This window comes from Flavivirga sp. 57AJ16, from assembly GCF_028736925.1.
Lineage (GTDB): Bacteria > Bacteroidota > Bacteroidia > Flavobacteriales > Flavobacteriaceae > Flavivirga.
Map to the genome: position 1 here is coordinate 1 of NZ_JAQZAT010000002.1, position 403821 is coordinate 403821.

Annotated in this window: 326 protein-coding genes, 3 tRNA genes, 3 pseudogenes and 1 riboswitch; of the genes and pseudogenes, 181 read left to right on the forward strand and 151 right to left on the reverse strand. The window is 33.9% G+C overall.

The features are described 5' to 3' along the window. Positions 1-391 precede the first annotated feature (391 nt). The 4 genes from PQO00_RS02300 (at position 392) to PQO00_RS02315 (ending at position 3202) form a co-directional block, all read left to right on the forward strand. Positions 392-1324 (forward strand): peptidylprolyl isomerase, encoded by a 933-nt coding sequence (locus PQO00_RS02300; RefSeq protein ID WP_274183212.1) that lies wholly within the window; start codon positions 392-394, stop codon positions 1322-1324. A 223-nt stretch (positions 1325-1547) separates the two neighbouring features. Beyond that, on the forward strand, positions 1548-1970 hold the full coding sequence (locus PQO00_RS02305; RefSeq protein ID WP_274183213.1) for a hypothetical protein: 423 nt from the start codon (positions 1548-1550) through the stop codon (positions 1968-1970). A gap of 18 nt (positions 1971-1988) precedes the next feature. Then, positions 1989-2534 carry a YfiT family bacillithiol transferase gene (locus PQO00_RS02310; RefSeq protein WP_274183214.1) on the forward strand — a complete coding sequence of 182 codons (546 nt, stop codon included), beginning with the start codon at positions 1989-1991 and terminating at the stop codon, positions 2532-2534. Positions 2535-2719: 185 nt separating this feature from the next. Then, positions 2720-3202 (forward strand): GNAT family N-acetyltransferase, encoded by a 483-nt coding sequence (locus PQO00_RS02315; RefSeq protein WP_274183215.1) that lies wholly within the window; start codon positions 2720-2722, stop codon positions 3200-3202. 214 nt (positions 3203-3416) lie between these two features. On the opposite strand, the gene PQO00_RS02320 is transcribed toward PQO00_RS02315, so the two are convergent. Beyond that, positions 3417-3977 carry a thioredoxin family protein gene (locus tag PQO00_RS02320; RefSeq protein ID WP_274183216.1) on the reverse strand — a complete coding sequence of 187 codons (561 nt, stop codon included), beginning with the start codon at positions 3975-3977 and terminating at the stop codon, positions 3417-3419. Positions 3978-4083: 106 nt separating this feature from the next. On the opposite strand from PQO00_RS02320, the gene PQO00_RS02325 reads away from it, so the two are divergent. Beyond that, positions 4084-4419: a tRNA-binding protein gene (locus PQO00_RS02325; protein WP_274183217.1), complete on the forward strand. Its 336-nt coding sequence runs from the start codon at positions 4084-4086 to the stop codon at positions 4417-4419. A gap of 203 nt (positions 4420-4622) precedes the next feature. On the opposite strand, the gene PQO00_RS02330 is transcribed toward PQO00_RS02325, so the two are convergent. Both PQO00_RS02330 and PQO00_RS02335 read right to left on the reverse strand, forming a co-directional pair. Then, the gene (locus tag PQO00_RS02330; protein WP_274183218.1) at positions 4623-5018 is read right to left on the reverse strand and encodes a PUR family DNA/RNA-binding protein; all 396 of its coding nucleotides are present in this window, start codon (positions 5016-5018) and stop codon (positions 4623-4625) included. Between the two features lie 168 nt (positions 5019-5186). Continuing rightward, complete coding sequence (locus PQO00_RS02335) at positions 5187-6950, reverse strand: ABC transporter ATP-binding protein (RefSeq protein ID WP_274183219.1); 1764 nt, start codon at positions 6948-6950, stop codon at positions 5187-5189. Between the two features lie 208 nt (positions 6951-7158). Here PQO00_RS02335 and nusB point away from each other — a divergent pair, with 208 nt between their 5' ends. The 3 genes from nusB to yajC all read left to right on the forward strand — a co-directional run bounded on the left by nusB (position 7159) and on the right by yajC (position 8969). Further along, positions 7159-8103, forward strand: a complete 945-nt coding sequence (nusB, locus tag PQO00_RS02340) for a transcription antitermination factor NusB (RefSeq protein WP_274183220.1) — start codon at positions 7159-7161, stop codon at positions 8101-8103. A gap of 69 nt (positions 8104-8172) precedes the next feature. Continuing rightward, the gene (locus PQO00_RS02345) at positions 8173-8667 is read left to right on the forward strand and encodes a DUF1573 domain-containing protein (protein WP_274183221.1); all 495 of its coding nucleotides are present in this window, start codon (positions 8173-8175) and stop codon (positions 8665-8667) included. An 8-nt stretch (positions 8668-8675) separates the two neighbouring features. Next, a complete protein-coding gene (yajC, locus tag PQO00_RS02350) occupies positions 8676-8969 on the forward strand; it encodes a preprotein translocase subunit YajC (RefSeq protein ID WP_274183222.1) in 294 nt (97 codons plus the stop codon). A gap of 87 nt (positions 8970-9056) precedes the next feature. Here the strand turns inward: yajC and PQO00_RS02355 are convergent, their stop codons facing one another. Continuing rightward, a complete protein-coding gene (locus PQO00_RS02355; RefSeq protein WP_274183223.1) occupies positions 9057-9995 on the reverse strand; it encodes a LysR substrate-binding domain-containing protein in 939 nt (312 codons plus the stop codon). Positions 9996-10266: 271 nt separating this feature from the next. Here PQO00_RS02355 and PQO00_RS02360 point away from each other — a divergent pair, with 271 nt between their 5' ends. Next, entirely contained in the window at positions 10267-10746 is a 480-nt protein-coding gene (locus PQO00_RS02360) for a Dps family protein (RefSeq protein ID WP_274183224.1), read from the forward strand. Between the two features lie 211 nt (positions 10747-10957). Here the strand turns inward: PQO00_RS02360 and PQO00_RS02365 are convergent, their stop codons facing one another. The 5 genes from PQO00_RS02365 to PQO00_RS02385 all read right to left on the reverse strand — a co-directional run bounded on the left by PQO00_RS02365 (position 10958) and on the right by PQO00_RS02385 (position 16467). Next, a complete protein-coding gene (locus PQO00_RS02365) occupies positions 10958-12289 on the reverse strand; it encodes a DUF58 domain-containing protein (RefSeq protein WP_274183225.1) in 1332 nt (443 codons plus the stop codon). Positions 12290-12467: 178 nt separating this feature from the next. After that, positions 12468-13535: a MoxR family ATPase gene (locus PQO00_RS02370; RefSeq protein ID WP_274183226.1), complete on the reverse strand. Its 1068-nt coding sequence runs from the start codon at positions 13533-13535 to the stop codon at positions 12468-12470. Between the two features lie 2 nt (positions 13536-13537). After that, on the reverse strand, positions 13538-14746 hold the full coding sequence (locus tag PQO00_RS02375; protein WP_274183227.1) for a DUF4350 domain-containing protein: 1209 nt from the start codon (positions 14744-14746) through the stop codon (positions 13538-13540). Further along, positions 14746-15480, reverse strand: coding sequence for a hypothetical protein (locus PQO00_RS02380; protein ID WP_274183228.1), 735 nt, complete (start codon positions 15478-15480; stop codon positions 14746-14748). The genes PQO00_RS02375 and PQO00_RS02380 overlap by 1 nt, the downstream gene beginning before the upstream one ends. Further along, positions 15481-16467, reverse strand: a complete 987-nt coding sequence (locus PQO00_RS02385) for a stage II sporulation protein M (protein WP_274183229.1) — start codon at positions 16465-16467, stop codon at positions 15481-15483. Between the two features lie 24 nt (positions 16468-16491). Between PQO00_RS02385 and PQO00_RS02390 the strand changes: the two genes are divergently transcribed. After that, on the forward strand, positions 16492-17211 hold the full coding sequence (locus tag PQO00_RS02390; RefSeq protein WP_274183230.1) for an RDD family protein: 720 nt from the start codon (positions 16492-16494) through the stop codon (positions 17209-17211). A gap of 411 nt (positions 17212-17622) precedes the next feature. Next, positions 17623-18234: a trimeric intracellular cation channel family protein gene (locus PQO00_RS02395; protein ID WP_274183231.1), complete on the forward strand. Its 612-nt coding sequence runs from the start codon at positions 17623-17625 to the stop codon at positions 18232-18234. Positions 18235-18729: 495 nt separating this feature from the next. On the opposite strand, the gene purL is transcribed toward PQO00_RS02395, so the two are convergent. The 5 genes from purL to PQO00_RS02420 all read right to left on the reverse strand — a co-directional run bounded on the left by purL (position 18730) and on the right by PQO00_RS02420 (position 25886). Further along, complete coding sequence (gene purL, locus PQO00_RS02400; RefSeq protein WP_274183232.1) at positions 18730-22395, reverse strand: phosphoribosylformylglycinamidine synthase; 3666 nt, start codon at positions 22393-22395, stop codon at positions 18730-18732. 186 nt (positions 22396-22581) lie between these two features. Continuing rightward, positions 22582-22752, reverse strand: coding sequence for a hypothetical protein (locus PQO00_RS02405; protein ID WP_274183233.1), 171 nt, complete (start codon positions 22750-22752; stop codon positions 22582-22584). Between the two features lie 24 nt (positions 22753-22776). Further along, entirely contained in the window at positions 22777-23319 is a 543-nt protein-coding gene (locus tag PQO00_RS02410; protein WP_274183234.1) for a hypothetical protein, read from the reverse strand. Between the two features lie 148 nt (positions 23320-23467). Then, the gene (locus PQO00_RS02415) at positions 23468-24328 is read right to left on the reverse strand and encodes a fructosamine kinase family protein (RefSeq protein ID WP_274183235.1); all 861 of its coding nucleotides are present in this window, start codon (positions 24326-24328) and stop codon (positions 23468-23470) included. Positions 24329-24671: 343 nt separating this feature from the next. After that, positions 24672-25886 carry an RsmB/NOP family class I SAM-dependent RNA methyltransferase gene (locus PQO00_RS02420; protein ID WP_274183236.1) on the reverse strand — a complete coding sequence of 405 codons (1215 nt, stop codon included), beginning with the start codon at positions 25884-25886 and terminating at the stop codon, positions 24672-24674. A 235-nt stretch (positions 25887-26121) separates the two neighbouring features. On the opposite strand from PQO00_RS02420, the gene PQO00_RS02425 reads away from it, so the two are divergent. From PQO00_RS02425 to PQO00_RS02455, 7 genes are all read left to right on the forward strand, one after another. Continuing rightward, positions 26122-26700, forward strand: coding sequence for an RNA polymerase sigma factor (locus tag PQO00_RS02425; RefSeq protein ID WP_274183237.1), 579 nt, complete (start codon positions 26122-26124; stop codon positions 26698-26700). A gap of 42 nt (positions 26701-26742) precedes the next feature. Further along, positions 26743-27054 (forward strand): hypothetical protein, encoded by a 312-nt coding sequence (locus PQO00_RS02430; RefSeq protein ID WP_274183238.1) that lies wholly within the window; start codon positions 26743-26745, stop codon positions 27052-27054. Positions 27055-27064: 10 nt separating this feature from the next. Beyond that, entirely contained in the window at positions 27065-27577 is a 513-nt protein-coding gene (locus PQO00_RS02435) for a Spy/CpxP family protein refolding chaperone (RefSeq protein ID WP_274183239.1), read from the forward strand. Positions 27578-28076: 499 nt separating this feature from the next. Further along, entirely contained in the window at positions 28077-28856 is a 780-nt protein-coding gene (locus tag PQO00_RS02440) for a YHYH protein (protein WP_274183240.1), read from the forward strand. Next, positions 28857-29426, forward strand: coding sequence for a toxin-antitoxin system YwqK family antitoxin (locus PQO00_RS02445; RefSeq protein ID WP_274183241.1), 570 nt, complete (start codon positions 28857-28859; stop codon positions 29424-29426). Beyond that, positions 29423-30052: an SCO family protein gene (locus PQO00_RS02450; RefSeq protein ID WP_274183242.1), complete on the forward strand. Its 630-nt coding sequence runs from the start codon at positions 29423-29425 to the stop codon at positions 30050-30052. Before PQO00_RS02445 ends, PQO00_RS02450 begins: the two co-directional genes overlap by 4 nt. 335 nt (positions 30053-30387) lie before the next feature. Further along, positions 30388-31458, forward strand: coding sequence for an oxidoreductase (locus PQO00_RS02455; RefSeq protein ID WP_274183243.1), 1071 nt, complete (start codon positions 30388-30390; stop codon positions 31456-31458). 39 nt (positions 31459-31497) lie between these two features. Here the strand turns inward: PQO00_RS02455 and PQO00_RS02460 are convergent, their stop codons facing one another. The 7 genes from PQO00_RS02460 to PQO00_RS02490 all read right to left on the reverse strand — a co-directional run bounded on the left by PQO00_RS02460 (position 31498) and on the right by PQO00_RS02490 (position 39002). Next, entirely contained in the window at positions 31498-31947 is a 450-nt protein-coding gene (locus PQO00_RS02460; protein ID WP_274183244.1) for a Spy/CpxP family protein refolding chaperone, read from the reverse strand. 260 nt (positions 31948-32207) lie between these two features. Beyond that, positions 32208-32705 (reverse strand): hypothetical protein, encoded by a 498-nt coding sequence (locus PQO00_RS02465; RefSeq protein WP_274183245.1) that lies wholly within the window; start codon positions 32703-32705, stop codon positions 32208-32210. 36 nt (positions 32706-32741) lie between these two features. Continuing rightward, positions 32742-33284, reverse strand: a complete 543-nt coding sequence (locus PQO00_RS02470; protein ID WP_274183246.1) for an RNA polymerase sigma factor — start codon at positions 33282-33284, stop codon at positions 32742-32744. A 486-nt stretch (positions 33285-33770) separates the two neighbouring features. Next, positions 33771-35606 carry an ABC transporter ATP-binding protein gene (locus PQO00_RS02475; RefSeq protein ID WP_274183247.1) on the reverse strand — a complete coding sequence of 612 codons (1836 nt, stop codon included), beginning with the start codon at positions 35604-35606 and terminating at the stop codon, positions 33771-33773. After that, on the reverse strand, positions 35606-37336 hold the full coding sequence (locus PQO00_RS02480) for a phospho-sugar mutase (protein WP_274183248.1): 1731 nt from the start codon (positions 37334-37336) through the stop codon (positions 35606-35608). The genes PQO00_RS02475 and PQO00_RS02480 overlap by 1 nt, the downstream gene beginning before the upstream one ends. 143 nt (positions 37337-37479) lie before the next feature. Continuing rightward, a complete protein-coding gene (locus PQO00_RS02485; protein WP_274183249.1) occupies positions 37480-38430 on the reverse strand; it encodes a glycosyltransferase family 2 protein in 951 nt (316 codons plus the stop codon). 56 nt (positions 38431-38486) lie between these two features. After that, positions 38487-39002, reverse strand: coding sequence for a DUF4199 domain-containing protein (locus PQO00_RS02490; protein WP_274183250.1), 516 nt, complete (start codon positions 39000-39002; stop codon positions 38487-38489). A gap of 159 nt (positions 39003-39161) precedes the next feature. Here PQO00_RS02490 and PQO00_RS02495 point away from each other — a divergent pair, with 159 nt between their 5' ends. From PQO00_RS02495 to PQO00_RS02515, 5 genes are all read left to right on the forward strand, one after another. Continuing rightward, positions 39162-39413, forward strand: coding sequence for a type B 50S ribosomal protein L31 (locus tag PQO00_RS02495; protein WP_274183251.1), 252 nt, complete (start codon positions 39162-39164; stop codon positions 39411-39413). 170 nt (positions 39414-39583) lie between these two features. Next, positions 39584-40759: a GlmU family protein gene (locus tag PQO00_RS02500; RefSeq protein ID WP_274183252.1), complete on the forward strand. Its 1176-nt coding sequence runs from the start codon at positions 39584-39586 to the stop codon at positions 40757-40759. Between the two features lie 268 nt (positions 40760-41027). Beyond that, positions 41028-41942: a hypothetical protein gene (locus PQO00_RS02505; RefSeq protein WP_274183253.1), complete on the forward strand. Its 915-nt coding sequence runs from the start codon at positions 41028-41030 to the stop codon at positions 41940-41942. A gap of 8 nt (positions 41943-41950) precedes the next feature. Further along, on the forward strand, positions 41951-42292 hold the full coding sequence (locus PQO00_RS02510) for a hypothetical protein (protein ID WP_274183254.1): 342 nt from the start codon (positions 41951-41953) through the stop codon (positions 42290-42292). 173 nt (positions 42293-42465) lie between these two features. Beyond that, positions 42466-43167, forward strand: coding sequence for a lysoplasmalogenase family protein (locus tag PQO00_RS02515; RefSeq protein WP_274183255.1), 702 nt, complete (start codon positions 42466-42468; stop codon positions 43165-43167). Here the strand turns inward: PQO00_RS02515 and PQO00_RS02520 are convergent. Continuing rightward, the gene (locus PQO00_RS02520; protein WP_274183256.1) at positions 43154-44779 is read right to left on the reverse strand and encodes an ABC transporter substrate-binding protein; all 1626 of its coding nucleotides are present in this window, start codon (positions 44777-44779) and stop codon (positions 43154-43156) included. The two genes, PQO00_RS02515 and PQO00_RS02520, sit on opposite strands and share 14 nt — an antisense overlap. Positions 44780-45165: 386 nt before the next feature. On the opposite strand from PQO00_RS02520, the gene mtaB reads away from it, so the two are divergent. Both mtaB and PQO00_RS02530 read left to right on the forward strand, forming a co-directional pair. Continuing rightward, on the forward strand, positions 45166-46506 hold the full coding sequence (gene mtaB / locus PQO00_RS02525; protein ID WP_274183257.1) for a tRNA (N(6)-L-threonylcarbamoyladenosine(37)-C(2))-methylthiotransferase MtaB: 1341 nt from the start codon (positions 45166-45168) through the stop codon (positions 46504-46506). Positions 46507-46616: 110 nt separating this feature from the next. Beyond that, complete coding sequence (locus tag PQO00_RS02530; protein ID WP_274183258.1) at positions 46617-47120, forward strand: hypothetical protein; 504 nt, start codon at positions 46617-46619, stop codon at positions 47118-47120. A 269-nt stretch (positions 47121-47389) separates the two neighbouring features. Here PQO00_RS02530 and PQO00_RS02535 read toward each other — a convergent pair whose 3' ends face one another. Continuing rightward, the gene (locus PQO00_RS02535; protein ID WP_274183259.1) at positions 47390-47686 is read right to left on the reverse strand and encodes an N-acetyltransferase; all 297 of its coding nucleotides are present in this window, start codon (positions 47684-47686) and stop codon (positions 47390-47392) included. A gap of 396 nt (positions 47687-48082) precedes the next feature. On the opposite strand from PQO00_RS02535, the gene PQO00_RS02540 reads away from it, so the two are divergent. Together PQO00_RS02540 and PQO00_RS02545 are read left to right on the forward strand one after the other, a co-directional pair. After that, positions 48083-48748 carry an alpha/beta hydrolase gene (locus PQO00_RS02540; protein ID WP_274183260.1) on the forward strand — a complete coding sequence of 222 codons (666 nt, stop codon included), beginning with the start codon at positions 48083-48085 and terminating at the stop codon, positions 48746-48748. A 35-nt stretch (positions 48749-48783) separates the two neighbouring features. Further along, positions 48784-49713, forward strand: a complete 930-nt coding sequence (locus PQO00_RS02545; protein ID WP_274183261.1) for a lytic transglycosylase domain-containing protein — start codon at positions 48784-48786, stop codon at positions 49711-49713. A 216-nt stretch (positions 49714-49929) separates the two neighbouring features. Here the strand turns inward: PQO00_RS02545 and PQO00_RS02550 are convergent, their stop codons facing one another. Then, positions 49930-50505 carry a DUF2892 domain-containing protein gene (locus tag PQO00_RS02550; protein ID WP_274183262.1) on the reverse strand — a complete coding sequence of 192 codons (576 nt, stop codon included), beginning with the start codon at positions 50503-50505 and terminating at the stop codon, positions 49930-49932. Between the two features lie 299 nt (positions 50506-50804). Here PQO00_RS02550 and rpmH point away from each other — a divergent pair, with 299 nt between their 5' ends. After that, complete coding sequence (gene rpmH / locus PQO00_RS02555; protein WP_274183263.1) at positions 50805-50966, forward strand: 50S ribosomal protein L34; 162 nt, start codon at positions 50805-50807, stop codon at positions 50964-50966. Positions 50967-51078: 112 nt separating this feature from the next. Further along, positions 51079-53931, forward strand: coding sequence for a carbamoyl-phosphate synthase large subunit (gene carB, locus PQO00_RS02560; protein WP_274183264.1), 2853 nt, complete (start codon positions 51079-51081; stop codon positions 53929-53931). Positions 53932-54105: 174 nt separating this feature from the next. Here the strand turns inward: carB and PQO00_RS02565 are convergent, their stop codons facing one another. From PQO00_RS02565 to PQO00_RS02600, 8 genes are all read right to left on the reverse strand, one after another. After that, entirely contained in the window at positions 54106-54450 is a 345-nt protein-coding gene (locus PQO00_RS02565) for a hypothetical protein (RefSeq protein WP_274183265.1), read from the reverse strand. Positions 54451-55267: 817 nt separating this feature from the next. Next, positions 55268-55804 (reverse strand): acyl-CoA thioesterase, encoded by a 537-nt coding sequence (locus tag PQO00_RS02570; RefSeq protein WP_274183266.1) that lies wholly within the window; start codon positions 55802-55804, stop codon positions 55268-55270. Between the two features lie 5 nt (positions 55805-55809). Next, the gene (locus PQO00_RS02575; RefSeq protein ID WP_274183267.1) at positions 55810-56511 is read right to left on the reverse strand and encodes a DUF3307 domain-containing protein; all 702 of its coding nucleotides are present in this window, start codon (positions 56509-56511) and stop codon (positions 55810-55812) included. Beyond that, positions 56508-57137, reverse strand: a complete 630-nt coding sequence (locus PQO00_RS02580; RefSeq protein ID WP_274183268.1) for a transcriptional regulator — start codon at positions 57135-57137, stop codon at positions 56508-56510. The genes PQO00_RS02575 and PQO00_RS02580 overlap by 4 nt, the downstream gene beginning before the upstream one ends. A 116-nt stretch (positions 57138-57253) precedes the next feature. Continuing rightward, complete coding sequence (rmuC, locus tag PQO00_RS02585; protein WP_274183269.1) at positions 57254-58573, reverse strand: DNA recombination protein RmuC; 1320 nt, start codon at positions 58571-58573, stop codon at positions 57254-57256. Between the two features lie 83 nt (positions 58574-58656). Then, positions 58657-59451, reverse strand: coding sequence for an ABC transporter ATP-binding protein (locus tag PQO00_RS02590; protein ID WP_274183270.1), 795 nt, complete (start codon positions 59449-59451; stop codon positions 58657-58659). Between the two features lie 80 nt (positions 59452-59531). After that, positions 59532-60563, reverse strand: a complete 1032-nt coding sequence (locus PQO00_RS02595; protein ID WP_274183271.1) for an iron ABC transporter permease — start codon at positions 60561-60563, stop codon at positions 59532-59534. Then, positions 60564-61706 carry an ABC transporter substrate-binding protein gene (locus PQO00_RS02600; RefSeq protein ID WP_274183272.1) on the reverse strand — a complete coding sequence of 381 codons (1143 nt, stop codon included), beginning with the start codon at positions 61704-61706 and terminating at the stop codon, positions 60564-60566. Between the two features lie 93 nt (positions 61707-61799). On the opposite strand from PQO00_RS02600, the gene PQO00_RS02605 reads away from it, so the two are divergent. The 4 genes from PQO00_RS02605 to PQO00_RS02620 all read left to right on the forward strand — a co-directional run bounded on the left by PQO00_RS02605 (position 61800) and on the right by PQO00_RS02620 (position 63926). Then, positions 61800-62456 carry a diphthine--ammonia ligase gene (locus PQO00_RS02605; protein ID WP_274183273.1) on the forward strand — a complete coding sequence of 219 codons (657 nt, stop codon included), beginning with the start codon at positions 61800-61802 and terminating at the stop codon, positions 62454-62456. Between the two features lie 186 nt (positions 62457-62642). After that, on the forward strand, positions 62643-62954 hold the full coding sequence (locus PQO00_RS02610) for a GIY-YIG nuclease family protein (RefSeq protein ID WP_274183274.1): 312 nt from the start codon (positions 62643-62645) through the stop codon (positions 62952-62954). A 191-nt stretch (positions 62955-63145) separates the two neighbouring features. Next, a complete protein-coding gene (locus tag PQO00_RS20310; protein ID WP_337992823.1) occupies positions 63146-63325 on the forward strand; it encodes a GIY-YIG nuclease family protein in 180 nt (59 codons plus the stop codon). 328 nt (positions 63326-63653) lie between these two features. Then, complete coding sequence (locus tag PQO00_RS02620; RefSeq protein ID WP_274183275.1) at positions 63654-63926, forward strand: GIY-YIG nuclease family protein; 273 nt, start codon at positions 63654-63656, stop codon at positions 63924-63926. A 186-nt stretch (positions 63927-64112) separates the two neighbouring features. Here the strand turns inward: PQO00_RS02620 and cobC are convergent, their stop codons facing one another. From cobC to PQO00_RS02640, 4 genes are read right to left on the reverse strand one after another with little or no spacing between them, the layout of a single operon-like run. Beyond that, entirely contained in the window at positions 64113-64682 is a 570-nt protein-coding gene (gene cobC, locus PQO00_RS02625) for an alpha-ribazole phosphatase (protein ID WP_274183276.1), read from the reverse strand. Further along, a complete protein-coding gene (locus PQO00_RS02630; protein WP_274183277.1) occupies positions 64667-65428 on the reverse strand; it encodes an adenosylcobinamide-GDP ribazoletransferase in 762 nt (253 codons plus the stop codon). Before PQO00_RS02630 ends, cobC begins: the two co-directional genes overlap by 16 nt. Before the next feature lie 2 nt (positions 65429-65430). After that, positions 65431-66477 (reverse strand): nicotinate-nucleotide--dimethylbenzimidazole phosphoribosyltransferase, encoded by a 1047-nt coding sequence (cobT, locus tag PQO00_RS02635; RefSeq protein ID WP_274183278.1) that lies wholly within the window; start codon positions 66475-66477, stop codon positions 65431-65433. Then, positions 66477-66980, reverse strand: coding sequence for a bifunctional adenosylcobinamide kinase/adenosylcobinamide-phosphate guanylyltransferase (locus PQO00_RS02640; RefSeq protein ID WP_274183279.1), 504 nt, complete (start codon positions 66978-66980; stop codon positions 66477-66479). Before PQO00_RS02640 ends, cobT begins: the two co-directional genes overlap by 1 nt. Positions 66981-67070: 90 nt before the next feature. After that, a riboswitch (cobalamin riboswitch) is annotated at positions 67071-67365 on the forward strand. Positions 67366-67430: 65 nt separating this feature from the next. On the opposite strand from PQO00_RS02640, the gene PQO00_RS02645 reads away from it, so the two are divergent. Beyond that, positions 67431-69287: a TonB-dependent siderophore receptor gene (locus PQO00_RS02645; protein WP_274183280.1), complete on the forward strand. Its 1857-nt coding sequence runs from the start codon at positions 67431-67433 to the stop codon at positions 69285-69287. A 218-nt stretch (positions 69288-69505) separates the two neighbouring features. Here the strand turns inward: PQO00_RS02645 and PQO00_RS02650 are convergent, their stop codons facing one another. Next, positions 69506-70219, reverse strand: coding sequence for an adenine nucleotide alpha hydrolase (locus tag PQO00_RS02650; protein WP_274183281.1), 714 nt, complete (start codon positions 70217-70219; stop codon positions 69506-69508). A gap of 1 nt (position 70220) precedes the next feature. Beyond that, a complete protein-coding gene (locus tag PQO00_RS02655; RefSeq protein ID WP_274183282.1) occupies positions 70221-71690 on the reverse strand; it encodes a S41 family peptidase in 1470 nt (489 codons plus the stop codon). A gap of 376 nt (positions 71691-72066) precedes the next feature. Here PQO00_RS02655 and PQO00_RS02660 point away from each other — a divergent pair, with 376 nt between their 5' ends. The 4 genes from PQO00_RS02660 to PQO00_RS02675 all read left to right on the forward strand — a co-directional run bounded on the left by PQO00_RS02660 (position 72067) and on the right by PQO00_RS02675 (position 74312). After that, the gene (locus PQO00_RS02660) at positions 72067-72576 is read left to right on the forward strand and encodes an RNA polymerase sigma factor (RefSeq protein WP_274183283.1); all 510 of its coding nucleotides are present in this window, start codon (positions 72067-72069) and stop codon (positions 72574-72576) included. Then, a complete protein-coding gene (locus PQO00_RS02665) occupies positions 72563-73045 on the forward strand; it encodes a hypothetical protein (protein ID WP_274183284.1) in 483 nt (160 codons plus the stop codon). The genes PQO00_RS02660 and PQO00_RS02665 overlap by 14 nt, the downstream gene beginning before the upstream one ends. 11 nt (positions 73046-73056) lie before the next feature. Then, positions 73057-73644, forward strand: coding sequence for a DUF4252 domain-containing protein (locus tag PQO00_RS02670; protein WP_274183285.1), 588 nt, complete (start codon positions 73057-73059; stop codon positions 73642-73644). Positions 73645-73769: 125 nt separating this feature from the next. Further along, the gene (locus PQO00_RS02675) at positions 73770-74312 is read left to right on the forward strand and encodes a DUF4252 domain-containing protein (RefSeq protein WP_274183286.1); all 543 of its coding nucleotides are present in this window, start codon (positions 73770-73772) and stop codon (positions 74310-74312) included. A 100-nt stretch (positions 74313-74412) separates the two neighbouring features. On the opposite strand, the gene PQO00_RS02680 is transcribed toward PQO00_RS02675, so the two are convergent. The 3 genes from PQO00_RS02680 to PQO00_RS02690 all read right to left on the reverse strand — a co-directional run bounded on the left by PQO00_RS02680 (position 74413) and on the right by PQO00_RS02690 (position 76615). Continuing rightward, the gene (locus PQO00_RS02680; protein WP_274183287.1) at positions 74413-74613 is read right to left on the reverse strand and encodes a hypothetical protein; all 201 of its coding nucleotides are present in this window, start codon (positions 74611-74613) and stop codon (positions 74413-74415) included. An 11-nt stretch (positions 74614-74624) separates the two neighbouring features. Further along, positions 74625-75968 (reverse strand): adenylosuccinate lyase, encoded by a 1344-nt coding sequence (purB, locus tag PQO00_RS02685; RefSeq protein WP_274183288.1) that lies wholly within the window; start codon positions 75966-75968, stop codon positions 74625-74627. 71 nt (positions 75969-76039) lie between these two features. Continuing rightward, on the reverse strand, positions 76040-76615 hold the full coding sequence (locus tag PQO00_RS02690; protein WP_274183289.1) for an adenylosuccinate lyase: 576 nt from the start codon (positions 76613-76615) through the stop codon (positions 76040-76042). 346 nt (positions 76616-76961) lie between these two features. Here PQO00_RS02690 and PQO00_RS02695 point away from each other — a divergent pair, with 346 nt between their 5' ends. Genes PQO00_RS02695 through PQO00_RS02705 form a run of 3 tightly spaced genes read left to right on the forward strand, consistent with a single transcriptional unit; the run spans position 76962 to position 79170 of the window. Further along, complete coding sequence (locus PQO00_RS02695; RefSeq protein ID WP_274183290.1) at positions 76962-77435, forward strand: heme-binding domain-containing protein; 474 nt, start codon at positions 76962-76964, stop codon at positions 77433-77435. A gap of 55 nt (positions 77436-77490) precedes the next feature. After that, positions 77491-78735: a glycosyltransferase gene (locus tag PQO00_RS02700; protein WP_274183291.1), complete on the forward strand. Its 1245-nt coding sequence runs from the start codon at positions 77491-77493 to the stop codon at positions 78733-78735. 15 nt (positions 78736-78750) lie between these two features. Beyond that, on the forward strand, positions 78751-79170 hold the full coding sequence (locus tag PQO00_RS02705; protein ID WP_274183292.1) for a cupin domain-containing protein: 420 nt from the start codon (positions 78751-78753) through the stop codon (positions 79168-79170). Positions 79171-79746: 576 nt separating this feature from the next. Here PQO00_RS02705 and PQO00_RS02710 read toward each other — a convergent pair. Then, a complete protein-coding gene (locus tag PQO00_RS02710; RefSeq protein ID WP_274183293.1) occupies positions 79747-80433 on the reverse strand; it encodes an NAD-dependent deacylase in 687 nt (228 codons plus the stop codon). A 320-nt stretch (positions 80434-80753) separates the two neighbouring features. Between PQO00_RS02710 and PQO00_RS02715 the strand changes: the two genes are divergently transcribed. Together PQO00_RS02715 and PQO00_RS02720 are read left to right on the forward strand one after the other, a co-directional pair. Then, positions 80754-81410 carry an RNA methyltransferase gene (locus tag PQO00_RS02715; RefSeq protein WP_274183294.1) on the forward strand — a complete coding sequence of 219 codons (657 nt, stop codon included), beginning with the start codon at positions 80754-80756 and terminating at the stop codon, positions 81408-81410. Between the two features lie 41 nt (positions 81411-81451). Continuing rightward, complete coding sequence (locus PQO00_RS02720) at positions 81452-81979, forward strand: SRPBCC family protein (RefSeq protein ID WP_274183295.1); 528 nt, start codon at positions 81452-81454, stop codon at positions 81977-81979. Positions 81980-82249: 270 nt separating this feature from the next. Here PQO00_RS02720 and PQO00_RS02725 read toward each other — a convergent pair whose 3' ends face one another. Further along, positions 82250-83026, reverse strand: a complete 777-nt coding sequence (locus PQO00_RS02725) for a carboxypeptidase-like regulatory domain-containing protein (protein ID WP_274183296.1) — start codon at positions 83024-83026, stop codon at positions 82250-82252. 304 nt (positions 83027-83330) lie between these two features. On the opposite strand from PQO00_RS02725, the gene PQO00_RS02730 reads away from it, so the two are divergent. From PQO00_RS02730 to PQO00_RS02745, 4 genes are all read left to right on the forward strand, one after another. After that, a complete protein-coding gene (locus PQO00_RS02730) occupies positions 83331-83768 on the forward strand; it encodes an Hsp20/alpha crystallin family protein (RefSeq protein ID WP_274183297.1) in 438 nt (145 codons plus the stop codon). Between the two features lie 80 nt (positions 83769-83848). Continuing rightward, positions 83849-84328 (forward strand): hypothetical protein, encoded by a 480-nt coding sequence (locus PQO00_RS02735; protein WP_274183298.1) that lies wholly within the window; start codon positions 83849-83851, stop codon positions 84326-84328. A gap of 278 nt (positions 84329-84606) precedes the next feature. Next, positions 84607-85503, forward strand: a complete 897-nt coding sequence (locus PQO00_RS02740) for a J domain-containing protein (protein WP_274183299.1) — start codon at positions 84607-84609, stop codon at positions 85501-85503. Between the two features lie 256 nt (positions 85504-85759). Then, positions 85760-86023 (forward strand): chaperone modulator CbpM, encoded by a 264-nt coding sequence (locus tag PQO00_RS02745; RefSeq protein ID WP_274183300.1) that lies wholly within the window; start codon positions 85760-85762, stop codon positions 86021-86023. A 293-nt stretch (positions 86024-86316) separates the two neighbouring features. Here the strand turns inward: PQO00_RS02745 and PQO00_RS02750 are convergent, their stop codons facing one another. The 3 genes from PQO00_RS02750 to PQO00_RS02760 form a co-directional block, all read right to left on the reverse strand. Further along, positions 86317-88119, reverse strand: a complete 1803-nt coding sequence (locus tag PQO00_RS02750; RefSeq protein ID WP_274183301.1) for a DEAD/DEAH box helicase — start codon at positions 88117-88119, stop codon at positions 86317-86319. Positions 88120-88485: 366 nt separating this feature from the next. Further along, positions 88486-89718, reverse strand: a complete 1233-nt coding sequence (locus PQO00_RS02755; protein ID WP_274183302.1) for a M48 family metallopeptidase — start codon at positions 89716-89718, stop codon at positions 88486-88488. Between the two features lie 114 nt (positions 89719-89832). Next, complete coding sequence (locus tag PQO00_RS02760) at positions 89833-90627, reverse strand: RNA methyltransferase (protein WP_274183303.1); 795 nt, start codon at positions 90625-90627, stop codon at positions 89833-89835. An 81-nt stretch (positions 90628-90708) separates the two neighbouring features. Here PQO00_RS02760 and PQO00_RS02765 point away from each other — a divergent pair, with 81 nt between their 5' ends. Further along, positions 90709-91500: a DUF6503 family protein gene (locus PQO00_RS02765; protein WP_274183304.1), complete on the forward strand. Its 792-nt coding sequence runs from the start codon at positions 90709-90711 to the stop codon at positions 91498-91500. Between the two features lie 238 nt (positions 91501-91738). Here PQO00_RS02765 and PQO00_RS02770 read toward each other — a convergent pair whose 3' ends face one another. From PQO00_RS02770 to PQO00_RS02780, 3 genes are all read right to left on the reverse strand, one after another. Continuing rightward, positions 91739-93043 carry an amidohydrolase family protein gene (locus PQO00_RS02770; protein ID WP_274183305.1) on the reverse strand — a complete coding sequence of 435 codons (1305 nt, stop codon included), beginning with the start codon at positions 93041-93043 and terminating at the stop codon, positions 91739-91741. Between the two features lie 118 nt (positions 93044-93161). Beyond that, on the reverse strand, positions 93162-96137 hold the full coding sequence (locus PQO00_RS02775; protein WP_274183306.1) for an amidohydrolase family protein: 2976 nt from the start codon (positions 96135-96137) through the stop codon (positions 93162-93164). A 100-nt stretch (positions 96138-96237) separates the two neighbouring features. Next, positions 96238-97311 (reverse strand): DUF3810 domain-containing protein, encoded by a 1074-nt coding sequence (locus PQO00_RS02780; protein ID WP_274183307.1) that lies wholly within the window; start codon positions 97309-97311, stop codon positions 96238-96240. Between the two features lie 311 nt (positions 97312-97622). Here PQO00_RS02780 and PQO00_RS02785 point away from each other — a divergent pair, with 311 nt between their 5' ends. The 5 genes from PQO00_RS02785 to PQO00_RS02805 all read left to right on the forward strand — a co-directional run bounded on the left by PQO00_RS02785 (position 97623) and on the right by PQO00_RS02805 (position 106562). Next, entirely contained in the window at positions 97623-99083 is a 1461-nt protein-coding gene (locus PQO00_RS02785; protein WP_274183308.1) for an aminoacyl-histidine dipeptidase, read from the forward strand. Positions 99084-99532: 449 nt separating this feature from the next. Beyond that, positions 99533-100096: an RNA polymerase sigma-70 factor gene (locus PQO00_RS02790; protein ID WP_274183309.1), complete on the forward strand. Its 564-nt coding sequence runs from the start codon at positions 99533-99535 to the stop codon at positions 100094-100096. A 140-nt stretch (positions 100097-100236) separates the two neighbouring features. Next, positions 100237-101220 (forward strand): FecR family protein, encoded by a 984-nt coding sequence (locus tag PQO00_RS02795; RefSeq protein ID WP_274183310.1) that lies wholly within the window; start codon positions 100237-100239, stop codon positions 101218-101220. 355 nt (positions 101221-101575) lie between these two features. Further along, positions 101576-104938: a SusC/RagA family TonB-linked outer membrane protein gene (locus PQO00_RS02800; protein WP_274183311.1), complete on the forward strand. Its 3363-nt coding sequence runs from the start codon at positions 101576-101578 to the stop codon at positions 104936-104938. Between the two features lie 13 nt (positions 104939-104951). After that, positions 104952-106562 carry a RagB/SusD family nutrient uptake outer membrane protein gene (locus PQO00_RS02805; protein ID WP_274183312.1) on the forward strand — a complete coding sequence of 537 codons (1611 nt, stop codon included), beginning with the start codon at positions 104952-104954 and terminating at the stop codon, positions 106560-106562. Between the two features lie 499 nt (positions 106563-107061). Here PQO00_RS02805 and yidD read toward each other — a convergent pair whose 3' ends face one another. The 5 genes from yidD to PQO00_RS02830 all read right to left on the reverse strand — a co-directional run bounded on the left by yidD (position 107062) and on the right by PQO00_RS02830 (position 112866). Further along, positions 107062-107283 carry a membrane protein insertion efficiency factor YidD gene (yidD, locus tag PQO00_RS02810; protein WP_274183313.1) on the reverse strand — a complete coding sequence of 74 codons (222 nt, stop codon included), beginning with the start codon at positions 107281-107283 and terminating at the stop codon, positions 107062-107064. 165 nt (positions 107284-107448) lie between these two features. Continuing rightward, on the reverse strand, positions 107449-108930 hold the full coding sequence (gene cysS / locus PQO00_RS02815; RefSeq protein WP_274183314.1) for a cysteine--tRNA ligase: 1482 nt from the start codon (positions 108928-108930) through the stop codon (positions 107449-107451). A 37-nt stretch (positions 108931-108967) separates the two neighbouring features. Beyond that, on the reverse strand, positions 108968-109645 hold the full coding sequence (folE, locus tag PQO00_RS02820; RefSeq protein WP_274183315.1) for a GTP cyclohydrolase I FolE: 678 nt from the start codon (positions 109643-109645) through the stop codon (positions 108968-108970). A gap of 526 nt (positions 109646-110171) precedes the next feature. Next, complete coding sequence (locus PQO00_RS02825; RefSeq protein WP_274183316.1) at positions 110172-111710, reverse strand: OmpP1/FadL family transporter; 1539 nt, start codon at positions 111708-111710, stop codon at positions 110172-110174. Between the two features lie 31 nt (positions 111711-111741). Then, entirely contained in the window at positions 111742-112866 is a 1125-nt protein-coding gene (locus tag PQO00_RS02830; protein WP_274183317.1) for a hypothetical protein, read from the reverse strand. Between the two features lie 99 nt (positions 112867-112965). Here PQO00_RS02830 and proS point away from each other — a divergent pair, with 99 nt between their 5' ends. The 4 genes from proS to PQO00_RS02850 all read left to right on the forward strand — a co-directional run bounded on the left by proS (position 112966) and on the right by PQO00_RS02850 (position 116052). Continuing rightward, complete coding sequence (proS, locus tag PQO00_RS02835) at positions 112966-114444, forward strand: proline--tRNA ligase (RefSeq protein WP_274183318.1); 1479 nt, start codon at positions 112966-112968, stop codon at positions 114442-114444. Between the two features lie 455 nt (positions 114445-114899). Then, positions 114900-114971, forward strand: a tRNA-Glu gene (locus tag PQO00_RS02840). Between the two features lie 26 nt (positions 114972-114997). Continuing rightward, positions 114998-115249: a 30S ribosomal protein S20 gene (gene rpsT, locus PQO00_RS02845; protein ID WP_274183319.1), complete on the forward strand. Its 252-nt coding sequence runs from the start codon at positions 114998-115000 to the stop codon at positions 115247-115249. A gap of 440 nt (positions 115250-115689) precedes the next feature. Further along, entirely contained in the window at positions 115690-116052 is a 363-nt protein-coding gene (locus PQO00_RS02850; protein ID WP_274183320.1) for a hypothetical protein, read from the forward strand. 142 nt (positions 116053-116194) lie between these two features. Here PQO00_RS02850 and PQO00_RS02855 read toward each other — a convergent pair whose 3' ends face one another. After that, positions 116195-117211 carry a glutamine synthetase beta-grasp domain-containing protein gene (locus tag PQO00_RS02855; RefSeq protein WP_274183321.1) on the reverse strand — a complete coding sequence of 339 codons (1017 nt, stop codon included), beginning with the start codon at positions 117209-117211 and terminating at the stop codon, positions 116195-116197. 276 nt (positions 117212-117487) lie between these two features. Here PQO00_RS02855 and PQO00_RS02860 point away from each other — a divergent pair, with 276 nt between their 5' ends. The 7 genes from PQO00_RS02860 to PQO00_RS02890 all read left to right on the forward strand — a co-directional run bounded on the left by PQO00_RS02860 (position 117488) and on the right by PQO00_RS02890 (position 128699). Further along, positions 117488-119674, forward strand: coding sequence for a glutamine synthetase III (locus PQO00_RS02860; protein ID WP_274183322.1), 2187 nt, complete (start codon positions 117488-117490; stop codon positions 119672-119674). A 339-nt stretch (positions 119675-120013) separates the two neighbouring features. After that, the gene (locus tag PQO00_RS02865; RefSeq protein ID WP_274183323.1) at positions 120014-121192 is read left to right on the forward strand and encodes an AIR synthase related protein; all 1179 of its coding nucleotides are present in this window, start codon (positions 120014-120016) and stop codon (positions 121190-121192) included. A 78-nt stretch (positions 121193-121270) separates the two neighbouring features. Beyond that, complete coding sequence (locus PQO00_RS02870) at positions 121271-122245, forward strand: DUF3078 domain-containing protein (RefSeq protein WP_274183324.1); 975 nt, start codon at positions 121271-121273, stop codon at positions 122243-122245. A gap of 185 nt (positions 122246-122430) precedes the next feature. Continuing rightward, a complete protein-coding gene (locus PQO00_RS02875; RefSeq protein ID WP_274183325.1) occupies positions 122431-124986 on the forward strand; it encodes an adenosylcobalamin-dependent ribonucleoside-diphosphate reductase in 2556 nt (851 codons plus the stop codon). Between the two features lie 860 nt (positions 124987-125846). After that, entirely contained in the window at positions 125847-126923 is a 1077-nt protein-coding gene (gene prfA / locus PQO00_RS02880) for a peptide chain release factor 1 (RefSeq protein ID WP_274183326.1), read from the forward strand. A 90-nt stretch (positions 126924-127013) separates the two neighbouring features. Then, complete coding sequence (gene pyrF, locus PQO00_RS02885; RefSeq protein ID WP_274183327.1) at positions 127014-127838, forward strand: orotidine-5'-phosphate decarboxylase; 825 nt, start codon at positions 127014-127016, stop codon at positions 127836-127838. A 45-nt stretch (positions 127839-127883) separates the two neighbouring features. Then, complete coding sequence (locus PQO00_RS02890) at positions 127884-128699, forward strand: ABC transporter substrate-binding protein (RefSeq protein ID WP_274183328.1); 816 nt, start codon at positions 127884-127886, stop codon at positions 128697-128699. On the opposite strand, the gene PQO00_RS02895 is transcribed toward PQO00_RS02890, so the two are convergent. Continuing rightward, positions 128659-128805, reverse strand: coding sequence for a hypothetical protein (locus tag PQO00_RS02895; RefSeq protein ID WP_274183329.1), 147 nt, complete (start codon positions 128803-128805; stop codon positions 128659-128661). The genes PQO00_RS02890 and PQO00_RS02895 overlap by 41 nt on opposite strands. Positions 128806-128872: 67 nt before the next feature. Then, positions 128873-129079: a Lacal_2735 family protein gene (locus PQO00_RS02900; protein ID WP_274183330.1), complete on the reverse strand. Its 207-nt coding sequence runs from the start codon at positions 129077-129079 to the stop codon at positions 128873-128875. A gap of 373 nt (positions 129080-129452) precedes the next feature. On the opposite strand from PQO00_RS02900, the gene PQO00_RS02905 reads away from it, so the two are divergent. Next, positions 129453-129812, forward strand: a complete 360-nt coding sequence (locus PQO00_RS02905) for a hypothetical protein (RefSeq protein ID WP_274183331.1) — start codon at positions 129453-129455, stop codon at positions 129810-129812. Between the two features lie 233 nt (positions 129813-130045). Here PQO00_RS02905 and PQO00_RS02910 read toward each other — a convergent pair whose 3' ends face one another. Both PQO00_RS02910 and purU read right to left on the reverse strand, forming a co-directional pair. Further along, positions 130046-130753: a DUF4197 domain-containing protein gene (locus PQO00_RS02910; protein WP_274183332.1), complete on the reverse strand. Its 708-nt coding sequence runs from the start codon at positions 130751-130753 to the stop codon at positions 130046-130048. A gap of 524 nt (positions 130754-131277) precedes the next feature. Next, on the reverse strand, positions 131278-132132 hold the full coding sequence (gene purU / locus PQO00_RS02915; RefSeq protein ID WP_274183333.1) for a formyltetrahydrofolate deformylase: 855 nt from the start codon (positions 132130-132132) through the stop codon (positions 131278-131280). Between the two features lie 147 nt (positions 132133-132279). Between purU and PQO00_RS02920 the strand changes: the two genes are divergently transcribed. Beyond that, positions 132280-135717, forward strand: coding sequence for a methylmalonyl-CoA mutase family protein (locus PQO00_RS02920; RefSeq protein ID WP_274183334.1), 3438 nt, complete (start codon positions 132280-132282; stop codon positions 135715-135717). 1172 nt (positions 135718-136889) lie between these two features. Here PQO00_RS02920 and PQO00_RS02925 read toward each other — a convergent pair. Further along, positions 136890-137285: a hypothetical protein gene (locus PQO00_RS02925; protein WP_274183335.1), complete on the reverse strand. Its 396-nt coding sequence runs from the start codon at positions 137283-137285 to the stop codon at positions 136890-136892. A gap of 123 nt (positions 137286-137408) precedes the next feature. Here PQO00_RS02925 and PQO00_RS02930 point away from each other — a divergent pair, with 123 nt between their 5' ends. After that, on the forward strand, positions 137409-137852 hold the full coding sequence (locus tag PQO00_RS02930) for an Lrp/AsnC family transcriptional regulator (RefSeq protein WP_274183336.1): 444 nt from the start codon (positions 137409-137411) through the stop codon (positions 137850-137852). A 325-nt stretch (positions 137853-138177) separates the two neighbouring features. On the opposite strand, the gene PQO00_RS02935 is transcribed toward PQO00_RS02930, so the two are convergent. Then, on the reverse strand, positions 138178-138315 hold the full coding sequence (locus PQO00_RS02935) for a hypothetical protein (RefSeq protein WP_274183337.1): 138 nt from the start codon (positions 138313-138315) through the stop codon (positions 138178-138180). Then, positions 138306-139556 carry an MFS transporter gene (locus PQO00_RS02940; RefSeq protein WP_274183338.1) on the reverse strand — a complete coding sequence of 417 codons (1251 nt, stop codon included), beginning with the start codon at positions 139554-139556 and terminating at the stop codon, positions 138306-138308. Before PQO00_RS02940 ends, PQO00_RS02935 begins: the two co-directional genes overlap by 10 nt. Before the next feature lie 569 nt (positions 139557-140125). Here PQO00_RS02940 and PQO00_RS02945 point away from each other — a divergent pair. Then, positions 140126-141532, forward strand: a complete 1407-nt coding sequence (locus PQO00_RS02945) for a cytochrome P450 (protein ID WP_274183339.1) — start codon at positions 140126-140128, stop codon at positions 141530-141532. A 108-nt stretch (positions 141533-141640) separates the two neighbouring features. Beyond that, complete coding sequence (locus PQO00_RS02950; protein ID WP_274183534.1) at positions 141641-142228, forward strand: DUF1684 domain-containing protein; 588 nt, start codon at positions 141641-141643, stop codon at positions 142226-142228. Between the two features lie 401 nt (positions 142229-142629). Here PQO00_RS02950 and crcB read toward each other — a convergent pair whose 3' ends face one another. Together crcB and PQO00_RS02960 are read right to left on the reverse strand one after the other, a co-directional pair. Beyond that, a complete protein-coding gene (gene crcB, locus PQO00_RS02955; protein WP_274183340.1) occupies positions 142630-142995 on the reverse strand; it encodes a fluoride efflux transporter CrcB in 366 nt (121 codons plus the stop codon). 93 nt (positions 142996-143088) lie between these two features. Continuing rightward, a complete protein-coding gene (locus tag PQO00_RS02960) occupies positions 143089-144108 on the reverse strand; it encodes a GyrI-like domain-containing protein (RefSeq protein WP_274183341.1) in 1020 nt (339 codons plus the stop codon). A gap of 185 nt (positions 144109-144293) precedes the next feature. Here PQO00_RS02960 and PQO00_RS02965 point away from each other — a divergent pair, with 185 nt between their 5' ends. Beyond that, the gene (locus tag PQO00_RS02965) at positions 144294-146333 is read left to right on the forward strand and encodes a dihydrofolate reductase (protein WP_274183342.1); all 2040 of its coding nucleotides are present in this window, start codon (positions 144294-144296) and stop codon (positions 146331-146333) included. A gap of 510 nt (positions 146334-146843) precedes the next feature. Here the strand turns inward: PQO00_RS02965 and PQO00_RS02970 are convergent. After that, positions 146844-147029: a hypothetical protein gene (locus PQO00_RS02970; RefSeq protein ID WP_274183343.1), complete on the reverse strand. Its 186-nt coding sequence runs from the start codon at positions 147027-147029 to the stop codon at positions 146844-146846. Positions 147030-147099: 70 nt separating this feature from the next. On the opposite strand from PQO00_RS02970, the gene PQO00_RS02975 reads away from it, so the two are divergent. Then, positions 147100-147486, forward strand: coding sequence for a nucleoside triphosphate pyrophosphohydrolase family protein (locus PQO00_RS02975; RefSeq protein WP_274183344.1), 387 nt, complete (start codon positions 147100-147102; stop codon positions 147484-147486). A gap of 159 nt (positions 147487-147645) precedes the next feature. On the opposite strand, the gene PQO00_RS02980 is transcribed toward PQO00_RS02975, so the two are convergent. Continuing rightward, positions 147646-148713 carry a branched-chain amino acid aminotransferase gene (locus PQO00_RS02980; RefSeq protein WP_274183345.1) on the reverse strand — a complete coding sequence of 356 codons (1068 nt, stop codon included), beginning with the start codon at positions 148711-148713 and terminating at the stop codon, positions 147646-147648. Positions 148714-148888: 175 nt separating this feature from the next. Here PQO00_RS02980 and PQO00_RS02985 point away from each other — a divergent pair, with 175 nt between their 5' ends. The 10 genes from PQO00_RS02985 to PQO00_RS03030 all read left to right on the forward strand — a co-directional run bounded on the left by PQO00_RS02985 (position 148889) and on the right by PQO00_RS03030 (position 159053). Beyond that, positions 148889-149311, forward strand: a complete 423-nt coding sequence (locus tag PQO00_RS02985) for a DUF4920 domain-containing protein (protein WP_337992822.1) — start codon at positions 148889-148891, stop codon at positions 149309-149311. A gap of 112 nt (positions 149312-149423) precedes the next feature. Then, entirely contained in the window at positions 149424-150137 is a 714-nt protein-coding gene (gene mnmD / locus PQO00_RS02990) for a tRNA (5-methylaminomethyl-2-thiouridine)(34)-methyltransferase MnmD (protein WP_274183347.1), read from the forward strand. Positions 150138-150329: 192 nt separating this feature from the next. After that, positions 150330-151235, forward strand: coding sequence for a TIGR01777 family oxidoreductase (locus tag PQO00_RS02995; RefSeq protein WP_274183348.1), 906 nt, complete (start codon positions 150330-150332; stop codon positions 151233-151235). Positions 151236-151615: 380 nt separating this feature from the next. Continuing rightward, the gene (locus PQO00_RS03000; protein ID WP_274183349.1) at positions 151616-152167 is read left to right on the forward strand and encodes a nucleotide exchange factor GrpE; all 552 of its coding nucleotides are present in this window, start codon (positions 151616-151618) and stop codon (positions 152165-152167) included. A gap of 9 nt (positions 152168-152176) precedes the next feature. Next, complete coding sequence (gene dnaJ / locus PQO00_RS03005) at positions 152177-153298, forward strand: molecular chaperone DnaJ (protein ID WP_274183350.1); 1122 nt, start codon at positions 152177-152179, stop codon at positions 153296-153298. 497 nt (positions 153299-153795) lie between these two features. Next, on the forward strand, positions 153796-154722 hold the full coding sequence (locus PQO00_RS03010; RefSeq protein ID WP_274183351.1) for an ABC transporter ATP-binding protein: 927 nt from the start codon (positions 153796-153798) through the stop codon (positions 154720-154722). 4 nt (positions 154723-154726) lie between these two features. Then, entirely contained in the window at positions 154727-156040 is a 1314-nt protein-coding gene (locus PQO00_RS03015) for an ABC transporter permease (protein ID WP_274183352.1), read from the forward strand. A 1-nt stretch (position 156041) separates the two neighbouring features. After that, positions 156042-157001 carry a mechanosensitive ion channel family protein gene (locus tag PQO00_RS03020; RefSeq protein WP_274183353.1) on the forward strand — a complete coding sequence of 320 codons (960 nt, stop codon included), beginning with the start codon at positions 156042-156044 and terminating at the stop codon, positions 156999-157001. Position 157002: 1 nt separating this feature from the next. Beyond that, a complete protein-coding gene (locus PQO00_RS03025; protein ID WP_274183354.1) occupies positions 157003-157887 on the forward strand; it encodes a DUF6268 family outer membrane beta-barrel protein in 885 nt (294 codons plus the stop codon). A gap of 2 nt (positions 157888-157889) precedes the next feature. Further along, positions 157890-159053 (forward strand): sigma-54 dependent transcriptional regulator, encoded by a 1164-nt coding sequence (locus PQO00_RS03030; RefSeq protein WP_274183355.1) that lies wholly within the window; start codon positions 157890-157892, stop codon positions 159051-159053. A 444-nt stretch (positions 159054-159497) separates the two neighbouring features. Here the strand turns inward: PQO00_RS03030 and PQO00_RS03035 are convergent, their stop codons facing one another. Both PQO00_RS03035 and PQO00_RS03040 read right to left on the reverse strand, forming a co-directional pair. Beyond that, a complete protein-coding gene (locus PQO00_RS03035; RefSeq protein WP_274183356.1) occupies positions 159498-160268 on the reverse strand; it encodes a hypothetical protein in 771 nt (256 codons plus the stop codon). A 164-nt stretch (positions 160269-160432) separates the two neighbouring features. Continuing rightward, entirely contained in the window at positions 160433-160573 is a 141-nt protein-coding gene (locus tag PQO00_RS03040; protein ID WP_274183357.1) for a hypothetical protein, read from the reverse strand. A gap of 116 nt (positions 160574-160689) precedes the next feature. Between PQO00_RS03040 and PQO00_RS03045 the strand changes: the two genes are divergently transcribed. The 4 genes from PQO00_RS03045 to PQO00_RS03060 all read left to right on the forward strand — a co-directional run bounded on the left by PQO00_RS03045 (position 160690) and on the right by PQO00_RS03060 (position 163937). After that, positions 160690-161541 carry a PPK2 family polyphosphate kinase gene (locus tag PQO00_RS03045; protein ID WP_274183358.1) on the forward strand — a complete coding sequence of 284 codons (852 nt, stop codon included), beginning with the start codon at positions 160690-160692 and terminating at the stop codon, positions 161539-161541. Positions 161542-161630: 89 nt separating this feature from the next. Then, entirely contained in the window at positions 161631-163043 is a 1413-nt protein-coding gene (locus tag PQO00_RS03050; protein WP_274183359.1) for a M20/M25/M40 family metallo-hydrolase, read from the forward strand. A gap of 86 nt (positions 163044-163129) precedes the next feature. Further along, positions 163130-163378, forward strand: coding sequence for a hypothetical protein (locus tag PQO00_RS03055; RefSeq protein WP_274183360.1), 249 nt, complete (start codon positions 163130-163132; stop codon positions 163376-163378). 1 nt (position 163379) lies between these two features. Then, the gene (locus PQO00_RS03060) at positions 163380-163937 is read left to right on the forward strand and encodes a hypothetical protein (RefSeq protein WP_274183361.1); all 558 of its coding nucleotides are present in this window, start codon (positions 163380-163382) and stop codon (positions 163935-163937) included. A 3-nt stretch (positions 163938-163940) separates the two neighbouring features. Here PQO00_RS03060 and PQO00_RS03065 read toward each other — a convergent pair whose 3' ends face one another. The 3 genes from PQO00_RS03065 to lysA all read right to left on the reverse strand — a co-directional run bounded on the left by PQO00_RS03065 (position 163941) and on the right by lysA (position 167768). Continuing rightward, a complete protein-coding gene (locus PQO00_RS03065) occupies positions 163941-164342 on the reverse strand; it encodes a two-component system response regulator (RefSeq protein WP_274183362.1) in 402 nt (133 codons plus the stop codon). Beyond that, the gene (locus PQO00_RS03070) at positions 164339-165832 is read right to left on the reverse strand and encodes a PAS domain S-box protein (RefSeq protein ID WP_274183363.1); all 1494 of its coding nucleotides are present in this window, start codon (positions 165830-165832) and stop codon (positions 164339-164341) included. Before PQO00_RS03070 ends, PQO00_RS03065 begins: the two co-directional genes overlap by 4 nt. 700 nt (positions 165833-166532) lie before the next feature. Then, positions 166533-167768, reverse strand: a complete 1236-nt coding sequence (gene lysA / locus PQO00_RS03075; protein ID WP_274183364.1) for a diaminopimelate decarboxylase — start codon at positions 167766-167768, stop codon at positions 166533-166535. A 201-nt stretch (positions 167769-167969) separates the two neighbouring features. On the opposite strand from lysA, the gene sucC reads away from it, so the two are divergent. After that, positions 167970-169160 carry an ADP-forming succinate--CoA ligase subunit beta gene (sucC, locus tag PQO00_RS03080; protein WP_274183365.1) on the forward strand — a complete coding sequence of 397 codons (1191 nt, stop codon included), beginning with the start codon at positions 167970-167972 and terminating at the stop codon, positions 169158-169160. Positions 169161-169331: 171 nt separating this feature from the next. Beyond that, the gene (locus PQO00_RS03085; protein WP_274183366.1) at positions 169332-169685 is read left to right on the forward strand and encodes a hypothetical protein; all 354 of its coding nucleotides are present in this window, start codon (positions 169332-169334) and stop codon (positions 169683-169685) included. Positions 169686-169820: 135 nt separating this feature from the next. Here the strand turns inward: PQO00_RS03085 and PQO00_RS03090 are convergent, their stop codons facing one another. Further along, positions 169821-170069 (reverse strand): DUF1456 family protein, encoded by a 249-nt coding sequence (locus PQO00_RS03090; protein ID WP_274183367.1) that lies wholly within the window; start codon positions 170067-170069, stop codon positions 169821-169823. A gap of 380 nt (positions 170070-170449) precedes the next feature. Between PQO00_RS03090 and PQO00_RS03095 the strand changes: the two genes are divergently transcribed. Continuing rightward, positions 170450-170857, forward strand: a complete 408-nt coding sequence (locus PQO00_RS03095) for a TerB family tellurite resistance protein (protein ID WP_274183368.1) — start codon at positions 170450-170452, stop codon at positions 170855-170857. 80 nt (positions 170858-170937) lie between these two features. Here PQO00_RS03095 and uvrB read toward each other — a convergent pair whose 3' ends face one another. The 5 genes from uvrB to PQO00_RS03120 form a co-directional block, all read right to left on the reverse strand. Then, positions 170938-172941, reverse strand: coding sequence for an excinuclease ABC subunit UvrB (gene uvrB, locus PQO00_RS03100; protein WP_274183369.1), 2004 nt, complete (start codon positions 172939-172941; stop codon positions 170938-170940). 299 nt (positions 172942-173240) lie between these two features. Then, the gene (locus tag PQO00_RS03105; protein WP_274183370.1) at positions 173241-178166 is read right to left on the reverse strand and encodes a T9SS type B sorting domain-containing protein; all 4926 of its coding nucleotides are present in this window, start codon (positions 178164-178166) and stop codon (positions 173241-173243) included. 168 nt (positions 178167-178334) lie between these two features. After that, complete coding sequence (locus tag PQO00_RS03110; protein WP_274183371.1) at positions 178335-181091, reverse strand: T9SS type B sorting domain-containing protein; 2757 nt, start codon at positions 181089-181091, stop codon at positions 178335-178337. A 28-nt stretch (positions 181092-181119) separates the two neighbouring features. Beyond that, positions 181120-181944: an ABC transporter permease gene (locus PQO00_RS03115; protein ID WP_274183372.1), complete on the reverse strand. Its 825-nt coding sequence runs from the start codon at positions 181942-181944 to the stop codon at positions 181120-181122. Positions 181945-181963: 19 nt separating this feature from the next. Beyond that, positions 181964-182860: an ABC transporter ATP-binding protein gene (locus tag PQO00_RS03120; RefSeq protein ID WP_274183373.1), complete on the reverse strand. Its 897-nt coding sequence runs from the start codon at positions 182858-182860 to the stop codon at positions 181964-181966. Positions 182861-183144: 284 nt separating this feature from the next. Between PQO00_RS03120 and PQO00_RS03125 the strand changes: the two genes are divergently transcribed. Beyond that, positions 183145-184206 carry a hypothetical protein gene (locus tag PQO00_RS03125; protein ID WP_274183374.1) on the forward strand — a complete coding sequence of 354 codons (1062 nt, stop codon included), beginning with the start codon at positions 183145-183147 and terminating at the stop codon, positions 184204-184206. A gap of 33 nt (positions 184207-184239) precedes the next feature. Here PQO00_RS03125 and PQO00_RS03130 read toward each other — a convergent pair whose 3' ends face one another. The 7 genes from PQO00_RS03130 to PQO00_RS03160 form a co-directional block, all read right to left on the reverse strand. Then, on the reverse strand, positions 184240-184755 hold the full coding sequence (locus PQO00_RS03130) for a hypothetical protein (protein ID WP_274183375.1): 516 nt from the start codon (positions 184753-184755) through the stop codon (positions 184240-184242). Positions 184756-184793: 38 nt separating this feature from the next. Further along, complete coding sequence (locus tag PQO00_RS03135; protein ID WP_274183376.1) at positions 184794-185810, reverse strand: COX15/CtaA family protein; 1017 nt, start codon at positions 185808-185810, stop codon at positions 184794-184796. A gap of 4 nt (positions 185811-185814) precedes the next feature. Then, the gene (locus tag PQO00_RS03140) at positions 185815-186264 is read right to left on the reverse strand and encodes a GNAT family N-acetyltransferase (protein ID WP_274183377.1); all 450 of its coding nucleotides are present in this window, start codon (positions 186262-186264) and stop codon (positions 185815-185817) included. Further along, a complete protein-coding gene (locus PQO00_RS03145; RefSeq protein WP_274183378.1) occupies positions 186257-187684 on the reverse strand; it encodes a CCA tRNA nucleotidyltransferase in 1428 nt (475 codons plus the stop codon). The genes PQO00_RS03140 and PQO00_RS03145 overlap by 8 nt, the downstream gene beginning before the upstream one ends. A gap of 101 nt (positions 187685-187785) precedes the next feature. Beyond that, complete coding sequence (locus PQO00_RS03150; protein WP_274183379.1) at positions 187786-188346, reverse strand: L-threonylcarbamoyladenylate synthase; 561 nt, start codon at positions 188344-188346, stop codon at positions 187786-187788. Positions 188347-188359: 13 nt separating this feature from the next. Continuing rightward, on the reverse strand, positions 188360-189019 hold the full coding sequence (locus PQO00_RS03155) for a class I SAM-dependent methyltransferase (protein WP_274183380.1): 660 nt from the start codon (positions 189017-189019) through the stop codon (positions 188360-188362). Between the two features lie 856 nt (positions 189020-189875). Then, positions 189876-190952 (reverse strand): glycosyltransferase family 1 protein, encoded by a 1077-nt coding sequence (locus PQO00_RS03160; protein ID WP_274183381.1) that lies wholly within the window; start codon positions 190950-190952, stop codon positions 189876-189878. A gap of 84 nt (positions 190953-191036) precedes the next feature. Here PQO00_RS03160 and PQO00_RS03165 point away from each other — a divergent pair, with 84 nt between their 5' ends. The 3 genes from PQO00_RS03165 to PQO00_RS03175 all read left to right on the forward strand — a co-directional run bounded on the left by PQO00_RS03165 (position 191037) and on the right by PQO00_RS03175 (position 193075). Continuing rightward, positions 191037-191798 (forward strand): lipopolysaccharide kinase InaA family protein, encoded by a 762-nt coding sequence (locus tag PQO00_RS03165; protein ID WP_274183382.1) that lies wholly within the window; start codon positions 191037-191039, stop codon positions 191796-191798. A 193-nt stretch (positions 191799-191991) separates the two neighbouring features. Next, on the forward strand, positions 191992-192156 hold the full coding sequence (locus PQO00_RS03170; RefSeq protein ID WP_274183383.1) for a hypothetical protein: 165 nt from the start codon (positions 191992-191994) through the stop codon (positions 192154-192156). Next, positions 192143-193075: an FkbM family methyltransferase gene (locus tag PQO00_RS03175; RefSeq protein WP_274183384.1), complete on the forward strand. Its 933-nt coding sequence runs from the start codon at positions 192143-192145 to the stop codon at positions 193073-193075. Before PQO00_RS03170 ends, PQO00_RS03175 begins: the two co-directional genes overlap by 14 nt. Before the next feature lie 273 nt (positions 193076-193348). On the opposite strand, the gene PQO00_RS03180 is transcribed toward PQO00_RS03175, so the two are convergent. Both PQO00_RS03180 and glf read right to left on the reverse strand, forming a co-directional pair. After that, positions 193349-194107 (reverse strand): glycosyltransferase family 2 protein, encoded by a 759-nt coding sequence (locus PQO00_RS03180; protein WP_274183385.1) that lies wholly within the window; start codon positions 194105-194107, stop codon positions 193349-193351. A gap of 26 nt (positions 194108-194133) precedes the next feature. Next, positions 194134-195231: a UDP-galactopyranose mutase gene (gene glf, locus PQO00_RS03185; protein WP_274183386.1), complete on the reverse strand. Its 1098-nt coding sequence runs from the start codon at positions 195229-195231 to the stop codon at positions 194134-194136. Between the two features lie 68 nt (positions 195232-195299). On the opposite strand from glf, the gene PQO00_RS03190 reads away from it, so the two are divergent. Next, positions 195300-196346, forward strand: a complete 1047-nt coding sequence (locus PQO00_RS03190) for a beta-1,6-galactofuranosyltransferase (RefSeq protein WP_274183387.1) — start codon at positions 195300-195302, stop codon at positions 196344-196346. Between the two features lie 21 nt (positions 196347-196367). Here PQO00_RS03190 and PQO00_RS03195 read toward each other — a convergent pair whose 3' ends face one another. After that, on the reverse strand, positions 196368-197411 hold the full coding sequence (locus tag PQO00_RS03195; RefSeq protein WP_274183388.1) for a glycosyltransferase family 9 protein: 1044 nt from the start codon (positions 197409-197411) through the stop codon (positions 196368-196370). An 80-nt stretch (positions 197412-197491) separates the two neighbouring features. Then, entirely contained in the window at positions 197492-198307 is an 816-nt protein-coding gene (locus PQO00_RS03200; RefSeq protein ID WP_274183389.1) for a 2,3,4,5-tetrahydropyridine-2,6-dicarboxylate N-succinyltransferase, read from the reverse strand. A 331-nt stretch (positions 198308-198638) separates the two neighbouring features. Between PQO00_RS03200 and PQO00_RS03205 the strand changes: the two genes are divergently transcribed. From PQO00_RS03205 to PQO00_RS03235, 7 genes are all read left to right on the forward strand, one after another. Continuing rightward, positions 198639-198947: a hypothetical protein gene (locus PQO00_RS03205; RefSeq protein ID WP_274183390.1), complete on the forward strand. Its 309-nt coding sequence runs from the start codon at positions 198639-198641 to the stop codon at positions 198945-198947. Positions 198948-199112: 165 nt separating this feature from the next. Further along, complete coding sequence (gene ruvX, locus PQO00_RS03210; protein ID WP_274183391.1) at positions 199113-199523, forward strand: Holliday junction resolvase RuvX; 411 nt, start codon at positions 199113-199115, stop codon at positions 199521-199523. A 379-nt stretch (positions 199524-199902) separates the two neighbouring features. After that, on the forward strand, positions 199903-200493 hold the full coding sequence (gene def, locus PQO00_RS03215; protein WP_274183392.1) for a peptide deformylase: 591 nt from the start codon (positions 199903-199905) through the stop codon (positions 200491-200493). A 56-nt stretch (positions 200494-200549) separates the two neighbouring features. Next, positions 200550-200981, forward strand: a complete 432-nt coding sequence (locus tag PQO00_RS03220) for a DUF5606 domain-containing protein (RefSeq protein WP_274183393.1) — start codon at positions 200550-200552, stop codon at positions 200979-200981. A gap of 312 nt (positions 200982-201293) precedes the next feature. Further along, positions 201294-201965: a Crp/Fnr family transcriptional regulator gene (locus tag PQO00_RS03225; protein WP_274183394.1), complete on the forward strand. Its 672-nt coding sequence runs from the start codon at positions 201294-201296 to the stop codon at positions 201963-201965. Positions 201966-202041: 76 nt separating this feature from the next. Continuing rightward, on the forward strand, positions 202042-202935 hold the full coding sequence (locus PQO00_RS03230; RefSeq protein WP_274183395.1) for an anti-sigma factor: 894 nt from the start codon (positions 202042-202044) through the stop codon (positions 202933-202935). Between the two features lie 290 nt (positions 202936-203225). Further along, positions 203226-203789, forward strand: coding sequence for a TlpA disulfide reductase family protein (locus PQO00_RS03235; protein WP_274183396.1), 564 nt, complete (start codon positions 203226-203228; stop codon positions 203787-203789). Here PQO00_RS03235 and PQO00_RS03240 read toward each other — a convergent pair. The 8 genes from PQO00_RS03240 to PQO00_RS03275 form a co-directional block, all read right to left on the reverse strand. Beyond that, the gene (locus PQO00_RS03240) at positions 203764-204474 is read right to left on the reverse strand and encodes a lycopene cyclase domain-containing protein (RefSeq protein ID WP_274183397.1); all 711 of its coding nucleotides are present in this window, start codon (positions 204472-204474) and stop codon (positions 203764-203766) included. The two genes, PQO00_RS03235 and PQO00_RS03240, sit on opposite strands and share 26 nt — an antisense overlap. A gap of 3 nt (positions 204475-204477) precedes the next feature. After that, on the reverse strand, positions 204478-204927 hold the full coding sequence (locus PQO00_RS03245) for a sterol desaturase family protein (protein WP_274183398.1): 450 nt from the start codon (positions 204925-204927) through the stop codon (positions 204478-204480). A gap of 9 nt (positions 204928-204936) precedes the next feature. After that, on the reverse strand, positions 204937-205776 hold the full coding sequence (locus PQO00_RS03250) for a phytoene/squalene synthase family protein (RefSeq protein ID WP_274183399.1): 840 nt from the start codon (positions 205774-205776) through the stop codon (positions 204937-204939). Between the two features lie 2 nt (positions 205777-205778). After that, positions 205779-207242, reverse strand: coding sequence for an NAD(P)/FAD-dependent oxidoreductase (locus PQO00_RS03255; protein WP_274183400.1), 1464 nt, complete (start codon positions 207240-207242; stop codon positions 205779-205781). Between the two features lie 44 nt (positions 207243-207286). After that, complete coding sequence (locus PQO00_RS03260) at positions 207287-208186, reverse strand: MerR family transcriptional regulator (RefSeq protein ID WP_274183401.1); 900 nt, start codon at positions 208184-208186, stop codon at positions 207287-207289. A gap of 1178 nt (positions 208187-209364) precedes the next feature. Further along, a tRNA-Leu gene (locus tag PQO00_RS03265) sits at positions 209365-209449 on the reverse strand. Between the two features lie 689 nt (positions 209450-210138). After that, positions 210139-210762: an FMN-dependent NADH-azoreductase gene (locus PQO00_RS03270; protein WP_274183402.1), complete on the reverse strand. Its 624-nt coding sequence runs from the start codon at positions 210760-210762 to the stop codon at positions 210139-210141. A 65-nt stretch (positions 210763-210827) separates the two neighbouring features. Continuing rightward, positions 210828-211409 carry a Crp/Fnr family transcriptional regulator gene (locus PQO00_RS03275; RefSeq protein WP_274183403.1) on the reverse strand — a complete coding sequence of 194 codons (582 nt, stop codon included), beginning with the start codon at positions 211407-211409 and terminating at the stop codon, positions 210828-210830. Positions 211410-212186: 777 nt separating this feature from the next. Between PQO00_RS03275 and PQO00_RS03280 the strand changes: the two genes are divergently transcribed. From PQO00_RS03280 to PQO00_RS03335, 12 genes and pseudogenes are all read left to right on the forward strand, one after another. Beyond that, entirely contained in the window at positions 212187-214448 is a 2262-nt protein-coding gene (locus tag PQO00_RS03280; RefSeq protein WP_274183404.1) for a GH92 family glycosyl hydrolase, read from the forward strand. Beyond that, positions 214448-216325 (forward strand): sodium:solute symporter family protein, encoded by a 1878-nt coding sequence (locus PQO00_RS03285; RefSeq protein ID WP_274183405.1) that lies wholly within the window; start codon positions 214448-214450, stop codon positions 216323-216325. Before PQO00_RS03280 ends, PQO00_RS03285 begins: the two co-directional genes overlap by 1 nt. Positions 216326-216662: 337 nt before the next feature. After that, a complete protein-coding gene (locus PQO00_RS03290) occupies positions 216663-217727 on the forward strand; it encodes a carbohydrate-binding family 9-like protein (protein WP_274183406.1) in 1065 nt (354 codons plus the stop codon). 7 nt (positions 217728-217734) lie between these two features. Further along, positions 217735-218853, forward strand: a complete 1119-nt coding sequence (locus tag PQO00_RS03295; RefSeq protein ID WP_274183407.1) for a putative glycoside hydrolase — start codon at positions 217735-217737, stop codon at positions 218851-218853. Between the two features lie 42 nt (positions 218854-218895). Continuing rightward, positions 218896-219915, forward strand: a complete 1020-nt coding sequence (locus PQO00_RS03300) for an isoaspartyl peptidase/L-asparaginase family protein (protein ID WP_274183408.1) — start codon at positions 218896-218898, stop codon at positions 219913-219915. 192 nt (positions 219916-220107) lie between these two features. Continuing rightward, entirely contained in the window at positions 220108-221436 is a 1329-nt protein-coding gene (locus tag PQO00_RS03305) for an alpha-L-fucosidase (RefSeq protein ID WP_274183409.1), read from the forward strand. A gap of 569 nt (positions 221437-222005) precedes the next feature. Continuing rightward, positions 222006-224234 carry a GH92 family glycosyl hydrolase gene (locus tag PQO00_RS03310; RefSeq protein WP_274183410.1) on the forward strand — a complete coding sequence of 743 codons (2229 nt, stop codon included), beginning with the start codon at positions 222006-222008 and terminating at the stop codon, positions 224232-224234. A gap of 933 nt (positions 224235-225167) precedes the next feature. Then, positions 225168-226853, forward strand: a complete 1686-nt coding sequence (locus PQO00_RS03315; RefSeq protein WP_274183411.1) for a beta-N-acetylhexosaminidase — start codon at positions 225168-225170, stop codon at positions 226851-226853. 158 nt (positions 226854-227011) lie between these two features. After that, positions 227012-227224, forward strand: a pseudogene (locus PQO00_RS03320) (alpha-hydroxy-acid oxidizing protein); the annotation flags it as partial. Positions 227225-227466: 242 nt separating this feature from the next. Continuing rightward, entirely contained in the window at positions 227467-228096 is a 630-nt protein-coding gene (locus PQO00_RS03325; RefSeq protein ID WP_274183412.1) for an RNA polymerase sigma factor, read from the forward strand. Further along, entirely contained in the window at positions 228096-228260 is a 165-nt protein-coding gene (locus tag PQO00_RS03330; protein ID WP_274183413.1) for a hypothetical protein, read from the forward strand. Before PQO00_RS03325 ends, PQO00_RS03330 begins: the two co-directional genes overlap by 1 nt. Before the next feature lie 76 nt (positions 228261-228336). Further along, complete coding sequence (locus tag PQO00_RS03335) at positions 228337-228531, forward strand: hypothetical protein (RefSeq protein ID WP_274183414.1); 195 nt, start codon at positions 228337-228339, stop codon at positions 228529-228531. Between the two features lie 31 nt (positions 228532-228562). Here the strand turns inward: PQO00_RS03335 and PQO00_RS03340 are convergent, their stop codons facing one another. Further along, on the reverse strand, positions 228563-229414 hold the full coding sequence (locus PQO00_RS03340) for a universal stress protein (RefSeq protein WP_274183415.1): 852 nt from the start codon (positions 229412-229414) through the stop codon (positions 228563-228565). A gap of 414 nt (positions 229415-229828) precedes the next feature. Between PQO00_RS03340 and PQO00_RS03345 the strand changes: the two genes are divergently transcribed. Next, complete coding sequence (locus PQO00_RS03345; protein WP_274183416.1) at positions 229829-230821, forward strand: serine hydrolase; 993 nt, start codon at positions 229829-229831, stop codon at positions 230819-230821. 132 nt (positions 230822-230953) lie between these two features. Next, complete coding sequence (locus PQO00_RS03350) at positions 230954-233782, forward strand: NTP/NDP exchange transporter (RefSeq protein ID WP_274183417.1); 2829 nt, start codon at positions 230954-230956, stop codon at positions 233780-233782. Positions 233783-233819: 37 nt separating this feature from the next. Here PQO00_RS03350 and PQO00_RS03355 read toward each other — a convergent pair whose 3' ends face one another. Continuing rightward, a complete protein-coding gene (locus PQO00_RS03355) occupies positions 233820-235088 on the reverse strand; it encodes a serine hydrolase (RefSeq protein ID WP_274183418.1) in 1269 nt (422 codons plus the stop codon). A gap of 4 nt (positions 235089-235092) precedes the next feature. Next, complete coding sequence (locus PQO00_RS03360) at positions 235093-238002, reverse strand: PEP/pyruvate-binding domain-containing protein (protein ID WP_274183419.1); 2910 nt, start codon at positions 238000-238002, stop codon at positions 235093-235095. Between the two features lie 831 nt (positions 238003-238833). Between PQO00_RS03360 and PQO00_RS03365 the strand changes: the two genes are divergently transcribed. The 11 genes from PQO00_RS03365 to PQO00_RS03415 all read left to right on the forward strand — a co-directional run bounded on the left by PQO00_RS03365 (position 238834) and on the right by PQO00_RS03415 (position 248212). Continuing rightward, a complete protein-coding gene (locus PQO00_RS03365; RefSeq protein WP_274183420.1) occupies positions 238834-240333 on the forward strand; it encodes an arginine decarboxylase in 1500 nt (499 codons plus the stop codon). A 38-nt stretch (positions 240334-240371) separates the two neighbouring features. Then, positions 240372-241313, forward strand: a complete 942-nt coding sequence (speB, locus tag PQO00_RS03370) for an agmatinase (protein WP_274183421.1) — start codon at positions 240372-240374, stop codon at positions 241311-241313. Continuing rightward, positions 241303-242277, forward strand: coding sequence for a deoxyhypusine synthase family protein (locus PQO00_RS03375; protein WP_274183422.1), 975 nt, complete (start codon positions 241303-241305; stop codon positions 242275-242277). Before speB ends, PQO00_RS03375 begins: the two co-directional genes overlap by 11 nt. 2 nt (positions 242278-242279) lie before the next feature. After that, complete coding sequence (locus PQO00_RS03380; protein WP_274183423.1) at positions 242280-242585, forward strand: hypothetical protein; 306 nt, start codon at positions 242280-242282, stop codon at positions 242583-242585. Between the two features lie 319 nt (positions 242586-242904). Next, on the forward strand, positions 242905-243504 hold the full coding sequence (locus tag PQO00_RS03385; RefSeq protein WP_274183424.1) for a VOC family protein: 600 nt from the start codon (positions 242905-242907) through the stop codon (positions 243502-243504). A 3-nt stretch (positions 243505-243507) separates the two neighbouring features. Next, complete coding sequence (locus PQO00_RS03390) at positions 243508-245034, forward strand: bifunctional GNAT family N-acetyltransferase/carbon-nitrogen hydrolase family protein (protein WP_274183425.1); 1527 nt, start codon at positions 243508-243510, stop codon at positions 245032-245034. A gap of 25 nt (positions 245035-245059) precedes the next feature. Then, on the forward strand, positions 245060-246430 hold the full coding sequence (gene rimK, locus PQO00_RS03395; protein WP_274183426.1) for a 30S ribosomal protein S6--L-glutamate ligase: 1371 nt from the start codon (positions 245060-245062) through the stop codon (positions 246428-246430). A gap of 10 nt (positions 246431-246440) precedes the next feature. Beyond that, positions 246441-247028 (forward strand): SET domain-containing protein, encoded by a 588-nt coding sequence (locus tag PQO00_RS03400; RefSeq protein WP_274183427.1) that lies wholly within the window; start codon positions 246441-246443, stop codon positions 247026-247028. A 50-nt stretch (positions 247029-247078) separates the two neighbouring features. Beyond that, positions 247079-247468 (forward strand): hypothetical protein, encoded by a 390-nt coding sequence (locus PQO00_RS03405; protein ID WP_274183428.1) that lies wholly within the window; start codon positions 247079-247081, stop codon positions 247466-247468. 142 nt (positions 247469-247610) lie between these two features. After that, positions 247611-247970 carry a hypothetical protein gene (locus PQO00_RS03410; RefSeq protein WP_274183429.1) on the forward strand — a complete coding sequence of 120 codons (360 nt, stop codon included), beginning with the start codon at positions 247611-247613 and terminating at the stop codon, positions 247968-247970. A gap of 11 nt (positions 247971-247981) precedes the next feature. Beyond that, the gene (locus PQO00_RS03415; protein ID WP_274183430.1) at positions 247982-248212 is read left to right on the forward strand and encodes a hypothetical protein; all 231 of its coding nucleotides are present in this window, start codon (positions 247982-247984) and stop codon (positions 248210-248212) included. Positions 248213-248731: 519 nt separating this feature from the next. Here PQO00_RS03415 and PQO00_RS03420 read toward each other — a convergent pair. Next, positions 248732-249004, reverse strand: coding sequence for a hypothetical protein (locus tag PQO00_RS03420; RefSeq protein WP_274183431.1), 273 nt, complete (start codon positions 249002-249004; stop codon positions 248732-248734). 347 nt (positions 249005-249351) lie between these two features. On the opposite strand from PQO00_RS03420, the gene trxB reads away from it, so the two are divergent. Further along, entirely contained in the window at positions 249352-250302 is a 951-nt protein-coding gene (gene trxB, locus PQO00_RS03425; RefSeq protein WP_274183432.1) for a thioredoxin-disulfide reductase, read from the forward strand. A 228-nt stretch (positions 250303-250530) separates the two neighbouring features. Here the strand turns inward: trxB and PQO00_RS03430 are convergent, their stop codons facing one another. Next, positions 250531-250998, reverse strand: coding sequence for a hypothetical protein (locus PQO00_RS03430; RefSeq protein WP_274183433.1), 468 nt, complete (start codon positions 250996-250998; stop codon positions 250531-250533). 281 nt (positions 250999-251279) lie between these two features. Here PQO00_RS03430 and PQO00_RS03435 point away from each other — a divergent pair, with 281 nt between their 5' ends. The 4 genes from PQO00_RS03435 to PQO00_RS03450 all read left to right on the forward strand — a co-directional run bounded on the left by PQO00_RS03435 (position 251280) and on the right by PQO00_RS03450 (position 253364). Beyond that, positions 251280-251516: a GIY-YIG nuclease family protein gene (locus tag PQO00_RS03435; protein WP_274183434.1), complete on the forward strand. Its 237-nt coding sequence runs from the start codon at positions 251280-251282 to the stop codon at positions 251514-251516. A gap of 62 nt (positions 251517-251578) precedes the next feature. Further along, positions 251579-251815 (forward strand): GIY-YIG nuclease family protein, encoded by a 237-nt coding sequence (locus PQO00_RS03440; RefSeq protein WP_274183434.1) that lies wholly within the window; start codon positions 251579-251581, stop codon positions 251813-251815. A gap of 3 nt (positions 251816-251818) precedes the next feature. After that, positions 251819-251893: transfer RNA gene (locus tag PQO00_RS03445), tRNA-Pro, on the forward strand. Between the two features lie 214 nt (positions 251894-252107). Continuing rightward, a complete protein-coding gene (locus PQO00_RS03450; RefSeq protein ID WP_274183435.1) occupies positions 252108-253364 on the forward strand; it encodes a site-specific integrase in 1257 nt (418 codons plus the stop codon). 131 nt (positions 253365-253495) lie between these two features. Here the strand turns inward: PQO00_RS03450 and PQO00_RS03455 are convergent, their stop codons facing one another. The 7 genes from PQO00_RS03455 to PQO00_RS03485 all read right to left on the reverse strand — a co-directional run bounded on the left by PQO00_RS03455 (position 253496) and on the right by PQO00_RS03485 (position 263017). After that, the gene (locus PQO00_RS03455; protein WP_274183436.1) at positions 253496-254281 is read right to left on the reverse strand and encodes a hypothetical protein; all 786 of its coding nucleotides are present in this window, start codon (positions 254279-254281) and stop codon (positions 253496-253498) included. A gap of 77 nt (positions 254282-254358) precedes the next feature. Beyond that, complete coding sequence (locus PQO00_RS03460; protein WP_274183437.1) at positions 254359-255051, reverse strand: hypothetical protein; 693 nt, start codon at positions 255049-255051, stop codon at positions 254359-254361. A gap of 146 nt (positions 255052-255197) precedes the next feature. Next, on the reverse strand, positions 255198-255803 hold the full coding sequence (locus tag PQO00_RS03465; RefSeq protein ID WP_274183438.1) for an SH3 domain-containing protein: 606 nt from the start codon (positions 255801-255803) through the stop codon (positions 255198-255200). 465 nt (positions 255804-256268) lie between these two features. Continuing rightward, positions 256269-257072 carry a HEPN domain-containing protein gene (locus PQO00_RS03470; RefSeq protein ID WP_274183439.1) on the reverse strand — a complete coding sequence of 268 codons (804 nt, stop codon included), beginning with the start codon at positions 257070-257072 and terminating at the stop codon, positions 256269-256271. After that, positions 257065-261417, reverse strand: a complete 4353-nt coding sequence (locus PQO00_RS03475) for a hypothetical protein (protein WP_274183440.1) — start codon at positions 261415-261417, stop codon at positions 257065-257067. Before PQO00_RS03475 ends, PQO00_RS03470 begins: the two co-directional genes overlap by 8 nt. Positions 261418-261512: 95 nt before the next feature. After that, complete coding sequence (locus tag PQO00_RS03480) at positions 261513-262610, reverse strand: Fic family protein (RefSeq protein WP_274183441.1); 1098 nt, start codon at positions 262608-262610, stop codon at positions 261513-261515. 188 nt (positions 262611-262798) lie between these two features. Continuing rightward, positions 262799-263017 (reverse strand): helix-turn-helix transcriptional regulator, encoded by a 219-nt coding sequence (locus PQO00_RS03485; RefSeq protein ID WP_274183442.1) that lies wholly within the window; start codon positions 263015-263017, stop codon positions 262799-262801. Positions 263018-263169: 152 nt separating this feature from the next. Here PQO00_RS03485 and PQO00_RS03490 point away from each other — a divergent pair, with 152 nt between their 5' ends. After that, positions 263170-264333, forward strand: coding sequence for a HEPN domain-containing protein (locus PQO00_RS03490; RefSeq protein WP_274183443.1), 1164 nt, complete (start codon positions 263170-263172; stop codon positions 264331-264333). Further along, positions 264333-264683, forward strand: coding sequence for a hypothetical protein (locus PQO00_RS03495; RefSeq protein ID WP_274183444.1), 351 nt, complete (start codon positions 264333-264335; stop codon positions 264681-264683). Before PQO00_RS03490 ends, PQO00_RS03495 begins: the two co-directional genes overlap by 1 nt. 343 nt (positions 264684-265026) lie before the next feature. Here the strand turns inward: PQO00_RS03495 and PQO00_RS03500 are convergent, their stop codons facing one another. Continuing rightward, positions 265027-265158: a hypothetical protein gene (locus tag PQO00_RS03500; protein ID WP_274183445.1), complete on the reverse strand. Its 132-nt coding sequence runs from the start codon at positions 265156-265158 to the stop codon at positions 265027-265029. 744 nt (positions 265159-265902) lie between these two features. Between PQO00_RS03500 and PQO00_RS03505 the strand changes: the two genes are divergently transcribed. Both PQO00_RS03505 and PQO00_RS03510 read left to right on the forward strand, forming a co-directional pair. Further along, positions 265903-266061 carry a hypothetical protein gene (locus tag PQO00_RS03505; RefSeq protein WP_274183446.1) on the forward strand — a complete coding sequence of 53 codons (159 nt, stop codon included), beginning with the start codon at positions 265903-265905 and terminating at the stop codon, positions 266059-266061. A gap of 86 nt (positions 266062-266147) precedes the next feature. Beyond that, positions 266148-266444, forward strand: a complete 297-nt coding sequence (locus PQO00_RS03510; protein WP_274183447.1) for a hypothetical protein — start codon at positions 266148-266150, stop codon at positions 266442-266444. Positions 266445-266525: 81 nt separating this feature from the next. Here the strand turns inward: PQO00_RS03510 and PQO00_RS03515 are convergent, their stop codons facing one another. Continuing rightward, positions 266526-270056 carry a tetratricopeptide repeat protein gene (locus PQO00_RS03515; protein ID WP_274183448.1) on the reverse strand — a complete coding sequence of 1177 codons (3531 nt, stop codon included), beginning with the start codon at positions 270054-270056 and terminating at the stop codon, positions 266526-266528. A gap of 1172 nt (positions 270057-271228) precedes the next feature. On the opposite strand from PQO00_RS03515, the gene PQO00_RS03520 reads away from it, so the two are divergent. Further along, on the forward strand, positions 271229-271504 hold the full coding sequence (locus PQO00_RS03520; protein WP_274183449.1) for an Arm DNA-binding domain-containing protein: 276 nt from the start codon (positions 271229-271231) through the stop codon (positions 271502-271504). Next, positions 271416-271802: a phage integrase SAM-like domain-containing protein gene (locus tag PQO00_RS03525; RefSeq protein ID WP_274183450.1), complete on the forward strand. Its 387-nt coding sequence runs from the start codon at positions 271416-271418 to the stop codon at positions 271800-271802. The genes PQO00_RS03520 and PQO00_RS03525 overlap by 89 nt, the downstream gene beginning before the upstream one ends. 187 nt (positions 271803-271989) lie before the next feature. On the opposite strand, the gene PQO00_RS03530 is transcribed toward PQO00_RS03525, so the two are convergent. From PQO00_RS03530 to PQO00_RS03555, 6 genes are all read right to left on the reverse strand, one after another. Continuing rightward, complete coding sequence (locus PQO00_RS03530) at positions 271990-272991, reverse strand: hypothetical protein (protein ID WP_274183451.1); 1002 nt, start codon at positions 272989-272991, stop codon at positions 271990-271992. Then, on the reverse strand, positions 272981-273292 hold the full coding sequence (locus PQO00_RS03535; RefSeq protein ID WP_274183452.1) for a DUF3817 domain-containing protein: 312 nt from the start codon (positions 273290-273292) through the stop codon (positions 272981-272983). The genes PQO00_RS03530 and PQO00_RS03535 overlap by 11 nt, the downstream gene beginning before the upstream one ends. A gap of 13 nt (positions 273293-273305) precedes the next feature. Then, entirely contained in the window at positions 273306-273674 is a 369-nt protein-coding gene (locus tag PQO00_RS03540) for a hypothetical protein (protein WP_274183453.1), read from the reverse strand. A gap of 134 nt (positions 273675-273808) precedes the next feature. Beyond that, the gene (locus tag PQO00_RS03545) at positions 273809-274093 is read right to left on the reverse strand and encodes a hypothetical protein (RefSeq protein ID WP_274183454.1); all 285 of its coding nucleotides are present in this window, start codon (positions 274091-274093) and stop codon (positions 273809-273811) included. A 442-nt stretch (positions 274094-274535) separates the two neighbouring features. Next, a complete protein-coding gene (locus tag PQO00_RS03550; protein WP_274183455.1) occupies positions 274536-275603 on the reverse strand; it encodes a 3-oxoacyl-ACP synthase III family protein in 1068 nt (355 codons plus the stop codon). A 14-nt stretch (positions 275604-275617) separates the two neighbouring features. Further along, complete coding sequence (locus PQO00_RS03555; RefSeq protein WP_274183456.1) at positions 275618-276613, reverse strand: hypothetical protein; 996 nt, start codon at positions 276611-276613, stop codon at positions 275618-275620. A 493-nt stretch (positions 276614-277106) separates the two neighbouring features. On the opposite strand from PQO00_RS03555, the gene PQO00_RS03560 reads away from it, so the two are divergent. Both PQO00_RS03560 and PQO00_RS03565 read left to right on the forward strand, forming a co-directional pair. Then, positions 277107-277703 (forward strand): TetR/AcrR family transcriptional regulator, encoded by a 597-nt coding sequence (locus tag PQO00_RS03560; protein ID WP_274183457.1) that lies wholly within the window; start codon positions 277107-277109, stop codon positions 277701-277703. Between the two features lie 163 nt (positions 277704-277866). After that, a complete protein-coding gene (locus PQO00_RS03565; protein ID WP_274183458.1) occupies positions 277867-278028 on the forward strand; it encodes a hypothetical protein in 162 nt (53 codons plus the stop codon). A gap of 370 nt (positions 278029-278398) precedes the next feature. Here the strand turns inward: PQO00_RS03565 and PQO00_RS03570 are convergent, their stop codons facing one another. From PQO00_RS03570 to PQO00_RS03630, 13 genes are all read right to left on the reverse strand, one after another. After that, positions 278399-278737 carry a hypothetical protein gene (locus PQO00_RS03570; RefSeq protein ID WP_274183459.1) on the reverse strand — a complete coding sequence of 113 codons (339 nt, stop codon included), beginning with the start codon at positions 278735-278737 and terminating at the stop codon, positions 278399-278401. Then, positions 278719-279312: an RNA polymerase sigma factor gene (locus PQO00_RS03575; RefSeq protein ID WP_274183460.1), complete on the reverse strand. Its 594-nt coding sequence runs from the start codon at positions 279310-279312 to the stop codon at positions 278719-278721. The genes PQO00_RS03570 and PQO00_RS03575 overlap by 19 nt, the downstream gene beginning before the upstream one ends. Then, the gene (locus tag PQO00_RS03580) at positions 279296-279631 is read right to left on the reverse strand and encodes a hypothetical protein (protein WP_274183461.1); all 336 of its coding nucleotides are present in this window, start codon (positions 279629-279631) and stop codon (positions 279296-279298) included. Before PQO00_RS03580 ends, PQO00_RS03575 begins: the two co-directional genes overlap by 17 nt. Positions 279632-279658: 27 nt before the next feature. Continuing rightward, positions 279659-281674: a serine hydrolase gene (locus PQO00_RS03585; protein WP_274183462.1), complete on the reverse strand. Its 2016-nt coding sequence runs from the start codon at positions 281672-281674 to the stop codon at positions 279659-279661. 684 nt (positions 281675-282358) lie between these two features. Beyond that, on the reverse strand, positions 282359-283564 hold the full coding sequence (locus PQO00_RS03590; protein ID WP_274183463.1) for a T9SS type A sorting domain-containing protein: 1206 nt from the start codon (positions 283562-283564) through the stop codon (positions 282359-282361). Between the two features lie 238 nt (positions 283565-283802). Further along, on the reverse strand, positions 283803-286385 hold the full coding sequence (locus PQO00_RS03595; RefSeq protein WP_274183464.1) for a carbohydrate-binding protein: 2583 nt from the start codon (positions 286383-286385) through the stop codon (positions 283803-283805). A gap of 206 nt (positions 286386-286591) precedes the next feature. Then, entirely contained in the window at positions 286592-288937 is a 2346-nt protein-coding gene (locus PQO00_RS03600) for a family 20 glycosylhydrolase (RefSeq protein ID WP_274183465.1), read from the reverse strand. A 47-nt stretch (positions 288938-288984) separates the two neighbouring features. After that, positions 288985-289905: a T9SS type A sorting domain-containing protein gene (locus tag PQO00_RS03605; protein WP_274183466.1), complete on the reverse strand. Its 921-nt coding sequence runs from the start codon at positions 289903-289905 to the stop codon at positions 288985-288987. 176 nt (positions 289906-290081) lie between these two features. Then, a complete protein-coding gene (locus tag PQO00_RS03610; protein ID WP_274183467.1) occupies positions 290082-291755 on the reverse strand; it encodes a beta-N-acetylhexosaminidase in 1674 nt (557 codons plus the stop codon). Positions 291756-291840: 85 nt separating this feature from the next. Then, positions 291841-293316: a RagB/SusD family nutrient uptake outer membrane protein gene (locus PQO00_RS03615; protein WP_274183468.1), complete on the reverse strand. Its 1476-nt coding sequence runs from the start codon at positions 293314-293316 to the stop codon at positions 291841-291843. 14 nt (positions 293317-293330) lie between these two features. Beyond that, positions 293331-296531 (reverse strand): TonB-dependent receptor, encoded by a 3201-nt coding sequence (locus PQO00_RS03620; protein WP_274183469.1) that lies wholly within the window; start codon positions 296529-296531, stop codon positions 293331-293333. 171 nt (positions 296532-296702) lie between these two features. Continuing rightward, a complete protein-coding gene (locus PQO00_RS03625; RefSeq protein ID WP_274183470.1) occupies positions 296703-297875 on the reverse strand; it encodes a FecR family protein in 1173 nt (390 codons plus the stop codon). A gap of 227 nt (positions 297876-298102) precedes the next feature. After that, entirely contained in the window at positions 298103-298747 is a 645-nt protein-coding gene (locus PQO00_RS03630; protein WP_274183471.1) for an RNA polymerase sigma-70 factor, read from the reverse strand. A 360-nt stretch (positions 298748-299107) separates the two neighbouring features. Here PQO00_RS03630 and PQO00_RS03635 point away from each other — a divergent pair, with 360 nt between their 5' ends. From PQO00_RS03635 to PQO00_RS03690, 12 genes are all read left to right on the forward strand, one after another. Further along, complete coding sequence (locus PQO00_RS03635) at positions 299108-299266, forward strand: insulinase family protein (protein WP_274183472.1); 159 nt, start codon at positions 299108-299110, stop codon at positions 299264-299266. 549 nt (positions 299267-299815) lie between these two features. Then, on the forward strand, positions 299816-300412 hold the full coding sequence (locus tag PQO00_RS03640) for an RNA polymerase sigma-70 factor (protein ID WP_274183473.1): 597 nt from the start codon (positions 299816-299818) through the stop codon (positions 300410-300412). 114 nt (positions 300413-300526) lie between these two features. After that, complete coding sequence (locus tag PQO00_RS03645; protein ID WP_274183474.1) at positions 300527-301708, forward strand: FecR family protein; 1182 nt, start codon at positions 300527-300529, stop codon at positions 301706-301708. A gap of 440 nt (positions 301709-302148) precedes the next feature. Then, complete coding sequence (locus PQO00_RS03650) at positions 302149-305439, forward strand: SusC/RagA family TonB-linked outer membrane protein (RefSeq protein WP_274183475.1); 3291 nt, start codon at positions 302149-302151, stop codon at positions 305437-305439. Between the two features lie 12 nt (positions 305440-305451). Then, positions 305452-306879 carry a RagB/SusD family nutrient uptake outer membrane protein gene (locus tag PQO00_RS03655; protein ID WP_274183476.1) on the forward strand — a complete coding sequence of 476 codons (1428 nt, stop codon included), beginning with the start codon at positions 305452-305454 and terminating at the stop codon, positions 306877-306879. 30 nt (positions 306880-306909) lie between these two features. Next, on the forward strand, positions 306910-307641 hold the full coding sequence (locus tag PQO00_RS03660; RefSeq protein WP_274183477.1) for a DUF4843 domain-containing protein: 732 nt from the start codon (positions 306910-306912) through the stop codon (positions 307639-307641). Positions 307642-307683: 42 nt separating this feature from the next. Continuing rightward, the gene (locus PQO00_RS03665) at positions 307684-309180 is read left to right on the forward strand and encodes a PKD-like family lipoprotein (RefSeq protein ID WP_274183478.1); all 1497 of its coding nucleotides are present in this window, start codon (positions 307684-307686) and stop codon (positions 309178-309180) included. Between the two features lie 376 nt (positions 309181-309556). Then, the gene (locus tag PQO00_RS03670) at positions 309557-310465 is read left to right on the forward strand and encodes an ABC transporter ATP-binding protein (RefSeq protein ID WP_274183479.1); all 909 of its coding nucleotides are present in this window, start codon (positions 309557-309559) and stop codon (positions 310463-310465) included. 31 nt (positions 310466-310496) lie between these two features. After that, positions 310497-312803, forward strand: a complete 2307-nt coding sequence (locus PQO00_RS03675; RefSeq protein WP_274183480.1) for a Gldg family protein — start codon at positions 310497-310499, stop codon at positions 312801-312803. A 73-nt stretch (positions 312804-312876) separates the two neighbouring features. Then, positions 312877-314208, forward strand: a complete 1332-nt coding sequence (locus PQO00_RS03680; RefSeq protein ID WP_274183481.1) for a hypothetical protein — start codon at positions 312877-312879, stop codon at positions 314206-314208. Further along, a complete protein-coding gene (locus PQO00_RS03685) occupies positions 314208-315536 on the forward strand; it encodes a hypothetical protein (protein WP_274183482.1) in 1329 nt (442 codons plus the stop codon). The genes PQO00_RS03680 and PQO00_RS03685 overlap by 1 nt, the downstream gene beginning before the upstream one ends. Positions 315537-315670: 134 nt before the next feature. Next, positions 315671-318484 carry a pitrilysin family protein gene (locus PQO00_RS03690; RefSeq protein ID WP_274183483.1) on the forward strand — a complete coding sequence of 938 codons (2814 nt, stop codon included), beginning with the start codon at positions 315671-315673 and terminating at the stop codon, positions 318482-318484. A gap of 573 nt (positions 318485-319057) precedes the next feature. Here the strand turns inward: PQO00_RS03690 and PQO00_RS03695 are convergent. Further along, positions 319058-319636 (reverse strand): RNA polymerase sigma factor, encoded by a 579-nt coding sequence (locus PQO00_RS03695; protein WP_274183484.1) that lies wholly within the window; start codon positions 319634-319636, stop codon positions 319058-319060. A 132-nt stretch (positions 319637-319768) separates the two neighbouring features. Here PQO00_RS03695 and PQO00_RS03700 point away from each other — a divergent pair, with 132 nt between their 5' ends. The 5 genes from PQO00_RS03700 to PQO00_RS03720 all read left to right on the forward strand — a co-directional run bounded on the left by PQO00_RS03700 (position 319769) and on the right by PQO00_RS03720 (position 329402). Then, the gene (locus PQO00_RS03700) at positions 319769-320989 is read left to right on the forward strand and encodes a FecR family protein (RefSeq protein ID WP_274183485.1); all 1221 of its coding nucleotides are present in this window, start codon (positions 319769-319771) and stop codon (positions 320987-320989) included. Between the two features lie 398 nt (positions 320990-321387). Further along, positions 321388-324672: a SusC/RagA family TonB-linked outer membrane protein gene (locus tag PQO00_RS03705; protein WP_274183486.1), complete on the forward strand. Its 3285-nt coding sequence runs from the start codon at positions 321388-321390 to the stop codon at positions 324670-324672. A gap of 10 nt (positions 324673-324682) precedes the next feature. After that, complete coding sequence (locus PQO00_RS03710) at positions 324683-326074, forward strand: RagB/SusD family nutrient uptake outer membrane protein (protein ID WP_274183487.1); 1392 nt, start codon at positions 324683-324685, stop codon at positions 326072-326074. 84 nt (positions 326075-326158) lie between these two features. Continuing rightward, positions 326159-327088: an ABC transporter ATP-binding protein gene (locus PQO00_RS03715; protein ID WP_274183488.1), complete on the forward strand. Its 930-nt coding sequence runs from the start codon at positions 326159-326161 to the stop codon at positions 327086-327088. Between the two features lie 28 nt (positions 327089-327116). Next, positions 327117-329402 (forward strand): Gldg family protein, encoded by a 2286-nt coding sequence (locus PQO00_RS03720; RefSeq protein ID WP_274183489.1) that lies wholly within the window; start codon positions 327117-327119, stop codon positions 329400-329402. A 346-nt stretch (positions 329403-329748) separates the two neighbouring features. Here the strand turns inward: PQO00_RS03720 and PQO00_RS20375 are convergent. Beyond that, positions 329749-330195, reverse strand: a pseudogene (locus PQO00_RS20375) (RagB/SusD family nutrient uptake outer membrane protein); the annotation flags it as partial. Positions 330196-330253: 58 nt separating this feature from the next. Further along, a pseudogene (locus PQO00_RS03725) lies at positions 330254-330543 on the reverse strand (IS1595 family transposase); the annotation flags it as partial. Positions 330544-331376: 833 nt separating this feature from the next. Here PQO00_RS03725 and PQO00_RS03730 point away from each other — a divergent pair. The 3 genes from PQO00_RS03730 to PQO00_RS03740 all read left to right on the forward strand — a co-directional run bounded on the left by PQO00_RS03730 (position 331377) and on the right by PQO00_RS03740 (position 334249). Further along, positions 331377-332171 (forward strand): MbnP family protein, encoded by a 795-nt coding sequence (locus PQO00_RS03730; protein WP_274183490.1) that lies wholly within the window; start codon positions 331377-331379, stop codon positions 332169-332171. A gap of 64 nt (positions 332172-332235) precedes the next feature. Beyond that, positions 332236-333282 carry a cytochrome-c peroxidase gene (locus PQO00_RS03735; protein ID WP_274183491.1) on the forward strand — a complete coding sequence of 349 codons (1047 nt, stop codon included), beginning with the start codon at positions 332236-332238 and terminating at the stop codon, positions 333280-333282. Beyond that, positions 333260-334249 carry a hypothetical protein gene (locus PQO00_RS03740; protein WP_274183492.1) on the forward strand — a complete coding sequence of 330 codons (990 nt, stop codon included), beginning with the start codon at positions 333260-333262 and terminating at the stop codon, positions 334247-334249. Before PQO00_RS03735 ends, PQO00_RS03740 begins: the two co-directional genes overlap by 23 nt. Before the next feature lie 513 nt (positions 334250-334762). Here PQO00_RS03740 and PQO00_RS03745 read toward each other — a convergent pair. After that, on the reverse strand, positions 334763-335479 hold the full coding sequence (locus PQO00_RS03745; RefSeq protein WP_274183493.1) for an SGNH/GDSL hydrolase family protein: 717 nt from the start codon (positions 335477-335479) through the stop codon (positions 334763-334765). A gap of 342 nt (positions 335480-335821) precedes the next feature. Between PQO00_RS03745 and PQO00_RS03750 the strand changes: the two genes are divergently transcribed. Both PQO00_RS03750 and PQO00_RS03755 read left to right on the forward strand, forming a co-directional pair. Beyond that, positions 335822-335995 carry a hypothetical protein gene (locus PQO00_RS03750; RefSeq protein WP_274183494.1) on the forward strand — a complete coding sequence of 58 codons (174 nt, stop codon included), beginning with the start codon at positions 335822-335824 and terminating at the stop codon, positions 335993-335995. Positions 335996-336775: 780 nt separating this feature from the next. Next, the gene (locus tag PQO00_RS03755; RefSeq protein ID WP_274183495.1) at positions 336776-336979 is read left to right on the forward strand and encodes a hypothetical protein; all 204 of its coding nucleotides are present in this window, start codon (positions 336776-336778) and stop codon (positions 336977-336979) included. 176 nt (positions 336980-337155) lie between these two features. On the opposite strand, the gene PQO00_RS03760 is transcribed toward PQO00_RS03755, so the two are convergent. Together PQO00_RS03760 and PQO00_RS03765 are read right to left on the reverse strand one after the other, a co-directional pair. Further along, a complete protein-coding gene (locus PQO00_RS03760) occupies positions 337156-337788 on the reverse strand; it encodes a LysE family translocator (RefSeq protein ID WP_274183496.1) in 633 nt (210 codons plus the stop codon). Positions 337789-337897: 109 nt separating this feature from the next. Then, the gene (locus PQO00_RS03765; RefSeq protein ID WP_274183497.1) at positions 337898-338335 is read right to left on the reverse strand and encodes a hypothetical protein; all 438 of its coding nucleotides are present in this window, start codon (positions 338333-338335) and stop codon (positions 337898-337900) included. A 315-nt stretch (positions 338336-338650) separates the two neighbouring features. Here PQO00_RS03765 and PQO00_RS03770 point away from each other — a divergent pair, with 315 nt between their 5' ends. Beyond that, complete coding sequence (locus PQO00_RS03770; RefSeq protein WP_274183498.1) at positions 338651-338785, forward strand: transposase; 135 nt, start codon at positions 338651-338653, stop codon at positions 338783-338785. A gap of 95 nt (positions 338786-338880) precedes the next feature. Here the strand turns inward: PQO00_RS03770 and PQO00_RS03775 are convergent, their stop codons facing one another. Both PQO00_RS03775 and PQO00_RS03780 read right to left on the reverse strand, forming a co-directional pair. Continuing rightward, complete coding sequence (locus tag PQO00_RS03775) at positions 338881-340515, reverse strand: hypothetical protein (RefSeq protein WP_274183499.1); 1635 nt, start codon at positions 340513-340515, stop codon at positions 338881-338883. A 389-nt stretch (positions 340516-340904) separates the two neighbouring features. After that, a complete protein-coding gene (locus tag PQO00_RS03780; RefSeq protein ID WP_274183500.1) occupies positions 340905-344858 on the reverse strand; it encodes a hybrid sensor histidine kinase/response regulator transcription factor in 3954 nt (1317 codons plus the stop codon). Between the two features lie 213 nt (positions 344859-345071). On the opposite strand from PQO00_RS03780, the gene PQO00_RS03785 reads away from it, so the two are divergent. From PQO00_RS03785 to PQO00_RS03825, 9 genes are all read left to right on the forward strand, one after another. Then, a complete protein-coding gene (locus tag PQO00_RS03785) occupies positions 345072-348143 on the forward strand; it encodes a TonB-dependent receptor (RefSeq protein ID WP_274183501.1) in 3072 nt (1023 codons plus the stop codon). Positions 348144-348153: 10 nt separating this feature from the next. Continuing rightward, positions 348154-349665 carry a RagB/SusD family nutrient uptake outer membrane protein gene (locus PQO00_RS03790; RefSeq protein WP_274183502.1) on the forward strand — a complete coding sequence of 504 codons (1512 nt, stop codon included), beginning with the start codon at positions 348154-348156 and terminating at the stop codon, positions 349663-349665. Between the two features lie 48 nt (positions 349666-349713). After that, on the forward strand, positions 349714-350820 hold the full coding sequence (locus tag PQO00_RS03795) for a glycoside hydrolase family 43 protein (protein ID WP_274183503.1): 1107 nt from the start codon (positions 349714-349716) through the stop codon (positions 350818-350820). Between the two features lie 134 nt (positions 350821-350954). Continuing rightward, positions 350955-352040, forward strand: coding sequence for a glycoside hydrolase family 2 TIM barrel-domain containing protein (locus PQO00_RS03800; RefSeq protein ID WP_274183504.1), 1086 nt, complete (start codon positions 350955-350957; stop codon positions 352038-352040). A 42-nt stretch (positions 352041-352082) separates the two neighbouring features. Continuing rightward, positions 352083-353255: a glycoside hydrolase family 43 protein gene (locus PQO00_RS03805; RefSeq protein ID WP_274183505.1), complete on the forward strand. Its 1173-nt coding sequence runs from the start codon at positions 352083-352085 to the stop codon at positions 353253-353255. A 216-nt stretch (positions 353256-353471) separates the two neighbouring features. Next, positions 353472-353720: a hypothetical protein gene (locus PQO00_RS03810; protein ID WP_274183506.1), complete on the forward strand. Its 249-nt coding sequence runs from the start codon at positions 353472-353474 to the stop codon at positions 353718-353720. A 92-nt stretch (positions 353721-353812) separates the two neighbouring features. Beyond that, the gene (locus tag PQO00_RS03815; RefSeq protein WP_274183507.1) at positions 353813-354961 is read left to right on the forward strand and encodes an aldose epimerase family protein; all 1149 of its coding nucleotides are present in this window, start codon (positions 353813-353815) and stop codon (positions 354959-354961) included. Between the two features lie 510 nt (positions 354962-355471). Further along, positions 355472-355696, forward strand: coding sequence for a hypothetical protein (locus tag PQO00_RS03820; protein WP_274183508.1), 225 nt, complete (start codon positions 355472-355474; stop codon positions 355694-355696). 683 nt (positions 355697-356379) lie between these two features. Further along, a complete protein-coding gene (locus tag PQO00_RS03825) occupies positions 356380-358263 on the forward strand; it encodes a helix-turn-helix domain-containing protein (RefSeq protein WP_274183509.1) in 1884 nt (627 codons plus the stop codon). Positions 358264-358740: 477 nt separating this feature from the next. On the opposite strand, the gene PQO00_RS03830 is transcribed toward PQO00_RS03825, so the two are convergent. The 5 genes from PQO00_RS03830 to PQO00_RS03850 all read right to left on the reverse strand — a co-directional run bounded on the left by PQO00_RS03830 (position 358741) and on the right by PQO00_RS03850 (position 371149). Then, a complete protein-coding gene (locus PQO00_RS03830; RefSeq protein ID WP_274183510.1) occupies positions 358741-360276 on the reverse strand; it encodes a basic secretory protein-like protein in 1536 nt (511 codons plus the stop codon). A gap of 13 nt (positions 360277-360289) precedes the next feature. After that, entirely contained in the window at positions 360290-363229 is a 2940-nt protein-coding gene (locus PQO00_RS03835; protein ID WP_274183511.1) for a GH92 family glycosyl hydrolase, read from the reverse strand. Positions 363230-363239: 10 nt separating this feature from the next. Next, positions 363240-365495 carry a GH92 family glycosyl hydrolase gene (locus tag PQO00_RS03840; RefSeq protein WP_274183535.1) on the reverse strand — a complete coding sequence of 752 codons (2256 nt, stop codon included), beginning with the start codon at positions 365493-365495 and terminating at the stop codon, positions 363240-363242. Between the two features lie 88 nt (positions 365496-365583). Then, entirely contained in the window at positions 365584-366897 is a 1314-nt protein-coding gene (locus PQO00_RS03845) for a sugar MFS transporter (RefSeq protein WP_274183512.1), read from the reverse strand. A gap of 787 nt (positions 366898-367684) precedes the next feature. Next, the gene (locus tag PQO00_RS03850; RefSeq protein WP_274183513.1) at positions 367685-371149 is read right to left on the reverse strand and encodes a T9SS type B sorting domain-containing protein; all 3465 of its coding nucleotides are present in this window, start codon (positions 371147-371149) and stop codon (positions 367685-367687) included. 694 nt (positions 371150-371843) lie between these two features. Between PQO00_RS03850 and PQO00_RS03855 the strand changes: the two genes are divergently transcribed. The 8 genes from PQO00_RS03855 to PQO00_RS03890 all read left to right on the forward strand — a co-directional run bounded on the left by PQO00_RS03855 (position 371844) and on the right by PQO00_RS03890 (position 388121). After that, complete coding sequence (locus tag PQO00_RS03855) at positions 371844-371969, forward strand: glycoside hydrolase family 125 protein (protein WP_274183514.1); 126 nt, start codon at positions 371844-371846, stop codon at positions 371967-371969. A gap of 244 nt (positions 371970-372213) precedes the next feature. After that, entirely contained in the window at positions 372214-374943 is a 2730-nt protein-coding gene (locus PQO00_RS03860) for an alpha-L-rhamnosidase (RefSeq protein WP_274183515.1), read from the forward strand. Between the two features lie 80 nt (positions 374944-375023). Further along, positions 375024-377666, forward strand: a complete 2643-nt coding sequence (locus PQO00_RS03865; protein ID WP_274183516.1) for an alpha-L-rhamnosidase — start codon at positions 375024-375026, stop codon at positions 377664-377666. Positions 377667-378858: 1192 nt separating this feature from the next. Further along, positions 378859-381942 (forward strand): TonB-dependent receptor, encoded by a 3084-nt coding sequence (locus tag PQO00_RS03870; RefSeq protein WP_274183517.1) that lies wholly within the window; start codon positions 378859-378861, stop codon positions 381940-381942. Between the two features lie 12 nt (positions 381943-381954). Next, positions 381955-383892, forward strand: a complete 1938-nt coding sequence (locus tag PQO00_RS03875; RefSeq protein WP_274183518.1) for a RagB/SusD family nutrient uptake outer membrane protein — start codon at positions 381955-381957, stop codon at positions 383890-383892. Between the two features lie 36 nt (positions 383893-383928). Next, the gene (locus PQO00_RS03880; RefSeq protein ID WP_274183519.1) at positions 383929-385110 is read left to right on the forward strand and encodes a DUF5000 domain-containing lipoprotein; all 1182 of its coding nucleotides are present in this window, start codon (positions 383929-383931) and stop codon (positions 385108-385110) included. 31 nt (positions 385111-385141) lie between these two features. Beyond that, on the forward strand, positions 385142-386320 hold the full coding sequence (locus tag PQO00_RS03885; RefSeq protein ID WP_274183520.1) for a DUF4998 domain-containing protein: 1179 nt from the start codon (positions 385142-385144) through the stop codon (positions 386318-386320). An 82-nt stretch (positions 386321-386402) separates the two neighbouring features. Continuing rightward, complete coding sequence (locus PQO00_RS03890; RefSeq protein ID WP_274183521.1) at positions 386403-388121, forward strand: hypothetical protein; 1719 nt, start codon at positions 386403-386405, stop codon at positions 388119-388121. 488 nt (positions 388122-388609) lie between these two features. Here the strand turns inward: PQO00_RS03890 and PQO00_RS03895 are convergent, their stop codons facing one another. From PQO00_RS03895 to PQO00_RS03920, 6 genes are all read right to left on the reverse strand, one after another. Beyond that, positions 388610-388816 (reverse strand): hypothetical protein, encoded by a 207-nt coding sequence (locus tag PQO00_RS03895; RefSeq protein WP_274183522.1) that lies wholly within the window; start codon positions 388814-388816, stop codon positions 388610-388612. 10 nt (positions 388817-388826) lie between these two features. Beyond that, entirely contained in the window at positions 388827-390239 is a 1413-nt protein-coding gene (locus PQO00_RS03900) for a cytosine permease (protein WP_274183523.1), read from the reverse strand. A 12-nt stretch (positions 390240-390251) separates the two neighbouring features. Next, entirely contained in the window at positions 390252-391397 is a 1146-nt protein-coding gene (locus tag PQO00_RS03905; protein ID WP_274183524.1) for an alpha-hydroxy acid oxidase, read from the reverse strand. 2 nt (positions 391398-391399) lie between these two features. Beyond that, complete coding sequence (locus tag PQO00_RS03910) at positions 391400-392770, reverse strand: FGGY-family carbohydrate kinase (RefSeq protein ID WP_274183525.1); 1371 nt, start codon at positions 392768-392770, stop codon at positions 391400-391402. A gap of 9 nt (positions 392771-392779) precedes the next feature. Continuing rightward, complete coding sequence (locus PQO00_RS03915; protein WP_274183526.1) at positions 392780-394060, reverse strand: L-rhamnose isomerase; 1281 nt, start codon at positions 394058-394060, stop codon at positions 392780-392782. Positions 394061-394158: 98 nt separating this feature from the next. Further along, entirely contained in the window at positions 394159-396264 is a 2106-nt protein-coding gene (locus tag PQO00_RS03920) for a bifunctional aldolase/short-chain dehydrogenase (RefSeq protein ID WP_274183527.1), read from the reverse strand. Positions 396265-396425: 161 nt separating this feature from the next. On the opposite strand from PQO00_RS03920, the gene PQO00_RS03925 reads away from it, so the two are divergent. From PQO00_RS03925 to PQO00_RS03935, 3 genes are all read left to right on the forward strand, one after another. Next, positions 396426-397460 (forward strand): GntR family transcriptional regulator, encoded by a 1035-nt coding sequence (locus tag PQO00_RS03925; RefSeq protein WP_274183528.1) that lies wholly within the window; start codon positions 396426-396428, stop codon positions 397458-397460. Positions 397461-397933: 473 nt separating this feature from the next. Continuing rightward, positions 397934-398806, forward strand: a complete 873-nt coding sequence (locus PQO00_RS03930) for an alpha/beta hydrolase (protein WP_274183529.1) — start codon at positions 397934-397936, stop codon at positions 398804-398806. Between the two features lie 873 nt (positions 398807-399679). After that, positions 399680-401401 carry a glycoside hydrolase family 32 protein gene (locus PQO00_RS03935; protein WP_274183530.1) on the forward strand — a complete coding sequence of 574 codons (1722 nt, stop codon included), beginning with the start codon at positions 399680-399682 and terminating at the stop codon, positions 401399-401401. A gap of 313 nt (positions 401402-401714) precedes the next feature. On the opposite strand, the gene PQO00_RS03940 is transcribed toward PQO00_RS03935, so the two are convergent. The 3 genes from PQO00_RS03940 to PQO00_RS03950 all read right to left on the reverse strand — a co-directional run. After that, on the reverse strand, positions 401715-402395 hold the full coding sequence (locus tag PQO00_RS03940) for a basic secretory protein-like protein (RefSeq protein WP_274183531.1): 681 nt from the start codon (positions 402393-402395) through the stop codon (positions 401715-401717). 400 nt (positions 402396-402795) lie between these two features. Beyond that, a complete protein-coding gene (locus PQO00_RS03945) occupies positions 402796-403284 on the reverse strand; it encodes a transposase (protein WP_274183532.1) in 489 nt (162 codons plus the stop codon). A 92-nt stretch (positions 403285-403376) separates the two neighbouring features. Further along, positions 403377-403821 (reverse strand): transposase (locus PQO00_RS03950; protein ID WP_274183533.1); only part of this gene is annotated, 445 nt, incomplete at its 5' end.

The window sequence follows — 403821 nt, forward strand, 5'->3', positions numbered from 1 at the left end:
CCTTTAATGCCAAAATTAAAGCCTTTAGGGCACAGTTTAGAGGAGTTAGAAATGTAGAATTCTTCTTATTTAGACTAACTAATATTTTTGCTTAATTCTAAAATCCCACAACTTTTTGACTTGATCCACAGTGTGCCTTTTTGCGTCTTAGCGACTTTGCGAGAAAAAATAAAGTTATAATGTTTAGTCGCAGTTTACTATATTATAACATTTAGACATTTGTGGGAATTAGTGGAATTCGTGTCAAAAAGCATAAAATTTTATATTAAAATATTTGTATCTTCAATACCAGGGAAATAGCTTCATGAGTCTCTGTGCCATAAAATTCATAATTCATAATCCTTAATTCGTAAAACCTCGTTATCTTTGCACTTTCTTAAAAATTAGAACAATGCAAGACGGTTTATACGCAAAATTTAATACAACAAAAGGAGAGATACTTGTTGCTTTAGAATATCAAAAAACACCAGGAACAGTGGGTAACTTTGTAGCTTTAGCAGAGGGTAATCTTGAAAATAAAGTAAAACCTCAAGGAACTCCCTATTACGATGGTTTAAAATTTCATAGAGTCATTCCGGATTTCATGATTCAAGGAGGTTGTCCACAAGGGTCAGGTTCTGGAAATCCAGGATATCAATTTGATGACGAATTTCATCCAGATTTAAAGCATGATGCTCCAGGGGTTTTATCAATGGCAAATGCAGGACCAGGAACTAATGGAAGTCAGTTTTTTATCACTCATGTCGAAACACCATGGTTAGATAATAACCATACGGTTTTTGGTAAAGTAATAGAAGGTCAGGATGTTGTTGATGCTATAGAGCAAGGCGATGCTATTGATAGTTTGGAAATTATACGTGTAGGTAGTGAGGCAGAAACTTATAATGCCATTGAATCTTTTAGAACTTTTGAAGGATCTAGAGAAAAGAGATTGGCCGAAGCAAAACAAGCTGCCGAAGCGGAATTAGATAAAATAGCTACTGGTTTTAATAAAACAGAAAGTGGTTTACGTTACCAAATAATCCAGGAAGGAAACGGAGTCAATGCAGAGACAGGAAAAACAGTGTCGGTTCATTATAAAGGACAATTAGCAGATGGAACGGTCTTCGATTCGTCATATAAACGTAATCAACCAATTGATTTTCCATTGGGTGTTGGTCAAGTTATTGCTGGTTGGGATGAAGGTGTTGGTTTGCTAAAAGTAGGCGATAAAGCACGTTTTGTAATACCAAGCCATTTAGGATACGGGAGTAGAGGAGCTGGAGGTGTTATACCACCAGATGCAACTCTTATTTTTGATGTAGAGTTGATGGATGTAAAATAAGCAGAGAATAAATTTTGGTTAACCCAAATTTAATGTATCTCTAACCCTGAGCATAGCCGAAGGATCTTAATATAATAAAGAAAAACACCTAATTGTAGGTGTTTTTTTATGCAATAATTTAACTTTAATCCTTGCAATTATTGATTTCATCTTGTGGAGCACATATTTACTTTGTTTGTCGATTATTTTCATTTTTAAGTTTTTATAAGGATATTTTTGTGCCATGGTTAGCATTAAGGACACAAGTTTATATTCAGAGGTTATCAAGGAATTCAATCATTCTTTTGGTGATATGTTTGTATTTCAAGGATACATGGTTGTGGAGATCAAAGAAGGCATTGTTGTTAATTGGGAAGATCATGTAAAAGTTTTATCTACTGACATAAAAAAATTTGCAGGAAATAAAGGAAGGGATTTTATTCTTATTTCTAATAGGATTAATTCTTATTCAGTTATCGCTTCAGACTGGCTAAAGTTTTTTGGAAATGGCTATAATTTAAAAGATTATCTTATAGTATCAAATGAAAAAACAGCGAATTTGGGTGTCATGACGGAGAATTTATTCTTCAATAAAAAAATTAAAAAATTTAATTCGTTGTATACAGCTGTCAATTATGTTAAAAGTGGTTTAATTGAAATTAAATAACTATTTATACATTTGCTTATGACAAAGCAACACATAGAAACACTTAAATACCCGATAGGGGTGTTTGAATGTCCAGCAAATATATCTAAGCAACATATTGAAAGTTGGATTTCTATATTAGAATATTTTCCAAGCCGTTTAGAAAACCTTGTTAAAAACTTAACAGACGAACAGTTGGATACGGCGTATAGGCCTGGAGGTTGGACAGTAAGGCAGGTCGTGCACCATGTGTCTGATAGTCACCATCATAGTTATACTAGGTTTAAATGGGCTTTGACAGAGGATAAGCCTGTTATAAAGGCCTATTTTGAAGATCGTTGGGCAGAACTTATAGATTCTAAAACGGCTCCAATAGAGATGTCAATAAATCATATAAAAGCGATACACTTTAAACTCGTTTATTTACTAAAAATGTTATCTCAAGATGATTTGGACACCTGTTTTGTTCACCCTGAAACAAATTCAGATATATCATTGGGCTATAATATTGGAAATTACGCGTGGCATAGTAACCATCATTATGCACACATAGAAAATTTGTTAAGAAGAAAAGGTTGGATTTAAATAAGAAATAGAAAAAGTCAAGACGAGTTCATTATTAAAATGGACCGTTATACCATATAAGCAGCAACTATACTTGCTCATTAAATAAAGATCCCATAGTTCGCGGGGGAATGATAGCTTGAATCGTTATGGTATAAAAGGACGCTTTTAAAAACAGAAAACCATAAAGGAGAAAGTATTGAAAAATGATTAGACCTTTACATTTAAATGATGCAGAAGAACTTTTGGATATTTACAATTATTATGTATTAAACTCTATAGTTACTTTTGATGATAAGGCTTTGTCTTTAGATGCTTTTAAAGATAAAATAGTACGTATAAATGCAGACTATCCATTTATTGTTTTTGAAGATAATAATGACATTCTGGGATATGCATACGGAAGCAGATGGCGCCCAAAACCTGCTTATAAACACACCGTAGAATCTACGGTATATGTGAAACATGATGCACTGGGAAAACAGATTGGCACTAAATTATATACAGCACTATTATCCGAATTAAAGGCACAGGATTATCATATCGTTCTTGGGGGGTTAACTTTACCAAATGATGCAAGTGTCAAGCTTCATGAGAAATTTGGGTTCAAGAAAGTGGCTCATTTTAAAGAAGTAGGATTAAAATTTGGTAAGTGGTTAGATGTTGGCTTTTGGCAGCTAAATTTTTAAAGGAAAGTCACTTTCTGAAACTTGCTTTGAGGATATAGCTAAATCCATATAAAATAACATGAACCTTCAGAGTAAAAAACCGAATTTCTTCGTTAAAAATACTCGCCGTAACTAAACTATGCCTGCGTTTTTCACCTTGAACTTCAATTTTTTATATCTAAATATTCTATGCCATTTTATATCGACTTAGCTATAGTTTGTTTCAAGAAATTCTTTATTTATTTTTCCATTTAATATTGCAACCAATACTAGGTTTTTGTGGGGTCATGTTATCTTTGTTTTCAATTAAACAATCTAAAGCATGTCTTAAATCCTTACCAGTAACAGATATACCATTTCCTGGGCGAGAATCATCCAACTGGCCTCTATACGTTAGTTTTAAATTGGTATCGAAAACATAAAAATCAGGAGTGCATGCTGCATCATAGGCCTTTGCTATATCTTGTGTTTCATCATATAAATAAGGGAATGGGTAGGCTTCGTTTTTTGCATGAATGGTCATGTTTTCGGGGCTGTCCTGTGGATAGTTAATAATATCGTTGCTAGAAATAGCGATAAAACCAATGCCCTTTTTTGTATACAAATTTGCAATTGAAACTATTTCTTGGTTTACATGAACAACAAATGGACAATGGTTGCATATAAACATAATTACCGTAGCTTGACTGCCTTTTAATTGATTAAGGGATAAGGTGTTTCCAGATATCGTATCAAATAAATTAAACGAAGGGGCTTGAGTTCCTAGAGGAAGCATGTTGGATGGAGTTCTGGCCATAAGAAATTTAAATTTATCTCAAAGTTCGTTATTTAATACGAAATACACCTAAAAATAATTGCTAACGTTATTTTAAAATTCATTTGTTTAGTGGTATTTTTGAAAAATGAATAATACCATAACTTTTGAAGACTTCACTAAAGTTGATTTACGAGTAGGAACCATTATTGGTGTCGATGATTTTCCTGAGGCGAGAAACCCTGCCTATCAACTTACTATAGATTTTGGTGATTTAGGAATTAAAAAATCGTCTGCACAAATCACAACGCTGTATAAAAAAGAGGATTTACAACAAAAACAAATAGTGGCAGTTGTGAATTTTCCTAAAAAGCAAATTGCTAAATTTATGAGTGAGTGTTTAGTGTTAGGAGCTGTAAATGGCAAAGATGTCATACTTCTAAACCCAGAAAATAAAGTAAAAAATGGAACACCAGTAGCTTAATCAGTTCGTTGTATCATTCAGTAAGAGGAACGATTGCAGAATCTTTAAATGGCATGATTAAAAGTGTGAGGTTTCTTGCATGTGACAGGTAGGTTCGATTTGTTCTCAATGATAAATGATATTGATATATTAATAGTTTAAAAGTCGGACATAAAAAAACCGCTTCAACTTGAAGCGGTTTTTATAATAAAACAGTAGCTTAATTATATATCATCAAAATCCACATCCGTAAAACTTTCGGTAGATTTATGTGTATTGTCATTTGTCGATGATTCTAATGTGTTTTCAACTTCATAGCTCTTTTTAAAGTCTTTTTGATGACGTTCGCTAATAACTTCGTTACCTTTCTTTTCTATGATATAGTCGGTCATTTCAGCTAATATATCCTTAAATTCAGAAAAGTCTTCTTTATAAATATATATTTTATGTTTTTTGTAATGAAACGATCCGTCATCGTTTGTGAACTTTTTACTTTCTGTAATAGTTAGGTAGTAATCATCTGCTTTTGTTGCTCTTACATCAAAGAAGTAGGTACGTCTTCCTGCTCTTAATACTTTCGAAAAAATCTCTTCTCTCTCCATTATATCATTATTATTCATAGTGTATAGAAATTTATTTAAATTATCGTTAAATTGGTTATCAAAAATCTAAAAAAAACCGATACTAACCAACAAATTATGAAGTTTCTTTTTTAAATGTTGTATTTTATTGCATTTAATAAAAAAAATAATATCAAGTTAAATGGTTAGAGTTTAGTAAATTTAAAACTAGTTTGAAGTCGTTTCGCTCAATTGTTTTAAATACAAATCTTTGTAGTATCCATCTATATTTATAAGCTTGTCATGGGTTCCTTTTTGTACTATTTCACCATCGTCTAATACAATAATTTTATCAGCATTTTTAGCAGAAGAAACTCTATGACTGACAATAATTGTTGTTTTTCCTTTAGAAATTTTATTAAGGTTTTTCAATATTTTTTCTTCGGTTTCAGTATCAACAGCAGATAGGCAATCATCAAAAAGTAATATTTTAGGTGATTTTATAATGGCTCTTGCAATGGAAACACGTTGCTTTTGTCCGCCAGAAAGGGTAATGCCCCGCTCGCCTAACACCGTATCATAACCATTATTAAATTTGACAATATTTTTATGTACTTGGGCATTTTTGGCAGCTTCAATAACATCATTGTCAGTTGCATTTTCTTTTCCAAATTTAATATTGTTCTTTATACTATCAGAGAATAAGAAAGCGTCTTGGGGTACATAACCAATGTTGTCCCTTAAATGATATAAATTAAGTTTGTCAATTTTTACTTCGTTAATGGTAATAGAACCTTCATCTATATCATAGAGTCGACCAATTAAATCTAAAATAGTAGATTTTCCAGATCCTGTTTTTCCTATAATAGCTAACGTATCACCCGATTTTATATTAAAACTAATCCCCTTTAGTGCCTGGATATTTGTATCATCGTACGTAAAAGAAACATTGTTAAAACTAATGTCCCCAGTGATTTCTGTATCTGTATCTGTATTTATGTTGTTTTTAATCTCTGGTTCGATCTTTAAAAACTCATTAATTCGTTTTTGGGACGCTTCTGCCTGCTGCACAATTGAAGTTACCCAGCCTACAGTTGCCACTGGCCATGTAAGCATATTTACATAAATAATAAATTCTGCGATAGTTCCTACACTTTCAATTTCACCATTAATATATTGCATACCCCCAACATAAATTACCAGCAAATTACTTGTGCCAATAAGTAAAATCATCATTGGGAAAAACCAAGCTTGTACCCTGGCTAAATGGATCTGCTTTTCTTTACTTTCAAAGGCGAGTGATTTAAAGTTTGTAGATGTTTGTGGTTCTATACCGTAGGCTTTAATTACAGAAATACCGCTAAAAGATTCCTGTGTGAACGTAGAAAGTTTTGATAAATATTCCTGAACTATAGTACTGCGCTTATGTATTTCTTTGCTTAACTTATATATTATAACGGAAAGAATTGGTAAAGGTAAAATGGTGTATAGTGTTAATTTTGGGGAGGCATTGATCATATAAATAATAACAACAACAAATAATGCAAATGTGTTAATACTATACATGATAGCTGGCCCTGCATACATACGTACCCTTCCTACATCCTCAGTGATCCGGTTCATTAAATCTCCTGTCCTGTTCTTCTTATAAAAGTTTAAAGAGAGTTTTTGGTATTGATCGTAAACTTCATTTTTTAAATCGAACTCAATATAACGTGATACATTAATAATGGTTTGGCGCATAAAGAAGGTAAGTATTCCACCTATTATAGCTGCTCCTATAATATAAAGAATGGCTTCTAATAATTCTGCTTTAAAAACCTCTCGGGAAATCGATCCGTCTAAAGCGTTTTCCACCACAATAAATATTTTTTTTACATAACGCGGTGTAAAAAGTAGAAAAATTCTAGCGACAACGGTAATGACCATACCTATTAAAAGGTGTGTCTTATATTTTAAGAAGTATTTATTTAAATGTTGTAATTCTTTCATTTACCTTGTAGTAATGGAAGAGCAAATATAATGTATTAATGAGAATAAAGTGGACGTATTGGTAACAGGTAATTGTTAAATATAGTTTAAAATTATTATACTAATAATTAAGATAAAATATAGAGTTACTTTTCAAAATAGTGTTATTTTTGCAGCAGAAAAAACAGTGAAACACATTCATACTTTTTAATTTAAGTTCTTTGTAATTATGCTAAATAGAAGACATATTCGTGTAAAAGTAATGCAAACTCTATATGCCTTTAAAGGCGGGGAGAGTGATGATTTTACTAAAGATCAGAAATTTTTACTATTTAGTATAGATAATATGTACAACCTGTACCTCTTATTGATCTCGTTATTGCTCGAAGTGCAAAAAAGAGCTGAAGACGATTTACAAAAAAAGAAAAAAAAGCATTTAGCTACTAAAGAAGATAGAGATCCTAACAAGAAATTTGTAAATAATCAATTACTTAAATCTTTAAGGGATAATTTGCGGTTAAAAGATCAATTAGATTCCCATAAAATAAATGATTGGGAGTTGGATGATGAATATGTAGATGTTATTTTTAAAGCAATTGTTAAAAGCGATTTGTACAAAGATTATATGCAAACCAGGGTATCCGACTTCAAAGAGGATAAAAACTTTATTGTAGATGTGTTTAAGGAGGTTATTGCGCCAAACGAGAAGCTTTATGAGTATTTAGAAGATAAAAACCTAACTTGGCTGGATGATCTTCCTACAGTAAACACGACTATATTAAAATTATTAAGAAAGGTTAAAACAACTTCGGATGATAGTTATTTTACGCCTAAACTATATAAAGATTCAGAAGATCAGAAATTTGCTGTCGATTTGTTTAGAAAAACTTTGTTGAATAGGTCACTGATCAACAAAGAGATTGAAATGAAAACCAAAAATTGGGATTCGGAACGTATTGCTAATGTAGATTATGTATTACTACAAATGGCCATTTGTGAATTAAAAAACTTTCCATCAATACCTGTTAAAGTGACTATTAATGAATGTTTAGAAATTGCTAAGGAATATTCCACGCCAAAAAGTAGCATATTTATAAATGGTATACTGGATAAATTGGTTAAAGAATATGATGCCGATGGAAGGTTAAATAAGATAGGTAGAGGATTGCTATAATTCTGTTAAAAGTTTTTAATAGATCAAATAATTACTATTTTTACATCGCAAATGACAAAAAAATTAACAATGAAAAAAATAATATTAGGATTAAGTACCTTATGTTTAATAGCATTTACTTCTTGTAAAGAAAATGCTGCTAAGAAAATTGATGATAAAAATGTAGCTGAAGCTGCAGCAAGGGATGCGAGTGCTTCTAAATTCCCGGTAATTGAGTTTGATAAAAAAGAACACGATTTTGGCGAAATAGAATCTAAAACAAAAGTTAAAACAGTTTTTAACTATAAAAATACTGGAGATGCTCCTTTGGTTATTACAGATATTAAAAGTACTTGTGGTTGTACAGTGCCTCAAGATTGGAGTAGAGAGCCTTTAGCACCAGGAGAGTCAAGTCAGTTTTCTGTTGAATTTAATGGAAGTGGAGCCAACAAGGTTTCTAAAACAATAACGATTACAGCAAACACAGAAAAGGGAACAGAAACTGTAAAAATTACAGCTTTTGTAAAACCAGATCCTAATGCAGCAGCCAAAAAACCTGCAACACCAACAATTAAAGCTCAATAATAAATAAGATGGGAGAAGGAATAGGGCAGTTTATGCCATTTATATTAATGTTTGTAGTCGTATATTTTTTTATGATTGCTCCACAAATGAAGCGAGCAAAAAAAGAAAAGAAATTTGCTGCAGAATTAAAAAGAGGTGATAGAGTTATTACCAAAAGCGGATTGCATGGTAAGATCTTAGAGTTAAATGATAAAGATGGAAGCTGTGTTATAGAAACTATGTCCGGAAAAGTTAAGTATGAGCGTTCTGCTATTTCCATGGAAATGAGTTTAAAATTAAACGCACCAGCAACGAAAAAGTAAGCACTACTTTTATTGAAAATTGGAGGTCGCCTAAAAATTACTTTTAGGCGACCTCTTTTAGTTTATATAAAAATTATTTTATGGTCGTTATTTAGGTAAAGGACTAATAATTTTTACATTTTGAAATGCAATGGCACCTCTAATAATACCAGATATAACATCTTGTAAAGCTTCAATAATTTGCATTTTTAGTTCACTTTTATGATATATAATACTTACTTCCCTGGCTGGAGAGGGTTCGGTAAAATGATGTAGATTTTCTTTTTCTTTATCGTTAATATCTAAAGTATGTAAATAGGGCAAGAGTGTCATCCCTAATCCTTCATTAGAAAGTTTTATAAGTGTTTCAATACTGCCACTTTCTAGTTGAAACTGATCATCTGTTTGGTTTTTAAATGCTTTACAAAGATTAATAACACCATCCCTAAAACAGTGGCCATCTTCAAGTAAGAGCATATCATCAATATCTAAATCCGATACATCTATCGTTTTATGGCTGTGCAATCTATGGTTTTTAGGGATGTAACCCATAAATGGTTCAAAATACAGGACACGTTCTTTTATGTTTTCATCTTCTAAAGGTGTAGCCGCTATAGCGGCATCTAAATGCCCGTCGTTAATTCTCGTAATGATTTCTTCTGTTGTCAGCTCCTCAATTTTAAGCTTAACTTTTGGGTGCTTTTTTATAAAATTCTTTAAAAACATAGGCAGCAAGGTTGGCATGACAGTTGGTATGATACCGAGTTTAAACTCGCCCCCAATAAAGCCTTTTTGCTGGTCTACGATATCTTGAATTCTGTAAGATTCATTGACGATATTTTTTGCTTGTTTTACTATTTTTTTACCAACATCGGTTAATTCAATAGGTTTTTTTGAACGATCAAAAATAAGCACATCCAGTTGGTCTTCAAGTTTTTGAATCTGCATACTCAAAGTAGGTTGTGTCACAAAGCACTTTTCTGCGGCTTTAGTGAAATTCTGGTTTTCGGCGACTGCCAAAACATAATATAATTGGGTAATGGTCATAATAATCAATTTAGACTATAAAAGTATAAAAACCATCGATAAAATTTATAGAAGTAATTGTTAATTATAAATTAAATTTGTAGTAACACCAGTTATTGTTTGAATTTATTGTAAAATAAAATGATGATTTTTTTCTTTATATAAAATACAAAAATAAAGTATAGCTGTTAGTTACGGTTTCTTTTTCTATTGAAATAGAAAGGAAAAAAGGGCGTTTTGTTACGATAAATTCAGATGATAAATGGTATAAACATTAAAAATAGATAAAAATATGGTATTAAATAGTTTAGGGTTAGACTCTAAAAAAACTAAAGATTTAACGGATGATTTGAATCATTTACTGGCTAATTTTCAAATATACTATCAGAATTTAAGAGGTATCCATTGGAATATAAAAGGGAAACGCTTTTTTGATTTACATGTGAAATTTGAAGAGTTATATACAGATGCCAATATGAAAGTTGATTTGATTGCAGAACGTATTCTAACATTAGGAGCAACACCTTTGCATACGTTCGAAGATTATGTAGGAAATGCAAAAGTACCAGTTGGTAAAAATATTTCCCAGGACGATAAAGCAGTACGCTTAATTGTAGATTCCCTAACAGCACTTCTTAAAATAGAAAGACTCATTTTGGATAAGTCCGATGATGCGAATGATGAAGGCACCAATTCAATGGTGAGCGATTTTATTACAGAGCAAGAAAAAACAGTTTGGATGATGAAAGCTTGGTTAAACGAAACAGTTTAGGTTTTGTAAATAGAAGAAAAGCGATTTAAGTAATTACTGGGTTTACACCTATTGGTGTGTTGTAATGGATCATTAAAAGTTTAGACACGAATTACACGAATTTGCACGAATCATTGTCTGTAAAACTTGAAATCTGTCGGTAGACAGATTCATTAGTGAAAATTAGTGTAATTCGTGTCTCTTTAAAAAATGTGAATATCAGGTAACTATTTTAAAGTAATCCCCGAGCTTTTATTTCTAGGTATTTATTAATGGTGTTTATAGTCAGGTTTTCAGGGGTGGTTAAAATGGAATGGATCCCATACTTTTTTAATTCGTTTACAATAAGGCGTTTTTCAAATGCGAATTTTTCAGCAATGACTTTATCGTAAACTTGTTGTACTGTTTCTGCTTTATCGGTAATTAAGCTAGTCAATTCGGTATTCTTAAAGAAAACAACCACTAATAAATGACTTTTAGAAATGGCTTTTAAATAAGGTAATTGTCTATTTAAGCCATCAAGAGTTTCAAAATTAGTGTACATTAAGATAAGGCTTCTATGTGTAATGTGACGCTTTATACTTCCGTATAATCGGCTAAAGTCACTTTCAAAAAAATCGGTTTTAACATTGTATAGTGATTCTAAAATAAGCTGCATTTGTGAGCTTCTTCTTTCGGCAACTACTACATTATCTATGTGCTTGGAAAAAGAAAACATACCGGCTTTATCATGCTTTTTTAAAACAACATTGCTAATTACCAGAGCAGCATTAATAGCGTAATCTAAAAGGCTTAAATTATTAAAGGGCATTTTCATTACGCGGCCCTTATCAATAATGGAATAAACTGGCTGTGATTTTTCGTCTTGAAACTGATTGACCATCAATTGATTTTTCTTTGCTGTAGCCTTCCAATTTATAGTACGTAAATCATCCCCTAGAACATAATCCTTAATTTGTTCAAACTCCATAGTATGTCCAAGTCGTCTTACTTTTTTAAGTCCGTATTCCAATGAATTCTGATTTATATTTAAAAGCTCAAACTTTTTTAATTGTTTAAAACTTGGGTAGGTGGGGACCATGGCTCCATCGTTGAAAGTAAAACGTTTAGCAACTAAGCTAATAACTGAAGATACATACACGTTTAAATGCCCGAAATGGTATTCACCACGCTCTGTCGGTTTTAAATTATATGGAATTAATTTTGATTTACGAGAAGCTATATGTTCTTTGATTTTGAAATCCCTAACTTGGAATTGTTCTGGAATTTCATCTATGATTTCTAAATAAACCGAAATAGAATAATTATTGTCAATATTTAATTTTACTTGGTTTTTATCTCCGTTTGAAAATTTGTCCGGTAATATTCTGGTCGCTTCAAGTTTATTTTTTCCGATAAAAATGATTAGAAAATCTAAAAAGAATAAAAGCGCAAGCACTAATATAAAAAGTTGTGCAATGTTGAATAAAAGGGGAATGAAATAACTTAAAGCAAACAATACCACAATGCCGATGCCTGCATAAAAAAAACGGGGTTGTATGTAGAATGGTTTAAAGAATTTCAAGATTTGTTAAAAGTTAAAAGTTAAAAGTTAAAAGTTAAAAGTTAAAAGTTAAAAGTTAAAAAGAGATTCTTCAACTCCGAATATATTCGGAATGTTCTGAATGACACGGTTTCTTATTTTTACTGAACACTGAACACTGAACACTGAACACTGAACACTGAACACTGCGAACTGCCTACTACCTCGGTACTTCAACAGTTTCAATAATTTGTTTTATAATTTGTTTACTTGAAACACCTTCCATTTCACGTTCTGGTGTTACAATAACCCTATGATGTAATACAGGAATAGCGGCTCTTTTTATATCTTCTGGTGTTACAAAATCACGACCAGACATGGCAGCAAATGCTTTACTGGATTTTAATATAGCAATAGAGGCTCTTGGGGATGCACCTAAATATAAAAATTGATTGCTACGTGTAGCAACAATGAGTTCTGCGATGTATTTAAGCAAATGTTTTTCTACAACGATCTGACTTACCAAATTTTGATATTTTATAATTTGATCTCCAGTTAGAAATGATGTAATAACCTCTGTTTTAGATGTGTCTTTTAATTTGTGTTCTCGTGAAAGTATTTCTATTTCTTCATCCAGATTAGGATAATCTACATCAATTTTAAACAAAAACCGGTCTAATTGAGCTTCGGGCAATCTATACGTTCCTTCTTGTTCTACAGGGTTTTGGGTTGCCAGAACGATAAAAGGGGCATCTAGTTTAAATTTATTGCCATCAATGGTAATTTGTTGTTCTTCCATAACCTCGAATAAGGCAGCTTGCGTTTTGGCAGGGGCTCTATTAATTTCGTCAATAAGGATCATATTCGAAAAAATAGGCCCTTTTTTAAATTCAAATTCCGATGTTTTTAAATTAAAAACAGAGGTTCCTAAAATATCACTAGGCATTAAATCCGGGGTGAATTGTATACGACTAAAATCGACACTTAGGGATTTTGCTAAGAGTTTGGCCGTAACTGTTTTTGCAACCCCAGGGACGCCTTCTATAAGGGCATGTCCTTTTGCCAAAAGTGATGCAATTAACATATCGACCATATTTTTTTGACCGACAATAATTTTACCAACTTCTTGTTTTATTTTATTGACACTTTGTTGAAGTTCTGATAAATCCAAGCGGTTTTGAAATTGTAAATTATTGGTGTTTTCCAAGGCGCTACTATCAATTGATGATATAGCGTCTGATTTTGGTAAAAAATCCTGATGGTCTTGAGATTCTCTATTTTCGTCCATAATTATGTAGTATAAAAAGCTTCGATGAGCTTATTTAATTTGATTAGGTTTTCTTCAAAAAATTCATTTTTTGATCTTAGCCAATTAATATAATTGATTAATTTTTTAACATCTTCTTTTTTCTTGCCGGTTTTGGCCGATAGCTTTACTATAAAATCATCATTTAAGGTAGACGTGTCTAAATTAAAATCAGTTCTTGTTTTTTCTAAAAAATACGTTATTTTTTTATCAATTAAGTTTTTATGGTCTTGAGTGTCAAAATATAAATTAGATACGGTTTTAACGAAAGCTATGGTGGTGTTTTGTAATGGTTTTATGGTTTTTATAATACGTTGTCTGCGTTTTGCATTAAATATCATGAATAAAATACCAAAAATAACGGCAGTATACCAAGCCCATCTAAAAGATAACTGTTCCAGAAACCAACTTAAATTAGATTCTTTTTCAACCTCACCATCATAGCCTGTTTGTATTTTTGTGTAAGAATCAAAATACACATTGTTTTCGGGTAAATAAGAGATGAGGCCTTCAACATATTTGTATCTGTCCTCCTTTAAAATGTTATAATTTGTAAAAGCTTTTGGCTCGAGATGCAAATAGATGTTTCCGTTTCCAAAGGGGACTTGAATAAAATTAACATGCTTGTAATCAATTTTAGAATACCCAAGGATATTAAAGTTTATGGAATCGAAACGGGAAAAATAATAATCTCCTGCGTTTTTATCTATAATAGTACTTTCAATATCTATATATTTAAGGTATTGATGTGAAATACTATCTTTCTTTTCATTTAAAATATATTCAACATCAATATCCAGGGTGTCATGAATTTTTTGAGAAAAATAATAATCGGATATGAACAATGTATTACCGGCGTCAACAAAATTTAATAATTCATCTACGGAATCATTTTCTAAATAATCTGAATTTCCAATAATTATATAGCTTCCCTTTGCAACATGCTCTCCATAACCGTTTTCAGAATGTGCTCTTAAATAACTGGCAGGTTGATGGAAAACCGTTCTAATTTTAAAATCCTTAAAAATATTTGATAACTCCTTATAAAATACACTAACACCGTAAGGTTCGTTGCTTTTTTCGTTAAAAGACTCTTCCCAATTAACGGTTTTAGTTTTCTTAATACCAACTAGCACAGCAGTAGTAACTATCAGGGTAATAATTATAATGAGTATAGGTAAAATTTTCTTCATTATTTTACCAAATTTAAAAGCGTTATAAAATTACTTTTTGCCTTGTCATATTGCTCTATATTTAATGAGAATTTACCATACCAGATGTAATTGTATAAATAAGAAGTGTATGCAAATTTCTCACTAAAAGGCTTCTCTCTTATTTCGTTTAAATATTCACTATTGGTTTTGTCGTCTTCAAATTTTATATGGTTTTTTAAGCTGAGTGTTTTTAAGGCCAATAAATAATAATATCTAATGGCCAGTCTGTAATTATTGTCATTTTCGGCATTTTTTATTAGAGCATGTATATCTGCATGTTCAATATTTTCTGCTGTGATGTCTTCATGATTATTAAGAGGTTTGTTTTTTCTTGAAGAAAACAATCCTGAACCACCTTCATTAAGTAATATATAAACCAGATAAACAACAGCAATACCTATAGCTAGATAAAACAGCCAACCTAAAGGACCAAGATTTATGGTTATATCATCTGTATTGTTCTTTTCCCTTTGTCTTGGCTTTTTGCTTTTATAATCTTCATATTTTTCATATTTGCCAGAACCCATTGGAGTTTTGGAGACTATTTTTCTTCCTTCGTAATTGTATTTGTCACTAGTATATCGGTCTTTAAAATGGTCATCAAAAGACCTTATTTTTTCAGGACCTTGTAGTACGTTAGAGCCAAAAACAGTTTGAAAACAGCAAACCATAACAGCCAAAAAAAAGGTTATATGTAATTTGTTTATTTTCAATTAAGAGTCGAACTTGATCATTTGAAGTTGAGTAATTTTTTTCTGGACTTTGAAGGGATATATTAAATAATAATAACTAATAACACTTAACGTAATTAATATGATACCTGTCGATAACCAATTAGGCATAATATTGGAATATCTCGTAATAAAACCTTCTAAAAATCCAGCAGAAAAAGTGAAAGGAAACGTACTTATTAATATTTTAATACCCGTTTTTGCACCTTGTTTAAAAGAGGTATATCTGGAATGTGTAGCAGGAAATAAAATGCTGGCGCCTAGAATAAGCCCAGCAGCAGCTTCAATAACTATAGCAAAAATTTCCATGGCCCCATGTATCCAAATGCCACGAACACTCTCCCATAAAACACCTTTGTCATAAAAGAAATATTGAAACGACCCTAACATAATACAATTTTTAAACATAATGTAAAGTGTTCCAATCCCTAAGAAAACACCTAAAACAAAAGCAATAATACCAACGCGTAGATTGTTTATGGTAATGCCGATAAAGCTTCCCCAATTACTACCACTTTTATAGACAGCTACGGGATCTCCAGCTTCAATATTTTCTAAAGACATATTTACATAATTATCTCCTAATACAGAACGGACAAATTCACCATCATTAGCAGCAGAAATAACCCCTATAAAAGTAAATGCAAAAAAGACAGCAAAAGCGATATAAATAAATTTTCGGTATTGATAACAAATCAGAGGAACTTCAGTTTTCCAAAACCCAAAAATCCTATTAGTGTCTTCTCTTTTTGTTTTGTAAATTTTTTGAAAAGCTTTGGCCGCTAACTGATTAAGATATAGAATGACCTTGCTTTTAGGATAATAGGTTTGGGCGTATGCTAAATCATTTATTAAGTGAATGTATTGTGACGCAAGCTCGTCGGGGTCTTCAAAGTCATTATTAAAGACTGCCCTTTCAAAACTTAGCCATTTTTCTTTATTTTGCTTGATAAATGAAACTTCCCTCATATATTTGATAAAATAAAATATAAAATGTCAGAGTTACAAATTAACACGACCCAAAATGTAAAAATAACGTTCAATGCTGCAGGTGGTGGAGAAAGATTGTTAGCGTTCATCCTTGATACGGTTATTAAAATGGGGTATTTACTAATATTAAATAAAATATTTGGTGTTTTTGAAGGGATGGACGAATGGTCTCAAATAGGTATTAATACGATTTTGAGTTTTCCTGTGATGTTTTATACTTTGGCATTGGAGTCTTTTTTTCAGGGACAAACTATTGGTAAGCGTGTTCTTAAAATTAGAGTTGTTAAAATTGATGGGTATCAAGCATCGCTATCTGATTATGTAGTACGTTGGTTTTTTAGAATTGTTGATGTTTATATTTTTGGATTGGGCTTTTTCGTGATGTTATCTAATAAAAAAACACAAAGATTAGGGGACATGGCAGCAGGAACCGCTGTAATTGCATTAAAAGATCAGGTGAATATTAGCCATACTATTTTAGAGGATTTAAGACAAGACTATAAGCCTACCTACCCTAATGTTATTAAATTGTCTGATAATGATGCACGTATTATAAAAGATACGTTTATTACGGCAAGAGCCTCAAAAGATCATCAAACATTAATAAAGTTAAGGTCAAAAATAATAGAAGTAGCTGGTATAAAGGAGGTGAAACAAGCAAATGACATTCAGTTTATTGATGTTATTTTAAAGGATTATAATTTTTACACCCAAGATATGTAAGCAGAGAACCACTTTTTCTTTTTCAGAAAAAGTGTGTGAATCGCTTATCCTGAGCCTTTCGGTTTCGCTAAGACAGCTACGTCGACGTGTTTCAGGATAAGGATATTGCATGTTTCTTAAGAATGGGGTTTTTGTTATGCCTGTCTGTTGAGAGGTGCCATATTATGAAGTGATTTAAACTTTTTTGATTGAAGCGAAAAATAGCTGATTTTTATTCATTTTGAAGTCTTTTTTGCACTCCATAGCAGCGTTACGAAGTAATAAAAAGACAAAAAAAAAGGGTGAAAAGGAGCATTCCTGCCTGCCGGCAGGCAGGTTGCACCCAATTGAAAAAAGTTTAAATCACTTCTATATATAACAATTGAAAATAAAGATAGCTAGTAACAATTTTAAGATTAAATTAAAAATATTATGTTTTATACCATAGATATTTTAGGAACCATTGCTTTTGCCATTTCAGGCGTATTGGTGGCAATTAATAAAAAAATGGATTTATTCGGAATCCTGATTATTGGATTTGTTACAGCTGTTGGTGGAGGTACACTTCGAGATTTACTTATAGGTAATGCTCCCGTAAGTTGGATGAAGGATATCACTTATACCTATGTTATTATAGCGTCGGCAGTTTTTGCAATCCTTTTTAGAAGCAAGATTAACTATCTAAGAACGTCCCTGTTTTTGTTCGATACTATTGGTATTGGATTATACACCTTAGTAGGAATTGAAAAAGGGTTGCATGCAGGCTTGCACCCAATAATCTGTATTGCTCTAGGAACTATGACAGCTAGTTTTGGGGGTGTGATACGTGATATTTTATGTAATGAAATCCCTGTTATTTTTAGAAAAGAAATTTATGCGACTCCTTGCATACTTGGCGGTATCATCTATTTTTTATTAAGAGAGCTACCAATAGAAAACAATATTGTTTTTATAATAGCAGGAATTGTTGTGATTGTAGTCAGGTTATTGGCCGTGAAGTTTAAGATAGCACTACCAACGATTTACTCTGGTAATAAAAATTAAAAAAGGAAAAGAGATCAGTAAAAATGAATGTATAGCTAAGTCGCTATAAAATGGCATAGAATATTTAGAAATAAAAAATTGAAGTTCAAGGCAAAAAGCGTAGGCATAGCCTAGTTCAATGTCATTAAGTTAAGGCCGTAATGTCAGTCTGAGCCTTTCGGCTCCGCTCAAGACAGGCTAAAGTCGAAGACCAATTGGAATTCTAGTTTTTATTAGCATTTCGACTTTAGTTTATGCAGAGCGCAGCCGAAGTACTCAATGTGACAAATAAAGAACAAATTTCCTTAACTTAATGACATTGAGCCTAGTTACGGCGAGTATTTTTAACGAAGAAATTCGGTTTTTTACTCTGAAGGTTCATGTTATTTTATATTGATTTAGCTATAATAGAAAATAAGTCGATAAAAGACCTATTTGCTATTGACATTAATTGTATTAAAAAAGCAAATTTTAAATCTATCCTGTATAAGAATAGATGAAAAATTAAATTTTTATTTATTTCTGAAGCCACTTTCTGGCATTAACAAAAGCTTCTAGCCAAGGAGATACCTCGTCTTGTCTTCCATCGGGGTAGTTCGCCCAATTCCATTGGAACGTAGAACGTTCTATATGTGGCATGGTCACTAAATGTCTTCCGGTTTTATCGCACATCATAGCGGTATTAAAATCAGATCCATTTGGATTATGTGGATACCCTTCATAACCATATTTAGCAACGATATGATATTTATCTTCAGCGTATGGTAATTTAAATTTCCCTTCACCATGAGAAATCCAAACACCTAAAGTACTGCCTGCTAATGTTGAGAGCATCACAGAATTATTTTCCTGAATTTTTACAGAAGTGAATGCACTTTCGTGTTTATGAGAGTCGTTATAATCCATTTTCCCATGTACTTCATGTTCTGGATTTACGAGGTTTAATTCCATCCAAAGTTGGCAACCATTGCAGATCCCAACAGATAGGGTGTCTTTTCTTGCAAAGAAATCTTTAATAACTTTATTAGCTTTTTCATTATATTTAATCGCACCGGCCCAACCTTTGGCAGATCCTAAAACATCAGAGTTACTAAAGCCGCCAACAGCACCTAAAAACTGAATGTCCTCCAAGGTTTCACGACCAGAAATTAAATCGGTCATATGCACATCTTTTACATCAAAACCAGCTAAATACATAGCATTTGCCATTTCACGTTCAGAATTACTGCCTTTTTCACGAAGAATGGCTGCTTTTGGAGCTCCTTCCCGACGTTTCCCTAAAGCAGCAGGGAGCTTTCCTGTAAACTGTTTTGGAAAAGTATATTGAAGCGGTTGGTTTTTATAGTTATTGAATCTATCTTCTGCTAAACCGTTTGCTGTTTGTTTTTGATCTAATAAGAATGATGTTTTGTACCAAACGTCACGCAATCTAGAAACGGTCATTGTGAATGTTTCAGCGTTATTAATAATACTTAAAGTATCGCTTTCTGTAACATTTCCAATGTTATGAAATTCAATATTAGCACCATTCAAAACAGATTCGATGGCATGATCTTTTGCTTGGATAACAATGCCTGGGTTTTCAGAAAATAATAATTTGAATGAATCTGGTTCATTTAAATTAGATAAATCTAACTCGGCTCCAAGATTAGAGTCGGCAAAGCACATTTCTAAAAGTGTTGTAACCAAGCCGCCAGAAGCGACATCATGTCCAGCGACGATTTTCTTATCTTTTATTAAATCTTGAATGGTATTGAATACGTTTTTAACGTAAGCAGCATCTTTTACAAGAGGTGTTTCATTACCTATTTTATTGACTATTTGGGCAAATGAACTGCCTCCCAATTTAAAATGGTCTTGTGATATATTGATATAGTATATATCTCCACCATTTTTGTTGAAAACAGGTTCCACGACTTTGGAAATGTCGTTGCAATTTGCTGCTGCCGAAATAATAACGGTTCCTGGAGAGATTACTTCTTCATTAGGGTATTTTTGTTTCATCGATAAGGAATCTTTCCCAGTTGGAACATTGATTCCCAAATCGATTGAAAACTCTGAAACCGCTTTTACGGCTTCATATAAGCGAGCATCTTCACCCTCATTTTTACAAGGCCACATCCAGTTTGCAGATAATGAAACCGATTGTAATCCATCTTTTAAAGGCGCCCAAATGATATTGGTCAAGGCTTCGGTAATAGAGTTTCTACTACCTGCAACTGGATCGATCAACCCAGAAATAGGGGAGTGACCAATAGATGTTGCAATACCCTCTTTTCCTTTATAATCCAAAGCCATGACGCCAACATTATTTAAAGGCAATTGTAGGGAGCCTGCACATTGTTGCTTCGCAACTTTTCCACCAACGCATCTATCTACTTTATTTGTTAACCAATCTTTACAAGCTACTGCTTCTAATTGTAATACTTGATCGAGGTAATCGTAAAAATTATCAGAATTATAATTGACATCACTATATTTTCTGTCAACAGTTTTATCTGTCATGATTGTTTTGGGCGAACTACCAAACATGTCTTCCATAGCCAAATCCATTGGTTTGTTGCCTTTGGTTTTAGATTGGAAGGTAAACCGATCGTCTCCCGTTACATCTCCAACAGTATAGATTGGAGAACGTTCGCGATCTGCTATTTTGTTAAGTGTTTCTAAATGTTTTTCGGAAATTACCAAGCCCATACGTTCTTGCGATTCATTTCCGATGATTTCTTTATCTGATAATGTTGGGTCACCAACAGGTAAGGCATCTAAGTCTATTTTTCCCCCAGTATCTTCAACTAATTCAGAAAGGCAGTTTAAGTGGCCACCGGCACCATGATCGTGAATGGAAACTATAAAGTTTTCGTCGCTTTCTACCATGCCCCGTATGGCATTTGCCGCTCGTTTTTGCATTTCTGGATTAGAACGCTGTACGGCATTTAATTCGATGCCCGAGGCAAACTCTCCAGTATCAGCACTAGAAACAGCAGCGCCCCCCATACCAATACGGTAATTTTCACCACCAAGGATAACTATTTTATCGCCTGTTTGTGGTGTGTCTTTTAATGCTTGTTCGCTTTTGCCATATCCAATACCTCCTGCTTGCATGATAACTTTGTCGAAACCGATTTTTCTGGCTTCTTCCTCATGCTCAAAGGTTAAAACAGAGCCACAAATAAGCGGCTGCCCAAACTTGTTTCCAAAGTCAGATGCGCCGTTAGAAGCTTTTATTAAAATGTCCATAGGTGTTTGGTATAACCAATCGCGTTCTTCAACACCATTTTCCCAAGGTCTGTTTTCTTCCAATCGCGAATATGAGGTCATATAAACCGCAGTTCCAGCCAATGGAATAGAGCCTTTTCCACCTGCTAATCTGTCTCGAATTTCACCACCAGAACCAGTGGCAGCACCGTTAAAAGGTTCTACGGTTGTTGGGAAATTATGGGTTTCTGCTTTAAGCGAGATCACGGAATTGAAATCTTCTGTGGTATAGTAATCTGGAACATCGGCACGTTTAGGCGCAAATTGTTCCACTTTGGGCCCTTTTATAAAAGCCACATTATCTTTATAGGCAGAAACAATATCGTTTGGATGTTGTTTTGATGTTTCTTTAATTAATTTGAAAAGCGATGTTGGTTTTTCTATACCATCAATAACAAAAGTGCCATTAAAGATTTTATGACGGCAGTGCTCGGAATTTACTTGGGAAAAACCAAAAACTTCAGAGTCTGTTAATGGTCGTCCTATCTTTTTGGAAACGCCTTCAAGATAAATGACTTCTTCATCACTTAGAGATAAACCTTCCTGTTTGTTATATGAAGCAATATCTTCAATATCAAGAATAGGCTCTGGTTGAATATCTATGGTAAAAGAATTTTGATTTAATCCATTGAATTTTTCCGAAATCATAGGATCAAATGCTTTGAAATCCTTAGGGACTGCTTCAAATTCTTCAATCCTAATAATATCGGAAATTCCCATATTCTGGGTAATTTCTACAGCATTGGTGCTCCAAGGCGTTATCATGGCTGCACGCGGACCAACAAAAAAAGCATCGAGAGATGCTTGTTCTATTTTTGGCTGGTTGCCAAATAACCATACTAATTTTAAAGTGGTTTCAGTTGATAATTCTTTTGTTGTTTGAACAGCAAATACTTTGCTGGTTACGTTTCCAAAGAAATGAATCATTATGTCTTGATTTGTGTGTTTAAAGAAAGTGCAAATTTACTTCTTTTTAATCGAATTTCTTATAAAAATATAACGAGGAAAATGGAGAGTTATTCACGAGGTTTTAAACAAGGGGAACCACCTTGTTTTATAAAAAAAGCTAACTATTAGATTTGCTCTTATCTCTATATGTGATGAGGTACTATTTTAAACAGGAAGTGATTTAATCTTACTTAATGTTTTTTTTGCTAATTTTATTTTTTCAGGAAACAGTTCTTTGCCTTTAATATCTTTGGCAATACTAGAGATTCTCTCTTTTGTCGCTTTAGACATTGAAAGTACCTTTGTTGCTTTTAATATTTGTTTTTTTCGTTCCATAATTATTTGCTATACAAATTTAGGTTATTTTTTCTTAAACACCAAAATACCAACATATTCATTATCAGTAGTATATTGTGCTAAAGTAGCTTTTTTTTCATTTGTTAATCCAAAAAACAGATACTCTTTACTTAATTCGGTAAAATGTCTATTTACATAGTATCTGTAAGTTTTAATTCTTCTATTAAAATTTTTGCAAATGTTTTCACAGTTCTTTTTACAGGCAGTTTCACAAAGTTCCTTGAAATCATCTGCACTATCACTACCTTGAACCCAAATAGCAGCGTTTTCATGTTCTTTAAAGAACTTAGGGATGGTATTTAAAACGGTACTGAATACTTTTCTCATATCGCCATTATTACTATTTGAATCGTCAAAGATGTTGCCGTTTTCTTCGTTGAAGTCTCCAAACCCTAAATTATAGATTACTTTTCCATTTCTTTTGGCAACTGGCGTATATTCAATGGCCTTAATTATTGATTTGCGTCCTTTACTTTCAAATAAGTACTGAATTTTTCTTGTTCTGGATTTAAGCTGTTCGGTTTTATAAGCTGGTATACTGTTCAATAGTTGAGGCTTTTATACGACATTTTATATTCAAATTGGTATTATATTCAAAGGTAATACTTTTTGTACGTTTTTAATTCCTGCGCAGGTAGGAATCCATTTTTGTATTTTCAGTTTTAATCTATAAGATCCCTGCCTGCGCAGGAATTTAAAAATACTTTTTCAAGATAGAAGCTACAGAACCATAATAAGAACGACCAAATAAATTTAAATGGACCAAAAGGTAATACAGTTGATAGATTTCTATTCTATGAAAAGTATTTTTGTCTCTTGTAAAGTGGGCGTTATACGCATCGTAAAAAGAGTCATTAAAACCACCAAACAATTTAGTCATGGCAATATCTGTCTCGTGGTGCCCATAATAAATGGCAGGGTCTATGAGGTATGGCACACCATCTTTGGAAATTAAGTAATTGCCACTCCATAGGTCGCCATGTAATAAAGCTGGTTTTATATCTTTAAATATAGGTTTTAGGGCCTCTTTTATTTCTTGTACACGCGGACATATATCTGTAGAAAGCAATTGTTTTTGTTTAGCCAATTCCAGTTGCGGTAGCAAACGTTCTGTAGCATAAAACTCTAACCAGGTGGTATTGGGTTTATTGCTTTGTTGCAAACTCCCAATAAAATTATCTCGATCTAAACCAAAATACTCAGAAGTACATGTGTGCAATTGTGCTAATTGATGTCCTAGATTTTTAAAATCTGTAGGCGATGGTGATTTGTTTTCAATAAACTCCATAAGCAAAAAAGCACTGTCTTGAAAAGTGTCGCAAGCTATAACCCCAGGTGTTTTTATGGTATTTGTTTTTCTAATCAATTGAAGTCCATAAACTTCAGTTTGAAACATCCTTGCAGCATTTAGAGCTTTGTTTAGTTTTAAGAAGTAGCCATTGTTTGGGGTTTCGATTCTGTAAGCATTTGAAATATCACCGCCATGAAGAGCCGAGATTTTAGTAATAGATTCGTTTAAGAGGCTTGAAAGATGTGTTTTTAAGTCCTTATTCATGACTTAAAAATAAGGAAGTTTTATCTAAACAATACCAGTTCTGATTTAAATTTACTCAAAAGAAAAGATGCCGTTTTATGGCGTAAATTTAAGTTAGAAATGGTATAAGATCCCGAAAGATATGGCGAGTACTTCTAGTCGCTAAGGAGAATCAAAGATTAATGAATTCATTGAAGTGGTTTAAACTTTTTGATTGAAGCGAAAAATAGTGATTTTATTCCCAAATGAATGCTTTTTTGCACTGCATAGCATCGCTACGGAGTAATAAAAAGATAAAATATGGGGATAAAAGGACATTTTGCAGCCAATTATAAAAAGTTTAAACCACTTCATTATAAAAAACTTAACCCTTTCTCTCCAACAAAGCCATATAGAACCCATCAAATCCAGATTTATGTGCGAACACTTTATTCTCTTTGATAAGCGTAAAATTAGCACCAGCTTCCGATTTTAAGAATGTTTTTATCTGTTCCTGGTTTTCGGAAGGTAGTACCGAGCACGTAGCATAAACCAGTTTGCCCTCCGGTTTCACCATTTTGGAATATTGTTGTAATACTTCTTGTTGAGTCACTCTGATATTATCTAAAAACTCAGGTTCCAATTTCCACTTAGCATCTGGGTTTCTGCGCAAAACACCCAATCCAGAACAAGGGGCATCAATTAAAACACGATCTGCTTTATTATGTAATTTTTTAATGGGCTTAGTAGAATCAATAACTTTCAACTCCACATTGTGAACACCATTTCGCTTGGCTCTAATCTTTAATTTTTTAAGCTTACTTTCGTAAATATCCATGGCAATAATCTGGCCTTTATTTTCCATCAATGAGGCCATGTGCAGGGTTTTACCACCAGCACCGGCACAAGTATCAACGACTTTCATGCCTGGCTTTATGTCCAGAAAATCGGCCACTAATTGCGATGATGCATCCTGAACTTCAAAAAATCCATTTTTAAAAGCATCTGTCACAAAAACATTGGCACGTTCTGTTAGTTTAAGTGCTGCATCGTAACCTTTTATGAATTCGGTCTCAATACCTTGATCATGCAAGACATCTTGTAATTTTTCTTTAGTAATTTTAAGTGTATTGGTTCTTAAAATAACGTCTGCTTGTTCGTTTTGCATGGCTATTTCCTTGGTCCACGTAGCTTCACCCAATTCCTTTAAGCCTACATTGTCAATCCAATCTGGAATGGATTCCCTAATCTTTCTAATTTTAGATAGTTCATCAAAACGCCCCTTGATTTTTCGAGTCGGTGTGCTTTCAAAATATTTCCAATCGGGTAATTTTATACCTTTTAGGGTCGCCCAAACAGCAAATAAGCGCCATAGATTGTCTCTGTCAAAAGGTTCTTTTACTTCAGCAATTTCGGCATACAAGCGTTTCCACCGTACAATATCATAAGTAGTTTCGGCAACAAAAGCTCTATCTCTAGCACCCCAACGTTTATCTCTTTTTAGTAGTTGTTGAATGACTTTATCGGCATATTTACCTTCATTAAAAATTAAGGTGAGTCCGTCTATAACAGAAAAACAAAGGTTTCTATGTAATCGCATTTTTTAGTTTTCTGTGTTCAGTATTCAGCAAGCGGTTACAAAGGCTAAACTAAAGTAGAACGATTTAAAATTATTAAGGCTGCAAAGTTACGTTTTAAATGTGTATTTGTTCAATCGTTGATAAGTTAATTGGTAATGCCTCCATATTTTATATAAATTTGAAAACTCCTTATGCCATGGTGTAAGTTTTCATTTTAAGATATCTAAACTTACAAAAGTTTAACACTGTAATTTTTTGACTGAAAGCGAATTTATTAAAGGACTACAAAATCATAATGCTAATGCGTATGGTAAGCTGATTGATGATTTTCAGGATAAAATATTTGCTACTTGTTTATCGTTTGTGCCCAATAAAGAAGATGCCGAAGATATTGCTCAGGATGTTTTTGTTGAGGTTTTTAATTCGATTGGAAAATTTAAAGGAAATTCTAAGTTATCAACCTGGATATATCGTATTGCAACCAATAAATGTTTAGAGTTTATAAGGAAAAAGAATACTAAAAAACGGTTTGCCTTTTTGCAATCTATAATGGGTAACGACATACCTATGGATAAAAGTAAATACTTTACAGAGATGAATCACCCTGGGATTATTTTAGAAAATAAGGAAAAGAGCGCAACATTGTTTCTTGCCATAAATCAATTGTCGGAAGAACAAAGAACCGTATTTACACTTAGTAAGATTGACGGGATGAGCCACAAAGAGATAGGAGAAATTATTAATAAAAGTGTGTCTTCGGTTGAATCTTTAATGTTTAGAGCGAAGAAAAATTTACAAGAATTATTACAAAATTTTTATAAAAATGAAAAGTGACGCAAGATTTTATAAATTATTGCATCTAACACTATATATACTATGGAAGTAAATAAAGACATAAAGAACAAGGTTGTCGATACTTTAAATGCTATGGATGTCACTGAAGCTGTACAAGTATCTCCTTTTTTCAAGGATAAAACCATGCAAAGGTTGTTTGTTGGGCAAGAAGATGAGTCATTAGTTTGGTCTTGGTTTTCTCCTAAGTTACAATTGGCAACGTTAGTCTGTATTGTTGTTTTAAATGTGCTGGCGTTTACGCAGCTAAATTCTAACAAATATGATAGTAATATCAATGAGTTTGCAGAAACATATGGATTGTCTTCAGGGTTAGGTACATCATTGTTTAATTAAATAAAGCATTATGAAAAAAAACTTACTCTTATATGTTTTATTAGTCTTCTTAGTTGTGGTTAATGGGGTTTTCCTATTTAATTATTTGGGAGGCTCTAATGAAACAGAAAGTAGAAATAGACCTAGAGGAAAGGGACCTGCTAATTTTATTGTTAAAGAATTGGATTTTAATAACGATCAAATGTTTCAATTTGAAAGCATTAATAGAGAACATCATCATAAAATGAGGCGTATTGGTGGTGAGATCAAGCAATTAAAGGATGCCTTGTTTAATCAAATATTTAATAAATCATTAAGTGAAAATACCATAGATTCTATTACGAACTTAATAGGTGAAAAAGTTAAAGAAAGAGATATAGAAACTTTTTATCATTTTAAAAGCATTGAAGCATTGTGCCATGATAAACAAAAAGAAAAGTTTAAGAAAATTATTAATGATGCACTTCATAAAGCAGGAGAAAAAGAACAAAGACCTCCTTTGGGAAGCGGGGGTAAGGACCACAGACCACCGCCAAGGTATTGATATTAAAGTAGCTTAAGTTTTTTTTGATTGAAGCGAAAAATAACCATTTCCTGCCTGCCGTACAGATATTTTCCATTTGAAGGCTTTTTTGAATGGCATAGCTCGCTACGGAGTAATAAACAGACAAAATGTAGGGGTGAAAGAGCATTTTGTAGCCAATTATAAAAACAGGTGCCCAGCTTGCTGGGTAGTTTAAATCACTTTATTATACCAATCCGTAATGGCTTTCAAACAATGAGAGCCTTTTTTTTGAAAAAAAATAAAATTTCGCGCAAGGTTTTAAGATGGAATGCATCTAAAAAGACAAATCTCAAATAAAGTAATGAAAATTAAAAGAAGAGCCTTGATAATTAGTATTTCACTTTTAGTAATTTCTATGTTGATATTAAACCTTTTGGTTATTTTTTCATCGAAATCATCTTGACTTTATGTGTTTAACCAAAAATTCAGGAAATAGAAAAAGTCAAGGCGAGCGTATCATATTAAAAAGAATAGACCTATGAAAAATTTAAAAACTTTATTAATTCTACCTTTATTAACTATAATTATTTTCATAGCATGTTCTAATGGAGACGATGCAACAGCCGTACCTGGTGAAGATGAGAAGGAGCAACCAGCTGATACAGATTATGATATAAGTATTATTCTTTCAAAATTTGAAGGAACAGGATTATCCTATGCTGTAAATGGGAATACCGTTACATTTACGACACAGGATTTACCTAATCACACAAGTCCATATTGGCCGACAAACGATCCATTATACGAAGCTTATAATGGTACGAATTCTAATTGGAGAATAAATCCAAACACTATTAGCGAGCAAAATATAGTCTTTACAATATCACTAAATCCATCTGAGGCTTTAAATAAGCAAGCAACAGGTTTAGGACCCATTGGTATTTCAAGAAATGGCGTGGTGTTTTTTAATCAGTACGCGGGACCAGATCAGCCATTAACAAATGAAATAGATTCATTCGACCAATGGTTGGGGCACCCTCAGCGCACTGGACAATATCATTATCATATGGAACCCATTTATTTGACACAACAGTTTGGAGAAGATGCCTTTTTAGGCCTTTTAGCTGATGGATTTCCTGTTTATGGCCCACTGGAAGATGGTAAAACAATTACTAATGATGATTTAGATAGCTATCATGGGCATACGTCTGCTACTGCAGATTTCCCCGATGGCATCTATCATTACCATATTACGAGTCAAGACCCATATATTAACGGGAATGGCTATTTTGGAACTCCTGGAAATATTTCAAATTAAGTGTTAGGTAAATTAGTATATATAATTTTTGTTTTTGGTGTCCTTTATGCTTGCGATGCCATAGCCCCCGTAGGGATTATTGAAGCATCAAACCCCAATTTAAAACTTGATAATGGTATTTTATTATATAAAAAAGTGCCCTTTACTGGTCATTTGCAAACGTATTATGTTGACAAAAATTTAAAATCTGATATTGAATATGTAGAAGGTAAAAAGGAAGGTTACGAGAAGCATTGGTTTAAGAATGGTTCAATATCGATGGAACGCTATTATATAAAAGGACTTAAATCCGGAATTCATAAAGCTTGGTGGAACGATACCGTTCTTAAGTTTGAATATCATTTTAATGAAAAAGGGGAATATCATGGTATGGTAAAAGAATGGTATAAAACCAAGCAGTTGTATAGAGATTTTAACTATTTAAATGGAAAAGAAGTTGGTCGTCAACGTCTTTGGAAACTTAATGGTACCATTAAAGCGAATTACGAAGTGGTTCATGGAGAACGGTTTGGATTAATAGGATTAAAAAAATGTTATACGGTGACCACAAACAGCGACGAGGTTAAATGAAATATTCTATTTTAGTACTATTGGCTTTTATGATGGCATCTTGTAAAGATAAGCAAGCGGAAAGTTATGGGATCACACAATTGCCCTATTTTAACAGTACAGACTTTACTCCCGAATGGGGCAAGGCGACACATAAAATTCCAGAGTTTTCTTTTATAAATCAAAATGGAGAGACTGTTACCAATAAAACTTATAAGAGCAAGATTTATATAGCCAATTTCTTTTTTACCAGCTGCCCCGGTATTTGTCCAAAACTTACCAAAAATATGAGCCATCTTCAGGAGTCGTACAAAAATGATAAGGACATTATGTTACTTTCACATACGGTGATGCCTTGGAAAGATTCGGTTGCTGTTTTAAAAGACTATGCTACTAAAAATAATGTAGATGTTACAAAGTGGCATCTGGTAACAGGTGACAAAGATGCCTTGTACCATATTGCAAGAACGGGTTATTTTGCAGATGAAGATTTTATAAAAACGCAAGATGAAAGCAATTTTATACACACCGAAAATTTTATTTTAATAGATAAACAAGGTTACATACGAGGTGTTTATAATGGTACTTTAGAAATTGATGTAGATCGCTTAAAACGGCATATAGGGATTTTAAGAAAAGAAATTTAACGATCTCTTATACCAATTATGAATTAAAATGAGCAACAGAAAACGACATAGCTTATTTGTTTTAGCCTGCTGCGAGTTATTTGCATAGCCTAAGCTATGGAAATGAAGAGTAAAGAGAAAAAACGAATTAATGAATGAGTTTGAATAGCGTATTTTAATTCATAATTGGTATTATTGCATGCTCACTTTATTTCATAAGCTTTACGGATTTATGTCATATTTTATTTCGATATGAGTTGTGTACATAAACATAAATATTTTATTGGCAATTATTTTATTACAAAGTTCCATGATTCTTCACAAAGCTTTTCTATTTTTATAGAAATTTAGGTTTTATGAAAAAAGCATCTGTATTATTAATAGTCATGATTCTTCTTTTTGGATTTAAAAAGAGTTATTTATTTGAGTCCCGAAATATTAATAATGTTGAAATAAAAACGATTATTAAAGATTCACTATTAAATGTAAGGGCCTTAGAGATTATTGAAGACGCCAATGTTTGTGTTTTTTTGGATTCTAACGGAAACATGGGGGTTGTGTCAACGGACGATGGTGCATATTCTGAAAGCGATGTCATGTATCCCATTAAGGTTAAGAGCGATTCGGTGACGCCTAATTTTAGAGCTTTAGCGGGAACCAGGAAGCAGGGGTATGGTTTAAGTGTAGGTTCTCCTGCTTTATTGTTTAAATTGAAAGTAGGAAAAGATACCATAGTATATAGAGAAGACCACCCTAAGGCTTTTTACGATTCTATGGATTTTTGGAATGCCAAAGAAGGTATTGCCATAGGAGATCCTACAGATAATTGTATGAGTATTATCATTACTCGGGATGGTGGGCAAACATGGGAAAAATTATCATGCGATTCTTTGCCCAAAGCAGAAGAAGGGGAAGCCGCTTTTGCGGCCAGTGATACTAATATTGCTATAGTTGGGGACCATACTTGGGTCGCCACAGGAGGAAAATCAAGTAGAATTTTATATTCCCCCGATAAAGGAAAAACTTGGGAAGTTTACAATACCCCCATAGTTCAAGGTTTGGAAACTACAGGTATGTATTCTGTTGATTTTTATGATGCCCATATTGGTTTTGCTATTGGTGGTGATTATACAAAACCGAATGATAATTCGGCTAATAAAATAAAAACGGTTGATGGTGGTAAAACTTGGGAGTTGGTTGCTCAAAATGAAAACCCAGGCTATAGGAGTTGTGTACAATATATCCCAAACAGCGCAGGGAAGGAGCTAGTTGCTATTGGTTTTAAAGGAATCGATTACAGTAACGATTCTGGAAATTCGTGGAAACATTTAAGCGATGAAGGTTTCTATACCATTCGATTTTTAAATGACTCAATTGCTTATGCGGCTGGTGCAGGAAGCATATCTAAATTAACTTTTAGGGAATAAAATAAAAGCTAAAAATTTGTTGGATCGAATGCGCATTATTTATTTCCCACCTCTTTTTTGATACCCATTATTTTTAAAACGTTCTAACATTTTTCTTTTAAAATCATCTTCAGCTATTTTTAATAAAATTATTTTTTTAGGAGGAATGATTTTTAATAATTTAGCTGATAACTCCATGCGCTGCTCATGGAGCTCACTTTCAGATTCATTTAACTTAGTAATTAAATCCCTGGCTTTTTCATCTGTTAGGGTATTAATGTTTTTTCTAATTTCTTGACGGATACTTCTAATTTCTTCATGTCTTATTCTAGAATAAGCTTTATAGTAGTCATTATAAATGGGCCAGAATTTTTGGGCTTCTTGCTCTGTTAAATCTAACTTTTCTGTGATAAATGAAATTTTAAGCGCTTTTATTTTCTCTCTATTGTGCTGTGCTAAAGCATTTAGCGAAAATAAAAATAGCAATATGGGAAATATGATTTTTTTCATACGTTTAAATCTTTATAATTATTTGATTTGATGTCAATTATAAAATTGAGAACGTATGCAACCGCTACGCTCTCACATTAAACCTGCCTGCCGGCAGGCAGGAATTTTAAACATTATCTTCTGTGAAAAAATGACTAAAATTTATTAATGCTCGTTTCATGTGTTTATAATATTTATTTTTTATCGGTCACATGTAGCTTCCATTTAGTCACTTCTTTGTACACCGACTGTTCGTTATGGAAGTTGCACGTGTTTATGCTTTATTCAAGAATAATGTCCTCAACATCTAGATAGTCTAAGATATAGGTTTCTACGGTTTCTTCCACTACTTGATAATCTACAAAGTTTTCTTCTAAGAGGTCTTCTTCAGATAGTAATGATGCAATTTCATAAGAACCAATATTTTCATTCATAATATAGTTTTCAACTGTTTCAAAATCTAAAGAATTAAAAGTTGGTTTATTTTGAAATATTGAAAGATTGAACAAAAGTAATACCGCTGCGGCAATACCAGATATGTAAATTAAAGCTCTTTTTCTAAATAAGGGAACAACTTTTGTGGATGCCTTTATTGAAACTTTGTCTATAATAGTATTTTCCAAAGTACTAAAATAGCCTTCAGGTAATTTAAAGCCAGAGTCACTTGCCATTTTTTTAAGCTTTATATCACTTAAAAGAGCATCTTCTAAAGCGTTAAAATAACCATCTGGAACATTAAATCCGGTTTCTTTGATGTTATGTAGTTTATCCTGTTTCATTATCTTATTAATAAGACTTATAATTTTAATAAAGGTTTAATTTTTAGTTAAATACGCTTCAATTTTCTTAACAGCGATATGGTAAGAGGCTTTTAACGCACCTTCACTGGTTTCTAGGATGTCTGCCATATCTTTATATTTAATGCCTTCAAAATATTTCATATTGAATACTAACTGTTGTTTTTCTGGTAATGTAGCAATAGCCTTTTGCAATTTTAATTGAATGGCATCCCCTTCAAAATAGACATCTGATGTTAAATTGTTTATAGCTAATTGTTGTGCTTTTTCATTGGTCACTTGTAATCGTTTAGCATTTTTATTAATAAATGTGATGGATTCGTTAGTGGCAATCCGATATAACCATGAAAACAATTTACTATCTCCTTTAAAGTTATCAATATTTTTATAAACCTTAATAAAAACATTTTGGAGTACATCATCGGTATCATCATGCGACTTTACTATATTACGAATGTGCCAATATAAACGTTCTTTATAAAGCGTAATAAGTGCTCTAAAAGCTTTGTCCTTTTGATTTTCTGACTTTAATTGGTCTAATAATTGTGTTTCGTCGATCACAAAAACGGTTTAGTTTTTAGACTAATAAATATATAGAAAGTTTAAACTTTATTTTCAGTTTTATTTAAAAATATTAATATATTGATAATCAATTATTTGTATTAAAAAACATCGATGAAAAGTATGAAAATTACGATTAAATGCGTTTTTTCTTGGTTTAATTCGTTTTTTGTTTTATGTTTGTATCAGAAACCTATTTATGTTGTTAGTCGTCCCCAAGTCTATCAATGAACAAAAAAAAGGATAGAAACCCAAATCTCTATCCTTTTTTTATTAGTCCACGCATATTGCGTGGCAGGAAAACTCAATTTTGAGTAGTCTGTAAAAGATGCACTCAAAATTGTAAGTTGAACCTGCCGGCAGGCAGGCTAATCCCGCTTCCTGTGCTGAACTTGTTTCAGTATCAGCGGGATCTCAGGTTTTATGTTTTAATTCCTTTTCACCCTATATTTGAGTAGTTTTAAATCAGAATTAGTACCTATGACATTACCCGAAACTTTGCATCTCTACTAGTTTGTAGTAAACGCCCTTTTTGCTAATAAGATCTTGGTGTTTGCCTTGTTCTACTATCTTACCTTTATTTAAAACTATGATCTCATCTGCATTTTGAATGGTAGATAACCTATGGGCAATAACAATAGAGGTTCTGTTTTTCATCATGTTTTCTAAAGCCACCTGTACAAGTCGTTCGCTTTCGGTATCGAGAGCAGAGGTCGCCTCGTCCAAAACCATAATAGGTGGGCTTTTAAGGACTGCCCGAGCAATACTTAACCGTTGTTTTTGACCCCCGGAAAGCTTGTTTCCCGCATCTCCAATATTGGTGTTAAGGCTTTCAGGTAAATCTTTAACAAACTCCCAGGCATTAGCTACTTTTAAAGCTTCAATTATTTGTTCATCTGTAGCTTCGTCATTGCCTAATTTCATGTTGTTTTTAATACTATCATTGAAAAGAATAGCATCTTGGGTTACAATACCTAATTGAGCCCGTAAAGAGCTTGTCGTTAAATCACGAATATCTATACCGTCAATTAAGATCTGACCTTTATTTACATCATAAAAACGCGTAATTAAGTTAGCTATAGTTGATTTTCCACTACCAGATTGCCCAACTAGCGCTACTGTCTTACCTTTAGGAATGGTCAATGAAAAGTTTTTTAACACATATTCATTTTCATATTTAAACGAAATATCATCGAACACGATATTGGTCTCAAATCCTTTTTTATCGATGGCACCTTCTTTGTCTTTTAAAGGGTTTTTGGTATCGATAATTTCCTGTATTCTTTCGGCTGCGGCACCTCCTTTTTTAATATTATATAAGCCCCTTGAAATAGCTTTTGCAGGGGTTAGTACATTATAGGATAACCCCATATATACAAGAAACATACTGCTATCTAAACTAGAGGAAGCGCCATTTAATACTAAATTTCCTCCATACCATAAAATAATAGCTATAATACAAATTCCCAAAAACTCGCTAGTTGGTGATGCCAGGTTTTGACGGTTGAGTAATTTGTTTGAGAAATGGTAAAAACGCGACGTAGATTCTTGAAATTTATTGTTGAATTTCTCTTCGGCGTTAAATCCTTTTATAATGCGTAATCCTGTTAAGGTTTCTTCTAACGTTGAGAGAAAAGTGCCTTGTTCTTTTTGAACACGGTCTGATTTTCTTTTTAAGCTTTTACCTATTTTGGAAATAACGAATCCCATTATCGGAATAAATACAAAAACAAATAGGGTTAGTTGCGGGCTTATATAAAGCATGACCGTTATAGTGAAAATAATAGTAAGGGGTTCTCTAATGATAAGTTCTAAAACAGACAGAAATGAATATTGTAAATCTAAAACATCACTTGTTACCCTGGATAGAATGTCTCCTTTTCTTTTTTCTGAAAAATAAGAAAGCGGTAGCTCAACTGTTTTTTTATAGACCTCATTTCTAAGGTCTCTTATAACCCCATTACGTAAGAATACTAAAAAATAATTAGCAAAATAGCCAAAAATATTTTTTAATAAAAACATCACTATAATCAGGCTAACAACAAAAATAAGCGCTTTAGAGTTGTCTCCATTTGTATAGTAATTCATTTGAAATGCTAAATAGTCTTTAGTATAGTCACCCATGTCCATTAATCCAGACCATGCAGGTTTCACAGTTGGAACACGGTCCTTTGTTTGCTTAAAGATAACATCTAGCATAGGTTTTAAAGCCACGAATGATAAGGTGCCGAATAAAGCAAAAAAAATGTTACAAATTATATGCCCGATAGCAAATCGCTTATACGGTTTTGCATACCGTAAGATATTTACAAAATGATTCATTAATTAAGTTTCATATCTTTTAAAATGGCATCTATTTTAGATTCTAGTTTCGCTTCTGTTTCATTAAAAGCATCAACAGATTCCAAACGGTCATTGACACTAATGTAGAATTTTATTTTAGGTTCTGTTCCACTAGGTCTTAGTGCTATTTGGCTACCATCTTCTGTATAATAGATCAATACATTCGATTTTGGAATGTCAATGGTGCTTTCTTCACCAGAAATCATGTTTTTGGTAATAGATAATTGATAATCCTCAACTTTCACAACTTTCGATCCATTGACTACCGTTAATGGGTTTTCGCGTGCATCAACCATCATTTGCTTAATTTCTTCTGCGCCTTCAATACCTTTTTTGGTGAGAGAAACTAAACGTTCTTTATAGAATCCATGTTCAGCATATAGTTTAATGAGCTCGCTATAAAAAGAACTTCCAATGGCTTTAGACTGCGCAGCTATTTCGCAAGCTAAAAGCGTTGACGTTACGGCATCTTTGTCTCGAACAAAATCACCGACCATAAAACCAAAACTTTCTTCACCACCACCAATAAAATTAAGTTCGGGAAAATCTTTTATCAGCTTAGCAATCCATTTAAAGCCTGTTAAAACAATTTTGCTATCTACTTTGTAGGCTTTAGCAAGTTTGCTCAACATTGGTGTTGATACTATGGTTGAGGCAATAAACTCCTTTCCTTTAATTTTTCCTTCGTTTTGCCATTGTTTTAGTAGGAAATCCGTCATCATCAGCATGGTTTGATTTCCGTTGAGTAGCTGTAATTTATTTTCAGAATTACGCACTGCAACACCCAATCTGTCACAATCGGGATCTGTGCCTATAACAATATCCGCATTTACTTTTTCGGCCAGTTCTAATGCCATTTTTAATGCTGCTGGTTCTTCTGGATTTGGTGATGCCACCGTTGGAAAATCGCCATCAGGAACTTCTTGTTCTTTTACGATATGAACATTTTTGTACCCAGCACGTTTTAAAGTTTCAGGAACCGCTGTAATTGAAGTGCCATGAAGTGATGTAAAAACAATATTTAAATGGTCTTTGGCTTCTTGTGAAGCCCCACAACTTCCATTTTCTACTGAAGCATTAATAAACACATCATCAACATCTTTTCCTATATAATGAATAAGATCGTTGTTGGCTTCAAATTTTATATCGGCATAATCGAGGTCATTTATAATTTGTATTAAAGCATCGTCATGTGGTGGTACTAATTGACCGCCATCTTGCCAGTACACTTTATATCCATTGTATTCAGGTGGATTATGTGATGCTGTTAAAACGATACCACAATGGCAGTTTAAATGTTTAACGGCAAAAGACAATTCTGGTGTAGCCCTTAAATCCTCAAATAAATAAACGTCAATATTATTTGCGGAAAAAACATCAGCAACAACTTTAGCCAGGGTTTTGCTATTGTGTCTACAATCGTAAGCAATAACCGCTTTTGGATTTTCATTTGGAAAGGACTTACGTAAATAATTACTCAACCCCTGAGTGCTTTTTCCAAGGGTATACTTATTTATACGATTAGTTCCAACCCCCATAACACCACGCATACCACCTGTTCCGAATTCTAAATCTTTATAAAAGCTTTCTTGAATATCCTTTGGGGTATTTGCAATACTATCTTTAATGAAAGTTTGTGTATCATCATCAAAAGTTGGTGTTAACCATGTATTTATTCTATCTAAAATCTTTGGTTCTATATAAATCATATGTCAATTAAATAAGTGCAAAAATAATCAATTAGTCAGATAATGTCTTCGTTTTTTTAACCGAACTAATATTTAATAACGCAAACGTTTTAGTGTTTTATAAAGCTTTGCGATGCTACGTTTTTGGAGAAAAAGTTATAATTCTAATTAAAGTTTAGTTCATTTTTAATAGAATAACGCTTTTTATCCTGTTTGGTACGCAAAATAATTTCACCCAAAAAGCCAGCAACAAAAAATTGTGTACCAATGATCATGGTTGAAAGTGCAATATAAAATTGGGGCCGTTGCGTGATAAGTCTGCCCGTTGGATTTAAAAACAATTTATCTATGCCCAGATAGAATGAGAACCCGAAACCGATGGTAAACATAATAAACCCTAAAGCACCAAATAAATGCATGGGACGTTTACCAAAGTGTGATAGGAACCAAATGGTAATTAAATCCAAAAAACCATGGATAAAACGATTCATTCCAAATTTTGTTTCACCATATTTTCTGGCTTGGTGCTGTACTACTTTTTCGCCAATTTTTGTAAACCCGGCATTTTTGGATAGTACAGGGATGTAACGATGCATTTCACCATTGACATCAATATTTTTAACAACATTTATACGATATGCTTTGAGACCGCAATTAAAATCGTTTAATTTTACCCCTGAGGTTTTTCTTGCGGCCCAATTAAATAGTTTTGATGGTAAATTTTTGGCAATAACAGAATCGTAACGCTTTTTTTTCCATCCGGAAACCAAATCAAAACCATCATTCGTAATCATGTTGTAAAGTTCCGGGATTTCATCAGGATTGTCTTGCAAATCTGCATCCATAGTAATGACCACATCGCCTTTTGCTTTTTCAAAACCGGCATGAAGTGCTTGTGATTTTCCGAAATTTTTAAAAAAACGAATCCCTTTTACATAATTGTCTTGAGACGCTAGTTGAGAGATAATTTGCCAGGAATTATCAGTACTACCGTCATCAATAAAAATAATTTCGTATGAAAAATGATTGGATTGCATCACTTTTGCAATCCAATCGTGTAATTCCATTAAAGAGTCTTGTTCGTTTAGTAGCGGTATAACTACGGATATATTCATTTATGAAATTTCAAAATTTGATACTTCAAAAATACTGAATTTATTTGACCAATATTCTATGCTTCACGTTTCATTACTAATCCACCGATAAGAGAATAAATTAACCCAAATACAGCACTTAATGCCACCCAAATGGTGCTCCCTAAAAATGGATTAGAAAATTTTTCCATCATTTCTATGGCTTTATTAGCAGCTTCTTCTGTCATGTTTGGATTTTCCAGCATTTTATCCTTGGTAACTTCCATCATTTTACCTATAAATTCAGGATCTATAAGGTAATTGAAAATAATATTATATACAGCAAAAATTAAAGCACTAATTATGGCGGTAATCAATCCAACTTTTAACGCTTCACTTAAGCTGAGGAGACCTAGGTTATTTTTCTTAAACTGACTAATAGCATATATTATTACTACTGGAAATATAATGTAGTATAAGTACATAGGCCATTGTTCACCCTCAAGTTGCATGCCGGTAAAATACATGATGATGCTTATTAGGATTAGGATTAACCCTAAAATGAGCCCATAATTAGTAGCAAATTTACCAGGTGTAACGCTTTTTGTTTCCATAAATATTTTATTTAAAAATGTTAGTTGATCTGTTAGTATCCAAATATACTAAAACGTTACATACGGGATAAAATAAAAAATAATAAAAAGTATTGCCCATTTATAAAAAATACTTAAATTTGCACTTCCAAAATTGTAAAGAATAAAAAGCATTTAGCGATGAGAAAAGGTATACATCCAGAAAATTATAGATTAGTAGCATTTAAAGATATGTCTAATGAAGATGTGTTTTTAACAAAATCTACAGCAGATACTAATGAAACAATAGAGGTTGATGGCGTTGAGTATCCACTTGTTAAAATGGAGATATCAAGAACATCACATCCATATTATACTGGTAAATCTAAATTAGTAGATACAGCTGGTCGTATTGACAAATTCAAAACTAAATACGCTAAATTTAAGAAATAAAATTAGCTTAATAAATATAATCTAAAGCCTTTCGGAATTCTGAAAGGCTTTTTTTTATGCCTTTTTTTAGTGTTCTCGAACACAACGACCAGCTGCTATTTTAATTGGTGAAATGCATTACACATACAGGTTCTATTGTCTATATTTGGCGTTTATAAATTAAATAAAAAATGAATTACATTCTTTTTGATGGCCCTTCCCGTAATAATTTGTTACCCTTTACATTTACTAGACCTGTAGCAGATATAAGAGTTGGGATTTTAACCATTCGCGAAAAGTGGGAAACTTTTTTAAAGACAACAACGACTACTATTACGGAAGACTATTTGTCTGATAAATATCCCATGGTTGAAATGGAAGAAAATGTGATGATTAACGCATCTTGCCTTCCAAATTTGGAATTGGTTGAAATGATAAAAGATTTAAAAGAAAATCAAGCCATTTTTAAAGATGAAGCTATTATTGCATTTTTTGCTAAAGAAGCCCAAGACGATATTGATTTTAACAGTTTTGAAACATTCGAATTTAGAGCACCTATTATAAAGATTGAAAATACTTGGGACATATTTTCTAAAAATGGTGAGGCTATTCAAGAAGATTTTAACTTAATCACAAAAGATAGAATATCACAACCCATACCACCAAGTAATAATATTATAGCTCCAGAGAATATTTTTATAGAAGCGGGGGCTACATTGGAATTTACCACGCTTAACGCCAGTAAAGGTCCTATTTATATTGGTAAAAATACTGAAATAATGGAAGGGGCTACCATACGGGGCTCTTTTGCTTTATGTGAACATGCCGTTGTAAAATTGGGTACGAAAATTTATGGGCCAACAACGGTTGGACCTTATTGCAAAGTGGGAGGAGAGGTTACGAACTCTGTTTTGTTTGCCAACACAAATAAAGGTCATGAAGGTTATTTAGGAAATTCTGTTTTGGGAGAATGGTGTAATCTCGGTGCAGACACGAACACCTCTAATTTGAAAAATAATTACGCAGAAGTGCGTTTGTGGGATTATGAAACCGAAAGTTTTGCTAAAACAGGATTGCAATTTTGCGGATTAATGATGGGAGATCACAGTAAATGTGGTATCAATACGATGTTTAATACAGGTACAGTTGTAGGGGTAAGTGCCAATATTTTTGGTAGTGGATTTCCAAGAAATTTTGTGCCAAGTTTTAGTTGGGGAGGTAGTAGTGGCTTCACAACGTATTTAACTAAGAAAGCGTTTGAAGTAGCCAGTGTTGTGATGTCCAGACGTAAAGAGCAATTCACAGAACAAGATCGCGCTATTTTGGAATGTATATTTGAAAAAACCAAGGCATACAGAAGAGACTAATTGGTATTATACCAATTAAACCCCAAAAGGGTGACACATATAATTTGCTTCTTTTTCACTTATATTTCTTCAAAGAATAGAACTATAACCTTGGCTATACTTAGATTTTTTTAAATCACTTCATCTAAGCAAAAAAACTGTGCTGAAATTATTTCAGTATATTTCAAATTATTTATGCGTCATTTTGAAATTCGATTGGTATTAGCAATAGACAATTGTAATAGGTTTGAATTCAAATGATTATATTTGTTTATAGCACATTGCTCTTATGTCAAAGTTAATTCATTACATAATCTTTTTAATTGGACTGATAAGTTTTTCCCAAACCAAAGACTACAGTGTTACGAACGTAGAAATTAACACAAAATATCCGCATTTTGGTTTGATGAAGATTAGCGATTCAAAAATTATTTTCACGTCGTATTTATTAGATAAAAAGAAGAGGTTAGAACGATTTGAAGGGAAGCCTATATTAACTATTTATCAAGGTGACTTTTTAGATGGAGGCCGTATAGTTAATGTGAAGCCTATAGAAATCGATCCTAAGCAGCATATATCCCATATTACAAGTGCCACTATGTCCCCAGATGGGAAGCGCATTTATTTAGCTACTAATTATACTAGAAAAAATATGCCGAAAGGCCATTTTAACGAAGCTAATTTTCATATTGCAGTAGGCGAATTTAAAGCAGGTTTAGGCTGGACTAACTTTAAAGTGTTACCATTCTGTAAACTTAAATATTCTTATGCGCACCCTGCTTTAAGTAAAGATGGAAAAACTTTATATTTTACGGCAAATATTAGAGGTGGTAAAGAGACCACAAGGGGAGGTTCTGATATTTTTAAGGTAAATATCCTTGATGATGGTATTTATAGCGAACCAAAAAATTTAGGAAGTAAAATCAATTCTTATAGTCGAGATATGTTTCCTTTTATAAGTGCTGATAACACATTGTATTTTGCATCGAATAGACCCAATGGTTTTGGTGGATTCGATATTTATAAAAGTACGATGAATGTCGATGGGACTTTTGAAAAAGCTATAAAGTTACCGCAGCCAATAAATAGTAAGCAGGACGATTTTTGTTTTATTATTGATGCTGAGAATAAAACAGGCTATTTTTCGTCGAAACGTTCTGGAGGTAAAGGCGATGATGATATTTATTATTTTCAACAAAACTAAAAATATTTATGTTAGGGATTTTACTTATTTATTTTATTGGAAAAAGATTTTATGATTTATCTGAAGCATATAACCAAAATAAATGGCTGTATGCAATATTGAGTATTGTCGTTTATTATGCTGGAAGCTTTTTTGTTGGATTAGTTTTAGGGGTTTTAGTCATGTTGGAAATAATGGATGTCGATCTGGAAAATAGCCTTATGATAAATATAATAGCGATTCCGTTTGGACTTGGTGCCGTGTATTTATTTTACATTTTGCTAGAGAGAAAATGGGAAAAAGCAGTCGTTGTCGTAAAAGATGAAATCAATAATATTGGGAAGGATATTGAAAGACCATCATTAAAATAGGAGCCTATTATAGTTATGGGTATAGCTACTATCTATTAAACTCATCTTGTGTTAGGAAATCTAATGACATTCTATTTGAAGGGAATTGGCAGTTATAATCCTATTTTCTATATTAGCTATGGTTTACAGATTTTAAAATCTGTAGATTTGTTATTGCCCCTAAAAAATAAACTGTGTTACATACTTTAAAAAATGAGAAAAAGGCCAGTATTCTTTTCTTTGTTATATTGACTATGGATATTTTGGTTAAACTAAATCTTAGTGCTTTTCCATATCGATATATTTCCAAGCCACCTTTAATGCTACTTTTGTTTTTTTATTACTGCATTAATACTAACGAGAAGCGAAAGAAAAAAAAGCTATGGGTCATTCTGGCATTGTCTTGCTTTTTAATAGGGGATGTACTGGTTATAAAACATACTGATATTATTTTTTTGAGCACTAGTTTGCTTTTTTTTGCTTTGGCAAAAATCTTTTTAAGTTTGAGACTTTCCCATGAATCAGATTTTAATATTATAAGACTATTACCCTTTTCTATTGTGATATTTGCCTATACGGTTTTTATAGTAAGTTTTCTTTACAATAGCTTAAAGGCCTTTTTTGTGCCAGCATTAGTTAGTTTTTTTATATCATTATTACTTATTCAATTTGCTTTTTTAAGAAAAGAAGTTGTTGGTAGGGCTAGCTATTTATATGTGTTTTTTGGAATTATTTTTTATATACTTTGTGAGAGTATGATGGCGATAAAAACGTTTAAAATGGATTTGCCAATGCAGGATATTTTAATTATGCTGTTTTATGGTATAGCAGTGTACCTTATTATTTTTGGAATTGTAAAAGAGCATAAAAAAGAGCATGGCATCAATTCTTTTTAACGCGTCTTAAGTCTAATAAATTAATGGGGTTAATACCAAGTCCAGAAATATTTTTTCTTGTAAATCGCACCACTTCATCATAATACAAGGGTACTATAATAGCATTTTGCATGGCTAGGGAATCCATGGTGGTATATAAATGTTTTCTTTCTTCAATATTGGTAACAGTAAAGGCCTTATTGTATAAACTATCGAATAATGTGTTTTTAAAGTGAAAATAGTTTGAGCCGCTAGGTGCAAAATTTTTACTATAGAATATAGATAAATAGTTTTCGGCATCCAGATAATCGGCAATCCAAGAACTTCTAAACATGTCTACTTTTCCATTTGATCTCGCCGACCTTAAAGTCGCTTCTGGCATAACATCGACATGAATTGTCAATCCAGTTTTCTGAAGTTCCCGTTGTATAAATTCACAAAAATCCAAATAATTACTTGTTGTTACTAACGTGATTTCTGGATTTGCAATACCGCTTTCTTTTTTAAATTGCTTTACCAATTGTTTTGCTTTTTCTGGTTGGTAAGAAAAACCAATAGATTTACTGTAACCGGCCAAGCCCATAGGAATAAAACCACCATTGGCAGGATTGCCAATACCATTACGTAAATAGATCATCATTTTTTTTCTGTTAAACCCATAATTAATAGCCTTGCGTATTAATTCAGATCGAATTTCAGGGGTTTTAGAATCTAAATAGAAGCCTAAATACTCTGTGTTTAAATAAGGGCCACGAATCATATTTACAGTTTCACTATAGGAATCCCGCAAGTGGCCATCTGCTGTTAATAGTTCGTCTTTATACGAGGCATCTAAACCAGATACAAAATCTATATTACCTTGGGCAAATTGTAAAAACTCACTTTGTTTGTCTGGTAAAAAAGTAAGTGCTACGGCCTCTAAATAAGGTAAGGATGCACCAGTTTCGTCTTTTTCAAAGTAATTCTGATTTTTTCTAAAAACAAGTTTAATGTTTTCTTCCCAACGTTTGAATTTAAAAGGACCAGTACCAATAGGGTGGGACCTAAATTCTGTACCAAAGTGTTCAACAATTTCTTTTGGGACAACCGAACAGTATTTCGTGGTCAATAAGCCAATAAAAGCAGGGAATGGCTGCTTTAAGGTAATCTGAAAAATACTATCATTAATAGCTTTAAAATAATCCACTTTATTTAAAACCCAACTACCAGGTGCAGCGATTTTTTTATCTTTTAAACGATGGAGACTATATTCAAAATCTTTGGCATTGACTGTTCTGGTTGAATCCTTTCCAAATAACGCATGCTTGTGAAAATAAACGTCATTTCGTAATGTGAATTTGTAAGTAAGGCCGTCTTCTGAAGTATTCCAGTTTTTAGCTATACACGGTAGGATATTCAAATTACTATCTAATTGTACAAGGCCATTAAATAACTGATTGCAAACAGAATTGTCTTGTAAAGTTCTAGAAAATGCAGGGTCTAAAGTATTTATGTTCGCATATTCATTATACCTAAAAACTAAATGATCTTTATTTTTGTGTGTATTATCTGCACATGCGCTTAATAATAAAATAATATATACTACAATTAAGTAGGGTGTTGAATATTTTATATTGGTTTTTATAAGTTTCACACGTTTAATTTTTGTAATTATTTAAATAGCGGTTTATCCTTCAGGAAGTGCTTTCTATTTTTTTATCACCCCAGAATAAATATAAATTAATTCTGAAAAGGACATAACTCCTATATCTATTTAAACTGTCCAATAAATTGAAACAAATTATATGCGTCATCCTTTTAAGGTTTAATTCTAAATAATTCCCCGAAGGCTCTGCCTCGAGCCTGTCTGCCGACTAGGTAGGGATAGTCTGTTTCAAGAATTTTTTTATTTGGCTTTAGTTCAAGTCTTCGCACTTAGATTGTATTACTTGTAGCAATTATGTAAATTTGCAGGCTTATAAGTTAGAAGGCATGTAAATATAAATACATTTCCATCATAAAGGAAATGAAAAGGAATAAATGAAGAAAAAAGTTGCATTTTATACTTTAGGTTGTAAACTAAATTTTTCAGAGACGTCAACTATTGCCAGGAATTTTACAGATGAAGGTTTTGAGCGCGTGGACTTTTCTGAAAAAGCAGATCTTTATGTGATTAATACCTGTTCGGTTACCGAGAATGCAGACAAACGTTTTAAAACGATTGTCAAGCAAGCTCAGAAGGCAAATTCAGAAGCGTTTGTTGCAGCGGTAGGTTGTTATGCACAATTAAAGCCCCAAGAATTGGCCGATGTAAACGGTGTTGACTTGGTTTTAGGGGCTACTGAAAAATTCAATATTACAAGCTATATTAATGATTTGTTAAGTCATCCCGAGCGGAGTCGAGGGGTTGGACAAGTACATTCTTGTGAGATAGAAGAAGCAGATTTTTATGTGGGCAGTTATTCCATTGGAGATAGAACGCGCGCTTTTTTAAAAGTCCAAGATGGGTGCGACTACAAATGTACTTATTGTACCATACCGTTAGCCCGTGGTATTTCACGAAGTGATACCATGGAAAATGTTTTAAAAAATGCTCAAGAAATTTCCAAGAAGAATATAAAGGAAATTGTGCTCACTGGGGTTAATATTGGTGATTATGGTAAAGGGGAGTTTGGTAACAAAAGGCACGAACATACTTTTTTGGATTTAGTTACCAAGTTAGATGATGTCGAAGGTATTGAACGATTAAGAATTTCATCCATAGAGCCTAATCTTTTAAAAAACGAAACGATAGATTTAGTATCTAAATCGAGAGCCTTTGTACCTCATTTTCACGTTCCATTGCAGTCTGGAAGTAACGAAATTCTAAAAAAAATGAAACGTCGTTATATGCGGGAATTGTATGTAGATCGTGTTTCTAAAATAAAAGAGGTGATGCCTCATGCTTGCATAGGTGTAGATGTTATTGTTGGTTTTCCAGGAGAAACAGACGAACACTTTTTAGAAACGTATCATTTTTTAAATACATTGGATATTTCATATTTACATGTATTTACATATTCTGAGCGTGATAATACAGAAGCTGCAGAAATGAATGGGGTAGTGCCTAAAAATGTAAGAAGTAAGCGCAGTAAAATGCTGCGAGGTTTATCGGTTAAAAAACGTCGTGCTTTTTATGAAAGCCAAATTGGTACTACAAGGACAGTATTATTTGAAAGTGAAAATAAAGAAGGCTACATTCATGGATTTACCGCGAACTACGTAAAAGTAAAAGCACCTTGGGATCCTGAATTGATGAATACATTGCACCGGGTGCATCTTACCAAAATTGACACAGATGGCTTAGTAAGGTTTGAATTTGTAAAAGCTTTTTCAAGCTAGAAAACCATAATTGCCATACATATTAGCCAGAGTTTCACTCACTTTAACTTATTTATTGTGTAAATAGAGTTGCTCACTTTACATTTACAGGGATTAACCATGCCCCAAATATGAGTAAATTACTTTTTATTTTATGCTTTGCATTATTATTGTTTACAAGTTGTTCTAGTGAGGATAATGATGATTTGTCGGTTGTAGGTACCTGGAAACTTACAGCTTGGGATGTAGTAGGCGGGTTTGATATTAATAATGATGGTACTGTTAGCACTAATATTTTAGATGAAATTGAATGTGTAAATAATGAAACTTTAATTTTCGAGCCTAATGGCGTTATGTCTTCAAATAAAACCTTTAGTCTGGATATTGATATTACTTTATTAGAGGGAACTACAGATGAGTATGTGTTTAACGTCATGTGCGATCAAGAAGGTGTTATTGGCTTTGCAACGACATATTCCCAAAATGGAGATACATTAATATTTAATGATAAAGAATCTACTATAAAAGGAGATCAATTATTTAGGGTATTGAAAGAAGCCATAACCATATATAATACAGGTTTTACAGAAGTATTGGCTACTAAGGATTTAACATTGGTTTATACGAAGCAATAAATATAGCTAAATCCATATAAAATAACATGAACCTTCAGAGTAAAAAACCGAATTTCTTCGTTAGAAATACTCGTCGTAACTAGGCTATGCCTACGCTTTTTGCCATGAACTTCAATTTTTTATATCTAAATATTCTATGCCATTTTATATCGACTTAACTATATATACTGAACGCGAACGGAGATCTATTATTTCTTTAAAAAAGTTCAGAAAATAAAAAATCCGAAGCTATTAACTTCGGATTTTTTATTAATTTTTTGTTTTAAAAATTAAATTCTTACTCCAACAGGAAGCATGCGTTTGTATTTTCTATTGCTTCTTACAAACTTAGCAATTTCAGGACTTGTAGGTACAACGCTTAAATTACGTTCTTCAATTTGTTCGAAAACAGCTACTAGAAATTCTTTGCTAAACTCTTGGTCTTTAATGCCTTCTGGGATAATTAACTTCGTTAGGAAAATCTTTCGCTCTTGTAAAGAGTATTCAACCTTAGCTAATTGGTCATCAATTTTTATTTCAAACTGACGTAAAAAATCATTATCAATTAGTTCTGCAGCTTCAACCATGGTTATTTTTGTTTTATTTCTTTAGGAATCTTAAATAGTGAGTACTATTTATATAACTTTGTTTTGCAAAAGTACAAAAAATATTTGTCATTCTAAAGAGAAATCAAGGTTAATACCTTATAAAATAAACCGTTAGGGGGTAAGTTTTATTAGTCCACGCTTATAGCGTGGGAAAAGTTGCGAAGCCATGCGTTCAAAACAGGTTAGTTGATCCACGCCTTTGTCGTGGCAGGCTAATCCCACTTTATGTGCTGAATTTGTTTTGGTATTTTAGATCTCTCGTGGGCTTTTTGGATCAAATATCCCGAACTTGTTTCGAAATTTTTTAAATTATTTTTCTATATTATGCTTTGTGAGTTTGTTCAGAGGTGATTTACTAAATTCTTTACAATAGAAATGGAAGAAGAAATAATACATGTTTATTTAATGCCGGGGATGGCAGCAAACCCTACAATTTTTGAGTATATAAAATTACCGGAAAATCAATTTGAGATTCATTGGCTTGAGTGGATGTTGCCCATTAATGATGAATCTATTAACGATTATGCATTACGAATGATAAATAATATAAAGCATAAAGATATTGTGTTGATAGGTGTGTCATTTGGAGGTGTTTTGGTTCAAGAAATGAGTAAACATATACATGTTAGAAAACTCATTATAATATCTAGTGTTAAATCAAAACACGAATTACCCACGCACATGATCTTGGCTAAAAAGACCAAGGCCTATACCTTAGTGCCAATACAATTGGCCAGTAATATTGATTTACTGGCAAAATATGTTTTTGGTGGCATTATAAAAAAACGTATAGATTTGTATAAGAAATATTTATCTGTGAATGACAGCAAATATTTAAGTTGGGCTATTAAGCAAATGGTCTGTTGGGACCAAAACGAAAACCTACCAGGTATTGTACACATTCATGGAGATAATGATGCCGTGTTTCCCATTAAAAATATAACGAATTGCATCACCATAAAAAATGGCACACATATTATGATTATAAATAAATATAAATGGTTTAATAAGAATTTACCACATATAATTTTAGAAACCTGAATAAAAATTTTACCTTTAAGCAAAACTTATTAAAAATGAAGACAGTACAGAAATTATTAGCGTTTGTGGGATTATTAAGTTTATCGGCCCTGTTTATTTATGCCCTACAAGACGCTCCAACGGATGAGAATTTTGAAAAAAAACTAATTAATGATTATAATGTTTATGCATTGCAAGTCCCAGATGACTTAAATTTTGCAGGAGAACAGATGCCGCTTAAAAATCCTGATATTTTAGAGCGAATGGATAGAGAATTATTAGTTAACACCTATTGGCAATCTAACGGATTATTAATGTTTAAACGTGCCAAAAAGTATTTCCCAATTATAGAGCCTATTTTAAAAAAACATGGTATTCCGGATGATTTTAAATATTTAGCGGTTATAGAAAGTGGTTTAACTAATGCAGTGTCTCCAGCTGGAGCCAGAGGTGTTTGGCAAATTATGAAAGCTACAGGAAGAGAAAATGGTTTGGAAGTTAATGATAATGTTGATGAACGCTATCATTTAGAAAAAGCTACCGAAGTAGCCTGTAAATACTTATTAAAATCTAAAGAGGAATTAGGTTCGTGGACTTTGGCAGCAGCAGCTTATAATGCGGGTAATGCGGGGGTTTCTAGAAGACTGAAAGAGCAAAATGTGTCTAATTACTATGATTTACTACTGGGAGAGGAAACGGGACGTTATATATTTAGAATAGTGGCATTAAAAGAAATTTTATCAAATCCTGCTAAGTATGGTTTTAATTTTAGGGAAAAGGATCTGTATGCAAATGTTCCTACTTATGAAGTTACTGTTGATACGGCAGTGACCGATTTCTCTAAATTTGCTGAAGGTTTTGGTATTAACTACAAAATATTAAAATTACATAATCCTTGGTTACGCGAACCACATTTAAATAATAAAACAAGAAAATTATACACTATAGATATACCTAAAGCGGGGTATTATCATGATGTACAATAAAAAAACCGCTAAGGATTTAAAGTTTATAGTTTTTAACAAAAAGAACGCAATTCTTTTTTACTGAACAAAGCTTGTTATTCCTGCTTTTCGTTTAGGTTCAAGATAAACTCCAGTAGGATCTATATGTCAAGTGCGGGGATGATAAAATTGCGGTTAAAAATTTATTGAAACGAAAGTAATTTCAATGAAATTGCAGGGTTTTGAAAATAAAAGGAATCAACCTCTTCTTTTCTGTGCTCTTAAAGAACCACCGCTACCATAATGTTGGTTAGGCATTTGAGAACGTTTCATATTTTGTTTCATCATTTTTATCTGATCGGTTAACATCCCCTGTTTATCTAGCTTTTGAGCTTCAGATAGTAGTTTTTGGGCTTCTTGTTTTCTACGTTTAGAAAAAGCAATACCAGATAAATTTAATTTTGCCATGGCTAGATCATGATCCATAGATAACCCTAAAGAAATGGCTTTTCTAAAATATTTTTCGGCTTCATTCATATTGCTTTGCGATACCATAATACCATGCAAATAATTATAATAGCCTTGCTGTTTTTTTACCAGAGCAGATTCAGGGTTTTTAATTTTGTTAAGCCATTTTTTTGCACCGTCAAAATCTTGTTTGCGCAATCTTAAAAAAGCTAATAAAATAAATTCATTTTTGAAGTAAAGGAATACAAAAATTAAAGAGAGGAGTATAAGCATAATGCCATTACCTATATAACCTTCAGTAAATTGATATACAGCATAAGCAATAATACCAGCTGCTATAATTAGTTTTATAATTTTATTGTACATTTTAATAAGTTTATAAATAAGAATAGACGTTATTTTTATATTCAAATAAGGTCTCTTATGTTTTCTATTGCAAAGAAACTAAATTTTTATTAAAACCAACCCATAGATATTTAACAAAAAAGGAGTGGTTAGCCCAAATAAATAAAGGTGTTGTTGGAATATTTTAATCAAAAAAATAATTAAAAATATTTTTTTAAAAATGGTTTGCAAAGTAATAAAGGCTTTGTATATTTGCCCTCGGTTTTGGAGGAAGCCCAAACTAAAGAAAAATACAATTTCAGATTTAAAGATACAAGATAATGAGTAAAAGAACATTTCAGCCTTCTAAAAGAAAGAGAAGAAACAAACACGGTTTCAGAGAAAGAATGGCTTCTGCCAATGGTAGAAAGGTATTAGCTCGTAGAAGAGCTAAAGGAAGAAAAAGAATATCTGTGTCATCTGAAATAAGACATAAGAAATAATGATTAACAATTGTTTATAATTTAAAGGTGTTACTTAAGTGTAACGCCTTTTTTTATATCTACCGAATATTATATTGTAACAAATTATATTATACGACATAACTAGTAAAAAATGCCAAAAAATTCAAATCTAAAATCGATACTCATTATAGGATCTGGTCCTATAGTAATTGGACAAGCATGTGAATTTGATTATTCTGGAACACAAGCGTTGAGATCGCTTAGAGAAGATGGGATTGAAACCATTCTTATCAATTCCAATCCAGCAACAATTATGACCGACCCTTCTATGGCGGATCATGTCTATTTGCTTCCGCTTAATACAAAATCGATTATTAAAATCTTAAAAGATCATCCACAAATTGATGCCGTTTTACCAACAATGGGAGGTCAAACAGCTTTAAATTTATGTATAGAAGCTGATGAAAAAGGTATTTGGAAAGATTTTGATGTTGAAATTATAGGTGTTGATATTGATGCCATAAACATTACTGAAGACAGGGAACAATTTAGGGAATTGATGCTTAAAATTGGTATCCCGATGGCCCCTCAAGCAACAGCGACATCTTATTTAAAAGGAAAAGAAATTGCTCAGGAATTTGGTTTTCCTTTAGTTATTAGAGCATCATATACCTTAGGGGGAGCAGGGGCATCTTTTGTACATAAACAAGAAGAATTTGATGAGTTGTTAACCCGTGGTTTGGAGATCTCTCCAATTCATGAGGTTATGATAGATAAAGCATTGATTGGTTGGAAAGAATATGAATTAGAGTTACTTAGGGATGCTAATGATAATGTGGTCATTATATGTTCTATCGAGAATATGGATCCCATGGGAATTCATACAGGGGACTCTATTACAGTAGCACCAGCTATGACATTAAGCGACAGAACGTATCAAAAAATGCGTGATATGGCTATTCATATGATGCGTAGTATTGGAGATTTTGCAGGTGGTTGTAATGTACAATTTGCCGTAAGTCCAGATGAAAAAGAAGATATTATTGCTATTGAAATCAACCCTCGAGTATCACGTTCTTCAGCATTGGCAAGTAAAGCGACGGGATATCCAATTGCGAAGGTTGCTGCTAAATTGGCTATTGGTTATCATTTAGATGAATTAGAAAACCAAATAACAAAATCTACATCGGCTTTATTTGAACCTACTTTAGATTATGTGATCGTAAAAATACCGCGTTGGAATTTTGATAAATTTGAAGGATCGGATAGAACTTTAGGGCTTCAAATGAAATCTGTTGGAGAAGTTATGGGAATTGGTCGTTCGTTTCAGGAAGCGCTCCATAAAGCAACTCAGTCATTAGAAATTAAACGTAATGGACTTGGTGCCGATGGAAAAGAAAATAAGAATTACGACCAAATTATAGAGAAGCTTACTTATGCGTCTTGGGATCGTGTATTCATTATTTATGATGCTATTAGAATGGGGATTCCATTAAGTCGAATTCATGAAATCACAAAAATTGATATGTGGTTCTTGAAGCAGTACGAAGAGCTGCATTTCCTTAACAATGAAATTTCTACTTTTAATATTGATACGATAGAGAAAGATTTATTGCTGGAAGCAAAGCAAAAAGGTTATGGTGATAGACAAATAGCGCATATGTTAGGTTGTTTGGAAAGTGAGGTTTATAATAAGCGCGAAACTTTAGGTATTAATCGTGTTTACAAATTAGTTGATACCTGTGCTGCTGAGTTTACAGCTAAAACACCGTATTATTATTCAACGTTTGAAAGTGATATGGAAACAGCAGATGGTAAACGCTATGCTGATAATGAAAGTATCGTTTCAGATAAAAAGAAAATTATTGTTTTAGGATCGGGACCAAATAGAATAGGACAAGGTATTGAGTTTGATTATTGTTGTGTACATGGTGTACTGGCAGCTGCAGAGTCTGGGTACGAAACTATTATGATTAACTGCAACCCTGAAACCGTTTCCACAGACTTTGACACCGCTGATAAGTTATATTTTGAACCTGTTTTTTGGGAACATATTTACGATATCATTAAGCATGAGAAGCCAGAAGGGGTTATTGTGCAATTAGGAGGTCAAACGGCTTTAAAACTTGCAGAAAAACTCTCGAGATACGGTATTAAAATATTAGGAACTAGTTTTGAATCCCTTGATTTAGCAGAAGATAGAGGGTTGTTTTCAAACCTTTTAAAAGAGAATAATATTCCTTACCCTGAATTTGATATAGCTACGACTGCGGATGAAGCGGCAGCAATAGCAGATGTATTGGATTTTCCGATTTTGGTACGCCCTTCATACGTACTTGGAGGTCAAGGCATGAAGATTGTCATTAACAAGGAAGAATTAGAAAAGCATGTGGTTGACCTGTTAAGTAGAATGCCTGGGAATCAGTTACTATTAGATCATTATTTGGATGGTGCTATAGAAGCTGAAGCTGATGCTATCTGTGATGGCAAGGATGTCTATATCATAGGTATTATGGAGCACATAGAACCATGCGGTATACACTCTGGAGATAGTAACTCGACGTTACCACCATTTAATCTTGGTGATTTGGTAATGCAACAAATAATAGACCATACTAAAAAAATTGCTTTAGCATTAAATACGGTAGGATTAATAAATATTCAATTTGCAATTAAAGATGACACTGTTTATATTATTGAAGCGAATCCTAGAGCTTCTAGAACAGTACCTTTTATAGCAAAAGCATATGGTGAACCTTATGTGAATTATGCAACTAAAGTGATGTTAGGCGAAAAGAAAATCAAAGATTTTGATTTTAACCCTCAATTGGAAGGTTATGCTATTAAACAGCCTGTATTCTCATTTAATAAATTCCCTAATGTTAATAAGAAATTAGGACCAGAAATGAAGAGTACTGGAGAAAGTATATTGTTCATAGATAGTTTAAAAGATGATGAATTCTACGATTTGTATTCCAGACGAAAAATGTATTTAAGTAAATAATAAAAATGCCGCTTTTAGCGGCATTTTTATTTAGGCTTTTTAAAACCAAAATACAAAATTTCGATTTTTGAGCCTGAGGCCAAAACTTTGTGGGCAATCAAGACAAACTAAAGACGAAGTGTCCAGAATAACAGTTTCCAAGTTTTTAGTACCAGTAGAAAATGATTCGTGAAACTAATCTTCCAGAAGCCCATCATCTTTCCATTTTTCAATAAGTTCTATGTTTTTAGACAGCATTTGCCCAGTAGGAGGCATAGGACTGGAAGCACTTTTAATTCGAGGTAATATATCATCTATTTTATTTTTAACCTGGGTGTATGTCACCAAAGAAAAAGGAGCACCATTTGCTGTTGGGTTTCCATGACATTGTAAACAGTTACTGGCTATAATACTTTTTATATTCGCATTGTAGGTGATTTTTGCATTTGGATCTGGTTGGGATACTGTATCGTCACTCCCGTTAGAACAACTAAATACTAGTATGGTAGTGAATAAATAAATGCCGTTTTTAAAATTCATAGGATTTGGGAGTTAAAATGGGATAATATACTTTTAAACAAATATACGATTTAGAATAATGATTTAAATTGAGTTAGGTTTTTGTATTTATAACTAATACCAATTATGACTCAAAACAACCCCTATAATTTGTTTAGTTCACAGATCTAATTTGATAAGGAGTTCATGAATCTTCGATTACAATTTTGCTCATATTTCAATATAAAACATGAGCTCAGCTCGACTGGGTATAAAACCATAACTAAGGCTATGATTGAATTTTCTATCTTATCTGATCAAAATATAATTCAAATTATTTATAGCTCATTTTAAATAATAATTGGTATTACACCTTGAATTCACCTAATAAAATGTGTCTTTTTACACTACATGTCGTTATCCTACAACGAGACCTGTTATTGGTAATGAAATTATTGATGGTCAGCTCAATAACATTATACTTACATCGAACTCACGTTAAGATTAGATGTTTCTGTGCTTTATGATTTTAAACGAGGTAATAATACCAATTATGAATTAAAATACGCAATTCAAACTCATTCATTAATTTGTTTTATCACTTTACTCGTCATTTCCATAGCTTAGTCTATGCAAATAACACGCAGCAGGCAAAAACAAATAAGCAATGTCGTTTTCTGTAGCTCATTTTAATTCATAATTGGTATAAGACAAAAGCCAACATAGGTATTTCTATTTGGAATTTACTAAGTACAGAAAATGAGATTAATAATTTTTATTGTATAAATGATCATGTGGTAAACGAAACCATTTGGCAATCTTTAGGAATCATACCTAATGCCATTTTAAGATTACATTTTTAATATTCTACTTTGGTATTATGGCCTTTTAGAAGATCTAGATAATCGTTAATTTTAAACTCAGAAGCTTTAAAACGATTAGATCTGTTCTTTGCTTGTTCTTGCCTTGCAATACTTCTTGAAAAACGACGGATACTTTGTTCTGAATCTAATATAATACCAGGTACTGGAGCGTTTTTTCCATTTTTGTCTTTGGCAACCATGGTAAAGTAAGAAGAATTGCAATGTTTTGTATGGCCTGTTTGGATATTTTCCGATTCAACGCGAACCCCAATAACCATAGAAGTTCTACCTGTATAATTAACGGATGCTTTTAATGTTACCAATTCGCCAACCTCGATAGGGTTTAAAAAATCTACTTTATTTACAGATGCAGTCACACAATAGTTTCTGGAATGTTTCGAAGCACAGGTAAATGCGATTTGATCCATCAAGTTTAAAATATAGCCCCCATGGATTTTGCCACTAAAGTTTGAGTGCGATGGTAGCATGAGTTCCGAGATGGTAATTTGAGATTCTTTTATATTTTTAAACATATACTTTAAGTTAACACAGTGTAGATAATACCTGTAATTATTGCTATTCCAAAACTAATTAAAGTGCCTATTAAAATATACTCGGTTAGCTGTCTATCTTTGGATTCTTTTAAATCACCGAATCTAAAAACCGACTTAGCAGTAATTAAAAAACCAACGGCTTCCCAATGGTTTAAAATTATAAATATAAACACTAAAATGCGCTCTAAAATACCAATATATTTACCTGCATCCTTAAGCGACTCATTATTTTTAGTGAGTTCTGAAATATTCCACTTAAAAAAAATAGTTTTCATAATTATAGAGACCGGGATTGTTAAAAATGCCAAACAGGTTAATAGTAAAAGGTTGTTCTCGTTTATAAAAGCCTCTAGATGAAATGTATGGTTTGTATAGAGAAAATAAGATCCCATAATCACTAAAATGTGAAGTAACTGATCTATAAAAAATAACAATCGTTTTGTTTTTTTCTTTTGAATAATCAACTTTAAACCATCAATTAAAAGGTGTGAAACACCTATAGTTACCACAATGGGCCACAGGGATGTATCCCAAAGTAGTACTATTATTAGAACCACATGGATTAATATGTGCAAATACAGTTTTGGGGATTTTAATTTTTTCTTTTCTTTTTCCCGAACCCATTTTTGAGGTTGCAGAAAAAAATCACCAATTAAATGTGCCAATAAAAGTTTAAGTAGTATCATGTTAAAGTATCTATTTTTTTTCTGTACATAAGGTCTAGCGCCATGAGTTCGTCTAAGTGGGCCCGTTTTTGTCTAGAACTTATAGCATTTTGATTAATGCCGATAAGCTTACCTAATTCACTTTGTAGTATATTGGGGTTTTCGATGGTTAGTTTAACTATTTCGGCAGAATTGATGGTCCAACTATCCATAGTTATTAACGCTAACTTGAAATATAAATTTAATATTTCGTCAATTTCATGATTATTGGTTTTTATACGTAAATTTTGCTTTTCCTTTTTCAAGGTTTCCAGTGTTTCTCCAGAAAACACAAAGGCTTCTCCATTAGATTCCGTTACATTTTCACCTTCGTAGGTTTTATTGCCTATGCCAATGGCCAACCTAACATCTAAACCGTGAATGGATTTTATACAGGCTTTTATGTATAATGCGGCTATAAAACTAGAACGAATATCTTTAATCTCTATTTGAAAACTATCGCCACGGTATATTTCCCAGTACGCTTTATCTTTACTTAAATAGGATAACGCCTCCTTAAGTACTTTTATCCATACTTCGGGGTTTATCTGATCTCTGGACTTGATAATGTCGCCTGTTAGGACACTTGTTATGGTATTAGATATCATATATCACGTTTTTATGTGATAAACAAATATATCACGTTTTTATGTGATAAACAAATATATCACGTTTTTAGATGATAAATAGTGATATCACGCTTTTATGTGATAAAATAAGGAGCTTATTTATCATCTTCTGCACGTTTTATAATGGCTTCTGGTAGGGCTTTTTTAGCTTTAGCACCCATTTTTTTAAGTTTTTCGACACTTGTAACCAGATTACCTTTACCATCAACCAACTTGTTCATGGCTGCGGAATAATCGGTTTTTGCAGCATCGATTTTTTTACCGACACCTGTTAGATCTTTAACCAAACCTTCAAACTTATCATATAAGGCGCCTGCTTGTCGGGCTATTTCTATAGCATTTCGTTGTTGCTTTTCATTGTTCCACATGGTATCGATTGTTCGAAGGGTGGCTAGTAAAGTAGAAGGCGTTACAATAACAATATTTTTCTCGAAAGCTTTATTGTATATGGTATTGTCCTCGTTTACAACAACAGCAAAAGCAGGTTCTATAGGGATAAACATGAGCACAAAATCTGGCGATTCTATATCGTACAGATCTTGATAGTTTTTTTCTGAAAGCTGGTCGACATGTTTTTTAATAGAGTTAACATGTGCTTTTAAAAAAGGTATTTTATCATCATCTTCAGCATTTACCAAACGTTCGTAATCCGTTAATGATACTTTAGAATCGATTATCATCTTTTTATTATTGGGAAGATGTAAAACAACATCGGGTAAGACCCTGGAACCATTCTCTAAAGTGAAACTCTGTTGTACAAAATATTCTCTATCTTTTTCTAATCCAGATTTTTCAAGAACACGCTCTAAAACCAATTCGCCCCAATTTCCTTGCATTTTGCTATCGCCCTTTAGGGCCTTGGTTAAGTTGGTAGCTTCTTTGGCCATTTGTTGATTAAGATCTTTTAAGCCTAACAACTGTTCTTTTAAAGCAGAATGCATACTAATACTTTCTTTTTGTGATGCTTCTACTTTTTTCTCAAAACCTTGTATTTTTTCTTGTAAAGGGTTTAAGATGTTTTTGATGTTCTCTTTATTCTGAAGTGTGAATTTTTCAGATTTTTCTTCTAATATTTTAGTGGCCAATAATTCGAAATCCTTGCGCAATTGTTCTTGGCGTTCTTCTAGCTCTTTATCGCGTTTTAAGTTTAATTGCTGAAGGTTTTCGTACTCGGTATTTTTTCTGATTAATTCAGCATTTAAAAACTCTTTTTCCCTTCTTATGTCTTCACGTTCATTTTTAGTTTTATCTAAGTTTTGCTTTAACTCATCAATTGTTAATTGCATTTGATTTTGGCGTTCTTCCAGAGTACTTTTTTCGCTTTTACTTTTTAATCTGGTAAATAAGATGCCTAAATAACCTCCAATGGCTGCAGAAATGAGTATGGCTATTATAAGAATGGGATGGTCGTTCATTTATTTTAAAAATATATAACCAAAGATAATTTTTTTGAACGGAAGATAGAAGGTGGGTACTAAATATTTTGGAATTTAGAATTTTATTTCTTCACCCGAAAGCTCCCCGTTTTATCATCAAAAATTATTAAATCTTTTGGAAACAAATCATTAAAAACATTTTTTTCGATCAGGTTACATGGTTGGTCTGTAATAACGGTATCTTTAGTCATCACAATTAAAGTATCACATAATTGAATGGCTAAATCTATCTCATGAGAGGAAAAAAGAATGGTTTTGTTTGTTTCTTTGGCCAGTTTTTGAAGTAGTTTTAAAATATAGGCTTTGTGGTACATATCCAGATGTGTGGTAGGTTCATCTAGAATAATTAAATCGGTATCTTGAGCCAAAGCACGAGCAATCATAACCTTTTGTAGTTGACCGTCACTTAACTCATAACATTTTTTGTGTTTTAAACTATCCATATTTGTTTGAAGCAAACATTGCTTTATAATTTGAAAATCGTCGCTGGTTAAATTTCCAATCCAATTGGTATAAGGTTGGCGACCTAGAGCTACCAATTCAAAAACAGTCAGGTTTTTAGATCCTAGAGATTCTGTAAGTACCAAGCTTAATGTTTTGGCTAAATTAATATTCGAATAGTTTTCTAAAGAGGTATTATTAATGGTAATGCTCCCACCTAGTTTACGCTGAACATTTGTAAGTGTTCGTAACAAAGTGGACTTTCCAATACCGTTTGCTCCAATAAGCCCAACAAGTTTTCCTTTATGTAATTCAACATTTATGTTAGAAGCTATAACGGTTTTTACTTTTTTAGAAGTATAGCCAATGGCCAGATCCTGGGTTTTTAAAACGATATGTGATTCATTTTTTGTCATAAATTCCAATAGGAAAACTCCAAATTTCAAATATTTACAATAGGGGTCTTTTGTCTTGTGCCTTTCATTTTTTATCTATTTCAGAACATCATTTTTCGTTTTCTAACTAATAACCAAATAATAACGGGAGCTCCAAATAAAGAAGTTATGGCATTAATTGGTAAGGTCAGGTCACTCGATGGCAACTGTGCAATGCTATCACAAATAAGCATCACAATAGCACCAAATAAAAAAACTGCGGGCAATAATATTTTATGGTTGGAGGTGTTAAAAATTTGCCGCGTCATATGTGGGATAGCTAATCCTATAAATACTATAGGTCCCGCAAAAGCTGTAATGGTTCCTGCTAATAAGCTGGTAGCAATAATTATAAACAATCGGCTTGTTTTTATATCCAACCCTAAGCTTTTTGCATAATTTTCTCCTAATAATAATGTGTTTAATGCTTTTATGGAGACCAAACTCATTAATATGCCTAATATATAAATTATAAATAAAATAAATAATTCATGCCATGTAAGATTCCCTATGCTACCAAACCCCCAAAAAATATATTGTTGTAACTCTTCCGCAGAGCTAAAATAAGAGAGCACACTAACTGTAGCTGTGGTAATGCTGCCAAACATTAAGCCTATAATTAATATGGCCATGGTGTCCCTAATTTTATTAGATATTATTAGAACAAATAGAAGTACTATAAAACTACCTAAACTGGCGGCAATGACAATGCTCCATTTAGAAACAAGTATTTCGGCAAAAGTACCGCCAAAAATCGATGCGCCCATAATAACTAAAGCCACCCCCAGACTCGAACCGGATGTAATTCCTAAAACAAAAGGACCAGCTAGTGGGTTTCTGAATAATGTTTGCATGAGCAGGCCGGAGATGCCCAAGCCAGAACCAACGATAATGGCTGTAAATGCTTTTGGTAACCTGTATTCATGAATAATATGTTGCCAGGATTCATTTCCTGTTGGATTCCCAATTAAGCCATTAAAAACATCTTGGAAAGGGATAAAAACAGAACCTAAACTAATGTTTACACAAAAACACAGGAAAAGTAATAGGATTAATACTATAAATGAACGTTTATATGTTTTAGTATGTGGCAATTATTCTAAGCGTTTAAAAAAGAAAAGTTCATAATCATTTAATAGCTCTGGGTGTGCCATTTTTATAACGTCTTTTAAAATTAAATCAGGGCGTAAAGTTCCCAGTTCGTAATAGAGCAGTCCACCCTTCTCACCTTTCTTTTCGGTATAGGTATATACATGGTTATTTTTATAAGCATTAAAAAAGGCATAGCCTTTGTGATCTTGTAGCATTTCTTTTTTAGTATCAAAGTTTCCAGCACCTATCCATAGTTCTACATTTTGAGCTTTTTCCAATACATTTTCAAAGTTTAAATGTAGACTTCCATTATTATTGTTTTCTTTCCAAATATAATCGGTATTAGCATCTTCTAAATATTTCGCAAGAAAACTTTTGCCACCAGGAACATGCCATACATCTTTAAATGTAGATCCTGACATGACTGTTGGTTTTCTGGCTATCTTTTTTGCTGTCTCTTTTGCTTTTAAGTAATTGTATTCTATAGTTTTAAAAACAGAATCGGCTTCTTTTTCTTTATTGTAAAATGCCGCTACAAATTTTATCCATTCAGCTTTTCCCAAAGGGTGTTGCTCTGTCCAAGCACCATCAAGGACAACAGGAATACCTAATTTCTCTATTTGATCTAATTTTTTATGGACGCCATTAACAGAAAAGCCCATTACTAAATCTGGATTTAGCTCTAAAAGTAATTCGATATTGAGTTCCAAATCGTTGCCTAGTTCTCTAATGTCCCCATTATCAACTCGCTCTCTGGTTTTTTTAGAGCAAATGTATTTTGTGTTAGGAAAACCAATTAAACTACGGTCCACTCCTAAATATTCTAAAGCAGGAATATTGGTTGTGGAAACAGCAACAATTGTTTTAATAGGTACTTCTATTATTTTGGCATTTGCATCTTGTGCCGGCAGTTTTTTGCCTTTATTTACTAAAAAATAAGTAAAGGTTTTATTGCTATTTGGCCATGCTGAATTAACAACTACTTTTTTGTAATCTTTATATTTAGTTATAGAGAAACCTTCAGCATAGCGTATAATTTCTTCTATTCCTTCTGATTTGTTTATGGAAGCTACTGTTTGCTTTTTTTCCTCTTTACAGGAAGTAAGGAGTACGGAACATGTTACTAAAAGGGTTAAAAAACGCATGAAAAAGTAATTAAGGTCTAAAGGTCTTTATTTTTTTTGTAAAACTAGAATCTTCTGGTAATTAAACCTATTTTTGATGCTTTAAAATAAATTATGAGTCATTTTTTGTGTTCCTGGAGTGGGGGGAAAGATAGCTGCTATGCCTTTTATAAAGCGATGAGATTAGGATATAAACCAACAGTTTTATTAAATGTAATGAATGAATTTGGAGATCGTTCCCGTTCCCATGGTATTACAAAACCAATTTTAAAGGCGCAGGCTGAGGCTCTGGATTTACCAATTCATTTTTTTAGCAGTTCATGGACAGATTATGAAGTAAAGTATATCAAAAACCTAAAACAACTGGTTAAGGATTACCCAATAACACATACTGTTTTTGGAGATATTGATATTGAATCGCATCGATCCTGGGAAGAAAAAGTGTCTAATGCCTCAGGTTTAGAGGCTATTTTGCCTTTGTGGCAACAAAATAGAAAACAATTGGTCTTAGATATGATTTCGGATGGCTTAGAAGCTATTATTGTATCTTGTAATAACGATTTGGGATCCGACTTTTTAGGAAGAACTATTGATGTATCCATTATTGAAACCTTTGAATCTATGGGTATTGATGCTTGTGGAGAAAATGGAGAATACCACACACTGGTTACCAACGCCCCTTTTTTTAAGAATAGGATTGATGTGGAAGTTATTAAAAAGGCGGTTTCCAGTAATTATAATTTTGCTGAATTAGTGCTTATTGAGGATTGATTTTGGAAGATTATTGTTTTCGGTATACGTGTGGATTCCTGCCTCCGCAGGAATGACAAGTTTTAGCAATAAGGAATAATGACACAATAACACTGTTTAATATTTAACCTTCTTTTTACGAAGCTCAAAATTTTGAGTTTTGTCATTCCTGCGGAGGCAGGAATCCACTGGTTTAATAAATATTTTATGTATAAAACAATTCACCAATACTACCTTTACATTTTAACAAATAAAACTTGTGGGACTTTGTATATCGGGGTAACAAATGATTTGGAACGCCGTATGTTTGAACACAAAAATAAATTGGTCAAGGGCTTTACACAGAAATATGGCTTATACAAATTGTTGTATTTTGAAACTTATCAATATGTTGATGATGCTATTAAAAGGGAAAAGAACATGAAGAAATGGAAGCGTCAATGGAAAATAGATTTAATAGAAAAAGAGAATCCAAATTGGAAAGACCTGTCTAAGGATCGGACTTATTTGATTGAATGACAAATAAAGGAAATATTATTGTTTTCGGTATACGAGTGGATTCCTGCCTCCGCAGGAATGACAAGTTTTAGCAATAAGGAATAATGACACAATAACACTGTTTAATATTTAACCTTCTTTTTACGAAGCTCAAAATTTTGAGTTTTGTCATTCCTGCGGAGGCAGGAATCCACTGGTTTAATAAATATTTTATGTATAAAACAATTCACCAATACTACCTTTACATTTTAACAAATAAAACTTGTGGGACTTTGTATATCGGGGTAACAAATGATTTGGAACGCCGTATGTTTGAACACAAAAATAAATTGGTCAAGGGCTTTACACAGAAATATGGCTTATACAAATTGTTGTATTTTGAAACTTATTAATATGTTGATGATGCTATTAAAAGGGAAAAGAACATGAAGAAATGGAAACGTCAATGGAAAATAGATTTAATAGAAAAGGACAATCCAAATTGGAAAGATCTGTCTAAGGATTGGACTTATTTGATTGAATGACAAATAAAGGAAATATTAATGTTTTTGGTATGCGAGTGGATTCCTGCTTCCGCAGGAATGACAAGTGTTGTTTTGGCAATAAGGAATAATAACACAATAACACTGTTTAATCTTTAACCTTCTTTTTACGAAGCTCAAAATTTTGAGTTTTGTCATTCCTGCGGAGGCAGGAATCCACTGGTTTAATAAATATTTTATGTATAAGACAATTCACCAATACTTCCTTTACATTTTAACAAATAAAACTTGTGGGACTTTGTACATCGGGGTAACAAATGATTTGGAACGCCGTATGTTTGAACACAAAAATAAATTGGTCAAGGGCTTTACACAGAAATATGGCTTATACAAATTGTTGTATTTTGAAACTTATCAATATGTTGATGATGCTATTAAAAGGGAAAAGAACATGAAGAAATGGAAGCGTCAATGGAAAATAGATTTAATAGAAAAAGAGAATCCAAATTAGAAAGACCTGTCTAAGGATTGGACTTATTTGATTGAATGAAAAATAAAGGAAATATTAATGTTTTTGGTATGCGAGTGGATTCCTGCTTCCGCAGGAATGACAAGTGTTGTTTTAGCAATAAGGAATAATAACAAAATAACTTTAAAGCAAATCATATCAGCAAATAAAATATAACTTATACCTGATTCAGGCTCGTTCAATTTCAGAAAGAAGCTCCCAGGATGTCCCTGCTTTTTTAAGATGAAAAATAGCACCGTATTGAATTTTAATGCTAAATGATTTTTCTAAAGGCACGTCTAAAATAGACGAAAGAAAAGCTCTTATTGGACCGGCATGGGTTACAATTATTAGATTTTGTTCATTATGTGAATTTATGATTTCTTCAAAAAAAGCAGTTACCCTGGACGCCAGTTCAATATAGGACTCGCCATTGGGCACTCTAACATTAACAAAGTCTTTCATCCATGGACTTAATGTTTCTTCAGGGATCATATGCCATGGTTTCATTTCCCAGTCTCCAAAATCAAGTTCTTTTAAACGGTCGTCAAAAGAAACATCAGATCCTATATAATCTGCAAATAATGCACATCGTTTTAATGGACTACTCTTTATACGATATGCTTTATTGCTAGGGATTTGTTGTTTGATCTTTTTAAATTCTTCGAGATAGGTATCTGTTAAGTTCAAATTGGTTTGTCCATAGCAAATTCCTTTTTCAATGCCGGGAGTTGTGTGTCTAATTATATAAATTTCCATAAAGCTATAACGCTTAAATAAAATACAACCTCGCATAATTGTTGAACAGCCCCGGCACAATCGCCTGTTTGTCCTCCTAACCATTTTTTAAATTTAGTACCTAGATAGACTTTTGCTAAATAACATGGAATAATGCTTATAAACATTAAAGGTTTATTAAAAAATAGTATGGGAGCTATTCCAAAAACAGCACTAATAAGAAGCATGCCTGTGGTTATGCTTTTGGCCGCTGGTTTAGCTTTACTGTCTTTGGTATCTCGAACATAAGGGTGTGTGTAAATTAATGTGGTCGCTATAAATCTACTTAGGCTGTGACCTACAATGATCGTTATTGGAATAAAGGGAAGCGGCATGTCTCTTAATGCAAAAAACTTAACGGTAAGTATTAAAATCAAGCCTATGACACCGTAGGTACCTAAGCGGGAATCCTTCATGATAAGAAGGATTTTTTCTTTAGTCCATCCACCTCCAAACCCATCGCAAACATCTGCGAAACCATCTTCATGAAATGCGCCTGTTGTGTATATGCTTGCTACCATACTTAATAAAAGTGCTATTTCGGTAGAAAGAATAAAAGAAAAACCATAAAATACTGCAGCACTTACACCACCAACAATAATACCAACTAACGAAAAGTATTTAGCACTTTTTGAAAGGTATTCGGGGTTATGGTCTACCCATTTGGGACAAGGGATTCTTGTGAAAAACAGGATGGCCGTTAAGAAAATTTGGAGTTCTTTTCGCATTTCTAAATAGTTTTGGTTTCCTCGCTTACCCCAGCAGTATCAAAACTTGCCATGTTATTTAAAAAATTCACTGATGCTTGTACTAGCGGTATTGCTAATGCAGCTCCCGTACCTTCGCCTAACCTTAATCCTAAGGACAGTAGTGGTTTTGCTTTTAGAAACCCTAACATTTTTATGTGTCCCTTTTCATTTGAATTATGGGCAAATACACAATAATCCAAAACGTTTCTGTTTATTGCCTGTGCAGCCAAAAGGGCAGCAGTTACTATAAAACCATCTATAATTATGATCATTTTTAATTCTGCTGCTTTTAAAATAGCACCACAGAGCATGGCTATTTCAAAACCGCCAAAAATAGACATGGCTTCTAATGCATTTTTAGGATGGTATTTTTTAAAAACCTCAGATAAGATTTGTTGTTTCTTACGGATCCCTTCTTTATTTAGCCCTGTACCGGCACCTACACATTCAGAAATTGGTATTTCTGTAAAATAGGCCATAAGTAGAGCTGCCGACGAGGTGTTACCAATCCCCATTTCACCAAAACCAATAGTATTTGTGCCTTCATTTTTAAGTTTAGAAATAATGTCGCCACTTTTTTTAAAAGCCTTTTCACACTGTGTTAATGTCATGGCCGGTGCTTCCTGATAATTGTTCGTGCCAAAATCAATTTTAGCATTAATAATATCAAGTGCTTCAGGAAACGTATGGTTCACTCCAGCGTCAACTATTTTTAAGTTTAGCTTGTTGGTGTTGCTAAAAATATTTATGGCAGCGCCACCATTCACAAAATTATAAACCATTTGAGCCGTTACTTCTTGTGGAAAGGGATTCACTTCCCCTTTAGTCGCAATGCCATGATCGCCTGCAAATACAACAATAGAGGGGCTTGATATTTTTGGATTTAAAGTATTTTGGATGCAGCCAATTTTAGTGGCTAAATGTTCCAGAATACCTAAAGCGCCCATAGGTTTTGTTTTAAGGTCAATTTTCTTTTGAAGTTCCAGTTTTAATTCAGAATTGTTTATAGGTACTGTGGTATGTGTCATTATTTTAGAGTTAAAGGGATTCCTGATACCATCATAGTTGCCTTATCGGCATGTTTAGCTATATGCTGATTCATCCAACCTTGAAGTTCGGTGAATTTTCTACCTATTTCTGTTTGGGCATGTACGCCCATACCAATTTCATTGGAAATTATAATGATGGTCGCATCTATGCCAAGTAATTTATCAAATTCAGTTTTAGCTAATTCTAGACTTTTTTCGATATCATTTTTTGTGTCGACATAGAAATTCGTGAGCCACAGTGTTACACAATCAATAACGACCACATCTTTCGGGTCTATCATTTTGGAGAGGACCTTTTCTTCCTCAACAGATGTCCACCTTTCATCTCTATCGGCAATATGTCTATCAATTCGTTTTCTATGGTCATCACCCCAAATACGCGATGTTGCAATGTATTTAGGTGTATTTGAAAGGGACAGAGCCAAGTTTTGTGCATAGCTGCTTTTACCTGAGCGTTCACCTCCGGTTATATAAAAAATCATATCAAGGAATTATTTTAATGCTTTTGCAAAGATTAAATATTTTATATGAATAAAGCCTAAAGGGTGTTCTTAAATTCTAAAATTGATAGTATATTTGCAGCGAATTTTGGTTCTGTTCAGTTTTAATTGAACGGATTAAAAGGGAATCAGGTGAAGCGATTGACGATTGTCGATTGATGGTTTACGAATTTTTAAATTCTAAGATCAAAAGTCCAAAATCTAAAATCTCCAGTCCTGAGCTGTTCCCGCAACTGTAAGTTTATGCTGAATTCTTTTCAGCACCTCTAATAGGATGTTATTAACTTCATAACCACTGGCTTTATTGCTGGGAAGGTATAGTAACATAAAACAAGTCAGGAGACCTGCCATTTTCAAAACAAATAAGTTAAACTTTCGGGATAAAAGTTTGCGTATGACATCCATACGACTCTCGATTAATTAGTCATTAAAATGAACAAAAAGATGAATGTTTTTGGTATTCTATGTTTTGGGGTATCATTAATCGGTTTTGCACAACAAGAGCAAGATTCAACCAAATTAAAAACGCTGGATGAAGTTGTCGTTACAGATTCGCGTTTTAGATTAAAGCGTGAAAATTCAGGGAAATCCATTATTAAAATATCGAAGGTCGATATTGAAAGAAATCAAGGAAGAACGGTTTCAGAATTAATAAATGCACAGTCCGGTATCGAAATTAATGGTAGTAGGAGCAATGCAGGTCAGAATTTAGGGGTATATGTCCGTGGGGGGAATAATCGCCAGGTTTTGGTTTTAATTGATGGTATTCAGGTAAGTGATCCGTCCCAGATTAATATTGAGTATGATTTTAGGCTTCTAAATTTAAGTCAAATTGAGTCTATTGAAATAATCAAAGGGGCTACGAGTACTTTGTATGGTAGCGGAGCTGCATCGGCAGTTGTTAATATTACCACTAAAAAAGCGGACACTAAAAAAGTAAGTGCCGTTTTTACATCAATTTTAGGAACCAATCAATCTGAGTCGGATCAAAATTACAATATTGCCGATTTTAATAATAGTGCTGCTGTTAGTGGAACCTTAAATAAGTTTACGTACCGTGCAGCGTTTAGTAATCAATTTTCTGATGGACTTTCTGCGGCTATAAGTGATACTAACGAGAAAGACGCCTATTCAAAATATGATGTTGATGTTAATTTAGGGTACAAGTTTAGCCATGCTTTTTCTTTGAATGTTTATGGGAACCTTACTAATACAAAATCCGATATTGACGGGTATGATGCCAACTTTAATTTAGTTGACACATTTGATGAATTTAATAGCGAACAGTCTAGGGCTGGGCTCTCTTCAAAATACAAATATAAAAACGGAAGTGTTAATGTAAATGCTGCTTTTAGTGAATACGACAGGGAATTTATTTCTAGTTCAACATTCAAGTCAAAAAACTATGTGTTGGATGCTTATAATAAATATGTATTTAATAAAATGTTTTATACCATTGTTGGATTGAATGTTATAGAAAATAAAGCTTATTTTTCTGAAAAAGTATCATTTACAAACATAGATCCTTATGCAAACTTTGTTTATGTATCAGATTTCGGATTAAATGTTAATGCTGGAGGAAGATTAAATAATCACAGTGAATATGGGTCTCATTTTATATATAATTTAAACCCATCTTTTACTATTAAATCCAATGATAATGGTTATACAAAAGTTTTTGGATCTTTTAGTACATCTTTTATTACGCCTTCATTATCACAGTTGTTTGGTTCTTTTGGCCCTAATCCAGATCTAGAACCAGAAGAGAATAGAACTATAGAGGCTGGTGTGGAGTTTAAATTGAATAATAATTTTAGAATGACGGGACTTTTCTTTAATAGGGAAGAAAAAAATACCGTATTATGGATAAACGGAGGGTATCTAAACGCAACAGATAAATTGAATGCAAGAGGTGTTGAAGTTGAAGTTAGCACAACACCGTTAGAAAAACTATCTATTACAGCCAATTATGCATTTACAGAATACAAAGAAAGCTTGGCCCGTAGAATCCCTAAGCATAAAGGGAATTTACAATTAGGTTATGATTTTTCTAAAAAGACTTTTGCTTCTTTGTCGTACCAGTATACACACGATAGGTTTGAAAGTAGTTTTGTGCCTCTTTTGGATAGTTTCAGCTTATTTAATTTATATGTTAGCCATATCACCTTAAAAAACAAAATAAAACTCTTTGGAGGTATCGATAATATTTTAAATGAAGATTACCAGGACGTCCCAGGGTATGTATCTAAAGGAAGAAATGTTAGATTAGGATTTCAATTGAACTTGTAAAAAGTGTTGTCATTGTTCTATTAAGTACCACTATTTTGGTTATTTGGAGGACACCTTTAAAAAGGACACGAGTTACACGAATTTACACGAATCCACTGCCTTATTTTTACGTGGTATTGGGCTGAATATAAGCTTGAATCACTAAACTTTAGCAGGGTTGAAATCTGTCTATCGACAGATAGATTAGTGAAAATTCGTGTCATTCGTGTCCGATTTTTTTATGGTATTAAATCGCAATACCAAACCCCATACTTATCAGCTTTACAAATAGAATCATCTGTTTTTGGTGTATTGTATTCTCGATACACTTTTTCGCCTATGGTAAACGGAATAGGTTTGTTAAAGATGGGGCCCTCAAAACAAAACGTATGAAACTCCCCATTTTCACCACACGGATCTACACCTTCAGGCAAATTATCAATAAAATGTTTATCTATAACGGTACCAACAAAGTCCTCTCCGAAATATTTGGAATTGGCACAAACAATAATCGTTTTAAAGCCTAAGTCTAAAAATTCGTATATCAGTTCTCTAGTGTCTCGCTTCCAAATAGGGAATAGGGCTTTTAAGTCTACTTCAGCTAATTGGTTTTCACGATAATTTTTTAAATCTTCAAGAAAAATATCACCAAAGGCGCTATGTGTAAAACCATCTTCTTTTAATCGAGTGACAACTTCTGTCATTTTTTGCTCATAGATTTCCATACTTGGCATTTCGGGCAATTCAATAAGGCTCGATTTTATATTTAAAGCTTTCGTTTGTGCTAACAATAGCTCTTTTCTAAGGCCATGCATGGAGACTCGATTGTAATGACTATTAACTGTGGTAATAAGTTCTTCTACAGTATAACGTTCGTCTTGCAATAAATGATAAAGCGCCAGTGCAGAGTCCTTACCAGAGCTCCAATTAAAATAGGTTTTGGTTTTATTCAAATTATAATCCGGTTGGTAGTTTTTTGTTTGTGTACATACCTTTAGAAAAAGGAATTAAATCTTTACTATCCCCTATAAAATCTACAGATGTGGCCTTTTCATTAATAGATCGCCCAGTACCTGTAATTTTGGCAATTGCGGCGGCAAGAAGCGGTTCATTTATATCGCCCAAAACGCCTAAATTATTTATGCTTTCCGATAATACATTTCCGGTTTCGGGAGAAAGTCCATCAAAATAATCGGTTACACCATTAGCATTTAAAGATTTAAATATTAATGGTTGCATGGCATATGTATGGCCAGGGTTCGCTCCGCTACGTCTAAAATTAGGAGAATCATATAATGTTGTCGACGCTTGATATTTACCAGTTGTTGTTGTTCCAATTTGTACAACATCAATGTACGGTTTTAATGAATTAATAACCAATTCGCTGGCAGAAGCACTACTGCTAGTAGTTAACACGTAGACTCTACTTAGATTTAAACTATTTAAAGGTGTCCCCTCATTATTATTTACAAATCGATTGATCAGTAACTCGGGGTCCTCATTTTGAAAAGCCTGTTGTAATTCGCTATTCCATTGTTCTGTGCTAAAAACATCTCCATCAAACTGTCCAGTAACCAAACTAGATAACATGATAGCAGTATTGACAGATCCTCCAGGGTTGTAACGTAAATCAAGAACTAATTCTGTGGCATTAGCATTTTTAAATGTTCCAAAAGTATCATTTAATTCAGCATTAAATTGTTCAGTTCCTGTAAAACTATTGTACATTAAATAAGCAATTTTAGTTCCCGCCACATCTAATATAGAATTAATAAAAATAGGATTTTCTGTGTATTGGGATTTAGATAACGGAGTGCTCTGAGGGCTTTGAGTTATAAAATCATCGTTAGAATCGTTTGGGGTATTATTATCATTATAACTACCTAGATTAATGGTGTAGTTTTTTTGGCTTAAAAGAGATACATAGTTATTAATAGTAAGTTGTGTTTCATCAATCCCATAAAAGATATCTCCTCGTTTAACACCTTTTGAAGCCGCATCAGAATTAGGTAAAACATGCGTTACAAAACCATAAATATCAGTATCTGTTGAAGAAAACCGGAATATTTTAAACTCCATGCCGTTACTTGTCGTTATACCGCTAAAAAGTTGTTCTAGTGCAATATAGTCGTCAACGATCCAACTAAATCTATCCACGGTTTCCCTTTCATAAATTAAACTTTCAAATAAATCTTCAGGTTTGGAAAAACTATTTAAATAATCAGCATAATCTTGGTTGCTGGAAAACCTGTCATTAGCAAGATTAGGAATGTTCTCTTTATACAAGTAAAAGGCGTTCATGCCTTTCCAAACAAAATCATTTATTTCACTTGCGGTAACCACAATGTCATCACCATCTTCAAAACAACTAGTAGTTAAAAAGGTAAGCGTAAGCAATAGAATTAGGGATTTAAAATATTTCATAGCTATTTTTTTATAAACGAACTGGTTTAAACTTTTTTAAATTGGCGACAAAATGATATTTTTCACTTCAATCAAAAAAATGAAGCCAGTCCAACGTTTAGTCTTTAAAACCCTAAATTTACTTACATTATTATATAATTAAAAAAATAATAAGTACTTAAATTTTTAAATTTTAAGTTTCGATTGAATTTGTCAGGCTCTTAAAAGAGGTAACCTATTGAAAATAGAAGCCTTTTAAAAAGGTAACTTAACAAATTTTATTTTCGATGTAACAAAATACATTATAGGTCGTCGTAATATCAAATAGCAACAATAAAGCAATTTTCCCTAGGGAAATGTTTGGAAAAACAAAGGGGCTAACTAAACCGAACCACCAATGACTCAAGCAGAGTTTTTAAATATTGTCATGCCTTTTAAAGATAAAGTCTTTCGTTTGGCAAAACGATTACTTGTATCTACCGAGGAAGCCGAAGATGCAACGCAAGAGGTTTTGTTGAAATTGTGGAACAATAAAAAGAAGATCCAGGAATATAAAAATGTAGAAGCCTTTTCTATGACCATGACCAAGAATTTTTGTTTTGATAAATTGAAATCCAAACAAGCCCAAAATTTAAAAATTGTGCATAGCAATTATGAAGACGGAAATACACCATTACAAAAGCAAATTGAATTAAATGATAGTGTAGATTGGGTTTCAAAAATTATAGAAGGATTGCCCGAACAACAAAGAATGATCATTCAATTACGGGATATAGAAGAATACGATTTTGATGAGATTGCAAAAATGCTGGATATGAATAATACGGCAGTACGTGTAAATTTATCGAGAGCAAGAAAAACAATAAGGGAAAAATTAACTAATACACATAGCTATGGTATTAAATAATATAGAAAGATTACTGGAAAAGTATGAAAACGGTGAAACAACACTAAAGGAAGAGCAGCAGTTAAAACACTATTTTTCGCAAGAGACTGTAGCGCCACATTTAGAAATGTACAAACCCATGTTTGCGTATTTTTTGGTAAACCAACAAGAACAATTTACTAAAGACATACCATTAAAAAGGAAGCGTACTAATTACAAATGGATTTATGTTGCTGCAGTTGCCGTTCTTATGTTAGGATTTTATTTTGAAGCCCCAATAGTTAATTCTTATGAAGAATATGCATATGGGACTTATAGTAACCCTGAAAAAGCTCTTGACGAAGTAACCAAGTCGTTGGCCATGATTTCAGACCATTTTAATAAAGGAACCTCTACTGTTAATTATCTAAACGAAGTAAATAAAGGAACGGCTACATTGGGTTACCTTAATGAGATTGAAAATACAACAAGTATAATTTTTAAAAATTAAAAAAGGAAAAAATGAAGACAATAATAAATAAAGAAAAGATGAGTAAGAAAGTATTTACATTTATATTGGCAATGGTACTATTACCATTAACAGGAATGGCCCAGAGCATTTTTGATAAGTATAGTGATAACTCGGATGTTACATATGTATCCATAAAGCCTAAAATGTTTCAAATGATAGCTAAAATGGGGATCAATGTAGAAGATCCAGAGGCTAAAGCTTATATGGACATGGTAAAAAGTATTACTAGTTTTAAAACCATTGTAACAGATAATAAGGTTATTTCTGGAGACATCAAAAAATGGGTGAAATCCCATTCAAGTTCTTTAGAGGAATTAATGGAAGTTAAAGATGATGGTACCGAAGTAAAGTTTTATGTAAAAGAAGGTAAAGATGCAGACCATGTAAAAGAACTTTTAATTTTTGTAAATGGTATCGATAAGGCTATGAAGGGGCAGGGTGTTGAAATTAATGGTGAAAACAGAAAAATTGAAACAGTCATAGTAGCACTTACGGGAGATATAGATCTAAATGAAATCTCTAAGCTTACTGATAAAATGAACATTCCAGGTGGTAAACATTTGGAAAAAAAGAATTAAAAACAATTCATCAATCATGATAATAGTCTTTCTAAAAACCTCGATAAATATTGAGGTTTTTAGATAGGCAAATTGCATCTGTCGGGATGAGTCCGACCTCAAACAACAAACTAAATAGAAACTAGATGAAACGAACAGTCAAACATATTTTATATACTTTATTTGTAACAGTTATTTTAGTAAGCTGTGCTACTAATACCAGTTTACAAACCTATTTTGTAGATAACCAAGAAGCGTCAAATTTTATTTCGCAAGATCTGCCTTTATCCATGGTCAAATTAGATCAAACGGCTTTTTCTAAAGAACAAAAAGAGGCTTATAATTCAGTAAATAAATTGAATTTCTTAGGATATAAAGCTAATGAAAATAACGCCGAAGCGTTAAAGGAAGAGTTAAAAATAGTAAAAGCTATTTTAAAGGACTCTAAGTATAAGGATTTAGTGGAATTTAACGATAAAGGAAGAAAAATTATTGTAAAGTATGTTGGTACTGATGATAATGCGGATGAAGTGGTTGTTTTTGGACATGCTAAAGAACTCGGTTTTGCAATTATTCGCGTATTGGGAGATGATATGAGTCCAGATAAAATGGTAACTCTAATGACTGCTTTACAAAAGGCTAACGTTGATGAAAATCAACTACAAGATATTGTGAATTTCTTTAAATAATTTATAGTAATGTTATTTAAATCAGAACCGGTATCTTAAAGATTTTTACTCTTGCTAAGCGAGGAACAAAAAAGGCCTGTCAATATTTTGACAGGCCTTTTTATTTTGGATCATCATTTTTATTTTCTGCATCCTCGTTCGGATTCAGCTTTGAATACACCAGATTAGCAATAATTGTTAAAAATATAATGGTAAGGAACGTTAAAACAATAAAGTTATTCAAGATATCCAAAATTCCGGTAACAAAAATACCACAGACCATAAGGCCGCAAAGTAATAAAGATTGTTTGTCATTTAACATCTGCCTAATTCTTAGATTCCTGTATAGTTACTAGGTGTAATACGTTTTAATTCTTCTTTTATTGTGTCTGAGACCTCTAATGTATCAATAAAATTAGAAATAGAATCTTGGTTAATTTTAGCATTGGTTCTTGTTAAGCCTTTTAAAGCTTCGTAAGGATTTGGATATGCTTCACGACGTAGAATGGTTTGAATGGCTTCGGCAACTACAGCCCAATTATTATCTAAGTCTTCAGCAAATTTAGATTCATTTAAAAGCAACTTATCAAGCCCCTTTAAAGTGGATTTAAATCCAATAAGTGTATGTCCAAAAGGAACCCCTATATTACGTAAAACAGTACTGTCTGTTAAATCTCGCTGTAATCTGGAAATAGGAAGTTTTGCCGATAAATGTTCGAAAAGGGCATTGGCAATACCTAAATTCCCTTCGCTGTTTTCAAAATCAATCGGATTTACTTTATGGGGCATAGCAGAACTTCCAACTTCTCCTGCTTTAATTTTTTGCTTGAAATAATCCATGGAAACATAGGTCCAAATATCTCGATCTAAATCAATTAAAATTGTGTTTATACGTTTTAAGGTATCAAACAATGCAGCCATGTGGTCGTAATGTTCAATTTGAGTAGTTGGAAATGAATGTTGTAAGCCTAGTTTCTCTTGTACAAATTTGGAACCAAATGCTTTCCAATCGATATTTGGATATGCTACATGATGCGCATTAAAATTACCAGTGGCACCTCCAAATTTAGCGGCGCCTGGGATGTCATTTAATAAATTAAATTGTTCTTCTAAACGATTTACAAAAACTTCAATTTCTTTTCCTAAACGCGTAGGGGAAGCAGGTTGCCCATGTGTTCTTGCAAGCATGGGAACTGAGGCCCAATCGTTGGTTAGTTCTTTTAATCTATTTAAAACATGATAGTACTCAGGAACATATACATCGTTCATTGCTTCCTTAATGCTTAAAGGAATAGCTGTATTATTAATGTCTTGCGAAGTTAATCCGAAGTGAATAAATTCTTTATACTGTGATAGATTTAAAGCATCAAATTTTTCTTTTATAAAATATTCAACAGCTTTAACATCATGGTTTGTAACACTTTCAATTTTCTTGATAGCTAAAGCATCATCTGTAGAGAAACCCTTATAAATTTTTCTTAGATCATCAAAAATGGCAATATCAATATTTTTAAGCTGTGGTAATGGAATTTCACAAAGCGCAATGAAATATTCGATTTCTACTAAAACCCGATATTTTATAAGTGCTTCTTCAGAAAAATAAGGTCCTAGTTCGTTAACTTTACTCCTATATCTCCCATCAATAGGAGAGATGGCATTTAATGATGATAATGACATTCGTATGTGTTTTTTGAAGATGCAAAGATACGTTTTTGATTTGCGTTTTCAGGTATCTGATTTACGATTTTTTAGGAAGCCTTGCTTTTCTTTATTTTAAGCAACGTGCGTTTGGCCCGTGCTTTAAAAGCAGCACTTTGTTTTTGGAAATCTTGCTCTAAAATCTGTGTTAATTCGGAATAAATCCAATCATTATCAGTTCCATAAAGAAATAAAGACTCCATAGCATATACTTTTGGTGCTACTTTTTGGTCACTGATCATCCAATCAAAGCAGGCTTCAATAATACGCTCTTTATGTACTGGATTTAATGTGTTTTTTATCGTATTGGGATTTTTAGAATAGTATGCCTTGGTAATATATTCACAAACTTTAGACACGGGGCGTACAGACGAGTCTAAATGAATTTTATGAATGTTTTTGGTAAATGTATCTAAATATGGTACAACAGCATAAATATACTTTTCGCAAACAAACTCAAAAACCCAAGCTGCACGGGACGATACTTTGTCATCGACCATAAATAAAATGTCCATGAGTTTAGGGAATAAGCTCATATCGTTTAAAACCATATGGGCATATTTCAATCGATTTTCGCGAGAAGCATTTATGTAGCTTAATTCTTTATAGAATTCTTCAAAAGACATAAGATAATTTTATCTATTTTAGATACCTAAAATACCCATAATGAAATAAGCATTGCATAGGACTCCATATTAATAAAAATTTTAATAAGAGCGCGAAGCGGTTGCATACGTTCTCAACTTTTTAATTAATGTATTATCAAAAAATGAAGTGATTTAAACTTTTTTCAATTGGCTGCAACCTGCCTGCCGGCAGGCAGGAATGTTCCTTTTCATCCTTTTTTTCGTCTTTTTATTACTTCGTAACGCTGCTATGAAGTGCAAAAAAGGCTTCAAAACAAATAAAAATTAACTATTTTTCGCTTCAATCAAAAAAGTTTAATCACTTCAATTACAAAAATTTAAACGCATGAAAATAATAAAAAAAATATTCTTACTGTTATTGATTGTATTTATTATCGCTCAATTTTTCAATCCAGAAAAGAATGAGGGTGATATAGCATCTATAGAAGCTTTTTTTAATGAAACAAATCCGCCGGAAAAGGTTAAGATTATTTTAAAGGAGAGTTGTTTTGATTGTCATAGTGATGTTACAAGGTATCCTTGGTACAATCATATCACACCTGTGAATTATTGGCTGGCAGATCATATAAAACATGGAAAAAAACATTTTAATGTATCCGATTGGGAGGGGAATTCCGTAAAGCGAAAAGATCATAAATTTGAAGAACTTATAGAAATGGTTGAGGATAAAAGCATGCCTCTTAACTCATATACCTGGACGCATACAGAAGCTAAGCTTACGGACGAACAAATAACCGCTGTTATTGATTGGGCAAAACAAGTACGTTTTAAGTATAGCTTGGTGCCTAAGCCAGAGTAAAATAGGTATTAGGCAATAGGTATGAGGTGTTAGGTGTGGGTGGTTTAATTAAAACATGTTTGAATTTGTGGTAAAAAAGCTTTTAATTATTGGTTTTGTTTGGCCAGAGCCCAAAAGTTCTGCAGCGGGCAGTAGAATGATGCAGCTTATTCGGTTTTTTCAGGCTCAGAATTATAAAATAATATTTTCCAGTCCCTGTGCTAAAAGTGATCGTGCTTTTGATTTAACCAGTATAGGAATTGATCAAATTGCCATTGAATTAAACAATCCCAGTTTTAATGTTTTTATCAAAGAACTCAGTCCTGATATCGTTTTATTCGATCGTTTTATGATGGAGGAGCAGTTTGGTTGGCGTGTAGCAGAACAATGTCCTAATACATTGAGAATTTTAGATACCGAAGACTTGCATTGCTTACGAAGAGGAAGGCAGCAGGCTTTTAAAGAAGGTAAAGGTTTTAATAAAACTTATTTATTCAACGATATAGCAAAACGGGAAATAGCGAGTATTTACAGAAGTGATTTAAGTTTGATTATTTCAGAGGTTGAAATGAAAATTCTTAAAAATGAATTTAAGGTGGATGTTGCTTTATTGCATTATTTGCCTTTTATGTTAGACGAAGTGTTGGAGGCAACTATTGAAAAACTTCCAAATTTTCAAGCACGTCAACATTTTATAACCATTGGTAATTTTTTGCACGAACCTAACTACAATGCGGTATTGTATCTAAAAGAAACTATTTGGCCGTTCATTAAAAATCAATTACCAAGGGCAGAATTACATATCTATGGCGCCTATGCATCTCAAAAAGTAAATCAACTTCATAATGATAAAGAACGGTTTTTAATTAAAGGCTTTGCCCATGATGTTAATGAAGTTATGCAGCAAGCCCGGGTCTCTTTAGCGCCTATAAGGTTTGGGGCAGGTTTAAAAGGAAAATTGATAGATGCCATGCAAAATGGAACGCCTTGTGTTACCACGGCCGTTGGGGCAGAAGGGATGTATGGAGATTTAAAGCCTAATGGGTTTATAGAGGATGCCCCGGAAATATTTGCGAAGAAAGCTGTTGAATTATATACCAATGAAAACCTTTGGAAAGAGAAACAGCAAAAGGGGGTTCAAATTGTAAACGGACGCTTTAATAAAGAAGCTTTTCAGGAAGAACTATCTGATAAAATAGAACAAATGGCAGAAGAGCTCAGTAAAAACCGATTTAACAACTTCACAGGTCAAATGTTACAACATCATAACATGCAAAGTACTAAGTTTATGAGCAAGTGGATAGAAGAGAAGAACAAATAAAATAATTAATTGAAAATGAATAGAATACTTTTTATTTTAAGCTTAGTACTAGTATTATCATCTTGTAAAGCCAGTAAAATAAAAAAAATTGAAGTTGTCAAGTTAATCGAAACTACTAAAAGTTGGAATGGAGACAAACTTCCAAATTACCCAGAAGGAAACCCCAAAATTACGGTTTTAAGAATAACCATTCCGCCCAAAATGACATTACATAAACATTACCACCCGGTTATTAATTCGGGTATTCTGCTAAAAGGTGAGTTGACCGTTGTGGATAAGGATAAAAAGGTTTTAGAACTTAAAGCGGGAGATGTTATTGTGGAACTTGTAAACAAAATACATTACGGTATCAATAAAGGCAATAAGCCAGCCGAAATTGTGGTATTCTATGCAGGAACAGAAGATTTGCCCATTACTGTTGTTGAAAAGGATTAGTTTATTGTTTAATTCTAAATGATTCCCCGAAGGCTCTGCCTCGGGCCTGCCGGCGAGCTACGGTGTACCCACAAATATTAATGAATAGACAAACTTAAAAAATAATGAGATATAAAAAGGCACATATTAATTTCAAGAACTTTCCTTATCGACGAGTCTACCAAGCCAAAGGTTTGACAGGTTTCAAGCCTGTATAGGCTTAATACAGACTGAAAGTCTGATTCGTGTTTTGTTGGGCAGACCTCAACCCAAGAGGCTCTATTCGTGTAAATTTGTGCCATTCGTGTCTTAACTATTGTTTGATGCTCAGGGTTTAGTTTGCAGTCGTTGTTTATATAGATTAAATTCCATAAAGCCGATAAGAAAAAATAACTTAAAAAAGATGCGGGTACACCGTAGCTGCCGGCGAGGCAGGGATTGGGTATGAAACAGCCGAAATACCTCTATGACTCTGCCTCGAGCCTGTCTGCCGACTAGGTAGGGATAGTCTGTTTCAAGAATTTTTTTATTTACCATCAAAGTGATTCCCTAAAATTAATCTTGACTATTTGTAAAAGACCATAAATGAATCTCTTATCAATTATTGTTATTCAGTGTATTCAAGATTTTTGAGACTCCAATCGTAGCCCGTTCTGCAATAACAGTTAGATTTTCCTTACTGCTAATATTTGGCTTAGGATCTATAAAATAAGTGGGTGTGTTATGGGGAACATAGTGTATCAAGCCCGCAGCAGGGTATACTTGCATAGATGTGCCGATAACGAGTAGGATATCGGCAGTTTCACAAATAGAAACCGCTTTTTCGATCATAGGCACATCTTCACCAAACCAAACAATATGTGGTCGTAGTTGGTAGCCTTTTTGACAGGTGTCTCCTAAAACCAAATCGGTTTGCCAGGCTTGTACATCGCTTTCATTACCGGTGCTTCTTACTTTTAAAAGTTCACCGTGTAGATGAATCACGTTGTTACTTCCGGCTCGTTCATGTAGATCATCCACATTTTGTGTTATAATAGTAACATTAAAGTTGTTTTCAAGTTTAGCTAAATCATAATGAGCTGCATTAGGTGCCACTTCGAAAAGTTGTTTACGACGTTGATTATAAAAGTCTAAAACCAATTCAGGGTTCGCCTCAAAGCCTTCAGGTGTCGCCACTTCCATAACATCATGACCTTCCCATAAGCCATCAGCATCCCTAAAGGTTTTAATGCCGCTTTCGGCACTCATTCCAGCTCCTGTAAGTACCACTAAATGTTTTTTCATATCGTAAAAATAGCTATTATTTGTTATTCTTGCCCTTCGTTTTGTGTCAAGATAAACTATAGCTGAAATCCATACTTTTTTATTAAATTCGGGAATTATACCAAATGAATTTTAAAATGATTGGTAATAAATTTGAATTATATTTTTTTTAGATGAGATAAAAAACATAAGCATAGTCTAGTTATGGTTATGTTTTTTATTGAAATATAAAGGAAATAGTAATCGAAGATTCATGAACTCCTTATTATAAAAATAAATGATAGTGAGCTAAACGGATTTAACCAGTTGTTTTGAAGTTTATTTGGTATTAGCAAAAAGACATGATTGATTTAAAACTTTTAGAACATTTAGAAACCTACCTTACAGAAAACCGCAAAGTACGTTTTGATCGTGTTTTATCGCAACGTACCAAACACTTTACTGTGGCAACCGAAGATGTTTATCAATTGCACAATACAAGTGCGGTAATACGTAGTTGTGATGTGTTTGGCATACAGGAAGTACACATTGTTGAAGAACGAAATTCAAAACGCATTGATAGGGAGATAGCAATGGGTGCTCAAAAATGGGTGGATTTAAATAGGTACAGCACAGTAAGCGATTGTATTTTAGATTTAAAAGAAAAAAAATATCAAATAGTGGCTACTACGCCTCATACAAATGATTGTGAGTTGCATGAGTTCGATATCACTAAGAAATCATGCTTTTTCTTTGGAAGAGAAACGGAAGGGTTATCTCAAGAGGTGATGGATGCCGCCGATTGTTATTTAAAAATACCCATGGTTGGTTTTACGGAAAGTTTAAATATTTCGGTATCTGCAGCAATCATTTTACAACATGTTACCACCAAATTAAGACAAACGACTATTAACTGGCAATTAACTGAAGAAGAGTTGTTGGAAAAACGTTTAGATTGGATTACAAAAACCATTAAAAGTTATGATGAGATCGTAGAACGTTTTTATAATCAACAATAATTTTTGTAATTTTAAATCACTAATTACACTAACCTGTCATCATGTATATTGTTCTTTATCTTCTCCTTGCATTTATTGGTCTGTTCTTTCTTTTGGTGCTTATAGCTCCTAAAAAGTATCAGGTGAATCGAAGTATTATTATTAATAAACCGCTTCCAGAAGTATTTCAATATTTAAAGCATATAAAAAATCAAGATGATTGGTCGCCCTGGAAAAAGAAAGATCCAAATATGAAACAAGAATTTGTTGGTAATGATGGTGAAATTGGGTTTGTAGCCAAATGGGACGGCAATAAGGATGTTGGTCTGGGAGAACAGGAAATTACGAATATTGTTGAGAATGACCGTGTGGAGACTAGATTACGATTTTTTAGACCATGGAAATCTGAGTCGGATGCTATTATTAGCGTTGAAGATGTTGGTAGAGCAAAAACGAAAGTAACTTGGGGGTTTTCAGGGAAAAATAAAGTGCCTACAAATATTTTTATGCTACTTTACAATGTTGATAAGCATGTGGGGAAAGATTTTGAAGAAGGCTTAACAAGTTTAAAAACGATTTTAGAAAAATAGAAATCATGGAAAATAATGTGGTAGGTTGGTTTGAGATTCCTGTCATTGATATGGATCGTGCCATCGTTTTTTATAATATAGCTAAGTCGCTATAAAATGGCATAGAATATTTAGAAATAAAAAATTGAAGTTCAAGGCAAAAAGCGTAGGCATAGCCTAGTTACGGCGAGTATTTTTAACGAAGAAATTCGGTTTTTTACTCTGAAGGTTCATGTTATTTTATATTGATTTAGCTATACAATATTCAGAATAAAAATACAAGTACAGGATTTATATCCTTTTGCTTCTGCCTCGACTTAGTAATTTGTATTCTTCATAACACTCACTAATAGCATCCAGTATTTGTAAGTCGTTGGCGGTTTGTATAAAACCTTTTGAGTAGTCACATTGACTTACGATCTCATCCAGATCAACACGGTCTACCTGTAATAAAACGGTAAGCATTTCCCTGTCAAACCGTGATGCCAATAAGTTCCTGATTTCATCATCTTCCTTCATCTTTTTCAGCTTCCGTAATTCGTTTGGTTTCTTGCCAAACATACGATGTAAAAAATCGGCAGGATTAAAAATGGATCCAATAATTTTGGTTATAGCTCCTTTAGAGCCAGCTTCGTAACCTGTACTTGGTAATCCGGAAATGCTGTAACGATAATTATTATTGATTGCGGGCAGTTGTTTTATATCAACTTCTAAATACCCCGTAAGCTTTAGTTGGTTAACGACCACCTCCTCAAGAGCTAAAGCTAATTCTGTTAATTCGATTTTAGAGCTTCCAAACTTTAGCCAGTCATTGGTAACTCTAACTTTTATAGATTTAAAACCTAAATATGAAAAATGTAGTGTATCGTTTGCTTTGGCAGAAATTTCAAATGCCCCTTTTTTATTAGTTGTTGTACCAACTACTTGATTAAGATTAACTATGTTAACGTTTTCGAGGGGAGAATCATTTGATGAATTAATAACAACACCCATAACCTTATCAGCTTCTTGTCCCATGCAAATAGCAGAAGTAAATATAAAAGCAAAAAGAAGCAGGTAGTTTTTCATTGGTAACGATTCATTTCATTTGTTAAAATCCAATAGCTAAAATACTAAACAAATTGGCAAAAAGAGCGAGTTAACTTGTAATTTGACTAAAAATTAACAAAAAAGTTTAATCTTAAACATGAATTTAAACTTTTTACGAAGATTGGTCATGTATTCTTTTTTTCTTAAAATGTTTCATGGACACATGACATTAAGTCATTAAAATATTTTAAAAAAATGACTTAATGTCATGAATTTAACCTTGGTATTTATTTTGTTTATAAGTTAATGAAAATTAAATGTTTAACTTAAAAAAATAATTATTATGACACTTGTAAGATATCAAAACCAATTACCAAGTTTATTTGATAGATTGTTTAGTAATGATTTTGAAGGCTGGAATAGAAATAATTTTTCGGATACAAATACAACACTTCCCTCTGTAAATATAAAGGAAGATGCAGATGCTTATTTTGTTGAAATGGCTGCGCCTGGATTTGAGAAGTCAGATTTTAATATTGAGCTCAATAATGATTTATTAACAATATCTTCAGAAAAAAAGATAACTAATGAGGTTAAAGATGATGAACGTATTTCTAAACAAGAGTTTAGTTACCAATCATTTAAACGCTCATTTACACTTCCTGAGTTGGTTGAGGACGAAAAAATTTCGGCTAAATATGAAAACGGAATCTTGTCTATAGCTATCCCTAAAAAGGAAGAGGCTAAACCTAAGCCAGTAAAACAAATTAAGATTAAATAAGAGGTTAAAAAGAGTTAGTTGGTGCGTATTGCACCAACTAACTTTAATCGTATGCTTTATAACTAGTAAATTTTAATAATATGAAAAATTTAATAATAACCTTCATATCTTTATTAATGTTGAGCAGTTGTAATGCTCAAACGGATAAAAAAACAAATAAAGAAATAGAAACAAAACAGGATACCATTAAGCCTAAAGTAGATTATAAGGTAGATAAGGAATATGACGAAGATGGAAATTTGATTAAATATGATTCTACTTACACCTACTATTATTCAAATATAGATAAGAACATGATGAGGAATGATAGTGTTTTTAAAAGGCTTAATGAGCATCTTCACATGAAAAGTCTTTTGGGTAATGACATTTTTTTTGATGACTTTTTTACTAAGGAAAGTTTCTCGGAAGATCATTTTTTTAGTGAAGATTTTTTTAGAAGTCATTTAGAAAGAAACCAAGACATAATGAATAAAATGTTTTCGAGAATGGATTCTATTAAAAACGAGTTTTTCTTAAAAGAGTACCCGATAAAAGAAAGCGAAAAAGAAAAGACAGATTGATTAAGTGGTTTTTCAACCATTCTGAAAATGAGGGTGTCTAAAAAGTCTTTATAATTTGATCTGTCACATTGAGTACTTCGATAAACTCAGCACAGGTTCTGTCGAAACCTATTGTTGATTATCAGTGATTTAAAACATTTCGACTTTAGTTTATGCTGAGCGCCCGCCTGCCGGACAGGCAGGGAGCCGAAGTACTCAATGTGACATAGCCTTTACTTTTTAGACATCCTCATTTTTTTTGAATTTCAATGACCCATTTTTTAAATAGTATACATTTTATGGAATACATAGATTATTATAAAATATTAGGGGTTAATAAAAACGCTACCGAAGACGATATAAAAAAAGCTTATAGAAAGTTAGCCCGTAAATACCACCCAGATGTTAACCCGAGCAATAAGGAAGCCGAAAAAAAATTTAAAGAAATTAATGAGGCCAATGAAGTGTTGGGGCATCCCGAAAACAGAAAGAAATATGATCAATATGGTAAAGACTGGCAACATGCAGAAGCGTTTGAAAGAGCAAAAGAACAACAGTATTACCAAAAGCCCAACAATAACAGGGATCATGCTTACGCTCATTTTAATGAAGATGATTTTTCTGATTTTTTTAATGCTATGTTTGGTGGTGCTTTTCAAGGTCAGGGCAGAAAAAGCCCCCAGTTTAAAGGAAGGGATTACCATGCCGAATTACAGCTTAACCTAACAGATATTTTAACAAGCAAGAAGCATACACTTACGGTAAACAATAAAAATATTCGTTTAAGTATTCCTGCAGGCGTAAAGAATGGTCAGGTTATAAAAATTAAAAACCATGGAGAAAAAGTTGGCAAAGAAGCTATAAATGGGGATTTGTATATAAAATTTAACATTATAAATAATACAGCTTTTAAGAGAGATGGAAATGATCTGTACATCACACAGGATTTAGATTTGTACCATGCTGTATTAGGCGGAGATTTAATTATAGATACCATTGATAGAAAAAAGGTAAAGCTAAAGGTGAAACCGGGCACCCAGAATGAAACCAAAATAAAGTTAAAAGGAAAAGGAATGCCTATTTATAAAAAAGTAGGGTATTATGGGGATTTATACGTTACCTATAAAATTAAAATTCCAACAAACTTAAATGCAAAAGAAATAGCATTATTTAAAGAATTATCAAAAATTAAATAGGTTATGAAAATAATTTCAATAGAACAGTTATGTGGTTATTATACCAATTATTATTTGAAATGAGCTATAAATAATTTGAATTATATTTTGATCAGATAAGATAGAAAATTCAATCATAGCCTTAGTTATGGTTTTATACCCAGTCGAGCTGAGCACATGTTTTATATTGAAATATGAGCGAAATTGAAATCGAAGATTCATGAACTCCTATTTTTAAAATGAAAGATAGTGAACTAAACAAATTATATGGGTTGTTTTGAGTAATAATTGGTATTATAATATCCCTCAGTCATTTGTAAATTCATTGTCCCACTTTGATTTGATAGATTTAATTGAACTTGAAAGGGTAAAGTACGTAGAGGTTAAAGAAATTGATAGAATAGAAAAACTTATGAGAATTCATTACGATTTAAATGTCAATTTTGAAGGCATAGACATTATTGATAACCTGTTAAACCAAATTAATACTTTACGGGACGATATCATTAACTTAAAAAATGAAATTGATTTTTATAAATAAATTTACGCCATACGCCTCTACTAGCAACGACTGTGAGTACACAAATAATGCACAAAAAAAAGATTGGACACGAATGGCACAAATTTTCACAAATTATTCAGACTATTGACAGGATATCAAGCCTATATAGTCTAGGGATTCATATTCATACTGAGTCCAATCTATACCATAAAGTATTGGATTCGTGTGAATTTGTGCCATTCGTGTCTTTTTTAAAGATGTGTACACACGGTAGTACTAGCAAGGAATGGCCAAACTAGTTTAGGAGTATAGAGTAGAAATATCAATACGAGCTATCGTCTTGAGCGTCTAGGTTTAAAAGCATTGGAATTACCAGAATCAGAACGTCTTGGTTTGGATGCCCCTTCAGAATGTCGTCTTTCGCTTCTATTGCCAGAGCTGGATTTTCTGCCATCGCGTCTGCCGCCTCCTTTTCTATCGTCGCGTCTTCTGCCTCGATTTCTGTCGTTACGTCTTCCTCCACCACGGTTTTCAGATACTTCAACATTTACAAAACGGCCTTCGTGTTTAAAGTCCGTGAAAAATGCTAATACTTTTTCTTTTAACTCATTTTCAGTATTAAAAAATGAAAAGCTATCTTTTACTTCAACTTTAAAGACGTCGTCTCTTCCAAGCTGTAGCTGTTCTTTTAAGAAGTCCTTAAGCTTCATCCAATCGAAACCATCCTTGCTGCCAACATTAATAAAGTAGCGTGTAGAATCGGAATTGCCTCCAAAATCACGACCACTATCACGATCACGACTGCCATCATAAGAAACATTTAGATTTTTAGCTTTTTGATAATAGTTATAGAAGCGTGTAAACTCTACAGAGAAGAACTTTTTGATCAGTTCATCTTTATCTGTATCTTCAAACAATTCGTTAATATTTGATAAATGTTTATCAATTTCGTGATTAACTTCGGTGTTATGTATTTTATTAGCAAGAGACATTAACTGTACTTCGCAAATCTCTGCTCCATCAGGAATATCCTTTTTCTCAAACTGACGTTTAATAATGCGCTCAATACTTTTTATTTTACGTACTTCACTTTTCGAAACGATCACCATAGAAACTCCTGTTTTCCCGGCACGTCCAGTTCTACCAGAACGGTGGGTATATGTTTCAATTTCATCTGGTAATTGGTAGTTTATTACATGGGTAATATCGTCTACATCAATACCACGAGCAGCAACATCTGTAGCTACCAGTGTTTGTATCTGTTTATTTCGAAACGATTTCATCACTAGATCACGTTGGTTCTGACTTAAATCACCGTGCAATGCACCGGCACTATACCCATCTTCAATAAGTTGTTCGGCTACTTTCTGTGTATCTCGTTTGGTTCTACAGAATACTACCGAGAAAATATCAGGATTTGCATCCGATAGGCGTTTTAAAGCCTGGTAACGATCTCTGGCATTTACTAAATAGTATTCGTGTGATACATTACTTGTACTTTCATTTTTATTTCCTACAGTAATTTCCTGGGGATTGTTCATAAAGTTTTTAGCAATGGATGCCACTTCTCTTGGCATTGTTGCAGAAAACAACCAAGTATTTTTATCTTCGGGCGTATGCGAAAGTATATCGGTAATATCCTCTTTAAAGCCCATATTCAACATCTCATCGGCTTCATCTAAGACAGAATATTGAATTTTAGAAATGTCGACCATGCGTCTGCTAATCATATCCTTCATACGACCTGGAGTGGCCACAATAATTTGTGCGCCTCTTTTCACCTCTCTGGCTTGATCTGTAATACTGGATCCACCATAAATAGCAACGACGTTAAGGCCTTTACAGTACTTGCCGTACTGTTTCATTTCATTGGTAATCTGTAAACAAAGTTCTCTTGTAGGCGATAAAATTAAGCCTTGTGTTGTTCTACTGCCAACATCAATTTTTTCAAGCATTGGAAAACCGAAAGCTGCTGTTTTACCAGTTCCCGTTTGGGCCAATGCAACCAAATCTGTTTCAGACTCTAATAAAATAGGGATGGCTTTTTCTTGTACTTCACTTGGTTTAATAAAACCTAAATCTGTAATAGCGTGTAATAGGTCATCATTAAGACCCAATTCTTGGAATGTGCTCATTCTTGTATTATGTATGCGATTATGTTATGTAGTGTTACATAAAGAAGCGAATCGACATACTTAACCTTAAACTTCTAGTAACACATCCTCTCTCTGAGGAATTTAACTCATTTTCTGAGTTTCAAGCGGCAAAGATACACTAATATTTGTTATTCCCTCAAAAGAGAGCATCTTTTTAAATTTTGACTTGTCATTCCTGCGAAGGCAGGAATCTCGTAAATGGAAGTTCTAATGATGATTTTATGTACTTGAATAATACTCTTGTGCTATTGTGTTTATCGCATGGGTGAGCCGCAATATAGAGATAAATAAAATCAGATTTTAAAGCAAGGGTTCTTTAGGCAAACCGATAGCACATTACTAAGTTTACTTCCTTAAATTCCTAATCCGTTCCAATAAAGTAGGATGCGAATAATGCATAAATACATAAGCGGGATGCGGTGTTAAATTGCTCAAACTATTTTTGGAAAGTTTCTTAAGCGATGTAATTAAAGGTTCGCCTTTGTATGTGCTTTTGGCATAGTCATCTGCTTGGTATTCAAATTTTCTGGAAAATACATTCATGATTAAACCAGTAATTTCAGAAATAGGTGAGTATAATAATCCAAAAGCAATGAGCCCGATGTGGAAACTAGGTATTTCTACGCCTAAAGCATTTGATAATAAAGGATTTGAAATGAAAAGGGACAGAATAAAAAGTGTTAATCCTGTTAATAAAATGGAAGCAAACAAATTAAAAATAATATGTTTCTTTTTATAATGGCCAACTTCGTGTGCCAGTACAGCTACTATTTCTTCCTCGTCTAGATCATTAATTAAAGTGTCGTAGAGTGTCACACGTTTTTCATTACCAAACCCAGAAAAATAAGCATTGGCTTTGGTGCTACGTTTAGAGCCATCTATCACGAATATTTTATCAAGCTTAAAACCAACGGTTTGTGCGTATTCAGAAATTTTATCCCGTAAGCTTCCACCTTCCAAGGGCGTTTGTTTATTAAACAAAGGCACGATAAGTTTTGAGTAAAACATATTCATAAACAAAGTAAACACTGCAACCAAACCCCAGGCATACAGCCAAAAATGACTTCCGGTAACTTGATAGAACCAAATAATAAGCGCCAAAATACCGCCACCAACAATGATCATCATTAACCAACCTTTAATTTTATCCAGAATGAATGTTTTGATGGTTGTTTTGTTAAACCCGAATTTTTCTTCAATGACAAAGGTGCTGTAATAAGAGAATGGCGTAGAGACAAGATCGCTACCAACCATAATAATACCAAAGAAAATAAGTGCAATAATAATGGGATGGTCGCTGTAGCTCCTTGCTATATTGTCTACAAACTCAAAACCATCCAAAAGTAAAAAAACTAATGTTAAAAGAAGGGAGAATGTTGAAGTCAAAACCCCAAATTTATAATTAGTTGCTTTGTAGTTTTGTGATTTTTTATATTCGGTATCATCATAAACATCCTGTAAATCTTCGGGAAGCGCATCGTTATAATGCTTTGCGTTTAAAGCATCTAGGATTTTATCGACTAAGAAGTTGATAATCAATATAGCGATGATGATGTAAAATAAAGTTGTTGATGTCATATAATTATATTATTGTCATTGCGAGGCGCTTATTTGAGCAACGTGGCAACCTGTTTATTGATAACTTTTTTTAAAGATTGCCGAACGCCATGCATTACGTTCGCAAATAGCGTTTTATAAAAAACCTCGTTGTCTTTTGGCCTCAAAAATAAGAATTCCAGCGGCAACGGACACATTCATAGAGTCTATTTCACCTTGCATGGGGATAATAATGTTTTGAGTCGAACTTTTAAGCCATTCATTACTCAGTCCAGTTGCTTCGGTACCGACAATAATAGCTGTAGATTTGTTAAAATCTTGTGTGTCGTAATTTACAGATGCTTGCAAGGCGGCACAGTAGATATTGATGTTCTTTTCTTTTAAAAAATCAATAATTTCGGACGTGCTACCCGTAGCCATTTGATTAGTAAACACACAACCCACACTAGAACGAATAATATTGGGGTTGTAAAAATCTGTTTTTGGGTTTGCAATAATAACGGCATCTACATGAGCAGCATCGGCAGTTCTTAAAATAGCACCAATATTACCGGGCTTTTCTGGAGCCTCCGCAACTAAAACCAGAGGGTGTTTTGTTTTGAATTTTAAATTAGTTATGTCGTGATTTTTGCTTTTTGCAACGGCTAAAATACCTTCGGTTGTCTCACGATAGGCCAGTTTTTGGTATACCTCTTTTGATACTTCAATTCGGTTTATTTGTTGATTTGTTAATTCGTTTAGCTGTTCTACAGAAAATAAATCCGGATAAAATATAATGGTTTCTACTTCATAATCGCCTTTTAGGGCTAATGAGATTTCCCGGACGCCTTCAATTAAAAACAAGCCTGTTTTTCTACGTTCACGTGACTTATCCTTTAAATGGGTAAGTTGTTTTATGTATGAGTTTTGAATACTTGTTATTTCCTTCATAAAAATAAAAACAAAAGTAATTGTTTTTGTGTAATTTATATTGAATAACTTCGTCAAAGCAATAAAATCAGAAAAACTTAAATGAAAAATATACTTTTTTTAGCAACTATCATTTTACTTGTTTCCTGTAAGAACAAAGCAAAAGAAGCTGTAAGCTATTCCAAAGAAAACATAAATGTTACTACAAGTGCCTACCCAGAAAAAATATCAAGAGTATTTAAAGCGCATGGCGGTATAGATGCGTGGAACACTATGCAATCTTTAACGTTTACGATGGTAAAGCCAAACGGAGAGGAAGTGACAACAACCGATTTAAAAAGTAGAAAGTCACTTATTGAAATGCCAAAGCATACTATAGGTTTTAATGGTAAGGATATTTGGTTACATGCTAAGGATACAACGGCCTATAAAGGCAATGCCAAGTTTTACTATAATTTAATGTTCTACTTTTACGCGATGCCTTTTGTATTGGCAGATGATGGTATTATTTATAAAGAAGCAGAACCTTTGGAATTTGAAGGCAAATCATATCCCGGTATTAAGATTTCTTATGAAAGTGGGGTAGGGGAATCTCCAGAAGATGAGTATGTTTTGTACTATGATCCTGAAACCAATCAAATGGCATGGTTAAGTTATACGGTGACTTATTTTTCAAAAGAAAAAAGTAAAAAGTTTAAATTTATAAAATATAGCGATTGGCAAACCGTGGAAGGTCTGTTGTTACCTAAAACTTTAACTTGGTATCATTACGAAAATAATTTACCAACCACAAGGCATGATGATGATGTGACATTTATGAATATCAAGCTCTCAAGAGAGAAACCTGCCCCTATTTTATTTGAAATGCCAGAAGGTGCCAAAATAATTGAATAGCGTAAGCATAATGTTTATTGTAAAATAAAAAGAGGGTGTCTAAAAAGTCTTTGATTTCCCTTGTCTGGTTGAGTACTTCGATAAACTCAGCACAGGCTCTGTCGAAACCTATTATTGATTATCAGTGATTTAAAACATTTCGACTTTAGTTTATGCTGAGCGCCCGCCTGCCGGACGAGCAGGGAGCCGAAGTACTCAATGTGACATTACCTTTACTTTTTAGACACCCTCTTTGTTATTATGGGTGCTTATATTTTTCAGAATACCGTTTCCAGAGCTCAGTTTGGTGGGTTTCTAAACTTATTTCCCGTCCATCTATAAAGGCATGGGTTAGTTTATTGGTTCGCATATCCATGGCATCACCTTCGCTAATAAACAGCGTAGCACTCTTGCCCTTTTCTAAACTACCATATAAATGATCTATTCCTAAGATTTTAGCAGGGTTTAGGGTGATTAATTGCAGGGCTTGTTCTTTTGTTAAACCATGAGTGACAGTAGTTCCGGCATAAAAAGGAAGATTTCTGGTGTTCATACGTTCCATTTGTCCACTGGTTTCTAAGGCAACCAATACGTCTTGATCTACTAATAGCTTTGCCGTTTTGTAGGGCAAATCGTAATCGTCGTCCTCGTTGTTTGGTGTAGAATGTACGCGTTGTAATATGACGGGAACCTCATTTTTGTTTAATAGATCTGCGACTTTGTATGCTTCGCGACCGCCAACAACAATCATATTTTTTATATTGTTTTGCTCAGCAAAATTCATGGCATCTATGATCCCTTTTTCGTCATTAACATGTATGTATAATTTTTTTGCCCCATCAAAAATACCTTGCACCGCTTCAAATGGTAAATGTATTTTAGTCTTATTGCCACTATTATAAGCTTTACATTCATTAAAATAATCTTTTAATTGGCGTATCTGTTTGTTGTAATTTTTATTAGGCTGCAAACCAGCTTCACCTAGCCAATGGTTCCCTCTGGAAAAACTACCAGGCCAGTTTAAGTGTAGGCCTTCATCTGTTTTTATAACAGCATCTTCCCAGTTCCACGCATCAAATTGTACGACAGATGAAGTCCCGGAAAGGCGTCCGCCTCTTGGAGTTATTTGGCCTAACAGGACACCATTTGGCCGCATGGTTTCAATAACCTTCGATTCAGCATTGTAGGCAATTAAACTTCTTATGTGTGGATTTAACGATCCCATTTCGGCATTATCATCCGAAGCTTTTACGGCATCGATTTCTATTAAGCCCAAAGTTGAATTGGGAACTATAAAACCTGGATAGATATGCTTTCCCTTGGCATTAATGGTTTCAATGGCATTCAGATCTATTATGGATTTCTCAGCATCACCAATTAAATCTATTTTTCCGTTTTTAATAACTATAATGCTATTTTTAATTATAGTGCCATTACCAATATGGGCCGTAGCACCAATAATAGCAATATCGTTAGTTTGCTTTGGCGCGGGTGTTTGTTGTGCCGTAATAATAGAGGCACATAACATGATAATTAGTAAGAACGCTGTTTTTAAATTTTTCATCTGTATTATTTTTTTCGCCACAAATACACGAATATTTATTTTTAAACTATCTAGAATTAAGACTCTCAACTGAACACTGAACACTGTTCACTGAATACTGCCCACTGAATACTGAACACTAAAGATGCTCATTATCAATAGAATCGCAGTGTAAATATTCTTTTTCTTTCTTTTTTATAGGCTGCGTTTTTAAGCCTTTGTTTTTGGCTTGCATCATCATATTGATAAGTTCACTTTTCTCTTCTTTTATTCTAGCACGTATTTTTTTATCCGTTTCTAAATCGAAATAGGTAACACCTTCAATAATCGTTTTTTCTGCTTTGGCATAAACAGAAAGTGGATGATCGGTCCATAAGACAACATCGGCATCCTTGCCAACCTTAATACTGCCAACCCTATGATCGATATGTAACAATTTTGCAGGGTTAAGGGTTACGAACTTTAAAGCATCTTCTTCACTAACGTTTCCATATTTAACAGACTTGGCAGCTTCTTGATTTAGTCTACGGGACATTTCGGCATCGTCACTATTAATGGCTACCGTAACGCCTTCGTTATGCATAATAGAAGCATTGTATGGAATGGCATCGTTCACTTCGTATTTATAGGCCCACCAATCGCTAAATGTAGAACCACCAACACCATGCATTTTCATTTTATCGGCAACCTTATAACCTTCAAGAATATGAGTAAATGTATTGATGTTGAAGTTGAAATTTTCGGCAACTTTCATAAGCATATTAATCTCACTTTGAACATAAGAATGACAAGAGATAAAACGCTCTTTATTTAAAATTTCCGCTAAAGTTTCTAATTCAATATCTCTACGGTATGGTTTTCCGCTTTTCTTTAGGGCATCATATGCTTTTGCCCGAGTAAAATAATCGATATAAACCTGTTCTACGCCCATTCGTGTTTGTGGAAAGCGAACTCCGTTGTTATAACGTGATTGTTTAACATTTTCACCCAAGGCAAACTTTATAAATTTAGGACTGTTATTGTAAATAAGGTTGTTTGCAGATGCTCCCCATTTTAATTTAATAATAGCGGAACGTCCACCAATAGGGTTTGCCGATCCATGCAGAATTTGAATGGATGTGACACCTCCCGCCAAATTCCTGTAAATGCTAATATCCGTTTCGTTAATCACATCCTCTATGGTCACTTCGGCAGAGGAATTTTGCCCCCCTTCATTAATTGAAGCAGCTGCAATGTGTGAATGTTCATCGATAATGCCTGCGGTTAAGTGCTTACCTTTGGCATCAATTAGTTTGGCATTTTTACTTGAAAGGTTTTCCCCGATTTTAGAAATTTTCCCATCTTTTATTAATACATCGGTGTTTTTTAAGATCCCTTCTTTTTCGTTGGTCCAAACTGTGGCGTTCTTAAATAAAAGCGTTTCGGTTTTTGGCAATTCTGTAAAGCCATAACCATTATTGGGAAAGGTTACAGGAAACATTTTTGTTACTTTTATGTCCGCTTCCTTCTCATCTTTTGGAGCTTCATCATGATCTTCTTTAGAATATGTTGCCGAAAATGGAAGCGCGGTTCCATCAGATATAATCGCTTTTCCCTTAAGATCTTTATTAGGGGTTACATGAGCGGTAATTCTAATAAATTCCTGTTTTGTTGAGTCTTTTGTTTTTAACGATATATGTACCCAATCCTTATTATACGATATTTTGGACCCGTAAGTATCCGTATTTGTTTTAATTTCCGATTTTAATTTTGATAGTTCCCCTTTTAAAGACATTTGATAGGAGGTTCCTGCTAAAGAAAAATGGTAATCACCTCTAATATCTATAGTGTTCATATCTTTAATGATATTCTGTCGACCTTGAACCCAGTTTTCAAAAAGTATGGTTTTTTTATTAAAAATATCTCCAGAAGTAATTAAAAAATTAGCGTAAGCACCATTTTCAAGAGAGCCAATAACATGAGATTTTCCCAATAGTTGAGCAGGAATGGTTGTTAATGCTTCTAATGCTTTTTCTTTAGATAAACCATGCTTAATAGCATTTAGCAAATTGGTTTTAAAATCTGCTGGAGATTTTAAACCATGCATCGTCAGTGTAAAAGGGATGCCATGTTCGGCTAGTAACTTTGGATTTGAAGGTTTTTGGTTCCATGCCCTCATATCATGTAATGAAAGCGATGACACCAAAAATGTGTTCTCAACATCGTAGGCCTTGGGGAAATTAATGGGGATAATTAGTGGGGCATTCGTAGCCTTTATGTCAGCGATACGTTCATATTCATCACCACCTCCAAGAATAACATATTGAATACCGTTTTCATCACCTATTTTATCGACCCTTAAAACATTGGCTCTACTTCCTGCTTCTATAATCTGAACAAGGTTTTTGTTGTTATTTAATGCTTCAAGCGATAAGTCTTTTGTTTTGCTATAACCTTTTGCGTACCAATCTGCATCTAAATACATTTGACGAAGTAAAGCCAAAGACCCCATTAGGGAATTTGGATAAGATTGTCTGGAGGTCACACTTTTTTTACTAGATAAATATTGACCGGATTTTTCGGCAATGACCCTGGTTTCGTTACCACTGTGATTATTTAAGGCCACCAAAGTACCACTCCCTCTAACTATACCATCATGAATATGTGTATTTACAACACCAAAACCAGCTTTAATAAGTTCGTCTGCTTTTTTAGAATCATAATTAAACTTGCTTATAGCTTTGTTTTCGGGCATAATATGGTCGTTCCAATAATAGCCTGTTCTGCTTGCTTCGTATTGCGGTGTTTGGCTTCTGGGCGCTGATTGCGGTTTTTTAATTCCAAAATCTGAATATATATCAATAAAAGAAGGATAGATGCTTTTTCCCGAAGCATCCATAGTATTTGTGTTTTTTGGGAGGACTACAGAAACTCCTGTGCTTACAACTTTACCATCTTTTATTAACAAGGTGCCATTTTCAATAACTTGCGTAGGCGTAATAAAAATTTTAGCATTGGTTATGGCCGTATAATTTGTATTATCTGTACTTACACCACTATTTTTCGGAAAATAATCTTGTGCGTAAAAAGATATGCTGCACAAAAAAGTGAGTATGGCGAGATATATTTTATTCATTTAGAGCAGTTAATTAAGAAATTAGAGGGCTAAAGATATAAATATTGTAGGCAGATGTTATTTATTAAGAATTTTTTAACACAGTAAAAAGGCGTTAATTTTAATTGGTAAATGGTTTGGCCTCAAAATAGTTGACCAATAGGGCGACTACGTAACTATAACTTTCCATACCTTTATTTTGTTTGTTGGCCTTTAAAAAGTTACCGTAGAATAATTTGAATAAAGGCTCGGTAGGGTTTTCATGTGCTTCCCAGAATTCACGGACTTCTTTATAGTTTTTTAAGATACCTTTGTTAACATCTGCAACCATATCTTCAAATAAACAGGGGTCACGTCTGTAAATCTCATTCAGGCAAAAGCGTAAACCAAAGGTGTAACCTGTGTACCTAAAATAGATATCATCATGGTTTATGGCGGCCATGCATCCAATAAAGTTGGCCTCATTTTCGGCCGCGTAACCCAATTGATGGGCAATTTCGTGAGAAGCCGTTGTAGGTACTTTATAAATAGGAATTAATCCATCTACCTGAGCTTCGTTGGTAAAGGGGTTTAAATAGCCGCTAAACCCCATATAGGTTAAAGGATAGCTATATAATGATTTTTTTATACTTTTTGGATGGTATTCTAAATGAGGGAATACCTGTTTTAGATTTTCATAACCCATAGGAGCCATTTTTAGCACCTCACTTTTACTATATGGTAAATGGGCTTTAATGGTATCATTGTTAGCGACTTTTAAATGAAGGGCGTTCGATTTTTTAATCAACCTTTCGGTCACCGAAATTAGTTGTTCCGTAGTATAATCATTAGCTATATTTAAGCTTTTGTGCAATGGCAACCGGTAATAGTTAAACCCCCAAAATAGATGAAATGCAAAGTACATGATCGCAAATGCAGAAAGCACATCAATAAACCATTGCTTTGTGTTTTTTCTCAGTTTTTTTCTGTTTTTATAAAACCACCGAATTATATAAATGATAAAAAGCGTGTAAACTAAATCTCCAAACGAAAAGGGTAACCAGCCTAAGGTATATCTGAAGATTTTTGAAATAAAAGGGTACATGCCATGACTATAAAACCGTTCTATAAACTCAGGATGGTCAGATAGCACTGCAATTAATAAATATTGTGGAATGAGCGACAAAGCCAATAAGGTTTTTTTCTTTTTCAGCATGGATCAAAAATAATAAAAATTAACACCGAATGGTAGTTGTTTATTATCAAGTTAAAGGATAAAACCCTGTAATTTATTTCAGTTACTTTTTCAGTCTTCCGTCTTCCGTCTTCCGTCTTCCGTCTTCTGACTTCCAACTTCCGTTTTCCGTCTTCCAACTTCCAACTTCCAGCCAATGTTCATTCAAACTGTAAATATTTAATACAGAAGATAATTAGTCTGTTTTTTCAGGAAAAATGATGTTCCAATTAGAAGTGGTGGTTAATGTCAAATCAATTTTGCTACCTTTGCACAACTTTATAAATAATGCTATGAGTACAGAAATAAGACAACTTCAACCACAACAGCTTTGGAATAGATTTGCAGATTTAAACGCTGTACCTAGAGGATCAAAAAAAGAAGAACGCGTGATTGCGTTCATGAAGGATTTTGGTGAAAATCTAGGTTTAGAAACCATGGAGGATGAAGTTGGAAATGTTATTATAAAGAAACCTGCGACTCCAGGAATGGAAAATAGAACGACTATAGTCATGCAATCACATTTGGACATGGTACACCAGAAAAATGGTCATACCAATTTTGATTTTGATACTCAAGGGATCGATATGTATGTAGACGGTGACTGGGTACGTGCAAAAGGGACCACTTTAGGAGCAGACAATGGTCTAGGAGTCGCTACTATTATGGCTATTTTAGAAAGTACGGAGATTGAGCATCCAGCTATCGAAGCTTTGTTTACTATTGATGAAGAAACTGGTATGACGGGAGCCATGGGCTTAAAAGGCGGGTTGCTTTCTGGTGGTATTCTTTTAAACTTAGATACTGAGGAAGACGATGAAATTGGCGTAGGTTGTGCGGGAGGTGTGGATGTTACAGCAACGAGAACTTACAACGAAGAAGAAACACCAGAGTTTAAAATAGGCTATAAGATTACTGTTAAAGGGTTACAAGGTGGGCATTCAGGGATGCAAATTCATGAAGGTTTAGGGAATGCCAATAAACTTATGAACCGTGTGTTGTTCGATGGTTTTGAAAACTTCGGGTTACGAATTTCTGAAATTGATGGCGGTAGCTTGCGTAATGCTATTCCCCGTGAGAGCCATGCCATTGTTGCTATTGATGCACTACATGAAGATGCTTTTTTATTAGAAATCGCTTTGGTTTCTAATATGATTAAAAAGGAACTTAAAACGATGGAACCGGATTTAGAAATTATAATTTCTAAGACGGAAACACCAAAAAGGATTATGGATTTAGGCGTTCAAGAAGGGTTGACCAGAGCTTTATACGCAGCTCATAATGGTGTGTACAGAATGAGTGCCGATATTCCAGAATTAGTTGAAACGTCAAATAATATCGCTAAGGTTGTGGTTAAAGATGGAAATATCCATATAGGTTGCTTAACGCGTTCATCTGTTGAAAGCTCTAAAATGGATCTAACAAATACTTTGCGTGCCACATTTGAGCTAACAGGTTGTGAAGTCGAGCTTTCTGGAGATTATCCAGGATGGACACCAAATATGGATTCTGCTATTTTAAAAGTAGTGGAAAAATTATATGAAGATTTAAACGGGGAAAAGCCCCATGTAGCTGCATGCCATGCAGGATTAGAATGTGGTATTCTAGGAACAAACTATCCAGATATGGATATGATCAGCTTTGGACCAAATATAAAAGGTGCACACTCGCCGGATGAACGTGCTCAAATTTCTTCAGTACAAAAATACTGGAGGCTTGTATTGGAGATTTTGAAGCATATTCCGGTCAAATAATGGAATTATCCTCACTTTTTATCCAATAAGTTCTTTATGTAAACTTTTTTTGCAAATGATTCTATTGAAAAGAATTAATTAATCACCTGAAAACAGTTATTTGCCATGTCGACACCTGCCTGGCCGGCAGGTAGGGAGAGAAGGATAAGCGACGAGGCATCTCAATATGATGAGATTCCCTGCCTTTGCCGGCTCCTTGCTATAGGATACGGAATGACAAGGTTTCTTTGTTAAAATATTTTAAATACCTGATTACCAATTTGTAATATATCGAACAGACGTTAACTTAATGACATTGGGTTTGCACTGGGGGTTAATACCTTTTATTCAAGGCAATTAACAATAAGTTGTTGGTAAATTGTTAATTAATTAATGAATTTTATTAAATTTGGTAACGCTATTTGTTGAATAGCTTCTAGACGTAGTATTAATTTTGTTCTTATTTGAATATGATGACTAGCATAAACGACAAAGAATTCATTAGTTTATTAAATGAAGGGGACGTTGCTGCTTTTGAAATCTTGTTCAAATTATATCGTTCAAAACTATTATACATTGCCTCCCAATATATTTCGAGCAGAGAAGATGCCGAGGAAATAATACAGAACGTATTCCTTAAAGTATGGACAAAAAAAAATATTCAATCGAATATTAATGGCTACCTATATAGAGTTACACGAAATGCATGTTTGGATTACTTAAGATCTAAAAAACAGCTATTAAATATTGAAAATAATTTATCGCAATTAGAAGCTTCCATAAATTATGACGCATTTTCTGATGATGCCGCTTCTTTGGTTATTGAAAAAGAATTATACCAGGCTGTTTTAAAATCCATAGACCTGCTTCCACCAAAATGTAAGGATGTTTTTGTGAAAAGCCGTATTGAGGGACTAAACCATAAAGAGATTTCCGAAAAAATGGATATTTCCAAAAAAACGATCGAAACACATATTACAAAGGCTCTTAAGCATCTGCGTGTATCCCTTCGCGAATTCCTTTCTCTTTTATAAACTCTTTTTGATTCAAAAGAATTCCTTGGCTCCGCTGCCTTTAGAGAATAGCTGTTTCAAGAAATTTTTTATTAAAATCACTTTTTAGCTAAGGGGTGTTCCTAATTAAATACGTCATATATATAACAGGTTAATTTATAATGAATAAAAAACAACTATTAAAATACCTTAAGAACGATTTGGATTCTGTCGAAAAAAGAAAAACGATAGAATGGGTAAGAAAAAGCCCCGAAAATCAAAAAATGTATAATGCCTTAAAGGCCGAATACATTGCTTCTACCTTTCAGGATGTTCCCAATGTTAATAGCGATTTCTTTTTTGAAAGATTTAAAAACAGCATTAAAAAGAGAAGATTAGATAAATTTTCTTACATTGCTGTTTCAATAATTATCATAGCCATATTTATATTTAATTACAAAGGTATGGATAGTTTGAATAATATACTTTCCCAAGAATCTACTCAAATTGGTCAACCTGCTTCAAATGATCATTTTAGTTTTATTACCGCTAGGGGAGACAAAAAAGAAGTATATCTTCCAGACGGTTCTAAAATAGTATTAAATGCAGATAGTGAGTTAACTTACCCCAAGGAGTTTAATGATAGTATTAGGGAAGTAACACTTGTTGGAGAAGCTTTTTTCGATATTAAAAGAGATGAAAACAAGCCTTTTATCGTTAACACAAATAGTATTAAAATTCGAGTTTTAGGAACATCGTTTAATGTGAAGTCCTATGCTAAAGATACAAAAGTTGAGACTACCTTGGTTACAGGAAAAGTAGAATTAATAAAAGATGAAGAAACCCCTATTGTTTTAGCGCCTTCTCAAAAGGCTGTCTTCCATAAAAAAGAAAATAAGTTAGAAATTGAAGAAGTGAAATCACTGGATGTGGTGGCATGGAAAGATGGAACGCTAATATTTAACAAAACACCCTTACGTGAAGTTGTCATTGATTTGGAAAGAAAATATAATATAGAAATTAATATTAATTCACTAAAACTATTAAACTATGAGTATACAGGCACATTTGACAATTTAAGTATTCATGAGGTACTTAAGCTATTAAGCATTTCTTCTCCAATTAAGTACACCATTGAAGGCGATCATATAACTCTGGAGCAATAATAAACATATAAGAGGTAGCTGTAAATACCCTCTTTTCGATTAAAATTATAACTCTAAAAATAATGAATAACTATTTAAACTATACCGACTATGATAAAAAACGACCCTTGATTTTTCCCAAAAAGGCAATTTAAGGTAGTAATGGGTCACTAAAACCATTATTTCTTTTCCTTGTTGGCTTTTTTAATTCTTTTAAAATAAATCACTCTGAAATAATAAACGAGAAAAGAGAATGCTGTAACATCCTCTTTTCGATTAAAATTATTACTTCAGAAAGTAATAACTATTTAAACTATGCAAAATTATGAAAAAAAATGACACTAAATTTTTGTCAAAAAAAATTCTTTCACGAATTATGAAAATTTATACCCTCTTACTTTTTGTTACCATGGCTAAGCTATTTGCGGTTGATGCCAACGGGCAAAATGTAACTATTAATGTCAATAATAAAGAACTTAGAACTGTTTTTAATAAAATAGAGAAGATCACTAAATTTAATTTCTTCTATAACAACAGTTTGGTCGACGTTACCAAGAAGGTCTCTTTAAAGGCTAAAAATCAAGATTTAAATCAGGTTCTTGCCAGTTTATTTGAGAGCACGGATATAGATTATAGATTTCTAAAAAATCAAATCATACTATTTCCTAAGAATGACAAATCTGTTATTAAGGTCATTGAGGGTTTAATTAATAATGAGAATTTAGATAAGGAAATAGCAACCATTATTACAGATGTTCTTCAGAATGAAATAAAAGGAAAAGTAGTAGATGCAAAAGGCGTTCCACTAGTTGGTGTAAATATTATTATTCAAGGAACTTCCACAGGGGCACAGTCAAATTTTGATGGTGAGTATCGTATTCAAGCTAATAATGGTGCCGCTTTAGTGTTTTCTTATATAGGTTTTAAAACACAAACTATTACTGTTGGTGATTCTAATACTATTAATGTGACTATGGAAGAGGATGCCAGTCAATTGGACGAGATTGTTGTAACAGCCTTAGGTATTAAAAAAACAAGAAAGTCTTTAACTTATGCTGCTCAGGATATTGATGCAGATGAATTAAACAAGGCAAAACAGACGAACCCAATTAATAGTTTATCTGGTAAGGTTTCTGGTGTATCTATAACCAGAAGTGCTTCTGGTGTTGGAGGGTCTGTTAAAGTAACTTTAAGAGGTAATTCATCTATAGGAAATAACCAGCCCTTATATGTGGTAGATGGCATCCCGTTATCTAATCCGTCTGGAGGAGGACCACCGAGCCGTGATGGAAACAATAATGGAGGAAACAGTGGACAGCCTGGTGATACTTTTGGAGATCTTAGTGGAGGAAATAGAGATGGTGGAGATGCTTTGGCATTAATAAACCCTGACGATATTGAGTCCTTAACTGTATTAAAAGGAGCATCTGCCTCTGCATTATATGGTAGTGCAGGTTTAAATGGCGTTATTTTAATAACAACTAAAAAAGGACGCGCAGGAAGCTTTAAGGTTGATTTCTCTTCAAACCTAACGGTAGATAGTGCGGCTTATTCTATGGATTTTAATGGTGAGGCACAAGGTAACATTGATGATTTTTTAGAAACGGGTGTTACAAACATTAACTCGTTGTCTGTTTCAGGTGGTACCGAAAAAGCACAAACCTATTTTTCTTATAGTAATACATTTGCCAGTGGGGTGTTGCCAACAAATAGGTTAAAACAACATACCTTTAATGTAAGGGAAACTGCAAAGCTCTTTGATGACAGGTTAAATGTTAGTGCCAGTGTGATGGCATCGTCCCAAAATGTAAAGAACAAACCGGTTTCTGGATTGTATTTTAATCCGTTGGTGGGAGCTTATGCTTTTGAATCGGATACTGAAAAGCTGTCCGATTATGCTAATTTTGAAACATTTGATGAATCAAGGTTTATAATGGCCCAAAGATGGTTTAGAGGAACGTCGGATATTGAGCAAAACCCATATTGGATCATCAATAGAAATGTTTCAGAGGATCGTAACAATAAATTAGTGGCATCCTTAAGTTTGGACTTTAAGATCAATGATTGGTTGTCGATTCAAACCAGGGGAACTTATGATAAATCCCTATTGGAATATGAAAAGAAAATATATGCTACTACCGAGGCTACTTTGGCACCGCTAAACGGAAGGTATATCGTATTTGAAAATGATTTCACACAATATTATGGTGATGTTATTGCGAATATTAACACACAGATTGACGAAAGTATTTCGATCACTGCCATTGTAGGGACCAGTACAACACGAAATACTACGGAATCCTTTTTTGCCGATTCTGGAACCAACGGTGGTTTACAGTTCGCAAATGTGTTTTCGTTCCAAAATTTTAACGGTAACCCTTCAGTGAATTTTACGCAAAATTCATTGGAGACGAGGGTTAATTCGGTGTTTTCCAGTGCCACGATCGGGTTTGAAGATAAAATTTTCGTGGACTTGACAGCAAGAAACGACTGGTCCTCTACATTACCAGCATCTAATAATTCATTCTTTTACCCGTCCATTGGGGTTACTGGTATTTTAAGTGAATTATTGGATTTGCCAGTATCCTTTGCAAAAATAAGAGCCTCTTATGCCGAGGTAGGTAATGGTTTTGCACCCGACCGAATAGCGCCCAACAAGACTATTATTTTTGGTGGCGGAGGTGTAAGCCCAACAGATCCTATTAAGCCTTTCCCTGGGTCGACACCAAAACCGGAAAGACAAAAATCTTTTGAGATCGGTACCGAATGGAAATTCAGTAATAACAGATATGGTATAGATTTAGGGTATTATGCAACTAAAACTGTAGACCAGTATTATCCGTTCTCAACATCTGTCTCTATTATTGGAGCACCACAGGCATACCTAAATTCAGGAGAGATTTCAAATAAAGGTTTTGAGGCCTCTGTGTTTGCCATTCCAATCCAAAGGGATAATTTAAGATGGACGACTACAGTGAACTTTGCGGCTAATAAGAATAAGATTGAAAAAATCTATAATGGTCAGGTATTGGAAGGCTTAATCGAACCTGAGTTCTTTACACTTTCAGGTAAAGGCGTCAATACTTTTGGATCGTATTTGGTCGAAGGCGGCTCTTTTGGAGATATCTATGCACAGGTGGTGAGACGAAACGAAAACGGGTTACCTATTATAGAATCTGATGCCGTAGTCATGAACGATGATAATACAGTGGATGGTTTAACCAAGGTGGGGAATGCCAATCCAGATTTTACCTTAGGTTGGAACAACTCTTTCGAGTTTAAAAACTTTACTGTAGATTTCTTGATCGATGGGAAATTTGGCGGTGAAACCATGAGCATGACAGAAGCCATTGTAGAAGGGTTCAGTAATAATTCAGCTAGAGAGACCGCTAATGGTCTGGTAAGTGTTCAGGTAGATGGATCGGAAACCACCATGCCAGCTCAAGAGTATTATGGTAAAGTAGGCGGAAGAAATGGTTTTACAGGTGAGTATATTTATAGTGCTACTAATGTTAGATTGGCAGAATTTGCAATAGGTTATAATTTTAATCTGGCCGAAAATTCATTCTTCTCAAGGGTGAAAGCTTCAGTGGTAGGAAATAATTTGCTTTTCTTCTATAAAGATGCGCCACACGACCCTAATGTATCCCTTAGTACGGGGAATGCATTACAAGGGGTAGATGCATTAGGACTTCCTTCTACAAGAAGCATAGGGCTAAATCTTAATTTAACATTCTAAAAAAAATAAAATAATGAAACATATAAGTAAAATATTAGCGTGTTTGATTGTATTGGGGCTGATTGGTACATCCTGTAGTGATTTAGAACAATTCAATGTAAATGAAAGAAATATAACAGAGGAGCAGTTAATAGTGGATTTTCAACATGTTGGCTCAAAGTATAAGCCTATTTTTGAAAGTATCTACCAATATACGCCAGCCTGGTCTTACCAGTTGCAACAAAATTTAAATGCCGATGTGTACTCAGGGTATTTAACAAACCCAAGGCCTTTTGTTGCCGGAGCTAACAATACGACCTATAGTTTGGTAAGTGGGTGGAATAATTTTATTTGGTCTGTACCTTATTCTAATGTCATGAATAATGTTGATGCCATTAAGGAATTGACGGAAACGGACTTTCCTACATTATATGCGATAGCACTTATTTTAAAAGTAGAAGCGATGCATAGGGTGTCGGATGTTTTTGGACCTATAGTATATACAAACTTTGGGGATTTAGCGAATGCAGGGGTTTATGACTCTCAACAAGAAGCTTATAATGCATTTTTTGCAGATTTGGATACTGCAGTAGCCAACCTGATGGCAGATATAGATAGTCAAAAATTTGCAGCTTTCGATTTGTCGTACGGAGGGAACTATACGAACTGGGTGAAACTAGCAAACTCTTTAAGATTGCGTTTGGCCATGCGTATTTCTAAGGTAGATCCTGCAAAAGCAAAGTCTGAAGGAGAAAAAGCGTTATCCCAGTCTTTAGGACTTATGGAAGCAAATACAGATGGATTTTTTGTGGAAAGTGCATTGGATCATCCACTTTTCACTATAGATAACTCTTGGGGAGATATAAGAATGAATGCCTCTATGGAATCTATCCTATCTGGATATAATGATGCCCGGATTGATGCCTTTTTCCTTGAAAAAAACCCCAATGATAATGTAGCGGTACCGGTGGTTCCGGGCACTTTAAAAGGTGTTCGCGCTGGGTTGCCCTTATTAGCAGGTTATGCCGATGAGCTCGAACAAAAAGCAGACTATATTAATTTTGCTGTAATCAATGACGATATCCACACATCGACCGTTCAATTAATGACCGCTGCCGAAGTTTATTTCTTAAAAGCAGAGGCGTCCCTAAGAGGTTGGAGCGGTGCAGGCGATGCCCAAGCTAATTACGAGACTGGTATTTCCATGTCATTTGCTCAACATGGAGCTGGTGGAGCTGCTGCCTATATTGCGGATAATACTTCCACGCCTTCAGATTATGTAGACCCTGTGAATGCTGCTAATAATATTACTGCAATGACCGATATTACTATAGCCTGGGATGCCGGAGGTACAAATGAAGAAAATTTAGAACGTATTATTACCCAGAAATGGATAGCTATGTTTCCTGAAGGACAAGAAGCTTGGAGCGAATACAGAAGAACAGGATATCCGAAAATTTTCCCTGTGGTTAGTAACCAAAGCGGAGGAAAGATAGATACAGATATTCAAATTAGAAGAATCCCCTTTGTAGATAGCGAACTCTCAACAAATCCAGAAGGCGTTGCCGCAGCCATTAATTTACTAGGGGGTGAAGATAATGGAGGTACCCGCTTATGGTGGGATACCGGTGGACCTAATTTTTGATTCTTTTTAGTTTATTTTTAAGTTAAAAGAGGCTGTTTAAAAAGTATTGGAACTAAATGCTTTTTAAACAGCCTCTTTTTTGATTTTATATAATCCTATAGTTGAATCAAGATAAAAATATCTGAATGTCCGTAATCATACATAATGATTTTTTTGTCATTCAGAACGAAGTGGGTAATCTGTTGGTAATCAATGAGATCCCTCGTTGCCTCGGGATGACAAAATCAATATATTTTAAGATTTATGACATATTACGGACAATCAATAAAAATATCATAAATTTTTAGACCTGTCCGGTTTTTAAAAAGAAAATGTACGGTGTACATTTTTAGGGAACAGGTGAGCTGGCGCGTAGGGAGTTTTTAGTTGCCATCCTTTTTAAGGAACAGGGTCGTAACCAGAACCTCCCCAAGGCGATGGACCGTTAAGAAAATGTACGGTGTACATTTTTAGGGAACAGGCGAGCAGGCGCGTAGGGAGTTTTTAGTTGCCATCCTTTTTAAGGAACAGGATCGTAACCAGAACCTCCCCAAGGATGACAACTAAAAACCCGCCTTATAGCCAGTTTACCACCTTTAAATAGCCCATGTTTTTGCAGTGCTTCTTTAGTGTAGTGAGAGCATGTTGGTTGAAATCTACAGGTTGCAGGTGTTAAAGGAGATATCAATGTTTGATACACTTTTATTAAAAACAAAAACGGTGCAATGAGTATTTTTTTCATCTCTCATTCCCTCGTAGGAGGGAATCTTTTTAATTATGGTTCCAATGTATCATATAAATCACTTCAACCAAACTTAAACAGGTTTCAGGTTAAACGCCGTAAATAGTACTCGAAACATGAGATTCCTGCCATAGTTTATCTTGAGCGAAGACGAAAGGCAGGAATTTAGTTAGTCGTAAACGTCGTCCCGTCTTTACCATCTTTAAGTTGAATACCAACTTCTGCGAGTTCATCCCGGATTTTATCAGATAGGGCAAAGTCTTTATTTGCTCTGGCCTCTTGCCTTAATTTAATCAATATATCTACAGCTCCAGATAATTTATGGGTTCCAGAGTCACTTTTACTAGCATTTTCAAGACCTAAAACATCAAAAACAAAGTGATTAATGGTCGTCTTAAAAGCGTTTAAGTCTTCGGTAGATAACGTTTCAGAACCTTTTTTAATTTGATTAATATGTTTAGCAGCTTCAAATAAATGGGCAATCAAAATAGGTGAGTTGAAATCATCGTTCATGGCATCATAGCATGCCTGTTTCCATGCATTTATATCAATTGTAGAAGCCTCGGAAGGTTTTAAATCATCTAAAAGATCAATAGCATCCATCAATCTATAAAAGCCTTTTTCGCTTGCTAACAAGCCATCATCAGTTAAATCTAAAACACTTCGGTACGACGATTGTGCATTAAAAAAACGAATAACACTAGGGCTATAGGCTTTGCTAAAGAATTTATTGTTTCCAGATAATAACTCATCAGGGTTAACGGTATTTCCTGTGGTTTTGGACATACGTTGTCCGTTAAGTTGCAGCATGTTAGCGTGCATCCAATAATTAACGGGAGATGTCCCTTTAGCAGCTTCGTTTTGAGCAATTTCACATTCGTGGTGCGGGAATTTTAGATCCATACCGCCACCATGAATATCAAATTGTTCTCCCAAATATTTAGTGCTCATGGCTGTACACTCCAAATGCCACCCTGGGAAACCATCGCTCCAAGGGGAAGGCCAACGCATAATGTGCTGTGGCTCCGCTTTTTTCCAAAGTGCAAAATCTTGTGGGTTCTTTTTATCGCTTTGCCCATCAAGTTCGCGTGTGTTATGAATTAAATCTTCAAGTTTACGCTTGCTTAATTTTCCATAATCGTTGGTTTCATTGAATTTATGGACATCAAAATAAACAGAACCATTTACCTCGTATGCAAACCCATTATCGATAATATTCTTTATCAGTTCGATTTGCTCAATAATATGCCCTGTAGCGGTAGGCTCAATACTAGGAGGCAAAAAATTGAATGTATTAAGAATGTTATGAAAATCAACGGTATAACGCTGCACAACTTCCATAGGTTCGATTTGCTCTAAACGCGCTTTTTTAGTGATTTTATCCTCACCTGTATCAGCATCGTTTTCTAAATGACCTGCATCGGTAATATTTCTAACATAACGTACTTTGTATCCCAGATGTTTGAGGTATCTAAACACCATATCAAAAGACATAAAAGTTCTTACATTGCCTAAGTGTACATGACTGTATACGGTTGGCCCACAAACATACATCCCTATATAGCCTTCGTTAATTGGTTTGAATGTTTCTTTTTTACCGGTAAGTGAATTGTATAGTTTTATTTGTTGATGCTTAAAAAGTTGCATGTTATTATATGGTGATTTGGTTATGGTTAAAAATAAATTAAAACTTAGTATCTAATTTTATGTAATCTAAAAATTCTCTACGTGTTGCTTCTTCTTTAAATTTCCCCCCAAATTCCGAAGTTACTGTGCTGCTTTCAATATCCCTAATACCCCTTGAATTTACACATAAGTGTTTGGCATCTATAACGCAAGCCACATCTTGGGTTTTTAAAACCTCTTGAAGTTCTTTAACGACTTGAATGGTAAGGCGCTCCTGGACTTGCGGACGTTTTGCAAAATAGTCTACAATACGATTCATTTTGGACAAGCCAACAACGGTTCCGTTAGAAATATAGGCAATATGCGCTTTTCCAACTATAGGTAGTAAATGATGCTCGCAGGTTGAATAAACGGTAATGTTTTTTTCAACCAGCATTTCCCCATACTTATACTTGTTTTCAAATGTGGAAGCACTTGGTTTTTTCTTTGGGTCTAACCCTCCAAAAATTTCCTTAACAAACATTTTAGCAACACGGTTAGGCGTACCATTTAAGCTATCATCGGTTAAGTCAAGACCTAAAGTTTCCATAATATGTCGCACATCATCTTTAATAATGTCTATTTTTTCTTCATTGGAAAGTTTAAAGGCGTCGTTTCGTAATGGTGTGTTTGAAGAAGTTCCAATATGGTTATCCCCTAAAGATTCGAATTGTTCTATGTTGTTTTCAATTTTCATTAGCTAAAAAAGTGATGTTTTTAGTCTGCAAAGATAAGTAAAACACTTTTGTTATGTTTTGTCTTAACAAATTATTATATATGGGTGTTTGTCTCTCATTAGGCTTATAAACTACATTTAAAATCATTAGTGTCCGACTAAAGACGTAAGACCGCTTCGCTATTAGAACCAAGAACAAAGACTTGATTGTAACTAACAGACAAACAGAGACACCACTATTGTATTACATCCAGAAACCTAACTATTTTTTGATAGTTTTACTGGTATTAAAAGCAAGGTGTCTAATCTGTAATGCTTTTACTTGTACTATTATAGATAGGCTTCAAATAAAAGTCAATAGTTTTAAGCGGTCAACAATAATTAAAATTTAAAAAGCCTGAACTTTTATAGTTCAAGCTTTTTAACAGTATTTTTAATCTAAAGAATTGCTCGAGGATAGTCGGTTTCAAGAAATTTTTTATTCCCTAATCCCTAATCTCTCAAGATTTTCAGAACCCAAGGCCTGTCCTAGAGGTTCAGGTATCTTTTAAATATTGAAACTTAAAGATAGCGTTATATTAGAGTTTGTTCGGTCTATATTAGCAGTATCTATTAATCCAACATTGTATAAAGGTGTTTCCAAAGAACGCTCAGATCGATCGTAAGTAATGTCTAATTTAGTATTTCCAAAATTATAGCCAATTCCTAAAGAGTAGCCATTTAGATCACCCATAGTGAAACCATCTACATAGGGGCTTTCTTCAAAACGGTAACCACCTCTAAAACTAAATTGTTTGTATTTGTACTCGCCACCAAGCCTATAGGTAGCGGCATCGGTTAATATATTGCTCATAATATCGTTCTGATCGGCAAAAAAGGCATCTGAAGTTGGTTTAAACTTCGTTTGGCTATAATCTTTACGGGAATAGTCAAAACTAATGAGCCCTTGGTTTCCAAAAACATATGCCAAGCTTCCTGTTAATTTTGCAGGCGTTTGTAATTTGTATTGCGGATAAACATTAAGGACATTGGGGTTTATAACTTGTGTCACGTTAGAACCTGCATCATCCCTTACGGTGGCTAGGTATTGTGTCGTTTCTTCTTCAATGGTATACCAGGTAGGGGAATCATAAGTAACACCAACTCTAAACTCATTTGATAGTTTTAATATACCTCCCAGTTGAAAAGAGAAACCAGTTCCAGTAGTAGACAAATTATTTTCAAATTCTATGCTATTAACGATGGATCCTGCATTTGAATTATCTTCAAACAACAGACTGGATCTTTGGTAATCAATAAAATGAGAGTTTAGGTTTAATCCTAGATATAAATTGTCTTCGTATTGAGTGGCTATGTTAAATGTTAATTTACCATTATACCCTGTTGCTAAATAAGAATAATCATGGTCGAAATTCCCAGGGCTTACGTTAGAAGAATATATTGTATTGGCATCGTTATTGACATCATCCGGTTCAAGAATAAATGATTCAAAACCTAAAAAAGCCTGTTGGTTCGCAAACCCATAAACGGCTCCAATGTCCTGATAAGCATCGCTTAATGATTCACCTGGCAAAGCAGAAATCTCATCTAATCTTTTGCCGTCAGCAAAATCATAAAAATAACTAGCAATCGAGTTGCTAAAATTGCCATCGTCATTTGTGTTTAAACCACTTGCTCTCCAATTAGAATCGTGATCATTAGTCCTTTCATAGGCAATCCCGATAGTGAATTTTCGCCAAGGGGAACTATTGTTACTAGCAAATACAAAAACGGCACCACCTTGATTGATATCAAAATTGGAATCGTTAGAATGAGTGACACCATTAAAATATCGGGTATTGTTTTCGGTATCTATATTTGATACGGTAAAAGAAGCATGGCTTCTACTAAAAACAGCAGAACCAGCTGGGTTCAAGCTAACAGCACTCATATCGCCTCCCAATGCTCCAAAAGCACCGCTTAATGCTCTAAAGCGCGCTGTTCCTTGTATTTCATCTTGAGAAAACCTTATAGCATCACTAATGTCTTGAGCGTACATTGTGGACATAGATAGGATACCTATGAATAGTAAACATAACTTTTTCATATGATTGTATTTTTTTTTCTTTTTTAAAATTTTAACGACGTCTTCCTCCTGAAGATCCGGAACTTCTGCTTCCTGAGCTACGACTACTAGACGAAGATCTAGAAACATTGCCAGAACTAGATCTGGAACTTCTACTTGGTGTGTAACTTGAACTTCTGGAAGACGAAGATCTTCTAGAAACATTATTGCCAGATGCCCCTCTGCTAGTCGTGGTAGGTCTATAAACAGTACTTGAATTTCTTCTTACTGCTGAAGATGAAGACCTTTTTACTGAATTTGCAGATGGTGTTCTGGAAGCAACTGTTCTTCTTTGAGTATTGGTAGTATATCTACGGGTTCCATTAGAATTGTAGTCTCTTGTATTATTTGACCTTGCTATAGTACCAGTACTGCTTCTTCTTGACGTATTGTATTTTGAAGTGGTCGTACGTCTGTTTAGATTACTTTCTGAGCTACGACGTGTGGTCGAACTCATATTATTTCTATTTAGACCTCTTGAGTTGTTCGCGTAGTAACTACCTCGTCTACTGGCACTGTATGCCATATTTCTTCTGCTGTAATATCTGTTATTTCCATAGTAGCCATAATATCTATAAGGGCGATAGTAGCTATTATATGCCCAATAGCTTCCGTAGAACCCACCTCCATAATAAGGAGAATACCAAAAAGGATCATAATATCCCCAGTAGTTCCATCTATTCCAACCCCAGTTGTTCCATCCCCAGCCAAATCCTGTATTCCAACCCCAGTTGTTCCATCCGTTGTCTACGTAGTTTATGGTAACACTATTGCTGTTTTGTCCCCAACCAGCATAACCTTGATAGTCATTGGCCAAGGTATCATTTTCAACATAGTTGTTTCCTTCATAAGAATCAATATCAGTAAAAATGGCGTCGTCGGAAAACATGTTGTCAGCTTCTATAGCTTTATTTCTAAAATGATTTTGATAGTAATTGCTTTTAGAATTGTTTGGCACTTCAACAACTGTTCTGCCTGGTGAAGGTGTTTCAATAGTTACTTGTCTTTGTGTATTGCCATAAATGCCATCATCATCCACACCAACATATTGATAAGAACCGCATGATGCTAAAACAAATAGTAAACCAAGAATGGCTACAAATGACACTTTTTCTTTTATGTAGTTATTAAATTGCATATCTCTAGAATTTAATTGTTGAACGTAACAAAAATAGTTAGTTTTGCTAAACTATTCTTTTATTTAACAGAGTCACAATATTTGTGCCAAAAAATTGATATGAGCAAAAAACTTACTAGTAGAGCAGAAGATTATTCAAAATGGTATAATGAATTGGTTGTAAAAGCTGATCTGGCTGAAAATTCGGCAGTTAGAGGATGTATGGTCATCAAACCCTATGGTTATGCTATTTGGGAAAAAATGCAAGCAGAGTTAGACAGAATGTTTAAAGAAACAGGGCATCAAAATGCTTATTTCCCATTATTTGTGCCTAAAAGTTTATTTGAAGCAGAAGAAAAAAATGCTGAAGGATTTGCAAAAGAATGTGCGATCGTAACACATTATAGGTTGCAAAATGATCCTGATAAGAAAGGAAAACTACGGGTTGACCCTGAAGCGAAATTAGAAGAAGAGTTGATTGTACGACCAACAAGTGAGGCTATTATATGGAACACCTATAGAGGATGGATTCAATCTTATAGAGATTTACCACTTTTAATAAATCAATGGGCCAATGTTGTGCGTTGGGAAATGCGTACACGTTTATTTTTACGTACAGCAGAGTTTTTATGGCAAGAAGGACACACCGCACATGAAACAAAAAAAGAGGCTTTAACGGAGGCTAAATTAATGAATAATGTATATGCCACATTTGCCGAAAATTTCATGGCTATACCTGTAATACAAGGAGTGAAAACAGAAAGCGAACGTTTTGCTGGAGCAGAAGAAACTTATTGTATTGAAGCTTTAATGCAAGATGGAAAAGCACTTCAGGCCGGGACTTCTCATTTTCTTGGTCAGAATTTCGCAAAAGCTTTTGATGTTAAGTATGCTAATAAAGAAGGGAAGCAAGATTATGTTTGGGCGACATCCTGGGGTGTTTCAACACGATTGATGGGTGCATTAATTATGACGCATAGTGATGATAACGGATTGGTCTTACCACCAAACTTAGCTCCAAATCAAGTTGTTATCGTGCCTATTTATAAGAGTGAAGAAGATTTAAATGCTATCACTGAAGTTGCAAACGGTATTTTAAGCAATTTAAGAGGCAAAAATATATCTGTAAAATTCGATAATAGAACAACTAGAAGACCTGGAGCAAAATTTGCACAACATGAATTACAAGGCGTTCCATTACGTGTTGCTATCGGGCCTAAGGATTTAGAGAACGGCACTGTGGAAATTGCCCGTAGAGATACATTGACAAAACAAATTGTTAATTTAGAAGATTTAACAGAGACCGTTGAGAGCCTATTAGGAGAAATTCAAAAGGCTTTATTTAATAAAGCTTTAGATTTTAGAAACACCCACATTACGGAAGTGGATACTTTTGAGGAGTTTAAAGAGGTTTTAGAAACCAAAACAGGATTTGTTGCTGCACACTGGGATGGCACAAGTGAGACAGAAGAAAAAATAAAAGAACTAACAAAAGCAACTATTCGCTGTATTCCATTAGATATGAAGGCCGTAGAAGGCACCTGTGTGTATTCTGGAAATCCTTCTAAAGGTAGAGTGTTGTTTGCAAAAGCATACTAATACCATTTCTAACTTAAATTCACTCAATAAAACGGCTTTTTTTTTGCCTAATATTTCAAAATGAAATACAACCATAGCCCAGCTCAATGTCATTAAGTTAAGGAAATTTGTTCTTTATTTGTCACATTGAGCGCAGTCGAAATGCTAATAAAAACTAGAACTCCAATTGGTCTTCGACTGCGCTCAGACTGACATTACGGCCTTAACTTAATGACATTGAGCCCAGCTATGTATGTATTTTCTTTTTCATCTAAGTCAAAAATCCACTACTTTTTTTATGAGTAAATTTAAATCAGAACTGGTGTAATTCAAATTTTTTTCAAAAAAAATCATCTAGCTATTGTGACATTTAAAAATAGTTGTATTTTTGCATCCGCAATGGAGACATTGTTGGTTATTTGAAAGTATTGCAAGTTTAAATTTTATGTTTATATTTGCGCACTCAAAAAACAAATGGCCCGTTCGTCTATCGGCTAGGACGCCAGGTTTTCATCCTGGTAAGAGGGGTTCGATTCCCCTACGGGCTACAATATTTTAATAATAAAAAGAACAGATGGCAAATCATAAGTCAGCGTTAAAAAGAATTAGAAGTAACGAATCTAAGCGTTTATTAAACAAGTACCAGCATAAAACGACTCGTGGTGCTATTAAAAAGTTACGTGAGTTAACTGATAAGAAAGAAGCTGAGGCTTTATTTCCTTCGGTAGTTTCTATGTTAGATAAATTAGCTAAGAAAAATGTTATTCATGCTAACAAAGCTGCAAACCTAAAGTCAGGTTTAGCTAAACATGTTGCTGCACTTTAATTAGATTTTAAAGCTTTAAAATATTTTGAAAGCTTCTCAGGACTGAGAGGCTTTTTTTGTGATTTTATTATACTGTTTTTTAACGTGAGAGAAATTATTAAAAGGGGGCAATTTTAATAAACAAAATCTTAAAAAGTATTCGTATTTGATTTCTAAAAATATAAATTTGCACTCACAACTCATCTAGACTTTTTTTAAGTGGAAGGTCATGCTTTCATGGATAGGTATGTAGGTGTTTCTGGATATTGTCTTTTTTGTGTATCATGCATAGAATGACAAAATATGGAAATAAAATACCTGTCCTGTAGCGAGACGAGTTTAATAGAAAAGATTGTCATTCCCGTGAAATCGTAAGATTCATGAATTCGTTGATATAAAATAGAAAACAATGAATAAAACGGGAATCTAAATAAATAATTCAACAATATAATCTTAACCCTTTGGAAAACAAAAAAGCAATTGAACTAATCGATAAAATCCTGGGAAATCTTGACAAAACAGGTATCAATACAGAGACATTAATAGACGACATTAAAGAATTAAGATCTTATGCATTAGAAGAACAGATTCCATTAGTCGTAAAGGTTCTTAGGTATACCTATGAGCACATAGAAAAATATAATTCATTTCTTATCCCTATTCTAGATGATGAACCTGTGGATGAAGATGGTTATATTGAGGAAAAAGAAGATGTTTCTCCTGTCGAAAGTCTTAAGTATTTAATAGCGCTTATAAAGAACCTCAATAACAAAGTAAATATATCCGACTTAAAAGAATATAGGGACCTTTTAATGAGGTATTAGTTATTAAGATAAAACGATACTTTTTTGAAATGATCTAAAAACTGTTAGTGAAGATAGTTTTTTGCATTCTTTTGAAGTAAAAAAAGGTCATCTAAAAATTATATTAGATGACCTTTTTTATTATGAACAAAATAGGCATTATTTAGATCTCAACGGATTTAATAGTCTTAATGATTCTACCAGCAATTTTGTATGGATCTCCGTTTGAAGCAGGTCTTCTGTCTTCTAACCATCCTTTCCATCCTTTTTCTACAGTAATAATAGGAATACGAATAGAGGCTCCTCTGTCTGATACACCATAAGAAAAATCGGTAATAGCAGCTGTTTCGTGTAAGCCTGTTAAACGTTGGTCGTTAAATTCACCATACACGGCAATATGTTCTTTAGTTACAGGTCTAAATGCTTCACATATTTTCTCGTAAACTTCTTGCGAACCACAAGTTCTCAAAGTGGTATTAGAGAAGTTAGCGTGCATCCCTGAACCATTCCAGTCACCTTTTACTGGTTTTGGATGGTATTCAATATAGTACCCGTATTTTTCAGTTAATCTGTCTAGTAAATATCTAGCAACCCAAATTTCATCGCCAGCTTTTTTGGCACCTTTGGCAAATAATTGGAATTCCCATTGTCCACTGGCAACTTCTTGGTTGATCCCTTCAAAATTTAAACCAGCCTCAATACATAGATCAGCATGCTCTTCTACAAAATCCCTACCATGTGTGTTTTTTCCACCAACAGAGCAGTAGTACATCCCTTGTGGTCCAGGATATCCTCCAATTGGAAACCCTAAAGGCAGTTGTGTATGTGAATCCATGATAAAATATTCTTGCTCAAATCCAAACCAGTAATCATTGTTATCATCATCAATAAGAGCTCTTCCGTTAGATTCATGTGGTGTTCCATCGGCATTTAAAACTTCAGTCATTACTAAATATCCATTAGTACGGGCAGGATCTGGGTATATTGCAACAGGTTTTAATAAACAGTCTGAAGATCCTCCTTCAGCTTGTTGCGTCGACGAACCATCAAAAGACCAGTTACCTATTTCTTCTAATGTTCCTTTAAAGTTTTCATGCTCTTCTACCTTGGTTTTACTTCTTAAATTTTGTGTGGGCTTATAACCATCTAACCAAAGGTATTCTAATTTAATTTTTGCCATAATGAATATTTTATGAGTGAAATTTTAATAATATGCACAAATATAAATTATTATATAAATACATCATATTTATAGGGGAGCTTTTAATAAAAGTATTTGTTATTTTTATTTATCCCCCATTATTTTAGGGTTTATTTTAAAAAAAGAATATTTTTTTATATAAAAATTGCAAAAATGCTAACAATAAATTTTTGTATTTTCATGTTTTTATTGCTTCTTACTAGTTATTTTTGTAATTAAAATATAATCATTGTCAACTTAATTAAGTTTCTAAAAATGTCAACATTAAGATTTCACGCTATTAAAGAATCACAGTCTTATAAACCTGTTATTGTAGAAGAGAAAGAACGTCGATCAGACCTGTTTGGAAAGCATGTGTTTAATGAGAATACCATGCGTCAATATTTAACAAAAGATGCTTTTGTTGGTGTTATCGATGCTATTCAATATGGTAAAAAAATAGATAGAAGTATAGCAAATCAAGTAGCATCTTCTATGAAAGATTGGGCCTTATCAAAAGGAGTTACCCATTATACACATTGGTTTCAGCCATTAACAGGCGCTACGGCAGAAAAGCATGATGCGTTTTTTGAAACCATTGGGGATGGTATGGCTATTGAAAAATTTGGAGGCGATCAATTAGTACAGCAAGAACCAGACGCTTCCAGTTTTCCAAGTGGAGGTATTAGAAATACATTTGAAGCTCGTGGCTATACTGCATGGGACCCAACATCGCCTGCATTTATATACGGTACAACACTATGTATTCCAACCATTTTTGTGGCTTATACCGGTGAAGCATTAGACTATAAAACGCCTTTGTTAAGAGCGCTGCATGCGGTGGATGGAGCAGCAACAGCAGTTTGTAGGTATTTTGATAAGAATGTAAAGAAAGTGTCTTCTTCTTTGGGGTGGGAGCAAGAGTATTTTTTAATAGATAAAATGTTGGCGGCGAGTCGTCCAGATATTTCCTTGACAGGAAGGACGTTATTGGGGCATTCTCCTGCAAAAGGACAACAATTGGATGACCATTATTTTGGATCTATTCCCAGTAGGGCGTTGAGTTTTATGCGTGAATTGGAAACAGAATGTATGCTTTTGGGTATTCCTGTGAAAACCAGGCATAATGAAGTGGCCCCTAATCAATTTGAGTTAGCCCCCATTTATGAAGAAGCAAATTTGGCAGTAGATCATAATTCGCTTTTAATGGATATTATGGCACGTATAGCATCACGTCATAATTTTAAGGTGCTCTTGCATGAAAAGCCATTTGAAGGTATTAATGGTTCTGGTAAACATAACAATTGGTCTTTGTCTACAGATACGGGCGTTAATTTACTGGGGCCAGGGAAAACCCCAATGAGTAACCTCCGGTTTTTAACATTTTTTATTAATACCATTAAAGCGGTTCATGAGCATGAGGCACTTTTAAGAGCAGCGATTGCATCTGCCGGGAATGATCACAGGTTAGGAGCCAATGAAGCACCGCCAGCCATTATTTCGGTATTTATAGGGAAGCAATTAACCAAAGTTTTAGAGGAGCTGGAAGGTGTGACCAAGGGGAAATTGTCACCTCAGGAAAAAACAGAACTTAAACTTAACGTTGTTGGAAAAATACCTGATGTTTTGCTTGATAATACAGATAGAAATAGAACATCTCCTTTTGCGTTCACTGGCAATAAATTTGAATTTAGGGCAGTAGGGTCTACGGCGAATTGTGGCAACCCGATGACTATTTTAAATACCATAGTGGCGAAGCAGTTAAGGGATTTTAAAATTGAGGTTGATAAGTTGATCGATAAGAAAGGCTTGAAGAAAGATGAGGCCATATTTAATGTGCTGAGGGAATATATTAAATCGACAAAAAATATTTTGTTTGAAGGAAATGGTTATGGTAAGGAGTGGGAAGAAGAAGCTAAGAAAAGAGGTTTGAGCAATAACAAAACGACGCCAGAAGCTTTAAAGGCCAAAATTTCTAAGCAAACCATTGCATTATTTGAAGAAATGAACGTCATGAGTAGGGTGGAAGCGGAAGCCCGTTATGAAATAGAGATTGAAGCCTATATCATGCATATCCAAATTGAAAGTCGTGTATTGGGAGATATTGCACGTAACCATATTGTGCCAACGGCTGTTAAGTATCAAAATATTTTAATTGAAAATGTTAGGGGATTAAAGGAAATATTCGACAAAAAATTTAATTCAGTTTCTAAAGAGCAGATTAATTTAATTGAAGAGATTTCCAGTCATATTGAAGGTATCAATGCGAATGTTACAAAAATGATAAACGAACGTAAAAAAGCGAATGTGTTTGAAGATATAGAAGAAAAGGCACTTGCTTACTGTAATCAGGTAAAACCTTTATTTGATGATATTCGTTACCATTGTGATAAGTTGGAATTGTTGGTAGATGATGAGATTTGGCCATTAACAAAGTATCGGGAATTATTATTTACAAGATAGTTTTTTTAACGTTTAAAGCTCTTATACCAAATGAATTTTAAAATGATAGGAAATAAATTTGAATTATATTTTCATTAGAAGAGATAAAAAACATAAGCATAGCCTAGTTAAGGATATGTTTTTTATTGAAATATAAAGGAAATAGAAATCGAAGATTCAAGAACACCAATTATAAAAATAAAAGATAGTGAACTAAACGGATTTAACCAGTTATTTTGAAGTTTATTTGGTATTATAGGTATCTTAATTTTTTAGTAGGAATAAAATGTAGCACATACTTATTGTTAAGGATGGTTAATTTTAAAATATTCCTTTACTTTTGCACCACAATAAAATATTATGAGTCAAGAAGTTTCTAAACGATACGCACAACGTGGGGTTTCCGCATCAAAAGAAGATGTACATAATGCTATAAAAAATATAGATAAAGGATTGTTTCCAAAAGCATTTTGTAAGATAGTGCCCGATTACCTAACAAATGATGATGATTATTGCTTGATTATGCATGCAGATGGTGCTGGAACAAAATCATCCTTGGCTTATATGTATTGGAAAGAAACAGGAGATGTTTCGGTTTGGAAAGGGATTGCCCAAGATGCTTTAATAATGAATATTGATGATCTATTATGTGTTGGTGCAACCGATAATATTATGTTGTCTTCAACCATTGGAAGAAATAAAAATTTGATTCCGGGTGAGGTGATCTCTGCCATTATCAATGGTACGGAAGAATTACTTGAGGACTTAAAATCGTATGGTGTAACCATTCATTCTACGGGTGGTGAAACAGCCGATGTTGGGGATTTAGTAAGAACTATTATCGTGGATTCTACAGTAACAGCAAGAATGAAACGAGATGATGTTATTGACAATGCAAATATTAAGGCTGGTGATGTCATAGTTGGTTTAGAATCTTTTGGACAAGCAACTTATGAGAAAGCGTATAACGGAGGGATGGGGAGCAATGGCTTGACCTCTGCCCGACATGATGTTTTTAGTAAGTATCTGGCGGAAAAATATCCTGAAAGTTTTGATGCATCCGTTCCTGAAGATTTAGTGTATTCTGGAGGTGTGAAATTGACCGATGCTGTTGAGGGCGCTCCAATAGATGCAGGTAAACTGGTCTTATCTCCAACAAGAACATATGCGCCGATCATTAAAAAAATATTATCAGAATTTAATAGCGAAACTATTCATGGTATGGTTCATTGCAGTGGAGGTGCTCAAACGAAGGTGCTTCATTTTGTAGATGAGTTTCATATAATAAAGGATCGGATGTTTCCAATGCCACCATTATTTAAACTCATTCAAAAGCAATCTAAAACAGATTGGAAAGAAATGTACCAAGTGTTTAATTGTGGCCACAGAATGGAATTATATGTAACTCCAGAAGTTGCCGAGACTATTATAGCTATTTCTAAATCGTTTCATGTCGACGCAAAAATAATTGGTAGGGTGAAAGCTTCAAAAACAAAAAAATTGACGATAAAATCTGAATTTGGCGTCTTTAATTACTAAACTTTTTTGTTCACTATTAAAATGGAATGATTATTGATTGAGAATTTTAATTTGTATAATCAACCTTAGTTATAAAGCATGAAAAACGTATTCTTTGTCTCCCTTTGTTTCTTTTTTCAATTAATTTCAGCACAACCAGACTCCCTTTTTTTACAAAAGAACACTGAAAAAAAGGCCGAAAAAAAGATGGAACGTCCAGAATGGATTCAAAAAAATAAAGCTACCGTAGATTTAAGCGAAGTTTCATTTGTTAATTGGAATTCTGGTGGTAGTAATTCAATATCCGGACTCTTCGGCGTGCAATCTTCTGCAAATTATAAAGACAAATATTTTTCATGGAGAAATGATGTGTCCTTGCGTTATGGGATAAATAAACAGCAAGCCAGAGAACTAAGAAAAACGGATGATTTATTTGAGCTTACCTCAAATTTAGGTTATAAGCCAGACGAGAAATCAAACTGGTTTTATTCTGCAAGACTTAATTTTAAAACCCAGCTTACAAATGGTTATCACTATCCAAATAAAGATACCCCAATTTCCAGATTATTAGCCCCCGGATATTTGTTCTTTGGTGGTGGAATGGAGTATGGGAAAGATATCGAAGAATTGTCGTTTTACTTTTCTCCATTAACTTTAAAAGCCACTTTTGTACTGGATGAAGATTTGGCCAATGCCGGTTCTTTTGGAGTTGCTCCTGCGGTTTTGGATGCGGATGGAAATGTTATTACGCCAGGAGATCACGTAAGAAAAGAGGTTGGTATTTTGATGACCAATAGTTATGAAATGGAAGTAGCTAATAATGTTAACCTGAAACATGTTGTGAGTTTATATTCTGATTATGTGAATAATTTTGGAAATGTAGATTTAGATTGGAAGATAGATTTTAATTTTAAAGTAAATAGTTTTATAAGGGCTAACTTGGGCTCTCATTTAAAATATGATGATGATGTAAAAACGAAGGAGCCTTCGGATGTTGAAGGGGAGTTTGATGAAGCTGGTGCTAAGGTGCAGTGGAAACAGATTTTAGGAGTTGGGTTTGCTGTCGATTTTTAACATAGGTTTATCTTTTTTATTTCAAAAATTTGTTAACTTTTTAATGTTGATAAATAATTAAAACACTTATTATCAATTGATTAATACGTTTTACTTGTAAACTTTATGATTTTTGTCATATTTTAAGTTGTATATTTGTGGTTTATTTATGTTTTAATTAAATAATCCAAAAAAGCAGCTTACCAATGAACGACAATGAGACAATAAAACAGCCAAAAACGTACTCTCAAGATCAAGCCCTTAAAGCCACATTAGCATATTTTAAAAATGACGATTTAGCCGCACGCGTATGGTTAAATAAATACGCGCTTAAAGATTCTCAAGGAAACATTTATGAGTTAACTCCAAATGATATGCATCTTCGAATTGCTAACGAGTTAGCAAGAGTTGAAAAAAAATATGCAAATCCATTATCTGTTGATGCTATTTTTAATCTCATTAAAGATTTTAAATACATAGTGCCACAAGGGAGCCCGATGGCAGGAATAGGGAACCCGTTTCAAATAGCATCCCTTTCAAATTGTTTTGTAATTGGTAATTCAGGAGAATCAGATTCGTACGGAGGTATCATGAAAATTGACCAAGAGCAAGTGCAGCTTATGAAGCGTAGGGGAGGCGTTGGGCACGATCTGTCCCATATTCGACCAAAAGGCTCCATGGTTAAAAACTCTGCATTAACATCCACAGGTATCGTTCCTTTTATGGAGCGTTACTCTAATTCCACCAGAGAAGTTGCACAAGATGGTAGACGAGGCGCCTTGATGCTATCTGTTTCCATCAACCATCCAGATTCAGAAGATTTTATTGATGCCAAGTTGGAGCAGGGCAAAGTTACAGGTGCAAATGTATCGGTTAGAATAGATAATGATTTTATGGAAGCGGTGAAAACTGGTGCCGATTATGTTCAAAAGTATCCGGTTTTTAGTGCAAACCCTAAAGTTTCCAAAACAATAAAGGCAAATGATCTATGGAAAAAAATTGTACATAATGCTTGGAGGTCTGCCGAACCAGGCATTCTATTTTGGGATACTATAATAAAGGAGTCTGTTCCGGATTGCTATGCCGATTTGGGGTACAAAACAGTATCTACAAATCCATGTGGGGAAATTCCTTTGTGTCCTTATGATTCCTGTAGGCTATTGGCTATAAATTTATTTTCTTATGTAGAAAACCCTTTTACAAAACACGCTAAGTTTAATTTCTCTTTATTCAAAAAACATATTAAAGCAGCTCAGCGTATTATGGATGATATCATTGATTTGGAGTTAGAAAAAATTGATGCTATTTTACAGAAAATCGATGCAGACCCAGAGTTGAGCGAGGTGAAAATGCCAGAACGTAATTTGTGGATTAATATAAAGCAAAAAGCAGAAGAAGGACGTAGAACAGGTATTGGTATTACGGCAGAAGGGGATATGTTAGCTGCATTAGGTATTCAATACGGGAGTGAAGAAGGTAATGCTTTTTCATTGGAAATCCATAAAACAATTGCTATAGAAGCATATAGAGCATCGGTGCATTTAGCAAAAGAACGAGGTGCTTTTTCTATTTTTGATGCAGCGCGTGAAAAAAATAATCCATTTATCCAACGCTTAAAAGATGCAGATAATAAACTGTATTATGAAATGCTGGAATATGGTAGACGAAATATTGCTTTACTAACCATAGCTCCAACTGGTACAACAAGTTTAATGACGCAAACAACTTCTGGTATAGAACCTGTATTCTTACCGGTCTATAAGCGAAGAAGAAAGGTTAATCCAAACGATAAAGAAGCCCGCGTTGATTTTGTTGATGAAGTTGGTGATTCTTGGGAAGAATATGTTGTTTTTCATCACAGATTTAAGCAGTGGATGGAAGTCAATGGCATTGATACCTCTAAAAATTTCTCTCAAGATGAGTTAAATGATTTAATAAAGCAGTCTCCATACTATAAAGCGACTTCAAATGATGTGGATTGGCTAAGTAAAGTAAGTATGCAAGGGGCTATTCAAAAATGGGTAGATCATTCCATAAGCGTTACCATTAATTTGCCTCATGATGTTTCTGAAGATTTAGTAGGAGAATTATATTTAAAAGCCTGGGAATCTGGTTGTAAAGGGGTTACCGTTTATAGGGATGGTTCTCGTTCTGGCGTATTAATTTCCAATGATAATAAAAAAGAGGAGAAAAGCAAAGATTCATTAACGGCATTTCCTGTAAAACGCCCTCAAGTACTGGAGGCCGATGTGGTTCGTTTTCAAAATAATAAAGAGAAATGGATTGCTTTTATTGGGATCATTGATGAGAAGCCCTATGAGATTTTTACAGGTTTAACAGACGATGAAGATGGTATTTTAATTCCTCGTTGGGTAAACAGTGGGTTGATAATAAAGAACAGGAACGATGATGGTACGTCTCGTTACGATTTTCAATATGAAAATAAAAGAGGGTATAAAACGACCATAGAAGGCCTGTCCCATAAATTTAATCCTGAATATTGGAACTATGCAAAACTTATTTCCAGCACGCTTCGTCATGGGATGCCGATTGATAAAATTGTTGATTTAATTAATAGCTTGCAACTGGATACCGAGTCTATTAATACATGGAAAAATGGCGTAGGCCGTGCATTAAAACGTTACGTAGAAGATGGTACGGAGGCTAAAGGGCAGAAGTGTGATTCCTGTAAATCGGGAAATTTAATCTATCAAGAAGGCTGTTTAACCTGTAAGGATTGCGGGTCTTCAAAATGTGGCTAATGCCTAGCGTGTACAATTAAAAAAAGCTGCCTAAAAGTACATAGTTTTCTGTTCGAGCTCAGTCGAGAACTTTTAATATCTAAATTTGAAAAAAACGTTTTCACTGTACTCGCTGTGACACTTTTTTAGTTTTGAATAGGTACAACCTGTGTTGATTAAAATGATATCAAAATTAAAAATAGCACTCGAAAATATAAATCAGACGAGCTCCTCCCTTTTTAGCAACTCCCGTGAGTACACAAATAAAGCACAATAAAAAGATTGGACACGAATGGCACAAATTCACACTAATTATTCAGTCTATTGACAGGTTTTCAAGCCTATATTGCCTAGGGATTATTATTCATACTATGTCCAATCTATACCATAAAGTATTGGATTCGTGTGAATTTGTGCCATTCGTGTCTTTTTTAAAGATGTGTACTCACGGTAGTTTTCAAAAGGGAGGATAAATCATACAAATTCCTTAAGAAGCAAAAGAAAGGGAATGCTTAAAAATAAATCAATCATAAATAATAATGAAAACAACTTGAAAGTAGAAATGCCGATATTTTTGTAAAATACCAGTTTTCGTTTTGCATTTGTTTCATTTATAAAAAACCATAGGAAAAATACCAATAATAGTTTAACAATAAGAATGGGAACGATATCATATTTTAGAAATGAAAAAATAATATTTAAACCAAAAGACCAAAAAATAAAAGGCCTGTAAAAAACGAATATGGAAAATAATTGATTCATATATATGATTAGAAACGTTGGAAGTTACATATTATTCTAATCTAATGATGAATAGATGGGTGTATTCGTACTAAAAATTCATAAATTATCGTATTTTTGATTCCCAATTAAAAAGGTAGATGTTAGAGAAATTACAAATAGTAAAACAGCGTTTTGATGAGGTTAGTGATTTGATTATTCAACCCGATATAATCACAGATCAAAAGCGTTATGTAGAACTTAACAGAGAATATAAAGACTTGCGAATCCTTATGGAAAAGCGAGCTTCATATATAGAACTTACAGATAATTTAAAGGAAGCCGAATCTATAATTGCCGATGGAAGTGATGCTGAAATGGTTGAGATGGCTAAAATGCAGTATGATGAAGCCAAAGAAGGGATTCCTAAGTTAGAAGAAGAAATAAAAGTTCTTTTAATACCAAAAGACCCGGAAGATTCTAAAAACGCGGTCGTTGAATTACGTGCGGGAACTGGTGGGGATGAAGCCAGTATTTTTGCAGGTGATTTATTTAGAATGTACACTAAATATTGTGAAAGTAAAGGGTGGCGAGTAGACACTGTAGATTTTAGCGAAGGGACCAATGGTGGCTTTAAGGAAATTCAGTTTGAAGTAAGTGGTGAAGATGTTTACGGCACTTTAAAGTTTGAAGCTGGGGTACATCGTGTGCAACGTGTGCCACAAACAGAAACTCAGGGGCGTGTGCATACAAGTGCAGCAACGGTGATGGTATTTCCGGAAGCTGAAGAGTTCGATGTAGAGATTAACCCAAAGGAAGTAAGAATAGATTTTTTCTGTTCTTCAGGTCCGGGAGGTCAATCTGTAAACACGACCTATTCGGCGGTGCGTTTAACGCATATCCCAACAGGATTAGTTGCGCAATGTCAAGATCAAAAATCGCAGCATAAAAATAAAGAGAAAGCTTTTAAGGTACTACGTTCTCGTTTATACGATTTAGAGTTGGCAAAAAAGCAGGAAGAAGATGCTGCAAAACGTGGTAGCATGGTATCATCGGGTGATAGAAGTGCTAAGATTCGAACCTATAATTATCCCCAAGGACGTGTAACAGACCATAGAATTGGTTTAACGCTTTACGACTTGAGTAATATTGTAAATGGGGATATCCAGAAGATAATTGATGAATTGATGTTAGCTGAAAATACTGAAAAGTTAAAAGCTAGTGATGATGTGATTTAATTTCATTCCTGCGAAGGCAGGAATCTATTTAAAATTAATTTAGTTCAATCAAAAGATTCCTGCCTTCGCAGGAATGACAAAATAGCCTAAGTGACAACAAACCAACTCGTTCAGGAAATCAAAAAAAAGAAATCCTTTTTATGTATAGGATTAGATGTTGATTTAAATAAAATACCATCACATCTTTTAAAAGAAGAAGACCCTATTTTTGCTTTTAATAAAGCGATTATTGATGCAACACATCATGTATGTGTCGCTTATAAGCCCAATACGGCGTTTTATGAGGCCTATGGTTTAAAAGGTTGGAGAGCGTTAGAAAGAACCATTCATTATTTAAACGAAAAGCATCCAGAGATTTTCACTATTGCCGATGCCAAGCGAGGCGATATAGGGAATACCAGTACGATGTATGCCAAAGCCTTTTTTGAAGATCTAGCTTTTGATTCCGTCACTGTCGCTCCTTATATGGGCAAAGATTCGGTTGAGCCATTTTTGGCTTTTGAAAATAAGCACACCATACTTTTAGCTTTAACATCCAACCAGGGAGCTTTTGATTTTCAAACAAAAACAGTTGATGGAAAAGAATTATATAAACAAGTTTTAGAGACTTCCAAAGTCTGGGAACATTCAGAAAATTTAATGTATGTTGTGGGTGCTACCAAAGCAGAATATTTAGCAGATATCAGACAGATTATTCCAGATCGCTTTTTGTTAGTGCCGGGAGTAGGTGCACAAGGGGGTAATTTGCAAGATGTTTGTAAATATGGTATGAATGGCCAGGTTGGCTTACTTATTAATTCCTCCCGTGGTATTATTTATGCCTCTAAAGAAGGTGATTTTGCCCAAGCTGCTGCTATAAAAGCCCAAGAACTTCAACGAGATATGGAAATTGAGTTGGTGCGTTATACTGGGTAGCTTTTCTACTATTACTTCAGAAAATTGTAAATTTTCTTCCCAATAATGGAATCTAAAACAATAAAAGATCAATTAAACAGGTATATTCATTTAAAGGAAAACCCAAAGCGTATCGTTTCGTTAGTACCAAGTCAAACCGAATTATTATGTGATTTGGGTTTAGAAAGCGCGCTTATTGGTGTCACCAAATTTTGTGTTCATCCGCATCATATTAGGGCAAATACCAATGTTGTTGGTGGTACAAAACAAATTCATTTAGAGAAAATCAAAGCGTTGCAACCTGACATTATTCTTTGTAATAAAGAGGAGAATACCAAAGAACTTGTTGAAGCCTGTGAGACCATTTGTAATGTGCACATTTCAGATATCTTTACCGTTGATGATAGTTTGGAATTAATTCATCAATACGGCGAGATTTTTAATAAAACAAAAGAAGCTTTAACAATAACCAATACTATTAAAAAGGAGCTAGAGGGTTTTAATGCGTTCATTAAAAATAAGCCAAGTTTAAAAGTAGTTTATTTTATATGGAAATCCCCATGGATGGTTGCTGCAAATAATACGTTTATTAATTATTTATTGAAGCTTAATAAGTTTGAAAATGTTTTTAAGAAGGAGAGTCGTTATCCAGAGATAGTGCTTAACGAATCGACTGTTAATAAAGATGTAAATAGTGTGCTTTTATCTAGTGAGCCTTATCCGTTTAAAGAGCCCCATAGGAGAGACGTACAAGAGTTTTATCCCAACGCAACTATTGTATTAGTAGATGGAGAGATGTTTTCCTGGTATGGTTCCAGGTTAACGAAAGCTTTTAAATATTTTAAAAACTTGCGCCTAAGTCTTGAGAATAATCAACTTTAGTGGCGTCTTCTACAAAGTTCGCAATTTTATTTTCTAATTCTTTTAAGCTAATTAGCTTATTTAAGTTTGGCTTTATTTTACCAACTCTACAAAAATGTGTACTCATAACTTGTTTTTTTTATAAAGTACGAGAAATAGTATGTTTTGGATGTAATAAAAAAGTTAAGGAATAGCTAAATTTTGTATAGAAGCTGGTTAGGGCATTCTCTGGATAAGTATGTCAACTTGTTAAGTTTATCAAGTAGTTTGAGGGCACGATATTCTGAAATATCACTTAAAGCAGAATCTGTTTGGCGAAAATTATAAGCCTGCTCAATAAGTTCTTTATAACGCTGATTGAGTTTTCTCTGATGAATTTGTATGTTATCTATTTTTTCCATGTATTTTCCCACGGGATAGAAAATAACTAATATACATTATTTATTTAGAAATTAAAAAGAATATGCTAACTATTTCTTGAAAATGTTTTTCATTTTCAGGTAGTTATATATTTGTTAATCGAAAAGAATTCCTCGAGACCTTGCCTGGGGTCTGCCAGCAAGGCAGGGATTGGGTACAAAACGGGCGGCACGCCTCTATGGCTCTGCTTTAAGGATAGTTCGTTTCAGGAAATTATTTTATTTGACTTGCTGGTTATAAAAAAATCAATAATTTTAGAGAACTAACAAAAACCGTTGATCATGAAGTTGCTCTTAAGTGTTTTTTTATCTTATTGTTTTCATTTTCGAATAGAGCCCAAGAAGCTAGTTGTAAATGTTGTATAATGAATTTGACTTTTGGGTAGGTGCCTGGACGGTTACCAATGCAGAGGGTGAAATTGTAGGTAAAAATGTGATTGATAAAATTCAGGATCATTGTGCTTTGAGAGAAAATAGGACAAGCTCTAAAGGAAAATTTACTGGAACAAGTCATAATTTTTATAACAATGTTACAAAGCAATGGGAACAAATTTGGATTGATAACCAGGGGGGAAGCTCACATCTAAAAGGCCATAGAGTCGGTAACCAGATGATTTTAAAAACAGATGAAGCTGTTAATAAAGATGGAAACCCGTTTTATCATCGTATTACATGGACTTTAAATAAGGCAATATTGGGAAACCGTTACCAATAATAAAGATATTACCGTAGCCTTTGATGGGCTATACAGAAAACAATAGTTTTAAAGACGGGAGACGGGAGACGGGAGACCGAGGGCCCAATTCGTCAATCCAAAATCGTCAATCCAAAATCGTCAATCCAAAATCGTCAATCCAAAATCGTCAATCCAAAATCGTCAATCCAAAATCGTCAATCTAAAATCGTCAATCCAAAATCGTCAATCCAAAATCGTCAATCCAAACTCATTTAATCCTGTAAGGCAAAGACTTTTTTCAATAAATCTGTCGTTCTTGAAGACAGTTTAGTTCGGATTTCTGTTTCTTCAATAGCAATCATGGTAAATACACCTTTTAAAGCTTCACCGGTAACATAGTCGGTTAAATCTGGGTTCACATTATTGGTAAAAGGAAGGTTATTGTATTTATTGATTAAGTTGCTCCAAATTTTATCTGCTCCAACCTTACTAAATGAGTTATTTATAACAGGGCTAAATTTATTGTATAGAGCTGTATGGGTTTTACTGTTTAAATATTGAGTTGCTGCATCATTATTACCAAGTAGAATATTTTTAGCATCTGTGAATGTAATCCCTTTAACTGCATCAACAAAAATAGGTGTTGCTTCTTTTACTGCGTCTTCGGCAGCTCTATTAAGTACTTTTAAACCTTCGTCGGCTAGTTTGCTTAGACCAACATCCCTAAGCGCTTTATCAACTTTATGTAATTCTTGAGGTAATAGTATTTTTACTAGTTCATTTTTAAAAAAGCCGTCAGTTTGTGTCAGTTTTGTAACCTGCTTGTCTATTCCAAAATCCAATGCCTGTCTTAATCCAGAAGCAATTTCCGCATTACCGATAATACCGCCACCTTGAGGTAATTGATTAACGACTTGTTGTAATTCTGCACATGCAGTGAGATTAAAAATGAAGACAAATGCTAAAAATTTACGAATCATAGTTTTGATTTTTATATGTTTAATACCATTTCTAACTTAAAATTACTCACTAATGGAGCTTTTGTGTTTTAATTTGAACCATTTTAAATCAGAATTGATATGACAAATATATGTTTTAGATCTTAAAATAGGGTAAAAATAATTTAGCATATAGCTTGTACAGATGAAAAATAAAATCTGGGCTCTGGTTTTATTTTATTATGGGACGCATCTTGCCTTTTTATATTTTCTAAAAAAGACACCCAGAGAGTAAGGTGTCTTTCATGTAAATAGCGGGATCCTGGTTTAATGTCTTTTATTTATTAGACACAAAAGGAGAACATAAAGTCACAACTTTATAAAAAGGTTATAACCTGAGTTTCTAATGTTCTTGTTATCAGATCGATTTTTAGGAGCTTGTAGCGCTGTCGGGTCAAACCTTTTGATAGGCTAAAGTCGAGATCTATGAAAGTTTGAGGTTATTTAAGAATCTCTCGACAGTAATAGTTATAATTGCTTAAGGAATCCACATTAAATATTATTTCCTAAGAAAAAATGACCGTTTTATTATTGTAAACCATCACTTTTCTATCGGCGTGTAATTTAACAGCATTTGCCAAAACAATTTTTTCTAAATCACGCCCTTTAGCTATTAAATCCCGAATAGAATGTGCATGTGATACACGTGTTACGTCTTGTTCGATTATTGGCCCAGCGTCAAGTTCTTCGGTGACATAGTGACTTGTGGCTCCAATTATTTTAACCCCACGTTTATATGCAGAATGGTATGGTTTTGCACCTACAAAGGCGGGAAGAAAAGAATGATGGATATTTATTATTTTATTTGGGTATTTATTGATTAGTTTTCCAGAAACTATTTGCATATATCTTGCTAAAACTATAAAGTTTATATCATGTGACTCTAATAATTCCAGTTGCCTGTTTTCAGCTTCTTCTCTAGTGTCTTTTGTAACAGGAATATGATGAAACGGAATTTTGAAGTTATCAGCAATGGGTTTTAGATCTAAATGGTTACTTATTATAAACGGGATTTCCAAATGAAGTTCCCCAGAGTTGTAGCGACCTAATAAATCATATAAACAATGGTCATATTTAGAAATAAACAAGGCCATTTTAGGTTTAATTTCTGAAGAATAAATACGCCACTTCATTTCAAACCCATTAACCAATGTATTCTTAAATGATTCCTTAAAACCATCAAGAGAGAAGGAATCATCATTGAATTCACTTTCTAAACGCATGAAAAAAATATCCTGCTCTCTATCTACATGTTGGTCAATATAAACAATATTGCCACCTTCTTCAGCAATAAAGCGTGTTACAGAAGCAATAATATTGGAACGGTCTTTACAATGGATTAAAAGTGTTATTTTATTCATAGGACTCAAAATCAATTTCTTTCCAAAACTAATCTAAAAAATAGATAAGAAATAGTTGCTATTATAATTTTATATAATCTTACGTAAATGACTTATTTTTTTGAATATTTCGTAAATTGCAACACTTAAAACCAAGATTCTTTACGAATGAAACAACAAGCACCTTACACACCCAAATATAAAGTACGTATAGTAACTGCCGCATCATTATTTGACGGTCATGACGCCTCTATAAATATTATGCGCCGAATCATTCAAGCCACTGGTGTCGAGGTAATTCACTTGGGACATGATAGGAGTGTGGAAGAAGTTGTAAATACTGCGATTCAAGAAGATGTAAATGCTATTTGTTTAACCTCTTACCAAGGCGGACATAATGAGTATTTTAAGTATATGTATGACTTATTAAAGGAGAAGAAGGCCAGTCATATTAAGATTTTTGGCGGTGGTGGCGGTGTTATCTTGCCATCAGAAATTAAGGATTTGATGGGGCATGGCATTACACGTATTTATTCTCCTGATGATGGACGTGAAATGGGATTACAGGGCATGATTAATGATTTGGTCAAGCAATCAGATTTTCCAATTGGAGATACTTTAAATGGAGAAATCGATCATTTAGAAAAAAAGCACCCACAATCTATTGCCCGTATTATTTCCTCTGCTGAAAACTTTCCAGAAGTAGCAAAAGATACTTTGGATAAAATTCATTCTAAAAATAAGAATTCCAAAACCCCCGTTTTAGGGATTACAGGCACAGGAGGGGCTGGGAAATCTAGCTTAGTGGACGAATTGGTAAGACGATTTTTAATTGACTTTCCCAAAAAAACGGTTGGTATTGTTTCGGTTGATCCTTCAAAAAGAAAAACCGGGGGTGCTTTGTTAGGGGATAGAATTCGTATGAATGCTATTAATTCCCCTCGGGTTTATATGCGAAGTTTGGCAACACGCCAGTCTAATTTGGCCTTGTCCAAATATGTAAATGAAGCTGTTGAGGTTTTAAAAGCTGCCGAATATGATTTAATTATTTTAGAAACCTCTGGTATTGGGCAATCTGATACTGAAATTATAGAACACTCTGATGTATCGTTGTATGTTATGACTCCTGAGTTTGGAGCAGCAACACAGTTGGAAAAGATCGATATGTTGGATTTTGCAGATTTAGTAGCTATCAATAAATTTGATAAACGTGGTGCTTTAGATGCTTTGCGAGACGTTAAAAAACAGTACATGCGCAATAACAATCTTTGGGATATTCCACAAGACGAATTGCCGGTTTTTGGGACTATTGCGTCCCAATTCAACGATCCGGGCATGAATACGCTTTATAAGGCCGTTATAGATCTGTTGGTTGAAAAAGCTGAAGCAGATTTAAAATCGACATTTACCATTTCTGATGAAATGAGTGAGAAGATTTTTGTTATTCCGCCTTCAAGAACACGATATTTATCTGAAATAGCAGAAACGAATCGAGCTTATGATCAAAAAGCCCATGGTCAAGTTGAAGTTGCACAAAAACTTTATGGCATTTATAAAACATTAGAATCTGTATTGGATGTTATTGCGAGCGAGGCAAAGCAATCTTTACTTGATAAGCATGGTGTTAATAATGATGAGGTCCAAAAGCGAGTTCGGGATGACAATAAGGGTTTTGTTAAACTTCTTATTGCAGAATTCGATAGGGTAAAATTAAATCTAGACCCTTATAATTGGGAGATTATTATAGGTTGGGACGAAAAAGTAAATACCTATAAAAACCCCATCTATTCATTTAAAGTTAGGGATAAGGACATTAAGATTGAAACACATACAGAATCCTTATCACATACTCAAATTCCAAAAGTAGCATTGCCTAAATACCAAGCATGGGGAGATATTTTGCGTTGGTGTTTACAAGAAAATGTTCCAGGGGAGTTTCCTTTTGCTTCTGGATTGTATCCTTTTAAGAGAACAGGCGAAGACCCAGCACGTATGTTTGCAGGAGAGGGAGGTCCAGAACGTACCAACCGTCGTTTTCATTATGTAAGTATGGGGCTGCCAGCAAAGCGTTTATCGACTGCATTTGACAGTGTGACGCTTTATGGTAACGATCCAGATCATCGCCCGGATATTTACGGAAAAATAGGAAATGCAGGTGTTTCGGTTTGTTGCTTAGATGATGCCAAAAAACTGTATTCTGGTTTTAATCTGGCAGATGTTATGACCTCTGTGAGTATGACCATTAATGGTCCCGCACCTATGTTATTAGGTTTCTTCATGAATGCTGCTATAGATCAGCAATGCGAAATTTATATTAAAGAAAATGGCTTAGAAAAAGACATTGAAGCTAAAATAGCTACTATTTATAAAGGTAAAGAACGGCCAAAATATCATGGTGAGCTACCAGAAGGTAATAATGGTTTAGGATTGATGTTACTGGGAGTTACTGGAGATCAAGTACTACCATTGGATATTTATAATACTATTAAAACAAAAACCATTGCGCAAGTTCGGGGAACGGTACAAGCTGATATTTTAAAGGAAGACCAAGCTCAAAACACTTGTATCTTCTCAACCGAATTCGCATTACGATTGATGGGGGATGTTCAAGAATATTTTATTGAAAATAATGTTCGCAATTTTTATTCGGTATCCATTTCTGGCTATCATATTGCCGAAGCAGGTGCTAATCCCATTACACAGTTGGCCTTAACACTCTCTAATGGGTTTACTTATGTAGAGTATTATTTAAGTCGTGGTATGGATATCAATAAATTTGGGCCCAACCTATCGTTCTTTTTTTCTAATGGTATCGATCCGGAATATGCAGTCATTGGTCGTGTAGCCCGAAAAATTTGGGCGAAAGCCATGAAGTACAAATACGGTGCAAATGCCAGAGCACAAATGCTTAAATATCATATTCAAACTTCGGGGCGTAGTTTACATGCACAGGAGATAGACTTTAACGATATTCGTACTACTTTACAGGCATTATATGCTATTTACGATAATTGTAACTCGTTACATACGAATGCATACGATGAAGCCATTACAACACCAACAGAAGAATCGGTACGTCGTGCCATGGCCATTCAGCTTATTATAAATAAAGAATTGGGATTGGCTAAGAATGAAAACCCCATTCAAGGATCTTTTATTATTGAAGAATTAACCGATTTAGTTGAAGAAGCCGTATTGCTTGAATTTGATAGAATTACTGAAAGAGGCGGCGTTTTAGGGGCGATGGAAACGATGTACCAACGCAGTAAAATTCAAGAAGAAAGTTTGTATTACGAAACCTTAAAGCATAATGGTGATTTTCCGATTATTGGCGTGAATACATTTTTAAGCTCTAAAGGCTCACCAACAGTGCTTCCTAAAGAGGTGATTCGTGCAACAGAAGAAGAGAAGCAGTTTCAAATAAAAACTTTGGAAAACCTTCATAAAGCAAATAATACAAAAGCATTGTTGAAAGAACTACAAACAAAAGCCATTAACAACGAAAATATTTTTGAAGCGTTAATGGAAGTTTGTAAAGTATGTTCATTAGGAGGCATAACAAGTGCGTTATTTGAAGTAGGCGGGCAGTACAGACGAAATATGTAAGCAGCGAACCACTTTTTGCCCAAGCAAAAAGTGTGTGAGTCGCTTATCCTGAGCGGAGTCGAAGGATCTCATAAACAGAAACTATAAGTTTATTACCACTTTTTGCCCAAGCAAAAAGTGTGTGAGTCGCTTATCCTGAGCGGAGTCGAGGGATCTCATAAACAGAAACTATAAGTTTATTACCACTTTTTGCCCAAGCAAAAAGTGTGTGAGTCGCTTATCCCGAGCGGAGTCGAAGGATCTCATAAACAGAAACTATAAGTTTATTACCACTTTTTGCCCAAGCAAAAAGTGTGTGAGTCGCTTATCCTGAGCGGAGTCGAAGGATCTCATAAACAGAAACTATAAGTTTATTACCACTTTTTGCCCAAGCAAAAAGTGTGTGAATCGCTTATCCTGAGCGGAGCCGAAGGATCTCATTGAAGAGGACTATGAATTAACGACCACTTTTTGCCCAAGCAAAAAGTGTGTGAGTCGCTTATATCAAATAAGAACTGGCATTAGTTATTAAGGGAAATGAATTTAAAGATGGGCAAATTATGGTTCATGCTCAAAAGCTGTATTTAGGCAAAAGTTTTGATCCATCTGAAAAGAAGGCCTGCCGTTGACCTATCCTGTTTTAACCCTCCTAAATTTCGACAAAGTCGAAATTATCCTCCCTTTTTTTTCAAAAGGGAGGAACAAGTCCGGCTGGTATTTTCTGGTACTGTTTTAAATTTAAGAGGAGATGAATTCCAATTTTAAGCTTAAAATTGGAAGAAAGAGATGTTTTGTTTTTATGGTGCGCTCTCAATATAATTAACGTGAGTTCGATGTAAGCATAATATTATCAAGCTGATTATCAGCATTTAACCTTGGTTGTCAGGTTGAGCGCAGTCGAAACCCATTTAAATAACGGTTTTAATGTCCTTTCGGACTGCGCTCAAGGCGACAAATAGCATTATTAGTGAATTTATTGTTAAAAACCCCCTTGTTTTAAATCGAACTCACGTTAATTAGATTATCTGAATTTATCTTGAAGTGGCTATTATGAACTAAACATGTCCTGTTATAAATGATTTCATACCGTATACAACTTTTGGGATTGACCCATTAGTTATTAAGGGAAATGAATTTAAAGATGAGTAAGTTATACCTAATATTGGAACTTCTGTATTGTGAAACTAAGCTCACTAAAGAGTCAACAACCAAGTACGTTGCAACTTTTTAAACTTTTTCAATTCGCTACGTAAAATGGGTAAGAAATCCTTACCGTTGCTATTTGAACGCTCTAAGCGATATGAGTTTTTATAAAGCATGTTGGTAAGCCGTTTGAGCGAAGCAATGTGTTTATGTTTTCTGTCTGAACAACGCTCTAATTCTGCATTTAAAATTTCTGGGGCCAATGATACGGATTGTTGGACAATATCACCAGAGAAATAAATGTTAGAATCTTCGGTGCCATCGTTTTTTAAAACTGATAAATCATGATTTAAATACATGGAGATGTTCTGAGAAAGTGTAAAAATCTCAACAGCTTTTTTATAAATCGGTAATTCCGATAGATTTAATGGGGTATTCGATGACATAATCTTTTTTTTCTTAGCGTTTTTATCAAAATTACTCACAAGAATTTATATTCATCTTTAGGTTTTAAAGTAAAAGTGTATATTTACTTTAAATTTTAATTATTTATGGTTAAATTTCATTAAATGGATATTGATAGTCTTAATTGGAAGATTTTAAGGTGTTTACAAGAGAACGCACGTCTTTCTAATGCTGAAATTGGGCGACGTGTTGGCGTAAGTTCTCCAGCGGTTTCAGAACGTATTAAAAAGATGGAAGACTTGGGTGTTATAGAAGGGCATAAAACGATTGTTTCTCCGTTAGAGGTTGGTTATCAACTTAAAGCGATTATAACATTACGTGCCTTTATGGGAAAGTTGAAACCTTTTTTAGAAAAAGTAAAGGCCTATGATGAGGTTGTTAACTGTTATCGTATTACTGGTGATGAAAACATTGTTATGGAGGTCGTTTTAAAAAATCAAAAACACATGGAATCATTTATAGACCAACTTATTGTATACGGTGAGAGCAAAACACATATAGTGTTGTCTGATGTTGTAAAACAAAAAGAGATAAAATCGTTGAAATAGAAAATAAAGATCTTCAAAAAAGGCGTCTGGGTTAAGAGGCATGTTATTATTTGGGGCTTTATCATCATCATTGACACCGGAGGCTTAAAAGCCCCCAACGGTCAATAATATAATGCCATGGATCGAACGTCTTTACCCGTTCAGCAAACAAGATTCTAAACGCTTCGACTTCTGTTCTTAATAAATCTAAATATCCAATATCCTTAAAACGGTGCTTCTATGCCATGGGAGTTATTAATAAGCTCTTGTGCCACTTTACGGATGTTGGCAGCATTTTCCATTTTTAAATCGTATAACATATCCTTCACCCAAAACACCAGCCATTTTAGCAGGAATAATCAATGGGTTTTATTACATATAACCGATATTGTTTTTTTATCATTTCAGCTTGAATGTCTTGCTCAAATTCAATATCTGTTTTTTCAACATCTAATGCTGGTATAGTAACTTGGTTTAAATCCATAAAATGTCTTTTTCTTCGTTTTTCGCTTTTTCTTTACGTCTCTTTTTTGTGTTCAAATATTGTCTTAGTATAAATAGTAATAATACACATAGTGCAGCAAGCAACGTAACAATATACCAAGTATTGTCAAAGCCAAGGGCATCAACCATTCGCATACCTGCGTTATGACCAAAAATATGGGCTATCGAAAACGCAATACTATATAGGGCCATGTACTCACCTTGGTTTCCTTTTTTAGCTCTATCCATAGCAAATGCGTTTGAAAATGGAAAGGCTATCATTTCGCCAAAAGTCATTAAAAGCATCCCAATAACTAAAACTCCAACCCAAGGCGTAAAGTTTAATATAATAAAACTCGACCCTGTAAGAATAGCACCAAAGAGCATCAATCCAGTTTTGGTGAAATTGGTATTTTCTAACCATTTTATTAAAGGCATTTCGAATACAAAAATTAAAAACCCATTCATTCCTAAAATAATACCGATCTCTAATTCTGTTAATTGATGCACGTCTTTATAGTATAGGGGCATCGTAGAGAAGTATTGCAAGAATACAATTCCAAATAATATCATGGCAGCGAGAAAAATTAAAAAAGCTTTATCGCCATAAGCGGATTTCGGGTTTTCCGTTTTTACATTGTCCAGTATTTTTGCCTTTTTGGGATTCAAAACATTTATCAAAACCAAAGTAGCCATGATACATGTAATACCATCTACCCAAAATAAACCGCCGTAACTAAGTGCAGTGATAATAAAACCACCAATAGCAGGACCAGCGGAAAACCCAAGATTTATTGCCAAACGAATTAAAGTAACAGATCGGGTTTTGTTTTCTGGTTTACTGTAAGCACTTAGTGCTACAAACATGGCTGGACGAAACATATCTGCGACAAGCATGACTAAAAATATGCCTAAACAAAATGTTGGGAAGGTCGTTAGAAATTGCAAGGCTATAAATAAAAGACCAGTGGCCAGTAAACTAAATGCCATCACTTTGTAATATCCTATTTTATCGGTTAATTTTCCACCTAACCAGGAACCAATGACAGAACCTAAACCAAAAGCACTCATAACCCACCCAACATCATTTAAAGAAAAATTAAGGCTCTTTGTTAGGTATAATGATAAGAAAGGAATCACCATGGTACCGGCTCTATTAATAAGTGTTATTAATGCCAGCCACCATACTTCTTGAGAAAGGCCTTTAAATGTGTTTAGGTAATTGTTGAATAATTTTTTCATTAGTTCTAATTGTTCAAGTTTCTGTTTTTTTACATATAATTCTTAGTTTAGTCCCTGATCTTTATCAGGATTAGTTCAACTAATTAAATTTATTCAGTTGCTAGGCAACAGTCAAATTCCAAGTTTCACTAAAAATAAAAAGTCCGACTGAGAAGTCGGACTTTTTAATATTGTAATATTTTATATTCATATCACCACAATATATCATAAGCCCAGCTCCTTGTCTTTAAACAAGAGGTCCATTGCTTTCTATAAATTGTGACGTTACTACGCATTTTTATTTATTTTCAAGTCACAAAACTATATAAAATATTTGTAATACCAAATGAACCTTAAAATAACTTCAGAAATTAGTTTCTATTTCCTTTATCTTTCAATATAAAATAGAACCATAACAAAAGCTATGCTTCGATTTTCTATTTCATCTAAAGAAAATATTATTCAAATTTATTATCAGCCATTTTAAAATTCATTTGGTATAAGTTGTATTTTTGAAATGTGAATATTTTTACATAATGAAAAAAATAGCGTATTCTAAACCTGATTATATTTAAAACGAAACCATTTATATGATTGATAATCAGATAATTAAAATTAATGATTTAAAATCCCCAAAAGGAACATTTTTATTAGGGCATTTACCTCAATTTAATACCTATAATAAGCATCAAGTTTTAGAACGCTGGGTTGAAGAGTGCGGCGAGTTGTTTAAAATACATTTTGTTGGGAAGCCATTTGTGGTTTCTGCAAATCCGGATTTTAATAACAAAATGTTGAGATTAAGACCAGAAGGTTTTAAACGCTTTTCCAAGATCGATGACATTTTAAAAGAAATGGGAATTGATGGTGTTTTTAATGCAGAAGGCGCTGTATGGAAACGGCATAGAAAGCCAACAGCTGAAGCCCTAAATGTAAAAAATGTTAAAGCGTATTATCCCATTATTTTGGATAAGACCAAGCGCATTCTTGAAAAATTTAAAAATTATTCCCAGGAAAAGACCGTAGTAGATGTACAAAAAGAATTTATGGCGTTTACAATCGATATTACTACGGAGATTGCTTTTGGGCATAAGCTGGATACTATAAATGATAAGGCAAACAGTTTTCAAAAGCATCTGGAGGTCATTTTTCCAATGATCAACGCGCGTGTTACTGCACCCATTCCTATTTGGAGGTATTTCAAAAGAGAAAAAGATAAAACACTTGATGAATCGTTAAAATCTATTGAAAAAATCATCTATGAGTTTATTGATGGAGCCAAAAGGAGACTAACGGAGCATCCGAAATTAAAAGAAGCACCCTCAAATTTTTTAGAAGCTTTATTAATAGAAAATGAGGGTGTTCATTTTACAGATGAAGAAATTTACGGTAATGTGTTTACCATGTTATTGGCAGGGGAGGATACAACATCAAATTCATTATCCTGGGGGCTATTTTATTTAGCACAGCACCCTGGGATTGTTGCCAAGGTTAGGGAAGAAGCTAAGGAAGTATATGCCGAAGCGACACCAAATAACTATGAAAATATAGAGGACTTAAAATATGCAAACGCAGTGGTCCAGGAAGCGATGCGATTAAAACCAACAACGCCTCAATTATATTTGGAATCCAATAAAGATGTTGTTATAGATAATGTAGCTATACCAAAAGGCACTCGTATTATTTTACAGAACAAAGTGGCGCAAACGCATAGCGATTATTTCTCTAATCCTAATGATTTTGTTCCAGAAAGGTGGCTGGCTAGTGCGTGTCCGATGCATAAAAATCATGCTCCTAATGTTATGGGAGCCTTTGGAGCAGGCCCAAGATATTGTCCGGGCATGCATTTGGCAAAAACAGAAATGATTGCTTTAATTTCTACCTTATGTAAGCATTTTGACTTTAAATTAGAAGTAGAACCAGAAGCCATTAGAGAACGATTTGAGTTCACGATGTATCCAGAAAATTTAAAAGTGACTTTGGTGCCTCAGCCCTGAACTTGTTTCAGGGTCTCATAAATTAATTTCAGACATTCAAAAAAGAACATGCAAAATAATACGACCTTTTTTAAAAAGATAAAAAACATAGTGAGAACGTATCTTTTAATGTTATTGTTTTTAGTATCGTTATTTAGTTGCGCCCAAGAAAAGAAACCTATTTTAGGAGAGACCGCGTTTCAAAGAAAAATAAATGCAGAATATAAAGATGCCACCACATCACCATTAAAAGCTAAAGATAGAAAGCATTTTGAAGGTTTGGATTTCTTTGAATTTGATTCTGCTTATGTTGTAAAGGCCCAATTTAAAAGAACGCCAAATGAAAAGTCTTTTAAAATGAAAACAACGACTACCAGACTTCCAGAGTATGTGAAATATGGAGAATTAACGTTTGACTTAAAAGGAGAAAGCTTCTCATTGAATATTTATCAAAACCTAGGTTTGGTGGAAAAAGAAGGTTATAAAGATTATTTATTTCTGCCTTTTTTAGATGAAACCAATGGATTGGAAAGTTATGGGGGCGGACGTTATATCGATGCTAGGATTCCAGAAGGTCATACCATGATCATCGATTTTAATAAGGCCTATAATCCGTATTGTGCTTATAATGATAAATATTCTTGTCCTATAGTACCGAGGAGAAATTATTTAAAGACTAGAGTAGAGGCTGGGGTTAAGGTTTTTGGGAAGCATTAATGGTTTTTACCTTATTACGGGACAGGATATTAGCTGACTAAAATGATACAAATAATAAAATTCAAAACAATTATTTGTCGTAAAAAAGTCAGTTTAAATCTGTCCTATATGATATAAAACATAATTTAGGCTATTGTCCTTTGAGCGATGGAGAAGTGAAAGCTCTTTTGTTGTGGAGCACAGTGGAACAGCCAATGTGCTTGAACGTACAGTTGGTTTTCAAATGGAGAACTATTGAATAAGCATCATATGGTGCTTATCCCTTTAAAGTTTCTGGATAAATGTATTAAAATTGTGTCTGCTTCTATAGCTAAGTCGATATATACAGGTGTTTTAATGTTAAAATAAACTATATCGACTGTTAAATAAATTCAGTGTATCTTTCTAATAAAGTCAAAACCTCACTTCACCAAATACATCCCTGCAAAAACAGCCAAAAAGCCAATAATAAAACTGGCAATGGTATAGATAGCAAAACTGGTAAAGTCCCCAGATTTTAAAAACACATGATTTTCGTAAGCAAAGGTTGAAAAGGTGGTGAAACCGCCACAAAACCCAGTGGCTAAAAGCAGGGTTTGGTTTTGTGTAAGCGAATCATTTTTTGCGGCTAGGCCAAGAATGATACCAATAAGTAAACTTCCTAAAATATTGGCTGCAAACGTACCATAAGGAATCCCGGTTTCTGAGCTGTTTAGATATTTGCCAATAATAAACCGTAGCACACTGCCAAAGCCCCCACCTAAAAAAACGAATAAAAGATGTTTCATCAGTGCTTATTTAATTTGTTTTTTAATGGTCTGATGGTGCATTTATTTTATGCTTATAGCAGTAAGAACAGTTAGGTACAAATGGTTCATATATTATTTTACGGCGATATATATTTCGGTGACCCAATCCGCAGGATTTGGATGGCTCATGGGATCTGTTAAATAAGCCTCTAGCATAGGCCCATTTTCTGTAAATTCCAAATCATTTTCTGGGATATATTTCATGGTTGTTTCCCAGGCTTCTTTTAAATTTTCATAATCGCCTTTAAGCGTTGTTTTAATAGCTTTAAAAGGTTTCAACTGTCCTGTAAGGATGTCACTATCATTACTGATCACCTTCGTTGTGGTCGGTACACAGGTCGAGAACATAACCGCATTGTTTTCCTCATCCCATTTGTGATAATAGACAAAAGGGGCTCCGGCCATGTTAATATTATTGGTCATAGCATAACTTCCAACTTTGGGAAGCATTTCGGTCATTTTATCCTTTAGCTCGGTTATCTTACAAGAAGCTGTATTATATAAGTAATAACCACCGCTATGTTGAGTAATGCCATCTATTTTTATACTATATTTTTCCATATCAGAAATCACAATGCTATCTAATTTTTCAAGGCTTCGTTCATAATGAGGTGCTATTTGCTTTTCCATGCCACCCATAAAAGTAGCAAATGCTTTAAAACCAAAAGGTAAGTCTTTGCCCGAAATTGTCCAGGTAGCATCTGTTGAGCCATCTTCATTTGGTTTAAAATGCCAAGAGATATCAGATTTTGGAAAATCAGCAAACTGCATTTCTTGAGTGATCGACTTATTTTCTTCGGCTTTTATATTGGTCATGGTGCCAACGCCATCTTTATCTTCCCAAGAATAGGAGCCATCGACACCTTTAGTTTGTTTTCCAAGCGTGATTTTCATATCAGGATCGGCTTCAGCCCAAGATGACCAAGATTCCCAGTTTTTAAAATCAATAACATTGTTATAAATAACAGCGGCAGGTGCTTTTATTGTTCTGGTTCTAGTCACTTCAAATGAGTTTGGTTGTACAGCAATATAAATGGCAGTTCCTATAGTTATGATGAGTAATAAGAACAAAAGATACTTGAGAGCTTTCATTTTATTTTTTTGGAAAATTACACAAATCAAATATAATCATTTTATGCGTCGTTTAATAAATTATTATATTTGCTGCATCATAAATAAATTTTTATTAATCAAAAGATTGTTTTTTCAACGAATCGGTAATTTAAAGGCTATTAATAATCGTTTTTTTGAACAATAATTAAAAATATTTTTATAAAATGAAACTAAAATCAATCCTAAATCTGGTACTAGTTGCCATATTGTTCTTGTCTTGTGGTCAGGATAAATCTAAAGAAAATGCAGAAGATTTAAGTGTAAAAGAAAACACTGCTTTTAATTATAATGTTGAGCAGTTCGCTGATATTAAAATACTCCGATATCAAATACCAGGATGGGAAAATTTAACTTTAAAAGAACAGAAGCTAGTATATTATCTTACCCAGGCCGGTTTGGCAGGAAGGGATATTATGTGGGATCAAAACTACAGACATAATCTTAAAATAAGAAAAGCACTTGAGCATGTGTATTCAAATTACAAAGGCGATAAAACTTCTGCAGATTGGAAAGCTTTTGAAACTTATTTAAAACGTGTTTGGTTTAGTAACGGGATTCATCATCATTATTCGAATGATAAGTTGAAACCCGGCTTTTCTTCAGATTATTTGAAACAATTATTAGTGGATACCAATACCACATTAGAAGGCGAACCTTTTGATGTTATTTTTAATGATAAAGATGCCAAAAAAGTAAACCAGGCAAAAGGGATTGATAACGTTGGGCTTTCTGCCGTTAATTTTTACGGACCAGATGTTACTAATAGCGATGTACAAAGTTTTTATGCAGCAAAGCAATCCCCAGATCCCAATAAACCATTATCGTTCGGCTTGAATTCACAATTGGTAAAGGAAAATGGCGTATTAAAAGAACGTGTTTATAAATCGGGAGGTTTATATGGTTCGGCCATTGATGAAATTATTAAATGGTTGGAATTAGCGAAAGGGGTTGCTGAAAATGAGGCCCAAGGTCATGCTTTAGGCCTGTTGATCGATTATTATAAAACGGGTGATTTACAAACTTGGGATGATTACAATGTTGCATGGACTTCTGCTACGGCAGGAAACATCGATTATATAAACAGTTTTATTGAAGTATATAACGATCCATTAGGATATCGAGGGTCTTACGAAAGTATTGTACAGATTAATGATTTTGATATGTCTCAAAAAATGAAAGTACTGTCGGATAATGCACAATGGTTCGAAGATCATTCTCCTCTCATGGAAGCCCATAAAAAAGATAGTGTTGTCGGTGTTACTTATAAAGTAGTGACAGTCGCAGGTGAAGGCGGGGATGCCTCACCAAGTACGCCAATAGGGGTGAATTTGCCTAATGCCAACTGGATTAGAAAAGAAGTGGGAAGTAAATCTGTTTCCCTGGGAAATATTATAAATGCCTATAATAATGCCGGCGGTTCTGAGCGTTTAAAAGAATTCGTTCATGATGAAGAAGAATTAAAATTAGAAGAAAAATATGGACAATTAGCGGATAAGCTGCATACAGCATTGCATGAAGTTATAGGGCATGCCTCAGGACAATTAAATCCGGGAGTGGGAGAGACCAAGGAAACCTTAAAAAACTATGCCTCAACTTTAGAAGAAGGGCGTGCAGATTTAGTTGGATTGTATTATTTGTATGATGCTAAATTACAAGAATTGGGGCTAGTCGATGATTGGAAAAGTATAGGGAAAACAGCTTATGATGGCTATATTAGAAATGGGCTTTTAACGCAGTTAATTCGTTTAAACTTGGGTGATGATGTTGAAGAAGCACATATGAGAAATAGGCAATGGGTAAGTGCATGGGTATTTGAAAAAGGTAAAGCAGATCATGTTATTGAAAAAGTGGTGCGTGATGGAAAAACTTATTTCAATATTAATGATTATGATAAACTGCACGAACTTTTCGGGCAATTATTACGTGAAACGCAACGTATAAAATCTGAAGGGGATTACGAAGCAGTTGAGGCCCTGGTAGAAAATTATGGCGTAAAGGTAGACCAAGCTATACATGCTGAAGTATTAGAGCGTAATAAGCAGTTTTTATCGGCACCTTATAATGGTTTTGTAAACCCAGTATTGGTAGCGGACAAAAATGAAGCTGGGGAAATAATTGGGGTAAAAGTAACTCAGCCAGAATCCTTTGCAGGTCAGATGTTAGATTATAGCAACAACTATAATTTCTTACCAGAGGTAAACTAGATTGTTTTAGAATATAAAAAACAAAAGAACCGACCCTTGATCAAGGATCGGTTTTTTTGTTAACACTAAAAGTCAAAAGAATTAAATTAACAACTATAAGAATGCTAATTATAATTAATATTTTCATTTTTTGAGTTTGTTTGTTAAACATTAGATGCAAAAAAATTAAAAAGGTTGCGTTAAAATCTTACAACTATTTATATAACAGCTTAAATGTTCTTTTTCCTACCATGTTGTTACTATAAACACAACTAATATGTTGTTTTGGGTGGTTTAAATGATAAATATACCAATTAACAATAAATTTCCTATATATAAAGAGAGGTTTTTATTGTTGTTTTATAGTATTTTTTTTACAAGTGTTGGGTTAATTATTAATGTTACAAAAGTGAAACATTATGATATGCAAATAGAATACCCTATAATGGGAATATCGACCCATTAAGATATAAAAGCATATAATACAGAAGAAATATCCTACTTTCATGTAGGGTGTTCGAGGTAAGATACTTATTTAAAAAAGAATTTTATAGCCACGATAAATAAAATAAAAGCAATAAAAGCGAGAAGAATCCATATGCTACCAGCATAAAAGCGCTTATGAAGCTTTAGGTCCTTTCGGTAAGTATATCCTATGATAATAGCAAAGACAATAAAAAATAAAACTCCGAAAATGATTTGACCTTTACTGAACATATGGTTATTTTTATGCAAATTTAATAAAACTTAGATTCCCATTTTCATGGGAATGAAAATTAAAATTTCAATGAAAAATAAAATAGAAGCTGTAAAGGCATTTCATACAGCATTTAAAATAGGACATAGGGAATCGCCCAAGGCAGATTTGGGAATCGATAAAAATAGCTTGCGTTTCAATTTAATGAAAGAAGAAAACGAAGAGTATTTAGAAGCAGCAAACAATAATGATTTAGTTGAAGTTGCAGACGCTTTAGGAGATATGCTTTATATTTTGTGTGGTACCATTATAGAGCATGGTATGCAATATAAAATTGAAGAGGTGTTTGATGAGATCCAACGCAGTAATATGAGTAAGTTAGGAGCAGACGGACAACCTATTTATAGGGAAGACGGCAAAGTCCTCAAAGGACCTAATTACTTTAAACCAAATATTGAGTCTATATTGGACAAATAAAAAGGAAGGCTGCCTTAAAAGTGTCATTCAGAGCGCAGCGAAGAATCTTAATATTTATATAAATTAAGACACTACATTTTTAAGAGATTCTTCGCTGCGCTCTGAATGACAAAGCATAATATTTTCAGGTAATCTTTTTTTGTTTATAAGAATGGTATATTATTCCACTTTATACCTCCAACCAAAAGGGTCTTCGGCTTTGTTGGTTTGTATATCGGTAATGCGTTTCTTTAAAGAACTTGCATAGGTATCTTCTAATTCAGGTAAATCATAATCAGTGTCCTTGTAACCGAAACCTGAAATAGGAGAAATAACAGCAGCAGTCCCTGCTCCAAACATTTCTTTTAAAGAACCATCTTTTGCAGCAGAAACAACTTCATGAACAGATAGTTTTCTAACTTCTACAGGAATACCTTCAGCTTTTGCTAATTCAATAATGCTTTTACGAGTGATACCATCTAGAATTCTATCACTAGTCGGTCCCGTAATAAGTGTGTCATTTATACGAACAAAGATATTCATGGCACCAGCTTCTTCAATGTACTCATGGGTGTTGTCATCTGTCCAAATAACTTGTTGATACCCTTTTTCTATAGCCAATTGTGTTGGGTAAAATTGCCCGGCATAGTTGCCTCCAGCTTTAGCAAAACCAACACCTCCATTAGCAGAACGCGAGTATTTTTCTTCGATTAAGACTTTCACCTTTCCAGAAAAATAAGAACCAGAAGGCGCACAAGCTATGATAAATTTATATGCATCGGCGGGAGACGCATGAAAACCATTTCCAGAGGCAAAAACAAAAGGTCTTATATATAAAGAACTTCCATCTTTTTTAGGGATCCACGCATTGTCAACTTGCAATAATGCTTTAAGTCCATCCATAAAATAGCTTTCAGGTAATTCTGGAATTGCCAAACGTTTAGATGAAATATTTAAACGCTTAAAATTATCTATGGGGCGAAATAACCAGACATCTTCATTCTCATCTTTGTAGGCTTTCATACCTTCAAAGACCGATTGACCATAATGAAAAATCTTAGAAGATGGATCTAAGCTAATAGCTTGATAAGGAACAACTTTAGGAGCTTGCCACTTACCATCTTTAAAATTGCATTCCAACATGTGATCAGAAAATACATGCCCAAATTTTAAATTGTCAAAATCTACATCATTAATTTTTGTAGTTTTGGCTTTTATAATCTCAATATTGTTGATTATAGCGTTCATAAGTCTAGTTATTTATTGATACAAATTTAAGTAAAAACGTTTTTAAAAAAACGGCATATTTACATAAATCGTTTAAAATTGAAATATTCATAACATGAAGTCAGTTGCTTTAGTAATTATCTGTGTTTTAATGTTAAATTCTTGCAAAAATAAAAGTAAGGAACAGTCCCGGATAATGCCTGATATAGAGCCTGTTGAATATGTCTCCTTCGGAAAAGAGATGATAGCCGATGATGCCATAACAGCTACTTCTATGGCAGCACATTATAAAAATATGAATCCAGGGGATTCCATCCATTCTAAAATGATAGCTAAAGTTAATAGTGTCTGTCAAGCAAAGGGCTGTTGGATGATTTTAAATTTAGAGAATGGCAATGAAGTCATGGTAAAGTTTAAAGATTATGGCTTTTTTGTGCCTAAAGATATTGCCGGTAAGGAGGTCATCGTAAATGGAAAGGCCTATATAAAAGAAGTGTCCATTGAGGAATTAAGACATTATGCAGAAGATGCGGGGAAATCTGCTGAGAAAATTGCTGCTATTACCAAACCCAAAAGAACCTATTCGTTTGAAGCTGATGGGGTCTTGTTAAAGCAATAATTTGAAACATAATCCTGACTTATTTTTTAATGGGACTATAATCATGGTGGGTGTTACATCCCGCTTATGGCCGGGTAGGCGTGACAAATAAAAATGCAATAGATATAAATACGTGAAGCGAGAAATAGTCATAACTGCCGATGGTTCATCGACCATTCATTTACCTGATTGGAATGAGCAATACCACTCCAAGCATGGTGCCATACAGGAAGCCTATCATGTATTTATAAAACAGGGCTTACATCATTTTTGCCATTCTGAGCCCTTGTGCAAAGCGGAGTCGAAGCATATTTCAGGATCCCATAAAAATATATCCCTTCTGGAAATTGGTTTTGGTACAGGGTTAAATGCTTTTATTACCTTATTAGAAGCAGAAAATTTAAAGGTTAATATTGATTATTTTGGTGTCGAAGGCTATCCTGTTTTAATGGATGAAATCAATCAGTTAAATTACCCCACGGAATTAAACGTTGAAAATAAAGCCTCTCTTTTTAAAAAACTTCACGAAGTTTCTTGGGAGGAAAAACATATAGTTTCCGAAAATTTTTCTATAGAAAAGCAACATCGTTTCTTTTCAGAAATTAAAGAAGAAGATATCTACAATATTATATATTTTGATGCCTTTGGTGCCAGAGTACAACCAGAGTTATGGACAGAGCCTATATTTTTGAAAATGTACCATGCATTAAAAGCAGGAGGTGTTTTGGTGACCTATTCAGCAAAAGGGAGCGTCCGTCGTGCCATGGAAGCTGTAGGTTTCGTGGTTGAGCGCTTACCAGGCCCTCCTGGTAAACGTGAAATGCTCAGAGCCACGAAAAGGAGCTGAGCATTCGGATTCATCCAAATGTTACGCGCTTGTAAAGAAGCGTGACATTCAACGGAGTTAAATGCTAGATACTTGTAAAAAGATTTGATATTTATACTGTGTTGTTAAACCTGGAATATCAACAGACTGTTAAACCTAATATAAATCATTAGCAAACCGATAGGTCTTTTTGTAACTTTAATAAAAAAAGAAATGCGAGTTTTAATAACAGGTGCTACAGGTTTAATAGGGCAGGAAATTGTAAAGCTTTGTCAAAAAAGGGATATTGCAGTTAATTATCTAACGACCAGTCATTCTAAAATATCCAAAACAAAGAATTACCAAGGGTTTTATTGGAATCCGAAAACCCAAGATATAGATCCAGATTGTTTTAAAAATATTGATGCCATTATACATTTGGCAGGTGCAACCGTATCTAAGCGTTGGACACCCTCCTATAAAAAAGAAATTTTATCCAGTAGAAAAATAACGACCCAGTTATTAATTAATGCTTTAAAAGGAGAGACCCATACCATAAAACAAGTTATTTCTGCAAGCGCTATTGGAATTTATTCAGATTCCCTAACTAATTATTATGAAGAGGGAGCCAGGGATTTTGGCCATTCTTTTTTAAGTGAAGTAGTACAGGTATGGGAGCAAGAAGTCGATGCCTTTGCGAAACTGAACATCACTGTTTCCAAAATAAGAATAGGTCTGGTTTTAGCTAAAAAAGGTGGGGCATTGCAAGAAATGGTAAAACCTATTTCGTTTGGCATGGGCGCTTCTTTTGGTAGTGGTAAACAATGGCAATCCTGGATACATATTAATGATTTGGCAAATATGTTTTTATATATATTAAAATTTAATCTAGGCGGTGTTTATAATGGTGTTGCTCCAAACGCTGTTACTAACAATGAGTTAATAAAAACCATAGCTAGTGTGATGCGCAAGCCCTTGTTTTTACCGAGTGTTCCTAAATTTTTTTTAAAGATAGTGTTAGGGGAGATGCATACGCTGTTATTTGAAAGTCAAAGGGTAAGTGCCAAAAAAATTGAAAATAAAGGTTTTCTTTTCAAATACTATTATTTGCGACCTGCTTTAGAAAATTTACTTGATTGAAAGAACGTTTTACGTGCTAATACCATTTCTACCTTAAATTTACTCAATAAAACAGCAAATATTAGCCTAAAATTTCAAAATAAAAAAGAACCGTAGCCCTGCTATGCATGTATTTTCTTTATCAACAAAGTCAAAAAACAACTCCTTTTCTTATGGGTAAATTTAAATCAGAACAGGTATGACCTATTTCCATGCTAAACTTACCGAAAATAAACCTTTTTTCTTTCTCTTTCTTCTTCAATAATATAGACGATGCTTAGTCTAACTTCAAAAAACGTCTTTTAAGACAAAAAATATTTAGTGACATTATGACATTTTTATAATATTGGCAGTACTTTTGCCAACTAATTTTAGTATTTGTATAAAATTTAAATGCAGCAATGAGTAAGAAAGAAAAAACAAACGATATAGAAAACGATCAAATAGATGGTGTACAAAATGAAACCATTGAAGTTGAAGAGCAAGTTGTAGAAGAACAAACTGTAGAAGAGAAGCTTCAAGCAGAATTAAAACAAGAAAAAGATAAGTTTTTACGCCTATTTGCCGAATTTGAGAACTATAAACGCCGTACTTCTAAAGAGCGTCTTGAGTTATTTTCTACAGCAAGTGAGGATGTAATGAAAACGTTATTGCCGATTCTTGATGATTTTGAACGTGCATTGACCCATATAGAAGAAGATAAGGAAGCAGAAGAATTACGCAATGGGGTTTTATTAATTTATCAGAAATTAGTAAAAACTTTAGAACAAAAAGGCTTGACAGTTGTTATGGTAGAAAAAGGAGATGTTTTTAATGCTGACGATCATGAAGCTGTTACTCAAATACCAGCTCCTAGTGACGATTTAAAAGGAAAAATTATTGATGTTATTGAAAAAGGATACAAACTTGGTGAGAAAGTAATTCGTTTTCCAAAAGTTGTTATAGGGCAATAAAATATAGATATGGCAAAAAGAGACTATTACGAGATATTAGGAATTAGTAAAGGTGCTACTGGGGCTGAAATAAAGAAAGCTTATCGGAAAAAAGCAATTGAATTTCATCCAGATAAGAATCCGGATGATAAAGGAGCTGAAGCTAAATTTAAAGAAGCAGCCGAAGCTTATGAGGTATTGAGTGATGCTGATAAAAAAGCACGTTACGACCAATTTGGTCACCAAGCTTTTGAAAATGGCGGCGGCGGCTTTGGTGGCGGCGGCATGAATATGGAAGATATTTTTAGCCAGTTTGGTGATATTTTTGGCGGTGGTTTTGGCGGTGGCGGATTCTCAGGTTTTGGTGGTGGCGGTGGCCAGCGCCGTACCAAAGGGAGTAACCTTCGTATTCGTGTTAAATTGACTCTAGAAGAAGTCGCCAATGGTGTAGAGAAAAAAGTAAAAGTAAAACGAAAGGTTCAAGCACCAGGAACAACCTATAAAACATGTTCAACGTGTAATGGTAGTGGGCAAATAACACGGATAGCAAATACGATCTTAGGTAGAATGCAAACGTCTGCACCATGTAATGTGTGTGGTGGTGCTGGGCAAACCATAGATAAAAAGCCAAGTGATGCAGATTCTCAAGGACTGAAAGTTGCCGAAGAAACGGTTTCTATAAAAATACCAGCAGGTGTTGTAGATGGTATGCAGCTCAAAGTATCAGGGAAAGGTAATGAAGCTCCAGGAAATGGTATTTCGGGAGATCTTATAGTTGTTATTGAAGAAGAAATACATGATAAATTACAGCGAGAAGGTGATAATTTACACTACGATTTATATGTAAGCTATCCAGATGCTGTTTTAGGAACGTCTAAGGAAATTGATACTGTAACAGGTAAAGTACGTATTAAGGTAGAGCCAGGTGTGCAATCTGGTAAAATTTTGCGTTTACGAGGAAAAGGGATACCAAGTATAAACGGTTATGGGGTAGGTGACTTATTGGTGCATGTAAATGTATGGACCCCAAAAACGTTAAGTAAGCAGCAAAAAGAATTTTTTGAATCTATGAGAAACGATGAACATTTCGAACCAAAACCAGAAAGTTCTGATAAATCATTTTTTGAGAAAGTAAAAGATATGTTCTCATAAAAGCAGAACATTTTTAGTAATAAAGGACTAAGTATATATACGTAAAATTTTTGAATTATAAAAGAAGTTCTCTTATAGTTTTGTTATTAGTATATAAAAAATAACTATATTTGAATTATCACTAATTTATTTTAGTGGTAATTTTTCTTTTTCATAGCAATTTTTTTCCCATCCTTAATTTATTAAGGGTGGGTTTTGTTTTTTATAAAGTTCCCTTTTTTTATTTAGAATTAAAAAGATGGAATAGGAGGCTAAAATAGCCTGTCGATTGTAGAACATAGAGGGGATACATAAATATTAACAAATAAAAATTGGACACGAATATCACAGGTTTTTTCTGCCATGTAATATTCGTGCCCTTTTTAAAGATGTACACACACGGTAGCTGTAGAACAGGAAAGATTTTGCAGAGCATCATAAAAAGTCAAGACGAGTTGAGTATGTTAGTGTATAACATTTAATATATTTACATCCATCAAGTCAATTAAAAAATAAGAATGAACAACTTACTGGAAGTTGAGGAGGTTTCTAAAAACTTCGGAGACTTTATAGCGCTTAATAAAGTGTCGATTACGGTGCCTAAAGGCAGTATTTTTGGTCTGTTAGGCCCAAATGGAGCGGGGAAAACAACACTGATACGAGTTATAAATCAAATAACAATGCCAGATCAAGGAAAGGTACACTTAGATGGTGAATTACTTAAACCTGCACATATTAAGGATATTGGCTATTTACCAGAAGAACGCGGTCTTTATAAGTCTATGAAAGTAGGGGAACAAGCTTTATATTTGGCTCAGTTAAAAGGTTTGAGTAAAGCAGAAGCCATAACAAGGCTAAAGTACTGGTTTGAACGTTTAGGGATTGGAGACTGGTGGAACAAGAAAATTCAGGAATTATCCAAAGGAATGGCTCAAAAAATACAGTTTATCGTTACGGTATTACACCAGCCAAAACTTTTAATTTTTGATGAGCCTTTTTCAGGTTTCGATCCTATAAATGCCAATTTAATAAAAGATGAAATCCTACGTTTGCGAGAAGAGGGGGCTACCGTTATTTTTTCGACCCATAGAATGGAATCCGTAGAGGAACTTTGTGATGATATAGCCTTGATACATAAATCGAATAAAATTCTTGAAGGTAAACTAATCAATGTAAAACGAAACTATAAAATAAATACTTACGAGGTTGGTATTCGAACAGAACATAAAAAAAAACTAGAACAAGAACTAGCAAATAAGTTTGATATTTCGACAGCCAATTTTAAGACTTTAGAAGACGAATTAAAACTTAATATAAAGCTTTCTGAAACTGATAAACCAAATGATTTATTAAGTTATTTGACTTCAAAAGGAGAGGTCTCACATTTTGTTGAATTGATACCAAGTGTAAACGATATTTTTATTCAAACGGTAAGGAATAATTAATTTTATGAACCATTTATCACTTATAATAAAGCGCGAGTACCTAACAAAGGTTAAAAATAAATCATTTATAGTGATGACTATTTTAAGCCCTATTATAATGATAGTGCTCATTGCTGTTGTTGCCTACTTATCACAGTTAAATAACGATAAAGTACGTGTTATTTCTGTTTTGGATGAATCAGGATTCGTACAAGGCGTTTTCAAGAACTCAGAAAAAACAACCTATCATATGCTAGAGAATATGTCCTTAGAGGAAGCTAAAACAGTATCAAAAGAGACGGCTTCTTATGGATTGTTGCATATAGATAAGTTTGACGCTATAGAAACTGTTGGTAATCATATTAAGTTCTATTCAGAAGAATCACCGTCGCTTACTTTAATGTCTAATTTGGAGGGGCAATTGGAGAAGACGTTTACAAATATTAAATTACAACAGCAAGGCATAGATCTTGATTTAATTAATGCTTCGAAAATAAGAATTGATATAGCCCAGGAAAGCTTTAAAGGTGAAAAAACATCAAAAATAGATAGTTTTGCCAAACTTGGTTTTGGAATTGCAGCAGGCTATTTGTTGTTTATGTTTATCATCATTTATGGTAATATGATTATGCGCAGTGTGATAGAGGAAAAAACAAGTAGAATTATAGAAATTATTATTTCTTCTGTAAAACCAGTGCAATTAATGCTTGGGAAAATTATAGGCACTTCGTTGGCAGGCATCACGCAGTTTGTTATTTGGATGATTTTTGGAGGTCTTTTAATGACTGTTGTTTCATTGGTGATGGGTGTTGATTTATTTGATTCAACTACGCCACAACAGGAATTAATGCAATTGGCTTCAGATGGTTCTAGTATGGATTTTTATTTTGAATCTTTTAAAACAGCTATGCAAAATTTACCGCTAATAAACCTTATTATGGCATTTATATTGTTTTTTATTGGGGGTTATTTGTTATACAGTTCGCTGTATGCTGCTATTGGAGCAGCGGTAGATAACGAAACAGACACGCAGCAGTTTTTATTGCCGATAATAGTGCCTTTAATTTTAGCGGTTTATATTGGTATCTTTACGGTTATTGAAGATCCACACGGAACGGTGTCTACGGTATTTTCTTTTATACCTTTAACGTCCCCGGTGGTTATGCTTATGCGTATTCCTTTTGGAGTACCTGTGTGGCAACAATTGGTATCATTATTGATATTAATAGGTTCTTTTATGTTTGCGGTTTGGATAGCAGCAAAAATATACAGAGTCGGTATTTTAATGTATGGTAAAAAACCAAGTTATAAGGAATTGATAAAGTGGATTAAATACTAATATGCAAAAAGAAATAACTAATAAAATAGAGGAAAGTGCAGAAGTAATAGGAGACGCTATTACCAAAAGTTCTGTGTGGGAAAAAATTGTTGAGTTTCTGGAATTTAAGATTATAGATTTTACATACGGTACCGGAGACGAAGTACATAATGTTTTTTTCAGGGTTAAGTACCTCTTACTTATAGCTGTTGTTTTTATTGTTACTACTTATCTTTTAAGATGGATCAAGAGGTTGGTCACAAGGAAGATGCCTCCCGAGGATAAAGCGAAATTTAATACGGTTTTTTCTTTCTCCAGATGGATCATTTACATTATTGTCATGCTCATTGTTTTTGATTCAGTGGGAGTTAATGTTACGGCTATTTTTGCAGCATCAGCCGCCTTATTGATAGGTATTGGTCTGGCGCTGCAAACCTTATTTCAGGATATTATTTCTGGTGTTTTTATTCTGGTAGACCAATCTGTTCATGTTGGTGATATTATTGAATTGGAAGGTAAAGTTGGTCGGGTTGAAGAAATCAAGCTTCGTACTACAAGGGCGGTAACCATTGATAATAAAGTATTGATCATTCCTAATCATTTATATTTAACCAATAGTTTATATAACTGGACTCAAAATGGTGTCACAACCAGGGAATCTGTTTCTGTTGGTGTGGCCTATGGTAGTGATGTTCAGTTGGTAAAAAAGTTATTGATTCAGGCAGCCAGTACCCATCCCGATGTCCTTAGTGAACCAGAACCCACTGTCGTGTTTATGGATTTTGGGGATAGCTCCCTGAACTTTAAAATTGTCTTTACTATTAACGACAGTTTTAAGGCACAATTCCCAAAAAGCGATATTCGCTTTGAAATAGACCGATTATTCAGGGAAAATAACGTTACTATACCATTTCCACAGCGAGATATCCATATTATTTCAAAAACAGGAATAAAAGCAGATTCAGGAATTAATGAAAGGTAATATGACAAAACAGGGAACTAGATATCTTTTAATGTTATTACTGTTTTTTGTTTTTCAAACTACTTATGCCCAACTCACGGATTTAGCACGTTTGGAATATTCTTTCATTCCAAAAAGTAATTCAGAAGATCAATATACAAGATTACGGGCCCTTTTAAATTATCCTGTTAAAATTAAAAAGGACGCTTATTTAATAGTAGGGGCAGAGTATAATCGTATTTTATTAAATCTTGAGCAGGATTACCCCTTTGATACCTCAGGATTAAACATTCTACACATCATAGATTTAAACCTTGGATATACATTTAAATTGAATGAAAAATGGCGTTTTGGCGCTAAGTTCAATCCCAGAATAGCTTCAACACTTACCAAAAGTTTAGTGTCTGACGATTTTTTTATAAATGGGGGTCTGTTTTTTGTAAATGATAGAATGAAGGAGGTAAGCTTGAAGCGTCCTTATCGGTTGATTTTAGGGCTAACTTATAATGCTACGACAGGTTTGCCTTTCCCATTACCTTTTGTAAGTTATTATCGTGAGATCAATGAAACATGGAGTTTTAGTGCAGGTGTTCCAAAATCTAATCTAAAATATTCAATAAATAATAAAAGTAATATTCAGATATTTGTTGGTCTGGATGGTTATTTGGCACATTTACAAGAACCTTCCATAGTCAACGGACAGCATGTTGATAACATTTCTATGTCAGTTATAGTTGGAGGTTTGGGATATGAGTATCTTTTTAATAGACATTTGGTAGGGTATTTGTATACAGGTTATACGTTTAGATTAAATAACGTATTAAGAAACAAGGATAGAGATGAAATTTTTAAACTGGATAATGTCAATGCGTTTTATCTGAGAAGTGGAATTAAATTTAAAATATAGATATGCCAAAAATATTAGTAATAGAGGATGAAGCAGCCATCAGACGGGTGTTGGTGAAAATTCTTTCGGAAGAAAATGATACCTATCAAGTAGAAGAAGCCGATAACGGTTTAATAGGTATTGAAAAAATTAAAAATGATGATTTTGATCTAGTACTTTGTGATATTAAAATGCCAAAAATGGATGGTGTTGAAGTATTGGAAGCAGTAAAAAAGATAAAGCCCGAAATACCTATTGTCATGATTTCGGGACATGGAGATCTAGATACAGCAGTAAATACTATGCGTTTGGGGGCCTTTGATTACATATCTAAACCGCCAGATTTAAATAGGCTCTTGAACACGGTTCGTAATGCTTTGGATAAAAAAGAACTAGTAGTTGAAAACAAATTACTTAAAAAGAAAGTAAGCAAAAACTTTGAGATGGTTGGAGAAAGTAAGGCCATTTCTCATATAAAGGATATTATTGAAAAAGTAGCACAAACAGATGCTCGGGTACTTATTACAGGGCCCAATGGTACAGGAAAAGAGTTAGTGGCTCATTGGTTGCACCAAAAAAGTGAGAGAGCTAAAGGCCCTATGATAGAAGTTAATTGCGCAGCGATACCCAGTGAGCTTATTGAAAGTGAGTTATTCGGTCATGTTAAGGGAGCTTTTACAAGCGCGGTTAAAGATAGGGCTGGGAAATTTGAAGCAGCTAATGGAGGAACTATTTTTTTAGACGAAATAGGAGATATGAGCTTGTCAGCTCAAGCAAAAGTACTCAGGGCTTTGCAAGAAAGTCGGATTCAACGAGTAGGTAGTGATAAGGATATTAAGGTGAATGTTCGCGTTGTTGCGGCGACGAATAAAGATTTAGCAAAGGAAATTTCTGAGGGTAGGTTTCGAGAAGATTTATATCACAGACTGGCCGTTATATTAATTCAAGTACCACCTTTAAATGATAGGCGCGATGATATTCCTTTGTTAGTAAATCATTTTACAGATAAGATAGCCAGCGAACAAGGAACTGCGAAAAAAACGTTTTCAGATAAAGCTATTAAATTACTTCAGGATTATGATTGGACAGGGAATATTAGAGAGCTACGAAATGTAGTGGAACGCTTAATTATTCTAGGAGGCAGTGAAGTAAGTGAAGAAGATGTAAAGTTATTTGCTTCTAAGTAGATATTGAACTGGTTTAAACTTTTCTCAATTGGCTAAAACCTGCCTCGCCGGCAGGCAGGAATTGTCCTTTTCAGCCTGCTTTTCACCTTTTTTCCTTCCGTAGCCCGGCTATGCAACTCAAAAAAGCCTTCAATCAGACTCAAAATGATTAATTTTCGCTTCAATTAAAAAAGTTTAAACCAGTTCATTATAAAAAAGACGGCTAAAAAAGTATTATAAACTAAAAGTTGTCTCATCGAGCGCAGTCGAGATGTCCTTAAAAAAGGCATAACATTAAAAGTTCTCGACTTTAGTTTATCTTGAGCGCCCGCCTGCCGGACGGGCAGGAAGCCGAAAGGCTCGAAGGGACACATAAGTAGACCTATCAGGTTTTTTAAAAACCTGATAGGTCTGGGCTGTAGTAAATAAAAATGACTTTTTATAATGATTTAAGTATATAGCTGCTTATTTGTCACAATTGTTTAGTAGCGATGAATACTCTGAAGCCATAGACTTAATACGTTCTATATAATGGGTTTTTACATCTTCGATACTTTTCTCCGTCATATCCTCAAGCGATTTGTTATCTCTAAAAGGTTTGTAATTGATACACTCACAAGCATTTAATGTTTCGTTGTAAGTGTTGATATTGGAAGAAATGGCATTTTCGTAAGAAAGAATTAATTTTTTCTTTTTAATCATTAATTCCTTTGCTTTTTGCTCAGCTAATTGCATCTTGATTTGTTGTTCTTTAAGTTTTAATGCTTCTTGCTGCTGTTTTAATTTTAATTGCTCCTTTTGTAAATCAGAAAGGTCACTGTTCTGGTCTAGATTTTCAAAACTTTCAGTAGTGCCATTAGAAGGTGAAGGATTGGAAACAGAACATTTATCGATTTCTATAACAGTATTTTTACTGTAATCTCTGGCACGTTTTACATAAAAACGACCATTTTCAAAAGTTTCGGCATCATCGACTTTCGATAATAAGTCAATACATTTATCAGTAAGTTCTTTTACAACTTCACAATTACACTTGGTCAATGGTTCTTTTGCAAGTTTAAAAGATTCTAATGACCTGTTAGCATAATATTTTAAATGATTTATATTGTTGGATTCATATGAATCTTTAACATGGGAGTAAGCATTAACAAGATAAGAATTAGCATCATCATAATTACTTTGCCCATTAATAACTAACGATGTCATTAGAAATAATAATAAGTAATAATTTTTCATAATATTTGGGTTTTTAACATAAATAGGGGTGTGCAATGTATTAAAAACATTACGTATTTCCATGCATTTTGGCGTAATAAAACGTATTTCATGCGATAAATCGTCTTTTTACGTTTTTATTGTAAGATTAAGACTTCAAAACAATGGTTGAAAAAGATAAAAATTTATATAGTACTACTTATCGTTTTTATAAACGTATCCATTCTAAGTTTTACTTCGTTATTAATAGTATCGCTTTTAATGTAGGTGTGAATATCCCCTAAATAAGTCATACCCAGATAATTTGCGGATTCTGCAAAAGACATAGCAAAGTAACAATTTAAAAGGTGCTCATTAAACTACTTTCAATAGAAACAATTAAGAGCCAGTTTGATATAATCGATTGTATTTTTATATATTTAATCCACATAAATTTTATAGAATGGACGATTATAAAGTAACCACAAACATAGTATTAAAAAATTCTGAAACTAAAGTTATAACCGATAAGGCAGAGAAAGAACTAAAAATTGTTAGAAAGAAATTAAGCAAGCTTCAAGATACCATTTATGCGCATGGTAAATATGCCGTTTTAGTCTGCTTACAAGGCATGGATACTGCTGGGAAAGATAGCTTAATACGTGAAGTTTTCAAAGATTTTAATGCCCGTGGCGTTGTGGTTCATAGTTTTAAGGTGCCCACGGAATTAGAACTTAAGCATGATTATATTTGGAGACATTATATAGCGCTTCCCGCCCGTGGTAAATTTGGGGTCTTTAATAGGACGCATTATGAAAATGTATTGGTAACAAGAGTACATCCAGGGTATATCTTAGGGGAAAATATTCCAACAGTAAATTCCATAGATGATATTGATGATAGGTTTTGGGACAAGCGTTTTGAGCAAATTAATAATTTTGAAAAACATATAGCCGAAAATGGAACGATCATTTTTAAATTTTTCTTAAACCTTTCAAAAGAAGAACAAAAAAACAGGTTGCTTCGTCGTTTAGAAAAAAAAGAAAAAAATTGGAAGTTTTCTCCAGGAGATTTAAAAGAGCGTAAACTTTGGGATACGTATCAAGTATGCTACGAAGATGCTATAAACAGAACCTCTAAACCACATGCACCATGGTATGTTATACCTGCTGATGATAAACCAACAGCACGTTATATAGTGGCAAAAATAATGTACGATGTTTTAAGTAGATATAATGATATAGAAGAGCCTGAGCTTGATGAGGATGTTAAGGCCAATCTTGAAATCTATAAAGAAGAATTAAATAATGAATAAATGCATGGTAACGGTTTACAATTTTTTATGATTTTTTTTAGATTTTAAGCTTTTAAGAAATGGTATCTTTAAATTTTAAAAATTGTTATATGAATAAATTTAAATGGCTGGCATGTCTTTTGGGTTTCATATCTTCGGTAGGTGTATACTCCCAAAGTGATGCCCAAGTCCTGAAAAAAATCTATACAACATCTTTGACCAATGGAAAAAGCTACGATTGGTTAAACCATTTATCGAACCAGATAGGGGGACGTTTATCAGGATCTTTAAATGCTGAAAAGGCAGTTCAATATACCAAAGAAGAACTCGATAAATTAGGTTTGGATAAAGTTTGGCTACAACCGGTAATGGTTCCTAAATGGGTACGTGGTTTTAAAGAATATGCATACATTGAATCTGGAAAAGGAAAAACAACAACCGTTAATATCTGTGCTTTAGGAGGCTCTGTTGCTACGCCGGCACTTGGTCTAAAGGCGCCTATTGTTGAAGTCAAGAATTTCGAAGAACTAGAAATGCTTGGTAAAGAAAATATAGAAGGTAAGATCGTGTTTTTTAACAGACCCATGCAGGCTGATTTAATTAGTACATTTGAGGCTTATGGCGGGTGTGTAAACCAACGTTATAAAGGAGCAGTTGAGGCAACAAAGTACGGGGCTGTTGGCATTATTGTTCGATCTATGAATTTAAGACTGGACGATCTACCACATACAGGAAGTATGACTTATGAGGATTTACCTGTTGCAGATCGTATTCCATCTGCTGCTATTAGTACTAATGACGCCGAGTTATTAAGTACGATGCTAAAGCTCAATAAATCAATAAAATTTTATTTTAAACAAAATTGTAAACAGCTAAAAGATGTTCTGTCCTATAATGTTATTGGACAAATAACAGGAAGTGAGTTTCCCGAGGAATATATGATTGTAGGTGGACATTTGGATTCTTGGGACTTAGGTGATGGTTCGCATGATGATGGTGCCGGTGTCGTACAATCTATGGATGTATTGCGTTTATTAAAAGAATCTGGAATAAAACCTAAAAGAAGTATTAGAGTTGTATTGTTTATGAATGAAGAGAATGGATTGCGGGGTGGAAATAAATATGCGGAAGAAGCTAAACAAAAAGGAGAAAACCATGTATTTGCCCTAGAGAGTGACGCAGGAGGGTTTACACCACGAGGGTTTTCTTTTGATTGTAATGATGCAAGTTTTAACCAGGTATTAAGTTGGCAACCGTTATTTAAACCTTATTTAATTCATTTTTTTGAGAAAGGAGGCAGTGGAGCAGATGTAGGGCCTCTTAAAACAGAGACCAATGTATTGGCAGGGCTAAGGCCTGATTCGCAACGTTACTTTGATCATCATCATGCCAGTAATGATACATTTGATGCTGTTAATAAACGTGAATTGGAATTAGGAGCCGCTACCATGACAGCGTTAGTTTATTTGTTTGATAAATATGGCGTCAACCCCATTGTAAATGAGAAACAAATAAAACAATAATTATAAGGATTATGTGGGATGAGAAACTAAAGGTTTATGACCAACTCATTGACAAATGCCCGAGATTTGGACGAAAAGGGAAAACAATGCCCTATACTTCTGCCAACGGCTATATGTTTTCTCTCTTTAATAAAGATGGAGAAATAGGCATCAGATTTTCAAAAGAAGTACAAGAGAAATATATAAAGGAATTTAATTCATCGATATATAAATCATACGGCGCCATTATGAAAGGCTACGTATTGATACCAGAAAGTATGTTAGAGGATTTGGATAATGTATCACATTATTTAAATGAAAGCTACGATTACGTCACATCACTAGAACCAAAATAAAATGAATAAACCGACTATAATTTTTGCCTTACTATTATCGACATTTGTAATGGCCCAATCCGGAGAAGAGAAACTACCTTATTATCAAATACCAGAACATCCAGAAAGTTATACTGCAGGAACTGTTGCTGCCAGAATGGTAGATGGATTGGGGTTTCGTTATTATTGGGCTACTGAAGGTTTGCGTAACGAAGATCTTATTTATAAGCCTAGTGAAACGGGGCGTACCAGTGCAGAAACGCTTGATCACATATTAGGGCTTTCAAATTTTATTCTTAATTCAGTCTCTAAACAAGGAGAAAGAAGTAAAGAAACCGAGCGTTCTTTTGAAGATAAAAGAAAGCAGACCTTATTAAATTTAAAAAGGGCCTCCGATATTTTAAGAAGCATGGATGATGTGTCCCAATTTGATAATGAAAGATTTCCTTTTTGGAATATTATTAATGGTCCTATAGCAGATGCTTTATGGCATTGTGGCCAAATAGTTATGCTTCGTCGTGCTTCGGGCAACCCTTTTAATTCTAAAGTAAATGTATTTAGTGGTAAGGTAGGAGAGTAAGTTTTAAAGTTTTGATAAATTTTTATAAATATTTTTTATCTTTTCTACAGAAATAGGTTTAAGTATGTAATCTTCAATAATTTCATACTTTTTGGCTTTTTTTAAATCTGCAGGATCAATAGAGGAGCTTACTACAAAGACTTTAATTGCTTTTTTGGTTTTAATTTTAATAAATTCATCTAAAAACTGCCAGCCATCCATAATGGGCATGTTTATATCTAGTAAAATAATATCTGGTACATCTTCATCATGCGTTATTATAGATTTGAGGTTATCTAGAGCTTCTTTCCCATTATTAAATATCATAACCGATTTAGAGAAATTTGCTATTTCCATAATTCTTTTTGCACCAAACACAAAAATAGGGTCATCATCTATGATACAAGTCATGCCAATTTGTTTCATGTTTTTAAAGATATTAAGAATGAAGTTCCAACATTTACTTTACTTTCTATATTAATATCACCCCCAATGGCTTCAATTTGATTTTTTGTGATAAATAATCCTAGACCTTTAGAATCTTTATGGTTATGAAAAGTTTTATACATTCCAAAAATTTTATCACCATGAAGTTTTAAATCTATCCCTAATCCATTGTCTTTGAAATTTATAAGGATATAATTGCCTTCTTTTTTTGCACTAATATCAATTTGTAACTGCCTTTCTGGTGATTTGTATTTTAGTGAATTTGTGAGTAAATTTATTAAAATGCTATCTAAATAGGCGGCTACTGCAAAAACCGTTAAATTCTTATCAATGTCTATGTTTATTATAGCTTTATTTTTAAGAACTAAAGCATTGACACTGGAAATGGATTTTTTTAATGCGTCACTTAAATTTATAGATGCTGTGCTTATTTTGGCACTGGATTTTAATATAACAACTTGATTTAGGCTGTCTAGGGTTTCTCCCAAATGCTGGATGGCATCTTTTATTAAAGGATAAATATTGTTTTTTGTTGCTTGGGGCTCATCAATTTTCATAATATTGAGTAACATATCCAAGTTGCTATAATGCGACCTTAAATCATGGGATACTATGTGTGCAAAATTTAAAAGCCTTTTGTTTTGTTTTTCTGAAATTTCTAAAAGATGATTTACTTTTTCTTTAGCTTTCTTGATTTTTGTTATATTACTAATTTGATACACAAAATGTATGGGCTTACCTACATCATTTTTTACCAAAGCTATCGACAAAATAGTCGAGACAATCGAGCCATTTTTATGAATGTACCTCTTTTGAATCTCAAAACTGTCCGACTTGCCTTTAATCAATTTACTTAAGGCTCTATTGCTAATACCAAAATCTTCAGAATGAGTTATATCAGCATATGGTATTGATAATAATTCCGTTTGTGTATACCCCAGCATATTACAAATACTATCATTTACCTTAATCCATTTTCCGTCAAGGCTAACGATTCCCATACCAATTCTAGCAGATTCGAAGGTTTTTCTAAATTGCTCCTCTCTTAAAGCTATTTTTTTCGATACCTTTGTTTTTTCGTCTATATCTTGAAAAGCACCACATACTCTAATAGCTTTTCCATTTTTAATTTCAGCGATTCCTATGGCTCTTACCCATTTTTCACTGCCCTTGGCAGTGATTATTTGTAACTCAGTATCAAATTTTTCAAATTTTTCAATACAATTTTTCAACAGTTTGGTTATGGTATCTCTACTATAGCCTTCTTTATAAAATAAAATCGCACTGTCAACATTGGGCTCAAACTCAATATCAACTTCATGGATTTGCTTAGTTACATGACTCCATGTTGTTTGCATAGTATTTAAGTCTACTTCCCACGTACCAATTGTAGCCTCCTCTTGTACAAAATTGAATAAACAAATGGCTTCATCTGGTGAATATGTGTTTAATAAGGTTTGTTTCATCATAATTAGTAGGATAAAATTCTAGTATTATTAATCCATATAATCGATTAACTGTATGATATCATCGATGAAATATACAAAAATTAATCTTAATATATTGTTTTTTCTTACTTTTTTTGTATTCAGTAAGATGTTTCAATAAATATTTGTAGGAATGTTGGTTACGGTATTCATTAATTATAACGTGAGTTCGATTTAAAACAAGGAAGTTTTAACAATAAATTCACTAATAAAACGATTTGTCGCCTTGAGCGCAGACGAAGTACTCAACCTGACTATCAATAATCTAATATTGATAGTCAGCTCAATAATATTATGCTTAGATCGAACTCACGTTAATTATATAATCAACTTTAGTTTTTTATTATCCTAATGATTCCATAAATAATTGTTAGTGCAGTTATAAAAATACCTGTAGCTATCATTTCTTCAGTTGATAAATTAGACAAAAAGTATGAAATGATAATAATAGAAAGTATAGGAACTGCTAATCTTCCTGGAATTTTAAATTTTTTTTTCTGATTTTTGGTACTTTCGCAGTTTAATAACAGAAAATACTACACCCAAATAAACCATTAACATAACGCTACTGGCTATAATTGCTAATTTTTCGAAACAACCGAATGTTAGTGAATTTATTACACAAAAAAAATAGCCAATAATAAATACTGGCTATTTAGACGTATAGTGTTTGTATAAATATTTATTTTGCTAAAACTTTTTCTGTTTTTTGAGTAAAATCCACTTCAATTTGATTTTTGGTAATATCCTCAAAAGTTTCTCTTTCCCTAATTAAGTGGGCTTTGTTTTTATACCATAAAACTTCGGCAGGGCGGTATCTGGAATTATAGTTACTGGTCATTGAGAAACAATAAGCCCCTGCATTTTTAAAACATAGGATATCACCTTCATTGATTTCATTGATACGTCTGTTGTTTCCAAAGGTATCTGTTTCGCAAATATAACCTACGACTGTATAAAAACGTTCACGCCCTTTTGGATTAGAGATATTTACAATATCGTGGTGAGAACCATAAAACATAGGTCTAATAAGGTGATTAAAACCAGAATCTACCTGAGCAAATACTGTTGAGGTTGTTTGTTTTACGACGTTTACCTTAGTTAAAAAGCTTCCAGATTCGCTTACCAAAAATTTACCTGGCTCAAAAGCCAAGGCTAAATCTTTTCCATAGTTTTTACAAAATTCGTTGAATCTTGCCGATAGTTTTTTCCCTAATTCTTCAATATTAGTTTCAATATCTCCCTGTTTATAAGGTACTTTAAACCCAGAACCAAAATCAATAAAGTCTAAGTTTTTAAATTGTTTAGCAGTTTCAAATAATATTTCACTGGCATATAAAAAGACTTCAATATCTAAAATATCGCTGCCTGTATGCATATGTATACCGTTAATAGTCATTTTAGTATTTTCTACAATACGTATAATGTGCGGTATTTGATGGATAGAAATCCCAAATTTAGAATCGATATGTCCCACTGAAATATTACTATTGCCACCTGCCATAACATGTGGGTTAATACGAATACATACAGGTGTTTTTGGGTGTTTTGTTCCAAATTGTTCTAATATTGAAAGATTATCAATATTAATTTGAACTCCTAATTTTGCTGCTTCTTCTATTTCAGCTAAGGATACACCATTAGGCGTAAAAATAATCTGTTCAGGTAAAAAACCTGCTGCCAGACCAAGTTGAACCTCTTGAATAGATACGGTATCTATACCAGATCCTAGTGTGTTTAAAAGTTTTAATACAGATATATTAGATAATGCTTTAACTGCATAGTTAATCTTAAGCTTTTTTACATTTTTAAAGGCACTTGTAAGCCTTTTGTATTGGTTTTCAATTTTTTCGGCATCGTATACATAAACGGGACTCCCAAAATCCTGTGCAATTTTTAGCAACTGACTTTCTAACATAATTTTCTAATTTTCTTCAAAGATATTTTATTCGAATAAATAAAAAGCAAATAATTAAAAAATTATACAAATCAAACAATATGTTAATTATTTAACATTAGGATTTTGTCAACCTACTTATTAATAAGTTTTCATAATTAAATATTAGGGTAAGTAATAGCTATTATTTACATTTGCCTTTCTTAAACGATTACGCGAATTATGAATTTACACGAATATCAAGGTAAAGAAATACTAAGCAGTTTTGGAGTACGCATACAACGTGGTATCGTGGCTCAAAATGCTAATGAAGCAGTTGCCGCTGCAAAACAATTAACAAATGAGACAGGTACAAGTTGGCATGTTATTAAGGCCCAAGTTCATGCAGGCGGACGTGGTAAGGGAGGCGGTGTAAAACTGGCCAAAAACTTGCAAGAGGTTGAAGATATTGCTGGAAAAATTATAGGGATGGACTTAGTAACTCCCCAAACATCTGCTGCTGGTAAAAGAGTCCATCAAGTTTTAGTTGCTGAGGATGTTTATTACCCAGGTGAAAGTGAAACAAATGAGTTCTACATGTCTGTGTTATTAAATAGAGGCACAGGACGCAATATGATCATGTATTCTACAGAAGGTGGAATGGATATTGAAACTGTTGCGGAAGAAACACCGGATTTAATATTTACTGAAGAAATTGATCCAACTGTTGGTTTATTACCATTTCAAGCGAGACGCGTCGCTTTTAATTTGGGATTATCTGGTTTGGCTTTTAAGGAGATGACAAAGTTTGTTACTGCTTTATATACAGCCTATGTAAAATCTGATTCGTCTTTATTTGAGATCAATCCTGTTTTAAAAACAAGTGATAATAAAATAATGGCTGTAGATGCTAAAGTAACTATTGACGATAATGCGCTTTACAGACATAAGAGCTACATTGATTTACGTGATGTGCGCGAAGAAAGTGCTATTGAAGTAGAGGCTGGAGAACTTGGTTTAAACTATGTAGATCTGGATGGAAATGTTGGCTGTATGGTAAATGGAGCGGGATTAGCTATGGCTACTATGGATTTAATTAAACAAGCGGGAGGAGAGCCAGCTAACTTTTTAGATGTTGGTGGTACTGCAGATGCAGCCCGCGTTGAAGCAGCTTTCAAAATTATATTAAAGGATCCAGCGGTAAAAGCCATCTTAATAAACATATTTGGAGGCATAGTACGTTGCGACCGTGTAGCACAGGGTGTTATTGATGCTTATAAAAACATGGGAACGATAAATGTACCAATTATTGTACGTTTGCAAGGAACTAATGCAGATATCGCTAAGGAATTAATAGATAATTCTGGTTTAGATGTGATGAGTGCCACAGAGTTTCAGGAGGCGGCAGATAAAGTTCAGAAAGTGCTAAGTTAACTTAGTTTAACATTGTAAGATAATATTTAACATTGTAGTATTTTTTATATAAGAGTAGCTTAAAAGGCTGCTCTTTTTTATTGCATAATTTTGAACCGAAATAGTAAGGCATTTAAAAAAAATCAACGCTTGCCAACTATTTTGAAGTTCTAAATCAATAAATTATAAACTATGAAAACAATTAAAGTATTATTAGTATCGGCTCTTTTGGTATGTTCAAGTATGGTTTTCGCTCACAACACGGATCCTGTAAAAGATAGAGGGAATAAACCAGTAACTATAACAAGCGAAATAGTAAATCTTTTAGATTTCCCATATTTTATTGTTAAAGAAGAAAAGCTAGTGAATGTGTTATTTACTGTAAATAAGGATAAAGAAATCGTTGTTTTGTCAGTAGATTCCGATTCGGAAGAATTGGTACATTATATTAGACAAAAATTAAATTATTCTAAAGTTTCCAACAACGAAGTTATAAAGGGTAAAACCTATTTACTTCCTGTTAAATTTGTTCCTTTTGGGGTGTGAAATATAATTATTACAAGAGGGTGTCTAAAAAGTAAGTTCGATGTCATATTGAGCTTGTCGAAATATTTTTAACTTACTGATAATCAATATCGGTTTCGACAGGCTCAACCTGACAAATCAAATTATAAAGACTTTTTAGACACCCTCTTTTTTAGTTTCTTTTTTTGGTAATGGCCCTCGTAAATGAATCACAAGTCCATTTAAAAAATTACGTAAAATTTGATCACCACATGCCATATATTTAGGATGATCTTCTTTTCTAAAAAATGCCCCCAGTTCACTTTTGGATATCCTGAAATCGACCAGGCTTAAAATCTTTACAATATCATCGTCACGAAGCTTTAAAGCAACGCGTAATTTTTTTAAAATATCATTATTTGTCATAAATTAATTTCTACTTTTTTTAATTTGGATTTAATATCTAAAATAGTTCAATTAATTAAAAAGCATCTGTTTTTCTCGCGTTTTCTTCGCTTTTGCAAAGATACCTTAAATATTAATTTTTAAGGATCTGTATAAAAAATAAATTTTTTACGACTAAAATGTTGTATATTAATGGTTTATGGGTGTATTTTTTTAACGAAAGTAAATGGTGGCAAATGATGAAATGCAGTTTTATTAGATGAATAAAATGCTATTATTGACGAAATAAATAAAAGTTACGATCAAATACCCTATGTTTTTCGATAAGTTACATTATATAGACGATTATTAAATTACTGTTGTGTGTACCTTTATAGTATAATTAATTAATCCCCTTAAAAATGATTAATAGAGTAGAAAAATTAAGCCTTTTGTCCGAAATGATTGCATTTGCAAAATATGATAAAGACATAAAAAATATAGAATATAATTTTTTATTAGGTGTTGCAAAGCAACTTGATATAGCACGGGAAGATTTTGAATATTTAATAGAGCACCCTGTTACTTATACGCATTTAAAATCCCATAGTGAGCGTATTGTACAGTTTCATAGATTGGTATTATTAATGAATATTGATCAAGAAAATGAAGGTAGCCCTTCTAGTGCTATAAAATTATATAATTTTGGTTTACGTATGGGACTAAGCCATGAGTCCATTACTAAGGTACTATATTTAATGGAGAGTTTTCCAAATAAAATCGTACCGCCTGATGTGTTGATTGATATCTTTAAAACACAGTACAATTAATAATAATCTGCTAAGTTCTTATTATAATAATGTGTTTTATTTGAGGCCCTCTTTGAGAGGGTATTGGAAAAGCTAAAAGTTTAAACTTTTAGCTTTTCTAGTTTATTTTGATAATTTTTAATTTCGTCACGTAATTTTGCTGCAATAATAAAATCCAAGGCTTTGGCCGCTTCTTCCATTAATTTACGTTTTTCGCGGATTTTCTTTTCTAATTCTGGTTTCGTTAAATAACCACTTTCTGGTTCGGCGGCCTTTAAGGCTTCTAATGCATAGCTGTAGGTACTTACCGAATTTTTAGACAAAGCATTATCCAAACTTTTGTTGAGTGCTTTGGGCGTCACATGATGTTTTATATTATAAGCCATTTGTTTTTCACGTCTGTAATTGGTCTCATCTATGGTCTTTTGCATGCTATTGGTAATTTTGTCTGCATACATAATGGCTTTACCGTTCAAGTTCCTTGCGGCCCTACCTACAGTTTGTGTCAATGAACGTGTTGAACGTAAAAAACCTTCTTTATCGGCATCTAAAATAGCAACAAGAGACACTTCGGGTAAATCCAAACCTTCTCGTAAAAGATTCACGCCGACTAATACATCAAATAATCCTTTGCGTAAATCTTGCATAATTTCAACACGCTCTAAAGTATCTACATCACTATGGATGTACCGGCAACGTATTTGTATTCTGTCTAAATACTTGGTCAGCTCTTCGGCCATACGTTTTGTAAGGGTGGTCACTAATGTACGTTCGTCCTTTTCAACACGTTGTTGTATTTCCTCTATCAAATCATCAATTTGATTTAAACTGGGCCTTATTTCAATAATAGGATCCAATAGCCCAGTTGGACGAATCACTTGTTCTATATAAATGCCATCTGTTTTTTGAAGTTCATAATCGGCAGGTGTAGCACTTACATAGATGACTTGATTTTGAATAGCTTCAAATTCTTCAAATTTTAATGGACGGTTATCCATCGCAGCTGGTAGCCTAAAGCCGTATTCAACTAAATTTTCTTTTCTGCTTCTATCACCACCATACATAGCATGTACTTGAGAAATAGTGACATGGCTCTCATCTACAACCATTAAATAATCATCTGGAAAATAATCCAATAAACAAAAAGGACGTGTACCGGGCAATCTGCCATCAAGGTAGCGCGAATAGTTTTCTATACCCGAACAATAGCCTAATTCACGGATCATTTCTAGATCGAATTCGGTACGTTCTTTAAGTCGTTTAGCCTCTAAATGTTTACCGATCTCTTTAAAATAATCATGTTGTTTTACTAAATCATCTTGAATATTTTTAATAGCACCTTGCAACACCTCGGGTGAGGTAACAAACATATTTGCAGGATAAATGGTCAGTTGATCGTATTTTTCAATAACCTTATTGGTCTGAACGTTGAAAGATTCAATATCTTCAATTTCATCTCCAAAAAAATGAATTCTAAAGGCATCATCGGCATAACTGGGAAAAATGTCAACCGTATCACCTTTTATTCTAAAGGTTCCATGTTTAAAATCGGCTTCTGTTCTGGAATATAAACTTTGTACCAATTGATGTAATAGTTTTGTTCTGGAAATAACCTGGTCCCTTTTTAAGGCCACCACATTTTTTTGAAATTCAATAGGATTTCCAATACCATAAATACATGAAACCGATGCAATCACCAAAACATCCCGTCGACCAGATAGGAGGGAAGATGTGGCACTTAAGCGCATCTTCTCAATTTCTTCGTTAATAGATAAATCCTTTTCTATATAAACGCCAGAAACAGGAATATAGGCCTCTGGTTGGTAGTAATCATAATATGAAACAAAATACTCTACGGCATTATTTGGAAAAAACTGTTTGAACTCCGAGTATAATTGAGCTGCCAGTGTTTTATTATGTGCCAGGACCAGAGTTGGACGTTGTACCTCTTGTATAACATTAGCAACGGTAAAGGTTTTTCCAGAACCTGTTACACCTAACAATGTTTGATATTTTTCATTGGAAATAATGCCATCAACCAATTGTTTTATAGCTTGTGGCTGATCTCCCGTAGGGCTAAATTCTGATTCGATTTTAAATTGCATCCTACAAAATTAAGCAAAAAAAGTATGCTATCTCTTTAAAGTAAAATGACCTAAATATTCTCCGTCTTCTTCTCTTTAAGCATATTCATAATTATCAAGTTCGAGTTAATAGGATCGATGATCACTAAATTGTTCTTAGAGTGGACTGTAATAGTAACATCACCTTGGGTAATGGTTGCTTTTCCTGAAACTTTTACAGCAACAGTCAAGGTTTTGGAGCAATAGGCACCATGAGTTTTGGTTAAAGGAACTGGATACCTACCAGAGGTAGATAGTTGTCATCCATAAGTATTATAAAACTAGCGCTTTAGGGCAAAGTGTCCTTTAATATTAAAAGCGCTGCCGTTTTGGATAATATTGGCAGAAAACCAATAATCATCAGAGGGCATGTTCTGTCCGTTATATGTACCGTCCCAACCAATGGAAGTGTGAGGTAAAGTCTTGAGAAGTTTACCATGTCTATTGTAAATATAGACTATAGAGCCCGTAAGTTCTGGGCGCTCTATTCCAATGATATGCCAATGATCATTAAATGTATCATTATTTGGTGTGAAAAATTTAGGTATGTCGAAAATAAATACACTTTTGGAAACATCCATACAGCCATTTAAATCCCTAACGGTAACCGTATGTTCACCATAGCTCACATTTTCAAATACATTGGAAGTTTGGGCTTCTCCATGATCCAAAATATAAACATAATCCCCAATTTTAGCGGGGTCTATTTCCACTATTATTCTATTCGGATCTGCAAAGTCTATGGTGGGAGTAAAATTAATGATGGCTTCATCTGAGGCTATAACCTTGAAAGTATGCGTATTTTCACAGGGACCGGTAATATATGGCCTAACTATTTTTACCCATAAATCTAAAGTACCGTTAGCTAAATCTGAAGGTTCGACAATAATTATGGGTGTTGTTTCTCCTGTAGACCACTCGTAATTATCACTAGAAAAGCCTGTTTCTGCAGTGATAGCTATGGCTGTATCGTTGCATAGTGGAACCATATCCTCTAGGTCTATTTTGGGTAATGGTTTTATATTTAAATTAAACTGTGTGGTGGCGTAGCATGTGGTGTTATTGTTTTCTACTCTTACGAAAACAGTTTCATTATCACTACCATCGTGTAGATTGTTCAAAGGGTTTTCCTTGTCCTGTGCATTTTCTATAGAAGCATAATAGCTTAGGGTGTACAGATTAGGGTCTTGTGTTCCTAGAATGATAGCATCATTATCGTTTAGGTTAAATGCCCGTGTATCGGTTTCATCAGTATTATCATCACAATAATACAGATCGGGTGCCCCATTCGCCATGGGGTTCGGATTTATTTGCAGGTTAAATGAAGAGGTGATAAAGCAGCCCGTTGTTATATTGGATACCCTTATAAATATGGTATGGTTACTGGCCGTATAATTAAATATATTGTTTAGGGGCGCTACATTGTTATCGGCATCATTTTGTGTATTGTGATATGAAATATTCACTGAACTGGGGTCGGCTACGATCATGGCATCTACTGTAGATAAATCAAAGGTATCCGTGTCATTATCACATATGGGTACCGTTCCTACATTATTAATTGCAGGGGGGAGGTTGACTCCCAATTCCAGTGGCACAACACTAAAACAGCTGGTTAAAGTATTTGCTACTTTAATATAGACCGTTTTGGCACTTGAATTAAAACTTGTCGGGTCTGGTATTTCATTGGTATTATCTAAACCGTCACTTTGATTGATATCATCAAAATCTTCAAAGTAGTTTGTTATAAGATTGGTTTGTATTCTATCTAAAATTTCAAAATCTGCCGTTGTTAAATCAAAAACGGTAGCTCCATCATAACCTTCATCACAAAGAATTAAAGGGGAAGGTGTGGTAATATCCGGGGCAGCAAGAATATTGATGCCCACTTCTTCAATGACAAAACATAAAGAGTCATCACTTTCAATCCTGGCATATAAGGTTTGTGGATTTCTCGTGTTTGTATAAGTAAGTGATAGTGCATTATCATTATTATCGGCGTCTCCTCGGGTAAGATGGAATGTTATATTTAGTGGTTCTGGAGGGTTAGCCCCTTGAATTTCCAGAATTTTTTCGTTTAAATCGAACGTGTCTATACCATCGTTACTAATGTCATCACATCTTAAAAAAGGCGTTGGGACATTATAAACGGGATCTGGTGACACTTGTAATATAAATGATGCGGTGTCGGAACAATTGGCATCGGTTATGTTTTCTACACGTACATAAATGGTCTGGGGGCTGGATGTATTTTGGTAAACGGTGTTTTTGTCTATGGCATTGGCAATATTACCAGATGTTGCATCCATTTCATCCTCAAAATAATAGACTTCTTTGCCCGTTTGCCCATTTAAAATTTCTGCATCTTTATCGGCTAATAAGAAATCAGCCGTACTACCGCCTCCTGCTTGACAAATTTGAAAGTTACTAATGGCAGGAATATTGGGTAATGTATTAACAATGACTTGAAGTTCAACAATATTATAGCACCCAGAAGCATTTATAGAACTTTCTACTCTTATATAAATGGTTTGGGTGGTGGCATTGAATGTCGTCGTATCACTAATAGGGTTAGTAAAGTTATTAGCATCATCAAAAGACGTAAAAAAATCTATGTCCAACCCAGTGGGATCTGCTACTACTTCAGGGATCTTATTTTCGAGGTTTATTATAGAAAAACCATCGCCATCTGTATCACAAATTAGAAAAGGTGCGGGTTGTGCCGCCGCTGGTGCTAAAACAACTTCGATTTCGAAAAAATTAGTTGTGGCACATCCCGTATCATTATTTACAATACGAGCATAAATTGGCTCTGTAGGATTTGTGTTTGTATAAAAATCGGGTAATTGGTTTGCCGTATTATTATTGTCTGCATCAGCAGCAGTAGGGAAATAGGTCACCGAAAAATTGGTATTACCATTGGTTACCATCTCATCAAGTGAGTGAAGGTCAATGCTAACGGTACCATCATCATCCGTATCACAATAGGGAATGGGGTTTGCAGGATTAAATTGTAATATGGGGTTTACAAGAAGTGTGATGTCGCCAACTTCTGTACAGTTGCCATCATCTAGGCTCACATACAATACTTTAGGGCTTGTGGCTTCGTATAAAACGCCTTTAGGAATAGGGTTGGTATTATTGTCCCTGTCTGGTTCCGTTTCATAAAAGGTTACAGTAACGGGGTTGGGTAAGTCATCAGATATAAAGGATTCAATGGTTGTTAGGTTAAACTCTAAAGTATCATTTTCGTCATCGTTGGTATCACATAGAGCAAAATCCCCCAGGTTTGTGCCTGTTAAAAGCAGGTTGGTGTGAATTTCAAGCGGGATGATAGAGGCACAGAGCGTCGTATTATCTTCTACTCTTATATAAATGGTTTGTTGTTCGAGGTTTATATTTTCATAGTTGGTTTCATTGGAAATAGCGTTAGTGCCAGCATTAGCATCATCATAACTCTCATGAAATGTTGTAGTGACATTAGCAGGTAAACCACCAACAATATTGTTTAGAGCCTCTGTTAGATCAAAATTGGCAGTGCCGTCCAAATCTCTATCGCAAGCATCCAGATATAAGGTCTCTCTATCTACTACGGGGCTTATCGTAATGTCTACCGTTAATGTTTCAGAGCTATTAACACAGCCTGTTAATGCATTTATCACACGAACGTAAACAACCTCTGGGTTTGGAGGTGCATTGCTATTGACATAAGGTGATTGTATAGGATTATTGCCTGTATTGGCATCGGTAGGATTACGATGGTAAGATACAATAAGGTTACTTTGACCATTGGTTATTTCATCATCCTTTTGTGTTAGGTCTATGATGGTAAAACCATCGGGAGAGTCATCGTCATCACAAATTTCTAAAGTTGTTGGCGCAGTGATATTCGGTACTGGATTCACCACCAAATCGAAAGTAGTATAAGCAAAACAATTACTGTCCAAATCATCTATTCTAACATAAATAGTTTGTCGTGGACTAACAGTATTGGGAATGGGGGAAGTAATATTATTAACATTAGCTCTGGCATCTGCATCAGAAAAATGATATGAAAACGTATAATTTGAAAAGGGGATGTTATTGATGAGTTCAGGGTCTTTTATTGAAAGGTCAAATACTTCAAAACCATCCTCACTGGCATCATCACATAATTCATAATCACTAATAGGTGTAATAGGTTCTTCTGTGTTTAATGTAACGTTTATTTCGTCTTCTTCGGGACAACTCGAGCCATTCAGGTCTACAGTAACAACCACTCTATAGGTCCCATTTTCTATGGCATTATAGGTAGGGTTTATAGCGCCAGATATTAGGTTGTTATCTAAATACCAGGCATAGGTGGCCTGAGGATTTTGTATATCGGCATCTAAAAGCGTAGCACTGGCACAAGTTTCTATATCTTCACCTAAGTCTAAAATTTTAAAGCTATCCCCTTCAATGAACACTGCGGAATCAAAAGAACCATCGTTTTGATCTGCAATAATTATTTTAATGTGATATTGAACATTAGGTGTAATGGTTGTCGATGCCGTTAATACGTTGGTCCGCCCCACATAATTCGTGTCGCCTATGTTGTAACCATCAAAATATTGTTCGTTTTGAGGTGCACAGGCTGGTAGTAGATTAGGACGTATATTGTTTGTGTTAACAGGATCTGAAGTGCCAGGAACCAAAGCAATATTTTGATAAGGTCCCGTACTGGTCGCTTCTCTAATAAGGAATACAAAGCCATCGGAAACCAGACAGGGGTTAATGCCATCATAGTCTTCTGAAGCAAATAAATAGTTAAATTGGACTTGATTGGATATGGATACGATGTCAAATTCTATGGATGTGGCATTAAGCGTATTTGTAATACCTAAAGCGGTTTCTAAATCTGGATCTGTTCCCCAAGTTGTAGAACTTTCACTAAGTGTAGGCGTGATTAAGCCATTTCCGCCGGATGCTGCACTGCCCGTTGAAAGCATAATACCATTTTCAAAAGGGAAATTAGAACCGGCACGCTCAAAATAGCCGTAGCTTGGTAAACCGTGGGCATTGCCATTAACAGACGATGTTATATTAGAAATATCTACACAGCCATCCACCAGATTATCTTCTATGAGTTGCTGCAAACCCACACTACTATCTACAGATATTTGTTGGGCAAACATAAAGCTGCCACCACAAATGAATGTAAGTAAGAAGTAGTAAATAAATCTCATGGTTTGTAGGTATTCATTTTTATTCTTTTAGACAAATATGTACTATAAATAGGATAGAGGGAAAATTATACATGGAAAGTAGCTGTTTTTTGGATGAAACACAAAAAAAACACAGCAAAACGCATTTTTATTAGTTTTGAGGTCTTTTTTAATGAACCCATCTTGAGTTTAATACTTTAGGGTGAAATGATTTTTAAAGACCCTTCCGTCTTGTAGTTCAATAGCAAACCAGTAATCATCAACAGGTAATCTTTTACCATTACTGGTGCCGTCCCAACCTGGACCAATAGGGTTTATTTGTTTTATTAATTTACCGTATCTATTAAAAATCCGAATTTTGGTATTGGGTTGAAACATACTTGAGACCCCATGTATTTGCCAAGTGTCATGTTTACCATCGTTATTTGGTGTAAAGAATTTGGGAAAACCAATAACCGAAACCTTGTCGTTAGTTAGACCGCAATCATTTTTTACATCTTTTACGGTGATCGTATAGATTCCAGGGGAAACATTTTCGAAGCTATTATTTTCTTGATATGGAAATACCACCATATTGTTTTCGTCGAGCAACCTATATTGATAGGTACCCTCTCCAGATACCATAATAGTAATGGTATTGTTTTGGGAGGCATCAACGATCTTGATTTCTTGAAAAGTCGCTATGTTAGAAGGTTCAACAATAACCGTTCTGCTTTTAGAACATCCATTATCAATACTGGTAACGGTTACTTGATAGGTGCCGGGTTCGTTAACAGGAATTTCATAAGAATTTTCCCCTGTAGACCACTGATAGGTGTAATTGTTTTGCAAATTATTTGAAATATCGGCATTAATTGGAATGGTTTGGGGAAATGTGTTCAGGCAATAATAATACGTGAGATCTTCTGTATCTATGTTTGGTAATTCTTTGACGATGAGGGTTACTTCCGCAATACCAAAACAGGCATTGTTATTTTCTACACGTGCATAAATTGTTTGGTTATAGGGACTGTTTTTATTTGAATATGAGATATCTAATGGGTTTTCTTCTAGAAGGGCAGCCTCATAGGTTTCATAATAAGTGATGGGATAAACGAAGCCATTATTGGTTTGGATATTTGCCGTGATATCATTTAAATTGAATGTATTGATGCCGTCTTCAGATCCTAACTCATCACACGCATCATGAATATAGGCTTTTATGTTTTCAATACTTAAATTCAAGGTTAACACAGCGGTATCATAACAGTTTGTATCGGTATTATAAACTTCAACATATATAGGACTTGGAACATCTGCATTAAAGTTATAATCGCTGCTATTTGGAACTTCATTATTTCTACTACTATCCGTAAAAAATCTAGTAGCCAGTTCCGGAATGCCACCAGTAAGGTTGGCGTTGGCCTGGGTCAAATCAAATCTTGTAAAACCTCCTAACACCCCATCTTCATCACATTGAGTCAAAGTCGCATCATGAGCCACGGGGTTTGGGTTGAAACTAACATTTGCGATGCCTTCAAAAGTATCATCACATTTACCAGTATTTAAATCAATAAATACTTTATAGAGCCCAGGAGTAGAGACTTCCAGATCGAAATCCGATTCTGCTAAAGGACTTCCATTTAAAGACCATGAGTAAATGGCCCCGGGAATGTTATCTGCTCTTAATGTATAAGTATCTCCATCACATAATTGCAACCTTGTTGTAGTTACGGTACTGTTTCTTATAATATCAATTTTTTCAGCAAAAAAAGATGTTATAAAAGGCGGCAGGCCTTGTCTGGAGTTACGGCTTAAACGTATCGCATTATGATCGTAATCACATGAAGTTCCCAAAACATTGGGGTTATTTATAACTGATAAAAAGGGAGACCCAATAGAGTATGTCGCACTCATGGCCTTATAAATTCGACCATCCGGGCCTAATTGTAAACTCCCTCTGTACATTTGTCTGTTGTCTATGACAACTTCAGTATCGCTTATATTAGAGGCGGTTAGGTCATACTGTAACAGTGCACTATATTGCTCTGCAGGATTCCGAAATTCTTCATCTGTTTGAGGATCGTAATAAGTTGAGACATATAAAACCTTGTTGTTTTGAGAAAACTCGGCACCATAAGGTGATTGCCTTTTTCCTGGTCGGGAATAGTTGATGTTTATTTGGTTTTGATTACTAACAACCCCAGTATTTACATCAAAATCGTAAAGAAATAAACCGCTTGTTGAATTTGCACACACCAGTTTTGTGCCATCTGGAGACAATTTCAAGTAGCCTCTTTGATCGAAGACAAATAGGTTTGTAAAAGTGGAAGAAACAGGTGTTGTGTTTATGCCCATATCTGTGACTTCGTAAGCGTGAAATGTATTAAAAACAGTATCTGTAGGATCTCCATTTAAAGAAGAGAGAGTTATAACCCAAAGGGCCTGTGTTTTACAATCTTTTACAACGGCACTAATTTTTTCGGTACTATTAGGAAGTAAATTAATGTTCTTTGATGTAACATCTCCATATGTTCCGTTGAGTCTCATGTCAATTTCAGAATAGTGAAATCCTCTATCTGGGTCACCATTTAAAGAGGTATCTGCAGTGAAAATATAATATATATTGGGATCTTTAGGTTTGGGAATTACGATGGCGGATTGCGTACTGGAAGGATCTCCATATAGACCATTTCCCACTAATCTATTAGCGTTAGGCATGGGTCTGTGTAATCTGTCCCACACGGTTATACCATCAGTATAAAATAATAAATTACCATCGACATCAGAAATGGTAGTACAGCCTTCATCTGTACTTAATTGGCCATCCGTTAGGTCTGAAATGGTGCCATTAGCATTAAAACGAATGCCAGCATTCGCTCCAAAATACCAGTTTGCAGCCTCATTTTGAGAAAAACCCGTATGGCTCGTAATAATGAATAATGTCAATACGATAATTTTTCTCATAGAGCTATGACAATAGCTTACAAAGATATTACAAATCTCTCTTTTTTAATAATCTATACGATAAAAAGACAAATAGAGCAGTCCAACCTAAAACAATAGCTATTTCATACCAGTAAGCTCCATAATCGTACGATAGGTCAACTTTGTCGGGAAATTTTGTCATGGCTATTCTTTGAAATGGTTGATCGATCAATTTATACATGGATTTTAAAGGGAAGAAATTTTGTATTTTTTCTGCTAGATCTGTATTGAGTTTCCATGCCATCAATCCAAATAGTATCCATTCTAAAATGTAAAGTATAAATAAAAAGGCCAGAGCGAAAGCAGATCGTTTTACAAGCATTCCAAAAAATAAGCATAAACTAAAGAAGCCAACAAGTTTTACAAAGTATGCTAATAAGAATTCGGTCTGTCTGAAAATTATTGATACTTCATTATAGCTAGAATAATAAAGGCCAATACAAAGAGAGATTAAACTTATTATGATCGTTGAAACTAGAGAAAAGAAAACGATCGTATAAAATTTTGAAAGAATGAATTCTTTTTTACTTAAACCATCAATAAGGTTTTGTTTTATGGTTTTATTGCTATACTCATTACCAATCATGCTAACTACCACAATAGCAAAAAAGAATTTAAATTGAGAAGCAAAAAAAGTAGTTAAATGCCAGATTATAGGAAAATTAAAAATGCCTAACTCACCCAGTTCTAAAGTAAAAAAACCAAATACATTAATCTTTAATGACGATAAAAGGATAACAAAAAAAGGTAAAATAAACGAAATAAATATGAGTATTTTACTGGTTCTGTTAAGGAGTAGTTTTTGTAATTCTAAATTTAAAAGTCGTAACATGCGGTATATTTTGGTTGTATTAGTAATGGTCTGTTAATTGTAAGAACTGTTCTTCTAAACTTTCTTTACGCTGTACCAGATGAGTAAGTATAATACCTTTTTCAAATAAATATTTGTTGAAATCCTCAGAGGCCATAGGTGTATTTAAGAAGGCCGTTACTAAACCATTTTCAACCTTGATTTTTTTAAACGATGTATTATTTTCCAATAACCTTATTAGCTCGTTTTGTTTGTTCGCTTTTAATTCGAAAAAGCCATGACTGGAAATCATTTCATCTACACGACCAGAATATAACTTAGCGCCTTTGCGCAATACAACAACATGTGAACAGACTTTTTCAACTTCATCTAATAAATGGGATGCTAAAAGTATGGTCGTTCCTTTTGCTGCAATTTGCTTTATAATTTCTCTAATCTGATGTATTCCCTGAGGGTCTAATCCATTGGTCGGTTCATCTAATATGAGAATCTCAGGGTCATTTAAAAGTGCAGATGCGATGGCCAAACGCTGTTTCATGCCCAAAGAATAGGTTCTGAATTTACTGTCTTTTCGTTCTAAAAGCCCAACGACTCCCAGTTTTTCTTCAACTTTACTATACGCAACCCCCTTAATTTTACAAACTAATCTTAAGTTTTGAGCTGCCGTCATGTATGGATAAAAATTTGGACGCTCAATGATAGCTCCCACTTTTTTTAGAGCATCGTGGGTAGATGTCGTACCATCAAACCAATGAAAGTTACCTTGCGTCTTATTTACAACGTTTAGGACAATACCCAAAGTCGTAGATTTTCCACTTCCATTTGGCCCTAAAATACCATAAACGTTACCCTTGTTTATAGTGAATGATAAATCTTTTACTGCTGTTAAATACCCAAATTTTTTAGTAAGATTGTTAATTGTTAGTATGGATTCCAAATGATTAGGTTTTAATTGCCGTATGTGTCATGGCATTGGTTGTTTATTTAGTATGACGATGGTCAGGTTGTTTTGTTACAGGCTTGTTAAATAAAAGTTTTAAATTTGAATAATTATACCCTTGAACTCATTTAAACTTTTTGGATTAAAGCGAAAATGAGTTATTTTATAACCAATTGAAGGCTTTTCTTGAGTTGCATAGCATCGTTACGGAATAAAAGAAGACAAAAAGGGGATGTAAAAGGGACCTTTTTAGCCCATTATAAAAGTTTAAATAGTTCATCATGCAAGATTTAAAGATATCGAAAAGAAAACCATCGTATCCCGTAACTATTAAATTACATAATTACTTAGCCAGGTACGATAGGAATACAAAAATCCCTATATTTTATGACGATCTATTGCGTTTTCAAGGTTCTGTGGTAATATACGACAAGGAAGATAATGACACCCTTTGGATTAGGGTTTATTATAATGAATTTGAAAGAGAGGAAATAGATATATCCTTAAAAAAGGTTTATACCATTTTACATTCTGATGGAAATGAGAGCATACTTCCTTTTTTAAATGTGGATGCCATTGATTTTTGCACATTTGGAAACTCCAAGCCTTTTAGGATAAAGATTAGAAATGTTCTAAATGATAACTATACCTATTTTTATATAAAGACGACCGATGCTTCTCGTGTTTATGGCTTGGAACTGGAACACATGTTATCTCCCTATAATCTTAATTTTTTAGTTTATAAAAATACGTTGATAGAAGAACATATTACTGGTATACCGGGCGATGAGTTTATAAAAAATATGTTGCCTAAGTGCAGTAAGTCCGAAAAGGCGCAGATTGCAAAAGAATTTGTAAAGTTTAATGAGCGGTGCATGATCAGGCTCTTAGGGGATATGCGTTCTTATAACTATGTTATTGTGCCAACACACGATTTTGACCATGTTGTGTATAATATTAGGGCGATCGATTTTGACCAACAGTGTTATGAAGGAAAGTTTAATATTTATAGGCCCCAGTTTTTTAAAGAAAATTTAAAAATGGTGGAATTGGTCGCTGATAATATACAAAAGCTTTCTATCGATCAATATAAAACAGAAGAGCGCTCTATTTTAGTGAAACGGTTAAAAAGTTTTGCTATAAGAATAGAAGAATTGTTAGACTGTATGGTTAATGATGTTATTTCCAATAAGGAAAATATAGAATTATTAAAGACTACAATCTTTGATTATACGCATGATGTAAATTTTAAACGCAGCAAGAATATGGGAGAAATACTTAGGCATGCATTGGCGTTTTTAAGCCGTAATTATGAAAATGTAAAATTGGAGAATTTAAAATAGGGGGTTTAAGTCACTTCACGGAACAGAGGAACGTTAATTCCAGTTTTCATCAAAATCTAAATTGCCATAATCGTCAACATCAATACCGTCTTCAAATTCGTTAAGGTTGTCGTCATCTGTATCTGCTTCAAATAACTTATCGGGAGCCTCATCTGGTACTTGCCCTTTTACAAACATTAAATTAGGATAATCTGTGCCTTCAGCTTCTTCAACAATTTCAGCTAATTCAACATAGAAGGTCCACATACTTAAAAAATCGTACACATAAATCAGTTTTGTCTGTACCTCGTGTACTACGCTATTAATTTTGGTTTCATTCATTAAGCGTGCAGAGTTATTTTCACTTAAATCGAACAACGAAATTTCTTCACCTTGATCCCATTGCTCATTACTTAAATAAAAAGAGGCCATTTCCGTGCCATTAAACCCAAAGGATTGCGTAATGATATTATGTAAATCTTCAAGCGTATCGGTTTCGCGAATTTCTAAATCACGAAAAATATCATCTTCGGTGTCATTATCTAAAATAACTCTAAATCTGTAAATCATTGATGAAAAATTATGAGACAAAGGTAAGCTTTTTTGACTTATTTGGAAAAACGATGCAAAGTAAAAGTCATGGCGCTTAATAAAAAGAAAGCGCCTATTTGATGTGCGACACCTAGCCAAACGGGTACTTGTAATAATATAGTAAATACACCTAATAAAAACTGAATGCATACTATTATTAACAATAGGTTTATGCCTTTTGATTGATATATGGTTAAGTTTAGCTTTTTTGATTTTTTCCAAATTAAAAAAATGAACAAAACAACTATGTATGCTAAAATTCTATGAACAAACTGAACGCCACTTTTCCCTTCAATAAAATTTTTGTACCATGGGCTTTGTTCAATATAAACAGTTTGATGCATAAACTTGCCTTCACTCATCATGGGCCAATGGTTATGGATAAAACCAGCGTCTAATCCAGCTACAAATGCGCCATAAATAATTTGTAGTAACAAAAAGGCGAGACTTAACCGTACGAGGTTTCGAAATGTTGTATTTATTTCCTTTCTATGTGGAAATATTAAATCAAGAGCCACCCAAAAGGTATATGCAAATGTTATAAAGGCCGTTGTTAAATGTGCAGCTAAGCGGTAATGACTCACATCGGGATTATCTACTAAGCCACTTTTAACCATATACCACCCCAAAAAACCTTGAAAAGCTCCAAGACAGAGTAAAACGATAGATTTTTTTACTATGGCTTTTGAAAGTTGTTTTTTTATTAGAAAGTATAGAAAAGGAATAAAAAATACGAGTCCGATAAATCGACCGATAACACGATGTAGCCATTCCCAGAAATAAATATCCTTAAAATCCTGAAGGGTAAATTGATTGTTTAATTTTTGATACTCAGGGTATTGTTTATATAGGTTAAAGGCTTCTTGCCACTCAACATCGTTCATAGGCGGAATTGTTCCAGAAATAAGTTTGTAGTTAGAAATTGATAAACCCGAATGGGTTAATCTTGTAATACCTCCAACAACGACCATAATAAAAATAAGTAGGCATCCTGTAAACAACCAATAAATAACCCTTTTATTATCTTTTTTCATATTCTTACAGCATTTTTTTAAAGCAAAGACTATTAACGACATCTTTATACTGTCCGTAATTAGGTGTTAGCGTATAAGCGTTTTTTTTATAAAACTGAATAGCTTCTATTTGTCTCTTTCCTGTTTCCAATATACATGCTTCAAAATTTAATTCTTTAGACCAGTTTTCTAATGCTTTTAGAATTTTTGAAGCGACTCCTTGCCCCCTGGTTTCTGGAAGTGTAAACATACGCTTAATCTCAACTTCATTTTCGGTATATTTTTTAAAAGCACCGCAGCCAACAGGTGTGTTGTCTATATAAGCAACTATGACATTTTTTAATACATCTATGTTGTTGTATTGATCATAAAACTCATGGTCATCCCCATCTACAACCTTCAAATAGTTATTTAATAATGTCACTAAATTGACAAAATCGTTATTATCGGAACTGGTTCTAACTAGTTTAATCATTTAAATCGATTATTTTTAGTCCCAATCGCTTTCCCTCCTTAATCATTAATTTATAGGCAGCGTCGTATTCGTTTGGAATCTTTCCTTCTAAAATAGCCTCTTTTATAACGTCCTTTATTAAACCGATTTCGCGTGATGGTTTTATATTAAATGTTTTCATGATCTCTTCTCCGGTAATTGGAGGTTGAAAATTTCTAACATGATCGCGTGCTTCAACTTCAATTATTTTTTCCCGAACTATCTTAAAGTTGTTATGGTATTTATTGAATTTTTTTGGGTTTTTGGTTGTGATATCTGCTTCGCAAAGTGTCATTAAATCGTCAACATAATCACCAGCATCAAAAATTAAGCGACGTACGGCCGAATCTGTTACAATATCTTGTGCCAATACAATGGGACGCGAACTCATAAAGACCATTTTTTGAACAAACTTCATTTTTTCGTTCAAAGGCATTCTTAATCTTTTAAACAAACGGTACACCATTTTGGAGCCCTCAAACTCATGCGAATGAAATGTCCAACCAACTTTTTTGCTAAACCTTTTGGTTGGCGCTTTACCAATATCATGTAATAAAGCCGCCCAGCGTAACCAAAGGTTATCGGTATTTTTTGCTATGTTATCAACGACTTCCAGCGTATGGTAAAAATTGTCTTTATGTCGCTGCCCTTCAACTTCGTCAATACCTTTTAACGCTGTAAGCTCTGGTATTATATAATCCAGCAATCCGGTTTTTTCCAATAAAAGAAATCCAATGGATGGTTTTTTACTTTCAAGAATTTTATTTAATTCGGTAACAATACGTTCTTTGGTTATAATCTTAATCCGATGACTGTTCTTGGTAATAGCATTTAGGGAGGCCCTTTCTATTGTGAAATTTAATTGAGAAGCAAAACGAATAGCGCGCATCATACGTAATGGATCATCACTATATGTAATGTCTGGCGTTAAAGGGGTACGGATTATTTGCTTTTCTAAATCTTTGATCCCATCAAAAGGATCCAGTAAATCACCAAAATGGGATGCATTCAAATTTAGGGCTAATGCATTTATAGTAAAATCACGACGGTTTTGGTCATCTTCCAAAGTGCCATTTTTTACTGTAGGGTTTCTGCTGCCTTCATTATAAGACTCTTTGCGAGCACCTACGAACTCAATTTCTATATCATCATATCTTAACATGGCAGTGCCATAGGTTTTAAAAACCTGTACTTTTGGTTTGGTCGGTAGATTATTTGCGACTTGTTTAGCTAGTTTAATACCATTACCAACGGTAACAATATCTATATCTTTTGCGCTACCGCGTTTTAATATAAAATCACGTACAAAACCACCAATAACGTAGCTGTCTAAACTTAACTCTTTAGCAGATTGAGATATAATTTTGAAAATTTTATGTTGTAATGCCTTTTTGTAGTTCATTTTTTAATTGCCACGAATGCACGAATAGTTCTTTAATTTGTATTCTATGGCATCTTCATAAATAGTGTTAGACATAAATATTTGTGTATTAGTGGCTCATTTTACTCACGTATAATCTTAACAATGCCACTATTACTTAACTTGATAATAGATGACGGTTTATTACAGATTTTTTCACGCTGCAAATTTACAACATAGTCAACACCTTTTACAACCTCTTGGGATATTTCTTTAAATGATTTTGGGGTGGCTTGCCCACTTATATTAGCTGATGTCGAAACGATTGCAGTATTAAGTTTTCTTGAGAGTTGATAACAAAATTCATCATTGGGAATTCTAATGGCTATAGTCCCATCTTCAGCAATTAGGTTAGTGGCCAAATTTTGAGCGTCGTCATAAATGATGGTTGTTGGCTTTTCAGAGATCTCAATAATATTTAAAGCGACTTCGGGGATTCTTTTTACATACTTTTTTAACATTCTATCATCTGCCACCAAGCATATTAGAGCTTTGCTGTCTTCACGTTGTTTTAGCTCATAGATTTTTTTAACGGCCTTTGGATTTGTCGCATCACAACCGATGCCCCAAACTGTATCGGTAGGGTAGAGTATGAGCCCACCGTTTTTAAGTATGTCCAAAGCATTGTTTATTTCATTTTGCATACAGATTAGAGGTTTAGTTTTTAACTAATAGGATTTGATAAGCATCAATTAACACTTTCCAGTCCTTTTTTAGCATGTATTCTACCACTGTTTTTCCTTTTCCGCCACCTGGTAATCCGCAATCATCTATTAATACTACTGAATTATCGTGCAATTTATTCTCAATAAGTTTAAATTCTTTTAAATGATGTTCTTGACTTTTAATTTGGATGTCTGTATCGGTTTTAGAATAATCATAACTATCCAAGTATAAAAAGTCTACAGTGTCTTCAAAATTTTTAAGGAATTCCAAAGAATCATTTAAATGTACGGTTACTGTTTGGTTTAAACCTTGGACGTTGATTTCATCTTGTGCTCCCTTTACTGAATCTTCACTAATATCGACGGAATGCATTTTAGCATTGTTTTGCTGTGCCCATTTGCCAAAAACGATAGTGGCCCCACCATCTCCTTTAGTATTTTTAAGCCCTTCTCTTGAAGTACCGGTTTCAACAATCATTTTAGCCTTTCTTTCATCAAGTAATTTCAATGTTTTGGCAAACGTTACCCGCCGTCTCCTAAAATTATATTTAAAAGGCATGAATGGATATAACGATTTGTGCTTTATAAATTTTAATGAAAAGTGTATAACAATAGCGAGAAGTAAAACGATTACTAATATTTTAAATATCATTTATGAATGTTTTTGTAAAGGTTGAGTCGCAAATTTAGTATTTACTTTTATAAATGTTCCAGAATGTATTTAAATAAAGTTCAATTTTAGGTTTAATACCTTGAAGATAGCTTTGAAAATATAAAAGTATTTTTCCAATAAGCACCTCTTGAGCTTGTCCTCGAGAATATTTATTAGTCCATGCCTATTGTGTGAGAAAAGTTGCGAAGCAATGCATTCAAAACAGATAGTTGAACCACGCCTTTGTCGTGGCAGGCTAATCCCGCCTTTTTTGGCGGGATCTTAGGTTTAATACCTTGAAGATAGCATCGAAAATATAAAAGTATTTTTCCAATGAGCATCTCTTGAGCTTGCCCTCGAGAATATTTATTAGTCCATGCCTATTGTGTGAGAAAAGTTGCGAAGCAATGCATTCAAAACAGATAGTTGAACCTGCCTGCCGACTAATCCCGCCTCATGTGCTGAACTTGTTTCAGTATCTTGCGGACTCCCAAGTTTAATCGAAAAGCATTCCTTGGCTCTGCTACGTGCCTGTTTGCTGGCAAAGGCAGGGTTTCCGTTGAAATTATTTTTGTGAAATCGCAAGATTCATGAATGCATGAATATAAAATAAAGCGCCATGAATAAAACGGCATCTAAATAATATTTTTTACGTCGAACGTCAAATTAAAAGACGCTGTAAAATCAGATATAGCTAAGTCGCTATAAAATGGCATAGAATATTTAGAAATAAAAAATTGAAGTTCAAGGCAAAAAGCGTAGGCATAGCTTAGTTACGGTGAGCATTTTTAACGAAGAAATTCGGTTTTTTACTCTGAAGGGTCATCTTATTTTATATTGATTTAGCTGTACTATATTATTTACTAAATAGGATGTCTCTATAGACTTTAATATATGCCAATGCTGAGGCATTCCAGTTAAAGCTTTTCGCATGGTTTATATAACCTTGCGATAATATGCCCTTATTTTTATTGAACGTATTTAATCCGTTTTCTAGAACTTTTGCCATATAATTTGGGTCATAATGATCCCAATAAAAAGCATGTTCTCCACCAATTTCAGGAAGTGAGGTATTATTAGATAAAAATACAGGTTTTCCAAAACGCATGGCTTCGATAGGAGGAATACCAAAACCTTCCCGCAAAGAAGGAAAAACAAAAGCTTCGCAATTTTGTAAGTAGTATTGCTTGTCTAATTCAGAAATCTTACCAGTAATTAATACACGGTTTTCCAGCCCTAATTGCTTGATCGTTTTTTGTAGTATATTACTAGTATAAGCGGTATGGTTATTACCGGAAAGAATGAGGTTGTATTCAGGTATAAACTCTAACATTTTAACCAAAGTATGAAAGTTTTTACGTTCGGTAAACTCACCAATACTAAATAAAAAAGGAGCATTGGATATTTGTTTTGGTTTATAATTTTGTGGGATTTCAATATCTAAAATAGGATTGCCGTTATAAATGACATATTCGGGAACCTTTGGAACTTTAAAGTACTTGTGCGTGGAAGTTTTTGCGTAATTTGATATATATGTAATAGCATGGCTTCTGTTTAGTTTTTCTTGAAACCGAACATTACAATCATGGGATAGGTCGCTAGACCGTTCTTCAATAAAATTAACATCATGTACCGTTAAAAGGTAGGGGATGTTATAATAAGGTTCAATTTTGATATTTTGATTAAGACAATGCCACAAATCGTATTTTTTTCTAATTCGGAACAGCGTATGTCTTCTTAAAGAATAATATTTTTTGTAGTTAAAATAAGCCTTGTATTCAGATTTTAATGGCTGTGCGCTTTTTGCGTGGAGTGTCATTTTAAAATCTTTCACATTTGCATTATATAGGCCTTTGATTAAATGATAATTGAATTGGCCAAAACCAAAATGTTGGTTTTTTATATTGTGGGATTCTAAAAAAACAGTCTGCATAATTCTTTTTGGCAAAGTAGTAAATTGCCATAATATATCGGTGTAATTATTTAAAAAGATAAAAAGTAATTGTAATATTGTCCTATGAAGTATTCAGAAATTAAAGCAGAATTTCAAAGTCATAAATTGGTGCTTGATGACATTGTTAAAAATTTCGATACTAAAGGCGAACCCTTTGGCAATCAAGATAGAAATTCTTTAAAATTATTTAATTTAGACGAAAAGGTAATTAATGTAAAGTCTTTTAGAATACCCAATATTATAAACCAAATAGCTTATCGTTTTTTAAGAAAAAGTAAAGCACAACGTTCCTATGAGTATGCTAACAAACTTAAAACGTTACAAGTGGGAACTCCAGAACCTATCGCTTTTTACGAATACAAAACCCCTTTTTTGTTTAAAAAAAGTTATTATATAAGTGAGCAAATTGACTGCGATTTAACTTATAGGGAATTAACAACGGACTTTAATTATCCCGATCACGAAAATATACTTAGGGCTTTTAGCAGATTCTCTTTTGATCTGCATGAAAAAGGCATTCATTTTTTAGATCATTCACCAGGGAATACACTGATTAAAAAAAACGATAAGGGTTACGATTTTTATTTAGTTGATTTAAACCGTATGGAATTTAAACCGCTTGATTTTGAAACCAGAATTAAGAATTTTTCCAAGTTAACCATTCATAAATCCATGGTGGAGGTTATGAGTGATGAATATGCAAAATGCACCGGTGAAGATTATAATAGGATATTCAATTTAATGTGGAAAGAGACTGAAGCTTTTCAAAATAGATACCATCGAAAAAGACGGCTTAAAAAGAAACTTAAGTTTTGGAAGAAATAAGAATTACCAGTAGTACCATAAGCCTAATAAACTTAAAAAATTAAGGTTAAATAACCAGTAAGCTAACTGCTCTTGTTTTAACTTTTTATACCCAAAACCTTTGGGGTATTTTCAATTCAAAAAAAAATCAAAAACTCAGTAGGGTATTTTTATAGATAATTGTTTAAATAATTTAAACAGCGATTTTTAATAAATGAAATTTAAAAATAAGGATGTCCTGATCACTGGAGGGTTGGGATTTATAGAGGCTAATTTGGCTATTAAATTAGTAGGATTAGGAGCAAATGTTATCATTATCGATAGGGTCATCTCAGCATATGGGAGGGGATTTAAAAAATATTTACATGAAATTGACTAATCGATATTTGAATGTTTTATCCGGTATTACCAGAAAATGGGGATACCATCGTAAACTAAACCAATTATATAAATCCTTTAATAGGATTGCGTTAACATTGGGCGCTGAACCAATAGTTAGGGCTAAAATGAAAGATGATACGACGATGTTGGTCGATTTAAGTACTAAAACGGAAAGAATACCTTTCTATACGGGTACGTACGATCCTGACTTAATTGCCGTCGTTCATTCTTTATTTAATCCAAATTGCTGTTTTTTAGATATTGGTGCTAACATAGGATTTTATTCCGTTTCGATGAGCCGTGTTATTAAGCTTAAAAACGCTACGGGAAGTGTCATATCTTTTGAGCCATTTGAAGGTAATTATCTCAGGCTTAACAAAAACCTGGAAATCAATAACCTAAATAAAATTTGTCAAACCAGTCACTTAGGATTATCAAATAAAGCATATGAAACCGAGATTACATTAGGGGAGGATTTTAAGCACGGTTCTAATACAGGAAGTGCCGCTATTCGTACTAGTGGGGAAATGGATAAAGGTTTTAAGGTATCACCAATTAAACTTGAGAAATTAGATGATATTTGGCTTAAGAATTATAATCACTATGGAAAAATAGATCTTATTAAGATGGATATTAAGGGCCATGAAGATTTTTGTTTAGAGGGGGGGCAAGAGGTCATTGGCAGGCATCGTCCAACTATACTAATGGAAGTTAATAAGCCTTATTATGTAGCGCGTCATGTTAAGCTGGATGAACGGTTTTTTCCACTTATTCCGGAAAATTATAATATTTATAAAAAAAATGGCTCAAAATGGAAACGTATTACCTCTTTAAATGCGTGTACAACGATCGATAATGTTTTCTTAGTACCACAAGAGAAACTTATTTTGGATGGGTATAATATTTTTGAAAACTAATACCATTGGATTCGTTTGGATTTGTGTCATTCGTGCTCTTTTAAAGAAAAGATATGTACACATGGTAATGTTCTGTAACGGGATATATTTTTTATATCACAGAAATTTTAAACAAGAAAGAGGCTAAATCATTAAGGGTTTTTACGGACAAATTCTTTTGAATGAACTAAAAGAATCTTCAAAAAATTTATAGGGTGTTTTTATAGATAACCGTTTAGTTAATTAAAAGAACTATTTAAAACTTCGTTATTAAAAGCTTCGTAAATAAAATGATTACTTATTATTTTGATGAAGTCTATAAAGCTTAATGTATTTTAAAAAAGTAACGTTAAAGGTTTGTATGCAAATAACAAAACCATTTAAACCATCTAAAAACCCCAATCTTAAAAAGTAAGCCTTAAAAAATGCCCAGGTAGGGTTGAATAGTATTTTCCAAATAGAGGATTTTTTTCCTAAATCGAAATACGCTTGAGCTGCAATAGTAGAAAAGTTTTCGACCTTTATATTATGTTCTCTATAGTCCCTATAGATCCAGTGCAATAGATCTCCCTTAAGCTTACCCGCTTTGAGCCCCTTTTTTAATGTATATCTATCATGAGGGTTTATGCCTTTCCATTCACCGCTCCCTTTTTTAAATAGTCTTAACTTTTTATCGGGATACCAATCAGAATGTTTAATCCACTGTCCGCAATAATTATTGAGTCGGTTACAATAATACCCGTCAAAACCCCAATGCTCTTTTGCCTTTAAAACAGATTTTTGTAGTGTATCAGATAAAGCTTCATCCCCATCTAACGATAAAATATAATCGTATTTAGCATGGGAAAGGGCATAGTTTTTTTGTTCAATATAACCTTCAAATTCATTTTGAATAAAAACCACGTTATATGCCTCGCATATTTCAGGGGTTTTGTCGGTAGAAAAGGAATCTACGACAACAATTTCATCTACGACCCCCACTAGTGATTTTAAGCATTTTTCTAAATGTTCCTCTTCGTTATATGTAATTATGACTCCGGATAATTTAATCATTTGATGCGCTATAAATAATTTTCAAATTAGTTAAACTCTTTTTTGGTTTTTTGTAGAGCAGAAGCTATTATTTGGTGCATGTCATAATATTTGTATTCTGCAAGCCTTCCGCCAAATATAACATGGGGCTCTTGTAACGAAAGTGCTTTGTATGTCTGGAATTTTTTTTGATTTTCATCATTATTGATAGGGTAATAGGCTTCTTTCTCAGGCGTCCACTGTTCTGGGAATTCCTTGGTAATCACTGTATGTTTTTGTTTGCCAAATTCAAAATGTTTATGCTCTATAATTCGTGTATAAGGAACCTGGGAGTCATTATAATTTACAACAGCATTTCCTTGAAAATTTTCCGTATCTAGCTTTGTATTTTCAAATCGTAACGAACGGTATTCTAGGTTGCCGTATTTGCAATTATAGAATTCGTCTATTTTTCCAGTAAACACTATTTTTTTTGCCATACCGCTCAATGCGTCTTTATTTTTAAAAAAATCGACACTGGTTTTTATATCTATCCCTTTTAATAAGCCGTCAATTATTTTGTTATAACCACCAATGGGAATGCCTTGGTAAGCATCATTAAAATAATTATTGTTAAAGGTATAACGCACAGGTAGGCGTTTAATGATAAAAGCAGGTAATTCGGTAGCTTTTTTACCCCATTGTTTTTCGGTGTATTCCTTTATAAGCGTTTCATAAACATCCTTTCCTATTAAGGATAGTGCCTGTTCTTCTAAATTTTCAGGGTTTTTAGAACCAAATTCTTTAATTTGACTTTCTATAATTTTTTTGGCTTCCTCGGGAGTCTGCGTTCCCCACAATTGATAAAAAGTATTCATATTAAAAGGTAAATTATAGAGTTTACCCTTAGATATTGAAACAGGTGAGTTTACATAGTTGTTGAACGTTGCAAACTGATTTACATAATCCCAAATAGCCTTGTCATTGGTATGAAATATATGTGCGCCATATTTGTGTACATTAATGCCATCCATGTTTTCACAGTATACATTACCTCCTATATGATCCCTTTTATCTATAACTAAACATTTTTTTCCTTTTTTAGTCGCTTCATGTGCAAATACACATCCAAATAATCCGGCACCAACAATTAAATAATCATACATTTGTATACTTTTATAATTTTTTAGCAAAACTAGGATATAAATTATCTACAAAAAAACTTTTCAATATAATGTATTACATTTCCAGAAACTATAAATCGCTATTCAATGCTGCAGGAAAAGCAAAAACAGATTGTGAGTTTTCGTTGAAAGCATTGGGGTTTAAAAATCTTGGATTTAAGCAATCATCTATACCAAATTCTGCAATAGGTACAATTAAGAATTTTTTTGGTATCTCGATGGCATTATTAAGATTACCATTTAAATCTGTTTTGTGTACACAATATCCTAATAATAAGTTTAGAAAATTGATATTGTTTTTTGCAAAATTAAAAGGTTGTAAAATAATAACAATAGTTCATGATGTAAGATGTTTAAAGGGTAGGACCAAGGATATTCAAGCTGAATTATCAAAAATAGTATGCTCTGATGTTATTATTGTACATAACGAGGCTATGAAAACATGGTTTTTAGAACAGCATACGACTATACCTATTGTGGTTTTGGGGATATTTGATTATGTCTCTGAAGAAAAACCACTTCAAAATAAAGCTATTAATAAAAGCGATACTTATAGTATAGCCTATGCTGGAGGATTTGGTGAAGGCAAAAATTCATATATCTTCGATTTTGATATACTGGCGCATAGTAAATACCATTTAAAGTTATATGGTGTTGGTTTCGATACCAATAAACGCAAGGTAAGCGAAGAGGCATCTGTTCTTTTTTATCAAGGTGCTTTTCCATCAGACCAAATAGCCCATAAAATAGAAGCTGATTTCGGCTTAGTATGGGATGGTACCTCAACAGCATCCTGTAGTGGAGATTTAGGGGCGTATTTAAAATACAATAACCCCCATAAAACATCCTTATATCTTTTGTGCGGACTTCCGGTAATAGTTTGGGACCAAGCAGCCATCGCTTCCTTTATTGTTGACAATAATTTGGGAATAAGTATTTCGGACTTAAAAGATTTGAATGCTGTTTTGGAAAAGTTAACACCAGAAGATTATGCGTTGATGAAAAACAATGTGCTAGGTGTTCAGGAAAAAGTAATGAAAGGACAGTTTGTAGAAACAGCAGTTAAGAAAGCATTAGAAAAAGTAAATGGCCAATAATTTTAAATAGCTATTATACTATTACTTTAAGAAAGCTTTTAGTTTATTAATGAAAAGCTGTGGTTCGAATTTTTTATATAGAGCAGGAGCTTCCTTTTTATATTTCTTTTCGGCTTTGGTATATAGTTCTGGTTTAAAATCCTTTAAGTGTACACTAGCGTTGTTGTTATTTTCAAAAAGGTTCCAAGTCGCTTTATCAATCCATGGGGAGTATATAGCAAATGTTTTAATGTTTAAGGCTTTAGCCATATTAATAGCGCCGCCTTCGTTCCCAATTAAAGCGTCACAATGATATGTTATAGCTAAAAAGGCCCTTAAGCGCTTTCCAAAAACATGAAAGTAAATGTTTTTTTGGGTTTCTGGTTTACATAAATCAAATATGGTTTTAGCTTCGGTTTCTTGTTTTGGTATGTAATTGAATAGTATTTGTCCAGAAGTTTCTTTAACTATGGTATCAATGACTTCTGCCATATAACTAAAAGGGTACGTTTTTTTTTCGCCACTACCCAATACACTTATCATGTATAAAGGCTTGTTAAAATCTATTTGGTGTTTTATAAGAAAGTCCTTACCGGTAGAAATTTCCTTTTCGGTCAAATATATTTTTGGCTTTATAAATGTTGTTTCAATACCTAAAGGTTCTAGTAATTGCATTCTATTGATAATGGCCAATCCAGTTTTGCCATTATTGTTCTTTTTCCTTTTTATATTATAATGATAAAAAAGGGTCGTATAATATTTATGGTATGAAATTTTAGTTTTTGCTCCAGAAAAAAGACTTATTAAATTACTGGATAATTTAGAATAGACATCAATAACAATATCGTACTTTTTATTTTCTACAGACTTAGCAAATTTTAGAAGTTTAGCTTTACTTCGTTCTGTCTCTTTAGTAAATAAAAGGAAGTTATCAATGTTTGGGTTGTTTTCTACAACAGCAACGGTATGCTCATTTATTAAATAATCCAATTGCCCCTTTGGATATTTTAAGCGAAGTGCTTCAAACAGAATACTGCTTGTAAGCACATCGCCAATCATTTTTTGTTGTATGATTAAGATCTTCAAAATTTACAACTTCGATTTTTTTGTATGTTTTCTGCAAAAGAGTAAATACTACCTACTGCCACCGTATACTGCTAGCTAGTCTATACAGCTACATTATGCTCTCTTAAAGCATCGTTAAGCGACGTTTTTTTGTTGGTACTCTCTTTACGTTTGCCGATAATCAAGGCACAAGGTACGTTATAACTTCCAGAAGGGAATTCTTTAGCATAACTACCAGGTATAACTACAGAACGCGCAGGTACCCTCCCTTTATATTCAACAGGCGTATCCCCAGTTACATCGATAATCTTAGTGCTCATAGTTAAAACAACACCGGCACCTAAAACAGCTTCGGTTTCAACACGTACCCCTTCAACAACAATACATCTAGATCCGATAAAGGCGTTATCCTCTATAATTACTGGAGCTGCTTGTAAAGGCTCTAAAACACCACCAATGCCAACACCACCAGATAAATGTACATTTTTACCTATTTGTGCGCAACTGCCAACCGTGGCCCAAGTATCGACCATAGTGCCTTCATCCACATAAGCGCCAATGTTTACATAACTGGGCATTAAAATGGTACCGCTGGAAATATAAGCACCATGTCTTGCGACAGCATGAGGCACCACACGAATCCCTTTTTCTGCATAACCACGTTTTAATGGAATTTTATCATGAAATTCTAATGGGCCGGCTTCAATCGTTTCCATTTTCTGAATTGGAAAATATAAAACAACTGCTTTTTTTACCCATTCGTTAACTTGCCAACCATCAGTAATTGGCTCCGCTACTCTCAATTCACCTGTATCTAATAAATCTATAACCTTTCTTATAGCAGAAATTGATGTTTCTTCTTTTAAAAGATCCCTGTTCTCCCAAGTCTTTTCTATGATTTGTTGTAATTCTGTCATTGATATTTAAATTTTGAGCAAATATAATAGGTATCATTTAAAAAATAGAACGAAAAAGCCATTATATCAATTATGAAGCACCTTAAATTTTTCATCTATTGATGCAAAATTTAATGAAAATAAAAGCCTGTTTTTCCTTTGAAAGAAAAAAATAAATCGATGAAATGCATTTTTGTTGTATTTCGTCTTGATAAACAGGCTTTTAATCTGTTTATCGATAAAAATTTGTAGCTCCACTACTAATCGAAAATACGTTGGCTTATAACTAATTTTTTGTGTTTGAACTTTGGTATGAACATATATTTGGAACATGCAAACAATGATAAACGACATGAAAACAAATACTTACATACTGTTAATTTTATTGCTTTCCTTTTCTTTCGGGATTGCTCAAAGCGATACTAATAAGATAGAAGCTAATAGTGTTATACCAGTTTCTGTAAATAATGAGGAAGTAGTGATTGTTAAAGATAATGCAGTAAAAACTGTGAAAGAGCATGACACCTTGTTAATTGATGCTAAAGAATTAAGAGCGTCTATGGCGCGTACTAGTGATATTAGACTTTATCTTAATCGTGTAAGAAATGTTGAAAATATTAGATTGTTATTTCCAAAAATAAATAAGCCGGTAAAAGCTTAAATACTATAGATTTTAATTATTATTAATGTTGAAACGATGTGATAAAGGTTGTCTGAAAAGGCAGCCTTTGTTATTTTATTGAATTTTTAAGTATTGAAATTTTATTTTTTTAAAATTTAACGCCTTCAGGTAGTTTATTAAACTATTTTTGCACAAAGTAGATATATGGCCCGCATTTTAGCAATAGATTATGGTACAAAGAGAACGGGGATAGCCGTGACCGATGCGTTACAAATTATAGCCTCTGGGCTTACCACTGTTAATACGAAAGAGCTTATAAAATTTTTAAAGGATTATACCAATAAAGAACAGGTGGAATTATTTTTGGTCGGAGCCCCAAAACAAATGAATAATACCGTATCAGAGAGTGAAGTTCACATTCTTCCATTTATAGATAGTTTAAAAAAGGAATTTCCCAATATTCCAATTAAAAGGGTAGATGAGCGATTTACCTCTAAAATGGCTTTTCAGACCATGATTGACAGTGGGTTAAAAAAGAACCAACGAAAAAATAAAGCGCTCATAGACGAAATTAGTGCTACTCTTATATTACAGAGTTATTTGTATTCTAAATAACAGAAACTTCATTAGGGATAAATATTTTTCGGAGCAAGCCACGAGGTATTCAAAGGAAAAACACCTTTAAATTTCCGAAGCATGCTTAGAGGTGTTAAATCCAAGATCCCACAAGATACTGAAACAAGTTCAGCACATGATGCGGGATTAGCCTGCCTACCGGCAGGTTCAACTATCTGCTTTGAACGCATTGCTTCGCAATTTTAGAGGTGTTAAATCCAAGATCCCGCCGAAAAAGGCGGGATTAGTTCAACTATCTGTTTTGAATGCATTGCTTCGCAATTTTTCAAAACAGAGTTTCACTAATAAATTTTGCATAAATAAGACCGGTAAATTATAAGTATTATTATTTTTGCAAATAATAAACACGAAACAAATAATGATTTTACCAATAGTAGCCTATGGCGACCCAGTCTTAAAAAAGAAAGGAACAGAGATAACCAAAACGTACCCTGATCTTGATGTTCTTTTAGATAATATGTTTGAGACCATGTATAATGCTTATGGTGTTGGATTGGCGGCACCACAAATAGGATTACCAATTAGACTGTTTTTGGTTGATACAAAGCCTTTTGCCGAAGATGAAGATTTGACTGCGGAAGAACAGAAAGCGTTAAAAGACTTTAAACGGGTTTTTATTAATGCTAAAATAATTAAAGAAGAAGGTGATGAATGGGCTTTTAATGAAGGTTGTTTAAGTATCCCGGATGTTAGGGAAGATGTCTTTAGACAGCCAAAAATAACTGTTGAGTATGTAGATGAAAATTTTGAACCACATACAGAAACTTTTGATGGATTAATAGCTAGAGTTATTCAGCATGAATATGACCATATTGAAGGTATTTTATTTACAGATAAACTTTCCAGTTTAAAAAAACGTTTAATAAAAGGAAGACTGGTTAACATATCTAAGGGTAAGATTAATGTTGATTATAAAATGCGTTTTCCCGATCAAAAAAAGAAGCGATAATATTTGCAAGCAATCAATAAACAGTTGATATTTGCCCTCTCTTTCAAAAATTAATTATGAGTTTAGATAAAGTATTGTCAATAGGAGGAAAACCAGGATTATATAAATTAATAGCACAAACACGAAGTGGTTTTGTTGCAGAATCGTTAATAGATAACAAACGTATATCTGTTAGTGTACAGAATAATGTGAGTGTTTTAAGCGAGATAGCTATTTATACTTTAACAGAAGAAGTGCCCTTAAAGCAAGTTTTTGAAAATATTAAGAAAAAGGAAAATGGCCAACAAGCTTCTGTAAAGCCCAAGGACAGTAAAGATGTGTTGGAAGCGTATTTCTTTGATGTATTGCCTGATTATGATGAAGATAGGGTCTATGCAAGCGATATTAAAAAAGTGATACAGTGGTATAATTTATTGCAAAAATACGATATGCTGAATTTTTCGGATGCTGAAGAAGAAAGCGATACAGCATCCAACGAAGAAGAATAAAATTTAAGACCTCCAAATTGGAGGTTTTTTTATGCTTTTTTGTAAGCTTCATTGGTCTTTCTCGACTGTAAACGAAATGAACTCATCTTGACTTTTTGTATTTAACCGAAATCGAAGATTCATGAACTCCGATTTATGATAATAAGAGTTAAGTGAACTAAAATGAGATGAAATTTGTTCAGATAAGGTACTTTTTGAAAGACATAGCATCGCTACGGATAATAAAAGTAACGAAATATGAACGAATATTAGCCATTTTTTAGGAAATAGAAAAAGTCAAGACGAGTTCAATAACAAAAAAAGAATAAATTAATGAAACCACTTTGGTTTTTCGATGATGTCAATCTTTTCAAGGTGCTTTGCCCCCACAAATTTAAAGCCTACAAAGCAGACCATGATTTTGATACTTACAAAAAGAAAGACTATATCTATTTTGAAGCAGACTCGGCAAACAAAGTATATCTTATAGAAAGGGGTAAAGTCAAAATTGGCTATTATAGTGAAGAAGGAGACGAAGTCATTAAGGCTATTTTAACACGTGGGGACCTATTTGGAGAAACAGCTATACTTGGAGAGTCCAAGCGAGAAGAATTTGCCCAATCAATTGATAATACTACGAGTATTTGCCCCATAGGGGTGGATACTATGCATGATTTAATGCGAAATGATCAAACTTTCAGTTTTAAAGTGTACAAAATAATTGGTTTCAAATTTAAAAAATTGGAAAGACGATTACAGCTGCTCTTATTTAAAGATACCAAAACACGACTTATTGAGTTTTTAGGTGAGCTGTGTGCAGACTATGGATACGATTGTGAAAAAACAGGCGATAAAGTAATTCATCACCCATATACACAAAAAGATATAGCCTCTTTAATAGGAACTTCCAGACCTACATTAAATATACTTTTAAACGAATTAAAGAAGGAAAAAGTGATTCAGTTCTCTGGAAAAAAAATAAGAATCCATAGAAATATTGCTTAATGTTAGATAGCTAACATTTTATAAAATCCGTGTATTATAATTTTGACATATTAAAAACTTAAAAAATTATAATACAATGATCAAAAAAATGTTTACGGCAACAATACTGTCAATAGGTTTATTTGCCAGTTCTTGTAGCAATGATGACGATAATAATACATCAACAGCCAGTTTAACATTGGATTTAGATGGTTTAGAAGCTTTAGGAGACAATTATGTTTATGAAGGTTGGATAATTGTCAATGGCGCCCCGGTTTCAACCGGAACATTTAGTTCGGTTACATTCCCACAATCTTTTACGGTAGATGCCGCCCAATTAGCGAATGCAACAGATTTTGTACTATCAATTGAACCCGCAGGAGAAACTGGGGTTGAAGCTGGGACACCGGCAAAAACAAAATTATTAGCAGGAAGCTTTTCTGGAAGTACAGCGAATGTAAGCACGGGTATTGTAGGTGATTTTAGTAATGCTACAGGTAAGTATATTTTAGCGACCCCTACAGATAATGATGATACAAATGAATCTAGTGGTGTTTGGTTTTTGGATAATACCAATGCACCGCCTCCAGTTGCAGGATTAGATTTACCAACATTGGAAGAAGGATGGAAATATGAAGGATGGGCGGTAATTAATGGCATACCAATAAGTACTGGTACATTTACTAAAGTGGCAGCAACCGATGATGCGGCGCCTTTTAGTGGAAGTGTTGCTTTACCTGCGCCTAATGGGGCAGATGGGTTTTTTCCAGGAGAAGATTTTCTAGAGAATGCACCTAATGGCGTCACATTCCCCACAGACCTAAAAGGAGCAACTATTGTTATTTCTATAGAACCAAGTCCAGATGATAATCCTGCACCGTTTACATTAAAACCATTGGCCCATGTTGTACCAGTGGATGCAGCAAACCATACGGTTATATCTATGGGGGCAGGACCTGTAGTTGCTTTATCTGGAAAAGTGACACGATAAAGAATGAAGTGATTTAAACTACCCAGTCAAGCTGAGCACATGTTTTTAGATTGAAGCGAAAAATAGTAGATTTTTATTCGTTTTGAAGCCTTTTTGCACTTCACAGCAACAGCAGCGTTACGAAGTAATAAAAAGATGAAAAAAGGATGAAAAGGAACATTCCTGCCTGCTGGCGAGGCAGGTTGCAGCCAATTGAATAAAGTTTAAATCACTTCAATATAAAATATTTTTATTTTCGTTATATTTTCGGCATAGTTTCGACATCGAAACTATGCCTTTTAATTCTATATATGTTAAGAAGAAAAAAAATTAGCTTAAAAAATGTTATATACTTAGTTGTTATTGCAGTTTTAATTATTCCACAAACACGGCAGCCTATACAAATCTTGTTACATAAAGGATTGGCACTTTTTGCTCCTTCGGTAATTAAGGATACTAAACAGGCAAGTTTGACCAATTATAATTGGAAACTTAAAAATGGGCAAAGTATATTTAATTTTGAGGAAACCAAGGGGGAAGTCGTTTTAGTAAACTTTTGGGCAACTTGGTGTCCGCCTTGCCTTGCAGAAATGCCAAGTATGCAAGCTCTTTATAATGACTATAGGGATCGTGTTAAATTTGTTTTTGTTTCTAATGAAGATAGCACGGTAACCAACCCATTTTTAAGTGAAAACAATTATACTTTTAAAGTCTATATGCCATTAACCAAGTATCCGGAACCCTTTGATGTGACAAGTATTCCAAGGACTTTTTTAATAGATAAGCAAGGTCATATAGTCATTGATAAACTTGGCGCTGCAAATTGGGATAGTGATACCGTTAGAAAAACTATCGATGCCTTGTTGAAAGGATAAGGTTTCTTTTAAGCTCTAAACGATCCATTATAAATAAATTCAAAAGAATAAGTATAAACGCGTATATAGTATCTTCAATTGGAATGGTGAATAATCTGATATTCAAATTTTCTGAATTATTATACCAAACAACTTCATTTGTAATAAAACTACCAGTTAATATGCCGTTCACTAAAAAGAAGGGAATAAGAATAACTAAAAACGTTATATAGAAACTACTTAATAAATGACTGTTCTTTTTAACGACAATGCTCATTAAAACTACCCCAAGCATAAAATTTATAAAAGTATACCATTTGGTGCTATTATAGATTGAAAGTATTAATAGCAGCAATATAAGTAAGTAGCTTATTGTTTTAGTTACTGCCTGTGATAATTTCAGGTTAGGGAAATAATATAATAATGCATAATGTGTAAAAACACAGGCATAAGGAATACATATAAAAAAAAGCCATTCTTCAATAGGTAAGGAAAATAATTTGATATTTAGAAAATAAGCTTCGTTAAACCCCCAAATACCATTTAAAGTAAAAATAATATCCCAAGGAATAAATATGAGCATACTTATTAGTGTACTTATGAATAAAGATTTCCAGCGTTTATAAAATTTTAATTTAGGATGGAAACTAAATAAAAAGGGAACAGAAATAGACCCGAGGTTTAGTAACAGATATAAATAATCCATCCGTTACTTTTTAAAATATTTAAAGGGAACAAAGAGCATTCCAAAACACTCCCCATCTTCTTTGCCCAGATGTTTATGATGCATTTTATGAGCACGCCTTACACCTTTAGCATACCAGTTGTTGGCATTTCTAAATAATTTAAAACGTTGGTGTATAAAAATATCATGCACCATAAAATAAGACAATCCGTAAGCAAATATCCCCAAACCAATGGGTAAACCAGCCCAAAAGCTAGTATGTTTCCATAGCAAGAAAAAAACAATACTTACAGCGGCATAAAAAATAAAGAAAGCATCGTTTCGCTCAAACCAACTATTATGGTCTTTTTTGTGGTGATCCTTATGTAAGGACCATAGAAAACCATGCATGATATATTTATGCGTAAACCAGGCCATAAATTCCATAAAGCAATAGGTGCCTAAAAAAATCAATATCCAAAACACAGTATGCATGTTATAAAATTACATTAAATTTAATTGATATTTTACGTAGCTACGCATTAAGAGCTCTATTTTTTTAGGATTAGAAACCCTTATTCTGGTATTTTTTATTTGAAGTGCCGGTGTTCTTTTTAATTTTTTTAATAATTGACGATAGTACCTGTAGGCAATAAAAACACCGAATTTAGCTTCTATGGGTAATTTTTTAATGCCATTTAAACCTTTTGCAAAATCTGCTTCAATTTCGTCTATAATGTCCTGTTTTGAATTTTCATCTAAATTGTTTAGATCGGTTTTAGGAAAATAAGTTCTGTTTAAATCATCAAAATCAGTTTTCAGGTCTCTTAAAAAGTTTACTTTTTGAAAAGCTGAGCCTAATGACATGGCAGTATCTTTAAGTGCTTCATATTTAATAGGGTCCCCTTTTACAAAAACCTTTAAGCACATAAGACCCACGACGTCTGCAGATCCATAAATATAGGTTTTGTATTCTTCTTCAGTAAGATATTTGGTTTTGTGTAAATCCATACGCATACTTTTCATAAAAGCATCTACTAAGCTTTTATCTAAATTATATTTATGGAACGTGTGTTGAAATGAGTTGAGTATAGGGTTTAAACTAATTTTATCTTTTAAAGCAAGTTTTAGATCATCTGAAAATTTATTGAAGAGCAGCTCTTTATTGTAATCATGAAAAGAATCAACGATCTCATCAGCAAAACGGACAAATCCGTATATGTTGTAAATATCCATCCTAATAGATTTAGAGAGCATTTTTGTCGCTAATGAAAAAGAAGTGCTGTAAGTCTGTGTCACAAGCTCACTACACTTATAAGAGACCGTATCAAATAATATTTTCATAATCAATCATGGTATTTAGTTACTAAATCGGCTACTAATTTTCCCGATATTAATGAGGGAGGAACACCAGGTCCAGGTACTGTTAGTTGCCCTGTAAAGAATAAGTTTTTAACTTTTCTACTTTTTAATTTAGGCCTTAAAAAGGCAGTTTGCTTTAATGTATTGGCCATTCCGTATGCATTTCCTTTATACGAATTATAGTCATTAATAAAATCGTTGATACAGAAACTCTCTTTAAAGATAACATGTTTTTTTACATTTTGAGAGGTTAAACTTTCAAAACGGACCATGATTTTATTAAAATAGGCAGCTCTTAGTTCTGGAGTATCATCTAGACCAGGAGCTAATGGAATTAAAAATATACCAGCTTCTTTTCCATCGGGAGCAGCGTTTGCATCTGTTTTACTTGGAAAACTAGCATAGAATAAAGGGTTTTCTGGCCATTGTGGGTCATCATAAATAGCTTTGGCATGCCTATCAAAATCCACATCAAAAAATAGGGTGTGGTGATTCACGTTTTTCAGTTTTTTATCAAACCCAACATAAAATAGGAGGGATGAAGGCGCAAATGTTTTTTTGTTCCAGTAATTTTCAGAGTATTGCCTATATGGTTTATCCAAAAGGGATTCAGTATGATGGTAATCGGCGCCACTTACAACCATGTTAGAAGTGTATATTTCCCCATTAGAAATGACACCCTTGTATTCACCATTTTTTACCACAATTTTTTCTATGGGCGACTCGGTCTTAATAACGACCCCTAATTCTTTAGCTAATTTTTCCATAGCTAGAATGACCTGATACATGCCTTTTTTTGGATGAAACGTACCCAAACCAAAATCGGCATAATTCATAAAATTATAAAAAGAAGGGGTGTCACTAGGTTTTGCTCCTAAAAACAAAACTGGAAACTCAAGAATTTTAATGAGCCTTTCATTCTTAAACCTTCTTCTTACATCTCTTTTTATATTGCTAAAAAACTGATTTAACTTTTTAATAGTTGCAGGAGTCACTAATTCTAAAGGGGAGATTCCCGGGTTGTAAACCAAATCTTTAATAGCTATATTGTAGTTGTCTTCTGCCTGTCTTATAAATTTCTTGAGTTGTTTGGAGCTGCCTGTTTCTTCTTTTTCAAAAGCTATGGCTATTTTTTCCAAAGTGTCTTCTATGGTTATAAAGTCGTTTTTCCCAAAATAAACACGATAAGCAGGATTTAATTTTTCTAAGGAATAATAATCTTGGGGAGATTTATTGAAGTCTGAAAAAAAGCGCTCAAATACATCGGGCATCCAGTACCACGTTGGCCCTATGTCAAAAGTAAAGCCTTCTTTAATGAGCTGCCTTGCTCTGCCCCCAATAGTTTTGTTCTTTTCAAAAACGGTGACTTTATAACCGGCTTGAGCTAGGTAACATGAAGCTGCCAAAGAAGAAAACCCTGAACCTATTATATTTATTGATAAACCCATATTGTTTAACGAATATAGTTAAAAGTTAAACAAAATAAAAATATTTATAAACCTTTAATCAAATCTTGAATAGTATTATAGATCTTCACTTTTTTAGGAAGGCCTTCAATACTTATATTGGATAGCTTTTTCCCTAATAATAAAAGCTTGGTATTTTCTTTATTTAGTAATAGCTCATTAAATCTATTAATATAGCCTGGGATGTCTTGTGCTTGAGGGGATACCGTAAAGTATGATATAAAGGTGATATCCTCAAAGAAGCCTAGCAGATCCGTAAGGTTTTCCATAGGAACACTTCCGCCTAGAAAAATAGTATGATATCCTTTGCTTCTTAGTTGATAATTAATAAATAATAGTCCAATATCATGAATTTCGTTATCGGGTAAAAATAAAACAAAGGTTTTAGAGGCAGGTTTGGGCTCTAAAATTTGTAACCTCTCAATATTTAAGAGTATTTTTTGTTTAATATGGATAGATAAAAAATGCTCATGGGCAGGCGTAATGGTATTTGTTTGCCACAAAAGGCCTATGTCATTTAAGAGCGGTAAAAAAACGGTATAGAAAACCTCGCTGAAAGATTTATTTTTCAGTAAATGATTATATGTGCTGTAAAATAGTGCCTGGTCAAAGTTTATCATGGCCATTTTTAATGCATTAATGGCGTGATCTTCGATTTTGGCTCTTGAGGCTATTTCTTTAACCTTGATAGGTATTTCATCTTCTTTAAGATTAGCAATTTTCGAGATTTTTAATCCGTTGTTATTTAAGTAAGATATATTTAATAACTTTTGAAAACTGGCTAAACTATAATTTCTAATATTAGTATCGGTTCTGTTTGGGCTTAGTAAATTATAACGTTTTTCCCAAATTCGTATCGTGTGGGCTTTGATGCCCGTAAGATTCTCTAAGTCCTTAATACTAAAGTTAACCCGAATATTGTTCATCAATATTTCATTTAAGTTAAACAAAAGTATGTAAATTAATCGATAAAGCTGGGAACTGGGTGAAAAACTAATCTAAATACTTGTGTAAAATTTTGAGTAAATTTTTAATGGTTTTAATGTGTTGTATACCTGTGGTTTATCTCTTGCAATCACGTAACTACAAAAATCGTTACCAGGTATTACCGGTACTTATCCACTAGAAATAACGAAAGACGTGGCGGAGCTTTAAGTAATGATATAAAAATTTAATATAAACTTATGACTTTATAAATATGAATTAAATATAAACCTGTATGTTTATATAATAATGCTAAATATCATTGAAATAGTTTCAGTCTTTAAAGTTTGGTCTGTGTATTGGTCATTCCAAAACAGTAACCAAAACTTACCGAAATGGTAATCAAAAGTGACCGAAATGGAATTGCTTTTTTCATGTCTTAAATGGAATGCAGACCTTGTTCTAAATTCGTTAAAGTTGTCACTTTTGGTAACGCTATAGTGAAGCTTTTAAGGATTATGGATAAGTGAATTGATTGACGTGAAATACTGAAAACACCTATAAATACTGGTGTTTTTAGAACGAGAGACGAGATGTCCTTTTCTGAACTAGAGAAAATATATAGATTGTGAAATTGAATTATAAAAAAAGATAAGAGAATTTGAATTAGACATGTATAACCTTAAACTAGCAGCTTAGTCATTCAACTATTTGTCCAGTTTTTTGTTGCAAGTCCAAGTGTGAGTGAGAAATATAAATGGGATATTATCTGTCGCAACCTATATAAATAACAGGTTTTAATGACCTTTCGACTTTAGTTTATCTTGAGCACCCGCCTGCCGGACGGGCAGGAAGACGAAAGGCTCAAGGCGATAAATCGCATTATTAGTGAATTTATTGTTAAAAACACCCTTGCCTGCCTGTCGGCAGACAGGTTTTAAATCGAACTCACGTTAAAATATTATAAGCATATGGAAATAATACGTTTCGGTAATTTTTCAATTGTAAATTTTTTAAGTTTTATTGAAAAGACAAATGAATGGATAAAAACGTGACATTTCTGGTTGATAACATGTTTTTATTGATCCTTATCAGGCTTATTCTTTAATTCGATCGAGGAAGATACAAAAAGAAAAAGGTAATATAGCGTGAAGTTAAGAAGTAGTCTGGTAATTATTTGTGCGCACGAGAAGATTCGAACTTCCACATCCTAAACGGATACTGGCCCCTCAAGCCAGCGCGTCTACCAATTCCGCCACGTGCGCATAAGTGTACTTCGCAAAAATAGAAAAAGTTAAGTCATGTTGTTTAACTTGTTCTTAGTGACTGGGCAGGGCTCGAACTCATAGCTCTAACACTAGCAGCAGTCAGGTAAGATTAACACATTCTCACAATTGTTGTTGACAAATTGTGAGCTTTACTTCATTATAAATATGCTAAATTAATTTTGCAGGTACAAATATGAAATTTTAATCTTATTTATACTAAAATATATTTAGTTTTTTATTAGTGAAACTCTGTTTTGAAAAGTTGCGAAGCAAAGCATTCAAAACAGCTAGTTGAACTAATCCCGCTTTTTTCAGCGGGATCTTAGAATAAACACCCAGATCCTTGGATTTAGCTTTTTATTGATCCATGTTTACAGCATAAGAAAAGTTGCGAAGCAAAGCATTCAAAACAGCTAGTTGAACTAATCCCGCTTTTTTCAGCGGGATCTTAGAATAAACACCCAGATCCTTGGATTTAGCTTTTTATTGATCCATGTTTACAGCATAAGAAAAGTTGCGAAGCAAAGCATTCAAAACAGCTAGTTGAACTAATCCCGCTTTTTTCAGCGGGATCTTAGAATAAACACCCAGATCCTTGGATTTAGCTTTTTATTGATCCATGTTTACAGCATAAGAAAGGTTGCGAAGTTAACCCTCTATTTTTTATACATTATTGGTACAGTTTTTTAAATCTGCTCAATCTCTTGATGAATTTTTCTTTTAGAGTTCTCAAAAATTTCACCACCAAACTCTTCATTGTCTAAAGAGATCGTTGAAATGTCTTTTATTCCCATTATTCCAAATACGAATTTTAAATAGGTTGTTTGAAAGTTCATATGTTCATTTTTTTCGTTTTCTCCATAACCTGTATCTCCTCTACTTGATAAAATGAACATTTTTTTGTCTTTAAGAAGTCCAACGTAATCTCCATCGGGTACACCTGAACGGAATTTCCAAGTTTCATTAATTCGCATAAGTTGATCTATATATGATTTTAGACCACTTGGAATTGACCAGTTGTACATGGGGGTCCCGATAACGTAGATATCATGCTCTTTAAATTCTTTTATCAACTTGTTGCTAAATTCAACACCCATTTGATTTACTTCTGTTCTGTCCTTTGGCTTGACAAAAGCACTTGCAATCCATTCTTCGTTTATAGATGGAATTTTCTTTAGTCCTACTTCTCGGTAAGAGAAAGTGTCGGTTGGATTTTTCTTTTGCCAGTTTTCCACAAATAGTTGAGTTAGTTTACGGCTATACGATTTTTCGTTTCTAACACTAGCATTAATAATTAGTACTTTGTTCATATTTTTTTGATTTTGAATTATGAAGCAAAGTTCGTTTTCAGAAAAGAGAAAAAAATTGACCTAGTTCAAGATGTCCTAGTTTTTTTGCGAATTCTGCTCAAAAATTCGGCAGTGATTCCCAGATAGGAAGCGATTAGATAGTTTGGTACTTTATTGGCAATTTTTGGGTATTTTTCTATAAAATCGAAATAGCGTTGCTCCGCATCAAGAACATGGTTCAAAACGATTCTTCTTTGTAGACTGCCGAGATAATTTTCGAGGATTATTCTAAAAAAACGTTCAAGTTTTGGAACTTTCCTTAACATTTCTTGAAAAGAATCGTAGTGGATTTGTAGTAATATGGTTTTTTCGATGGCTTGAATGTTGTAAATCGAAGGTTTTTGTTTTTGAAAACTATCTATATCCGTAGCCCACCAATTTTCGATCGCAAAATATACGATTTCCTCTTTCCCTGTTTCGGAATTTATGTAAAAAGCCTTTAATGTCCCGCTAACAACGAAATTGTCGGTTTTGCAAGTTTCTCCGTTTCTTAACAAATAGTCTCCCTTTTCAAGGGTTTTCTCAATCCAAAATGTTTCGATTAAATTTTCTTCTTCCGAATTTAACTTTACATACTTTGAAATTGATTTGATTAACGGTTTTTTCATTCAAATTGTTGGCAATGTCCGCGCTAGCCATGCGCTGTTTAGTGGAGTGAAAATAGGGAAACTATTTCATATAGGAAAATGGCGTATAGCTAACTGTTCTACGGCGCCCTCACCGCAGGATTTTTATTCCATTTTTAAATGTTGCTTGAAATAGACAAAATGATACTCAATAACGTGAGTTCGGTGCAAGCATAATATTATTGATCTGACTATCAATAATTTAGTCATGGTTGTCAGGTTGAGTACTTCGGTAAACTCAGCACAGGCTCTGTCGAAACCCATTTAAATAGCTAGTTTTAATGACCTTTCGACTTTAGTTTATCTTGAGCGAAGACGAAAGGCTCAAGGCGACAAATCGCTTTATTAGTGAATTTATTGTTAAAAATTCCCTTGCCTGCCTGTCGGCAGACAGGTTTTAAATCGAACTCACGTTCAATAGATTCTGTCCAATATTCAGTGTTGTGTTCTCCTGGTTGAATAGAAAATCTTATCGGCAGTTTTTTTTGATAAAGTCAATTCTTTAATTTTTAAGGTGCTTGAAAGCAAAGGGTCTTTTAAACCACAATCAATAAATAATACCAATTATTATTTAAAATGAGCTATAAATAATTCAAATTTATTATCAATCATTTTAAAATTCATTTGGTATTATGCAATAAAGCTGAGGGGATTTTTTTTGATGTTTGACTGAGTTCAAACGTTATCCGTCTAAATTTATTTTATTTCAAGCTAAAATTATGAATTTTTATATAGTAGAGATAGGTTAAATAGTTTTTAATGGAGAAAAAGTACTTATACCTTTTAGTCATAGTTGTAATATTGGGTTGCTCTAAAAAAGGAGATAAACCAAATAAAGAAAATGAATCATTCGATTTAACAGCGCAAGTAGACCCTTTTATTGGTACAGGGGGGGATGGACATACCTATCCAGGAGCAACGGTTCCTTTTGGCATGTTACAAGTGAGCCCTGTAAACGGAATTAGCTCATGGGGTTGGTGCTCTGGTTACCATTATTCAGATTCTATTGCCATAGGGTTTTCCCATTTAAATTTAAGTGGAACTGGGATTGGTGATTTGTTAGATATATTGTTTATGCCTATTAATAAAGAAGTAGATTTATCGGTACGCCCTAAATCTCGCGATAGCTTACCTTATAAATCTTCTTATAGTCATAAAAAGGAAAGTGCCTCTCCTGGTTATTATCACATGTTTCTTAAAGATCATAACATTCATGTAGAACTTACAACATCACAGCGTACGGCATCTCATAAATACACATTTGCTAAAGGAGATGAACAAGCTGTTGTGGTTGATCTTGGGTTTGAGATAAACTGGGATAGAGTACAAAGATCGTCTCTAACTATTGAAGATGCACATACCATTAGTGGTTATCGTTTTAGTAATGGGTGGGCAAAAAATGAGAAAGTATTTTTTGTTGCCAAATTTTCTAAACCCATTGCAAAGCACCATCTTTTTGCGGATGGGATCAAGAGTGAAAAAAATGATGTAGAAGGGAAAAGGGCAGCATTGCAATTATTTTTTAAAGTTAATGATACAGACGAACTACAGGTAAAAGTAGCTTTGTCGTCTGTTAGTGTAAATAATGCTAAAGAAAACCTAGAAGCAGGAGCATTTAATTTTGAAACAACAAAAGAAGAAGCCAAAAAGAACTGGAACAAGGCTCTATCGAACATCATCGTTGAAACACCTATAGATTCCTTAAAAACAATATTTTATACCGCATTATACCATTCACAATTGGCTCCAGTTACTTTTAGTGATAAAAATGGGCAATTTAGAATGGAAAATGATAGTATTGTAAGGGCCCAAAATTATACGACGTATTCAACCTTATCCCTTTGGGATACCTTTAGGGGCGAGCAACCATTACTTACATTAATAGCACCAGATAAGGTTTCGGATATCATTAACAGTATGTTGGCATATTACGAAATTAAAAAGAGACTCCCTGTTTGGATACTGTATGGTAATGAAACTAATACAATGACAGGGTATCATTCTATTTCAGTTATAGTTGAAGCTTATTTAAAAGGGATCAAGGGATTTGATGCGGAAAAGGCTTATGAAACTATGAAATCGACGATGATGCAGGATGAGCGCGGATTAAACCATTATAAAAAATACGGATACATTCCCTATAACCTGTTAGATGAATCTGTATCCATTACTTTAGAATATGCATATAACGATTGGTGTGTAGCGCAAATGGCAAAAGCTTTGGGAAAGGAAGAAGATTATACGTTTTTCTTAAACCGCTCAAAAGCCTATCAATATTTATTTGATAATAAAACAGGTTTTATGCGCGGAAAAAATGAGAACGGAAAACAATGGAATGAACCTTTTGACCCCAAATATTCTAATCATAGAAAGCATACAGATTACACAGAAGGCAATGCATGGCAACATAGTTGGTTCGTACCTCATGCCATCGAAGATTTTATTTCGCTCCACGGAGGTCATGACACATTCACTAATAAATTGGAACAGCTCTTTACGGAAAGTTCAGAAATTACCGGTGATAATACATCTGCGGATATATCTGGTTTAATAGGGCAATATGCACATGGTAACGAACCTAGTCACCACATAGCTTATTTATTTAATTGTGCGAACAAACCATGGAGAACACAATATTGGGCTAGAAAAATAATGGATACACAATACAACACAACGCCAAATGGATTAAGTGGTAACGAAGATTGTGGTCAAATGTCTGCCTGGTATGTCTTAAGTTCTATAGGTTTGTATCCATTAAACCCGGCATCGACCATGTACCAAATAGGAAGTCCTCTATTTGAAAAGGTAACGATCAATCTTCCAGAAGGAAAATCTTTTGTGATCGTAGCAGAAAATGTTTCAGATAAAAACATATATATCCAATCGGCGACCCTAAATAACCAAATATTCAATAAAACCTCTATATCACATCAAACCCTTATAAAAGGGGGCGAATTGCATTTTGTTATGGGACCTGAGCCCAACAAGGATTGGGGTGTCATTAAAAATACAGAAGAGTAATGGACAGTATAGATGTGTCAATAATAATAGTCTATGTTATTTTAACATTAGCTATAGGTATATGGGTTTCAAAAAGAGCTTCAAAAGGGCTGGATTCTTATTTTCTTGGAGGTAAAACTATTAAATGGTATTATTTAGGACTAAGTAATGGGTCTGGTATGTTCGATGTTTCAGGGACTGCTTGGATGGTGGGCATACTATTTCTTTACGGCGTTAAGAGCTTTATGTTTATGTGGCTATGGCCAATTTGGAATCAGATCTTTATTATGATGTTTTTGGCCGTTTGGATCAGGCGATCGAATATCATGACGGGCTCAGAATGGATTTTAACGCGTTTTGGAGATGCTAAGGACGGTAGAGCTTCACATATTATTGTAGCGGTTTTTGCCATAGTTGCTGCTATTGGGTTTATTGCCTACTTTTTTGAAGGAGTCGGAAAATTTATGACTATAATATTACCATGGGATTTGGCCCTTGAGTTTAATAATATGCACGTACTGACTTCTGAGCAATCTTATGCACTTATTATTATATTCCTAACAACTGTTTACACGGTAAAAGGAGGAATGTTTTCTGTGGTGGCAACCGAAGTGTTACAATATGCCATTATGGTTATTGCTGGCCTTTTAGTAGCTGTTTATGCTTTTGTTACGGTTTCGGATATTGAGATAGCTAATGTTATTTCTGAAGAATGGAAAAACGTTTTCTTCGATTGGGAATTAGGTAAACATTGGAGCGAAAAATACTTAGCCTTTGATAATTTAATTAACGCAGAAGGTTTTAAAATGTTTGGTGCCTTTATTGGGATGTCACTTTTTAAAGGTTTTTTTGGAAGTATTGCAGGACCTACGCCAAGCTTTGATTTACAAAGAATTCTTTCTACAAAAACAGTAAAAGAAGCTGCATATATGAGCGGTTTTACAAACCTCATTCTTTTTATTCCCAGATATCTATTAATTTCTGGAATTGTTGTTATTGCTTTAGTTACTTTAAGCCCCGAAATGAATAGTAATCCCCTTTTAAATGGCAATGATTTAGAAATTCTATTACCAAAAGTGATTAACTTTCACATTCCAGTAGGTATTAAAGGGCTTTTGTTGGCAGGACTATTAGCTGCTTTTATGAGTACATTTTCAGCTTTTGTTAATGCTGGACCTGCATATATAGTAAACGACATATACAAGAAATATTTTAAGCCACAGGCAGAGAACAAACACTATATTAAAGTAAGCCATCTGGCATCCTTTATAATTGTTGCCCTTGGGGTTTTTATGGGCTTCCTTGCCGACTCAATAAATTCATTGACACTATGGATTACAAGTGCTCTTTTTGGAGGTTACGTTGCTGCTAATTTTTTAAAATGGATTTGGTGGCGTTTTAATGGATGGGGATATTTTTGGGGAATGCTATCAGGTTTAATTGTAGCTACTTTACAGTTTGTATTGGATCAGAACAAAGGCGATTTTGAAGAGGGATCCATATTATATGATTTATGCAATGTACATGCTATTTATTTATTTCCTATTATATTTTCTGTATCGCTTATAGGATCATTTTTAGGAACATTTTTAACCCAGCCAACATCTATGGAAGTATTAAAATCCTTTTATAAAGATGTACGCCCATGGGGATGGTGGCATCCCGTATTTAAAGAATTGAAAAATGAAGACAAGACCTTTACCAAAAACAAAGGGTTTGCTTTAGATATGTTAAACTGTGCGGTTGGTATTATATGGCAATCCAGTATGATTGTTTTACCAATTTATTTTATGATTAGGGATTATCCAAAAACATTAATAGCCCTTGCAGTATTTATAATTACATCTGTTATACTTAAATTTACATGGCTAGATAAAGTAAAAAAGCTACAGAATTAGAATCATAAAATTTGATGAAGTGCGTACAATTCCTTGGCAGAATAGACGGATAAGTAGCAAAGAAACTATTTGGAACTGCTCAGCAATGATCAATAAGTAGCTTCTGCTCGTGTTAAAAAAAGGTTTTTATTAGCGATGTAGCCTTTTGACAACGTGTTTGTTGGAGTTTTTAGATATAATAATTATAGTACAGTGAAAATAAATATGTTTGCAGGATTTAGCAAAAATAGTATAGATTGGAAGTGCAGATACCGTTGTTGTTCTGGTATTCAGAAGATAGATTGGAATCATTCAATTTACAAAAGATAATTGTTTATAAGTATTGAAATTTAGCATTATGAAATTTAATTTTTTTCTCACCTTTATGTATTGTTTTTCTATAATTGGTTGTGCGCAAACAAAAAAAGAAATAACTCCCCAAACGTATGTGGCCCATAAAATCACAGAAACTATAACTATAGATGGCCAAGCAAACGAACCTGCTTGGGAAAAAGCAAAATGGACTCGTGATTTTATTGATATTGAAGGAGATAAAACACCCAAATACACCACCAATGTAAAAATGCTTTGGGATGAAAATTATTATTACATTCTGGTAAAAATGGAAGAACCGCATGTTTGGGCAGATATAAAACTGCATGACGAAATCATTTTTTATAATAATGACTTTGAAATTTTTATAGACCCCGATGGAGATACACATAACTATTACGAATTAGAAATAAATGCCCTAAATACAGCCTGGGACTTATTTATAGGCAAACCTTATAGAGAGCAAAATAACCCCGTGTTAAATGATTGGGATTATAAAGGGTTGAAATCGGCAGTAAGTGTTGATGGCACTTTAAATGATCCCAATGATACAGATAAAGGTTGGACACTCGAGATAGCGCTTCCTTTTAAAGACTTAAGAACAGCATACCACCAAGATAATGTACCAAGAAACCAGTTTTGGCGTGTGAATTTTTCGAGAGTAAACTGGCAACACGATATTAACCATGGGGCTTACTCTAGAAAAAAAGGAAAAGACGGTAAGTTTTTACCCGAATATAATTGGGTGTGGTCGCCAATGGGAGTCATTAATATGCACGAACCAGAAAAATGGGGCTATGTGTATTTTTCTTCAAATACCGTTGGTGATGATACATTTACAATACCGCAAGACGAAAAAATAAAATGGAAATTATATACGCTGTATAGGGCTCAAAAAGCATACTACGCGAAACATGGAGGGTATGCCACAAGTATTGATAGTTTAAACGCTTCGGCAATAATTATAGATGACAAAAAATTAGAACTAAAACTAGAGAATCATAGTATGGGCTACAATATTACCGTAAAGAGCCCTTTTTCAAATAAAATCTTAAACCTTAAAGAAGATGGTAAATTTATTTCAAAATAGATCAATAATGAAGACAAATCACATACTCCTTTTAGTATTGCTTTTAAGTTTTATGGCTTGCAATCAGAAAAAAGAAGAAAACAACAATGCTCAAATAACCCAAATAGAACCTGTAAAAGAAGTTTTTAGATTTGGTACTTGGATAACATCCCAAAAAGAGAAATCGAATGAAGATTATGCCTCAGAATTTGAAAAGTACAGCCATGCTGGAATAGATGAAATCTTAATAAACACAGGAACAGATCCAAAAGAGTTAGAGCGTTTAGTACCAATAGCCGCTAAGGCAGGTTTAAAAGTCCATGCGTGGATTATGGCCATGAATCGTCCCGGAGACACTGTGGCTTTAAAACATCCAGAATGGTATGTTGTAAGTAGAGAAGGGAAATCGTGTTTCGATACTAGGCCCTATGTAGATTATTACCAATGGTTATGTCCAACAAGAGAAGCATCCCGTAACCATGTTTTAAGCTTGGTTGAAGGCTTGGCTAAAGTGGAAGGCATTGAGAGTGTACATTTGGATTATATCCGTTTTCCGGATATCTTTTTACCTATTGGTTTATTACCAAAATATGACTTAGAGCAAGATACAGAGATGGCAGAATTCGATTTTTGCTATTGCGATGCATGTATTGGTGCGTTCGAAAAAATACATCATAAAAATCCTAAAGAGAGCAAAAATACTGCGCTTGATATGGAATGGAAAAATTTTAGGCTAAATGCCATAAAGTCTGTAGTGGATGATGCCTATAAAATAGTTACTAACCACAATAAAAAATTAACTGCTGCGGTATTTCCTTATCCAGAAATGGCAGACCATATGGTACGTCAGCGTTGGGACAAATGGACCATAGATGAAGTATATCCTATGATATATCACGGTTTTTATAACGAAGAAATCGATTGGATTGGATATGCTACCAGCCAAGGGGTCAATGATGTAAAAGCTAAAGATATTGATATCAATACAGGTGTTTATTTACCGCCTTTTAAATCGACTGCAGAATTGAAGCAAGCCATATTATTGGCTAAAGAAAATGGTGCCAAAGGCGTTACGTTTTTTGACGGTCCCGCTTTAACCGATGATTATTTACAAGTTATAAAAGAAACCAAGGCGTCATTTAAATGAGTTCAATGACTATATCAAAGCATACTAATAAAAATCAAACTTATGTCAGATAGAAGGAGTTTTATAAAAAAAGCAGCTTTAGGTACCATTGGAGTTAGTACTGTGGTGGGGTGCAATCAGGTTACCAAAGAAGCCCCTCAAGAAAAGAATAAAGTAAGCCATCAAGCAGGCGTTAAACCTCTAATTATTTCTACATGGAAACATGGGTTGCCTGCTAATGAAGAAGCTTGGAGGTTTCTAAAAAAGGGAAGTTCGGCACTAGATGCTGTTGAGGCAGGCGTGAAAATACCAGAGGCCGACCCTAAGGAACGTAGTGTAGGTTATGGAGGTTTACCGGATAGAGAAGGCAAAGTGACTTTAGATGCCTGTATTATGAATCATCATAGTGACTGTGGCTCTGTTTCCTTCTTACAAGGTATCAAGCACCCAATATCTGTTGCTAAAAAAGTATTGGAAGAGACGCCTCATGTTATGTTATCCGGTAAAGGAGCTTTGGATTTTGCTTTATCAAAGGGGTTTAAAGAAGAGAACCTTTTAACGCCAGAATCTGAAAAGGATTGGAAAAAATGGTTAGAGGAATCGAAGTATAAACCAGTAATAAATATCGAAAATCATGATACCATAAGTATGTTGATTTTAGATGAAAGCGGAAATTTAACAGGAGCATGTACTACCAGTGGTGCCGCATGGAAAATGCACGGTCGTGTTGGCGATTCCCCCATTATTGGAGCGGGTCTGTTTTTAGATAATGAAGTAGGTGCAGCAGCAGCAACGGGCTTAGGGGAAGCTGTTATTAGAACAGCTGGAAGTGCTATGGTTGTTGAACAAATGAGATTAGGAAAATCTCCTGCTGAGGCATGTAAGGAGATTGTAGAACGAATCTACAACAAGCATAAAAACCATAAGGATATGGCCTATTTACAAGTGGGGTTTATTGCCGTTAATAAACAAGGTAAATATGGGGGATACAGTTTGCGTTCAGGCTTTAATTACGCTGTTTGCGATGATGAAAAAGGGCATAGAATGGAAGATGCACCATTTAAAATGACCTGGGATAGTTAAAATAGTGAAAACCTTCAAATAAATACGTGAAAGTATTTAATAAAACAGTGCTCATATTAATAGTTGCTTTAAGTGCAGGCGCAAAAGAAAAGGGGTGCCTGGTTGTTTGTTGATGAAATTTTAATGAATTAAAAATGAGTTCATTATCATCAAATATTACGTATGACCGTTGAAAAACAATAAAATAAATAGATGAAAAATTATAAAAAAGCTTTCTTGCTATTATTAGTATTGGTCTGTGGTCAAATATTTAGTCAGGAAAATAAGCGAACTAAAGAAGAAAGGCTGGAATGGTTTAAGGATGCCAAGTTGGGGATCTTTATACACTGGGGGATCTATGCAGTAAATGGGATAGATGAATCCTGGTCGTTTTTTAACAATTACATTTCATATCCTGATTATATGAAACAATTAAACGGTTTTACCGCTAAAGAATATGACCCGGAATATTGGAGTAAACTTATTAAGGAAAGTGGTGCAAAATATACTATAATAACAACAAAACACCATGATGGTGTTGCACTTTGGAATACCAAATACGGTCATTTGAATGTCGTAGATAAGACGAAAGCGAAGCGGGATTTAATTGCACCGTTTGTAAATGCCGTGCGCAAAGAAAATCTAAAAATTGGACTATATTATTCTTTATTGGATTGGTCTCACCCAGATTACCCTAACTTTTTACGGCACGAAAAACGATATACCAAAGATGCTAAAAGATGGAAGTCTTTTACAAAATTCAATTTCGGACAAATAGAAGAACTAACAGCGTTTAATCCAGATTTGTATTGGTTTGATGGAGATTGGGAACAATCGGCAGAGATGTGGAAGGCTAAAGAAATTCGTGAATTATTATTAGAAAGAACGCCAACAACCATTATAAACTCTCGATTACAAGGTTATGGCGATTATGCAACTCCTGAACAAGGTGTCCCCATTACAAAACCTGATAATAATTATTGGGAGTTATGTATGACCATGAATAATTCCTGGGGCTATCAACCAAATGATATGGAATATAAAACAACGAATCAGCTAATTCGCATTTTAGTAGATTGTATTAGTATGGGAGGCAATTTATTATTGGATATCGGCCCAAAACCAGATGGCACCATTCCGCAAGAACAAATAGCTATTTTAAAAGGCATTGGTAGATGGACAAGCAAACATAAAGAGGCTATTTATGGTACAAGAGCTGGGATCCCTTATGGGCATTTTAACGGTTATACGGCTTTATCAAAAGATAAAACCATGCTGTATTTGTATGTAGATAACAAGCCTAATGGTCCATTGTTAATAAAAGGACTAAAGAACAAGATCAATAGAATTTGGGTTGTTGGTAATGGTACAAAACTATCTCATAAAGTTGTTGGAAAACAGTATTGGAGTGCTGTTCCAGGTTTGTTGTATATAGATGTTCCTGAAAAAGTTCAAGATAAAGATGTGACCGTAATAGCTGTATTGTTAGATGGAGAAGTAGATTTGTATAGAGAAAAAGGGCAAGTTATTGAAAGCAATTAGATGAACGTATTCAATTTTATAAGGCGGGTAATATCTGCAACCAATGCTTAAAAAGGAGCCACCTTGCTTATAAAACAAAACACTTCTTAAAAAAATTGAAAACTAACTTTAATATGAGGCCACTTGCGTTCGTAATTAAAAATCAATCTAACCGTTTAAAAATAGAAGTAAAAGGACCTTAATTAACCAATTGAAAAAGTTTAAATGAGTTCATTAGATGTTACATACGACAAATAAAAAACCATCTGAATGTCTGTGATCATGCATAATGATATTTTTGTCATTCAGAACGAAGTGATTAACCTGTTGTAAATCAATAAAATAGATCGTTACCTTGGACAAAATCAATATATTTTTAGATTTATGACAAATTACGGACAATCAATAAAAAACAATTAATATAAACACATGAAACGAGCATTAATAAATTTTAGACATTTTTTTTACAGAAGATAATGTTTAAAATTCCTGCCTGCCTGCCGGCAGGTTTAATGTGAGAGCGTAGCGGTTACATACGTTCTCAATTTTATAATTAACATCAAATCAAATAATTATAAAGATTTAAACGTATGAAAAAAGTAATTGCAGCCATAGTTTTTTTGTTTTTAATTCAAGGCTTTTCTCAAAACCCCGTTAATTATGTAAACCCGTTTATAGGGACATCAAATTTTGGTGCTACAAATCCAGGGGCGATAGCACCTAGAGGTATGGTAAGTGTGGCTCCCTTTAATGTGGCAGGAGCACCAAATTTACCTTTAGAAAAGGATAGTCGGTGGCTGTCTAATCCGTATGTTAACGAAAACACATTTTTAACAGGCTTTAGTCATGTTAATTTGAGCGGTGTTGGATGTCCGGATTTGGGCGTTATTTTAACCATGCCTACTACAGGAGCACTTAAAACGAATCATTTAGAATACGGAACCACTTATACTAACGAAGTGTCTAAACCTGGGTATTACAGTGTCAATCTTTCAAAATATAAAGTGAAGGCAGAAGTAACGGCCAGCACGAGAACAGGTGTGAGTCGTTATACATTCCCTAAGGGGCAATCCAACATGCTTATAAACTTGGGGTTAGGTTTAACTAATGAAGAAGGAGGCGTCATTAAGATTGTGTCTGATACCGAAATTGAGGGGATGCGCAATGTGGGGTCTTTTTGTTATTATAAACCAGAAGAAGCATATCCTGTGTATTTTGTGGCTAAATTTAGCCATCCTGCAGATGATTTTGGTGTATGGAATACGCCTAAAAAAGCAAAAGGTATAGAAAGCCAATGGATGGGATACAATGGGAAAACACGTTTGTATAAACAATATAAAAAAGAGGTAATAGGCGACAGTATTGGGAGTTACTTTACCTATCATTTCAAAGCGCCTACCACCGTAGAAGTTAAAATCGGGGTTTCCTATGTTAGCATAGAAAATGCTCGCGAAAATTTAGAAAAAGAAACGCAAGGCCTAACGTTTGATGATGTTTATCATAAAACGAGTACGACCTGGAACGATTTATTATCTAAAATCGAAGTTGAAGGGGGAACAGAAGACGACAAAACTATTTTTTATACAGCATTGTACCATACGCTCATTCATCCAAATACATTAAACGATGTAAATGGTGACTATCCAACCATGGCCAAGCGAGAAACTGCAAAAACAAAAGGTACTCGGTTTACGGTATTTTCCTTTTGGGATACTTATAGAAACTTACATGCATTGATGTCTTTGGTATACCCTAAGCAACAGTCCGATATGGTAAAAAGTATGCTTAATATTTATGATGAAAGTGGTTGGTTGCCAAAATGGGAATTAAATGCTACAGAAACAACCACTATGGTTGGAGACCCTGCAGGGATTATATTAGCAGATACCTATTTACGGGGCATTCAGGATTTTGATGTTGAAAAGGCATACGAAGCCATGCGTAAAAGTGCCTTACAATTAGAAAACAACCCTTTAAGGCCAGGAATAAAGGATTATGTAGAAAAAGGCTATTTAACAACGACGACTACCAAAAGTGGATCGGTATCTACGACACAAGAATACAATATTACTGATTTTGCAATCGCTCAATTAGCCAAAAAGCTAAATAAGAAACAAGACTACGAATTGTTTTCTAAGCGATCTGTCTCATATCGAAATTTATTTGATAAAGCGTTTAACCTTTTAAGGCCAAAAAACCATGATGGCTCCTGGTTCTCTCCTTTTAATCCAAATACAGGTGCCAATTTTGAAAAAAATGTAGGTTTTATAGAAGGTAATTCTTGGCAGTATACTTTTATGGTTTCCCATGATATAAAAACACTTATGAAACTTATGGGAGGAAAAAGGCAGTTTGTAAAACAACTAGATGCAGTGTTTGATAATAAACAATTTGACATGGCGAACGAACCAGATATAAACTATCCTTTTTTATATAATTATGCAAAGGGATATGAACGAAAAACACAGGATCGTGTTTCAGGTTTAATAAAAGAATATTTTACCAACAAGCCCGATGGCTTACCAGGGAACGACGATACGGGCACCATGTCTGCATGGTTAATTTATAGTATGATGGGGATATATCCCAGCGTTCCTGCCAAACCCAATTATACAATAACAACCCCGCACTTTAACAAAATTACCATTCATTTAAATACCAATTATTATAAAAATGATAAGCTAATTATTACCTCCAATACTTCAAAAGATAAAAATTACATTAAGAGCATTCGTATTGATGGAAAACCGTATAAAGACTATTTTATTTCACATAAAAAATTAGTGAATTCAAGAACCATTGAGTTTACTTTAGAATAATGTTATTTTTCACTATCTGTAAGTAGCCCCATATTAGTTCACATGTACACTAGTACTTCGCCTGTGACGAGTGCCGTATCTGAATATAAAAATAGTGAGCTAATCTAAACTAAACATGTTATGTTGGGGTTTAATAGGTGTTCTTACAAAGAGTTGAAGTTAAAAACTATATGATCTTCCGTCTATTTAACCATGTTATTAGTCGAAATAAATTCGCATTATTCCAGTCTTTCCTTTCCTTAGCACAAAAGAAAATAAATCAAATTATTATTTTATGTCGATTAAGTGTTAATTTGTTATTTGTTTATTTTGAACAGTTTGTTAGTTTGGAAAAACTTGAGAAATCAAGTTTTTCTTTTTTAGTAGTAATACCCATTTGAATATAACACCATTTACACCTTGAATTTACCCGATTCTTGCCTGCCGGACGGGCAGGCAGCCGAAGAACACAAGAAAAACAAAGGCTAAGCATACTACTATGGGGCAGTCTCGAGCCTGTCTGCCGACTAGGTATGGATAGTTCGTTTCAAGAAATTCTTTTATTACAACATTCTACATTCAAATGGGGCTAATTTATAATGGGTCAATTAATGTATGTTGATTTAGATAGAAGTATTTGACGCTTGTAGAAAAAATATTATTAGATTTATAGCAAATAAAAATTTTAAAATAAAAATTGATATATGAATACCTCTAAAAAATGCCAGTAGTATTTAAAAAGGTGTTCATTCCTTTTTTTCTATTCACCTCATTATTTGCCTTATGGGGGCTAATGCCTAAGTTATAAGGAATGGTTATAGATGCTGGTGGGTATGGTGTTGCCGATATTCATGTGGAAATACCAACAAGCATCACCAATAGCCAACCCAGGTGAAAAATGCTACTAATGGATAGAATATATAAGTTAAATTATAAACTATAAAAACCTTTAAAATGAGATTCGCAATTTTTATCACAATCTGCTCTTTAGTTACTTCTTGCTCAAATAAGTTCGAACAAGTAGTAAATTCTGAAGAAGATTATCAAATCATTCCAAAACCCGTGACACTAGAAATGTCTAATGGAAGATTTTTAGTTGACTCCGATACCAAAATTCAGTATGATTCGGATTTAAAAAATGAAGGCAGTTATCTGGCAGAGATGCTAAGCCTTGCTACTGGGAATACCATTGTTTCAAGTGCTGATACAGATCAAGGAACTATTATGTTGAAATTAGACAATACCATAACAAATGAGGAAGGCTATACCTTATCTGTAAAATTCGATAAAATTATTATTGCTGGAAAAACGGCCAAAGGGGTGCTTTATGGTATTCAGACCTTAAGGCAGTTAATGCCTTCTTCTATAGAAAAGGGGCAGGTGGCAGAATTAACAATTCCTGCAGTACATATTACAGATAGCCCGAGATATCAATACAGAGGTATGCATTTGGATGTTGCCCGTCACTTTTACGATGTCGATTTCATAAAAAAATATATTGATTTGATTGCCATGCATAAAATGAATACATTTCATTGGCATTTAACAGAAGATCAAGGGTGGCGTATAGAAATAAAGAAATACCCAAAATTAACAGAAATTGGAGCCTTTAGAAATGGCACCATAGTAGGGCATCATCCAGGAACAGAAAACGATAATAAAAAAGATGGTGGGTTCTATACACAAGAACAAATTAAAGAAATTGTTGCGTATGCGACCAAGCGTCATGTAACCGTTATTCCAGAAATTGAATTACCGGGACATAGTAGTTCGGCTATAGCTGCCTACCCGTATTTAAGCTGCTTCCCTAAAGAACCTACGGTGGTTACTAATGATATGATGTCTGAAAAAAGCAAAGAGCTACAAGCTGCTGGAACTCCAAAAGTAGTACAGGAAACCTGGGGTGTATTTAACGATGTGTACTGTGCAGGTAAAGAGGAAACATTTACTTTTTTACAAGACGTATTAGATGAGGTTATTCCATTATTCCCATCAACATATATACATATTGGAGGCGATGAGTGTCCGAAAGAAAATTGGAAGCGTTGTCCAAATTGCCAATCTCGAATTAAAAAGGAAGGGTTACATGATGAACATGAGCTTCAAAGTTATTTTATTCAGCGTATAGAAAAATATCTTAATGCTAAAGGCAAGCAAATTATAGGTTGGGATGAAATCTTGGAAGGTGGTTTAGCACCAAATGCTACGGTAATGTCATGGCGAGGAACTAAAGGAGGTATTGAAGCGGCAAAGCAACATCACGATGTTATAATGACTCCTGGGCACTCATGTTATTTTGATCATTATCAATCAAAAGATAAGGATAATGAACCTTTGGCAATAGGAGGCAAAACAACTGTTAAAGATGTGTATGCTTATGAGCCAACTCCAAAGGAATTAGCAGCCGATGAGCAAAAATATATTTTGGGAGCACAAGGGAATGTTTGGACAGAATACATGGGAACTACCGATCATGTTGAATATATGATTTTACCAAGAATGACTGCCCTTTCAGAAGTGGTTTGGTCTACAAAAGCATCTAAAGATTGGGACGATTTTAAATGGCGCTTGGAGCATTTTAAAAACAGATATGATAATCTCGGCTTAAATTATGCAAAGCATACATTTAAAAGTGAATAGGTTTTAAATAATGGATATAGAAGAATACATGTAAACAAAAAGAGGCAATGTCATTAAGTTAAGGATGAAAATGTTGGTCTGAACCTCTTGTCTCTTCTCGAGACAAATTAAAACTGAAGGACACCATGTGATAAAATAAACGCCTTTAACTTAATGACATTAACCCAGTAATATCTAAAACAAATTGTCATTATGTTTTCGCTACTGTAAGCGCTACAATTCCTAAATTTACTTTCGAATATTTAGATGGCGGCTGCAATGAAGCTGTCAATATTTATAAGAATACTGCAGAAATTAGAGCCGTAGAATAACTTCCTGAATATTTGAGCAAACATATCAAACCTGATATGAAAACAGGATTATTTGGTCATTGTGTTCTTGAAAAGCGTTTTTTTACTGCTTGTGGCATATGGCTAACCTTTTGTAGCAAACTTCACCATACAAGGAGTTAAGAGCGTTGTCCGTATGTTTTTTTGGTTCCTGATTCGCATCATTCTCAAATTGATATAATTTTAGAAAATTTAAGGTGTTTTTACATTATGGCCGCTTTTGGGCACTTAAGTCTCCTTTTTTTTTAACTTTGAAAAGCGAACTCTAGTTTTTATGTCTATCTATGTCTTTATTGAATAAATTTAATTTAATCTTGGTCAATGTATTACCAGGCAACTCTAAAAAAGACTCAGCACCTCTTACCGATGATGAACTTGTCCTACAAATAGTAGAAACAAATAATGCCATTCTCTTTGGTAAGCTTTATGATAGATACAGTAAAAAGGTGTACAGTAAATGCTATAGTTTTTCAAAAGATAAACATGAAGCTCAAGACCTTGCCCAAGACGTATTTATAAAACTTTTTACCAAACTGGGCACCTATAAAGCACAATCTAAATTTTCTACCTGGCTATATAGCTTTACTTATAACTTTCTTGTAAATTATAAGAAACAAGACACTTCAAAAAAGCTAAAAGAACGTTGGGAAAGATTAAATAAATACGATTATTATTTGGCCTCAGAAGATGATGTTGACGAAGATGATCTTTTCGAATTAAGGGCTTCTAAGCTTGAAAAAGCTTTAGAACTTATGGAACCCGCAGATAAGGCTTTGCTTTTATTAAAATATCAGGATAATGTATCTGTTAAAGATATACAGGCTATTTTAAATATAAATGAAAGTGCTGTAAAAATGAGACTTAAAAGAGCTCGCATAAAATTAATAAAAGCTCACAATAAACTTAAAGATTAATGAGTAAGAAAAACCCTTTTAAAATAATAGAATTGACAGACCCTATATTACCGGAAACCTTAAAAGAAAATATCATTGAAGATATTATAGAAAGTATTGAAGATTCTAAAAAGGACTCCAATGCTGAAGGATCCGATTCTGGTTTAGATACCAACAACACCTAAGATACATATTTTTAAGTGACTTTTTTGTCTCTTTGCTGTCATAGAATAATAAACACTGATTAAAGTGATATTGGCTATGGAAAAACAAAACCCATTTAAAAATATCGGACAGCCGCCACATGACGTCCCTGAGGATATTAGGAATAATATTATGAAAAGCATTACCACGGCTAAACATTTAATGAAAATTAAATTGCTTTTTAAACAAAATCATAAAGCTGCCATGTCCTCATTATTTAAGAGGAAAATAAATAAGCCGCCATCTAATTAGCTCAAAAAAACCTGTTACTTTTCTTTGGACATTAAATTTTATTAGTAGCAACTGCTGGTAATATTAATAAAGGCACTGGGCTATTAAAACTTACTTTATCAACAACATCTTCATTAGTTAAATTATATAAGAAATTATTTTTGTGATGAATGAATGCCACCATATCACTTTGTGTTTCCTTTATAAAGTCTTTTATAGCTTTGGTTTCTGACGTTTCGTACGTTATTTTATGAAAAAAATATGGGATACCTTCCAATAAATGGGTCAATGCTTCTTTATGCCGTTTTTGTTTTTCGGTAAGCATACGATCTTCCATTATTTGCACGATCTTTAACTTTGCTTTATGGTGTTCTAATAGTTTAAATAATGGTTTTAACTCGGTTTTTACAAATGGTCTTTTATAATTTGTAGAAAAAACAATTTGTTTAATCTTTTTAGGTATATAATCTTGAGGTACTATAATAGTTGGGCACTTAGAGATGGCATTAATAACCTTTACGGCATGACTTCCTAAAAACACGCTTTTTAAACCTTTCGCCCCTTTTGTCCCCATAATGATAAAGTCTATGCCATAATCATCTACTATGCTTTTCGTTGATGGAATGAAACGATCTAATTTGCTTATGCTTTTAAATTGATGTTTCGTGTTATGGCTCGTTTTTTTTATCTGACTTACAACACTTTCTAAATCATTTTTAACGCCTACAGATATGATTTCGACCCATTCATTTCCCCATTCATCCTCTAAAAGATTTAATGGTAAAACCGTATGTGCAGAAAACAAGTAAAAGGTCACTTCAAAATCTTCAAAAAGGAACTGTCCATAATGTAACGCATTAAGGGAGCTGTCCGAAAAATCGATTGGTATGAGTATTTTTTTCATATCTAAATAAGTTATTGAACAATAATAAGATGCATACTACTTTTTAGACATAAATATAATATTAGGGTCACCATTTAGACAGTACAAAATTAAAGTGACCAATTTTTTTTTAACTGTCTTAATAGAAAGCCTGTTAAAATGGGAATATAACTTTTAAAATCTAATATGAACATGTTTATCGTGTATTCAGGTTTCGTAATGATGTCCTATGCTGTTATAGCCAATGATGTCATTAAAATATTAGGAACTTTTTTAGCTTCCAATATTTTGGCTATTTTAATTTATCTGTTAAAAAAAGACAAATTGAAACACACGTATAAATTAATATTCAAAGACCTCGCAAAGGTCTATCAAAATAGGGTTAATCGTTAGTGTGCCCATCGCTTTTACTATTCAATTATTAAAAACATAAAAATGAAAAAAAATCATTGTTTTTACCTTATAGCACTAGGTGTTTTCATATTTGCCCATTCTTGTACAGCGCAAGAAAGCGGTAATTTAAATAATACCCTCTCTGCATCTGTTCCGAGCGAAGTCGAATTGGCAGAAACCCCTGTACAAAATTTAGACTTGCCCTTACGAATTAAAGATGATACCATACCATTACGAAAACTTATTGATAGTACACTTCAGAAAAAATTAGAGCAAGAAATTAATAAAAAACCACGGTGGAAAAAACTTGTAGCCAATAAAAGAATGGCTATTGGAGTAGTGGATTTATCAGATGTAAACAACATACGCTTCGCCTGTGTAAATGGGAACCATATGATGTACGCCGCTAGTTTACCAAAAATTGCCGTACTACTTGCTGCAACCGATGCCATAGAAAAAGGGGAGCTTATTGAAACCAAAGCGGTAAAAGCAGATATGAAAATAATGATAAGCAAGTCTAACAATGCAGCGACTACGCGCATGATTAACCGGATAGGCTACGAAAAAATTGAAGCTGTTTTAACAAGCGACCGCTATAATTTATATGATGAGGAATATGGCGGTGGATTATGGGTAGGCAAATGCTACGGTAGCGGTGGTGATACTAACAGGGACCCCTTAAAAAACTTAAGTCATGCAGCATCTGTGACCCAGGTTTGCAGATTCTATTATTTGCTTGCCCAAGGCAAACTGGTTACCGAACAGCGTTCTAAACTCATGTTGGATATTATGGAAGACCCGGCTTTGCACCATAAGTTTGTAAATACATTAAATAGAATAGCACCCAATGCACGTTTGTTCCGTAAATCGGGTTCCTGGAAAAATTGGCATTCAGACTCTGTTTTAGTATGGGGACAAGATCCGAACAGAAGGTATATTCTTGTAGCTCTCATAGAAGACAACAACGGTGAACAAATTATAAGAAACCTGGTAGAGCCTTTAGAAAGGGTACTTAAAAATAAAGAAACATTTTAAAAAAAGGATATCCCAATAGTGGTATTTGAAAAATTGTTTCTAAATTCATAAATCAAAAGATAACTTTTGTGACAGTTACATTTACAACATTAATTATTTTTTGTAAATGAAACGAAGTAACCCTTTGAAAAAATGATAACAAAAGCCATAAAAAAGATTTTCAATATCCGCGATGGAGAATTAAAAATAGCTTTGCTCATGCAGGGCTATATCTTTTTTATTATTACAACATTGCTTATTATTAAACCTACGGTAAACTCGCTATTTATATCGGAGGTAGGGGCAGAAAATCTTCCATTCGGATATCTATTGGTAGCAATAACAGCTGTAATAAGTTCATTCTTTTATGCAAGGGCAACCGAACGGTTTTCATTGCTCCGTATCATACGGTTTACACTAGCACTGAGTATTTTGTCTTTATTTATATTGGGCACCTTATTATATCTCAACCTCATTAAAGGCTGGTTGTTGTATGGCTTTTATATAGGAGTGGCCATTTATGCAGTTCTGGCTACCTCCCAATTTTGGGTACTGGCAAATTTGGTATTTAACATCAGGGAAGCCAAAAGGCTTTTTGGTTTTATTGGAGCTGGCGCAATAGCAGGAGGCATTTTTGGAGGCTATTTAACGACGGTGCTAGCACCCCTTATAGGTAACGAAAACCTCATTTTTGTGGCTTCTTTATTTTTGGTGTTATGTTTTCCGTTATTGGCCCATATTTGGAAAACCAAAGTATTGTTGCTCAATAGTTTTAAACAGAAAAAACGAATAGCTTCTTCTAAAGAGAGTCCTTTTAAATTGGTACTGGGCTCTAAGCATTTAACATATTTGGCAGCTATTATTGGTATAGGGGTCATTACTGCAAAGCTGGTTGATTATACCTTTAGTTATATAGCTGCAGAGCGTATTACGGATAGTGACGAATTAACTTCCTTTTTTGGTTTTTGGTTATCGTCGTTTAATGTGGTTTCCTTATTGTTACAACTATTTTTAACCCGGAGAATAGTGGGGGTTTGGGGCGTTGGTTTTTCATTATTAATATTACCGGTTCTTGTTTTTATGGGGGGCTTGCTCTTTTTTGTTTTTCCAGAATTATGGGTTGTTATACTTTTAAGGGCTATAGATACAAGTTTTAAGCAGTCTATTAACAGATCTGCTGTCGAGCTTATTGCTTTGCCACTTCCATTCCAACTTAAAAGGAAAACGAAATCGTTTATAGACGTGGTTGTAGATAGCATTGCTACGGGAGTTGCAGGATGTATACTCATTTTTCTTATTAAAGGGCTAGATGTTTCGCCCAAGTATATAATAATGCTTATTGTACTGCTTACCTTTGTTTGGGCATATTTTGTTTTCAAACTACGCACAGCCTATTTTTTATCTTTTAGAAAAAACTTAAACACTATGGCTTCGCACCCTAAAAAACGTGAAACAATGGTATCCAAGGAGTCCTTTATTAAAGGGATGCGCCATGTATTTCAACAAGGAGAAGAAAGAGAAATTCTTTATATGTTGGGAAAAACCCTTGAGATCAATGATCGTCGATTGGAAAGCCTCATTTCTAAATTGTTGTACCACCCTTCAAACAAAGTGAAAACGGCTGCCTTACAAAACTTGTTTTTTCTTAACAATAGAACCATATACCTCGAAGTGCAGCAATTACTACATAGTGAAGATGATGAAGTGGTACTTGCCGCCCTGGAATACCTACTGCTTCATGCAGATACTAGCGAGGATATCGTCTTTGACAAGTATTTAAACCATCCTAACGAACGTCTTGCTAATGCAGCGTTAATCTGTCTTGCTAAAGAATCAAGGGATAACCAAAGTCTTAAAAAAAAATATCACTTGTATAAGCGCATTCAGGAAAAAGCATTCCAAATTGAAGAACTCGAAGGAGCATTTAAAACAAAGTTTCAAATAGAGCTTCTTGAAATTATAGGCTTTTCAGATTATAAAGATGGATATATGATGCTTTTAGAAGCTATAGAGAGCGATGATTTGCAGTTACAAAAGGCAGCCATCTTGGCTGCGGGTAATACCATGAATCAGGTTTTTATACAACCTATTCTAGAAAAAATGATAAACAAGGAGCAGCGGGAAACGGTAATTAAGGCACTATTACAATTTGACGAAGGCATGTTGCCTATATTGCGCAATAATATTACAGCTACCGAAGTGACCTTGCAAATAAAGCAATTCATACCAAAAGTGATGGCTGCTTTTAATTCACAGTCGGCCGTAAATACTTTAATTGTGAGCTTTAAGGAAGCTCAAGACCTATCCGTTAGGCTGGAGTGTGTTACGGCCTTGGCCAAATTGAAGGAAGAAAATATAAGTTTGCACTTTAATGAACGTGAAATAGCCAAGCTCATTTTGGAAGAGTGCAAATTATACGATAGTACCATTAGCGCCATGCATACACAAATAATTGTGCATTATCTACGTAGGAAGAAGTTAAAGCAGCTACTGTCTGAAAACGAAATGCAAGCCAGGGAAAGTTTAATGGAACTCCTGGAACGAAGATTGGAAAATGGGTTAAATCGAATTTTTAAATTGTTGGAACTACGGTATGCCTCTCAAGATATTCGAATGGCCTATGAGGGTATTTTAAGCGAAGAACATGAAAAACGAACCAACGCTATCGAGTTTTTGGATATGCTGTTAACCCCTTCCTTAAAAGGTGCCTTAATTCCCATAGTGGAGGCTACCATACTGGATACTTCATCTGAAGAGGTGATTGAAATGATAAGTAAAAGCAAGATTACGGAATTCGATTGTTTTAGATCAATTTTAGAAGGCCGGGACTTGAAATTAAAATTAGCCGTACTTTATCTAATCCAGCAGATGGCCCACGTAAAGTACCTGCCTCTTTTAGAGACGCTTGTCGATAGTTATGATGATAAAGTTAAGAGCTTTGCAAGAAATGCAATGAACACCATACATGTAAACATACATTAACTAGAACAACCTGAATCCGATTCAATAACGGTTGTGTTTATTTTATACCTCTAATAGTGTGGTCAATTCTACTTGCCAATGCCAAATGATCTCCAGCAGAGTTTTTACTTAAAACATTGGTCATTAAACAGACCATATATTTAGCACCATCCGTATGCTCTATAATAGCCACGGAATTCATATAGTTAAACACGTTACCTCTATATTTGCCACAAGCAGCATCTTTTGTTTTATCACATTTGTATAAACTGCCAGATTTAAAATATACGGCTGCATCTCGTAATTCGGGGGCCTGTGCATATCGTATCCTTCGGTCTGTCATGTACATTAAACGTTTGATCTCAAGACTGGATTTTACATCTACGACCTTTCCTTGTTCTAGCTGTACCATCCATTTCATTAAACCCAATGGCGAACCTATACTGCCTCCTTTGCTTCCTACGTAGGGGTTTGCTCCTCTGGTAAAAAATGTACCTAAACGCCATTCGTCTTCTGTAATGCCTAATGGTCTCAATGGTTGGTTTGCTACAGTAATGGCAAGGTCTGTAATATCGTTTTTAGAACCCTTTTTAAAATAAGCATCGGCATCTTCTTGTGTCATTGTGGGGTATTTATCTCCAAAAGCGGCCATTAAAAGAGCCTCTCTCCAAACGACACTTGCGGCGCCATTGTTACTTACGGAAAGCATATGGTCTGCCCATTCAAAAAGAGAAAATACATCACTTGCTATGGCCTGGCGCTTCACTAACTTATTGGTCTCAATATTAAAGATTGGTATCGTATGCTCATCTGTTAACACCCAAGGGCCTCCTTTTACCATTTTGGTTTTTAATAATTCTACCCGTTTGCTATAATCATTGGGATATATTTTGGCTAACTGATCGAACAGCGCAGTTACTACGACCAATTTACCTACACTACCTGGTTGATAACCTCTGGTTTCATTTTGTTGTGCATAGCGTAAGTTTTCAGGATGGGTCATATCTAAAATCGTTATAGAGTAACTTTTATGCAATCTGGGAAAAAGGGCATCTATTTTCTTTTGTAATACCGCATCTTCTACCAAAATATCCTGAGTATTGACCTGCTTTTTGGAGAGTAAATTCAATTTAATATCATTGATGCTCTTTAAAGCACCTGCAGGTAATCTGGCATCTGGTAAATCGCCGGAAAGGGATAATTGCAGGCGTTTCAATCGCTTTATTCCAGAATATTGATAGCCGTCAATGGGGTAGATAGTATCCTTTATAGGCATGTTAAGCGACATACATAAAAAGGTGATTATAGTCATTTTAAATAATTTCATGTTCTTATAATTTTGTGTTCAATAAGATTTCTTTTTGGGTATTCACACTTGGGGTAATCGATTTTAGATAGTCAGATCCCAATGCATTTTTGTTTTCAACAAAGGGACGTATTTGGAACAACCATAATGTATTGTCTTTAAACCCAAGTTCTACATCATAAGCGTCCTTATAGCCCGATTTGGTCTTCTTTGCCAATACTTTTCTAATTGTTGCTGCAAGTTCGTTTATTTCTGAAATATTCTCGGCGTTGAGAATTGGTTTTTCAAACGTAGCTACTTTTTTTCCGGTACCTCCTGTAGGAGGTAGGGTATTATAATAAGTTTCGCGTGCTGGCGATACCAGTTGATAACTGCCATCTGGTTTTATAGTATAGGATTCTGCCGCTTGGCCGTCAACGGCACCCCCCGCACCACGACTAAAAGCAATGGTTAAATCGGTATCATTTTCTGTAACAATTCCCTTGGTTATCAATACGCCCGAATAATCTACATCTACCGATGGGATGACCAAAATAGATGGAAATACATTTTCGGGGTTGAGCAGGTATTTTTGCCGCCACTTAAAACTGCGCTCTGTGTAAGGTGAGGCCCATACATCACGAATACCTTGCAAAATATTATCTTCTTCAAGGGCATTAAAAATAGTTAGGTTTAAACCAGCTCCCGTAAAATCCTTTAGGTCTTCCATATTGGTATCACTGCGCAAAAAAACAGGTACGTTACCTATAGGTTTTCCAAAGATGTTTTGAAAAGATGTACCTATTTCAGAAGAAAACCGAGATTTTAGCGGCATTGTTTTAATGGCTGTTCTTAAAACTTCCAGTTGACGTAATTGATAATTTTCTACTTCTTTTTCCGAAATGCCCTGAGCAAGTTTTTTCTCTGCTTCGGCAAATATGGCATTTAAAAACGCCCAATATGATTTGCCCTGATTAGGCATAGGTTGATCCATATGGCTTTTAAAAACCCCAAAAGGAATAACAAATCCTTCTACTACCTTTTCAGGAAACATAGATTTTAACTGCCCCAGGTTTGCTGCTTTAGGACCACATAGTTTTCCGGAATCTTTGGCATCTACCTCGCGAAGGTTCAACACATTGTCAAGGTCTAACCGTATATCATTTACAGGTACGGTAATTTTATCTTCCTTTCGTACTTTTTTGGCAAAAAGTGCTTGTTCCTCAGAAGTCATCCTGATGGCTTCTTTTAAGATAACCGTTCCACGATTTGATACCGCATAAAAAACCTTTTTCCCGCTAAAAACCAATAGGTCTTGTAAATTTTCATCAGATAGGGCAGCATTGGGAATACCTAAATTTCGTGCAAGCAATTGTACATGGGAAACCAAATTTCCTTCTGCTACTGTTGCAATGCCCGCTACTGGTTTTAAATCTGATGGCGCATGTTCAAAAATGTAAATCTTATCGTCAGATACATCAATGTCATCTGGGTTTCTTTTTATAACCACTAATTCCCCAAGAGCATACCCAGGGTTTAACCCACGTATGCTACTTTGGTTTGTAAGGTTTAGCACTTTATTGGATAATGATGATTCCTTGGCTATAAAGAGTCCTAGGTCGCCCACCGCTTTTCCTAATTGTAAAACTACAGAAGAACGAATACGGTCATCGATAAATCCATATGCCTTAGGCTCAAAAACGGTATAGGTATTAACCACATTTTGATAGCTCGCCTTCACCATTGCTGTACTCCATTCTACTACACCTCTTGCCGTTTCTAGTTTTTTAGTGAGCTCACCTAAAGTTATTTTGTTGGAGGTGTCTGGCTTTAAAATAGATGCTGCTTTTTCCCATTCCCATAACTCAATAGAACCGCTTCCAGCAGCTGCTATACTCAGTACATAAATTTTATTAAGTTGCTCCTCTAGCGTAACAGGCTGCCATGAAGCACTGCTTTTAAACACGATGCTTTGTAATTGGTTGGCAATATCAAGTAGCTGTAAACGTTTGCTGGCGCTTTTTTCTTTAGTAATATCTTTTCTAATATTAAATAAGAGCAACGCAGTTTCCTTGGTTAATGTTGCAGGTGGGCTATTTATATTGTTCTGTACATAAACCTTAATGGCAGACGTTAAAGAACTGGTTGCCGATAGCTTTTCTGCTTTTGTAAAAATGTCCTGTAAATCAATCGGCTTATGGAATTTTTGCATGGTGGCCACCAATTCATCAAATTTCTTTGCCAATAAAGGTGTTAGTTTAGATTCATGTGCTTTTTTAAATTGTATGGTCCTCTCAATATCGCTTTCCTCTGGATTGCTGTGGATTTTCACGCGCAAGTCCATAAACTTGCCGTATTGGTCTGAAATTACTTTAGACTGAGCACGCATTGATTGCGAAACATCATCATCTCCTTTATGTGGAATATCCCTTAACGATTGCAATACCAGAAAATAATGTTTAGTGAGCACTTCATCTTTTGTAAAAAGCCATTTGTAAAAATTAACGCCCCATTGTTCCTCATCTTCAATTTGAATGGCCCCTCTATAATATTGTCCTTTTTGGTTGATCCAGCCATCATCTATACGAGCTAGATAGCGCCCCAATTGATATTGCTTCAATCTCGAATAGTTTTTAGAAACATCTAAAAAATCCGCCTTATCCGTATATGCTAAAATCTGGCCTAAAAAGATATGATTGCGTTTGCCCAGGGCAATAATATCCTCTTTATATGTGGCATGTTGAATACCGCCTACAGCATCCGGACAAGGGTCTTTTGCTGCGCGTACAGTGCCATCGTCACAAAACCACTGGATATTCTTATAAGGCCCTCTAATGTCGTTTTTGTAAAAATCTATTTGAGCTTTTATCTTTTCTGGAGAAATAGTTTGAGCCGTTATAATATTAACAATTATAAGTGCCAAAAGAATGGAAACCCTAAATATATTTTTTTTCATTTTTAATTTGTTTATAATTTTTAAGACAGTACTCTTAAAAATGGGTCACTGAAAATAACTCATTTTATTGATCAAAAAATATTAAACTTTACAATAATTACTGTAAATCTCTTGGCCAGAGTTAGTAATTATCTGGTATTAAAGGTATATAAGAAAATACTTTAAAATAAATGTATTATGGATTCTTTTAACAATTACTCTAACTTTAAATTATAGTTCGTTAAAAAAAATCAAAAAAAAAAGTGACCTATATAAAAATATAATGTCTTAACTATTAAAACAATTAAACGACACATCCCTGGATGAATTTCAACTGGAGAAGTGTCGTTTAATACCAGTTCTGATTTAAATTTACTCAAAAGAAAAGTAGTAGATTTTTGACTTAGATGAAAAAGAAAATACAAGCATAGTTGGGCTACGGTTGTATTTTATTTTGAAATATTAGGCAAAAACATGCAGTTTTATTGAGTAAATTTAAGTTAGAAATGGTATAATTTTAAAGATAACAATAAAAAATCACCGAATTGATTTTTTTATTATGTTTGTTTAATGACGAGTTCTAAATTAAAGAACGCATTGCCATACTAAAATGAAAATTTTTTTCAGATTCGGGCTTAGGAGGATAAAGAAGTCTACTCCAAAAGTTGCTCTAGGGATAGAGAACCGAATTATCAGGCTGACTTCTGAAATAGTTACTACATGCTTTATTTTGGGGAGACATAGTTTTACGCCTTCAAACTTCTTTATTATTCGCATTTGAATTTTAGAAACACCTTACCGTTTACTCCATAGAGTAAAATCCTTATTTTCTAATTTTTCAACTATATCTTAATGAAAACAAAATATTTTGATCTTATCGATCAAACTTTTGATTTTCCGCAGGAAGAATTTACTTTAAACAACAACGAGTTATACTTTCACGGAATTGATTTAATGGAACTTATCAAAAAACATGGAGCTCCACTTAAGTTTACATACCTTCCTAAAATCTCAGATAACATTAACAGGGCAAAGGGGTGGTTTGAAGACGCTATAAAAGAACATAACTATCAAGGCCATTACAATTATTGCTATTGCACTAAAAGTTCACACTTTAAGCATGTACTGGATGAAGCGCTTAAAAATAACATCCATATCGAAACATCCTCTGCATTCGATATCGATATTGTTGAGAACCTTAAAGCACATGGAAAAATAGACGATAATACGTTTGTTATAAGCAACGGTTTTAAACGTGACCAATATATTCAAAACATAGCAAGGTTAATTAATAATGGACACAAAAACTGTATTACCATAATAGATAATTATGAAGAGATCGATCTTTTAAGTGACACTATTAAAGATACTTTTAATATAGGCATTCGTATTGCTTCTGAAGAAGAACCAAAATTTGAATTTTATACCTCTAGATTAGGTATTGGTTACAAAAATATTGTTCCTTTTTATACCAAGGAAATTAAGGACAACCCAAAAGTTAACCTTAAAATGCTACACTTTTTCATTAATACAGGTATTCGGGACAATGCCTATTACTGGAATGAACTATTAAAATGTATGAAAGTGTATGTGAACCTAAAGAAGATATGTCCTAGTCTGGATAGTCTGAATATAGGTGGTGGTTTTCCAATTAAAAATTCACTTGCTTTTGATTATGATTACGCCTATATGGTAAGCGAAATTATTAGCCAAATTAAACAGACCTGTGATGAGGCTGGCGTAGATGTTCCTAATATATTTACAGAATTTGGAAGCTTTACTGTTGGTGAAAGTGGTGGCGCTATTTATAAAGTGCTCTATCAAAAGCAACAAAATGATCGTGAAAAATGGAACATGATCAATTCTTCCTTCATTACAACAATGCCAGATACTTGGGCTATTAACAAACGTTTTGTAATGCTTGCCATAAATGGCTGGAACAAAGAATATGAGCGTGTTCTTTTAGGGGGCTTAACTTGTGATAGCGATGACTATTACAATAGTGAGCAACATATGAATGCTATTTATCTCCCTAAATTCAATAAGGAGAAGCCTTTATACATAGGCTTTTTTAATACGGGGGCCTATCAAGAAACCATTGGTGGTTTTGGTGGTTTACAACACTGTCTTATTCCTACGCCCAAGCACATTTTAATAGACCGTAGCGAGGATGGCCAATTAATGACTTCGGTATTTACAGAAGAACAAACATCCGAGCAATTATTATCAATTTTAGGTTATGACTTTAATGTTAATAAAGCATTAGCCAAAACAGGCACCTTATTAAATGAAGATAAACCTTTTAAAGATACAAACAATCACAACATCAAATTAAAGTCTTTGACACTTTAAACGAAACAGAATTAAATAATCAATAATAAAGTATTAAAATGAGTACCCATAAAACTTATGCCGGCATCCCAGAAAAATATGCCAGTTTAGAATCATCAAAAATTGTTCTTGTTCCTGTTCCTTATGATGGAACCAGTACTTGGGGAAAAGGAGCAGATAAAGGCCCTGAGGCATTTTTGCATGCCTCAGAGAATATGGAATTATACGACATTGAAACAAATAGTGAAGTATATAAACAAGGGGTTCACCTTACAGAAGCTATTACAGAAAATAGCACTCCAGATACTATGGTAGAGGCCGTGCACGATACCATTAAATCCTATATAAAACGAAATAAGTTTGTTACGCTATTTGGAGGAGAACATTCCATATCTATAGGTGCCATTCGTGCTTTTAATGAATGTTTTAATAATTTAACCGTGCTCCAGATCGATGCACATGCAGATTTGCGAAAAGACTATGAAGGTTCTCAATACAACCACGCATGCGCATTGTATGAAGCCAATCAAAGCACAAACCTTATACAGGTGGGTATACGTAGTATGGATATTGCCGAAAAAAACGTCATGAATGAAGATCATGTGTTTTTCGCTCACGATATGCTAAATGACGATTATTGGATGGATAATGCCATTGAGCTAATGACGGATAATGTATATATCACTTTCGATTTAGATGCCTTGGATCCTTCCATTTTACCATCAACCGGCACACCAGAGCCAGGTGGGTTATTATGGTACGAAACTTTAGAATTTCTTAAAAAAGTATTTGAAGAAAAAAACGTTGTAGGGTTCGATATTGTTGAGTTATGCCCTAATAAATTTGATAAGTCTTCAGATTTTATTGCAGCAAAACTGTACTACAAAATGTTAAGCTATAAATTTGCAGAACAAGATACAGATGACGAAAACGAGAACCTTTACAATACGCAAAAAGAAAATAACATCAATCGTTTAAAATACAATCAGGATGAATACTAAAGGAGCCGTTTCAAACTTTATAGAAAAATATTATTTACATTTTAATGCCGCTACGGTTGTTGATGCTGCAAAATCTTATGAAGAACAGCTAAATAAAGGTTCAAAAATGTTAGTATCTTTAGCAGGAGCAATGAGCACGGCCGAGATAGGAAAGATTTTTGCAGAAATGATACGACAAGATAAGGTTCAGATCATTTCTTGTACAGGTGCCAATTTAGAAGAAGATATTATGAATTTGGTGGCCCATTCACATTATAAACGTATACCGGATTATCGTGATCTGACACCAGAAGATGAATGGGATTTATTAGAACAGGGGCTTAATCGTGTTACAGATACCTGTATTCCAGAAGAAGAAGCCTTTAGAAGGTTACAGCAACATATCTATAAAATATGGAAAAGTGCAGATGACAGGGGAAAACGTTATTTACCACATGAATATATGTATAAAATGTTGTTGTCTGGAGTTTTAGAAGAATATTATGAGATAGATTTAAAAGACTCATGGATGTATGCGGCAGCAGAAAAGAATTTGCCTATCATATGCCCAGGTTGGGAGGATAGCACTATGGGTAATATTTTTGCGAGCTATGTACTAAAAGGAGATCTTAAAGCAAGTACCATGAAATCTGGAATTGAATACATGACTTTTCTTGCAGATTGGTATACCGCTAACTCTGAAAAAGGGATAGGTTTCTTTCAAATTGGTGGCGGTATTGCGGGCGATTTTCCCATATGCGTGGTCCCTATGTTATATCAGGATATGGAACGTACAGATACTCCTTTTTGGAGTTATTTTTGTCAAATAAGTGACTCTACTACAAGCTATGGATCTTACTCTGGAGCTGTTCCAAACGAAAAAATAACCTGGGGTAAACTAGATATTGATACGCCCAAGTTTTTAATAGAGAGTGATGCTACCATAGTTGCTCCGTTAATTTTTGCTTATTTGTTAAATATGTAATCATGAAAAATAGTAATAATCATAATTTTAGAAGAGTCATCGTCGACTTTAAAAAATTAACACCAGAGATTTTGGCGCTTGTAGTAGAGAAATATCCAGACGGATATAATGACCATGATATTATTCAATTTAGGAATGCGAATTATGAACTTATTGAAGCCGTAGAAATTGTCACAGAAGATACCAAGTATTTGGTAAAAGTAAGTGCTAAGCTTGAAAAAATAATGGAAGATTATGACGAAGATGATTATGAAAACTATGAAGATAATGACCCAGAAGCCATCCAAAACCCTTTTGAGGAAGAATAGGTTTTAGGCCATTAGGTCAAGTGTCGTTTATAAAGTATTCATGAAAAGGTTAAAAAAATAGATAAATCTCGTCTTATAGCATTTAAAGGTGAAAAAGTTCCGGTTCTTGATAAGAATGATTTAACCTATTTTATTTCCAGAAAAAATAGTAATAAAGAAGGACATTATAAACATTATTTTATCACAACAAAACATATAATACCAATTATGAATTAAAATGAGCTACAGAAAACGACATTGCTTATTTGTTTTTGCCTGCTGCGTGTTATTTGCATAGCCTAAGCTATGGAAATGACGAGTAAAGTGATAAAACAAATTAATGAATGAGTTTGAATTGCGTATTTTAATTCATAATTGGTATAAAGTATTAGAATCGCATAAGTTTAAAAGCGTATTGTGGATTCTTTGGTATGAAACTTTAGAATATTTAGATAAAAAAGACCGAATAGCAGTATCATTATACTTCGGTATGCTCAAAAAAAAGTTTTGTAAAAACACTATAATTATGAAAGCACAATTTCACCTAGCCTTACCTTGTGAAAATTTAGAGGCTACAAAAGAATTTTATATTAATGCCTTAGGCGCTACCCAAGGTAGGCAGTCAAATAAATGGATTGATATAGATCTGTTTAACAACCAACTTACGTTTACCGAAGCGGGTTCATTTAGTTTTAAATTTAAAAATTATAAATTAGACGATAATATTTTACCTTCGTTCCACTTTGGGGTTATTGTTTCTATAGAAGTATGGGGTCGATTATATAAAAAATTATTACAATCGAACCAGGAGGTAACAACAGAAACTACCTTTATGGAAAACAAAATAGGAGAACATATCTCGTTTTTTATAAAAGATCCCAATGGGTACTTGATTGAATTTAAAAGCTTTAAAAATGCTAAAGAAATCTTTAGCCAATAATTGATGAAAACCAAAGATATTGAAAACATCGAACTTAAGTTTCTTGATTTAAAAGACTATCAAGAACTTAAATCGGCTATGATATCTGCATACACAAATATGCCCAATTCCTATTGGGGAGAACACCATATAGAATCCCTGATCAAAAAATTTCCAGAAGGTCAAGTGGTGATAAAAATTAATGGGCAGCTTGCTGGATGTGCACTTTCGATTATTGTAGACTATGGTAGTTTTGACGATGAGCATACGTATAAGGATATTACGGGCAACTACTCCTTTAGTACGCATACAGATGAAGGCGATGTACTTTATGGGATAGATGTATTTATTAAACCTGATTTTAGAGGGCTTCGATTAGGGCGAAGATTATACGACTACCGAAAGGAATTAGCCGAAAAATTAAACCTTAGAGGGATTGCCTTTGGAGGAAGAATGCCCAATTACCATCAATATGCCGATGCCATATCGCCTAAAGAATATATTGAAAAAGTAAAACGTAAAGAAATTAATGATTCTGTATTGAACTTTCAAATATCGAACGATTTTCACCCCACAAAGGTGATGAAAGGGTATTTGGAAGGGGATAAGGCTTCTGGTGAGTATGCCATGCTGATGGAATGGGATAATATTTACTATAAAAAGCCCACAAAAAAGGCAACTATCAAAAAAAGGGTGGTACGTTTGGGGTTGATACAGTGGCAAATGCGTCCCTATAAAGATTTAGAGGAACTCCTAAACCAAGCAGAGTATTTCATTGATGCAGTGGCTGGTTATCGTTCCGATTTTGCCTTGTTTCCCGAGTTTTTCAATGCCCCCCTTATGGCCAAAGATAACCATTTAAGTACCCCTGAAGCCATTAGGGAACTCGCAAAACATACCGAAGCCATCGTAAGTAAGTTTTCTGAGTTTTCAATTACTTATAACATTAATATTATTTCTGGTAGTATGCCAGAAATGCGAGATGGTCGTCTCTATAATGTAGGTTATTTATGTAGGAGGGACGGTACTGTTGAACGTTATGAAAAATTACATGTAACGCCCGATGAAGCCAGAGTATGGGGCATGCAAGGTGGTAGCCAGATAAGAGCATTTGATACAGATTGTGGCAAGATAGGCATCCTAATTTGCTATGATTCTGAATTTCCGGAATTAAGTAGATTGCTGGCAGATGAAGGCATGGATATCCTTTTTGTGCCTTTCCTAACAGATACTCAAAATGGGTACTCCCGAGTGCGTCACTGTTCCCAAGCACGCGCTATTGAAAATGAATGTTATGTTGCTATTGCCGGAAGTGTTGGTAATTTACCCAATGTAGAGAATATGGATATTCAGTTTGCACAATCCATGGTCTTTACGCCTTGCGATTTTTCTTTCCCTACAAACGGAATCAAAGCAGAAGCGACACCCAATACCGAAATGATACTTATTGCCGATGTAGATATTGATCTACTTAGGGAACTACATCAGTTTGGAGCTGTAAAAAACCTAAGAGATAGAAGAAAAGATCTATTTGAAATTAAAAAGAAATAATAATACTATAAAATATATACAATAATTGGACGACTTAACTATTATAGGAAGTGAAGAATGGTGCTCTTTTGAGAGCTTTGGAATCCCAGCGATAAAAGCACGTGTAGATTCAGGTGCAAAAACATCATCTATACAAGCTAATAACATAAAAACCTTTTACAAAGAAACAGAAGAATGGGTGCGCTTTGAGGTAAATCCGCTTCAGGTAAATAGAAGTATCAGTATTAAATGCGAAGCAAAAATTCATGCAAAACGATCCATAAAAAGCTCTATCGGTATTGCCGAAGAGCGTCTTGTTATCAAAGCCCCTATTACTATGGGGGCCAGTACTTTTGAGATTGAGCTGACCCTTGCAAATCGTGATTCTATGGAGTTTAGAATGCTCTTAGGTCGAGAGGCTTTATACAATCGTTATCTCGTAAACCCTTCAGCAACTTATTTGTTGCCTGAGTTTACACAGGAGGACCTGGATAATAAATACGCCTCTTTTCAAAAGGAAAAAACAGGGCTTAAAATTGCTTTATTGGCAAGTAACCCAGAATTATTTAGCAATAAGCGATTGATGGAAGCAGGTAAGGCCAGAGGCCACGATATGGCCTTCCTCAATGTACAGCAGGCCTATATGAAATTTGATGCTACAGAACCACAAATACGTTATCGTGGCGGTAATGTGATCGATATGTTTGATGCTATCATTCCACGTATAAGACCATCCATGACTTTTTATGCTTGTGCGTTGATAAGACAATTTGATGCCATGGGGGCTTATTGTTTAAACTCAGCAGAAGCCATAACCCAATCTAGGGATAAGCTTCTAGCAACCCAATTATTTGCAAAAAACGATATCCATATTCCTATTACAGGTTTTGCAAATTCTCCGCTAGACACCAGGGATTTGATCAAAATGGTAAATGGTGCACCACTTATCATTAAATTGTTAGAGAGTACACAAGGTAAAGGCGTTGTGCTGGCAGAAACCAATAAAGCTGCTGAGAGTGTTATTAATGCTTTTAAAAGCGTTAATACAAATATCCTTGTGCAGGAATTTATTAAAGAGGCCAATGGTCAAGACATACGTTGTTTCGTAGTTAACGGGAAGGTAGTAGCCTCCATGCAACGCCAAGCGGCTAAAGGTGAATTTAGGGCAAACATACATCAGGGAGGTTCTGCGGCTAAAGTAAAGATTACAACAGAAGAACGAAAGCTGGCTGTTAAAGCTGCAAAAATCCTTAATTTACCTGTTGCCGGTGTCGATATTATCCGTTCTAATAAAGGGCCATTGTTACTGGAAGTAAATTCTTCTCCAGGTCTTGAGGGCATAGAAGCCGCAACAGGTTTTGATATTGCCAATGTTATGATCGAGGCTATTGAAAAAAAGCTAAAGTATAAACGATGATTTTTAGTATATGATACACCCAAACACCGAAATAAAACATATTAGTAAAGAAGTAGGCTACGGCGTGGTAGCGACGTCTTTTATTCCTAAAGGCACCATAACTTGGGTATTGGATAAATTTGATAGAGAGTTTACAACACAAGAATTTGATGCACTAGAACCTATTTATAAAAACATTCTTGATACCTATGCCTATAAAAACAATAGGGGAAATCTTGTTTTATGCTGGGATAATGGTAGATTTGTTAATCATAGTTTTAAATCCAATTGCCTTACAACAGCATATAATTTTGAACTAGCTATAAGAGATATAAAAGAAGGCGAACAGCTTACGGACGACTATGGTTATCTCAACATAGACAAGCCCTTTAAAGGAATTAATGAAGGTACTAAACGAAAAACGGTGTATCCAGACGATTTACTAAAATACCACAAAGTATGGGACACTAAGCTTATTTCTGCTTTCAAGTCTTTTTCGAAAGTAGATCAGCCTTTAAGAGCCTTGATAGATGAAGATACGTGGCACATGGTATTGCAGATAGAAAAAGGGGAGATTGAAATGGACTCTATTTTGAATAATTACAACTTTAAACAATAAAGATGTATTTTTAGAAGTGTTTTTAAAAACTTAATTTGATACCAAACAAGATGAGCAATCAGCTTTATTCAAATCCGGATTTTTATATAGCTTTAGCATATCTTTTTTATACCATTGCTGCGATAGATAGATCTATGACACGTGAGGAAAAATTACAGATCATAGCCTTTGTGAAAAAACACTGGACAGTATCTATAAATGATGCAAACAGTCAAGAGTTAATATACCAAACATTGAGAGAACTTATTAAAAATAAAGAAAAGCCCGAGTCTGCTTTTTTAGTTTTTAAAAATTTTTATTTAGACCATAAAAAGATGTTTTCCCAGGATTTTTTAACCCGTATTCTTACAGCTTGCCATGCCATAGCCTCTTCTTTTGGCAAACAGAACAAATCAGAACTAATAGTTCTTAGTAACCTTGCTTTACTATTCAAACCTTAATCTATACGCCTCACTAAAAAAAACAGAAAAATTAACGCTCAAATGGGTGACCCCGATTTGTTTTTGATGTCTAATAATTAAGCTCAATAAGGCAAGAAACCTTATTGGTAAAAACAAATTAAAAACATTAAAACAATACAAAATGAAAACATTAAAATTAGTGCCATTATTTCTTGTAGCATTTCTATTTTGTAACTACACGGCCATGGCTCAAGAAGACGAAGAGGAATACGAGGAAGACGAATTATCGACAATAACTGCCGTTTATGCGGGTATTGAAGATGGCATGTATATGTTCACCTACAAAGACGAAGATGATGAAGAAACTACCATTAGCTTTGAGAACATATCTCCAGAAGTAGAAAAGAAGTATGATCTATTTTCTAAAAAAATTATAGGTAAGACTTTTGAAATCACTTATTCCGATGAGAATGTTCCAGATAATGATGACGAGGAAATACTTGTTAATATTAGAACAATTGTAGCCATAAAACAATTATAATTCTTGGTAAAATGAAAAGGTTATTTGTAGGATTTTTAATATTGACAATATCTTTTGCTGTTTTATCTTGTAGACAAACTAAAGAAGAAAAAACAGGTAAAACGCCTGAAGCGGCTCAAGAAAACATTAATGAGTACGAGCAAAATTTTGAAGAGGACGAAGTAGAGGATGAGTCAATAGAAAAAGAGGTTGAAGATATCCCTGAAAAAGAACAAACAGAGGATGATGAATCCAATTTATAGGAAAGTTGTTCTTTAAATAATGTAGAGGTGCTTTTAAAAAAGGCATCTCTTTTTTTTTATATTCTAGTTAAGGTTTTTAAACAAAAATATGCAGTTTTATTGACCATTTCAAATGCGAAATGACATTAATTTATGTTGAGCATAGCCGAAGTAAACCTCTATGGTTCTGCCTTGAGGATAGTTCGTTTCAAGAAATTGTTTTATTTGCAAAAAGCCAGAACTTGCATTCTGGCTTCAACAGATTTATCAAGCAAAATGCTCGATTTCAAGAACCTCAACTATATAATACCAATTATGAATTAAAATACGCTATTCAAACTCATTCATTGATTTGTTTTATCACTTTACTCATCATTTCCATAGCTTAGGCTATCAAATAACACGCAGCAGGCAAAAACAAATAAGCAATATCGTTTTCTGTTGCTCATTTTAATTCATAATTGGTATTATTCTTTTGAAGCATAGATGAAAAAGGGCAAATATTAATTCGAGTTGGTATTTCTGTAATGTCTTCTACATTTATTCACAATAATCACCTTCACAATCTATATTATCGTTTGGAGGGATTAGAAATGAATCGTCATATACATCATTAATTATATTGTTAACAGATGCCATTTTTATTAAAAAAAGAGTGTCATTTATTATTATTTTTACACGATCTTCCATTTCTTTTTCAACTTCAGAAAAACGAATAACATCACTTTCTTTAAAACCTTTTTTGTAAGTTAGTGCTACTGCTTTTATAACTTCTGGATCTAGATAACTAAAATCTACCTTTACTTTTTTCATTTTATCTATAAAGTATATATAACATTACGACAATAAACTAAAGAAAGGGTCACCATTTATTTTGGCTATTTTATGCTTTTTTTTGAAATTTTAACAAAGAAGTTGAAAGTGTTACCGGTTCGTTTCAAGAAACTCTTTATTAGATCTATCTACTACTAAAATTCAAACATTTTTGTTTTTATAATTTCGCGTGTTGAAGGTTTCTTTTTATGGATAGCTTGCGCTTGATTACGAGACATAAAATCATTATAGATTTTATATATAGGGTTATAACAACTGTTAATAACTTCTATGTAAGATTTGCACCAAAAATTCTACTTTTGTTTTAATTAAATTTTACAAGTACTATGTCTGATACAATAGAAAAAATAAAGTGTTTAATTATAGGTTCTGGACCAGCTGGCTATACAGCAGCTATTTATGCAGCAAGGGCTAATATGTCACCTATATTATATCAAGGGACGCAACCAGGCGGGCAATTAACAACAACAAATGAAGTTGAGAATTTTCCAGGTTATCCAGAAGGTGTAACCGGACCGGAAATGATGATCGAATTACAAAAACAAGCAGAACGTTTTGAAACCGATGTACGTGATGGTTGGGTTACAAAAGTTGATTTTTCTGGTGATGTTCATAAAGTATGGGTTAATGGCACCAAAGAAATTCATTGTGATACCGTCATAATTTCTACAGGAGCATCGGCTAAATATTTAGGACTGGATTCTGAACAAAAATATTTAAAACTAGGTGGAGGTGTATCTGCCTGTGCTGTGTGTGACGGATTCTTTTATAAAAATCAAGAAGTAGTCATAGTTGGAGCAGGGGATTCTGCTTGCGAGGAAGCCCATTATTTATCTAAGTTGTGTACTAAGGTAACCATGTTGGTAAGACGTGATGAATTTAGAGCGTCCAAAATTATGGCTGCCAGGGTTCAGAAGACTGAGAATATTGAAATACTATTTAATACGGAAACCGATGAGGTCTTGGGTGATGGGCAAGTGGTTACTGGCGTTAGGGTTTTTAATAATAAAACCAATGAAAAACATGACATTCCAGCAACTGGATTTTTTGTAGCCATTGGGCATAAACCCAATACAGATATTTTTAAGGATTTCTTGGATTTAGATGAAACAGGATATATTATTAATAAGCCTGGTACCTCTAAAACCAATGTTGACGGTGTTTTTGTATCAGGAGATGCGGCAGATCATGTGTATAGGCAAGCAGTGACAGCAGCAGGGACAGGTTGTATGGCAGCGTTAGATGCTGAACGTTATTTAGCAGCTAAAGAGCATTAATAATACTATTTACATGCCTGGTTATTTGGTATAACTGGGCTTTTTATAACATTTTCACTTTAAAACTACTCAAAAAAAAATACAGTTCTTTTTTGTTAAGGCAAAAAAGAAAAGCAAGTGATCAGCTTGACTGGGTAGCAAACATAGTCTAGCTGCGTTTAAGTTTTATTTTGAAGCATAAACGGAAAAGAACAAATTTTAGTGGGCAATTTTAAAGTGAAAATGGTATTATTCTAAGCGTCTATAGTTTTCTGCAAAAATAGGATGCCTTTCACTATCCATTTGAATTTGAGTAAAGGTGTTATCTTCCAAAATAATATCAAATATAAATTCATTTGAATTTTCTGTAATGTTCATTGATCGAGATCCATATTCAAGAACTTCAATTAACTGACCATCTTCAATCTTATAATCACCATAGCCAAACCATTCAACGGAATCTGAAGTTCGCAACCTATTCCACATGACTTTAGTGCCAGAGTACATTTTAATTTGCTTTGTGGTAGCTGAGGATTTTATGGTATCTACCGAACCATCTTGTCTGTAATTTAAATAGCTAACAATTTCCCATGTTCCTTCAAGAGAAGGCGGCTTATCTGTGACTTCCATATTGTTTTTTTTCGAAACAGTTTCAGTGTTGTTTTTACAGGAAATAAAAAGAGATGTCGATATTAAAAGAAGAAGAAGTGATTTCATAATATATAGGATTTAAATGAAATTACTACAAGTTACGAAAAAACATGTATAAACTAATTGTTGTAGGTTAAAATTATATCTAATATGAAGATCTTCACATAAATACAAAATGTGTTTAGTTTGGAAGCTATGATATATGTAATTTAGTGTTATAAATTTTTATAATAAGAGCTCATAAAATTGTATATATTTTAATAAGGTTTTATTTTTGCCATATTAAAACGGGATGTGGCGCAGTCCGGTTAGCGTATCACGCCGGTGGCGTGATGGTCCAAGTATGTATGAGTTATGTTGTTTACATATTGTATAGTGAAATACTTGACAGATACTATGCAGGTCAAACAAAGGACATTGTTGGACGTCTTGCCGTTCACAACCAAGGAGGAAAAAAATATACGACCAAGGGTATTCCCTGGAAGTTGATAAAAACATATAGATGTTCAGATCGTTCAGAAGCTGTCCGTTTAGAACGAAAAGTAAAAAAGAGAGGTATTGCAAGGTACCTTCAAGATAAATAAATTCGGGATGTGGCGCAGTCCGGTTAGCGTATCACGCCGGTGGCGTGATGGTCCAAGTATGTATGAGTTATGTTGTTTACATATTGTATAGTGAAATACTTGACAGATACTATGCAGGTCAAACAAAGGACATTGTTGGACGTCTTGCCGTTCACAACCAAGGAGGAAAAAAATATACGACCAAGGGTATTCCCTGGAAGTTGATAAAAACATATAGATGTTCAGATCGTTCAGAAGCTGTCCGTTTAGAACGAAAAGTAAAAAAGAGAGGTATTGCAAGGTACCTTCAAGATAAATAAATTCGGGATGTGGCGCAGTCCGGTTAGCGTACACGGCTGGGGGCCGTGTGGTCGCAGGTTCAAATCCTGTCATCCCGACGAACCCTATTTTTATAAAATTAAAACATTGTTAATTGTATGATTTTCAGTGTTTTAATTTTTTTTGATTTCAAAAGAAACCAATTAATATCAACTAAAAGGTGTACTATTCGGTGAGTCATTTCTAATCGGAATTGTCGTAAATTTAAAGAGCTTTTAAGAGCAATTTGACTTTTGTTTTACAACTAAAATTGTTTAACTTAAAACTCGTAAAATGCAGACAAACAGTACCTTTTCAATCATTTTCTTCACAAGAAAACCTAAAGGTTTATCGGATGAATTATCAATTTATGCACGTGTAACAGTTAATGGAAAGCGTTCAGAAATTAGTTTAAAACGAAGCGTTCTAGTGAACGATTGGGATAATAATAAGGCTAGATGTAGGGGGAATACATCAAAAATAAGACTTTTAAATGCCTATCTCGATGAGGTATATAGTAAATTATTGGATTGCCATAAGCAATTATTTGCGGAAGATAAAATGGTTTCTGCCAATTCAATAAAAGCTAGATTCTTGGGTGAAGATGAAAATCATAAGTCATTAAGAGATATTATTGAGTATCATAATTCAAACATGATAGATGTTTTAAAGTTTGGCACCATGAAGAATTATTATACTACTGAAAAGTATTTATATAAATTTTTGGATAATGAATTAAAGGTAAGCGATATTTATTTAAAGCAACTAAATCATAGATTCATTTGTGATTTTGAGATTTTTTTAAGGAATAACAAGAATTCCAAGAATGAATTTACTTTAACCAATAATGGTGTCATGAAACATTTAGAACGCTTTAAAAAAATGATAAATCTTGCTTGTAAATTGGAATGGATTAGCAAAAACCCATTTCAAATGTTCCAGTTAAAATTCAAAAAGTTTGATAGAGAGTATCTTTCAGAAAGAGAGTTGGAACTTATCGAAAATACATTTTTTACAAAAGAGGGTTTAGAACGAGTTAAGGACTGCTTTTTGTTTTCATGCTATACGGGTCTTTCTTATGTAGATGTCAAAATGCTAAAGAGCAATCATATTACTATGGGCATTGATAACAATTATTGGATTTTTACCAAAAGGGAAAAAACAAATGAAACGGTTAAGATTCCTCTTTTGCCTAAAGCTCTAGAAATTATAAACAAATACAAAGCCTTTTCCAAACATAATAATGGTGAAAAAGTATTGCCTATTTACTCTAACCAGAAAATTAATGTTTATCTAAAGGATATAGCCGAAGATTGTGGTATTCATAAAAATCTAACCTTCCATGTTGCTAGACACACCTTTGCTACAACTGTTATGTTGTCTAATGGCGTGCCATTAGAAACCGTATCAAAGCTTTTAGGACACACAAAGCTATCTACAACACAAATCTATGCTAGGGTAGTAGAAACCAAAATAAGCGAGGATATAAATAATCTATTGGATAGATTTAAAGCGAAAAGGCAACAGCACCAAGTACTAAAACCAAACTAATCTTTTTAAGGTAAAAAAAAGCTCTAATAGATATCCTGCTCATAAAGTAATAAAAGTCAGCTTTAGTAGAATGTGCTATAACGTTTCGCGGGTTTGCGAAATATCTCAAAACCGTTAGTATCAGTAGGTCTTTAATTCCAGTTGCGAAGTGTAAAATCTATTTCATTCAATTTTTTCAATTCTATAAGCTCTGTAAATACGAAGCCTGTTCCAATAATTTCTCTAGCTTGATTTATTAAATATTCCATATTAGAATCTGCTTTGTAAGTTGCTGCAATGAAGAAATTTAATCCGGTCATACTTAGATGATAAAAGCCGTATTCTTCTAAAATATTAAGTGTGTAATCATTAAAAGAAAGTTCAAATGGCGTTTCAAAATCTCCCATTAACCTCACTCCATCATTATTTTTTAAATAATATAAAGGTAGTTCACCATTATCATGTCTTACAAACTGCCTTATTCTTTCAAATTTATTATCAAGTGCAAGTTGAGTGTTTCTGTGATATTCTTGAAGGAAAATGTTGTAAATGCCTCTTTTGAATTTTCGAGTTAGCTCATTTGCATATTGAGCGTTTCGAATATAGTCGACATTAAGTTTAAGTGTTCTGCTTGTGTGATAATAACTGAAAAATTGAGATTTAAAATTTTTCCAAGAATTTGAATCCTTCTTATGTATTAGCAAAAATTTATGGACATTGAAAAATTCTTTCAAGACTTTATCTACGGAAAACGTTACTTTACTGAATTTGTCATCACTACCAAAAAAGCTATTACAAGAATCACAAATATCAAATCCTATATTGTGAGGATTTAAAGTCTTTGGAATTGTGTGTGGTTTTGTGTTGAATTCCACTTCTGGCTTTGATTGTAAACACCAAATACATTTCCCTTTTTTAATATATTCTGGTTTATTCATGGTTTCTCAAACTTGCTTTGGGAAATCAGCTATGATCTTCCGCGAGGAAATTCAGCTGCAATGAGCTATTCATTTTGTTACCTGCTGTTAATATTTAAATTTTCATTGAATTCGGTGAACTTTGATATTTGACCTTCATAATTATTCTTAGTACTTCCTCCTTTTACTATTTTCTCTTCTTGAACAACAGATTCTATTCGAATGTAGATTGAAAATCCAATATCAGGTTTTTCCATGAAGTCTTTTTTATTCTCTTTCCTTAGGATGAAGTTATTTTTATATAGGTGTGAATCATTATTTTCGATTGCTCTGAAATATGCTGACATAGATTTTCCTCCATTTTGTAAGTTGGCAATATATCTTTCCATAAAGTCAACTGTATAATCTAATTCACCAATTAACTGATTTATGTAAAAGCCCATAAAGATTGGTTTTTCAATTCTATCGTAATATCTTATCCTAAATGCATTTTGCAATATGTCTAAGAAAACAGGATCAAATTTTACGGTAACATCATTATTAACTGTGGATAGAAGTTTTTTGAGTGATTCAAATCTGTCTAAATGGAAATGATATTTTTCCCTTTTTTTGAGATTAAATACAATAATAGCTTTCAGATATTTTTCGACTGATGTACTTGCAAGTGTTAGTCCCTGAATTATCAAATGGTTATTAAGTAATAAACGAGATGCAATATAATCGCGATAACCAAGGTCTACTAGCCAATGTCCTTTATAAAGTTTTTCAGTCCATGTAATCGAATTGTTCATAGTAGTTTCATGTAACGGTTCGTCTTTGAATAGTTGCGTGGGTAGTAATTAATTTTGCAAGTACACATCAAAATGAAAATCCACACGGATTTTTCCGAGTGGGCGAGAACCAAGAAAATATTTTTAAACGGTGTTAGCAATTGGCTTTATTTTGTTAATACAACTATATATTTGTAATGAACAAATCCTGTTGTATTTGTTGATTTTACTCTTACTTTCACCCAATCTCCTATCATAGCTAGCAAAACTAATTCTTGGTATTTACTTAGTCTTTCCAAAATGTCAAAACTCGTACTAGGTCCTTTTCTTAAATTCAGGGTCAATGTATTTACCATTAATGTTTTTAAATAATATTCAGAATTAATGTCATTAGGTAAATCATAAATTTCAGTTGAATTCAGATTATTATTTGATAAATAGGTTTTTATTTTATTATTCTGATTATAGTTAGAAGTACTAGTTGAAGGTGAACTTGGAGAATAATAAGTATTTCTTTTGGGAGTATAAGTTGGAGTATATGTTCTTCTACTTCCACCTGAACAAACACCACAAGAACCACCACTATTGCAATATTTACATCTGCTACAATTTGTACAAGCTGAGCAATTAGATGAACCAGTACATCTTCCCCCTTCACCTTCACAACAAGATGCAATAGCATTATTCTTTTGTCCAAATGAATTATTTGTTCCAAAAATTAAAATAATTAATGTGAAAATTCTTAATAGATTTAGTTCTAAAATTTTTTTCATCTGATTTTTTCAGCTTGTTGCCAACTTGTTTATATATGGAACTTTTATCTTTTTATTCAATAATTTTTGGTGGGCTATGCGGAATTTTCGGTTGTTTTTCTCTTTTTTTATCCATTTTTCTTCATTTCGAATAAGAATAAAAAACAATTTAAATATCAAATGTATTGCTTTACAAAATATTGAATACGGAAAACCGTAAGCGTTCTGAAATAAAATGCTTAATTACTATTAGGGAGAAGTTAAATATACTAAATAATAGTAAGCAATTGCTCTTGTAAGATAGAAATAATTGTGAATTTAGAATTATTACACAGAACACAAAAATCAGGAGTATTCCCAAAAATAAATTACTGAATTATAGAAAACTTACACACGAATCTCTGTGAAAATTGCTGAAATGGAACTAATGTTGGGAATAGCAAGATTATAATTCATTTCAATTTTATCAGAATCAGGTTAATTTAACTAATTCCATTTTTTTAATTGTAATAGGGCTGAATTCAAGTAATCTGTTAATTCGGGTAGTTTTTGAATTATAGGCAAACTTAAATTATAGTACTTTAATGGATTGAAATCTATCTCAGGGTATCTTGATTTGTTGTTATGATTATGTGAAAGTAAATTTGAAAAAAAAAGAATTAAGACATTATAATATTCTATTAAAGCATAATTAAAATGCTCTTTTGCATACTCTATTACCTCATTTAGTTGATTTTCATTTAGCATTAAATCATTAAATTCATTTCTAGCTTCTATTGCCTTTTCAGGATTTATTTTATTAACTAAATCAAAAAATAAATTCATCTTGTCAATTAAACAGTCTTTAAATTCATTTGGAAGTTCGAAAGTGTATGAACTCAAATCATTAAGAGTTTTTAATACCTCATCTAATATTTCATTTGAATATTCAAATATTTCTTTTCTTTTTGGTAATAAGGTTAAACCACTTTCTAAGTTATTTGAGTAATTAACCATATTTCCACTTCCAAATAATTTTTCAAATTCATAATTCTTCAAAAAATCCATTTCTTTTTGTCTTTCCTTTATGGAATTTATAAACAAATTTAAAGTATAGTGCCCAGTGTTATTGGCGTCTTTTTCAGAAACAAATGTTTTAACTATAAAGGCATAAGCTTTTAATCCTTTTTCAGAAGCTTGCTGAAAATGATAAAAAGAATTAGAATACATTTTATTTTCATATAGAATCTTTGAAGTTTCTAAATCTTCAATTGCAATTGTAATCCATGAGTTGATGTAGTCTTTATTCATTTGAAAATTTTTCCTCGAAATACTTTAGATTTTGCAATTCATTTTGATCATCAAACCAAAGGATATATTTTCTAGTCTTTTGATTATGAATAACTTCTCTAATATTATCATTTAAAGGATTTTTTTTTATAAAATGTGTCGCTAACCAAAACAACTTCATCTTTTTATTTTTAAGCTCTTTAAACAAAACATCTTTTTTAAGTAAAATTATTTCTTGAGAATCACCATAACTATATCTTTCAGTATTAATCTGATGTTTAAATCCAATTTGATTATTGTCAATGTCAAAATAGGTGTTATTATCTAATTCCGTAATTTTAAGTATTTGTCTAATTTTTTTTGATGGGATTATTATTTCTTCTTCACCATCAACACTATTTCTCATTGTTCTTGTCAAACAATTAAAAGCAAATTTGCTTTCAGCGAATTCAGTCACATTATTGTTTTCGCCAATCCAATTCATCCAAAATAAATTAGATGTATTAGTATAAGTATCTGTATCTGGACTTGCAAAATGACTTATATAAATTGATTTTAAATTTTTATTCAATTGTTTTGAAAAATATTTAAAATCTTCTTCAGTAATTAAATAACCATAACAATCGATAAAAGAATTAATAGTCTTTGATGAATTTGTAAGTGCTGTACTTTGATAGATGGACAAATATTCATTTACAATCTCCGAATCAAAATCAAGATTATTATAGATGAGCCAATTATTAAAATCTATTTTTGGGTCTTTGCTAACCATCTTATTTATTTCATCTTGAATATCTTTTGAATTGTCAATTTCAGGAGCTAATTCTTCTTTTATTACCCATAATGGAGGATTAAAGTATTCATCCACTTGGCTTTCAAGACTACTTTGTAAATCTTCTATAGGATTATTAATATGTACAATTTTAGAATAATCATCAATCCAATCAAATTTCCTGCTCTCTTTATCAAATTTATAAGGTAAATAGTCTGATAAATAACCTTTTAAATAATGAACAGCCAACCAAACATACTTTTCTTCATATGTGAATTCTTTGCTTTTACTTCCGTGACTTGCATCAGTATATGAACTTCCTTTTACTCTATCAAAACCCAAAGATTTAATATACGCAATTGCTGTTGACATACCCCAAGTTCTTGAAGATTCACTACCTTTTAAAACCGAACTGTATTTGGAATAAAAATCACTAATAAAAGGATTACTTTTTTCATATGAATGTGAATTGAATCCAGTAGCTATTGATAAAAAATCATCATAAGCTTCTTTTATGACATACCAAGATAAATCGTGAGCAATAGGATAAAACTCTTCTCTAGGATTTTTAATGAATTTTTCATCAACTTCTAAAATTATAAAATCGTCTTTTATGGTTGGTCTTGCTTTCTCAACCTCATTTTCTGATATAAGGCTAAATTGAAATGCTCTTTCAACTATTGATCTAAAGCCGTATCTAACAATGACATTTCTAAATTTATTAGTATCATTAAAAACATTATTTAAACACCACAAAGCAATTTCAAGAACAGCATTCTTGTCTTTGCATTTAGTTGCAACACCCAAAGTAATCGATGCTAAATCTTCATTAATTTGAGGATCTTTAATTGGCACCATTAAATCTAAAAGTTTCTTGAATTCAATAGGTAAAATCAAAGCCCATTTAGTTAGTTTAATCCTTATATTTTCTCTTAATTTTTGGTCAATAGTTGTAAGTCCCCATGTATATACCAATGGAAGTCCATTAAACATATCTGTTTCATCTAAATCAAAATTATCATTAAGAATGCTTTTTATAGACCAATCATTCAGCTCATATTCTTTTACTTTCAATTTTGTTAAAACTAAATTCTTTTCAGTTCCATCAAGACCCGACCAAAACTTATCTCGTTCAAAAACACTTGGAATATTTTTAAGAATATTGTGAAGAAACATGGCATTAAAAGCACTCTCATTATCATAAGAAAGTGGTATAATTAAATCTTGTAAAATTTTAAACCTTTTAAGGTAATCTTCATTAAATATTTGTGTTATCCAATCTTTAAATTTATTACTTAATTTATTTGGAGCTAAAGACAATGTGATTAATTGAAGTTCAAAAATTTCACTTTCAGAAAATCCTTTTGTCAAAAAATTATCAAAACCAATAAGTTTTTGATTCTTTATAAATACATCAGTAATAATGTCTTCGATGATTTTACGATTTGGTATAAAATCTATATAGGAATTATTTATATCATCTAACTCATTTGACAATGGTAATGGCTTAAAAATAGAATCTGGTAAACAATCAATTTCCTCATTTATTATTGAATGACTAATTTTATTTGATACAATAGTTTCAAGTATTGATTGGTAACTAAAATTATAGAAACTTTCTTTTGATTTTAATATTGAATTAGTTTTTTTTTCTCTTTCATATTTTATAAGAATTCCGTTATTTGATAAAAATTCAATTAAAAGTTCTATTTCATTATTATCTAAATACTTTAATTTCTTTTCGATTTCTAAATCAAAAATGTGGGTATGACTTACTTCTGAATTATAATAAAATAAATCAGATATTATGTTTAAGAAATCTAGAACAGGTTTTATTGATTTAGATTTTTTAGTTTCTAGTGATTCTAAATATTCATCATTTATTCTTTCAACTTTTAAATTAATAAGTTTAGAAATGGCAGTTTGAACCACATCATTACCTTTAATTGTTGAACCTCTATAGTTTTCGCAAAATAATTTTAAAGCAAATAAACTATCTAATCCTTTTACTAATTGATGATTTGCAATGTTAATATTATATTTCTTGAAATAATCATTTGAAACATCTTCTACTTTTACATCACCTTCTCTTTTTAATCTTAATTCCCCGTATTGTTTTTTATAAGCTGGTAACTTTTGATTATTATAAAAATATTCTCTTGCGCTAAAAACAAAACGAATCCTTTTGAATTTATTAGTTATTTCAATTGTTTCATTAATTCTGTCGTACCAATTTGTTTCGTTTGAAAAGTCTTCATCAAGACCATCAATACAAATCAAAACTTTTGTATTTTCAGCTGCTTTAATATTATCAAAAACTAATTGACAATCTTTTCTAACAGCAATTGTTTCGAGTGCATTGAAAATCTCGTTTTTATTCCAATTAATCAATTCCAATTCTTTGGATAATAATTGTGTCCAATCTATAGAATTAGCTCCTTTTGCTTGAATTAATATAGCTGGTGCTGATTTTTTTACGCATTCTTCAACAGCATAAGCCAAGCCAAGTGTTTTTCCTGTTCCAGGCTTACCTAAAATTAAACTAGTTGATACTAGAGTTAAATCGTTTTCAATCTCTAAATATTTATTAACAATCTCTGTATTAAGTTCTCTTAAACAAATTTTTAAATTTTGATAAATAGGTTTCTGAAGATCTGTAGGATTTATAGTTTCAAGTATTTCAACAGCTTCATAAATAGTGTTTAAAATTGTTAGTTCCTCCTCGTCATTTATGTTTAAATTTATTTCAACTCCATTTATTAATTTTGTTTGTAATTCTGTTGAACTTTTTATTAAGTCCTCAAGAAAACAATTAATTATTTCAAGATTTTTCTTGAGTTCTTCTGAATTTAAAGTTACATTGATAAACCTGTTAGAAATTCTTAAAGTATAATTAATCTTATTTTTAAGGTCAAGTATTTTGGTGACTGTTTTTTTTCTAAACGGTAAACTATTAAGTTGTTTGTCTATTAAATTTTGAATATCTCCTTTGGTATGCAAATCGCCAACATATCTTTCTTTTAGCCAGTAATTAGTTTTTTGCAAGTCAAATTTATCTTTTAAAAAATTGGAATGAATTACTTCTTTTTCAAACCAATATTTATTTACCCCCTCATTTTCTGGAAATTGTAATTCGTTTAAAATAGTTTGCTCAAACCACCAAGTAATTTTAACGTTGGGTAAAGATGCTTTTATTTCTTTTTCAAAATTTCTAATCCTTACATCTTCACTGTTTTGAGTTGGTTTTTTACCTCTACCAATTTTAATAGAACTAACATTATGAGGAATACAAATGATATATTCGATGATATTTGGTCTAATATCTAATGCTCCTGTTATGGATTTTCTTATTTGATTGATTTCGTTATTATCTAATGCTTGTTTAAACCATTTTGACTGGATCGCAATGAAATTTCCATTTGATAGTTTGCCATAAGCTTCGATTCCGCCATCTCCACCAGCACCATTTATTACTTTAAACTCATCTAATGTAGCCGCATAGTTTCTGGATAAATATCTCTCGAATAATTGGTTACATAAAGTCTCAAATGAATTTTGGTAACTACCTCTATAAGTATTAAATGAATCCCACATTTGTTATTATTCTAGGTTAATTAACTCTTTTTTAGTAGGTTTTCAAAGCCTTTCTCCAGTATTAAATATTGTTTATGAAGTCTATTTTTGTTGTTTTATTTTGCTCTTAAAAGTTCTAATAGTCTGAAATTCAGATATAACTTCTCTTTGCCAACTTGCTCACTTTTTAAGAACCCGTGATTTTCTAATTCCTTAAGATAATTCCCCACTGTTTTTAGATTTCCTAAACCTACCTTTTCTAATTGGTTTCTTTTGGTGTAAGGCAATCTAAATAATTCTTCCATTAAATCTTTGGAATATATTTTAGGCAATTTATTTTGTATTTCTGTTGCCATATGATTCATTAGTTCTTCTATTTTAGCAATCTGCTCCCTTCCTTTTAATGCTGTTTGTTCTACCATATCCAGCATAAAAATAATCCAATCTTGCCAATTTTCTTCTTCAGTTACTTTTCTTAAATTGGTGTAATACTCGGCTTTATGTTGGATAATATAATTACTTAAAAATAATGCTGGCAATTCCAATAAACCAGTCATTTTGAGATATAACAATAAAATGATTCTCCCAGTACGTCCGTTCCCGTCAAAAAATGGATGTATGGCTTCGAACTGATAATGAATGACTGCCATTTTTACTAATGGGTCAATAGTGTCTTCTGCATGGATAAAGTCTTCTAAATTTTTTAGTTTTTCTCTTATGACGTTCTCTCCTTCGGGCGGTGTATAAACCACTGTATTATTTGCAGGGTTTTTTAATTGTGTGCCTGGTGCATTTCTAATACTAGATTGATTTTCTTTAATAATCTGTGCTAAAGCAATGAATAGATTCGTGTTTAAAATGGGACGTTTTTCAATTTGTTCCACCCCATACCATAATGCATCTTTATAATGTATAACTTCTTTAGTGGCTGGATTATCATTTTTCTTTTCGGCTATGGAAGCTTTGAATAATTCGTCTTGGGTGGTAATGATGTTTTCAATAGCAGAACTGGCCTGTGCTTCTTGTAAGTTGATGGTGTCAATAAATAACGTCGGATTAGGTAAATTGGTTATAGCTCCTTTTAGCTCTGACAAAGCTCTACTAGCACTGATAGTTTTTTTTAGAATGACCATATTTTCTATTTCCATTTTAGGTGGCAATAGTGGTAAACTGTTATATGGTATTTCTGGATTATATATTGATTTGCTATTCATACTTGCACTCTTGAACAAGGGTGCTTTTCGCCCTTGTTTTATGTTCAAGTGTAAATATAGTAATTTTTTACTCTCGTTTCATTTATGTAGGTAAAATTTGCCTTCGTTGGATTAAAAAAAAATTAGAAAGCTTTGTTCACTAGGTTTGTGCAATACTAAATAAGAAATTTATTTCTATTTCAAGAAGTTTATTCTTTTAATAATTTTAAGTCTTTATATACTTCTTTTAATAATTCACCTGGATCTACATCAATAGCCAAAGCAATTAAATAAAGTTCATCAGCACGCAACTTAGTTGATTCATTAGAACTCAATTGAGAAAGTCTAGCCTGACTTATTCCAGTACGCCTAGAAACCATTGCTCTATTCACAGATTTTTTTGTAAGATATAATCCTAAAGATGTCATGAATATTTCGAATTTATATAGATAAATATACTTTGAATATATAAAAATGTAGAATTTCTAAAGTTTAATTTTGAATTTTGATAGATTATGTATAGATTTGTTTAGATATTCTAAAGAATACTTAAGAAATCTAACATTCAAAAGCAAAAGATATGGACGAGGAAATTTACACTAAACAAGAACAGATTATAGATAAACTAAAATCTCTTTTAGAAATTAAATATGTATATAAAACAAGAACTAAAAAGGAAGGTTTCTTTAAGCCTCTATTAATTGTGATACTGAAAGGAAACTGTTCTTCCTTAACCAATGAATTATCCTCCATGGTTGCAAAAATATTTCAGGATGAAACGGACTTTTTGTACCGAATATTCTCCTTTGAATATGCCTATCAACAGTTAAAAGAAGAAAACCTATTTTTTGTATATGGGTGTACTTGGGATAAAATAATATTTCATAATACTAATTTAGAATTAGACAGCTTTCATGAGTATTACGTTACTGAAAAAACACTTAATAATATTCAATCCCTTTTCGAAAGGGAACGAGATAAAATAGCAGCCTTTTTGGACGGTGCGACCTTTTTTATTGAAAAAAATAATCTATCCCATGCCGCTTATATGCTGCATCAATATATAGAACTATGGTTTCGCTTTGTCTCTCTTTTTACAATGGGCAAAGAGCGTAAATGTCATAGTATTAAGGAACTTCAAACCTATATAAAAACATTTGATCCAGAACCGGGCAACCTTTTCAATACAGAAATAGAGGAGGAGCAACACCTTTTAAAATTATTAGATGATGCTTATATAACGACACGCTATGAAAACAATTACCATATCAACTTGGAACAAATCTATAGAATATTGGAGAAAGCCAATAAAATGGAATCCTTGGCTACGTCATTGTTTAAAATCAAATTGGATGCCTGTATTGTTGAAGTAGTCAATATTAAAGAAATCAAAGTTCCCAAAGAACAAAGTTCAGTACCAAATAACACAGAATTATTGAGTTTCATAAAATCCCTATCCAAAAAGGATTTCTCTTTTTTAACACCCTATCCCTTTAAAAAGGGACATTATACCATTGGAATAGTAACGGAAGGCTATTTAGAAACCTCTTTTATGATTTCGAATCTGTTAAAGGTATGCATCATTGCCATGGAAGCCGATTACTGTTCAACACGTTCCATACCTGATCCAGAACATAACATTAGAGAGGTTTTAGGCTATGTTTTGGACATGATACCCCATAATGAAATGGAACTGTTGGATGTTATCAGAGATTTAACTTTAGAACCAGAAACTAACAGCTGATGAAAGAAAAAAAGAAACATAGAAACAAATTAAAGGCCATTAAGAAGCACATTGAAAACTTCCCTGGAGTAAACTCGGAGGCTTATGGAAACAGGACAAGAAAGACTATCGGATTTGAAGTGTTCGATAATGAGGATATTACAAGTAGCATTTCGGCACTTTTGGAGGTGTGTTATTTCGCATTGGATGGCAATGGCACTTTCATTTATCCCAAGCATAGCAATAAGACACCGATATCCAGTGTGACCAAGGTACTCGAAATAGTCATCGACCTCTTGCCACATGACCAAATGTTCTGCATGGATAAGGTCACTGAAATCCTTTCAAAGGACAAAAAAAAGGATAATTAAAAGGAAAGCCAAGGTAATTTTATTAGATGAATGCCCACAACACCGAACAAAGCAATGTCCATGGTCGGCAAGGGGAAAGGTGTTTCACGCCGTGCAGAGGGTAATCCGTTTTTAAAGCGATGGATTTTTAGGCTGGCTTTTTAAAAACGAATTTTTGTATGGGTTCGACTTTGAGCGAGGGGAATCCAATGCTTTAAAAATGAAGCAAGCTCGCCCAAAGCGAGTGCGGTAGTTTTTATAAAATTTTCAATTTAAAACAAAATTATTAATTGTAACTTGGGGTTAAGGCATAGGTCTTGGTTCTTCCCCGACCAATTTGATAAAGCACCTTATGATAAATAAGTTAGTCTATTTCTCTATTAAGAGTTGCAATACTAATAGGTTCTGGCAATAATGTTCTAATTGTAGATAAGCTTGCCTTTTCTTGAGTGGTAATAATATTTATAATGTTGGTTTGTCTATTGGTAAGATCCATTCACAAATTTAAAAATTCTAATGAATATTAAAAGTGAGTACGGTAGATGTTGGCATTTTTTAATTCTTTTTACGGATTAAAAGCCCCAACATCTATCGAGCTAATACTATGCAATGTTTTGGGAAAATAAGAGGCTTGTTCCTCTTTTTACTAAAAAATTCATTGATTTTACTGGGCTACGAGAGTTTTTTACTAAAAACAGTGAGTCGATACCTTTTTAAAACCTTTGAAACACCAATAACCGACAATATCGATCAATATAAATAAGCCACATACTTTTTACTGTAAATTATTGCCTGTTTATAGGAATTACGGGACCATTTACTGTAAAAGTCAAATAATGCGTATTTGGCAAACACTACAACGGTTCAATATTCACTAAATCATATGAAATCCTATGGGTTTGCCGCAAATAAATGCCATTTTAATGGGTTTTCAAGAGCTTATGCCGCAAATCTGAAATAAAATCAACTATTTAAAATTGTTAAATAATTGATTTTAAATGAAATATGAAACAGTAACACCGCTTTGCGTGTTACCCTCTTGCTATTCCCTTAGATTCGCAATGTCATTTACATAGAGCTTTCTTTTAAGATATTTGATCCTTAAATGATTTGTTATCTTTTACTCGGGAAAACCCTCAGTAATTGTAAATTACAACCAACCGATAAAGGAGAATTACAATTTCCTTTTTCGAGCTGTTTAGATATAATTCATGTATAATGAAGATTTAATAATGATTTAGTGAAAAATTGGAATAATGCTGTAAATGACTTAACAATTGGACCAGGTTCAAATAATGACGCTGTAAAAATTTTGAAAAATATTGGTAATGAAATTGAACGAACACCAATTAATGTAGTTAAAGAAGTAAAGAAAATTCTTCCTAGAATTACCTTATAAAATTGATATTATGAAAAAATGTATAATAATGTTTTTATTTATTTTATGCTAATTGCCAAGATTCAAATAAGATAAAAGAGAGGCTTTTGTTAGAACTACAATCTGGAGATGTTGAAGATGGATGTAAAATAGTAATTTTTGTAGTTATTGCATCAGTCAATGCAATGTGTTTTATTCCAGAGCCTTCAGTTTCAAAAGCCGTATGTGCAGCGGCCAAAATTATGAATGCAGGAGCTATAAGCGATTTTTATCCAAATTCTCCAAATTTAATAAATGATGCGGGTGTTAAAGTATGTCAACTGACTTCTTCAGCAATTGATACTGGAATTAAATACACATTTGAATTTGGGGAAAAACAAACAAACGAAATCAATAATACATAGGATGGTTGAATTCTTTGGAAGGTGCAGTTCAGTTTATGTATTATTAAGTTACTATTATTTCAAGGAAATTTAGAAAAAACCTTAATTGTTATCATAAAAAGGATCTCTACATGCATCAATTTTACTAAACAACTTTTCATTTATACTATCCAAATCCAATATATTTTTTTTAATATCTAAATATGTTGTGTTTCCATTCTCATCTTTTTCCCTTTCCAAAAACATTTGACCCATTCGAGTAAAAAAACATAATTTCTCATTTTGTATTTTACAAATCCCTATCTTATCTACAATAATATCCGTCAAGAAAATAGAATTTTGGAAAAGCACAAATACATCTTTTAAAATAAAATTATCATTCTCAATTTCTACAATAGCATGTGATAATACATTTGAAGTAATTATTTTTTTATAATGCTCTGAAATTTCTATATCAACTCTCCAAGGAATATTTTCAGGTTCTTTTATTATATGATAAAATCCATGAAATCCTCTAACTAAATCAAAGAAAAAACAGGCATAATCAAAAATATTAGCCTTATTAAAGTTACCATCTAACTTGCTTACTTTATATATAGATGTATTCTTATAGTCAAGTAAAAAAGCATCTTTAATATCAGAAAAAGCGTATCTAATTACCAATTGATTAGTGTTTTTATATAAAATTTTGTAAAGAGAAAAGTTGTTATAAAAAGGTAAAATTATTTTAGTAATATTAATCAAACCATCATTTTGCGGTAAACTCATTAAATTTCTTAATTTGTCTACTAAAAAGGATTTATTTTTGAATACTTTGTTTTGCTCAAAACAATAAGCTCTAATTGAGGTTTTTTGTTCCAATATTCTTACAAATTCATTCTTTTTATTTTCTAGTTCTAATGATTTTTCCCAATTCCCTTTTTCATATTCACTTTGAGCAACAATTGCCATCCCTTTATGAAGAATCGGATTGAAAATACCGAATCTAATTTTACAAATATTCAATTCTGTTAAAATTAAATTTTCAAAATCGGATAAAAAATTGACATATTCTGGTTCAGATAATTGTTTTTTCTTATGATTATCATTGATAATAAATGCCATTTCAAAATTTGTCGTTAAAATCGATCTACTATGCTTTCCTAATTTTTTTGATAAAATTGTTTGTCCTAATTCAAAATATTCAAAACCAATTTTTAGTTGGTTATTAGAGATATAAAAATTAGCCAAATCATTATAATAATGTCCAAAAAGTACATTATCATCGTTAAAATTATTTTTTAAAATATCAAATACTAGGTCAAATATTTTTTTTATTTCATTATGATCTCCTTTTAAAAGGACAAGGCTTTGTGCAATTCTTGAGAGAGCAATAACATAATTTTTATCATTTTCACCATGAACTTCTAAAATGTTTTCTGCGGATAATTTGGCATATTTTAAAGCTTCATCAAATCGGCCTTGGCTCCTAATACAATTAGCCAATCTATTCAAACTGTAACCCAGAAATTGCTTATTCTCGATTGAATCTTCTCTACTAAGTTTTTCTCTCCACAAAATAAAGTTGTTAAACAAAATTGGTTCACTCATTTCGAACATTCCAATAGCATATAAAAAATTCGCATAAATCAATTCATTAGAAACTAAGAAAGAATATTTATTTTTAATACTATAAATCTTAAAAAAAATGTTTTGTGCTTGTTCGTATTCATCAAGTGAAACTAGAATTTCAGAATATTTTTCTAGTATTTCAAGCTCCAATTGCAAAATATTCTTATTTAAAGATGATAATTCTTCATCCGATTTAATCGAAATTTCAATGATTTTCTCAACAATATTGTAGGCAAGAGAAATGTATTTTTTTGCATTGATATAATCTAATAAATTATGATAATTATCACTTAATAAGAATTGTCTCTCTATGACTTCGTAAGTGAAATATTTCTTTAGAATTATAACTTTATTTTCTGATTCTTGTTCTAAATTTTGGTTTACGAAAAAATAATCAGCACGTTGTAATACATATATTAAAGATTCGTTACAATTTTTTTCTTTAAGTGCAATAGCACATTCGTTAGCCCATATGAAATAATTTTTTTTGTCATATATTTCTTTATGGAGTGATGCTCTTACTATATGTTCTCCTAAATTAATTTCATCTATCTTATTTTCTAAATCTAATTTTGAATTAAAGTAAGCGAAAAGAGTCTCATTAACTGAGAGATATTCAGCAAAATAATCTTCCTTATATTGAGTAGTTACACACTCTTTCATGAGTCCATGTATTGCAGCCTTATCGTTTTCAAATTTTATAAAAGAGTGGCGTTTAAGACTTTTTAGGCTTATAGTAAAAGGAGGTATTAAACCTGCTTTAACATAAACTGCTAGTATTTCATCATCAATGTAAGGAGCTAAACATAATATTTTAATAGCTTTTTCAATTTGAGGATTGAGATGTTCTAAAAAATGATTAATTAACTTTTCGTTAGTTTTTTTAAAGTCATTTTCTACAGGTTCTTTTCCTTGATTTTTTATTTTAAAGTAAGTCTCTTTTTGTAAATCTAAATAAAACGGTAAAGATAGGTTTTCAGAGTCAAGTTTATTTTTAGCTGATTTTATAATCTGAGTTCTAATATTTTCTTCTACGATTCCAGAAAGTTCTAAGAATTCTTGGGCATATTTGTCCTCCAGACCTTTCACTTCAAATTGTTCAATAAATTCATTGAACAATTCGTTTTCTTCACCCCAACTTAATTTGTCTCTTCCAAAAAACACAAAAAGAACTCCCGGCATTTTTGCGACCAAGCTTCTAATCCAAGCTTCTTTGTCTGTTATTGAATTTTGCTCATCATTCCAAAGTTTTTCATATCCATCAAAAATTATAACTATTCTTTTCCTTTTATTAAATGTTTTTATCTCTTGTTGCTTTTTCAAAAACATATTTATATCATATGCGAGTAATAATGGTAGCCGTTTTGATAATTGATGTTTATTTAATTCGTCTATATCGCCTAAAACTTTTTTTGTGCCTTTCATTCGTAACCAATCGACAATTTTTCTATTGCCAAATTCAGTGGCTTTCTTGGTAACGTGACCAATACCAGGAATAATTACGCTTCCAGCTTCAATAAGTGTTAATGCTGAATCCACAATTATATTCAAAACTTCATTTGCAACATCATTACTTGAAAACTTAGTTTTAAGTAAATATGGATAAGTTTCCGTGATATTTTTTTCCGAATGAGAGAGCATTCTATATCTTAAAAATCCAAGACAAAAAGCAGGAAGAGGTATGTTGCCTTTTTCAATTAAATCTTCCGCAATTGCCAATAATGCATTTTCAGGTATTCTGGTATTTACATTCAATTCAAAATCAACTTTATCAGAAAAAAGGAAGTTATCATTTTCAGAATTAGTTAAAAATTCTTTTATAAAAAAATCATCTTTTAAGGCTGACTTTCCTTGACCGCCTGCGCCAAAAAAAAACTTAACCCTTCTTTCATTAATATCTTGAGGATCTTCAACAGCCTTTTTAAGAATTTTTTTAAACTTTTCTCTATTGGTAAATACTCTTTTGTTCGAACTGGAGTCATCATCTTCCCAATCTAAAGTTAAGTCTTCATTGTATAGCATAATTTAATTCTAAATTGTAAAGTTTTATAAATATATAAAAAATAGTCTTGGGCTCTTTAACCTCCTAAAATTTTGGTAAAACAATAGGCGAGTGGAGCATATATATTTTAGGGGTCTAGCAATACAGTTTCTTAATAGTTGAGATATTCAATAACTTAGAAGTAATCTTAACGAGTTACAATGTTTCCAAAAATATAGCGTAGCGAACAGTAATTGTTTCAAAAATTATATACAGTCTTGATTTTTTTTGTTTCTTTTTTTTAGTAAAAAAGAATTAATAAAACTTTAAATTCTATTTTACTTAGAATTTAAGCTAAAGGAAGAGTTGGATTATTGTGTGAAAAATAATTATGAGCAATTTTATTTTATAATGCAATGACACTTTTTGCTTATTCTGTCTATACACCTACTAACGAATTCTATCTTTGACTCACAAAAGGAATTAAGAGGAGACAAAGAAGCTATTAGAACAGCATTCACCAAAATATAGCGACTTGTCTATGATAGTGGATATAAGGGTAATTTAAAGTCCAGTAGACGACAGCGCCATTAATTGACGGAGTATGTGTGTCCACTGTACGCTAATTAGATTTTTGTGTTGTGCATATATTAGATTTTTATGTATTAAAACCAAATGAAAACTTCTTAAATTATTGTCTTTAAGAAAGAATGGAAACAAATGATGTCGTAAGGTGTTTAAATAAAATTTTATATTATAAGGATTCTCTTATAATATAATTTATATGGATATGTGAAAAATTTGTATCTTTACACTAATAAAAACAAATAAATTTTGTTTTTAAATAGCTCTTTTTGACTTTAGTGTACTATTAGGTGAATCTACTTAAATAAAATCACTTAAAATGCTATAAAACAGTGTTTTATAAAAAATAAGGTAATCCTGTCATCCCGACAAAATGGGTTTAAAGAGAACCTATTAAAAAGTCAATCAAATGATTTTTAAATAATTACATTTTTTTGATTTTATTTGATTGGCTTTAATATCAAAACAAAAGTCACCTATTCGGTTACCTATTTTGGACCGAAATTTTTCACTACATTGGTAACTCATTAGTGTCTGACTTTCGCTTCGATTTGACTTTCGGAAACAAATCGAGTATTTATCTAAATCGATAGTCCATGGGCATTTCAAGAACTTTCAGTATTCATTTTTGGCTAAATCTGGCCAAGAAAAAGACGATTTGGCACCCATTTATGCCAGGGTTACCATTGATGGGAAACGGGCGGAAATCAGTTTACAAGGACAAGCATCGGTTGCCTATTGGGATACCAAATCGAAGAAAACCCCCTCTAGAACGCCTGAAGGCAAGGCGTTGAACACCTATTTGGACCAAGTGTATGCCAAAATTATTATACAACGGAAAATTATATCAGGAAATTTTTGGTACAAAAGAAGAAAACGGACGATATTTTTTAAAGCATCTTAAGTACAGTTTCATTATTGATTTTGAACAATATCTAAGCAAGGGACCTTCTCTACAAAACTCCACCCCCTTGAACAATAATGGAGTGATGAAGCATCTAGAGCGTTTACGCAAATTCATGAACCTCGCTATGGACCTGGAATGGTTGGACAAGAACCCATTTGCCCGTTATAAGCTGAAATTCAATAGACATATAAAGGGGGTCTTGTCCAAAGAGGAACTGAAACGTTTTGAAGATATACACTTTGACAATAAAGGCTATGAAATAGTGGGGGATGTTCTTGTGTTTGCGTGCTATTGAGCGAGATGGATTATGGCTTAAAAAAGATGATGATACAGAGGTGCAGGAGAATAGGGAGATATTGCTAGAAGCTTTGGAATTGTACAAGAATCTTATGAATACGGTTTTGCACCTATATCTATAATTTTTTATATTATAATTTTATTTGCTGGTTATTTATCAAATTGATATTTGATTGTAGGTGGTTTCATTTTTTATTATAATTGTTATATAAGGAATCTATATATTGCTTAATGAGCCGATATCCTTCTTTATGTGTGACTGTAGTACCAATTTTTGGCATATGGACCGGTCCTTTGGCACCCATTCTGAAAGTAATATGATTGCTGTAATCCATAATGCCTGTCTTATAAAAAGGTGTGGTATAACTTAAATTAAAGTTGTACATATTAGCTATTCCATTTGGATTATGGCAATGTGAACAATTGATATCAAAATAGGATCTGGCTCTATCATTTAAGCTATAATTTTTATTATAATCAACCATAGGTTTGATAGAATCCAGTGAAGCACTGACCAATAAATTCTCATCTGGAAAATAATCTATTTGGTTTTGTGTTACGCCATCATGATTTATGGGAGTAACCAAGTTTCGTAGCTTTGGCCCAATAGGAACTATTTCATTTCCTTGTTTGTGGCACATTATGCAATCTGCAAGTGATGGTATTTTATAATTAATTTCTTTGTGTATATTATCGGCTAAAGTGGTCGTAATATTGACGGTTGCCCCTTCTTTAATCAGAGTGGCGTCTTTTTGCTCATTATCCCATTGATATACTCCAACGTTCCAGACTTTATTCGATTTTATCAATAAACGAGTCTCTATAATATTTTTGATAGCCGATTTGTTTTCATAGTAAAAAGTCTTAGCTATAATAGTGCCTTCAGGAAAATTTAAGGTTTCTTCTTTACTAATCTCAATTTTCTTTTCTAATGGAATTTTAACTAACCTTTGTTTTAGAGCATAATCAGTAAATAAAGTTGCATTCAATTTATATTCAATAACCCCTTCGTTTGGAATAAGTTCACTCATATTTTTTTTAAACAAATTATATTCTGATAGGTTCTGGTTAAAAGAAATTTTATTAATATGTTTATATTCTTCTTGTTTTTTACCACAAGAAGCTAGTAAAAATATTACCGCAAGAATTAAGCTGATTTTCAAAATATTTATCTTTCTAATTGTCATTTTTTATTTTTGATAATATTTTTTTATCAATGAAGAACGTGCCAAAGGGTATTATACATGCGAACAAAACTTTCCAAGTGGTTTCTGTAAATTTCCAGCTTTGATTTACTCCTATACTCAAAGTATTGAATATATACAGGAGAAATAGTGCGCCGTGAACAGGTCCCATTGTCTTGACCAAATTTGGTTGCTCAAATCCATATTTTAATGGTACGGCTATAAAAATTAATATTAGCAAGGAAATTCCTTCCAATAAACCGATAAGACGAAGTCTTCCAACGCTTGTTTTTAATAAATTCATATAGAGAAATAGTTTAAAAAGTTCTTATTAATGGGCGATTTCCTAAAGGGGAGAATGGCCAAGGAATAGCTATTAAAATGAGCAATAGTGCTAGAGAGAAAAAAATCAACATTGTTTTGAATTTTTCTTGGCTGTTTTTCTTTCTTTTGGCAGATGCCGAACCAATTGTAATGAGCACAATGGAGATTAGCATGACAAGAATGTGAAACAATCCAAAGAACAGCGCTTCGTTCCATCCTTCAGAAAAATCATAGTATTTAAAAAACTGTATGGTCATTGGGCTTTGTGTATACAATAATATCCCTAGCATTAATTGAATATGAGCTATTGTGGCCGTCCAGTGCCGTATGGTATTATGTAGCTTTGTGAAGTTGACTTTCAAAAAGAATCCTTTTGCAGATAAAAAAATAGCGTATATCAGGCTTAGAAGAACAAGCCACCTAAGAATTGAATGAATGTTTAAGAGTGTCTGGTGCATTGTTTGCTTATGTATTTTAAAAACATACTAATTAGTATTTATTTATGTAAAAAAAATGTATAAAAACTTTCTTTAGTAAATATCCTCCTCATTAAATAAATTATCCTTTTGAAAAATTTCAGTACACAAATTATTCTTTTATGAAAGCTATCCATAATCTTTTCATCCACTGAATCTGGACTTTCAACTCTAAGTATATTGCCACCAACTTCAAGGTCAAAATTCCATTGTTTAATTGCTTTTATATCATTTAAAAAACATTGAATATTCAGAATTTCAGTTTTTGTATTCAGGTTTGTTTCATATACTGATATAAATGTCATATATAAGAATATTAATTAAGCAAAACGATAACGATAGCAAGTAGAATTAAATTTTAGCAAAATTAAAGAAAAATAAATAAAAAATACTATTTAGTATGTTTTATTTATTGTGTAATGCTTAGCGGTGATGGCTAAAGTCCAGATAATGGTATATAATATTTAAACATTAGTGTCCGACTAACGCCGTAAGACCGCTTCGCTATTAGAACCAAGAACAAGGACATGATTGTAGCTAACAGACAAACAGAGGCACCCCTATTGTTTTACTTCCTGAAACCTAAATATTTCTTGATAGATTTAATTGGTATTAAAAGCAAGGAATCTAATCAGTAATGCTTTTACAAATACTATTATAGATGGGCTTCAAATAAAAGTCAATAGTTTTTATCGGACAACAATAATATTTAATATTATTTATGATTTAAGCCTTATACATAAAAAATTATGGGATTTGATAAAGAATACAATTTATATTCATACTAGCTCCAAGAGAGGCCATAATAATATAGTCTCCAGATAAAAAACGATGGTTGCCTAACTCTCCTTTATCAATTAAATCATATAGGGTAGGAACGGTAGCTACTGATGAATTTCCTAAAAAGTGGACTGTCATGGGGAGTATGTTTGGAGAATAGGATTCTTGGTTATACAACTTGAATAGCCTCGTGATTATTGCTTCATCCATTTTTGCGTTGGCCTGGTGGATAATAATCTTTTTTATATCACTGATGGTTAATTTAGCTTCATCAATTGTATTTTTAATTGCTAATGGAACATTTTTTAAAGCATATTCATATATTTTTCTTCCACGCATCTTAATGTATAAATTATTCTGATCATGATTTTTATTATAAGAATTCCCATTCCACATAAAATCAATTTCTTCGCCATTATCACATATAGTATTTGAATGAATAATTCCTTTTTTGGGAGAGGTATTCTTGATAAGCATCATTGCAGCAGCACCATCAGCAAAAATCAACTTATTCCTGTCAAAAGGGTCTACAACTCTACTTAGAAAATCTGAACCGACCACAAGGATTACTTTAGCTTTATTGGCTAGAATGAGATTATTGGCAAGAATGACAGCTTCTACAAATCCAGGGCATCCAAAAACCATGTCATAAGTAATACATTTACGGTTTTCAATTTTCAATTTATTTTTTAATCTCGCTGAAGCTGAGGGCATAAAATTTGCCTGACCATTTTCACCAACCTCCCCATAATTAGTGGCATAGATAATATAATCAATTTTTTCTCTATCAATTTTTGACTCTTCAATGGCTTTTTCAGCAGCGATTCTCCCCATCTCAGAATTTGACATACTATCTGGCGCATATCTTCTTTTTTCTATTTTCGTTATATCAATGAATTTTTTAAGAGTTTCATTAAATGGTTTCTCAATTAATTTACCGTCTTCATCATATAAGGATTTTTGAGATAATTGTCTCCCATCAATTTCCATTTCGGGAATATATTTTCCGGTGCCTATTATTAAACTATTTATCATTATTATTTAAAGTTTTAATTTTTGTTGAGATTTTCGATATAATCTAAAATTAGTTGTAATCCTTCATCGTGAATTATTGTGGTTCCAATTTTAGGCATATGTAATTCGCCAAGGGTAGACATTCTCATTACTATCTTTCCTTGTTTTAATAAAATTCCTGTTTTGTAAATAGAGGTTTCTTCTCTTAAATCGAGCATAGTTAAATAAGCTATTCCATTAGGGTTATGGCAATGTGCACAGTTAATATCGAGGTATGCTCTTGCTCTTTTAGCTATGAGAACAGAGTCATTTTTATGATCAACTATTGAAGGTGTATAATCCGTAGAATCTAAATCTAAAAGCATTTTTTGTTTAAAATACTCCAATTGATTTATCTCATATCCACCTTTATTTATAGCTGTGTTAAGGTTCCTGATTTTAGGTCCTATAGGATATATTTGGTTACCTTGTCTATGACAGGAAATACAATCTAATTTTGATGGTATTTTGTAGTTGATAGACCTAGTAGTCTTATTATTGTCTTCAAAGGTTAAAGGAACAGTAGCTCCTTCTTCCAGAAGATATGCTTCGTCTTGCTTTTGATTCCATTTATAAGTTGCCCCATTCCATTGAGATTCTTTTTTAATAAGTAAGCGGGTTTCTACTATGAATTTTCTTATTGTATCATTTAATATTGTAGTGGGGTAATAAAAAGTTTTAGCTATTATGGTTCCACTTGGAAAATCAGGCAGACCACTTCCTTTAACTATTAGTTTGTCATCTGTAGGTAAAAATATGATTCGTTGTTTTTCAGCATAATCAGTAAATAGAGTTGACTCTAGATTAAATATTATTGCTTTTTTATGAGGTTCTAAATCAGCCAGATTTTTTTCAAATAAATTATAATCAGAAAGTTTATTATGAAATGTAATATTATTTTTAAGTTCGGAGCTTGCTCTCCTATGGTTTGATAATATTATCAGAAGCGGAAGGAATATTATGGTTGTTACTATTATTTGGGGCTTCTTCATTTTCTTTAATTAGCTGTCACTAGTTTAGAAAACAAATATATACAAAAAAAATACCGTTTAGTATCTTTTTTATGGTTACTGCATCATGAATTTTAAAACTTTGCAGATAAACAGTTAACTTATTATTTTAAAAATTGGGTATTTTAAAAATGGTAACGTATTTATATAATTATATAAATTTTTTTAATTTGGAATCTTGCACCAAGATTAGGTTGATATATTTAGAAATAATTAAAATTTTAAAAACATACTATTTAGTATTATATTTTATATTTTCGCCAATTTTTTTTATAAACGTCAATCTTTTTATTCATTTTTGAGTATAAACCAATGACTTAAATATGTCTAACAAGTTGTTTGAAAATTTAGTGGCTATTAAGGAAATTAATGTATTTTACGCACGAAATTTAATAGTATTTGGGAGTATGACAAATCCTATTTACTTATTTATGTTAGCCTTTTGAGTATTATCTAAGAATAAACATTGATTATTATGACAAGTATGTCCAAAGCCGATACAACCCGAATGAATATATTGAATAAAGCATTTTTATTGATTTACATGAACGGATATCAGGCAACTAGTATAGACGAGATTATTGCCACTACCCAAGTTACTAAGGGAGCTTTATATTATCATTTTAAAAATAAAGACGATATGGGACTTTCAATCATAAAAGAGGTAATGTATCCAATATTGTATTCAAGTACGATACAACCATTGGCTAGGGCAGAAAAACCGCAACTTGAAATCTATAAAATTATGAGGAATTTATTGAATGATGAAAAGTTCTTTAATGTTCAATATGGTTGTCCATTTGTTAATTTAGTAGAAGAAATGGCACCTCATAATACTAGTTTTTCAAATGCCTTAAAAAGACTTGTTGTAGATTGGAAGGAAGCTATAGAATGCTGTATAGAAGAAGGGAAAAAGCAGGGGTTGATAAGAGATAATGTGAACGGTGGGCAAGTAGCCATTTTTGTTTTATCTGGTTATTCAGGAATCCGAAACCTTGGAAAGATACTTGGGAGACCTTGTTATAATGCATATTTAAAACAACTTAAAAGCTATCTCCAGAGTTTAAATTAATTTTTTTTGTCCAAAAACATACTATTTAGTATGTTTTTATTGAAAAAAAATAACATTGTATAAATTTTAAAAACCTAACTAAATATTTTTTCATAATGAACAATTACCAAAAAGCAAAAAAAACTGGGAGTTAAGTTTAGGGCTTAAAAAAATCTATTGGGGAGTGACTGAGAGCAATCATCTTGTCGATATCATTAACCAGACGGATGCCGTAGAAACTTTTGATGGAGAAGAAAAACTTGGGCAGCCAATGGTACAATTAAGTTGGGGCACTGATAACATAATTCTTTTTATGGAAGCTAGGGTCTATTTATCGCTATGCTGAACTTCAAAATTTTATAGCTGTAGTAGCGGGACTTGAATACACCTTTAACAATATTGATGAACCTTGCCGTGAAACTGGAATGGCTGGAGAAGAACCCATTCTCCAAATACTCCCTGAAGTTTACCAAATTCGACCGGAACTACCTGACGGAAAGTGAGCTATTCGCTTTTATATCAATTAAGCTCACAAACCAAGCCTTCAAAACCTATGGATGGTTCCCGAACTGTATTTAATATACTGCCGTGCTAGTAGTATTGGTTTTAGTAAGGTTTGGGATGTTTGCAGCGCGAATCCCCGTTTCGCTCGCTTTTGTTGACTTTCATTTGAAGAAAGAGGTTTTTACTTTTTTCTTACTGCCCATGCAATTTGATTATTCATTGCTTTGTAATGCTTTATGTAATAACTTCAGGTTTATATATTTACTAACTGCGAATACAACAAACATTATGGCCAAGATTTGAAAGAACATTGGTATTGTATAAAGATTTACGGGCGGTAAAAGCGAACTGATTGTAAAACCGTTATTAATGAAAAATAAAGAACCTGCGATGATGAACAAACTGAATGCCAAAGCATAAGGATGCCAAAAAGGTGTGCTAACAGTTTGTTCGGACTCTTTTATCTTCTTCATTAACTGATTGGTAAAGTCCTTGGAGGTATGGGATTTACCATGATTGATCAACTCTTTTGTTATGTCCCGTTCTCCCATAATAGATGTTTTTTTTCAGGTCCTAATAATTCTTCCAGTTTGTTATGAAATTCTTTTCTCGATCGATGCAAGAGCACTTTGATATTTGAATTGCTCAACCCTGTGATTTCTGTGATTTCATTTATGCTTTGTTCCCCCAAATAAAATAGTTTCAATACCAGTACATCATTTGGCTTCATTTTTTGCAATACTTTATTGATAAATTCCTTTCTTTCTTCCTCCCTTAAAAAATCAAAACTGCTCGTGTCAACAGAAGTTTCAGCCGATACTTTTTTTAAATCTACAGTTTTCACCCTCTTGGATTTTTTGAAAAATGTATAGCTCGTATTTACCATGATCCTATAAAGCCAAGTTGCAAAGGATGATTTAAAATCAAATTTGGATAGATTTTTATAAGCCTTGATAAAACCCTCCTGTAATACATCTTGTGCGTTGTCTTCATTTTTTAGGATGGTGTGAACTAATGATAAGCACTGGTCTTTGTATTTGTCCACAAGAATTCGAAACAGATCTGTTTTGCCATCAACAACCTGTCTGATTATATCAAAATCGTTGTGTTCATTCCTTTTTTCCAAACTTTTTTCTCATAAAATGAGCTGCCAAAAGACCTATTCCTCCACATATGAAAAGTGTGGAATAAACTATAAAATAGAAAGTGTCTTCGGGTAAGTTTATGGTAGTGTATATAGCACAAATGCCAAAACCGACGCCAAGCCCTAGTATTATACATCCTATTTCTATAAAGCCATACTTTTCTCGATTTCGAATGGGGTCGAATCCCTTCTCTGCTGCAAGTTTTTTTATAAGGTAGTTGAATCTCGCCAAAAAAAAGACTACAAACACACATGAACTAAATAATAAAGCAGTTAAAATAATTTCTCTTATAGCATCCATTTTATAATTTTTTTTGGAGGATATTTTTTATTCAATTGTTGCCATTGGGCACTGTTCGAGTTTCTCAAACCAGAGGTTCCTAACACGATTTGAAGATACCTTGATTCCTAAAATATTTTGGTGGGCATCTCTGATAATCTTCATTTCCTTTATAAACCAATCGCTTGTAAAATAGTCAGGATCCGCTATTTCAAGTGGAATATCACCATGTCGTGGGTGCCTGGCAACTATGATTCCGTCTTTTTCAATCAAATTGTAAAAAGTGGATAGTTCTTTGCTGTAATATTTGCCCATATAGGCTGTTTTATCAAGGTTTTCCAATACAAGTTTATCAAGTTTTGGGGCTTTAATGGTCCTGCCCTCTTTGATGAAGGTCATTTGTACTACATTTCCTTTTGAATCCCGTTGGAATGAGATTTTGGCATTTAATGATGGGACATCAAAACCTGATTCCGACAAGGGTAGTAAGGGGTGATGGCTGTCTCTCCCGGTTACCGTTCCCTTTAGGGTGTCATTTTCAAGATAAATGGTCATTACCAACGGTTTGTCTACTACATATTTGCCAACATATTCTTTTAATTTTTCTATGGGAAGAAATGTTTGATTTAGGTTATGGTCAACATCACTTTTTTCTGATTTGAGGGGATTACTTTTTAATCCAGGAATAGTTTGTCCCCCTTTCATAAAATGGAGTTGAAAAATGTCATTGTTATCGTTCTTTATGAAAGCAACATGAGCACCAAGGGTTGGGATGTTGAATTGTGAATCTGTCATAGGGACGAGATTATGACTATCATTTTTTCCAGCAATTTTTACTTTTAATGATTTATTATCTTCCCAAATGTTTAGAACTGGGCCTTTTTGAAGAAGGTATTCTCCCGTATATTTTTTAAAGTTTGATTTTGTGTTTATGGCTTCAGTCAAACATTCATCAACTATTTTCATGGCAAGTTGTTTTGTATCAAATGTCATTACATTGCTTAAAACTGCCACTGCAAAATTTTGCTCGGGAAATCTTGCCAAATATGTGCGAAATCCGGCATCAGCACCACCGTGTACCACAATGGGAAGCCCTTTATATGTACTGATTTCTTGACCGAATGCATAATGTGTCTTCTTACCATTATTGAGTGTCGTAGTTTCATGGACTTTTTTCATAATCCATGGACTGCCTACTTTTATGTTTTCAAAATTTTGTGCCCATATCATAAGATCTTTTGCAGTCGTCAGTAAACTAGTGGCTCCTATGGTTGAATAATTTAGCACCTTTTTTTTGTAGCTACCGTCTTCGTTTTCGGCATAGGAGTATGCCCTGTTTTTTACAATTTTTTCGTGATTGTCGTTAAAGAAAGAGTTGTTCATTTGTAGTGGTTGGAAAATATTTTCTTTTGTCCAATCCGTAAATTTCCTTCCAGTTACTCGCTCTACAATTTTTGCCAACAGGGTATAGTTCGTGTTGCTATACCGGAACTCATTGCCAGGGTTAAAGTCCAGTTCTTTTTGATGGTATACTAGGTTTAGAATTTGTTCATCCGTGATAACGTCATCTGGACGCCACCCTGCCAGGACCAAGAGCTCCCATTGATCTCGAAGCCCACTGGTATGGTGCACAAGGTGGTCAAGAGTGATCTTTTGTCCAAAATCGGGCATTCTAGGCAAGTATTCCCTAATGTCATCCTCCAAGGACAACTTCCCTTGATCGGCTAACATTGCTATTGCAAATGAAGTGAACTGTTTCGAAACGGATGCCACGTGGAATATCGTGCTATCGGTAATGAGAACCTTATATTCAAGATTGGCCAGCCCTGTTCCTTTTGTGTATATGATTCTGCCCTTATGGAGCACGGCCACCGAGACCCCGGGAGCAACTTTCTTTTCCAGTTTGATGAGAAGGCTATCTAGACGTGTGGCTGGGGAGTTGTTTTCCTGATTATCTTGCAGCTTCAAATCTGTGGATCTTTGCGCACCACAAGAGGTGGCTAAAAGAAAAAATGAAATTAAAGATATGAGAAATAAACGATTGGGTTTTGATCTAATGTACATCCTATTTGGTTTAATTTATTCTAATTACTATTTAGACCATGTCCATAGCAAAAAGGTTACAACGATATCGTTTATATCCGTCTTTCTAAATTTTAAAGGGAAGATAGGTGCCTTAGGGTCTTTGTACTCACCATTTTTTTAACAAAGTGAATACAAAGCTCATTACGTATACTATAGGCTAAAGATGGAGACCTGAGACCGAATTGTTCTTTGTGGTGTAGAGATTAGCATTTGTTTATTAGTGTATTTTGAAGTCGATTTTTGTTTTAATTAGATAAAGGAGTTTTATTAAATTAACATGAGTTCGATTTAAAACCTGTCTGCCGACAGGCAGGCTAGGGCGTTTATAACAATAAAATCACTAATAAAGCGATTTGTAGCCTTGAGCCTTTCGTCTTTTAGTTTATACAGAGCCTTTCGTCTTTTGGTTTATACTCAGCGAAGTCGAAGTACTCAAGATAAACTAAGGTCGAAAGGACATTAAAACCAGCTATTTAAATGGGTTTCGACTGAGCCTGTGCTGAGTTTACCGAAGTACTCAACCAGATAACCAAGATTAAATTATTGATAGTTAGTTCAATAATGTTATGCTTACATCGAACTCATGTTAAATTAAATGTTGTTTTATGAAATCTGTTTCATATTGAAAAAACAAATTTCCATTTAACATTTTATTTAAGGTCATTAATTTATTATTATTTTTTCTACATGAGTTATATCTCCTTGATTTATTTTAACAAAGTAGATGCCTTTGGGATAATTCATTTCAATCTTAACATGACTTTCATTTTCTAATAAAATAGATTTTAAAATTTGCCCTTGCATATTAATTACTTGAATGAAATTAATATATTGTATTTGCGAATCTTGGATTTGAATGTTCAATGCCCTTTCCTGTAATATTGGGTTAGGGTATAATGATACCTTGATTTGCCGTTTTTTTGATTTATTTAAGGAGAGTGTTCCTGAAGGTAAATAGTTGGCTCCTAAATTTTCGTAAGCATTATTGACATTATTGTTATAATCATCTAATGACCAAATATCACCTGTGTTAATATCGGCAATATATAGATCATAACCACCTTTACCACCATTTTTTGTACTTGATAGTATAGCATATTGTAAGCCAGCTGGAGTCGCATCGGAATAATTGGCGTTTGTAGTGTTAAATGGCAAATAAACAGATGTACTGGATGTGTCATATTTTAAAAAGACTTGATCGTTTAAATTAAAAGAGTTAACCCAACCTGTATAAAAAAATGATTCATTATCTCTTGTAATTGGATAATATTCTTGATAATTAGACTGAGAAACTACTGGTTGTCTGTTAGTGCCGTTAACATTAATACTATAAATATCAGATTCAGAACCAGCACCAGGTGCAAATAAAATTTTTGAACCATCAACAGTGTAATATGGCATCGATTCTTCTATGTTAGGAGTATTAGTTACATTGCTTAAAAGATTTCCCTGAAGATCCATGATTAAAATATCATTGTCACTTTTATAGACTATTTTGGTGCCGTCTGGGGAAAATTTTGGATCTTCGTCTCTTCCTCCATAAGGCGTTAGGTTAACGGGCTGACCACCACCAATTGTCCATAAGAAAATATCCCAATTTCTTTGGCCATCACCTTTAATATCTCCCATAAAAACAATCTTGTTACCATCTGGAGAAAACATTGCGTTAATTTCGTGGTCAATGTTCCACCCAGAACTAATATTTGTTACTGAGTTGTCCGATAAGTCAAGAATAAATATCTCTCCGTCCCAGTTTTCATAACCAGAATAGGTGTGATATACAATTTTACCGTTTAAAGTTGGAATTTGGGAAAATACATTTGTGAAAAAAGTAATCGACAACAAAGCTGTTAAGTATAGGTTTTTCATAATTTTTATTTAACAATGAATTCATCAATAAATGTCCATTCTTTGAACTGGTTTAAACTTTTCTCAATTGGCTAAAAATTGTCCTTTTCAGCCTGCTTTTCACCTTTTTTTCCTTCCGTAGCCCGGCTATGCAACTCAAAAAAGCCTTCAATCAGACTCAAAATGATTAATTTTCGCTTCAATTAAAAAAGTTTAAACCAGTTCTTTATTAAATTATATTAAGTGTGTATTAAATAGTTTATTCGATTAATATTTTTTTTGTTTCTGTTTTATTGTCTTTTGTGAACTTAAGAAAATAAAGCCCTGAAGGCGTATTCTCTATAGATATTTCTTCTGAAACTGCTTCAATTTTTTTAGTAATAACCACACGACCTACAATATCTATCAAAGCTACTTGACCATTAACAAAATCTTTTGAGTTTAAGCTATACTTTATCTTGTTGTTAGCAATTGGATTAGGGAAAACTTTTATAGTATTATTTAGATTTATATCTGTTATACTTGAACTTTTAGGCTTTTTTTGCATCTTTTGGCTTGAATTCCAGCTAAAACTTATCCAATTTAAATTCCAAGATCTATTTGTGTCGATTATTTTTATGGTATGCAACCCTGCAGATAGATTAACTGAAGTTGATACAGACTGCCAATTTTGCCAACCTCCAGTATTTGGTAAAGTAGTGGTTGCTAAAATTACGCCATCCTCTTGAATTTGAATTTTACTGGCATTTTGGGGTGTGGCTATTCTATAAGTAACAGTATAGGATCCCGTATTTGCTATATTTACATCATACTCCATCCAATCGTTTTTATTTACCCCTCCAACATCCAATCCGCCACCAGTATCTGAACATTGTTCTGTAGCCACACCGCTCATGTCACAGTAGTCTTCAGCCTCTATTTGCTGCGGAAGGTTTTTTACACATCCAGACACCACATTTACATCTACTAATACAGGTGCAGATACCGTTGATGCACCTTCATTATCAAAAGCTTCGGCTGTAAGGCTATAGCTTCCTGCTGCCACACTATTCCAATCATAACTATATGGAGTGGAAGTATCTGTACCCAAATAGGTTGTACCAGCATAAAAATCTACATAATCAATACTTCCATCGCTATCTGATGCACTCGCTGAGATGCTAAATGATGCAGGCTCACCAAAAGCGGCCCCGTTTGTTGGTGATGTAACACTAACAGTTGGAGCCTGATTAGGCATATTTGCGACATCCAGCCAATTGATATTCCATGCTGATCCAGTATTTTCAATCCTTAGAGTGTGAACGCCTGCAGACAATGTTATCTGGTCGGTTACCGATTGCCATGTTTGCCAACCACCAGTAGCGGGTAATGAAGTGGCCTTAAGTAATATTCCATCCTCATAGGCCGTTATCTGTGCTCCACTTTCAGTAGTAGCAATCCTATAGGTGATTTCATAGGTTGCAGATGTGGGTACATTAACTTCATACTCCATCCAGTCACCTGTATTGATACCGCCTACGTCTTGTCCTCCGCCAGTATCGTAACAGGTTTCTAAAACGACACCACTCATATTGCAATAATCTTCTGCTTGAATTAATAATGGCAAAACATATTCACAAGAAGATGATCCCGAAACTGTAACCGAAACAGGCTCTGATACCGTTGAAGCACCTTCATTATCAAAAGCTTCGGCTGTAAGGCTATAGCTCCCTGCTACCACACCATTCCAGTTATAACTATATGGACTGGAAGTATCTGTGCCCAGATAGGTTGTCCCAGCATAAAAATCTACATAATCAATACTTCCGTCGCTATCTGATGCACTCGCTGAGATGGTTATTGATGCTGGAGCGGAATATGTAGTACCTTGTGTAGGGCTGTTAATCCCCACTGTTGGAGATTGGTTTCCTGTGCTACTTGTAAAATAGCATGCTCCCAAATCTTCATAAACAGAATTGACTGAACTGTTGTAGCTATCCAATGACCAGATATCTCCAGTATTGATATTAGCGATATATAAATCGTAACCACCTTGTCCGCCAGACTTGGTGCTTGACAATACCACATAGTCAGAACCCACAGGTGTGGCATCAGAATAATCAGCAGAAGAAGTATTGAAGGGAAGTAGTATGTCTGATCCACTGTAATATTTTAAGTGAAGCTGGTCATGACCATCAGAAGGACTTACCCAAGAAGTATAGAAAAATGAGCTTGCATCTCTTACGATAGGGTAATAATCATGCATGTTTACATTATCAGCCATTACACTCCTATTGGAGCCATCAACATTTATTATGGAAATATTGGCAGATGAACCCACGCCTTCCATAAAGAGAATTTTGCTACCATCTGCTGTATAGAATGGCATTGATTCCTCTTCTGAAGAATTAGTCAAATTTCCTAACACATTGCCATTTAGATCCATTTCGTAAATGTCTCCATTGGATTTATAAACTATTTTTGTACCGTCAGGTGAAAATTTAGGGTCTTCGTCTCTACCGCCCCCATTTGTTAGGTTTACAGGTTCACCTCCACCAACAGTCCACAAGAAAATATCCCAATTACGGGTTCCCCCGATTTGATCTCCCATAAAGGCGATTTTGGTTCCATCCGGAGAGAAAACACCATTCATTTCATGGTCAATATTCCAGCCTGAACTAATATTGGTAACAGAATTATCTGATAAATCAAGAATAAACATTTCTGCATCCCAAGCACTATAATCAGAATAATGATGATACAATATTTTTCCACTCAGTGAAGGCGCATTTGAAGTTTGCGAAAATAAATTTGTACAAAATGTAATTGACAAAAAAGTGATTAAGTAATAATAATTTTTCATGATTAGTTTGTTTTTATATTAATGACTAGTTTAGTTTTATATTAGAACTGGTTTAAACTTTTTATAATTGTCTAAAAAAATGGCCCTTTTGCACCCACTTTTTGCCTTTTATTTGTTCCGTAGCGATGCTATGCAGCAAATAAAAACCTTCAACTGGTCACAAAATGTCTAATTTTCGCTATAATCCCAAAAGTTTAAACAAGTTCTTATTGTACAACAAATTCATCTATAAACGTCCAACCTTTTTCTGCTGTTCTGCTATTTGAAGAGTTTTCAATAACAACTTTTATATAATGGGATTTAATCGTGTTTATTTCTTTGCTAAAATGTCTGATGGCAACTTCATTATTCAAGGTTTCAAGGCTATTAAATTCAGCTATTTGTTTAAAATCTTTGTTGTCATTTGAAACAAAAACCTTAATGTTTTTAGGTAAAAGGATTTGATTTTGCCTATCAACCAACAAACCAAAAGCTATTTTATTCAATTCAATTTCTTCTCCAAAATCAATGGTAAATTCCACACCCTCATCAAACCACCCTTGCCAACGCCAGTCATCAAAAGCTGTTGAACCGCGTAACCCATCTACCAACCCAAAACCACCTCCAGAATTATACTTTTCGGTGTATTTGTTTTTATAAATAACCTTTTTACCAAAAGCTTTATTTTTAACCATGATTATACTGTCTGTAATGGTGTTCCCAATCTTTTCTTTGTTATTAAAAACTTGAGATTTCACAATGGTATTCTCTGTTATAGTAATAGGGTCTTTATATTCTTTTGATGTTTTGTTTGGCAATGTACTATCAGTGGTATAACGAATCTCTGTATCTTCAAACTCATTGAAAAGACGTAATTCCAAATGTTTACTTTCAGGATCGTAGCTTATGTCCGACCTTAGTTTATAGGCACTTTTAGAGTAGTTCACGCCCATAAAATCAAATCGATCCATCATTATCTCCACCCTTTTTGAAAAGTCATTCCAATTTTTTTTTGGGTTATCTGTCCACACAGATTCCGAAAGCGCTAAAAGCCTAGGAAAAACCATATACTGCAAATGTTTATAATTAGGCATATATTCCGTCCAAACATTGGCTTGACCACCTAAAATATATTGTTGGTATTCTTTGGGCAACCCTTCGGGGATAGGATTAAATTCATATACTTTCCTTAAAGGCAAATACCCCCCTATTGCCAGGGGTTCGGTTTCCTTTGGTGCTTGATAATAATCAAAATATACATATGTATTGGGACTCATGATGACATCGTGATTTAGTTCAGCAGCCTCCATACCACCTTTAGCACCTCTCCAACTCATTACAACAGCTCCATCGGCCAATCCACCTTCAAGAATTTCATCCCAACCTATCATAGTTTTGTTTTTTGATTCCATGTATTTGGCTATTCGTTTCACCATATAGCTTTGCAACTCTTCTACACTTTTTAAGTTTTCTTTCTTTATTCTCTGTTGACAATGCTTACAAATTTTCCAATTTGTTTTTGTTGCCTCATCACCACCGATGTGTATATATTTTGAAGGGAACAAATTAATTACCTCATCTAAAACGTCTTCAATAAAAGTGTATGTACTTTCCTTTCCTGCACAATAAATTTTAGTTATTGGCCACACACCACCAGAGGGGACCATAATCGGTTTTTCATCACATGAAAGAAAGGGGTAAGCTGCTATGGCACTCATTACATGCGCAGGTAACTCTATTTCTGGAACTATAGTAATAAACTTGGATTGTGCATATGCTACCACTTCTTTAATCTGTTCTTGTGTGTAAAAACCACCATAGGTTGGTTTTTCGGAATTTAACGGGGTTGGTCTTTTATTCCAATGCAGGGTTTCCTTATCTACTCTCCACGCTCCAACTTTTGTCAATTTTGGATACTTCTTAATTTCTATTCGCCATCCTTGATCGTCCACCAAGTGCCAGTGAAAAGTATTGAGTTTGAGACATGACATTAAATCAATAAGGTCTTTTACTTCTTCCGTGGTATAAAAATGCCTGGAAACATCAAGCATCATACCTCTCCAAGCAAATCTTGGAGCATCCAAAATCTCTAGTTGTGGCAATTTTATGTCACTTCCTTTAAAAGCATTTACGCTTTCAATTTCTGGTGGCAACAATTGACGTAAACTTTGCATGCCATAAAAGAAACCAGCATTTGTTGAAGCCTTAATTTGTATTCTCTTTTCTGAAATATTGATTTGATAACCTTCCTTTTGAATTTGATTATCGGTAGTGAATTGAATATCAGATTTGTTAAGCGAATCAATAGCAACCGTTGTATTCCAGCCTTTTGATTGATTTATTTTATCTGCCAAGTATTTGGCAATTTTATATTGTTCTTTATTTTGAACTCCAAAAACAGTATTAGAAGTTAAGCTGTAAAAAGACTCTTTAATTTCGATTTTTTGAACTTTAGGAATAATTGAAACCTCTTTATTATAGTACTCCTTTTGTCGGCAAGACATAAAAAAAAGAATGAAAATTAATAAATTGAACACAAGGAAATGATGTTGTTGCTTTAAACTAGTTTTCATTCTTTATTATATTTTTGAGTTTATATTTGTAATGTGTGCTAGTAATTTTATTTAATTATAACTTTTTGTGTTGCTGATATATCGTCTTTTGTAAACTTTACAAAATAAAGTCCTGAAGGAGTTCCAGTAGCATTTATCTCACCTAAATTACCCTCGATGGTTTTAGAGACAATTGTACGACCAACAACATCAATTAACGCCACTTCTCCTCCTATAAAGTTGTTTGTTTTTAAATCAAACTTTATTTTATTGTCAACCACTGGATTAGGATATAATTTCACGGCATTGTTTAAGACTTGGTCTTCAACTCCCAGTGTACCTACATTAAAAGCACTTGTCCAATCAAAAGAGTCGCTTGTAGGTGTTCCAGTTGGATTGTTATAGTGAACAACAGCCTTCCAATTATAATTTCCAGTAGCTGATGGTGTAAAGTCGAAAGGGAAAGTCACTTCTGAGCTATTTCCAACCCACTCAGTAGCAGCCATGGTATAATGAAAGTCTGACTCATTATTTGTTTGAGAAATCCATACTTCTATAGTACACCAAATGTTATCACCATTAACATCGTTATTAGTAACATTGAAATTTATTGTACTGGTATTTCCAACAGAAAAAGTTAAGGTACTTATATTATCTCCAGAATAGAAAGGATAGTTTTGGCTGACTTCAAAATCGTTACTTGAAGTAAAATCAGCATTTCCCCAACCCCAAGTATTCCTTAAACCTTCAGTACCTGTATAGTATAATTCGTACTGATAAATATCATTACCTGATGATGCAGGTATTACAGCAATACCATTTGCATCTGTATAATACGTTACAACTGGATCAGCCCAACCTGGTTGAGAAAATACAATTTCTACATTTTCCTGTGGGTTTCCGTCCTTGTTAAAAACTTTAAAATTAAATTGAGCATTTACAAATTGTACTGTTAATGCTAAGGCTAATACTAGTAATTTTGTTTTCATAATAAATAATTTTTAATAGTTATTAAGTATTTGATTAAGAGTATTTTAAGTGCTATGGTTGGGGTTTTGGTATTTTAAATTTGGCAAATAAATTCCCTGCAAAATCATGGTGTTTTTTTTTTTACCATAATCTTGAAATATATTTATTCAAGCAAAAAAATGATATTGTTAAAAGCCTAATTCATAAAACCAGGTTTTTTATAGTTTATTCCAACTTCGTCCATATACAAAAGATGTGTTTTTAGCCTTTTTTTGAATGAACTAAAGTTTCTTGTTTTTGACCACGCCACTTCCGAATACCCTTGAAACCTAGGGAATACCATTTTTTCAAAAACAGCTTCGGAGGGTATTCTTTCTGTCCAAACACAAGCTTGATACCCCATTTTGTTATTTATTACCCTAGCGTCCAATTCAGTGGTTTCACTAAAATTATACATGCTTATGAAATTCTCATCGTTATTATCTGAACTCAAATAAAACCAAGACCAAGGGGTTAAAATAATGTCATTCCCATTTTGTGCAGCATAAATAGAACCATCTGGCTTATAATCTCTCCAGTACATGATATCCACAGAAGCGCTTACTTGATTTACAATATCATCATCATTTCCAACCATAACATCATCCCAAGCAATTACTTTTTTCCCTTTACCTTCTAAAAAAGTAGTCATCTCATTTACAAAATAACTTTGGATGTAGTGAACTAATGCCCAATTATTATCGTCCATAAATTGTTGACATATGGTTTCATCTTCCCAAAAAGACTTATCTACTTCATCAGCACCAATGTGAACCGTTTCAGATGGAAACAACTCAATCATTTCACTCCAAACATCTTTGGCAAATTGCATAACGTTTTCATCACAAACACACATAGGTCTAGAAAATTCTTCTCCCATACCTGTTTCACCATTACAAGAAAGCCATGAATAGGCCCGTATAGCTGCAGACATGTGCCCAGGCATATCAATTTCTGGAATAACTTCTATATAATTATCTGAAGCATATAAGACAATATCCCGAATATCTTGTTTTGTGTAAAAACCACCATAAGTATTACCATTAACAAAAGCTGGATTGAAATTATAATCGGCATCACTTTTTGCTTTTTCAATACACCATTCGTCGTGCTCATTAAATTCCCTAAAAGCTCCAATTTGAGTTAACAATGGATATTTATCGGAAACAATTCTCCAACCTTGGTCATCTGTTAAATGAATTTGCAATTTATTTAATTTGTACAAAGCCATTTGATCGATAATCTTAAAAATAAATTCTTTTGGAAAAAAATGTCTTGAAACATCTATATGAAATCCCCGGTACTCATTTTCTGGTTTATCTTCAATGATAACTGATTTTAATTTTATGTTTTTTGCATTTGTATCAATATCAGATGTCCAAATATATTGCCTTAGTGTTTGTGCTGCATAAAAAGCACTTTCCTCACTATTTACAAATAATGAAATTCCTGTGGCACTCACCTCAATCTTATAAGCATTGCCAGTTAATTGAGTGTCGTAAACAAATACAATATTTGGATTTGTAATGTTAGAAGTAACAGTAGAAGTTATGCCTAAATTATTCATTTCGTCTTGAATCACTTTAGCTGCATTAAGATAATTTTCCTCTACTTTTATTAATGCACTTGAACTTATAGTATAATTTGGTTCAGAAAAAGTAATTTTTGTTGGCGACGGTATAATATCTTGATTGCCCGTTGTAATAGGAGGAGGATTATTATTAGACGGGTCTTTACTATTTTCATCATTAGAGGAACAAGAAAATAATGCTGTTACTATTAATGTAAAAACATATATCATTTTATAAGATTTTGAGAACAATTTTTTCATTTTTATTATTTTTAATAACATCAACCAAATTTTAAAAAAGTTTTATCATTTGGTTGATGTTTAATAGGCCAAAACAATTTTCACTTTAATAACCTGGGTTTTGTTCCAACTCTGGATTTCTGTCTATTTCATTTAAAGGGATTGGTAATAATATTTTGTTTTCGTTCATATCATAATTTACATATTCATTAGTTATTAAATTTAACTCCTGTAAATTATTCATGGTTTGAATAATCATATTATTTCTTACTAAATCATCCCACCGATGGCCTTCCAGAGCTAGCTCTAAACGTCTTTCTAATAACACAGCATTTAACATTTCATTATCGGTAGCGGTGGTATTACTTAAACCTGCTCTATTTCTAATTTGGTTGACAATACTTCTTCCTCTATCACCAATTTCTAAATGAGCCATAGCTTCTGCTTTCAATAATAAAATGTCTGCTAAACGTAAAAAATAAATATGATCACCACTGTTCCAGCCATTGGCCTCTTTTTGCTTATATGCAAAAGGTACAGGGGTCGATGGACTGTTAACGTTATAATATTCATCTACCCATTGGACACTTTCGAAAATGATATTTTGATTCTTCCTTTCTAGATCAGATTGAGAATCGTAAGCATTTATTAAATCTTTGGAAGGTGTTCCATACTTTCTCCAACTGTCATTACTAATTGAAGGTGGTAAAAACAATTGGGGTCCCCAATTTCCTTGAGGAGTTCCTTTTATAAATTGAGACACAAAAATTGCTTCTGAGTTGTTATAATTACCTCCAACACTAAATAAAGGGGAGTAAGTACTTAAAAGTTGATACCCAGCTGGACTATTTATAACTCGGTCTGCATGCTCAATAACCTTTTCATAATTATGTGAAGGGTGTTGTGCCCATACTTTTGCCAATAGTGCATTTGCTGTACCCTTAGTGGCTCTTGCTTTATTAACATTAGATCCTCCTTCATAATTATCAGGTAAACCTGCTTCGGCTGCGGTTAAATCTTCAATAATAAACGCATACACCTCTTCTACAGTGTTTCTTGGTATTTGAGTCTTACTAATGTCTGCTGTTCCAGTTTTCTTTACTATGGGAACGCCTCCATATTGTTTTACTAAATCGAAATAATAGAACGCTCTTAAAAATTTAACCTCAGCAATAATTTCAGATTTTCTGGTGCTAGATAAATCGGCAATATCTTCTATTTTATCTAAAACAGTATTAGCTCTTGCTATGCCTAAATAAAAGGCTCTCCAATTATTAAATATTCTTGCGTTGTTAGGTGTTATTTTTAATTGGTCGTATGCCCAGATATCTACGTCATCTGGAGGACCAGCATAACAATTATCAGATCTTACATCTCCCATTAAAATATTATCCCAAATATAAAATTCGTTGTGTAATGAATTATAAACGGATACTAAGGCCGCTTCAATATCATCAGCACTATTAAATGTATTACCTGTGGTTGAGTTGGTAATTGGTTTTAAATCGAGAAATTCATCACTACATGACTGTATAAGAGAAAATACTATTATTGTTCTTAATAAAATTTTAATCGTTTTCATAATATTTTTTTAAATTAAAAAGAAGCGTTTAAACCAAGGATGAAATTTTTAATCTGAGGGTAAGTTCCATAATCGACCCCTTGAACTAAGTTACTCGAACCAAATGCATTAACTTCTGGGTCGTATCCTGAATAATTTGTAAATGTTGCTAAGTTCTCGCCTGTAACGTATAATTTCAATTTTGTCAAAAATGTTTTTTCTAAGAATTTTTTACTTAGATCATAGCTACATGTTAGCGTTCTAATTTTTAAATATGAACCATCTTCAATAAATCTTGATGATAAATCTGAATTTGTTTTATCGCCTAATACTGCTCTAGGAATATCTGTAACATCACCTGGTTGTCTCCATCTGTTTAGGACACTAGAAGATTGGCTTTTAAAGTCTGTCATCGCTTCTGTTTCAACTCTAGTGGCATTAAAAATGTCATTACCTTGAACACCTTGAAGAAAAACACTCAATCCAAAACCTTTGTATTTTAGTGTATTTGTAAAGCCATAAGTAAAGTCTGGATTTGCGTTACCAATGATTGTTTTGTCACCTTCGGCAGTAATATCGCCACTTTCGTCTAAGTCTCTGTAAATAATATCTCCAGTGGCTATATCGACACCATCAGAAATAAACCCCCAAAAATTGCCAATAGGTTGTCCTTTTTCGGCACGAACCACATTTCCTCTTTGAAAAATGTCTCCATCATTGAAAATCTGTCCTTTTAAGTCGGTTATTTCATTTTTGTTAAATGATATATTAAAATTTGTATCCCAGGTAAATAATTCTGTATTTATTATTTTTCCGAGAATTGAAACCTCAAGCCCTTTGTTTTTTATTCCACCTACATTTTGTGTTGAATTAAGAAAACCAGAGGATGTTGGAAGTGGGGCAGGTATTAATAGGTCTTTAGTGTCTTTAATATAGTAATCCATGATTACATTTAACCTATTGTCTAAAAAGGCAATATCTAAACCTAAATCCGTTTGTGTAGATATTTCCCATTTTAAATCTTTATTTTCTAAAGTTTCAGCAGCAATTCCGGGAATTATATTACCTCCTATAACATAATTATATCCTGTTCCTACTTGACCATACCAAGCATATGGTTCTATTCTATCATTACCAACTTCACCCCATCCAAATCTAATTTTTATATCATTGAAAAAACCGTTTTCGTTAATAAAATTTTCTTTAGAAAGCCTCCAACCTATAGAGAATGAAGGGAAATAACCCCATTGGTTGCTTGGCCCAAAAACAGAAGAAGCATCGGCTCTGAAATTGGCCGTTAATAAATATTTGTCTTTATAATCATAATTAAGTCTACTAATGAAAGATTGATTTGATCTTTCATTTACATTTGATGAAGTTATGATATTAGTGGTGCCACCACCAACAGAGGTAACCGTACCACTTCCAAAACCATTTGATTCTCCTGAAAGAGAAGTGTTTTTTCTCTTAGATGAAATAAATCCGCCCAAGACTTTAAATTCATGATCTCCAATGGTTTTTTCATAAGTCAACATGTTTTCCAAAATCCAGTAAAAACTTTTGTTAGAACTTTCATAAGCGGTTCCTTGAGTTGCTCTACCAAAATCTGTAGTAAAGGGGTCTAAAAAGTTTGAAAAAGAACCTTGCGTATCGTCAATTGAAAATCTACTTGTATATTGAATTTCATTTGTAATATCTGCATCAAAATAAAATGTTCCTAAAAATCTTGAATTTAGGTATTCCTTATCTGGGGCATCTGTACTTGCTACAGGGTTTTCCCAAGAGGCCTGTAATGGATTTCCGGTATAAGTGCCGTCCTCATTAAAAATACTTATAAGAGATGGCGTAACTAATGCTCCTAAAACTACGCCTCCTCTGCCTGCACCTACATTATCAGTAACATCAACATCTCGCCATTTGGAGTATGTTAAATTAGTTCCAACTTTTAACCATTTTCTAATTTGAGTACTCAGGTTAAACTTAGCACTGTATCTTTCAACACTATTTGTTCGTACAATGCCTTCTGCATTTTGATAATTTCCAGATATGTAATAATTTATCCCATTTTCTATTCCAGAAAAAGACAGTTGATAGTTTTTTCTTAGAGCCGTTCTATAGATTTCATCTTGCCAATTGGTGTTTGCAGTATAGATTGACCAATCTGGAACGGATAAACCTAAATCATCCATTAAATCAATATATTGTGATCGATCAAGTGTTCCTAATTTTTTGGTTATTGTTGATGCTCCAATATAAGTATCAAAACTTATTTGTCCACCTTTTGCTCCTCTTTTAGTATTGATTATAACAACACCATTTGCTCCAGATGCACCATAAATTGCTGCAGAAGATGCATCTTTCAAAATAGAAATACTTTCAATATCGTTTGGATTGATATCATAAATAACTTCTACAGGAATACCATCAACCACATATAATGGTTCACTTGAGGCACTAATTGATGTTGTACCTCGAATACGCAAAAAACTTCCTGATTGTGGTTTTCCAGAAGAAGATACAACAGTTACACCAGCCGCTTTTCCAGCCAGTGCCTCGGTTAGTTGCAATATGGGTCTGTCTTCAATAACTTCACTTGAAATTTGGCTAACTGAACCAGTAACATCCTTGATTTTTTGAGTTCCATACCCTACAACTACAACGTCATCCAAATAACTAACATTTTCTTCCAGGACAATATTTAGAGACTGTTGTTCATTTACTTCAACTTCTTCATTTGCAAAACCTAACATAGAAAAAACAAGAGTTTCTCCTTTTTCTACACTAATGGAAAAGTTCCCATCAAAATCTGTTGCTACACCTCTTGTTGTTCCTTTTATGATAACTGAAACACCAGGTAAGGGTTGCTTATCGATGTCTGTTACTATCCCAGTAATTTGTTGCTGGGGCAATGATGCATCAATATCTTTGATTTTTTGTTTTATATGGATGTTTTTGTTCGGTTTAAAAGTAAAATTAAAGTCATCTTTTTTAAAGCTTTTTACTAATAGCTCACTTATTTTTATTGTACCTTTTTTTAGATGGATTTTAGGAAAATTTTTGAACATATCCACTTTGTAAATAAAAGTGTAATCCGATTGATCCATTATTAGATCAAAAACCTCGTCCACGGTTAGAACGATATCCTTATCAATTGCAATTTTATCATTTTGTGAAGATAAATTCCCAGGATTTAAACTAAAAGCTGTTGTGCAGAATAATAGGATAAAAGATCTCATAATGTTAAGGATAGATTTTTTTTTGAATTCAAAAAAATCATTTAAAAAATTAATTTTCATAAATTTGATTGTTATTAGTTAGTTATACATTTTAATTAATTAGTAATTTTTGATTAATTGGGAATGGAGCGTTGTACCTTGGACAGTTTGCGCTTTGTTCCCTTTCTCAATTTATTTTATGGTTATTGTTTTGTTGCTTATTTCATAGTTATTTATAACATTTATATTTTTTAAGCTTAATAGAATTTCTTCAATGTTTTGTTTTTTACTTAAAACCCCTTTAAATTCTATATTTTCTAGATCTTTATTTAGAAATACAACATCAAAGTCATACCATCGAGATAAAACCCTCATTATTTCATTTAAAGGTTTATTTTTAAAACTAAAAAAACCTCGTTTCCAAGAAGTTTCGTTTTTAACATCTACTTTTGCGATAACAATAGCATTACTATTATTGCTTATAGTTGATTGTTGATTTGGACTTAGTATTTTGTTTTCAAAATTATTATTAACGGATACTTTGCCCTCTACTAACGTCGTGTATATGTTGGTTTCGTCTTTGTAGGCTTTGATGTTGAATTCGGTACCCAGGACTTCGACTTCCTGACCGCTATTCATAACTTTAAAATGGGAGCCGTCGTGGTCGGTGCTAGGGCTCACGTCAAAATAAGCTTCACCATATACCAATTCTACTTCACGCGTTTCTCCCTCTCTAAAGGTTACCGGATATTTAAGTTGGGATTCAGAATTTAACCATACTTGGGTGCCGTCTGATAATTTTATAAAGAATTGACCGCCTCTTGGGATAGTTAGATAGTTATAAGCGATTTCAGATGAATTTTTATCTCCAACTCCATACACAATTTCCTCTCCATTACTTTTGATATTTTGTGTTTGGTAGGACGTGCCTTTTTCCAGTGCGACTACCGAACCATCTTTTAAAGTTAAAGTTGCTTTGTCTGTCCCGGTTTGAATAGCATTCGTTTTTACAATTGTTTGTTCTTTATCTATAGGATTGTTAAATAAATCATCTCTTAAAACATAGGTTATAGCTAAGATACCAGCAATAGTAGCGGCAACTGAATACTTCCAAACATAAAATCTTTTTCTTTTATTTTCTTTTTGTTTTACAATATTTATGATATTATCATGAATTCGATTTGCATCAACCAAAGTCATGGTTGGTTTTTTGTCAAGGAGTTTCAGTACATCTTCAACAGTTGGTAGTTGGTCTGGCCCTTTCATATTCTGTATAAGGGTAATGACTTCATCAGCTTCTTCTTTGCTGCATTGATTAAGAATAAACTTATTTAATTTATTTCGAGAATGATAATCTGAATGCATAATATACGATCTTGTGTATATAATACAGATGAGGACGGTATGAGTACTACTCGAAGTTTATTTTATTAAAATAAAACTGAATGTCCGTAATCATACATAATGATATTTTTGTCATTCAGAACGAAGTAAATAATCTATTGATAATCAATGAGATCCCTCGTTGCCTCGGGATGACAAAAACAATATATTTTTAGGTTTATAGCAAATTACGGACAATCAAAAAAAAATTATTCAAGCCAGCGGGATGAGAGAAGGGTAATCAAAAGTGTTACGTCACCATGAGTTTCTAAAAAGTCTCTTATAGTTGCTAAAGCCTTACTCATTTGTCCTTTGACTGTACTTACCGAAATATTTAATTCTTTGCTAATTTCATCATAGCTCTTACCTTCATCACGCGACATTTGAAAAATAACCTTGCGTTTGAGCGGTAATTGTTGGATAGCCTTGTTTTTTATTGCCTCATAATCGGCTTCTGCCATCTTATCTTCAATAGGACTGTATGACTTTTGGCTTACATAAAATACTTCTTCTTTAAGCTTTCTGTTATTGGCAACTTTGCTAATGAGGTTGAAGGTCAGATTTCTAGTAATTGTAAAAACATAGGATTTGAAAGATAAATCGGGATTTAATCTATCCCGATGTTTCCAGATATTCAGAAATACGTCTTGAACGATTTCCTCTGATAGCACTTTTGTTTTCAGCATGCTAACGCTATATGCGAACACATCGTTTCGATATGTGTCGAAAAGTTTACGGAAGGCTTTATTATTGCCTTCAATAAGCTCCTGGACTAACAGTTTTTCGTTAAGTCTATTTTTATCTGCTCTTTTTATTGATTCTGCCAATTGAAATTTATTTAAATATAATTTCATTTAAGAGAATTAAACTCTAAATAATAAAATTGCTCAATATTAAACAAATTTTATTAATTCTTTATTCTGTGAAGGAAAGGTGCTAAGATTGTTGAGTTAAATATACAAAATAATTTGAACGCATAAATGGCATCATATTTACCTCCATTTGTTGTTAATTAAATGATTTGCTTAGAATTCGGATTGGTTTGAGACCATATTTCAGTGTGTCCTATCTCGTGTCCTATTCGGTTTGTGCCATTGGGAGAGAATTAAATAAAGTCCCTATTAAAACTGTATCAAAGATGCTGGGGCATAAAAAATTGTCTAGCACTCAAAAATTATCAAGGAACATTTAAGGCCACTGTTGGAAAAAATGGTATGAACTACTACATCAAAAGAGCCGATGTGGTAAAAGGAGCGGCCAGTTATTACATCATTCAAAACATGGGATCGATTTTGGAGAACGACGACCAGCAAGGTCTGGCACATTTTCTAGAACACATGGCCTTTATCAAACATCGATGCCAAAACATATAATTACTCAAAGTATTCTTAACGTATGCCTATTGGTCTGATGTCTATAGTATAAAATTTTGAATACAAGGTACTTCGTAATTTCTATCATAATTGGTACCTAACCGATCTGCAGACCATAGCTGTGATAGGTGGCATTAATATAAGAAGAGGTTGAGCAGAAAATCATAGAAAAATTCTCGAAAACTCCAGCTGTAGAAAATCCAAGAGAACGATTTGATGTCAATATTCCAGATAATGATGAGATGTTGTACAGTTCAGGAATGAACCCCGAGGTCTCATCCGCATCTATAAGTTTTGGTATTCGCCATAAAAAAGCTTACACCCAAAAACATAAACAAGTATAAAATATTAAAGTATTCATAAAAATTACTTAATATTGTTGCAAATTGTAAAAGCTATTGCAGCAATTAGCGCATATTTTCTATTAAAAATAGTTACAGAGGGAATAGGTAACACCGTTTTATCGTATCGGCAAAATACGACTTACAGTAAAAAGGTGTTAGCGCCCATACAGCCAAAGCATAGTATATTTTTTAACGCAGGTTAAACATGTCGGTAGCACAAAACCATACAGACCAACAACTAATAGACCGCATAAATGCCAATGACGAAGGAGCATTTAATACACTATACGATTTGTATTGGGAGTCCCTATTTATATATGCCCACAACCTTTTAAAAGACAGAGTGCTTGCCGAAGACATTCTACAAGATATCTTCATTAATATTTGGACCAAACGTGGCGATATAAACGTAAAAACCACCCTAAAAGGCTATCTATATACCTCAGTAATGTATAAGGTATACGATCAGTTCAGAAAAAACAAACAATCCTTTAAAGAAGAACTACTAGATAACTTCAATCAGCGCATACAAACCTCGAATCCAGAATCAAAGCTCATCTATCAAGAACTGTTAGAGCATATCAATCGAACCGTCGAAACCTTTCCTGATAAAATCAAAGAAGTATTCATATTGAGCCGTCAAGAGCAATTGACCCATAAAGAAATAGCTGAAAAATTGGGAATATCCACCAAAACAGTAGAAGCGCACATTACCAAAGCATTAAAACTCCTCAAAGCTTCCATAAGTAACATAGCCGGTATGGAACTCATTATATTTATTAGCTATTATATGCACCAATAAACGGGTGGTAAAAAGAGCTAGAATAAATTTTTTTAAAAAAAGTACGGTTTTCTATTAGGGATGCCTTTCTTTTTCTCGACTTGTATAAAAGCCCCATAGAAAAGATTAAAAAAAATGGAAGACCACAACTATCTAAACCGTTTAATTAAGCAACTTTTTAAAGGTTCAATTTCCAATAAAGGACTCAAAGAGCTTTCAAACTTTTTTATAAGCCATCAAACATCAAAAACATGGCCCTTAGACCCTGCCTTAAAAGCGCCAATCAAAGCAGATATTTATGCTAAAATACAATCAAAACTACAACAAGAGCCTAAAGCGCCCAAAGTAGTGCCTTTCTACAAGAAAAAACCGATTAAGTACGCCGCCGTCGCCGCTATTCTATTATTAGCTACTCTAACCATCTTATTACAGACCAATACTATCCCGTTTGGTAGGCAGGGAGTTGAAGGGGCACAACCCATTATAGTAAACAACCAAATACAAACAGGCAGCAACAAAGCCATCCTTACTCAGGCGGATGGCATCACCGTGGTATTAGAAAAAGATTTCCTATACCAAACCACCTACGCCAGCAGTAACGGCAAACAGATTACGTATAATACGGAGAGACGCAAAGCATCGCGTCTCAACCCGGCACAACAATCCTTATACGAAACACTCACCATCCCCCGTGGTGGCCATTTCCAAATAACCCTATCCGACGGTACCAAGGTCTGGCTCAACTCAGAGACCCAACTTAAATATCCTGTAGCCTTTACCTACGGTCAACCCAGAGAAGTTAGTCTTATTTACGGCGAAGCCTACTTCGACGTTAGTCCCAGCACCGACCACAACGGTTCCCCTTTTAAAGTATTTAACAGTGGCCAGGAAGTGGAGGTTCTTGGCACCGAATTCAACATCAAGGCCTACAAAGACGAAACGAACATTTACACGACATTGGTCGAAGGCAAAGTAGCAGTAAACACGCCCAAGGCACAGCATACCTTAGTGCCCAACCAACAATTGGGTTTTAATGTGCTAAGCCAACAAACAACCGTGACCACTGTCGATGTGTACTACCATATAGCATGGAAGGACGGCACGTTCAATTTTGTAAGCAAACCGTTAAAGGACATCATGCAAACCCTATCCCGTTGGTATGATATGGACGTGATATTTGAAAACAAGGATCTGGAAAACGTCACCTTTACCGGTGTATTGCGAAAAAACCAAAATATAGAAGCCATCATGGCCACCATAGGCTCGGTGTCTATAGAAACGTATGAGATACGGGGCAAGACCATTGTGCTGAAGTGATGTGTGGTGCACCATGAACAAGGTGTCATTGCCATACCAACTGCAGGAGCCTGCTGGCGAGGCTGGGGATTTCACAAAAGCCAATTAAAGAATAAAGAAAATGTCTAACTATCTAAAAATCTAAACAAACAACCCTCTAAAAACACAAATAATATGAAAGACAAATAACTAAAAAAACTCCTACGTTCTACGATTTTCGAAGTGCTAGAGCACATAGAGGATGAAGCTACGGAGGATGAAAAAAGAAAGGGAACACAGGTTCTATCTCGCTAAAAATTGAAACCTATTATTCCCCTGTCATTATCAATTAATTTAAAGCCTGTCTACCGACAGGTAGATTTAACTAACTAATAACAAACAAATTTATGGAAATTAAATCAATTAACCTCCGTAATGTTCCCACAAGCACGGGAAACAACAAACGGCTTTTAATGATCCTTATGAAAACATTCATTTTTTTATGCTGTGTATCGGTGTTTAGTATAGCCCCGGGTAACCTGGTCTCTCAAAATGCCAAAATTAAAATAGCGGTCAATGAGACCCTAACAGTAAATCAAGTGTTTGAGCTCATCATGAAACAAACTGACTATAATTTTATTTATGAAGATCAGATTTTCAAGGACTTCCCCAAGGTCATGCTTAAAAAGGGCACGATATCCTTAAATAAGCTCATCAACGAAAGCCTATCTGGTAAAGATGTAAACATTATTGTTACCCAAAACAATACCATTTTAATTAAGGATGCCAATACCCAACAGCAAATTAATGTAACAGGTACAATAACTGGCGCTTCTGGTCAGCCCATACCGGGTGTTACGGTACTCATTAAAGGTACCCTCAAAGGTACGGCTACCGACTTTGATGGCTCTTATACCATTATAGTACCAAATCCAGAAAACGTTTTGGTATTTTCTGCTTTGGGGTATGAAACTCAAGAAATAGTCGTTGGGGATCAAAATAATATTGATGTCATTATGAAAGAAGCGGCATCTAAATTGGAAGAAGTAATAGTTACGGGTATCTATAAACGTAAAAAAGAGAGTTTTACAGGAGCTGCAACAACATTTACGGGAGATGAGCTAAAGACCATTGGAAATAAAAATGTGTTGACAAGCTTACAAACGTTAGACCCTTCTTTTGTTATGGTTGAAAATAATATTAAGGGATCAAACCCCAACCAATTACCAAATTTTGAAATTAGAGGAAAAACTACCATCAATACGGCAAGTACAGAAGATTTAAATAGCCAGTTTGGTAATGACCCAAATCAGCCTCTTTTTATCCTGGATGGCTTTGAAAGTACGCTACAAGCCATTTACGATTTGGATATAAACCGGGTAAAATCAATAACGATTTTAAAAGATGCTGCCTCTACGGCTCTTTATGGTTCAAGGGCTTCGAATGGTGTCATCGTTGTGGAGACAAAAAGGCCGACCGGAGGAAAATTAAGTATCACTTATACTGGAGATTTTTCTTATGATGTACCCGATCTACGCAGTTACAATTTAATGAATGCTGCAGAAAAATTAGAGTTTGAAAAACAAGTTGGTATTTATTCAGATCAAGGAAGCCTGCAATGGGAAGCAGATGAAGTCTATGCAAGAAGATTAGCTGAGATACAAAGAGGGGTGGACACCTATTGGTTAAGTGAGCCTGTTCAAATGGGCGTTACGAGTAAGCATTCGGTACAAATGTATGGTGGGAGTGAAAATTTGTTTTTTAATGGAGGTGTTTTTCTTTCTAATATAGAAGGGGTTATGAAAGGTTCAGTAAGGAAAACATGGGGATCAAATATTAGTGTTACCTACCGAAAAGATAAATTAAATATCACCAACTTACTTTCTTTTAATGGTTCTAGGGGAAAAGAATCTCCTTATGGTTCTTTTTCTAATTTTGCACAGGCAAATCCCTATTATAGGAAAAGAAACTTAGATGGAACAAATCCTAAATTTCTTGATTCTATAGCATACGGAGGCGCTAATTTACCTCCCAATCCCTTATACAATGCTTCGCTTTCGAGTATCGATGAAAATAAAGGGTTTTCATTAACAAATAACACACAATTAGTATGGGATTTTTCCAATGATTTCAGATTGCAGGGAGGGGTACAAATAGCAAATAGTAATACAACCGGAGTCGTCTTTGTTTCTCCGGAGCACACGCAGTTTGAAGGTGTTGATATCCGCCAAAAAGGAAGTTATACGAACACGCATATAGAAAATAGATCGTACAGTGCAAATGTAATGCTTAGTTACGGCAAGGTTATAAACAAGCATCAATTTAATGCCAATATCCGGGGTGATATAGCAGAAGACCATTTTGAATCGACGGGTTTTTCTGCGGTAGGTTTCCCTTACGGAACGAACGGCAACCTAATATTTGCCAGTAGCTACGCCCCTTATGGAAGTCCATCTGCCTCAACGACAACCTCTAGGTCTGTTGGCTTTATGTCTAGTTTTAATTATGTTTTTGATCAGCGTTTTTTGTTTGATGCCGTTTACCGTTTGGATGGGTCCACTGTTTTTGGTTCTAACCAAGTGTTTCGCCCCTTTGCTTCGGCTGGTCTGGGGTGGAATCTACACCAGGAGCCCTTCTTGAAAAACTCTAAATGGTTAAATTTATTAAAACTACGCGCCAATATAGGGCTTACCGGTAATGAAAACTTAGGCCAGTTTACATCGGTTTCTACTTACACCTCAACCGCAGAAATAAACAATTTTGGGATTGGCGGTCTAAATTTAATTTCTTTGGGCAACCCCAATTTAGAATGGCAAAACACACGTCAAATTAGTAGTGGAATCGAATTTACACTATGGCAAAATAGGGTTAGTGGGTATGTAGAATATTATGATAAACTAACAGATCCACTAGTTGTTCCCGCTAATGGCATACTGCCTTCTTCTGTTGGAATAAATTCAAATTATGTGTTAAATGTTGGTAATTTAGCAACAACCGGATGGCTTTATAATTTACGTATATCTCCTATTTACAATTTAAAAGACCGAATTATCTGGACTATTGGACTAACCGGAGGGACTTCTAAAAGTGTTTATGGAGGTCTTGGGAATAAATTAGACTCATACAATATGGCGCAACAAGAAAGCCAAGGGTTATTAAGATATAAAGATGGCTATAGTCCAGATGATATTTGGGCGATTGTTTCTAAAGGCATCGATCCTGCAACTGGAACGGAAATTTTCCAGAAAAAAGATGGATCGCTTACAGCTGTCTATGACCCACAAGATGTGGTTAAGGTAGGCAACACCAGACCAAAATTAGAAGGGGTTATCAATACCAGTTTTACCTATAAAGATTTTACATTTGGCGCAAATTTGCGTTATCGAATTGGAGGCTATGTATTTAACAGTGCCTTATATGAAAAAGTAGAAAATATTAAATATAACAATATTATTTACAACCAAGACAAACGTGCCCTGTACGACAGATGGCAAGCCCCTGGTGATGTGAGTCAATTTTCAGCAGTGCGCCTTAATTATTTTACCCCAAATCTTAGTTCAAGATTCGTTCAAAAAGATTCTCATCTTATCGGTGAATCCATTAGCTTAAGCTGGCGGAAATCAGATGACTTAATAAAGAGTTTGGGTTTCAAAACCTTGAACCTTAATTTATACCTGAATGATCTTTTCAGGATTGAAACTGTTAAAAGTGAAAGAGGTATCGATTATCCTTTTTCTCGCTCAGTGGCATTTAGTCTAAATGTTTCATTTTAAAAAAAAATAATTATGATACGAAAATATAATCACATTATCCTATTATGCATATTTAGTTTATCACTAGGGAGTTGCGAGGATTACCTTGATCTTCAACCAGAAGACAAATATACGGAAGACCAAGTTTTTTCTAATGAATTGGCCATTCAAGAAGTATTAAATGGACTTTATAACAAATTGGCTAGCAATTCATTATACGGAGCCAACCTTTCTACAACTACGGTAGAATTACTAGCACAGCGATACCATACTGCCCGTATCGGATCTGTAACTGCCTATTCTTCACTTCAAGGTTACAATTATAATAGTAATATGGTACAACCAATTTTTGATGATATTTGGGTGAGTGCCTACGCTACTATTTCAGAAACCAATAAATTTATTTCTGAACTTGATGAAGCGCGCCAAAATAGCGTCATTTCTGTTGAAAAAGCAAACTTATTAAAAGGGGAAGCCGTGGCAATAAGGGCATTGCTTCATTTTGACCTCTTACGATTATTTGGGCCTGTCTATCAAACAGATTCAGACAAAGAAGCCATTCCGTATTATACAGATACAGATACTCAAACACAACCTATTCTGTCTGCAGAAATGGTCGTGAATAAGATAGCCGCTGATTTAGAGGCTGCTCAAGAACTGATGGCAAATGACCCAGTAAAAGGGGTAGGAGTTGTTTTTTCTCAAGATTTTTATAAAGGCTATCGTAATCAGCGTTTAAATTTTTATGCGATAAAAGCGCTTAGAGCTCGTGTTTCTTTATATGCGGGCAACACTATGCTAGCTCATTCTTTAGCTAAGGAAACACTAGACGAGGGTGAAAATCAGTTCCCTTGGTTGGATTTCAGCAATATTGTTTCCGGAACAGACAATCCAGACAGAATTTTTTCTACAGAGGTTTTATTTGGGGTTTATAATTCGAATATGTACACCAATTACACCAATTTTTTCAGTCCCGAGTTACTAGAAAATAGTCTTTTAGCTCCACATCCTGAAAGGTTAGAGCAAGTTTTTGAAAACAACGAAAACGATTATCGCTATACCACAACTTGGTTAAACAGCATTAAAGGCTTTCGCTTATTTTACAAATTTGCAGACATTGTAGACCAAACAAAACCTTGGCGTTTTGTACAGCCCTTAATCCGCAAATCAGAAATGTACTATATTTTGGCGGAAACAGAAACGGATCCTGATGCAGCCTTGAGCTATCTAAATACTGTAAGGAATAACAGGGGACTTGGCGATCTTCCAAGTGGGTCAGATCTAAATTCAGAAATTAGAAAAGAATACCAAAAAGAGTTTTGGGGAGAAGGACAACTTTTTTTCTATTATAAAAGAAAAAATATTTTTGATGTTCCTGAAGCAACAAATGGATACCCATGGTGGACAATAGCACCTAGTTATGTGGTTCCATTACCACTATCAGAAACAACTCCTCGTTAAAATTTAAAATTCTTTAAAAAATTTACAATCATGAAAAAACACACATACATATTATTTTCAATAATACTATTGGGAATACTCAGTTCCTGTACAAAGGAAGGGTTATTGACTTATGATATAAAAGATAACATTTATTTTATAAAATTCCCCGATAGCTTAGACGTTTCATTTGCTTATAGCAACGCCTCTGTTCAAGACTCATTAGTAAAAATGCCTGTATATGTTACAGGGGTTCCTGCCGATAGGGATCGCATTTTCACACTGTCGGTAGATCCTTCGTCAACGGCTGTTGAAAATACAGATTATAGTTTTCCAGAAACCTTTACAATACATAAAGGGCAAGTTAGCGATACTATTTATATAAAGCTGGAGCGAACGGATGATCTCCAAACAACCATGAAAACCTTGATTTTAAATCTTACAAGCAATGAAGAGTTCGATACAAATTTGGGATCCGAAGACTCTCAATTTACAGTCTTATATAAAATAACGGTTTCAGACATGTTAACTGCGGGACGATATTGGGGGAGTCTTTCTTACTATTATGGGGATTTTAGCGTAAAAAAAATACAACTCATGCATCAAGTAACCGGTATGCCACTTGATTTTATAGTAAATCCCACCAGCTATAACGATTACAATAGTTTAATCCCATATTATGGTTTAATCATGAACCGCTATTTGTTAGATCAGCAAGATTTAAATAATACGATATACGAAGAAGACGGTGTAACTGAAATGCGAATGGGCGTGTTTTTTTAGATAGTAGCGGATTAAATTTCAATTAATTAAATTATTCAAATTATGAAAAATAAAATAAAATATATAGTTGTTAATAGCTTCATATTATGCTTATTAGCTATTATGTTCCCTGCATGCGACTCCGATTTAGGAAATTACAATTATCGTGATATTAATGAGCTTTCTTTCAAAAACTTTGATACTATAAATGGTTATAATGTATTTACGGGTGATTCATTAAAGCTTAGTCCGGACCTCATTTCGTCAAAAGGGCAAGAAGATAATTATTCCTATGAATGGTCTATACACATACCTACATCATTCGTAGGATATGATAGTATCATTTCTACTGAAAAAAATCTAAAAACAAAAATACGACTTAACCCAGGGAATTATTTTTTACAGTATAAAGTAACCGACAACCAAACCAATGTCTTGTTTCATATACGAACTAACCTGCTCGTAAGTACTCCTGTTTACGAAGGCTATATGGTTCTTAATGACGTTGATGGAAAATCGAGATTGGATATGTTATCCTACGATAATTCAGCGGAGACTTTTGAACAATATACAGACGTGTTACAAGAACTGGAATCCTCCTTACCGGAACAAGGAACTCCATATCAAGTGCTGTGCATGTATGCTTCTCGGTTTAAAGAAACATATGGCATTTATCTACTTACAGATTCCGGAACAAACAGATTAGAAGGGGAAACTTTTGGCTGGGATCCTATTAACAATATCCGTTATCAGATGCTGGGAGATGTTCCCACGGATTTTAAGGCAGACCACATGACTGGGACCGCGCTGTATAATAATTCCTATCCTATGTTTTTTCTATATACAAACGGAAATTTTTACTGCAATCAGGACCCTTTAAACTCAAGTTTTATTAGATATATTTCCATTAATAATTATGGAAATATTAACGACCCGTTCACTGCCTCTCCTTATATAGTTACAACCGGAAACAATACGGTAATGTATGATGTAGATAACCGAAATTTTGCTACTATTGGTTTTAATAAGAGCTCTGCAGCAGAGGTCTCTGTGTCTTTAAACTATCCCACGGGTTATGATTTGTTATATATGGAACAAAGCTATTCAGGGAGTGTTTATGCCATATTACAACATCCAAGTACCTTAAAAAACTACCTACTTCGTTTTGTAATAGGCCAAGAGCAGACTTATTTTGAAGAAATAACCGGGACAGCGTTTGAAAATGCCTCACATTATGCGGTAAGTCCAGATTTAGGCTATTTATTTTATAGTGTCGATGGGAAAGTATATGAGTATGACCTTTCATTAAAAACCAGTAAACTCATGATTGACAAAGGAGGCGATGAAATAACATACCTTTCCTTTCAAAATTTCTTTAACAGAACTGGAAATGCAAATTATGAAAATTGGGCAAAATGGCTTACTGTAGGATCTTATAATGGTACCGAGGGAACACTTGAACAATATTCGATTCCTCCTGTTAATGGGCAAATAATACAAACCAATCAATGGACGGGATTTGGCAAAATTATAAGTGTGTCCTATCGAGAACGGGGGTAACTTAAAAAAGCACCACAAAATAAGTAGTCTAACCGTTGTGCATTTTGATTCTAAACGATATAAAATGTCAGTTCGAGTGACTTTGACCAGCAAAAATGGTATCGAGAATATTTTTAAATATTAAAATTCCTATTCTCGATATATCATCTCCTTTTGGTATGGCCCAAATTGACAGCATTTTTTATAATGCACAACGGTTTAACTAAAAATTTTCACTGAATTATCGATAACCGATTAAAAATAATCGTAGACAATAATTTGTCTTAAGAAAAAAGTGAAAAGGGGTTTTGTTGCACCTCTCTAAAAAAAGTACAGCAGAACACATAATTTAATAAAATTTATTAAGAACATATTTATGAAAAATTCTTTAGTGCGGGTGGAAAACCTTTCCCACCGCTATAATGTGCAATGGGCGGTTAAGGATGTCAGCTTTGAGATACCCAGTAAAGGTATCTATGGCTTGCTCGGCTCCAATGGTGCAGGCAAATCAACTACTATGAACATCATGAGCGGTGTATTAAAGCAGACACAAGGGCAAGTCTATATAAATGATATTAATATCGCAGACAATCCAATTGAAGCCAAAAAACAATTGGGGTTTCTACCTCAAAATCCACCGTTGTATCTAGACACTACCGTTGAAGAGTATTTGATAAACTGTGCTCATTTGCGCCGAATCGAATCCAAGGCTATAAAAAATGCAGTAGAATCGGTTATGGAAAAATGTTCCATTCTTCATTTTAGAAAACGATTGCTTCGAAATTTGTCTGGAGGCTATCAACAACGTGTTGGTATAGCTCAAGCGATTTTGCACCAACCGGCCTTTATTATTCTGGATGAGCCTACAAATGGTTTGGACCCTAATCAGATCATAGAAATTCGTAAACTCATCAAGGAAATTGCAGAAGATCGTGCGGTTTTATTGTCTACACACATGCTTACAGAAGTACAAGCTATTTGTGATTATATATATATGATAGAGCATGGTAAAATGGTTTTTTCAGGAAAGATAGAAGATTTTGATAGCTATTTAACTCCCAATACCATATTTGCTAGATTACTTGAAATGCCCTCTGTTGAGTCTCTAAAGCAAAATCTAGAGGGATTAGAGCACGTGGAAGAAATGGGAGGGCCAAACTATCGATTAACATTTAACAATTTAAATGGTGCAACAGAACGGATTGTTATATCAAGTGTCAAAAACAATTGGCGACTGGATGAAGTTCGAGCTGAGAAGAATTCAATGAACGACGTGTTCTCAGCATTATCAAAAAAAGAAAATTAAGCTTATGAAAATGATATTGAAAATAGCGAGAATGGAACTGCAAAAATTGTTTTATTCTCCAATAGCATGGTTGATTCTGATAATTTTCAGCATTCAATCTGGCATAGCTCTTATGGACATGATTAGTAACTATGTAAGAAGTGCATCTTTAGGATACAATAATAGTAATATAACATTTAATATTTTTTCAGGTCCATACGGAGTATTTAGTAGCATTTTAAGAAATCTCTATTTATACATTCCGCTACTAACTATGGGATTGTTGAGTCGGGAATTTGGTTCTGGCTCCATTAAACTTTTATATTCTTCGCCTATTTCTAACCTGCAAATTGTTTTGGGGAAATTTGTTTCCATGATGATTGTTGGCCTAGCTATGGTATTAATCATATTTACAGAGGTATTGTTAGGGGTTCCGGCTGTTAAGGATTTTGATTTGCCTTTGGTATTAACGGGAATATTGGGAATATATTTAGTAATATGTACATACGCAGCTATAGGGCTTTTTATGTCCTCTTTAACGACCTATCAAATAGTAGCAGCTATAGGGACTTTTGCAACATTATTTGTTTTGGGTCAGGTAAAAGATGTATGGCAAGATGTGGAGTTTGTTAGGGATATTACTTATTGGTTATCAATAAGTGGTAGATCGGGAACCTTAATTAATGGCCTTATATGTAGTGAAGACCTTCTGTATTTTATACTCGTTACGGGGTTATTTATTGCCTTTACGCTGTTCCGTTTAAAAGGTCTTAGGGAAAAAAGCCCCAGTTATATTTCTTTTGCACGGTATTTAGGTGCCTTTTCAATAGTAGCTGCCATTGGTTATGTTAGCACGCTTCCTTCCTTAATGGCCTATTATGACTCTAGTCGTACCAAGATGAATACCCTAACAGAGAACAGTCAGGAAGTGATATCGAAGTTAAAAGGCAAAATAGAATTGACCACCTATGTTAACATATTCGATCGGTTTTATTCTTTTGGCGCACCCATCGCACAAAAGCGCGATATGGATCGGTATAAGCAATACAGTAGATTTTATCCTAATATGGAATTCAGCTATAAATATTATTATGCACTTCCTATTGATGAGCGTTCATTAAAAAGTCATCAGAGTCGATACGAAGGTCTTACAGAGGAGCAAACGCTTGAAAAAGTATGTGATATTTATGATGTTAATACAAATAAATTTAAACCGGCCACAGCTTATGCCGAGGAGATAGATTTGAAGGTGGAATTAAACCGTATGGTAACTACTATAAAAACTGAAGACGGAAAAAAAATCAACCTACGTTTATTTGATGACCAAATGGTTTATCCGGACGAGTCACAAATAACAGCGGCTTTTAAAAACCTGGTAGCTGATTTGCCTGTAGTGGGCTTTGTTAAAGGGCATGGAGAAAGAGATGTTAACGATTATGGTTCTCGAGGATATTTCACAATAACAGAGCAAAAACCTTTCCGTTATGCTTTAAAAAATAATGGATTCGATTTTAAAGAATGTGAACTCTACGTTCCTGTCCCAAAAAATATCAATATTCTGGTTATTGCAGATGTAAAGACATCATTTTCAGATAAAGAGTTGCAGAATTTGACTAATTATATCAATCGTGGCGGTAATTTAATTATAGCTTGTGATTTGAAGCGTCAGGAAAATATGAATCCGCTTGTAGATCAGTTTGGTGTTACATTTATGGACGGACAAATAGTTGAGCATAACAAAAATTATACATTAGATTTGGTGACGGCCCAACCTACCAAATCTGCTAAAGAATTAATGTATCATTTTTCCCAGTTGTCCGATAGAGGGGGTGTTGTTAGCATGAATGGCGTCGTAGGTATTTCCTATAAAGAAAAAAAGGGATATAGTTATACGCCAATATTGACTTCAGATGTTGTGGAACAACAAAAAGCATTAGACTCTTTAGGTTCTTGGAACGAATTGCAAACAACAGATTTTATTGATGATGTGCCTCAATATAATCCTGAAACAGGAGAAACGCTAGGGGCATTAACCACGGCATTGGCAGTAACCAGACAAGTTAATGGCAAAGAGCAAAAGATTATGATTCTTGGAGATGCTGACTGTTTGAGCAATGGCGAATTAATGCAACAAAGAACAGGTTTTTTTGCGATGAATTATAGTATGGTAGCGGGCATGTTTTATTGGCTATCAGATAATGAAGTGCCTATAGACGTTAGGAGGCCTACCCCGCCAGATGATAAAATATATTTAAATAAAGACGATGTTGGCATCCTTAAGATTCTATATAAAGTCATTATTCCTTCTTTGTTGGCATTATGCTTCTTATTTATTTGGCTGCGCAGAAAAGGCCGTTAGTAATATGTTTTAGAACGTACGTGGTAAAACTTTTTACCACGTACGTTCACTTAAAAAATTGAATGATTAATCTATGGCATTTAAAGCAGACAACCAGACGATCAACGACCTTCGGATTATTGGCCAGGGCAAGGGGAACGATATCTATAGCTTGTTCAACAAGACCAAGACCCGAGGAGGCGCAAAAATCCTCAAGGACATGTTTATGTACCCCCGTTCCCGGGCCGATGAAATCACCCATAGGGTAAACACGATCAAATATTTTAAAGAAGAGGGCACTGTATTTCCTTTCAACAATGCCATTTTCGACACCATTGAGCTTTATTTGGGCGATACCGACGAACGTACCCGGCTTGTGACCCATTCAGACGGTGTAAAGCGTAAATTCGATCATATTATAGGAGCAGATGCCCATTACCAACAAATCAGTAAAGGTGTTTCAGACACGCTTCAGTTCCTTATTGATTTAAACAGGTTTGTTGCCACCAAGGGAAACAAGCCAATAAAGGAGGACCTACATAAAGACATGGGTGCGGTAAAGGCCATTCTTGATACGCCACCAATAGTATTTATAAAAAGTATGGAAAAAGTTGGCAAACGTTCCTATGCCAAAACGGTAGAGTACGACCAGTTGTTCCGTTTCACGATTAGAAAGGATATTCTAAAACTGCTCCATTATGCCTATGAAGTAGATGTTTTCATAGCGGTAGCAGAAGTCGCCCAAAACCTGGGCCTTACTTTTGCAGAGATCGAGAATGGGAAAAACAACATTATAGAGATGAAAGGCGTGTACCACCCGCTGGTACCGGGAGCGGTCGCCAACGACATTGTTATCACCGAGGAGAACAACATGGTTTTTTTGACCGGTGCCAACATGGCGGGCAAGTCCACCTTTATGAAAACCTTCGGGATTGCCGTGTACCTGGCACATGTCGGTTTTCCCGTTCCGGCAAAACGAATGCGCTTGAGCATGCAAAACGGCATGTTCACCACTATAAACCTAGCAGATAACTTAAATATGGGCTTCAGCCATTTCTATGCCGAGGTTTCCCGGGTCAAGAAAGTGGCAGAAGCCGTAAACGGCAACGAGCGCTTGATCGTGGTCTTTGACGAGCTCTTTAGGGGCACCAACGTAAAGGATGCCTATGAAGCTACAGTTGCAGTAGTAGGTGCCCTTGCCAACAAGCGCAAGTGTACGTTCATTATTTCCACCCATATCATTGAAGCAGGCGCGGATTTAAAGGTCATGAAGGACAATATAAGGTTCCTGTACCTGCCAACGGTGATGAGAGGGACTAGGCCCGAATATACCTATACGCTTAAAGAGGGCATAACCAGCGATCGCCATGGGATGCTCATCATAGAAAATGAAAAGATCTTGGACATTTTAAAAACCGATGCATAATGGAATTTGTAACCGATAAACAGACCTTGGACGACTTGAACATTTTAGGTAAATATAAAAACAATTCCATATTCAGTTTGTTTAACCGCACCGTGACCACGGGAGGGAGCTGGCTGTTGGAAAAAATGTTCCAGAACCCTTTTACGACAACAGAAGATATCAATAAGCGGGCAAAAGTATTTGCTTTTTTCCAGAAGATAAATGTTTCGCTGCCCTTTACTGCAGGAGAATTTGAAATCGTGGAGAACTATATCCGCAATGCGGAAACCAAAAACAGGCTTGTAGCCGCTTTTAATATTTCAAGAAGCCGTTTGTCAAATTACATTGCCAACGAGAAAGAGTACCCGGTACTACGGGAAGGCCTGGAGAAGAGCATAGCAGTGTTCTCAAAGTTAAAAGGATTGATAAAAACGATTGGAGAACAGTCAAACGACACCCCTTACCGGGAAAAAGTAAAAAAGATACAGGACTTATTAAGCAATAAACATTTTGATCTGGCATATGGGTGCATTGGCATAAGCCCTTTGCCCTATAAAAAAGTTTTGCAACTGGATTATATCTTCAGGGGCTTATTAAATGAACAGCTTGAAGATTTATTAAAAGAGCTTTATGAACTCGATGTGTACATCACGGTATCCAATGTTTCAAAAGAAAATGGCTTTGTCTATCCCCAAGCGGAGGATAAGGAAGAACAATATATGAACATCAAAGGGCTTTACCACCCCAGTATCCCGAATGCCATTGCCAATGACGTACATATAGGAAAGGAACAGAACGTGTTCTTTTTGACCGGTGCAAACATGGCCGGGAAATCGACCCTTATGAAGTCCTTCGGAGTGGCGGTCTACCTGGCGCACATGGGCTTTCCGGTGGCGGCAAAAGAGATGACGTTTTCATTGCACGATGGCATATACACCTCCATCAATGTTCCGGACGACATTACCCAGGGCCACAGCCATTTTTATGCAGAGGTACTGCGCGTAAAGCATGTGGCTGAAGAAGTCGCTACCAACAAGCAATTAGTGGTCATTTTTGATGAACTATTTAAAGGCACGAATGTCAAGGACGCCTCAGACGGGACCATTGCCATAGTGGATGCTTTTTCCAAAAGGGATGGAACGTTTATCATATCCACCCACATCATGGAAGCAGGGGAATCACTTAGAAAGAGCAACGACAAGTTGTTCTTTAGGTACCTGCCAACGGTGGTAAAGGGAAGGGTACCGACATATCCCTATATTTTGGAAGACGGGATCACCGATGATAGGCAAGGCATGATGATCATTGAAAACGAAGGGATTATTGATATAATCAATGGTAATCAATAATGATAGTCTAAAAAAACCAAGATGTATAACGTTTTAACAAAGCATTAAATGGTATGTCCACTATTCAAAAAGGCATAAATATAATAAACTTATTAAATAGGGACGTCCTAATTAATACAAGCAAATAAAATAATATGAAGCGTATTTTAATTTTCACTTTTTCATTACTTATGGTGTTTGGCCATAAAGGTTTTACGCAACCACTGGATTATAATGAAAAATTACCAGTAGATAAAACCATAAAAAAAGGCGTGCTACCCAATGGCATGACCTATTATATAAAGAGTACCGATGTGGTAAAGGATGCCGCCAGTTATTACATCATCCAGAACGTGGGCTCGATATTGGAGGACGACGACCAAAGGGGTCTGGCCCATTTTCTGGAGCACATGGCCTTCAACGGGACGGAAAATTTCCCGGGCAAGGGCATCTTGAACACCCTGCAGGAGCACGGGGCGGTATTCGGCAAGGACATCAATGCGTACACCGCTTTTGATGAGACGGTGTACAACCTGAACAACATCCCCACCAAAGAAGGCCTGGTCGATACCTGTTTGGCCGTTCTAAGGGATTGGTCAAATTACCTGTTGTTAACAGATGGGGAGATCGATGCGGAGCGCGGAGTTATAAAGGAAGAGTGGCGCACCCGGCAAAACGGCCAGATGCGCCTTTACCAAACATCGATGCCAATAACATATAATGACTCAAAGTATTCCCGGCGCATGCCCATTGGGCTGATGTCGATAGTGGAAAACTTTGAATACAAGGCACTTCGCGATTTCTATCACGACTGGTACCGAACCGATCTGCAGGCCATAGCTGTAATAGGCGACATCGATGTAGACGGGGTCGAGCAGAAAATCATAGAAAGATTCTCAAAAATTCCAGCTGTAGAAAATCCAAGAGAACGGTTTGAGGTCAATATTCCAGATAATGAAGAGATGCTGTACAGTTTGGGAACGGATCCCGAGGTGTCCTCCGCATCCATAAGCTTTGGCATCCGCCATAAAAAAAGCCAGCACCCGGAAACCATTGAAACGCTAAAGCAACAGTTGTTAAGGTCTGTGGCAATAAGTGCCATATCATCTAGAATTTCAGAACAGGCCCAAAAACCAGAAGCCCCATTTTTAGGGGCAAGGGTAGGTTACGGTCCCTTGTCCAGAACATCCAATGTTTTTTCGATCTCAGTAAGCCCTAAAGAAAACCAGCAAAAAGAAGCTTTTGAGGCCGTTTTGACCGAAGTTGTCAGGGCCGTGAAATTTGGGTATACACAATCGGAGATCAATAGGGCCATTGCCCAAATAAAAAGCACATACGAGAATCAAATTGCCAAAAAGGACAATATAGGCCATGGACAAATTGAACGTGCTATTCAAGGTAATTATCTAGAAAACAAAACCATTACAGATGTTGAAAAGGAGTATGAAATAGTGGCACAGTTGATTCCAGATATCACACCAGATAAACTGCACCAGGCCATAAAAAGAATATATGCCCAAAAGAACAGGTATTTAAATGTAACAGGAGTAGAAAAGCAAGATAATTTAACAGAAAAAGAAGCTAAACAAATTATCGCCCTTGTGGAAAACAATAACAGCCTAAAACCATATTCAGAAGATATGGAAGGAAAGAACCTAATGTCTGGAACAGCTATTAAAAAAGGAACGATTTTAGAAGAAACATCAAATACCGATTTGGGGTCTACCACATTTGTACTGGACAATGGGGTAAAGGTACATTACAGGTTTGTGGACAAAGACAAAGATAATGTAGCCCTATACGCTACGAGCTATGGAGGGATGTCACTTTTAGCTGATGCCGACCTGCCCTCTGCAAGTTTAATGGGGAACCTGATTTCAATGTCCGGATTGGGCGATTTCCCGGCAACAGACCTAAGAAAGGTCTTGGCAGGAAAAACGGCCAATGTCAAGATCGGTTTGGGAGGTATTTCAGAGAGTATTTCAGGAGCTTCAAATACAAAAGATGTCGAGACCATGCTGCAAATGGTGCACCTGTATTTTGTAAAGCCCCGTTTCGATGAGCAAGCCTTTCAAGTTTTAAACAGCAACATAAGCAACTATATAACACGAAGAAGCCAAGATATAAATGAAAAAATGAAAGACAGCCTAACAGTTGCAATATATGGGGAGAACAACCCTAAAAGCCACCTGTTCAATCAGGAATATGCAGATAAGGTTTCATTCGAAGGGATCGAAAAGATTTACAGGGAACGTTTTGCGGATGCCTCCGATTTTGAGTTTTTTATAGTGGGCGATGTCAAGGAAAACGATTTAAAACCCCTCTTGGAAAAGTATCTGGCCAGTATTCCTACAAACAACATCCATGAGCAATATAAAGATAATGGAGCCGAATGGATTTCGGACAATATCGATAAGGACATTTTTTTTAAAATGGAAGACCCAAAAGCCTCTGTAAATATTTCCTATAAAAAAGAAATTCCCCATTCAATTAAAAACAGCATTTGCACAAAAGCACTGGGGGACATTTTACAATTGAGGGTGACGGAAACCATAAGGGAAGAAGCTGGAGGGGCCTATAGCCCAAGGGTATCGGCAAGCTTATCACGCGAACCAAGACCAGTGGCCTATGTTAACTTTAGTTTTGACTGTAATCCGGATCTAGCAGATAAATTAACAAAAATAGCCAAGAAGGAATTACAAAACATTGCAAATGGTAATATTAAAGAAGAAGATTTAAATAAAGTTAAGACAAACTTTATAAAAGAGCGAGAACAGTCAAAAGACAGAAATAGTTATGACATGGCATTGCTTACCAACTTCTTTATGTACAATTATAATATTGATGATCCCAAAAATTTTGAGGACATCGTAAATGGGATGACCGCTAGGGACGTTCAGGAAATGGCGGGCAAGATTTTAAACGGCGCACAAACCTATGAGATCGTGTTCAAGCCTTTAAAGCAGTAAACGGAACAATTGAAATGTCCACAAAGGGAATGGGAAGCAGGTTTTTTTGTATAGATCCAAAAAAACAGAAAACGATTGATAATGCATCTTAATTTTAGTTAAAGCGATCATTCCCTTTAAGGCATAAGAGACCAAAACAGTAACCCGAAATAACCATGTTGATTTAAAATGATCATAAATTATTTTATAGTTGTTTTTTTGAGTTAGTCACTTAAATTGGATTATTTTAATTCATAATTGGTATTAGTTGCACGGCACTCCAGTGATGGGGTGTCGTGTTTTTTTAAAGCAGAACAGTATATTGTTTTTTCATAATGAGCTCTAGGCATGTATGGGAACGTTGACCAACTGGAGTGTCCATGTTTTGTTTAATATTGTATTTAAAGCTCTATATCAATTAAAGGTGCAGTGATTCAATGTTGTACCCGTTGCACGGTCGTTGCTTTTGATGTCTTTTGTAGTCAATAATGTTATTTTTTATAGAATATTGCTGTTTAATTGTCGCTGTTGTTTCATTGATGCAGACTATTTCTAATCCTGACAGGATTTTTTTAATTAAAACACATACAATAATTAAGATTTTAAATAAACAAACACATTCCTAATAAAGAACATGATTAACTTATCATTGTCAAACCCTTTTCTTATTTTTTTAAAGGCAGAACTCATGTGTGATTCTACCGTTTTTTTTGAAATATTCAATCTTTCAGCAATTTCATTATACTTGAGTCCATCTAATTTATTTAGTTCTAATACCTTTTTACATACAGGAGGTAAGGAGTCAATAAGCTTTTTTAATTTTTTAATTCGGTTATCTAACATTTCAGTATCTTCCATTATAGAATCTCTCAAGGCTTGTGCTTTAATGTCGTCCAATAAATTCTGCCTGCGTTTAATTTTTCTGTATTGATCTATATAGGAAGTATATGAAACCCAATATAGATAGCCTTTTACGGTTTTATCAATATTTAATTCATGCCTATTTATCCATAAGTTCATAAACACCTGCTGAACAACATCTTCTGCTACATTAATGTTGTGAGATAGCGATTTGATATAACGCACAAGCAACTTGTAATACTTTTTAAAAAGCATATCAAAAGCGGCACGATCATCGTTTTTAATTTTTTGTAATAATTCAAGGTCTTTCAATACGAAAATGATAATTTAATGAATATAAAGCATCGAAATATACATAATAAATAACTTTTTTTAATTTTTGACTAGGGGTTTTTACAAACTCGTATCGATATAATAGTACACAGGCTACAAATTTATAATTTAATGAAAAATATAATATTAAAATATTTAACAGATGAATTAACAGATCTAGAGATAGAACAGTTACTTATTTGGCTTGAAAAACCAAAGAACCTAAAAGAATTTCAAACGCTTGTAAAAGAGAATTACAATATTAATATGGTGTATGATAATATTAATGAAGAAATGGCTCTACAAAAGGTGAGAAAGTTAATTCAAAAACGAAGCACATCGATTAGAAAACTATATATTAAATACGCCGCAGCCGCCATCTTTGTAATAGCCCTGACATCAACTTACTTCTTAAGAAACACTTTATTTAATAACAATATTGAAAACACAACACCCACCATTGTCAACAACCAAATAGAACCCGGTACCGATAAAGCCACCCTAACTTTGGAAACAGGTGAAACCATTATATTGGAAAAAGGTACCACCTACCAAACCCAAAACGTCACCAGTAATGGAGAGACAATCAAGTACAGCCAGCTTGAAACAAGAAACCTGAAACCTGAAACCAACACATTAACCATTCCCCGAGGAGGCCAATTCCAGATCACCTTGGCAGATGGCACCCAAGTATGGCTTAATTCAGAAACCCAAATAAAATACCCGGTTGCCTTTGTTGATGGAGAACCCCGCAACGTTGAGCTTATCTACGGTGAAGCCTATTTTGACGTGAGCCCTAGCACCGACCACGACGGCTCCCATTTTAAAGTCATGAATAGCGGTCAGGAAGTCGAAGTCCTAGGTACCGAATTCAACATCAAAGCCTACAAAGACGAAACCAACATATACACGACGTTAGTAGAGGGTAAAGTTCAAGTTAGCACTAATGTCACCTTGAACAGGGACGAAGCGTTAAAAAATAGTCCTGAGGACTATTTTAGCGAAGGAGCCGGTCGGCGCGATGGCGAAGGACAAATACTGAGACCCGGCCAACAATCTACTCTTAACCCCGCTACCAACAGCTTAACCATAGCAACCGTTAACACCACTACAGAAACCTCCTGGCGCCATGGGATATTTGGCTTTCGGGGCAAGCCCCTGGACGAGATCATGAAAGTGATTTCCAGATGGTATGATGTAGATGTGGTTTTTGAAAATAAAGATTTGAAAACCATCACTTTTAAGGGGGTTTTGGGTAAGGACCAAAGCATTATAGAGATATTAAATGCCATAAAAAGCTCGAGTATTATCAACAATTATGAGATACATGGGAAGACGGTCATTCTTAAATAGTTGACAATGGAAAATTGATAATTGAAAGTTCATGCTAAGCGGTATGCTATTCTGAGCATAGCGAAGAAGAATCGGCTAGGTAACGACTTTGAAAATTAGAATCTTAGCAACTAAAAATAAACCAACAAAAAACACAAATTATGAAACGATGCCCAACTTAGACAAGTTCAGAGTTTAGAGTTACGAGTGAGCCAACTTAGTGCCTTTGCGCTCCTGCCATACCAAAAAGTGTGGTTTGCAAGAAAATATTGCAAGAGTAGGTAAACTTTAATCTCAAAACCTGAGATTCCCGTTTTAGAGGGAATAGAAAAGGAACAAAGTGGACACCTCGCTAAAAGTTACACTTCATCCCTTTTATCATTATTAATTAATTGTATAACTAATAACTATGTAAATTTATGAAAATTAAATTAACCAATGCCTGTTTTCTTAGTAGAAGACAGCTTTTAATGATTATGATGAAAACCTTCATTTTCCTCTGTTGTTTATCGGTGTTCAGTATGACACCAACACGTATCTTATCTCAAAACGTGAAGATTAAAATTGCAGCCGATAAGGTGTTGACCGTTGATGAGGTATTCGACCTAATCATGAACCAAACCGACTACAAATTCATTTACCAGGAAGGGATTTTTAAAGAATTTCCCCATGTTGCGGTAAATAAAGGGATTATAACAGCGAGCAGGTTGTTGCAGAAAAGCATTGCCGATAAAGACCTCAATGTCATTTTAACCACTAATAACACCATCATCATCAAATTAAAATCGTTGAGTAATGACCAACAAATACAGGTATCGGGTAAAGTGACCGACGAAAAAGGCCTTGGTATTCCTGGCGCTACCGTGTTTATTAAAGGTACCGCTAGAGGTACAGCCACCAACTTGGACGGTTATTATACCATTGATATCCCCTTTGCAGAAAATGTTTTAGTATTCTCTGCCCTAGGCTTTACTACAGAAGAAGTGATGGTGGGCAATCAAAATACAATCGACATAACCTTAAAAGAAAATATAGATGAACTGGGTGAAGTAACTATCAACGCAGGTTATTATACAACTTCCCAAAAAACAGCTACCGGAAGTATTTCTAAAATTACGGCTGAAGAGATTGAAAAACAACCCGTTACAGATGTGTTGCAGACTCTTAGAAACCGAATTCCCGGCCTACAAGTTACCCCAAGAAGTGGGACTTACGGGTCGGCGCCAGATATTCAGGTACGTGGTAGAAACTCCATCGCTGCCGGTACTATGCCACTTATTCTATTGGATGGTGTTCCTATTCAATCCAGTATCAATACTATTGGTTCACAATCCCTAGATGGTTCCGCCTTTAGTCTCTTGCTTAATCTTAACCCTTCCGATATTGATGAAATCAATGTACTTAAAGATTCAGATGCTACATCATTATATGGGTCACGTGGTGCCAACGGTGTTATATTAATAACCACTAAAAAATCTAACGTCTCTGGATTGCAGTTAAGTGTGAATACTTACACCGGGATTCAGGAATTGCCCCATCGTGTAGAGTATCTAAACGCAGAACAATACCAGGATATGCGATACGAAGCTTTGGCCAATGACGATTTAACACCGTCCACGAGCAATGCAGCCGATCTATTGGACTGGGATACCTCTAATGTTACCGATTGGCAGGAACTCTTTTTAGGAAAGACCAATATTACGAAAGATTTGAACGTCTCCTTAAAAGGTGGTAGCGAAACCACCCATTTCTATTTAAATGCCGGTTACCATGACGAAGGTTCCATATCTCCCGGCGATCGTAGTTTAATTCGAAAAAGCATCCGCGGTAATATTAACCACATATCCTTAGATCGTAGATTCCAATTGGATTTGGCTATGGCTTATGGTATTTCCAATGTCGATTTGAACCAACAAAACTTGGTTAACTCAACCGACTTAGCACCTTATTACCCCATTTACGACAATAATGGCGCCCCCAATTGGTCAGCGGCAGGGTTTAGGGGCTTCCCTTTGGCTTATAGTATGCAACCTTTTAACAGCGACTCTAAAAACTACAGTGGTAATTTAAGTATGAGTTATGAGCTGTTCAAAAACTTTACAGTGGCTTTAACTTCTGGATTTAACAGCACCACTAGCGATCAAATACTAATTCAGCCCACACCATCTTTAGATCCTAATGGATTCTTCAACACAGGATCGGCCCAATATGGTAATTACGATAACAATACCTGGATTATGGAGCCTCAATTGAAATATGAACTCAACCTTGGTATTCACAAACTTAATTTTCTAGTGGGTTCTACCTTTCAAAACGTTTTTACAGAATCCTTTTCTGCCACGGGACGCGATTATCCTAACGATGCTTTGCTTTACAATTTGGGCTCAGCAGGAAGTGTTTCCAATCTGGGTGGAACTACCAGTGAGTACAACTATGCCTCCGTGTTTAGTAGGGTGTCTTATAATTACGCCAACAAGTATTTGGTAAATGCCAATTTTAGACGTGATGGATCGTCTAAATTCGGTCCAGGCAACCGTTTTGGTAATTTTGGTTCCCTTGCAGCCGCCTGGGTATTTAGCGAAGAGACTTTCTTTCCTACAGGTAAAGTCTTTACCTTCGGAAAACTCCGTGGTAGTTATGGTATTAGCGGTAACGATCAGATTCCTGATTATGGTTATTTATCCAGTTACTCCAGTATCTCATCTGGATCCTTGGCCTATAACGGTGTGGCGCTGTCCCCTAGTGGCCTGTCCAATCCCAACTTTCGATGGGAAGAATCTAAAAAAACAGAACTTGCCATCGAAACGGGTTTCCTAAATAACCGTGTTCAATTAAATGTAAATTACTTTAAAAGCAAGTCCGATAACCAACTGATCAGTTACAGCTTTTCACCACAATCGGGATTTACTAGTTTTCAGGCCAATTTCCCTGCTACTGTAGAGAATACAGGATTTGAAATTACTTTAAACACTACCAACGTTAAAACCCAAAATGTAAGGTGGACTACCAACCTCACCTTGTCCAAAAGCAAAAACAAAATAGCTCGGTTTGACGGTATTGAAAATACTTTCTATGCATCTCAATACGCTGTAGGTGAATCCTTAAGCGTGCGTAAAGCCTATGTTTTTGAAGGTTTGGACAATACCGGAGTTCCCGTATACACTGATTTGGACGATAGCGGAAGTATTAACGGTGAGGACAGAGTCATTATTGGAGATAGCGACCCCTTGTACGGCGGCATACAAAACAACATCACTTATAAAAATTGGGACTTAGGATTCTTTATAGATTATACCCGTGTTAATGAATTTAGAAACTTCATTCCCGCCAGCCGTATAGGGCGGTTAAATATTAATACCACAACGTTCTTTTTAGATCGCTGGCAACAACCGGGCGATGAACTAACCACTAACATCCCGAAGTTTACAACCAGTAGTCGTACTTACAACGCACGGTTCTTCTCTCAATCATCATTATGGTGGGTGACCGAAAATATTTTTAGGCTGAGTAACGTATCCCTGGCATACAATCTGCCAAAGAGACTTATGAGCGATTTACATTTGGAGAGTGCCAAGTTGTACCTAAACGCCCAAAACGTATTTGTGTTTGACAAATACCGTGATCAGCGTTACGATCCCTTAACAGGAAATGGTGTTGTACCGCCATTACGTACTATTGTTTTAGGAATCAATCTTAATCTTTAAAAATAATATCATGCAATATATAAAACACATCGCAGTACTTTCCGTAAGAAATGTGCTTATCCTATGTTTACTTGCTTTGTTAGCAGTGTCTTGTGAAGAATTTGTGGACACCCAATTTCCTGTTGATAAGATATCAGAAGAACAAGTATTCGAAAATAATGAAAGTCTAGTAAGTGCCTTGCGTTCCGTATATGGAAGACTTGCAAACGGGGCTTCTTTAATAGAAATTTATCCGGTCTTATTTGCCGATGAGCTGATTGTTACCAATGCCGGTGGCAGTACGCAAGAAGCACAAGAAAATTCGTATAGCGATGCTACCGATTACGGTTATTTTAGCTATTTGTACAATGCCATTTACAGTGCGAATGCCATTTTAAAGAATTTGGAAAACCCTAGTCCCAAGCTATCGACTGATGTGGTGAATCAGGTGTTGGGAGAAACCTTTTTTTTAAGAGCTTACAGCTACTTTTTACTCGTTAACTTTTATGGCGATGTTCCCTATATAACCGAAACTGATCCTTACATTAGCGGTTTACAACCCAGAGATACCGAGGCATTTGTTTACGAAAACATAGAACAGGACTTATTGGATGCCCTCACGTATTTAGACAATACCTATCCCGAAACCGGCAAATTCAGGATCAACAGCCACGTTGTCAAAACCCTGCTGGCCAAAGTATACCTGTATCAGGAAGAATGGAGTTCTGCCGAAAGTTATGCGACTCAGGTTATCAGTGCCCCAGAATATGAACTGGAACCGGATTTATTGGATGTATTTACTGCGGGGAGCACAGAAACGCTTTGGCAGTTTTGGAACGAGAATAATTATGTAAATATCACTGCTTCCTACGTGCCTTTTGATGTTACCAACGTGTTTTACAGATTACGCCCCACCTTAGTGAATTCCTTTGAGGCAGAAGACCAAAGACTGGATGTATGGATTGGAGAAGGCACCGATTTAAACACCAATACAAGTGTTTACTTTCCATACAAATACCGTTTGCGCAATGCAGATGCTAACAGAACAGAATTTTTAATCCTGTTCCGATTGGCAGAATTGTATCTTATAAGGTCTGAAGCTAATGCCAATCTCGATACTCCTGCCTCTTTGGAAGCTGCTGTAGATGATTTGGAAACCATACGATTACGGGCCGGTATTAGCACGCCGTTAATCGCTTCTACAAAAACGGAAGTCTTAAATGTAGTTTATACCGAGCGTCGTCACGAACTCATGTTTGAGAATGCCAACCGTTGGTTTGATTTAATCCGCACAGACCGTGCTACCACTGTGCTATCTGCTATTAAACCCAATTTTAAATTGTTTACAACAAAGTTGCCCATTCCCAATGCCATTTTGGAGAAAAACCCAAATTTAGAACAGACCACGGGCTACAATAACTAATCTGTTAAACATATAATCATTAGGATCTATCCGGGGATTCATATTTCCAATCCCCGGGTAATCTAATATCTAAACCCTTAGTATATGAGTGAGTCTATAATAAAGGTTCAGGGATTATCGCATCGATATTCTAAATCCTGGGCTATAAAAGACATTAATTTTGAAATCAAAACCCATGGTATTCTTGGCCTTTTAGGTTCCAACGGTGCCGGTAAGTCAACTACCATGAATATCATGTGTGGGGTGTTGAACCAAACAGAAGGAAAAGTGTTTATTGATGGTGTGGATATGCAAACCAACCGTCAGGAAGCCAAAAAACTTATTGGGTTTTTACCACAAAATGCCCCTTTGTACCACGACTTGACTGTCGATGAGTATTTGATCTACACCGCTAATTTAAGATTAATTTCCCATGAGAAGATTGCCGAAGCCGTGGAAGTGGCTAAGCATAAATGCGGTATTAGTCATTTTAGTAAACGTCTCATTAAAAACCTGTCCGGAGGGTATCGTCAGCGTGTTGGTATTGCTCAGGCTATTATCCACAACCCCAAAATAGTGGTGTTGGACGAACCAACCAATGGTCTGGATCCCAACCAAATCCTGGAAGTACGAAAACTGATGAAGTCCATCGCGCAAGAACGCGCCGTTATTCTGTCTACCCACATCCTCCCTGAAGTTCAGGCCACCTGTGACGAGATTCGGATGATAGACCACGGGAGGATGGTGTTTAGTGGTACCATGGCGTCCTTTAACAATTATATCCAGTCCAACACCTTGTTAATACAATTGACTAAACTTCCTAATATAGAAGCTTTATCAAATCTGGAAGGCATTTCAAAAGTAGAAACCCTACCACATCATTTTTATAGACTAGATATTGACACGAAAGACGCCGACCGCATCGAGCAAATCGTTGCTACTAGTGTTTCCAAAGGTTGGGGGGTTCAGGAAGTCGTTAAAGAAAAAGTGTCTCTGGAAGAAATCTTTGCCCAACTCTCCGTTAAACAATCTTAAAGCATTAAAAATAAACAACATAAATACAATGAAGCGAATATTTAAAATAGCAAAACTCGACCTTAACCTATGGTTTTATTCTCCTGTGGCCTGGTTAATTCTAACCGTATTTTTTATACAAATAGGTGTGAAGTTTAATGAGTTGTTTGAAGTCTATAGCAAGGGAGAGTTTTTAGGAAGACAGTACACTAATTTAACACAAATTATTTTTGTACAGGATTGGGGGCTTTTTAGAAGCATTCAACAGAATTTATATTTATTTATCCCCCTTTTAACCATGGGACTCTTAAGTAGGGAGTATAGCCAAGGTACTATTAAGTTATTATTATCTTCTCCAGTTAAGATATTACAAATTGTTATGGGCAAATTTTCGGCCATGGTTATATATGGTTTTCTAATGATGTTTATGTTACTGCTTTTTGTGGTTATTGCTAATTTTTGGATATTGAACATGGATTGGGGATTGGTGCTCTCTGGTATGCTTGGGCTTTTTCTTGTGATTTGCGCTTATGCATCCATTGGCATTTTTATGTCCAGTTTAACCTCCTATCAAGTGGTGGCAGCTATTAGCACGTTATTAACATTGGGTGTTTTGAATTATGTGGGGCAAATATGGCAAGACATTCGATTTGTGAGTGATATTACCTATTTTCTGTCCATTTCAGGCAGAGCTGACGAGTTTATCCTAGGATTGATTACCACCAAAGATATCCTGTATTTCATCATCGTCATCACCTTGTTTTTAGGTCTTACCTATCTCAAATTAAAACACAGTACAGAATCCAATACCTTACCTATAAAGTCCGGACAGTATGCCTTGCTGGTTACAGTGTTATTACTACTGGGCTATATTATTTCTAAACCACAGTTTATTGGCTATATAGACGCTACCGAAACTAACACACAAACTCTTACGCCCAATTCCCAGAAAGTGGTGAAGCAGTTACAAGGTAAGCCCATTACTATTACAACCTATGTTAATATTCTAGACTTTTTTAATTATTATAGCGGTTTGCCGGATCAACGGAATGCCGATTTTTCCCGATTCAAACAATACACCCGATTCTTACCTCAAATAGACATGAAATATGTGTATTATTACGATAAAGGTCCTTCTAATACCATTTATAAGCGAAATCCGGGATTGAATGATAGAGAACTGGCAAAAAAGATTGCCGAAACCCAAGATCTGGATTTTGATATGTTCCTGTCACCTAATAAAATGAAAGCCATTAAAGATCTGGAATCTGAAAATTATACTTTTATTAGGGAAATAAAAGTAGGTGACTCCGCAATCTATTTAAGGGTTTTTCAAGATCAGATAAAATTTCCGATGGAACAGGAAATCACTGCTGCATTTAAAAGCCTGTTAGTGACCAACCCTGAAGTTGGCTTTTTAACAGGATATAACGAGCGTTCCCTTAATAAAATAGGTGATAAACATTATGCGTTGCCGACCATTCAAAAGGGGTTCCGTTATGCATTGATCAATCAGGGATTCCGGGTTAAGGAAGTAATGCCGAATGCAATTAATAAGGATAATATTAGTATTTTGGTAATTGCAGATCCTATTGATAGTTACAGTGATGCCGATATGGAAGCGATTATAGCTTATTACCAAAGTGGTAAAAATTTGTTGGTGCTAACCGAGCCAGAAAACAGTATCCGTTTAAAACCCTTATTGGATACTTTGGGCGTTACCATTCATAAAAATTTTTTAATAACCGACTCCAAAGATGTGTCGCCTTTTGTTTTGAAAACCAAACTTACTGAAAATACTTCCGCATTATCCGAAACTTTCTCAGATTTAGTAAAAGAGGATACTATCTTTACCATGACCAGGCTTACCGATTTAAAAGTGACTAATCCTGCTTTTAAGACCTTTCCCTTATTACAATCTAAAGCAACCAATTTAAAAACCATTGATTCCGTGCCACTAAATACAGAAACCATCGATTTTGAAGCTTTGCCGGAACTGACCCCAGATCATAAAACCACAGCTGTAGGGATGACGCGTTTTATAAAGGATAGAACTCAAAAAATTGTGGTAATGTCTGATGCCGATGTATTTAGTAATGGCGAACTTACCCGGAGCAATATACCCCAACAGAACTTTAAATTGTTTACGGCTTTATTTAATTGGTTTAGCGATGGTGAATTTCCTATCAATGTGAATCGGGAAACACCTCCGGATAAAAAGCTTACCGTTAGTAAATCTCAAATAAAATTTATAAATGTAGTGTTGGTTTGGATGGTTCCGATATTTTTGGTCGCCACTTCAATATTTATATTGTTGAGACGTAAAAAGAAATAAAGTGTCGCGCTGCCAAAGTTTTTTAGAGCTTTGGCAGAGCAATATATTTCTTATTCAATTTTAGCAGAACCCAGTCGGTAAGCAACCAAATCCTCCAAAACCATCTCCACCCATTCCTCGGTATTGCTTTTGGTTTGGTAACGTGCGGTGTTCTTAACAAGTAATTAAAGCGTTGTAAAAGAAAGAGGGTGTCTAAAAAGTCTTTATAATTTGATTTGTCGGGTTGAGCCTGTCGAAACCGATATTGATTATCAGTAAGTTAAAAATATTTCGACAAGCTCAATATGACATCGAACTTACTTTTTAGACACCCTCTTTTAATAAAAAATAAACTCAAGATATGATATTAATATCCAGGATTTTGTTTTAAAACATCTCTGGATGTATTTATGGCTTCAAGGGGAATAGGGTAGTATTCGCTTTTTCCCGATACAAAGCTGGCTCCATTAAGGTAAACACGTTTTGTGTGTTCAACTTGCAGATACTCATTTAGTACTTGATCTGCGATATTCCAACGGACTAGATCAAAAAATCTATGCCCTTCTGATGCTAATTCTAATCGGCGTTCAAATCGAACCGCTTTAATGCCATCATCAATATCTGGGAATGAAACATATTCTCCAATAACATAGTTGGCTGCATTAATGCCATCAGGATTTTTTACAAACCCATCTGGGTTTGCAGCACGTCTTCTTATTTGATTTACAATATCTCTTGTTAAATCTAGCTCACCTTTTTCATCATGAATTTCTGCTTTCCATAATAATACATCTGAATATCTTATTAAAGGGGTATTGAGGCTTGAATTTTATGCATGAGCGACCAACCGTTTAATATCTTGAGTGGTTTGGTTGCCTTTGCAATCCAAGGGCAGAAAGTCCTTTTTTGGAGAAAGACATAAATGCCATCGCCTGATACCAAGTGCGTATGGGAAGGTTAGAATTTTCCATCATAGTACCGCTACCAAGAGCGGTTCTGAAATTACAGGACGAACATTGCCAAGCCCATTTGCCCTTGAGCCATAATGCTTCTTACAGCTACACTTCTTACAAACTACACCTTCATAATTTCGAGCTTTTACCATATGCTCATGGCAGGATGATTCATCTGGAAATTCTTCTATAAAATTTAAAATATTTATACTTTTAGATTTGAAAACAAGATACGAGATATTAATAACTGGTGCAATTCCGTTTAATCATATTATTTTATGATAATATCAAGTTTTGAACAAAACCTTTTATTATTTCATCAAAAATAATATATTAATTTTCAGTAACTTTGTAGCAAGATTATTAACACATTGAAAAAAGTATTCTCTATAATTCTGCTACTCATTCTAATAGCAAAACCTGTATATGATTTAAGTTATTTGGCTTATTATCAATTAAATATAGATTTTATAATAGAGAATTATTGTGTAAATAAAGAAAAGGTCGAGTTAAAATGTAACGGTAAATGTCATTTAGCAAAGCAACTTCAATCTGAAACCAATAAGCAAAATGAAAAAAAATCTTTAAATTTTTTTAATGATTTTTTTTCGTTGGTCTTTTATCAAAAAAATGCAACTTACAATTTAATTGAGTTAACCTCAAAGCACAATAAAAAAATAAATAGTTCCTATTCTCAGAATTACACTTACAATTTTGAGAATTATTGCTTTAAGCCTCCAAAAAATATAATTTATATTTAGAGATGATTTAAACTTTTTTCAATTGGCTGCAACCTGCCTCGCCGGCAGGCAGGAATGCTCCTTTTCACCCTTTTTTCGTCTTTTTATTACTTCGTAACGCTGCTATGAAGTGTAAAAAAGGTTTCAAAATGAATAAAAACGAGCTATTTTTAGCTTTAATCAAAAAAGTTTAGATCACTTCTTATATAAAAGTGAGTTAAACACTCTCAATCAAAAAAATACAATTTTAATGCATAGCCTGTTTTTTAGTATAGGCTATATATTCACATATAAAAAAACAAATGAAAATCATAAAATTTACATTTGCGCTACTGCTATGCGCAACAATTTCATCTTGCTCTTCTGATGATGATACGGAGAACTTAACAGGGAAATTAGGAAACATAATAATTAAATTTGATAATGGTGTTGATGACCAAGATTTTATTTTTGGTACATCCTATAACACGTCAAGTGGAGAATCATATAAATTAGAAACATTAAAATACTTGATTAGTAATATTAGAATTAAGGACAACAATGGGGATACATTTATGTACCCATCAGAAAAAAATGTTTTTATAATTGATGAAGCTGATGGAAATAACGCAGGAGAGATATGGGTGACACTAAATGATATAGCAGCTGCAAATTATACCGAAATTACTTTTGGTATAGGAATAGATCAAGATCGTTATGCTCTGGGAGCAGATGGTCAAGGAGATTTTCTTGCTAAAGCTGAAGAAGAAGGAATGATGTGGAGTTGGGCAACAGGCTTTAGGTTTACACGCTTAGACGGAACATATTCCTCTGACACGGTTACAGATGAAGCTTTAAATATTCATATGGGAAGTGTAGGTACAGCTGTAGATAATTACCGTGAAGTAACTTTAAGTTTGCCGAACATGGCTATTGTGAGGGAAGACAAAACCCCCGAACTTCATGTTAAAGCCGATATTGCAAAATTATTTGATGGTACTACATCGGTTAGTTTTGATGAAGGTTACAGCCAGGTTCATGTAGACGAAACTACAACAGGTGTTATTGCAAATAATGCGATGGACATGTTTATGGTGCATCATGTTCACAATGATTAAGAATTAAATAAGATCTATTGGATAATTAAACATTATCCAATAGATTGATTAATCATGTTTTGCAATGAAAAAAATATTCCTTTTAGCATCAGCATTAATGTTTTGGTTAGGATGTGCTAAATCAGAAATACAAGAAAATTATGTACCAATTCCCCTAGAGGTAGAGCAACCATCGAATTTTCCGGATATTGTTTATAATTTAGATAATAACTTAGTTACAGAAGCAGGTTTTGAGTTGGGAAAGAGGTTGTTTTACGATGGGAAATTATCTGCAAACGGGGCCATTCCGTGTGCATTTTGCCATGAGCAGGCCTTTGCATTTACACACCATGGCCATACTGTAAGTCATGGGGTTAATGGCGGAATAGGAACAAGAAATGCACAACCACTTCAAAATTTAGCATATCAATCAGAATTTATGTGGGATGGTGCTGCATCACATTTGGATTTTCAACCTATTATTCCCTTAACTAGTGAATTAGAAATGGGGGAAACTTTAACCAATGTAATAGATAAGTTAAGTTTAGATATTTATTATCAAGAACAGTTTAAGAAAGCGTTTGAAGATGGTGAAATTAATAGTGAAAATATGCTAAAAGCATTGTCTCAATTTATGTTAATGCTGGTGTCTTCAAATTCTAAATACGATAAATATGTTAGAGAAGAGGATAATGTTATGCTTACTCAAATAGAATTGGACGGTTTTGAAACATTTCAAAATAAATGTGCTTCTTGTCATGCAACAGATTTATTTACAGACCAAAGTTATAGAAATAATGGTTTGTCAATAAATCCAAAACTTAACGATGAAGGGCGTTACAGCATCTTTGAAAATCCAAATGATAAATATAAGTTTAAAGTTCCAAGTTTGCGTAATGTAGAAAAATCGTTTCCTTACATGCACGACGGTAGGTTTGCAACTCTTGAAGCGGTTTTAAATTTTTATGACTCAGGACTTGTTAATAATGGAAATGTAGACCCTACATTGTTAAGAAATGATAATACCTATGGAATTACGCTAAACGAATATGAGAAGGAAAGTATTATAGCCTTTTTAAAAACTTTAACAGATAACGAATTTTTAACAGATGAAAGATTTTCAGAATATTAAAAAGATAGGAGTATTACTTATAATACTTGTTTTATTGCCATATATTACTCAGGCAAGAAATATAGATCCACCATTTAACGAGCATGAATATTTTAGTTTTGATTGTGATTTATGTAGTTGTTCAACTAGTAGTGGTAGTTTTGGTTTTGGTACACTTGGTAACGCCAATTTTATTGGTTTGAGATACATCTATCAAAAATTTGAATCAAAAAAGGGGATTTTTGAAAATTCACCCATAAGTAAAGAAACTTTTAATACCTATCAATTATGGGCGCAAATTCCTATTAGTAATGCTCTTTATATTAATGTAAGCTTACCTTATCAAGATTTAAGTAGAAAAATAGATAATTCTAATGAGCAGATTAACGGAATAGGCGATAGTAATTTAATAGGTTGGTACAAGTTAAGGCTCTATAAGAAACAAAAAGATTCTGCAATGGTAAATATGGGTAGGGCAGCATCAGGACACGCATTACAATTTGGTGTTGGTATTAAACTGCCCACAGGAAAGTTTGAAGAGTCTTTAGCAGATAATGTTAACCCAGGTTTTCAAATAGGGACAGGTAGTGTAGATGGTATTTTCTCGTTAGGATATAATTATGGATCTAACAAGTTAGGTATTAATACGGTTATGACATATTATGTAAAAGGAGAAAACAAAAACGATTATCAATTTGGAAATCAATTTAGTTATTCAGCTAATTTTTACACAGCTTTTCCGAGAGAGAAAGTAAATATTATGCCTTTTGTTGGCTTGTCAGGGGATATTTACAACAAGATTACGCAATATGGAGAAACTCTTAATGATACAGACGGAAGCATAACAAACGCAACTTTAGGTACAGAGTTTGCCTTTTCAAAGTGTATTTTAGGTATTAATTATACTTTACCAGTAAATCAAGATTTGTTTGGTGGAAATGTAGAATCTAAAAACAGGTTTTCTTTATATATAAATTATGCTTTATAGACAGGTTTTTAAAAAGCTTGAATTTTATTAATTCTTTGTAAATAATTAAAACGTTGTAAAAGAAAGAGGCAGTCTGAAAAGTAATATAATTTGCTCAGTACAGGCTATAGTGAAGAATCTTATAGTTTAGTAAAACAATATATTATGTTTTTAAGAGATTCATCACAGCTTCGCTGCTACCTTCTAAACAAAATATTTTTTGTTTCTCGGTAATATTCTGAATGACACTTTTCAGACAGCCTCTTTTAATAAAAAATAAACTCAAGATATGATATTAATATCCAGGATTTTGTTTTAAAACATCTCTGGATGTATTTATAGCTTCAAGGGGAATAGGGTAGTATTCGCTTTTTCCCGATACAAAGCTGTCTCCATTAAGGTATACACGTTTTGTTTGTTCTACTTGCAGATACTTAGTACTTGATCTGCGAATAAGACTATTCCAGAAGTAAATATGTTAGAAACTGGAAAATGCTCTTTCGATAGGCCCGTTGTATTAATCTAAGTATTTAGCTATGGAAAAGCTAAAAATGACACTTGTAATTTGCCTAATTTTTTGTAGCCCAATGCATTCATATGAATAGGGTCACTATAATATAGATCCTTATTGAATATATTATAGCCACCTAAAGTAAACTGATCAAGAAACGGAATGCCGTGAAGTTCACAAATCATTTTTTGTATTTCAACATACTGAACCATCCCTTGTTCATGAAAAGGATCATATGCGCCTCTGTCAACAAACGCCTTACTTGATGTAAAAAAGTAAATCGTGGCATTGGGGTTTATCTCATAGATCTTTTTTATACAATAATTTATTCCACCTGCTTGAGTCGTTAGTTTTGACTCATCGTAACCATCAAATTCGGTATAATCGGTATATTCGCCAATCTTCCTGTCATTTGTATAATCATTTGTTGATGCCCACAAAATATAAATGTCGAACACACCAGCTTCATCAACTTGCAATTGAAGAGACTTTCCCTGCAATGAAGAAAACCCTGCGCCTGGAACGCCATAATTTGTAATGGTCATTCCCAAATATTCTTCCCACAAGATTTTTGCGCTATCACTTGCTGGTATGACCGAAACAGAGCCACCAAAAACAGCTACTGACTTTCCGTAATTGAAAGATTCCTTTAGTGATAATGTCTCAAGTTCATTTTGGGAAAAAACACTATTAGAGAAGACAAAAAATTGAACAACCAAACAAACAATGCTTTTTTTCATAATAGTATAATTCATAATAATCGATATTTTATTTTAGTACAGCCGTTTTTAAAACAGGCCAAATTTATGCAAAACGGTCTCTTATAACCCTCGGTTAAGGAGTTAAAGTTAGTGTTTTCCGAATTTATTTAGTTCATCATTTACTAATTTAGACCTAATATTCATAAACCTATAATTTTTGTTTCTGGTGAAATAATTGAGGTTTTCTAACGTAAGAAGCTAATATTGTTGTTGTTACAATTAAAATCGCTACTTCATAGGGTTTTCCTTTGTACATATGAATAAACACTATAAAAGTCATATAAAGAGCTAAAAAGAGTTGTACCGATAAGTATTGTTTTATTGTACAAGAACATTGCTGTTGATACTAGAAGAAATATTCCAGTGGCAATCATTATACTGCTATTAGCTACTATTTTATCTGTTTGGTTTGAGTTAAGAATTTTATCCAATGCGTTTGGGATAAAAAACAATGTAATTACCACTGAAGGCAACCATATAGCTAAATCCATATAAAATAACATGAACCTTCAGAGTAAAAAACCGAATTTCTTCGTTAAAAATACTCGCCGTAACTAAGCTATGCCTGCGCTTTTTATCTAGAACTTCATTTTTTTATATCTAAATATTCTATGCCATTTTATATCGACTTAGCTATATTAATAATATTCTTAAAATTTTATTCATTATCATTCAGTTATAAATTAATTATTCGGTTCGTTATAAATGCCCGTTAAGGTACATAGTTTACAAAGTTAAAGTCGCATGCTTTACACTAGATTTTGACTTAGTCTACGTTTGGTGTAAGGATAGTTGCGTATGCAAACAACTAACTTACTAAAATTGGAACGAAATAAAGGAAAACCCATAGGATTTTAGGAGTAGACAAGACCTCAGCAATTAATTTTTTCATCCATGAAAAAGCAGTAAGTCGAGTACCTTTAAAGTTCACCAAAACAATAAGATAAGAACACTCTAATTACTGCCTCCACTAAATTAACGTGAGTTCGATTTAAAGCCTGTCTGCCGACAGGCAGGCAAGGGAGTTTTTAACAATAAATTCACTAATAATGCTATTTGTCGCCTTGAGCCTTTCGTCTTCCTGCCCGTCCGGCAGGCGGGCGCTCAAGATAAACTAAAGTCGAAAGGACATTAAAACCGTTATTTAAATGGGTTTCGACAGAGCCTGTGCTGAGTTTACCGAAGTGCTCAACCTGACAGCTAAGGTTAAATTATTGATAATCAGATTGATAATATTATTCTTGCATCGAACTCACGTTAAATTATACATGGGAATTGACATATACAAACGAAGTTGGAAAGAAAATGAAGAGCATCATCATAAAAGTAGCAAAGCTACTTAGTAGAACCTTGGCCGTAATAAAAACAGAGACTCCTGGGGTAATTATAGCTTATAATCATACAGATGCAGGTGATGACCATTATGAGTTGAATACAAATAAGATGCGGAGCAAGTTATATGTGGTATTGAAGTATTGATAATTCTAAGGAACTACCAATGTTTCAATATCCAAAAACCATTAATATGAGATATTTAAAAAAATAAATATTAACATTGAAGAACTAGGTTAGTGCTTTTCATAGGATACGGTGTTCAAGGCATATAGCGTTGGCCTATCGGCACGCCATATGCTTAGTTATTGTACAACGGTTTTTTATTTCGCTTTTGCCAATGCCATTTTTACAGCAAGCCCAGTTAATACTGAAGCCATAAACCACTTCTGTATTCTTAACCAAATTGGCTTTTTCGAGAACCAACTTGCCATTTTAGCAGCCGATATAACAATCAAAAGATTAACTGAAAAACTTATTATTATTTGTATAATTCCGAGTTGAAAACTTTGACCTAAGATAGAACCATATTCAGGTTTTATAAATTGAGGAAAAAATGAAAGATAAAATACTGCCATTTTTGGATTTAGGATATTTGTCAAAAGTCCAATGTTAAAGAGTTTAAGAGGTTTGTCCGATTTCAGGTTTTGGTCAGCGTCAAAAATTTTGTTTTTAGATTTAACAGTATTATAAGCTAAATATAATAAGTAACCAACTCCAAGAAATTTAATCGCTATAAAGGCATAAGGGACAGCAAAAAATATTGCAGTAAGACCAAAAGATACCATAAGTATATGGAATAAAAATCCGCACATGACTCCCAAAAGAGAGATAATTCCAGCTTTTTTCCCTTGAGACAACGACCTTGAGATTAAATAAATCATATTCGGTCCAGGAGAAAGTACCATGATCAATGCCGCTAACCCAAATAGTAATAAATCGTTAATTGGTATCATATTTCTGCTTTTAGTTCTTGGCTTTTTTTTGCACCACAACGGCTCAAATAAAAGTCGTTTTAATGCTTTTTATTTTGTGTTATAAGGTGTTTTTTGAGTATTATATATACTATTTATCTATGATTTTTGTGAATTTAAAAGAGTCTACATGGAAGAAATACAGTTTTCGAATATGCTCAAACCTTTGCATTTCTTTACTAAGTAAATTTTTTATAAAAGTCACCACTTTTTTGTCGCTATCCTCAAAGTTATTTGGCCATTGGGGGTAGAAAACAGAAAGATTTATGTCAAACGTAGAACTGTAAAATTCATCTAAAACATCCCACATAAAGCCTTCATCTTGCTGTTTCGAAGCAGTCTTAATTGCTTCATCAAAATCCTCATTATCAAGGGTTTTATTGCCAAATACATTTAAGAAAGGAACTATGTTCGATTCATCATCATAAGAAGTGTCAATATATACCATTATAACATCTGGTTTCTCATTTTGATTAGCAACTTCAAGCATTACTCTTTCTATTTCTTTCTTGATAATTATTATGTCCATTTGAAATTTTTGTACTGTACAACAATCTCGGCTATGAGTAGTTGCGTGGTTTAGCACTTAGCTTATCAAGTACACACCAAACTAAAAAACCGCAGGATTTTCCAAGTTGGCTAGAACCAAGCAATTATTTTTACACATTGTGCCTGTTGCACAAAGACTTGTTAAAGATAGAGAAAATTCGTATTTAGTTCTATGCAAGGCAAGAAAGATTACCAAGAAAAGTTATTTGCATAATTTCAGCACAGTGAGCATATTCCCGAGGAGAATTTTTATCGGCGATTAAAGGAGGCTCTAGATCTGGATTTCCTGTATGGGTTGACCGCACACTATTATGGCTCAAGAGGACAAAAGAGTATCGACCCCGTGGTGCTCTTTAAATTGTGTTTGGTTGGTTATTTAGAAAATATCATCAGCGAAAGGCAATTGAACCAGCATAGCAACTTGCGTTAGGACGCCCGATGCCCGAATCAGTGTGAAACCGGGCAAGGCACGCAAGCTCAATCACATGAGCCTGCTTAGTGTAGATACTACCACCCATCATGTCATTAATCGTAGCCATGATAAAGGTACAGAGCCCCATAAGACCAATTAGAACCGTTCAGGCCTGGATAATTAAATCTGTCCATCATTAGGGCTACATAGCGAAATGGATAGCCATCTGGCAGTTGGACAATATTTGGCCATACTCTTGTGCCAGATGTTTCATCCCAGGGAGGTAAATCCATCATTAAAGATCCTACTTCCTTAAGGTCTGGATAGGAATATATAAAGATCTTTCTTTCACTACTACCTGAAAAACAATACAATTTTCCTCCTATTTTTTGAATAGAGGTCCCTGTTGAATTGTGCTCGACAGGTCCATGAACCTTTTTATAGTTTTTATTCCAATCATTCGATTCTAATACAATAGCTTTGTAACTACCATTGTTGTTTTCACAAGCAAGCATTCGCCATTTATTAGCTTCTGAATCAAACAAAATATGTGGGTCTTCAATGTCCCCGACCATACCAAATGGAACGGCATTCATTATAGAGAACCCAAATCGAGGATCCCTTTTACTTTCAATAGCGAGCAATTGTTTTTTCTCACTTTTAGGATTGGCATATGCGCTAAATCCTGTTGTTAATCCACGCCAGATATCTTGTTTTCTGTCATAAAAAAGATGTGAAGCAATCTCATTTCTGAGTAAACCATCATTACGGTCAAACAATATGATTCCTTCAAGTTTGAGGTCAAATCCTGTTGGATTCATGCTAAATACACCTTGAATATGATGAGGCAAGGCACGTCCGCGAATCGACATGGTATACCATAATCGTCCTTGGTCAAGCATTGGATCGTTGTTTTCATAGGTAATGGCCCTAATATCAGCCAATCCAACGCCAGTGGTGAGCGCCATTTCAACCTTTTTAATTTGAACTTCCCCATCATTAAGATGTATAAAGAGGTGCGATTGGAAAGAATATATATGTTCTTTTTTTCGCAAATCGATATAGGTATTAAAATCACTTTGACCAATAACTTTTGGTAGTCCTTTATCTTGTAAATACAAAGTAAGTCCACTGCCCAACATTTGGAGAATGATTTTACCTTTAGTATTTACTTCTTTATCAAGGTCAACTGCAATTGATTTATCCACAATAACCTTAGAGTTATTAATCACTTTGAGTTTTACTCCAGTGATAATAGAATCATTATATCCGATTTTAATAAAAAACTGTTCCTTTTCGTTGGTATTTGAAAATTTAAAACCGATCTCTCCATTTCCAGCGCAAGAATGTAGATCGATTGAATAGGTTGCAAATGGGTTAAAACCGCCAAACCATATTTCTGATTGGGTTTCTTTTTTAGATTGAATGATAAGATTTCCATCACGGATGTCAATATTGGAATGTTCGTCAGAATAATTCTTTACTGGGTGCATTGAGGATAATCCAATAATTGTATTAGGTTCTAGGCTCGCCAATGGAATTGCTTGATTTTCGTCAAATATCATTCTTTGTACCCCTTGTCTAACAAAGTTTATCTTTTCTGGAGAAGTTTGACAAATGGAGACATGATTTACAGTAATGATTAGAATTATGGAGAGAAAGATTTTATTCAATATTTTCATGTTTTTTTTACTCGTAATTGAATTTATAAATATATCAGCATTAAGCATAATGACAACCTGTCTCAAAACTACCAATTAAAGTTTAAAAATAGCTTAAAAAGTGAAGAATAGTAAAGAACAATTGCACATTCGTAATCTGGGCTTAAAAGACGTTCACCAGATCAATATTTCCGTTTTCTATGCTGTGATATGCCCTTTGGATATAGGTTTTAGGGCTATTTTCAGGATGAACATAGCATGAAATAATAATAACCGAAGGTTATTAAATAAAGTAATTGTAATTACTCTATAAAAAATAAATAAGATATGCCTTTATCAAATAAAAGGAGCTAACGACCTGTAGTTATAATTATAGGAGTGTTCTTCATTTATATTTGGTAGTACTTCCTATATCTCTTTTGTTATTAAGGCATTGCCTGCTTCCTATATTTTAAATAGGATATTAGCCGAACTTTTTAATTTTCTGCATTAATATAATCACTAGGGGTCATATTAAACTGTTTCTGAAAATTTCTAAGAAGGCTTATTTGAGAATTATAGCCCACCATGTATGCGATCTCATAAATTTTATAATCACCCGTTCTTAAATATTCTGCTGCTTTTTTTAATCTAGTAATATTTATAAGTTCATTCGGACTGAGGTTGGATAAATTTTTTATCTTTCGATACAGGGTGGATTTGCTCATATTCATTAATTCTGCTAACCTTTCAACGTTTAAGGTGCCATCTGAAATGTTTGCATAGATAGCTTCATCTAATTTTTTTATAAATACCTCGTCAGTTTTAGTGTGGGCAATACTTTTTACGTGGGCCAATGGGGAACTCGAATAATGCTCTATAAGAGTTTTTCTATTTAATAATAAGTTATTAATTTGAGCCTTTAAATGCTCTATTGAAAAAGGTTTTTCTATATACGCATCGGCTCCTGACTCTAACCCTTCTATTTTTGCTGTAAGCGTATTTTTTGCCGTAAGGAGTATTATTGGAATATGACTTGTCTCTATGTTGGTTTTCACCTCTTTACATAATTCAAATCCATTCATTCCGGGCATCATAACATCACTGATAATTAATTGAATATTTTCGGTACTCAGTTTTTCAAGGGCTTTATTTGCGTTTATGGATTTGATTACATGATATTTATTTGTTAGATCGTTTGCCAGAAAATCCAATAAATCTTGGTTATCTTCAACTAATAATATTTTTGATTTTTCATCTTCTTCAATCTCTATGATATTGTCTTCATTTAATTCTTCCTCTCTTACTTGAGTTGTTTCGAACAAATTAAATTCGTTTTCTTGATGAATTGGCAGGTTGAGAGCAAATGTGTTAAAATTGGGATCACTTAGTTCCAATTTTAAACTTCCTTTATGAAGTTCGACTAAAGAATGCGCTAATGAAAGGCCTATTCCTGTACTAGATTTATTTTCATAATCAACCTCAGGAACCATAAAATATGGTTGAAAGATTTCATGTTTTAAATGGTCAGGAATAATTTTACCATCATTTTTAATTTTTAGTTCTAAAAATTCTTCATCACTAGATAATGATAATAAAATCTTTCCTTCGGCATATTTAATGGCATTGTTAAATAGATTGCTAAGTATTTTTTTCAACGCCTCAAGGTCCACATAAGCATAAATATTTGTAGGGCCTAAATCTAGAACGAAGTCAATATTCCTACTGCTTACTACAGGTGTAAACCTGGTATAGATGTCTCTTATCAATTCAGAAATATTAACCTTTATGAAGTTAAGATTGGTTCCTTTTAATTCTGCTTTTCTAAAATCTAAAAGCTGGTTTACTAAATTCAATAATCGATCTGTATTTTTACCCATTATTGAAAGATTGTTTAAAAGATCCTCATCGTGATCTGTATTTTTAAGGATTTTTTCCAGTGGACTCTTAATTAAAGTTAAAGGGGTTCTTATTTCATGAGAAATATTGGTAAAAAACTCAATCTTAGAATTATAAAGTTCCTTTTCTTTCTGTCTGTTTAATTCAACAATTAAACGGTCATTTTTTGCCTTTGTTCTAGAATGATAGAACCATAATAATAAATAAACAACTAATAAAAAAACAATGAAGTATACCGCATAAGCCAAGTTGCTTTTCCACCAAGGTGGTAGCACATTGATTTTCAAATTGGTTGATTCGTAGCTCCAAACGCCATTACTATTTCTTGATTTTATATGAAAATTATAATCGCCAGAAGGTAATCCAGTAAAAGAAACGCTGTGATTTTTGTCCAAAAACACCCAACCTTCGTTTAACCCTTCCAATTTATACCAGTACTCTGTCATTTTTGGAGCATTAAAGCTAAGAGCCGCAAAATCAATAGTTATTGAAAGATCTTTAGGGTTAAGGGTGATCTCCTCTAGTGAAGTAACAGATTTAGGAATGTCTGATTTTTTATTGCCAATGGAAACCTCCTTATTATTAATGCTTATCTTGGTTATAAAAATTTGAGGCTTAAATTCGTTTTTACCAAACTCCATTGGGTTGAAGCTAATCATGCCATCAACGCTACCAAAATACATAGTTCCGTCTTCTGCTTTATAAGCTGAATGATAGTTAAATTGGTCACTTAATAATCCGTTTGCTTTTGTATAGGTGTTTATTTCTTCTGTTTTTGGATTAAACTCCACTAAGCCCTTAGATGTGGTAATCCAAAGATAATGTCTGTGGTCCTCCAGTATTGAGTAGGTTACATTGCTTGGAAGGCCTTCTTTTGTGGTATAGTGTTTAAATAATTGTTTTTGGGCATTATACTTATTTAAACCATTTTCTGTAGTAATCCATACGTTATTATTGCTATCTTCAAAAATACCGTTAATGGCATTGCTGCTAATAGTTTTGAGATTTTCTTTGTCATACCTAAAAACCTTTGCTCTTTTGCTTTTAGGATCAAAAAAGTAAAGCCCTTCCCAATAGGTGCCTGCCCAAAACCTACCTTTGCTGTCTTCAAGTAAAGATGTGTAAAAATAACCTTCAGGAAACCCTTTGAATTTAATAAACTCCTTTTGTTCGTTATTAAATAATTGAATCCCTGAAGTTGTTATGGCGTAAATGTCTTCATTTTTATCTTTATAGAAAGCATAAATAAAATTACTGCGCAGGTTACCTTTGGTTGAGGTACTATAATGTTCATTAACAAGTCCCGTTTTAATATCCATGATGTCAAGACCATGCTCAAAAGTCCCGACCCAAATTTTATGGTCCTTAATTAAAAGACCATGTATATTGTCGTGCGAAATGGAATGTATACTTTTATCAGGCAGATAATTAGTGAACTCTCCAGTTTTTATATTAAGTTTGTTTAGACCGGCATCTTCCGTACCTATCCATAAATTACCTAATTGATCTGATTCAATTTCCCTTACGGCATTACCGCTTATTGAGTTTTCGCCAAGTTTTGGAATGTATTTTTTAAAAGGGGTATATTGTTTAGGAAAGTAATTAATGCCTCCAAAATAAGTTCCAGCCCATATGCCCTCTTCTTTGTCTAGGGTTAAGCAATAGACCGCATTATCGGATAAAGAAAAAGGATCATTGTAGTTCTTTTTTAAATTCTTAACAGATCCATCTTTTAAATTGTAAATCCAGAGCCCAGATTCTGTTGCAATTAATAAATCATTTTCTTTTTTTAGAAAATCTCTGACGTACAATTGCTTTTCGGTTTTTATGGCTAGTTTTTTTAATTCATTTTTTTGGGTATTATATATTATGGTCCCATTGTTTTGAGTTCCTAAAGCTATTTCATGTTCACTAATAGCATAAATTTTGCTAATAAGTGCATATTGGTTATTATCCGTTTTTAAACTAATTTCCTTTTGTACAAAAGAATCGGTTTCTCTTTTGTATTCATATATATAATTATGTATGGCAACCCATATGTTACCCTCTGGTGTTTTGGTTATTTCTTGAGCCGTAACGAGGTTATTTGAATAAGATTTACTCTTCTTGCTCTTTATATTGTATTTAAAAACCGTTATTCCTGCAACGAACCATATATTTCCATGATTATCACTTTCTATATCTAAGATTGATAGACCATTGGAGCTTTCTATTAGCTCGAAGCTTTCATCAATACGATTGTATTTATATAGCCCATTGTCGGTTCCCAACCATAGCATATCATTAAACTCTAAAATACATTCAACAAAATTACTGCCCAAACTTTTTGGATTAGCAATATCTTGCTTGTAATACTTAAAAGTATAACCATCAAACCTATTTAGACCATCCTTTGTCCCAAACCACAAAAAGCCTTTGGAATCTTGTAAAGAGCAAAGTATTGTATTATGGGATAATCCGTTTTCTACTTTATAGTGTCTAAAGTAGTATTCTTGAGATTGAACAACACTAAATTGTAAGAAAATTAAAAAAAGCAGTGTATATCTCGTCATGATTCTTTATTTATTTAAATTTAAGAATTAATACCATATAAATTCTTTCATTTTTTTACAATTCGTGTCAAATGTAGGTTTTTAACAATACAAATTGAGGGCTTGAATGATTTAACTAATTTAATGACACGAAATGAAAACTGTTTTTTAGAATCATCTATTAATATTGGACATTACTTGCTAAACAAATACTAACAACTAAATTTTTAACGAATGAAAAAAAGCAATACAATAACATTTAAAGGAACATTTTTGATGTTACTTTTTATATGTTTATTTCAAAACAGTTTTGCACAAGGCGAAATAAATATATCAGGAACGGTTAAGGATACAGATGGCGTTCCTTTGGCTGGAGCTAACGTTATAAATATAGGTACAGCCAATGGGGCATCAGCAGATTTTGATGGGAATTTTAGCTTAAGCGGCGTTTCTCCGAACTCTTTATTAAGTATTAGTTATCTTGGTTATAAGACACAGGAAATACCAGTTAATGGTAGGACAACCATAAACATTGTTCTTGAAATAGACAGTAATAGTTTGGATGAAATTGTCGTTATTGGTTATCAATCTATACGCAAATCGGATTTAACGGGAGCAACTTCAATCATTGATCCAGATGATTCTAATAAAATTGTATCAAACTCTTTAGCGGAATCGTTACAAGGGCTTACGTCTGGAGTAACTGTTAGAAATGGTGGGCAACCAGGCCAAAATTCCCAAATAGAAATCCGGGGGACATCGAGTTTTGTGAATTCTAGTCCATTGTACATTATTGATGGTATGATAGCTGATGCAAATCAAACGATCAACAACAATGATATTGAAAGCATACAAATTTTAAAAGATGCATCAGCAGCTGCTATTTATGGTTCAAGGGCTGCTAATGGTGTCATTATCATTACAACTAAATCAGGAAAAGAAGGGCCACTTAAGGTTTCATTATCTGTGAATACAGGTGTTCAGGAAATTCCTAAAACATGGGATTTAATGAATAATAGGGAATTTGCGGATATGCAAATAACTAGTTATAACAACTCCGGTTTAACACCTCCACCATCTGTGGAATCGAATTTTGATCCAAGCATTAATACCGATTGGCAAAATGAAATTGTTCGTACAGGTAATACGACTGATTTGAATATCTCTCTATCTGGAGGTGGTAATAATGCTTCTTATTTTGTATCGGGAAGTCATTTTGAAAATAAAGGCGTTTTAATAGGGCGTTCATTTAGAAGATCTTCCTTCAGGGTAAATACTCAAATGACTAGGGGAAAAGTAACATTTGGAGAAAATATCCTTTTTTCAAATTCAAATACAAGACAGCCATTAGGCTCATTCGATACAGGAAACCCTTTCTTTGATATGGCAGTTATGTTACCTGTAATACCTGTTAGAGGTGATAATTTTATTAGTGATCTAAACCCTGGAGGATGGGGAATTGGTAATGTTGATGCCGTGACATTTGCGAAAAACCAAGTTGCTGTTGCCGATATTCTACGTGAAAAAATAAACTATGCCAAAATTGTTGGTAATGCCTTTATAAAAGTAGATATTCTTGAAGGATTGAGTTATAAATTCAATGCAGGAGTAGAAGCAAGTTTTGATTTTTCAAAAGGTATTAGACGTAATGGAATCACCCAATTTAACGCAGCTCAAAGACCAAGTTTTATTGCAGATAATAGATCTCGTTTTGCAAGCTTTTTAATGGAGCATACACTTAATTTCAATAAAAGTTTTGGGAACCATAACTTTAATGGTGTAATAGGTATTTCAGATCAACAAACAAAGAGGGATTTTTCATTAGCTATTCGAAGTGAGATAACCGAATTGGGAGACCAAATTTTTACAGAGATAAACTCTACTACAGGAACTCCCAACAGTGAGGGAGCTACTACCGATGATTATAGGACTTTTGGTTATTTAGGAAGAATAAATTATGACTACGATAGCAAATATTATTTAACTTTAACAGGAAGGCTAGATAAAGATAGTCGTTTTAGTAAAGAAAATAGAACTGGCTTCTTTCCATCTATCGCAGGTTCATGGAGAATAAGTAAAGAAAAGTTTTTTGATTCTAATTGGATAAATGATTTAAAAATTAATGCATCTTATGGAGAATTAGGTATTGTTACCTTAGGATCATTTGACTGGCAAGGCACTATAAATAATAGCACTAGAGCTATATTAGGAGGTGTTCCTCAAGTCGGCTCCTACCAAGCATCTTTGGTTAATCCAGATTTAAGATGGGAAAATAGAAAAACCCAAAATTACGGATTAGAAACTTCATTGTTCGATAACAGTTTAAGATTATCAATGGCCTACTATAATACATTATCTGAGGATGCCTTGGTGACTAATTTACCGATAGCCCAATATCTTGGTAATTTAGGTGGAACCCCTCCTGTTAATGCTGGTTCAATACGAAATTCTGGATTTGAATTCGATGCAAACTATTCAAACCGTAAAAAAGATTTTAAATGGAAGATTGGTTTGAACTTTACTACAATAAAGAACCGAGTGGAAGAGGTAGGAAACCAAGGGGAAGGAATAGATTATATACAAACGGGCTTAACCAGATCTAAAGTAGGGCAACCTCTTGGACAATGGTACTTGTTAAGAACAGACGGTATTTTCCAAAGTCAAGCAGAAATTGATGCACATTCATTGAATGGAAATCCTATCCAACCATTTGCTCAACCAGGAGATATTAGGTTTATTGATGTTAATGGTGATGGAAGTATTACTGACGAAGACAGGGATTTTAGTGGCTCTTCTCCTTGGCCGACATTGCAAACAGGATTGCAATTTGCAGCAGATTATAAAAATTTTGATTTGAGTTTGCAATTCGTAGGGATTTTTGGCAATGAAATATTTAATAGTGTAAGAAGGGAGTTGGATTCATATCAAAATACCAACTTTAGAAGTGATATAAATCCATGGACACCAACCAATACAAATACAAGTGACCCAAGAATCGGAGTTGCTACAGGAGATCAAGGACTTGTTGATAACGCTAGGTTTAGTTCTGACAGGTGGTTAGAGGATGGCTCTTATATAAGACTTAGAAATATTCAGTTAGGATATAATATGAATGAGAATTTAGTTAATAAAATAGGAATGTCCAAATTAAGACTATATGCTAGTGCACAAAATCTTTTTACCATTACCGATTATTCAGGGTTAGATCCTGATGTACAGGGTAATGGAATTTTAGAAAGGGGTGTAGACAACGGGAATTGGCCCTCAAGTAGAATTTTTTCTATTGGTTTAAATGTTGAATTTTAAAAAATACAAAATGAAAAAAATATTATTTCTATTATTTGTTACTGTTGGTCTTTATTCTTGTGAAGACGAATTAGATATAGTGAACCCTAATGAAATTACCAATGAGAGTTTTTGGCAAGATGAAGTTGATGCTATCAAAGGAGTTAATGCTTGTTATAGTACACTTCATAGGGGAGGGTTTTCAAGATGGCAACCCATGTTCTATGATCTGCGTTCGGATGTGGGTGCAAGTTTCAGCCCTTGGAGTGATTTAGCAAATGCTTTGAACAATTTTATACAACCAGATTCTAATTTTGGCCCTGCGGTTGATGTATACTTTGATAATTATGTTGGAATTAATAGAGCAAATCAAGTCATTGCGAATGTCCCCGATATCAATATGGATGAAAATTTAAAATCTAGAATATTAGGTGAAGCTTATTTTTTTAGAGGTATGCACTATTATCATTTGGCGAGCTTGTGGGGTAATGTAGTTTTGCAATTGGAACCATCTAAACCAACAGATTTATCACCCAACGCTTCTGAAGCTGAAGTATGGTCTCAGGTAGCAAGTGATTTAACCGAAGCCGCTAATAGATTGCCCATAAGTTATAGTGATAATAATGATATAGGGAGAATAACCAAAGGAGGAGCAAATGCTCTTTTGGCAAAAGCTTATATGCAAATGCAAGATTATAATTCGGCAAAAATAGCCCTAGATTACTTTATTACTGGAGAAGGTTTAAATGTTTATGATCTTGTTGCAGATTATTATGACAATTTTAAGGTAAGCACTGAATTTAACCAAGAGTCAATAATTGAGTGGAGTTATATAGAAAACCCAACTGAAGGTACAGATAATGATGTAGACACTGCAAATCATAATTACGGTACATCTATAGGACAATTTTATGGACCTCCTGGTGTAGGATTTACTGATGCTGAGGCGCTTAGATGGGTTGTAGGCGAATTTGAAATTGAAAGAACAATTTCAGATGAAAGAGATCCAAGGCTTCCTGTTACATTCTTATATGATCATACTAATGAGGCTGGTCCAACTGCTACTATGGTGTATGGTCAATCTTTTCAAGATAGGTATGGTAATAGTGAGCGAGTATTTTTTAGAAAATTCCTTCACGATCATACAAGAGATTTCGAAGGTTTTAGAGGCATCAATAATTATAGATTTATTCGATTTGCAGATGTTCTTTTAATGTATGCTGAATGCTTAAATGCCATTGGAAGTACAAATGATGCTTATCAATATGTTGATCGAGTAAGAGCCAGAGCTGGTTTAGCTCCGTTAGCAACAGGGATGTCCCAACAAGAATTCTTAAACCAATTAAAACACGAACGCTTAATGGAATTGACGGGTGAAGGCCATCGTTGGAACGATTTAAAACGATGGGGAGATTTAGGGTCGCAATTAAGCGATAAAGATCCTGGTTTTAACAATTTTATAATTGGTAAACATGAGCTATTGCCTATTCCTCAACGAGATTTGGATATTAACCCTAATATGGATCAAAACCCAATGTGGTAACCGAATATATATAATGCTAAAAGTATACCTATTAATTAATATTGCTACATGAAACTACTTATAAAAAAAATATTGAATCGCATACATTTTATTATACTATGTCTCTCACTAATATGTTTTAGTGCTTGTGTATCATGTAGCAGTGGCTCAGGTGAGGTAGAGAAACCGCCTGAGGAGAATCCGGTAGATAATCCAGTAGATAATACAACATTTAGAAACCCCATTTTGGATTCAGGGCCAGATCCATGGGTTTTTAAAAATGGAGAAGAATATTTTGTAACGTTTACAACTGGTTATAATATTACTTTAAGAAGAACCAGTAAAATGTCTGATCTTAAAAATGGGGCGCAAAAGGTTATTTGGACACCTCCTGCTTCTGGTTTTAATTCCAAAGAAATATGGGCGCCAGAATTACACAAAATAGATGGTAAATGGTATGTGTATTATGCAGCCAGCGACGGGAATAATGATAACCACAAAATGTGGGTCTTAGAGAACACCTCCAATGATCCATTTCAGGGAACATGGGAAGATAAAGGAGAATTGTTGCTTCCTGATAACAAGTGGGCTATTGATGGATCGCCTTTCGAGTTAAATGGGGAATATTATTTTATCTGGTCAGGTTGGGAAGGAAATACCAATGTACAGCAAAATGTATATATAGCTAAAATGCAGGATCCTTTGACAGTAGTTGGAGAAAGGGTTTGTCTTATTAAACCAACTGATTCTTGGGAAACTAATAACGTCTTTCCAACAGTTACGGAAGGTCCTCAATTTTTAAAGAAGGATGACAAGTTGTTCATATTTTATTCCGCAGGAGGCTGTTGGACCGATGGTTATAGTATAGGGTTAATATGGACTGATGAGCATAGCGATTTGCTTAATCCCGATCTTTGGGAGCGGGCAAATAACAATCCTCTATTTGTTTCAAATACTTTGGGTAATGCTTTTGGACCTGGTCATAATTCATTTTTTAAATCTCTTGATGGTACAGAAGATTGGATTTTGTACCATGCTAATCCATTAGCAAATCAAGGGTGCGGTAATAGTAGGACCGTTAGAATGCAAAAAATGACCTGGGAGAATAATGGATTCCCCGTTTTAGGGATTCCCGAATCCCTTAATAAAGATTTATTAAAGCCTAGTGGAGAATAAAGCTTTTTGCTTTCCCTTAACTAGCATTTGAGTTTATTGAGTTAGTTTTAATTATGACGGCCCATCTATACAGGATTGGATAGATGGGCTATCTGTAAAAATGTTATCAGTAATCGAATTTTAAAAGTAATAAAATGAAAAAACTATTATTAAACGTGTGTATTTTGCTTTTAACAACGCTTTGTTATTCTCAATATTCAGATACCGCCAGCACAGTAATAAACGATAAATGGTCTAGAGAGAAAGCCAATTCTTGGTACGCCAACCATAATTGGATAGTAGGCGCAAATTTTAATCCTAGCACAGCAATTAATCAACTGGAGATGTGGCAAGAGCGTACTTTTGATCCAGAAACCATAGATAAAGAGTTAGGGTATGCCAAAGAAATAGGCTTTAATACGATGCGTGTTTATCTCCATAGTCTTGCTTATAAGGTTGATCCATCGGGTTTTAAAAATCGAATGGAGACATACCTTCAAATTGCAGACAAGAATGATATAAAAACAATGTTTGTCATTTTTGATGATGTATGGGGTAAAAGCCCAAAAATAGGAATACAGCCTGAGCCTAAACCTGGTGTTCATAATTCGGGATGGGTGCAAGACCCTGGAGACCCAGCCTCAAAAGAGTTAGAAAATTTTCCTGAACTAGAAATGTACGTGAAGGATGTTATCGGTACTTTTAAGAAGGATAAAAGAATTTTAATGTGGGATTTATATAACGAGCCTGGAAACAGTGGGAAGTTTAGCGCTTCGGTCAATCTTTTAAATGCCGTTTTTAAATGGGCAAGAGAAGTGAACCCTTTGCAGCCTTTAACTGCTGGCATATGGCGGTGGGAAAAAAGGTTTCAAGAAGTTAATGAGATTCAAGCATTAAATTCTGATATCATTACCTATCATCATTATGGTGAGCCCGGAGATCACTTGCAGGTACTTAATCTACTTAAAACCCATGGAAGGCCAATGGTATGTACAGAATACATGGCAAGAACAAGAAACAGTAGGTTTTCAAACATACTCCCCATACTAAAGGAAGAAAAAATTGGAGCTATAAATTGGGGACTTGTTGCGGGAAAGACAAATACTATATACGAGTGGGATAAGCCCATTGAAAGTGGGGAAGAACCTATCGAATGGTTCCATGACATATTTAGAAAAGATGGGACACCATACCGTCAAGATGAAGTGGACCTAATTAAAAAATTAACATCAAAAGATTAATCGTTATATAATAAAGGATTTTTCGCTATCAAAAACAAAATCATGAAACACGGCATTTTTAATAAAATATTTATTCTTATTGGATTAATAGGTGCAACAAGCTTTTATTCCTGTAAAAAGCAAGCAAAAAAACATAAAGAAAATAAAATGGCTTCTATTGATACCATAACCTATAAGAACCCACTCAATGTTAAATTTGGCGATCCGTATATACTGGACGATGGCGATACATTTTATTTATATGGTACTGGCGGAGGAGCTGTTGATGGCTTTTCAGTGTACGCATCAAAAAATTTGATTGATTGGAAATATGAGAATCAAATATATCAAGGAAATAAAGCAGATAGTTGGTGTATAAGTGATTTTTGGGCACCAGAATGTTATAAGGTAAACGGTAAATACTATTTGTTTTATAGTGCCAATTGGAGGCATAATCCAACTAATGAACAAGAGAACTTCCATATAGGTGTTGCTGTTTCCGATAAGCCTACGGGGCCATTTACAGACTTAAAAGATGGACCATTATTTGAACCTGGCTACCCAGTTATAGACGCTAATGTATTTCAAGATAGTGATGGTAAATATTATTTATACTATTCTAGGGTTTGTTATAAACACCCTGTAGAAAGTGAAATTCAAGAATGGGCTAAAAAAGAAAACCTGTTTGAAGAAATAGAAGAAAGTTGGGTATATGGTGTAGAGCTCAGTCCAGATTTTATGTCGGTTATAGGAACGCCTAAACTACTTTTAAGACCTCCGGTTAAACTTGGTGATGTGAATGCCGAATGGGAAAGTAGGTCTGTGACATCTAAAGAAATTAACCGAAGATGGACAGAAGGTTCATTTACTTTTAAAAAAGACAGCACATATTATATTATGTATTCGGCAAATTACTATGCTGGAGAAAATTATGCTGTTGGATATGCTACTTCAACGTCTCCATTAGGACCATTTATAAAATCTAGCAATAACCCTGTATTAGAAAAAAACTCTGATAAAGGAGGGGATGTAACGGGGACTGGACATAACAGCGTTTTATTTCTTGATAGTATAGGGAAAATGTACTGTGTTTATCATGGAAGAACTACAGAAACAGGCGAAAAGCGAGTTGTATTTATAGATGAAATGGAAATCTTACCAGATGGTACTTTAAAAGTTTTGGGACCAACTACCGAGCCACAAAATTTACTTATAACCAAAGAAGGTCAATTATAAGTTTAAAATAAAAAAATGAAGTTATTGTATTTCTAGAACCACTAATTCAAAAATACAGGAAATAAACGAGTAGGTTTTATTAATAAGAGAAAACGTTTACAATACCGGCCCATAATCTAACTATAAATACACCACCTAATAATTGATAATGGACAATTATAGATTTTGTTCTTAGCACACTTGGGACATTGTTTAGCTAAAAGACAGAAAACAATTATGAAAAATTCATTACGAAACTATGTAATTCTTTCATTTACATTATGTTTGTATAATCTGTCTGTTGGTCAATCTATGGTGTATTCAGCAAATGGGTGTTGGACTCCAGATTATGAACTACGCATGTTATCAATAGACGATACTTTTAATCTTTTAATAGACCCGTGGACTGTGAGTGCTAATACAGTTTTTTACTCTAACCCTGATATTAGTGCTTATGGGCTTGGGCATCATTCCTTTTTTAAATAACCGATTTGGATGCTAGAGATCTCAAATTTACAATCAAAGGATTAAATAGTGAAAAAGTAGATAGTAGTATTAAATAATAAACCCTATAGAAAATGTATTTAAAAAAAGTAGTTTTACCATTAGCAATTCTTTTTATATGTAGTGCCTGTAAAGACCAAAACTTAAGCCTTAAAACAAATGAAATTAAGCTATTAAACAAAGACGCCTTTAAAAAAGAGGTGGATGGAAAGCTAATAAACCTGTATGTTTTAAAAAATAAAGATGGTTTGGTATCCGAAATCACAAACTATGGAGGTAAGGTGGTTTCTCTATGGGTTCCAGACAAGTTAGGCCATTTTGAAGACATCGTATTGGGACATTCAAATATAGATGATTACTTAACTTCTAAAGAAAAATATTTTGGTGCTTTAGTTGGACGTTATGGAAATCGCATTGCAAATGGAACGTTTTCAATAAATGGTAAGGAATATCATCTTGCAAAAAATAATGGAGAGAATCATCTTCATGGAGGTAATTTAGGTTACGATTCAGTCATTTGGGAAGCAACCCAATTAGATGAACAAACTTTAGAGTTGCACTATATCTCCCAAGATTTAGAAGAAGGATATCCAGGAACATTAAGCATTAAGGTCATTTATCAACTTACAGATAACAATGAATTAAAAGTTGAATATTGGGCAACAACCGATCAAACTACCGTTGTTAACCTTACACATCATTCATTTTTTAATCTTAAAGGCCATGGGAATGGTACTATAAATGACCATCAACTTCTTATAAATGCACCGTACTATACACCTGTAAAAGAGGGGTTGATACCTACTGGTAAAATTACTACGGTTGAAAATACACCATTTGATTTCCAAAAGCTAACGGCCATAGGAAAACGAGTTAATGATAATAATCAACAATTAGAATATGGATTTGGTTACGACCATAATTTTGTATTAAATCAAAATTTAGAAGCGCTTAATTATGCCGCTAAGGTTAAAGAACCTGTTTCTGGACGAATCATGGAAGTTTTTACAAACGAACCTGGGCTACAATTCTATGGTGGTAATTTTTTGGATGGTAGTATAAAAGGTAAAGACGGAAAAGCCTATAAATACCGAACAGCGTTTTGTTTGGAAACACAACATTTTCCAGATAGCCCAAATAACTCACATTTTCCTTCTACAGTATTAAATCCCGGAAAACAATATTATTCTATTTGTATTTATAAGTTTTCAACGTCTAAATAAACACGAGTTATACCCAAAGGATATTCACCCCAAAAACAAATAAGATGTAGGTGAAAGACTAGCAGCCTCCATGGCGCTTAATAAAGAGTACAATAAAAATGTAGTTTTTAAGGGACCTAGTTTTAGATCATTGGAAATAAAAGAAAATAAAATGACAATAACCTAGATCGCTCTAATTTTATGTTTTGGTAAAAAAGAGTGATTTATAATATTTGAGCAACCTCAAAGGTGGATGAGAACCCTAAAATTCATGAATTTTAGGGTTCTTTTTGTATTTATAAACTCATTTTTGACCCCTTACTATGTACATTCGTTGTCATGACATATTAATACCAATTATGAATTAAAATACGCAATTCAAACACATTCATTAATTCGTTTTATCACTTTACTCCTCATTTCCATAGCTTAGGCTATGCAAATAACACGCAGCAGGCAAAAACAAATAAGCAATATCGTTTTCTGTAGCTCATTTTAATTCATAATTGGTATAAATTCTTTAAAAAAGAAGTGACCTCCGCAATAACTCGTGTGAAAGAAGGAGATTTTAATAACGGTCGGGTTCGAAATGCTGTGGATCTGGTTGAGGGTAAAGTAGCGGGGTTGGTTATTATGAGAGTTAATGGTAGTGATCCAAATTCTAGATATGGATTTAGCTATATCTTAGTAACAACAAAAAAAGGAAAAAAAACAATAGCACCATGTACAATACTTATGTACAACAAGAACATATAGATAAAAAAATAAGTTGTTTAAATGCTTCCCAATTCCTGAGCCCTAAAGCTAACAACCCTAATCTTGTTTAAAACCAGGGCTATTAGAGGTTGCTATAAATAACTTTTTTTGAGTTAGTCAAGGGACAGTGGCAATTTTATTATTGTTGCTGTTCTTTTTTGTGCTCGGTAAATAAGATATATGATATTTAATCTATAACAATATAATGGTAGATGGTAGTTAGCTTATTGTATCAGCTAGCAACATTTTTTGCTATTTATGTTTTAAATTTACATTTTAAAGGGTTTCGTTCATTTAATTATTTTAATTTTTTCTGAATGTCCGTAATCATACATAATGATATTTTTGTCATTCTGAACGAAGTGAAGAATCTGTTGATAATCAATGGGATCCCTCGTTGCCTCGGGATGACAAAAACAATATATTTTTAGGTCTATAACAAATTACGGACAATCAATAACTTTTACACAAAAAAATGATGCAAAATTTATTGTGATGAATAATTAAAAAAACAAGAGCGATTTCCTAACTTGTAAAGATAAAATGACTGTTAATCCTGATTGTAGGATTAATTAGGTCGGGCCATAGATCGATTCAAAAAAACTGTTTCATAATGAAGCATGGCCTTATTGATAACCACATTAATTAAGATTAAATAGGTATAATAAGTATAAAATTTTAAGTTGAATAAATTTTTAAAAATAGTCGTAATAATTATAATATTTCATTGCTGTGTTTCGGGATATTCCCAAATAACACAGAAGGATTCCATACAAAATTATTTTAGACGGATTGAGGCCTTAATTGACAATGTTAACCAAGGAAAAAGGAAAGAACCTACAAAGGGTATCGCACATAAAAAAGTGGCGAAAGACAGTGATATACGGAAGGTAGATTTGTTGCTCAACCTTTACACTACTTATAAATACAAGAACACTAAATATGCAAATAAATGTAACAATAAAGCTTTACAGCTCTCTTTAAGCTCAGGCTATAAAAAAGGAGCGTTACAGGCTAATTATAACAATGCTTATCAATTATTTGTTAATGGTCAGTTTGATAGAGCCACTGATTTATTGGGCACCATTAATATGCCATCAAATTATAAGGACTATCCCCATGTATATTCTGATGTTATTTGTTTAAAATCTTTAATTCATACAGAAAGGGGAGCGTATGATATTGCTTTAGATATGTCTCTTAAATTATTAGATATAGGAGAAAAAGATAACAGCAATTATACATTGATGAAGGCACATGGTGCTTTATTACATTGTTATTTAAGAAAAGAAGATTATTCCAAAGCTTTAAATCATTGTTTAAAAGGGCTTGATTATACGATTAAATTGGAAGAAGTTCAGTATTTGTATTTTAAGATTGATGAAATTGCTCGGCTCTTATTTAAGCTAGGAAATACAAAAGGAGCATTACATGCCTATGATTTTTATTTAAAATTGGAGAATAAAATAACGCCTCCGGGTGATTATATACAAAGTATTGTATACATGAATATGTCGGATATTTATACTTCAAGCAATCAATTCAAAAAAGCACATAATCACATATCAAAGGCTTTAGAATTGAACTATAAAAATAATTTTAGATTTAGAATTCCTAGGGCTTTAATTTTACAGGCGGAGTTATATTTAAAAGAAAAAGATACGATAAATGCTATTGATTCTTATGAGAGAAGTTTAAGTGCAGCAAAAGACATCAATGCCTTTGACGTTGTCCAGTCAACCAGTGAAATTTTAAGTGATTTATATGAAAAGAGCGGGGAGTCTTTAAAAGCTTTTGAATATATGGCGTTGCATAATTCTATAAAAGATTCTCTTTTTCCAAATGAAAAAGAACAAAAATTTGTGATTTTGGAAGCTCAAAGAAAGATAAAAGAGATCACCCAAAAACAAAAAATTTTGGCCCTCGAAAACGAAGCCCAAAAAACAAAAATGCGAACTATAGTAAGTGTCCTTTTAGGAATTCTAGCCTTGAGCCTAATTGTTTTGTTTTCTTATTTAAAAGTTAAAAGCAAGAACAAATTTTTATATACTAAAACGGTAGAACTCGCTAAAGTCCAATTACATATGCGTAATAAGATTGAGGCACTAGAACGTTTAAGCCCTGGGACTGACCCAAATATAGATAATAATAATGATAATGAAATTTTAGATAAAATCGGCTTTTCTACCATTGATGAAAGTGTAAAAAATATAATATTAAACAAGCTTGATAAGTTGGAAAAGACACTTTTTTTTACAGATCAAGGCTGTACATTAAGGAAATTGGCCGAACAGTTAAAAACAAATCCCAAATATCTATCACAGGTTATTAATCAAGAAAAGAAGTCTAATTTTAGTAACTATATCAATGAATTAAGGATTAATCATTTATTAACTAAATTACTTAAAGAAAAGGATTTTAGAGAAAGTAAATTAAGTTATATAGCGGTATCGGTTGGGTTTAATAATTTAAATACCTTCAATGCAGCATTTAAGAAAAGACAAGGTATACTGCCTTCTTATTTTATTAAAGAACTTATTCAGGAGTCTGAAAAGGAAATTGGTTGAATAAACCTTTTTTGGTTATAGTAAAAAAGTTAAATATAAAGCGGGTTGCAGTTCTCTTTATATTTAACTTTTATATGAACTCATCTTGACTTTTTGTGTTTAACCGAAAATGAGATAAAATTTGTCCAAATAAGGCACTTTTTGAAAGGCATAGCATTGCTACGGATAATAAAAGTAACGAAATATGGGCGGATTTTAGCCATTTTTTAGGAAATAGAAAAAGTCAAGATGAGTTCTCTATTTAATTATTGTTGTCCGATAAAAACTATAGACTATAATTAACGTGAGTTCGATGTAAGCATAATGTTATTAAACTGACTATCAACAACTTAATATTGACTGTCAGGTTGAGCAGTCGAAACAATAGAGGAGTCTCTGTTTGTCTGTTAGTTACAATCAAGTCTTTGTTCTTGGTTCAAATAGCGAAGCGGTCTTACGTCTTTAGTCGGACACTAATGATATTTTATGAGATATACTCTATATATTAATCCAATCGATTCTTTTCTTCTTAACGGGTTTGTTACGTTTATTATACTCGGCTACATAGTTAGTATATTCTTCCCATAGTTCATCGACATCCCTATCTAAAATTTGATTCATTGCCGCTTTATAACTCCATGGTTTTATAGTTTTCACAGAAGCGTTGAATTTATAGATAAAGTCATTGTCATAAGTATCAACAATCCACTTTAAGAAAAAGCCCGTTGTTGTATACCCAGAAAGATATTTATGACCATTAGAGCCTAAATCTGGATGTCTAGTTTTATGGTACCCAGCATTAATTCGTACTAAATCTGCTTCGCCTTCTAAAAAAGCGAAATAATCATATCCGGTTTTATATTGATTGTCTGCCGTAAATGGGCTAAACTGGTATCCATGTGTTAATTCATGCCATAAAACGCCATAAAGTTCATATTTAACAGCATCATCGGGCTCGTCTTTTAAAGCATTTTGTATGTACTTAGTACTAAACCAAAGTTCCATAGCAGAGGCATTACCGCCTCTAGCTGCTAAAACATCACTCCAGTTAAAGGTGAAATTTACTTTTTCAAAATCGGGAACTTCAGATATATTTCGGTACAATTGTTTACATACTCCTAAAGTAACTTCATTAATAGCTTTCTTAAAATCAGGAATTACAGAAATGGCTCTTTTGTAGCCCTTGGAGATAGTATCGGTTGGAGTTAATGCTATCTCAGGATAATAAAAGCCTTCCCATGGGTTTTCGGGATCATATACTTTCATTTTTCGTTTAATTAACAGCGTGTCTACCCCAAATTTATTTTTCGTTATTAAAGTAACGCTATGATTGCCTGGCGTGCTATAGATTATTTTGGGATTTTGTAATGTACTAGTACCTGGCGTTCCATTTTCAAAAATCCATAGCCATGAATTTGGTGCGTTAGCCGAAATATCTTTAAAGTGAATGGTGTCATTAATTTTTGCTCGACTCATATTAGATGTAAATTCTGAAATAGGTTCATTGGTCAATGCAACCAATTTAATTTCTGCAATTTGTAAATAGTCATCGCCATAAACAGACGTGTGCGCATGTTTCAAATTTAACTTATAAAAAGAATATGCTTGGTTGTTATTTTCTAATTTATAACTGTTGGTTACGCCTCGTTTTTTAAACTCTTGGTTACTCTGGGTGTCTATAACCACCCAAGTAGTACCATCTATCGATCCGCTTAATGTCCAATCCTTGGGATCTCTTCCCGGAGCATCATTGGCAGAAGTTATTTCATATTTTTTTAATACTGTTTTATTTTTATTCTCTATGGTAATTGTATTCTTTGGGTGATTTACTAAAAATTTTGTGTTTTTGTCTGCATCAAATAGTTTTTCTAAACTTTCAGTTTCACTAAAATGAGGTTGTTCACTTTTAATAATTGTTTGCTCGGTTACAATGTTTTTATAGCCTTGTTTAAAAGGAGCCGTATTTTTGACTTTTTCCTCACAACCAAAAATAATAACAGTGGAAGCAATTAAAACTAAAAAAGTATTTTTCATATTTTTAATATATTTATTTGTAAAATGAAGAAGCAGGAATTTCCTGTCTTTTTAAATTTGGGCCTTGCCAAAATGCTGATAAGCCTATATTATCAGAACATTGAAAATATTTTACTTCAAACCTATGAAGCCCTTTGGATAGGATAATATCGTTCTTTTGGGTAAAACTGAATGATTTTCTACCATCACTTTCAAATAGTTCGTTACCATCGATCAAAAGTTGAGCGCCATCATTTGCCGATATTTCAAAATTATAGGTTCCCGACTTGGGAATATCTATGTAACCTTCAAATTCAAAGCCAATCCATTCATCCCTTAATCTTTTAGAAATCTCGATATTGTTAACAGTCCCGGTTGTTAATGGTTTTTCTCTTGAAAAATCATAAACAGAACGGAAAATACCTTCATAATAGCTGTAGCGGAGTCCGTTGGACAATAGGCTTTTATCAAGATTACCAACAGGTTTTTGTTTTTCCAAAGTATAAGTAGCAATATAACTAGGAACTAAACCGTTACGATAGGCTTTTATTTTTAGAGAAGTGGTTTTATCAACTTTAAAAGGTTTCGTAAACCTAGTACTTTGTTTAGTAGGTTCAGACCCATCAACAGAATAAAAAATGACAGCATTCTCTGTATCGCAATCTAAATCTAAAACCATATCATTTAGAAATGTCGTATGATCTGATTTTAGATAAGGAATTTTAACCGTTTCTTGCGTGTCGGAAAGCGGCCAATGCTTTTTTGAGACACCCCATTCTTTGTTTGGTTTATTGGTCATTTCAAAAACCAGTTCACCACCCTTTATAATATCTTCGTGTTTTAAATAAGAATATGGATACGGTTTACCATTTAATTCTAACGAAGAAAAATATATATTTTCTTTTGAAGCATTGTTCGCTTTAATAGTGAATTTTTTTCCATGGTCCAAATTAATAGTAGCTTCGCTAAAAGTGGGGCTGCCAATAACATAATAAGGACTGCCAGGTGTCACGGAATAAAACCCTAAACTGCTCAAGACATACCAAGCAGACATTTGCCCTGCATCATCATTTCCACATAACCCATCAACTTTAGAAGAATATAATTTGTTCAATATGTCATGCACTTTTTCTTGTGTCTTCCAGGGTTTGCCAATGTAATTGTACAGATAAGCTATATGATGGCTCGGTTCATTGCCATGAGCATATTGACCGATTAAGCCCGAAACATCGGAGTCTTCTTCTTGTGGTTTTGCCTTGGCTTTGAACAAGTCGTCCAGCCACTCATCAAATTGATTTTTGCCTCCTACTAAATCAACCATAGTAGCTATATCATGAGGCACAAATAAACTGTATTGATATGAATTGCCTTCTGTAAAATTAAAGTTATAGGTTTGTCCGACAGAGGTCGGATCAAAGTCTTCATACCACCTTCTGTCCGAATATCTAGGACGCATGAAATTGGTATTGGTATCAAACAAGTTCTCAAAAAAGCGAGCCCTTTTTGAAAATACGTCATAAACTTCTGAATTTCCTATAGCCTTGGCCATTTGAGCAATACACCAGTCGTCGTATGCATATTCCAAAGTCTTTGAAACAGATTGACTACTTTTATTAGTTGGCACAAAACCAAGTTCTTTATAATAATTTATGCCTCTTTTTTCTACATTGGCACTATTCACCATAGCCTCTAAGACTTTACTGGCATCTACATTGGTAATTCCTTTTACATAAGCATCGGCCATAACAGAAACGGCATGATATCCAATCATGCAACGCGTGTCATTTGCTGCTAGTTCCCACATAGGGAGTTCCCCAAATTGCTCGTATTTTTTTTGAAGTGCTACAACAATATCCCTAGTAACTTCAGGCTCCACAATGGTTAACAAAGGGTGTAACCCCCTAAAGGTATCCCAAAGTGAAAAAACGGTATAGTTATTAAAGTCATTGGCCGTATGAATAGCATCATCCATACCTCTATAACTACCGTCTACATCACTATAAAGGTTTGGTGTTAAAAGGCTGTGATACAAAGAGGTGTAGAATATTTCTTTTTTGTCTTCATCAGTATCCGTTATTTCAATTTTGTTTAAAGATTTGTTCCAAATGTTTTTAGCCTCGTTTTTTACTTTATCAAAATCCCAATTGGCAAATTCAGCATCTAAATTCTTTTTTGCACCTTCAATACTAACAGCCGAAAGGGCAACTTGTACCAATACCTCATTATTGGAAGTATCGAAATTTAAGGCCGCTATTATTTTTTTATTGTTGAATTTTTTTCCTTCTGAAGATGTTTTGTCCCCATGAAGAATTTCGTAAGATTCAAAAGGTTTTGAAAACTTAGCTACAAAATACTGACGCTGATTTCCTGCCCATGCTTTTGATCTCCTATAACCTGTAATTTCGGTATTGCTTACCATATTGATCTCGGATTCAATGACTGGGTCCCTATGTTCTAAATCTATAATAATATGGGCAGCACTTGCTGTTGGAAAAGTATAACGGTGTAAGCCCGTTCTTAAAGTCGTGGTCAGCTCAGCTTTTATATTATAATCATCGAGTATAACCGAATAATAACCAGGAGAGGCCATTTCATTATCATGACTGAATTTTGAGCGATACCCAACTTCTGTATTTTCAACGGTTCCAGTTTCAGTTTGTATTTTACCCGTTGTAGGCATCAATAAAATATCGCCTAAATCCGGAACACCAGTTCCAGAGAGATGCGTGTGGCTAAAACCAAAGATAGAAGTATCGGTATAATCATATCCAGCACATGCTGGCCAACTTGTATGGTCGTTTCTGGTATCTGGACTTAATTGAACCATTCCGAAAGGTAACGAAGGTCCAGGATAGGTATGCCCAGGAGATTTTGTACCTATAAAGACATCAACATAGTCGGCAGGTGTGTGTGCTACTTTATCTTTGCAGCCTATTAATAGTATAGCTATAAAGCAGTATGCTAATTTTTTCATATTGAAAGCTTTATAGCGTACTTGATAAATGGGGATCTTTACCTAAATAAAAGGTCATAGTACCTCCTTCTAAGAGGTCATTATGGCTCAATATAGGCTTGTCTATTTGTCTTCCATTGATATTTACCTTCTGTACATAAACATTTTCTTTACTCTGGTTTTCTGTTTTTATCGTGAGCGTTTTTCCGTTTTCTAAATGAATAATAGCTTCTTTTACTAAGGGGCTACCTATAGCATAATCTTGAGATCCAGGCGTTACAGGATAAAATCCAAGACTGCTAAAAATGTACCAAGCACTCATTTGTCCTGCATCGTCATTACCACAGAGACCTTCAACTGTTGGCGCATACATGGTATCCATAATCATCCGTACTCTTGCTTGTGTTTTTTCTGGGTGACCTGTCCAATTGTACAGATAGGGGATATGATGGCCCGGCTCATTACCGTGAACATAATTCCCTATAATGCCATCTCGTGTAATATCTTCATGGTTTTCAATGTACTTATCTTCAATTTCCATGGTAAAGAGTGAATCCAATTGCGATGTAAAATGTTCTTTACCTCCCATGAGGTCTATCATTTTGTCAATATTTTGAGGTACATACAATCCATAATTCCAGGCATTGCCCTCAATAAAGCCTTGTCCATGCGTATCCATTGGGTCAAAGTTTTTCCTAAACGTACCATCAGATAATTTAGGGCGCATAAAGCCTATGGAAGGGTCGTAAACGTTGTTATAATATTCTGAACGTTTCATAAACGCTTCTTTTACCGAAGTAGCGTTTACTTTTTCCGCTATTTGAGCTATGCACCAGTCATTATAGGCATATTCTAATGTTTTTGATACAGAGGAATGACTTTTGTCATCGGGTACATATTTGTTGTCTATATAATCACCCAGCCCTTCAAAGTACCTAACGTTGGCCGTGTTTGTCGATGCTTGTAAAGCTCGGTTGTAATCAAAATCGCCCACATTCTTTGCTATAGCATCTGCAATAACAGATGTTGCATGGTAACCGATCATACACCAATTCTCGTTAGCATAATGAGACCAAATGGGAAGCATATTATGGACACTTTGATCATGATGGGCCAACATCGATTTAATCATATCATTATTACGCTTTGGTTGTGTAATATTGAATAGCGGATGCAAAGCTCTGTAGGTATCCCAGAGTGAAAAAACCGTATAATTTGTAAACCCTTCAGAATTATAAATATTTTGGTCTAAGCCCCGGTATTGACCATCTACATCTTCGTAAATAATAGGTGAAAGGTTAGCGTGATACATGGCCGTGTAAAAGTTGGTCTTATCGTCTTCGGTTAAAGTGGTCACTTCTATTTTGGAAAGTTCGTTATTCCATTTAGTTTTAGCTTCCTTTTTGGTTTTATTAAAGTCCCAATGCGGAATTTCAGCTTTTAAATTTTTCAAGGCTCCGTTTGTGCTTACAGATGACAGCGCAAACTTAATATTGATTTTTTCACCTTCCTCTGTATCAAAATTAAAATAGGCCCTTATGTCTTTTCCTGCCATTTCAGGGAAGTTTTTATATTGATTAAAACGTCTATAAAAACCAGAATAAGTTACCTTTTCATATCTTTTATGTCCATAGCTTTTAAAAGGCTTTGAGAATTGCATCGCGAAAAACACTTTTCTGGTTTTTGCCCATCCATTAGTTTGTCTATAACCAGTTACTAACGTATCGTTTTCAACGCGAATAAAAGTCCACACATTTTTATTATCATGATGGTAAACATTGTAAACCATATCTAAAATAATATGGGCATCATTCGATTTGGGGAAAGTATATTGATGAAACCCTACGCGATCACTTGAAGTTAGTTCCGCTTTTATTTTATAGCTATCTAGGTCAACCTTATAATAGCCAGGAGAAGCTTCTTCTTTATCATGCGAGAATGAAGAATAAAACCCTTTTTTATCATTTTTAGTTTTTAATGGATCTAATACTAGTTCTCCTGTAGTTGGCATGACTAGGAAATCGCCTAAATCGGCATGTCCTGTACCACTAAAATTGGTATGCGAAAAACCAATTATAGTCGTATCACGATACTGATAACCAGCACAATACTCGTAAGTTTCTGCATTGTAACGCCCCTTGTCATCAAACATAACTTCAAAATTGGTTTGAGGACTCAGCTGTACCATTCCAAAAGGAGTTGTTGCCCCAGGAAACACATGTCCCATTTTACTAGTACCAATTAGCGGATTTACGTATTGAGTATAATCTGTTTTTAAAGTATTCATAGGTATACCGTCCACTGATTTCTCTCTAATAGATGTTTCATCTTTACATCCCAAAGTCGTTCCTATTAAAAGGAGTACTCCTATTTTTTTAAGCATGTGAAATAGATTTTTTTGAATTTTTATACCCATACCATAAGATATAGGCATAACAAGTTATTACGAATATAAAAGCAGGCTTAAACCCAATAATATCAGTGAAATACCCATACAGTGGCGGAATTATTGCTCCCCCCACAATAGCTGTACACAACAACCCTGATGCTTTTGGTTTTAGCTCTCCAATGCCATCAATAGCTAATGTGAATATGGTTGGAAACATTATTGAATTGAACAGTCCAACAGCTAGAATGCTCCACATACTGACCACGCCAGTTGTGCCAATTGAAATTAATATTAATGAAATTGCTATAGTAGCAAATATGCCAAGCACCTTTCCTGGGGAGATAATTTTGGTAAGGTATGATCCTATAAAACGTCCAATCATGGCTCCAGACCAATAAAACGTTACAAATACTCCCACAATGGCTTTATTGTCGTTATCGGCAAGCCCAGAATTAAGTATCCCTTCGGCTATTGATGTCATTAAATTATTTTCTTTAATGACACTTACTAGTTTCATATCTAGAAAATAATTAACTAAATAGCTCCCAATGGCAACTTCTGCCCCTACATAGAACAAGATACCTAAAACACCTTGCATAAGATTTTTTTGTTTAAAAACTTCAGTATAAGTTCCTGTTGAAGCTTCATTGATCAACGTTGGTAGTTTTGCGAAAAGAAAGATTCCAGCAATTAAGAGAATGAATAGCGCTAAGCCTAAAAAAGGTGTTTGAACGGCAGAAGCTTCGCTGGCTAAATAGGTTTCTTTTGAAATTGCTGAAAGTGCCGCAATTTCATCTTTGGATTTTATGGTATCACTAAGAATGAATAATGCGCCGACGGCCGGCGCTATAGCGGTTCCTAATGAGTTGAAAGCTTGAGAAAGATTTAATCTACTTGATGCTCCTTCTTCAGAACCTAAAACAGCAACATAGGGGTTTGCAGCTACTTGTAATATGGTCATGCCTCCGGCTAAGACAAAATAGGCGAGCATGAAAATACCAAAGACACGGTATGATGCCGCAGGATAAAATAATAAACAGCCGGTTGCCATAGTCGCTAGGCCCAAAATGATCCCTTTTTTGTATCCGATTTTCGAAAGTATGAAACTGGCAGGAATAGAAAGAACAAAATAAGCCCCAAAAAATGCGAATTGCACCATGCCAGCTTGAAAATAGGATAGTGTAAACAATTCTCTTAGGCGAGGGATTAAAGAATCTACTAATACCGTTATAAATCCCCAAAGGAAGAATAAGGTAGTCAATAAAATAAAAGATGGAAGGTATGATTTTTTCTGATTCACTTTAGATATGTTTAATTTTTAATATATGTACATATTGAAATCAATCAAATTGGCTATGATTAATCCCTAAAATTTACTTTGGATTTTTATTACTTGAGTTAAAATTTGATCAGTATTTATTTTTGAAACGTATAATATAGACTTACGTATTTACTTGTGCAAAGTATGTAGAAGATTTCTATTGTTTTTCCTTTTACGGAAGAAGCATGCTAAAATTCATGAATTTTAGCACGTTTCTTCTTGAGATTTCTCAATTAATCTAGTGTTATAGTGAACTTAACAAGATATCGTGTTTGTTTAAGGTTTAAGTAGTCCAAATGATAAGACTTTATCAAAAAAAATATATGGAAGGCTAAATGAAAAAATTATAAAGGATCTATTTCCTTAGAAGTTTGGATAAGAACTCCAAATTTATCAGATATCCAAAACAAAGATTTTTAATCGAAAAACATACCGCAATGGCTCTGCCTCGATCTTGTCTTCCGACTAAGTAGGGATAGTTCGTTTTATGAAATTCTTTTATTAAGTTTCATTAGTGTCCGACTAAAGACGTAAGACCGCTTCGCTATTTGAACCAAGAACAAAGACTTGATTGTAACTAACAGACAAACAGAGACACCTCTATTGTTTTACTTCGAGAAACCTAAATATTTCTTGATAGATTTAACTGGTATTAAAAGCAAGGCGTCTGATCTGTAATGCTTTTACAAATACTATTATAGATGGGCTTCAAATAATAATCAATAGTTTTAATCGGACAACAATAATTAAGTTTATTAAATCTTTTTTAGCGTTTCAAGGTAAAATGTCCCATAAATGTTCTGCCGTCCTGGAGGATAACTTTAAACCAATAGTCGTCAGAGCTTAACCGTTCACCATTAAAGGAACCGTCCCATCCATTGGAGGACGTGGCCAGTTGCTTAATAAGCTTTCCGTAGCGGTCAAAGATGTATATACTACTATTGGGCTGGAACTGGGTATTAACCCCTTTAATTTGCCAGTAATCGTTGAACCCATCGTTGTTTGGGGTAAAAAACTTGGGATAACCAATAACGGATATATCAATAGAAGCCGTACCACATCCCTTTTTGTCCCTAACAAAGAGCGTATATATCCCTGCTTTTACCTGTTCAAAGAAAGGTTCGTCACGATAAAATCCAAATTCGTCATCCAGAGCAAATTCATAATCGCCCAGTCCTAGGTTGTTTTCATTGATTGTGATGGTATTGTTGTCGGAAAGATCTACAATGGTAATATCACCCTGGGCAATGGTAGCCAGTTCGGAGGCATTGACAAATGCCTCTCTAGATCTGGAACATCCGGTACCGTTCGTTTTGGTCAAGGTAATTGTATACGTTCCGGGTGTTGACACGGATAAGGTAGGATCGTTGGATAGTACACTACCGTTTTGATCGTGCCATTCATAGTCGAATACTTCATTGGGATCAGCTTCGACCGGATCCAATACTATTGTAAATGTAGGGTCGGACGAGCACACGATTTGTGGGGTTTCGATGGTGAAATCGGGCAACTGGTTAACCAAGAGCTGTATATTGGTAGATGCCGAGCAGGCTGTGTTTAGCGGGTTTATAACCTCTGCCGTAATAGTTTGTGCTCCCGATAAGAATGTATTGGGCAGCGTTGGGCTGTCTGTAACAGGCATACCATTTTCATCGGTATAGTTATAATAAATCTCCATGCCCGTTTGAGCACCTAAAATTGTACTTGTAAAGTTTGATGTATCAAAGGGGTATTTGCCATCATCATCTATATCTCCAGCATCGCCATCACAGACGACTTGATCTGCTAACGGGTTAGCAACTGGTTGGGCATCCACAATAAACTCCAAAGTAGTTTCATGAAAGCAAGGGCCATCAGGGTCACTGGTGTTATTATTGGTCACTCGGATGGTAATGGTCTGACTGTCTATTAAAAGGGTATTTGGTAAAGGACTGGTTACGTCGTTACCATTAAAATCCTTTAAAGGATTGCCCGAGCTGTCATAATAGGTTATGGATACATCACTATAGGATTGTCCTCCCAACACGGTCGTTTCCACAGCAGAAACAAGAAAGGGATAGGCGCCGTCAAAATCGTCGTCACATTGCCTGGCTATAGTGATCGGATTAGCTAACGGCAAGGCCTCCACAATAAGTAAACCTGGAAATTCTTCTAGTCCCAAACAGTTGTTATTGAGATCACTTTTAACGCGTACCCAGATGTTCTGACTATAGGGAGAGCTCATGTTTTGATGGTTATTGGGATCCGTTATTTCATTGATTTCCAGTTCTGCATCCGATTGGGATTCATAAAGGTGTGCAGAGGTGTTAAATGTTGAAAAAATAACATTTTCTATGTGGTCTTTAAAATTAGATAGATCGAAAGTGGCAACGCCGTCCCTGGGATCAAGGCCATCATCGCATTGATGGATAGGATCAGGATTATAAAGCGCTAAGGAACCACTATAAGGACTTACTTCTAGGGTTAAGGGCACGACTCTGTAACATCCGTTGGAATTTTCAATTCGTATATAAATCGTTTCAGGAACAAAACCGGGATCATCTAGGTAGGCCTCAGGATTGGTTATAGCAGTGCCGTTGTTTTCTGCTTCGGTTTGATCTTCATAATAAGTGAATTGAAGTCCTTCAGCAGCATAATCTGGATTGACCTCAGCCTTAATACTATCCAATGTAAGGTTAAAAAATGCTTGCCCATCATTAGAAGCATCATCACATTGCAAATAGGCACCAGGATTATTGGCTATAGGAAGTGAGAATACTTCAATTTGAACTGCGGTATCGGCAAGGCAATCGTTAAACTGATTATTGGTAACCCGTACATATATGGTTTGTCCGCCAGAAATCGTGTTTTCAAATGCTGATGGATTGGAGATTAGACTGGTATAGGTGTCATCAGTGTAATAAGAAAGCGTAAAATCGGCCGGATCTTGTCCGTTTAAAATGGCGGTTTCTCTTTGTGTTATATCAAAAACCACAAAGCCATCGGTATCGGTACCTGCCGAAGTATTATCGCATACCTCTATGTGAGGGATGCTGGTAGCGTCCAAAGGAAAGGGGGTTTCGTAAACTTCCAGATTAAAACTGGAAATAGCATAACAAGATGGGTTTAGTTTGTTTTCAACCCGTGCATAAATAGTGGTGCTTCCACTTTCAAAAGGACTTGTTAGAGGGGTATTTCCGGATTCGGCTAATGGTTGCGAGGTATAATAGGTAACAGTAACATCTGTTTGACTTTCTTGAATGTCGTTGTCCTGGTCAGTTAAGTTGAACATAGCAAGCCCATGAATATCACCACAGGCTTTCATGTTTTCGGGTGTGGCAGCAGTGGGTATAGGGTATGTGTTTATAGTAAAGCTTTCAGTATATGTCTCGCCACATTTTTCGGTAATCTCTACTTGATAGGTGGTTGTTGTACTTGGAGAGAAAACAGGGGTTGGGGATGTTGGATCACTAATATCTGTAGTTGGAGTCCAATTATAAGAAATGGCCCCAGTAACGGTAGCATCTATTGTATCTACATGATCTCCAATGCAAATATTTTGATCCTGTAAGTTTAAATTTTCAATAAAGGTGATACGTTTAAAGCAAATTTTTTGTTCATTAGTAGATCCTCCGGTAGAGCCTGTAAATCCAAAATAGGCTGTCGAACTTCCGTTTAATGCCTGATTGACAATATTACCTGTATATGCTATTATCTGAACACAATCTTTAGTTATTGTTATGGTTTGGGTTGCGGCGTTCCAGGAAAATTTAATCTCATGGAACTGTCCGTTTTCCAAATTTGGTAATTCGGCAATAGCCAGGTCGGAATTATGATTAGCATTTCCGTTAATCATCAGGCCAATATGGTCTGCAATCGGATCGTTATGTTCCGTATTTTGCCAAGTATCAAATTCTACAGCTAATGAATGCGAAATCCCTCCATAACCAATTTCTCCGCCTAAATTTCCTAATTGTGGTGTGGAATTAGGTTTTAAGACCAATGCTATTCCATCGGCACCATTTGCATCATTGATACCAAAATAAGCATCGAAAACTATTTCAAAATCTGTGGTGAAATCTATCGGATTACCATACCATACCGCTCCATGTTGGCCCTCGGCATCTGGCGTTATAAGATAGCAATTATTACCCTGATTAACAGCATCACCAATTAGTTCAGCATTTAATTGCCCAAAAGTTTTGGGAATAAAGCTAAAAAAAAGACAGGGGAGAATTAAATATTTAAACATTCGTAAAAAGATATATGAAAAAGCAGGTTAAGTAAGAATAAAGTAATTAATTGAAATTGAAGCTTACATTGCATATTTAAAATAAATAAAATATTTTCGTTTGAAGCCATAATGTTCAACTAATAGTTTTTAAACTTAGTAGAACTTATCCAAAATATGTATTAATAATAAAATGCTTATGCCTATCTATGATTATGCGAAATATTCGTAATAATTATCACATGTTTCCCCCTAAGGAAAGATTCTAAAATCATATGCAATAAGATACATTAATTATTTTTAGTAGTTATATTTTTACAATATAACTAAATCGTTTTACTGAAAAAGCCAATATACAAAAATATAGATTATGAAAGTCAAGACAGTGATATAATTTCACTATTTTATTAATTTGAATTAATTAAGAGAAGAAGAAAATTTGTAAGGGTTCAGTGTTAATAAGAGGGTATACCATGCTTGATCCTATGGAAACTATCAACACCCAAGCTGGAGCTAAGAAAGAATTTCCAATGCTTAGAGTTGTACCTCACAGACATTTTAAAAGCGAGATGGTTGAAAATGCAATAAAGGAATTTTAGAATAATACCATCTAACTTTTTACGATAGTTAGTCTAGATCTAGTGGCGGAAATGATGCAGGAAATATTAATGGGCACTGAGGTGACCAAGACCTTAAAAGAGTTGAGTTCAGAGGTATGAATTATGTTATAGTAACATACCATAAATTTGGAGAGATTTTTGCCTTTGACATAGATGGTTATGGTAATTACTTGATGATGGACGATACAAATAGCATTGCATTATATGGTTTCAATCTGTAAGCAAAAGATTTTAATAACTCATATTCGAATATATTTTTTTAAGTAATCAGGTAGGTACAGGATGTGCTTTTTTTTCAAAAGATAGAAATTTACCTCGTAAGCAATGTTTAAATAAAGGTTTTTGTGAAAATAGTTGTGATTTTCGACTGGAATTTAAATAGCAAAATGACTAATAAAAAAAATGGTAATAATTCTCTGTTCAATTTTGAAGTGTGGATTTAATAGATTGTTAAAAAGGTATGGATTGTTTTGTTTTCTAATTTTAGTAAACATCGTCAATTGTCAAAATATTAAGGTAGATAAAATTCTATGTGAAAATAGAGTTAACCCTATTGGAATTGATGTTACTGTTCCTCGGTTTAGTTGGATTTTATCGTCAAGAAGTAGGAACGTTAGACAATCTGCCTATTATATTCAAGTTTCTAACAATAAAGAAAGATTTGAAAGTAATACTCTGTGGGAAAGTGGTAAAGTGGAATCTGAGCTATCGGTCTTACTAAACTATGCCGGTCCAAAATTAAGTTCAAACAATAAATATTATTGGAGAGTAAAGGTATGGGACCAAAATGGAAAGCCTTCAAAGTGGAGTGATGTAGGTTTGTGGCAAATGGGACCTATTGATATATCTGATTGGGCAGCTGAATGGATTCAAGTGAATTCAGAAAATAGTATTGAACATTCAAGTCCTATATTTAGAAATGAATTTAAGGTTCTGAAAAAAATAGAATCTGCTACAGCAAATATAACATCCCATGGTTTGTATGTGGCCTACATAAACGGACATAAAATTGGGGATGCTTATTTTACTCCAGGTTGGACAAGTTATAATAAAAGGTTGCAGTATCAAACCTACGATGTTACCGCCATGATACAAAAAGGGTATAATGCAATTGGGGCTATGTTAGGAAGTGGATGGTATAGTGGAAATCTTGTTTGGGAAGGACATGAAAATTTTTATGGAGAAAGTTTGGCGTTGCTTTTACAAATAAAATTAAACTATACAGATGGTACTTCAGAAATTATAGGAACTAACAAAAATTGGAAAACTACTACCGGAGAAGTAATAGACTCTGAAATTTATCATGGAGAAATAATTGATGCAAGAAAAAGAAAGAAAGGTTGGTATCTTGTAGGTTATAATGATGATAACTGGGAGCCAGTTAGAGTGGTAAATTATAGTAAAAAGAATTTAGTTGCCACTATTAATGAGCCTATTCGAAAACATGAAGTTTTTAAGCCCATTGAAGTTATTACTACACCTGATGGAGACAAGGTTTTGGATTTTGGGCAAAACTTGGTAGGATTTGTGCAAGTAAAAATCAAAGGAAAAAGCGGAGATCATATAATTTTAAAACATGCAGAAGTATTAGATAAGAACGGTAATTTTTATACAGAAAATTTAAGGTCTGCAAAACAAGAAAATAAGTATATTTTAAAAGGGGGAGAAGAAGAAATTTTTGAACCTAACTTTACTTGGCAGGGCTTTAGATATGTTAAAGTGGAAGGAATTTCAGGTATGATAAATCCTGAAGATTTTACAGCTGTAGCACTTTATTCAGACATGCCCAAGACAGGTAGCTTTTCAACTTCAAACGAGTTGATTAATAAACTACAACATAATATTGAATGGGGGCAGAAGGGCAATTTTTTAGATGTCCCCACTGATTGCCCTCAACGAGATGAACGTTTAGGGTGGACTGGTGACGCTCAGGTATTTTTTAATACAGCGGCGTTTAACATGAAAGTTGATAATTTTTTCAGTAAATGGATGAGGGATGTTGAGGCAGATCAATTAGAAAATGGTAGTGTTCCACATGTGATTCCGAATGTGCTGGGTTCAAACGCATCGGGGTCCGCAGGTTGGGCAGATGTTGCTACAATTATTCCATGGAGTATTTACCTTAACTATGGCGATAAAAATATTTTAAAGCAGCAATATAAGAGTATGGAAGCTTGGGTAGATTACATTAGTAGTCAAACTGAAGATTATTTATGGAATAAGGGATCTCATTTTGGAGACTGGCTTTATTATGTTCCAGAAAATAATGACAACTCCGCTGAAACGGATAAGTTCTTAATAGCACAATGCTTTTATGCAAATTCAGTACAAATAATGATTCAAACTGCTAATTTATTGAAGAAGCAAAAGGATGTAGGAAAATATACCGTTTTATTAAATAAGATTAAAGAAGCTTTTGCCGAAAAATATATTACTGAAGACGGAAAGCTTACTTCTGACTCACAAACAGCATATGTTTTGGCTTTGAATTTTAATATGCTCCCTGAAAACATAAGAGAGTTGGCAGCTCAACGATTAGCTGATAATATTAGAGGTTATAATTATCACTTAACTACAGGTTTCTTAGGTACCCCTTATTTATGTCATGTGCTTACAAAATTTGGTTATCATGATTTGGCATTCACATTATTGATGCAAAAAACGTATCCTTCTTGGCTTTATCCAGTAACTATGGGGGCTACTACTATTTGGGAGCGTTGGGATGGGCAAAAGCCAAATGGAGATTTTCAAACCCCAAGTATGAATTCATTTAACCATTATGCCTATGGAGCTATTGGTGATTGGATGTATAAAATACTTGGTGGTATTAATACTAGTGAAAAGGTAAATGAAGTAGGGTATAAGAAAATAATTCTCACCCCATATATTAATAATAATCTACTTTTGAAGAGTGATTTAAAAGATCAATTAACTTATGTAAATGCAGACTTAAATTCATGCTATGGAAAGATCAGTTCACATTGGAAGAAAAGTGGAGACCATATAAAGATAAATATTACTATTCCCGTTAATACAACGGCAGAATTACACATACCTGCCGATACCATAGAAAAAGTATTTGAAGGAAAATCTAAAATCTCAGACAGTAAGGATATAGAAATTATAGGTACTACAGTATCTTCGGTTATCGTTGTAGTAGGATCAGGAACCTATAATTTAATTATTAAAAATTAATGTATCAATCTAATATAATAAAATATCAAATGTTGTTAAAAAGTAAGACTATCCTAAAGGTTTCATTTATAGCGTTAATAATGGCTTTTTTATCCAGCCATAAAGAAAAAACTAAGATTGAAGTAGAAAATTTACTGTGTGAATATTTAGAAGCCCCCATTGGGATTGATAGTGAGGCTCCCCGTTTTAGATGGAATATGAAAACTGATTGGAAGGAGTCAAAACAAAAAGCTTATTATTTATTTGTGGGAACAGATTCTGTTGCAGTTTCTAAAGGGAATGGTGATATGTGGCAAGTTGATGGTAAGAAAAGTTCCAAATCCCTTGTAGTTTACAATGGTAAGCAGTTAGAACCTTTTACCAAATACTATTGGGGCGTTCAAGTGGTTGATAATAAAAATAGAAGAAGTCATTTGGCTTTATCAAGTTTTGAAACAGGCATGATGCATCAAAAGAACTGGAAAGGTTTTTGGATTTCCGATCATCATGATATTTCGGTAAAACCTGCTCCATATTTTAGAAAAACCTATCCTATTAAAAAGCCTATAAAAAAAGCTGTAGCATATATTACAGCGGCAGGTTTGTATGAATTATACGTAAATGGGCAAAGAATTGGAGACCACCGCTTAGATCCTATGTATACTAAGTTTGACAAAAGAAATTTGTATGTAACTTATGATATTACAAAAGTATTTAAACAAGGATTGGTTACTCTTGGTGTTATTTTGGGAAATGGGTGGTACAATCATCAATCTACAGCGGTTTGGGATTTTGATAAAGCAGCGTGGAGAAACCGACCGCGATTTTTACTTAATGTAAGAATTACATATGCAGATGGGACAACAACAGTTTTACATACAGATGAAAGTTGGAAGACCTCTTTGAGTCCAATCGTTTTTAATAGTATTTATACAGCAGAGCATTACAATGCAGGAAAAGAACAATTAGGATGGGATACTCCAGAGTTTAATGATAGCCATTGGAGTCATTCATTAGTTGTAAAATCACCTTCTAATAATATTGTTGCTCAAGCTTTAAAGCCTATTAAAAATGTTGAAGAAATTAAACCTGTAAGTATTCGTAAGATCTCTGATAGTAAATATATTTTTGATTTAGGAAGAAATATATCTGGTGTCACTCAATTAAGTGTAAAAGGGAATAAGGGAACTACACTACGTTTAACACATTCGGAACAATTAAGTGATTCAGGAGAAATAGATCTGTCTAATATTGATGTACATTATAGGCCAAAGGACGATTTAGACCCTTTTCAAACAGACATATATACCTTAAAAGGCGAGGGGCTTGAGACTTTTATGCCTAAATTTAATTACAAAGGCTTTCAGTATGTAGAACTTGTTAGTAATGAACCTATTGAGCTAACCAAAGAAAGTCTTACTGGTTATTTCATGCACAGTGATGTTGATCCCGTTGGAAAAATTGAAAGTTCAAGCGATCTTATAAACAAAATATGGGCAGCTACCAATGCGTCTTATTTATCTAATTTGTTTGGGTACCCAACAGATTGTCCACAGCGAGAAAAAAATGGCTGGACAGGAGATGCACATATAGCTATAGAAACAGGTTTATACAATTATGATGGGATTACGATTTATGAAAAATGGCTAGCAGATCATAGAGATGAACAAAAGGAGAATGGTATTCTACCCTCTATAATTCCTACATGGGGTTGGGGTTATGATTGGGGAAATGGTCCAGATTGGACAAGTACTATAGCTATTATTCCTTGGCAGATTTATCAATTTTATGGAGATACCCGTGCCTTAGAAATCAATTATCCAAATATTAAAAAATATGTAGATCATATTACTAGTATTAGTCCAAAAGGAATTACAGACTGGGGCTTAGGTGATTGGGTTCCTGTTAAGGATAAAACTCCTAAAGAACTGACATCTTCCATATATTATTTTGTAGATGCGACTATACTAGCTAAAACAGCAAAATTGCTAAATAAGGAAGATGATTATTATACGTACACCCAGTTAGCTGATAAAATAAAAAGGGCTATTAATGATAAATATTTAAATAAAGAAACAGCTATTTATGGATCAGGGTTTCAAACAGAATTAAGTGCTCCATTGTATTGGGGCGTGGTGCCGGAAGAATTTAAGGCAAAAGTAGCAGCTAATCTTGCTAAAAAAGTCATAAAGGATGGCAAACATTTAAATGTGGGACTTTTAGGAACTAAATCCATATTGAATGCTTTGAGTGAAAATGGATATGAACAGCTGGCTTATGAAGTTGCTTCTCAAGATACTTTTCCTTCATGGGGGTGGTGGATAAAGAATGGAGCAACTACGTTATATGAGAATTGGTCTATTGATGCTAAATCAGATATTTCAAGAAATCATATTATGTTTGGTGAGATTGGAGCTTGGTTGTTTAAAGGAATTGGAGGTATTTTTCCAGATACAAATAATCCCGGATTTAAAAATGTCATTTTAAAGCCACACTTTGTAAATGGATTGGAATATTTTAATGCTAGCCATCATGGACCTTATGGAAAAATTGAATCTAATTGGAAAAAAACAAATGACAAAAATGTAGATTATTACGTTAATATTCCTCCTAATAGTACGGCATCGGTATATCTTAAAGCTAAAGAAGTTAAATTAAAGGGAAAGAAAGTTAAAAAAACTAAAGAAGGGGATTACCTAGTCAATTTAACTTCAGGAAAACATTATTTTAATATCACGTTGTGACCTTATACTTTTAAGGGATGGTCAATTTAACCAACTTTTATTAATACCACCAGATCCAATATCGTATTCTTCATTGAATCTGGTGGTATTATAACCTTCTATCGGTCTATTGCTTATTGGCCACGACAAGCGTAATTATATAATTGATAAAGTGTCATATAAATTTAAAACCACAGATTGTCTAATAAGAAATTAACAATGAAAAACTATTGATTATTATTGGCATTGCCCCTTGCTTAATGATTTCAAATTGGTATAAGTCAAACCTATAACTTTATGAGGACATTAGTGACAGTGGTTAAGTAATACCAATTATGAATTAAAATATGCTATTCAAACTCATTCATTAATTTGTTTTATCACTTTACTCATCATTTCCATAGCTTAGGCTATGCAAATAACTCGCAGCAGGCAAAAACAAATAAGCAATGTCGTTTTCTGTAGCTCATTTTAATTCATAATTGGTATAACTAATCGACATTTCTTGTTGAAAGGATTTAATTTTTTTTTTACATGTTGTACTTTATCATTTTCATATCAAGACTAAGGGGGGCATGCTTTTCTTGTACTTCGTTTATACTTCTTCACTTTTAATGCATAGAAGACTTTGATTCTATGAAAAATAGGGTTGTTTATTTCTAATTGAATAATCTGTAGGTTAATAATTTCTGAGTTTTAATTTAATCCGTTTTTTGGTAAGGCAGTAGTACTATTTATTGTCAAAATACTAAAAGTAACTTAAAGGTGTAACTTATTTAATTTCAGTAGATCAGGTAGGTACAGGATACATATATTATTTTATAAAAATACTTTTGAGAGTATGAAAATTTGCTAATAATGGAAGCTGTGAAAATATATTTTTTACACTAATAAATTAACCGATTTAGTTCAAATTTATGCATACAAAGTTCAATTAAAGGCCATGAATTGAATATACAAAATTTAAAAACCAATCATTAAACCCGAATTTCAATTTTCAATAGTATACCAAAAATTGAAATTTAAAAAAACTAACTAAATGAGTATGAAAATTACCACACTGTACAGTTGTGGCAAATATCTTAAAATGAGTAATTTTTTTAGGATGTTTGTACTATACTGTGTCGTCATCTTTAATGCAAATGCAAACTATGGAGCGACGTCAAACACAAAATTTTTAAAAAATTCAAAAAACACAAATTCATTAAAAAAAATGAATGATGTTTTTAGTTCTCTAGTATTTAATACATCAATAATTAATTTTCAGGAAAATGAAATTAAGGGAATAGTTTATGATGAATTTGGCGAACCGTTACCTGGTGCCACTATTGTAGTTCTAGGAACTAACGAGGGTTCTATAACTGATTTTGATGGAAGATTCACTGTTAAGTTGAAAACTGGGGACAAAATTAAAGTTTCTTATATAGGGTTAAAACCAATTACCATTGAATATAATGGACAAAAAGAATTTTTAATTCACATGGAAGCTGATGTTAGCGAACTTGATGATATTACCGTTGTAGCCTATGCGAAACAAAAAAAGCAAAGTGTCATAGGTGCTATAACTACAATTAAACCATCTAGTCTTAAAATTCCCTCAAGTAATTTTACAAATTCATTTGCAGGACGTATTCCTGGTATGGTTTCTTATCAAAGAAGTGGAGAGCCTGGACAGAATACTTCAGAATTTTACATTCGAGGAATAACAACTTTTGGGTTTAAAAAAGATCCACTTATATTAATCGATAATAACGAGGTGACTACTCAAGAGCTGTCTCGTTTGCATCCCGATGATGTTGCGAGTTTTTCGATAATGAAAGATGCTACAGCAACAGCACTCTATGGTTCTAGAGGTGCAAATGGTGTAATTCTAATTACAACAAAAGAAGGCGCTATTGGAAAAGCACGAATAAATATTAGAATGGAACAGGCTACTTCTAGTCCTGTAAAAATGGTTGAACTTGCAGACCCGATCACTTATATGCAATTACATAATGAAGCAGTGAGAACAAGAGATCGTTTAGGAAGTACACCTTATTCTCCACAAAAAATAGCAAATACTATTGCAGGAGAAAACCCTTATGTTTATCCATCTAATGATTGGTATGATATGCTTTTTAAGGACCAATCAAATAATAGGCAGGTAAATTTAAATATTAGTGGAGGAGGTAAAGTAGCCCAGTATTATGTATCAGGGAATTACTCTACTGATAACGGGATGCTAAAAGTAGATGGAAAAAACAATTTTAATAGTAATATTAAATTAGATCGTTATATGATACGATCAAATATCAATATTGATGTTACTGAAACAACAAGAGCTACCATACGTTTAAGTGGGGCTTTTGATGAATATTCAGGACCTATTGATGGTGGGTCGGATTTGTTCCGTAAAGTAATGAGAACAAATCCTGTTTTGTTTCCTGCAACCTTTGCACCAGATTTAGCAAATGAAAAAACACAACATATTCTTTTTGGAAACGCTGGTACTGGGAATTTTTTAAACCCTTATGCCGATATGACCAAAGGTTATAGAGAATCTATAACTTCTCAAATTTCAGCACAGTTTGAATTAAAACAAGATTTAGGTTTTCTTCTCGAGGGGCTTTCAGTGCGAGGTATGTTCAATACAAACCGGTACTCAAATTATAATATAAGTCGTTTTTATAATCCTTTCTTTTACAAAGTTAGTATTTATGATAAAGAGAATGATTCATATATTTTAGATGAACTTAATGAAGATACAGGAACTGAATATTTGGGGTATGATGAAGGAGGAAAAGACATAAATTCTACCACTTATTTTGAAGGAGCCATAAACTGGAGCAGCACGTTTAATGAAAAACATGCAGTTAGCGGTTTATTGGTTGCTACTGCAAGAGAGCAGATATATGCTAATTCAGGAGATCTTCAACGATCATTACCGTATAGAAATTTAGGGTATGCTGGTCGTGCAACTTACGGTTATGACTCGAGGTACTTTTTTGAATTTAATTTTGGGTATAATGGCTCAGAACGTTTTTCAGCAAAAGAACGTTTTGGTTTTTTTCCATCAGTTGGTTATGGTTGGTTAGTATCCAACGAAAAATTTTGGCAAGGAAAAATTAAAAATACCATTAGTAAGTTAAAACTTAGATATACTTATGGTCTTGTTGGTAATGATGCTATTGGTGATGCAAATGATAGGTTTTTCTACTTATCCAATGTAAATCTAAATAATGAAAATAATGGTTCTTCTTTTGGTACCTATGGAAATACTTATTATCGACCTGGAGTGTCTATTGATCGTTACCCAAATGATAAAATCACTTGGGAAACGTCTGAGAAATATAATTTAGGACTAGAAATAGGTTTATGGAAAGAACTGGATATTGAAGCAGATTTCTTTTCAGAGTATCGTAAAAATATACTTATGGATCGAGCTGCAATAACTACAACAATGGGGCTTCAGGCACCTATTAGATCTAATGTAGGGGAGGCTTCTAGTAAAGGAATGGAATTTTCCTTAAACTATAACCATTCTTTTAATAATGATTTGTGGGTCACAGCAATGGGTAATTTTACTTATGTTACTAGTAAGTTTGAAGTATATGAAGAGCCTGATTACCCTAATGAACCATGGAAATCCCGTATAGGTAATTCGCTAGCAGGAAATTATGGTTATGTAGCCGAGCGTTTATTTGTTGATGAAGAAGAAGTTAGAAATTCTCCAGTTCAATTTGGAGATTATATGGCCGGTGACATTAAGTATAAAGACATTAACAATGATGGAAAGATTACAGAATTAGATATGGTCCCAATGGGCTACCCCCACAGCCCTGAAATTGTTTTTGGATTTGGGTTTTCAGGAGGCTGGAAAGGGTTTGATGTTTCTGGCTTTTTTCAAGGTGTAGCTCGTACATCGCTTTTTATTGATACATACGCAACTTCACCATTTATTGATCAACAAAATGCACTATTAAAAGTTTATGCAGACAACCATTGGTCAGAGGATAAACGCGATGTATATGCACTATGGCCGCGTCTATCTGAAACGCGTATTGAAAATAATCTAAAACCTTCTAACTGGTTTATGAGAGACGCTTCTTTTATAAGGTTAAAATCTGCTGAGGTTGGTTACACTTTACCAGATAGAATATCTTCTAAAGCAAATATAACTAAATGTCGTTTTTACGTGGTAGGTAATAACCTAGTTACATTTAGTAAGTTTAAATTATGGGATCCAGAAATGGGGGGCAATGGATTAGCTTACCCTATTCAAAAAGTTATTTCTTTTGGTATGCAACTCTCATTTTAAAAAAATATAATTATGAAAAAAACAACTAAAATAATCTTATTACAACTAATTACATTGGTAAGTCTATGGTCTTGTAGTGATTACTTGGATGTGATCCCAGATAATATTGCAACAATTGAGTATGCTTTTAGAAATAGAAATGAAGCCGAAAAATATTTGTTTTCATGTTATAGCTATCGCCCAGATGTAGGCTCAGTAGACCGGGATCCAGCAATGGCTTCCGATGAAACCTTTAAGCGTTATGGTATTAATGGTGCTGGTTTTGTATGGGCAAATACGCAAATAGCTAGAGGTTTTCAATCACTTACAAGTCCCATTTTAAATACATGGGATGGAGAGAATTCATCAAAATCTGCATGGAAAGGTATTAGGGAATGTAATATCTTTTTAGAAAATGTAGATCAAGTACCCGATCTTCTTGATTTTGAGAAAAAAAGATGGATCGGTGAAGTAAAATTTTTAAAAGCTTATTATCATTACTACCTTTTAAAAAGTTACGGACCTATACCAATAGTAGATAAAAATCTTCCCATTAATGCAACTACTGAAGAGGTACAGGTGTATCGAGAGCCTGTAGATGAAGTTGTTAAATTTATTGTCGATCTTATGGCAGAAGCAGTTGAAGATTTGCCTGATGCGGCCGAAGTTATTGAAGGAACCGAAGCAGGTAGAATAGATAAACTAATAGCTTTAAGTACAAGAGCTAAAGTACTGGTTTTTGCAGCTAGTCCACTTTTTAATGGCAATGGCGATTATGCAAATATGATTGATAACAGAGGCGTACAGTTATTTTCTCAAACTTATGATGAAAATAAATGGGTGTTAGCTGCAGAAGCATGTAAAGAAGCAATTGACGAATGTCATGCCCAAGGCAAGTCTCTTTACAATCTTATTGACCCATTAGTGTTAACAGCAGACCCAATATTTCAATTACAAACGACATACCGAGAAGCTATAACAGCTCGTTGGAATCAAGAGTTAATTTGGGGTAATACCAAATACGACAACAATTTTCTAGCAAAGGCTTCTACAGTAAGACTTGTACGTTTGGAAAATCAGAATGATGTAACTAGTGAATACGCACCAACCATAAAGTTTGCTGAAAAATATTATTCTTCAAATGGTGTGCCAATTGAGGAAGATATTGATTGGATAAATAACGCATGGTATAGCGACAGGTATAAAATAAGAGAAGAGCCAGCCCAAATAGAGGAAGAAAAATATGTTGAGTTAAATAGATACACAGCAAATCTGCACTTTAATCGTGAGCCTAGGTTTTATGCTAGTATAGGCTTTGATAAAGGCGTCTATTATGGAAGTGGGTATTATCAATTTTCCGATAGTCAGCGCGATGTGAAATATTGCGATTTTTTAAAAGGTGGCGTATCTGGATTTCAAGGCGGTAGTGGTTACTCCATTACTGGCTATTCTGTGAAAAAATTGCATAGTTTTAAAAATGCCCAAACAAGAAACGCTGTATCTACAGAATACTTTCCTTTCCCTATTTTGCGTTTAGCAGATCTTTATTTATTGTATGCAGAAGCATTAAACGAGGCGAATGGACCTGTTGATGAGGTTTTTACTTATTTAGACCTTATAAGAAGTAGAGTTGGTTTAGATGGCGTTAAAGAATCATGGCTTAATCATTCTACCAATCCCGATAAACCAAATACAAAAAATGGTCTACGAGAGATCATACATCAAGAACGTGCCATAGAGTTAGCTTTTGAAGGAAAACGTTTTTGGGATATTAGGCGTTGGAAAAAAATTAGTGTTATGAACGACCAGCCGCAAGGATGGAACATACAAGGAGAGGTTAAAGAAGACTTCTACAAAGTAGTAACGTTGCCTCAAATTCCAATATTCTTTTCTACCAAAGATTATTTTTGGCCCATTAAAGAATCAAACCTGAATGTAAACCCTAATTTAATTCAAAATTATGGTTGGTAGTTATACTTTAACTTTTAATAAACTAAAAAACATAAGATGAAAAATAAATTATTTTTTTTGTTAACTATTCTTAGCCTGTTCATGTATTCTTGTGGAGAGGAAGAGTCTATAGGACAACAAGCATTAGATAGTATACCTCCTGGACAAGTATCAAATGTTGAAATCATAAATACACCAGGCGGCGCTTTAATAACATATTCTACTCCTGTAGATGAAGACTTACTTTATATTAAGGCAGTTTATTCACGTAGAGAAGGAGAAATTAGCGAATCTAAAGCATCTCAATATGCAGATACGTTGGTCATTGAAGGGTTTGGAAGTACCATAGAGCGCCAAGTACAATTAGTTTCGGTAGATCGAAGTAGAAACGAATCTGAACCAGTTAACGTCACCATTGCCCCTCTAGAACCTCCAGTTAATACTATTGCTGCTTCACTGGATATTATAGAAGACTTTGGAGGGATTACAAGTACTTGGTTTAATGAGGATAAAGCAGAAATATCGATTGTTCTTCAAGAAGTAGATACGTTACTTAATGAGTTTGTTCCTTTAGAAACTTATTATTCAAGTGCCCAAGAAGGGAAATTTTCTATTTATGGACTAGATACTATTCCTAGAAATATTCAAGCTTTTATTCAAGATCGCTGGGAGAATCGCTCACCAATAAAAGATTACACCATAACACCACTTTATGAAACTGAGTTTGAAAAAAGTAAATTCGCTTTAGTAAACCTACCAGGTGATGGGCCCCATCATAACGCTTGGGTTCCAAGTAATATATGGAATGGTACTGCAGAGCCTAATGGGTATTCATCTCAAGGAGGCCAAGGTATTTGGCCTCAGTCTATTACCATTGACCTAGGAGTGATTGGTAGGTTAAGTAGAATTAAAGTTTACCAACGTAAAGAAATAGATGCATATGTTTATGCTGAAGGAAACCTTAAAAGGTTTGAAGTTTGGGGCGCTGAAACTATTGATTTATCTGGCAATTGGGATAGTTGGACAAAGCTAGGGGATTTTGAATCTATAAAACCCTCAGGATTACCTTTTGGTCAATTCTCAGATGAAGACAAAGCAGTTGCATACAATGGTGAAGATTTTTCTTTTCTTTCATCAAATCCAAAAATACGATATATCAGAATATTAGTTAAAGAAACTTGGGCAGGAGGAGATAATTTCCAAATCATGGAATTGGACATTTTTGGTGATAACCGCTAGTGTTTTGAAACCTTAACTTAAAAAGAATATTATGAAAACACATTTATATAAAACGAACCTGCGTAAAAACAACTCTATGGTGGGTGCTCAAAATTATTTAAAAATAAATATCCTTAAAATAACCTATATTGTTTGCTTTACGTTTCTTTTATTTGGAATGGGAGCATGTTCGGATATGAACGATCTTCATAAACCTTATTTAGATGAAGGAGAATATATTTATGCAGAAAAAGTAGATACCGTTATAACAGGTTCTGGACGTGAACGCATTCAATTGAGTATGCACTTAAGTTCAGAAAACATAGAAACTATGCGTGTTTTTTGGAATAATAATTTAGATTCTATTGATATTGAAATTGGCAAGCAAAAAGGGGTTTTCAATAAAATAATAGAGAATTTAGATGAACAGCAGTATGTATTTAAATTTATCAGTATAGATAGAAATGGGAATAAATCCCTTCCTTATGAAGCAGAAGGAACAGTTTATGGAGATAATTTCCAAAGCCAGTTATTTAATAGAAAAATAATAAGTGGTAAATTCACTAACACTAATGAATTAACCATTAATTGGACAGTAGCTAATGTAGATGTGCTTTTAAGCAGTTTAACATATATAGATATTAATGATGCTCTGGTTACAAAAGAAGTGTTACCAACAGAAGAAATATCGGTTTTACCAAATTATGCTAGTCATTTAATGTACAATACAGCATTCCTTCCTAATGAAACTGCTATAGATACCTTTTATACAGAATCTGTTGCCTTCAACAAAATTTTATTAGTTAATAGTGAATGGACTATTGTAGATTTTTCTTCTGAAGAAGCAAATGGTGAAGGTCCTAATAATGGTTTTGCATCAGATGCTATTGATGGAAATCTTGATAGCTTTTGGCATTCTCAATGGCAAGGCGGATCGCCAAACTACCCGCACTACTTTACAATTGATTTGGGATCGGTAAAGACTATTACCAATTTTGAAATCTTTCGAAGACGTGGTAACGATGGTGGAGCTATTACTCACGAGTTTTGGGTGAGCAGCGATAATGTAACCTTTGCCAAAGCAGCAACACTTTATGCTAAATTAGAGTCAGACAATGGTTATATTGTTGATGCCGATGATGATACTGTGGGGAGGTATGTGAAATATGTTGCGGTAGAAGGGCCAAATAATTATACTCATTTGGGAGAGATTAATATTTATGGTAACTAAAATTTATAATGATAATTAATTTTTAATTATACTAGATTTTTTTGATTTTAAAAATTTGGTAAAAACTTTGAAAAAATAAAATATGAATAAAAGAAGTCATGTATTATACATAGAAAAATCGATATGGATTTTTTTAGTTAGTGTCTGTATGTTTTTAGGTTATTCTTGTAAGAATAAAAATGTTGAAACATTAAAAAGCGAAGTAAATAGCAAACCAAAAATTGTAAATATTGTAAATTTTATTCGATTGCTAGAGCCTAGGGATGTTAATATTACAGAAGATGTTCTTTATCAGACCGTCGTTAATCAGGTTTCTATGATGAAAAAATACAATCTAGGGGGGACTTTCTTATTACAGTATGATGCGTTAATGGATTCACGCTACCAAGAATTACTAAAAGAATTGCCAAGAGATGCTTTTGAAGTAGGAGCCTGGTGGGAAATTCCACAACCAATGGCAGAAAAAGCAGGTCTAAATTGGAGAGGGCGATTTCCTTGGGATTGGCATGCTGATGTAGGTTTTTCAACTGGTTACACCCCAGAAGAAAGGGAAAAGCTTGCCGATGTATATATGAATGATTTTAAAGAGATTTTTGGGTATTACCCTAAATCAGTAGCTTCATGGTTTATAGATGCACATACTTTAAATTATCTGTATAAAAAATATCATATAGTTGCCTCTGCAAATTGTAAAGATCAATATGGTACAGATGGTTACACAATGTGGGGAGGGTATTGGAACCAGGCTTATTACCCAAGTAAGATAAATTCTTATATGCCTGCTCAAAATAAGGAAAATCAAATTCCTGTGCCTATTTTTAGAATGTTGGGCAGTGACCCTTTGCGTCAGTATGATACTGGGTTAGGTCATACCATACAAGGCGTTATTACATTAGAGCCTGTATATCCTGATGCAGGTGGCGATGCAAATTGGGTAAAATGGTATTTAGATCAATTTATAGAAGGAGAGTCCATGGAGTATGCTTATACTCAGGCAGGACAAGAAAACTCATTTACTTGGAATGGTATGAAAAAAGGTTTTGAGATTCAGTTGCCGTTAATTTCAAAATTAAGAGATGAAAATAAAGTAAAAGTAGAAACGTTAGAAGAATCGGGTAGATGGTTTAAAAATAATTATGATGTCACACCAGCAACGTCCGTTACAGTAAATAATAGTAATGGTGCTTTATTGAATGATAATCGTAAAACAGTTTGGTTTAATAGCCGTTTTTATAGAGCAAATTTGTTATGGGATAAGGATGGAACATTAAAATTTAGAGATATCCATTTATTTGATGAGCGTTTAAAATCTTCTTATTTTGATAAAAAATTAGAATCCAACCAAGCATTATTTTTTACTTTGCCATTAGTAGATGGCTATCTTTGGAGTACACCAGAAGAAATAGCCGGACTAAGATTTAAAGGACTGATAAATGGAAAAGAAACCTTTCTAGAAGGAGGAAGCCCTACTATTACAAATCCAACAAAAGGAAAATTAGCTATATCATGGCCACTAACAAATACAGAAGGATCTATATTAATGGAATTTGATGAAAGAAAAGTAACTATAACTCATGATGGATCTAATGAAATAAATTGGTTTTTAGATTTAACAGCAAGTAAAAGCTTAGAGGAATTACCTTTTATAAGCATAAAGACAAATATCATTAATAGTAAATTTGAAAATATAAATTATTCAATTGAGGCAGAAAAGGGCGGTTTTTCAACCCCAAATAATACAATTTTTAGAATTTCACCAAAAGAGAACACTATAGTATTAAATTTATCTTCTAGAGACTAGAGGGGCCTTTTTACTTGTTTTATTTAAAAATGTTTTTCGAATTTAAAGGTTTCAGCCTCATTCGGAAAACATTTTTTATTTAATTCTAAATAATTTCCCGAAGGCTCTGCCTCTGGCCTAAGAGCCGGCAAAGGCAGGGTGTCCAAATGACCTCTTCTCCAAACTACCGTGTGTACACAAATAAAGCACAATAAAAAGATTGGACACGAATGGCACAAATTTTCACTAATTAACGTGAGTTCGATGTAAGCATAATATTATTGAGCAGAGTATCAATAATTTAATCTTGGTTGTCAGGTTGAGTACTTCGGTAAACTCAGCACAGGCTCTGTAGAAACCCATTTAAATAGCTGGTTTTAATGACCTTTCGACTTTAGTTTATGCCGAGAGTCGAAGTACTCAAGGCAACAATCGTATAATTAGTGAATTTATTGTTAAAAACACCCTTGCCTGCCTGGTCGGCAGACAGGTTTTAAATCGAACTCACGTTAATTATTCAGACTATTGACAGATTTCAAGCCTATATAGTCTAGGGATTCATATTCATGTAGAGTCCAATCTATAACGTAAAGAATTGGATTCGTGTGAATTTGTGCCATTCGTGTCTTTTTTAAAGATGTGTACACACGGTAGTCCTCCAAAGGAGAGGTCAGAACTGCCTTTTCGGGCAGTTCTTGGAGAGGTAAATGAATCATAGTATCTGTTTTAAAGCTTAGTTTTTTGAAAATACTTACTAAATACTAAAAACAAAACACCACATAGTAACCATGCAGGTAATGTTACAAAAGATAAAAACACATTAAATTGTATAGAGATGGAATAGAATAGCCCAAAACTAATAGCCCAAGCAAATAAAACTGATTTATTAAACTTAATATTTGTTGCTTCTGCATAATTTTTAATAATTCCAGCTTTTTTATAAAAGAAATGCTCAAATACAATTATGGCTCCAAATGGCGCTAATATAAAACCATATAATGCTACAAAACCAAGTAATTTCATAGCGAAAGCAGGAAATATACCGGCAATAGTAGCAACAGATCCCGCTATGATTGTTACCCAAAATGTAGATGCTTTAGGTATAATTGCTTGAAACGCTAAACCTGCTCTGTAAATTGTTGGGTTTGCTGTAGTCCATCCTGCTAAAACAACAGCTATAATCCCAAAAACACCAATGGCATTATAGGCTAATGGTCCAGGAGCCACAGGAGGGGCCTCACCATTAGATAAAAAGCCTACAGCTTCTGGGGATTGTAAATAAACTGCATATAATAAAGCGGCGGCTATCCATGCCATATAGTGCCCTATATACATACCTGCCGCGGTTGCCCATCCTGAACTGGCTTTTTTTGCAAAACGAAAAACTGATAAATCGGACATACCAATATGCATAGCAGCATTGGCAAACCAAGACCAGATAACCACATGCCAAAATGTGTATTTTATTTGCCCCGGAAAAGGTTCTCTACCTGCTCCCCATATATCCCAAAACTTAGAGAAACTAGAAACCCCCAATTGATTTAATGCCACAAAACCACAAGCTAAAAAAGCCATAACAATTATTGGAGACATCCAGTTTGCCGCTTTAGAAACAGTATCATAACCACGTGCTGCTATAATGGAAATAACGGTTCCAATAAGTATAACTATAACAACCCAAGTAATACCATTGGGCATAGTATCTGATAATTTGGGCATCGGCATATCAAATGGAATTCCAACAGCTGTTGCAGATACCGTTATCATAGAGCCTGCCAAAAAGCAAAATAAAATACCATTGGCTAGATTATATCCAGTAACTAACTTTTTCCCACAGATTTTTTCCAATTGAAAATATAGAGTCAGTCTATTTTTAACAGCAATTTCAGCCGTTAAAAAACGCCAACTTAAAACTGCAAGTAAATTTCCCAATAGCAAGCCCACAATAAGATCAAATGCACTAACACCAGCCGTTAAAAAAAGAGGGCCAATCATAAACTCGGTCCCTGCGGCATGCTCTCCAGCATACATACCCAAAAAACTTTTCCAGCTCTTTAATTTTGAAGGAGGTACAGGTGTTCTTTCAAATTCCCCTCCAGCTATCTCTTCTATTTCCTCTTTATGGTTAAATTCACTCATGAGTCTAGGTTTTTATATTAAATGATCTGGCAGATTTTCAATTTTTTCGCAGCAAAGTTGCTCCATTACTTGTTTAAATTGCATTTTTAACATAGAAATGGTATGATGGCCTCCTGCTTCTCCTAAAGCCGCAACACCATACATAAAAGACCTACCCATAAAGGTGAATTTAGCCCCACTTGCCATTACTCTGGCAATATCGGGCCCGGATCTTAGACCACTATCCAACATGATTTCAATCTTATCACCATATTGCTTTGTTATCTTTTGAAGGGCATGTATGGACGATTCTGAAGCATCTAATTGTCTTCCGCCATGATTGGAAACAATGATACCATCAAATCCCATTTTAATTGCATCTTGGGTATCTTGCTCTGAAGAAACGCCCTTTAATACCAATTTACCTTTCCATTTATCACGAATGGGCTTTATTTTTTCCAAATTTAGCTTACCTGAAAAAGTTTTATCCATAAATAGTCCCAATTGTTTTAAGTTAAGGCCTTCGGGCATATAAGGTGTGAGCGTTTTAAATGTAGGTTGCCCATTTTTTAAAGTATGAAATGCCCAAGTTGGATTTCCTAATATTTGTAATATATTGTTTAAAGACATTTTTGGAGGTAATGCAAGTCCATTTTTTATGTCCCTGGGCCTGTACCCAAAAGTTGGTACATCGCATAGAAGAACCAAAACGGGGCATTCTGCGGCTGCAGCTCTCTCAATGATATTATTTTTAATCGTATGGTCAACAGGATTATAAAGTTGATACCATGCTTTGCCCTCAGTAAGTTCACTTGCCCGTTCAATATCCATTGTTGAAACGGTACTTAAAACAAAAGGTATATTTTGTTCAAATGCCGCCTTAGCTAATATTTCGGCCGAATTTGGCCATATTAGTCCCTGTAGACCTACGGGAGCAATACCAAAAGGTGCATCATACTCGATACCAAAAATCTCAGTTTTCATTGAGCTCTTGCCAAAATTACGTAGATACCTTGGCTCTAATAAGATATCCCTAATATCCGAAGTATTACGACTAATATTAACATCTTCATTGCACCCACCATCTAAATATTCAAATGCAAATCGGGGGATTCGTTTCATGGCTCTTTTACGAAGGTCCTCTAAAGATGGATATTTTGGATTTATTTGAGATTTCATAATTATTTAATGATAAAAGGAACATGTTTTTTTAAAGAATAGTTTTTTTTCAAGAACTTGGAATTCAATTTTGAATCGGAAATAACAATAGCAGCGCCCAAGGCAGAACCCAATGATGAGTCTGTAGTTCTCAATTTCATATCCCTAAAATAATGAGATAGTAATTTGATATAAAGATCATTGTCGCTAAATCCACCATCCACATATAATCTCTGGATATCGTCTTTGCCGATGACATTTTTTATACTTTTTACCTGCAAGAGCACTAATTCTGTCATTAACTGATGGTAAGCGTACTCATAGTTGTCATAAGGTATTTTGGTTTGAGGTGGCATCTCATCATCATTTATACTTTCCCATTTAAACAGGTGCTTAAAATTTTGAACAATTTTTAAATAAGTATTGTAATTGAACTTTATATGACGATGGTAATCTTCAGGGACTTTAAAATGTTGATCTAATTTGCTTACCTGAATTTTATACTCGTTTCCTAAAAATAAACGGGTGGCCTTTACAGATTTTCCATTGATTCGCATATAGTTTATAAAAGTGTTGTTTTTGGCGCTTTCAAAACTGGGATAATCTGTAAATGGGTTTAGGGCAATACTCCAAGTCCCTGTTGAAACTAGGACAAATTTTTTCTTTATGCTCCTAACATAGGGCAATAATGCAGCAGAACTATCATGTATGCCAACGCCAATTTTTATACGTTTACCATTATAGTTCATATTTATACTGGTTTCTGTTGAAACTATAGGGGGGAGCAGGCTATTTATCCCCTCTTGGTATACCCATTCGTGATAATCCTTTTTTTGATAGTCCCAAAGGGCGGTATGGCAACCTATGCTTGTATATTCACTTAAAGGAATCCGGGTAAAAATGTAACTAAGGTATTGTGGCAGGTGTAATGAATACTTAATTTTTTTGAAAATTTCTGGTTGGCTATGCTTTAACCAGTACAGTTGTATGCCAGAATTTAAAAAGCTTAGATCAAAACATCCAGTGGTACTTAAAAAGTCTTCTTTTGGTCCGTATTTTTCCAAAAAAGAAGATACTATGCTCTCATCCAATGGCTTAGTGTAATTATATAGTGGCGTAAGTACTTCGCCATTTTCATCTAGGTGCACAAAACTGGCACCATATGACGAAAAATTTATGGCTTCAATATGATACTCTTCATTTTTCAAAATCTGGTCGAAGACTTCTTTTATCCACATTTGAAGCCTTTGTAGGTTTTCAGTTGGATAGCTGTCTTCATCTTCTATAAGATTAAAATGACTATATTCTCGATATATTTCATTATAATTCGAGTCAAAAAGGAAGCATTTTTTATTGGTCTTACCTATGTCAAATACAGCTGTTACTTTTTTCATTTTATGGTATTACAACCCCGATGCTACAGTGTCCATGCCTCTTTCATCTACTATTTTTTTTCGTATGGACAGATTTCTGTAAACTTCCAAGGGATAAATTGCACCACCACTATTTAAACGAGCTCGTTCCAATAAAGGGCGAACATCTGTTCTATAAGCAGATTGCAGGATTTCTTGACATTTGACCACATCATGATCTAATTGAGCAATTTTTAATGCTTCTTGGTCCACTAATAAGGCTTTGGCATAAGCTTCTTGAATCGCTTCTAGGGATTGCATCAAATCTTCCAAGGGATCCTTAATATTGTGACTTGCATCAATCATCCAAGCAGGATTGGGGTTCTGAGGATTGTTTTCCATACCAAAGACCAAGGCATTGAAAATAAGAAATAGTGTATAAGGTCTAAGGCTTCCTACAGTTAAATCATCATCTCCGTATTTACTGTCATTAAAATGAAAGCCGCCTAATTTTCCCTTCAACATTAGTGTAGAAACTATTTGCTCTATATTGGTGTTAGGCAAATGATGACCCAGATCTACTAATGTATAAGCTTTTTCGCCACATGCATTTGCCAGCATAAATGAAGTTCCCCAATCTTGAATAACCGTACTATAGAAATTTGGCTCATATGGTTTGTATTCAATAAACATTTTCCAATCGTCGGGCATAGATTGATATATCTTTTCTAAACTTTCTTGAGTATTCATTAAAGCTGTTTGAAAATTAGACTGTCCAGGGAAATTTGATCCATCAGCAAGCCATACTGTAAGGCTTTTGGAATTTAATTTTTTGCCAATATTGATAACCTCTATATTATGTTCTATGGCCTGTTCCCTGACCGATTTATCGGTATTGCTCAATGAACCGTATTTGTAACTTTCTCTGGCATTTTTTGAATCTTGAAACGTATTGGAATTAACCGCGTCAAAAATTAAGTTGTGGGAGGCTGCCAGTTCTGCTATAGCTTTAAAGTCTTTAGGGATATCCCAAGGGATATGAAGTGATATGGCACCTGCCGATTGAGTTAGCATATGTAACAGCCCAACATCTTCTATTTTTTGTTCCAATGTAGCAGGTTCACCATAAAAGGAAAACCGCCCAAATCTTGTACCACCAGTACCCAAGGCCCAACTGGGGATTGCAATTTGAAAATCGGATAATTTTTGAAGAATTGATGGTATATCGATTCCTTGTCTTATCAGATTGTTTGATAGAAAATGGTATTTTTCTTCATGTACCTCTTTTTTTTTACGATTTTGCTCTTGTATAAGTCCTTTATCTATATTCATGGAATTTCTTTTAAGGTAATATTTACAGACAGTTTTAACCTGTAAATAGTTTTAACCAATCAAACTAACAACTTTGAATTTAAAATAAACAGATAAAATCAACGCACAAAGGCACTGGATATACCTCCGTCTACATTAATAATATTTCCGGTTGTTTTATCTAAAATGGCTACCAATGTAAATACCCCGTTAGCTATATCTTTTGGGTATATGATTTCGTTCAAAAGATTTCGTTTTGCATAATGTGCGGGTAATTCCTCTACTGTAATACCATGGGCCTTTGCTCTTCCTTCAGCCCATTCACCTTGCCAAATCTTACTTCCAATAATGACACCATCAGGATTTACTGTATTCACTCTAATTTTATCTGGTGCTAATTCGGCTGCCAATAAACGAGACATATGCTGTTGCGCAGCTTTAGCAGTGCCATAACCTACATTATTAGGTCCCGAAACCAGTCCATTTTTACTGGCAATATTTATAATATTTCCCCCTAGATTTTGTCTGCGCATCACATCGACACCAGCTTTGATTAATTCGAATTGACCTTTCACTAAAACATCTTGTAAAATATCCCAATCCTTTTCAGTGGTTTCCTCTAGTGGTTTAGATATTGCCAGACCTGCACTATGAACAATAATGTCGACACCTCCAAATTCCAAACAAGCTTTTTTATAAGCTTCTTTTATAGAAGCCACACTTGTAACATCGCATAATGCATAAGCAGACACATCCTTTTTATAGGTCGCATTGACCTCTTTAAGTTTATCTTCTGTTATGTCTGTTATGATGATATTTGCTCCTTCTTCTGTTAATTTATCAGCTATGGCTTTGCCTATTCCGCCACTAGCACCAGTTATCAAGGCAATTTTGCGCGATAGTGGTTTTTCTTTTGGTAAACGTTGTAGTTTTGCCTCTTCCAATAACCAATATTCGATGTCGAAAGCCTCCTGTCTTGGTAATGACGTATAGGTGCTAATTGCTTCTGCCCCTCGCATGACATTGATAGCATTTATATAAAACTCACTTGCAACACGCGCTGTTTGCTTATTTTTGGCAAAACTAAATATACCAATCCCTGGATATATAATAATTACCGGGTTTGAATCACGAATAGGTGGACTATTATCTCTTTTAAAAGTGTTGTAATAGTTATGATATTCTTTTCTATAAGCTTCGAATTCGAGCTCTAATTTTGCAGCGATTACTTTAGGGGTGCTTAAATCTTCATCCGTACCTAAAGTAAGTACCAATGGCTGAATTTTAGTCCTTAAAAAATGGTCGGGGCAAGATGTTCCCATTGGAGCTAATCGTTCTAGATCTTCACTGTTGATGTACTCCAAAACAACATCGCTATCTGAAAAATGGCCAATCATCCTATTTTCTGACGAGCACAAGCCCCTTAATATGGGCATTAATAGAGAAGCTTTCTCAAGACGCTTTTCCTTTGGAACGTTTTGTATTTTTTGCCCTCCAAAACAAATGCCTTTTTCATTGATTTTATTTTCAATATATTCAGAAGCCATTTCAATAACCTCTAGGCTATTCACATAACATTCATGTGATGTGTTTCCCCAAGTAAACAACCCGTGATTGCCCAATACAATCCCTCGGATTCCTGGATTGTCGTTTAAACATTTTTCTAATTGTATTCCGAGGTCAAAACCTGGGCGTTGCCAAGGTAACCAACCCATGGTGTCACCCCAGATTTCCTTGGTAATCTTTTTGCTGTCCTTGGCAGCTGCAACAGCAATTAATGCGTCCGGATGTAAATGGTCTATGTGGGCAAAAGGCAATAATCCATGAAGCGGGGTGTCAATTGATGGCGCTTTACTATTTAAATCATATATACAGTGGTCAAAGAGTCCAACCATACGGTCTTCGTCGTGTAAACCTTTATAAATGTTTTTTAAATCACGTAATCTACTTGTATACAGTCCCGCAATTCCAGATCGGGTCAAAGTTCCTATATCACCACCTGATCCTTTTATCCACATAATTTCAACATCTTCATTGGTCAAGGGGTCTTTTTCTATAGTTTTGCAGCTTGTATTTCCGCCTCCGTAATTGGTTATTCTTAAATCTGCACCTAATATATTGGATCTATATAAAAAGAGTGCTACTTCATCATTTTTTAAAGAAGCGGCTTTTTGCTCATCCCATAAATATTCCACATGCGTAAATTTATATATTAGTTTTTCCATGGATATAATATTGATAAATATATTTAACTTAGCGCAATTTAGAATACCGTTTGGTTAAAACTATCCTGTAGTTTACTGTCTATACTTTGAACAAATTACTTTTTTACTCTCTTTTATTGTCATAAATTTATCAAATCTATGTAAATGTAATAATTAATATAATGTTGACTGTTTTTAAAATTAAAGAAAATTCGAGAATACCCAAATATCAACAGATTGTAGAATCGGTTATAATGGGCGTTTCTAATGGTCAATTAGAAATTAATCAAAAAATACCTTCTATAAATGAAATTAGTGAGGAATTTTACCTCTCTAGGGATACTGTGGAAAAAGCATATAGGATTCTTAAAGAAAAAAAAATTATTACGTCTGTTAAGGGGAAAGGATTTTACATTGCAAGAACTGTATTACTAGCTAAAAAAAATGTTCTTTTTCTTATTAATAAGCCCAGTTCTTATAAAATGAGAATTTATAATTCATTTGTAGATAGGCTAGGAGTGGATGCACATGTTGATTTGAGTATTTATCATTGCGATGTTCAAATTTTCCTTAATCTTCTGGAAAAGTATAAAAATTATTACGATTACTATGTTATTATGCCGCATTTTAAGACGGATAATTTAAACCACCTAAGTATTAATGATGATATTCAAAGAGCTATAGAAAGTATACCTTCAGAAAAACTTATCGTACTGGATAATAATATAATTAAGGACAGTATTAGGGCTGTTTATCAGGATTTTGAGAATGATCTATATGATGCGTTAGTAAAAAGTATAAATGAACTTCGAAGGTATAAAAATTTAATACTTATTTATCCAACAAAGGTAATCTATCCTTATCCAAGACGAATTCTCAATGGATTTAGAAAATTTTGTATTCACCATAAATTTGAATTTGAAATTTTAGAAGAGATTTATTCAGAAATGGAATTGAAGCCTTTAGATGCTTACATTGTAATAGAGGAAAATGACTTGGTGAATTTAATAAAACAAGTGCGGGACCAAGGATTTATTATGGGGAAAAGTATTGGGGTGCTTTCTTATAACGATACACCTTTAAAAGAACTTCTAGGAATATCTGTCGTTAGTACCGATTTTAAAAAAATGGGAGAAATGGCTGCAGAGATGATAAAGAGTAAACTCACAGGAAGTCATAGAAACCCTTTTTATTTAATTCACAGAAACTCAATATAAATTTATCTTTTATCATTAGTGTCCGACTAAAAACGTAAGACCGCTTCGTTATTAGAATCAAGAACAAAGACTTGATTGTAACTAACAGACAAACAGGTACACCATTATTGTTTTACATCCAGAAACCTAAATATTTCCTGATAGATTTAACTGGTATTAAAAGCAAGGCGTCTAATCTGTAATGCTTTTACAAATACTATTATAGATGGGCTTCAAATAAAAGTCAATAGTTTTTATCGGACAACAATAATCTTTTTTATAAGTAATAGTTTAGAACAGGATAGTACAGGATACAAATGTGATTATTGACTTTTAACATTGTGGAGAGTTTTTAATTGGTATAAGAGGGATATTAGTTGTTTAAACATTGAAAACCTGTATGTATAATGTGTCAATAAATTCGATAGGAAAATTTTATTCTAATCGTTTTTTGTTAATTTTAAGAACATCAAAATAATGTTAAACGATTTTTTATGAAACATATATTATTGGCGTTCCATGTGCTATTCTTATTTTGTCATAATTGGGTTAGGGCCCAAGAACCTATATGGCTATATCCTCAAGATGAAATTCTTTTTGCAAAGGAAGGTTCAGAAATACCTAGACTCACTTATTATCTTCCTGAAAATAAGAAAAATGACATAGCGGTCATCGTTTGTTCTGGAGGTTCATATGTAGGTAGAGCCAATAATGTAGAGGGGATACCTGCATGTAAAGAACTTAATAAGATGGGTATAACGGCATTTCTTTTGGATTATCGTCTCCCAAATGCCTCTAGAATGGCTCATAAAGAGATAGTTCCATTATCTGATGCCCAAAAAGCACTTGAATATGTTAGGAAGCATTCGAAAGCCTATAACATAAACCCAAATAAGGTTGGTATTATGGGGTTTTCGGCAGGTGGGCATTTAGTGACAACCGTTGCGACACATTTTAACCAAACGGCATTAGAAAATCCAGAGAATATAAATTTGCGACCAGATTTTGTGGTGGCAGTTTATCCCGTTGTGAGTTTTGCAGATAACCTGACTCATTTGGAATCAAGAATGCATTTAATTGGGGCAGATATGACACCTGAAAAAATTAAAGAATTTTCCAATGAATTACAAGTAACGAAAGATACCCCACCAACCTTTATTGTATCTGCTATAGATGACGATGTGGTTAAAGTCGAAAATAGCTTGTATTTTAATGCCGCTTTACGACAACATAAAGTCCCAGTAGAACTGTTTTTGTATGCTGAAGGGGGACATGGTTTTGGTGTTTTCAATAAAACAGCAAAAGTACAGTGGACAAGCCCTTGTTTTAATTGGATTTTATCTGAAACTTGGTATAAGAAGAAATAAATTAAGTCGAAAATTTGGTGTGTTGTAAAGTGGCATACATTTAGATATTGCATACAAATAATATTATAAAAATGAAAGGTTAAACATAAAGCCCAATTCATGTCTACTGGCATTAATCCATACTCTTAAAACTATAGTGTTAAAGCCATAAATGGGAGATTTTCGAAAGCAATTGAAGATTTTTATTTTAGTGTTTTACCGGATAAAGGGCGCTTATTGTTGGATTTTTTAATAGGTGAATTATAAAGTTTCTTATTTATGGCTGTTTAATCGAAAAGAATTCCTCGACGCATTGCGTTGGGCCTGCCTGGCAGGCAGGGTTGTCATTCCCATGAAATCGAAGATTCAAGAACACCAATTATAAAAATAAAAGATAGTGAGCTAAACGGATTTAACCAGTTGTTTTGAAGTTTATTTGGTATAAGGCATTGTTGTTAATAAACAAACAGCAATAGAGCATTTTATTGTACTTTTGTTAGGGAGTGAAACTTTGTCAAGGTCTATAGATAGATGTAAGATAACATGGAATCCTTAGGGCTCTTAAGAAAAAATATTGAAGAATATGTCGAATGCAACGATGAGGAATTTGAGGTTTTAGATAGTTCCTTTGAACAAAAGAAAATCGAAAAAAAGTATTTCCTTTAAGATAGGGTGAAGTTTGTCGGTTTGAAACTTTTGTAGTTAAGGGGTTGTTGAAAATTTATACTATTGATTATAATAGCAAAGAACATACCCGATATTGATTGGTGGATTGGAGATAAACATTTTCACCTAAAAAAGGAAGTCAATATAATATATAGAATATCATCTAATAAAATAATACTAAAATTTATTAACTAATAAATCAGTTATTTAAATAATATGTTTTTCATTATGAAACAATTTAACCCAATAGAACGTGCCATGAAGTGTATTTTGGTTTTATGCGTTTTAACTATTTTTAGTAATCATGCTGTATCTGCAAATTTACTTAATCCTCAGGTTTCTAATAAAGCTAGAGAAATTAAGGCTCAAAAAAAGTGGTTGCTCTTACCTGTGAAAAATGGTGCGCAAAAAAAGAAGGTGGCTATTTTCGCTAAAGGCGTTGAAGTATGTTCGTTTAGTATTGAATTGGCAGATAGCAATCCAGATTGGTATGCTTATCTTGATATTAGAACCTGGAAAGGCGAAAATCTTGAAATTTTAGTAAATGAACTTTCTCAAAACTCATTGGCTCTAACCCTTATAAAACAAAGTGATAAGGAACTTGATAAAAGTAATATGTATGCAGAGGATTTACGCGGTAAGATTCACTTTTCACCCAAACGGGGTTGGAATAACGACCCCAATGGCTTAACATTTTATAACGGAGAATATCACATGTTTTTTCAACATAACCCGTATGGAGTGCAATGGGGAAATATGCATTGGGGACATGCAATAAGTAAAGATTTGGTACATTGGAAAGAAGTTGGGGAAGCGCTTTATCCTGACGAGACTGGAACCATGTATAGTGGTAGCGGAGTTGTAGACAAAAATAATACAAGCGGTTTTGGTACTTTAAAAAATGCTCCCATGGTTGTGAGCTATACTTCAGACAAATTGTGGACACAAGGATTGGCCTACAGCCTTAACGGTAAAGATTTTACAAAGTTTGAAAAACCTGTGGTAAAAAAGGTAACCAATGGAAACAGGGATCCAAAAATAGTATGGTACGAGCCTTTAAAAGAATGGATTATGGTGTTGTATGTTGAAAAACCGGAGAAACAACATACGGTTCATTTTTATGGTTCTAAAAACCTGAAGGATTGGTCACTTTTAAGTATTTTGAAAGGCGGTAAAGATAACGACAGGTTTTTATTTGAGTGTCCGGATTTTTATGAACTTCCTGTAGATGGATATGAAAACAATAAAAAATGGGTACTTAGTGGCGCAAATAGCGAGTATGCTATTGGGACATTTGACGGCAAAACATTTCAGCCAGAATTATCCCGATTAAAAAGTGTTCATGGTAGGGGGTACTATGCAGCACAAACATTTAGCAACGACCCAAAAGGAAGAATTATTGAAGTTGGGTGGTGGCAAACCAATACTGCGCATGGAGAGAATTATTTTAACCAGTCCATGAGCCTTCCGATGGCGTTAAAATTAGTAACTACAACCAATGGATTAAGATTGTCCCGAAAACCCGTTGAAGAACTAGAAAGTCTAAGAAAAAAACAACAAACTTTTAAAAATGTAAAAGTAATAGGTAAAAGTATACTTCCTTTAAAACTTAACCCCAAGAACGCATTGGAGGTACATGTGGAGCTTGAATCCGATACGGCGAGCGAGATTGTGTTTAAAATTAGAGGGTTAGATATTGTCTATAATTTTAACAATGAGGAACTAATAGTTGATGGCGTAAAGGAGAAATTAACTTTAAAAAATGGCCAACTAAAATTCACTGCTTTTATAGACAAAACGGGAGTTGAGATTTTTGCAGATAACGGCGTATTTTACATGCCTGTTAATGTAAATATTACTAATGATAATGAACAAATTATTTTAAGCAGTAAAGAGGGGGCTACGATTTGTAGAAAAATAAACGTTTACTCCCTAAAAAGTATTTGGTAACTTTTTTGTTGATAAAACAGGTGAGCCAACAGTGGGGCGCCTATAGCGGATGTGTTTTTCTATTTAGTTTGGGGTATAAATTTATTCTAGGATCAACTATTGTATTGCGCCTGTAATTGAAAAAGGAGTAAATACAAGATTCATAATTTAAGAGCCCAATCATATGCTAGCACCTAATCATATGCATAAACAGAACAAGCTCAAAAGAAAACAATACAAAAACAAAAAAGGTAGCAATATTAAATCACTACCTTTAATTTATTAATTCTGTAACGATATTTTAGGACGTCACGATTTCATAGAATCTGTTTTTTTAAGACTTATGAAGTTGTGGTCTTTTTGAATATTCTTCCCATAAATCAACCAAGGATTTATTCGTGAACGCTTCCCATAGAGCTACGGAATAAGTTTTATTTCTTAGTTGCTTGTCTAATAGTTTTACCAAGTTTTTGTTATAGTTATTTGATGTCCAAACTAAAAATCGTGCTGTTACTCTATATGAATTAGTGTAATGTTGGGTATTTTGAAATTTAGGTAAAGACCAACCTGCTAATTTATTGTTTATACCATGAATATACCTTATGTAATCAGCAATACCTTCAACAAGCCACCCTGGCCCCGAATTGCCTGGATATCCTTGAATAATATGCATGCCTTCATGCGTAATAAGGTCGGCATCTGTTGGTTTTTTGTGCATCCATTTAGAAGAAATGGTTATCTGTCCATTATGAGCATAAGCGACACCTTCATAGGCATTATCAATTTTGATTTTCACCTTTTTAGGGGCATTTTTATTATAGGTTAGACGCAATTTAGGATAGGTTTTAAAAAAGGTGTCTAAATACAGTTTTATAATAGAATCTGAAAGCGTGGGGTCTTCATTGGTTAAATGAACGCTTATACCTTTCTTCTTAATTAGCTGTGTGTTCTGTGCTGTTATTTCTCTGATTGGAAAAAAGAGTAACAGGGCAAAAAGTAAATGTGTTATTTTCATTTTATTAAGATTTTAATTAAAAATTATTCTAAAGTCAGATACAGAAATTATTATCTATACCTGCCTTGAAATAAAGCATTAACTCAAAAAACAATATTTTTCCATATCGAAATATTGAGACACTGCAATGTATTTATTGAATTTTAAAGTTTACCCTTAATAAAGGAGAAGCGCCCTAAAATTCATGAATTTTAGGGCGCTTCTCCTTATGGAAAGCCATTTCGTTGTGCTTTCCATAAATTTAGAAAAGACACATTGCAAGTTACAATAAGAACTAGTAGAACGATTTGTTGTTAGACCGAGTCACAAGTTTTTAGATATCCCCCGCTACCGCTAAACTGTGTTTAGTGGCGGCAAACTAACTAAAAATTTACCAATCAGAATATTATTAATTCAAAGTTTATCCTATAAAACCAACCGAATCTATCTCCAAAACCGTATTATCTTCTTGAAAGTTTCTGGCACTTGAATATTTCCAATCTATTGCATTAGTAACAAAACCACTTTTTACAGGGTTATTATGAATATAATCTGTTTTTTGTTTGATTACTTTTTCGCTCCATAGCTCAATAGGTTTATTATGATGTTGCCAAAATTGATATTTACTTTTCGTTGCATTCTTTTTTCCTGCGTGCTCAAATAGCCATAACAACCACTCTTTTCTACTCTCTTGAGAGTTGTTTGCTATAGTTTCCATTAATTTCCTTGCTGTATATTTTTTAAAATCCCGTATCAGCCCTGATGGATCTTCATATGCCGACCTAAAGATCAAATGTATATGGCTCGGCATAAAGCAATAGGCATATAGTTCCATACCTTTCTCTTTTCTGCAATAATCTACACTTCTTGCCAATACATCAAAATAAATTTGCCTTATAAAAACATCCAACCAATTTACAGTAGCCCCGCTACCGCTAAACTGTGTTTAGTGGCGGCAAACTAACTAAAAATTTACCAATCAGAATATTATTAATTCAAAGTTTATCCTATAAAACCAACCGAATCTATCTCCAAAACCGTATTATCTTCTTGAAAGTTTCTGGCACTTGAATATTTCCAATCTATTGCATTAGTAACAAAACCACTTTTTACAGGGTTATTATGAATATAATCTGTTTTTTGTTTGATTACTTTTTCGCTCCATAGCTCAATAGGTTTATTATGATGTTGCCAAAATTGATATTTACTTTTCGTTGCATTCTTTTTTCCTGCGTGCTCAAATAGCCATAACAACCACTCTTTTCTACTCTCTTGAGAGTTGTTTGCTATAGTTTCCATTAATTTCCTTGCTGTATATTTTTTAAAATCCCGTATCAGCCCTGATGGATCTTCATATGCCGACCTAAAGATCAAATGTATATGGCTCGGCATAAAGCAATAGGCATATAGTTCCATACCTTTCTCTTTTCTGCAATAATCTACACTT

Bases quoted from the DNA above. Each gene is read 5' to 3' on its own strand.
- PQO00_RS03580 (WP_274183461.1), bottom strand. From the start codon at position 279,631: ATGGATGCTATAAGAGAAATTATTTTAACTGCTTTATTATTTAGTTCA.
- PQO00_RS02565 (WP_274183265.1), bottom strand. From the start codon at position 54,450: ATGAATTTTAAAAACGGCATTTATTTATTCACTACCATACTAGTATTT.
- PQO00_RS03475 (WP_274183440.1), bottom strand. From the start codon at position 261,417: ATGTGGGATTCATTTAATACTTATAGAGGTAGTTACCAAAATTCATTT.
- PQO00_RS02430 (WP_274183238.1), top strand. From the start codon at position 26,743: ATGGAAGTAAATAAAGACATAAAGAACAAGGTTGTCGATACTTTAAAT.
- cobC (WP_274183276.1), bottom strand. From the start codon at position 64,682: ATGGAAATTTATATAATTAGACACACAACTCCCGGCATTGAAAAAGGA.
- PQO00_RS02720 (WP_274183295.1), top strand. From the start codon at position 81,452: ATGTATATTGTTCTTTATCTTCTCCTTGCATTTATTGGTCTGTTCTTT.
- PQO00_RS02550 (WP_274183262.1), bottom strand. From the start codon at position 50,505: ATGTACAATAAAATTATAAAACTAATTATAGCAGCTGGTATTATTGCT.
- PQO00_RS03430 (WP_274183433.1), bottom strand. From the start codon at position 250,998: ATGAAATCACTTCTTCTTCTTTTAATATCGACATCTCTTTTTATTTCC.
- PQO00_RS02600 (WP_274183272.1), bottom strand. From the start codon at position 61,706: ATGCGTTTTTTAACCCTTTTAGTAACATGTTCCGTACTCCTTACTTCC.
- PQO00_RS02660 (WP_274183283.1), top strand. From the start codon at position 72,067: ATGACTCAAGCAGAGTTTTTAAATATTGTCATGCCTTTTAAAGATAAA.
- PQO00_RS02995 (WP_274183348.1), top strand. From the start codon at position 150,330: ATGCGAGTTTTAATAACAGGTGCTACAGGTTTAATAGGGCAGGAAATT.
- PQO00_RS02435 (WP_274183239.1), top strand. From the start codon at position 27,065: ATGAAAAAAAACTTACTCTTATATGTTTTATTAGTCTTCTTAGTTGTG.
- PQO00_RS02535 (WP_274183259.1), bottom strand. From the start codon at position 47,686: ATGGTTGAAGCTGCAGAACTAATTGATAATGATTTTTTACGTCAGTTT.
- PQO00_RS02795 (WP_274183310.1), top strand. From the start codon at position 100,237: ATGAATAAAAAACAACTATTAAAATACCTTAAGAACGATTTGGATTCT.
- PQO00_RS03555 (WP_274183456.1), bottom strand. From the start codon at position 276,613: ATGAAGAAGCCCCAAATAATAGTAACAACCATAATATTCCTTCCGCTT.
- glf (WP_274183386.1), bottom strand. From the start codon at position 195,231: ATGTATGATTATTTAATTGTTGGTGCCGGATTATTTGGATGTGTATTT.
- PQO00_RS02870 (WP_274183324.1), top strand. From the start codon at position 121,271: ATGAAAAACGTATTCTTTGTCTCCCTTTGTTTCTTTTTTCAATTAATT.
- PQO00_RS03250 (WP_274183399.1), bottom strand. From the start codon at position 205,776: ATGAAAATATTATTTGATACGGTCTCTTATAAGTGTAGTGAGCTTGTG.
- lysA (WP_274183364.1), bottom strand. From the start codon at position 167,768: ATGTTAGAAAGTCAGTTGCTAAAAATTGCACAGGATTTTGGGAGTCCC.
- crcB (WP_274183340.1), bottom strand. From the start codon at position 142,995: ATGAAACATCTTTTATTCGTTTTTTTAGGTGGGGGCTTTGGCAGTGTG.
- PQO00_RS02690 (WP_274183289.1), bottom strand. From the start codon at position 76,615: ATGTCTTTTGAAGAATTCTATAAAGAATTAAGCTACATAAATGCTTCT.
- PQO00_RS02670 (WP_274183285.1), top strand. From the start codon at position 73,057: ATGAAGACAATAATAAATAAAGAAAAGATGAGTAAGAAAGTATTTACA.
- PQO00_RS03330 (WP_274183413.1), top strand. From the start codon at position 228,096: ATGAGTAAGAAAAACCCTTTTAAAATAATAGAATTGACAGACCCTATA.
- PQO00_RS03035 (WP_274183356.1), bottom strand. From the start codon at position 160,268: ATGAAAAATTATTACTTATTATTATTTCTAATGACATCGTTAGTTATT.
- PQO00_RS02310 (WP_274183214.1), top strand. From the start codon at position 1,989: ATGACAAAGCAACACATAGAAACACTTAAATACCCGATAGGGGTGTTT.
- PQO00_RS03690 (WP_274183483.1), top strand. From the start codon at position 315,671: ATGAAGCGTATTTTAATTTTCACTTTTTCATTACTTATGGTGTTTGGC.
- PQO00_RS02505 (WP_274183253.1), top strand. From the start codon at position 41,028: ATGTCAAAGTTAATTCATTACATAATCTTTTTAATTGGACTGATAAGT.
- PQO00_RS02980 (WP_274183345.1), bottom strand. From the start codon at position 148,713: ATGAACGCTATAATCAACAATATTGAGATTATAAAAGCCAAAACTACA.
- PQO00_RS03930 (WP_274183529.1), top strand. From the start codon at position 397,934: ATGAAACATATATTATTGGCGTTCCATGTGCTATTCTTATTTTGTCAT.
- PQO00_RS02580 (WP_274183268.1), bottom strand. From the start codon at position 57,137: ATGATATCTAATACCATAACAAGTGTCCTAACAGGCGACATTATCAAG.
- PQO00_RS03615 (WP_274183468.1), bottom strand. From the start codon at position 293,316: ATGAAAACGATTAAAATTTTATTAAGAACAATAATAGTATTTTCTCTT.
- PQO00_RS02405 (WP_274183233.1), bottom strand. From the start codon at position 22,752: ATGGAACGAAAAAAACAAATATTAAAAGCAACAAAGGTACTTTCAATG.
- PQO00_RS03135 (WP_274183376.1), bottom strand. From the start codon at position 185,810: ATGAAAAAAGATAATAAAAGGGTTATTTATTGGTTGTTTACAGGATGC.
- PQO00_RS02865 (WP_274183323.1), top strand. From the start codon at position 120,014: ATGAGTCAAGAAGTTTCTAAACGATACGCACAACGTGGGGTTTCCGCA.
- PQO00_RS03850 (WP_274183513.1), bottom strand. From the start codon at position 371,149: ATGTTTAAATATTTAATTCTCCCCTGTCTTTTTTTTAGCTTTATTCCC.
- PQO00_RS02710 (WP_274183293.1), bottom strand. From the start codon at position 80,433: ATGAAAAAACATTTAGTGGTACTTACAGGAGCTGGAATGAGTGCCGAA.
- PQO00_RS03855 (WP_274183514.1), top strand. From the start codon at position 371,844: ATGAATTATGTTATAGTAACATACCATAAATTTGGAGAGATTTTTGCC.
- PQO00_RS02385 (WP_274183229.1), bottom strand. From the start codon at position 16,467: ATGAGGGAAGTTTCATTTATCAAGCAAAATAAAGAAAAATGGCTAAGT.
- PQO00_RS03065 (WP_274183362.1), bottom strand. From the start codon at position 164,342: ATGAAACAAATTGGCATGACTTGTATCATAGATGATGACCCTATTTTT.
- PQO00_RS02360 (WP_274183224.1), top strand. From the start codon at position 10,267: ATGGTATTAAATAGTTTAGGGTTAGACTCTAAAAAAACTAAAGATTTA.
- PQO00_RS03740 (WP_274183492.1), top strand. From the start codon at position 333,260: ATGAAAGATTTTCAGAATATTAAAAAGATAGGAGTATTACTTATAATA.
- PQO00_RS03680 (WP_274183481.1), top strand. From the start codon at position 312,877: ATGGCATTTAAAGCAGACAACCAGACGATCAACGACCTTCGGATTATT.
- PQO00_RS03040 (WP_274183357.1), bottom strand. From the start codon at position 160,573: ATGTCTTTTGCAGAATCCGCAAATTATCTGGGTATGACTTATTTAGGG.
- PQO00_RS02805 (WP_274183312.1), top strand. From the start codon at position 104,952: ATGAAACATATAAGTAAAATATTAGCGTGTTTGATTGTATTGGGGCTG.
- PQO00_RS03310 (WP_274183410.1), top strand. From the start codon at position 222,006: ATGAAAAAAGTAATTGCAGCCATAGTTTTTTTGTTTTTAATTCAAGGC.
- PQO00_RS02500 (WP_274183252.1), top strand. From the start codon at position 39,584: ATGAATTACATTCTTTTTGATGGCCCTTCCCGTAATAATTTGTTACCC.
- PQO00_RS03625 (WP_274183470.1), bottom strand. From the start codon at position 297,875: ATGCATTCAGATTATCATTCTCGAAATAAATTAAATAAGTTTATTCTT.
- PQO00_RS03545 (WP_274183454.1), bottom strand. From the start codon at position 274,093: ATGACATTTATATCAGTATATGAAACAAACCTGAATACAAAAACTGAA.
- PQO00_RS02605 (WP_274183273.1), top strand. From the start codon at position 61,800: ATGAGTCATTTTTTGTGTTCCTGGAGTGGGGGGAAAGATAGCTGCTAT.
- PQO00_RS02620 (WP_274183275.1), top strand. From the start codon at position 63,654: ATGTATAAGACAATTCACCAATACTTCCTTTACATTTTAACAAATAAA.
- PQO00_RS03180 (WP_274183385.1), bottom strand. From the start codon at position 194,107: ATGATTAAATTATCCGGAGTCATAATTACATATAACGAAGAGGAACAT.
- PQO00_RS02920 (WP_274183334.1), top strand. From the start codon at position 132,280: ATGAAACAACAAGCACCTTACACACCCAAATATAAAGTACGTATAGTA.
- PQO00_RS02970 (WP_274183343.1), bottom strand. From the start codon at position 147,029: ATGTTCAGTAAAGGTCAAATCATTTTCGGAGTTTTATTTTTTATTGTC.
- PQO00_RS03455 (WP_274183436.1), bottom strand. From the start codon at position 254,281: ATGAATAAACCAGAATATATTAAAAAAGGGAAATGTATTTGGTGTTTA.
- PQO00_RS02345 (WP_274183221.1), top strand. From the start codon at position 8,173: ATGAAAAAAATAATATTAGGATTAAGTACCTTATGTTTAATAGCATTT.
- PQO00_RS02335 (WP_274183219.1), bottom strand. From the start codon at position 6,950: ATGAAAGAATTACAACATTTAAATAAATACTTCTTAAAATATAAGACA.
- PQO00_RS03550 (WP_274183455.1), bottom strand. From the start codon at position 275,603: ATGATAAATAGTTTAATAATAGGCACCGGAAAATATATTCCCGAAATG.
- PQO00_RS02860 (WP_274183322.1), top strand. From the start codon at position 117,488: ATGTCAACATTAAGATTTCACGCTATTAAAGAATCACAGTCTTATAAA.
- PQO00_RS02945 (WP_274183339.1), top strand. From the start codon at position 140,126: ATGATTGATAATCAGATAATTAAAATTAATGATTTAAAATCCCCAAAA.
- PQO00_RS02375 (WP_274183227.1), bottom strand. From the start codon at position 14,746: ATGAAGAAAATTTTACCTATACTCATTATAATTATTACCCTGATAGTT.
- PQO00_RS03525 (WP_274183450.1), top strand. From the start codon at position 271,416: ATGCCAAAATTATTATACAACGGAAAATTATATCAGGAAATTTTTGGT.
- PQO00_RS03350 (WP_274183417.1), top strand. From the start codon at position 230,954: ATGATAACAAAAGCCATAAAAAAGATTTTCAATATCCGCGATGGAGAA.
- PQO00_RS02460 (WP_274183244.1), bottom strand. From the start codon at position 31,947: ATGAAAAAAATCATATTTCCCATATTGCTATTTTTATTTTCGCTAAAT.
- PQO00_RS03205 (WP_274183390.1), top strand. From the start codon at position 198,639: ATGAAAACAAATACTTACATACTGTTAATTTTATTGCTTTCCTTTTCT.
- PQO00_RS03190 (WP_274183387.1), top strand. From the start codon at position 195,300: ATGTATTACATTTCCAGAAACTATAAATCGCTATTCAATGCTGCAGGA.
- PQO00_RS03880 (WP_274183519.1), top strand. From the start codon at position 383,929: ATGAAAAATAAATTATTTTTTTTGTTAACTATTCTTAGCCTGTTCATG.
- PQO00_RS03940 (WP_274183531.1), bottom strand. From the start codon at position 402,395: ATGAAAATAACACATTTACTTTTTGCCCTGTTACTCTTTTTTCCAATC.
- PQO00_RS03010 (WP_274183351.1), top strand. From the start codon at position 153,796: ATGAACAACTTACTGGAAGTTGAGGAGGTTTCTAAAAACTTCGGAGAC.
- PQO00_RS02895 (WP_274183329.1), bottom strand. From the start codon at position 128,805: ATGAGTACACATTTTTGTAGAGTTGGTAAAATAAAGCCAAACTTAAAT.
- PQO00_RS03905 (WP_274183524.1), bottom strand. From the start codon at position 391,397: ATGAAATCTCAAATAAATCCAAAATATCCATCTTTAGAGGACCTTCGT.
- PQO00_RS02875 (WP_274183325.1), top strand. From the start codon at position 122,431: ATGAACGACAATGAGACAATAAAACAGCCAAAAACGTACTCTCAAGAT.
- PQO00_RS03125 (WP_274183374.1), top strand. From the start codon at position 183,145: ATGCAAGATTTAAAGATATCGAAAAGAAAACCATCGTATCCCGTAACT.
- PQO00_RS03460 (WP_274183437.1), bottom strand. From the start codon at position 255,051: ATGAACAATTCGATTACATGGACTGAAAAACTTTATAAAGGACATTGG.
- PQO00_RS03060 (WP_274183361.1), top strand. From the start codon at position 163,380: ATGAATAAACCGACTATAATTTTTGCCTTACTATTATCGACATTTGTA.
- PQO00_RS03440 (WP_274183434.1), top strand. From the start codon at position 251,579: ATGAGTTATGTTGTTTACATATTGTATAGTGAAATACTTGACAGATAC.
- PQO00_RS03895 (WP_274183522.1), bottom strand. From the start codon at position 388,816: ATGATTCATTTACCTCTCCAAGAACTGCCCGAAAAGGCAGTTCTGACC.
- PQO00_RS03490 (WP_274183443.1), top strand. From the start codon at position 263,170: ATGGACGAGGAAATTTACACTAAACAAGAACAGATTATAGATAAACTA.
- PQO00_RS02960 (WP_274183341.1), bottom strand. From the start codon at position 144,108: ATGAAAGCTCTCAAGTATCTTTTGTTCTTATTACTCATCATAACTATA.
- PQO00_RS03465 (WP_274183438.1), bottom strand. From the start codon at position 255,803: ATGAAAAAAATTTTAGAACTAAATCTATTAAGAATTTTCACATTAATT.
- PQO00_RS02750 (WP_274183301.1), bottom strand. From the start codon at position 88,119: ATGAGCACATTCCAAGAATTGGGTCTTAATGATGACCTATTACACGCT.
- PQO00_RS03000 (WP_274183349.1), top strand. From the start codon at position 151,616: ATGAGTAAGAAAGAAAAAACAAACGATATAGAAAACGATCAAATAGAT.
- PQO00_RS03280 (WP_274183404.1), top strand. From the start codon at position 212,187: ATGGAGAAAAAGTACTTATACCTTTTAGTCATAGTTGTAATATTGGGT.
- PQO00_RS02730 (WP_274183297.1), top strand. From the start codon at position 83,331: ATGACACTTGTAAGATATCAAAACCAATTACCAAGTTTATTTGATAGA.
- PQO00_RS03805 (WP_274183505.1), top strand. From the start codon at position 352,083: ATGAAACACGGCATTTTTAATAAAATATTTATTCTTATTGGATTAATA.
- PQO00_RS02890 (WP_274183328.1), top strand. From the start codon at position 127,884: ATGGAATCTAAAACAATAAAAGATCAATTAAACAGGTATATTCATTTA.
- PQO00_RS03570 (WP_274183459.1), bottom strand. From the start codon at position 278,737: ATGGGAGAACGGGACATAACAAAAGAGTTGATCAATCATGGTAAATCC.
- rmuC (WP_274183269.1), bottom strand. From the start codon at position 58,573: ATGAACGACCATCCCATTCTTATAATAGCCATACTCATTTCTGCAGCC.
- PQO00_RS03105 (WP_274183370.1), bottom strand. From the start codon at position 178,166: ATGAGATTTATTTACTACTTCTTACTTACATTCATTTGTGGTGGCAGC.
- PQO00_RS03025 (WP_274183354.1), top strand. From the start codon at position 157,003: ATGACAAAACAGGGAACTAGATATCTTTTAATGTTATTACTGTTTTTT.
- PQO00_RS02770 (WP_274183305.1), bottom strand. From the start codon at position 93,043: ATGAAAAATTTAAAAACAGCGTTCTTACTAATTATCATGTTATGTGCC.
- PQO00_RS03325 (WP_274183412.1), top strand. From the start codon at position 227,467: ATGTCTTTATTGAATAAATTTAATTTAATCTTGGTCAATGTATTACCA.
- PQO00_RS03890 (WP_274183521.1), top strand. From the start codon at position 386,403: ATGAATAAAAGAAGTCATGTATTATACATAGAAAAATCGATATGGATT.
- PQO00_RS03925 (WP_274183528.1), top strand. From the start codon at position 396,426: ATGTTGACTGTTTTTAAAATTAAAGAAAATTCGAGAATACCCAAATAT.
- PQO00_RS03260 (WP_274183401.1), bottom strand. From the start codon at position 208,186: ATGAACAATATTCGGGTTAACTTTAGTATTAAGGACTTAGAGAATCTT.
- PQO00_RS02570 (WP_274183266.1), bottom strand. From the start codon at position 55,804: ATGTTTAAAAATATAAAAGAATCTCAAATTACCATCTCGGAACTCATG.
- PQO00_RS03705 (WP_274183486.1), top strand. From the start codon at position 321,388: ATGAAAATTAAATTAACCAATGCCTGTTTTCTTAGTAGAAGACAGCTT.
- PQO00_RS02355 (WP_274183223.1), bottom strand. From the start codon at position 9,995: ATGACCATTACCCAATTATATTATGTTTTGGCAGTCGCCGAAAACCAG.
- PQO00_RS03470 (WP_274183439.1), bottom strand. From the start codon at position 257,072: ATGAATAAAGACTACATCAACTCATGGATTACAATTGCAATTGAAGAT.
- PQO00_RS02420 (WP_274183236.1), bottom strand. From the start codon at position 25,886: ATGCGATTACATAGAAACCTTTGTTTTTCTGTTATAGACGGACTCACC.
- PQO00_RS03045 (WP_274183358.1), top strand. From the start codon at position 160,690: ATGGACGATTATAAAGTAACCACAAACATAGTATTAAAAAATTCTGAA.
- PQO00_RS03735 (WP_274183491.1), top strand. From the start codon at position 332,236: ATGAAAAAAATATTCCTTTTAGCATCAGCATTAATGTTTTGGTTAGGA.
- PQO00_RS03315 (WP_274183411.1), top strand. From the start codon at position 225,168: ATGAGATTCGCAATTTTTATCACAATCTGCTCTTTAGTTACTTCTTGC.
- PQO00_RS03760 (WP_274183496.1), bottom strand. From the start codon at position 337,788: ATGATACCAATTAACGATTTATTACTATTTGGGTTAGCGGCATTGATC.
- PQO00_RS03340 (WP_274183415.1), bottom strand. From the start codon at position 229,414: ATGAAAAAAATACTCATACCAATCGATTTTTCGGACAGCTCCCTTAAT.
- PQO00_RS03400 (WP_274183427.1), top strand. From the start codon at position 246,441: ATGATACACCCAAACACCGAAATAAAACATATTAGTAAAGAAGTAGGC.
- PQO00_RS02665 (WP_274183284.1), top strand. From the start codon at position 72,563: ATGGTATTAAATAATATAGAAAGATTACTGGAAAAGTATGAAAACGGT.
- proS (WP_274183318.1), top strand. From the start codon at position 112,966: ATGAGCAAAAAACTTACTAGTAGAGCAGAAGATTATTCAAAATGGTAT.
- PQO00_RS02695 (WP_274183290.1), top strand. From the start codon at position 76,962: ATGAAAATAATAAAAAAAATATTCTTACTGTTATTGATTGTATTTATT.
- PQO00_RS03485 (WP_274183442.1), bottom strand. From the start codon at position 263,017: ATGACATCTTTAGGATTATATCTTACAAAAAAATCTGTGAATAGAGCA.
- PQO00_RS03305 (WP_274183409.1), top strand. From the start codon at position 220,108: ATGAAAAATTATAAAAAAGCTTTCTTGCTATTATTAGTATTGGTCTGT.
- PQO00_RS02455 (WP_274183243.1), top strand. From the start codon at position 30,388: ATGAAAAAAGCATCTGTATTATTAATAGTCATGATTCTTCTTTTTGGA.
- PQO00_RS03345 (WP_274183416.1), top strand. From the start codon at position 229,829: ATGAAAAAAAATCATTGTTTTTACCTTATAGCACTAGGTGTTTTCATA.
- PQO00_RS03700 (WP_274183485.1), top strand. From the start codon at position 319,769: ATGAAAAATATAATATTAAAATATTTAACAGATGAATTAACAGATCTA.
- PQO00_RS02575 (WP_274183267.1), bottom strand. From the start codon at position 56,511: ATGATACTACTTAAACTTTTATTGGCACATTTAATTGGTGATTTTTTT.
- PQO00_RS20310 (WP_337992823.1), top strand. From the start codon at position 63,146: ATGTATAAAACAATTCACCAATACTACCTTTACATTTTAACAAATAAA.
- PQO00_RS02590 (WP_274183270.1), bottom strand. From the start codon at position 59,451: ATGACAAAAAATGAATCACATATCGTTTTAAAAACCCAGGATCTGGCC.
- PQO00_RS03435 (WP_274183434.1), top strand. From the start codon at position 251,280: ATGAGTTATGTTGTTTACATATTGTATAGTGAAATACTTGACAGATAC.
- PQO00_RS03865 (WP_274183516.1), top strand. From the start codon at position 375,024: ATGGCTTTTTTATCCAGCCATAAAGAAAAAACTAAGATTGAAGTAGAA.
- PQO00_RS03115 (WP_274183372.1), bottom strand. From the start codon at position 181,944: ATGTTACGACTTTTAAATTTAGAATTACAAAAACTACTCCTTAACAGA.
- PQO00_RS03595 (WP_274183464.1), bottom strand. From the start codon at position 286,385: ATGAAAAATTATTATTACTTAATCACTTTTTTGTCAATTACATTTTGT.
- PQO00_RS02975 (WP_274183344.1), top strand. From the start codon at position 147,100: ATGAAAAATAAAATAGAAGCTGTAAAGGCATTTCATACAGCATTTAAA.
- PQO00_RS03515 (WP_274183448.1), bottom strand. From the start codon at position 270,056: ATGCTATACAATGAAGACTTAACTTTAGATTGGGAAGATGATGACTCC.
- PQO00_RS03070 (WP_274183363.1), bottom strand. From the start codon at position 165,832: ATGATGAAACAAACCTTATTAAACACATATTCACCAGATGAAGCCATT.
- PQO00_RS03730 (WP_274183490.1), top strand. From the start codon at position 331,377: ATGAAAATCATAAAATTTACATTTGCGCTACTGCTATGCGCAACAATT.
- PQO00_RS03140 (WP_274183377.1), bottom strand. From the start codon at position 186,264: ATGATTAAACTAGTTAGAACCAGTTCCGATAATAACGATTTTGTCAAT.
- PQO00_RS03255 (WP_274183400.1), bottom strand. From the start codon at position 207,242: ATGGGTTTATCAATAAATATAATAGGTTCAGGGTTTTCTTCTTTGGCA.
- PQO00_RS02480 (WP_274183248.1), bottom strand. From the start codon at position 37,336: ATGATTTATATAGAACCAAAGATTTTAGATAGAATAAATACATGGTTA.
- PQO00_RS02395 (WP_274183231.1), top strand. From the start codon at position 17,623: ATGTTTTATACCATAGATATTTTAGGAACCATTGCTTTTGCCATTTCA.
- PQO00_RS02950 (WP_274183534.1), top strand. From the start codon at position 141,641: ATGTTATTGTTTTTAGTATCGTTATTTAGTTGCGCCCAAGAAAAGAAA.
- PQO00_RS03030 (WP_274183355.1), top strand. From the start codon at position 157,890: ATGCCAAAAATATTAGTAATAGAGGATGAAGCAGCCATCAGACGGGTG.
- PQO00_RS03270 (WP_274183402.1), bottom strand. From the start codon at position 210,762: ATGAACAAAGTACTAATTATTAATGCTAGTGTTAGAAACGAAAAATCG.
- PQO00_RS02825 (WP_274183316.1), bottom strand. From the start codon at position 111,710: ATGAAAAAGTTATGTTTACTATTCATAGGTATCCTATCTATGTCCACA.
- PQO00_RS02530 (WP_274183258.1), top strand. From the start codon at position 46,617: ATGAGTAAATTACTTTTTATTTTATGCTTTGCATTATTATTGTTTACA.
- PQO00_RS03055 (WP_274183360.1), top strand. From the start codon at position 163,130: ATGCCCTATACTTCTGCCAACGGCTATATGTTTTCTCTCTTTAATAAA.
- PQO00_RS03660 (WP_274183477.1), top strand. From the start codon at position 306,910: ATGAAAAAACACACATACATATTATTTTCAATAATACTATTGGGAATA.
- PQO00_RS03655 (WP_274183476.1), top strand. From the start codon at position 305,452: ATGATACGAAAATATAATCACATTATCCTATTATGCATATTTAGTTTA.
- PQO00_RS02485 (WP_274183249.1), bottom strand. From the start codon at position 38,430: ATGAATATATCCGTAGTTATACCGCTACTAAACGAACAAGACTCTTTA.
- PQO00_RS03155 (WP_274183380.1), bottom strand. From the start codon at position 189,019: ATGATATTTAAAATATTAGTAATCGTTTTACTTCTCGCTATTGTTATA.
- PQO00_RS02305 (WP_274183213.1), top strand. From the start codon at position 1,548: ATGGTTAGCATTAAGGACACAAGTTTATATTCAGAGGTTATCAAGGAA.
- PQO00_RS03915 (WP_274183526.1), bottom strand. From the start codon at position 394,060: ATGAATATAGATAAAGGACTTATACAAGAGCAAAATCGTAAAAAAAAA.
- PQO00_RS03355 (WP_274183418.1), bottom strand. From the start codon at position 235,088: ATGAAATTATTTAAAATGACTATAATCACCTTTTTATGTATGTCGCTT.
- purU (WP_274183333.1), bottom strand. From the start codon at position 132,132: ATGAATAAAATAACACTTTTAATCCATTGTAAAGACCGTTCCAATATT.
- PQO00_RS03415 (WP_274183430.1), top strand. From the start codon at position 247,982: ATGAAAAGGTTATTTGTAGGATTTTTAATATTGACAATATCTTTTGCT.
- ruvX (WP_274183391.1), top strand. From the start codon at position 199,113: ATGGCCCGCATTTTAGCAATAGATTATGGTACAAAGAGAACGGGGATA.
- PQO00_RS03335 (WP_274183414.1), top strand. From the start codon at position 228,337: ATGGAAAAACAAAACCCATTTAAAAATATCGGACAGCCGCCACATGAC.
- PQO00_RS02785 (WP_274183308.1), top strand. From the start codon at position 97,623: ATGAGTACAGAAATAAGACAACTTCAACCACAACAGCTTTGGAATAGA.
- rpsT (WP_274183319.1), top strand. From the start codon at position 114,998: ATGGCAAATCATAAGTCAGCGTTAAAAAGAATTAGAAGTAACGAATCT.
- PQO00_RS03380 (WP_274183423.1), top strand. From the start codon at position 242,280: ATGAAAAATAGTAATAATCATAATTTTAGAAGAGTCATCGTCGACTTT.
- carB (WP_274183264.1), top strand. From the start codon at position 51,079: ATGCCAAAAAATTCAAATCTAAAATCGATACTCATTATAGGATCTGGT.
- PQO00_RS03420 (WP_274183431.1), bottom strand. From the start codon at position 249,004: ATGAAAAAAGTAAAGGTAGATTTTAGTTATCTAGATCCAGAAGTTATA.
- PQO00_RS03745 (WP_274183493.1), bottom strand. From the start codon at position 335,479: ATGAAAAAAAGCATTGTTTGTTTGGTTGTTCAATTTTTTGTCTTCTCT.
- PQO00_RS02800 (WP_274183311.1), top strand. From the start codon at position 101,576: ATGAAAATTTATACCCTCTTACTTTTTGTTACCATGGCTAAGCTATTT.
- PQO00_RS02545 (WP_274183261.1), top strand. From the start codon at position 48,784: ATGAAGACAGTACAGAAATTATTAGCGTTTGTGGGATTATTAAGTTTA.
- PQO00_RS02645 (WP_274183280.1), top strand. From the start codon at position 67,431: ATGAACAAAAAGATGAATGTTTTTGGTATTCTATGTTTTGGGGTATCA.
- PQO00_RS03300 (WP_274183408.1), top strand. From the start codon at position 218,896: ATGTCAGATAGAAGGAGTTTTATAAAAAAAGCAGCTTTAGGTACCATT.
- PQO00_RS03290 (WP_274183406.1), top strand. From the start codon at position 216,663: ATGAAATTTAATTTTTTTCTCACCTTTATGTATTGTTTTTCTATAATT.
- PQO00_RS03675 (WP_274183480.1), top strand. From the start codon at position 310,497: ATGGAACTGCAAAAATTGTTTTATTCTCCAATAGCATGGTTGATTCTG.
- PQO00_RS03020 (WP_274183353.1), top strand. From the start codon at position 156,042: ATGCAAAAAGAAATAACTAATAAAATAGAGGAAAGTGCAGAAGTAATA.
- PQO00_RS03175 (WP_274183384.1), top strand. From the start codon at position 192,143: ATGAAATTGACTAATCGATATTTGAATGTTTTATCCGGTATTACCAGA.
- PQO00_RS02490 (WP_274183250.1), bottom strand. From the start codon at position 39,002: ATGGAAACAAAAAGCGTTACACCTGGTAAATTTGCTACTAATTATGGG.
- PQO00_RS03920 (WP_274183527.1), bottom strand. From the start codon at position 396,264: ATGGAAAAACTAATATATAAATTTACGCATGTGGAATATTTATGGGAT.
- PQO00_RS03810 (WP_274183506.1), top strand. From the start codon at position 353,472: ATGAAAAATTCATTACGAAACTATGTAATTCTTTCATTTACATTATGT.
- PQO00_RS02415 (WP_274183235.1), bottom strand. From the start codon at position 24,328: ATGAATAAGGACTTAAAAACACATCTTTCAAGCCTCTTAAACGAATCT.
- PQO00_RS02925 (WP_274183335.1), bottom strand. From the start codon at position 137,285: ATGTCATCGAATACCCCATTAAATCTATCGGAATTACCGATTTATAAA.
- PQO00_RS02855 (WP_274183321.1), bottom strand. From the start codon at position 117,211: ATGGCAAAAATTAAATTAGAATACCTTTGGTTAGATGGTTATAAGCCC.
- PQO00_RS03500 (WP_274183445.1), bottom strand. From the start codon at position 265,158: ATGGATCTTACCAATAGACAAACCAACATTATAAATATTATTACCACT.
- PQO00_RS03405 (WP_274183428.1), top strand. From the start codon at position 247,079: ATGAGCAATCAGCTTTATTCAAATCCGGATTTTTATATAGCTTTAGCA.
- PQO00_RS03640 (WP_274183473.1), top strand. From the start codon at position 299,816: ATGTCGGTAGCACAAAACCATACAGACCAACAACTAATAGACCGCATA.
- PQO00_RS03275 (WP_274183403.1), bottom strand. From the start codon at position 211,409: ATGAAAAAACCGTTAATCAAATCAATTTCAAAGTATGTAAAGTTAAAT.
- PQO00_RS03145 (WP_274183378.1), bottom strand. From the start codon at position 187,684: ATGAACTACAAAAAGGCATTACAACATAAAATTTTCAAAATTATATCT.
- PQO00_RS03410 (WP_274183429.1), top strand. From the start codon at position 247,611: ATGAAAACATTAAAATTAGTGCCATTATTTCTTGTAGCATTTCTATTT.
- cysS (WP_274183314.1), bottom strand. From the start codon at position 108,930: ATGCAACTTTTTAAGCATCAACAAATAAAACTATACAATTCACTTACC.
- PQO00_RS03160 (WP_274183381.1), bottom strand. From the start codon at position 190,952: ATGCAGACTGTTTTTTTAGAATCCCACAATATAAAAAACCAACATTTT.
- PQO00_RS02755 (WP_274183302.1), bottom strand. From the start codon at position 89,718: ATGACATCAACAACTTTATTTTACATCATCATCGCTATATTGATTATC.
- PQO00_RS03685 (WP_274183482.1), top strand. From the start codon at position 314,208: ATGGAATTTGTAACCGATAAACAGACCTTGGACGACTTGAACATTTTA.
- PQO00_RS03245 (WP_274183398.1), bottom strand. From the start codon at position 204,927: ATGCATACTGTGTTTTGGATATTGATTTTTTTAGGCACCTATTGCTTT.
- PQO00_RS03015 (WP_274183352.1), top strand. From the start codon at position 154,727: ATGAACCATTTATCACTTATAATAAAGCGCGAGTACCTAACAAAGGTT.
- PQO00_RS03170 (WP_274183383.1), top strand. From the start codon at position 191,992: ATGAAATTTAAAAATAAGGATGTCCTGATCACTGGAGGGTTGGGATTT.
- PQO00_RS03635 (WP_274183472.1), top strand. From the start codon at position 299,108: ATGAACTACTACATCAAAAGAGCCGATGTGGTAAAAGGAGCGGCCAGT.
- PQO00_RS03085 (WP_274183366.1), top strand. From the start codon at position 169,332: ATGAAAACAATTAAAGTATTATTAGTATCGGCTCTTTTGGTATGTTCA.
- PQO00_RS03220 (WP_274183393.1), top strand. From the start codon at position 200,550: ATGAGTTTAGATAAAGTATTGTCAATAGGAGGAAAACCAGGATTATAT.
- PQO00_RS03800 (WP_274183504.1), top strand. From the start codon at position 350,955: ATGAAAAAACTATTATTAAACGTGTGTATTTTGCTTTTAACAACGCTT.
- PQO00_RS03715 (WP_274183488.1), top strand. From the start codon at position 326,159: ATGAGTGAGTCTATAATAAAGGTTCAGGGATTATCGCATCGATATTCT.
- PQO00_RS03815 (WP_274183507.1), top strand. From the start codon at position 353,813: ATGTATTTAAAAAAAGTAGTTTTACCATTAGCAATTCTTTTTATATGT.
- PQO00_RS03585 (WP_274183462.1), bottom strand. From the start codon at position 281,674: ATGTACATTAGATCAAAACCCAATCGTTTATTTCTCATATCTTTAATT.
- PQO00_RS03050 (WP_274183359.1), top strand. From the start codon at position 161,631: ATGAATAAATTTAAATGGCTGGCATGTCTTTTGGGTTTCATATCTTCG.
- PQO00_RS02905 (WP_274183331.1), top strand. From the start codon at position 129,453: ATGTTGTATAATGAATTTGACTTTTGGGTAGGTGCCTGGACGGTTACC.
- PQO00_RS02705 (WP_274183292.1), top strand. From the start codon at position 78,751: ATGAATAGAATACTTTTTATTTTAAGCTTAGTACTAGTATTATCATCT.
- PQO00_RS03130 (WP_274183375.1), bottom strand. From the start codon at position 184,755: ATGATTTACAGATTTAGAGTTATTTTAGATAATGACACCGAAGATGAT.
- PQO00_RS03450 (WP_274183435.1), top strand. From the start codon at position 252,108: ATGCAGACAAACAGTACCTTTTCAATCATTTTCTTCACAAGAAAACCT.
- def (WP_274183392.1), top strand. From the start codon at position 199,903: ATGATTTTACCAATAGTAGCCTATGGCGACCCAGTCTTAAAAAAGAAA.
- PQO00_RS03240 (WP_274183397.1), bottom strand. From the start codon at position 204,474: ATGGATTATTTATATCTGTTACTAAACCTCGGGTCTATTTCTGTTCCC.
- PQO00_RS03840 (WP_274183535.1), bottom strand. From the start codon at position 365,495: ATGAATACTTTAAAAACAGATTATACTCAATACGTAAATCCGCTAATT.
- PQO00_RS03150 (WP_274183379.1), bottom strand. From the start codon at position 188,346: ATGCAAAATGAAATAAACAATGCTTTGGACATACTTAAAAACGGTGGG.
- PQO00_RS03710 (WP_274183487.1), top strand. From the start codon at position 324,683: ATGCAATATATAAAACACATCGCAGTACTTTCCGTAAGAAATGTGCTT.
- PQO00_RS02510 (WP_274183254.1), top strand. From the start codon at position 41,951: ATGTTAGGGATTTTACTTATTTATTTTATTGGAAAAAGATTTTATGAT.
- PQO00_RS03480 (WP_274183441.1), bottom strand. From the start codon at position 262,610: ATGAATAGCAAATCAATATATAATCCAGAAATACCATATAACAGTTTA.
- sucC (WP_274183365.1), top strand. From the start codon at position 167,970: ATGAATTTACACGAATATCAAGGTAAAGAAATACTAAGCAGTTTTGGA.
- PQO00_RS03605 (WP_274183466.1), bottom strand. From the start codon at position 289,905: ATGAAAACAAAATTACTAGTATTAGCCTTAGCATTAACAGTACAATTT.
- PQO00_RS03360 (WP_274183419.1), bottom strand. From the start codon at position 238,002: ATGAAAAAAAATATATTTAGGGTTTCCATTCTTTTGGCACTTATAATT.
- PQO00_RS02985 (WP_337992822.1), top strand. From the start codon at position 148,889: ATGCCTGATATAGAGCCTGTTGAATATGTCTCCTTCGGAAAAGAGATG.
- PQO00_RS02320 (WP_274183216.1), bottom strand. From the start codon at position 3,977: ATGGCCAGAACTCCATCCAACATGCTTCCTCTAGGAACTCAAGCCCCT.
- trxB (WP_274183432.1), top strand. From the start codon at position 249,352: ATGTCTGATACAATAGAAAAAATAAAGTGTTTAATTATAGGTTCTGGA.
- nusB (WP_274183220.1), top strand. From the start codon at position 7,159: ATGCTAAATAGAAGACATATTCGTGTAAAAGTAATGCAAACTCTATAT.
- speB (WP_274183421.1), top strand. From the start codon at position 240,372: ATGAGTACCCATAAAACTTATGCCGGCATCCCAGAAAAATATGCCAGT.
- PQO00_RS02465 (WP_274183245.1), bottom strand. From the start codon at position 32,705: ATGAAACAGGATAAACTACATAACATCAAAGAAACCGGATTTAATGTT.
- PQO00_RS02315 (WP_274183215.1), top strand. From the start codon at position 2,720: ATGATTAGACCTTTACATTTAAATGATGCAGAAGAACTTTTGGATATT.
- PQO00_RS03530 (WP_274183451.1), bottom strand. From the start codon at position 272,991: ATGACAATTAGAAAGATAAATATTTTGAAAATCAGCTTAATTCTTGCG.
- PQO00_RS02370 (WP_274183226.1), bottom strand. From the start codon at position 13,535: ATGGACGAAAATAGAGAATCTCAAGACCATCAGGATTTTTTACCAAAA.
- PQO00_RS03885 (WP_274183520.1), top strand. From the start codon at position 385,142: ATGAAAACACATTTATATAAAACGAACCTGCGTAAAAACAACTCTATG.
- PQO00_RS02700 (WP_274183291.1), top strand. From the start codon at position 77,491: ATGTTTGAATTTGTGGTAAAAAAGCTTTTAATTATTGGTTTTGTTTGG.
- PQO00_RS03900 (WP_274183523.1), bottom strand. From the start codon at position 390,239: ATGAGTGAATTTAACCATAAAGAGGAAATAGAAGAGATAGCTGGAGGG.
- PQO00_RS03390 (WP_274183425.1), top strand. From the start codon at position 243,508: ATGAAAACCAAAGATATTGAAAACATCGAACTTAAGTTTCTTGATTTA.
- PQO00_RS02765 (WP_274183304.1), top strand. From the start codon at position 90,709: ATGAAAAATATACTTTTTTTAGCAACTATCATTTTACTTGTTTCCTGT.
- PQO00_RS02640 (WP_274183279.1), bottom strand. From the start codon at position 66,980: ATGATTTTTTATATAACCGGAGGTGAACGCTCAGGTAAAAGCAGCTAT.
- PQO00_RS02390 (WP_274183230.1), top strand. From the start codon at position 16,492: ATGTCAGAGTTACAAATTAACACGACCCAAAATGTAAAAATAACGTTC.
- PQO00_RS02930 (WP_274183336.1), top strand. From the start codon at position 137,409: ATGGATATTGATAGTCTTAATTGGAAGATTTTAAGGTGTTTACAAGAG.
- uvrB (WP_274183369.1), bottom strand. From the start codon at position 172,941: ATGCAATTTAAAATCGAATCAGAATTTAGCCCTACGGGAGATCAGCCA.
- PQO00_RS03200 (WP_274183389.1), bottom strand. From the start codon at position 198,307: ATGACAGAATTACAACAAATCATAGAAAAGACTTGGGAGAACAGGGAT.
- PQO00_RS03560 (WP_274183457.1), top strand. From the start codon at position 277,107: ATGACAAGTATGTCCAAAGCCGATACAACCCGAATGAATATATTGAAT.
- PQO00_RS03375 (WP_274183422.1), top strand. From the start codon at position 241,303: ATGAATACTAAAGGAGCCGTTTCAAACTTTATAGAAAAATATTATTTA.
- PQO00_RS03650 (WP_274183475.1), top strand. From the start codon at position 302,149: ATGAAAACATTCATTTTTTTATGCTGTGTATCGGTGTTTAGTATAGCC.
- PQO00_RS02790 (WP_274183309.1), top strand. From the start codon at position 99,533: ATGATGACTAGCATAAACGACAAAGAATTCATTAGTTTATTAAATGAA.
- PQO00_RS02940 (WP_274183338.1), bottom strand. From the start codon at position 139,556: ATGAAAAAATTATTCAACAATTACCTAAACACATTTAAAGGCCTTTCT.
- PQO00_RS02740 (WP_274183299.1), top strand. From the start codon at position 84,607: ATGGAATACATAGATTATTATAAAATATTAGGGGTTAATAAAAACGCT.
- PQO00_RS02540 (WP_274183260.1), top strand. From the start codon at position 48,083: ATGGAAGAAGAAATAATACATGTTTATTTAATGCCGGGGATGGCAGCA.
- PQO00_RS03780 (WP_274183500.1), bottom strand. From the start codon at position 344,858: ATGACGAGATATACACTGCTTTTTTTAATTTTCTTACAATTTAGTGTT.
- PQO00_RS03110 (WP_274183371.1), bottom strand. From the start codon at position 181,091: ATGAGAAAAATTATCGTATTGACATTATTCATTATTACGAGCCATACG.
- purL (WP_274183232.1), bottom strand. From the start codon at position 22,395: ATGATTCATTTCTTTGGAAACGTAACCAGCAAAGTATTTGCTGTTCAA.
- PQO00_RS03645 (WP_274183474.1), top strand. From the start codon at position 300,527: ATGGAAGACCACAACTATCTAAACCGTTTAATTAAGCAACTTTTTAAA.
- PQO00_RS02775 (WP_274183306.1), bottom strand. From the start codon at position 96,137: ATGAATAAAATATATCTCGCCATACTCACTTTTTTGTGCAGCATATCT.
- PQO00_RS03765 (WP_274183497.1), bottom strand. From the start codon at position 338,335: ATGGACATAATAATTATCAAGAAAGAAATAGAAAGAGTAATGCTTGAA.
- mtaB (WP_274183257.1), top strand. From the start codon at position 45,166: ATGAAGAAAAAAGTTGCATTTTATACTTTAGGTTGTAAACTAAATTTT.
- rpmH (WP_274183263.1), top strand. From the start codon at position 50,805: ATGAGTAAAAGAACATTTCAGCCTTCTAAAAGAAAGAGAAGAAACAAA.
- PQO00_RS02325 (WP_274183217.1), top strand. From the start codon at position 4,084: ATGAATAATACCATAACTTTTGAAGACTTCACTAAAGTTGATTTACGA.
- PQO00_RS03790 (WP_274183502.1), top strand. From the start codon at position 348,154: ATGAAAAAAATATTATTTCTATTATTTGTTACTGTTGGTCTTTATTCT.
- PQO00_RS02655 (WP_274183282.1), bottom strand. From the start codon at position 71,690: ATGAAATATTTTAAATCCCTAATTCTATTGCTTACGCTTACCTTTTTA.
- PQO00_RS03795 (WP_274183503.1), top strand. From the start codon at position 349,714: ATGAAACTACTTATAAAAAAAATATTGAATCGCATACATTTTATTATA.
- PQO00_RS02735 (WP_274183298.1), top strand. From the start codon at position 83,849: ATGAAAAATTTAATAATAACCTTCATATCTTTATTAATGTTGAGCAGT.
- PQO00_RS02725 (WP_274183296.1), bottom strand. From the start codon at position 83,026: ATGAAAAACTACCTGCTTCTTTTTGCTTTTATATTTACTTCTGCTATT.
- PQO00_RS03910 (WP_274183525.1), bottom strand. From the start codon at position 392,770: ATGAAAAAAGTAACAGCTGTATTTGACATAGGTAAGACCAATAAAAAA.
- PQO00_RS03620 (WP_274183469.1), bottom strand. From the start codon at position 296,531: ATGAGATCTTTTATCCTATTATTCTGCACAACAGCTTTTAGTTTAAAT.
- yidD (WP_274183313.1), bottom strand. From the start codon at position 107,283: ATGAAAAAAATACTCATTGCACCGTTTTTGTTTTTAATAAAAGTGTAT.
- PQO00_RS03535 (WP_274183452.1), bottom strand. From the start codon at position 273,292: ATGAATTTATTAAAAACAAGCGTTGGAAGACTTCGTCTTATCGGTTTA.
- folE (WP_274183315.1), bottom strand. From the start codon at position 109,645: ATGAAAATTGAAAACAACATAGAACAATTCGAATCTTTAGGGGATAAC.
- PQO00_RS03870 (WP_274183517.1), top strand. From the start codon at position 378,859: ATGAATGATGTTTTTAGTTCTCTAGTATTTAATACATCAATAATTAAT.
- PQO00_RS02900 (WP_274183330.1), bottom strand. From the start codon at position 129,079: ATGGAAAAAATAGATAACATACAAATTCATCAGAGAAAACTCAATCAG.
- PQO00_RS03285 (WP_274183405.1), top strand. From the start codon at position 214,448: ATGGACAGTATAGATGTGTCAATAATAATAGTCTATGTTATTTTAACA.
- PQO00_RS03090 (WP_274183367.1), bottom strand. From the start codon at position 170,069: ATGACAAATAATGATATTTTAAAAAAATTACGCGTTGCTTTAAAGCTT.
- PQO00_RS03720 (WP_274183489.1), top strand. From the start codon at position 327,117: ATGAAGCGAATATTTAAAATAGCAAAACTCGACCTTAACCTATGGTTT.
- PQO00_RS03225 (WP_274183394.1), top strand. From the start codon at position 201,294: ATGAAACCACTTTGGTTTTTCGATGATGTCAATCTTTTCAAGGTGCTT.
- PQO00_RS02630 (WP_274183277.1), bottom strand. From the start codon at position 65,428: ATGCGAAAAGAACTCCAAATTTTCTTAACGGCCATCCTGTTTTTCACA.
- PQO00_RS02780 (WP_274183307.1), bottom strand. From the start codon at position 97,311: ATGCTGAAAAAGAAAAAAACCTTATTGGCTTTGTCGCTCATTCCACAA.
- prfA (WP_274183326.1), top strand. From the start codon at position 125,847: ATGTTAGAGAAATTACAAATAGTAAAACAGCGTTTTGATGAGGTTAGT.
- PQO00_RS03365 (WP_274183420.1), top strand. From the start codon at position 238,834: ATGAAAACAAAATATTTTGATCTTATCGATCAAACTTTTGATTTTCCG.
- PQO00_RS02830 (WP_274183317.1), bottom strand. From the start codon at position 112,866: ATGCAATTTAATAACTACATAAAAGAAAAAGTGTCATTTGTAGCCATT.
- PQO00_RS02475 (WP_274183247.1), bottom strand. From the start codon at position 35,606: ATGAATCATTTTGTAAATATCTTACGGTATGCAAAACCGTATAAGCGA.
- PQO00_RS03610 (WP_274183467.1), bottom strand. From the start codon at position 291,755: ATGAAAAAATTGTTCTCAAAATCTTATAAAATGATATATGTTTTTACA.
- PQO00_RS03600 (WP_274183465.1), bottom strand. From the start codon at position 288,937: ATGAAAACTAGTTTAAAGCAACAACATCATTTCCTTGTGTTCAATTTA.
- PQO00_RS02610 (WP_274183274.1), top strand. From the start codon at position 62,643: ATGTATAAAACAATTCACCAATACTACCTTTACATTTTAACAAATAAA.
- PQO00_RS02680 (WP_274183287.1), bottom strand. From the start codon at position 74,613: ATGTTAAATGACAAACAATCTTTATTACTTTGCGGCCTTATGGTCTGT.
- PQO00_RS02760 (WP_274183303.1), bottom strand. From the start codon at position 90,627: ATGAAGGAAATAACAAGTATTCAAAACTCATACATAAAACAACTTACC.
- PQO00_RS03875 (WP_274183518.1), top strand. From the start codon at position 381,955: ATGAAAAAAACAACTAAAATAATCTTATTACAACTAATTACATTGGTA.
- PQO00_RS03385 (WP_274183424.1), top strand. From the start codon at position 242,905: ATGAATGAGTTTGAATTGCGTATTTTAATTCATAATTGGTATAAAGTA.
- PQO00_RS02300 (WP_274183212.1), top strand. From the start codon at position 392: ATGCAAGACGGTTTATACGCAAAATTTAATACAACAAAAGGAGAGATA.
- PQO00_RS03165 (WP_274183382.1), top strand. From the start codon at position 191,037: ATGAAGTATTCAGAAATTAAAGCAGAATTTCAAAGTCATAAATTGGTG.
- PQO00_RS03230 (WP_274183395.1), top strand. From the start codon at position 202,042: ATGATCAAAAAAATGTTTACGGCAACAATACTGTCAATAGGTTTATTT.
- PQO00_RS02495 (WP_274183251.1), top strand. From the start codon at position 39,162: ATGAGAAAAGGTATACATCCAGAAAATTATAGATTAGTAGCATTTAAA.
- PQO00_RS03295 (WP_274183407.1), top strand. From the start codon at position 217,735: ATGAAGACAAATCACATACTCCTTTTAGTATTGCTTTTAAGTTTTATG.
- PQO00_RS02965 (WP_274183342.1), top strand. From the start codon at position 144,294: ATGAAACTAAAATCAATCCTAAATCTGGTACTAGTTGCCATATTGTTC.
- PQO00_RS03835 (WP_274183511.1), bottom strand. From the start codon at position 363,229: ATGAAAAAATTAGCATACTGCTTTATAGCTATACTATTAATAGGCTGC.
- dnaJ (WP_274183350.1), top strand. From the start codon at position 152,177: ATGGCAAAAAGAGACTATTACGAGATATTAGGAATTAGTAAAGGTGCT.
- PQO00_RS03830 (WP_274183510.1), bottom strand. From the start codon at position 360,276: ATGAAAAATACTTTTTTAGTTTTAATTGCTTCCACTGTTATTATTTTT.
- purB (WP_274183288.1), bottom strand. From the start codon at position 75,968: ATGTCATTATCATCATTAAATGCCATCTCTCCTATTGATGGGAGATAT.
- PQO00_RS03590 (WP_274183463.1), bottom strand. From the start codon at position 283,564: ATGAAAAACCTATACTTAACAGCTTTGTTGTCGATTACTTTTTTCACA.
- cobT (WP_274183278.1), bottom strand. From the start codon at position 66,477: ATGACACATACCACAGTACCTATAAACAATTCTGAATTAAAACTGGAA.
- PQO00_RS02715 (WP_274183294.1), top strand. From the start codon at position 80,754: ATGATTGATTTAAAACTTTTAGAACATTTAGAAACCTACCTTACAGAA.
- PQO00_RS02330 (WP_274183218.1), bottom strand. From the start codon at position 5,018: ATGAATAATAATGATATAATGGAGAGAGAAGAGATTTTTTCGAAAGTA.
- PQO00_RS02910 (WP_274183332.1), bottom strand. From the start codon at position 130,753: ATGATTCGTAAATTTTTAGCATTTGTCTTCATTTTTAATCTCACTGCA.
- PQO00_RS03935 (WP_274183530.1), top strand. From the start codon at position 399,680: ATGAAACAATTTAACCCAATAGAACGTGCCATGAAGTGTATTTTGGTT.
- yajC (WP_274183222.1), top strand. From the start codon at position 8,676: ATGGGAGAAGGAATAGGGCAGTTTATGCCATTTATATTAATGTTTGTA.
- PQO00_RS03495 (WP_274183444.1), top strand. From the start codon at position 264,333: ATGAAAGAAAAAAAGAAACATAGAAACAAATTAAAGGCCATTAAGAAG.
- PQO00_RS02675 (WP_274183286.1), top strand. From the start codon at position 73,770: ATGAAACGAACAGTCAAACATATTTTATATACTTTATTTGTAACAGTT.
- PQO00_RS03665 (WP_274183478.1), top strand. From the start codon at position 307,684: ATGAAAAATAAAATAAAATATATAGTTGTTAATAGCTTCATATTATGC.
- PQO00_RS03095 (WP_274183368.1), top strand. From the start codon at position 170,450: ATGATTAATAGAGTAGAAAAATTAAGCCTTTTGTCCGAAATGATTGCA.
- PQO00_RS03785 (WP_274183501.1), top strand. From the start codon at position 345,072: ATGAAAAAAAGCAATACAATAACATTTAAAGGAACATTTTTGATGTTA.
- PQO00_RS03235 (WP_274183396.1), top strand. From the start codon at position 203,226: ATGTTAAGAAGAAAAAAAATTAGCTTAAAAAATGTTATATACTTAGTT.
- PQO00_RS03630 (WP_274183471.1), bottom strand. From the start codon at position 298,747: ATGAAATTATATTTAAATAAATTTCAATTGGCAGAATCAATAAAAAGA.
- PQO00_RS02450 (WP_274183242.1), top strand. From the start codon at position 29,423: ATGAAATATTCTATTTTAGTACTATTGGCTTTTATGATGGCATCTTGT.
- PQO00_RS02440 (WP_274183240.1), top strand. From the start codon at position 28,077: ATGAAAAATTTAAAAACTTTATTAATTCTACCTTTATTAACTATAATT.
- PQO00_RS02935 (WP_274183337.1), bottom strand. From the start codon at position 138,315: ATGGATTTAAACCAAGTTACTATACCAGCATTAGATGTTGAAAAAACA.